355 protein-coding genes, 9 tRNA genes, 2 rRNA genes, 2 pseudogenes and 3 riboswitches (2 of these 371 only partly in view) are annotated in these 365,451 nt (G+C 65.0%); of the genes and pseudogenes, 181 read left to right on the top strand and 187 right to left on the bottom strand.

Annotated elements, in window-relative coordinates:
• The 3 genes from GRI40_RS07375 to GRI40_RS07365 form a co-directional block, all read left to right on the top strand.
• A 23S ribosomal RNA gene (locus GRI40_RS07375) occupies positions 1–1,578 on the top strand (it extends 1,215 nt beyond the left edge of the window).
• Between the two features lie 116 nt (positions 1,579–1,694).
• Positions 1,695–1,809, top strand: a 5S ribosomal RNA gene (gene rrf, locus GRI40_RS07370).
• A 100-nt stretch (positions 1,810–1,909) separates the two neighbouring features.
• Positions 1,910–1,986 (top strand) — tRNA-Met (locus tag GRI40_RS07365).
• Positions 1,987–2,451: 465 nt separating this feature from the next.
• Here GRI40_RS07365 and GRI40_RS07360 read toward each other — a convergent pair.
• The 3 genes from GRI40_RS07360 to GRI40_RS07350 are packed head-to-tail and all read right to left on the bottom strand — an operon-like array spanning position 2,452 to position 4,413.
• Positions 2,452–3,102, bottom strand: coding sequence for a glutathione S-transferase (locus GRI40_RS07360; protein ID WP_160610730.1), 651 nt, complete (start codon positions 3,100–3,102; stop codon positions 2,452–2,454).
• Positions 3,092–4,048: an oxygen-dependent tRNA uridine(34) hydroxylase TrhO gene (gene trhO, locus GRI40_RS07355; RefSeq protein WP_160610729.1), complete on the bottom strand. Its 957-nt coding sequence runs from the start codon at positions 4,046–4,048 to the stop codon at positions 3,092–3,094. Before trhO ends, GRI40_RS07360 begins: the two co-directional genes overlap by 11 nt.
• Positions 4,049–4,077: 29 nt before the next feature.
• Complete coding sequence (locus GRI40_RS07350) at positions 4,078–4,413, bottom strand: hypothetical protein (protein ID WP_160610728.1); 336 nt, start codon at positions 4,411–4,413, stop codon at positions 4,078–4,080.
• 129 nt (positions 4,414–4,542) lie between these two features.
• Here GRI40_RS07350 and GRI40_RS07345 point away from each other — a divergent pair, with 129 nt between their 5' ends.
• Both GRI40_RS07345 and GRI40_RS07340 read left to right on the top strand, forming a co-directional pair.
• Positions 4,543–5,316, top strand: coding sequence for a class II aldolase/adducin family protein (locus GRI40_RS07345; protein ID WP_160611482.1), 774 nt, complete (start codon positions 4,543–4,545; stop codon positions 5,314–5,316).
• A gap of 71 nt (positions 5,317–5,387) precedes the next feature.
• Positions 5,388–5,633, top strand: a complete 246-nt coding sequence (locus GRI40_RS07340; RefSeq protein ID WP_160610727.1) for a glutaredoxin family protein — start codon at positions 5,388–5,390, stop codon at positions 5,631–5,633.
• A 13-nt stretch (positions 5,634–5,646) separates the two neighbouring features.
• On the opposite strand, the gene GRI40_RS07335 is transcribed toward GRI40_RS07340, so the two are convergent.
• Genes GRI40_RS07335 through GRI40_RS07320 form a run of 4 tightly spaced genes read right to left on the bottom strand, consistent with a single transcriptional unit; the run spans position 5,647 to position 10,149 of the window.
• Complete coding sequence (locus tag GRI40_RS07335; RefSeq protein WP_337190517.1) at positions 5,647–6,423, bottom strand: ABC transporter ATP-binding protein; 777 nt, start codon at positions 6,421–6,423, stop codon at positions 5,647–5,649.
• Positions 6,420–7,397 (bottom strand): FecCD family ABC transporter permease, encoded by a 978-nt coding sequence (locus GRI40_RS07330; RefSeq protein ID WP_160610726.1) that lies wholly within the window; start codon positions 7,395–7,397, stop codon positions 6,420–6,422. Before GRI40_RS07330 ends, GRI40_RS07335 begins: the two co-directional genes overlap by 4 nt.
• Positions 7,394–8,242, bottom strand: coding sequence for an ABC transporter substrate-binding protein (locus GRI40_RS07325; RefSeq protein WP_160610725.1), 849 nt, complete (start codon positions 8,240–8,242; stop codon positions 7,394–7,396). The genes GRI40_RS07330 and GRI40_RS07325 overlap by 4 nt, the downstream gene beginning before the upstream one ends.
• Complete coding sequence (locus tag GRI40_RS07320; protein WP_160610724.1) at positions 8,242–10,149, bottom strand: TonB-dependent receptor plug domain-containing protein; 1,908 nt, start codon at positions 10,147–10,149, stop codon at positions 8,242–8,244. The genes GRI40_RS07325 and GRI40_RS07320 overlap by 1 nt, the downstream gene beginning before the upstream one ends.
• Positions 10,150–10,307: 158 nt before the next feature.
• Positions 10,308–10,509, bottom strand: a riboswitch (cobalamin riboswitch).
• A 223-nt stretch (positions 10,510–10,732) separates the two neighbouring features.
• Between GRI40_RS07320 and GRI40_RS07315 the strand changes: the two genes are divergently transcribed.
• A complete protein-coding gene (locus GRI40_RS07315) occupies positions 10,733–13,342 on the top strand; it encodes a TonB-dependent receptor (RefSeq protein ID WP_160610723.1) in 2,610 nt (869 codons plus the stop codon).
• A gap of 61 nt (positions 13,343–13,403) precedes the next feature.
• Here GRI40_RS07315 and GRI40_RS07310 read toward each other — a convergent pair whose 3' ends face one another.
• Positions 13,404–14,144: a queuosine precursor transporter gene (locus GRI40_RS07310; RefSeq protein WP_160610722.1), complete on the bottom strand. Its 741-nt coding sequence runs from the start codon at positions 14,142–14,144 to the stop codon at positions 13,404–13,406.
• Between the two features lie 59 nt (positions 14,145–14,203).
• On the opposite strand from GRI40_RS07310, the gene GRI40_RS07305 reads away from it, so the two are divergent.
• The 7 genes from GRI40_RS07305 (at position 14,204) to GRI40_RS07275 (ending at position 25,302) form a co-directional block, all read left to right on the top strand.
• Positions 14,204–14,280, top strand: a tRNA-Arg gene (locus GRI40_RS07305).
• 533 nt (positions 14,281–14,813) lie between these two features.
• On the top strand, positions 14,814–15,599 hold the full coding sequence (locus GRI40_RS07300) for a hypothetical protein (protein ID WP_160610721.1): 786 nt from the start codon (positions 14,814–14,816) through the stop codon (positions 15,597–15,599).
• 86 nt (positions 15,600–15,685) lie between these two features.
• Positions 15,686–17,836, top strand: coding sequence for an RNA degradosome polyphosphate kinase (locus GRI40_RS07295; RefSeq protein WP_160610720.1), 2,151 nt, complete (start codon positions 15,686–15,688; stop codon positions 17,834–17,836).
• A complete protein-coding gene (locus tag GRI40_RS07290; RefSeq protein ID WP_160610719.1) occupies positions 17,833–19,350 on the top strand; it encodes a Ppx/GppA phosphatase family protein in 1,518 nt (505 codons plus the stop codon). Before GRI40_RS07295 ends, GRI40_RS07290 begins: the two co-directional genes overlap by 4 nt.
• Before the next feature lie 144 nt (positions 19,351–19,494).
• Positions 19,495–21,804 carry a TonB-dependent receptor plug domain-containing protein gene (locus GRI40_RS07285; protein ID WP_237489018.1) on the top strand — a complete coding sequence of 770 codons (2,310 nt, stop codon included), beginning with the start codon at positions 19,495–19,497 and terminating at the stop codon, positions 21,802–21,804.
• A complete protein-coding gene (locus GRI40_RS07280) occupies positions 21,804–22,838 on the top strand; it encodes a phytase (protein ID WP_160610717.1) in 1,035 nt (344 codons plus the stop codon). The genes GRI40_RS07285 and GRI40_RS07280 overlap by 1 nt, the downstream gene beginning before the upstream one ends.
• A 1,216-nt stretch (positions 22,839–24,054) precedes the next feature.
• Positions 24,055–25,302, top strand: coding sequence for a tyrosine-type recombinase/integrase (locus GRI40_RS07275; protein WP_160610716.1), 1,248 nt, complete (start codon positions 24,055–24,057; stop codon positions 25,300–25,302).
• 205 nt (positions 25,303–25,507) lie between these two features.
• On the opposite strand, the gene GRI40_RS07270 is transcribed toward GRI40_RS07275, so the two are convergent.
• The 5 genes from GRI40_RS07270 to GRI40_RS07250 all read right to left on the bottom strand — a co-directional run bounded on the left by GRI40_RS07270 (position 25,508) and on the right by GRI40_RS07250 (position 31,162).
• Positions 25,508–26,887: a mechanosensitive ion channel family protein gene (locus GRI40_RS07270; protein WP_160610715.1), complete on the bottom strand. Its 1,380-nt coding sequence runs from the start codon at positions 26,885–26,887 to the stop codon at positions 25,508–25,510.
• A 225-nt stretch (positions 26,888–27,112) separates the two neighbouring features.
• Positions 27,113–28,441, bottom strand: a complete 1,329-nt coding sequence (locus GRI40_RS07265) for a DUF2254 domain-containing protein (RefSeq protein ID WP_160610714.1) — start codon at positions 28,439–28,441, stop codon at positions 27,113–27,115.
• Positions 28,442–28,508: 67 nt separating this feature from the next.
• Positions 28,509–29,039 (bottom strand): DUF421 domain-containing protein, encoded by a 531-nt coding sequence (locus tag GRI40_RS07260; RefSeq protein WP_160610713.1) that lies wholly within the window; start codon positions 29,037–29,039, stop codon positions 28,509–28,511.
• A gap of 290 nt (positions 29,040–29,329) precedes the next feature.
• Entirely contained in the window at positions 29,330–29,989 is a 660-nt protein-coding gene (locus GRI40_RS07255) for a YoaK family protein (protein ID WP_160610712.1), read from the bottom strand.
• A 246-nt stretch (positions 29,990–30,235) separates the two neighbouring features.
• Complete coding sequence (locus tag GRI40_RS07250) at positions 30,236–31,162, bottom strand: PIG-L deacetylase family protein (RefSeq protein WP_160610711.1); 927 nt, start codon at positions 31,160–31,162, stop codon at positions 30,236–30,238.
• Positions 31,163–31,395: 233 nt separating this feature from the next.
• Here GRI40_RS07250 and GRI40_RS07245 point away from each other — a divergent pair, with 233 nt between their 5' ends.
• From GRI40_RS07245 to GRI40_RS07215, 8 genes are all read left to right on the top strand, one after another.
• Positions 31,396–32,745: a hypothetical protein gene (locus GRI40_RS07245; RefSeq protein WP_160610710.1), complete on the top strand. Its 1,350-nt coding sequence runs from the start codon at positions 31,396–31,398 to the stop codon at positions 32,743–32,745.
• A 92-nt stretch (positions 32,746–32,837) separates the two neighbouring features.
• Positions 32,838–33,026 (top strand): helix-turn-helix domain-containing protein, encoded by a 189-nt coding sequence (locus tag GRI40_RS07240; RefSeq protein ID WP_160610709.1) that lies wholly within the window; start codon positions 32,838–32,840, stop codon positions 33,024–33,026.
• Between the two features lie 181 nt (positions 33,027–33,207).
• Complete coding sequence (locus GRI40_RS07235) at positions 33,208–33,519, top strand: MarR family winged helix-turn-helix transcriptional regulator (protein WP_160610708.1); 312 nt, start codon at positions 33,208–33,210, stop codon at positions 33,517–33,519.
• Positions 33,516–34,448 (top strand): toprim domain-containing protein, encoded by a 933-nt coding sequence (locus GRI40_RS14090; protein WP_160610707.1) that lies wholly within the window; start codon positions 33,516–33,518, stop codon positions 34,446–34,448. The genes GRI40_RS07235 and GRI40_RS14090 overlap by 4 nt, the downstream gene beginning before the upstream one ends.
• Positions 34,442–35,719: an AAA family ATPase gene (locus tag GRI40_RS07225; protein ID WP_160610706.1), complete on the top strand. Its 1,278-nt coding sequence runs from the start codon at positions 34,442–34,444 to the stop codon at positions 35,717–35,719. The genes GRI40_RS14090 and GRI40_RS07225 overlap by 7 nt, the downstream gene beginning before the upstream one ends.
• Positions 35,720–35,815: 96 nt before the next feature.
• A complete protein-coding gene (locus GRI40_RS07220) occupies positions 35,816–36,697 on the top strand; it encodes a hypothetical protein (protein WP_160610705.1) in 882 nt (293 codons plus the stop codon).
• Entirely contained in the window at positions 36,642–36,803 is a 162-nt protein-coding gene (locus GRI40_RS14130) for a hypothetical protein (protein ID WP_420006865.1), read from the top strand. Before GRI40_RS07220 ends, GRI40_RS14130 begins: the two co-directional genes overlap by 56 nt.
• A gap of 329 nt (positions 36,804–37,132) precedes the next feature.
• Positions 37,133–37,735: an SOS response-associated peptidase gene (locus GRI40_RS07215; protein WP_160610704.1), complete on the top strand. Its 603-nt coding sequence runs from the start codon at positions 37,133–37,135 to the stop codon at positions 37,733–37,735.
• Positions 37,736–37,799: 64 nt separating this feature from the next.
• On the opposite strand, the gene GRI40_RS07210 is transcribed toward GRI40_RS07215, so the two are convergent.
• Together GRI40_RS07210 and GRI40_RS07205 are read right to left on the bottom strand one after the other, a co-directional pair.
• The gene (locus GRI40_RS07210; RefSeq protein WP_160610703.1) at positions 37,800–38,240 is read right to left on the bottom strand and encodes a hypothetical protein; all 441 of its coding nucleotides are present in this window, start codon (positions 38,238–38,240) and stop codon (positions 37,800–37,802) included.
• 137 nt (positions 38,241–38,377) lie between these two features.
• A tRNA-Ser gene (locus tag GRI40_RS07205) sits at positions 38,378–38,470 on the bottom strand.
• Positions 38,471–38,660: 190 nt separating this feature from the next.
• Between GRI40_RS07205 and GRI40_RS07200 the strand changes: the two genes are divergently transcribed.
• From GRI40_RS07200 to GRI40_RS07190, 3 genes are all read left to right on the top strand, one after another.
• Complete coding sequence (locus tag GRI40_RS07200) at positions 38,661–39,428, top strand: DUF1134 domain-containing protein (protein WP_237489017.1); 768 nt, start codon at positions 38,661–38,663, stop codon at positions 39,426–39,428.
• 85 nt (positions 39,429–39,513) lie between these two features.
• The gene (locus tag GRI40_RS07195) at positions 39,514–40,689 is read left to right on the top strand and encodes an amino acid aminotransferase (protein ID WP_160610702.1); all 1,176 of its coding nucleotides are present in this window, start codon (positions 39,514–39,516) and stop codon (positions 40,687–40,689) included.
• Between the two features lie 10 nt (positions 40,690–40,699).
• The gene (locus GRI40_RS07190) at positions 40,700–41,239 is read left to right on the top strand and encodes a GNAT family N-acetyltransferase (protein WP_160610701.1); all 540 of its coding nucleotides are present in this window, start codon (positions 40,700–40,702) and stop codon (positions 41,237–41,239) included.
• A gap of 64 nt (positions 41,240–41,303) precedes the next feature.
• Here GRI40_RS07190 and GRI40_RS07185 read toward each other — a convergent pair whose 3' ends face one another.
• The 4 genes from GRI40_RS07185 to secB form a co-directional block, all read right to left on the bottom strand.
• Positions 41,304–42,011, bottom strand: a complete 708-nt coding sequence (locus GRI40_RS07185) for a DUF4136 domain-containing protein (RefSeq protein ID WP_160610700.1) — start codon at positions 42,009–42,011, stop codon at positions 41,304–41,306.
• A gap of 129 nt (positions 42,012–42,140) precedes the next feature.
• Positions 42,141–43,154 carry a tryptophan--tRNA ligase gene (gene trpS / locus GRI40_RS07180; protein WP_160610699.1) on the bottom strand — a complete coding sequence of 338 codons (1,014 nt, stop codon included), beginning with the start codon at positions 43,152–43,154 and terminating at the stop codon, positions 42,141–42,143.
• Positions 43,155–43,156: 2 nt separating this feature from the next.
• Complete coding sequence (gene murJ, locus GRI40_RS07175) at positions 43,157–44,755, bottom strand: murein biosynthesis integral membrane protein MurJ (RefSeq protein ID WP_160610698.1); 1,599 nt, start codon at positions 44,753–44,755, stop codon at positions 43,157–43,159.
• 31 nt (positions 44,756–44,786) lie between these two features.
• Complete coding sequence (gene secB / locus GRI40_RS07170; protein ID WP_160610697.1) at positions 44,787–45,329, bottom strand: protein-export chaperone SecB; 543 nt, start codon at positions 45,327–45,329, stop codon at positions 44,787–44,789.
• Between the two features lie 220 nt (positions 45,330–45,549).
• Here secB and GRI40_RS07165 point away from each other — a divergent pair, with 220 nt between their 5' ends.
• From GRI40_RS07165 to GRI40_RS07155, 3 genes are read left to right on the top strand one after another with little or no spacing between them, the layout of a single operon-like run.
• On the top strand, positions 45,550–46,209 hold the full coding sequence (locus tag GRI40_RS07165) for a Tim44/TimA family putative adaptor protein (protein ID WP_160610696.1): 660 nt from the start codon (positions 45,550–45,552) through the stop codon (positions 46,207–46,209).
• 39 nt (positions 46,210–46,248) lie between these two features.
• The gene (gene mltA, locus GRI40_RS07160) at positions 46,249–47,472 is read left to right on the top strand and encodes a murein transglycosylase A (RefSeq protein ID WP_160610695.1); all 1,224 of its coding nucleotides are present in this window, start codon (positions 46,249–46,251) and stop codon (positions 47,470–47,472) included.
• Positions 47,469–48,044 carry a Smr/MutS family protein gene (locus GRI40_RS07155; RefSeq protein ID WP_160610694.1) on the top strand — a complete coding sequence of 192 codons (576 nt, stop codon included), beginning with the start codon at positions 47,469–47,471 and terminating at the stop codon, positions 48,042–48,044. The genes mltA and GRI40_RS07155 overlap by 4 nt, the downstream gene beginning before the upstream one ends.
• 108 nt (positions 48,045–48,152) lie before the next feature.
• Here GRI40_RS07155 and katG read toward each other — a convergent pair whose 3' ends face one another.
• The 3 genes from katG to ahpC all read right to left on the bottom strand — a co-directional run bounded on the left by katG (position 48,153) and on the right by ahpC (position 52,806).
• Positions 48,153–50,366, bottom strand: a complete 2,214-nt coding sequence (gene katG / locus GRI40_RS07150) for a catalase/peroxidase HPI (RefSeq protein ID WP_160610693.1) — start codon at positions 50,364–50,366, stop codon at positions 48,153–48,155.
• A gap of 142 nt (positions 50,367–50,508) precedes the next feature.
• Complete coding sequence (gene ahpF, locus GRI40_RS07145; RefSeq protein WP_160610692.1) at positions 50,509–52,098, bottom strand: alkyl hydroperoxide reductase subunit F; 1,590 nt, start codon at positions 52,096–52,098, stop codon at positions 50,509–50,511.
• Between the two features lie 141 nt (positions 52,099–52,239).
• Complete coding sequence (ahpC, locus tag GRI40_RS07140; protein ID WP_160610691.1) at positions 52,240–52,806, bottom strand: alkyl hydroperoxide reductase subunit C; 567 nt, start codon at positions 52,804–52,806, stop codon at positions 52,240–52,242.
• 200 nt (positions 52,807–53,006) lie between these two features.
• Between ahpC and GRI40_RS07135 the strand changes: the two genes are divergently transcribed.
• Positions 53,007–53,531 carry a hypothetical protein gene (locus GRI40_RS07135; protein WP_160610690.1) on the top strand — a complete coding sequence of 175 codons (525 nt, stop codon included), beginning with the start codon at positions 53,007–53,009 and terminating at the stop codon, positions 53,529–53,531.
• Here the strand turns inward: GRI40_RS07135 and GRI40_RS07130 are convergent.
• Together GRI40_RS07130 and aroC are read right to left on the bottom strand one after the other, a co-directional pair.
• The gene (locus tag GRI40_RS07130) at positions 53,516–54,100 is read right to left on the bottom strand and encodes a ferric reductase-like transmembrane domain-containing protein (RefSeq protein WP_237489016.1); all 585 of its coding nucleotides are present in this window, start codon (positions 54,098–54,100) and stop codon (positions 53,516–53,518) included. The two genes, GRI40_RS07135 and GRI40_RS07130, sit on opposite strands and share 16 nt — an antisense overlap.
• Positions 54,097–55,182 (bottom strand): chorismate synthase, encoded by a 1,086-nt coding sequence (aroC, locus tag GRI40_RS07125; RefSeq protein WP_160610688.1) that lies wholly within the window; start codon positions 55,180–55,182, stop codon positions 54,097–54,099. Before aroC ends, GRI40_RS07130 begins: the two co-directional genes overlap by 4 nt.
• A 198-nt stretch (positions 55,183–55,380) precedes the next feature.
• On the opposite strand from aroC, the gene ruvA reads away from it, so the two are divergent.
• Both ruvA and ruvB read left to right on the top strand, forming a co-directional pair.
• Positions 55,381–55,977, top strand: coding sequence for a Holliday junction branch migration protein RuvA (gene ruvA / locus GRI40_RS07120; protein WP_160610687.1), 597 nt, complete (start codon positions 55,381–55,383; stop codon positions 55,975–55,977).
• 76 nt (positions 55,978–56,053) lie between these two features.
• Positions 56,054–57,082: a Holliday junction branch migration DNA helicase RuvB gene (gene ruvB / locus GRI40_RS07115; protein ID WP_160610686.1), complete on the top strand. Its 1,029-nt coding sequence runs from the start codon at positions 56,054–56,056 to the stop codon at positions 57,080–57,082.
• Between the two features lie 532 nt (positions 57,083–57,614).
• Here the strand turns inward: ruvB and GRI40_RS07110 are convergent.
• The 4 genes from GRI40_RS07110 to GRI40_RS07100 all read right to left on the bottom strand — a co-directional run bounded on the left by GRI40_RS07110 (position 57,615) and on the right by GRI40_RS07100 (position 62,119).
• Positions 57,615–58,022 carry a hypothetical protein gene (locus GRI40_RS07110; protein WP_202390153.1) on the bottom strand — a complete coding sequence of 136 codons (408 nt, stop codon included), beginning with the start codon at positions 58,020–58,022 and terminating at the stop codon, positions 57,615–57,617.
• 15 nt (positions 58,023–58,037) lie between these two features.
• The gene (locus tag GRI40_RS13675) at positions 58,038–58,229 is read right to left on the bottom strand and encodes a hypothetical protein (RefSeq protein WP_202390152.1); all 192 of its coding nucleotides are present in this window, start codon (positions 58,227–58,229) and stop codon (positions 58,038–58,040) included.
• Positions 58,230–58,445: 216 nt separating this feature from the next.
• Complete coding sequence (acnA, locus tag GRI40_RS07105) at positions 58,446–61,121, bottom strand: aconitate hydratase AcnA (protein ID WP_160610685.1); 2,676 nt, start codon at positions 61,119–61,121, stop codon at positions 58,446–58,448.
• Between the two features lie 89 nt (positions 61,122–61,210).
• The gene (locus GRI40_RS07100) at positions 61,211–62,119 is read right to left on the bottom strand and encodes a DMT family transporter (RefSeq protein WP_160610684.1); all 909 of its coding nucleotides are present in this window, start codon (positions 62,117–62,119) and stop codon (positions 61,211–61,213) included.
• Positions 62,120–62,321: 202 nt separating this feature from the next.
• Here GRI40_RS07100 and GRI40_RS07095 point away from each other — a divergent pair, with 202 nt between their 5' ends.
• Complete coding sequence (locus tag GRI40_RS07095) at positions 62,322–63,647, top strand: L,D-transpeptidase family protein (RefSeq protein ID WP_160611479.1); 1,326 nt, start codon at positions 62,322–62,324, stop codon at positions 63,645–63,647.
• Between the two features lie 6 nt (positions 63,648–63,653).
• Here GRI40_RS07095 and GRI40_RS07090 read toward each other — a convergent pair whose 3' ends face one another.
• From GRI40_RS07090 to GRI40_RS07045, 10 genes are all read right to left on the bottom strand, one after another.
• On the bottom strand, positions 63,654–64,367 hold the full coding sequence (locus GRI40_RS07090) for a murein L,D-transpeptidase catalytic domain-containing protein (RefSeq protein WP_160610683.1): 714 nt from the start codon (positions 64,365–64,367) through the stop codon (positions 63,654–63,656).
• A 41-nt stretch (positions 64,368–64,408) separates the two neighbouring features.
• On the bottom strand, positions 64,409–65,554 hold the full coding sequence (ispG, locus tag GRI40_RS07085; protein WP_160610682.1) for a flavodoxin-dependent (E)-4-hydroxy-3-methylbut-2-enyl-diphosphate synthase: 1,146 nt from the start codon (positions 65,552–65,554) through the stop codon (positions 64,409–64,411).
• Positions 65,555–65,606: 52 nt separating this feature from the next.
• Positions 65,607–66,134 (bottom strand): GNAT family N-acetyltransferase, encoded by a 528-nt coding sequence (locus tag GRI40_RS07080; protein WP_160610681.1) that lies wholly within the window; start codon positions 66,132–66,134, stop codon positions 65,607–65,609.
• A gap of 100 nt (positions 66,135–66,234) precedes the next feature.
• Positions 66,235–67,149 carry an RDD family protein gene (locus GRI40_RS07075; protein ID WP_160610680.1) on the bottom strand — a complete coding sequence of 305 codons (915 nt, stop codon included), beginning with the start codon at positions 67,147–67,149 and terminating at the stop codon, positions 66,235–66,237.
• The gene (locus GRI40_RS07070) at positions 67,146–68,171 is read right to left on the bottom strand and encodes a stage II sporulation protein M (RefSeq protein ID WP_160610679.1); all 1,026 of its coding nucleotides are present in this window, start codon (positions 68,169–68,171) and stop codon (positions 67,146–67,148) included. The genes GRI40_RS07075 and GRI40_RS07070 overlap by 4 nt, the downstream gene beginning before the upstream one ends.
• On the bottom strand, positions 68,168–69,484 hold the full coding sequence (locus GRI40_RS07065) for a DUF58 domain-containing protein (protein WP_160610678.1): 1,317 nt from the start codon (positions 69,482–69,484) through the stop codon (positions 68,168–68,170). The genes GRI40_RS07070 and GRI40_RS07065 overlap by 4 nt, the downstream gene beginning before the upstream one ends.
• Positions 69,485–69,486: 2 nt before the next feature.
• Positions 69,487–70,443, bottom strand: coding sequence for an AAA family ATPase (locus GRI40_RS07060; RefSeq protein WP_160611478.1), 957 nt, complete (start codon positions 70,441–70,443; stop codon positions 69,487–69,489).
• A 2-nt stretch (positions 70,444–70,445) separates the two neighbouring features.
• Entirely contained in the window at positions 70,446–71,714 is a 1,269-nt protein-coding gene (locus GRI40_RS07055; RefSeq protein WP_160610677.1) for a DUF4350 domain-containing protein, read from the bottom strand.
• A complete protein-coding gene (locus GRI40_RS07050) occupies positions 71,711–72,364 on the bottom strand; it encodes a hypothetical protein (RefSeq protein WP_160610676.1) in 654 nt (217 codons plus the stop codon). Before GRI40_RS07050 ends, GRI40_RS07055 begins: the two co-directional genes overlap by 4 nt.
• A 36-nt stretch (positions 72,365–72,400) precedes the next feature.
• Positions 72,401–73,291, bottom strand: a complete 891-nt coding sequence (locus tag GRI40_RS07045; protein WP_160610675.1) for a prephenate dehydratase — start codon at positions 73,289–73,291, stop codon at positions 72,401–72,403.
• A 135-nt stretch (positions 73,292–73,426) separates the two neighbouring features.
• Between GRI40_RS07045 and GRI40_RS07040 the strand changes: the two genes are divergently transcribed.
• Positions 73,427–74,128 carry a c-type cytochrome gene (locus GRI40_RS07040; RefSeq protein ID WP_160610674.1) on the top strand — a complete coding sequence of 234 codons (702 nt, stop codon included), beginning with the start codon at positions 73,427–73,429 and terminating at the stop codon, positions 74,126–74,128.
• Between the two features lie 28 nt (positions 74,129–74,156).
• Here GRI40_RS07040 and GRI40_RS07035 read toward each other — a convergent pair whose 3' ends face one another.
• Complete coding sequence (locus GRI40_RS07035; RefSeq protein ID WP_160610673.1) at positions 74,157–74,837, bottom strand: RlmE family RNA methyltransferase; 681 nt, start codon at positions 74,835–74,837, stop codon at positions 74,157–74,159.
• Entirely contained in the window at positions 74,834–76,015 is a 1,182-nt protein-coding gene (locus GRI40_RS07030; RefSeq protein ID WP_160610672.1) for a Ppx/GppA phosphatase family protein, read from the bottom strand. Before GRI40_RS07030 ends, GRI40_RS07035 begins: the two co-directional genes overlap by 4 nt.
• A gap of 168 nt (positions 76,016–76,183) precedes the next feature.
• Here GRI40_RS07030 and GRI40_RS07025 point away from each other — a divergent pair.
• From GRI40_RS07025 to GRI40_RS06990, 8 genes are all read left to right on the top strand, one after another.
• Positions 76,184–76,257, top strand: a tRNA-Gln gene (locus GRI40_RS07025).
• A gap of 321 nt (positions 76,258–76,578) precedes the next feature.
• Positions 76,579–79,488: a monovalent cation/H+ antiporter subunit A gene (locus GRI40_RS07020; protein WP_160610671.1), complete on the top strand. Its 2,910-nt coding sequence runs from the start codon at positions 76,579–76,581 to the stop codon at positions 79,486–79,488.
• 14 nt (positions 79,489–79,502) lie between these two features.
• The gene (locus GRI40_RS07015) at positions 79,503–79,844 is read left to right on the top strand and encodes a Na+/H+ antiporter subunit C (RefSeq protein WP_160611477.1); all 342 of its coding nucleotides are present in this window, start codon (positions 79,503–79,505) and stop codon (positions 79,842–79,844) included.
• Positions 79,841–81,469 carry a monovalent cation/H+ antiporter subunit D gene (locus GRI40_RS07010; protein WP_337190516.1) on the top strand — a complete coding sequence of 543 codons (1,629 nt, stop codon included), beginning with the start codon at positions 79,841–79,843 and terminating at the stop codon, positions 81,467–81,469. Before GRI40_RS07015 ends, GRI40_RS07010 begins: the two co-directional genes overlap by 4 nt.
• Complete coding sequence (locus GRI40_RS07005) at positions 81,466–81,954, top strand: Na+/H+ antiporter subunit E (RefSeq protein ID WP_160610670.1); 489 nt, start codon at positions 81,466–81,468, stop codon at positions 81,952–81,954. The genes GRI40_RS07010 and GRI40_RS07005 overlap by 4 nt, the downstream gene beginning before the upstream one ends.
• Entirely contained in the window at positions 81,951–82,232 is a 282-nt protein-coding gene (locus GRI40_RS07000) for a K+/H+ antiporter subunit F (RefSeq protein WP_160610669.1), read from the top strand. Before GRI40_RS07005 ends, GRI40_RS07000 begins: the two co-directional genes overlap by 4 nt.
• Positions 82,229–82,573 carry a monovalent cation/H(+) antiporter subunit G gene (gene mnhG, locus GRI40_RS06995; RefSeq protein ID WP_160610668.1) on the top strand — a complete coding sequence of 115 codons (345 nt, stop codon included), beginning with the start codon at positions 82,229–82,231 and terminating at the stop codon, positions 82,571–82,573. The genes GRI40_RS07000 and mnhG overlap by 4 nt, the downstream gene beginning before the upstream one ends.
• A 57-nt stretch (positions 82,574–82,630) precedes the next feature.
• Positions 82,631–83,503 carry an LOG family protein gene (locus GRI40_RS06990; protein WP_160610667.1) on the top strand — a complete coding sequence of 291 codons (873 nt, stop codon included), beginning with the start codon at positions 82,631–82,633 and terminating at the stop codon, positions 83,501–83,503.
• On the opposite strand, the gene thiD is transcribed toward GRI40_RS06990, so the two are convergent.
• The 3 genes from thiD to glmM are packed head-to-tail and all read right to left on the bottom strand — an operon-like array spanning position 83,500 to position 85,861.
• Positions 83,500–84,303 carry a bifunctional hydroxymethylpyrimidine kinase/phosphomethylpyrimidine kinase gene (thiD, locus tag GRI40_RS06985; protein ID WP_160610666.1) on the bottom strand — a complete coding sequence of 268 codons (804 nt, stop codon included), beginning with the start codon at positions 84,301–84,303 and terminating at the stop codon, positions 83,500–83,502. The two genes, GRI40_RS06990 and thiD, sit on opposite strands and share 4 nt — an antisense overlap.
• The gene (locus tag GRI40_RS06980) at positions 84,300–84,524 is read right to left on the bottom strand and encodes a DUF1272 domain-containing protein (RefSeq protein ID WP_160610665.1); all 225 of its coding nucleotides are present in this window, start codon (positions 84,522–84,524) and stop codon (positions 84,300–84,302) included. Before GRI40_RS06980 ends, thiD begins: the two co-directional genes overlap by 4 nt.
• Entirely contained in the window at positions 84,524–85,861 is a 1,338-nt protein-coding gene (glmM, locus tag GRI40_RS06975; protein WP_160610664.1) for a phosphoglucosamine mutase, read from the bottom strand. The genes GRI40_RS06980 and glmM overlap by 1 nt, the downstream gene beginning before the upstream one ends.
• A gap of 126 nt (positions 85,862–85,987) precedes the next feature.
• On the opposite strand from glmM, the gene GRI40_RS06970 reads away from it, so the two are divergent.
• Positions 85,988–87,268, top strand: a complete 1,281-nt coding sequence (locus GRI40_RS06970) for a dicarboxylate/amino acid:cation symporter (protein ID WP_160610663.1) — start codon at positions 85,988–85,990, stop codon at positions 87,266–87,268.
• 66 nt (positions 87,269–87,334) lie between these two features.
• On the top strand, positions 87,335–87,946 hold the full coding sequence (locus tag GRI40_RS06965; RefSeq protein ID WP_160610662.1) for a superoxide dismutase: 612 nt from the start codon (positions 87,335–87,337) through the stop codon (positions 87,944–87,946).
• Between the two features lie 36 nt (positions 87,947–87,982).
• Here the strand turns inward: GRI40_RS06965 and GRI40_RS06960 are convergent, their stop codons facing one another.
• The 3 genes from GRI40_RS06960 to GRI40_RS14085 all read right to left on the bottom strand — a co-directional run bounded on the left by GRI40_RS06960 (position 87,983) and on the right by GRI40_RS14085 (position 90,122).
• Positions 87,983–89,179, bottom strand: a complete 1,197-nt coding sequence (locus GRI40_RS06960) for an AI-2E family transporter (RefSeq protein ID WP_160610661.1) — start codon at positions 89,177–89,179, stop codon at positions 87,983–87,985.
• Between the two features lie 89 nt (positions 89,180–89,268).
• Entirely contained in the window at positions 89,269–89,880 is a 612-nt protein-coding gene (locus GRI40_RS06955) for a sigma-70 family RNA polymerase sigma factor (protein WP_160610660.1), read from the bottom strand.
• Positions 89,880–90,122, bottom strand: coding sequence for a NepR family anti-sigma factor (locus GRI40_RS14085; protein ID WP_337190515.1), 243 nt, complete (start codon positions 90,120–90,122; stop codon positions 89,880–89,882). The genes GRI40_RS06955 and GRI40_RS14085 overlap by 1 nt, the downstream gene beginning before the upstream one ends.
• A gap of 129 nt (positions 90,123–90,251) precedes the next feature.
• Between GRI40_RS14085 and GRI40_RS06945 the strand changes: the two genes are divergently transcribed.
• Entirely contained in the window at positions 90,252–91,910 is a 1,659-nt protein-coding gene (locus GRI40_RS06945) for a CHASE domain-containing protein (protein WP_160610659.1), read from the top strand.
• Between the two features lie 112 nt (positions 91,911–92,022).
• On the opposite strand, the gene GRI40_RS06940 is transcribed toward GRI40_RS06945, so the two are convergent.
• The 3 genes from GRI40_RS06940 to GRI40_RS06930 form a co-directional block, all read right to left on the bottom strand.
• Positions 92,023–92,817 (bottom strand): response regulator, encoded by a 795-nt coding sequence (locus tag GRI40_RS06940; RefSeq protein ID WP_160610658.1) that lies wholly within the window; start codon positions 92,815–92,817, stop codon positions 92,023–92,025.
• Positions 92,818–93,197: 380 nt separating this feature from the next.
• Positions 93,198–93,632, bottom strand: a complete 435-nt coding sequence (locus tag GRI40_RS06935) for a response regulator (protein ID WP_160610657.1) — start codon at positions 93,630–93,632, stop codon at positions 93,198–93,200.
• 113 nt (positions 93,633–93,745) lie between these two features.
• On the bottom strand, positions 93,746–94,939 hold the full coding sequence (locus tag GRI40_RS06930) for a GNAT family N-acetyltransferase (protein ID WP_237489015.1): 1,194 nt from the start codon (positions 94,937–94,939) through the stop codon (positions 93,746–93,748).
• Between the two features lie 68 nt (positions 94,940–95,007).
• On the opposite strand from GRI40_RS06930, the gene GRI40_RS06925 reads away from it, so the two are divergent.
• Entirely contained in the window at positions 95,008–96,177 is a 1,170-nt protein-coding gene (locus GRI40_RS06925; protein ID WP_160610656.1) for a fatty acid desaturase family protein, read from the top strand.
• A gap of 41 nt (positions 96,178–96,218) precedes the next feature.
• On the opposite strand, the gene GRI40_RS06920 is transcribed toward GRI40_RS06925, so the two are convergent.
• The 3 genes from GRI40_RS06920 to GRI40_RS06910 all read right to left on the bottom strand — a co-directional run bounded on the left by GRI40_RS06920 (position 96,219) and on the right by GRI40_RS06910 (position 98,887).
• Positions 96,219–96,479: a hypothetical protein gene (locus GRI40_RS06920; RefSeq protein ID WP_160610655.1), complete on the bottom strand. Its 261-nt coding sequence runs from the start codon at positions 96,477–96,479 to the stop codon at positions 96,219–96,221.
• 66 nt (positions 96,480–96,545) lie between these two features.
• Positions 96,546–97,643, bottom strand: coding sequence for an LPS export ABC transporter permease LptG (gene lptG, locus GRI40_RS06915; RefSeq protein WP_160610654.1), 1,098 nt, complete (start codon positions 97,641–97,643; stop codon positions 96,546–96,548).
• 8 nt (positions 97,644–97,651) lie between these two features.
• On the bottom strand, positions 97,652–98,887 hold the full coding sequence (locus GRI40_RS06910; protein WP_160610653.1) for an LptF/LptG family permease: 1,236 nt from the start codon (positions 98,885–98,887) through the stop codon (positions 97,652–97,654).
• Positions 98,888–99,064: 177 nt separating this feature from the next.
• On the opposite strand from GRI40_RS06910, the gene GRI40_RS06905 reads away from it, so the two are divergent.
• From GRI40_RS06905 to GRI40_RS06895, 3 genes are read left to right on the top strand one after another with little or no spacing between them, the layout of a single operon-like run.
• Positions 99,065–100,927 (top strand): ABC-F family ATP-binding cassette domain-containing protein, encoded by a 1,863-nt coding sequence (locus GRI40_RS06905; protein WP_160610652.1) that lies wholly within the window; start codon positions 99,065–99,067, stop codon positions 100,925–100,927.
• A 6-nt stretch (positions 100,928–100,933) separates the two neighbouring features.
• The gene (locus GRI40_RS06900) at positions 100,934–101,128 is read left to right on the top strand and encodes a hypothetical protein (protein ID WP_160610651.1); all 195 of its coding nucleotides are present in this window, start codon (positions 100,934–100,936) and stop codon (positions 101,126–101,128) included.
• Positions 101,125–101,688, top strand: coding sequence for a pseudouridine synthase (locus GRI40_RS06895; RefSeq protein ID WP_160610650.1), 564 nt, complete (start codon positions 101,125–101,127; stop codon positions 101,686–101,688). Before GRI40_RS06900 ends, GRI40_RS06895 begins: the two co-directional genes overlap by 4 nt.
• A gap of 10 nt (positions 101,689–101,698) precedes the next feature.
• Here GRI40_RS06895 and GRI40_RS06890 read toward each other — a convergent pair whose 3' ends face one another.
• Entirely contained in the window at positions 101,699–102,853 is a 1,155-nt protein-coding gene (locus tag GRI40_RS06890) for a cupin domain-containing protein (protein WP_160610649.1), read from the bottom strand.
• The gene (locus GRI40_RS06885; RefSeq protein ID WP_160610648.1) at positions 102,850–103,125 is read right to left on the bottom strand and encodes a hypothetical protein; all 276 of its coding nucleotides are present in this window, start codon (positions 103,123–103,125) and stop codon (positions 102,850–102,852) included. The genes GRI40_RS06890 and GRI40_RS06885 overlap by 4 nt, the downstream gene beginning before the upstream one ends.
• Positions 103,126–103,227: 102 nt before the next feature.
• On the opposite strand from GRI40_RS06885, the gene GRI40_RS06880 reads away from it, so the two are divergent.
• The 9 genes from GRI40_RS06880 to GRI40_RS06840 all read left to right on the top strand — a co-directional run bounded on the left by GRI40_RS06880 (position 103,228) and on the right by GRI40_RS06840 (position 114,340).
• Entirely contained in the window at positions 103,228–104,238 is a 1,011-nt protein-coding gene (locus GRI40_RS06880) for an ArsR/SmtB family transcription factor (RefSeq protein ID WP_160610647.1), read from the top strand.
• Entirely contained in the window at positions 104,235–105,140 is a 906-nt protein-coding gene (gene metF / locus GRI40_RS06875) for a methylenetetrahydrofolate reductase [NAD(P)H] (RefSeq protein WP_160610646.1), read from the top strand. The genes GRI40_RS06880 and metF overlap by 4 nt, the downstream gene beginning before the upstream one ends.
• Positions 105,137–106,183: a homocysteine S-methyltransferase family protein gene (locus GRI40_RS06870; protein ID WP_160610645.1), complete on the top strand. Its 1,047-nt coding sequence runs from the start codon at positions 105,137–105,139 to the stop codon at positions 106,181–106,183. Before metF ends, GRI40_RS06870 begins: the two co-directional genes overlap by 4 nt.
• A gap of 56 nt (positions 106,184–106,239) precedes the next feature.
• Entirely contained in the window at positions 106,240–108,888 is a 2,649-nt protein-coding gene (metH, locus tag GRI40_RS06865) for a methionine synthase (RefSeq protein ID WP_160610644.1), read from the top strand.
• 125 nt (positions 108,889–109,013) lie between these two features.
• A riboswitch (glycine riboswitch) is annotated at positions 109,014–109,109 on the top strand.
• Between the two features lie 167 nt (positions 109,110–109,276).
• Positions 109,277–110,434: a glycine cleavage system aminomethyltransferase GcvT gene (gcvT, locus tag GRI40_RS06860; RefSeq protein WP_160610643.1), complete on the top strand. Its 1,158-nt coding sequence runs from the start codon at positions 109,277–109,279 to the stop codon at positions 110,432–110,434.
• A complete protein-coding gene (gene gcvH, locus GRI40_RS06855) occupies positions 110,431–110,802 on the top strand; it encodes a glycine cleavage system protein GcvH (protein WP_160610642.1) in 372 nt (123 codons plus the stop codon). The genes gcvT and gcvH overlap by 4 nt, the downstream gene beginning before the upstream one ends.
• 78 nt (positions 110,803–110,880) lie before the next feature.
• A complete protein-coding gene (gene gcvPA / locus GRI40_RS06850) occupies positions 110,881–112,245 on the top strand; it encodes an aminomethyl-transferring glycine dehydrogenase subunit GcvPA (RefSeq protein WP_160610641.1) in 1,365 nt (454 codons plus the stop codon).
• Between the two features lie 32 nt (positions 112,246–112,277).
• Positions 112,278–113,867, top strand: coding sequence for an aminomethyl-transferring glycine dehydrogenase subunit GcvPB (gene gcvPB, locus GRI40_RS06845; protein ID WP_237489113.1), 1,590 nt, complete (start codon positions 112,278–112,280; stop codon positions 113,865–113,867).
• Positions 113,868–113,881: 14 nt separating this feature from the next.
• Positions 113,882–114,340 (top strand): ABA4-like family protein, encoded by a 459-nt coding sequence (locus GRI40_RS06840; protein WP_160610639.1) that lies wholly within the window; start codon positions 113,882–113,884, stop codon positions 114,338–114,340.
• Positions 114,341–114,410: 70 nt separating this feature from the next.
• Here GRI40_RS06840 and GRI40_RS06835 read toward each other — a convergent pair whose 3' ends face one another.
• On the bottom strand, positions 114,411–114,539 hold the full coding sequence (locus GRI40_RS06835; protein ID WP_160610638.1) for an entericidin A/B family lipoprotein: 129 nt from the start codon (positions 114,537–114,539) through the stop codon (positions 114,411–114,413).
• A gap of 73 nt (positions 114,540–114,612) precedes the next feature.
• Positions 114,613–115,521: a DMT family transporter gene (locus GRI40_RS06830; RefSeq protein ID WP_160610637.1), complete on the bottom strand. Its 909-nt coding sequence runs from the start codon at positions 115,519–115,521 to the stop codon at positions 114,613–114,615.
• A gap of 55 nt (positions 115,522–115,576) precedes the next feature.
• Between GRI40_RS06830 and GRI40_RS06825 the strand changes: the two genes are divergently transcribed.
• Positions 115,577–115,807 (top strand): hypothetical protein, encoded by a 231-nt coding sequence (locus GRI40_RS06825; protein WP_160610636.1) that lies wholly within the window; start codon positions 115,577–115,579, stop codon positions 115,805–115,807.
• On the opposite strand, the gene GRI40_RS06820 is transcribed toward GRI40_RS06825, so the two are convergent.
• Positions 115,804–117,321, bottom strand: a complete 1,518-nt coding sequence (locus GRI40_RS06820) for a TadA family conjugal transfer-associated ATPase (protein WP_160610635.1) — start codon at positions 117,319–117,321, stop codon at positions 115,804–115,806. The two genes, GRI40_RS06825 and GRI40_RS06820, sit on opposite strands and share 4 nt — an antisense overlap.
• A 150-nt stretch (positions 117,322–117,471) precedes the next feature.
• The gene (locus GRI40_RS13845; protein ID WP_237489014.1) at positions 117,472–118,494 is read right to left on the bottom strand and encodes a phosphatase PAP2 family protein; all 1,023 of its coding nucleotides are present in this window, start codon (positions 118,492–118,494) and stop codon (positions 117,472–117,474) included.
• Positions 118,495–118,597: 103 nt separating this feature from the next.
• Between GRI40_RS13845 and GRI40_RS06810 the strand changes: the two genes are divergently transcribed.
• The 4 genes from GRI40_RS06810 (at position 118,598) to GRI40_RS06795 (ending at position 123,509) form a co-directional block, all read left to right on the top strand.
• Complete coding sequence (locus GRI40_RS06810; protein ID WP_160610634.1) at positions 118,598–118,798, top strand: ribbon-helix-helix domain-containing protein; 201 nt, start codon at positions 118,598–118,600, stop codon at positions 118,796–118,798.
• On the top strand, positions 118,795–119,169 hold the full coding sequence (locus GRI40_RS06805; protein WP_160610633.1) for a PIN domain-containing protein: 375 nt from the start codon (positions 118,795–118,797) through the stop codon (positions 119,167–119,169). The genes GRI40_RS06810 and GRI40_RS06805 overlap by 4 nt, the downstream gene beginning before the upstream one ends.
• 8 nt (positions 119,170–119,177) lie before the next feature.
• Positions 119,178–121,019, top strand: coding sequence for a glutamine--fructose-6-phosphate transaminase (isomerizing) (gene glmS, locus GRI40_RS06800; RefSeq protein WP_160610632.1), 1,842 nt, complete (start codon positions 119,178–119,180; stop codon positions 121,017–121,019).
• Between the two features lie 165 nt (positions 121,020–121,184).
• Positions 121,185–123,509, top strand: a complete 2,325-nt coding sequence (locus tag GRI40_RS06795) for a putative bifunctional diguanylate cyclase/phosphodiesterase (RefSeq protein ID WP_160611472.1) — start codon at positions 121,185–121,187, stop codon at positions 123,507–123,509.
• Positions 123,510–123,527: 18 nt separating this feature from the next.
• On the opposite strand, the gene purQ is transcribed toward GRI40_RS06795, so the two are convergent.
• The 5 genes from purQ to purC form a co-directional block, all read right to left on the bottom strand.
• A complete protein-coding gene (gene purQ, locus GRI40_RS06790; RefSeq protein WP_160610631.1) occupies positions 123,528–124,205 on the bottom strand; it encodes a phosphoribosylformylglycinamidine synthase subunit PurQ in 678 nt (225 codons plus the stop codon).
• Entirely contained in the window at positions 124,205–124,435 is a 231-nt protein-coding gene (purS, locus tag GRI40_RS06785) for a phosphoribosylformylglycinamidine synthase subunit PurS (protein WP_160610630.1), read from the bottom strand. Before purS ends, purQ begins: the two co-directional genes overlap by 1 nt.
• A gap of 85 nt (positions 124,436–124,520) precedes the next feature.
• Complete coding sequence (locus GRI40_RS06780; RefSeq protein WP_337190514.1) at positions 124,521–127,394, bottom strand: M16 family metallopeptidase; 2,874 nt, start codon at positions 127,392–127,394, stop codon at positions 124,521–124,523.
• An 80-nt stretch (positions 127,395–127,474) separates the two neighbouring features.
• Complete coding sequence (locus tag GRI40_RS06775) at positions 127,475–129,547, bottom strand: DUF3857 domain-containing transglutaminase family protein (protein ID WP_160610629.1); 2,073 nt, start codon at positions 129,545–129,547, stop codon at positions 127,475–127,477.
• 74 nt (positions 129,548–129,621) lie between these two features.
• Entirely contained in the window at positions 129,622–130,425 is an 804-nt protein-coding gene (gene purC, locus GRI40_RS06770; protein ID WP_160610628.1) for a phosphoribosylaminoimidazolesuccinocarboxamide synthase, read from the bottom strand.
• Between the two features lie 166 nt (positions 130,426–130,591).
• Between purC and GRI40_RS06765 the strand changes: the two genes are divergently transcribed.
• From GRI40_RS06765 to chrA, 3 genes are all read left to right on the top strand, one after another.
• Positions 130,592–131,653, top strand: a complete 1,062-nt coding sequence (locus tag GRI40_RS06765; RefSeq protein ID WP_160610627.1) for an ATP-dependent DNA ligase — start codon at positions 130,592–130,594, stop codon at positions 131,651–131,653.
• Positions 131,654–131,707: 54 nt separating this feature from the next.
• Positions 131,708–131,796: riboswitch (glycine riboswitch) on the top strand.
• A gap of 108 nt (positions 131,797–131,904) precedes the next feature.
• Positions 131,905–133,287, top strand: a complete 1,383-nt coding sequence (locus tag GRI40_RS06760; RefSeq protein ID WP_160610626.1) for an L-serine ammonia-lyase — start codon at positions 131,905–131,907, stop codon at positions 133,285–133,287.
• 298 nt (positions 133,288–133,585) lie between these two features.
• Positions 133,586–134,905 (top strand): chromate efflux transporter, encoded by a 1,320-nt coding sequence (gene chrA, locus GRI40_RS06755; RefSeq protein WP_160610625.1) that lies wholly within the window; start codon positions 133,586–133,588, stop codon positions 134,903–134,905.
• Between the two features lie 59 nt (positions 134,906–134,964).
• On the opposite strand, the gene GRI40_RS06750 is transcribed toward chrA, so the two are convergent.
• The 5 genes from GRI40_RS06750 to infA form a co-directional block, all read right to left on the bottom strand.
• Positions 134,965–135,040: transfer RNA gene (locus GRI40_RS06750), tRNA-Phe, on the bottom strand.
• Positions 135,041–135,153: 113 nt separating this feature from the next.
• The gene (yacG, locus tag GRI40_RS06745; RefSeq protein WP_160610624.1) at positions 135,154–135,330 is read right to left on the bottom strand and encodes a DNA gyrase inhibitor YacG; all 177 of its coding nucleotides are present in this window, start codon (positions 135,328–135,330) and stop codon (positions 135,154–135,156) included.
• Positions 135,327–136,286, bottom strand: a complete 960-nt coding sequence (locus GRI40_RS06740) for a ribonuclease E/G family protein (RefSeq protein WP_160610623.1) — start codon at positions 136,284–136,286, stop codon at positions 135,327–135,329. Before GRI40_RS06740 ends, yacG begins: the two co-directional genes overlap by 4 nt.
• A 10-nt stretch (positions 136,287–136,296) precedes the next feature.
• Entirely contained in the window at positions 136,297–136,866 is a 570-nt protein-coding gene (locus tag GRI40_RS06735) for a Maf family protein (RefSeq protein ID WP_337190513.1), read from the bottom strand.
• Between the two features lie 39 nt (positions 136,867–136,905).
• Complete coding sequence (infA, locus tag GRI40_RS06730) at positions 136,906–137,151, bottom strand: translation initiation factor IF-1 (protein ID WP_067681512.1); 246 nt, start codon at positions 137,149–137,151, stop codon at positions 136,906–136,908.
• A gap of 178 nt (positions 137,152–137,329) precedes the next feature.
• Between infA and GRI40_RS06725 the strand changes: the two genes are divergently transcribed.
• Positions 137,330–140,452 carry a TonB-dependent receptor gene (locus GRI40_RS06725; protein WP_160610622.1) on the top strand — a complete coding sequence of 1,041 codons (3,123 nt, stop codon included), beginning with the start codon at positions 137,330–137,332 and terminating at the stop codon, positions 140,450–140,452.
• Positions 140,453–140,469: 17 nt separating this feature from the next.
• Here GRI40_RS06725 and GRI40_RS06720 read toward each other — a convergent pair whose 3' ends face one another.
• On the bottom strand, positions 140,470–141,627 hold the full coding sequence (locus tag GRI40_RS06720) for a BaiN/RdsA family NAD(P)/FAD-dependent oxidoreductase (protein WP_160610621.1): 1,158 nt from the start codon (positions 141,625–141,627) through the stop codon (positions 140,470–140,472).
• A gap of 53 nt (positions 141,628–141,680) precedes the next feature.
• On the opposite strand from GRI40_RS06720, the gene uvrC reads away from it, so the two are divergent.
• On the top strand, positions 141,681–143,627 hold the full coding sequence (gene uvrC, locus GRI40_RS06715) for an excinuclease ABC subunit UvrC (protein WP_160610620.1): 1,947 nt from the start codon (positions 141,681–141,683) through the stop codon (positions 143,625–143,627).
• 113 nt (positions 143,628–143,740) lie between these two features.
• On the opposite strand, the gene GRI40_RS06710 is transcribed toward uvrC, so the two are convergent.
• The 4 genes from GRI40_RS06710 to GRI40_RS06695 all read right to left on the bottom strand — a co-directional run bounded on the left by GRI40_RS06710 (position 143,741) and on the right by GRI40_RS06695 (position 150,289).
• Positions 143,741–144,043 carry a hypothetical protein gene (locus GRI40_RS06710; protein WP_160610619.1) on the bottom strand — a complete coding sequence of 101 codons (303 nt, stop codon included), beginning with the start codon at positions 144,041–144,043 and terminating at the stop codon, positions 143,741–143,743.
• An 88-nt stretch (positions 144,044–144,131) separates the two neighbouring features.
• Entirely contained in the window at positions 144,132–146,996 is a 2,865-nt protein-coding gene (locus GRI40_RS06705) for a M16 family metallopeptidase (protein WP_160610618.1), read from the bottom strand.
• A gap of 42 nt (positions 146,997–147,038) precedes the next feature.
• Positions 147,039–149,201: an acylase gene (locus GRI40_RS06700; protein WP_160610617.1), complete on the bottom strand. Its 2,163-nt coding sequence runs from the start codon at positions 149,199–149,201 to the stop codon at positions 147,039–147,041.
• A 104-nt stretch (positions 149,202–149,305) separates the two neighbouring features.
• Positions 149,306–150,289 (bottom strand): hypothetical protein, encoded by a 984-nt coding sequence (locus GRI40_RS06695; protein WP_160610616.1) that lies wholly within the window; start codon positions 150,287–150,289, stop codon positions 149,306–149,308.
• A 164-nt stretch (positions 150,290–150,453) separates the two neighbouring features.
• Between GRI40_RS06695 and clpB the strand changes: the two genes are divergently transcribed.
• Positions 150,454–153,033 (top strand): ATP-dependent chaperone ClpB, encoded by a 2,580-nt coding sequence (gene clpB / locus GRI40_RS06690; protein WP_160610615.1) that lies wholly within the window; start codon positions 150,454–150,456, stop codon positions 153,031–153,033.
• Between the two features lie 75 nt (positions 153,034–153,108).
• Here the strand turns inward: clpB and GRI40_RS06685 are convergent, their stop codons facing one another.
• Both GRI40_RS06685 and GRI40_RS06680 read right to left on the bottom strand, forming a co-directional pair.
• Positions 153,109–156,189, bottom strand: a complete 3,081-nt coding sequence (locus tag GRI40_RS06685) for a TonB-dependent receptor plug domain-containing protein (RefSeq protein ID WP_337190512.1) — start codon at positions 156,187–156,189, stop codon at positions 153,109–153,111.
• 260 nt (positions 156,190–156,449) lie between these two features.
• Entirely contained in the window at positions 156,450–156,977 is a 528-nt protein-coding gene (locus GRI40_RS06680) for a hypothetical protein (RefSeq protein ID WP_160610614.1), read from the bottom strand.
• 241 nt (positions 156,978–157,218) lie between these two features.
• Here GRI40_RS06680 and GRI40_RS06675 point away from each other — a divergent pair, with 241 nt between their 5' ends.
• The gene (locus tag GRI40_RS06675; RefSeq protein WP_160610613.1) at positions 157,219–160,197 is read left to right on the top strand and encodes a TonB-dependent receptor domain-containing protein; all 2,979 of its coding nucleotides are present in this window, start codon (positions 157,219–157,221) and stop codon (positions 160,195–160,197) included.
• A 99-nt stretch (positions 160,198–160,296) separates the two neighbouring features.
• On the opposite strand, the gene GRI40_RS06670 is transcribed toward GRI40_RS06675, so the two are convergent.
• The 3 genes from GRI40_RS06670 to GRI40_RS06660 are packed head-to-tail and all read right to left on the bottom strand — an operon-like array spanning position 160,297 to position 163,636.
• Complete coding sequence (locus GRI40_RS06670; RefSeq protein ID WP_160610612.1) at positions 160,297–161,217, bottom strand: class I SAM-dependent methyltransferase; 921 nt, start codon at positions 161,215–161,217, stop codon at positions 160,297–160,299.
• Entirely contained in the window at positions 161,214–162,899 is a 1,686-nt protein-coding gene (locus tag GRI40_RS06665; RefSeq protein ID WP_160610611.1) for a tetratricopeptide repeat protein, read from the bottom strand. Before GRI40_RS06665 ends, GRI40_RS06670 begins: the two co-directional genes overlap by 4 nt.
• Entirely contained in the window at positions 162,896–163,636 is a 741-nt protein-coding gene (locus GRI40_RS06660; RefSeq protein ID WP_160610610.1) for a 2OG-Fe(II) oxygenase, read from the bottom strand. Before GRI40_RS06660 ends, GRI40_RS06665 begins: the two co-directional genes overlap by 4 nt.
• Before the next feature lie 127 nt (positions 163,637–163,763).
• Here GRI40_RS06660 and GRI40_RS06655 point away from each other — a divergent pair, with 127 nt between their 5' ends.
• The 4 genes from GRI40_RS06655 to GRI40_RS06640 all read left to right on the top strand — a co-directional run bounded on the left by GRI40_RS06655 (position 163,764) and on the right by GRI40_RS06640 (position 167,342).
• Entirely contained in the window at positions 163,764–164,936 is a 1,173-nt protein-coding gene (locus tag GRI40_RS06655) for an acetyl-CoA C-acetyltransferase (RefSeq protein WP_160610609.1), read from the top strand.
• A gap of 79 nt (positions 164,937–165,015) precedes the next feature.
• On the top strand, positions 165,016–165,798 hold the full coding sequence (locus GRI40_RS06650) for an SDR family NAD(P)-dependent oxidoreductase (protein ID WP_160610608.1): 783 nt from the start codon (positions 165,016–165,018) through the stop codon (positions 165,796–165,798).
• A gap of 123 nt (positions 165,799–165,921) precedes the next feature.
• On the top strand, positions 165,922–166,794 hold the full coding sequence (locus tag GRI40_RS06645) for a crotonase/enoyl-CoA hydratase family protein (RefSeq protein WP_160610607.1): 873 nt from the start codon (positions 165,922–165,924) through the stop codon (positions 166,792–166,794).
• 53 nt (positions 166,795–166,847) lie between these two features.
• Positions 166,848–167,342, top strand: coding sequence for a MarR family winged helix-turn-helix transcriptional regulator (locus tag GRI40_RS06640; RefSeq protein WP_160610606.1), 495 nt, complete (start codon positions 166,848–166,850; stop codon positions 167,340–167,342).
• A gap of 36 nt (positions 167,343–167,378) precedes the next feature.
• On the opposite strand, the gene GRI40_RS06635 is transcribed toward GRI40_RS06640, so the two are convergent.
• From GRI40_RS06635 to GRI40_RS06605, 7 genes are all read right to left on the bottom strand, one after another.
• Positions 167,379–168,380, bottom strand: a complete 1,002-nt coding sequence (locus GRI40_RS06635) for a type II secretion system F family protein (protein ID WP_160610605.1) — start codon at positions 168,378–168,380, stop codon at positions 167,379–167,381.
• Positions 168,381–168,391: 11 nt separating this feature from the next.
• Positions 168,392–169,363: a type II secretion system F family protein gene (locus GRI40_RS06630; protein WP_160610604.1), complete on the bottom strand. Its 972-nt coding sequence runs from the start codon at positions 169,361–169,363 to the stop codon at positions 168,392–168,394.
• Between the two features lie 66 nt (positions 169,364–169,429).
• Positions 169,430–170,704: a pilus assembly protein CpaE gene (locus GRI40_RS06625; RefSeq protein WP_160610603.1), complete on the bottom strand. Its 1,275-nt coding sequence runs from the start codon at positions 170,702–170,704 to the stop codon at positions 169,430–169,432.
• Positions 170,705–170,707: 3 nt separating this feature from the next.
• Positions 170,708–171,355 (bottom strand): CpaD family pilus assembly protein, encoded by a 648-nt coding sequence (locus GRI40_RS06620; protein WP_160610602.1) that lies wholly within the window; start codon positions 171,353–171,355, stop codon positions 170,708–170,710.
• A 15-nt stretch (positions 171,356–171,370) separates the two neighbouring features.
• The gene (locus tag GRI40_RS06615; RefSeq protein WP_420006864.1) at positions 171,371–173,029 is read right to left on the bottom strand and encodes a type II and III secretion system protein family protein; all 1,659 of its coding nucleotides are present in this window, start codon (positions 173,027–173,029) and stop codon (positions 171,371–171,373) included.
• Between the two features lie 11 nt (positions 173,030–173,040).
• Complete coding sequence (cpaB, locus tag GRI40_RS06610) at positions 173,041–174,120, bottom strand: Flp pilus assembly protein CpaB (protein ID WP_160610601.1); 1,080 nt, start codon at positions 174,118–174,120, stop codon at positions 173,041–173,043.
• Positions 174,121–174,206: 86 nt separating this feature from the next.
• The gene (locus GRI40_RS06605) at positions 174,207–174,695 is read right to left on the bottom strand and encodes an A24 family peptidase (RefSeq protein WP_160610600.1); all 489 of its coding nucleotides are present in this window, start codon (positions 174,693–174,695) and stop codon (positions 174,207–174,209) included.
• Positions 174,696–174,715: 20 nt separating this feature from the next.
• Here GRI40_RS06605 and GRI40_RS06600 point away from each other — a divergent pair, with 20 nt between their 5' ends.
• A complete protein-coding gene (locus GRI40_RS06600) occupies positions 174,716–175,747 on the top strand; it encodes an alpha/beta fold hydrolase (protein WP_202390274.1) in 1,032 nt (343 codons plus the stop codon).
• On the top strand, positions 175,744–176,844 hold the full coding sequence (locus GRI40_RS06595) for an NAD(P)/FAD-dependent oxidoreductase (protein WP_160610599.1): 1,101 nt from the start codon (positions 175,744–175,746) through the stop codon (positions 176,842–176,844). Before GRI40_RS06600 ends, GRI40_RS06595 begins: the two co-directional genes overlap by 4 nt.
• On the opposite strand, the gene rnhA is transcribed toward GRI40_RS06595, so the two are convergent.
• The 3 genes from rnhA to ispH are packed head-to-tail and all read right to left on the bottom strand — an operon-like array spanning position 176,841 to position 179,241.
• Positions 176,841–177,281, bottom strand: coding sequence for a ribonuclease HI (rnhA, locus tag GRI40_RS06590; protein WP_160610598.1), 441 nt, complete (start codon positions 177,279–177,281; stop codon positions 176,841–176,843). The two genes, GRI40_RS06595 and rnhA, sit on opposite strands and share 4 nt — an antisense overlap.
• The gene (gene thrB, locus GRI40_RS06585; RefSeq protein WP_160610597.1) at positions 177,278–178,252 is read right to left on the bottom strand and encodes a homoserine kinase; all 975 of its coding nucleotides are present in this window, start codon (positions 178,250–178,252) and stop codon (positions 177,278–177,280) included. Before thrB ends, rnhA begins: the two co-directional genes overlap by 4 nt.
• Positions 178,252–179,241, bottom strand: coding sequence for a 4-hydroxy-3-methylbut-2-enyl diphosphate reductase (gene ispH, locus GRI40_RS06580; protein ID WP_160610596.1), 990 nt, complete (start codon positions 179,239–179,241; stop codon positions 178,252–178,254). The genes thrB and ispH overlap by 1 nt, the downstream gene beginning before the upstream one ends.
• 74 nt (positions 179,242–179,315) lie before the next feature.
• Here ispH and GRI40_RS06575 point away from each other — a divergent pair, with 74 nt between their 5' ends.
• The 9 genes from GRI40_RS06575 to tatC all read left to right on the top strand — a co-directional run bounded on the left by GRI40_RS06575 (position 179,316) and on the right by tatC (position 186,540).
• Complete coding sequence (locus GRI40_RS06575) at positions 179,316–179,966, top strand: hypothetical protein (protein ID WP_160610595.1); 651 nt, start codon at positions 179,316–179,318, stop codon at positions 179,964–179,966.
• 74 nt (positions 179,967–180,040) lie between these two features.
• Positions 180,041–181,786, top strand: coding sequence for an arginine--tRNA ligase (gene argS / locus GRI40_RS06570; RefSeq protein ID WP_160610594.1), 1,746 nt, complete (start codon positions 180,041–180,043; stop codon positions 181,784–181,786).
• Between the two features lie 2 nt (positions 181,787–181,788).
• Positions 181,789–182,487, top strand: coding sequence for an SPOR domain-containing protein (locus GRI40_RS06565; RefSeq protein ID WP_160610593.1), 699 nt, complete (start codon positions 181,789–181,791; stop codon positions 182,485–182,487).
• Positions 182,488–182,557: 70 nt separating this feature from the next.
• Complete coding sequence (gene nagZ, locus GRI40_RS06560) at positions 182,558–183,574, top strand: beta-N-acetylhexosaminidase (protein ID WP_160610592.1); 1,017 nt, start codon at positions 182,558–182,560, stop codon at positions 183,572–183,574.
• A complete protein-coding gene (locus GRI40_RS06555) occupies positions 183,571–184,377 on the top strand; it encodes a segregation and condensation protein A (protein WP_160610591.1) in 807 nt (268 codons plus the stop codon). The genes nagZ and GRI40_RS06555 overlap by 4 nt, the downstream gene beginning before the upstream one ends.
• Entirely contained in the window at positions 184,374–184,979 is a 606-nt protein-coding gene (scpB, locus tag GRI40_RS06550; protein ID WP_160610590.1) for an SMC-Scp complex subunit ScpB, read from the top strand. Before GRI40_RS06555 ends, scpB begins: the two co-directional genes overlap by 4 nt.
• Before the next feature lie 74 nt (positions 184,980–185,053).
• Positions 185,054–185,320, top strand: coding sequence for a twin-arginine translocase TatA/TatE family subunit (locus GRI40_RS06545; RefSeq protein ID WP_160610589.1), 267 nt, complete (start codon positions 185,054–185,056; stop codon positions 185,318–185,320).
• A 44-nt stretch (positions 185,321–185,364) separates the two neighbouring features.
• Positions 185,365–185,742, top strand: coding sequence for a Sec-independent protein translocase protein TatB (tatB, locus tag GRI40_RS06540; protein WP_160610588.1), 378 nt, complete (start codon positions 185,365–185,367; stop codon positions 185,740–185,742).
• Positions 185,743–185,745: 3 nt separating this feature from the next.
• Positions 185,746–186,540 (top strand): twin-arginine translocase subunit TatC, encoded by a 795-nt coding sequence (tatC, locus tag GRI40_RS06535; protein WP_160610587.1) that lies wholly within the window; start codon positions 185,746–185,748, stop codon positions 186,538–186,540.
• Here the strand turns inward: tatC and mmsB are convergent.
• The 9 genes from mmsB to cysD all read right to left on the bottom strand — a co-directional run bounded on the left by mmsB (position 186,524) and on the right by cysD (position 196,303).
• Complete coding sequence (mmsB, locus tag GRI40_RS06530; protein ID WP_337190511.1) at positions 186,524–187,408, bottom strand: 3-hydroxyisobutyrate dehydrogenase; 885 nt, start codon at positions 187,406–187,408, stop codon at positions 186,524–186,526. The two genes, tatC and mmsB, sit on opposite strands and share 17 nt — an antisense overlap.
• Positions 187,409–187,559: 151 nt before the next feature.
• The gene (locus GRI40_RS06525; RefSeq protein ID WP_160610585.1) at positions 187,560–188,354 is read right to left on the bottom strand and encodes an enoyl-CoA hydratase-related protein; all 795 of its coding nucleotides are present in this window, start codon (positions 188,352–188,354) and stop codon (positions 187,560–187,562) included.
• Positions 188,351–189,397, bottom strand: a complete 1,047-nt coding sequence (locus tag GRI40_RS06520) for an enoyl-CoA hydratase/isomerase family protein (RefSeq protein WP_160610584.1) — start codon at positions 189,395–189,397, stop codon at positions 188,351–188,353. Before GRI40_RS06520 ends, GRI40_RS06525 begins: the two co-directional genes overlap by 4 nt.
• Complete coding sequence (locus GRI40_RS06515) at positions 189,394–190,539, bottom strand: acyl-CoA dehydrogenase family protein (RefSeq protein ID WP_160610583.1); 1,146 nt, start codon at positions 190,537–190,539, stop codon at positions 189,394–189,396. Before GRI40_RS06515 ends, GRI40_RS06520 begins: the two co-directional genes overlap by 4 nt.
• Positions 190,540–190,594: 55 nt before the next feature.
• Complete coding sequence (locus GRI40_RS13670; RefSeq protein ID WP_237489012.1) at positions 190,595–191,023, bottom strand: MerR family transcriptional regulator; 429 nt, start codon at positions 191,021–191,023, stop codon at positions 190,595–190,597.
• A 125-nt stretch (positions 191,024–191,148) separates the two neighbouring features.
• Positions 191,149–192,645, bottom strand: a complete 1,497-nt coding sequence (locus tag GRI40_RS06505; protein ID WP_160610582.1) for a CoA-acylating methylmalonate-semialdehyde dehydrogenase — start codon at positions 192,643–192,645, stop codon at positions 191,149–191,151.
• Positions 192,646–192,720: 75 nt separating this feature from the next.
• Positions 192,721–193,458, bottom strand: a complete 738-nt coding sequence (locus GRI40_RS06500) for a 3'(2'),5'-bisphosphate nucleotidase CysQ (protein ID WP_160610581.1) — start codon at positions 193,456–193,458, stop codon at positions 192,721–192,723.
• Positions 193,455–195,362: a sulfate adenylyltransferase subunit CysN gene (gene cysN / locus GRI40_RS06495; RefSeq protein ID WP_160610580.1), complete on the bottom strand. Its 1,908-nt coding sequence runs from the start codon at positions 195,360–195,362 to the stop codon at positions 193,455–193,457. Before cysN ends, GRI40_RS06500 begins: the two co-directional genes overlap by 4 nt.
• Positions 195,362–196,303, bottom strand: a complete 942-nt coding sequence (gene cysD / locus GRI40_RS06490; RefSeq protein WP_272916548.1) for a sulfate adenylyltransferase subunit CysD — start codon at positions 196,301–196,303, stop codon at positions 195,362–195,364. The genes cysN and cysD overlap by 1 nt, the downstream gene beginning before the upstream one ends.
• Before the next feature lie 107 nt (positions 196,304–196,410).
• Here cysD and GRI40_RS06485 point away from each other — a divergent pair.
• Positions 196,411–196,484: transfer RNA gene (locus tag GRI40_RS06485), tRNA-Gly, on the top strand.
• Between the two features lie 58 nt (positions 196,485–196,542).
• Here GRI40_RS06485 and GRI40_RS06480 read toward each other — a convergent pair.
• Genes GRI40_RS06480 through GRI40_RS06465 form a run of 4 tightly spaced genes read right to left on the bottom strand, consistent with a single transcriptional unit; the run spans position 196,543 to position 199,405 of the window.
• Positions 196,543–197,433 carry an alpha/beta fold hydrolase gene (locus GRI40_RS06480; protein WP_160610578.1) on the bottom strand — a complete coding sequence of 297 codons (891 nt, stop codon included), beginning with the start codon at positions 197,431–197,433 and terminating at the stop codon, positions 196,543–196,545.
• A gap of 6 nt (positions 197,434–197,439) precedes the next feature.
• Positions 197,440–198,252 (bottom strand): SDR family NAD(P)-dependent oxidoreductase, encoded by an 813-nt coding sequence (locus GRI40_RS06475; protein WP_160610577.1) that lies wholly within the window; start codon positions 198,250–198,252, stop codon positions 197,440–197,442.
• On the bottom strand, positions 198,249–199,130 hold the full coding sequence (locus GRI40_RS06470; protein WP_160610576.1) for a pirin family protein: 882 nt from the start codon (positions 199,128–199,130) through the stop codon (positions 198,249–198,251). Before GRI40_RS06470 ends, GRI40_RS06475 begins: the two co-directional genes overlap by 4 nt.
• The gene (locus GRI40_RS06465) at positions 199,127–199,405 is read right to left on the bottom strand and encodes a BolA family protein (RefSeq protein WP_160611465.1); all 279 of its coding nucleotides are present in this window, start codon (positions 199,403–199,405) and stop codon (positions 199,127–199,129) included. The genes GRI40_RS06470 and GRI40_RS06465 overlap by 4 nt, the downstream gene beginning before the upstream one ends.
• 51 nt (positions 199,406–199,456) lie before the next feature.
• On the opposite strand from GRI40_RS06465, the gene GRI40_RS06460 reads away from it, so the two are divergent.
• Complete coding sequence (locus GRI40_RS06460; protein ID WP_160610575.1) at positions 199,457–200,059, top strand: J domain-containing protein; 603 nt, start codon at positions 199,457–199,459, stop codon at positions 200,057–200,059.
• On the opposite strand, the gene GRI40_RS06455 is transcribed toward GRI40_RS06460, so the two are convergent.
• The 18 genes and pseudogenes from GRI40_RS06455 to GRI40_RS06375 all read right to left on the bottom strand — a co-directional run bounded on the left by GRI40_RS06455 (position 200,056) and on the right by GRI40_RS06375 (position 216,923).
• Positions 200,056–200,691 (bottom strand): glutathione S-transferase family protein, encoded by a 636-nt coding sequence (locus GRI40_RS06455; protein WP_160610574.1) that lies wholly within the window; start codon positions 200,689–200,691, stop codon positions 200,056–200,058. The genes GRI40_RS06460 and GRI40_RS06455 overlap by 4 nt on opposite strands.
• Before the next feature lie 19 nt (positions 200,692–200,710).
• Positions 200,711–201,325: pseudogene (locus GRI40_RS06450) on the bottom strand (glutathione S-transferase family protein); the annotation flags it as partial.
• A gap of 327 nt (positions 201,326–201,652) precedes the next feature.
• Positions 201,653–201,979, bottom strand: coding sequence for a hypothetical protein (locus GRI40_RS06445; RefSeq protein ID WP_160610573.1), 327 nt, complete (start codon positions 201,977–201,979; stop codon positions 201,653–201,655).
• A gap of 185 nt (positions 201,980–202,164) precedes the next feature.
• Positions 202,165–202,326 (bottom strand): hypothetical protein, encoded by a 162-nt coding sequence (locus GRI40_RS14125; protein ID WP_420006871.1) that lies wholly within the window; start codon positions 202,324–202,326, stop codon positions 202,165–202,167.
• Positions 202,262–203,131, bottom strand: coding sequence for a hypothetical protein (locus GRI40_RS06440; protein ID WP_160610572.1), 870 nt, complete (start codon positions 203,129–203,131; stop codon positions 202,262–202,264). The genes GRI40_RS14125 and GRI40_RS06440 overlap by 65 nt, the downstream gene beginning before the upstream one ends.
• Before the next feature lie 176 nt (positions 203,132–203,307).
• A complete protein-coding gene (locus tag GRI40_RS06435; RefSeq protein ID WP_160610571.1) occupies positions 203,308–205,173 on the bottom strand; it encodes an AAA family ATPase in 1,866 nt (621 codons plus the stop codon).
• A gap of 10 nt (positions 205,174–205,183) precedes the next feature.
• A complete protein-coding gene (locus GRI40_RS06430; protein WP_160610570.1) occupies positions 205,184–205,540 on the bottom strand; it encodes a hypothetical protein in 357 nt (118 codons plus the stop codon).
• A complete protein-coding gene (locus GRI40_RS06425; RefSeq protein ID WP_160610569.1) occupies positions 205,533–205,727 on the bottom strand; it encodes a hypothetical protein in 195 nt (64 codons plus the stop codon). Before GRI40_RS06425 ends, GRI40_RS06430 begins: the two co-directional genes overlap by 8 nt.
• A gap of 287 nt (positions 205,728–206,014) precedes the next feature.
• Positions 206,015–206,206: a helix-turn-helix transcriptional regulator gene (locus tag GRI40_RS06420; RefSeq protein WP_160610568.1), complete on the bottom strand. Its 192-nt coding sequence runs from the start codon at positions 206,204–206,206 to the stop codon at positions 206,015–206,017.
• Positions 206,207–206,301: 95 nt separating this feature from the next.
• Positions 206,302–206,841, bottom strand: a complete 540-nt coding sequence (locus GRI40_RS06415) for a hypothetical protein (RefSeq protein WP_160610567.1) — start codon at positions 206,839–206,841, stop codon at positions 206,302–206,304.
• Positions 206,842–207,097: 256 nt separating this feature from the next.
• Complete coding sequence (locus GRI40_RS06410) at positions 207,098–208,348, bottom strand: tyrosine-type recombinase/integrase (RefSeq protein ID WP_160610566.1); 1,251 nt, start codon at positions 208,346–208,348, stop codon at positions 207,098–207,100.
• Positions 208,349–208,855: 507 nt separating this feature from the next.
• Entirely contained in the window at positions 208,856–209,068 is a 213-nt protein-coding gene (locus GRI40_RS06405; protein ID WP_160610565.1) for a KTSC domain-containing protein, read from the bottom strand.
• 9 nt (positions 209,069–209,077) lie between these two features.
• Positions 209,078–210,904: a helicase HerA-like domain-containing protein gene (locus tag GRI40_RS06400; protein ID WP_160610564.1), complete on the bottom strand. Its 1,827-nt coding sequence runs from the start codon at positions 210,902–210,904 to the stop codon at positions 209,078–209,080.
• Positions 210,901–212,085: an SIR2 family NAD-dependent protein deacylase gene (locus GRI40_RS06395; RefSeq protein ID WP_160611463.1), complete on the bottom strand. Its 1,185-nt coding sequence runs from the start codon at positions 212,083–212,085 to the stop codon at positions 210,901–210,903. The genes GRI40_RS06400 and GRI40_RS06395 overlap by 4 nt, the downstream gene beginning before the upstream one ends.
• 324 nt (positions 212,086–212,409) lie before the next feature.
• On the bottom strand, positions 212,410–214,347 hold the full coding sequence (locus GRI40_RS06390) for a DUF2075 domain-containing protein (RefSeq protein ID WP_237489011.1): 1,938 nt from the start codon (positions 214,345–214,347) through the stop codon (positions 212,410–212,412).
• Between the two features lie 37 nt (positions 214,348–214,384).
• On the bottom strand, positions 214,385–214,975 hold the full coding sequence (locus GRI40_RS06385) for a hypothetical protein (protein WP_160610563.1): 591 nt from the start codon (positions 214,973–214,975) through the stop codon (positions 214,385–214,387).
• On the bottom strand, positions 214,972–216,174 hold the full coding sequence (locus GRI40_RS06380; RefSeq protein WP_160610562.1) for a M48 family metallopeptidase: 1,203 nt from the start codon (positions 216,172–216,174) through the stop codon (positions 214,972–214,974). The genes GRI40_RS06385 and GRI40_RS06380 overlap by 4 nt, the downstream gene beginning before the upstream one ends.
• The gene (locus GRI40_RS06375) at positions 216,171–216,923 is read right to left on the bottom strand and encodes a hypothetical protein (protein WP_160610561.1); all 753 of its coding nucleotides are present in this window, start codon (positions 216,921–216,923) and stop codon (positions 216,171–216,173) included. Before GRI40_RS06375 ends, GRI40_RS06380 begins: the two co-directional genes overlap by 4 nt.
• 356 nt (positions 216,924–217,279) lie before the next feature.
• Between GRI40_RS06375 and GRI40_RS06370 the strand changes: the two genes are divergently transcribed.
• The 14 genes from GRI40_RS06370 (at position 217,280) to GRI40_RS06305 (ending at position 227,656) form a co-directional block, all read left to right on the top strand.
• Positions 217,280–217,576: an excalibur calcium-binding domain-containing protein gene (locus GRI40_RS06370; protein WP_160610560.1), complete on the top strand. Its 297-nt coding sequence runs from the start codon at positions 217,280–217,282 to the stop codon at positions 217,574–217,576.
• A gap of 47 nt (positions 217,577–217,623) precedes the next feature.
• Complete coding sequence (locus tag GRI40_RS06365) at positions 217,624–218,316, top strand: thermonuclease family protein (protein WP_160610559.1); 693 nt, start codon at positions 217,624–217,626, stop codon at positions 218,314–218,316.
• Between the two features lies 1 nt (position 218,317).
• The gene (locus GRI40_RS06360) at positions 218,318–218,518 is read left to right on the top strand and encodes a DUF6961 family protein (RefSeq protein WP_160610558.1); all 201 of its coding nucleotides are present in this window, start codon (positions 218,318–218,320) and stop codon (positions 218,516–218,518) included.
• A gap of 117 nt (positions 218,519–218,635) precedes the next feature.
• Positions 218,636–219,247, top strand: coding sequence for a DUF4230 domain-containing protein (locus GRI40_RS06355; RefSeq protein WP_160610557.1), 612 nt, complete (start codon positions 218,636–218,638; stop codon positions 219,245–219,247).
• A 75-nt stretch (positions 219,248–219,322) separates the two neighbouring features.
• A complete protein-coding gene (locus GRI40_RS06350; protein WP_160610556.1) occupies positions 219,323–219,601 on the top strand; it encodes a hypothetical protein in 279 nt (92 codons plus the stop codon).
• Positions 219,602–219,671: 70 nt separating this feature from the next.
• Positions 219,672–220,061, top strand: coding sequence for a hypothetical protein (locus tag GRI40_RS06345; RefSeq protein ID WP_160610555.1), 390 nt, complete (start codon positions 219,672–219,674; stop codon positions 220,059–220,061).
• A gap of 289 nt (positions 220,062–220,350) precedes the next feature.
• Positions 220,351–221,523 carry a VapE domain-containing protein gene (locus GRI40_RS06340; RefSeq protein WP_160610554.1) on the top strand — a complete coding sequence of 391 codons (1,173 nt, stop codon included), beginning with the start codon at positions 220,351–220,353 and terminating at the stop codon, positions 221,521–221,523.
• A gap of 447 nt (positions 221,524–221,970) precedes the next feature.
• Positions 221,971–223,134 (top strand): site-specific integrase, encoded by a 1,164-nt coding sequence (locus tag GRI40_RS06335; protein ID WP_160610553.1) that lies wholly within the window; start codon positions 221,971–221,973, stop codon positions 223,132–223,134.
• 144 nt (positions 223,135–223,278) lie between these two features.
• Positions 223,279–223,671, top strand: a complete 393-nt coding sequence (locus GRI40_RS06330) for a hypothetical protein (protein WP_160610552.1) — start codon at positions 223,279–223,281, stop codon at positions 223,669–223,671.
• A 28-nt stretch (positions 223,672–223,699) separates the two neighbouring features.
• A complete protein-coding gene (locus GRI40_RS06325) occupies positions 223,700–224,395 on the top strand; it encodes a GIY-YIG nuclease family protein (protein ID WP_160610551.1) in 696 nt (231 codons plus the stop codon).
• Between the two features lie 589 nt (positions 224,396–224,984).
• The gene (gene merC, locus GRI40_RS06320; RefSeq protein WP_160610550.1) at positions 224,985–225,410 is read left to right on the top strand and encodes an organomercurial transporter MerC; all 426 of its coding nucleotides are present in this window, start codon (positions 224,985–224,987) and stop codon (positions 225,408–225,410) included.
• Complete coding sequence (locus tag GRI40_RS13995; protein ID WP_160610549.1) at positions 225,407–225,628, top strand: GDCCVxC domain-containing (seleno)protein; 222 nt, start codon at positions 225,407–225,409, stop codon at positions 225,626–225,628. The genes merC and GRI40_RS13995 overlap by 4 nt, the downstream gene beginning before the upstream one ends.
• Positions 225,629–225,793: 165 nt before the next feature.
• Complete coding sequence (locus tag GRI40_RS06310; RefSeq protein ID WP_160610548.1) at positions 225,794–226,105, top strand: hypothetical protein; 312 nt, start codon at positions 225,794–225,796, stop codon at positions 226,103–226,105.
• Positions 226,106–226,231: 126 nt separating this feature from the next.
• On the top strand, positions 226,232–227,656 hold the full coding sequence (locus tag GRI40_RS06305) for a transposase (RefSeq protein WP_160610547.1): 1,425 nt from the start codon (positions 226,232–226,234) through the stop codon (positions 227,654–227,656).
• 6 nt (positions 227,657–227,662) lie between these two features.
• Here GRI40_RS06305 and GRI40_RS06300 read toward each other — a convergent pair whose 3' ends face one another.
• The 4 genes from GRI40_RS06300 to GRI40_RS06285 form a co-directional block, all read right to left on the bottom strand.
• The gene (locus GRI40_RS06300) at positions 227,663–228,229 is read right to left on the bottom strand and encodes a recombinase family protein (RefSeq protein WP_160610546.1); all 567 of its coding nucleotides are present in this window, start codon (positions 228,227–228,229) and stop codon (positions 227,663–227,665) included.
• 195 nt (positions 228,230–228,424) lie between these two features.
• Positions 228,425–229,855 carry a YVTN family beta-propeller repeat protein gene (locus GRI40_RS06295; RefSeq protein ID WP_160610545.1) on the bottom strand — a complete coding sequence of 477 codons (1,431 nt, stop codon included), beginning with the start codon at positions 229,853–229,855 and terminating at the stop codon, positions 228,425–228,427.
• The gene (gene copM, locus GRI40_RS06290) at positions 229,852–230,307 is read right to left on the bottom strand and encodes a CopM family metallochaperone (protein ID WP_337190510.1); all 456 of its coding nucleotides are present in this window, start codon (positions 230,305–230,307) and stop codon (positions 229,852–229,854) included. Before copM ends, GRI40_RS06295 begins: the two co-directional genes overlap by 4 nt.
• A 9-nt stretch (positions 230,308–230,316) precedes the next feature.
• Positions 230,317–231,354 (bottom strand): YeiH family protein, encoded by a 1,038-nt coding sequence (locus GRI40_RS06285; protein ID WP_202390269.1) that lies wholly within the window; start codon positions 231,352–231,354, stop codon positions 230,317–230,319.
• Between the two features lie 163 nt (positions 231,355–231,517).
• Here GRI40_RS06285 and GRI40_RS06280 point away from each other — a divergent pair, with 163 nt between their 5' ends.
• Positions 231,518–232,390: a LysR family transcriptional regulator gene (locus GRI40_RS06280; protein WP_160611459.1), complete on the top strand. Its 873-nt coding sequence runs from the start codon at positions 231,518–231,520 to the stop codon at positions 232,388–232,390.
• Positions 232,391–232,669: 279 nt separating this feature from the next.
• On the opposite strand, the gene GRI40_RS13840 is transcribed toward GRI40_RS06280, so the two are convergent.
• Positions 232,670–233,377, bottom strand: a complete 708-nt coding sequence (locus GRI40_RS13840; protein ID WP_237489152.1) for a hypothetical protein — start codon at positions 233,375–233,377, stop codon at positions 232,670–232,672.
• Here GRI40_RS13840 and GRI40_RS06270 point away from each other — a divergent pair.
• The 3 genes from GRI40_RS06270 to GRI40_RS06260 all read left to right on the top strand — a co-directional run bounded on the left by GRI40_RS06270 (position 233,363) and on the right by GRI40_RS06260 (position 235,950).
• Positions 233,363–234,334: an AAA family ATPase gene (locus tag GRI40_RS06270; protein WP_337190509.1), complete on the top strand. Its 972-nt coding sequence runs from the start codon at positions 233,363–233,365 to the stop codon at positions 234,332–234,334. The genes GRI40_RS13840 and GRI40_RS06270 overlap by 15 nt on opposite strands.
• Before the next feature lie 149 nt (positions 234,335–234,483).
• Positions 234,484–235,626, top strand: a complete 1,143-nt coding sequence (locus GRI40_RS06265) for a tyrosine-type recombinase/integrase (protein WP_160610542.1) — start codon at positions 234,484–234,486, stop codon at positions 235,624–235,626.
• Between the two features lie 9 nt (positions 235,627–235,635).
• Complete coding sequence (locus GRI40_RS06260) at positions 235,636–235,950, top strand: hypothetical protein (protein ID WP_160610541.1); 315 nt, start codon at positions 235,636–235,638, stop codon at positions 235,948–235,950.
• A 292-nt stretch (positions 235,951–236,242) separates the two neighbouring features.
• Here GRI40_RS06260 and GRI40_RS06255 read toward each other — a convergent pair whose 3' ends face one another.
• Positions 236,243–237,544, bottom strand: coding sequence for a hypothetical protein (locus tag GRI40_RS06255; protein WP_160610540.1), 1,302 nt, complete (start codon positions 237,542–237,544; stop codon positions 236,243–236,245).
• Positions 237,545–238,322: 778 nt separating this feature from the next.
• On the bottom strand, positions 238,323–238,730 hold the full coding sequence (locus GRI40_RS14120; RefSeq protein ID WP_420006863.1) for a surface-adhesin E family protein: 408 nt from the start codon (positions 238,728–238,730) through the stop codon (positions 238,323–238,325).
• A gap of 62 nt (positions 238,731–238,792) precedes the next feature.
• Here GRI40_RS14120 and GRI40_RS06250 point away from each other — a divergent pair, with 62 nt between their 5' ends.
• Entirely contained in the window at positions 238,793–239,038 is a 246-nt protein-coding gene (locus tag GRI40_RS06250; protein ID WP_160610539.1) for a hypothetical protein, read from the top strand.
• Between the two features lie 59 nt (positions 239,039–239,097).
• On the opposite strand, the gene GRI40_RS06245 is transcribed toward GRI40_RS06250, so the two are convergent.
• The 3 genes from GRI40_RS06245 to GRI40_RS06235 all read right to left on the bottom strand — a co-directional run bounded on the left by GRI40_RS06245 (position 239,098) and on the right by GRI40_RS06235 (position 241,254).
• On the bottom strand, positions 239,098–240,096 hold the full coding sequence (locus tag GRI40_RS06245; protein ID WP_237489010.1) for a caspase family protein: 999 nt from the start codon (positions 240,094–240,096) through the stop codon (positions 239,098–239,100).
• Positions 240,086–240,433, bottom strand: a complete 348-nt coding sequence (locus GRI40_RS06240) for a hypothetical protein (protein WP_337190508.1) — start codon at positions 240,431–240,433, stop codon at positions 240,086–240,088. Before GRI40_RS06240 ends, GRI40_RS06245 begins: the two co-directional genes overlap by 11 nt.
• A 143-nt stretch (positions 240,434–240,576) precedes the next feature.
• Positions 240,577–241,254, bottom strand: coding sequence for a uracil-DNA glycosylase (locus GRI40_RS06235; RefSeq protein WP_202390148.1), 678 nt, complete (start codon positions 241,252–241,254; stop codon positions 240,577–240,579).
• Between the two features lie 123 nt (positions 241,255–241,377).
• Here GRI40_RS06235 and GRI40_RS06230 point away from each other — a divergent pair, with 123 nt between their 5' ends.
• From GRI40_RS06230 to GRI40_RS06190, 9 genes are all read left to right on the top strand, one after another.
• On the top strand, positions 241,378–242,094 hold the full coding sequence (locus GRI40_RS06230; protein WP_337190507.1) for a thermonuclease family protein: 717 nt from the start codon (positions 241,378–241,380) through the stop codon (positions 242,092–242,094).
• A gap of 1 nt (position 242,095) precedes the next feature.
• Entirely contained in the window at positions 242,096–242,296 is a 201-nt protein-coding gene (locus tag GRI40_RS06225; protein ID WP_160610536.1) for a DUF6961 family protein, read from the top strand.
• Between the two features lie 214 nt (positions 242,297–242,510).
• Entirely contained in the window at positions 242,511–243,248 is a 738-nt protein-coding gene (locus tag GRI40_RS06220; RefSeq protein WP_337190506.1) for a DUF4352 domain-containing protein, read from the top strand.
• Positions 243,245–243,868 (top strand): DUF4230 domain-containing protein, encoded by a 624-nt coding sequence (locus GRI40_RS06215; RefSeq protein ID WP_160610534.1) that lies wholly within the window; start codon positions 243,245–243,247, stop codon positions 243,866–243,868. The genes GRI40_RS06220 and GRI40_RS06215 overlap by 4 nt, the downstream gene beginning before the upstream one ends.
• Positions 243,869–243,943: 75 nt before the next feature.
• Positions 243,944–244,222, top strand: coding sequence for a hypothetical protein (locus tag GRI40_RS06210; protein WP_160610533.1), 279 nt, complete (start codon positions 243,944–243,946; stop codon positions 244,220–244,222).
• 75 nt (positions 244,223–244,297) lie between these two features.
• Positions 244,298–244,681 carry a hypothetical protein gene (locus tag GRI40_RS06205; protein WP_160610532.1) on the top strand — a complete coding sequence of 128 codons (384 nt, stop codon included), beginning with the start codon at positions 244,298–244,300 and terminating at the stop codon, positions 244,679–244,681.
• Positions 244,682–245,317: 636 nt separating this feature from the next.
• Positions 245,318–247,744, top strand: coding sequence for a DNA-primase RepB domain-containing protein (locus GRI40_RS06200; RefSeq protein ID WP_160610531.1), 2,427 nt, complete (start codon positions 245,318–245,320; stop codon positions 247,742–247,744).
• 180 nt (positions 247,745–247,924) lie between these two features.
• Complete coding sequence (locus GRI40_RS06195) at positions 247,925–249,079, top strand: site-specific integrase (RefSeq protein ID WP_160610530.1); 1,155 nt, start codon at positions 247,925–247,927, stop codon at positions 249,077–249,079.
• Between the two features lie 77 nt (positions 249,080–249,156).
• On the top strand, positions 249,157–249,516 hold the full coding sequence (locus tag GRI40_RS06190; RefSeq protein WP_160610529.1) for a hypothetical protein: 360 nt from the start codon (positions 249,157–249,159) through the stop codon (positions 249,514–249,516).
• Between the two features lie 155 nt (positions 249,517–249,671).
• Here the strand turns inward: GRI40_RS06190 and fixJ are convergent, their stop codons facing one another.
• Positions 249,672–250,295 carry a response regulator FixJ gene (gene fixJ / locus GRI40_RS06185; protein WP_160610528.1) on the bottom strand — a complete coding sequence of 208 codons (624 nt, stop codon included), beginning with the start codon at positions 250,293–250,295 and terminating at the stop codon, positions 249,672–249,674.
• Positions 250,285–251,769, bottom strand: coding sequence for a sensor histidine kinase (locus tag GRI40_RS06180; protein ID WP_160610527.1), 1,485 nt, complete (start codon positions 251,767–251,769; stop codon positions 250,285–250,287). The genes fixJ and GRI40_RS06180 overlap by 11 nt, the downstream gene beginning before the upstream one ends.
• Positions 251,770–251,915: 146 nt before the next feature.
• Between GRI40_RS06180 and GRI40_RS06175 the strand changes: the two genes are divergently transcribed.
• Genes GRI40_RS06175 through GRI40_RS06155 form a run of 5 tightly spaced genes read left to right on the top strand, consistent with a single transcriptional unit; the run spans position 251,916 to position 254,285 of the window.
• Positions 251,916–252,605 (top strand): alternative oxidase, encoded by a 690-nt coding sequence (locus GRI40_RS06175; RefSeq protein ID WP_057881917.1) that lies wholly within the window; start codon positions 251,916–251,918, stop codon positions 252,603–252,605.
• A 29-nt stretch (positions 252,606–252,634) separates the two neighbouring features.
• Positions 252,635–252,994 (top strand): response regulator transcription factor, encoded by a 360-nt coding sequence (locus tag GRI40_RS06170; protein WP_057881916.1) that lies wholly within the window; start codon positions 252,635–252,637, stop codon positions 252,992–252,994.
• Between the two features lies 1 nt (position 252,995).
• Complete coding sequence (locus tag GRI40_RS06165) at positions 252,996–253,334, top strand: TehB family protein (RefSeq protein ID WP_057881915.1); 339 nt, start codon at positions 252,996–252,998, stop codon at positions 253,332–253,334.
• Positions 253,331–253,831 carry a group III truncated hemoglobin gene (locus tag GRI40_RS06160; protein WP_321164516.1) on the top strand — a complete coding sequence of 167 codons (501 nt, stop codon included), beginning with the start codon at positions 253,331–253,333 and terminating at the stop codon, positions 253,829–253,831. The genes GRI40_RS06165 and GRI40_RS06160 overlap by 4 nt, the downstream gene beginning before the upstream one ends.
• Positions 253,824–254,285, top strand: coding sequence for a hypothetical protein (locus tag GRI40_RS06155; protein ID WP_160610526.1), 462 nt, complete (start codon positions 253,824–253,826; stop codon positions 254,283–254,285). The genes GRI40_RS06160 and GRI40_RS06155 overlap by 8 nt, the downstream gene beginning before the upstream one ends.
• Positions 254,286–255,039: 754 nt before the next feature.
• Here GRI40_RS06155 and GRI40_RS06150 read toward each other — a convergent pair.
• Entirely contained in the window at positions 255,040–255,771 is a 732-nt protein-coding gene (locus tag GRI40_RS06150) for a hypothetical protein (protein WP_160610525.1), read from the bottom strand.
• A 213-nt stretch (positions 255,772–255,984) separates the two neighbouring features.
• On the opposite strand from GRI40_RS06150, the gene GRI40_RS06145 reads away from it, so the two are divergent.
• The gene (locus tag GRI40_RS06145) at positions 255,985–256,443 is read left to right on the top strand and encodes a hypothetical protein (protein WP_160610524.1); all 459 of its coding nucleotides are present in this window, start codon (positions 255,985–255,987) and stop codon (positions 256,441–256,443) included.
• A 510-nt stretch (positions 256,444–256,953) separates the two neighbouring features.
• Here the strand turns inward: GRI40_RS06145 and GRI40_RS06140 are convergent.
• The 3 genes from GRI40_RS06140 to GRI40_RS06130 all read right to left on the bottom strand — a co-directional run bounded on the left by GRI40_RS06140 (position 256,954) and on the right by GRI40_RS06130 (position 259,518).
• Entirely contained in the window at positions 256,954–257,721 is a 768-nt protein-coding gene (locus tag GRI40_RS06140; RefSeq protein ID WP_160610523.1) for a TorF family putative porin, read from the bottom strand.
• Positions 257,722–257,827: 106 nt separating this feature from the next.
• A complete protein-coding gene (locus tag GRI40_RS06135) occupies positions 257,828–259,168 on the bottom strand; it encodes an ammonium transporter (RefSeq protein ID WP_160610522.1) in 1,341 nt (446 codons plus the stop codon).
• Positions 259,169–259,179: 11 nt separating this feature from the next.
• Positions 259,180–259,518, bottom strand: coding sequence for a P-II family nitrogen regulator (locus tag GRI40_RS06130; RefSeq protein WP_160610521.1), 339 nt, complete (start codon positions 259,516–259,518; stop codon positions 259,180–259,182).
• Positions 259,519–259,575: 57 nt separating this feature from the next.
• Between GRI40_RS06130 and GRI40_RS13835 the strand changes: the two genes are divergently transcribed.
• The 3 genes from GRI40_RS13835 to GRI40_RS13665 all read left to right on the top strand — a co-directional run bounded on the left by GRI40_RS13835 (position 259,576) and on the right by GRI40_RS13665 (position 262,160).
• A complete protein-coding gene (locus GRI40_RS13835) occupies positions 259,576–260,013 on the top strand; it encodes a helix-turn-helix domain-containing protein (RefSeq protein ID WP_237489009.1) in 438 nt (145 codons plus the stop codon).
• Positions 260,014–260,724: 711 nt separating this feature from the next.
• On the top strand, positions 260,725–261,798 hold the full coding sequence (locus GRI40_RS06120) for a PAS domain-containing protein (protein WP_160610520.1): 1,074 nt from the start codon (positions 260,725–260,727) through the stop codon (positions 261,796–261,798).
• A gap of 14 nt (positions 261,799–261,812) precedes the next feature.
• Positions 261,813–262,160, top strand: a complete 348-nt coding sequence (locus GRI40_RS13665) for a response regulator (protein WP_202390324.1) — start codon at positions 261,813–261,815, stop codon at positions 262,158–262,160.
• Here GRI40_RS13665 and GRI40_RS14115 read toward each other — a convergent pair.
• The 6 genes from GRI40_RS14115 to GRI40_RS06085 form a co-directional block, all read right to left on the bottom strand.
• Complete coding sequence (locus GRI40_RS14115) at positions 262,113–262,502, bottom strand: hypothetical protein (RefSeq protein WP_420006862.1); 390 nt, start codon at positions 262,500–262,502, stop codon at positions 262,113–262,115. The two genes, GRI40_RS13665 and GRI40_RS14115, sit on opposite strands and share 48 nt — an antisense overlap.
• Positions 262,459–262,740 carry a nuclear transport factor 2 family protein gene (locus tag GRI40_RS13830; protein WP_237489008.1) on the bottom strand — a complete coding sequence of 94 codons (282 nt, stop codon included), beginning with the start codon at positions 262,738–262,740 and terminating at the stop codon, positions 262,459–262,461. Before GRI40_RS13830 ends, GRI40_RS14115 begins: the two co-directional genes overlap by 44 nt.
• A gap of 105 nt (positions 262,741–262,845) precedes the next feature.
• Entirely contained in the window at positions 262,846–264,621 is a 1,776-nt protein-coding gene (locus GRI40_RS06100; RefSeq protein WP_160610516.1) for an amidohydrolase family protein, read from the bottom strand.
• A 159-nt stretch (positions 264,622–264,780) separates the two neighbouring features.
• A complete protein-coding gene (locus GRI40_RS06095; protein WP_160610515.1) occupies positions 264,781–265,155 on the bottom strand; it encodes a SpoIIAA family protein in 375 nt (124 codons plus the stop codon).
• 37 nt (positions 265,156–265,192) lie between these two features.
• Positions 265,193–265,561, bottom strand: coding sequence for a c-type cytochrome (locus GRI40_RS06090; protein WP_160610514.1), 369 nt, complete (start codon positions 265,559–265,561; stop codon positions 265,193–265,195).
• A gap of 77 nt (positions 265,562–265,638) precedes the next feature.
• Positions 265,639–266,832, bottom strand: a complete 1,194-nt coding sequence (locus tag GRI40_RS06085; protein WP_202390147.1) for an amino acid permease — start codon at positions 266,830–266,832, stop codon at positions 265,639–265,641.
• A gap of 236 nt (positions 266,833–267,068) precedes the next feature.
• Here GRI40_RS06085 and GRI40_RS06080 point away from each other — a divergent pair, with 236 nt between their 5' ends.
• Positions 267,069–267,803 (top strand): cytochrome b, encoded by a 735-nt coding sequence (locus tag GRI40_RS06080; RefSeq protein WP_237489007.1) that lies wholly within the window; start codon positions 267,069–267,071, stop codon positions 267,801–267,803.
• On the opposite strand, the gene GRI40_RS13825 is transcribed toward GRI40_RS06080, so the two are convergent.
• Positions 267,765–267,920, bottom strand: coding sequence for a universal stress protein (locus GRI40_RS13825; RefSeq protein WP_337190546.1), 156 nt, complete (start codon positions 267,918–267,920; stop codon positions 267,765–267,767). The genes GRI40_RS06080 and GRI40_RS13825 overlap by 39 nt on opposite strands.
• A 27-nt stretch (positions 267,921–267,947) precedes the next feature.
• On the opposite strand from GRI40_RS13825, the pseudogene GRI40_RS13820 reads away from it, so the two are divergent.
• Positions 267,948–268,046, top strand: a pseudogene (locus GRI40_RS13820) (SDR family oxidoreductase); the annotation flags it as partial.
• Between the two features lie 108 nt (positions 268,047–268,154).
• Here the strand turns inward: GRI40_RS13820 and GRI40_RS06070 are convergent.
• Entirely contained in the window at positions 268,155–269,018 is an 864-nt protein-coding gene (locus tag GRI40_RS06070) for a hypothetical protein (protein WP_202390145.1), read from the bottom strand.
• Between the two features lie 89 nt (positions 269,019–269,107).
• On the bottom strand, positions 269,108–269,749 hold the full coding sequence (locus tag GRI40_RS06065; protein WP_202390144.1) for a uracil-DNA glycosylase: 642 nt from the start codon (positions 269,747–269,749) through the stop codon (positions 269,108–269,110).
• Between the two features lie 172 nt (positions 269,750–269,921).
• On the opposite strand from GRI40_RS06065, the gene GRI40_RS06060 reads away from it, so the two are divergent.
• The 8 genes from GRI40_RS06060 to GRI40_RS06025 all read left to right on the top strand — a co-directional run bounded on the left by GRI40_RS06060 (position 269,922) and on the right by GRI40_RS06025 (position 277,922).
• Entirely contained in the window at positions 269,922–270,584 is a 663-nt protein-coding gene (locus GRI40_RS06060) for a hypothetical protein (RefSeq protein ID WP_160610512.1), read from the top strand.
• Between the two features lie 77 nt (positions 270,585–270,661).
• Positions 270,662–270,946: a hypothetical protein gene (locus tag GRI40_RS06055; protein WP_160610511.1), complete on the top strand. Its 285-nt coding sequence runs from the start codon at positions 270,662–270,664 to the stop codon at positions 270,944–270,946.
• An 83-nt stretch (positions 270,947–271,029) separates the two neighbouring features.
• A complete protein-coding gene (locus GRI40_RS06050) occupies positions 271,030–271,416 on the top strand; it encodes a hypothetical protein (protein ID WP_160610510.1) in 387 nt (128 codons plus the stop codon).
• Between the two features lie 402 nt (positions 271,417–271,818).
• Positions 271,819–274,461, top strand: coding sequence for a DNA-primase RepB domain-containing protein (locus tag GRI40_RS06045; protein WP_160610509.1), 2,643 nt, complete (start codon positions 271,819–271,821; stop codon positions 274,459–274,461).
• Between the two features lie 172 nt (positions 274,462–274,633).
• Positions 274,634–275,788, top strand: coding sequence for a site-specific integrase (locus GRI40_RS06040; protein ID WP_160610508.1), 1,155 nt, complete (start codon positions 274,634–274,636; stop codon positions 275,786–275,788).
• 32 nt (positions 275,789–275,820) lie between these two features.
• Complete coding sequence (locus tag GRI40_RS06035) at positions 275,821–276,225, top strand: hypothetical protein (protein WP_160610507.1); 405 nt, start codon at positions 275,821–275,823, stop codon at positions 276,223–276,225.
• Between the two features lie 300 nt (positions 276,226–276,525).
• The gene (locus GRI40_RS06030; protein ID WP_160610506.1) at positions 276,526–277,431 is read left to right on the top strand and encodes an alpha/beta fold hydrolase; all 906 of its coding nucleotides are present in this window, start codon (positions 276,526–276,528) and stop codon (positions 277,429–277,431) included.
• The gene (locus GRI40_RS06025) at positions 277,428–277,922 is read left to right on the top strand and encodes a hotdog fold thioesterase (protein ID WP_160610505.1); all 495 of its coding nucleotides are present in this window, start codon (positions 277,428–277,430) and stop codon (positions 277,920–277,922) included. Before GRI40_RS06030 ends, GRI40_RS06025 begins: the two co-directional genes overlap by 4 nt.
• On the opposite strand, the gene GRI40_RS06020 is transcribed toward GRI40_RS06025, so the two are convergent.
• The 3 genes from GRI40_RS06020 to GRI40_RS06010 are packed head-to-tail and all read right to left on the bottom strand — an operon-like array spanning position 277,852 to position 282,018.
• The gene (locus tag GRI40_RS06020; protein ID WP_160610504.1) at positions 277,852–279,312 is read right to left on the bottom strand and encodes an efflux transporter outer membrane subunit; all 1,461 of its coding nucleotides are present in this window, start codon (positions 279,310–279,312) and stop codon (positions 277,852–277,854) included. The two genes, GRI40_RS06025 and GRI40_RS06020, sit on opposite strands and share 71 nt — an antisense overlap.
• A gap of 10 nt (positions 279,313–279,322) precedes the next feature.
• Positions 279,323–280,882, bottom strand: coding sequence for an MDR family MFS transporter (locus tag GRI40_RS06015; RefSeq protein ID WP_160610503.1), 1,560 nt, complete (start codon positions 280,880–280,882; stop codon positions 279,323–279,325).
• Between the two features lie 8 nt (positions 280,883–280,890).
• Positions 280,891–282,018: an HlyD family secretion protein gene (locus GRI40_RS06010; protein ID WP_160610502.1), complete on the bottom strand. Its 1,128-nt coding sequence runs from the start codon at positions 282,016–282,018 to the stop codon at positions 280,891–280,893.
• A 125-nt stretch (positions 282,019–282,143) separates the two neighbouring features.
• Between GRI40_RS06010 and GRI40_RS06005 the strand changes: the two genes are divergently transcribed.
• From GRI40_RS06005 to GRI40_RS05975, 7 genes are all read left to right on the top strand, one after another.
• A complete protein-coding gene (locus tag GRI40_RS06005) occupies positions 282,144–282,635 on the top strand; it encodes a MarR family winged helix-turn-helix transcriptional regulator (protein ID WP_160610501.1) in 492 nt (163 codons plus the stop codon).
• Positions 282,636–282,639: 4 nt separating this feature from the next.
• Positions 282,640–284,226 carry an ABC1 kinase family protein gene (locus tag GRI40_RS06000; RefSeq protein ID WP_160611453.1) on the top strand — a complete coding sequence of 529 codons (1,587 nt, stop codon included), beginning with the start codon at positions 282,640–282,642 and terminating at the stop codon, positions 284,224–284,226.
• 462 nt (positions 284,227–284,688) lie between these two features.
• Positions 284,689–284,759 (top strand) — tRNA-Ser (locus GRI40_RS05995).
• A gap of 379 nt (positions 284,760–285,138) precedes the next feature.
• Positions 285,139–286,314: an NnrS family protein gene (locus tag GRI40_RS05990; protein WP_160610500.1), complete on the top strand. Its 1,176-nt coding sequence runs from the start codon at positions 285,139–285,141 to the stop codon at positions 286,312–286,314.
• A gap of 5 nt (positions 286,315–286,319) precedes the next feature.
• Positions 286,320–287,324, top strand: a complete 1,005-nt coding sequence (gene moaA / locus GRI40_RS05985) for a GTP 3',8-cyclase MoaA (protein WP_237489006.1) — start codon at positions 286,320–286,322, stop codon at positions 287,322–287,324.
• On the top strand, positions 287,324–288,055 hold the full coding sequence (locus tag GRI40_RS05980) for a sulfite exporter TauE/SafE family protein (protein ID WP_160610499.1): 732 nt from the start codon (positions 287,324–287,326) through the stop codon (positions 288,053–288,055). Before moaA ends, GRI40_RS05980 begins: the two co-directional genes overlap by 1 nt.
• Entirely contained in the window at positions 288,052–288,639 is a 588-nt protein-coding gene (locus GRI40_RS05975) for a molybdenum cofactor guanylyltransferase (RefSeq protein ID WP_160610498.1), read from the top strand. Before GRI40_RS05980 ends, GRI40_RS05975 begins: the two co-directional genes overlap by 4 nt.
• On the opposite strand, the gene GRI40_RS05970 is transcribed toward GRI40_RS05975, so the two are convergent.
• Genes GRI40_RS05970 through GRI40_RS05950 form a run of 5 tightly spaced genes read right to left on the bottom strand, consistent with a single transcriptional unit; the run spans position 288,624 to position 291,533 of the window.
• A complete protein-coding gene (locus GRI40_RS05970) occupies positions 288,624–289,811 on the bottom strand; it encodes a molybdopterin molybdotransferase MoeA (protein WP_237489005.1) in 1,188 nt (395 codons plus the stop codon). The genes GRI40_RS05975 and GRI40_RS05970 overlap by 16 nt on opposite strands.
• Positions 289,799–290,275, bottom strand: coding sequence for a cyclic pyranopterin monophosphate synthase MoaC (gene moaC, locus GRI40_RS05965; protein ID WP_160610497.1), 477 nt, complete (start codon positions 290,273–290,275; stop codon positions 289,799–289,801). The genes GRI40_RS05970 and moaC overlap by 13 nt, the downstream gene beginning before the upstream one ends.
• Positions 290,272–290,808 carry a molybdenum cofactor biosynthesis protein B gene (gene moaB / locus GRI40_RS05960; RefSeq protein WP_160610496.1) on the bottom strand — a complete coding sequence of 179 codons (537 nt, stop codon included), beginning with the start codon at positions 290,806–290,808 and terminating at the stop codon, positions 290,272–290,274. Before moaB ends, moaC begins: the two co-directional genes overlap by 4 nt.
• Positions 290,809–290,817: 9 nt before the next feature.
• Positions 290,818–291,267, bottom strand: coding sequence for a molybdenum cofactor biosynthesis protein MoaE (locus GRI40_RS05955; protein WP_237489004.1), 450 nt, complete (start codon positions 291,265–291,267; stop codon positions 290,818–290,820).
• An 11-nt stretch (positions 291,268–291,278) separates the two neighbouring features.
• Entirely contained in the window at positions 291,279–291,533 is a 255-nt protein-coding gene (locus tag GRI40_RS05950; RefSeq protein ID WP_160610494.1) for a MoaD/ThiS family protein, read from the bottom strand.
• 123 nt (positions 291,534–291,656) lie between these two features.
• On the opposite strand from GRI40_RS05950, the gene GRI40_RS05945 reads away from it, so the two are divergent.
• From GRI40_RS05945 to GRI40_RS05905, 9 genes are all read left to right on the top strand, one after another.
• Positions 291,657–294,446 (top strand): nitrate/nitrite transporter, encoded by a 2,790-nt coding sequence (locus tag GRI40_RS05945; protein ID WP_160610493.1) that lies wholly within the window; start codon positions 291,657–291,659, stop codon positions 294,444–294,446.
• 11 nt (positions 294,447–294,457) lie between these two features.
• Positions 294,458–298,216 carry a nitrate reductase subunit alpha gene (locus GRI40_RS05940; protein WP_160610492.1) on the top strand — a complete coding sequence of 1,253 codons (3,759 nt, stop codon included), beginning with the start codon at positions 294,458–294,460 and terminating at the stop codon, positions 298,214–298,216.
• On the top strand, positions 298,213–299,736 hold the full coding sequence (gene narH, locus GRI40_RS05935) for a nitrate reductase subunit beta (RefSeq protein WP_160610491.1): 1,524 nt from the start codon (positions 298,213–298,215) through the stop codon (positions 299,734–299,736). Before GRI40_RS05940 ends, narH begins: the two co-directional genes overlap by 4 nt.
• Entirely contained in the window at positions 299,736–300,494 is a 759-nt protein-coding gene (narJ, locus tag GRI40_RS05930) for a nitrate reductase molybdenum cofactor assembly chaperone (RefSeq protein WP_237489097.1), read from the top strand. Before narH ends, narJ begins: the two co-directional genes overlap by 1 nt.
• Entirely contained in the window at positions 300,487–301,269 is a 783-nt protein-coding gene (narI, locus tag GRI40_RS05925) for a respiratory nitrate reductase subunit gamma (RefSeq protein WP_160610489.1), read from the top strand. Before narJ ends, narI begins: the two co-directional genes overlap by 8 nt.
• Positions 301,269–302,213, top strand: a complete 945-nt coding sequence (locus tag GRI40_RS05920; protein WP_160610488.1) for a peptidylprolyl isomerase — start codon at positions 301,269–301,271, stop codon at positions 302,211–302,213. The genes narI and GRI40_RS05920 overlap by 1 nt, the downstream gene beginning before the upstream one ends.
• Positions 302,210–302,545: a hypothetical protein gene (locus tag GRI40_RS05915; protein WP_160610487.1), complete on the top strand. Its 336-nt coding sequence runs from the start codon at positions 302,210–302,212 to the stop codon at positions 302,543–302,545. Before GRI40_RS05920 ends, GRI40_RS05915 begins: the two co-directional genes overlap by 4 nt.
• Positions 302,542–302,769 carry a hypothetical protein gene (locus GRI40_RS05910; protein ID WP_160610486.1) on the top strand — a complete coding sequence of 76 codons (228 nt, stop codon included), beginning with the start codon at positions 302,542–302,544 and terminating at the stop codon, positions 302,767–302,769. The genes GRI40_RS05915 and GRI40_RS05910 overlap by 4 nt, the downstream gene beginning before the upstream one ends.
• A gap of 66 nt (positions 302,770–302,835) precedes the next feature.
• On the top strand, positions 302,836–303,594 hold the full coding sequence (locus GRI40_RS05905) for a helix-turn-helix domain-containing protein (RefSeq protein ID WP_160610485.1): 759 nt from the start codon (positions 302,836–302,838) through the stop codon (positions 303,592–303,594).
• Positions 303,595–303,603: 9 nt separating this feature from the next.
• Here the strand turns inward: GRI40_RS05905 and GRI40_RS05900 are convergent, their stop codons facing one another.
• Complete coding sequence (locus GRI40_RS05900; protein WP_160610484.1) at positions 303,604–304,056, bottom strand: hypothetical protein; 453 nt, start codon at positions 304,054–304,056, stop codon at positions 303,604–303,606.
• Positions 304,057–304,124: 68 nt separating this feature from the next.
• Between GRI40_RS05900 and GRI40_RS05895 the strand changes: the two genes are divergently transcribed.
• Positions 304,125–304,310, top strand: a complete 186-nt coding sequence (locus GRI40_RS05895; RefSeq protein ID WP_160610483.1) for a hypothetical protein — start codon at positions 304,125–304,127, stop codon at positions 304,308–304,310.
• Between the two features lie 128 nt (positions 304,311–304,438).
• Here the strand turns inward: GRI40_RS05895 and GRI40_RS05890 are convergent, their stop codons facing one another.
• From GRI40_RS05890 to GRI40_RS05875, 4 genes are all read right to left on the bottom strand, one after another.
• The gene (locus GRI40_RS05890; RefSeq protein WP_337190505.1) at positions 304,439–305,623 is read right to left on the bottom strand and encodes an MFS transporter; all 1,185 of its coding nucleotides are present in this window, start codon (positions 305,621–305,623) and stop codon (positions 304,439–304,441) included.
• 95 nt (positions 305,624–305,718) lie between these two features.
• Entirely contained in the window at positions 305,719–307,908 is a 2,190-nt protein-coding gene (locus GRI40_RS05885; RefSeq protein ID WP_337190504.1) for a TonB-dependent receptor, read from the bottom strand.
• A 149-nt stretch (positions 307,909–308,057) separates the two neighbouring features.
• Complete coding sequence (locus tag GRI40_RS05880) at positions 308,058–308,888, bottom strand: oxidoreductase (protein ID WP_160610481.1); 831 nt, start codon at positions 308,886–308,888, stop codon at positions 308,058–308,060.
• On the bottom strand, positions 308,885–310,123 hold the full coding sequence (locus GRI40_RS05875) for a hypothetical protein (RefSeq protein WP_160610480.1): 1,239 nt from the start codon (positions 310,121–310,123) through the stop codon (positions 308,885–308,887). The genes GRI40_RS05880 and GRI40_RS05875 overlap by 4 nt, the downstream gene beginning before the upstream one ends.
• 162 nt (positions 310,124–310,285) lie before the next feature.
• Here GRI40_RS05875 and GRI40_RS14080 point away from each other — a divergent pair, with 162 nt between their 5' ends.
• Complete coding sequence (locus GRI40_RS14080; protein WP_160610479.1) at positions 310,286–311,182, top strand: helix-turn-helix domain-containing protein; 897 nt, start codon at positions 310,286–310,288, stop codon at positions 311,180–311,182.
• Here the strand turns inward: GRI40_RS14080 and GRI40_RS05865 are convergent.
• From GRI40_RS05865 to GRI40_RS05850, 4 genes are all read right to left on the bottom strand, one after another.
• Complete coding sequence (locus tag GRI40_RS05865) at positions 311,105–311,674, bottom strand: EthD domain-containing protein (protein WP_160610478.1); 570 nt, start codon at positions 311,672–311,674, stop codon at positions 311,105–311,107. The genes GRI40_RS14080 and GRI40_RS05865 overlap by 78 nt on opposite strands.
• Positions 311,671–312,819: a sulfotransferase family protein gene (locus tag GRI40_RS05860; RefSeq protein WP_160610477.1), complete on the bottom strand. Its 1,149-nt coding sequence runs from the start codon at positions 312,817–312,819 to the stop codon at positions 311,671–311,673. The genes GRI40_RS05865 and GRI40_RS05860 overlap by 4 nt, the downstream gene beginning before the upstream one ends.
• Positions 312,820–313,510: 691 nt before the next feature.
• Complete coding sequence (locus tag GRI40_RS05855) at positions 313,511–314,329, bottom strand: hypothetical protein (RefSeq protein ID WP_160610476.1); 819 nt, start codon at positions 314,327–314,329, stop codon at positions 313,511–313,513.
• Positions 314,330–314,402: 73 nt separating this feature from the next.
• Positions 314,403–314,786, bottom strand: a complete 384-nt coding sequence (locus GRI40_RS05850; RefSeq protein ID WP_160610475.1) for a hypothetical protein — start codon at positions 314,784–314,786, stop codon at positions 314,403–314,405.
• On the opposite strand from GRI40_RS05850, the gene GRI40_RS05845 reads away from it, so the two are divergent.
• Positions 314,737–315,315, top strand: coding sequence for a hypothetical protein (locus GRI40_RS05845; RefSeq protein ID WP_160610474.1), 579 nt, complete (start codon positions 314,737–314,739; stop codon positions 315,313–315,315). The genes GRI40_RS05850 and GRI40_RS05845 overlap by 50 nt on opposite strands.
• A gap of 458 nt (positions 315,316–315,773) precedes the next feature.
• Here GRI40_RS05845 and GRI40_RS05840 read toward each other — a convergent pair whose 3' ends face one another.
• Both GRI40_RS05840 and GRI40_RS05835 read right to left on the bottom strand, forming a co-directional pair.
• Positions 315,774–316,301: a SixA phosphatase family protein gene (locus GRI40_RS05840; protein ID WP_160611449.1), complete on the bottom strand. Its 528-nt coding sequence runs from the start codon at positions 316,299–316,301 to the stop codon at positions 315,774–315,776.
• Between the two features lie 6 nt (positions 316,302–316,307).
• Complete coding sequence (locus GRI40_RS05835; protein WP_160610473.1) at positions 316,308–319,040, bottom strand: ATP-dependent DNA helicase; 2,733 nt, start codon at positions 319,038–319,040, stop codon at positions 316,308–316,310.
• A gap of 209 nt (positions 319,041–319,249) precedes the next feature.
• Between GRI40_RS05835 and GRI40_RS05830 the strand changes: the two genes are divergently transcribed.
• Positions 319,250–320,881 carry a lysine--tRNA ligase gene (locus tag GRI40_RS05830; RefSeq protein WP_160610472.1) on the top strand — a complete coding sequence of 544 codons (1,632 nt, stop codon included), beginning with the start codon at positions 319,250–319,252 and terminating at the stop codon, positions 320,879–320,881.
• Entirely contained in the window at positions 320,881–321,435 is a 555-nt protein-coding gene (locus GRI40_RS05825; protein ID WP_337190545.1) for a DUF1003 domain-containing protein, read from the top strand. Before GRI40_RS05830 ends, GRI40_RS05825 begins: the two co-directional genes overlap by 1 nt.
• Positions 321,436–321,442: 7 nt before the next feature.
• Here GRI40_RS05825 and GRI40_RS05820 read toward each other — a convergent pair whose 3' ends face one another.
• A complete protein-coding gene (locus GRI40_RS05820; RefSeq protein ID WP_160610470.1) occupies positions 321,443–322,111 on the bottom strand; it encodes a prolyl hydroxylase family protein in 669 nt (222 codons plus the stop codon).
• A 98-nt stretch (positions 322,112–322,209) separates the two neighbouring features.
• On the opposite strand from GRI40_RS05820, the gene GRI40_RS05815 reads away from it, so the two are divergent.
• The gene (locus tag GRI40_RS05815; protein ID WP_160610469.1) at positions 322,210–322,764 is read left to right on the top strand and encodes a cytochrome b; all 555 of its coding nucleotides are present in this window, start codon (positions 322,210–322,212) and stop codon (positions 322,762–322,764) included.
• A gap of 84 nt (positions 322,765–322,848) precedes the next feature.
• Here GRI40_RS05815 and GRI40_RS05810 read toward each other — a convergent pair whose 3' ends face one another.
• Positions 322,849–323,823: an RcnB family protein gene (locus tag GRI40_RS05810; protein WP_160610468.1), complete on the bottom strand. Its 975-nt coding sequence runs from the start codon at positions 323,821–323,823 to the stop codon at positions 322,849–322,851.
• A gap of 307 nt (positions 323,824–324,130) precedes the next feature.
• Between GRI40_RS05810 and GRI40_RS05805 the strand changes: the two genes are divergently transcribed.
• Positions 324,131–325,588 (top strand): alpha/beta fold hydrolase, encoded by a 1,458-nt coding sequence (locus tag GRI40_RS05805; protein WP_160610467.1) that lies wholly within the window; start codon positions 324,131–324,133, stop codon positions 325,586–325,588.
• 162 nt (positions 325,589–325,750) lie between these two features.
• Here the strand turns inward: GRI40_RS05805 and ettA are convergent, their stop codons facing one another.
• A complete protein-coding gene (ettA, locus tag GRI40_RS05800; RefSeq protein ID WP_160610466.1) occupies positions 325,751–327,424 on the bottom strand; it encodes an energy-dependent translational throttle protein EttA in 1,674 nt (557 codons plus the stop codon).
• Between the two features lie 263 nt (positions 327,425–327,687).
• Between ettA and GRI40_RS05795 the strand changes: the two genes are divergently transcribed.
• The 3 genes from GRI40_RS05795 to GRI40_RS05785 all read left to right on the top strand — a co-directional run bounded on the left by GRI40_RS05795 (position 327,688) and on the right by GRI40_RS05785 (position 331,608).
• Positions 327,688–328,248, top strand: a complete 561-nt coding sequence (locus tag GRI40_RS05795; protein WP_160610465.1) for a hypothetical protein — start codon at positions 327,688–327,690, stop codon at positions 328,246–328,248.
• 130 nt (positions 328,249–328,378) lie between these two features.
• Complete coding sequence (locus GRI40_RS05790) at positions 328,379–329,761, top strand: M20/M25/M40 family metallo-hydrolase (protein WP_160610464.1); 1,383 nt, start codon at positions 328,379–328,381, stop codon at positions 329,759–329,761.
• A gap of 89 nt (positions 329,762–329,850) precedes the next feature.
• Complete coding sequence (locus tag GRI40_RS05785; RefSeq protein ID WP_160610463.1) at positions 329,851–331,608, top strand: DEAD/DEAH box helicase; 1,758 nt, start codon at positions 329,851–329,853, stop codon at positions 331,606–331,608.
• 84 nt (positions 331,609–331,692) lie between these two features.
• Here the strand turns inward: GRI40_RS05785 and GRI40_RS05780 are convergent, their stop codons facing one another.
• Both GRI40_RS05780 and GRI40_RS05775 read right to left on the bottom strand, forming a co-directional pair.
• Entirely contained in the window at positions 331,693–332,253 is a 561-nt protein-coding gene (locus GRI40_RS05780) for an NADPH-dependent FMN reductase (protein ID WP_160610462.1), read from the bottom strand.
• A 40-nt stretch (positions 332,254–332,293) separates the two neighbouring features.
• Entirely contained in the window at positions 332,294–332,992 is a 699-nt protein-coding gene (locus GRI40_RS05775; protein WP_160610461.1) for a pirin family protein, read from the bottom strand.
• Between the two features lie 99 nt (positions 332,993–333,091).
• On the opposite strand from GRI40_RS05775, the gene GRI40_RS05770 reads away from it, so the two are divergent.
• A complete protein-coding gene (locus GRI40_RS05770; RefSeq protein WP_160610460.1) occupies positions 333,092–333,982 on the top strand; it encodes a LysR family transcriptional regulator in 891 nt (296 codons plus the stop codon).
• 22 nt (positions 333,983–334,004) lie between these two features.
• Here GRI40_RS05770 and GRI40_RS05765 read toward each other — a convergent pair.
• The 4 genes from GRI40_RS05765 to GRI40_RS05750 all read right to left on the bottom strand — a co-directional run bounded on the left by GRI40_RS05765 (position 334,005) and on the right by GRI40_RS05750 (position 336,984).
• A tRNA-Pro gene (locus GRI40_RS05765) sits at positions 334,005–334,081 on the bottom strand.
• 47 nt (positions 334,082–334,128) lie between these two features.
• Positions 334,129–334,204, bottom strand: a tRNA-Ile gene (locus GRI40_RS05760).
• 57 nt (positions 334,205–334,261) lie between these two features.
• Positions 334,262–335,260, bottom strand: a complete 999-nt coding sequence (locus GRI40_RS05755; RefSeq protein ID WP_160610459.1) for a polysaccharide deacetylase family protein — start codon at positions 335,258–335,260, stop codon at positions 334,262–334,264.
• Between the two features lie 35 nt (positions 335,261–335,295).
• A complete protein-coding gene (locus GRI40_RS05750; protein ID WP_160610458.1) occupies positions 335,296–336,984 on the bottom strand; it encodes a HAMP domain-containing histidine kinase in 1,689 nt (562 codons plus the stop codon).
• Between the two features lie 208 nt (positions 336,985–337,192).
• Here GRI40_RS05750 and GRI40_RS05745 point away from each other — a divergent pair, with 208 nt between their 5' ends.
• Both GRI40_RS05745 and GRI40_RS05740 read left to right on the top strand, forming a co-directional pair.
• On the top strand, positions 337,193–337,660 hold the full coding sequence (locus GRI40_RS05745; RefSeq protein WP_160610457.1) for an Lrp/AsnC family transcriptional regulator: 468 nt from the start codon (positions 337,193–337,195) through the stop codon (positions 337,658–337,660).
• An 86-nt stretch (positions 337,661–337,746) separates the two neighbouring features.
• The gene (locus GRI40_RS05740; protein ID WP_160610456.1) at positions 337,747–338,265 is read left to right on the top strand and encodes a hypothetical protein; all 519 of its coding nucleotides are present in this window, start codon (positions 337,747–337,749) and stop codon (positions 338,263–338,265) included.
• Positions 338,266–338,337: 72 nt separating this feature from the next.
• Here GRI40_RS05740 and accC read toward each other — a convergent pair whose 3' ends face one another.
• From accC to GRI40_RS05720, 4 genes are all read right to left on the bottom strand, one after another.
• The gene (accC, locus tag GRI40_RS05735) at positions 338,338–339,687 is read right to left on the bottom strand and encodes an acetyl-CoA carboxylase biotin carboxylase subunit (RefSeq protein ID WP_160610455.1); all 1,350 of its coding nucleotides are present in this window, start codon (positions 339,685–339,687) and stop codon (positions 338,338–338,340) included.
• A gap of 7 nt (positions 339,688–339,694) precedes the next feature.
• Positions 339,695–340,216, bottom strand: coding sequence for an acetyl-CoA carboxylase biotin carboxyl carrier protein (accB, locus tag GRI40_RS05730; RefSeq protein WP_160610454.1), 522 nt, complete (start codon positions 340,214–340,216; stop codon positions 339,695–339,697).
• A gap of 80 nt (positions 340,217–340,296) precedes the next feature.
• Positions 340,297–340,731 carry a type II 3-dehydroquinate dehydratase gene (locus GRI40_RS05725; protein WP_160610453.1) on the bottom strand — a complete coding sequence of 145 codons (435 nt, stop codon included), beginning with the start codon at positions 340,729–340,731 and terminating at the stop codon, positions 340,297–340,299.
• Between the two features lie 87 nt (positions 340,732–340,818).
• Positions 340,819–341,232 carry a holin family protein gene (locus GRI40_RS05720; protein ID WP_160610452.1) on the bottom strand — a complete coding sequence of 138 codons (414 nt, stop codon included), beginning with the start codon at positions 341,230–341,232 and terminating at the stop codon, positions 340,819–340,821.
• A gap of 121 nt (positions 341,233–341,353) precedes the next feature.
• Between GRI40_RS05720 and GRI40_RS05715 the strand changes: the two genes are divergently transcribed.
• Positions 341,354–343,111, top strand: a complete 1,758-nt coding sequence (locus GRI40_RS05715) for a DUF885 domain-containing protein (protein WP_160610451.1) — start codon at positions 341,354–341,356, stop codon at positions 343,109–343,111.
• 26 nt (positions 343,112–343,137) lie between these two features.
• Here GRI40_RS05715 and gmk read toward each other — a convergent pair whose 3' ends face one another.
• The 3 genes from gmk to GRI40_RS05700 are packed head-to-tail and all read right to left on the bottom strand — an operon-like array spanning position 343,138 to position 344,818.
• A complete protein-coding gene (gene gmk, locus GRI40_RS05710; RefSeq protein ID WP_160610450.1) occupies positions 343,138–343,785 on the bottom strand; it encodes a guanylate kinase in 648 nt (215 codons plus the stop codon).
• A 48-nt stretch (positions 343,786–343,833) separates the two neighbouring features.
• Positions 343,834–344,274, bottom strand: coding sequence for a hypothetical protein (locus tag GRI40_RS05705; protein ID WP_160610449.1), 441 nt, complete (start codon positions 344,272–344,274; stop codon positions 343,834–343,836).
• A gap of 40 nt (positions 344,275–344,314) precedes the next feature.
• Complete coding sequence (locus GRI40_RS05700; protein WP_160610448.1) at positions 344,315–344,818, bottom strand: SspB family protein; 504 nt, start codon at positions 344,816–344,818, stop codon at positions 344,315–344,317.
• A gap of 113 nt (positions 344,819–344,931) precedes the next feature.
• Between GRI40_RS05700 and hisB the strand changes: the two genes are divergently transcribed.
• From hisB to pal, 15 genes are all read left to right on the top strand, one after another.
• Positions 344,932–345,525: an imidazoleglycerol-phosphate dehydratase HisB gene (hisB, locus tag GRI40_RS05695; protein WP_160610447.1), complete on the top strand. Its 594-nt coding sequence runs from the start codon at positions 344,932–344,934 to the stop codon at positions 345,523–345,525.
• Positions 345,518–346,147 (top strand): imidazole glycerol phosphate synthase subunit HisH, encoded by a 630-nt coding sequence (gene hisH / locus GRI40_RS05690; protein ID WP_160610446.1) that lies wholly within the window; start codon positions 345,518–345,520, stop codon positions 346,145–346,147. Before hisB ends, hisH begins: the two co-directional genes overlap by 8 nt.
• Positions 346,148–346,202: 55 nt before the next feature.
• Positions 346,203–346,976, top strand: coding sequence for an SDR family oxidoreductase (locus GRI40_RS05685; protein ID WP_160610445.1), 774 nt, complete (start codon positions 346,203–346,205; stop codon positions 346,974–346,976).
• Positions 346,973–348,109: a glycoside hydrolase family 130 protein gene (locus GRI40_RS05680; RefSeq protein WP_160610444.1), complete on the top strand. Its 1,137-nt coding sequence runs from the start codon at positions 346,973–346,975 to the stop codon at positions 348,107–348,109. The genes GRI40_RS05685 and GRI40_RS05680 overlap by 4 nt, the downstream gene beginning before the upstream one ends.
• A 47-nt stretch (positions 348,110–348,156) precedes the next feature.
• Entirely contained in the window at positions 348,157–348,885 is a 729-nt protein-coding gene (gene hisA / locus GRI40_RS05675) for a 1-(5-phosphoribosyl)-5-[(5-phosphoribosylamino)methylideneamino]imidazole-4-carboxamide isomerase (protein WP_160610443.1), read from the top strand.
• Positions 348,882–349,640: an imidazole glycerol phosphate synthase subunit HisF gene (hisF, locus tag GRI40_RS05670; RefSeq protein ID WP_160610442.1), complete on the top strand. Its 759-nt coding sequence runs from the start codon at positions 348,882–348,884 to the stop codon at positions 349,638–349,640. Before hisA ends, hisF begins: the two co-directional genes overlap by 4 nt.
• Positions 349,641–349,660: 20 nt before the next feature.
• On the top strand, positions 349,661–349,882 hold the full coding sequence (locus GRI40_RS05665; RefSeq protein WP_237489002.1) for a PEP-CTERM sorting domain-containing protein: 222 nt from the start codon (positions 349,661–349,663) through the stop codon (positions 349,880–349,882).
• A 49-nt stretch (positions 349,883–349,931) separates the two neighbouring features.
• Positions 349,932–350,252, top strand: coding sequence for a phosphoribosyl-ATP diphosphatase (locus GRI40_RS05660; protein WP_160610440.1), 321 nt, complete (start codon positions 349,932–349,934; stop codon positions 350,250–350,252).
• Positions 350,253–350,627, top strand: a complete 375-nt coding sequence (locus tag GRI40_RS05655) for a histidine triad nucleotide-binding protein (protein ID WP_160610439.1) — start codon at positions 350,253–350,255, stop codon at positions 350,625–350,627. It begins immediately after the preceding gene.
• Positions 350,628–350,689: 62 nt separating this feature from the next.
• The gene (locus GRI40_RS05650; protein ID WP_160610438.1) at positions 350,690–351,166 is read left to right on the top strand and encodes a YbgC/FadM family acyl-CoA thioesterase; all 477 of its coding nucleotides are present in this window, start codon (positions 350,690–350,692) and stop codon (positions 351,164–351,166) included.
• A complete protein-coding gene (gene tolQ / locus GRI40_RS05645) occupies positions 351,163–351,873 on the top strand; it encodes a protein TolQ (protein WP_160610437.1) in 711 nt (236 codons plus the stop codon). Before GRI40_RS05650 ends, tolQ begins: the two co-directional genes overlap by 4 nt.
• Positions 351,874–351,921: 48 nt before the next feature.
• Entirely contained in the window at positions 351,922–352,356 is a 435-nt protein-coding gene (locus GRI40_RS05640; protein WP_160610436.1) for an ExbD/TolR family protein, read from the top strand.
• 13 nt (positions 352,357–352,369) lie between these two features.
• Entirely contained in the window at positions 352,370–353,221 is an 852-nt protein-coding gene (locus tag GRI40_RS05635) for an energy transducer TonB (RefSeq protein WP_160610435.1), read from the top strand.
• Positions 353,218–354,597, top strand: coding sequence for a Tol-Pal system beta propeller repeat protein TolB (gene tolB / locus GRI40_RS05630; RefSeq protein WP_160610434.1), 1,380 nt, complete (start codon positions 353,218–353,220; stop codon positions 354,595–354,597). Before GRI40_RS05635 ends, tolB begins: the two co-directional genes overlap by 4 nt.
• Positions 354,598–354,655: 58 nt before the next feature.
• Complete coding sequence (gene pal, locus GRI40_RS05625) at positions 354,656–355,171, top strand: peptidoglycan-associated lipoprotein Pal (protein WP_160610433.1); 516 nt, start codon at positions 354,656–354,658, stop codon at positions 355,169–355,171.
• Here pal and GRI40_RS05620 read toward each other — a convergent pair.
• Entirely contained in the window at positions 355,168–355,350 is a 183-nt protein-coding gene (locus GRI40_RS05620) for a hypothetical protein (protein WP_160610432.1), read from the bottom strand. The two genes, pal and GRI40_RS05620, sit on opposite strands and share 4 nt — an antisense overlap.
• Positions 355,351–355,472: 122 nt before the next feature.
• Between GRI40_RS05620 and GRI40_RS05615 the strand changes: the two genes are divergently transcribed.
• The gene (locus GRI40_RS05615; protein WP_160610431.1) at positions 355,473–356,006 is read left to right on the top strand and encodes a J domain-containing protein; all 534 of its coding nucleotides are present in this window, start codon (positions 355,473–355,475) and stop codon (positions 356,004–356,006) included.
• Between the two features lies 1 nt (position 356,007).
• Here the strand turns inward: GRI40_RS05615 and GRI40_RS05610 are convergent, their stop codons facing one another.
• The 4 genes from GRI40_RS05610 to pdeM form a co-directional block, all read right to left on the bottom strand.
• Positions 356,008–357,300 (bottom strand): cystathionine gamma-synthase family protein, encoded by a 1,293-nt coding sequence (locus GRI40_RS05610; protein WP_160610430.1) that lies wholly within the window; start codon positions 357,298–357,300, stop codon positions 356,008–356,010.
• Positions 357,301–357,475: 175 nt separating this feature from the next.
• Positions 357,476–358,075 carry a hypothetical protein gene (locus GRI40_RS05605; RefSeq protein ID WP_160610429.1) on the bottom strand — a complete coding sequence of 200 codons (600 nt, stop codon included), beginning with the start codon at positions 358,073–358,075 and terminating at the stop codon, positions 357,476–357,478.
• Between the two features lie 60 nt (positions 358,076–358,135).
• Entirely contained in the window at positions 358,136–358,657 is a 522-nt protein-coding gene (gene infC, locus GRI40_RS05600; RefSeq protein ID WP_160610428.1) for a translation initiation factor IF-3, read from the bottom strand.
• A gap of 99 nt (positions 358,658–358,756) precedes the next feature.
• Positions 358,757–359,479: a ligase-associated DNA damage response endonuclease PdeM gene (gene pdeM / locus GRI40_RS05595; RefSeq protein ID WP_160610427.1), complete on the bottom strand. Its 723-nt coding sequence runs from the start codon at positions 359,477–359,479 to the stop codon at positions 358,757–358,759.
• Positions 359,480–359,525: 46 nt separating this feature from the next.
• On the opposite strand from pdeM, the gene hemF reads away from it, so the two are divergent.
• Positions 359,526–360,383 carry an oxygen-dependent coproporphyrinogen oxidase gene (gene hemF / locus GRI40_RS05590; RefSeq protein ID WP_160610426.1) on the top strand — a complete coding sequence of 286 codons (858 nt, stop codon included), beginning with the start codon at positions 359,526–359,528 and terminating at the stop codon, positions 360,381–360,383.
• A 116-nt stretch (positions 360,384–360,499) separates the two neighbouring features.
• The gene (locus tag GRI40_RS05585; RefSeq protein ID WP_160610425.1) at positions 360,500–362,428 is read left to right on the top strand and encodes a M1 family metallopeptidase; all 1,929 of its coding nucleotides are present in this window, start codon (positions 360,500–360,502) and stop codon (positions 362,426–362,428) included.
• On the opposite strand, the gene GRI40_RS05580 is transcribed toward GRI40_RS05585, so the two are convergent.
• From GRI40_RS05580 to GRI40_RS05570, 3 genes are read right to left on the bottom strand one after another with little or no spacing between them, the layout of a single operon-like run.
• Positions 362,415–362,537: a DUF2474 domain-containing protein gene (locus GRI40_RS05580; RefSeq protein ID WP_237489001.1), complete on the bottom strand. Its 123-nt coding sequence runs from the start codon at positions 362,535–362,537 to the stop codon at positions 362,415–362,417. The genes GRI40_RS05585 and GRI40_RS05580 overlap by 14 nt on opposite strands.
• Positions 362,538–362,539: 2 nt before the next feature.
• Positions 362,540–363,541 (bottom strand): cytochrome d ubiquinol oxidase subunit II, encoded by a 1,002-nt coding sequence (gene cydB / locus GRI40_RS05575; RefSeq protein WP_160610424.1) that lies wholly within the window; start codon positions 363,539–363,541, stop codon positions 362,540–362,542.
• Positions 363,541–365,004: a cytochrome ubiquinol oxidase subunit I gene (locus tag GRI40_RS05570; protein ID WP_160610423.1), complete on the bottom strand. Its 1,464-nt coding sequence runs from the start codon at positions 365,002–365,004 to the stop codon at positions 363,541–363,543. The genes cydB and GRI40_RS05570 overlap by 1 nt, the downstream gene beginning before the upstream one ends.
• 131 nt (positions 365,005–365,135) lie before the next feature.
• Between GRI40_RS05570 and GRI40_RS05565 the strand changes: the two genes are divergently transcribed.
• Positions 365,136–365,451: the 5' portion of a RelA/SpoT family protein gene (locus GRI40_RS05565; protein ID WP_160610422.1), read on the top strand. 1,775 nt of this gene lie beyond the right edge of the window; only the first 316 of its 2,091 coding nucleotides appear in the window; it begins with the start codon at positions 365,136–365,138; its stop codon lies beyond the right edge, outside the window.

The following is a 365,451-nucleotide window of genomic DNA, read 5'->3' as shown; positions in this document are numbered from 1 at the left end:
GAGCGGTAGCGGAGCGTTCCGTAAGCGAGTGAAGCGGGAGGGTAACCGACCGTGGACGTATCGGAAGCGAGAATGCTGACATGAGTAGCGACAAAAAGGGTGAGATGCCCTTTCGCCGAAAGACCAAGGGTTCCTGCGCAACGCTAATCGGCGCAGGGTGAGCCGGCCCCTAAGACGAGCCCGAAGGGGGTAGTCGATGGGAACCACGTTAATATTCGTGGGCCTGGAGATGTGTGACGGATCGCGGAAGTTGTTCGACCTTATTGGATTGGTCGGGCAGCCAAGTGGTTCCAGGAAATAGCCTCTCCATATAGACCGTACCCGAAACCGACACAGGTGGTCAGGTAGAGTATACCAAGGCGCTTGAGAGAAGTATCCTGAAGGAACTCGGCAAATTGCCTCCGTACCTTCGGAAGAAGGAGGCCCTCTTTCTGCGCAAGCAGTTGGAGGGGGCACAGGCCAGGGGGTAGCGACTGTTTAGCAAAAACACAGCACTCTGCTAAGTCGGCTTCAAGACGACGTATAGGGTGTGACGCCTGCCCGGTGCTCGAAGGTTAAGAGGAGGAGTGCAAGCTCCGAATTGAAGCCCGAGTAAACGGCGGCCGTAACTATAACGGTCCTAAGGTAGCGAAATTCCTTGTCGGGTAAGTTCCGACCTGCACGAATGGCGTAACGACTTCCCCACTGTCTCCAGGATATGCTCAGCGAAATTGAATTCTCCGTGAAGATGCGGAGTACCCGCGGTTAGACGGAAAGACCCCGTGCACCTTTACTGCAGCTTCAGAGTGGCATTAGGAAAGAACTGTGTAGCATAGGTGGGAGGCTTTGAAGCGACGGCGCCAGCTGTCGTGGAGCCATAGGTGAAATACCACCCTGTTGTTTTCTGATGTCTAACCACGCACCGTTAGCCGGTGTTGGGACCCTCTGTGGCGGGTAGTTTGACTGGGGCGGTCGCCTCCTAAAGAGTAACGGAGGCGCGCGATGGTAGGCTCAGGACGGTTGGAAACCGTCTGCTAGAGTGCAATGGCATAAGCCTGCCTGACTGCGAGACTGACGAGTCGAGCAGAGACGAAAGTCGGTCATAGTGATCCGGTGGTCCCTCGTGGAAGGGCCATCGCTCAACGGATAAAAGGTACGCCGGGGATAACAGGCTGATGATTCCCAAGAGCTCATATCGACGGAATCGTTTGGCACCTCGATGTCGGCTCATCACATCCTGGGGCTGGAGCAGGTCCCAAGGGTTTGGCTGTTCGCCAATTAAAGTGGTACGTGAGCTGGGTTCAGAACGTCGCGAGACAGTTTGGTCCCTATCTGCCGTGGGCGTCGATTGTTGAGAGGAGTTGCCCCTAGTACGAGAGGACCGGGGTGAACATACCTCTGGTGTACCTGTCGTTTCGCCAGAAGCGCAGCAGGGTAGCTATGTATGGACGGGATAACCGCTGAAAGCATCTAAGCGGGAAGCCTCCCTCAAGATAAGCAATCATCGAACCGTCGTAGACCACGACGTTGATAGGCCGGGTGTGGAAGTGCAGTAATGCATGTAGCTAACCGGTCCTAATAGTTCTGTTCGCGCTTGATGAATCTGCACCATCAATGACAGGCCTGCCTGTTGTTGAAGGAAGATCGTCCAGCCAGACGCTCATCTAAACACATGCAAGTGCATCGATTAAATCCCGCATCCGCCAGCTTCATTGCTTGGTGACCATAGCGTCAGTGACCCACCCGATCCCATCTCGAACTCGGCCGTGAAACCTGACAGCGCCGATGGTACTAACGCTCAAGCGTTGGAAGAGTAGGTCGTTGCCAGGCATTGAAGCCGGCGGGTGCAGGTATAACCCATTCACAAGTCAAAGGGCCGACCCGCAAGGTTGGCCCTTTTGGCGTCTTTGCCGACGCCATTCCACGGTGCCGCGGGGTGGAGCAGTCCGGTAGCTCGTCAGGCTCATAACCTGAAGGTCGTTGGTTCAAATCCAACCCCCGCAACCAACGCCAGCGTACAAAGCCCGCCGCTCTCCGGAGCGGCGGGCTTTGTACGTTCTGGGTCTCCAGGTTCGGAACATCGCCGAGATCGCGATGGAGCGTCAGGTCCGTTACGCGCTTGCCGTCGGTTCGTGGGGTCATGTCGATGTGGCTAATGAGCACGGCGAACAACCGGTGCCCTTCGCGGCGGAGATGGTCTCACCGTTGACCATCTCCGGCAGGTTGGGCGCTCGCCGCGACTGTGCTCACGCCTGGAGCACCGCTCTATCAGCGATATCCTCGGCACGTTCATATACGCGCGCAGCTCCCCGCTCGGCGGCGATCGCCACAGCGCGGGTGCTAAGCCCTTCGACCGAAATTCGAATGACGATGGCGTTGAGGGGGGTGTCGAGGGTGCGCCTGTCCGCACCTTCCAATCCAATGAGCCGCCGCTCGGCTACCACCACGGCGAAGCGTTCCCAAACCTCGTAGTCAGCGCTCCTCCTCTGCGCCCAAGACCAGGATCGCATCCCCCGGTTGCCACGGCCTGATCCTCGTCATGACCGCTGCGTAGAGCGGTGATGCAAGGAAACCGGCCAGCCACGATGACAGACGGGGCATGGCCTGCGTCTTGAACCAATCGGGTTCGACGGCCGCAAACTGACGGACGAACGGCAGGATGGCGGCATCGGCGAAGCCCCGTGCGGCCCCGCACAGCCAGTTTGTCCTGGACAACCGTGCTTCGAGGTCACGCAGAAACATGAGCCCGCTGGCCCGGTGGACCTGCGGGTCTGTCCCATGGCGGCTGGCGTACTTGTACCTGTCGAGATCGAACTTGAACGCGGTGTCGTTGCGCGCGACCAGATCCGGATCGTCGCGTTCCAGCCATCCTTCGGGATCGTGGCGGCCGAGCGCCCAGTGCATGATGTCGAGGCTTTCCTCGATCACCGCCCCGTCTGGGGCGATCAGCACCGGCACCGTACCCTTGGGCGACGCGGCCAGCATGGATTCCGGCTTGTCTTTCAATGACACCTCGCGCAGCTCGCAGCGTATTCCGCTGATGACGAGGGCCAGCCGCGCGCGCATGGCATAAGGGCAGCGGCGAAAGCTGTAGAGGACAGGCGCGCGCGCCTCATCCCTCATCCTGGACCGCCCCGACATGGGCGCCGCCGCGCGCGGCCGCGAGACGTTCTTGCCGGTGCCGCTCGCGGTAGGATGCGCGCTGGCCCTCGTCTCGCTCGCCGTGACAAGCCGGGCAGCTCGCCCCTTCTTCGTAAAGCGGCGATGCCCTGTCCGCGGGCGCGACCGGCCGGCGGCAGGCGAAGCAAAGCGCGTGCGTCCCCGGCGTGAGCCCGTGGCCCACAGACACACGCTGATCGAACACGAAGCATTCGCCTTTCCATCGGCTGTCGGCCGGCGAAACCTGTTCGAGATATGCGAGGACGCCGCCCTTGAGGTGGTACACGTCATCGAGGCCTTGCGTTTTCAGCCATGCCGAAGCCTTCTCGCAGCGGATGCCGCCCGTGCAGAACATGGCGACCTTCCGCGGGATGCCGCCGCCGAGCAGAGCCTCGCGTTCCCGGGCGTACCAGGCGGGAAAGTCGCGGAAGGTCTCCGTCCCGGGATCGACCGCGCCCGCGAAGGAACCGATGGCCACTTCGTAGGCGTTGCGGGTGTCGATCACGATCGTATCCGGATCGTCGATCAGCGCGTTCCACTCGAGCGGCGACACGTATGTGCCCGCATTCGCCGCCGGATCGATCCCGGGCTGTCCCATGGTCACGATCTCGGCCTTGATGCGCACCTTCATGCGGTGGAACGGCATCGCTTCCGCGCGCGAATACTTGACGTCGAGGCCGCCGCAACCGGGCAGGGCGCGGATATGATCGAGGACGTTCGCGATGCCTTGATCGGGGCCGGCGATCGTGCCGTTGATGCCCTCTGGCGCCAGCAACAGCGTGCCGCGCACGCCATTGTCACGGCAAGCGCGGCGCAATCCGGCCTGAAGCCGGGCGCAGTCTTCCATCGGCGTGAAATGGTACAGCGCCGCGACGCAAACGGGGTGAGGGCCGGGACGGGAATCGGTCATTTGGCGGGAGGCGTCGGCGCGCACGGATATCAGCGCTGCTTCTTCGCCGTCGCGGCGTTGAAATCGGGGTCCTTCTTCGCGACCCAATCGATGAACTTGCGCACGGTGGGGTGGGCCCGCAATCCTTCCACGTCGAGGCCGTAGCGCTGGAGCTCGGCATTCGTGAAGGTGGCCGTCAGGGTCTGCTGGCAGATAGGATGCATCGGCACGACATCGCGCCCGCCGCGGCTCTTCGGAACAGGATGATGCCAGACGATCGTCCGCCCGCCCGGCCGCTCACACAGCCAGCACTCTGGCGGAGGCGGCGCGTCCTCTTCGGCGCCGAAGTCCTCTCGCGGTCCGTGTTTGGGATGTTTGCGGGCCATCTGCCTTGGTCTCGAACCCTTTGCCTTGCGCGCTTCACCTAGGCGGGAACGCCGTGCTTGGCCACTCCCCGCGACAACGCCGCATCGCTGCGCTATCTTGGGCGCGAAGAATATCGCGAGGAGACAATCATGGCGACGGCCGGCAAGACCCATTCCAATGACGACATGGCCCCAGCCGAATGGGCCGCGCGGGTGGACCTGGCGGCGGCGTATCGCCTGGTGGCGCTCTACGGCTGGGATGACCTCATCTTCACGCACCTTTCCGCCCGCGTGCCGGGGCCGGAGCACCATTTCCTGATCAACCCCTACGACATGATGTTCGAAGAGATCACGGCATCCTCGCTGGTCAAGATCGACGTCGATGGCGCGCCGGTGGGTCCGGCGACGCACCCGGTCAATCCGGCGGGGTTCACGATCCATTCCGCGATCCATATGGCGCGGGAGGACGCGCAGGCGGTGATGCATCTCCACACGCCGCACGGGCAGGCGGTCTCGGCAATGGAGTGGGGCCTGTTGCCGCACACCCAGACCGCGATGATCGCCGCGCACGACGTGGCCTATCACGACTACGAAGGCATCGCGACAGATCTCGAGGAGCGCGAGCGGCTCGTCGCCGATCTCGGCACGCGCAACGCGATGATCCTGCGCAACCATGGCACGCTGACGGTGGGGGAGAATGTGGCGGCGTGCTTCCTGCGCCTCTATTTCCTCGAACGCGCGTGCGAGGCGCAGGTCCACATGCTGGCGGCCGGGCGCGAGAACCTCAACACCCCGCCGCAGGGAACGCCGGAGAAAGTCAAGGAGCAGAGCAACCCGAGGGGCATGGGCGCGCTGGCGCAAATGCTCGCGTGGCCTGCTCTCCTGCGGAAGCTCGACCGGATCGATCCTTCATTCCGCGACTGAGCGGCTCGCTCGTGGAACTGGCTGGCTGCTCCGGCGCTTGGGAAGAGAACCCTTGGCCGGAGCGCAGATCCATGCCCGACGAAAAGACCGCCATCCTCTATCGCATGATCCTGCCGGATCACACGTGCCCTTTCGGCGTGCGCGCCCGGGAAATGCTGGAAGATGCCGGCTACACGGTCGACGACCGCATCCTCTCCAGCCGCGAGGAAGTGGAAGCGTTCAAGAGCGAGCATGGCGTCGCGACAACGCCGCTGGTGCTCATCGACGACGAGGCGGTCGGCGGGAGCGAGGAACTGGCGGCTTTCCTGAAGAGCTGAGCCGCTCGCCGGCTCACACCGGCCCGAGCACTTCCACCAGCGGCCATCCACCGCGGGACGCGGTGACCTCCGCCTCGATCCCGAAGACCGCGCGCAGGCGTCCGGCGTCGACGGTTTCCGCGGGGGCTCCGTCCGCGACGATCGCGCCGCCTTTCATCCACACGATACGATTCGCATAACGCGCGGCGAGCGACAGGTCGTGCACCACCGCCAGCACGCCGCGCCCGGCGTCTGCTGCCGCCCGGAATATCCGCATGGCCGCATGCTGGTAACGCGGATCGAGCGCGGTCACAGGCTCGTCCGCGAGGATGAGAGGCGTCCGGGCAGCCAGGGCGCGTGCAAGGTGGACCCGGCCCAGCTCGCCGCCCGACAGGGTATCGGTTGGGCGATCCGCCAGATGATCGAGATCGCATTGCGCCAGGGCCTCCGCCAGCGCAGCAGCGTCGGCCTGGCTCAGCAGGCCCGGCGCCGCGCCATAAGCGAAGCGACCCAACGCCACCACGTCGCGCACCGGCTGGGCCCATGCAAGGTCGCGGGTCTGCGGCAGGTAGGCGACCAGTCGGGCGCGCTCGGCAGGGCGCAGCGTCCCCACCGGCCTGCCATGCATCGTCACGGTTCCCCGGTCGGGAGCTAGCAGGCCGAGCGCGAGGCGCAGCAGCGTGGACTTGCCGGCGCCATTCGGGCCCACGAGCACCGTCAGCTCGCCCGGTCGCAGCGTCAGACAGGCGTCCTTCACCAGCGGAGTGCCGCGGCGGGAATAGTCCACATCGGTCATCGCCAGCACTGTCACGCCAACCTCCGCCGCGATGCGATCCACACGAAGACCGGCGCGCCAATCAGCGCGGCGACCACGCCCAGTTTGAGCTCCGCATCGGTCGGGATCAGGCGGACCGCGACGTCGGCCGCCACCAGCATCAGCGCGCCGAGGAGGGCGGCCGGGATCATCACCCGCGCAGGATCGTGGCGTACGTGGGGGCGGACAAGATGCGGCGCCACGATCCCGACGAAGCCGATGCTCCCCGCCAGTGCCACCGCGCCCCCAGTCGCCAGCCCGGCGCCGAGCGTTATCACGAGGCGTTGCCGCGCAAGGTCGAGACCCATGCCCGCCGCCGCCTCTTCCCCCAGGGCAAGCGCCGAAAGGCCACGCCCGCCGGCCAACAGCATAGCGCATCCGGCGGCGATGAAAGGCGCGGCGAAGGCAAGGTCGGTCAGGCTGCGGTTCGCAACCGACCCCAGCATCCAGTTGACCATGTCGGCAAGCGTGAACGGGTTGGGCGCCAGGTTCATGACCAGTGCCATCAGCGCCCCCGCGAAGCTCGAAATGCCCACTCCGACCAGGATCAGGGTCAATGCCGAACCGTTCTGCCGGGTCAGGATCGTGAGGATGAATGTCGCCGCCAGCGCACCGGCGATGGCCGCGATGGGCAGGGTCAGCGGTCCCGCCGCCGTGATGCCGAACGCCAGTACGCCGCTCGCGGCCAGGGCAGAGGATGCCGAGACGCCGAGGATTCCCGGCTCAGCCAGGGGATTGCGCAACAGGCCCTGCAGTGCCGCCCCGCACATGCCGAGCGATCCGCCGACGACTGCGGCGGCCAGGGCGCGCGGCAGCCGGATCTGCCACACCACAAGCTGGTCCCCGACAGGGCCCGAGAACACCAGCGCAGCCATCATGCGTTCGAGGGGTAGCGGCACCGATCCAATAGCCACGGAGCCTGCGATCGCGAGCAGCAGCACCGCGGACAGAATGACGGAAATCCGCGTCATCGGCCCGTGCTCTCCATGGCGGCCCGGTGACGGGCGAGGGCTTCCACCGCATCGACCAGGAACCAGCCGCCGCACGAAGTCCACGCGCCTTCGATTCCGACCTGCGGCCCTGCGCGCAGGGGGGCCAGCGCCAAGGGATGGCGGGCGGCGCTCCAGCTGTCGATGTTGCCACCGGCGCCGGCGAACGAGGCCGCCGCGATCAGATCGGGCCGTGAGTAGGCCAGGCGTTCCAGCGGGATCGGGTTCCATCCGGGCCGATCCTGGAAATTGTCGAGTCCCGCCGCTTCGAACAGTTCGTGCACGAGCGTGCCGGGACCGGCGGTGACCCCGCCCGCTGTCATGTAGAGCGCGCGCGGCCGCCCGCCCGATGGTTGCGGAATGGAGGCGAGGCGGCGGTCCATCGCCTTCGCCACGACCTCCGCTTCCTTCGGGTCGCCGAGCGCCGCGCCGACGCGGACCACCTCGCTCCGCACATCGGCGAGGGTTTCGGGAAACCCCAGCTGGATCACCCGCACTCTGGCCTGCCCGAGCGCGCGCTCTATTCCGGGCCCGCCTCCGTAGGAACGCACGACCACGTCGGGTCGCAGCGCAAGCACGTCGTCCGTGCGGGGGCGGATCGTCGGGACCCCCTGCGCCGCCGCCCGCATATAGGAAAATGGCTTGCCCGCGTCGGGCGACAGCCCCGCGATATGGGCGCGCGGCGCGAAACGGAGCACGAACTGGTCCGCGCAGTAATCCAGGCTGACGATCCGCAGCGGCGCCGCGCGCGTGGGGGCGGCCGCCGGGACGCAACCGGCCAGCCCAAGGACTGCGGCCAGTGCTGCCAGACTGCCCCCGCGCGCCATCACATGCTGTACCGCAACCCGGCGGTGACCGATCGACCCGGCTGGCCGTAGAGCAGGGCGGTCTCGTACCGGGCGTCGAACAGGTTATCGATCCGGCCGAACACCTCGATCTGGGGGGTCAGCGCGAAGCCGGCGCGCAGGTCCGTCTCCACGTATCCGTCGAGCGGCGCGGTGTTGGCCGCATCTTCGAAGCTGTCGCCCGTCATCAGGACGGTCATACCCAGGGACAGGCCGCTGGGTGCGCGCCAGTCGGCCACCAGGCTGGCGCTCTCCCGCGCGCGGCGTGCAAGGCGCCGGCCCGATACACGGTCGAAGGCGTCGACCACCGAATATTGGAGTGCAAGGTCGAACCCGTCCACCGGCTCCAGGCCGAGAGTGAATTCCCAGCCGTCGGCCTTGGCGCGGGCGATGTTGTCGTACGTGCCGAACGGGCGCTCCGCGCAGAGCGCATCGGTGCTGCCAAAGCACGAGACATAGGCGATGAGATTGGTCGCGGTGCGGTTGAACCAGGTCACGCCGACTTGCGCCCGCCGATCCAGAAACGCGTGCGTGATGCCCACATCGCGGGTGCGCGCACGTTCGGGCTGCAGCGCCGTGTTGCCGTAATCGCTGAACAACTGGAACAGCGACGGCGCCTTGAACCCTTCGCCATAGCTTGCCCGGATTACCGTCGCCCCGCCGTTGGGTGACCAGGCGGCGTTTCCGGCCACGGTGGTCTCGCCGCCGAAGGTCCGGTGATCGTCATGTCGAACGCCGCCGATCAGCGACAGGCCCGGCAATGGTGCCAGGCTGAGTTGGCCGTAAAGCGACTGGACGGTCACGCTCTCGCGGTCGTCCGGGCCGCCGTAATTCGAACTGGCGTAGCGGGATTCCTCGTGCTCCGCACCCATGACGAGCTGGGTGGCGCGGGACAGGTCCAGCACTCCCTGGTATTCGAAGCGACGGTTGGTCCCTTCCGATGCGAACGTTTCCACGGCCGTGTCCAGCGATCGATCCACGTTGCGACGGTCGACGCGTGTGTAGGCAATGCCGAGGCGATTGCGGAAGCGCCCCTGGAGCAGCGCGGCATTGACGCCTGCGTATCCCACGAGGTCCTTTCGAAACGAGCGGTCGGCCGTGTCCGAAAACGCGTAGAGGGGCGGGGGAAACCCGTCGAGGTCGATCGACGCATCGGCGTAGAACCCGCGCAGATCCAGCGAGACCGTATCGCTGACGTCCACCGTCAAGCGCCCGTTGCCCCCGATGCTTTCGAACCCGTCGCGTTCCGCACCGCCCCGTTCGCTCGAGAACGCCGATATGCCGTCCGTGCGAAGATATGTGATGCCCAGGCTGCCGCTCGCCGCCCCGGCGCGACCGCTCACGTTGCCCACCAGGTGCGCAGTGTCGCGGCTGCCGTACTCGGCGCGTGCATCCAGTGCGAATGGATCGGTCGCCGTGCGGGTGATCAGGTTGACGACGCCGCCGATCGCTTGGCTGCCGTAAAGAACCGACTGCGCGCCCCGCACGACTTCCACCCGGGCAATGTTGCCCATCAGAAGGGGGCCAAAGTCGAACCCGGCGCCGGGCGCCGCGGGATCGTTGAGCTTCACCCCGTCGATCAAGACTACGGTATGGTCGCTCTCGGCACCGCGGATAGACAGTCCGGCCGCGGCGCCGAGCCCTCCGTTGCGATTGAAGCGAACCCCCGGCACGGTGCGCAGGATGTCGATCGCAGAGACTGCCTGGCGCGCGGCGATCTCTTCCTCGTCGACGATCGTGACCGACTGGCCCACGCTCTCCACGGGGCGCTCCGTTCGGGTGGCTGTCACGATGATGGTGCCGGCGTCCACCGGTCCGGTCTCGGCAACGGCGAGCGAGGGGAACGAAAGCAGCGGAGCGGCGGCGAGCAGGTAACGGAATGCGGGCATCAGGGCGTCCAGTCAGGTATCCCGCACAGGGGCCCGGTGCCCGCGCGGTCAGACGACAGAATGGCCGGCCGCGGTGTTCACCGCTGCCCCGGAAACCGGCACGCTGTCGTTACTGACGGAAACGCGCGTTTCCTGTCCCGATAGGCTGATCCCGGCCCCGGACGAACGACGCGACGGCAGGTTTCCTGGCTTGCCGATCACTGCCGTCGAACCGTCTTCCCGGCAAGGCTGCTGCCTGGCCAGTGACATTGAGTGGTTCGGGGCTCCCGGCCTACAGTTGCGGGCACAGCGCCGGCATCTGACCGGCTTCCCTCTTAGCCGAAGCGCGAACGCCCCGGCACCGTCTGCCCGCCCAATGTCCGCGGCCATTTGCCATGTCAATGGGGATGGGAGGAGTGAGCATTCCCCGCGGCCGCGCGAGCGCGCCGGTTGCAGTCCGCGGACAAATCTCCTTCGCGCATTTTTGTTGCGTAAATCGGCGATCCGCGCTGCAAGTATGGCGTTATTGCCAGCGGACGAGAAATAGGATTAGCTTCAGCGGGATTGAAGCCGCGCTCTAGACGGCTCATCGAGGAGAGGATTGATGAGGGGGAAGGCTGCCCTGTTCGCGAGCGCGTGCGCAATCGTGCCAGCTTGTGCTCACGCTCAAGACACGACTGCCGGCCAGGCCAACGAACGGGACGTGATCATCGTCACCGCCACGCTGCGTGCCGCAGACGTCCAGGATATTCCGATCGCGGTCACCGCTGTCCAGCCCGCCGAACTCGAGCGGCAGGGGGTGATGGATATCAGGACGCTGTCATCGATCTCCCCCAGTTTCAACATCCAGTCCTCCCAGACTGAAACGCAAGGAACCTCCATCCGCATCCGCGGCGTCGGCACCACGGGCAATAACACCGGCCTCGAAAGCTCGGTCGGCGTGTTCATCGACGGCGTGTATCAGTCGCGCCCCGGCATCGCGCTGGGCGATCTGCTCGATCTGGAGCGGCTGGAGATCCTGCGCGGCCCGCAAGGCACGCTGTTCGGCCGCAACACATCGGCGGGCGCGCTCAACATCACGACCCGGCGGCCCAACCTCAACGAATTCGAAGGCTTCGCCAACGCCAGTTACGGCAACCTCGACTACATCGGCGCGCAGGCGGGTGTCAGTGCGCCGGTTATCGAGGGGCAGCTCGGACTTCGCCTGTCGGGCGCCTATCGCAAGCGCGACGGCATCATCAACAGCTCGATCAGCGGGGCGGAAAGCGGCAACCGCGACCGGTTCATTCTGCGCGGCCAGGCATTGTGGGAACCCACCGCCGATCTCAGCGTGCGGCTGATTGGCGACTACGCGGAATCGGACGAAAACTGCTGTTCGGCGGTGATCATTCGCGAAACCGAGCTGCGCAACGCCGGAGCCTTTGCCGCCTACGGCCTGCCCCCGAATGGCGGCGTCATCGATTTCGGTCCCGGCTCGGTGCAGGACCGCATCTCCAGCGACGACGGGTTCTACAACGCGACGAAGCAATGGGGCGTTTCGGGCGAGGTGAAATTGGGACTGGGCGCGGCGGACCTCACCTACATCGGTTCCTACCGCCGGTTCAAAGCGCAGTCCGGGCAGGACGACTTCGTGGGTCTCGACGTGTACCAGGTGGGGCCGAGCAGCTTTTCGCCCGATGCGCCTTACAGTGGCGGCACCAACAAGGTGATGACGCACGAACTGCGCCTGCAGGGCGCGGCATTCAACGACCGGTTCGACTGGCTGATCGGGGCCTATTACTCCGACGAGAAGATCGACGAGATCCAGTCGATGACGCTGGGGCCGGATTACCAGGCCTATGCCTCGACCCAGCTGTTCAACGCGCTCGGCAACGGGTTCAGGCCGTTCGGCCCCAATCCCCTGTTCGCCCTGACCCGTCTGGCCCAGGCGACCGGCGTCACCGTGATTCCCGGCGTGGGGCCGGTGCCCAACTTCGCGCTGCCGAACGTGGTTGGCGTGAATTCATCGGGCAGCTTTGCGGTCAATCGCTTCACGCAGGATGCCAAGAGCTTTTCGGTGTTCACGCACAACGTGTTCGATGTGACGGAAAACATCAGCGTGACGCTGGGCGCGCGCTATGTCGACGAGACGAAGGATGGCGCCTTCGACCAGCTTTCCGCCAGTTCGCCGGCGTGCGCAACGATCGCGGGCGGGTTCAGCAATATCATCACGAACCTCACCGGGATCGTGGGGCTGCCCGCGGCAACGGCGCAGGCGCTTGCCGGAGGCGCGCTGGGGTTGAGCTGTTTCCCCTTCGCGACCCAGGCCAACCTTCCGGCGTCGACATTCCTGCCGCTGCCGCGCGAATTCGACCTTCGGTTCAAGGACAACGAGCTGACCTACACGGCGCAGCTCGCCTACAACAACAACGCGGGCTTCCTCGCCTACGCCAGCTTCGCGCACGGCTTCAAGTCAGGCGGGTTCAACCTCGATCCCGCGGCTGCGGCGGGCGGGCTCGACCCGCGGTTCGATTCCGAAAAGGTTGATGCCTATGAAATCGGCATCAAGACGTCGCTGCTCAACAACCGAGCGACCGCCAACCTGGCCGTGTTCCACATGGACATGACCGATTTCCAGGTGCTGGAATTCACCGGCGTGCAGTTCCAGACGTTCAACGTCGCTTCGGCCAAGTCGACCGGGGCGGAACTGGAGTTAGCCGCCCGGTTCGACCCGCACATGACCATCAACGCATCGGTTACTTATGTCGACGCACGTTATCCGGGCGATTGCGATGAAGGGATCACCGGCGGCGCGCTGGCAACCGTGCGAACCCTGTGCGGGCAGCCACTGACCAACGCGCCGAAGTGGAGCGGCGTGGCCGGGATCACGTATCACGGGCCCTCGAACGCATCGGGCTGGGGGCTGCTGGCGAACGTCAACGCGGCCTATTCCGGCAAGCGGCGGACGAGCACCACGCCCAGCGAATCCGCGCCGCCCTTTGCGCTGCTGCCGTTCGATTACCAGGAGGATTATTTCAAGGTGAACGCGCGGCTGGGCATCAGCACCTCGGATGAACGGTTCTCGTTCGAGGTGTGGGGCGTGAACCTGTCGAACGAGATTACCCGCGGCATCACCGCGAACACCCCGCTGCGCGGCGGTGCGGGCCAGCGTTCGCGGATCGCTTTCCTGGAAGAACCGCGCACCTACGGCGTGACCGTGCGCACGAAATTCTGAAAAGCTGCGGACGGGCGTGAAGCGGGAGGGCCGGGCGGCGACGTCCGGCCCTTCGTTTGCGTCAGGCGCCCCGCCGGCCGAAGGGCGAAAAATCGGTGCCGGTATCGAACACCTCCACCCCTTCGCGCCGCTTGAGCGCGCCGATCACCAGATAAGTGAGCGGCGTCAGTGCCGCTTCCCAAGCGGTCTTGATCGCCCATTGCGACAGCACGACCTGCATCAGCTGTTCGGGCGGCCAGCCGGCGATGCCGTAGAACGCCAGAGGATAGAATATCAGGCTGTCGAGGCCCTGGCCGACCACGGTCGATCCGATCGTGCGCGCCCACAAGTGCTTGCCCCCGGTGCGGACCTTCATGCGGGCGAGTACGAAGCTGTTGGCGAACTCCCCCGCCCAGAACGCCACCATGGACGCGGCGACGATGCGCCATGAATTGCCGAACACGAACTCGTAAGCCGGCTGGCCGGGCCACCCGTCTGCCGGGGGCAGCGCGACCACAACCCAGGCCATGAAGGCCATGAATGCGAGCGCGGCAAACCCGGTCCAGATCACCCGGCGCGCGCGGGCATATCCATACACTTCGGTCAGAACATCGCCGATGATGTAGCTGATGGGGAAGAACAATACCCCGGCGCCGAACGACCATTCCATGCCGCCGGGCAGGGTGACATAACTTGGCTTGGCGGCGCCGATCACGTTCGATAGCAGCAGGATGGCGACGAATGCCGCCATGACAAGATCGTAATAGCGGAACTGCCGGGGCGCGGCGGCATCGCCTTCGATGCGTGTTACCGTTTCAGCCATCGGTGCCGGTTATCCCGATTTGTCGGATGGGAAAAGCACGCTATGCGCAGCCCCGGCGCGCGCCCGTAGCTCATCTGGATAGAGCGCGAGACTTCTAATCTTGAGGCAGCAGGTTCGAGTCCTGCCGGGCGCGCCATTGTCAGGCTGGCGGACTGCGGATTTCGAATACTCCGTACAGGACTCCTGAGAGCTGGCCAGAAGCAAGCGCCGGGGCATCGGTCGGTCGCCAACGGCGCGCGCAATCGAGCTCAGCGCAGATCCGTTGGCAAACGCGGCGGCTGTCTCGGCTTTGCCGTCCACACCTCGGAATTGGCTGTAACGGTGTCGCTGGCCGCTATATGGATGCTTGCGAAAGCAGTCCTGGCGGAGACGGAGGGATTCGACCTCAGGCGCTAACCAATTGAACTTAAGAGTTGAACCTTGAATCGACCCTGTATTTTACCCCATAATATACCCCAGGTTTATTTTGATCGAATATTGGGCGGTGGGAGCGTGACTGGCGGAAACCTAGTTCCGCGACCTTTCCCCGCCCGCCGACCAAGACCGCCTCTATGAGTTGTAGCTCCGATCTGCCAAGCTCGTTGACCAACGAACTGAACTTTTGCCTGCGTCCGAATCTGTCGCGATGACGTTCGATGGCAAGCCTCAGAGGATACTGGAGCAGCGCGGGTGAGAGATCAGGAATACAGGACGTGGCTTGAGACACAGGAGCTCGCGCCGAGTAGCATCGGCACCAAGATGTCGGACGCCAGACGAGTCGATCAGGCCCACGGTGACCTCGACGAACACTTTCGGCAAAACCGGATGGCGTCGCTGCTCGAAACCTTCGCTTATTCAACCGCCGATGAAGCGGCGGGGCGGCCAAACCTTACAGCGCTCGCCATCGATGGGCATCTCTACAACAATCTGGCATCCTATCGATCGGCCCTGACCACCTACCGTCGCTTCTGCGAAGCCGAGGCCAGCCCGAGCGGCCGCTTGTCCGGCCTCGACCGCCAAGCCATTCTCGCAGCGATCGCAGCCTGCGATGCCGCCAGCTCGCCGCAAGACTTCGTGAGTACGCTCGAGGTTCGCGTCTGCCTAACCGATACTGGCTGGTCCACGACGGAACGCGCTATCCGAGCAAGGCCATCGTCCATTGGGCTATGCGCGAACGCGGCATCGAAGCCGACGCTGGCGGCGCCTTGTGCAAGCATGGCAAAGCCCGACAAGAAGGTGACAATTCCCAAGCGGATTTTCGGGTTCAAGTTGTCCAAGGGGACACGCAAGGACTTGCGAAAGTTAATCGGCTTGCTCGAGCACCCCGAGGCGCGAACCCTCGCGTTGTCCGCTGCCACATCGCTGGCGGCTTATCTCGGTGAAAAGACGCTGGAGGGGAAAGGGTCGCTGGGGCAGATCGGGCGCAAGGCGACCAAGATGATGGACCCGCCGGCGCCTCCCGCCGGGACGCATTGAGCGGCGATTTCCACCTCGTTGTCGCGAAACTGACATCTGATTCCCGCACGCGTCTTCCGGTAAGCCGGCCGGGCCATTGGGGCGTCATGAATTTGAACAGCACGGGTAGCCAGCCCACCTCCATCGGTGAGGCGCGGACGCGATACTTCAACCGCGAAATCAGCTGGCTGTCATTCAACGAACGTGTTTTGGCGGAAGCCAGCAACGCGGCCTATCCGCCGCTCGAGCGACTCCGCTTCCTGTCGATTTCCGGCAGCAATCTCGATGAGTTCATGATGATCCGGGTGGCGGGCTTGGCGGCGCAAGTCCGCGGCCAAGTGCCCAAGCTGTCGATCGACGGCTTGACCCCCAGCCAGCAGCTGACCGCGATACACGCCAAAGTGCGCGAACTGGAACAGAGCCAGCAGGCGATCCTGCAGGATCTAGTTCCGCTGCTGGCGGACTGCGGCATCCACCTGGCGATGGCGGACGCCATCGACCCGGCCGCCGAGGACTGGCTGCGGCAGTACTTCCTCGATCATCTCGTGCCGGTTATCACCCCGCAGGCGATCGACCCGGCGCACCCGTTCCCGTTCGTCGCCAACCAGGGCATCGGCACCCTGTTCACGCTGACCAGGATCGACGACGGCAGCACCTTGGTGGAGATGGTGTTGATCCCGAACGCCATCCCGCGGCTCGTGCGCGTGCCAGGAGAGCGTCCGAGCTACATCGCGGTCGAGCAGGTGATCTCGCGCTATGCATCGCTGCTGTTTCCAGGATTTCGGATAGACGGACACGGCACATTTCGCGTGTTGCGCGATAGCGATATCGAGCTTGAGGAAGAGGCCGAAGACCTGGTTCGATATTTCCGCTCCGCGATCCAGCGCCGACGTCGCGGGCGGGTTGTCCTGCTGGAAATCGACCAGGGCTTCGACCCTGTCGCCGAGCAGCTGCTGATCGACCAACTCGCAGTCGACCAGCCAACGATCAACCGCAATGCCGGATTGATCGGCATCAACGGGCTACTCGAGGTGGTCGCCGAAGACCGCCCCGACCTCAAGTTCGCGCCCTATGCGCCGCGATATCCCGAGCGGATCCTGGAGCACGACGGTGATTGCTTCGCGGCAATCCGAGAAAAGGACATCGTCATCCACCATCCCTACGAAAGCTTCGAAGTGGTGGTCGATTTCCTCTTGCAGGCGGCCGCCGATCCGCACGTCGTATCGATCAAGCAGACGTTGTACCGCGCTGGGAACCAGTCGCCGGTGGTCGCCGCGCTGATCTCGGCCGCGGAAGCCGGAAAGTCGGTCACCGCCGTGGTCGAGCTGAAGGCGCGCTTCGACGAGGAGCAGAACCTCAAGTGGGCGAGCGAACTGGAGCGAGCGGGCGTTCAGGTTATCTACGGCTTCGTCGAATGGAAGACCCACGCCAAGATCTCGATGGTTGTCCGGCGGGAAGACAATGCGTACCGAACATACTGCCATTTCGGTACCGGCAACTACCATCCGCAGACCGCGCGGGTGTACACCGACCTCAGCTTCTTCACTGCCGATCCTTCACTCGGTCGCGACGCCGCCAAAGTGTTCAACTTCGTCACCGGGTATGTCGAGCCGCAGGAAACCGAGCTGCTGGCGATCTCCCCGCTGACCTTGCGCGATCGGCTCTACGGCCTGATCGATCGCGAGGCGGAGCATGCGGCCGCCGGGCGCCCGGCGGCGATCTGGGCAAAGCTCAATGCGCTGACCGAAAGAGGGATCATCGACCGACTGTACGCCGCCGGGCAGGCTGGCGTGAAGGTGGTGCTGGTCGTGCGCGGCATCTGCTGCCTGCGCCCGTCGGTGGACGGCCTGTCGGATAACATTGCGGTGAAATCGATCATCGGCCGCTTTTTGGAGCACAGCCGAATCTGGGCGTTCGGCAATGGCCACACGCTGCCCAGCGAGCATGCTCAAGTGTTCATTTCAAGCGCCGATGCGATGAGCCGGAACCTCAAACGCCGCGTAGAGGTGCTGGTGCCGATCCTTAACCCGACCGTGCACAGCCAGGTGCTGGAACAAGTGTTGCTGGCCAACCTGATCGATACCGAGCAAAGCTGGCTGCTCGACGGCAGCGACGGCACGTATGAGCGGGTGGAAGCAAGCGGCGATGGCTTCAACTTACATGAGTACTTCATGACCAACCCTTCGCTGTCCGGCCGGGGCGGCGCGCTGGCTGATAGCCGCGTGCCCAAGCTGAAGCTCCGCCGGGGCGCCGTGTGACGCGCGGGCGGCCGGCGAGTTTCGAGCAAGGCGCGGGACCTGATCGCGCGGTCATCGACATCGGGTCGAACACCGTCCGGCTGGTGATCTACGCCGGCCCTACGCGCGCTCCGCGGGTGTGGTTCAACGAACGAGACAGCGCCAAGCTAGGGCGGGACCTGGCACTCACCGGCAAGATGGCCGACAAGGCGATGGACAGCGCGCTCCGCGCGCTCGCCCGCTATGCCACCATCATCGAGGATTTCGCGATCGCTGACGTGCAGACGGTGGCGACCGCCGCCGTGCGCGATTCAAGCAACGGCGAGGAGTTCCTCGCTCAGGTGCGCGCTCTCGGCTTGGCGCCCCGGCTCCTGGCGGGCGACGAGGAAGCGCGCGCCTCCGCCTTCGGGGTGATCGGCGCATTTCCCGGTGCCCGCGGAACCGTGGCCGACCTGGGCGGGGGCAGCTTGGAACTGGTGACGATCGGCGATGGCGACTGCCACGATGGCGTCAGCCTGCCGTTCGGCACGCTGCGGCTGCCCGCCTTGCGGGCCAGGGGAGCGCGATCGTTCGACAAGGAGGTGAGCGCCGCGATCGGTAGGGTCGGCTGGGAGGCTGCCGATCCAGGACCCATGTACATGGTCGGCGGTACGTGGCGCGCGCTGGCAGTGCTGGCGATGCGCGATGGCAAATACCCGCTAAGCGATCCGCATGGTTTCGTTCTGACGCGCGCCGAGGCCGAAGCGCTCGCCGGCCGGGTCGAGCGGATGGACCCTGAGCGGCTGGCCGCGCTGCCGGGCATATCAGCCACCCGCGCCGGCGCGCTGCCGGATGCGGCGGCCTTGCTGCGGCTGATGCTGGGAGAATTGCAGCGCGACAGCCTGGTATTTTCTTCTTGGGGCCTGCGCGAGGGGTTGCTGTTCCAGCGGCTCGACCACGAACTACGCCGGCAGGACCCGCTGATCGCCGCGGTGGCGCATTTCACCGAGACGCGCGGCGGCGCGCCGGCGCTGGCCGCGATCATTGCAGCGTGGACCGCCGACGCGGTGCCGGGCAACGACCCCGCCGCGGAGCGGTTGCGCTTCGCCGCGATCCTGCTGGCGCTGGCGATGGGTCACATCGAGCCCAACCTGCGGGCGCGGCAGGCTTACGACTGGGCGATGGAAAAGCGCTGGGTCGGCCTTGACGCGGCTGGCCGCGCGCGGATCGCCGCCACGCTGCTCGCCGCTGGTGGCAAGCAACCGATCGACCGGCCCGAGTTGGCGCGGCTCGCTGACGCCGGGGCGCTGCGCGAAGCGGTCACCTGGGGCATGGCCTTCCGCCTGTGCAAGCGCCTGGGATCGGGCTCGCGGGTGTCGCTGATCACCAGCCGGCTGATCCGCAGCGATCGCGTGCTGCGCCTGTGGCTTCACCCGTCGCGCGCGCAACTGTTGTCGGAGCAAGTCAAGGGCGACCTGAAGCAGCTGGCCGAATGGATCGGCCTGAAACCGGTCGTCGCGGTCAGCGAAACGCCGGAAGGCGCGCTGGGCGCCTGACCGCGTGGAAGCCGGCGGAAAGCGCCTGTCACGCGTCTGTCATGCAGAGTCCGCGATCCCGTAACATTGCAACCCTAGCGGCCGGCTCAGTTCACCGACCGAGGGGCTCGAGAATTTATGATTCGTTTGTTTTGCGGCGCAAGCATGCTTGCGCTCGCCGTCACGCCCGCTTTCGCCCAGACCGCCGACAACCCCGACAGCGTAGCCGAAAGGCCCGACCGCGATATCAAGACCAGCCAGGAGATCGTCGTCCAGGCTGATATCGGCTTCCGCAATCGCAGCGAGGCGGCCGAGCCGGTGCTGGTGTATGACGAGGAATACTTCCAGCGGTTCGAACCGCTGACCGCGGGCGATGCCCTGAAGCGCGTGCCATCGGTCACTTTCCTGTCGGACGTGATCGAAAGCGACGGCGCGCGGTTACGCGGGCTGGATCCCGGATACACGCAGATCCTGATCAATGGTGAGAAGGTCCCCGGCGGCCAGGCGGATCGCTCGTTCTTCCTCGACCGCATTCCAGCCGAACTGATCAAGCAGGTGGAGATTGTCAGGTCGTCCTCCGCTCGCCGTTCGGGCGATGCGGTCGCGGGCACGCTCAACATCGTGCTGCGTGATGGCTACACCCTCGATGGCGGCTACGTCCGGGGCGGCGCGCTGTTGTTCGACGACGGCAAGGTCAAGCCGAGCAGCGGCTTCTATTATGGCGGCGCGCTGGGGCCTGGACGAGTGCTGCTCGGCGCCAACGTGCAAGGCCGCTATAACCCCAAGAAGAAGAGCAGCCTGCGGTTCGGCGACTCGCCCGAGAACGATCCCGACTTTGCGACGAACGAATTCGACAACCGCGAAGACCAGACCGACATCCGCAACGGCACCGATTACTCGGGCAACGTCGCCTGGGGCATCGAGGGGGCAACGACCGATTTCGAGATTTCCGGCTCGTACGTCCGGACCGACCGTACCGAGAGCGAACGGTCCTTCGAGTATGACGATCCGACCGCGATCACCGGTCCGGTGCGCACCAGCACCCCGGGCAATCTGTTGACCGACAACGCCAACGTCAATTCGATTGACCAGGAAAGCTGGTCTCTGGGCGCTGAGCTCGACCACCGCTGGGCGCTGGGCGAGACCAAGCTGCGGGTCGGCTTCGCCCGGTTCGACGATGCGCAGGACGAATTCGAATACGAGGTCGATTTCGACCGCTCCGCTCCGCGCTTCACCGGCGACCTGACCACCCGCACGACCCGCGACGACGAAGTGTTCGCCAAGCTGGAGCACGTGTTCGGACTCGGCAGCGGAGTCGACTTCGCGATCGGCGCCTTTGCGCAGAATAAGGATCGGGCGACCAATATTCAGACGATCCGCAGCCGCTTCAACCTCACCGCCGCGGACCGTAGCGGCTACGACCAGTTCAGCCGCGATCCGGGCGAATTCGCGCCGGACAACTTCCCCGCGCTCCAGCCCGCCGCCGGCGGCCTCAACACGATCGACGAAGATCGCCGCGACGTTTACGCGCTGGTCGAAGGCGACAGCGGGCCGCTCCGCTTCGAAGCGGGCGTGCGGTGGGAAAACACCGAGGTTCGTATCGACGACCAGACGGTCGGCGCCGGGCTCGGCAGTTCGCGCACCGATTACGATGCGCTGCTGCCCTCCGCCTCGTTCAAGTACCAGGTCGGCGCTGGCCGGGTGACCGGCTCGGTCGCGCGGACCATGCGCCGCCCACGGTTCGACTATATCTCGCCCGCGCTGCTAGAGGCGGAGCTTGGCGACAACGACCTGCTCGGCAACCCGCTGCTCAGGCCCGAGACTGCGTGGGGCGCGGACCTGGGGTACGAGCACCGCATTGGCCGCACTGGTGTAATTGGCGTCAACCTGTTCTACCGCGACGTGAAAGATCTGGTCGAGATCGCCAACACCGGAGCGGAAGGCTCGGAAGGCGCTGGCACCTTCGTCCTCCAGCCGCGCAATGCGGGCAACGGCGAGGTGTACGGCATCGAATTCGACCTGTCGTCCGACCTTGGCTTCATCGGCCTGCGCGACACTGGTGTGTTCGGCAACCTGTCGCTTCTGGATAGCAACATCACCGACCAGTTCGGTGAGCGGCGGTTCAACGGCCAGTCGAAATACGTCTACAACTTCGGCTTCATCCAGAACCTGCGTACGCTGGCTGCGGCGTTCGGCGCCACCTACCGCAAGCAGGGGGCGGCGGTTGACCGTCTGGTAGGCGAGGAAGTGCGCACCACGTACGGCGCGGACCTGGAGGTGTTCGTCGAAAAGCGCATCGGTGACAGCTTCACCATCCGCGCGGTGGGATCGAACCTACTGGACAGCGCGAAGGCTGAAACGTTCAACAAGTTCACCACCATCGCAGACCAGATCGACCGCGACTTCGACGAGTACGAGCTCGAGAGTGAGCGCGCCGGACCGGTGTTCCAGGTCGTCGCAAGGTACGCCTTCTGATGCGCCGGGTTTTTACTCTCGCGCTGCTCGCGGCGACCGCGGGCTGCACCACCACCGCGCCGGTGCCGAACTCGCTGCCGGCCGTCACCGTTACCGCCCGCGGGGAAACCACGCCGGTCGGCACGGTCGCCGCCGATGCGGCGGACGATCCCGCGATCTGGCGCAACGCCGCCGACCCCGCCGCCAGCCTGATTGTCGCGACCGACAAGAAGGCCGGCTTGTACGTCTATGGCCTCGACGGAAAGGTGCGTTCGTTTGAGCCTGCCGGCCGGTTGAACAACGTTGACCTGACGACCTTGGCTGATGGCACCGTGCTGGTCGCTGCCAGCGACCGAAATGACCTCGCCGGCGCCAGGTTGCGTCTCTACCGCCTCGACACAACTGGCGGGCAGCTGGTGGCGCTGGGCGAGGTGAGCGGCGGGGCCGGCGAAGCCTATGGGGTGTGTCTCGCCCAGCTCGGCGACGAGTTGTTCGCCTTTTCGGTGCTCAAGACCGGGCGGATCGAACAGGTTCGCCTGGAGGTGAGCGGCGGCGCGGTGAGCGGCACGACAGTGCGCTCGCTCAAGCTCGCCACCCAGCCGGAGGGTTGCGTGGTCGATCAGCGCAGCGGGCTGCTTTACGTGGGCGAAGAAGACGTCGGCATCTGGCGCTTCGAGGTCGGGCCGGGTGGCAGCGAGACGGCCACGCTCGTCGCGCCCGCCGACGGCCGGCATCTGGTCGCGGATGTCGAAGGGTTGGCACTGGCGGAAAGCGGCGCCGACGGCGGGTGGCTGGTCGCCTCCAGCCAGGGTGACAATGCTTACGTGTTGTACGAATTGCCGTCGTTGCGTCCGGCGGGCCGCTTCCGCGTCGGCCGCGGCGTGGTCGGCAGCACCGAGGAAACCGATGGCATCGCCCTCGTGCTCGGGGATTTCGGACCGGACTATCCAACGGGGCTGCTGGTAGTGCAGGACGGGGTCAACGCACCAGCGGCGCAAAACTTCAAGCTGGTGTCTTGGGCGGATGTCATAGCGAGCCTAGGGCTGCATCATTGAGTTAATACGACTGCTCCCATTTAAGGATGCCCCGTGAGCGGCCAAGTGACCACTCGTCTGCGCTAAGCATCGGGGCACCCACTAAGGGTGAAATTTGTCGCTGACCGGCTCACGCAGAAGGCAGCTTCCGGGCTGTTCTGCGGCGACGCTTAACGTCCGGAATGAAGGCGCAAAGCGGAAGTGCAGCTTTGGTTTGGGCAGAGCGGTGGGTCGTCGGGTGCTCTCATCCTGGGATATCTAGCCTTAGATCACCTGCATGGAACCGTTCAGGGAAGACGCCCCCCCTCCCTGCGCCACGTGTACCCCGTGGGGGGGGTGTAGAAGGGCAGATCCACCGAGAGGGACCTGGCTCTCAGCACCCTTGCTTCTCAGGAGCTCTCACAGAAATGGTTCGGCTGAGGTTCGATCCGCCTCCGTGGCGTGATTCATGGCAGTTTTCTCTGGGTCGCGAACTCACGGCCCAAGCTGGTTCCCACGGCAGTTCCCACGAGCAGACCGGCTCGGCCATGAAGCCGGTGATCTGCACTCACTCGGCTAGGAAAAGAGTGATACCGATTTGGCTGACCGGTCCGCGCTAGAACGCCATCTACAGCGCAGAATGAATTGTCAGTTTTGGCAGTGCGTTCTGGCGCAGAGTCGCGGGCGCTTTCTTTGCTTTTCTCCTGCGGAAAGAGCGAGCGAGAGAGGAGGGTAATTAGGTTGGATTGGGTCAGCCAAAGGCATGGCAAAATGCCAGATTCCGCGGAGTTGCCCGGTTCCGCCTCTCGCGACGTCGCCCGCAGGCGATTAGGCCGACCTAATCCATTAGGGTGCGGACCTAATCAGGCGGAAGAGCGCATCTCTGCATTGCCTCCGCCGCCCCTCTTGTCCTGTCCCGTTCACCATTGATCGCCGACAACCACATCGTGCAGTGGGAACGGCGGTGGGAACCCCAGCAGGGTAATTACTGAATTATTTCACAACTTGAGGAGTTTACCCTGGGGCGAGTGGCGGAGACGGAGTCCGCCTTACTACCTGCCGGATGTATTCGGATTTGTCCTAGAAACCCCTGCAGCACGTAGGATTTTACGCCATTTCGGCGTTTTGACCGTCCGCATGTGTTCCGTTGCGTTCCCATAAAACCCCGCTATTATCGGGGAACGGTTATGGGAACGGCTGCTAATTCCGCCAATGTGGCAGGGCGCTGGCAGGTTCGATTCCCTGACAGGGAGCCGAAATGCCAAGGAAGCTGAGTAACGCGCTAACCCCTCTTGCGGTGAAGAACGCCAAGCCGGGACGGCATGCGGACGGGGCCGGGCTGCATTTGCTGGTCAAACCGAGTGGGGCACGCTCATGGGTCTATCGCTTCATGCTCAACGGCAAATCGCGCGACGTTGGCCTTGGTGCGGCTGGGCAGGGCGGAATGTCACTTGCCGATGCTCGGGACGAAGCGGCGGCGCTGCGCTTGAAGGTTAAGGCAGGCGTCGATCCGCTGGAGGAACGCGATCGGGAGGCCGCTGAGGCGCTTGCGGCGGCTCAGGCTGCCAAGGTGGCCGGAACCACGTTCAGGGACGTGGCAGCGGCCTACATCGCGGCGAACGAGGAAAGCTGGCGCAATCCCAAGCATCGCCAGCAATGGCGCAACACGCTCGACACCTATGTTTATCCCGTGATCGGTAATTTGCCGGTTGCCGAGGTCGAGACGGCGCACGTGCTCAAGATCCTGGAGCCAATCTGGAAGGGGAAAGCCGAGACTGCCAGCCGGATTCGCGGGCGGATTGAAACCGTGCTCGATAGCGCCAAGGCGCGCGGCTATCGCCATGGGGAGAACCCGGCGCGCTGGCGCGGCCACCTTGCGCAAATTCTGCCCGCTCGCACCCGCCTGTCGCGAGGGCACCACAAGGCGCTCCCCTATGAGGAAATACCCGCATTCGTGCGCGCGCTGCACAAGCGAGACGCCGTGGCGGCGCTGGCGCTGGAATTTACGATCCTCACCGCTGCCCGCTCTGGCGAGGTGATCGGCGCGACTTGGGCAGAGGTCGATTTGGACAAGGCAATCTGGGCGATCCCAGCCGACCGCATGAAGGCCGCGAAAGAGCATCGCGTCCCGCTGTCCCCGCGCGCTGTTGCTATCCTCGAACGCCTCCAGCCGCTCGGCAGCGACTATCTGTTTCCCGGCGCGAAGGGCGGCCAGTTGTCCGGCATGGCAATGGGAATGCTCATGCGCCGAATGAAGGTTGGCGCGACCGTGCACGGCTTCCGTTCGGGCTTCCGCGATTGGGCAGCCGAATGCACCGGGTATGCCCATGAAGTGGCGGAAATGGCGCTCGCTCACACGATCGAGAACAAGGTGGAGCGGGCTTATCGGCGCGGCGACCTGTTCGACAAACGACGGCGGCTGATGGATGATTGGGCGGCCTACTGCGCGAGCGATGGCGCGGCTGGTGCAAAGGTGACGCCGATCAGGAAAGCGGACGTTGCCTAGCGTCTGCAATTGGGTGGAAAGCGGACAATCGTCCGAGCCTTTTTGAACGCCCGGAGTTGTGCCACAAACCGCTAGCCCAAGTAGGGCGAATTGTTCACCTCGGAGGCCATTCCATTGAGCCGTGCGCACAATGCAATCGCGAAGAGCATTCGGAGAGTTAACCTCTCCAGAGGTGATACATGACAGCATTGTTTTCGACCTCGCGTTATTCGATAGGTCTCCTGCGATCTAGCATATCTTCCTCCACGCTTCTTTCGCGCTCTTCAGTGACCTTCTTTTCGATATTAGTTTCGGCAGCTACGTCTTGATGATCCACGGCCATCGTCGCTTTGTCCTCGCCCTTGAATTTCTTACGGAGAGCAGGTGCGCCGCTTCGTGCGATCTCTAGCGGGTGGCCGTGATCAAAGCGGAGACGATAAGTTGGTTCGGGGAGCCCAAAGCCTTGCGCTTCCAGGGCCATCTTCACCGCGCGGATTGCCGCACTTCGGGCCTTGAACCAATCAGTTTCGGTCTGATCGATCCAGCCGAGGAATTTTAGTATTATATTGCTATCGCCAACCTCATCCAGCCGCGCACTCGGCGCAGGATCACGCAGCAAGAATGGTAACTCACTCAAGCGATCGATGCCTACCCTCATAGCCTCACCAGGATCATCTTCGGCATCAATCCCGAGCGTGAATTCAAACCGCCTTTCCGAATTGCGGGTGTAGTTCAGTATCTCGGACATAAAGACGGTGCTGTTGGGAATGCGGAGGTGGTTGCCCTCTAGCGTCATCAGGATCGTAGCCCGGCTGGTTAGACGGATCACAAGCCCCTCCCGGTCTCCGATCACGACATGATCATGGGCACGGAAAGGCTGCCGGATCGATAGCATGATAGAGCTGACGTAGTTGTCGACCGTATCCTTTACGGCGAAACCGATGGCCAAACCGACGACACCTGCCGACCCCAATATCGCGCCAAGTAAGGTCGTCGCACCCAGAAGGTCCAGTGCGATGACAAGGCCCGTCACGATCACCAGCAGTCGCGCGGTCGTCGCCAAAAGGTCGGCAAGGAAGCTGTTGGGTGATATCCGGTTCCAGAAAGACCGCGCGCGTGCAAGCGCGCTTCCCAAGAGCCAGAACAGCACCATGATGATCAGCGCGATCGCTAAAAGGGGCAGAAATTTGACTATCTGATCGAGGCGCTCCTTGAGCCGCGCCATAACCGGAGACAGTGTCTCCGACACGTCTCCAGATTTCTTGAGATTGTTCTGCACCGCGACGACGCCGTCGACTCGTAGCGCGATCTGCCGAGCTCGGTCGATGTCTCCCGACTGAACAAGCGAGCCGGACAACACGACAACGCCTGAGTCGACCGCCACTTGGATCGGCTCCAGACCATCCAGCTCGCGGTATATGCCCTGCAGTCGCGAGGCGATGTCGCTGTCCTGGTTTGCGGCCTCAGTTGACGAAATCGTAGCCGTGCCGTCGGGGGAAGACGCAATGGGGGACGGGTCCACTCCCGCCACAGGCCCGCTTTGCGCGCCACAGGGATAACTGACGAGGCTGAAGACAAATGCAGCTAAGATCAGGGCGGACTTCATAGACAGACTTTATCCCATGAAGGATCGTGTGTCGGTATCCCGGAAGCGTGTCGTTGAGCAAACCCGCATTGAAGTAAGCTCCAAGCCAGTCTCACCCACAAGCTGCGAAAGCTGAAGGGATCAGCGCAGCCCGCTATCGCTGGTCCGTTCCGAAGCTCGTCTCGTGGGAAATCTTGGCGTGCCTCAACTGAGGCCACCCGGCCGATTGCTAGACAACTTCGATGTCTAAGCGAAAGTGACAGATTGTGCACGATGCTTAAGGGTTGCTTCGACCAACTTCCCGCGCTCCTGGACGGCGCGCAGCCCTGGGCCATTTAGGCGGTCCTGGGCCTGTTCAATCAGCAGCGTCAACTCTGCATTGAGCTCGTCTATCTGTTCACGGCACAGGCAAGCTTTCGACAGGATGCCGATCACGTCCAGAAAATGCAGGCTCGCAATAACGTCACCGGCTACGTAGCTTCGCAACCTGCTAAAGCTCTCTGCCAGAAATTCTGAAAAGCTGTTGGGCTGCACGATTACACGAGGGCGCCCCGCCTCATCCACCCGCACAGCATCGGGCATTTCGCGACCAGCAAGTTCTGCGCCCCCTGCGCCGAGCCAGTCGAGGCAGGTCACAGCGGTCATCGGGTCATTCACTCCTGGTGACAATGCGCGAGCTGCAATCTCAACAAGCTCGCTCACCAGAAACAGCAAATCGTTCTCAGGCGTGCGCTTTTTCCCGACCGTCAAACACGCGCGTAACTGATCAGACCGCTCTTGGTCCCAGCGCTTCCAATAGGTCACCTCGGCGAGCGTGCGTCCCGCCGAGGTGAAGTCTCCGGGGCCAAGCTCTAGTTTGATGAGTGCGTCGGCTTGGGTGGCGAGGCCAAGAATGCCGTCCTCGTCTATGCTTTGAATGTAACCCGCCTCGTTGCTGAAAACCTGCACGGTGTGGGTGGCCGGCACCGCGTGACCCACGTGGGAGCCGTCGGGCTTTAAACCAATTCGTGCGGGGAACCGCTCCGAGGTATCGGCGATGAGCTGCTCTCCGATGCGAGCTACGACGTGGTTGATGTGGATGCTTTGAGGGACATGATGGATGAAATAAATCAGCACCCCAATCGAGCAGCCTGCGAGAAGCATGGCCACGAAAACGGCATACTGAGGGACGAAGGCATCGTCGCCGCCCCGGATCGTCCGGAGCACTACAAGACAATAGAGAAACGTCGCGATAAACGTGCCCAGCGTAATTGTGTTACCTCGATCGCTCATGAAGTTCGTGAGAACACGCGGGCCGTATTGGCTGGAAGCGTAGGACAGCGCGACGATAGTGATTGAGAAAACCACACCAGCCACGGTTATCATCGACCCGGCGATCGTCGACAGGATTTCGCGTGCGCCTTCAGGCCGCACCTGCTGATACCAACTAAGTCCCTCGATCCACCCGTGACTGAACCGCGCATCGACCCATATCATCACCACGCCGAGCCCGATGGCGATAATGGCCATCATGGATGGGATGAACCAATAGCTTGAGCGCAACATGTAGATACTGGCTCTCAGCCGGCCGTTCATGAAGCATGCCGTTCTTGGGGCCGCCCGAAGGTCAGGGCGTGGAATAATAGACAAGCACCATATCTAGTCACCGACGTCCTCCGCTCGGTTCAAAGCCTTTTACATCCTCCAACGAGGTCAGCTGATCAGATTGCACAGCTGCAATTACGCTCAGGCTGCCATCCGTCTCTAGTATCACGGCCGCAACGTCTGTGGGGTTGCCGATCCCGTGCTTGCGGATGGCCGCCATGCCCTCCGCGAGCGTGACGCGCTCCTCCTGCAAAGCGCCCTCGTCGAACAGCCCGTCTTTCAACAGGAGCCGGGGCTGTGAGCGCACAAGTCTTCCAAACTTATCAGAAGCGATGGACGCACGGCTGATGGCATATTGCAGCCCAAGCAAGATGGCTAACGCCAACAACCCGTCCGCAAATGAAACATCCTTGCTGAGTATGAAGCTTGCAAGGGTGGAGCCCAAGGCGACAGTGATAACGAAGTCAAAGGCGTTAAGTTTTGCGAGCGAGCGCTTTCCAGAGATGCGCAGGAAGATGATCAATGCTGCGTAAGCGGTGATCGCCCCAAGGGTTATCCGGAGTAGTGAATGGAAACCGTCGAATAACATGCTCTCAAAAGGGGTGGACCAGTGAGAGGTTCCAGAGGGGTTCAATTAGCCACCGCCCTCTGGTTCAGGGTTAGCCCACAGGTGCGGTATCACCCGACTGCCAGATGACGGGCGTAATTCGCCAATGATCTGGAGTCGGCTGAATGTCCGCAACGGGGTCGTTAGCGGACGGGCAGCTTTTCGACAGCGAAGCGCGGAAAGCGGACAGTCTGGTTTCAGGCGATGCGGAGCCAGTAGCTAACGTCCGATATTGGGTGGGAAGCGGACACAGCTTCCTAAAGCAACGCTGCTCAACTGATGCCAGGCGGCTCTCGTTCTCTAGTGACCCACCAAGTGGCGATGACAAGGGACATGGACGCGATTGCGGTGCCCCACAGACTGGCATTAGCCGCCAACACGAACCCGAGGGCGCCGGTAATCCCTCCAGCCACAAGGGAAAGCCAGAGCAGAAGGTATGGCAACCACGAAGCTTCGTGCGAACCTCGCAACGCATCAGCCAATCGATGCCCCAGCTTAACAAGCGTGCCGGTCATGTAGGTGACCCCAATGCTGACTTCCCCGTCGCGCCTGAATATGGCGTTGGCAGCACCCATCGCGATGCACAGGCAGGCAATGGCCAACCTGTCAGAGCCGAAGCTGTCGGCCGCTGCGGCGGCAATCAGGACGGTAGCAACGACAAGTGTGGCGGTGACCTTACGGTAACGGGCGATCACGCTCTCGCTGATGACCACACTTAGTATAACGCCCGTGACGAACAGAGCGATAAGTGCGGCCGCCGCTGCGCCCACGGGTGCGGTTTCGGCCAGCCCGACCGCAAGCCGGGTGGAGTTGCCGGTCATAAAAGATACGAACAAACCGCCTGACTTCAGAAAACCGATGGCGTCGACCGCACCGGCCAGGGCAGCGTAGCCCATCGCCAGTACACGCTTGTCTCTCTCGTAACGCAGCATCACTGCCCCTTGAGAGGGACCGACGAGAACTTGTTTACGTCTATCACGAACGGCCAAGGCATAGCGCTAAGCTAGCGCGAGAAACGATGACAGCAATGGGTCGTATGCCGACAGGCAGGTTTTTGACCAGGAGGATTCCGAAGCCGACAGTCGGCTCTCAGGCTCGACAAAGCCGGTCGTCAACGTCGGATACTGGGTGGGAAACCGACATTAGCCCGAAGGCGCAGGTCAGCGACGACGAAAGCGCTATTCCAGTCCCAGCCGCGTCTTATTGCCGGGAATGTCGAAGGTTGGCAGATCGATGCCTAAGGAAGTGCAGAAATCATCCGTCATTGGGCCGGTATACCGAAGCAACGGCACGCGCCTCAAAGTCGGTTCTGCACTCGGTCTTAGCTTGCCTGAGGCCTCTTCTGGAAATTGGCTGGCGTGGGTCCGTCTGACAGCGAGAGCGTAGTCGTATGCTGTTGAACCATTCTTGAGCTTACGATCAGCATCAAACCAGGCCACGTGACCGGCATCTGGCCAAGCGACGTAACCCACCTCTTTGTTGGCAGCTTCAACAGCCGGGCTGCGGCTGTCGATATTGTCAGTCTGTTCGAGCCATACCTGCGGACGTGCTTTAGGTGGCAGGCGCTCCACTGCCTCCAGCAAGAGCGTTGCCGCAGCTCTGTGCCCAGGATGACAAGTCGAACCGTGCCGAGGGTCGAGCGTGAACACTACGGTCGGTCGCTTCTCACGAAGCACCTTCGCCCAGCGAGCCACCAAGGAACTACGGCCACCTACCGCGCTACTCCAATCTGCAATGGTCCTGCTCAATCCCGACTGATTGAAGCCGTAGAAGAAGTCCTCCCAGCCGAAGAAGTCTAGCGTCGCACCGAACAGGTCTGCAGATTTGCGCATCTCCTCGCGACGGATACGGGTGCACTCTTCCGGGTCGCGCAAACCAATGCTGGGCACGCATCCATAGCTGCGAGCTTCGGACGCGACTACAAAATGGCACTTGGCGCCTCCATCGACGCACGCTTCGGCGAGAAGCGGCGCCACGCCCCACTCGTCGTCGGGGTGCGCTCCGGCAAACAAAATGCGTTGGTCCGAAACCGGCCCTGGCCAAGCAAACTCGTTCGCTGGTGCAGCCGAGGCAGCAGTCAAAAGCAGAGCGGCAATGAGAGACATGGCGTGGCTCCTACACGTGCGATGCTATAACCTTCAGATAATGTCCGCAAAGGGGTCGTTTGCGGACTGGCAGCTTTTGGCGATCCTGGCGAATATGCGGATGGTTTCTGAGCGCGGCTGGCAGGCCGCAACCTGAGGCCTTAGAAGCTGCGGTGGGGATAGGCAGGCCTGCCGACAAGCGCGCATCCCACGCGCTTCCCCGCTTCACCATGGGAGCCGCTTGGGAGGCGGATTTGACGCAATATGACGAACGGGGCGTTGTGGTGCCCGCGCCGCTCCAAGGCAGCGATGCCGCGCTTGCTGGCAAGCGTTACGGGGACAAGCATCGCGGGCCAGCGGTTTCCGATGCCTATGAGCTGTCCCGCTGCTGGATCGATTTGGCCGACCGTTCGGAGCGGTGGCCTTTCCCGTCTGAATTGCCCCCTCGCATGGTGGATCTAGCGCAAGCCATACCGGAGGATCAGCGATCAGATTGGTTGCGACGGCAGGCCAATCTGGAGGACATGGACCGCCGCATCTCCTACGCCATTCGCTCAGGAGACTTGCCAATTTGGGTTGCGCCGCATGGGGAGCCGGAAAGGCTGGTGGCAGTCGGGGCGTTGGCGACCATAGACAAGCGATCTATCGCTGGAGGCGTGTTCTGCCCGCAGTCGGAGGAGTACAAGGCGGACGCCGATCGGCCTTGGCTATGGGAGCGCCCGCTGTTCGTGAAGTGCGATGATTGGGTGAGCTTCGCTACCGAGGTGGACGCCGAAAGACTGCCGGGTGTGGCTAAGAGTCCCGGCACTAGGGAGCCAAAGTTTGCGCCGAATTTGCAACTGGTTGCACCGCCATATCATGGCGGAGCAGGACAGCTCAGGCGGCTCGATGGCATCGCTGTTCCCAACTCGATCCGCCTAAACGATGCGGTGGCTGATCTGGCTAACGGCATAAGCAACGGGCCGGACCTGAGTGATTCAGAAACCGCCATCGAATTTAAGTTTTACAGCTCCGACAGCGATCTACTGCGCGAGTGGCAGACGCGGGAAGTCGCCATGTTCTACGTTCGAGAGGCGGTGCAATCTGGTAAGCTCCTACTCTACACGATGCTCGTCAATGGCGCCCATCCGATCGATCGCCATGCGTTGCGCGAGCTGAATTTCAGGACACTAAAAAACGGCATCTACGAACCTACGAACGGGCGCGAACCACTCGCAGGCACTGCCCTTTGGATTTTGAAAGGAGATTGGGACAGGTTCAAACGGAGCACGCTGGCGGCGCGTATCGGCGAACCGCTGGTCAGCGTGACTAACTGCCCCGAGCCGCCTTCACACCGCGCGAAAGGCGTTCACGCCATCATGCCTTCGGAGTCGCCCGAGAGCACCGCCCGCACTAGAGCGCCATCGGTCAAGGCCGGGCGTCCGCCGAGCGACGATGAGATTTTGGCGAAGGCTGATGAAATGAAGTCTCGCGGGATGGATGGGCGGACGATCGCTAAGGAAATGCGGCTGGAACCGGGTTTTCAGAACGTGGCGACCACCGCCGTGCGCGAACTGATTAAGGGACGTTGGAAGCCGGGGGGGCGACCTAAAAAAGGCGCATGAAAAAGGCGCATCCATTGCCGCACATGGGTAATTTGCTGCGGGTATTCTGCTGACGCTTGTTGGCCTCGTTCACTCACGAACGAGGAAAACCGATGCAGACCGACACCAACGATCCTCCCAAGATCGCCTATTCCATCAAGGAAGCCTGCAAGGCGTCCAGTCTGGGGCGGACGACGCTCTACGCGCACATAGCCGCAAATCGCCTGAGGGCCGTCCGCATTGGCGGGCGCACCGTCATTCCGGCGGATAGCCTGCATGCGTTGATCGCCGGGGAGGCATGAGCCGTGCCCCAGATAAGCGAAACCCGCGCGGGTGAGGCGCGGGCATCGCGGAATAGCTGTGGCGGCTGGTTCCGTGATCCCCTTACCCCTCCCGCTTCACCCCCGCAAGCAATCCCCGAGCTGATCGCGCTCCATCTTGGCGAGCGGTTTCTGGCGCGGCTGGCAGAGGGAGGCGTGGGCAATGTCTGACTGCTCTCCCGATGAACCCGGCGCGAAGGGCGCGGACGGCACAAGCCAAGCTGCTGCCGGCTCGATCGCTCCCAGTGTCTCGCGCCTTCGCCGCCTCGCCATGCGGACGCTTGCCCGGCTGGGGGAGGCCACGCCGCTAGAGGCTGTCGCGGCTTCCGGTGTGACCCGTGAATCGCTCCAGCCGCGCTTTTCCGAGTTGCGGGCCATGGGCCTGGTCGAACCGACCGGCGCGCGGCGGCGCAATCCCAGCGGCAAGAGCGCGTCCGTGCTCAGGCTGACCGACAAGGGGAGGGCCGCCCTGTGATCGACGTTGACGCGATAGCGCGGCACTACGGCGGCAAGGTGTGCAAGGGCAACGCGTTGATCCCGACGCCGGGGCATTCCAGCCGTGATCGGGGGACTGCGATCAAGGCCAGCGCGCTTGCGCCGGATGGTTGCCTTGTCGCCTGCTACAACGGCACACAGGCCGATGCGCTGGCGGTCAAGGCCATGCTGCGCGCGGACGGGTTTCTCGGACAATCTCGCGCGGGCGCGCGCGAGCTGACAGCGGCGGAGCGACGATCGATCCGGCAATCTGAGTTGGCCCGCAAGCGCGCGCGGCTGGCAGCCGAGGAAACGGCGGCGCGCGTAGCGGCGGACCTATGGCGCAACGCCAGCCGGGCCGATCCCGCGCACCCCTATCTTGTCGCCAAGGCACTGGAGCCGTTCGGAGTGCGGCAGGCCGGGCGCGAGTTGCTGGTGCCGATGGTCGATCCCGGCTTTCGCCTGTGGAACGTTCAGCGCATCCGGCCCGATGGATTCAAGCTATTCGGCAAGGATGCTCGCACGGCTGGGCTGTTCTGGCCCCATGGCGTCCACCTGAGCGACGGCAGGCCATCGGCAGGGCCGCTGGTGATCGGGGAAGGCTTCGCCACCGTGGCGGCGATCCATTCCGCAACCGGCTACGGCGTTGCCGCCGCGATGTCGGCCCGCAATTTAGAGCCGGTCGCGCGGTCCATGCGGAAGCTCTTCCCGACGCGCGAGATTGTGATCGCAGCGGACGACGATTGCCACCTGCCCACCAACTTGGGGCTGGAGGCGGCTAGGAAGGCCGCTCAGGCGGTTGGCGGCTATGTGGCGGTGCCCACAAGGGCCGAAGGCCGCTCAGGGGACTCAGGAGCCGATTTTGCGGACATTCCGCGCGAGCACGTGGCAGCGCGCGTCGAAGCGGCGCGGGGTGTTGAGAAATGTTGAACCCCGAACCCCTCGATCTTGCCGCACTCCAGCCGGATGAAGCGGCGGCACGTATCGCCGGGCACTCTGCCCTGCGCGCCACTCCGTTCCGCTTCCCGGACCCTGCCTCGCTACCACGGCGGCAATGGCTCATGGGGCACTGGCTCTTGCGAGGAGAGGTGACGGCGATCATCGCGCCGGGGGGCACCGGCAAGAGCACGATCGGCAACACGATCGCGCTAAGTCTCGCCAGCGGGCAGCCTCTCTTGGGCAAGCCGATCCATCGCGGGCCGCAAGCGGTTTGGATCTTCAACCTTGAGGACGGCCCCGACGAACTGAACCGTCAACTGTCCGCCGCCTGCGCCTATCATGGCATCGGGCCAGCCGATTGCGGGGACCGGCTGCACCTCGACAGCGGCCTAGTTCAGCCGCTCTGCACGGCAAGCGAGGATCGGGACGGCTTCACGCTGGCGGAGGAAGTCTTCGCCCAGCTCGCCGCGACGATCCGCGAACGCGGCATCGCAACCGTGATCGTCGATCCGTTCGTGTCGAGCCATGCGGTGCGGGAAAGCTCGAACGAGGCGATCGACGCCATCACGAAGCGGTGGAAGCGGCTGGCTCAGGAAACCGGCTCTGCGATCGTCCTGGTGCACCACACGCGCAAGCTCGGCGGGCGCGAGGTGACGGCTGAGGACGGGCGCGGCGCGGTTGCCTTGCGCGATGCCGCCCGCGTCGTGCTTCCGATCAATCCCATGGGCGACAAGGAAGCCGAGGAACTGGGCATAGTCAATCCTCAGGAACGGCGCTCGCTGGTGCGGATCGACACCGGCAAAGCCAACCGCGCACCGCCCGATGCTGCCACGTGGATCAAGCTCGAAAGCCAGAGCCTCGACAATGGTGATGGGCTGGAGCCGTCCGATTTTGTCGGCGTGGCGACGCTCTGGGAAAAGCCGGACGTGTTCCACGGCTTGACTACATGGCACCTCTACATGGTCCAGCAGGGGCTGCCGACGGGCGACTGGCGCGAAAGCGTGCAGGCCAAGGACTGGGTCGGCCATCTTGTCGCCAGAGTGGCGGGCCTGTCCGCCGATACCGATCGAGGGCGCATCAAGGCGATCCTGCGCACGTGGCGAAAGAACGGCGCGCTCGCGGTCGAGCACCGGACGCTCAACGGCAGGGACGTGCCTTTTGTGATCGTCGGCAAGCCGGTTGACCCCAGCGAGATTGGCAGCCGTCCGCACCTTGCAACGTGTGGTGCGGAAAGTGCGGAAGGTGCGGGCGCTGATCCGTGAAGAACCTGCCCACACCACCACCCCTATTTATAGGGGTGAGGTGGTGGTGTGGTGCGGGTGAAGGCGACTGAGGATCGATTTTGGAGGTGCGGGAAAATGGGCGCGACGAACAAGGCGAAACGGAAGCAACCGGTTGCAAAATCCAAGGCAAACACGCCTAGCAAAACGATCGACCTTCCCGATCCGGGCACGGACGATCCGGACAAAGCCATGCGCTCTCTGGCGCGCAACGTGCCCGGCTGGGATGATCTGAGCGAAACTGAGCAAGAGGAACTAACTCGCCTCGTCCGCGCCTTTCGCAAGCGTGGAGACCCTGCAAAGGTTAAGATGACGCGCAAACCGGACGGAGGCTGGAGCATCGCCCCGCACGGCAAGAGCGAACTACTGGCCAGCCTCAAGCTGCATGACACCTTCGCTGCCAGCTCGATCGATCCGATAAACGCGCGCGCCCAAGAACTGCTGCGCTATCTCGGCTCAGTCGGCGCTGACAATGAGGGCCGCTATAACGCGGCGCTTTCATTCATCGAGAACATGAAGCCTCAGGATCAGGCGGAGGCTTTGTTGCTGGTGCAGATGTATTGCACCCATGACGCGGCGATCCGCGCGCTGAGCCAACTAGGATCGGCGGAATGGGTGCCGCACGCTCAGACTTTCGGGAACCTGGCGACGAAACTGCTGGGAACCTCTCAGCGGCAAATGGAAACGCTGGCCCGGATGCGCCGGGGCGGGGAACAGATCGTGAAGCATATCCACGTCGATAATCGGGGCGGGCAGGCCGTCATTGCCGAGAATGTCCATAACGGGGGGAAGCAAAATGGAAAAGCCGACGATCAATCCCAAGCAACCACAAACGGCGCGCCTAGGATCGGCCCCGCGTTGCTTGGCGCGGACCCGTTCGGGAGCGGAATGCCAATCCCCGGCGGTGAAAGGGCGGAAGCGGTGCCGAATGCACGGCGGGACGAACCCCGGCGCACCTAAAGGCAATCGCAACGCCTGGAAGCATGGCGGGCGATCCGCCGAAACCATGGCGGCGGCGCGATACCTAAGAGAGATTGCGCGGCTGGTGCGACATGAGCTGAATTAAGGCGCGCAGCCAGACCCATGCAGCTTCCAAGAACGAGGATTAACGCCGGTTTCCGTTTCGCCAGCGTGTAACCTCCGCTTCTGGGCGCGCCCCGCACGTCTCGCACCGCAGCCGGGCGATCAGCCGATAGAGCTTTGTGCGCCGGTCCACGCGGTGATAATCCGCAAACTCGCTAAGCTCATACGTTTCGTTTCGCCCGCAACCGCATTGGACTCGCAGAAAGGCATGCGGCTGATACCAGATTGGATCGATGGGCTTGGGGCTGGTGTAATCGGCCATTCGCTGGAACATGGCGAGAACAAACGAGTCGGAGAAGAGAGTAGGCAACAATGTGCAATCTCTATCGCATGACCAAGGCCACGGCGGAGGTCGCGCGGCTGTTCGGCGTGCAGAATGCAATGACAGGCGCGAACTTGGGGGAAGAGGTTTATCCCGGCTATCCGGGCGCGGTTGTGGCGCAAGGCGACCTGCGGCGGATGACTTGGGGTTTCCCGCTGGCGATGAAGGGAGCGAAAGGGCAGTTGCTGAAACCTCGCCCGGTAAACAATGCGCGCAGCGACAAGCTTGGCAGCTACATGTGGCGCTATAGTTTTGAGGAGCGGCGCTGTCTCATCCCCATGACCGGCTGGGCGGAAGCGGAGGGGCCGAAAGGCGCAATGACGCGAACCTGGTTGCGATTGCCCGACCGCGAAGTGTTTGCCGCTGCTGGTATCTGGCGCGCGAGCGAAGAATGGGGCGAAGTCTATTCGATGGTAATGACTGACAGCTGCGGAGCTGCGGCGGAATGCCATGACCGGATGCCAGTTTTGCTGGCAGAGCGTGATTATGAGGCGTGGCTGCGCGGGACAGTCGCGGACGCCAAGGCTCTATGTGTGCCGTTTGAAGGGGCCGTTATGTTAGACCGGACGACGCAGAAATGGAGCGCGCGCTAGGGACCGGCGCGCATCGCGGTGGCGGCGGTGCGCTGCGCCAAGGGAATGAAATGAGCAGGATTCGTTAGGCGCTACGAACCCTGAGTGGCCGAGCAAGGCTCAGGCGAACGCAATAGTCCGCGCCTTCATATCCTGCGCCCACGTTCGCTTTCGATGTGGCATGTCCGTTCGGCGCAACCGCTAACAATTCGGCCATTAACTCGCCAGATTCCAGCCGCGAAATAGAACCGACGCGCTGGCCCTCGATGAAAACGAAAAGGGCAGGCGATCCTTCGAAAGCCCCGATCACTAATTCAGCCGTCTTATCAACTGTCACACCGAAACGGGTTGAGCCGCCTGTAATGCGCTTCAATATCGCCTTGTGGAACGACTCGCCAACAACGTCCTGGTTGAAACCCCGTCCGGCCGCCAGCGCCGGTAGCTCGGCACGCTGCCAGAAAAATCCAGTTTGTTTGGCGCTGCGTCTGTCCGGCTTCACGCCAAACAACCGTTTCAAAAATGACATCGAAGCCCCCTTCCGCGCGTTGCTGGCAAGAATGCGCCAGCCTCAATCCAAACACAACAAAGCGAGCGGCTTATCGGGGAGCGGTTATGGGAACGACGCGTCCTTATTCGTAAAAACACAATTGTTTCAGAGGAAAGTGGCGGAGACGGAGGGATTCGAACCCTCGGTACCGGATTTACCAGTACGACGGTTTAGCAAACCGTTGGTTTCAGCCACTCACCCACGTCTCCGGATCGCAGCGGCGAGCGGGGCCTATAGCGGCGGGGTGTGGGGGCGGCAAGGGGGTCGACGGCGGCCGTGAAAAGACTCGGTTCACCGCAAACAGGATTCCATTCGGCGCGCATTCATTGCCGCTTCAGCGCGGCGGGCGTCTCTTGGGTGGTGGAATTCCCGGCGTTGGGGATGGAGGGAACAATGGTCATGCTCAACCGCCTCGTGCGTCGCGGATGGATTGCTGCGCTCGGGGCCGCCGCGCTGGCGGCTTCACCGGCTCTCGCGCAGATCGAAACGGTCGATCCCAACGCGGGTATCGACGCCGACCTGGCGCAACCCGCGCAGCAGCCGGCATACAATGCCGCACCTGCGCCGACCGCGGCGACCGGTGAAGTGGCTGCCGAATGGGCCGATCCGGTGGTGACGAGCCCGGAACCATCGGTCGCGGCGACGCAGGCTGCGGGAGATCCCGCGGTGGCAGCGGCGCAGGGCGACACCTACAAGAAGGACGACCTGATCGGCGCAGCCGAGGGCGTCTTCGGCAAGGGTGCCGAAGGGCTTGCACGCATGATCGAGGATCTGCTGGCGAAGCAGGGCGAACCCAACGGCTATATCGTGGGGCGCGAGGCGAGCGGCGCGTTCATCGTGGGCGCGCGTTACGGATCGGGCACGCTCTATCACAAGGTCGAAGGCCAGAAGCCGGTCTACTGGACCGGGCCGTCGATCGGCTTCGACGCCGGCGCCAACGCGGGCAACACGTTCGTGCTGGTTTACAATCTCTACGACACCGAAGAGCTGTTCGAGCGCTATCCTTCGGGCGAAGGCGCGGCCTACGCCATCGGCGGCCTCAACGCGTCGTACATGCGCAAGGGCGATGTCGTGCTGATCCCGATCCGCGTGGGGGCCGGCCTCCGGCTGGGGATCAACGCCGGTTACATGAAGTTTTCCAAGGAGCAGCGCTGGCTGCCTTTCTGACGGCGCCCCGCTCGTTCCGAAATCCTGCCGGGGCCGCGACGGGAAATCCTGTTGCGGCCCTTGGTGCGTGCGGTAAGTGGCCCTCATGCTCGAGAACCTGGACCCTGCCGCCCCCGATGCGCTGCTCGCGCTGATAAAGCTTCACGCCGCCGATCCGCGTAGCGACAAGATCGATCTTGGCGTGGGCGTCTATCGCACCGCGCAGGGCGACACGCCCGTGTTTGCCGCGATCAAGGCGGCCGAGCGGCGATTGGTGGAGACGCAGGTTTCCAAATCCTACCTCGGGCCCGAAGGCGACATGGGGTTCGTCCACGCCCTGATGCCGCACATCTTCGGCACGGACCCCACCATGGGCGGGCGGATCGAAGGCATGCAGACGCCCGGCGGCACGGGTGCCGTGCGCCTGGCTGCGGCGCTCGCCAAGGCGGCGGGCGTCACCCGCGTGCACATGGGCACGCCGAGCTGGCCGAACCACGCGCAGATCCTGGCGGACCTCGAGGTGGAGCCCGTCCCGTTCGAACACGCGCGCGCCGATGGCACCGCGAACGTGGACGCCGTGCTCCAGGCGATCCGCGGCGCCGGGCCGGGCGAGGCCGTGCTGCTCCATGGCTGCTGCCACAACCCCACCGGCATCGACTACACGCCCGAACAGTGGGACGCGATCGCCGCTGCGCTGGCGGACGGCGCGGTGCTGCCGATCATCGACGTCGCATACCAGGGCCTGGGTCACGGCATGGAGGCAGACGCGGTCGGCCTGCGCACCGTGCTGGCGGCCGTCCCGGAAGCGCTGGTGGCGTACAGTTGCGACAAGAACTTCGGCCTCTATCGCGACCGGGTCGGCGCGTTCTACGTCATGGCGCGGGACGGCGGCCAACTGCCGGCGATCCTGTCGAACGCGGCCGCGCTGGCGCGGGCGAACTGGTCCATGCCGCCCGACCACGGCGCCGCGGCGGTGCGGCTGGTGCTGGACGATGCCGAACTCGCTGCCCAGTGGCAGGACGAACTTGGCGTGATGCGCGCGCGGATGCGCCAGGTGCGGGACCGGCTGGCCGAGCAGGGGCTCGCCGGAACGATCGACCTTACCCCGCTCGCGGCGCAGAACGGCCTGTTCTCCATGCTGCCCCTCTCGCGTGAGCAGATCGCGATGCTGCGTGACGATCATGCCATCTACATGGCCGGGTCGGGCCGCATCAACGTGGCCGGCCTCACCGCCGACAATATCGAGCGATTCATCGCCGCCCTGACCGACGTCGCCCGCTGACGGGGCGGGCGTGAACCGCCAGCCTATTCTCCAGGGCGGCGCCGTCCATTTGCGGCCACTGCAGGCGGACGACTGGGACGCGCTCTACGCGGTCGCGCGCGACCCGCTGTTGTGGGAACAGCACCCCGTGCACGACCGCTGGCGGGAAGACGTATTCCGCACGTTCTTCGAAGACGCGCTGGCGGCCGGCGGTGCGCTGGTGGCGGTCCATCGCCCGAGCGGCGCCATCGCGGGGAGCTCGCAATTCCGTCCCTGCCCGCTCGACCCGCGCGAGATCGAGATCGGCTGGACATTCCTTGCCCGCACGCACTGGGGAACCGGGATGAATCGCGAGATCAAGCGGCTGATGATCGGCCATGCGCTTGCCCGTTTTCCCCGCGTCCTGTTCCGCATCGGGGAAGGCAATCTCCGTTCGCGCAAGGCGATCGAAAGGGTCGGCGGCCGGCTGGTCGAAGGCTGGGTGGAAGACGGCGCTTACCAGGGCCGCCCGGTGCGACATGTCGTTTACGAAATCACGCGGGACGATTTCACCGGCGGAGCGCTGGCATAAGCGAAAGGGCGGGCCGCATCTCTGCGACCCGCCCCGCTCGAGGTTGCCCCCAAAGGTTTCGCGATCAGCGCCGGTTGCGCTGGACCGGCTGGTTTTCCGGCGCAATCGAGATGCGCACCGTCTCACCACTGCGGCCGGGGAAGTCGGTGAACATCGCCTCGACCAGGTTGGGCACGAGGTACTGCAACCGGTTGGACGTGGACACTGCCTGGGCCTTGCCTTCGAAGAGGCGCTGGCCGGTGGCGCGCGAATCGATCTTCAGGTCGATCTCGCTGTTGTAAACGGTGTAAACGTCGACGCCGTTGTCGAACCACGGATCATAGAAGCCGTAGCTCCACGGCCGGCCCCAGTAACCGCGGCCGCCCCACGACGGACCCCAATAGCCGCGGCTGTAGCCGAAACGGCTGTAGCCATACCACGGGCTATAGAACGGATCGCGGAAGCCGGTGCGGCGGACGCGTTCGCGCCCCCGGTCGACGCCGTAATCGAAGCGGACGAGCAGGTCGGCTGACTGCGGCGATGCGGCCTGGGTGTAACCCAGCCGGGTCATGTTGGCTTCGACGAAGTCCGCGTACTGCGAAAACTCCAGCCCGCCGGCGAGCGAGGGATCTTCGGCCACCACGGCGAACGTCTGGCCCTGCGGCGCGGGAAGCTGCGCCTGATAGCGCTGGACATTGGCGTTGAACGGGGTGGCGCAGGCTGCGAGGGCGCCCAGTGCCAGCGGCACTGCGACCATCTTCAACTTGCGACCCCAATCGGTCAGAAATGACATTGGCGAACCCCTTGATCGAAAGCGACGAGCGCGGTCGGCCCGGTATCGGACCGGCTCAGGCTGTCATCTGTGCGGCAGGGTGTAAAGTAGGTGCGGTGAACCGAGTTTGAATGGTGTACTTCAGAAAAGTTAGCGCACCAGGCCGAGCGCCGCGTATGTCCTGTCGAGCGTTGGCTGGGCGATTTCGCGCGCGCGGGCGCTGCCGCGGGCGAGAATCGCATCCAGTTCCTCGCGGTCGGCCAGCAAGGCGCGGAAGCGCGCGGATATGGGGCGCAGCGTTTCCACCAGCACTTCGCCCAGCAGCGGCTTGAACGCGCCGAAGCCCTTGCCGCCCATCTGCGCCAGCACGGAATCTACCGGTTCTCCGGTGAGGACGGCATAGATCGCGACGAGGTTCGCAGCTTCCGGCCTGCCGGCTAGGCCCGCCGCTTCGGACGGCAGCGGTTCCGGGTCGGTCCGGGCCTTTTTGACCTTCGTCATGACGAGATCGGGATCGTCGACCAGGTTGATCCGGCTCATGTCGCTGGGATCGGACTTGCTCATCTTCGCGGCGCCGTCGCGCAAGGACATGATCCGCGCCGCATCGGGCGGGGTGATCGGATCGGGCAAAGTGAAGACCGGAGCACCTTCGCTCGCGAAGTCGTTGTTGAACTTCTGCGCGACGTCGCGCGCGAATTCGAGATGCTGCTTCTGGTCCTCGCCCACCGGGACGTGAGTCGCCTGGTAAAGCAGCACGTCGGCCGCCTGCAGCACCGGATAGGTGAACAGCGCCACCGACTGGCCTTCGCGGTTCTTGCCCGCCTTGTCCTTCCACTGCGTCATGCGATTGAGCCAGCCCATGCGGGCGGTGCCGTTGAGCAGCCATTGCAGCTCCGCATGGGCGGGGACTTGCGCCTGGTTGAACAGGACGGAGCGGGCAGGATCGATCCCGCAGGCCACCAGGGCCGCGGCCATTTCCAGCGTGGCGCGGCGCAGCTGTGCGGGCTCGTGCGGCTGGCTGATGGCGTGAAGGTCGGCCAGGAAGAACAGGCACTGGCCATCGTCGCCCAGTTCGTCCTGCATCCGCACCCAGTTGCGGATCGCGCCCAGGTAGTTGCCGAGATGAAGGTTGCCAGTGGGCTGGATGCCGGAGACGACGCGCATTTCTATTCCGCCAGATCGACCGGTCGGCCCGGACGACGGCGCCGTAGCTGGCCGATGAGGTCCTTGTCGAGGGCGCCGAGCACGAAAGCCGCGCCAAAGAAAATCGCCAGGCCGCCCAGCGTCAGCGCCGCGAGCGAGGCAACGCGTTCGATGACGTTCCCCGCGTACCATTCCGCCATCCGCGGCATCAGCCACCACAGGAAAGCGCCCATCACCGCGGTCGCGAGAACCTGCCGGGCGATCCGGCTGGCGAGCCGCGCGGTCATGCGGAACCAGCCGCGGCGCTGCAGCATGATGTACAGCAGGCACACGTTGAGCGTGGCGGTGAACGCCGTCGCGGCGGCGAGGCCGACGATGCCGTATCGCGGCACGACCCAGAAATTTAGCGCGATGTTGATGGAAAGCGCGGCCGCCGCGATCCACACCGGGGTGCGGGTGTCCTCGCGGCTGAAGAACGCCGGCTGGAACACCTTGACCAGGACATAGGCAGGCAGGCCGCAGACGAGCGCAACCACTATGTCGGCCATGATCGCCCCATCCGCCATGGTCATCTTGCCGCCGACGAAGAACGCGGTGACGAAGGCCGGCGCGCAGATCGCCAGCGCCGCGGCGGCCGGCAGGGTCAGCAGCGTGCCGACTTCTACCGCGTTGCCCTGCAGGCGCTGCGCTTCGGCCGCGTCGCCGCTCTGGATGTGGCGCGCCAGCATCGGCAGGATGGCCGTGCCGAGCGCGATGCCGAAGATGCCCAGCGGCATCTGGTTCAGCCGGTCGGCAAGCTTCAGCAGGGTGAGCGATCCCTGCGGCAGGCTGGTGGCGAAGAACGTGTCGACCAACTGGCTGATCTGGTAGATCCCCGCGCCGAACGTGGCCGGCAGGATCAGTATGCCGAGTCGCTTGACCTCGGGCGAAAACCGCGGCCGCGTGACCTTCAGCCGCACCCCGGCGCGCCGGGCGGCCCAGCTCATGTAGCCGAGCTGCACGATCCCGGCGAGGCACAGCGAAATGGCGAGCGCCCAGGCGACCACCGCATCGCTGCCGTCGTCACCGCGCAAATACCAACCCGCCACGATCCCGCCGATCATCACGATGTTGAGGAACACCGGGGCGAAGGCGCCGGGGGCGAAGCGGCTCCGCGCATTGAGCACGCCGGACAGCATCGCCACCAGGCTGACGAGGCCGAGATAAGGAAATGTCATCCGGCTGAGCCAGATTGACAATTCGAACTTGCCCGGCACGTCCTGGTATTCGCGCGCGAGCAGCCAGACGATGCCGGGCATCGCGATCATGCACAGCGCGGAGAATCCGAGCAGCACCCAGACGAACACCGACAGCACGTCGCCGGCAAAGGCGTCCGCCGCCGCCTCTCCCCCGTCCTCCGCGTGCAGCTTGCGCGAATACATCGGCACGAAGGCGACGCTGAAGGCCCCTTCGGCGAACAACCGGCGGAAGGTGTTGGGCAGCGTGAAGGCGAGTTGCCACGCGTCGGCCGCCAGCCCGGCGCCGAGCACGCGGCTGAGCAGCATGTCGCGCATGAAGCCGAACACGCGGCTGACCGCGGTCAGCGCGCCGATCGTCCCGACGCTGCGGACGAGATTGCTCACCCGCGCATTGCCCGGGACAGAGCGTGACTTCTCAGGCCTGGCCGGCCGGCGGCGGGACGCCGTTGGCGGCGGCGGCGGCCTCCTCGTCGGCGCGGCGCTGCATCTGCTGCAGGTACAGGCCGTTGAAATCGATCGGATCGATCATCAGCGGCTGGAATCCGAGGTCGCGGGTGGCATCGGAGATCACCCGGCGGGCGAACGGGAACAGGATGCGCGGCGCTTCGGCGAACAGGAACGCATGGCCCTGTTCCTCGGGAATGTTGCGCATGCCGATGAGGCCGCAATAGGCCAGCTCGACAAGGTAGAGTTCCCCTTCGGTGGACGTCGCTGTGACCTTCACCTTCAGCTCAACCTCGTGCAGTTCCTCGTTCACCCGCTGCGAGCCGATGTTGAACTGCAGATCGATGTTCGGCTGGCTCTGCCACTGGAAGCATGCCGGCGCGTTCGGGTTCTCGACCGACAGGTCCTTGACGTATTGGTTGATGATCCCGGCAACCGGCTGGTTGTCGGCGCCGTTGCCGGCGGCGGTGTTGTCGAGATCGAGGTTGGTCAGTACGTCGCCTTCGTCGGCCATGGTATCGGGGTTTCCTGCAGGCTGTGCGCGAAGCTGCGGCTTGGCGCGGGGATAATGGCCGCGCGCCTAGCACCCCCCGCCGCCGGCCGCAACGCCGCACCCGAATGGCCCGCCCGTGCGTTGCGGGTTTGTGTTTTGCCCCTATCTAGGGCACCATGGTTCAAACCGGGGCGCGGCCGGTGAGCACGTCGCCGCCCCATGTGAAAAACGGATCGAAACCGTGATTATTCAGATCGTCATCCTCGCCATGATCGCGGCATTCCTGGGCCTGCGCCTCTATTCGGTGCTGGGCCGCCGTGCCGAGCACGAGGAGGAGCCGGTTCCCACGCGGTTCGACCAGCCGGGACGCGCTGATCAGCCGGGCGCGCTGCCGCCGCCGCGCAACGCCCAGCCCTTCCGCCCCGCCGCCCTGGAAGGCGCGCTGCCGGCAGTGGAGCGCGGCGTGCGGGAGATCGCGGCCGCCGACAAGACGTTCGACGTATCGGGGTTCCTCGAGGGTGCGAAGGCGGCATACGGCATGATCCTGGAAGCGTTCTGGCGTGGCGACCGCGAGACGCTGAAGGAACTGTGCGACGATGACGTTTACGCCGGTTTCGAAGCAGCGATCGACGCGCGCGAAGCCGCTGGCGAGACACTGGAAAACCGGCTCGTCCGGATTGAAGACGCCGTGATCGACAGCGCCGAACTGGCGGCAGGCCAGACCGCGCGCGTCACCGTGCGGTTTGTCGCCGACATCGCGGCCGTCACCCGCGACCGGGATGGCGCTGTCGTTGCTGGATCGCTCACCGACGCGGTCGAGGCGCGCGATCTTTGGACGTTCAAGCGCGACGTGCGCACTGCCGATCCACACTGGCTTCTCGACGAGACGGACGAAGCCTGAGCGGCGCGTCCGCGGGATCGAATGCCGGGAAGGGGGCATATGCGTTTGAAGGTGGCGGCGATGGCCGCAATCGTGCCGCTGGCCCTTGCCGGATGCCGAGTGGTACCTCCCCCTGCGACTGGCCCCGTGCCGCTGCCGCCGTCGCCGACCCCGCCGCCAGCCGTCGTCATACCTCCGCCGGTCACGCCCACCAACGCGATCAGTGCCGGGCTGACGGCCGGACCGGCTATCTCCTCGCTTCCCGTCGGGCGCGGCGATGCGGCAGCCGCGATCGCGAGCTTCCGGGAAAGCTGCCCGCGCCTCCTCTCGCGCGCAGATGCCAGCGGGCTGACGAGCGGATCCCACTGGGAACCGGCGTGCACCGCCGCACGGAGCTGGGGCACGGCCGAACCGACCGCATTCTTCGATCGCTATTTCGAAACCGTGCGCGTGGGTCCCGGCACCGCGTTCGCGACCGGATATTACGAACCCGACATTCGCGGATCGCGCCTGCCTCTGCCCGGCTACAGCCAGCCGGTCTATTCCCTGCCCCCGGAACTGGAGCGCGGCTGGCCCGACAGCGTGCCCGCGGCCGAGCGTACAGGCCGTGCCCCACTGGGGCGGCGCGATGCGAGCGGCGCGTTCGTGCCCTATTACGAAAGGTCGGAAATCGTTTCCGGCGCGCTCGCCAATCGTGGGCTGGAGATCGCCTGGGTGGCCGATCCGGTAGAATTCTTCTTCCTCCAGATTCAGGGATCAGGGCGCCTGGTCGCGCCTGATGGTTCGGTCATGCGGATCGGATACGCCGGGCAGAACGGCCGCGAATATCTCGGCATCGGCAAAGTGCTGCGCGACCGGGGGCTGATCGGTCCCGGCACACCCTACGCCACATCGATGCAGGGCATCATGCAGTTCCTGCGCGCGCAGCCCGATGGCGGCGCCGCGGTGATGAACGAGAACAAGAGCTGGATTTTCTTCCGCGAGCTGACCGGTGACGGTCCATTGGGCGCGCTCAACGTGCCGGTCCGGCGGGAAAGCTCGGTCGCCGTCGATCCGGCGTTCGTCCCCCTGGGCGCACCGGTCTGGCTGGAAATGGACCAGCCCGAAGCAAACGGGCTGTGGATCGCCCAGGATACCGGGGGCGCGATCAAGGGGGCTAACCGCTTCGACACCTTCTGGGGTGCCGGCGACGATGCCCGCACGATCGCCGGGGGCATGTCCGCGCGGGGGAGCGCGCTCCTGCTGCTGCCCAAGGGGACGCTCGATCGCCTGCGCCAGCGATGAAGGCGCCGCGCGGCCTGTCCGCGGAGGAGGCTGCGGCCTGGGCGCACGTGGCGGCGACGGTGACGGCGCTGCACCCGGTGCGAAGCGTGAAGGGCGCACCGCACGGGTCCGAAGACGCTACGCCCGTCGGGAAAGCGGCCACGCCGCCGCCCTCGCTCCCCCCTCGTCACCCGCCGCAAAGCCCGCGCCTGCCAGCTTCACCGGGCGAGCGGACGCCGTCTGCCTCGCCTGGGCTCGATTCGCACTGGGATCGCCGCTTTCGCGCAGGCGCGATCACGCCCGACTTCACGCTGGACCTGCACGGCCACACGCTCGACCAGGCCCACGCGCGGCTCGATGCGGGGCTGTCGCAGGCCAAGGCGATGGGCGCCCGGGTCGTGCTTGTGATCGCCGGCAAGCCGCGCCCGGTCGATGCCGCCGACCGTGGCAGCCGCCGCGGCGCGATCCGGGCAAAGGTGCTCGACTGGCTCGCCGCCGGTCCGCACCGGTCTGATATCGCCGCCATTCGTCCGGCGCACCGTCGCCACGGCGCGGAAGGTGCATTCTACCTGGTGCTGAAGCGTCGCCGCTGATTTCGGCCTGAATCGACCGCGCACCAACCTATCTGCGCCGCCCCGTTGCACGCAAAAAGGGCCCCGGCATCTCGTGCCAGGGGCCTCTGTACGATCCGATCGGCCCGGTCAGGCGTGGTATTTGGCGTAACTGAGGTCGAAGCGATCGGCGTTCATGACCTTGGTCCAGGCCTTCACGAAGTCTTCCAGGAACTTCACCTGGTGGCCATTCTCGGCATAGATCTCGCCCACCGCGCGCAGTTCGGAATTCGAACCGAAGATGAGGTCGGCGCGCGTGGCCCGCCATTTCTCGCCGCCTTCCTTGCGGTCCGTGGCGACATATTCCTCGCCGTCGGAATCCTCCGCCACAGCCCACACGTTCGTCATGTCGTAGAGGTTGACGAAGAAGTCGTTGGTCAGCTTGCCGGAACGCTTCGTGAAGTGCCCGTGGCTGCGTTCGCCATGATTGGCGCCCAGCACGCGCAGGCCGCCGATCAGCACCACCATCTCGGGCACCGACAGGCCAAGCAGCGAAGCGCGGTCGAGCATCATTTCTTCGACCTTTACGGCGAGTTTCTTCTTGCCGACGTAGTTGCGGAAGGCATCGGCTTCCGGCTCCATGGGCGCGAAGCTGTCGGCGTCGGTCTGATCCGCGGTCGCATCGCCGCGACCTCCGGTGAACGGAACGGCCACGCTGTAACCGGTGCCCTCCATCGCCATCTCAAGACCCACGACGCCGCCCAGCACGATAGCGTCGGCCAGCGACATTCCGCCGCGCAGCCCGCCCAGCGTGCCGATCACCTTGGCCAGCATCTCCGGTTCGTTGACATCCCAGTCCTTCTGCGGGGCGAGCGCCACGCGCGCGCCATTGGCCCCGCCGCGGTGGTCGGACTTGCGATACGTGCTCGCCGAAGCCCAGGCGGTCTTCACGAGCTGGCTGACGGTGAGGCCGCTGTCCCTTATCTTCGCCTTTAACGCTGCCACGTCGGCATCGGACGGCCGCGTGCCGGCAGGGATGGGGTCCTGCCAAATCAAGTCCTCGGCCGGCACTTCGGGCCCGAGGTAACGGATCTTGGGTCCCATGTCGCGGTGAGTCAGTTTGAACCACGCGCGCGCCCACGCGTCCTTGAACGCCTCGTGATCGGCGCGGAAGCGTTCCGAAATGGCGCGCAGTTCCGGGTCCTCGCGCAGCGCCATGTCGGCGGTGGTCATCATCGTGGGGACCTTCTTGTCGGGGTCCCATGCAGCGGGGGCCATGTCCTCTTCGCGCTGATTGATCGGCTGCCACTGCTGTGCCCCAGCGGGGCTGCGAACCAGTTCGTATTCGTAATCCAGCAGCAGACGGAAATAGTTCTCGCTCCATTGGGTGGGGGTATTGACCCAGGACCCTTCGAGTCCGCTCGTCACGGTATGCTCGCCGACGCCGCTCTCGTGCTGGCTGACCCAGCCGAAGCCTTGCGCCGTGAGATCGGCCGCTGACGGGGCACCGCCGAGCAAGGCGGGGTCGCCGTTGCCATGCGCCTTGCCGAAGGTGTGCCCGCCGGCGGTCAGCGCGACGGTTTCCTCGTGGCTCATCGCCATGCGTTCGAACGTCGCCTTTATGTCGCGCGCCGATTGCAGCGGGTCGGGATTGCCGCCCGGCCCCTCGGGATTGACGTAGATGAGGCCCATCTGGATCGAGGCCAGCGGTCCTTCCAGTTCGTGCATGCCGTGTTCGGGCGCGATGCGGGTCTGCACGCCTTCGTTGACCCACTTGTCTTCGCTGCCCCAGTAGATGTCCCGCTCCGGCTCGAACACGTCGGCCCGGCCGCCGCCGAAGCCGAATGTCGGGCCCCCCATCGATTCGATGGCGACGTTGCCCGCCATGATGAACAGATCGGCCCAGGACAGATTCCGGCCATACTTCTGCTTGATCGGCCAGAGCAGGCGCCGCGCCTTGTCGAGATTGCCGTTGTCGGGCCAGGAATCGAGCGGGGCGAAGCGCTGCTGCCCGCTGTTGGCGCCCCCACGCCCGTCCGCCGTGCGGTAGGTGCCCGCCGCGTGCCAGGCCATGCGGATGAAGAAGGGGCCGTAATGGCCGTAATCCGCCGGCCACCAGGGCTGGCTGTCGGTCATGAGCGCTGTCAGGTCCGCCTTGACCGCATGGTAATCGAGCGCGTTGAACGCCTCCGCGTAGTCGAAATCCTCGCCCATCGGGTTCGATGGCCCGTTGGGATTGAGCACTTCAGTGGCGAGCATCTCGGGCCACCAGTCGCGGTTCGTCCGGCCCAGCAGGCTGCGGACCCCACCATTGCCTTGGCCCATGGGGCAGCCGCCCTCGATCGATCCGGTCTTCGCATCCATGGCATCATCTCCTCGTCACAAAGCACCGGCGCTTTTTTGCGCCATGTGACAAGGATGATGCGCCTCGCCCGCGAGCGGGTCAAATCGATTGATTGCGCTTCATTGATAGATTGGACCGATGATCACCAGGCTGTCCCGCAGGTCAGGCGGCCTGCGCGATCTGGTCGGCCGGCGCGGTGCGGATGATGTAATCGAACGCCGCCAGCGCGGCCTTCGATCCGCTACCCATGGCGACCACGATCTGCTTGTAGGGAACCGTGGTAGCATCGCCCGCTGCGAACACGCCCGGCAGGTTCGTGCGCCCGGCGATATCGTTGACGATCTCGCCATGCTGCGAAAGCTCCAGCCCGCTTTCGGCCAGCCATTCGGTGTTCGGGACCAGGCCGATCTGGACGAATACGCCTTCCAGTTCGATCCGACGTTCGTCGCCGCTATCCCGGTCGCGCAGGACCATGCCGTTGACGCGGTCGCTGTCGCCGAGCACCTCGGTCGTCTGGGCGCTGGTCACGATCTCGACGTTGGCCATGGAGCGCAGCTTGTCCTGCAGGACAGCGTCGGCGCGCAAGACGTTGTCGTATTCGACCAGTGTAACGTGCTTCACGATGCCCGCAAGATCGATCGCTGCCTCAACGCCGGAGTTGCCGCCGCCGATCACGGCCACGCGCTTACCCTTGAACAGGGGACCGTCGCAGTGCGGGCAATAGGCCACCCCCTTGTTACGGTATTCCGCTTCACCGGGCACGCCCAGCGTGCGCCAGCGGGCGCCCGTCGCGAGGATGACGCTGCGCGCCTTGAGGGCACCGCCACCAGCGAAGTGCACGGTGGCGAGGCCGCCGGCTTCCGCGGCTGGTTCCAGGCGTACCGCCTGGGCGAGGTTGAAGATCTCGATGCCGTTGCTGTCGACCTGCGCCTTGAGGTCGGCGGCGAGCCGCGGTCCTTCGGTATAGGCGGTGCCGGGCAGATTCTCGATGCCCAGTGTGTCGTTGAGCTGGCCGCCCATGCGCTCGGCCGCGATGGCCGTGCGGAAGCCCTTGCGCGCGGTGTAGATCGACGCCGCGACGCCGGCCGGGCCGCCGCCGATCACCAGCACTTCAAACGGTTCGGCTGCGTTCAGCTTCTCCGCCGCCTTGTCGCCTGCGCCGCTGTCCAGCCGGGCAAGGATTTCGGCAAGGTCCATCTTGCCGTTCCAGAACGGTTCGCCGTTAAGGAAGGTCGCCGGGACGGCCATGACCCCGCGTTCCTCGACCTCGTCCTGATAGGCACCGCCTTCGATCAGGGTGGCGGTGATGCGCGGATTTTCGAACGCCATCAGCGTCAGGGCCTGCACCACGTCGGGGCAATTGTGGCACGATAGGGAGAAATACATCTCGAAAGCGAAGTCGCCTTCCAGATCGCGGATCTGCTGGAGCTGTTCAGCGTCCACCTTGGGCGGATGGCCACCGGCCCACAGCAGGGCCAGGACGAGGGAGGTGAACTCGTGCCCCATCGGCAAGCCGGCAAAGCGCACCCAGCGCGCCGGATCGCTTGCGCGGCGAATGATGAAGCTCGGGCGCCGTTCGTCGGTTCCTTCGAAGCTGGCGCTGACCATGTCATGCAGCGCGGCAATGCCGGTAAGCAGCTCGCGCGTCTGCTGGCTCCGCGCATCGTCGCCCACCGAGGCGATCAGCTCGATCGGCTCGCGCAGGTTGGCGAGGTAGGTCTTGAGCTGGGTCTGCATCGCGGCTTCGAGCATGGCGGAAGTCCTTTGAACGGTTGGAGGAAAAAGGCCCGGGGCGAGGGGGAGCCCCGAGCCTTCCAGCGACCCGAGCGAGGAGGGCTCGGGCTTTGACAGGCTGTCTGCGCGGATGCGCCGCGGCCCGTCTATGGGGTGTCGTCAGAGCTTGCCGACGAGATCGAGGCTGGGCGCGAGGGTGTCGCTGCCTTCTTCCCAGGCGGCCGGGCAAACCTGGCCGGGATTGTTGCGGACGTACTGCGCGGCGCGGATCTTGCGGACCAGCTCGTTCGCATTGCGGCCTACGCCTTCGCAGGTGATTTCCATGATCTGGATCACACCGTCGGGATCGACCACGAACGTGCCGCGGTCAGCGAGGCCCTGGCCTTCGCGAAGCACGCCGAAGTTGCGCGCCAGCACGTGGTTCTGGTCACCCAGGAACGGAAACTGCAGCTTGCCGATCTTGTCGCTGGTGTCGTGCCACGCCTTGTGGCTGAAATGGGTGTCGGTGCTGACCGCATAGACGTCCACGCCAAGCTTCTGGAGCATGGCATAGTGTTCGCCCAGATCTTCAAGTTCGGTCGGACATACGAACGTGAAGTCCGCCGGATAGAAGAAGAAAACCGCCCACTTGCCTGCCACGTCGGCATCGCTGACATCAAAGAAGTCCTTGCCGGCCTGGAACGCCGTCGCGGTGAACGGTTGGATGGTGCTGCCGATGATACCCATGAATGATTCTCCTATCGGGATGAAACTTGCAGTGACCACATAAGTGCTGCTGCGCTGCACAAAAGCCGATTTGTGCGATTGCTGGCATCGGAATTTCCGATAACTCTTCGATGGTTGAGCATCGGAAAACAGAAAATGTGTTCCGGTCCGGTGAAAGCCTGCTACTGCAAACTCTTCGCAATAGATATGAGGATTACCGAATGCGCAAGATTGTCACGCTCACTGCTGGCATGATGGCGAGCGTCGCCCTGGCCGCCTGCTCGCAGGCCGATACCGCCGCCCATAGCGACGCGGCGACGGGCGCCACCGCCGCTGCATCCAGCGATGCCGCCGCGACCGCGGCGGCGACGGCAAGCGCGGCCGTGCTCGATGCCAACACCGCGACCGAGGAGCAGCTTGCCGCCGCGCCCGGGATGACGCCGCAACGCGCAGCCGCCGTCGTGGCCGGCCGGCCCTACGCGGGCGCGGCCGCGCTCAACGCGAAGCTGCTGGAAACCGGTTCGCAAGCAGAAGCGAGCCAAGTGCTCAACGGCGTGTTCGTGCCCGTCAACCTCAACACGGCCAGCCGCGAGGATATCGCTCTCATCCCCGGCATGACCGACCGGATGATCGGCGAATTCCTGGAATATCGACCGTATGAAGACATGGCCGAATTCGACCGCGAGATCGGCAAGTATGTCGACGCGACCGAAGTCGCCCGCTTCCGCAATTACGTCACGCTCTGACGCCACTGCAGCGCGATCCTGGCTCCTTCGATAAGGGCCAGGATCGCGATGTGGATGTAGGCGACCGTCGGGTCAAATGCGGCAAGCGCCCAGTGCGCAAAGACCAGTATGGCGGCGGGATAGACCAAGCGGTGAAGACGCTTCCAGCCGCGCTTCAACGCCCGGACCGAAACGTCATTAGAGGTCGCTGCGAGCGGAATGAACAGTGCAAGGGCCAGCCAACCGGTGAGCATGTCCGCGCCCGCCGCTTCTGTCAGCACGAGTTCGGCGGCGCCCTTGTCGACAAGGTAGATCAGGGTATGGCCCGCCGCGTATAGCGCGCTTGCCACCCCCAGGTCGCGCCGGCGGCGTATCGCCCAGACCGCGATCGATGACTTGCGAAAGGCGAGCCGAACCGGCGTCACCGCCAATGTCGCCAGCAGCAGCCAGGCAGCCCAGTCGCCGCTGTCGCCTATGGCGTGTCCGAAGCCGTATGCGTCCGGTGTCGCCAACCAGCGCCAGGCGATCCAAAGGGCGGGCAGGGCGAGCACCAGCCACAGCAGCGGGCGCCTGCGAGCGTGTGCCGTCAAGGCGCTATTTCCGCCCCTCCGCACTGCGCGCGGTGCAGCAGCTTTTGATCGGCCAGTACCAGCGCCATCATCGCGGCCACGACGGGAGCACCGCGAATGCCGACGCATGGATCGTGCCGCCCCCTGGTGCGGATTTCGGCGGCGTTTCCTTCCCGGTCGATCGTGTCCACCGGTGTGAGAATCGAACTCGTCGGCTTGAAGCCCACACGCACAACCACCGGCTGCCCGGTCGAGATGCCGCCCGCGATGCCGCCCGCATGATTGGCGCCGAATACCGGGCCCTGCGGCCCTGGCTGCATCGGGTCCGCATTCTGCTCCCCGGTCACGCGGGCCGCGGCGAAACCGTCCCCGATTTCCACCGCCTTTACCGCATTGATGCCCATCATCGCGGCGGCAAGATCGGCGTCGAGCTTGCCATAGATCGGCGCGCCCCATCCGGCGGGCACCCCGTAGGCGACGCACTCCACCACCGCGCCTAGCGACGATCCGTCGCGCCGCGCCGCGTCGACCGCGGCCGCCCAGCGCCCGGCCGCCGCCCGGTCGGGGCACCAGAACGGGTTCGCGTCGATCGCATCGGCATCGAAGTGCTCGCGATCGATGGCGTCACCGCCGATCTCGACCACGTACGCATGGATACGCACCTCTGGGATAACAAGCCGCGCAACCGCGCCCGCCGCCACCCGCGCGGCGGTCTCCCGCGCAGAGCTGCGCCCCCCACCACGATAGTCGCGAAAACCGTACTTGGCGTCGTAGGCGTAGTCGGCGTGTCCGGGACGGTAGGCGTTGGCGACCTCCGCATAATCCTTCGATCGCTGGTCGACGTTCTCGATCATCAGGCTGATCGGCGTGCCGGTCGTGCGTCCTTCGAAAGTGCCTGACAGCACGCGGACCGCGTCCGGTTCCTGCCGCTGGGTCGTGAACTTGTTTTGCCCCGGACGCCGCGCATCGAGGAACGGCTGGATGTCGGCTTCCGTCAGGAGCAGGCCCGGGGGGCACCCATCGATTATGGCACCCAGCGCCGGCCCATGGCTTTCGCCCCAGGTGGTCATGCGCAACACGCGGCCGAAAGTGTTCCAGCTCATGATGCGGTTCATAATCCAACGGCCGTTCGTGTCGAGCGTGGTCGAGACACGGGGTTCTTGGCCCCGCGATTGTTTTCCTACGCGCGCCGCGTGTGCCATGTGGTTGTGAACATCAATCTCCACCGTGGTACACGGTTGCCTGCGGACGATCGCGACGCAGCGCTGGCCAAACGGCCGCGAAGCGGGCAGGAACAAAGCATGATTGCGAAGCTGCGCGGCATTCTCGACGAAACCGGCACCGACTGGGCGGTGATCGACGTCGCCGGGGTGGGCTACCTCGTGCATTGTTCGTCGAAGACCCTGGCCGCTGTGGGCGAATGGGGCGAGGCATGCACCCTGTTCACGGACCTCCAGGTGAGCGAGAACGACATGCGTCTCCTGGGGTTCGCCACCGCGGGCGAGCGCGACTGGTTCCGCCTGCTCACCCAGGTGCAGGGCGTGGGGAGCAAGGTCGCGCTCGCGATACTCTCGGCGCTTTCGACCGAAGACCTCCAGCGCGCGTGCGCGGCGCAGGACGCCGCCACTGTCGCGCGCGCACAGGGCGTGGGGCCAAAGCTTGCGAGCCGGATCGTCAACGAATTGAAGGACAAGGCAGGTCCCCTGCCGGGCGCGGTTGGAGCGGCCGCGTCGCTCCCCCGCGGCGGTGCGAGTGCCGACGCGGTGAGCGCGCTCCAGAACCTCGGCTTCAAACCCGCGATCGCGGCTGCCGCCGTCGCGCGCGCGATCGAGGAACTTGGCGAAGGAGCGGGCGAGAGCGATCTCATCCGGGTCGCGCTGCAGAGGGCGGCGGGGTGATGCGAACACAGGCCAGGCCCGCGTCCGTCGCCCTGGAGCTCTCTTCGGCATCCATTCCTGACCAGGTGCCGATGCCGTGACCGATAGCCCGACCCTCACCCCACAGCGCCAGCCCGACGATCCTGACGCCGCGCTGCGTCCGAAGTCTCTCGGAGAGTTCGTCGGGCAGGAGGCGGCGCGGGAGAACCTGCGCGTGTTCGTCGATGCCGCCAGGGCCCGCGGCGAGGCGATGGATCACGTACTGTTCTTCGGCCCGCCGGGTCTCGGCAAGACGACATTGGCCCAGATCGTTGCGAAGGAGCTTGGCGTCGGCTTTCGCGCAACCAGCGGCCCCGTGATCGCGAGGGCGGGCGACCTTGCCGCGCTGCTGACGAACCTCGAAGCCAATGACGTGCTGTTCATCGACGAGATCCATCGGCTCAATCCGGTGGTAGAGGAAGTGCTCTATCCGGCGATGGAGGATCGCGCGCTCGACCTCATCATCGGGGAAGGACCTTCGGCGCGCAGCGTGCGGATCGACCTGCCGCCTTTCACCCTGATCGGCGCGACCACGCGTCAGGGCCTGCTGACGACCCCATTGCGGGACCGGTTCGGCATTCTGGTGCGCCTCAATTTCTATACTGTCGAGGAGTTGGAGCGCGTGGTGACGCGCGGGGCGCACCTGCTGGGCCTCGCGCTCGATCCTGGCGGGGCGCGCCAGATCGCGCGGCGGAGTCGCGGTACGCCGCGCGTGGCCGGCCGCCTTCTGCGCCGGGTGCGGGATTTCGCGCATGTTGCGGGCGAAGGCACCGTGACCGCGGCCATCGCCGATGCCGCGCTCACCCGGCTTGAGATCGACCGACTCGGCCTCGATGCGATGGACCGGCGTTACCTCCGCATGATCGCCGGCACCTACAAGGGCGGACCGGTGGGCGTCGAAACATTGGCGGCAGGCCTTGCCGAACCACGCGACACGATCGAGGAAGTGGTGGAGCCCTATCTCATCCAGCTCGGCCTCGTCGCCCGCACCGCGCGCGGCCGGTGTCTCAACGATGCCGGATGGAATCACCTTGAAATGCAGCCGCCTACCGGTTCGCAGGCCGGGCTCTTCGATCCGGGAAAATAGCCGACAGGCTCCGTTAACCGGTAAGCACGCCCTGCGGAGTGGTTCCACATCGGGACAGAGTCGCCCCGCGGGCTCCGCCGCGTGCAAGAAATGCCCGATTCGGGCCGATTTTCGTGCCTAACGCCATTGCCGGATGCGGTCCGGTCGCGTTTCCTTCCCGATCAGCGGCGTGAACCCGGCGTTAGCCTGGGTTTGCTCGATCCCGCAGCAAAGCGAAAGTCGAACGCATGTCGGTAAAGATGGCCCTGGCAAAACTCTCCGCGACGGCCGCGGGAACCGTCCTGCTTGCCGGCGGCGCGGTCCACGTCGCCGAAACGCAGGCGACGTCCGTCAAGCAGGTGAAATCGATCAAGGCACAGCCGAAGCGCGCAGTGAAGAAGCGTCCGGTTGCTCAGCGGCGCATCCCCCGGCGCGCGCCTCAGCCCCGGCAGGTCATGCGGCAGGAAGTCCAGTGCGTTCCCGCCACGGTGCCCATCGGCGCGCCGAATGCCGCGCCGGTCGCCCCGCTCGCTAACGACCCGTGCCCGCCCGCCTACGCGTATGCCAACGTACCGGTGCCGGTCCTTGCCCCGCTCCCCCCGCCGCCTCCGGTGACCGGGGGCGCTAGCGCTGCGCCGACCTTGATCGGCGGCGGCGGCGGATTCGGTGGCTTCGGCGGCGGCTTCTTCGGGGGCTTCTTCGGCGGTGGATCCGGCGGGGGGAGCGTGGTTGTCAGCACGACGACGACCGGATCGAGCTCGGGCAGCTCGAGCGGAATCGTGATCGACATCGATAATTCCACGACAGGAGGATCGACATCCACCTCCACGTCTTCGGGAGGAATCACGAGCACTTCGACGTCTAGCAGCGGCAACGTCAGTTCGACGTCGGGGAACGTGTCCTCGAGCAGCGGCAACGTGACGAGTTCCACCTCGACCTCGACTTCGTCGGGCAATGTCACGTCCAGCTCGGGCAATTATTCGTCGACCTCGACTTCGACTTCGGGCGACGTCTCCTCGTCGAGCTCCGGCAATGTCTCGACCAGCACATCCACCTCGGGCAACGTCACAAGCAGCACGAGCTCCTCCACATCCAGCAGCAGCTCGTCATCATCAAGCTCATCGACCAGCAGCTCGACGTCCAGCTCCAGCTCGACGTCCGGTGGCACCAGCTCTTCGTCCGGCGGAACGTCTGGCGCGACACCCGTTCCGGCCCCTCCCGTGATGATCCTGTTCGGCGCGGCCGCCGCAGCGGTGCTGGTGCGCCGCAGGCGGAGGGACCACTTGGCGGACTGAGCCCTCGAAGCAGGACCGCCAAAAAGGAAGGGGCGGCTCCCGCGTGGGAGCCGCCCCTTTTCGTTGCCGCCAGGTCTCGGCCGCTGGCGTCAGGCCGCCAGTTTTCGCAGCACGTAGTGCAGGATGCCGCCGTTATTGTAATATTCCAGCTCGTTGGCCGTATCGATCCGGCACTTGGCGGTGAATTCCAGCCGCGTGCCATCGGCTTTCGTCACCTCGACCACGACATCCTGCTGCGGCTTGATCTCTGCCAGGCCGCGAATCGTGAAGCGATCGTTGCCCGACAGGCCCAGGGTAGCCCGCGTATCGTTGCCGGTGAACTGCAGCGGCAGAACACCCATGCCCACCAGATTGGAACGGTGAATCCGCTCGAAGCTCTCGACGATCACAGCGCGCACGCCAAGAAGGTTGGTACCTTTCGCCGCCCAGTCGCGGCTGGACCCGGTGCCGTATTCCTTGCCCGCGATCACGACCAAGGGCGTGCCATCGGCCTTGTGCTTCATGGCCGCATCGTAGATCGGCATCGGTTGCCCGGCATACTGCGTCATGCCGCCTTCGACGCCGGGGACCATTTCGTTCTTGATGCGGATGTTGGCGAACGTCCCGCGCATCATCACTTCATGATTGCCGCGCCGGCTGCCGTAGGAGTTGAAGTCCTGCCTGGCGACCTGGTGCTCCTGCAGGTAAGTGCCCGCCGGGCTGTCCGCCTTGATCGATCCGGCGGGGCTGATGTGATCGGTGGTGACGGAGTCGCCCAGGATGGCCAGCGGCATCGCGTCCACGATATCCAGCACCGGAACCGGCGTCATGGTCATGTCTTCGAAATAGGGCGGGTTGGCGACGTAGGTGCTGCCTGCGCGCCAGCTGTAGGTATCGGACCCGGTGACGTCGATCGCCTGCCAGTGCACATCGCCCTTGTATACGTCGGCGTAGCGCGCTTCGAACATGGCGCGGTCGATCGATCCGGAACGGATTTGCGCGATCTCGTCATTGGTCGGCCACAAGTCGCGCAGGTACACGTCCGCCCCGTCGCTTCCGGTCCCGATCGGTGTCGAAACCATGTCTTCGGTCACGGTCCCTTTCAGCGCATAGGCGACCACCAGCGGCGGCGAGGCAAGGAAGTTGGCGCGCACGTCGGGCGACACGCGGCCTTCGAAGTTGCGATTGCCCGACAGCACGCTCGCGGCCACGATGTCGTTGCGGTTGATCGCGTTCGAGATCGGATCGGCCAGCGGACCGGAATTGCCGATGCAGGTCGTGCAACCATATCCGACGAGATCGAAACCGATCGCGTCGAGGTGCTGCTGGAGGCCGGCCTTGATCAGGTAGTCGGTCACCACCTGCGATCCCGGTGCCAGGCTGGTCTTGACCCAGGGCTTGGGCTTCATGCCGCGCTCGTTCGCCTTCTTCGCGACGAGGCCGGCGGCGATCAGCACGTCGGGGTTGGAGGTATTGGTGCAGCTCGTGATCGCGGCGATGACCACGTCGCCATCGCCGACATCGTGGTCCGCGCCTTCGACCGCGCAGCGCTTGGCGCTGGACTTGCTGTAGATGGACTTGAGCTGTTCATTGAACAGGTCGTCCACGTCGGGAAGCGCCACCTTGTCCTGCGGACGCTTCGGCCCGGCCAGGCTCGGCACGACGGTGGCGAGGTCGAGTTCCAGCGTGTCGGTGAAGATCGGCTCGGCGGCGGCGGGATCGATCCACAACCCCTGCTCCTTCGAGTAGGCTTCGACCAGCGCGATCTGTTCTTCGGCACGGCCGGTGAGGCGCAGGTAGTCGAGCGTCTTGTCGTCGATCCCGAAGAAGCCGCACGTCGCCCCGTACTCGGGCGCCATGTTGGCCAGCGTGGCGCGATCCGCCAGGCTGAGCGATGCAAGCCCTTCGCCGAAATATTCGACGAAGCGGCCGACCACGCCCTTTTCGCGCAGCATCTGGGTGCAGGTGAGGACGAGATCGGTCGCGGTGACGCCTTCGGCCAAGCGGCCTGTGAAGCGGAAACCCACCACTTCGGGGATCAGCATCGACACCGGTTGGCCGAGCATGGCCGCTTCGGCCTCGATCCCGCCGACGCCCCAGCCGAGCACCCCGAGGCCGTTCACCATCGTCGTATGGCTGTCGGTGCCGACGCAGGTGTCGGGATAGGCGACCATCGCGCCGTCGGCATCCTGGCTGGTCCACACGCACTGGGCGATGTTTTCCAGGTTCACCTGGTGGCAGATGCCCGTGCCCGGGGGCACCGCCTTGAAGTTGTCGAGGCTCTTGGAGCCCCACTTCAGGAAGTCATACCGTTCCGCGTTGCGGGCGTATTCCAGTTCGACGTTCTTTTCGAATGCCTTCGGGTGGCCGAACTCGTCGACCATGACCGAGTGGTCGATGACAAGGTGAACCGGCACCAGCGGATTGATCTTCTTGGTATCGCCGCCCAGCCTTGCGATGGCATCGCGCATGGCGGCAAGGTCCACGACGCAGGGCACGCCGGTGAAATCCTGCATCAGGACACGCGCGGGGCGGTACTGGATTTCGCCGCCCGTGGCCGGGTTGCGCTGCCAGTCGGCCAGGGCCTGGATGTGGCCGACCGATACGGTGAAGCCTACGTCTTCGAAGCGCAGAAGGTTTTCCAGCAGCACCTTCATGCTGAAAGGAAGCCTGCTTACATCGCCGATCTTTTCGGCCGCCTTGGCGAGCGAGTAATAGGCGTACTCCTTGCCGCCGACGGTCAACGTGCTGCGGGTGCCGAGCGAGTCCTTGCCGACCTGAGTCATGGGAGGGGCCTGTCCTTCGTCTGGATGTCGATATTTCGCAGGCGCACCTGCGCGACAGGGGCGCCGAGGTCAAGGGCAGCAGCGACCTTTCAAAGGGTCGCGCTTTGCTCCGTGCGCGCAGGCTTGTCGCTTGTCGCCAACCAGCATCCGGCCACGATCAGCACCGCGCCGGCGGTGGTTGCGCCCGTCACCGCTTCTCCGAAATAGAGCCAGCCGAACAGCGCCGCCCAGAGGAAGCCTGTGTATTCGAGCGGGGCGAGCCGCTGCGTCTCCGCCCGCGCGTAGCCCCAGGTGAAGAGAATGGCGCCGCTCACGGAAAGGACCGCGCTGATCGCGATGTCGCTCCATTGCGCAGGCTGCGGGATCGTGAGGAAAAACGGCGCGAAGGCCGCGAGCGCCAGGAATGTCACCGCGTTCTGGAACACGGCGACTTCCAGCGGCCGGGCCACGAGCGCCTGCTGTCGTTGCAGGACCAGGTTCCACGCGTAGAGGAGTGCTGATGCGAGCACCGCGGCAATACCCATGGCGGCGCCGTCGCCCATGCTCTCGCGCCAGATCTTGCCCGCCAGGATGACGCCGACTCCGCCCAGGCCCAGGACCGCGCCGGCAATCGCCCGCCGCCGCACCCTCTCGCCCAGCAGGACGCTGGCCAGGAACAGGGCGATCAGCGGGGCGATAAAGCTGATTGCGATGGCCTGGGCCAGTGGCAGCACAGTCAGGGAAAAGAAGAACAGGAATGCCATTGCCGCCATCACGATGCCCCGCACGACATGGAGGCGGAGCGTCGCACGAGCCGGCCACCTCCCTCCTGTCAGGCGCCAGGCGGGTGCCGTCAGCGCGAAGCCAATGGGCGCGCGCAGCAGCAGGGCGCTGTACGCGCCAACAGCCAGCGCGGCGCTCTTCATGAAAGCGTCCATCCAGCTCAACAGGGCGATGGCAGCCGCCGCGGCGAGCACCGGCAGCAGGGCGTGTTCGGAGTGTTGCGGGTGACCGGCCATCGGCACCGCGGTTCGTGACAATCCGGCCACCGGTCAAGACGGATTCAGCTAGGCTTCAGCCGTTCGCGTTGAAGGGGGCGGGGTTTCGGCGCTAACATGCCGCACGATTCAGGATCTGGCCGCAATATGCCGCGGCGATGGAACAAGGGGTATTCAGGTGATCAAGGGCAACAAGCGCGTCTGGTTGGTCGGTGCGGCGCTGATGGCGCTTCCCGGCGCTGCTTTCGCGCAAGGCAAGGCGCCCGCGAATCTGCTCCCTCCTGAATCGGTGCCGGCTGCGGCTACCCCGCCCGCGCTACAACCTGCGCCGACGGTCCAGCCTATCACGCCCGATGTGCAGCGCTGGTCGATCGCTGACGCGCGCGCCCTGCTGCAAGTGGTCGGGGGCATCGGTGCCGAAGGCCTCGATCCAGCCGATTACAAGCCGGCCGAACTTGAGGCGGCCATCGCAGGCGGCCACGGCGAGGCGCTGGACCAGGTTGCCAGCCGCACGTTCGCCTGGCTGGTGGAAGACCTGCGCGACGGGCGTACCCCGATGGACGCCAGGCGCCAGTGGTTCGTCGTCGATCCGGATGCCGATCGATACCGCACGGCCGATGTCATGGCACAGGCGCTCAGCAGCCGCACGGTGGCGCAGACGCTCGCCTCGCTCCATCCGGAACACCCGGACTATGCCGCGCTCCGCGCCGAACTCGCGAACACGCAGGACGCCGCGAAGCGCAAGCTGATTCGGGCCAACATGGACCGTTGGCGGTGGCTGGCGAAGGACCTGGGTACCCAGTACCTGATCACCAACGTGCCGGAATACCAGCTGCGCCTGACGGTCAACGACAAGATCATCAGCACTTACAAGACGATCGTCGGCAAACCGGGGCGCACCGCGACGCCGCAATTGGCCGAAACGGTGGAAGGCGTGATCTTCAACCCCACCTGGACGGTGCCGCAGTCCATCGTGAAGGGCGAAGGGCTGGGCGCGAAGGTGCTGGGGAACCCCGGCTGGGCGAAGGCCGCCGGGTACAAGGCGACGCGCGATCCCAAGTCTGGCTTTGTCACCGTCGTGCAGCAGCCCGGAGCAAACAATTCGCTCGGTCTCATGAAGCTCGACATGCCCAATCCGCATGCGATCTTCCTGCACGACACGCCGAGCCGCAACCTGTTCAACGCCGAAAATCGCGCGCTGAGCCACGGATGCATCCGCACGGAGCGGGCGCAGGAACTCGCGATCACGCTCGCCATCCTCGGCAATCTCGCCAACACGCCCGAAACGCGCAAGGCGGCGGCGGATGAAGCCGTGGCGATCAGCACCAGCGGTAAGTACACGCGCGTGCCGATCCAGAAATCGATGCCGGTTTACATCACCTATTTCACGATGGGCCGCGATATCGAAGGCAACCTGCGCACGTTCAGCGACATCTACGGACGCGACGCGCCGGTCCTCGCCAGCTTCGACAAGCCGCGCCAGGAAAACCGTGCGCGCCGCACGAGCGAGGAAGCCGTGGAGATCGTCGACGACCTCCAGACGATCTGAGGGTGGCTAGAAGGACCCCGGGGCCGGCGGCGGCTGCGGGGCACCTTGCGGAACCAGCAGGCGAAGGTCCTGCCGCGGCTCGCTGACCGTTTCCGCATAGGGCCCGATCCCCAGCTTGTCGGCAAACAGCAAGCGGCCGCCCGCGAGGCGCAGGAGCATCAGCTTGAAATCCGCGTCACTGAACGCGAAGCAGCCGTTCGACCGGCCGAGCTTGCCGAAGCGGCTAAGGTGGGACGGCTCCGCATAGCTTGCGCGGTGCATGACGATCGCCCGCGACAGGGCGTTTGAATTGCTCGGGTCGCGCCCTTCCAGCCGGATCGAGGTGCCGTATTTGCCGGTGTACCACCCGAATGTCATGTAGGCGCCCCTGCTGGTGCACCAGGATTCGTGAACGTTGGAAAAGTACTTGAGCCACCCGTCATGTTCCGGGTCCGAACCCATGCCGTGCGCGCAGCGAAAGCTGTCGACGTGTCCGGATTCCATGTTGACCAGGTGAAAACGCGGCTGATCTGACCGCAAGCCGAAGTCGGCGATACCGACCACGTCCCGCGCCCACAGGCCGCCGCCTTTCCTGGCGAGCTGTTCCTGCGCCACGGCCACCAGCCGCCGGTCACGCGGGTTGAGCGACATGGGTACTGCTGGAAGTGCCTGCGCCGCCGCGGGCACGGCGATTGCCGCGCCAGCGGCCAGCGTTCCCTTGAGAAGATCGCGCCGGTTCATCCGACCGGTCTAATGCCGCGTTTCTAAAGGCAGGCTGAACTTCATTCGGCTGCCACGGCGATGGTGTCGGCCCGGCCGGCATCGCTCATGCCCGCCTCGATCTCGGCGGCCTTCGCCTCGACCAGGGACACGATGTGTTCCAGCATATCTTCGGATTGCACGTGGTGGTCCGTTACGCCGGACAGGTACACCATGTGCTTGCCCGCGCCCCCGCCCGTGAGGCCAATGTCGGTCTCGCGCGCCTCCCCCGGTCCGTTCACCACGCAACCGAGCACCGAGAGGCTCATCGGCGTCTTGATGTGTTCCAGCCGCCTCTCCAGCGCCTCTACCGTCCGGATGACGTCGAACCCCTGGCGCGAACAGGAAGGGCAGCTGACGATGCGGACGCCCCGGGTTCGCAGGCCCAGCGCCTTCAGGATTTCGAAGCCGACCTTTACTTCCTGTTCCGGTTCCGCCGACAGGCTGACGCGGATCGTGTCGCCGATCCCGGCCCACAGCAGGTTGCCCATGCCGATCGCGGACTTGACCGTTCCGCCGATCAAGCCGCCCGCTTCGGTGATGCCGAGGTGGAGGGGGCAGTCGACCGTTTCGGCCAGCTGCATGTAGGCCGCGACCGCAAGAAACACGTCGCTGGCCTTCACCGCGACCTTGAATTCGTGGAAGTCGTGATCCTGCAGCAGCTTGATATGATCGAGTGCGCTTTCGACCAGCGCGTCCGGGCAGGGCTCCCCGTATTTTTCGAGCAGGTCACGTTCCAGACTGCCGGCGTTGACCCCGATGCGGATGGCGCAGCCGTTGGCCTTGGCCGCACGAACAACTTCGGCGACCCGTTCGGAAGAACCGATATTGCCCGGGTTGATGCGCAGGCACGCGGCGCCCTTGTCGGCCGCTTCCAGCGCACGCTTGTAGTGGAAGTGGATGTCGGCGACGATTGGCACACGGGCCGCGCGCGTGATCCGCTCGAACTGCGCAGTGGATTCGGGGGTAGGACAGGAAACGCGGATGATATCGGCGCCGGCATCCTCGCATCGGCGGATCTGGTCGATCGTCGCGCCCACGTCTTCGGTCGGCGTGTTCGTCATCGTCTGGACCGAGATCGGCGCATCGCCGCCTACGGGGACATTGCCGACCATGATCTGGCGGCTGGTGCGGCGCGCGATGTCGCGCCAGGGGCGTACCGAGGACATGGGCGCGATATAGTCCGCGCAGGATGAAGGGGCAATGACAGGCGCTGTGCGGCTAGGGGAGGCGCAGGCGAAGCTCGTAGAGGAATTCATCGTCCCGGTGGCTGCCCACCCAGAAGTCGATGTCCGCGACCTTCGCGAAGCCGTAGCGCTGGTAGAACCGCTGCGCGCCGAAGTTCTCCGCATAGACCGACAGTTGCACGGCATCCGCGCCGTAGCCGCGTGCGTCCGCAAGTGCCCGCTCCATCAGCGCCGCGCCGATCCCGCGGCCAGTCGCTTCCCTGGCGCAATAGAGTTGGCCGAGCGTCGCCGGTCGGTGCGGCTGCGGGGCGGGGCGTGCGGCAAAACCCTCGTTCGCCGACAGCACCGAGTAGCCGAGCAACCTGCCCGCCTCCTCGGCCAGAGTCACCGCGATCTGCGGATCGTGGATAAGTGCGTCCCACCGTTCCGGCGACCGCGAGGTATCGAGAAACGCCGCGAGGTCGCGCGGGTCGTATATGTGGCCGAACGCATCGGCAAAGGCCTGCCGTGCAAGCACGACAAGCGCATCGCGATCGGCAGGGGAGGCGGCACGCAGGTTCATCGCCGCGCCTTATCGTCGCCGGCGGTGAGGCGCCAGACCGTACGCGAACTTGCCTCACCCGTGGCGTTTCAGGATCGTGTCGCCGACGCCGTCAGTGTGGTCAGGGGCTGAACTTGTCCGCCTTGCGCCGGCCGAAACGCAAGCCGCCCTCCAGCCGGGAGCGCAGCTGCACGTAGTATGCCGCAAGGAACGCGCGCTCGTCTCCGCGCCCCGGATTCCAGCCGATCTTGCGGCAGATCGCCTCGTGCACGGCGATCATCGATTCCTGCCCATTCTCGCGCAGGACGCGTTCGAGCGTCTGAAGTTCGTGTTCGCCGTAGACTGCAAGCTCCGCGTCGCTGAAACGATATGTCGCTGCTGCGAGATCGGGGCTGGCGGCGGGGGGGTGCGGGGCAAGCGCGGTCGCCAGCTTCACTTTCGGCGCCTCCACAACCCAGGTGCCTGCCACGATATCGCCGGCGCGCAGTGCGTCGCGGTTGAAGAAGGGAAACAGCGCGAAGACCAGGAACCACGCCGCGCCGGCCATTCCTGCCGACCCGGCCTCTCCGGACGGGGCGACGACCAGCAAAACGAGTGGCAAAAAGAATTCTACATCGCGCAACAAGTTTCGAGAAATCACTGCTTCGGCCGTCAGACGTGCGGCACCTTCTCCCGAAACAGGCCGGGCCGCGACCCTGATGCCGACGATCCGCTTGCCGAGCGTGGCGCCGCGCGGCGACATTTCGAACGCCATGAAATAGCCGTTCCACGAGATGAACCAGAACAGGGTCCAGGCGATCATCAGGAATTCGCCCGCACCCGAGCCGCCGGGCCCATCGAGCGCGCCAACCCCGCCGGCGAGCCAGACGAACAGCAGGGTGACGGCGATCGCGCTGACCATCAGGAAAATGTAATCGAGCACGAATGCCCCGAACCGCGCGCCGCGGCTGGCGAGCACGAACGTGAGGGCGAGCCCTTCCGCGGTGAAGACGGTTCGCCGCCGCTTGTGATCGATGGGAAGGATTGCGCTCGTCACGCCGGGGCGCCTTGCGTGTTTCGGCGAAACGCGAAGAAGTAGGCCAGCCACAGCGCAAGCATGGCAGACCCGATCAGCATCCGGTCCCACGCGCCGGATACGAGCTGGCGCGGGAACGCTTCCAGCAAGGCGGCGAAGATCAGCATGAGGACGACGCCAGCCATGACCGTCGCTGCGCGCCGACCGGCCGCCGCCGCCGCGGAGAGGACCGCGCGCTCTCCCGGAAAGGCCATGGCGCGTCCCACGTGGACGCCGGCCGCGCCCGCCAGCAGGATCGCGAACAGCTCCGTCGTGCCGTGCACCGCCAGCCAGGCCGAAAACTCGAACGCCAGGCCCTGGCTCGCGAACAGCCACATCATCGCGCCGAGCGTCGCCATTTCCTTCAGCAAAAGGAGCAGGGTGGGGATGCCGAAAGCGAAACCCAGCGCAAAGGCGAGGATGGATACGCCTGCATTGTTCTGGAACAGGTGCGCGGCAAAGCCCGACAGTCCGGCGGCGCTGTCTTCGGTGCCCAGCGCCTGAAGCAATACATCCCGGCTGGCGCCCGGCACGCGCGTGTCGGCGAACTGGCTGGGGACCAGCGACCAGTACCATTCCTGGTCCTGCGCCACCAGCATCCAGCCGGCGATGGCGCCCGCCACCATGACCGCCAGGGCGATCAGGATATCGGGCCAGATCGATCGCACCGCCCGGCTCAGCCCGCCGCCCAGGAACTGCGCGAACCACCGCGCGAAGCCCTGCCGCGGGCCATAGACCTGGAACCACGCCCGCCGAACGAGCGCTTCGAGATAGGCGATGGTCGCGGCATCGAGCGACGTTTCGCGCGCGACGGCGAGGCTGGAGGCGGCGGTGCGGTACAGCGCGGGCAGGGCCAGCACGTCGTCGTCGCTCAGCTTGCGCAGGCGGCCCGATTCCAGCCGGCTCACGATGGAATCCAGCCGCTTCCAGTCGTCCTCGCGCGCCAGCCTGAAACGGTCGGACCGCAGGGCGGCTGCCTCGATCGCCCCTTGCACCTGCGTCATCCGATGGCTCCGACGCGCTTGTTTTCGAGGTAGCGGTCGATCACGCGATAACCCAGCGACTGCCACGGCGCCTGGATCGCATCGATGCCCATGCGGCGCAGGCGCTCCAGCACAAGCGCGCGCTGGCGGGCGAGCGTGTCGGCCGCGACGGCCGTTGCCAGCGTGTCGAGCGAGCCCGGCTCTGCCCCCTGGAGCGTGAGCAGTTCGGTATCCTCGAACGTGACGAACAGCACGAGGTGCCGCTCCACGAGCCGGCCCAGGCTCTCGATCATCATTTCCGCCCCGGCGGGATCGTTGAAATCGGAAAACAGCACGATCAGGCTGCGGCGCTTCAGGTTCTGCGACAGGGTGGCGAGCGCGAGCGTGAAATTCGGTTCCTCAGCACGATAATCGATTTCCGCCGCGGCCGCCTGGAGGCGCTGGAAGCCGCGCGTGTCGGACACGAATCCGCTCGTCATCTCGGGCCGGCGCGCGAAGCTGAACAGCATGACCCGGTCGCCGCCCTTCAGCGCGACCCATGCCGCCGTCAACGCAGCGGACACGGCGCGATCGATGCGGGCGAGACCGTCGACCGGTTCGCACATGGCGAGGCCGCTATCGAGTGCGAAGACGATCTGGTTGTTGCGCTCCGCCTCGTTCTCGCGCGCGAACAGCCGCCGGTGGCGGCCGGAGGTCTTCCAGTCGATGCGCCGGCGATCCATGCCCGGTTCGTATTCGCGAAGCGCCTCGAACTGCGTGCCGTCCCCGCGAATCCGGCGCGCGATGAGGCCGAATTGCGCGTCCCGCAGGATATGCTGGAGGGCGGGGCTACGCAGCGGCGCGAGATCGGGACGGACCCGCACGGCCCGGTCGACCGGGAGAACCGCCTGCCGCGCGCCGAGGCCGAGCGGCCCGGTCCAGCGCAGCCAGATGCGCTCGATCGCCCCCGCCCCCCGGCGCACCGGGGTGGGGCGGGCCGATCCGTGCCAGCGCCCGGCATCACGGACCAGGGGAATCGCCAGCTTACCGCCGGGATGGAGGCGGGGGTCCAGCGCCAGCGCCGCATCGGCCATACCGGGGGTGCCGCGCGCGAAATCGGCACTGACGCCGAACAGCGCCGGTTCCCCCACTTCGCAATCCGCAGGCGCCGACAGTTGCCAGTCGGCGAGCCGGCCCGCCATCAGCGCGTCCACGATCACCAGCAGGATCAGGGCGGCCCCGGCGGCGGGCGCGACGACCCATGCGCCGGGCGCGGCGGCCGCGACGACAAGCGCGAGGGGCGCGGCTGCCGCCGCCAGCACTGCCGTCCGCGCCGTGGGCAGCACCGCCGCCATTTTCAGCGTGGCGCCTCGGTCCGCTCGACCAGATCGGCGATCAGAGTCTCGATCTCGCGTCCTTCGATCTCGGCAGCGGGGCTGAGGATCAGACGGTGCCGCAAGACCGCGACGGCGAGCGCTTTCACATCGTCAGGGACCACGTAGTCGCGGCCTTCCAGCGCGGCCCGCGCACGTGCGGCGTTGGCGAGCTGCACCGCGGCCCGCGGGCTCGCACCGCTGGACAAATCTGCTGCTTCGCGGGTCGCGCGCACCAGGCGCACCACGTAGTCGACGATCTCGCCGGCCACCGTCACCTGGTCCAGCGCGGCGACCGCGCGGGCCAGGCGTGCATGATCGGCCACCGCGCCGATCCCCAGTTCCGCAGGGCGGGGCTGACCTTGCCGCTGGCCAAAGCGAGCGACGATGGCGGCTTCCTCCTCTGCGCTGGGATAGGGCACCAGCAGCTTGAACAGGAAGCGGTCGAGCTGCGCCTCGGGCAGGGGATAGACCCCCTGGCTCTCGATCGGGTTCTGCGTGGCGATTACCATGAAGCGGTCGGGCAGGGGGTGCGTTTCCCCGTCCAAAGTAACCCGGCGTTCCTGCATCGCTTCCAGCAGCGCGGCCTGGGTCTTGGGCGGCGTCCGGTTGATCTCGTCGGCGAGCAGGAGGTCGCAGAAGATCGGCCCGCGGGTGAGCGTGAACGCGCTCGTCTGGAAGTTGAACAGGTTGGAGCCGAGGATGTCGCCCGGCAGCAGGTCCGGGGTAAACTGGATCCGCCCGAAATCGAGGCCGAGCGTCGCGGCGAAGCATTGCGTCAGGAACGTCTTGGCGGTGCCGGGCGGCCCCTCCAGCAACACGTGCCCTTCGGCGAACAGGGCCACCAGTAGATGGTCGATCATCGCATCCTGGCCTACGATGGCCCTGGCCACCTCGCCGCGGATCGCCCCGGCCAGGGCGCCCACCTCGTCAAGCGGCATGGTCATCGGGCTATGGTCCTTTCGAGAGAATAGAGGGCGTGCGCGGCGCGCAGGGTGGCGGACGGGCCGCGCGCGGTTTCGAGGTCGCTGGCGAGCCGGGTGAAAGCTGGCGCATCGGCCGCGCGGGCGGCGATCGCCGCGTCAAGGGCAGCGCCGCGGGCGCGGTGGACACCCAGCGCAGCGGCAAGCCGGCGTTCGATCATCGCCGCATAAGGCGGGCCGAGCAGGTGCAACCGCCCGCTGCGCCGGACAAGGCCCCCACTGTCCGCTGCGAGCCGCGTCTTGCCGAACGCGATCGCGGGTTCCTCCGCGATCGGCGGCCCGAAGCGGCCGAAGGCGCGCCAGGCCACGATCGCCAGCGCGATGAGAAGGCACAAGGTCGCCGCAAGGAAAGGCGGCGTGAACGCCAGCGTGACAAGGTTCCGCGCCGCGCCGAACCCGTTCATCGTCAGGTCGAACACCACAGGCAGGTCCTGCCCCTCCCGCGCGAGGTCGACGACAGCGGCGGCGAGTTCCGCGCGGTCGCGGTCCGCCAGCCCATAGTTGTTGAACAAGTCCGGTTCGAACACGACCGTGACGTTCCATTTCGCCTCGTCGCAATTCGGCCGCCCTTGCTGGCCGGATGCGGCATCGAGCACGGGGTAGCATCCGGCATCGTCTGCATAGGCGACCAGGTCGCGGCCCATGGCATCGCGAACCAGGCTGGTCCACGGCCCCCCGTCCAGCCCTTGCACGCGAAACCGTTCGGGCAGGCGGCCGGCTACGCCCATGCCGCGCCAGTCGGGTGCCGGTTCGTTGGGAAGCTCGGCCACGGAAGCCTGCATCTCGAGTTCGTCCGCCAGGTCTTGAGTCCAGCGCGGGGTCTGCGCGTCATGGATCGCGACCCACCCCTCGCGGGCCCCGGAAACGCGCGCCGGCAGCTTCGCGGCGAACCATTTGGGCAGGATCAGCAGCGTCGGTCCGGCGTAGCGGCGATCGCGGATCACCTCGGCCACATCGTCGGCATCGGCGAAGGGCGGCGGCGTGAGGACGAGGAGCACCTCGTCGTCGAGCCGTCCCTGGCTGCGGGACATGCTCACGTCGTGCCCTTGCGTCTCGAGCAGTGCGGCAATGCCGGCGTAGCCGATCAGGCCGTGGCTTGCCGCGTGGCCTTCGCCGTTGTCCGGGCCCGGCCCGGTGTCGCCCTGGCCGATGAACCACAGCATCAGGATGAAGCTGAGCGCGCCCGCCAGGACCAGGCCGATAACCGCGCGCGGTGAAAACGCGCTCATGCGGCCGGGCTCGCGAGCCGGGCGAGCGCGAACCGGGCGTAGGCATCGCGGGCCGCCTGCCAATCGTCGGGGCCCAGCGCGCGCAGGGCAAACAGGCTGCGCTCGACCCGTTCGGCGATGGTGGCGAAGGCGCTGCGGGCGCCGTCGGGAAGGGCTGCCATGCCCGACAGTTCGCGCGCCGTGGTCGCGGGCTCCACCAGGCCGGGGCGCGCCGCCGCGATCTGGCCGATGCTGCGGCGGAGAAGCAAGTGCGTCGCCTCGTCGAACCGGCCTTCCGCCGCCAGCCGGTCGGCATCTTCCAGCAAGGCCAGCGCATCGCCGGTTTCGGGCGCCCATTCGGATTCGGGGACCGGGGCCGCGCGCGGCCGCCAGCCGATCGCCGGGCCGACAATGCGCCATGCCAGCGCCAGCGCGGCGACGATCGCGATTGCCAGCAGAACCCAGCGAAATGTCGGCCAGTTCATGCCCAGGGCGCGGCCCACGGGCTCCAGCAGCTCGGTCAACCAGCGGAACAGGCTTTGCAGCCAGCCCGGCGGCTCCGGCGGGGGCGTGGCGGGCTGGGTGACCGGGGCGAACTGAATCGCAGGATCGGCGCGCACGGCCTCCCACGCCTGCCCCGCATCGCCGATCTGCCGCGCCCCCGTCGTCACGGCGCGGGTGGTGGCACGCCGCTGCCCGCCGCGCAACTAACCGCGCGCGCGTTCCTGCGGGTAGGTGCCCAGCATACGCAATTCCTTGCAATGGAACGCCAGTTCCTCGAGCGCCCTGTCTACCGCTGCGTCGCCGGGCGCGCCGATAATGTCGGCGTAGAACATGGTGGCGGAAAAACTCGCCCCCGACTGGTAGCTTTCCAGCTTCGTCATGTTGACGCCGTTCGTGGCGAAGCCGCCCAACGCCTTGTAAAGCGCGGCCGGCACGTTCTTCACTTCGAAGACGAACGTCGTCACGGCAGGCTCGCCGATCGCGGCGGGCGGCAGCGGATCGCGCGCCAGCAGCAGGAACCGCGTGGTGTTGTCGGCTGCGTCCTCGACATCGTGCTCCACGATCCGCAGTCCGTAAAGATCGGCGGCAAGCGGCGGCGCGATGGCTGCCAGATCGGGGGCTCCGCGCTCCGCGACATGGGCCGCGGCGCCTGCCGTGTCCGCATAGCTGAGCGGGACTATGCCCCGTTCGCGCAGGAACCGGCGCGACTGGCCGAGCGCCTGCGGGTGGCTGTACGCCGCCTCGAACGGTCCGGGTCCCAGCGCCATCAGGGCGTGGTTGATGCGCAGGAAGTGTTCGGCAACGATCTTGAGACCGCTTTCCGGCAGGAGGAAATGGATGTCCGCGACCCGCCCGTTCTGGCTGTTCTCGATCGGGATGGCCGCGGCGCCCGCGCGGCCCGCCTTCACGGCGTCTATCGCGTCCTCGAACGAAAAGCAGGGCAGGGGCAGGCAATCCCGCACCATCTCTAGCGCGGCGCGGTGGGAGTTGGCGCCGGGCGCGCCGGCGAATGCGACGGCGCGAACGGGATCGTCAGCCGCCGCGGCCTGCATCGCGTCGACCATGGCGCGCGCCGGTGCGGGGAAACTGCTCATCGCCGCGGCGCCTAGCTTCCCATCGATAGCGCGGCAAGCGGCATCGGCCATGCGCCCCCTTGCGCGCAATGCAAGGGCTGACTAGAGCGCGGCGCAAAGCCGCCACCAACTTCTAACACGCGGGTTACTGCACGCATGGACGACCGTTTCAACACTGCCGCTGGCTGGGTCCTGTTTTCGGGCGTCGTCGCGCTCGGCCTTTCCAGCGTCAGCGCAAAGTATTTCCACGCCGACCGTCCGGAACGGCCCGAAGCGATGGGCTTCCCCATCGAAGGCGTGGTCGAAGAGGGTGCGGGGGGCGAGGCGGGCCCCGATCTCGGCACACTGCTCGCCAGCGCCGATGCAGCGGCGGGTGAAAAGGCGGCACAGGGCCGGTGCGGCACCTGCCATACCTTCGATCAGGGCGGCGCGGCCAAGCAGGGGCCGAACCTGTGGGCCGTCATGGGCAAGCCGATCGGCAAGCATGCCGCCGGATTCGCCTATTCCAGCGCGCTGTCGGGCCATGGCGGGGACTGGACGTTCGAGAACATGGACGCCTGGCTCAAGAGCCCGAAGGCGTTCGCGCCGGGCACCAAGATGAGCTTCGCCGGCCTGTCGAACGCCGAAGACCGCGCCAACATCCTGCTCTATCTGAAGCAGCAGGGCGGCGGGCCGGAACTGCCCGCTCCGGCGGCGGCGGCGGCAGAAGCGCCCGCGGCCGGCGCTGCTGAAGATGCCGCGGCCGGCGATCCGACCGCCGGCGCCGGACCGGCCGAAAAGCCGGGCCCCGAAGCGGCGGGCGCCGTTGCCAGCCCGGCGAACGACGGCCCGACCAAGAGCACTGTCGGCGTCCAGTAAAACGCGCGCCGCCGGGCGGCTGGCGCGGCTAGCCTTCTTGCGGCCCGGGCGTCCCCTTGAAACCCTGGGCGATGACGTACCATTCGCTCGAGCCCTTGCGGCTCGCGGGGGGTTTTGCGTGCTTGACGGTCCTGAAGTGCGTTTTCAGCAGTGACAGCAGCGCGGCATCGGTGCCGCCCGCCAGCACCTTTGCCACGAACGCACCGCCTGGCTCCAGGTTCTCGATCGCGAACCAGGTCGCGGTTTCCACGAGGCCCATGGTCCTCAGATGGTCGGTCTGCTTGTGGCCCACGGTATTGGCGGCCATGTCGCTGAGTACGAGGTCCGCCGGTCCGCCCAGCGCATCGCGCAGGGCCGCGGGCGCTTCATCGGCCATGAAATCCATCTGGAGCAGGGTCACGCCCTCGAGCGGCTCCGTCGGCAACAGGTCTATCCCGACGACGGCCGCGCCGGGGCGCAGCTTGCGCACCACCTGGCTCCACCCCCCGGGCGCAACGCCAAGGTCCACCACGCGCCGTGCGCCCTTGAGGATGCCGAATTTCTCGTCGAGCTCGATCAGCTTGTAGGCCGCGCGGCTGCGATAGCCTTCGGCTTTCGCCTGGCGGACGTAGGGATCGTTGAGCTGGCGCGCGAGCCAGCGGTTGGAGGACGCCGTGCGTCCGCGCGCCGTCCTGACCCGCTTGTGCACATCCCTTGTTCCGCGGGTCATCGGGCGGCCCTCGCGGGGGCGGGAGTGCCGGCCATCAGGCTGCGCAGGATGCCTTCCCGAATGCCCCGATCCGCCACGCCCAGACGATCGGCCGGCCAGATATCGAGGATCGAATCGAGGATCGCGCAGCCGGCGACGACCAGGTCGGCGCGGTCGGCGCCGATGCACGGCAGTTTCCGCCGATCGCCGGGCGCCATTGCCGAAAGCCGCGCATTGATGGCGCGCATGGCCGACGCGGGCACGATCAGTCCGTCCACCGCGCGGCGGTCGTACTGTTGCAGTTCCAGGTGCAGGCTGGCGAGCGTCGTCACCGTGCCGCTGGTGCCGAGCAGGCGGATACCTTCCGCGTGCGCTGCATCGGAAATTCGGGCGGCGAACGGGGCGAAGCTGTCAGCGACCAGCGACCGCATCCGCGCGTATCGCGCCAGGCGGGCCGCCGCGTCGTCGCCTTCGGCACGGCCGACCGTGTCGGTGAGCGATACTACGCCCCAGGGGACGCTGGCCCAGTCGATGATGCGCGGCACGCGCTCGCCCGGCTCGATCAGGACCAGTTCCGTGGAGCCGCCTCCGATGTCAAAGATGACGGCCGGTCCATGGTCCTGTTCGAGCAGGACATGGCACCCCAGCACGGCGAGCCGCGCCTCTTCCTGGGCGGAGATGATGTCGAGCGCGATGCCGGTTTCGCTGCGGACGCGCTCGATGAATTCGGGACCGTTCACCGCGCGGCGGCACGCCTCCGTCGCCACCGATCGGGCGAGCTGGACATTCCGGCGCCGCAGCTTTTCGGCGCAGACATGCAGTGCGCACAGGGCGCGTTCCATCGCCGCAGCGCTCAGCCGCCCGCTTCCTGCGAGATCCTCGCCGAGCCGGACCACCCGGCTGAAGGCATCGATCACGGTGAAATTCTCGCCCGAAGGCCGCGCGATCAGCAGGCGACAGTTGTTGGTGCCGAGATCGAGCGCGGCATAGGCCTGGCGCTGCGCCACCGTGTCGCGAGCCGGTGGGCGACGCGGCGATTCTCCGCGCGCGACGGCCGATTTTGGCAATGCGCGGCTGTCCTGCGCGCGTTTTTCGGACTGGGAGGGGCGCTTGTAGCGGAAATCGGCTACTTTGCCGGACGATTTGCCCCTTTTGCCGCCAGTCCTCCGTATCGTGTCCGGCGGAGACATTTCCGCCATATTTTCAAAGTCTTTCTCATCCTCCCGCGCGACCGATAATGTGCCCGGCGGGGACCTGCCAACGATGCTAGCCGGGCCCGCGCTCCGCCGCAAGCGGCAGCCTTGACCTTGCTCTCAAGCGAAACTAAGTGCGCCCCCTCGCAGGCAGGCCCCTGGCCCTGCCGCCGATGCCCCGTCGTCTAATGGTAAGACTACGGACTCTGACTCCGTCAATTGAGGTTCGAATCCTCACGGGGCATCCAGCTCTTCCCTGATTGTAACGATCGCCGGTCCAGCCGGGTGGTTGCGGTGCCGCCGCGCATCCGATTTCCGCCGATTTTCCAGCACGCGGGCGCACCGCCGTCTCGCGCAGGAAACCGTGTCCGATCGCCCGGGCAGGGGTTGCCACGATGACGCGCCGTGTTAACTCAGCTTCTGAAGCGCTTTGGCCCGTTTCGCGGGCTGGCGCTCTATCTAGCGCAGGCTCCGGGGAGGCGGCGAGAAGCGGAGTTACATGGCGGAATGGCCTTCCGACCTGGTTTCAACATTGATCGGCGAGCTGTTTGATTCTGCATAATCCCGTCATGCTCTGGCTTGCGGTCCTGCTGCCTTTCGCCGGCAGCTTTGCACTTGCGTTCCTGGATTCGCGGTCACGCGATCTCGCTGGCGCGCTGGCGGGTGTCGTTACCCTTGCCACGGCCACCCTGCTGATCCTTTTGTTCGACATGTCAGCGATGCCCGGCGGAAGCCGGACAACCCTGGTCTGGCTGCCGTCGGTCGGGTTCAATCTTTCCCTGCGGCTCGACGGTCTGTCGTGGCTGTTCGCGCTGATGGTCGCCGCGATCGGGTTCCTCGTGGTCGTCTACGCCCGGTACTACATGGCGAGCGAGGACCCGGTGCCGCGTTTCTTCGCGTATCTCCTGGGGTTCATGGGATCGATGATGGGGCTCGTCCTGTCGGGCAACCTCATCCAGCTCGCCCTCTTCTGGGAGTTGACGAGCCTCTTCTCGTTCCTCCTGATCGGTTACTGGTACCATAACGCTTCGGCGCGAAGCGGGGCGCGCATGGCGCTTATCATCACCGCGTCGGGCGGGCTGTGCCTGCTGCTGGGCGTGCTGCTCATCGGCAAGATCGTCGGCAGCTACGAGCTGGATGTCGTGCTGATATCGGCAGATGCCATCCAGGCGCATCCCCTGTACCTGCCGGCGCTGCTGCTGATCCTCCTGGGCGCGTTCACGAAAAGCGCGCAGTTCCCGTTCCATTTCTGGCTGCCCCACGCGATGGCCGCGCCGACGCCGGTGTCCGCCTATCTTCATTCGGCAACGATGGTGAAAGCGGGCATATTCGTTCTCATCCGGCTGTGGCCCGTGCTGGCGGGGACGGACGCCTGGTATGTCATCGTCACCACGACCGGCATCGTCACGCTGGTCGTGGGGGCATGGGCCGCGATCTTCCAGCAGGACCTGAAGGGCCTTCTCGCCTTCTCGACGATCAGCCACCTTGGGCTCATCACCCTGCTGTTGGGATTGGGCAGCCCGCTCGGCGCAGTGGCGGCGATCTTTCACACGATCAACCATGCCACCTTCAAGGCATCGCTGTTCATGGCGGCGGGGATCATCGATCATGAAGCGGGCACCCGCGATGTCCGGCGGCTGAGCGGGCTTTTCCGCTACATGCCCTATACGGCGACCCTTGCGATGGTGGCGGCCGCCGCGATGGCCGGGGTTCCCCTGCTGAACGGGTTCCTGTCGAAGGAGATGTTCCTCGCCGAGGCGATCGGCCAGAATTCCGGCACCTGGACGGATTACCTGATGCCGATCCTGGCGACCCTCGGCCTGTCGTTCAGCGTCCTCTATTCCGTTCGCTTCATTCACCAGGCGTTCTTCGGCCCCCCGCCGACCGATCTTCCGCAGGACCCGCGCGAGGCGCCGTTCTGGATGCTCTTGCCCATCGGGGTGCTGGTGTTCGCCTGCGTCGCCATCGGCATGTTCCCGGCCATGACGGTGGGACCGGTCCTGGCGTCTGCGGCCGGATCGGTTCTGGGGCCGCAGATGCCGCACTACAGCCTGGCGGTATGGCACGGCTGGAACGCGCCGCTGGTGCTCAGCCTCGTCGCGCTCGTCGTGGGGACGGCCGGTTATCTGCGCTATCGAGGGGCGCTGAACGAATTCGCGGGCGTGCCGTTGATGGGGCGCTGGCGGGGCAAGCGAACCTTCGAGGCGAGCCTGGCGAGCATCATCCGCCTGTCGCGCCTGATGCTGGCCTATGTCGCCACGTCGCGGCTGCAGCAGCAGTTGCGGCTGATCGTGTTGATCGCGGGGTTCGCGGCGCTGCTGCCTTTCGTTCGCTATGGCTACGCGCCTGGTTCGTTGCCCGGCACGATGATCGACCCCGGCTTTGGGCTGATCTGGCTGGTGGGCGGGGGCTGCGCGATCGCGGCGGCATGGCAGGCAAAGTATCGTCGCTTCGCCGCGCTCGTCCTGATGGCGGCGGCCGGCCTGGTGAGCTGCATCAGCTTCGTGTGGCTATCGGCGCCGGACCTCGCGTTGACCCAGTTGCTGGTGGAAACCGTCACCACCGTGCTCCTCCTGCTCGGCCTGCGCTGGCTGCCCGAACGCAAGCGGGAACTGTGGCCCGGCGGGAAAACGCCGTGGTCCGTCACGCGGCGGCGCGGAACGGACCTGTCGATCGCGATCGGCGCCGGGATCGGCGTAGCTCTGCTGTCCTACGCCATCATGACCCGCCCCATGGCGGAAACCGTCTCGCGCTATTTCATCGAGAACAGCTATGCCGAAGGGGGCGGGCGCAACGTCGTCAACGTCACCCTGGTGGATTTCCGCGCCTTCGACACGCTGGGCGAGATTTCCGTGCTGGCCATCGTCGCGTTGACGATCTTTTCCCTCCTGCGGCGGTTCCGTCCGGCACGCGAGAGCATCGTCGCGCCGCAGCAGCAGCAGGTTCAGGCTGAAAACGATGAACGCGATGCCGATCGCAGTGTCGGCGAAACCCTGACCGATTCGCTGTTCGTGCCCCGGGTCATCATGGAATGGCTGTTCCCGGTGATCATGGTCTTCGCGTTCTACCTGCTCCTTCGCGGCCACGACTTGCCCGGCGGCGGATTCGCGGGCGGGATCACGGTCGCGATCGCGCTGATCCTTCAGTACATGGCGATGGGCACGCGCCGGGTGGAGGCACGCCTCGCGGTGCGGCCGCTGGCATGGATCGGGATCGGCCTGCTTGTCGCCGTCACGACCGGTGCCGGCGCGATGGTGTTCGGGTACCCGTTCCTGACATCGTATTTCAGCTACCTCGATGTGCCTCTCATCGGCCAGGTCCCGCTGGCCAGCGCCCTGTTGTTCGACGTCGGCATATTCATCCTGGTGGTCGGGACCACCGCGCTCATCCTCACGGCGCTGGCGCACCAGTCCGTCCGGGCGCCGCAACGCAAGGCCGACCGCATGTCGCGCCAGGCGGTGAAGGAGGGCCACGAATGACGGCGCCGCTGCAGATGGAACTGGTCCTGGCGCTGGCCATCGGAGTGCTCACCGCCTCGGGCGTCTGGCTGATCCTGCGTCCGCGCACCTTCCAGGTGATCATCGGGCTTTCGCTGATGTCCTACGCGGTGAACCTGTTCATCTACGCGGTGGGTCGGCTGCGGGTCGATGCCCCGCCGATCGTGGGCAAGGGGGCGGCGAACCCTGCCTTGTACGACGATCCCCTGCCTCAGGCCCTCGTGCTGACCGCGATCGTCATATCCTTCGCGATGACCGCGCTGCTGCTGGTGGTGCTGCTGGCTTCGCGCGGGCTGACCGGAACGGACCATGTCGACGGCGAGGAGGAGGGCGAGTGAACAGTACGCCGCTCGACCACCTGATCGTCATGCCGATCCTCCTGCCCTTGCTGACCAGCGCGATCATGCTGCTGACCAGCGAGCGCCAGCGCACGGCAAAGAATGTCGTCAGCATCGCCACGATCCTGGCCGTGCTGGTGATCGATATCATCCTCCTCCTGCGGATCGTTGCCGTGGGACTGGAGGGCGCGCCCGCCACGCGCGCCTATCTGATCGGCGACTGGCCCGCGCCGTTCGGCATCGTGCTGGTTTCGGACTGGCTGTCCGCGCTGATGCTGATCCTTGCCGCGACCCTCGCGCTCGCCGCGATGATCTACGCCACCGCGCGATGGGAACGGGTCGGGCCGCGCTTCCACGCGCTGTTCCTGTTGCAGCTCATGGGGCTCAACGGCGCGTTCCTGACCGGCGACATCTTCAACCTGTTCGTGTTCTTCGAGGTGCTGCTGGCGGCATCGTACGGCCTGTTGCTGCACGGTTCGGGGGAGAAACGGGTCAAGGCGGGCCTGCACTACGTTTCGGTGAACGTGCTTGCCTCGCTGCTTTTCCTCATCGGAACCGCGATGATCTACGGCGTGACGGGCACGCTCAACATGGCCGATCTCGCCTATCGCATCGCGACCGTCCCGGCGCGCGATATCGCCCTTCTGCAAAGCGGCATGGCGATCCTTGGAATAGCGTTCCTGATCAAGGCCGGGATGTGGCCGCTCAGCTTCTGGCTGCCCCGGACCTATGCCGCTGCATCCCCGCCCGCAGCCGCATTGTTCGCGATCCTCAGCAAGGTGGGGATCTACGCCGTCTTGCGGATTTACCTGCTTTTGTTCGGGGAGGAAGGCGGATGGGCGATCAATTTCGGGGAGGAATGGCTGCTGATCGGCGGGATAGCGACACTCGCGTTCGGCACGATCGGCGTGCTTGCGGCACGCAGCCTGGCGGGTGTCGCCGGCTATTCGGTACTCATATCGTCGGGATCGCTGCTGGGCGTGATCGGGGCGGGGCGCGGCCAGGTGCTTGGCGGCGCGCTCTATTACCTGGTCAGCTCGACGCTGGCGCTCGCCGCGTTCTATCTGTTGATGGAACTGGTCGAACGCGCCGATGCGCGCACGGTGGACCTGATCGACGGGGAGCCCGTCTTCGATGACGAGGAAACCGAAGTCCGCGTGCTCGAGCAGGAAGAAAGCGAGATCGGGACGCGGATCCCGGCGACGATCGCGGTGCTCGGCGGCGGTTTCGTGTTCAGCGTGCTCCTCATGGCGGGCTTGCCGCCATTGTCCGGTTTCCTTGCCAAGTTCGCGATGATCGACGGCCTGCTGGACTTGTCGGAGAACATCGCCGCGACATCGTGGTGGCTGATCGGTCTGCTCATCGTCTCGGGCCTGGCAATCCTGATCTCCACCACGCGCGCGGGGATCGACTTGCTGTGGACGCCCGATGTCAACAAGCCGCCGCTGCGCGTCAGCGAAGCGGCGCCGGTCGGGATTTTGCTCGGCGTCTGCCTCGGCCTCACGATCTTTGCCGGGCCGGTGATGCGGTACATGGAACGGACCGCGATTTCCCTCTACGATCGGGAAGGCTACATCCAGGCCGTGCTCAAGGTGCTTCCGGACAAGGATCGGGCGTCAACATGACACGGCTGATGCCCTATCCGCTGCTCGGCGCGGGCCTGTTCGTCATGTGGCTCCTGCTGACGCAGTCGTTCTCGTTGGGACAAGTGCTGCTCGGCGCGCTCGTCGCGTTCATGGTCGTCCAGTCCACCGTGCGCCTTGCCCCCACCCGATCGAAACCGCGCGATTTCGGGGCCATGGTCCGGCTGCTCGGCATGGTCCTGGTCGATGTCATCCGCTCCAACTTCGCGGTGATGCGGATCGCCCTCTATCCTCAGGGGCAGCGCGTGTCGGGCTTCGTGCGCCTGCCGCTCGATCTGCGGGACCCCTTCGGGCTGACCGTCCTTGCCCTCATCCTCACCGCGACGCCGGGCACGATGTGGGTCGAATACAACCGCGCGCGCAGCGAACTGCTGGTGCACGTGCTCGATCTGGTCGACGAGGCGGAATGGTGCCGCCTGATCAAGCAGCGCTACGAAACGCTGCTGCAGCGAATATTCGAACCATGACCGTCACCGCCCTCGCCTGGACGATCACGCTGGCGCAGGTCCTTCTCGGGATCGCGATGTGCTGTGCGGCCTGGCGTGTCGCGGTGGGCCCGCGGGCGCAGGATCGCATTCTCGGCCTCGACACCCTCTACGTGAACGCGATGCTCCTGCTCATCACGTTCGGCATACAGACCGGGCGCACGCTCTATTTCGAATCGGCCCTGATCGTTTCCCTCCTGGGGTTCGTGGGGACCGTGGCCTGCGCGAAATTCCTGATGAGGGGGGAAGTGATCGAATGATCCAGGCACCCGATCTTCCGCAATGGGCGGCCCTTGTTACGGGCATCCTGCTTCTGGGCGGTGCGATTGCAGCGCTGATCGGATCGATCGGGCTGGTACGCATGCGCAGCTTCTATGACCGGGTCCACCCGCCGACGATTGGCAGCAGCATGGGCGTGGTCCTTATTGCCGCGGCATCCATCGTCTGCTTCTCGGTGCTGCGCGCACGCCCGTCGGTGCATGAAGTCCTGATAGTCGTGTTCGTGACGTTGACCACGCCGGTCACGTTCATGCTTCTTGGCCGCGCCGCGCTGTATCGCGACAGCGCGGAGAGCGACGACCGGATGCCGCCATCGCGGTGACCGGGCCGGGCGGCTTGGCCGTTGCGGGTTGACCTGCCAGCGGGTAGGGCGGCGGGAATGACTGAAAGAGAAGAACGCGACCTTACCGGTCGCAAGTTTTACGGCGCCGACCAGGAAGTCGCCTTTTCCGACAAGGCCACGCCCGACACCCCGCAAACACGCCATCCCGCCTATCGCCTGGCATTTCGGGACACCGATTTTCTGCTGCGGGAGGAATTGCGCCCGGTGCGGTTCCAGCTCGAACTGCTGAAGCCGGAAATGCTGCTCGACGAAGCGGGGGTCGGGTCCACGCTGGTAATGTACGGATCCGCCCGCATTCCATCCCCTGACCATGTCGACGCGCTGCTGAAGAACGCCACCGATGAAAACCGCGTGGTCGCGGAACGCCTTGCGGCGAAGGCGAAGTATTACGACGAAGCCTACCGCCTGGCCCGCATGGTCAGCGAACGGGCGATCGTGCAGGATGGGAAGCGCCAGTTCGTCATCACGTCAGGCGGCGGGCCGTCCATCATGGAAGCGGCCAACCGCGGCGCGAGCGAGGCGGGTGCGGAATCGATCGGGCTCAACATCGTGCTGCCGCACGAACAGGCGCCTAACCAGTACGTCACGCCCTATCTCAGCTTCCAGTTCCACTACTTCGCCCTGCGCAAGATGCACTTCCTGCTGCGGGCCAAGGCGGTGGCCGTGTTCCCCGGCGGGTTCGGCACGTTCGACGAATTCTTCGAGCTTCTGACCCTGATCCAGACGGGCAAGATGAAGCCCATGCCCATCCTGCTGTTCGGCAAGGATTTCTGGACCCGGGTGATCGATTGGGACGCGTTCGCGGAAGAAGGCGTGATCTCGCGGGACGACCTCAACCTGTTCCGCTGGTGCGAGACGGCGGAGGAGGCCTGGGGCCACATCGCCGGCTTCTACGACATCCAGGACTAGCGCCCGCTCCGCACGGCCTGGTGGCCCAGCGGGCCGTTGGCCGCGCCAAGGCCCGGCGCGGCTTCGATCGCCGCACGCACGAAGCGCCGGCCCAGCCGCACCGCGTGCGGCAGCGGCTGCCCGTGGGCCAGCATGGTGGCGATCGCGCTCGACAAGGTGCAGCCGGTCCCATGGGTGTGGCGCGTGTCGATGCGCGCGTCCCCGAAGCTCGCGAAGTCGCCATCGGCCAGGATGAGCGTATCGAGCACCCGGTCCCCTTCCGCATGGCCGCCCTTGGCCAGGATCGCGCAATCGTGTTCGCGGGCCAGAGACAGGGCCGCAGCAGCGATCTCCTCGTGAGAGGACACGGCCATGCCGGTGAGCGCGGCGAGCTCCGGAAGGTTCGGCGTCACGAGGGTGGCGATCTTCATCAGGGGCGCGAACGCGGCGATCGTCGCATCGTCTGCCAGCACGCCGCCGCTGGTTGCCACCATGACGGGATCGAACACCACGGGTCCGGCAAAGGTTTCCAGCCGCTGCAACACCGCCGCGGCGATTTCCGGAGAGCCCAGCATGCCGATCTTCACCGCATCGGCGCCGATATCCGACAGGCAGGATTCGATCTGCGCGCCGACGAAGTCCGCGCCAAGCGCCTGAACGGCCTGGACGCCGCAGGTATTCTGCGCGGTGATCGCGGTGATCGCGGTCATGGCGTAGCCGCCCAACATCGTCACCGTCTTGATATCGGCCTGGATTCCCGCCCCGCCCGAACTGTCGGACCCGGCGATGGACAGGACCCGCGGGACGTGGGCGGGGGTCATCCGCGATACTTCCGCTCGGCAGACGCGGGGAATTTACCCAGGAGGCTGGCGGCGCGGGTCGGCCGGTCCATCAGCTCGCCGCCGCAATTGGGGCACCGATCGTCCAGCGCATCAGTGCATTCGGCGCAGAACGTACACTCGAAGCTGCAGATGAAGGCACCGGGCGCATCGGCCGGAAGGTCCGTTCCGCAGCGTTCGCAATCGGGGCGCATCTCCAGCATCAGGCGGCCTGCTTTACCGTCTCGCAGATTCCCTGGACCACGCGCCGGACCTGCGCGGCATCGTCGCCTTCCGCCATCACCCGGATAAGCGGCTCCGTGCCCGATGCGCGGATGACCAGGCGGCCGCGGCCGGCAAGCTCCGCCTCCGCATCGGCGATTGCGGCCTTCACGCGGGCATCGTCCAGCGGACGGCCGCCGGAATACCGCACGTTCTCGAGAAGCTGGGGGACCGGTTCGAACATGTGCAGCAGCTCGCTGGCGGGCCGGTTCGCGCGGACCAGCGCAGCCAGCACGCCGAGCGCTGCGACGGTGCCATCGCCGGTGGTGCCGTGATCGAGCAGGATCATGTGACCGGACTGTTCCCCGCCCAGGTTGAAGCCGCCGGTGCGCATCCGTTCGAGGACGTGGCGGTCCCCCACTTTCGTGCGTTCCAGCGTCAGCGAATGGGCGCCCAGGAACCGTTCCAACCCCAGGTTCGACATTACCGTGGCGACGATGCCCGCGCCCTTCAGGGTTCCGGCCTGCATCATCTGCAATGCGATCAGCGCCATGATCTGGTCGCCGTCGACCGTCTCGCCCTTTTCGTCGACCACGATCAGGCGATCGGCGTCCCCGTCGAGAGCGATGCCGATGTCCGCCCCTTCGGCCACGACCCTGGCCTTGATCGCGTCGAGCGAGGTGGAGCCCACGTCGCGGTTGATGTTCGTGCCGTTGGGGCTGACGCCCAGGGGGATCACGTGCGCGCCCAGTTCCCAGATCGCCGAAGGGGCGACCTGGTACGCCGCGCCGTTCGCGCAATCGACCACGACCCGCAAGCTATCGAACCGCACCTCCGCGCCGATCGACTGCTTGACCGCGTGGATGTAGCGGCCGCGCGAATCCTCTATCCGGCGCGCACGGCCCACTGCGGGTGCGTCGGCAAGCAGCGGTTCGGCATCCAGCAGCGCCTCGATCGCCAGCTCGTCCTCGTCCGACAGCTTGAAACCGTCGGGGCCGAACAGCTTGATGCCGTTGTCTTCGAACGGGTTATGGCTGGCGCTGATCATCACGCCAACGTCGGCGCGCAGCTCGCGCGTCAGCAGCGCGATGGCCGGGGTGGGCAGGGGGCCGGTCATGACCACATCCATGCCCACGCTGGTGAACCCGGCGACGAGCGCGTTTTCCAGCATGTAGCCCGACAGCCGCGTATCCTTGCCGATGACCACGCGGTGGCGGTGATCGCCGCGCAGGAAATGGCGCCCGGCGGCCTGGCCGACCTTCATCGCGACCGCGGCGGTCATATGGCCGGCGTTGGTGCGGCCGCGGATGCCGTCCGTACCGAAGAATTTGCGTGCCATTGCGAAAGCGTCCAACCCTTTGCTGCCTGTTCCGCCCGCTTTGCCGCCAAGGTGCTGCAAAGTCACCCGGTTATGGCACGATCATGCCTCTGGTGCGGCGCGGCGAAGGCGCTATCGTCCGCGCCGATGGACAACACGGTCGAAACGCGCGCCGAACGGCAACTGGTGACAGTCAGGATTCCGGCGGGGTGGACGCTCCTGGGCCTGGTGGCGGGCCTGGTCTGCGGATTGCTGGTCGCCCGTAGCGGCGCAAGCGAAGGCGTGCTGGCGATCGCGGCCCCGGTGGGCACCTTGTGGCTGCGCGCGCTGCAGGTCACCATCGTGCCGCTGGTTGCGGCCCTCCTGGTCCTGGGAATCGCGCAGATATCGCAGGCGGCGATGGCCGGTGCAGTTGCGCGGCGAATGCTGGGCTGGGTGTTTGCCGTCCTGCTGTTCTCCGGCGTGACGAGCGTGACCTTCATCCCGTTCCTGCTCGACATGTTCCCGCCCCCGTCGGCGGCGGCGGGGGTTCTGTCCGCCGGGGGCGCGGCGCAGGACGTGCCGGGCCTCGCCGCATTCGTCGAATCGCTGATCGCGCCCAATATCATCGCTGCTGCGGCGGAGACCGCCATGTTGCCGCTGACGCTGTTCTTCGCGGCGTTCGCTTTGGCGCTCGTGCGGTTGCCGGCGGCGCAGCGGGACCTGCTGCTGGCCGTGTTCCGCGCGCTTGCCAACACGATGCTGCTGATCATCGGCGCCGTCCTGTGGGTCGCGCCCATTGGGGTGTTCGCGCTGGCGGTGGGCGTAGGCGCGGCGAGCGGGGGTGCAGCCTTCGCCACTCTGGCGCATTATATCCTCATCGTCGTCGCCGCCGGCACGGTGGTCCTGATCGCGGGATATATGCTCGCATGGCTCGTCGGCGGGATCGCTCCGCACCGTTTCTTCCGCGCGCTGGTGCCGGCGCAAGCCGTTGCCCTGTCCACGCAAAGCTCGCTTGCGAGCCTCCCCGCCATGCTTGACGCCGCCCGGCGGCTGAAGCTGCGGGAGGAGACGGCCGAATTCGTCCTGCCGCTGGCGGTGGCGATCTTCCGCGCGACCAGCCCGGCGATGAACCTGGCGGTGGCGATCTACGTCGCGCACCTTGCCGGGGTAGAGCTGACCCCTGCGGCGCTGGCCGCCGGGGTTGCGGTCGCCGTCATTATCGCGATCGGTTCCGTCAGCTTGCCCGGCACGATCAGCTTCGTCGTCTCGGTGGGCCCGATCGCGCTGGCCATGGGCGTGCCGATCGGTCCCCTGGCGCTGCTGGTCGCGGTCGAAATGATGCCCGACCTGATGCGGACCATCGGCAACGTCACGCTGGACACCGCGCTGGCGGCGGCGGTCGATCGCAAAGTGGAAGCGGAATCCGGCGCCGCGCTGCAACCCTAGCGTCCGGCGTGCATTGGTGTATCGAACCCGACGTACGTCTTCATCATCCGACCACGGGAGAAAACCATGGCCTTTCAAGTCACGCCGCTGCCCTATGCCGATACGGCGCTGGAACCTGCGATCAGCGCCGAAACCCTGAGCTTCCATCACGGCAAGCACCACAAGGCCTACATCGACAAGACCAACGCCGCGATCGAAGGCACGGAACTTGCCGACGCCGACCTCGAAACGGTGATCGCCACCGCGCGCGGCACCAACCAGGGCCTGTTCAACAATTCGGCGCAGAGCTGGAACCACGGGTTCTACTGGCATTCGCTGGGCGAGAGCGCGGGCACCCCGTCGGACGAACTGAAGCGCATGATCGACGATTCGTTCGGATCGGTCGAGGAACTTGCCAAGCAGCTCAAGGAACGCGGCGTCGGTCACTTCTCGAACGGCTGGGTCTGGCTGCTCGAGCGGGGCGGCAAGCTTGAGATCGGCGAGACGCACGATGGCGACACCTTTGCGGACAAGGACGCCAACCCGCTGCTCGTGATCGACCTGTGGGAACACGCCTATTATCTCGACCACCAGAACCTGCGCCCGCGTTACCTGGACGCGGTGGTGGATCAGAAACTCAACTGGGCCTTCGCCGCGGAAAACCTCGCCCGCGGAACCACATGGAAATATCCCGCCTGAACTGAACCCCACGGGGCATTTGCGGGCCCGCTCCGTTCAGGCGGGGCGGGCCGTCTGCTGTTCCGCCGGGGCCGGATCGTCCGCTTCGCCCGCAGGCGACAGTGGGAACAGCGGCTCGCCGAAAACGAAGCCGATCAGGTTCGGGCGCCCGACATGGTCGAAGAACGCGGTCAGCGTCAGCAGGATCGGCACGGACAAGAGCGCGCCGAACACGCCCCAGATCCAGGAAAAATAGCTCAACGCCAGCAGGATCATCACCGGGTTCATGGTGAACCGCGCGCCCAGGATGGACGGCGTGAAAACGTTCGATTCCACCGTGTGCAGGCCAAGGTAGGCCGCTGCGGGGATGATGCCGACCAGTGCCGTTTCCGCCGTGCCGACGCCGTACAGCGCCAGGATCGCGGTCATCGCAAGCGGGCCGATGTAGGGCAGGAAATTCAGGATCGCGGCGAGCCCGCCCCACATCACCGGCGCGTCCATACCGAATGCCCAGGCGGCCAGGCCGACGACCAGGCCGACCAGCGCGTTGATCCACGTCACGGTCAGGATGTAGGCCGCCACCCGGTCCTGCACATCGCGTATCACGCGGGCGGCCTTGATGCTGGCGCCGAAATCGGTCCGTTCGAGAAGCAGGCGGCGACGCAGGCGCACGCGCGCCTCCACCATGAAGAACGTCATCAGGAACGTCAGCAGCACTTCCAGCACCACGCTCGGCGTGGCGTAGGCGAATTCTTCGAGGAAGGACGGTGTTGCGACGACCACTTCGTTGCCCGAACGGCCGGTCAGCTCGGCCAGGCGGTCGTTCGCCGCCGCCAGCCAGGCGAACTGGTTGCGCAATTCGGCGAAGCGCTGGCCGATCTGGTCGATCACGGCCGGCAGGGTATCGAACAGCACGATCGCCGGCTGCAGGATCAGCAGGCCCGCCAGGACGAGGATCGCGAAAAGCGCCAGCAAGGCCACCAGCGAAGCCAGCACGTTGGGCAGGCCCCACCCGGCCAGCTTGTCCGCCAGCGGGGACAGGACAATCGTGAGGATCAGGGCGGTGACAAGCGGCAGGAAGACCACCGATCCGATGGACAGCACGAATGGCAGCGCAAGAAACAGCCCCAGCCCCAGGATAACGACCAGCGCGGAGATGAGGCGCAATTCCTGCGCGGCGAACGTCATGCGCGTGATGCGCGCCTTCCGCACCGCCGGCTCACCCGCTGGCGCGCTGCCTGGTCCCTCGTTCATTATGAACTTTGCCCCCCACAGATGATCGGTTCGGACGACGGGTTCGGGTGACCCGCAACGTGGACCGCCGGCCCGGCCCGATCAAGCCTTCAACGCGTGGGTTCGCTGACCCCGTTGCCCGCCGCCACCAGGTCCAGTTCTTCCAGCAGTGCACGGTGCGCGCCGACGTCTTCGATCGAACGCTGCGGGATGTCGCCCTGATCGAGCATCGAGGTAAGGGCGGCGCGTGCGCGGCCCACCCGGCTCTTGATCGTGCCGACGGCGCAGCCGCAGATTTCGGCCGCCTCCTCATAGGAAAAGCCCCCCGCGCCCACCAGGAGCAGGGCCTCGCGCCGTTCGGGCGGCAAGGTCAGCAGTGCGCGGCGCATATCGCTGAGGTGGATGGGTTCTTCCTGCCCCGCTGGCGCGGTGAGAATGCGTTCGGCCACCGATTCATCGTAATCGCCGCGGAAGCGATTGCGGCGCATGTCGGTGAGGTAGGCGTTGCGCAGGATCACGAATGTCCAGGCGCGCATGCTGGTGCCGGGTTCGAACCGTTCCTGCGCGGCCCAGGCCTTGAGCAGCGTTTCCTGCACCAGGTCGTCCGCCATGTCGGGGCGCCCGCACAGGCCGCGCGCGAACGCGCGAAGGTGCGGCACCACGGCGGTGAGATCGCGTTTGAAATCCGCCTTTTCGGAAGGCGTCCGATTGCCGTCGGACATCAGTTTCCGCGGTCCAGCTTCGCCAGCAGGTCCGTGAAACTGTCGGGCAGCGGTTCGTCCACGACGGAATCGTAAATCTGGCGCAAGCCGTTGGCCCAGCCCGGCTTACCGGCAGGTTTGGATTTTTTCATTTTCACACCGCCAATGCCCCCAACAGCCGGCGACTGGTTATCCGATTGCTTGTTCAAATTGATGCCCAACATAAAAATGGTGTCGTTGCCGAGAATGGCAGGCGCGCCCAAAACGCCCACATAATAGCAGATTCACCCGCAGGGAACGAAGACGCACTTTCTTTGTTCCCTTTGAAACCTTGGCCATCGAGTCTGGGAGGGTGGCTGACGGCAGATGCGGGGCAATTCTTGAGTAAAAACATGATCCGCCCGCGGAGCACCAGACGCTTCCTGGTTACGTACCCGCGCGCGGCTCCATTGGCGATTTTCCTTTTGATCGCGGCGGTCACCGCCCTCAGCGTCTTCGCGATCGAGCGGGGCGAACGGCGGCGCGAAGAGGCCCGTCTTGTCGAAACGGCCAAGTCCATCGCGTCGGCGATCGAACGGCGCGGCAATACCTCGGCGGCCTATCTGCGGGCGGGCGCGGCCCTGTTCGGCACGGTCGATGCGGTTCCCGAGGCCCTGTTCCGCCGCTTCGTGAGCGAACTGCGGCTTGATTCCGATTATCGCGGGGCGGAAGGGATCGGCTGGGCCGAGATGATCACCGCCGACGAGATTCCCGCTTACGAGAGCCGGATACGGGAACAGATCCCCGGTTTTCCGTCGGTGCGCCCCGCGCCCAGCCGGCCGGGCATGGAAATGACCCCGATCACCTACCTGCTGCCCGATACGATGCGCAATCGCCGGGCATTGGGGTTCGACATGTATTCGGAACCCGTCCGCCGCGCCGCGATGGACGAGGCCGAGCGGATGATGCGCCCCACCGCCAGCGGCAAGGTGGTCCTGGTGCAGGAGGCCGACCTCAATTCCCCCGGGTTCCTGATCTACATGCCGGTTTATATGCACGGCGATAACGCGCGCCGGCTGAAGGGGTTCATCTACAGCCCGTTCAACGCCAACGCGTTCCTGTCGACCGCCCTGCAGCAGGAGACCCGCAACGACATGGGAATTCGCCTGTTTGACGGGAACGTGTCGGGCAGCAACCTGATCGCAGCGATCGGGGCGACGGACAGGCCGGGGCGCACGCTGGTCGAACGCATCGTCATCGCCAACCGGCCAATGGTGCTCGAAGTCCAGTCCAAGCGGGGATCGAACCTGTCGATCCTGTCGCTGCTGACGCTGTTGTTCGGCTTGCTGGTCGCCAGCCTGCTGATGATCGTGGCGCGGTTGCTGACGCAGCAGGCGATCGAGGACCAGAAGTCGCTCGAATGGCTGGCCGAACAGAACTCGATCCGTGACACGCTGACGCGCGAGCTGAACCACCGCGTCAAGAACACCCTCGCCAATGTCCTGTCCATCGTCAGCCTGACACGGCGGCGGGCGACCAACCTCGACGAATTCGCCGAAGGACTTGACGGCCGCATCCGCGCGCTGTCCGCCACGCACGACCTGCTGACGCAATCGGAATGGGGCACCACGCCGATCCGCGCGGTGGTCGAGGCGGAGCTTGCGCCCTATGCGCGGGCGGAAGGCGCGCTGGAACTGGCCGGCCCGTCCGTGGACCTGGCGCCCAACGATGCCTTGTCGCTGGGCCTGGCCATTCATGAGCTCGCGACGAACGCCGCGAAGTACGGCGCCCTGTCCACCGCGGGGGGCAAGGTCCGCATCACCTGGGCGCTCGACCGGGACGATCTGGCCAGCGTGCGGTGGGTCGAAAGCGGCGGGCCGCCGGTCCCGCAGGATCGATCGCGCGGCTTTGGCACCGATCTGATCGAAAAGATCGTCGCGCACGAGCTGCGCAACCCGGTTGAGCTGGAATTCCGGCCCGAAGGGGTAACGTGCACCCTTCACGTGCCGGTGCGGCCGCGGAGCGAGTTTGAGCTGCGGGCTCGCCGCCGGGCGCTTGCGGCGGCCCGGTAACGCCGCGGGGTCCGAGAGCCGGATTGTGCACGGCCGGATCGTGCACGGCCGGACCGCGCACAAAAAAGGGGCCCGCGAAGGCCCCTTTTCGTTGCCATGAACCTCTTGCCGGTCAGCCGAGCGGGCGGCTCGATCCGAAGAACAGCGCCTGGCTGATCGCCGCGCGGACGGTCGCTTCCTGGAACGGCTTGGTCACGAGGTACGTCGGTTCCGGGCGGTCCCCGGTCAGCAGCCGTTCGGGATAGGCGGTGATGAAGATCACCGGCACGCTGTCGATCGCGAGAATATCGTCCACTGCGTCGAGGCCCGAAGATCCGTCGGCGAGCTGGATATCGGCCAGCACCAGGCCCGGCGTGCACTCGGCCACCACTTCCTGCGCCTGGGTGCGGGTGGCTGCCGTGCCGCAGATTTCGTGACCCAGCGAACGCACGAGGTCTTCCAGCTGCATCGAGATCAGCGGCTCGTCTTCGATGATGAGCACAGTAGTGGCGGATTCACGGTCAATCTCGGCGATCGCCTGCTGCACCATCGTTTCGATGTCGGCCGGATCGATCTCCATGATTTCGGCTGCTTCGGGGATGGAGAAATCCTCCAGCGTCGTCAGCAGGAGCGCCTGCCGGTCGAGCGGGGTAATCGCGCTGAGGCGATCCTGGGCGACCGTTTCGTGCCCGCTCCCCTCGCTCTCGTCGCGCCCGATTTCCATGTAGGCGCTGGACCAGACCTTGTTGAACGCCTTGTACAGCGGCACGCGGCCACCCGACAGCGAGGCCTTCAGATCCTCGTCAGCGAGCGCGGCCTCGAGCGTGGCGCGCACAAACGCGTCGCCCGTCTGCTGCGACCCGGTGAGCGCGCGCGCATAGCGGCGAAGATATGGCAGATTGGCAGCAACTTGATCCCCGAGCGACATGCATTCCCTTCCCGTGATTCTCGCGCGATTAACGTGGTCCGTTGGCGAAGGTTCCGCAACCCCGCGTTGATTTCACCGTCATCGGCGGGCGGCAGCGGCGCACATCGGCGGTCGCGCCCCTCCCGCACATCGCGCGCATATAAAACCGTTATTTTACAGTGCTTCGACGCCGGGTCAGCGACAAACCGAAAAATTTTCGCACGGACGGGAACACCGATCGTGATCGATCATTTTAGCTGTGTCACCGCCGAGACCCCCCCTCCCGTCCAAGCGGCTGGTGATACGATCCCGAAGGGCCTCCGCTCTCGAACAGAGCGGAGGCCTTTTTTTATGCTTCGCGCGGCCGAGCCTGGGCCCCGGCTCGCTCAAGCTGACCGGACTCAGGTGAGGGCGCTTTTGATCCGGCCAAGCAGGCCCGCCTTGGGCGGTTCGCTCAGCGCGGCGATGAGGGCGGCCGGGTCGTAGGGTTTCTGAAGGACAGGCCCGAGTTCCGCGATTTCCGGCGGAATGTCCTGCGGGGCACCGGTCGAAAAGACGATCCGGGGCGGCTTCGGGCCGACCGAGTTGACGAGCTCGGCGAGGGCCCATCCGTCGTCGCGGTCGGCCAGGTGGACGTCGAGCACGAGCCCGTCCGGTTTTGCATCGCGCAGGGCCGCCAGCGCCTCTTCGGTGGTGCGGCACAGCGTCACCGACGACGCGCCGCCATCGAGCAGCGCCTGTTCGATCGCCATTGCAATCAGGGGGTCGTCCTCGACCAGGAGGATCGAGCCGAGTGCGATCTTCTCGCCGCGCGTTCTTACCGGCTGCTTGGCCATCCTGGTTCCTGACTCCTGCCCGGCCGACATGTCCGACCGGTATCCCGCGAACGGCGACGTGCGGGGCCCGTTCCCGCCACGACGCCAGTTTGCGCCGATCCGTGGCGAGCGGCTTACGCGCCGCTGGGCACGAGCGATTTTTCGTAGATAACGTATTCGCGGTTGATCCGGCTCTCGATCGCGTCGGCGATGGCCACCATCCCTTGGTTGTCGTCGAGAATCCAGCCGATCTCCCCCCGACTGGCGCCGTAGTTGGCGATCGCGTTGCGGCGGATCGTCTCGATCATCATGAAGGCAAGCTGGCTGGCCATGCGCGACGACTGGAGCCGTTTCACGACGCCCATCAACGGCACCCGCATCGTCCGCACGCGGGGGCGCCGCATCCAGCGCAGCACGCGCAGCCAACCCATCGGGAACAAGCGGCCCTTCAGCGGCGCCAGCACTTCGTTGAGATCGGGCAGGGTCATCATGAACGCGACCGGCTCGCCATCGTATTCGGCCACCATGATCAGGTCTTCGAACACGATCGGCCGGAATTTCTTTCCGGCGTAGGCGATCTCGCTCTCGGTGAAGGGGACGAAACCCCAGTTGTCCGACCAGGCATCGTTCAGGATATCGAGGATCAGCTTCGCTTCGTCATCGAACCGGGCCTTGTTCACCTTGCGGATGCGGATGCGCGGGTTCTTTTCCCCCGCGGCCACGATCCGCTGGATCAGCGGCGGGAATTCCTTCGTGATATCGATTTCGTACGTCAGCAGCGACTTGGCCGGGGCATAGCCGCCAGCGCTTTCGATCCAGTCGGCGTGGCTGCGCGGCTGGTGTCCCATCATCACGGTGGGGGGATGATCGTGCCCGCGTACGAGTTGTCCGGGTTCTTCCCACACGGACATGCCGAGCGGGGCGAGCACCCGGTTCATGCCGTGCGCGCGCAGCCAATCCTCGGCGTGATGGATGAGGGCGTGGGCGACATCCTCGTCCGCCGCCTCCAGCAGTCCCCAGTTACCGGTGCCGGGCCCCATGCCCTGTTCGGGCGGCTGGGCGAGGGCGAGCCGGTCGATATGCGCGGAGATGCGCCCCACCGGTCGACCGTCCTCCCTTGCGATGAAATGAGCGACGTCGGCGTGTTCGAAGAACGGATTGCGGCCCGGGGTCACCAGTTCCAGCGCTTCCGACCGCAAGGGGGCCACCCAGTTGGGATCGTTCGCATTCAGCCGATAACTGAGATCGACGAATTGCGCCCTCTCGCGCTTGTTCGTTACCGGGGTGACCTCTATCTTTCGCATCGAGCGTTCGCGCCTCTTGTTCATTTCGCGTCATGCGCGAAGCCGCTAGGCTCCGCGCGGATAGGACGCGCTCCGCGTTCGGAAAAGCATAAATGACCACGACGACCTCGCCACTCCCAGCCGCCAAGCCCGCGCCCGCGGCGGCCTATTCCGGCGCGCGGAACGAGGATGACCGCGCCCTGCTGCGGGCCGCGGCGGAGCTGACCCGCGATATCGCGACGGCCAACCCGCGCATCTACTGGGCCGACATGCTGGGTTCCGCGGCCCTCGGATACGGCGCGCTGGCAGGAGCGATCCTTGCGCCGGCCACCTGGCTGAGCATCGTGCTGGGTGTCGTGGCCACGCTGGCGCTGTACCGCGCCCTGCTGTTCATCCACGAACTGACGCACCTCCACCGCGATGCGCTGCCGGGCTTCCGCACGACGTGGAATCTCCTGGTCGGCATCCCGATGCTGACCCCGTCCTTCATGTACGAGGACGGCCATACCATCCACCATTCCCGCAAGCGCTATGGCACGCGGGACGATCCGGAATACCTGCCGCTCGCGCTGATGAAGCCGTGGAGCCTCCCCGTGTTCCTGCTGATTGCGCTGCTGGCACCGCCGGCGCTGGTTATACGGTACGGCATCCTGGCGCCGCTCGGCCTGCTGTTTCCGGCGGTGCGGCGGATGAACTGGGAACGGTTCTCGACCCTGGCGATCAACCCGGAATTCCGGCGGCGCCCGGCCGATCCAAAGGACCGCAAGCGCTTCATCCTGCTGGAAACCGGCGCCGCGCTGTGGGCCATGATGCTGATCGCCAGCATCATGATCGTCGGCTGGCGGCCGATCGCCGTGGCTCTGGCGGTTTTCTCTGCCGTCGCCGTGCTCAACCAACTGCGCACCCTGGTGGCGCATCTCTGGGAAAACGAAGGGGAACCGATGAGCGTGACGGCGCAGTATCTCGACACCGTCAACGTGCCGCCCCCCGGGTTCATCGCGGCGCTGTGGGCGCCGGTGGGCCTGCGTTACCACGCGCTGCACCACTTGCTGCCCTCGCTTCCCTATCACGCGCTGGCGGAGGCCCATCGCCGCATTTCGGCACATGAAGGGGCGCAGGCGACATATGGCCGGGCGCATCATCGCGGCCTCTTGCCGCTGGTCGGGCGGATCGCGGGCAGCACGATGCGGCGGCGCGATGGAATTCGGGCAGCGGGGCAGGGTGAGGCGACGCCCCCTGCCGCGCATGCAAAGAGGGCTGCCTCTCTCGAGACAGCCCCCTAGTTCGCCACCCGCGCCGGAAGCGCGGGGTGCGTGACGACTGATTACTGCGGCGTCGCTTCGGTGGTCGGCGTCGTGGTGGCAGTAGCAGTGGCGGTCGCGGTCACGGCCGGATCGGTGGCGGTTGCAGCCGGATCGGTCGCCATCGCGGTGTCGGTGGCCATCGGGTCGGTCGCCATTGCGGTGTCGACCGGCATGGGCTCGGTCACGGTGGTGTCGGTCGCCGTGGTGTCTTCCGGAGTGCTGTCGGCGCAAGCCGAAAGCGCGAGAGCAGCGGCCAAGGCGGGAAGGGCAAATTTCTTCATGCTAGGAAACTCCAAGAGTGGGCTAATCCCCACAACCCGATAGCATTGCCAAAGTTCCGCCGCAATTCACTCTTCGGTGCGGATCAGCACGGTCTCTCCGATAAGGGCGAACAGCAGGAACGGCGCCCAGGCCGCCAGGAAGGGCGGGTATCCGCCGAAATTTCCCATCGCCAGCGCCGCGTTGTCGACCACGAAATAGGCAAAGCCCAGCGCCATGCCGATCACCGCGCGCACGAAGACCTGGCCCGATCGCGCAAGGCCGAACGCGGCCACCGCGCCCAGCAGGGGCATCAGCACGGCCGATAGCGGCCCGGACAGCTTGTGCCACCACTTGGCTTTCAGTTCCGCGGTGCGGCGGCCGGCGGCATCGTATTCCGCGATCGACCGGCGCAGTTCCCAGAACGAAAGGCCATCGGCATCGACCCCGCCCAGCGCGATCTGTTCCGGGCTGACGCCGGCCGCGACGGTGACCGTTTCGGCGGTGCCCGCCCGCGCGGCCGAAACGTCGAAGCGCTCTGCGTTCTCCATCCGCCATCCCGGTTCGGCCCAGGTCGCCCGCGGCGCGCGGATCTGTTCCGCGATCGCGCCGCTCGGCGCGCGGCGGTACCACGTGACGCCGCTCAGGACCATCTGGTCGCCGCTGCCGGCGACGCTGGCCGCCGTCAGGATATTGTCGCCGTCGGTCAGGTAAAGGTTCGACCGCACCCCCGAATCGGCCGGCACCGCGCGGAAATCGTTGGCATCCCATGCTTTCAGCGTGGCGGTGGCGCGCGTGACGACGCGTTCGTTGAACACGAAGCTGCCCACGCTCACCACCAGCGCGGTCAGCAGCAGCGGGGCCAGCACCTGGTGCGCCGACATGCCGGCCGCCTTCATCGCCACGACTTCGCTGTTCTGGTTGAGCGTCACGAGCGTGATGATCGTCGCCAGCAACACCGAATAGGGCAGGAACCGCGCCACGAGCTGCGGCGCGCGCAAGATGGCATACGTCCAGATCTCCGCCTGGCCATTGCCTTCCGCCTCCAGGATCTTGCCGGTGGTGGAAAGCAGGTCCAGCATCAGCAGGACGAGCACCAGCATCACGAGCACCGCCAGGATGCGGACGATGAACATCTTCGCAAGGTAGATCGTCAGCCGGCGCGACGGGAAAAAGTCGAACTGCATCGGGCCCTCTATTCCGCCGCGGCCGCTACCGGTGCGGCGGTGCGCCGGCCGCGCCGCTGCAACAACCTGCGGAACGTCTTGCCGACTTTCGCGAACCCCGTCTCGAGCGCGCCGATCGCTTGCCCGCCGGGCACGTATGCGACCCGCCAGTACATCCAGAGGATCAGCGCCGCGAACAGCGCGAACGGCGTCCACAGCGCGATCGTGGGGTCTATTCGGCCCAGGGTTGCGACATCTTCGGCGTACTGGTTGATCTTGTGATAGGCGACGACCATCACGATGGCGACAAAGACGCCAAGCGCGCTGGTCGATCGCTTTGGCGGAATGGCCAGCGCCACCGCGAGCAGCGGCATCAGCAGCATCATCACCACCTCCACCAAGCGGAAATTGAAGCTCGCCTGGCTGCCTTCGCGCTGGGCGTCGGTGGTCTGCCGCTCGCCCCAGCCGATGCGCAGCAGTTCGGGCAGGATATATTCGCGTTCCGCATCGCCCCGCGCGCGGAACTGGGCGATCGCCGGCAGGTCGATCGGCAGGTCGTGGCGCGTGAAACTGAGCACGCGCGGCGTGGAATCCCCGCCCATGTCCTGCACGATGACCCCGTCGGTCAGGCGCAGGATGATCGTATCCGGGCTGTCGCGGGTGGCGAGGAAAGCGCCTTCGCGGGCGGAGATCGACAGCACCTGGTCGCGTTCGTTGGCGACCCGCGCGAAAATGCCGACCAGGCGCCGCCCGTCATCCTCGCTGCGTTCGATGCGCAGCGCCATCCGGTCCTTCAGCGTCGTGAACTCCCCCACCTTGATCGACGCGCCCAGCGCGCCGGAGCGGAGCTCGTAGTCCAGCCGTTCGTACCAGTAGCGGCTGATCGGCTGGATATAGAACACCAGCGCCACGTTGATCGCGATCAGGACCATGGCGATGGCATAGGGCACCCGCAGCAGGCGCGTGTAGCCGAGGCCCACCGCGCGCATCACGTCAAGCTCGCTCGTAGTGGCGAGCTTGCGGAAGGCGAACAGCGTGCCGAGGAGCAGCCCGAGCGGAATCGCCAGGCTGGCGTATTCCGGCATCATCGTGGCCAGCATCTTGAACACTACACCGATGGGTCCGCCCTGGACGGCCACGAAATCGAGCAGGCGCAGCATCTTGTCGAGCACAAGCAGCGATGCCGCCAGCGCGAACACGCCGATCATCGGCACGATCGTCAGCCGCAGGATGTAGCGGTCGATGGCGGGGAGGAAGCTGGACAAGGGTGCGCGCGGACTTTTTGCTGGGTCCGGGGGCCCTTAGCGGTAAAACGCAGCCCCGTCATGCCCCGCGGACCGCGCGGAACACTTCAGCGTCATGCCGGGGGGCAGCCGTCGCCCGGGCGGGGCAACGCGGCAAGGTTGGGAAAGCTCCGATCCGCTGCTAAGGGCGCGCCCGAAATGATCACCATCAACAATATCACGGTGCGGCTGGGCGGCCGGACGATCCTTGACGGCGTGTCGGCCGCGGTGCCGCCCGGAGCGCGCGTCGGCCTGATCGGGCGCAACGGGGCGGGCAAGTCCACGCTGATGAAAGTGCTCATCGGCCAGCTCGATCCGGACGACGGCGCGATCGAAATGCCGCGCCGCGCCCGGCTCGGCTACATCGCGCAGGAAGCGCCGAGCGGGACGGCCACACCGTTCGACGCCGTGCTGGCCGCCGACACCGAGCGCACCGCGCTGCTGGCGGAGGCGGAGCACTGCACCGATCCCGACCGGCTGGGCGACATTCACGACCGGCTGCTGGCGATCGACGCCTACAGCGCGCCGTCGCGCGCGGCGATCATCCTCACCGGCCTGGGGTTCGACGAGGCGATGCAGGCGCAGCCGCTCGACAGCTTTTCCGGCGGGTGGAAGATGCGCGTGGCGCTCGGCGCGCTGCTGTTCTCCGCTCCCGACGTGCTGCTGCTCGACGAACCGTCCAACCACCTCGACCTCGAATCGACGCTGTGGCTGGAGAATTTCCTCAAGGGCTATCCCGGAACGCTGATCGTGATCAGCCACGAACGGGATCTGCTCAACAACGTCGTGGACACCATCCTGCACCTGCAGGACGGCAAGCTGACGCTCTATTCCGGCGGATACGACGCGTTCGAACGGCAGCGGGCGGAGCGGGCGGCGCAGCTGGCCGCGGCGAAGGCGGCGCAGGATGCGCAGCGCGCCCGCCTGCAGGACTATGTCGCCCGCAACAGCGCGCGGGCCTCGACCGCCAGGCAGGCCCAGTCGCGCGCCAAGATGCTGGCGAAGATGCAGCCCATCGCGGCGGTGATGGAGGATCCCAGCCTCAGCTTCGACTTTCCCGATCCCGACGAATTGCGCCCCCCGCTGATCACGCTCGACCTGGCGGCGGTCGGTTACGGCGACGTGCCGATCCTGCAGCGGCTGAACCTGCGGCTCGATCCCGACGACCGGATCGCGCTCCTCGGCCGAAATGGCAATGGCAAGACCACGCTTGCCCGGCTGCTCGCCGCGCAGCTCGCCCCGATGGAGGGCGCGATGCAGGCGTCGGGCAAGATGCGGGTGGGGTATTTCACGCAGTATCAGGTGGAAGAACTCGCCACCGACGACACCCCGCTGGCGCACATGACCCGCGCGATGGAAGGATCGACGCCGGGCGCGGTGCGGGCCCAGTTGGGGCGCTTCGGCTTCTCCGGCCCGCGCGCGACGACCATGGTCGGCAAGCTTTCCGGCGGGGAGCGGGCGCGGCTGGCGCTGGCCCTCATCACCCGCAACGCGCCGCACCTGCTGATCCTGGACGAACCGACAAACCACCTCGACGTCGACGCGCGCGAGGCGCTGGTCCAGGCGCTCAACGATTTCGAAGGCGCCGTCATCCTGATCAGCCACGATCGCCACATGGTGGAGCTGACCGCGGACCGGCTGGTCCTGGTCGATAACGGCACGGCGGTGGAATATCCCGGCAGTATCGAGGATTACATCGACCTGGTGCTCGGGCGGAACCAGCCCAGGGAAGGCAAGGCGCCGAAGCCGAAGAAGGATCGCCAGTCGACGGCGCGGGATCGCGAGGCGGCGCGCCAGGCGCGCAGCTGCGTGACCGAGGCGGAAAAGCGCATTGCCCGCCTCCAGTCCGAAATCGCGTCGATCGACGACGCTCTGGCCAATCCCGGCGCGGCATCCGCGAAACACGCCGGCGTCAACACGGGGGAACTCGTGCGGCGGCGGGCCGGATTCGCGCGGGAACTGGAGGACGCCGAAAGCGCCTGGATGGAGGCGAGCGAGCGGCTGGAGCGGCAGGTCGCGTGACGGCCAATGCGCACCCGGCTTAGCATCTGCCGCCGCAAGGCGCGCTTCGCCAGCGAAGCCGAAGCCCGCGCGGCCGCGCATGGCGCCGCGATCGCCCTGCGCCATTACCGCTGCGACCGATGCGGCCGCTATCACCTGACCAGCCGCACGAAGGGCAAACGCATTCCGCGCCCCCGGGTGATAACGGGGCCGGCGGCATGACCCGCCTGATCCTCTTCAACAAGCCCTACGGCGTGCTCTCGCAGTTCACGGATGCACGCGCGCCCAGCCCGCGCCCGACGCTGTCCCCTTTCATCGACCTGCCGAACGTCTACCCCGCCGGGCGGCTCGATTTCGACAGCGAGGGGCTGCTGGTCCTGACCGACGACGGGCGCATGCAGGCGCGCATCGCCGATCCCCGCTTCCGCCTCGCCAAGACCTACCTTGTCCAGGTGGAGGGGGAGCCGGATCAGGCTGCCCTCGATGCGCTGCGCCGGGGCGTGCGGCTCAAGGACGGAATGACCGCGCCGGCGGAGGCCCAACGGATCGATCCCCCCGGCCTATGGCCGCGCGATCCGCCTATCCGGGTGCGCATGACGGTGCCCGATACCTGGCTGCGGCTGTCGATCCGGGAAGGGCGCAATCGCCAGGTCCGGCGCATGACGGCCGCGGTCGGCCATCCCACGTTGCGGCTGGTGCGCTGGGCGATCGGGCCGTGGTCCGTCGATGGCCTTGCGCCCGGCGCGTGGCGTGCGGTCCCGGCGGCCTTGCCGAGGGACTGAGCCCGGCGCGTCAGTCCCCCGCGTCGAACGCCACGCTGCCGCTGTTGGCAAGATGGGCCAGCAGGTCAACGATCTCGTCGCAGGCCCGCAGCGCCGCCGGAACCACGGTCTGCTCGCTGGCGCAGAGCATTTCCGCGAACGCCGCCGCAGGTCCGGCGCACGGATAGGCGCGCCCGTCCACGAACAGGTCGATTTCGCCCCCGTCGCGGCGGACGAAGGCGAAGCGGCTTGCCGGATTGCGGACCAGCGCAATGGCGCGTTCGATCATCGCGCGGACATCCCGGGGCGACAGCGGCGCCTCCGGTTCCCATTCCGCGGCATGGAGCTTGGGCGATGTGCTGTAGGCGCCGAACCAGCGAGCGAAACCCGCACGGTCCAGCAACGCGCGGGCCACCATGTCATGCAATCGGTCGAGCGCACCGGGCGCGATCTCGCCGGGGTTGGCGTTCGGATCCAGCGGACCGTCGGTATAGCGGTCATCCTCGGTCAGCGTTTCCAGCGCGTGGTCGCTCCAGTCCGCGATCAGATCGGCGCGGGACGGCGCGCGGAAGCCGACCGAATAAGTCATGCAATCGTCGCCCACCGCAATGCCGTCGTGCGCATAGCCGGGCGGGACATAGAGAATGTCGCCGGGCTCGAGCGTCCACTCGTGCGTCGGCTCGAACTGCGCCAGCAGGCGCAAGTCGTCGTGCGGCAAGAGCGCCGTCCCGCCGTCGCAGCGCGCGCCAACCTGCCACCGCCGCCTGCCGAGGCCCTGCACCAGGAACACGTCATACTGGTCGTAATGCGGCCCGACACCGCCACCGTCGGTGGCATAGCTGACCATCACGTCGTCAACGCGCCAGTTGGGGACGAACCGGAACGGCCGCAGCAGGTCGGCGACCGCGGGTACGAAATGATCCACCGACTGGACCAGCAGGGTCCACGCCTCGCGGCCGAGATCGCCGAAGCGGTCGGCCGCGAAAGGCCCGTGCTCCAGCGCCCAGCCATCGCCGGTCCGGATGACGAGGCGTGATTCCACATCCTCCTCGCACGCGAGGCCTGCCAGTTCGTCGGGCTCCAGCGGGTTTTCCCAGCGCGGCCAGGGGTTGGGGATCAGCAGCGGCGCTTGCTGCCAGGATTCGCGCAGGAACCGGTCGACGTCGAAGCCGGGGAACCACGTCATGCGCCGTCCCCGCTGTCGGCCTCGCCGGCGGCCATCAGGTCCATGAAATTGCGGGCGGCCTCCCGCTCGGTGGCGGAAGCGAACACCGCGTCGAGATCGGGCGCGGCGCCGAACTGGTACAGCAGCGACCAGATGGCGAAGCGCTTGCCGGGATCGCGTTCCAGGCCCAGGTCAACCTGCATGCGCTCCACCCCCGCGTGCTCGGCAGCCGCGGTCAGCGTTTCAATGTAGGCCGTGCCGAAATAGCGGATGAGAATATCGTCGAGTTCCACGCGGGGGCGCTAGCCGAGCGGTTGGCCCGCGCAAAGGCGATCTTGCTGCGCCTGAGGCGCTTCCTGCTTGACTTTCGCATATAACGATATCTTTATATGCCAATGGGGATCGAGACCACTTTGCGCGCCCTGGGCGATCTGACGCGGCTACGCATCATGCGCCTGATCGGCGCGATGGAGCTGGCAGTTGGCGAACTGGCGCATGTGCTGGGGCAAAGCCAGCCGCGCGTTTCCCGCCACGTCGCCATTCTGTGCGATGCCGGCCTGGCCGAACGCCGCCGCGAGGGGAGCTGGGTGTTCCTGCGGCAGGCTGACGGCGCCGGCGAACAGACTGCGCGCGCCGTCGAACGCCTGCTCGCCGCCGCGGAGCTGGAGGACGAAGCATTCGCCCGCATCTGCGCGCAGGACCGCAATCTCCTCGCCGCCATCCGCGCTTCCCGTGAAAAGAGCGCGGCGGACTATTTCGCACGTCACGCCGGTGAATGGGATCGCTTGCGCGATCTGCTCGCCCCGGCCGAAGCCGTCGAACAGGCGCTTCTCGCTACCCTGGAAACGGATTCCCTGGGCGAAGTGCTGGACATCGGCACCGGCACGGGCCGTATCGCCGAGCTGCTGGAGCCGGGCGCCGGCCGGATTACCGGGCTGGACCGCAGCCCGGAGATGCTGCGCCTGGCGCGGGCGCGGTTGCAGGGCTTGCCGGTCGGCCGGGTCGAGCTGGTTCAGGGCGACTTTGCCGCGCTGCCGTTCGCTTCGGACAGCTTCGATACCGTGGTGTTCCACCAGGTGCTCCACTACGCGACCGAGCCCGACTATGCGCTGGCCGAAGCGGCCCGGGTGTGTCGCCCCGGCGGGCGGATCGCGATCGTCGATCTTGCGGCCCACGCGAACGAGGAACTGCGCCGGACGCACGCGCACGCGCGCCTCGGTTTCGGGGACGAACAGATGAATGCCATGCTGACCCGTCACGGGTTTGCGGCTGATGGGGGAACGACGGTGGACGGCGGGGAACTGGCGGTAAAGGTGTGGACCGCGCGGCGTATCGCGCCCGATGTGCCGCGCATCGGCAAGGGGGCATCGGTTGCACCGGCAGCGCGCAAGGCGGCGTTGCCATGAACGCCGAGATCGCCCACGCCCAGCCGCTCTATGCATCATTGCCCGGCGACATCGGGATCAGCTTCGAATTCTTCCCGCCGAAGACCGAGAAAATGGCGGAGACGCTGTGGGACAGCGTCCGTACGCTGGAGCCGCTCCGCCCCGATTTCGTTTCCGTTACCTACGGCGCCGGCGGCTCGACCCGTGAGCGTACCCATGCCGCCGTCCAGCGGATCGTGCGGGAAACGGCCATTCCGGCGGCCGCGCACCTCACGTGCGTGGATGCCAGCCGCGAGGAAGTGGACGCCGTCGCACGCGCCTATTGGGACAGCGGCGTGCGCCACATCGTCGCCCTGCGCGGCGATGCGTCCGATCCCGGGGGCTGCTACCGGCCGCATCCGGATGGCTATGCCAATGCGGCCGAATTGATCGCGGGATTGCTGCGCATCGCCCCGTTCGAGATTTCCGTCGCCGCTTATCCCGAAAAGCACCCCGACTCCGCCGACGAGCGCGCGGACCTCGACAACCTGAAGCGCAAGTTCGATGCCGGCGCCACCCGGGCGATCACCCAGTTCTTCTTCGAACCTGATTGCTTCTTCCGTTTCCGCGACCGGGCGGCCGCCGCGGGCATTTCGCGCGAGATCGTTCCCGGGGTCATGCCAGTCATGAGCTTCGCCAGCGTCCAGAAGATGAGCGGCCTGTGCGGCACGGCGATCCCGGCGTGGATGGAGACATTGTTCGACGGGCTCGATGCACGGCCCGCCGCGCGCCAGCTGGTCGCCGCGACCGTCGCGGCCGAACTCTGCCGCCGGCTCTATGCAGGCGACGTCCGCAAGTTCCACTTCTACACCCTCAACCGCGCTGAGCTGAGCTATGCCATCTGCCATCTTCTCGGCCGCCGCCCGGTGGGAGATACCGCATGACCAAGCGTGAGCAGTTCCTGGCCGAGTGCGCCAAGCGCATCCTCATCAACGACGGCGGTTTCGGTACCGAGATCCAGGGATTCGGCCTCAGCGAGGCGGACTATGCCGGATCGCTCAACCTCGCCAAGGACCAGAAGGGCAATCACGACATCCTGGCACTGACCAGGCCGGAGGTGCCCGAGAGCATTCACCGCGCCTACTTCGAGGCGGGGGCGGACATCGCCTCGGTCAACACGTTCTCGGCCAACCGGATCAGCCAGGCCGATTATGCCGCCGAACATCTGGTCCGCGATATCAACATCGCGAGCGCCCGCCTGGCGCGCAAGGTGGCCGACGAGTTCGAGGCAAGGGACGGCCGCCCCCGCTTCGTCGCGGGATCGGTCGGCCCGACCAACAAGACGCTGTCGCTTTCGCCCGATGTCGAAGATCCCGGTTATCGCGAGATCGACTGGGATACGCTGGTCGACGTCTATCGCGAACAGGCCGAGGCGCTGGTCGAAGGCGGGGCGGATTTCATCCTCATCGAGACCGTCTTCGATACATTGAACGCGAAAGCCGGGATAATGGCCGTAAAACAGCTCGAAGAGAATTCTCTTCGACACGTTCCGATCATGCTGTCGATGACGCTGACGGACCTTTCGGGGCGCAATCTGTCGGGCCATACGGTGGAAGCGTTCTGGTACGCGGTCCGCCACGCCAGGCCGCTGACGATCGGGCTCAACTGCTCGTTCGGCGCGACCCAGCTCCGCCCCCACGTCAAGACCCTGGCCGAGATCGCCGACGCGCCGATCATGGTCTATCCCAACGCCGGACTGCCCAACGACCTTGGCGAATATGACGAACAGCCGGGCGAGACCGCCGGCTTCGTCCGCGAGTGGGCCGACCATGGCCAGGTCAACGTGCTGGGCGGATGCTGCGGATCAGGCCCCGCCCACATCAGGGCCATCGCCGAGGCGGTAAAGGGGCTGGCGCCCCGCCAACTGCCGACGCCGCCCGTGGCCACGCGCCTCGCCGGGCTGGAGCCGTTCACGATGGCCGCCTGACCGGTCGGCTGTGTCGCCTGAAGCGCGCGATCTTTACTCTTTCTGGGATACCCACCTTGCGTACCGATACTCCAGCCCGCCCCGCCGGCTCCCAGTTTGTCAACGTCGGCGAGCGCACGAATGTCACCGGATCGGCGGCGTTCAAGAAGCTTGTCATGGCGGATGATTACGCCGCTGCGGTCGAGGTCGCGCGCCAGCAGGTCGAAAACGGCGCGCAGGTGATCGATGTCAACATGGACGAAGGGCTGCTCGACGCGGTCCATGCCATGACGACATTCCTCAAGCTGATCGCGGCGGAACCCGATATCGCCCGCGTGCCGGTGATGATCGACAGCTCCAAGTGGGAGGTGATCGAGGCTGGCCTCAAGTGCGTCAGCGGCAAGCCCATCGTCAATTCCATCAGCATGAAGGAAGGCGAGGCGGCGTTCCTCGATCAGGCCCGCAAGTGCATGGACTATGGCGCGGCCGCGGTGGTCATGGCGTTCGACGAGACGGGCCAGGCGGACACGAAGGAGCGCAAGGTCGCGATCTGTAAGCGCGCCTACGACCTTCTCACCGGCATCGGCTTCCCGCCAGAAGACATCATCTTCGATCCCAACGTGTTCGCCGTCGCGACCGGGATCGAGGAACACGACCGCTACGCGCTCGACTTCATCGAGGCTGTCGCCGAACTCCGCACGCTGTGCCCCCACGCGCACTATTCGGGGGGTCTTTCGAACCTTAGCTTCAGCTTTCGCGGAAACGAGACCGTGCGCCGGGCGATGCACTCGGTGTTCCTCTACCACGCAATCCCCGCCGGGCTCGACATGGCGATCGTGAACGCCGGCCAGCTCGATATCTACGACCAGATCGACCCCGTCCTGCGCGATGCGTGCGAAGACGTGATCCTGATGCGCACCCCTCCGGAGGGCAGTGGGTTCGAGACAGCCACCGAGCGCCTGATCGCGCTCGCCGAAAGCTACAAGGGCCGGTCGAAGGAAGACGACAAGGCCGCGGCGGAATGGCGCGGGTGGGAGGTCACGCGCCGGATAGAGCATGCCCTGGTCAAGGGCATCGATGGCTTCATCGTCGAGGATACGGAGGAAGCGCGCCAGGCATTCGACCGGCCGATCGAAGTCATCGAAGGTCCGTTGATGGACGGCATGAACGTGGTCGGGGACCTGTTCGGCAGCGGCAAGATGTTCCTGCCCCAGGTGGTGAAGTCCGCCCGCGTCATGAAGAAGGCGGTGGCGCACCTCATCCCGTTCATCGAAGCCGAAAAGGAAGAACGCGGGCTCGCCGATACGTCCAAGGGCCGCATCGTCATGGCGACGGTGAAGGGCGACGTGCACGATATCGGCAAGAACATCGTCGGCGTGGTCCTGCAGTGCAACGGCTACGAAGTGATCGATCTCGGCGTCATGGTTCCCTGGGCGAAGATCCTTGAGACCGCAAACGACAACCAGGCGGACATGATCGGCCTGTCGGGCCTCATCACCCCTTCGCTCGACGAGATGGTGACGGTGGCCGAAGAGATGGCGCGCGCCGGCATGACGATGCCCCTGCTGATCGGTGGGGCGACGACCAGCAAGGTGCACACCGCCCTGCGGATCGACGCGAAGTACGATGGGCCTGTGGTCCACGTCCTCGACGCAAGCCGTGCGGTCGGGGTCGCGAGCCGGCTGCTGAGCGATACCCAGCGCGACGCGTTCGTAGAAGAAACCGCGGGCGAATATGCCAAGGTGCGGCAGGCGCGCGAAGGCAAGGCGCAGAGCGTGCTGCTGTCGCTGGAGGAGGCGCGGGCCAACTTCTACGATCCCGCCTATGCCGACAAGCCCGCCGTCCCGCTGCACCCGGGGGTTCACGCTTTCCCCGAGTGGGATCTTGCCGACTTGCGCGAGTTTATCGACTGGACGCCGTTCTTTCGTGCGTGGGAATTGCACGGCAATTATCCCGCGATCCTGCAGGACGACGTCGTCGGCGACACCGCGCGCAGCCTGAAGGCGGATGCCGACGCCATGCTCGACCGGATCGTGGCAGAGAAATGGTTCACCGCGAAGGGCGTCGCCGGCCTGTGGCCCTGCGCCCGTGACGGCGACGACGTCACGATCCATCTCGTTGAGGAGGAGCGCCACGTCGTGCTCCCCTTCCTGCGCCAGCAGGTGAAGAAAAGCCGCGACCGCGCCAACATGTGCCTGGCCGACTTCATCGATCCGTCCGGTGACTGGATCGGCGGGTTCACGGTCGGCATTCATGGGATCGAGCCGCACTCGGCGCGCTTCCGGGCCGACAAGGACGATTACTCCGATATTCTGCTGAAGGCCCTGGCGGACCGTCTGGCCGAAGCATTTGCCGAACGCCTGCATCAGCACGTGCGCACCGACCTGTGGGCCTATTCGCCGAACGAGCAGCTCACCGGACAGGCCCTGATCAAGGAAGAATACCGCGGGATTCGCCCCGCGCCGGGCTACCCCGCGTGCCCCGACCACAGCCTGAAGCCCATCCTGTTCGAACTGCTCGATGCTGAAAGAAACACGGGCGTCGAGTTGACGGAAAACTTCGCCATGTTCCCCACGGCAGCCGTAAGCGGGTTCTATTTCGGCCACCCGGAAAGCCAGTATTTCGGCGTCGCGCGGATCGGCCGCGACCAGGTGGAAGACTACGCCCAGCGGCGCGGCGTCGACGTCGAAACCGCGGCCCGCTGGCTTCGTCCCAACCTCGATTGAGCCGCCGGAGCGGCTGGAGCCGCGCACGGCAGGCACCGCTTGTCGCGGCCAACCGCAGATGGGCATTGACCGGCCCCCGCGCATGCCGCATCGCGCCGCTGTCGGCCGGGAAAGCGATTCCCCGGCAGGCGCGCATGGGAGAGCCCGGGCGAACGCAGCCGCCCGGCGCCGAAGGAGCAACCGCCCCGGAAACTCTCAGGCCAAGGGACCGTGCGCGCTATCGACACTCTGGAAAGCGCGTTGCCTTCGCGGCAGCGCCACCGACGGTGTAATCCGGGCCCAGTCTCGCTGGGGCGGCCCGGTGAAACTCTCAGGTTTCCCGACAGAGGGGGCAGCGGTTTGAAGATGGCTTCACCGGCCGTCGGCCGCGCTGTCGGGGAATGGCGTCTTGAGCGAAGCGGACGAACCGGTCGAAATCCAACCACTGCCGCTCGATGCGTGGCACCGGGAGCGCGGTGCGCGCATGGTGCCTTTCGCAGGGTACGAGATGCCGATCCAGTACGCCGGCCCCGAAGGCGGGATCATGGCGGAGCATCTCTGGACGCGCGCGCACGCCGGCCTGTTCGACGTCAGCCACATGGGCCAGTTGATGGTCGAAGGCGCAGGGGCCGCCGAGGCGCTGGAGGCAGTGATGCCCGGCGACATTTCGGCGCTCAGGCCGGGTCGCATCCGCTATTCCCTGCTGCTCGCCGAAGACGGCGGCGTGCTCGACGACCTGATGGTGACGAACGTGACCGAGGGCGAGGGCGCCACGCCGCGGTACTACGTCGTCGTGAACGGCGCCACCAAGTGGGACGATATCGCGTTCCTTCGCGAACATCTGCCGGACGAGATCACGCTGACCCATCTCGACGATCGCGGCCTGCTGGCGCTGCAAGGTCCGGACGCGGCCGCAGTTCTGGACGGGATCGTACCCGGCGCGGCGGACGAACTGTCGTTCATGCAGGGGACCAGCCGCGAATGGCGCGGCGCACCACTCGGGATCGGGCGGGGCGGCTACACGGGAGAGGACGGTTTCGAACTGTCGTTCCCAGCCGATCGCCTGGCAGAGGTGGCCGACGCATTGCTCGCTGACGATCGGGTTCGCCCCGTCGGGCTCGGCGCGCGGGATTCGCTGCGGATGGAAGCCGGCCTGCCGCTCTATGGCCACGACATCGACGATACCGTCGACCCGGTCGCCGGAGGTGTCGCATTTGCAATCTCCAAGCGGCGGCGCGCGGAAGGCGGATTCCACGGCGCGGACCGCATCCTTGGCGCGCTTGCCGAAGGTCCGGCAAGCCGGCTTGTCGGGTTCAGCGTCGAGGGCCGCCTTCCCGTGCGTGAGGGCGCGGCGATCTTTTCGGGCGAGGCGCAGGTCGGCCGGGTCACCTCCGGCGGTTTTGCGCCCAGCGTCGGCGCGCCGATCGCGATGGGCCATGTCGACACGCAGTATTCCGCGCCCGGGACGCCGCTGGAGGCGGAGGTGCGGGGCAAGCGCGTGCCGCTGACCGTCTCCGAGATGCCGTTCATCCCCCACCGCTATCACCGCAAGGGAGCAGCCAAATGACCCGCTATTTCACCGAAGACCACGAATGGATCGACGTCGACGGCAACGCCGCTACCGTCGGCATCACCGATTATGCGCAAGGCCAACTCGGCGATATCGTGTTCGTCGAAGTGCCGGGCGAAGGCACAGAAGTCACGAAGGGCGGGGATGCGGCCGTGGTGGAAAGCGTGAAGGCGGCGAGCGACGTGTACTCCCCCGTCACCGGCACGGTAACCGAAGGCAACCCTGCGCTGGAAGACGATCCCGCGCTGGTCAACACCGCACCCGAAAGCGACGGCTGGTTCTTCAAGCTGACCATCGCAGATGCGGCCGAACTCGACGGGTTGATGGACGAAGCGGCGTACAAGGCATTCTGCGACACGCTGTAACCATCCCGCGGGCGGGGTAAGCCCGCACCCCGCATCCCGAATTCGCTGCCGCCTCGCGGCACGCACAGAAGGTTCACCATGCGTTACCTGCCCCTCACCGATGCCGATCGCGGCGAAATGCTGGCGAAGATCGGCGCGCCCGACGTCGATGCACTCTTCGCCGATGTCGCCGCTGTCCACTACCTGCGCGAACCGATCGCCGATCTGCCCGGCCATGCCAGCGAGATGGCGGTGGAGCGGCACATGCGGCGTCTGTCCGACAAGAACCTGGCGGCGGGGGACGCGGCGTTCTTCCTGGGGGCGGGGGCCTACCGCCATCATGTGCCGGCGAGCGTCGACCACATCATCCAGCGCGGCGAGTTCCTGACCGCCTACACGCCCTACCAGCCGGAAATCGCGCAGGGCACGCTGCAGATGCTGTTCGAGTTCCAGAGCCAGGTCGCCCGGCTCTATGGCTGCGCGGTGGCGAACGCCTCGATGTACGATGGTTCGACCGCGTGCTGGGAAGCGATTGTGATGGCATCGCGCATCACCAAGCGGAACCTGGCGATCCTGCACGAAGGCCTGCACCCGCATTACGTCTCCACCATCCGCACGATGGCGAAGTTCACCGGCGACAGCGTGGCGGACCGGGCACCGACGCTCTCGGCCGATGCCGGGATCGACGCGCTGATCGCCGAGATCGAGGCGAACGCGCCGAGCTGCGTGGTGGTGCAGTATCCCGACATCCTGGGCCGGGTGTACGATCTGGCCCCGATCGCCGAGGCGGCACACGCGAAGGGCGCGCTGCTGATCGCGGTCAATACCGAACCGGTGGCGCTGGGTGCGCTGAAATCGCCCGGCGAGATGGGCGCGGACATCGTCGTGGGCGAAGGGCAGGCGATCGGTGTCGGCCTCCAGTTCGGCGGGCCCTACCTCGGCCTCTTCGCGGTGCGCGATCCCAAGCACGTGCGCCAGATGCCGGGCAGGCTCTGCGGCGAGACGGTGGATGCCGCCGGCAAGCGCGGGTTCGTCCTCACCCTTTCGACGCGCGAGCAGCATATCCGCCGGGAAAAGGCGACCAGCAACATCTGCACCAACAGCGGCCTCTGCGCGCTGGCGTTCTCGGTCCACATGACGCTGCTCGGGGAAAAAGGCCTGCGCGCGCTGGCGGCGGAGAACCACCGGCTCGCCTGCCTGGCCGCGGACCGGCTGGCGCGAATCCCGGGCGTTGCCGTGGTCAACGACGTGTTCTTCAACGAATTTACCGTGACTCTTCCGGGAGATGCGCGGGCAATCGTGCGCGACCTGGCGGAGCGCAAGGTGCTGGCCGGGGTCTCGCTCGGCCGGCTCTATCCCGATGAAGACCAGCTCGCCTCCGGGCTGATCGTCGCCGTGACCGAGACCGCGAGCGAGGATGATATCGAAACACTTGCCGCGGCGATCGAGGAGGTGTTGCGATGACCGCCCCCAACCAGAGCGGCTGGCGGCCGGCGATGCACGAAGGTGTCAAAGAGAATTCTTATTCGCGCGAAACGGCGACCGGTAACAGGGGCCTGATGCTCGAAGAGGCGCTGATCTTCGAAATCGGCACGAACGAGACGACCGGGGTCGACTTGCCGGAGCCGCAAGCGGGGGCGGACCGCCTCGGCGGGCTGGGCCGCAGCGAGCCGATCGGCCTGCCCGGCCTGTCGGAACCCGAAACGATCCGCCACTACACCCGGCTCAGCCGGCAGAACTACGCGATCGATCTCGGGCTCTTCCCGCTCGGTTCCTGCACGATGAAGCACAACCCGCGCCTCAACGAGAAAGTGGCGCGGATGCCGGGTTTTGCAGATATCCATCCGCTGCAGCCGGTCGACACCGTGCGCGGCGCGCTGGAGGTCATCAACGAACTGGCGCACTGGCTGATCGCGCTGACCGGGATGCACGGCGTGGCGATGACGCCCAAGGCCGGCGCGCACGGCGAGCTGTGCGGCATCCTGTGCATACGCGCCGCGCTGGAGGCGCGCGGCGATCCGCGCGCGGTGATCCTGGTGCCCGAAAGCGCCCACGGGACGAACCCCGCCACGGCCGCCTTCGCCGGCTACCGGGTGGAAAACATCCCCGCAACATCCGAAGGGCGAGTCGATCTCGAAGCGTTGACGGCGCGACTGGGCCCCGATGTCGCCGGCGTGATGATCACCAACCCCAACACCTGCGGCCTGTTCGAACGCGACATGAAGGCGATTTCGGACGCGGTCCACGCGGCGGGCGGATACGTCTATTGCGACGGGGCGAACTTCAACGCGATCGTGGGCCGGGTGCGCCCGGGCGATCTTGGCATCGATGCGATGCACATCAACCTGCACAAGACGTTCTCCACCCCGCACGGCGGCGGCGGGCCGGGTTCGGGCCCGGTGGTGCTGAGCGAGGCGCTGAGCCCGTTCGGTCCGCTGCCCTACACCGCGCGCACGAAGGACGGCGTCGTCCACCTGGTGGAAGAGGAACACGCCGACGAATTCGCCCGCGAACATTTCGGCAAGCCGCTGCAGAGCTTTGGCCGGATGAGCGCGTTTCACGGCCAGATGGGCATGTTCACTCGCGCGCTGACTTATATCCTCAGCCACGGGGCCGACGGATTGCGGCAGGCATCGGGCGATGCGGTGCTCAACGCCAACTACGTCCTGCGCAGCCTGGACGACGTGCTGGACGCGCCGTTCGGCGACAGCGGGCCGTGCATGCACGAAGCGCTGTTCAGCGACAAAGGCTTCGCGGGCGGGCTCACCACGCTGGACCTGGCCAAGGGCATGATCGACGAAGGGTTCCACCCCATGACGATGTATTTCCCGCTGGTGGTCCACGGCGCGATGCTGATCGAACCCACGGAAACCGAAAGCAAGGCGGGCCTCGACGAACTGATCCGCGCCCTGCGCAGCCTGGCGGAACGGGCGCGGTCGGGGGACGAGAGCCTGAAGGGAGCGCCCTATTTCGCGCCGCGCCACCGACTGGACGAAACGCTGGCCGCGCGCAAGCCGGTGCTGGCTTGGCACGGCCCCGCGACGCCGGGCGGCACGCCGACGCTGAGCGAGCAGGGCGGAAGCTGACGGCGCAGCGGCGGATGGCGCAGGCTCTCTTTACGGCAGCCAGCCTGATCGCGATCGCGATGTGGGCCCTGCTGATCATCGCCCCGCGCCGCCCCCTGCCGCTCGCGGCCGTGCTCTACGCGGGCGTCGGCCTGCTGTGCCTGGCATATTCGGCCGCCCTTGCCTGGGTGCTCGCGACGACCGGGGGCGCGGGGAGCGATTTCACGACGATAGACGGCGTTCGGGGAATTTTCGCCAGCGACGCCGGGGTCGCGATCGGGTGGACCCATTACCTGGCGTTCGACCTGTTCGCCGGCCTGTGGATCGCCCGCGATGCCGATGCCAAGCAGGTTTCGCGCCTGTTGCAGGCCCCGGTGCTGCTGCTGACATTCATCGCCGGGCCAATCGGCCTGCTGCTATGGCTCGCCCTTCGCGAACGGCGTGCGCGCGGGCCCGGTGGCTGGTCCCGCAAACGGAAAACGCCCGCCGGCTGAACCGACGGGCGTATCCTGCGACCACGCCGGGCCCGAAGGACCGGGGATCGTAAAGCGCGGAGCGTAAAGCTCAGATCGCCTGGTCGCCGGCTTCACCGACGGATTCGATGTCACGGCCCACACCCTTGACGGTGTTGCAGGCGGTGGCGGTCAGCGAAATGGCGGCGACGCCGAGGGCGAGGAGCAGTTTCTTGGCCATGGGTTGTTCCCTTTTCAAATGCGGCTGAACCTGATGGTTGAATCGCATAACGGCCATTGCCGGGCGCGGTTCCCTATTCGCCCACCATGGCGCGCGCCTTCTGCAGGGACAGGCGGTGTTCGCGCCACGCGATCATCAGCCCGGCGCCCACGATCAGGGGCGCGCCCAGCCACATGCTGGCGCCGGGCAGCAGTCCGTAAACCAGCCAGCCGAACAGGGTCGCCCAGACGAGCGAGGAATAATCCATCACGATCACGCTCGCCACAGCGCCGTAGCGCAGCGCCGCGGTGAGCAGGAACTGGCCCAGCAGGCCGAACAGGGCGAGGCCGCCCAGCAGCATCCATTGATACGGCGTATGCGCCGTCATCACGAAGGGCATGGCGATACCCAGCGGCACGATGCTGAAGGCCGCGAACCAGAACACGATCGTCAGCGGATGTTCGGTCTGTGCCAGGTCGCGAATCTGGATCGATATGAGCGCGATCATGAACGCGGCGCCCAGCGCCACCGCCGCGCCCAGGGCCGGCAATTCGCCCGAACCGGGCCGGGCGATCACCAGCACTCCGGCAAATCCCAGCAGCACGGCGCCCCAGCGCCACGGGCCGACTTTCTCGTGCAGGATCAGCGCGGAAAGGACCACTGCCCAGATGGCGGACGTGAAGTTGAACGTGGTCGCCTCCGCCAGCGGCAGCAGCGTCACCGCGCCGAAATTGAGGAACATTCCGGCAAGCCCGGTCATCGCGCGGCCCGCGTGCGATTTCATCCGGCGGCTGCCCAGGACGGAAAGCCGTTTCTGAGAGGCGAACCAGGCCAGCAAAAGCGGCACCGTGGGGAGCTGGCGCCAGAACAGGGTTTCCGTCAGCGAAACGCCCGATTCGGTGACCAGCTTCACGAACACCAGCATGACCGACAGCACGAAGGCCGCGCCCAGCCGGATCAGCAGGGCGAACAGCGGGCGCTGGTTGGCGGCGGGGGCGGTCATTCGGCGACCCATAAGGGGGCTGGCCGGCGGCGCAACGCATCCCATATTGCGCGCCATGAAGATGCCCGAAACCGTGCTGTTCGCAAGCGATGCCCACGTGGCGGTCGCAGCCGGTCTGGCGGTGCTGCTGCTGGCCACCCTGGCCCGCTATGCCGAAAGCCGCCGTGTCCGCCGGGCCCGGATCGACCGGGTGGGCTGGATGCCGTGGACCGGCCTGTTCCTGGTGCTCATGGTCATCGGCCTCACCCTCGTCGGGCTCGGCGCGGTGGGGCTTGTCCGGGGCTAGAGGCAGGCTTCGAGATAAGCCTGGTCAAAGCCGAACTGCCGCGCCTTTTCCAGGGTATAGGGCCTGAGGCCGCTGGAACGGAATTCGCCCAGGATCTTGCCGTCCTCGCTCTCGTCGAGATACTCGAACTTGAACAGTTCCTGCGTCACGATCACGTCGCCTTCCATGCCGATCACCTCGGTCACGTTGGTCGTGCGGCGCGAACCGTCGCGCAGGCGCTTGACCTGGACGATCAGGTCGACCGATTCGGCGATCTGGCGGCTGATGGCTTCCTTGGGGATCTTGATGTCCCCCATCAGGATCATGTTTTCCATGCGGCCCAGGCATTCGCGCGGGCTGTTGGCGTGCAGCGTGCACATCGAACCGTCGTGGCCGGTGTTCATCGCCGCCAGCAGGTCGAAGCATTCCGCGCCGCGGATTTCGCCCAGGATGATGCGGTCAGGACGCATGCGCAGCGCGTTCTTGACGAGATCGCCGATGGTGATCGCGCCCTGGCCTTCCAGGTTCGGCGGGCGCGTTTCCAGCGGCAGCCAGTGGGGCTGCTGCAGGCGAAGCTCGGCCGCGTCCTCGATCGTCAGCACGCGTTCGCCGGGATCGATCATTTTCGACAGGGCGTTGAGCATGGTCGTCTTGCCCGAACCGGTGCCGCCCGAAATGACGATGTTCATCCGGCACGCGCCGGCGATTTTCAGCGCAGTCGCCATCTTGTCCGACATCGAACCGAAATCGCGCAGCATGTCGACGGTGATCGGCTTTTCGGAGAACTTGCGGATCGAGATCGCGGTGCCGCGCAAGGAGAGCGGCGGGACGATGACGTTGACGCGGCTGCCGTCCTTGAGGCGGGCGTCGGCCAGCGGCGTGGTCTGGTCAACCCGGCGGCCCACCTGGTTCACGATGCGCTGCGCGATCTGGAACAAGTGCTGTTCGTCGCGGAAACGGATCGGCGCGATGACCAGCTTGCCCTTCTTTTCGATGTAGGTCTGGTCCGGCCCGTTGACCATGATGTCGCTGACGTCGGGGTCGTTGAGCAGTTCCTCGAGCGGCCCGAAGCCGAGCAGCTCGTCGATCAGCACTTTCTCCAGCGCGAACTGCTCGCGCCGGTTGAGGGTGACCTTGAGCTCGGCGAGCACCTCGAGGATGATCGGGCGGAATTCTTCGGACAGCTCGTCCTTCGTCAGCGTCGCTGCCGCTTCGGGATCGACGCGTTCGAGCAGGCGGGGGAGGACCTGTTCCTTGATCTTGTGAACCGATGCCTCGAACCCGCCGACCTGGCTGCCGGTATCGTGCACGGCGTTGGCCCGGTCGGCCAGCCGGCTCATTGCATCGTCCTTGGCATCCACCGGGCGGAAGCTGTCGGCTTCGCCCGGCAGAGGCGGGAACTGTTCGCCCCCGGGCACGGGCGCGGCCGGGTTCGCGGCTGCGCCGCCGCCCTTCATCGGGCGGGCCACCCCGAACGACGGGCGCGCACCAGGAGCCATCCCTCCGGGCCCGTTCCTCCGTCCGAATGCGCTCATCTGTCCGATCCCCAAGCCATCTGCCTGCGCCCATGCGCGGCGTGCCAGCCGCGTGGCGAACGCCGCCTTCCGAAACAGGGTGAATAGAATGGAAACCTTATTTTTTTGCTAACCCGGCGCGTGGCGGGGCGAACGGGGCTCACCGCAGCATCACTCCGCTGGGGCGGGGAGGCCCGGGGGCACGGGGATGGGGCTGGGCTGCTCCGCCACGGCGCCGGCGCGGGCCGTTTCGGCGCGGAGCAGCCGCCGCGCCAGGGCCGCCGCGCACCATGCAAGGGCGATGCCGACGGGAAGGTCCACCACGTAATGCCAGCGCGTCGCCACCGCGGCCACCAGGATATAGGCGAACAGCGGCAGCATCACCGCCAGCAGCGGGCGGGCGTGGCGCCAGGCGAAGATCACGAACAGGAACGACCCGCCGGCGTGGAGCGAAGGCATCGCCGCCAGCCCCACCGTCAGGGAGCCGCTGCCGTGATCCCGCAGCCACGCAGCCCCGCCGTCGCGGTTGGCGTGCCAGGCCTCCAGCATATAGGCCTGCGCGCCCGAGACCGGCGGCTCCACGCCCGGTTCGTACAGGAACGGGCCCAGCGCCGGCGCCACGAGGTAGGCGAGCGAGCCCAAGATCTGCAGCAGCATCGCCGATACGATCAGCTCGCGGAAGATCGCCCGTGATTGCAGCGCGTGCCACGCGAACGCGAGGTAGAACATGGCGATGAAGCCGAACATGTAGAAATTGCTGCCGAGCGGGATGACCGGAGCCAGCGCCAGCCGCATCGCCTTCGCGCCTTCCACTAGCGGCAGCAGCGTCTGGTCGATGCGCCAGTACGCCGAGTCCCACAGGGCCGGGTTCAGGTGGACGATCCACAGCTTCAGGTTGAAATGGCAGATCAGGATCAGGCCGTAGCACGGCAGCGCCAGGAGGAATGTCGCGCCCAGCGGCTGCTTGCCGTGGAACGCCACCAGCAGCGCCCAGATGGCGACACCGATCAGCGGATAGAGATAGTGCAGCCCTACCGCCGATGCGCTCTCGGCGCCGGGAAGGGCGAACGGCAGCCCGTATGCCGCCGAGACGACCAGCGTGAACACCGCGAAGGCAGCGGTGAGCGCAACCTCGAGCGCGCCGTCACCGCTCAGTCTGCGCCGCTGGCGGCCGATGTCGGTCCCGATCGTCATTGCGCCCCCGGCCTAGCCGCCGCGCCCTAAGGAAACGCTAACCACGTTTGCGAAACGCAAGCCGCCATTTGCATCTGATATACAGATATGATATCGCAATATCATGGCGCGCATCCTGGTCGACCTGCCCGACGACGATATCCGCTGGCTGGATCACGCCGCGGCGGGGCAGAACGTGTCCCGCGCGGCCCTGCTGCGCGAGGCGGTGCACACCTACCGCGACCGCACGGCAAGCGCCGGGATCGAACGGTTCTTCGGCATCTGGCAGGACCGGTCGGCGCCCCGCGACGAGGATGCACAGTGACCGCGGCGGTGTTCGATACGGACATCGTCGTCGATGCGCTGCGCGGCGTGGCGGGCGCACACGGCGAACTGCTGCGCTACGCCAACCGCTACATCAGCCGGCTCACCTGGCTGGAGGTCATGGCGCTGGCCATGCCCGACGATGCCGGCCGGGCGGAAAGCTATCTTGAACACTTCCGCGTTATCGAGCTTAACGAGGACATCGCCCGGCAGGCTTCGGTCTTGCGATCGCAGCGGCGCCGGATAAAGGCGATCGACGCGATCGTGCTGGCGTCGGCCCAAAGCACCGGGCGCATCCTGGTGACCCGCAACATCACGGATTTCCCGGCCGAAATGCCGGGCATCCGCATTCCCTACACCCTCAAGGACTGAGCAAGCGCATGTGTGGAATCATCGGCATCGTCGGCAAGCAGGACGTGGCGGACCGGCTGGTCGACGGGCTCCGCCGGATGGAATATCGCGGCTACGACAGCGCGGGCGTGTGCACGATCCACGATGGCGCGCTGGTGCGGCGCCGCGCCGAAGGCAAGCTCGCCAACCTCGTGCGCGAACTCGCGGCCAATCCCGCGCCCGGCACGATCGGCATCGCGCACACACGCTGGGCGACTCACGGCGCGCCCACCGCGCACAACGCGCATCCCCACGCGACCGACCACGTCGCGCTGGTCCATAACGGCATCATCGAGAATTTCCGCCCCTTGCGCGAAGAGCTGCTGGCCGAAGGCCGCACGCTGGAAAGCGAGACCGACAGCGAGGTCGTCGCCCACCTCATCAGCCGCGAAGTGGAGAACGGCGCCTCGCCCGAAGAGGCGGTGCAGGCGGTCCTCCCGCGCTTGCGCGGCGCCTTCGCGCTCGCCATCGCATTCCGCAGCCATCCCGACATGCTGATCGGCGCGCGGCTGGGCTCGCCCCTGGTGATCGGTTACGGGGCGCCCGGTACCGAGGGCGAGGGCGAGACCTACCTCGGCTCCGACGCGCTGGCGCTCGCCCCGCTGACGCAGCAGATCGCCTATCTCGAAGAAGGGGACTGGGCCGTCATCACGCGCGGGGGCGCGCAGATCTTCGATGCCGACAACGCGCCCGCTGAACGCGCGGTCACCACGTCCGGCGCTTCGGCCGCGGCGGTGGAGAAAGGCAACTACCGCCACTTCATGCAGAAGGAGATCTTCGAGCAGCCCACGGTCGTGGCGCAGACGCTGCGCAGCTACATCCGCCAGGTCGACAACGTGGTGGCCCTGCCGCAGATCGATTTCGACCTCTCGCAGATCCGCCGGGTGACGATCGTCGCCTGCGGCACGTCATATTATGCCGGCATGGTCGCCAAGTACTGGTTCGAGACTTTCGCGCGGGTTCCGGTGGACATCGATTTCGCATCCGAGTTCCGTTACCGGGAGCCGGTGCTGGAAGATGGCGGCCTGGCGCTGTTCATCTCGCAGAGCGGGGAAACCGCCGATACCCTGGCGGCCCTGCGATATTGCAAGCAGGCCGGGCAGACCATCGCGGTGGTCGTCAACGTTCCGACCAGCTCCATGGCGCGCGAAGCGGATCTGCTGCTGCCGACCCATGCCGGCCCGGAGATCGGCGTCGCCAGCACCAAGGCGTTCACCTGCCAGCTGGCTGTGCTTGCCGCGCTCGCCGCGCATCTTGCCGCGCGCAAGGGCCGGCTCGACCGCGCGGAAGAGCAGGACATCGTGCGCCACCTGCTGGAAGCGCCCGCCGCGCTCAACGCCGCGCTCGACCATAACGACGATATCGCCGCGATGGCGCACCTCATCGCGCCGGCGCGCGACGTGCTCTATCTCGGGCGCGGACCGGATTATCCGCTGGCGCTGGAAGGCGCGCTGAAGCTGAAGGAAATCAGCTACATCCACGCCGAAGGTTATGCCTCGGGCGAGATGAAGCACGGCCCCATCGCGCTGATCGACGAGGCGGTGCCGGTAATCGTCCTGGCGCCCAGCGGGCCCTTGTTCGAAAAGACCGTCTCCAACATGCAGGAAGTGCGCGCGCGGGGCGGCAAGATCGTCCTGATCAGCGACGAAGAAGGACTGGCCGAAGCCGGCGAAGGCTGCCTGGCGACGATCCAGATGCCCAAGGTTCACCCGCTGATCGCGCCGCTCGTCTATGCCGTGCCGGTCCAGTTGCTGGCCTATCACGTGGCCATCGCCAAGGGCACCGATGTCGACCAGCCGCGCAATCTGGCCAAGTCCGTCACCGTCGAATAGCGCCCGCGGGGGATCGCCGGACGCCCGCCCGTTTGGTTAATTTGCGGTTGTTGCCAGGGTCCCGAATTTTCATTTCGATGTCGAGGTTTACCGCCGCATAACCTTTGTCGGGCTATCGGCCGGTTCGTGACCGAGCCGACCGCCAAATCCTCCAAGCCTGTGGACATGCCGATCCTGGCGATCCTAGGTCTGGCGGACCCGGCCGGCATGGACTGGGGCCGGCTGCGCGCGCTGCAATATGCCCAGATCGTGGCGACTTCGCGGGTCCGCATGGTGGTCCATGCCGCGTGTGCGCTTCTCGTCATGTGGCTCTATGCCGGGGTCGCGCCGGCCTGGATCATCGGCCTGTTCGCCGCGGTGCTGATGGGCACGCTGGTGCTGGCGCTTCGCTCGGACAAGGAATTCTCGACCGACGGGCAGATCCGCGTGGGCCGCGAACAGGTGCTGCGGCGCGCGCGCACGACCGGCGCGGTGGCGCTGGCCTGGTGCGTCCCGGTGGCCGGGTTCGCCGTGTTCGGCGGCGATGCGGAGCGCGCCTCGACCGGTCTGGTCCTGGCGGTACTGATCCTCGGCTCCACCCTCGCGCTGGGCGCGGCGCCGATGGCGACCGCGGTGTTCGGCGGGATCACCGGACTGGCGGCGATCGCCACGTTCGCCTGGTTCGGCCAGTTCGGGGCGGCAATGTCGATGGTCGTGCTGCTGGTGGCCGTCGCGTACGGCGTCACCTCGGTGGCGCACATTCACATCACCGCCTCGCTCGCCCAGGCGGGCGTCGCCGAACAGAGCGAGGTCGTCTCCCTGCTGCTCCGCGAGTTCGAGGAGAACGAGGCGGACTGGCTGTGGCAGATCGACCTCAACCGCAGGATTCGCGGCGCATCGCCCCGCTTTGCCTTCGCGCTGGGGAAGCCGATCGAGGAAGTGGAGGGCATGCCCTTTCTCGAGCTGATATCCGGCGAAGCGTGGGAGACCGGCCAGTTCCCCCCGTCGCTGCACGATCTCGCCGACCGGCTGAAGCGGCGGGAGAGCTTTTCCAACCTGCTGGTCAAGGTATCGATCGGGCGCGAGCATCGCTGGTGGGAGCTTTCCGGCACCCCGATTCTTGACAACAGCGGCGCATATGCCGGGATTCGCGGGGTGGGCTCCGACGTGACGGAGCAGCGCGAATCGAGCGAGAAGATCGCCTACCTCGCCCGTTACGACACCCTGACCGCCCTGCCGAACCGCCTGATGCTGACCGAAGCGCTGGGCGATGCGCTGCGCTATGCCGAACAGTGGCGCACCCGCTGCGCGTTCCTGATGATCGACCTCGACCGGTTCAAGTCGGTTAACGATTCGCTGGGGCACCTCGTCGGCGACAAGCTGCTGGCGCAGGTGTCGGCGCGGCTCAAGGCGTTGATGGGTGAAAGCGAGCTGTGCGGCCGGCTGGGCGGTGACGAATTCGCCATCGTGATCCGCGACGCATCGGACCGCGGCAGCCTGGAACGCGTGGCCCGCAGCGTGATCGCGCGCCTTTCGCAGCCGTACGAGGTGGATCACCACACGCTCTATGTCGGTGCCTCGGTCGGCTCGGCCATCGGCCCGCGCGACGGCAACACCGTGGAAGAGCTGATGCGCAACGCCGACCTTGCCCTCTACCGCGCGAAGGATGACGGAGGCAACGAACACCGGAGCTACGAACCTTCGCTCCACGCCAACGCGGAAGAACGCCGCCAGCTCGAATTCGCCCTGCGCCAGGCGCTCGAGAAGAGCGAGATCGAGCTGGTCTATCAGCCCGTCGTCGATTCGCGCACCGAAGCCGTCGTCAGCTTCGAAGCGCTGGTGCGCTGGAACAGCGCGCACCATGGACCGGTCAGCCCGGGCAAGTTCGTGCCGATCGCCGAAGACACCCGCCTGATCGTGCCGATCGGCACATGGGTGCTGGAACAGGCCTGCCGCGAGGCGACGCGCTGGCCGGAACACGTCCGCGTGGCCGTGAACGTATCGCCCGAACAGCTTTTCGAACCCGACTTCGCGTCCGCCGTGGTGCGCGCGCTCACCGCCAGCGGGCTCGACGCCCGCCGCCTGGAGCTGGAGGTGACGGAGAGCATCTTCCTGCGCGATCCCAGCGTGGCGCGGGCTTCGCTGGAACAGGTCATGGCGCTCGGCTGCACGGTCGCGCTCGACGATTTCGGCATCGGCTATTCCTCGCTCGGCTACCTGCGCAAGATCAGCTTCTCGACCATCAAGGTGGATCGCTCGTTCGTGCAGGGCGCGGCGCAGAACAGCGCGGAGAGCCTGGCGATCATCCGCGCGGTGGTGGCCATGGCCGACAGCCTGGAGATGACGACTACGGCCGAAGGCGTGGAAAGCGCCGAGGAAGCGGAGCTGATCCGCAAGCTCGGCTGCACGAAGATCCAGGGCTACTACTTCGGCCGGCCGATGCAGGCGGACGACGCGCTGAAGCTGTTCCGCCGCCGCCGCGCCGACGTGGAGGAACGCCTGCGCGCCTGACCGCCGCCCGCGCCGGGATCAGGCGGTGACGAGGCCCCGGATCGCGCTTTCGAACAGGATCCGCCCGTCGGTGCCGCCCAGTTCCGGCTCCACCGCGCGTTCGGGGTGCGGCATCATGCCCAGCACGTTGCCCGCGTCGTTGAGGATACCGGCGATGCCGCGCTGCGATCCGTTGACCGCCCCGCAGTACCGGAACGCCACGCGCCCGTCGCCTTCCAGTCGATCGAGCGTCGCATCGTCGGCGAAGTAGTTGCCGTCATGGTGCGCCACCGGCAGCATGATCGTGCTGCCCGCATCGTACCCCGATGTGAACAGCGACTGCGTGTTCTCTACTGTGAGGGGGACGGTGCGGCACGTGAAGTGCAGTTCCGCATTGCGCATCAGCGCGCCGGGCAGCAGGCCGGCTTCGGTAAGGACCTGGAAGCCGTTGCACACGCCCAGCACCGGGACCCCGCGGTCCGCCGCGGCGATCACGCTGCGCATCACCGGGCTGCGGCTGGCGATGGCGCCGCAGCGCAAGTAGTCGCCGTAGGAAAATCCGCCGGGCAGCGCGATGAAATCCAGTGCTTCGGGCAGGTCGGCCTCGCCGTGCCACACGCGCAGCGCCGGCACGCCCGACACGTTTTCCAGTGCCACCGCCATGTCGCGGTCGCAGTTGGACCCGGGGAAGGTGATGACCGCGCCGCGGAACGCCATCACAGCTTCTCGATGCGGTAGTTTTCGATGACCATGTTGGCGAGCAGCTTGCGGCACATCTCGTCCAGCGCGGCATCGGTGGTGTCGTCGGCCACGTCGAGTTCCACCAGGCGGCCGACGCGGACATCGTCCACCCCCGTGAAGCCCAGGCCTTCCAGCGCGTGATGGACGGCGCGGCCCTGAGGGTCGAGCACTCCGGGCTTCAGGCTGACGTGAACGCGGACTTTCATGAGGCGGCGGCTCTTTTGCAACGGGGCCAGCGCGGCTGGCGGGTCGCGCGCAGCCTATGGCGAAAGCCGCGCGCCGCGACAAGCTTTACCCCGCGCTTTCCACCGTGGCCGGGACGGCGAGGACCTCGACCGCACCTTCGGGGGACAGCCAGCGCGCGGCGGCGGCCTGCACGTCGATCGCCGTCAGCCCTTCGACGATCGCCCTGGCGCCCAGGAAGCGGTCGATGCGTTCGGGCTCGCTCTGCGCCTGCGCGGCGAGGGCCATCCACCCCCCGTTGGACTTCAGCGCGTTGTCGTAGCTTTCGATGAGGGGGCGACGCGCGCGTTCGAGCACGTCCGGCGCCACCGGCGCGCGCACCAGCTGCGATGTCACATCGCGCAGGGCCGCGCGGGCGGCGGGCACTTCGGCCACAGCGACCGATGCGGCCACGGTGAACGTGCCGTAATCGCGCCAGACGGACGAGGGCGCGCTCGCCGCGCTTGGGGAATAGGCCTTGCCGAGCCTTTCGCGCAGTTCCTCCGTCAGTTCGATCCGCACGATCCGTTCGAGCAGTTCCAGCCGCTGTACCATCGCCGGGTCGCTGTCGTCGGTGGTGGGCCAGGTCCATTGCAGCAGCGCCTGGTCCGCTTCGCCGGTGTGAAGAACCAGGTGCGGCGCGCGCGACGCGGTGAACGTGCGGCGGCGCGCATCCTCCCGCGGCAGGAAATCGGCCTCGCGCGGCGGCAGTGCGCCGAGGGTCCGTCCGACAAGCGCGATCGCGGCGTCCTCGTCCACGTCGCCCACCAGCGCCAGCTCGATCGCGCCGTTCTCCAGGCGGTCGCCGATGACGGCGCGGAGCTTCTCGAACGACAGCGCCTGGTAAGCAGCGGGCGGCTGCACGGTAAAGCGCGGGTCCCCATCCGACAGGATGCGGCCAAGCTGGGAGCCGAGCGCGCCGGCGGGCGTCGCGTCCTTGCGCAGGAACCAGTTGGCGATCTCGCGGCGATAGCGAACTTCCCCTTCGCGCCGGTAGCCGGGATCGGTCAGCGCCGCGGCCAGCAGGCTGAGTTGCAGGTCGAGATCGGCCGGCGTCGTCGCCCCGCCGCTGACGAACGTGTCGCCCCCGGCCGCCAGGTTGAGGCTCACGGTGCGACCGGCGAGCAGACTGTCGAGCTCGTCCTGCGAATGCTTGCCGAGCCCGCCAGCCGGGAGAGTCGCGGTCATCGCGGTCGCCAGCGGATCGCTGGCCGTCGCGAGGAGCGATCCGCCATCAAGATTGAGGCGATAGCGTACGCGGTTCGCCTCCAGCGCCGTGCGCTTCAGGTTGAGGCGCACCCCGTTGGCGAACTGCACCCGGCGGATGCCGGTGCGCGGTTCCACGCTGTCGCGCGTCACCATGCCCGGCGTGCCGAAATCGTCATAGGCGAAGGCGGCGGCGGACGTGCGCGCGGACGCGGCCAGGGGTTCGGCCATGACCGCGTCCCATGCCGCGCGGAGCGCTGGTGCCCCGCCAATGGGAGCGGTGCGCCCTTCGAACCGGATCAGCGGATTTTCGAGCGATGCGGCGTCGGCGCGCAGTGCGGCCAGCACCGTTTCTGGAGTGATCGACGGCGCGAATTCCTCGAACCGGTCCAGCGCGGATTGGGGGCTGGACGGGACGAGGCCATCGTTCAGCATCCGGTCGATCGCGGCGACGTGCGCGGCGTTGCTGCGGGTATCGGCGGCGCGTGCCGCGTTCTCCTGCCCGGCGCGTGTTCGGGCGACCTGTTCCGCGATCTCCGCGTCCGAGAAGCCGAAAGTCATCGCCCGGCGCCATTCGCGCGCCATGGCTTCCAGCGCCTGCTGCCACTTGCCGTCGAAGCCGTCGACAACGAGGTTGGTCGCGCGGCCGATCTCGAAGATCGCGCCCGTGCCGAAGCCGGCCCCGCGGAACGGCGCGTCAGCCGCGCGGGCCATGGTCTCGAAACGGCGGTTGACCGCGCGGTAGCCGATCGACCGGAGCAGGTTGGTGCGGCGCTGCGCGACCGTGTCGGGCTCGTCGCGCCACGGCGTCAGGCGCGTGACCGTCACCCGTTCGGAGAGCGCCGGGTCGATGTAGATGTCCGTCTCCCCGGCCCGCGACAGGTCGAGCGGTCCGGCTTGCGGCACAGGCGGCGGCGGCGCGGCGCGCCAGTCGGCGAAGCGCGTCTCGATCGCCCCTGCAACCGCAGGCACGTCGATCGTGCCCACCACGGTCAGCACGGCGTTGCCCGGAACGTAGGCGCGTTCGTAGAATGCACGCAGGCGCGCGGCGTCGGCATCGCGCAGCGTTTCCTCCGCCCCGATGGGCATCCGCCGGGGATAGCGCGCGCCCGGCGCGATGAAGGCCCATTCGTCCTCGACTTCCTTTAGGGCGTAGTTCGTCCGGTCGCGCTTTTCGGCCAGGATCACGCCCCGCTCCCGCGCGACGGCATCGGGCGCGATCGTGAGTTCGCTGGCGGTTTCGCGCATGATCATCAGCGCCTTGTCCACCAGCGCCGGGTCGCTGCGCGGAAGGTCCAGCTTGTAGGTCGTCGTCTCGAACCCGGTGGAGGCGTTGGTGTCGGCGCCGAATGCCAGGCCCTCGCGCTCCAGCAGGCGGACCATCTCGCCCTCGGGCACGTTCTTCGATCCGTTGAAGGCCATGTGTTCGAGGAAATGGGCAAGGCCGCGCTCGTCCTCGCGCTCCTCCAGCGAACCCGAGCCGATCCGCAGCCGCACCAGCACGGTTCCTTGCGGATTGTCGTTGGCGCGCAGGACATAGCGCATGCCGTTGGGCAAAGTGCCGAAGGTGTATCCCGCCTCCACCGGCACGTCGCTTTGTGCAAAGGGCCATTCGGCAGCGGGCGGGGCTGGGGCCGGGACGGCGTCCTGCGCGGCTGCGGGAACGGCCAGCAGGAGGGCGAGGGACAAGAAGGCGGGCGGCAGATGCGCGGGGCGCAGCAGGGCGATGCGGGTCACGCGGTGGGTTTTGCCCGGCTCGCATGAACCTGGCAACAACGCGCGAAAGGGAACGCGCTCGCGCGCGGGCGGACGTCAGGTCAGGGCTGGATTCCGACGTCCCTCGGCAGGCACGAGGCGCTGGCGGTGGTCCAGTCCGTTTCGAATGTGGCGGGCACCGGGTGAAGGTTACCCCACGGTTCGGCCACTTCGCCGGGATCGTAGCTGATCACCGCCTTGGAATTATCGAACCGTTCGATCCGGCCGTTGTCGCGCGCCGCCGTCGCCGCGTCCGTCTCCGGCCGCTCCACGCGCGATCCGCGCACCAGCCGGATCGTGCGATCGTCGCGCCGTTCCATCATCCGGTAGTAGAGGCGCCCGAACATCATCGTGTCGAAGACGGAATTGAAGCCCCAGTTCGCCAGCTTCGTTTCGTCCGGCAGGCGTACCGTGGTGGCGTAGCAACTGAACGCGGGCGCGGTGTAGTACGGCACCCCGGCGTCTTCGCCCGCGGGGCGCGCGCGCCGGGACGGCGGGCTGAAACCTCCGCCGGGCAGGACGAGCTGATACGCGCCGTCGCCTTCGTCCTCCCAGTCCAGCTTGCCCAGGCCGGTGATGGTCAGCACGCTGGCCTGGGTCGGCCGATCGAACCGATAGGTGACGGCGTCGATGGTCTCCCATTGCCCGCGCCCTGCCGCCGCGTTGCGGAAGGCCTGCGTCATCTGGTCGGACGTGAGCGCCGAAAGCTGCAGGTACTGCGCGATTCCCTCCGCCCCGCGCTTGACCATCGTCTCCGTCATCCGGGCCGGCTTGTCGAAGCCGGCGCGGGCATCGATGTCGTAGATGCCCATCTCGTCCGGCAGCGCGGCGGGCGTCTGCGCCACCTTGACCAGCGCGCTGCCATCCATGGTCAGCGGCAGGGACCAGCGCACCGGCAGGGCCGGGGCTTCGCGCATCTCGATCACGCCGGGCATCGTGCCGTCCAGCCAATAAGTCTTCCCGCCGATCTGCGCGTGGACCAGCACGTGATCGAACAGGCCCGGGGAAGGCAGGCGCGTTTCCAGCCCGTCGTCACCCGCGCTGGCGTTGACCAGCACGGCCCTTGCCGGCACGCCCAGTTCCGAAAGCAGCGCCATCAGGAGCGCGGTCTTCCCCTTGCAGTCGCCGTAGCGGCGCTCCCACGTCTCCTCCGCACTGGCCGGGCGGTAGTTTCCCCCGTCGAGCCCGACGTAGATGTAGCGCACCTGTTCCTGCACCAGTTCCAGCGCGGCCTGCGCGCGGCCCCGGGCATCGGGATGGGCCGCCGCGATGCGGGCGGCCTCTGCCTTCAGCGGCGATCCGGCGGACAGGCGCGATGCATCCGCGAACAGCGGCGCGAAGCGCTTTGAGACCGATTCCCACGAAGGAAAATCCGAATATTCGATGACACGCTGCCAGCCGTAGCGCGGCGGCGCGTCGGCCGGCGGGGCGATCATCGGCGGATTGTCCACCAGCACGGTCATGCTGTTGGCCGACCGCCGCGCCGGCGCACTGAAATCGTCGGTCGCGCGCAGCTTCGGCTCCTGCCCCTGGTCCCAGCTCACCGCCAGGCGATAGCGGCCCGGCATTGTGGTGCCCGCCAGCATCAGTGCGCCGGCGCTGGCATCCTTCAAGGTCGGATCGCTGGAGGGCACGGAATAGGCCAGTTCCAGTTCGTCGCCCACGCGCAGGTCGGGCACCTTGTAGATTGCGGTGAGCGTGCCGCTGAGCATCGACTGTTCTAGCTGGTCCTCCCGCCGCAGCACTTCGAACCGGGCGCTGTTCGCAAGATCGATCGTCTCGGTCCCGCGATGGACCTTCAGCGCGTGGAGGATGGGGGCGCCCGCTTCGGGGTTCCACGCGATCGCCAGGTTGCCGATCTGGAGCGCCTGGGGATTGAGCAGCTTGATCCGGTGGCCGACGTAGCTGTGCTGTCCCTTCGCCTCGAGGTGAACCTGGGTGTCCTGCTGGCGAACGAACGCCAGGCCGGATGCGTCGGGCGGAACCGGCAGGGGTTCCGAAGGCTGCACCCATGCCGGCACCGCGCCGCGCGTGACGGCCGCGCCGCCCGTGGTTTCCTGCGCCATGGCCAGGCTCGTCATGGCGCAGGTCGCCAGCGCGCACCCCGCCAGCAACGTGGTCTTCAACAATGTCATGCGGCCCCCCGTCTCCTGCCGATCAGGATGGCGGGAAATTCGCCCGGCGCAAGAGCCAGTCCGGCAAAAAGGCGTTATTTCTTCGGCTTGCCAGTGCGCAGGCGGCCGCGATGGGCGGAAAGGTCGAACACCTCGCCCGGGGTGCCGTTATCGTCCTGCAGCAGGCCCAGCCGCCGGGCGACTTCCTGGTAGGCCGCCTCCTCCCCGCCAAGGTCGCGCCGGAAGCGGTCCTTGTCCAACTTCTCGCCGGTGGTCATATCCCACAGGCGGCAGCCGTCGGGGCTGATCTCGTCGGCCAGGATCGTGCGCGCGTAATCTCCGTCCCAGATGCGGCCGAATTCCAGCTTGAAGTCCACCAGGCGGATGCCGATCGCGGCAAACATGCCGCACATGAAATCGTTGATCCGGATCGCCATGCTGGAAATGTCCTGCATCTCCTCGTGGCTCGCCCAGTTGAAGCAGGCGATTTCCTCTTCGGAAATGAACGGGTCGCCCAGCGCATCGTCCTTGTAGCAGTATTCGATCAGGGTGTGAGGCAGCGGCTCCCCTTCCTCGATCCCCAGCCGCTTGCTGAGCGATCCGGCGGCGACGTTGCGCACGATCACCTCGATCGGGATGATCTCTACCTGCCGCACGAGCTGTTCGCGCATGTTCAGCCGGCGGATGAAATGCGTCGGGATGCCGATGTGCGCCAGGCGCGTGAACACATACTCGCTGATGCGGTTGTTGATGACGCCCTTGCCGTTGATCGTGCCCTTCTTCTGGGCGTTGAAGGCGGTCGCATCGTCCTTGAAATACTGGATCAGCGTGCCCGGTTCGGGCCCTTCGTACAGGATCTTGGCCTTGCCTTCATAGACCTGGCGGCGGCGGGATGACATCGGGCGCTTCCCTTTCGGCAGCGGTGAAAATACGTGTGCCCCGGGGGCGGGTCGGCTGGTGACGCGCGCGGCCGGGGCTTTGTCAGGGCCCTTAGGGAAAACCGCGCGCGAACGCAATTGCGCCGCGGGGGCGGGAAAGCCCGCTGCGCTGGCGCGTTCGAAAGACATGCACGCAAGCAGCAGGCCCTCTGCCGGACTGGAGATCGAACGGTCGACGCCGCCGATGGAGGCGCGGCTTGTCGATCACCTGCCCGAAGGGGAAGGCTGGCAGTACGAGCCCAAGTGGGACGGGTTTCGTTGCCTCGCCTTCCGCGACAAGGGGGACGTCGCGCTGATGTCCAGATCGGGCAAGCCGCTGGAGCGGTATTTTCCCGAAGTGGCCGCCGCGCTGCGCGACCTGCCCGAGAGTCGGTTCGTCGTCGATGGCGAGCTGGTCGTGCCGGTGGAAGGCGTGCTGTCCTTCGCGGCGCTCCAGGCGCGTCTTCACCCGGCGGCTTCGCGCATCGCGAAGCTGGCCCGGCAGACGCCGGCGCAGTTCATCCTGTTCGATTGCCTGCAGGTGCGGGGGCGCGTGCACCGCGATGCGCCGCTCGCTGAACGGCGCGCCGCGCTTGAACAATTCGCCGGCGCGCTGCCGGAATCGATCTTCCTCTCCCCGGCGACAGACCGGGTGGAAACGGCCCGCGCATGGCTGGCGCAGACTGGCGGCGCGCTCGACGGGGTCATCGCGAAGCGCCGCGACGAACCCTACCGGCCAGGCGAACGGGCGATGTTCAAGCACAAGGTCCAGCGCACCGCCGACTGCGTGGTGGGCGGCTTCCGCACCGACAAGACGGGGTGCGGGATCGCCTCCCTCCTGCTCGGCCTCTACGACGAAGCGGGGCTGCTGCACCAGGTCGGCTATTCATCGTCTTTCGCGGCCGCCGCGCGCATGGAGATGTTCGACCGTCTCGCCCCGCTCGAGGGTGCGTCCGCGTTCACCGGCAAGGCGCCGGGCGGGGCGAGCCGGTGGACGAAACCCGGCAAGAGCACCGCGTGGACGCCGCTGGAGCCGCGCCTGGTTGCGGAAGTCGCATACGACCAGGTGACCGGCGATCGCTTCCGCCACGGCACGACGTTCCGCCGGTGGCGGCCCGACAAGGCGCCATCGCAATGCACGTTCGATCAGCTCGCCGCCGAACTGCGGCCCGAGGAACTGGTGGAGATCCTCGCCCAGGTTCCTGGATAGCGATCGCGGCATGCCTGCGCGGTTGACGGCGCCGCGTCCCTCATCCAAATGCCGCCGGGTCGGATGGGAGAGATCGGCCAGGGCCGGCGCCGAAGGAGCAACCGCCCCGGAAACTCTCAGGCACAAGGGACCTTCCGGCACGGCAAAATTCTGGAGAGAGGTGCCTTCGCGCATCCGCCGACGGGATAACGATCTCAGGCACCAAGACAGAAGGGGCTCGAGCGGGCAGTTATGCCCTCGGGAGACTTCTGATGACGGCCAGCGTGTTCGAACTGTTCAAGGTGGGCGTGGGGCCTTCGTCGTCCCACACGATGGGCCCGATGGCCGCCGCCGCCGATTTCGTGGAGCGGCTCCGGGTCGCGGGCGACCTCCCGCACACCGCCCGCGTGCAATGCGACCTGTACGGCTCCCTCGCCCTGACGGGCAAGGGCCACGCGACCGACCGGGCGATCCTGCTGGGCCTGAGCGGAGAGCGCCCGGCGACGTGCGATCCGGACGCGGCCGCCACCATCGTCGATACCATTCGCGTCTCCGGATCGATCGCGCTCGGCGGATCGCACGACGTGGCGTTCGACGAGGAACGCGACCTGCGGTTCCACCAGCGGGAACGCTTGCCCTTCCACTCCAACGGCATGCGCTTCACCGCCTTCGACCGGGCTGACGCGGAAATCGCCAGTCATGTCTGCTACTCGGTCGGCGGAGGCGCCATCGTGGACGAGGCGGCGATCGCGGGGAACGCGCCGCCAGCGGGACTGCTCGGCGACATTCCCTATCCGTTTCATTCCGGCGCGCATTTGCTGTCGCTGTGCGCCGAACATGGCCGCAGCATTGCAGAGCTTGCCCTGGCCAACGAATGCACCGAACGGCCCGAAGCCGAAGTGCGCGCGCGGCTCCGCGAAATCCGCGATGTCATGTCTGACTGCATCGATCGCGGCATTCGGCTTCACGGCGAACTGCCGGGCGGCCTTCGGGTGAAACGCCGGGCCAACGCGATTCACACCAGGCTCCTGGAACGGCAGGAACGCGCCCTGAGCGATCCCCTGTCGGTCATCGACTGGGTCAACCTGTGGGCGCTGGCCGTGAACGAGGAAAACGCCGCCGGCGGCAAAGTGGTGACTGCGCCAACCAACGGCGCCGCCGGGATCATACCGGCCGTGCTGCGTTACTACGAACGGTTCGTCCCCGGCGCGAGCGAGCACGGCGCCGACATCTTCCTGCTGACCGCCGCTGCGATCGGATCGCTGTTCAAGGAAAACGCGTCGATCTCCGGCGCGGAAGTCGGATGCCAGGGCGAAATCGGCGTCGCCTGCTCGATGGCCGCGGGCGGGCTCGCAGCCGCCTTGGGCGGAACCCCCGCGCAAGTGGAAAATGCGGCCGAAATCGGCATGGAGCACAACCTGGGGCTGACCTGCGACCCGGTGGGCGGCCTGGTCCAGGTCCCTTGCATCGAGCGTAATGCCGTGGGCGCCATCAAGGCGATCGAGGCGGCGCGGCTGTCCCTGCTCGGCGACGGGACGCACCTCGTCAGCCTCGACCAGGTGATCGAGACCATGCGGCGCACGGGCGCGGATATGAGCGACAAGTACAAGGAGACCTCGCTGGGCGGCCTCGCCGTCAACGTCGTGGCGTGCTGAACCGCGCGGCGGCGCGGGGCAACTGGTAGCGTTCTCCTGCACCGATCGCCGGATCGCCGCCCATCGCGGCGTCGGCCGGACTGTCGGTGCAAGTGTCTTTCTGACGACCGGCGCGGGGAGATCGGGGGGGCTTGGCGGGAAGGCCAATCGCGCCCGCCCACTTTCTCTCGGAAAGCGGTCGCGGCTTGCCGTGGGTGGAAGACAGCACTAGAATTCTCCGCGCGGGACCCAGCAACCTCCCGATCAGGCGCTTCGCCCAAGTGTTGCCTTCGCCGCCCGCATCGACGGGCGTGGAGGAATGCGCGCCGTGCCATCTGACCATGTCGTCCCACCGCCCTTTGCCGAATTTTCCCGCACGGCGGCGAAAATCGGTCTGGTCAGCTTCGGCGGCCCGGCCGGCCAGATCGCCCTGATGCACCGCGAGATGGTCGACGAACGCGGCTGGGTCGACGAGGAGCAGTTCCTCCAGGCGCTCAACCTGTGCAACCTGCTGCCGGGGCCGGAGGCGCAACAACTTGCCACCTGGATCGGCTGGAAGCTGCACGGCTGGAAGGGCGGGCTCGTGGCCGGCGGGCTGTTCGTCCTGCCGGGCGCGCTGGTCATGCTCGCGCTGTCCATACTCTACGGCTTCGCGACCGGCATGGAATGGTTCCAGGCGATCTTCCTGGGCATCAAGGCGGCGGTGCTGGCGATCGTTGCCCAGGCGCTGATCCGGATCGCCAGCCGCGCGCTCCACACCCCGTTCCAGATCGCCCTGGCCATCGCCGCGTTCCTGGCCTTGTTCCTGTTCGCGGCACCGTTTCCCGTGGTCGTGCTTGCGGCCCTGGCGATCGGCGCGGCCGCCGGCGCGCGGCGCCCCGGTTGGCTGGCCTTCAAGCCCACCGATCAGGCGACGCCGAGCGGGAATCGACCCTGGCGCGCGACGCTTGTCGCACTGGTCGCCTGGTCAGCGATCTGGGCCGCGCCCCTGGTGACGATCCGGCTCGCCCTGGGGCCGGATCACGTCCTCTGGCAGATCGGCGTGTTCTTCTCGAAGCTGGCCGTGGTGACGTTCGGCGGCGCGTACGCAGTTCTTGCCTACATGGCACAGGAAGCCGTCAGCGGTTACGGCTGGCTCGGCGCCGGCGAGATGGCGGACGGGCTGGGTCTGGCGGAGACCACGCCCGGTCCCTTGATCCTGGTGACCCAGTTCGTCGGCTACATGGGCGCTTTTCGCGCGCCCGATCCCTTCAGCCCCGTCGTGGCTGGCGTGTTAGGGGCGGTGCTCACGACGTGGGTCACGTTTGCCCCCTGCTTCATGTGGATCTTCGCGCTGGCGCCGTGGATGATGCGCCTGCAGCGCGCGCCGGCCATGAAGGGCGCGCTCGCCGGGGTGACCGCGTGCGTGGTGGGGGTCATCGCCAACCTCGCGCTGTGGTTCGCGCTCCACGTGCTGTTCGGACGTTTCCGGCTCGCGGACTATGGTCCGGTACATCTGCAGGTCCCCGACTGGGCCAGCTTCGACCTTGCCGCCGGGCTCATCGCGGTGGCCGCGTTCACGATGATCTTTGTCCTGAAGCGCGGGATCCTGTTCACGCTGGCAGTGGCGGCCGCCCTGGGCCTGGTCGCGGGGCTGTGAGGGTGCGGGGGCGGTAGTGCCTTCTATCTCGGGCGGGCCGCAGCAAGCCGTCGATGAGGTGGTGCCCCGGGGCGGATTCGAACCACCGACACTGCGATTTTCAATCGCATGCTCTACCAACTGAGCTACCGGGGCAGGCAACGCACGCGGGCGGCAGTGGCGGCCCGCGGTTGGCGAGGCGGCCCTATGGCCAAGGGCGCGGCGCTTGGCAAGGGGCCAAAGCGGCGTATCGGCAGGAGGGCGTGCGCTCAGCCGCCTGCGCGGTCGAGTTCGTCCGGATCGGCCGGACGGCCCGGAACGGAATAGCTATCCGAAAACCAGCGGACCAGATCGCGGTCCTTGCAGCGGGTCGAACAGAAGGGTGCGTGCTCCGCACTGCGCGGCTGGCGGCAGATCGGGCAGGGGCGGGCAGCAGGCGTGGTCATCGAGGCACGATCTGGGCGTGGCCGCCGCCGATCGCAAGCGCCGGATCGGCCAGCGAGCGCACGGCGCGGCCCGTCCGGCGCTCCAGCTCCGACAGCCATTCGGGGCGGATCGCCGCGATTACCGGCGGCGCCGCCGTCAGGAGGATGGCCCCGGCCCCGTCCAGCATCTCCGCCCGCCGCAGCAGGTGGCGCGCCGCCGCGCCCGTGCGGTCGAACGCCAGCCGGTGAAGCAGCGAAGGCCCGGTGCTGCGCGCGACGATCTGCACGAAGCCGAAGCCGTTCATCGCCGTACTCTCGTGCGGCCATCCCGCCAGCGCTTCGCTGAGTGCGGCATCGACCGCCTGGCGATCCGCCTTCGCCTGCAAGGTGGGGAAATCGATGCCGATCGATCCGCCGAGATCGAAGCGCCGCATGGCCTGCGCTGCCGGTTCCACCGCGGCGAGAGCCAGCGCGCGCGCGGGGAGGGCGCCGTCCACATCGATCAGCGTCATCGCGGCGGTCGGCGCGAGGTGGAGCGTGCCGCCGGGAAATGCGACGGCGGCCTCCCATGCGTCAGACCAGATATCGTCCCAGGCGCGATCGGGAAAGCGGCGCACCACGGCGGCGCTCTCCAGCGCTTGGGGGAGCCCCGGCGCCGGGCAAGTGGGTGCGTCGCTTGGCCGGGCCTGCGCCGGTTTGCCGCGCCCGCGTTCGGCAACGGCGGCGCGCGTCACTTCGAGGCGAATCGCGGCGCCCTCGCTCGCGTCCTTCGGCAGGCGATCGACGAGCGCTTCCTCCCCGTCAGCGAACCGGGCGCGGCCGCGCGGCGTGCCTCCGATCCGTTCGGTAAGCACGGCCTCGGCGACCATGCCTGCCTCCAGCGCGCCCGGCCACCGCAGGCGCGCGGCGACGGCCTGCCCGTTTTCGTAACGCAGGGCGCGTTCTTCCCCGATGCCCTGTTCGACCAGCCAGGTCATGCGGGCCGGTTCACGGGATGGCGAAGCCGGCGGCTTTCAGCAGCGCACGCGTTTCGTGCAGCGGCAGGCCGACCACGCCCGAATGGCTGCCCGCGATCCATGCAATCAGCCCTTCGGCGGCGCCCTGGATGGCATATCCCCCCGCCTTGCCGTGCCATTCACCGCCCGCGACATATGCGGCGATTTCCTCCTCCGACAGGCGTTTGAAGCGCACTTGCGTTTCGCTCAACCGCTCGCGCACCGTGCCGTCGGGCGCGCGCAGGGCGATTGCGGACAGCACCCTGTGCCGGCGTCCGGATATCAGCGCGAGGCAGCGGCGCGCGGTTTCCTCGTCCTCCGCCTTGGGCAGAATGCGCCGTCCCACCGCCACGACGGTGTCGCCCGCCAGCACGAAAGCCGGCGGATCGGCCGCGGCCGCCGCCTTTTCGCGCGCCATGCGCATGGCGTAATCGCGGGGAAGCTCGCCCTTCAGTGCGGTCTCGTCGATGTCGGCTGCGGTCACGCGCGCGGGCACGATGCCGAGCCGCGCGATAAGCTCGCGCCGGCGCGGGCTGGCCGATGCCAGGACGAGCGCGGGCACGGTATCGGGAGGTAAGGCGGGCACCGTTGCCCGGCCGGCTTATTGCGGGCCCGGGCCGCCGCGCCCAGGCATGAAGCGATACGTGATGCGCCCCTTGGTCAGGTCGTAAGGCGTCAGTTCCACCAGCACCTCGTCCCCCGTCAGCACGCGAATGCGGTTCTTGCGCATCTTGCCGGCGGTGTGGCCGAGGATTTCATGGCCGTTTTCGAGCTCCACCCGGAACATCGCGTTGGGCAGCAGTTCGACCACGCGCCCGCGCATCTCGAGGAGTTCTTCTTTGGCCATGCGGTTGGTCGGTACCTTGTGTGGGGTTGGTCGATCGGTGGCGCCCCATAGACGCGCGGAGTACAAAAGGGAAGCGCCCGCTGGCGACCCAACCTGAACAGCCGGAAAGAAATGCGCGACAAAAGGTTACCCGACCGCGGGTTGCGCCGCGGGATGGTTTGGCCTCAAGCCTGAAGCAATGGCCAATCGCGTCGATCGTCATATGCGGATCGACCGTGCGCCCATCGAACAATTGAAGGATCGAACGAACTTGCGCCCGCTTTACCCCGTTTCGCTGCTGGCCCTCGCGCTCGCCACTCCCGTCCATGCGCAGGACACGCCGGCTACGGCGCAGGCCGATCCGGCCGTGCCGGACGAGGCGGAGGATGCCGGCGAGATCGTCGTCACCGCCACCCGCGTGCCAGGTCAGGTGGAGACCGACAGTCCGCCGATCCTGGAGCTGAACGAAGCCGAAGTCGCCGCCTATGGCGCGACGTCCATCGCGGACCTCGTGGCGCAGCTCGCCCCGCAAACCGGATCGGGCCGCGGGCGCGGCGGCCGCCCGGTGTTCCTGGTCAACGGCCAGCGGGTGTCCGGCTTCCGCGAATTCAGCCGCTTCCCGCCCGAGGCGATTCGCAAGGTGGAAGTGCTGCCGGAAGAAGTCGCGCTGCAATTCGGCTTCCCGGCCGACGCCCGCGTGATCAACTTCATCCTGAAGGATACCTTCGCGTCCCGGGAGATCGAGGTCGACGCCGGCATGCCCTCGCGCGGCGGCTACACCACGGCGGAGGCGGAGCTCGGCATTCTCACGATCAGCGGCCCGCGCCGCATCAACGGCACGATCGAATACAACCGCACCGGCCGCCTGACGGAAGGCGAGCGCGACGTGGTGCAGGCGATCGGCAGCGATCCGACCGTGGCCGGCGATCCCGATCCGGCGGATTTCCGCACGCTGGTCGCCCGCAGCGAGACGATTTCGGCCAACGGCACCATGACCACCGGTATCGGCGAGATGGGATCGGGCGGGCAGTTCACCATCAACGGCGAAGTCAGCCGCACCGTGCGCGATTCGCTGTCGGGGCTGGACACCGTGGTGCTGACATCGCCGACGGGCGCGCAGGCGCTGCGGACGATCGATGCCGACCCGATCACCCGGCGCACGGCGACCGACACGTATTCACTTGGCAGCGCCTACAACACGCAGCTCGGCGACTGGCGCCTGTCATCGACCCTGGATGCCAGCCGCACGGATACCGACAGCCGGGTAGACCGGCGGCGCGATACCGACGCGCTGGTGGCGGCCGCAGCGGCGGGGACACTGCCCGTCGACGGGCCCCTGCCAGCGCTGGCCGCGGCGGGAACGGACCGGGCGCTCAGCCGCGTATGGTCGGCCACGCAGAAGAACACGCTGTCGGGCAATCCGCTGCTGTTGCCGGCTGGGGAACTGGGCGTGACCCTGGATGCCGGCTACGACTGGACCCGCATCGAGAGCCAGGACACCCGGGGCGTCGCCGGAACCACGCGGCTGACGCGCGGCGATCTCAATGCCGGGGTGAATGTCAGGGTGCCCGTGACCAGCACCCGCGAAGGATTCCTGGACGCGGTCGGCGACATCTCGCTGAACCTCGGCGCGGGCATCAACGCGCTGTCGGATTTCGGCACCCTCACCGACTGGAACGTGGGCACCACCTGGAAGCCGACCGAACGGCTCGCCCTGCAGGCGAGCTACATCGCGCGGGAGGCCGCGCCGGGTCTCAGCCAGCTTGGCGGACCGCAGATCGTGGACGTGAACGTGCCGGTCTACGATTTCACCACCGGGCGCACGGTGCTTGCCAACGTGACAAGCGGCGGCAATCCCGCGCTGGTCGCGGAGGAGCAGCGCGATTTCAAGCTGTCGGCGACGTACGATCTCGACCTGTTCGACCGCGCCAATATCCTGGTCGAGTATTTCAGCAACAATTCGAAGAACACGACCGAAAGCTTCCCGCTGCTGACCCCGGCGATCGAGGCTGCGTTCCCGGATCGGGTGACGCGCGCCGCCGACGGGACGCTGCTCGCCATCGACCAGCGTCCGGTGACCTTCGCGGAGCGGTCGTCCTCACGCATCCGCTATGGCTTCAATGTGTTCGGACGGGTCGGGCAGCCTTCGCCCGAAGGCAGCAGCCAGGGCGGCCGCGGCGGTTTCCGGGCGATGATGGCGGCGGCCGCGCCCACGCCTACGCCGGCGCCTGCACCCGCTCGGCCCGCGACCGGCGACGCGGCGGCGCCTGCCGAGGCCGCAGGCGGCCAAGGCCGGATGCAGATGGACCCGGCGCGCTTTGCTGAATTGCGGACCCGGTTCTGCGCCGTCCCCGATGGCCAGGTGCCGGACCTCACCGGCGTGCCCGAACGGATGCTCGAACGTCTGAAAGGGCCTGACGGGCAGATCGATCCGGCCCGCGTCGCGGCGATGAAGCAGCGGTTTTGCTCGGCCGATGGTGCCGCCACGGGTTCGCGCACGTTCGATCCGGCGCGCTTTGCCGCCCTTCGCACGGCGCTCGCCTGCGGGGTCGAGGGCAAGGAGCCCGATATCGCCGCCCTGCCGCCCGAAGTGGCGGATCGCCTGCGCGGCCCTGACGGCCAGATCGATCGGGCACGCCTGGCAGAGCTCAGGACGCGGCTCTGCGCCGTCGATCCCGCACAGGCCGCCCAGCGCGGCGGGCGGCCAGCCGCTGACGGCCAAGGCGGGGGTGCGCCGGCGCAAGAGGGCGCTTCAGCGCGCGGTGGCGGAGAACGCGCCGGCGGCAACGCGCGTGCCGGAGGCGGTTTCGGCGGGCGCGGCGGCGGCGACGGACAGGGCCGCTGGAACCTCTCGCTCTACCACACGGTCGAACTCGGCAACACGGCGCTGATCGCGCCCGGCGGGCCGTCGCTCGACCTGCTGGACGGCGATGCGCTGGGCAGCAGCGGCGTGTCGCGTCACAAGGTCGAACTGGAAGGCGGGCTGTTCAAGGACGGGCTCGGCGCGCGGCTTTCGGCCAATTACCTGTCCGGCAGCACGGTACGGGGCAGCGGGCTTCCGGGATCGAGCGACTTGCGCTTCGGCGATCTCGCCACCTTCAACCTGCGCCTGTTCGCCAACCTGGAACAACAGGAATGGCTGACCGGCGGCGGCGACCCGGGGTTCTGGAAAGGCACCCGGCTGGGCCTGCGCGTCAACAACCTGTTCGATGCGCAGCAACGCGTGACCGATTCCACCGGGACCGTGCCGCTGCGGTACCAGCCCGCGCTGGTCGATCCGACCGGCCGGTTCGTGGAAATCGAGTTCCGCAAGATGTTCTGACGCGCGGGGGCGGGCGCTCAGAGTGCGTCCCCCGCCGCCACCCCGCTCGCCCAGGCCCACTGGAAGTTGTAGCCGCCCAGCCACCCGGTCACGTCCACCGCCTCGCCGATGGCGTAGAGTCCGGGGACCCGGCGCGCCTCCATCGTGCGGGACGATAGCTCCGCGGTGGCGATGCCGCCCAGGGTGACTTCCGCCTTGGCGTAGCCTTCGCTGCCGTTTGGCACGAAAGTCCATCCGGCCAGCCGCGCCTCCGCCGTGCGCAGGGCCGCGTCCGGCAGGTTGCCGATATCGCCTTCGCATCCGAGGCGTTCGGCAAGCGTCGCCGCCAATCGCTCGGGCAGCGCCTCGCGCAGCATGGCGCGCAGGCCAGCGCGGGGGCTCTGCCGCTTGGCTTCGATCAGCCAGCCCGTCGCGCGGTCGGGCAGGAAATCGATGCGCACGGGGTCGCCCGGCCGCCAGTAGGACGATACCTGCAGGATCGCCGGGCCGGACAGCCCGCGGTGGGTGAACAGCGCCGCCTCGCGAAAGCTCGCCTTACCCGCGCTGGCGATCACCTCGGCTGAGACGCCGGAAAGCTCGCGGAACAGGACATCGTCCCCGCCCAGTGTCAGGGGGACCAGGGCGGGGCGCGGTTCCACGACCTTCAATCCGAACCGCCGGGCCAAGTCGTAGGCGAACCCGGTCGCGCCCATCCTGGGGATCGACGGCCCGCCGGTGGCGATGACCAGCGACGGCGCACTGTCGGCGCCCACCTGGAACAGTCCGTCGGTGTGACCGACCTCGGTCACGTCCGCGCCGCAGCGAACCTCCACCGCGCCCTTCGCGCATTCGGCCAGCAGCATCGCCACGATCTGCCGCGCCGACCCGTCGCAGAACAGCTGGCCGAGCGTCTTTTCGTGCCACGCGATCCCGTGCGCCTCCACCAGGTCCAGGAAATCGCGTGGCGTGTAGCGGGCGAGCGCGGACTTCGCGAAGTGCGGATTGGCCGAGAGGTAGCGATCAGGCGCGGTCCCGAGGTTGGTGAAGTTGCACCGCCCCCCGCCGGAAATCAGGATCTTGCGCCCCGGCTCGGCCGCCTTCTCCAGCACGAGCACCCGGCGGCCGCGCTGGCCGGCGCGGGCGGCGCACATCAGGCCCGCCGCGCCGCCGCCCAGGATGATCGCATCGTATTCCATGCGCGCGCCCCTAGGCCTTCACTTTCCTGCGCGCGACTCCTAGCTGCAATGCCATGTCGCGCACGCCCGCCGGAACCCCGACTAGCCCGCAAGGGGCCGAGCGCTTTCACGAGGATCGCGCGACATACACCGTGAAGGGCGCCGGCGCGCAGCCGGACCTGGAGGCCGGGTGCGCGGCGATCCGCGAAACCGTCCGCACGCTGAAGCCGCGGCCCGGCGTGTATCGGATGCTCGACGCGCGGGGCGATGTGCTCTACGTCGGCAAGGCGCGCAGCCTGAAGGCGCGGGTGGCGAACTACACGCAGGTGAAGGCGCTCTCCAACCGCCTGCGCCGCATGGTCAGCCAGACGCGCGGCATGGAAATCGTCGTCACCAATTCGGAAGCCGAGGCGCTGCTGCTGGAAGCGCAGCTCATCAAGCGCTTCCGCCCGCCCTACAACGTGCTGCTGCGCGACGACAAAAGCTTCCCCTTCATCCTGCTGAGGGCCGAGCACGCCTTTCCCCGCATCAGCAAGCACCGCGGCGCGCGGCGGGCGAAGGGGAATTACTACGGCCCGTTCGCGAGCGCCGGGGCGGTCAACGTGACCATCAACGCGCTGCAGAAGCTGTTCCTGCTCAGGAGCTGCACGGACAGCTTTTTCGCCCGGCGTGACCGGCCGTGCCTGCTTTACCAGATCAAGCGGTGCAGCGCGCCTTGCGTGGGCCGTATCGACGCGGCCGGATACGGGGAGCTGGTGGCCGAGGCGAAGGAGTTCCTTTCCGGCAAGTCAGCCGCCGTACAGAAGAAGATCGAGGCGCAGATGGCCGAGGCGGCCGCCGCGCTGGACTTTGAACGGGCGGCCATGCTGCGCGACCGGCTGCGCGCCGCCACCGCGATCCAGGGCAGCCAGGCGATCAACGCCGCCGGGGTGGGCGATGCGGACGTGTTCGCGCTCGCGGCCAAGGGCGGACAGATGGGCATCCAGGCGTTCTTCGTCCGGGGCGGGCAGAACTGGGGGCACCGCGCGTTCTTCCCCAGTCATACCGAAGGCGAGAGCGAGGACGACGTACTCGCCAGCGTGCTCGCCCAGTTCTACGAAGAGGTGCCGCCGCCGCGCACGATCCTGCTGGACCGCGAGCTGGCAGAAGGCGCGCTTCTGGCGGAGGCACTGTGCGAGGCGGCGGGCCACCGGGTTGAGATCAGCGTGCCCCAGCGCGGCGACCGCCGCCGCCTGCTCGCCCAGGCACAGCGCAACGCGGTGGAAGCGCTGGAGCGCCGCCTGGCCGAAAGCGGCACGAAGGCGCGCATCATGCGCGAACTCGCCGAATTCCTGGAGCTGCCCGAACCGCCCGACCGGATCGAGGTCTACGACAACAGCCACATCCAGGGCACCAAGGCGGTGGGCGCGATGATCGTCGCCGGGCCCGAAGGGTATCGCAAGGGCCAGTACCGCAAGTTCAACATCAGGAGCGCGCAGACCAACGACGACTTCGCCATGATGCGCGAGGTGATCGGCCGCCGCTTCGCCCGCGCGCTGGAGGAGAACCCGGACCGCGACAGCGACACCTGGCCGGACCTGGTCCTGATTGACGGGGGCAAGGGCCAGATGTCCTCCGTCCGCGACGCGCTGGAGGAACTGGGGATCGAGGATGTCGCGGTGATCGGCATCGCCAAGGGGCCGCACCACGGGCGCGAGGGGCGCGAGGTGTTTCACTTCCCCGACGGGCGGCAAAAGACCCTGCCGACCAATTCGCCGCTCCTGTTCTACCTCCAGACCCTGCGCGACGAGGTCCACCGGTTCGCCATCGGCGCCCATCGCGCCAAGCGGAGCCGCGCCATCACTGCCAGCCCGCTCGACGAGATTCCCGGCATCGGCCCGGGGCGCAAACGCGCGTTGTTGCTGGCCTTCGGCACCGCCGGCAAAGTCCGCGCCGCGGCGCTCGAGGACCTGAAGCGCACCCCCGGCATCAGCGAAGGCGTGGCGCAGAAGATCTGGGACTTCTACCACCCCGCGGGGTGAGGACAGCGGCGCATGTCGCGCGCAACGGGCGGCCATGCGTGATCGATTTCGCGCAAACGAAAAGGGCGCCAGATCGCTCCGACGCCCTCTCCGGTGATACCGCCATCAGGATATCAGGACTGGCGGGTGCCCGTCATCGCCATCGCGCCGAATGCGCCGGCGTTGACCGAACCGGTCAGGGTGTCGCCATCGACGGTGGCGTTGCCTTCCAGCTTCATCGGCATGGGGACGGTCATGTTCATCGTCCAGGTCAGGGTGTTGCCATCGATCTTGCCGTTTTCGACCTCCATCGATCCCATCGCGCCGGCGTTCTTGCCGCTGAACGTGCCGTCGCCGTTGTCGGTGATGGTGAACACGCTCTTCTGATCGCCCATCGGGGTCTTGGTCACGCAATCGTAGCTGCCGGCAACGCTCATATCGTCTCTCCTTCGGAAATGATGGAACATTCAATCGGGCCCGCTGACACCGGTGTCAATACGGGCCTGGGTTCAATTGGGCGCGTGGTCAGAACTCGCTGGCCGAACGGTATTCGATCGGCAGGCCGATCCCTGCCAGCTGGCTGTCGATCACCTTGCGGTCGCCCACCACAATCACGACCATGCGGTCCGGTTGCAGGTATTCGCGTGCGGCCGCATCGATCGCATCGGCATCGATGGCGCGATAGATTTCGGGCAGGCGTGCCTGGTAATCGTCGGGCCGGCCGAAGCGCTGGTTGCTGATCAGCGCGCCCAGCACGGCGGCGTTGGTCTGGTAGCGGGTCGGCAGGTTGGCGATGTTGCCTTCGGTGACGCGCTGCAGCTCCGCCGGCTCCACCCCGCGCGTTGCGGGAAAGGCCTTCATCTGGTCGATCACCGCGCGGATCGAATCCCCGGTGCGGTCGGCCTGGACCATCGTCTGGACCACCGCGCTGCGCGGCCCCGCGCTGGAGGCGATGCCGCTGCGAATGCCGTAGGTCCAGCCCTTCGTTTCCCGCAGGTCCATGTTGAGGCGCGAGAGGAAACCGTTGCCGATCACCTCGTTGGCCAGATCGAGCGATTCCAGCCCCTGCTGGGCCCCCGTGATCGGCAGCACCCGGCCGAACAGGAGGACGGAACTGGGCGAATTGGGCCTGTCTATGACGACGATCCGCGGGGTGGGGGCGGGCACGGGTGCGGCAAGGTTCTTGGGTTGCGCGGTGCCGGCGGGCGCGGTCCAGTTGCCCAGCGCCGCCTCCAGCCGGGGGAGCAGATCGGCCATGGTGACGTCGCCCACCACGGTGATGCGCGCGGCATCGGGGCGGATCCAGTTGCCATGTTCCGTGCGCAGCGCGGCGGGGGTCAGCGCCTGGACCACCTCGGGCTTGCCCAGCGCGCCGACGGAGCCATACGGGTGCGCCGCGCCATAGAGGATCGGGTCGAGCGCGCGGCCCGCCAGCGCCTGGGGCGACGCGAGCGCCTGCTGGATACCCGCGAGCCGCTGGTTCTTGACCCGCGTCACATCGCCTTCAGCGAAGGCGGGGTTGCGGATCACGTCGGCCATGAGGGCCAGTGAGGGGGTGAGATTGGCCGTCAGCGCGGTCATCCGCACCACGCTGGCGTCGCGGTCGGTGCCGGTGCCGATGTCCGCGCCCAGCCGCTCCTCTTCCTCGGCGATCTGCTGGGCGGTGCGGGTGGTCGTCGCTTCGTCCAGCAGGTCCATCATCAGGCTCTGTGTGCCGGCGCGGGCGGCCCCGTCGGCGGCGATGCCGGCGTCGAACTCAACCGCCATGCTCACCTTCGGAATCGCGGTGCGGCGTGCAAGGGTGACAGGAATGCCGTTGGACAGCCTGGCATGCTCGACCGTGGGGAAGGTCAGCGGCTTGACCGGGCCGACTTCCGGCATGGCGCGGGGTGGGCCCTGAACGATCGGCGGCGCGGGCTTCTTCGCGTCCGGCGCAGGCGCGGGCACGGTGCCTTCGTCGCCCCAGCCGCCCAGCAGCGCGCCTTTCTCGGTCCGCGGGCCGGGCACGATGGCAAGCTTGTACACCGGACGGCTAAGCCAGCGCTGCATCGCGCCCTTGACCTCACCCGGCCGGACCGAGGCGAGCGAGCGGAGCTGCTTGATGTAGAATTCCGGATCGCCGGTGTAGAGCTCCCCTTCGGCCAGGGTCATGCCCTTGCCGCCGAAGTCGCCCACCTGTTCCAGCCCGTCGATCTGGCCGCTGACGATCTGCGTGGCGGCGCGGCGCAGTTCGTCCTCGGTGGGTCCGCTGGCGATGTAGTCCGCAATCAGCGCGTCCAGCCGGGCCTCAGCCACCGCGCGGTCCACGCCGGGGCGGATATCCATGCTCACCGCCGCGGTGCCGAGCTGTTCTTCCTGGTCGTAATACGCCGCGACGTTCACCGCCAGCTGCTCCTCGCGCACCAGCGCCGTGTCGAGGCGCGATGAAGCGAGGCCGCCCAGCACGTGCATGCCGACCTGGAGCGCCGTGCCGTCGGCGTCCTTCATGCCGGGGCCGGTCCACAGGCGATAGACGCGGGTCTGCGGGACCTGGTCGGCGACATCGCGGCTGACGGGCGCGGCCAGGTTGACCGGCGCGGCGACGGCGGGGGTCACTTCGGGCCCGCGGGGAATGTCTCCAAACCAGCGGGTGACCTTGGCACGCGCGGTTTCGACGTCGATATCGCCGGTCAGCGCCAGCACCACGTTGTTGGGGCCGTAGTTGTTGCGGAACCATTCCCGCACGTCCGCGATCGACGCCGCGTCGAGATCGGCCATCGAGCCGATGGTGGAATGGCGATAGGGGTGGCCGACGGGCAGCAGTCCATCGTTGATGAGATAGCGGACGAGCCCGTAGGGCTGGTTATCGCCCTGGTTCTTCTCGTTCTTGACGACACCGCGCTGCTTGTCGAGCTTGTCCTGGTTCACCGCGCCCAGCAGGTGGCCCATGCGGTCGCTTTCCATCATCAGCGCCAGGTCGAGCGCGCCGGTGGGCACCGTTTCGACGTAGTTCGTCCGGTCAGGGCTGGTCGAACCGTTGGTGCCGGTTGAACCTGCGGCCTCCAGCGGAATGTCGAAGTTCTCCACGTTCTCGCTGCCGGTGAACATGATGTGTTCGAACAGGTGGGCAAAGCCGGTGCGCCCGCGCGGTTCGTGCTTGGACCCCACGCGGTAATACGTCGTGACGCCGACCACCGGCGCCTTGCGGTCGGTGTGGACGAGCACGGTCAGACCGTTGTCGAGCGTGAATTTCTCGTACGGAATGGCCACTGCATCAAGCAGGGTGGCGACATCCGCCGGCGCGGCTTCGGCTGCGGGGGCGACGGGTGCCAAGGGCGTTTCGGCAGGCACCGTGGCGCAGGCGGTGAGGGAAAGGGCCAGCAGGCTGGCGGATGCGAAGCGGAACGACATGAAGGAAGGCCCCCGGTTGAAGCGAACGGTTTGACGGCAGGATTATGGCGCGTGCGGGCGGTGCGTCACCACTTTTCGACTAACCGCATTCGCCAGCGCATCAGCGCGCGTGAAATGGACCGGTTTCAGCTTGTGCTGCACGAACAGCGCGGCCTGATCGGTGTAGTGGACGCTGCCGGGCCGGGTGGTCGCGGCGCCGAAGGGCTGGATCGACTGGCTGGCGACCGGCTTGCCCGGCGCCCATTCGACGAACATCAGGAAGCTGTCGCCATGCTTCACCGCCAGGCGACCGTCGCTGTCGACATCCCACAGGGTGGACGCACGCAAGGTGTCGCTGCCACCGTCGAGCGGCAGGTCTATCGCGTGCGGACCCGGCCCCTGGCGCAGGCGCAGCACGCTCTGCATCGGGGGGTCGAGCCGGCCGAAATGCCTGGTCAGGTGCGCGGCGGCGTCTGCCAGCATTGTGCGCACGGGCTTCAGCGGTCGCCCGTTGTAGGCGTCGCTCATCGCCGTGCGCATGACCAGCAGCGCCAGCGCATCGGCCCGCCCCGCGCCGTCGCTCGTCATGTCCCAGCCGGCCATGATCCGTTGCGCCTGGCCCAGCCTGGCATCCCCGCGCGTGTCGAGCGCGGCGATGCCGTCGAGCACCTGCTTGACATACCCGGTGCGTTCCCAGCCGGTATCGTACTTGATCCGCTCTAGCTCCGCCCGGCTGATGCGGGGCGTTTCCGCCAGCAGCCTGGCGGCGCGATAGGCCCGGTTGGTCATCTTGAGTTCGACACCCATTTCCGGCGCCACGCTTTCGGGCGAAAGGTCGCTTCCTGGCCCCGCCGCCACGAAGGGCGTGTTGTTGGCATTGAACAGATAGCCCGATGCAGGATTCACGTAGTGCGGCAGGCTGTCATACGGCACCAGCGACTGCCAGATGAGGTCGCTGCGGTCGCCCGGCAGCACGCCGCGCCAGTCCGGCCCGCGATGCCGTTGCGGGATCGCCGCGTTGTACCAGTAGGCGATCGTCCCGCTCTTGTCGGCGTAGATGAAGTTCGTCCCGGGAATTGCCTGGCGGGCGAGGATGCCCTGCCATTCGGCAAAGGTCTTCGCCTTGTTGAGCGCGTAGTAGGCGTCGAGCTGGTCGATCGTGTCCATCCCGCCATAGCGAAAGGCGTACACGCCGCTCTCGTTGCGTATGGCTGGACCGTGGACGGTGCGCAGAACCTCACGCGGGACCGGCACTACGAACGGGCCGAACCGCACCGGCAGGCGCACGGTGCGGCGCTGGAGCGGCAACCACTTGCCATCCATGCGATAGCGCGTGCCGCTGTCGTCCAGCACCAGTTTGTACACGTCCACCATGTCCGGCTGGTTCACCGTGTTGGTCCAGCCAAGATCGCGGTTGTGGCCGAGGAACGGGAACGGGCTGCCGGGGAAGGTTGCGCCGGCAAAGTGCCAGCCTTCCCCGCTTTCGACGACCAGTTCGTACCACGCCACCCCGCCTTCGAGCGGCTGGTGGCTGTTGGAGACGAGGCGCGTCACGCCGTCGCCTGATCGGGCGGGCGCGATGGCGAAGGCGTTGGATCCGGCGTGCTCCGCCGCCTCCCGGTCGGGCAGGGGCCCGCGAAGCGTGGGGCCCGGGTCGGGCAGCAGCGTCTCGCCCCCGGCAAGCGGCGCGATCGTGTTGTTGAGGCCGAAGAAGAACGGGCTGCGCAGGGCGAATCCTGCCGCGACGTCGCGCCCGTTTACCGGGAACAAGTTGCCAAGTTTCACCTCGCCCGGATGGGCCGCGGCGTAATCGTTGAGCCCGGTGGCGTACCCATCGAGCAGGGCGCGGGTGCGCGGCGCCAACCTGTCGTAGTGACGATCGACCGTGCCGCGCGCGTCCAGCAGGGCGAGCACGTAATCGAACATCGCGCCTTCCTCGCCCCGGATCGCGCCATAGCGGCCGCGGGTCATCGCGATGACATCCTGCAGGGTGAAGAAGTCATCCTCCGCGTGGGCCTGCGCCACCCCGTAAGCGACGTCGGCGTCGGTGCGGCCGTAGATATGCGGCACGCCCCATTCGTCGCGCACGATCTCTGCGCTGTAGGCACGGGCGGGCGGGGCCGGGGCAGGGCTGGCCGCGAACGGTTCCCATGTCATCAGCCCGATCGCGGCAATTGCGGCAAGCGCCAGAACCGCCAATCCTGTCCGGATGCCCCACTTGCGCATGTCCGCTCTCCCGTCCTTGCCATAGCGGGGCGTCGACCGGTTGCAATCGTGATATCGAAAGGCCTGAAACGAAACGCAAAAAGATTTCGGCGCTTGCGGTGCGCCTATATCGGCTGATGCGTGTCCAACCAGTCCAGCGCCGCATCGAAACGCATGCCGTGCAGCCGCTCGATCTCCGCGTCCGCGGACAGCCGCTCCGCCGCCGAAAACGCGCGGCTGCTGTCCTTGGCATGCTGGCGCAACAGATCGTCCGCTTCTGCGGCAGGCGCGGGCAGCCGGTCGAGCCCGAGATGGGCCGCCGCGCGATCGGCGGTGTCGGCGGGGCGCGCGACGATGTCGGCGAAGTCCATCCTCATACCCTCGACGCGCCCCATTGCCTCCGTGAACAGCCGTTCCTGCATTGCGTGGAGGAGAGCCGCGATGTGCGCCGACTGGTCGAGAGGATCGCCGCTTGCCGCCAATGCCTTGCCCAGCGCGCGCTGCCACCGGGCATCGGTTGCGGAGATCTGGGCGCAGAGCCGGGCGCAGAAAGCGATCCGGTCCCGTCCCCCGCGAAACACCGCAGCGACAAACGCCCGCCGCTCCATCGAGACGAACACCCCGCGAACCTCGCGCCCGGGTGTGCAAATCTCGCGCAGGGCGATATTCGCCCAGTTGCTTGGCTTGATGACGACCGGTGCATCATCGGTTCCTGCGCGGGAAAGGCAGGAGAGCGCGTGATCGAGCAACGCGTCCATTCCGGTCACCGCCTGGCCCGCGACGATTGCGGCGCGCTGGCTGGCGAGGTCTGTCAGCGCCTGCGGCTCTTTCAGGACAAGGGACATTGTCGAACGGCCCAACAACCTCGCGAGCAGGGTCGATCCGCAAAAGCCGACATGAAATATGAAGCGCCGGGTCCCGGTCTCGGCGCGTTCGCCAAGGGTCAGTTGCCGTACCGTCTCCCCGCCCCAGAACCGCTCGCGCCCATCGAGAAACGTTGCCCGGCCCAGGTCATCGCGCGTTGTTTCGACAAACAACTGGTCGCCCTGTACGGCGTCGAGCCGGTGGAGGAACTGCAGCGTGCTGCCATCCGGGGTGACGTTCGCCATGGGGCGGCTTTAGCGCGGGATGGTCCGGCGTCTAGGCCGCGTCACCGTGCCAGTGACCCGGCGTTTTGTCGCCCCGATGGTGCCCTTTGCGGATTTCCCCCCGTGATACCCTTGTGTTGCATTTCCGCAACGCTATCTCTTGCTGGCAATCACGAGGGGCTATCATGAATCTCGAAAAATTTACCGACCGCGCCAAGGGCTTCATCCAGAGCGCCCAGACCGTCGCCATCCGCATGAACCACCAGCGGATCACGCCTGAACATCTCGCCAAGGCCCTACTGGAGGACAGCGAAGGCATGGCGGCCGGCCTCATCACGCGCGCCGGCGGTAATCCGGCGGTCGCGGTGCAGGGGATCGACGCCGCGCTGGCCAAGATCGCTGCTGTCAGCGGCGGCGGCGCGCAGCAGACGCCCGGCCTCGACAACGATGCTGTCCGGGTCCTCGACCAGGCGGAACAGCTCGCCAGCAAGAGCGGCGACAGCTATGTCACCGTGGAGCGCATATTGCTCGCCCTCGTGCTCGCCAGCACCACCGCGACGGGCCAGGCGCTGAAAGCGGCCGGGCTCACCGCGCAGTCCCTTGAAACGGCGATCACCGACTTGCGCGGCGGCCGCCATGCGCACAGCGCCAGCGCGGAGGAGAGCTACGACGCGCTGAGCAAATATGCGCGCGATCTCACCGAAGTCGCCAAGAGCGGCAAGCTCGATCCGGTGATCGGCCGGGACGAAGAAATCCGCCGCACCGTCCAGATCCTCGCCCGGCGCACGAAGAACAACCCGGTGCTGATCGGCGAACCCGGCGTCGGCAAGACGGCGATCGCCGAAGGGCTGGCGCTGCGCATCGCCAACGGCGACGTGCCTGACAGCCTGAAGGATCGCAAGTTGATGGCGCTCGACATGGGCAGCCTCATCGCGGGCGCGAAGTACCGCGGCGAGTTCGAAGAGCGGCTCAAGGCCGTGCTGGACGAGGTGAAGGGCGCGGAAGGCGACATCATCCTGTTCATCGATGAAATGCACACGCTGATCGGCGCCGGCGCATCGGAAGGATCGATGGACGCCGGCAACCTCCTGAAGCCGGCGCTAGCCCGTGGCGAACTCCACTGCATCGGGGCGACGACGCTCGACGAATACCAGAAATACGTCGAGAAGGACGCGGCCCTCCAGCGCCGTTTCCAGCCGGTCTTCGTCGGCGAACCCACCGTGGAGGACACGATATCGATCCTGCGCGGCCTAAAGGACCGCTACGAGCTGCATCACGGGGTGCGTATCACCGACGCGGCGATCGTCGCCGCCGCCACGCTCAGCCATCGATATATCGCCGACCGCTTCCTGCCCGACAAGGCGATCGACCTGATGGACGAGGCGGCCAGCCGGATCCGCATGGAGGTGGAGAGCAAGCCCGAAGAGATCGAGAACCTCGACCGGCGGATCATCCAGCTCAAGATCGAGGAAATGGCCCTCGGCCGCGAGACGGACCAGGCATCCAAGGACCGGCTCGCCGCCCTGCGCGAAGAGCTTGGCAATCTGGAGCAACAGTCCAGCGAGCTTACCACCCGGTGGCAGAACGAGCGCGACAAGATCGCCGCGGAAGGCAAGATCAAGGAAGCGCTCGACGCCGCGCGGATCGAACTGGAACAGGCGCAGCGCGAAGGCGATCTCGCCAGGGCGGGAGAGCTGTCCTACGGCCGCATTCCGGAACTGGAAAAGCAACTGGCCGCTGCGCAGGGACAGGCGGAAAACGCCCTCCTGCGCGAGGAAGTGACTGCCGACGACATCGCCAGCGTGGTCAGCCGCTGGACCGGCGTGCCCGTCGACAAGATGCTCGAAGGCGAGCGCGACAAGCTGCTCAACATGGAAAGCGCGCTGGGCGCCCGGGTGATCGGGCAGGCCAAGGCGGTGGAAGCGGTGAGCAAGGCGGTCCGCCGCGCCCGTGCCGGGCTGCAGGACCCGGGGCGGCCGCTCGGCAGCTTCCTGTTCCTCGGCCCCACCGGCGTCGGCAAGACCGAGCTTACGAAGGCACTCGCCGGATTCCTGTTCGATGACGATGCCGCGATGGTGCGCATCGACATGAGCGAGTTCATGGAAAAGCACGCGGTCAGCCGGCTGATCGGTGCGCCCCCGGGTTACGTCGGCTACGACGAAGGCGGCGTGCTTACCGAAGCGGTGCGGCGGCGGCCGTACCAGGTCGTGCTGTTCGACGAGGTCGAGAAGGCACACGCAGACGTGTTCAATATCCTGCTGCAGGTGCTCGACGACGGGCGGCTGACCGACGGGCAGGGCCGCGTGGTCGATTTCTCGAACACGCTGATCATCCTCACCTCAAATCTCGGCAGCCAGTACCTGGCGCAGCTGGAGGACGGGCAGGACGTCGAGAGCGTGGAGCCGCAGGTGATGGACGTGGTGCGCGCGCACTTCCGCCCGGAGTTCCTGAACCGGCTCGACGAGATCATCCTGTTCCACCGCCTGGCGCAGGAGCACATGGCCCCCATCGTCGATATCCAGGTCGGCCGGGTGCAGAAGCTGCTCAAGGATCGCAAGATCGCGCTCGACCTAACCGATGCGGCGCGTCGCTGGTTGGGGCGGGTGGGCTACGACCCGGTCTATGGCGCACGGCCGCTGAAGCGCGCGGTGCAGCGCTACGTGCAGGACCCGCTGGCGGAGATGATCCTCTCCGGCGAAGTGCCCGACGGCAGCACGGTGCAGGTGGACGAGGGCGACGGCGAGCTGACGATGGCGGTCGCCTGATACCTTTCCGATCGCGAAACAAAAAAGGGCCCCGGTTTCCCGGGGCCCTTTCTTTTTGGGTCTGCGATGTGGGTCTCAGAACCCGACCGTCGCGTTCGCGAAGAACGTACGACCCGCATAATCGAAGTTCGACGAGAGCGGCGCATTGCCGATCGTGGTCACCGCGGCGGAAATCCGCGGCGGCTTCTTGTCGAACATGTTGCGGACACCGAAGGTGAACTCGAACTTGTCGTTCACGTCGAACTGAACCGACGCGCTGTGCAGGAAGTAATCCGGCACCTCGAGCAGGTAGTTGTCGCGATAGAGCTGGGCCAAGGCCTCGTCCACCGTCCCGGTCGTCTCGTCGTACGCGAAGTAGTCGTACGTGCCCGAGCTTCCGTCGATCCAGGACAGACCGTAGCGGAGCAGCGCCCGGCCGACCTTGTAGGTCGCGTCGAAGCTACCCGTCCAGTCCGGCGTCACGTAGGTGCCGTTGGCGTCGGTCAGGAACTCGTCCGGGAACAGGCGGCTCGACTGTTCGGTGTAGTGCGTGACGCTGGCATTCAGCGTCAGGCGGTTGTCGAACAGCAGGTCCGTCGCGAAGCGGCCGTTGAACTCGTAGCCCTTCACGATGTCCGTCGACAGGTTCACGTAGCCGTTGTTGACGGTGAGGCGGTTGTTCGCATCACGCGTCTGCAGGCGGCAGAACCCTTCGTTCGGATCGAACGCGGTGTCACCGTAGCAGCGGCTGAGGATGTTACCCGCACCCAGCTGCGACACACCGTTGTCCACCTTGATGTCGAAGTAGTCGAGCGCCAGGCTCAGGCTACCGATCGACGAAGGCAGCGGCGGCTGCGCCACGACACCGACCGACCAGTTGCGCGACGTTTCGGCTTCGAGACCGAACGATGCGCCGCCGAGGCTGAAGGTGGTGATGCTGCTGTTCTGCTGGAACGTGGCGACATCCAGGCCGATCGCGGCGCAGTTAGCGGCACGAATCTGCTGGTTGGGCGAGTAGGCACCCGGGTTCGGGTTGCCGTTCGCCCGCGGGAAGTTGTCCGCGTCGCACGGGTCGGTACCCGCGCCCAGGAACCCGCTGGTCGCACCCAGGAACTGCTCGGCCAGCGCCGGTGCGCGGTACGAGGTGCCGTAGCTGGCGCGGAAGCCGAAGCCACGGAACAGTTCCCATTCGCCCGCGACCTTGTACGTGAAGTCGCTGCCGTACGAATCGTAGTCGGTGTAGCGACCCGAAGCGTTAAGGCTCAGGTTCTGGAAGAACGGACGATCGCCCAGAAGCGGCAGGTAGAGTTCGGCGAACGCTTCCTTGACGCTGTCGGTGCCGCGGGTCGGCTGCGAGGTCGTGAGACCGTACAGGTTGCCGTTGATCGCGTTGATGTCCGGCGTGTCGTTGATCTTCTGCTTGCGGTACTCGAGACCCAGCGCGAGCTGGGCTTCGCCACCGGGCAGCGTGAACAGCGGGCCGTCGACCGAGGCGATTGCCGTGGTTTCGCGGAACTGGTTGGTGCTCTGCGTGTCGGCAAGGATGTAGTCCTTGAACGCCTGCGGCAGACGTCCGCCGATCGTGTCAGCGTTGAGGACCGGCGCCGGAACGCAGCTGGCGATCGACGCGGCGGCCGCACAGCTGAAGGTCCCGTTCGCGTTCTGGACGACGTTCAGCGAAGTCGCGAGGCGATCGGTCAGGAACGACTGGATGTTGTTCTCGCCGTCGGTCCACGACTTGCCGACGTAGACGTCGTAGCGCCAGCCGGGGAACGCGAAGTCGCCCCGGATGCCGCCGCCGGCCCGAACGTAATCGACCTTCTGGCTCGAGTCGGTCAGGCCGAAGCCGACAAACGCACGCGCGGCGATGATCTGGCCGCTCGAGGTTTCGTTCGGAGCGAGGAACGCGCCGTTGCGGAAGATCGCCGGAAGCAGCGGGCTGCCGCGCAGATAGTCGAGCGAAAGCTGGCGATACAGCGGAGCCGACGACTTACGACGGGTGGCAAGCACTTCGCCGTAGATCTCGGCATTGCCGAGCGCCTGCAGGTCGTACGTGGCCGACAGGAAGCCGGTGTAGGTCTTGACCGGGCTGATCAGGAATTCCTGCTGGCTCGCCGGGTCGAACGAATCGCGATCGTAGGTGCCGACGCCGAGGAAGCCGGGGGTCGCACCGCCGGCATTGCCCGCGACGGGAACGAAGCGGTTGAACCGGCCGGGGAGACCCGACGTACGGCCGATACCGTCGCGCGTCGGCACGCCGAGGGTGTTGATCGTCACGCCGCCGTTGTCGAGCGTGAAGCAGTTGCGGGGGTCACCGATCGGGTACGGGTCGGCCGAACCGAATTCGCTGCCCTCGCCATCGAGGTAACCCGGGATCGGGCACGACGTGAAATCGACGTCGTTCAGGCGGAGGCCGTCGCGCTTGCGATATTCGAGCGAGCCGATGAGGTTGAACCGGCCGGCGTCCACACCGAAGGTGGCGGCGATGCGGCGGTCGATACCCGCGCCCACTTCCGGCACGTTGACTTGCGCCTGGAGGCTGAGGCCCCGCAGCTTCTGGTCGGTGATGATGTTGACGACGCCTGCGATCGCGTCCGAACCGTAAATCGACGAGGCGCCGGCCTTCAGGATCTCGATGCGCTCGATGATGGCGGTCGGCAGGACGTTGAGGTCAGCCGAGAGAACCGCGCCGCGAGTACCGGCGGGCGCCAGGCGGCGACCGTTCAGCAGGATCAGCGTACGGGCCGGGCCGAGGCCGCGCAGGCCGAGCGTGTTGGCGCCGGTGCCGCCGTCGACGACGAAGCCGCTGTAGTAGTTGTTGATCTGGCCCGCGCCGGCGGTCACTTCGGTGCTCTGCAAAGCATCGGTCGCGCTGTTGAAGCCGGCCTGGGTGATCTCGTCGGCGGTCACGACGGTGATCGGCTCGACGGTGGAGTATTCGTCGCGGCGGATGCGCGAGCCGGTGACGACGATCGCGCCGGCCGTGTCGCTGCCGTCAGCGCTGGAGATCGTGCTCTCCGGATCGCAGATGCCGTCCGAGTTCTGGTCCGGGCAGTCGGGCGGGCTGGCCGCGGCCGAGTCCTGCGCAAATGCCGGAGCGGCGAAGAAGCCTGCGGCCAGTACGGCGGCGCAAACCGAGGTTGAACCGCGCAATGCGGCCTTGGATAGGAATTTCACGGTTGTAGTCCCCTTGAACCGTTGGCCGGATTGGCCGTGATAGTACGTGACGTTGTCAGCCCCGGGCGCGATGAATCGCACGACCGGCTACTGCCAGACCGGGGCAATTGAAGCTAACGGCCGCGGGCGGGCAACCGCTTTCACAGAATTGTAGCGCAATCGCCCGCCAGTGTGACACTCTGGCCACATATTGGCGCCTCGCGTGCGGACTCAGCGCTACCGCGTTGACAAGACAGGGAAACGTCCGGTGCGGCGACCGATCAGCTGACGCGCTTGCCCTTCACGCCGATCTGCCCGTTGATGCGGATGAAGTAGCTGCCGAGCGAGGCCTTCTTCAGCACCACGGTGTCGCCGGCCTTTGCCTCGGCAAGGCGGGCGGGCGCGTTCGCGACCTGCCAGGTCGCACCTTCCTTCGTCTTGAACAGGAAGGTATCGCTCTGCGTGTAGCGCACGCCGGTGATGGTCGTCTCCAGCATTTCCATGTCGGGCGCATCGTCGTCGCCGCCGAAAATGCCGAGGTCCGGCAGGGCGAACCCGAACAGGCCGCGCCGGGTGCGCTTGATCTCCGCCTGGTCCACGATGCGCAGCTCGCCCTTGTCGGTCGCCGCGACGACGACCGGCACCGCGGCGTCGTAGCAGGCGAGGCGCGCGGCAGGGTCCTGCTGGCCCTGGCAGGCACGAAGCGCGGCGAGGTGATCGGTCGAAGCGCCGGCGTCTTGCGCGGACGCAGAGGATGCAAGCAACGCCATCGCCATCACGGGCGCGGCGGCAAGGGGCAGTCTCGTCATCTGGCTGACCTCTGGAAAAAGGGCGGGGATGGGCGCGTTCGCGGCTCAATTGGCACAGAAACGGACATGTTTCCAACTGTCACCGCTTTGCCACAGTTCTGCTCATAGTGCGCGCGCCCCATGCGTAGTGCGTTGCGGAGCTAAGCGGCGCTGGCCTAAGGGCGCCGACAGTCGGGGGAAGTCCCGATGACGCATTTTCCATTGGCGCCAGGACACGTCGCCAAGACATGAGGGGAATTGAATGTCCAACCGTTACAACAAGGCTGCGCTGCTCGCCGGCACGATCATGGCTTCGCTCGTGATCGCGACCCCGGCGCACGCCCAGTCCGACAGCCAGCCGCAGGAAAACCCGGTCGGCACCGACATCGATGCGGACGCCGGTACCGGCGGTGAAGCGATCGTCGTCACCGGCTCGCGCATTCAGCGCCGCGACCTGACCTCGACCAGCCCGCTCGCCACGGTCCAGGACGAAGAGTTCAAGCTCTCCGGCGCCGTGAACGTGGAGCAGGTGATCAACACCCTGCCGCAGGTCGTGCCGGGCGCGACCTCGTTCTCGAACAACCCGGGCGGCGGCGTCGCCACCCTGAACCTGCGCGGCATCGGCGCGGCCCGCACCCTGGTGCTGGTCAACGGCCGCCGCTGGGTTTCGTACGACACCTCGCAGGTCGTCGACCTCAACACGATCCCGCAGTTCCTGCTCGACAGCGTCGACGTGGTGACCGGCGGTGCTTCGGCCGTGTACGGTTCGGACGCGCTTTCGGGCGTCGTCAACTTCCGCCTGAAGCAGGACCTCAGCGGCGTGGAAGCCGGCGGCCAGTACTCGATCACCGATCGCGGTGACGGTGCGCGCTACCAGGGCTACCTCGCTGTCGGCGCCAACACGTCTGACGGCCGCGGTAACGTGACCGCCTTCGCCGAATACTACAACCGCAAGGCCGTGTTCCAGGGCGCCCGCGATTTCTCGCGCTTCGCGCTGGGCGACGATGGCGACGTGCTTTCGCCCGGTGGTTCGCCGACGACCCCGCAGGGCCGTGTCTCGGTCGCCCCGACCGCGGTCGTCGGGGTCGATCCCGATGGCACCGGTCCGCTGCAGGCCCCCACGCTGGTTCGCGGCGTCGGCAACTACGCCACCGCGTTCGGCGCCAACTTCGGCTCGCCCGGCGTGTCGGATGTCTTCGACGTTCCCGGCGACTACTACAACTACGCCCCGGCGAACTACCTGCAGGTTCCGCAGGAGCGCTACACGATCGGCGGCTACGGTCACTACGAGATCTCCGACGCGGTCACCGCGTTTGTCGAAGCGACCTTCGTCAACAACCGCGTGGCCAACGAACTGGCCGCGACCCCGGTCGGCGGCACGTTCAACGTGAACCTCGCCGCGGTGCAGCCGTATCTCTCGGCCGCTGATTTCGCTGCCCTGCAGCAGATCGACGCCAACGAAACGGCGATCAACGCGGCGCGCGCCGCAGCCGGCCTTGCCCCGCTGTTCGGCCCGCAGGCCGGTGGCCTCAACGCCCAGGACCCCGGTATCGTGCAGCTCGGCATCAGCCGCCGCATCCTCGAAACCGGCGCCCGCAACGCGCTCGACGAGCGTAACGCATTCCGCGTCCTCGCCGGTGTCCGCGGCCCGGCCTTCGCGAACTGGAACTACGAAGCGTACTACAGCTACGCCCGTACCCGGAACGCGCAGATCCAGTCCGGCAACATCTCGCAGTCGGCTTACCGCCGGGCTGTCGAGAACGGCGACATCAACGTGTTCGGCGCCGGCACGCTCAGCCAGGCAGACGTCGATGGCATCTCGATCCTCGCCCAGAACGGCGAAGTCTCGACGCTGCAGGTCGCTTCGGCCTCGCTTTCGGGCACGCTCGGCAGCTTCGGCTGGGGCGGCGATGCCATCGGTCTCGCGATCGGCGCCGAATACCGCAAGGTCGGCGCAGAGTTCATCCCGGACACGGCGCTGTCGTCGGGTGACGTGGTCGGCTTCAACGCCGGCGATCCGACCGCGGGCAGCTACAGCGTGAAGGAAGTGTTCGGCGAAGTTCGCGTTCCGCTGATCGCCGATCGTCCGTTCTTCCACCGCCTGGAGCTCAACGGCGCGGCCCGTTACTCCGACTACTCGCTCGAAGCGGTAGGTGGCACCTGGACCTATGCTGGCGGCGCCGAATGGGCTCCGTTCGCGGACCTCACCTTCCGTGGCCAGTACCAGCGTGCGGTGCGCGCACCCAACGTGGGCGAACTGTTCGGCGGCCAGTCGAACGGCTTCCCGGGGGCGACCGATCCGTGCGCGCTCGCTTCGGCGGCGACCGACGCCACCGTGCGTGACCTCTGCATCCAGACGGGCGTTCCCGCCGGTCTCGTGGGCACCGCGGGCCTGCAGCCTGCAACCCAGATCCAGGGTCTGTTCGGCGGCAACCCGGACCTCGAGGAAGAAACCTCCGACACCTACACCGCCGGTGTGGTCTTCCGTCCGTCGTTCATCCCGCGCCTCAACATCGCGGTCGACTACTTCAACATCAAGGTCGAGAACTACATCTCGACCCTGGGTGGTGGTCTGAACGGCGCGCTGAACCTGTGCTACAACGTCATTCAGGACATCAACAGCGCCTACTGCCAGGCCTTTGCGACGGGTCGTAACCCGGCCAACGGCCAGATCGGCGACAGCGGCTTCCTGCCCCTCATCGGCAACGCCAACGTGGCGAAGGTCGAAACGGCGGGTGTCGACTTCCAGGTCGATTACAGCCTGCCGCTGAACATGGGTCTGTTCGATGAATCGTCGAAGCTGAACTTCTTCTTCCTCGGCACCTACACCGACACCTTCAAGTTCTACGCGGTGCAGGATCTGGATGCGTTCGACGAATGCGCCGGTCGCTTCGGCCAGCTCGTCTGCGGCAACCCGCAGCCGAAGTGGAAGTGGAGCAGCCGCCTGAGCTGGATCGACGGTCCGCTGACCACCAGCATCCGCTGGCGTCACCTGGGCAAGGTGCGTGACGACGATGACTCGACGGACTACGTCGTCGAGGAGCTGAAGGCATACAACGTCTTCGACCTCGCCCTTGGCTTCGACATCACGGAACAGCTCAGCCTGTCGATGGGTGTGAACAACATCTTCGACAAGAAGCCGCAGGTGATCGGCGACAACCAGGAGCAGGCGAACACCTACCCGGGTGTGTACGACGTGCTCGGCCGCGACTACTTCGTCTCGGCCAGCCTGAAGTTCTGATCGACTTCAGCGTTTGAGAATTGGGGCGGCGTTCGAAAGGACGCCGCCCTTTTTCTATTGATCGCAAGCGGGCGCCGGGACGTGCGTGCCCGGGATGGTTTACCCGCGACGGCTGACGAGGTGGCGGAAATCCGCGAACGATCCGTCACCAGGCGCGACGGACAGCGGCCGGGCCGCGACCTGCTCCAGCCCCACCCGTCTCAGCGTCTCGCGCAAGGCGTCTTCGTCCGCGATGGCGCGGCACGCCTGTTCCAGCGCCGCGATCCGGCCGCTTTCGCCGATGGCGAGCGCTTCGATTCTATCGATCATTCCGCGCGCGGCGTCCGCCCCATCACTGGCGGTCCGGGCGAGCGCCTGCCTGATCGCTTCGGCAATCTCGAACGCAGGCGACTGCTTTCCGAACGAGGCTTCCGCCTCGGCCACCGCATCACCGAACGCCGATGGTATCGCGCCGGCGTGCGGGGGCAGCGCACGCAGGCTCAGCCGCGCCGCCTCGGGCAAGGCCTTCGCCTCGATCGCCCAGGCAATCGCGCCTTTGCGAGCGAGGTTGTGCTGCAGCAGCGGGCCGTCCGCCCGGTGCGTAAGCATGCCGACCGATCCGCCGGGGCGGAGCACGCGGGCGACTTGCGCGAACGCGACCGGCAGATCGCCGTATTCAAGCGCGAACTGGCTGGTGACGGCATCGAAATGCGCCGCCGGAAATGGCAGGTGCTCCATCGCGATGCCGCCTGTCGACACGGTGCCGGGCGGGGCGGGGGGCAGGGTCGGCGACAGGTCGATGCCCTGGCAATCGAGGTCTCCGCGCACTTCGCGCATCCAGTGCATCACCCGTCCGTCGCCGGTGCCGATATCGAGCGTTCGTGCGTTCGCGGGCAGCGCCGCGGCGAAGCCGTGCCACGCGGTGCGCTGCAAGGTTGCGAGTGCGCCGCCGTCATGCGGCAGGCAGCCCGGGTTTCGGCCGCCGGCGGGCCGATCGCGCCAGAACGCTTGCCAGGCGTTCGCCCGGGGCCCCTCCGTCATGCGGCGCCGCCGGTCGCGGGGGCGACATCGAACGCGACCGTCATCCGGGTGCCCCGGCCGAAGGGCCGCGTGCCGTGGAACAGCGTGCTGGGGAACAGCGCTAGCATGCCGACCTGTGGGCGGATGGCCGCGATTGGCGGCAGGTCGATGCCGAGATCGCCGGGCGGGCGGCCGATTTCCAGCCAGCCGTCCTGCGCCTGGTCCCCAATCTCCGTTGGAAGATCGACGTAAAGCGCCGAGGAGACGATGCCTTCCGGGTGAATGTGGGAGATGTGCCGATCGCCGCTGCCCCCGCGAAGGCGCACGGACCACGACCCTGCCAGTTGCCAAGCCCGGCTGCGGTGGCGAAGCAGGGGGTGTTCCAGGTCTTCCGCCGGGAGGGCGGCGCGGTATTGCTCAAGCGCTTCGACGATCGCCTGTCGCAGCCGCGCGAACAACGGTTCGTGGCGTCCGAGCAGACTGCCGCGGGTCTGGGTGCCGCCGCGCAGCGACTGGTTGAGCGGAAACGCCGCCTGATCGTGCAGCGCATCGAGAGCGGGCGCCAGTTCGCCAAGAAGATCGCCGCCGCCGGGCAATGGTACCGTTGCGACGAGGCCGGGCTGCGCATGAAGCCACTCCGCTCGGGGGTCGCCCGCAAGCCGCCACAGCAAGCCGCGCAGCGCCCAGGCCGATACGCTCCACGGCTGGCCCGCCAGCGCCTGGTCGACGGCCTGCGCGGCCCGCGCGTAATCGCCCGTCCGGATCAGATGGCGTGCGTGGAGCAGCAGGCTGTCGTGATCCACCGGCGACAGACTGTCCCAGATCGCCCCTGCCCGTGCCGTATCGCCCGCCTCGTGCGCAAAGCGCGCCTCGAGCACCGCGAAAACCGCCATGGCGGGAAAGCGCCGCCGCGCGGCGGCGGCAATGTCTGCCGCCTCGCCCTGACGATCGAGCCCGGCAAGGGCGTGGCAGTGGGCAAGTGCGATGGCCGGCTCCCCCGGCGCGCTCAATTCCGCCCAGCGATAAGCGCCGGTCACGTCGGCATCGCCCACCGCGAGCGCGATCGAGGCGCGCAGGCGCAATGCGTCCGCCCAGTGCGGCGCCTGGCGGAGAAGGGCATCGACCAGCGCCGCCGCCTCCGCGAACCGGCCCGCGGCATCGAGGGCCTGCGCCTTGCCGAGCCATGCGTCCGCATCCCCCGGGGCGCTTTCGATCGCGCGGTCGAAGCGGGCGGCGGCATCGGGCTCGGATCGCTCGAGAGCCACGCGTGCACGGCCATGGCGTGCGCGGGCGTGTGCCGGTGCGCTGGCGAGCGCCCTGTCGTACCACTGCGCCGCCTGGTCCAGGTCGCCCACCGCGCGTGCCCGCGCCGCACGGACCGAGCAATACCGCGGGTCGCGGCGACCGGCGCCTTCATGCGACGAGAGCACGTCGATCGCCGCCCGGTCGCGGCCCAGCTTCCCGAGCGCGATTGCGCGATTGACGGCGAACTCCAGAGATCGCGGATCGGCTTGTGCGGCGCGTTCGAAGCACCGGGCGGCGTCCTCCGGCAGGCCGGCACGCATGGCGGCGTTCCCGGCGCTGTTCCACAATGCCGCGTCGCCAGGCTGTGCTTCGGCAGCGCCATGGAGGAGGCGAAAAGCGGCGGAATAGTCTCCGGCGGCAGCCGCGTTCGCAGCACGCTCGCGGACCAGGCTGCTCACCGGTCGCGCAGCCAGCCGGTGATCGCGAGCCGTCCGGCCGGCGCGAACGGCGGCACGTATGAAACGAGGTGCGGCTGCGGCACCGCGAACAGGTTGAGCGCGTTGAACCGGGGCCGGAAGCCTTCGACGACATCGCCATCCTCGTCGAGGAACAGCAGGTAGCCGCCCCAGTCCGGGTGCCAATCGTCCTGCGCGAAGTTCAGGACATATGCGATCCGCCAGCCTTCGGCCACGTGGCTGTCGACATGGCGTCCCAGGTAATGGTTCGGTGCGTAGAGCGTTGCCTGCCCGTCCGCCTTCACAAGCTCGCCGATCCCGGTAACGGCGCGGACAAGATCGAGGAATTCAGGCGCGTTGAGGTATTCCAGCAGCAGCTCGTGCGGGCCGTCGGAATCCCATCCCTGCTGCAGGGCGTCGACCATCGGGTAATGCGCGAAGCGGAACGCATAGTCGCCGCGCGCCGACGCCTGGTGCGCGGCCATTGCGGCGGCATTGGCGCGCTCCGCCCCCGCCTGGGTGCGCATCTCCGCGGCGCGAATGGCCAGCGGCGGGCTGTCGGCACCGTCCCCGGCGCGCGTCGCAAGGCCCCATGCCGTCCCGCGGCGCAGGATATCGGCCACTTCGCGTGCGGTTTCGTCGGTGAGCACGTCGCGCACCTGCACCCGAGAGCGCTCGGCAAAGCGTGCTGCGCACGCCGCCCTGTCGATCGACGGGTTCAATTCGAAAAGCTTCTTCATGGCCTCGCCGAAAGGGTGGCAGAGCATCTTTGGCGATTGGGGATTGTCCTGGCAAGCGATGCCGCGCAGGCTTGACCTGCGGCCAGGTTTCCATAGGCCGGTGGCAAATCGCTACGGAGATTGCAGGATGCCGACAGCCTATATCGTCGATGCCGTTCGCACGGCGGGGGGCCGCCGCGGGGGCAGGCTCGCCGGGGTCCACCCGGTTGACCTCGCCGCGGCCTCGCTCGACGCGCTGGTGGAACGCACGGGCATCGATCCGGCGCGGATCGACGACGTCGTCATGGGCTGCGTCACCCAGGCGGGCGAACAGGCGATGCAGGTCGGGCGCAACGCGGTGCTTGCCAGCCGAACCTTGCCGCAATCCACGCCTGCGGTGACGATCGACCGGCAATGCGGGTCGAGCCAGCAGGCGATCCAGTTCGCCGCCCAGGCGGTGATGAGCGGAACGCAGGATGCGGTGATCGCCGCCGGTGTCGAGAGCATGACACGGGTGCCGATGGGCACCAACGCCACCTTCCACATGAAGGAAGGCATGGGTCACTACAAATCGCCGGGGCTGGAGGAGAAGTTCCCGGGCGTGATGTGGTCGCAGTTCAGCGGCGCCGAAATGATTGCGCAGAAGCACGGTTTTTCGAAGGACGATCTCGACCGGTTCGCGTTCGACAGCCACCGAAAAGCGATCCGGGCGACCGAAAGCGGCGCCTTCGCGCGCGAGATCGTGCCCGTCACCATCGACACGCCGGAGGGTGAGGCGCAGCATACGGTAGACGAAGGCATCCGCTTCGACGCGACGCTCGAAGGCATCGCCGGGGTCAAGCTGCTGCAGGACGGGGGGCGGCTGTCCGCCGCAACATCCAGCCAGATTTGCGACGGTTCGAGCGCGGCGCTGATCGTGTCGGAAACCGCGCTGAAGGAACTCGGCCTCACCCCCCGGGCCCGTATCCATACGCTGACGGTGACCGCGGGCGACCCGGTGATCATGCTGGAAGAACCGCTGTTCGCCACCGACAAGGCGCTGGCCCGCGCCGGGCTGAAGATCGGCGACATCGATCTTTACGAAGTGAACGAAGCATTCGCGAGCGTGCCGATGGCTTGGCTGAAGCACACCGATGCCGATCCGGACCGGCTGAACGTCAACGGCGGGGCCATCGCACTCGGCCACCCGCTGGGCGCCAGCGGCACGAAGCTGATGGCGACCTTGATCAACGCGCTGCACGCACGCGGCGGCAGATACGGTCTCCAGACAATGTGCGAAGGGGGCGGGGTCGCCAACGTGACGATCGTCGAAGCCGTCTGAAACAATCCAGTTCCGCCCCCGGCCATGTCATGCTTTCGGCAGGCCGCGGGGCAATGTCCATCCAGTTCGGGAGAATGAAATGAAAGTCGATTCCAACACCGCAGCCGTCGTCACCGGGGGCGCATCGGGCCTCGGCGCGGCCACCGCACGGGCGCTTGCCGCCCGGGGCGCCAAAGTCGCCATTTTCGACCTCCAGGCGGAAAAGGGCGAGGCGATCGCCAAGGAAATCGGCGGTGTGTTCTGCGAGGTCAACGTGACCGACGATGGCTCGGTCGACGCCGGGTTCGAGAAGGCCCGCGCCGCCCACGGCCAGGAACGCATCCTGGTGAACTGCGCCGGCACCGGCAACGCGATCAAGACCGCCAGCCGCAGCAAGACCGACGGCAGCATCAAGCACTTCCCGCTCGATGCCTTCAACTGGATTATCCAGATCAACCTGGTCGGCACGTTCCGCTGCATCGCCAAGTCGGCCGCCGGGATGCTGACCCTCGATCCAATGGAAGACGGCGAGCGGGGCGCGATCGTGAATACCGCCAGCGTGGCGGCGGAAGACGGCCAGATCGGCCAGGCGGCCTATTCGGCATCGAAGGGCGGCGTCGTCGGCATGACGCTCCCCATCGCGCGCGACCTGATGAGCGAAGGCATCCGCGTGAACACCATCCTGCCGGGCATCTTCAACACCCCGCTGATGAACGCCGCTCCGCAGGCGGTGAAGGACGCCCTGGCCGCCTCTGTCCCGTTCCCCAAGCGCCTCGGCAATGCCGAAGAATACGCGATGCTGGCCATGACCATGATCGAATGCGGCTATTTCAACGGCGAGGACGTGCGGCTCGACGGGGCCATCCGCATGGCGCCGCGCTAAGCCGCTTCCCTGATGCGCCCGGGTCACGCTAGACTGGCGCGATGTTGAACGCCGGCGCCCTTTTGCCCTCCGCTCTCGGCAGGGCAGGGGCGCCGGATTTTCGTTGTCCGGGGAGATGCGCGGATGAGCAGTCGTGACCAGATCGGGTATGCCGTCGAAGGGCGGGTGGCGCTGATCACGCTCAACCGTCCGGACAAGATGAACGCCTTCACCCGCACGATGATGGCCGAAATCATCGCCGCGATGGACGAGGCGGACGCCGACGACCGGGTGCGCGCCGTCGTGTTCACCGGTGCGGGTGACCGCGCATTCTGCGCCGGAGCGGACCTGACGCCGGAGGGTGGGGGGCATGTTTTCTCCGATCCCGATACGGTGGACGACCTGTCGGACGAACGGGTGCGGGACGGGGGCGGGCGGCTGACGCTGCGGCTGTTCAATGCCACCAAGCCGCTGATTTCCGCCTGCAACGGCGTGGCGGTGGGCGTGGGCGCAACGATGCAGCTTCCCATGGACATGCGGCTGGCGGCCGACAACGCGCGGTTCGGCTTCGTCTTCGCCCGGAGGGGGATCACGCCCGAAGCCGCATCGAGCTGGTTCCTGCCCCGGCTTGTCGGCATGCAGACCGCGCTCGAATGGTGCATGACCGGGCGCCTGTTCGATGCGCAGGAGGCACTGTCGCGGGGCCTCGTCCGCTCCATCCACCCGCAGGCCGAATTGCTGGGATCGGCCATGGCCCTGGCGGAGGAGATCGCCGCAAATACTTCGGCGGTCTCGGTCGCGATGACGCGGGCGATGCTCTGGCGGCTGTCCGCGGCGGAGCATCCGATGATGGCCCACCGGGTCGATAGCCGGGCGATCTACCGCCTCAGCCGCAGCGCGGACGCGCGCGAAGGTGTCGCCAGCTTCCTGGAAAAGCGCGCGCCCGATTATCCGGACACAGTCACGGCGGACATGCCGGATTTCTATCCCTGGTGGGATGAACCGCACTATCGTTGAAGGGAAATGGTATCGTCTTGCCAAGGCGGGCGGTTACCCTAGAAACCGCTTCGATGGACCCGGACACGCCCCAAAGCCGCCTGGCGGATTTCCTCCCCTACCAACTGTCGGTGACGTCGAACGCGGTCAGCACGCGGATCGCGGAAGTCTATCGCACCCGCTTCGGGCTGCGCATCGCCGAATGGCGGGTGATGGCGGTGCTGGGCGATTCCGGCGCGCGGACCCAGCGCGATCTTGCCGGGGCCACGCTCATGGACAAAGTCGCGGTAAACCGGGCGTGCAGGGGGCTGGAAGACCGCGGCCTCGCCTCGCGCACCGCGAACGCCAGGGACGGCCGTTCCCACCACCTCGAATTGACCGAGGAAGGGCGGGCCATGCACGGCCGGATCATGCCGCTGGCGCTGGAAATGGAAGCCCAGCTTTTCGACGGCTTCTCCGCTGCCGAGCGCGAACAGTTCCGCATTCTCCTTGCCCGCACGCGGGACGCGGTCGGCGACCTCGATCCCGATGCCGGCGCGGCAATCGCGGCCGGCGGGGCGGCCGACTGACGGTTTCTGCCGGCAGATCGGCGCCCGCGAAGGCGCCTACCCCTGCGCTGCGAACGCGTCGCCGATGGAGCAGGCTGCCGGGCCCAGGATGACGATGAACAGCGTGGGAAGGATGAACAGGATCAGCGGCACGGTCATGATCGCAGGAAGCCGCGCAGCCTTTTCTTCCGCCCGCATCATCCGCTCGTTGCGGAATTCGGCCGACAGCACGCGCAGCGCCGACGCCAGCGGGGTGCCGTAGCGTTCGGTCTGGACCATCGTGGTGACGACGCCCTTCACCGCTTCCAGGTTCACGCGGTAGGCGAGGTTATCGAACGCCATCTTCCGTTCGCTGAGGAAGGACAACTCGATCGCCGTGAGGGCGAATTCGTCGCCAAGCTCGGGATATGCCCGGCCGAGTTCCTTGGCCACCCGGTTGAACGCGGCGTCCACGGTCAGGCCGGCTTCGGCGCAGATGACCAGGAGGTCGAGCGCGTCGGGCAGGCCCTTGCGGATCGCGTCGGTCCGCTTGCCGGCCTTGTTCTTGAGGAAAATTTCAGGGCCCTTGTAGCCCAGGCCGACCGCCGCGGTGAGCGCCATCAGGCGCTTCATGCTGCCCCAGTCGGGGAACATGTTTGCCGCGTAGATGAGGAGAAACGCAAGGACGCCCAGCACGATCGGCGCGACCATCCGCAGGCCGATGACATAGACCGCCAGTTCCTTGTTGCGGTAACCGGCCCAGGCGAGCTTCTGCTGGATGACTTCGACCTGGCTCTGCTGCAGCACTTTCATGCTGGCGAGCGTTTCCTTGACCTTGTCGGTGGACTCGGTGCGGCGGACGAGGCTGGTGCGCTTGCGCGCGTTGGCCTTGACGATGCCGGCCTTGAGCTCGTCGCGCCGGGCGTTCAGCGCCTTGACGCGCTTGGCCATCGGATCCTTCACGGTCACGGCGGCATAGATGGCGAGCACCATCGCGAACGCGGCCACCGCGGCGAGCATGGTGCCCACCACAATGACATCGAAGCCGAGAAGCGTTGGTCCGGGTGCGTTGCTGATCATCGCTGGCCTCTCTAGATTTCGAAATTGACCATCTTGGCCATGATGAACGCGCCGATCGCCATCCACACCGCGCCGACCAGACCCGCCACGATCAGACGGTCGTCGCTGAAGAACCCTTCGAGATAGCTCGGGTTGATCCACCAGATCATGAAGAACACGATGAAGGGAAGCGATCCCACGATGTAGGCCGAAGCCTTCGATTCCGAACTCATCGCGCGGATCTTCAGCTTCATCTGCGCCCGCTTGCGCAGCACGTCGGCCAGGTTCGAAAGCGTTTCTGCCAGGTTGCCGCCGGTTTCGCGCTGGATGGCAAGGGTGATGCAGAAGAAGTTGAATTCGGGGATGCCGAGCCGATCGCCGGTCACGTTCAACGCGTCTTCCATCGTGCGCCCGACCTTGATGCGGTCGGTGATCGCCTTGAATTCCACCCCCACGGGCCCCGGAACTTCCTGCGCGACCACGCCGAGCGTTTCAGTGACCGGCAGGCCCGAACGCAGGCCGCGAACGAGCAGCTCGATGGCGTCGGGGAACTTGGCGTTGAACTGCGCGGTGCGGCGCTTGATGAAATAGTTGACGATGAAGTGGGGAAGGCCCGCGCCGGCGAACATGCCGATCATGAGCGAAAGCAGCGGCGCTCCGGTCCGCAGAAAGATGATCACCGTGATCACCAGCGCGATGCCGACGGACCCGTACAAGTAGTGCGTGAGCGTCCAGCCCTTACCCGTGCGATCAAGCCGCACCGCCAGCGCATCGAGGCGCGAGCCCGAGCCGGCGACCTTGAAGGCCATCGGCTTGCGCGCGGCGATCGCCTTCTTGAGCTGCGATTCGACCTTGGTGTCGGTGCTTTCGGAGTGCCGGTAGCGCACGGCCTGGAGCCGCCGCATGCCTTCCTTGGAAGAGGAAGGCCCCGATAGCGCGGAATAGCCGAGGGCGAGGACGCCCATCAGCCCGAACGCAAACAGCAGCATCTGGAAAATGCTCATTCGATCCGCCCCACTTCTCGTTTCGCGTCACGCCGCGGCCACCGGGGGGCGGCCGCGGCGCTTCGGTCAGGCATCCGCGCGGGCGGAGACCTTTTCCTTCTTGGCCAGCAAGGACTTGAAGTCGAAGCTGCCGAGCAGCGACTTCTTGGTCGCTGCGCCATCGATGGCTTCTTCGTCGCTTGTGCCGATCACCCGCTCCGCGATCTGGCGGATCGCAGCGCTCGACTTGCTGGAGCGGCTGGCGTCGACAAATGTCTGGCCGAGCTTCGCCGCGGTGGCAGCAGCCTTGAGATCATAGGGCACCATGAAGTCGATCTGGCGTTCGATCGAGGCTTCGAAATCGGCCTTGCTGATTTCCGCGACCCCGGCCTGGACCTTGTTGGCGACCACGATCGGCTGGGCGTGCCCGGCATTGGCCTTCAGCCAGCTCAGGATGCGGATGGTGTCACGCGCGCTGGCAAGCGTCATTTCCGCCGCCAGGACGACGACGTTCACGTCGGCCAGCAGGTGCGGGAAATTGATCAGCATGTTCCGCGGCAGGTCGATCACCGTCATTTCGAACGCGTGACGGAACTCTTCCTCCAGCTGCACGAACGCGCTGCCGTCGGTCATCAGGGGCGCGTTGATCGGCGCCTCTGCTGACAGGATCGCCAGGTTGTCGTTCGCACGGATCATCGCGCGTTCGATGAACAGGCCGTCGATCCGGCTGGGGTTGTCGATCGCATCGGTCAGGCCGCGGCCCGGTTCGAGGTCGAGCGCCAGCGCGCCGGTCCCGAAGTGGACGTCGAGGTCCAGCAGGGCGGTCGGCAGCTTGTGGTCGGCGGAGAACAGCCAGGCCAGCGATGTCGCCAGCGTAGATGCCCCGACACCGCCGCGCGTGCCCACCACCGCGGTGGAGATGTGGCGCTTCACCGCGTCGGGATCGTTGGCCTTGGGCGCCGTGAAGACCGCCTGGGCGTGGGTCAGGGCGTCGCGCAGCTGGCTGGCCGACAGCGGCTTCAGCAGGTAATCGTGAATGCCGCTGGCGAGCAGGTCGCGATAGAGGCGCACGTCGTTCACCTGGCCGATCGCGATCACCACCGTGCCGGGCTCGCACACCTCGGCCAGGGCGTTGATGTCGTTCAGCGGATCGCCGCTTTCCGACAGGTCGACCATCAGGATGTTGGGGCTCGCCGCCACCGACAGGGACTGGACCGCGTTGCGCAGTCCGCCCTTGGCGCACTTTTCAGGCTTCCATCCCATCTCGATGACGACCGGGCGCAGGGTATCGAGCGCGGTCTCGTCGCAGATGAAGGCGGCGAACGGATCGCGGTTGCCCGACGGTTTCCAAGGAGCATTCATGGCTTAGTTCTCCCCGCCCGTGCCGGGCGACTTCAGCTCGCCCGCGCCGGTGTTTGGTTTCTTGCGGAAGGTATCGATCGCCTTGGTCGAGCTCATGATGACGGTCTCGCCATTGCTCGCCTGGCCGCGCAGGAGGTCTTCCGGATTGGCGACCATTGCGGCGATGTTGCTGTTGACCGCGCAGCCGTAGCCTGGCGACGTGGCGTTGGCGTAGTTCCGGTCGTATTTCTTGGACCAGTCCGGGCATCCCGGGACCGACGCCGTCAGCCGCGTGATCACCACGCGGGCCGTCCCTGGCTGGACCTGGCCCGGGGTGATCGGTGCGCCGTCGGACAGCAGCAGGCCGTGGCGCGCGGCGATCGCGGCCACCGCGTCGCGCGTCACGCCACTGGACTGCGGATCCTCGACCGCGATGCGGTCGCCATAACGCAGGTTCATCGTATCGAACCAGCCGGCTAGGCGCTGCTGTTCGCTGAAGGGCAGGCCGTCATACCCGGTGTTCAGGTCCAGCGTATAGCTGGTCCGGGCAACAACCGGCTGGTTGACGCTATCGAGGCTGCGGTTGGCGACCGAGGCCGGCGAATTGCAACCCGACAGTGCCAGTCCGACGCCGAGGGCGAGGGTGCCCGCAAATGTGCGTTTGATGGTCATCACTCTCACCTTTCGTCAGAAACTGAAGCCAGGGGCGGCTGCGGCCGTGTCGTTGCTGGCGCGGCGGTCCTTGCGGCGCTTCTTCGCGTCGGGCCTTGCCGGTTGCGCCTGCAGGATCGCCTGCGGGGAAACCGGGGTGACCGCGGGGGCCGCCGGAACGGTGCCTTCGACCGCGGTGGGCCCGGGACGGCTCGCCCCGCTGACGCCGTCGGTTTCCTGCATCCCGAACAGCCGGGCGGCCTCGCGCGGGGCGCTGAACCCGTCGGTCGGCAGGCGGATGTCGCCGTCGTTGACCGGGTTCACCAGGTACGGCGTGACGATGATGACCAGTTCGGTTTCGCCCTTGCGGAAGCTGGTGGAGCGGAACAGGTTGCCCAGGATCGGCACGTCGCCCAGGCCCGGGGCCTTGTCGATCGTGTTCTGCGCGTTGTTGCTCATCAGGCCGGCGATCATGAAGCTCTGGCCGCTGCCGAGCTCGATGGTCGTTTCGGCGCGCCGGATGGTCAGCGCCGGGATCTGGAAGCCGTTGAGCGTGACCGCGCCCTGTGCGGAAAGCTCCGATACTTCCGGACGGACGCGCATGGAGATGCGGCCGTTGGCCAGCACCGTGGGGGTATAGGCCAGGCTGACACCGTATTTCCGGTACTCGATCGAGGTGGAGCCGAGCCCCTGGCTGATCGGGATCGGGAATTCGCCGCCCGCCAGGAAGTCCGCCGTCTCGCCCGAAAGGGCGGTCAGGTTGGGCTGCGACAGCGTCGTCACCAGGCCGACCCGTTCAGCCAGGTCCAGAGCGCCGAGGATGTCGACGCCGAACAGCTTGCCGACACCGGCAAGTGAAGTGGCCCCGGCCAGCGGGTTCACGGCCGTCGCGGCGACTTCGATGAACTGGCCCGGGTTGTTGGGATCCGGGATGTAGGATTTCGTCGCGCTGCCGATCCCGGTCACCGTGCCGGGCCGGAAATTGGGCGCAAAGCCGGCGCGGCCGCGGCCGACACCGAACTGGAAGCCGCCGGTGCCGTCGATGCTGGTGAGGTTGGCGCCGATCTCGCGGACAAGCGATCGGCTGACCTCGGCGAACTTTACTTGCAGATTGACCTGGAGCGGGGTCGCCGTCTTCAGCCGGGTGATGACATTGGCTTCGTCGCCCACGAAGGCCTGGACCAGGCGTTCAGCCTCGGCCGCATCCTCCGGCGCCGCGACGGTGCCGGTCAGCAGGAAGGTGTTGGTGCCCATGGTGGCCACGTTGACCTTCGCTTCGGGCATCGCGAGGGCCAGCATCTGGTCCACGCTGTCGATGTTGGAACCGACCCGCACGTTGGCGGACCAGATGATCGCCCCGGCCCGGTTGCTGGCATAGACCGTGGTCACGCCGCCGGACTTGCCGAACAGGTAGAGCTGGCGTTCGGACTTGACCTGGACGTCGGCCACGGCGTCGTTGGCGACGAAGACGTCGGCCATGGCGCCGGGGACGGCGATCAACTCGCCGCGACCGATCGACAGGTTGATATCCCTGCTGGGTGCGATGGTTTCCTGGGCGTTCGCCGGCAGGGCGGGAAGCCCGGCGAGCGGCGCCGCGGCGATGCCCGCCATCAGCAGCGTTGCGGAAAAGTGGCGCTTCATGGGATTGCCCCTCGAATGAAAGCTGCGTTCGCGAATGGATCGAACGGTGTGCATGGTGGGTACCTTCACGGCATCATGCCGACGGTGCCGGCGACCACCTGGCCGCCGCTGGCAACCGCGCCCGCCTGGACATCGAGCACTTGTCCGCCGGGCGTGATGGCCACGGTGGAGGCGTTCTTGCCCCGGGTGACCGTAACGGTTGAGCGCGGGGCGACCGGGCGGACGTATCCGGGCATCACGGCGACGGGCGCTGCGGCAGCCGCCGGGGCCGACACGCCGACCGTGCGGCGCTGGAAGCGGGATACGTCGCCACCTGTCTGGTAGGTCGTCGCGCCTTCGCTCGGCCGGTTCATCGCGTCGCGCAGGATCTTGGCTTCCTGCTGCGGCGAGGCGCCGTCGGGAATCTTCACGTCGCCCTGGGCGATCGCGCGCTCCAGTTCCGTCTGGCTGTCGGCGATCGAGCGCAGGGAGAGGCTGAGCGTGCCGATGGTCTGTGCCACGGCCACTTTCTCCGCGATCTTGGGGGTCACTTCGATGGTGACCGTGCGGAAGCCCTTGACCACGGTCTTGCCCTCGACCGTTTCCTGCGTGGTCGACTGGTCGGTCGCCAGCACGCGCAGGTTGCGCAGGATGGTTTCCGATGCGCGCAGGGCGCTGTTCTCATCACCGCCCTTGACCGTCTGCGTCAGCACCAGGTCGACCCGGTCGCCCGGAAAGACGAAGCCGCCGACGCCGGTGTTGGCCGACACGGGCACGGTAACGGCGCGCATGCCGGGGCCGAGCGCCGCGGCCAGGAAGCCTCGATCCCCCGGCGCGACGAGCGAGCCCTGCGTGACCGGCTCACCCGCGGTGACGGGGAAGCGGACCACGGTGCCGAGCAGCTTCGAAACGTCGGACGAACCTTCGATGAAATAGGCGTCCTTCACCAGCTCTTGCGGCCAGGGCTGGAAACCGATCGCATCGGCGGTGATGATGGTGCCGGTCGGCAGCACGCGCTGGGCGACGAGAACCTTCGGCCCCTTGGGCGCGGGTGCCGCCTCGGCCTGCGGGGCGGAGGCCCCGGCAAACATGCTCCGCGCCATCATCGCGGTTACGATGGCGATCGCCAGAGCGCCGACCAGCAGCAGCAGCTTCTTCCTGTCCATGGCTCAAAAGCCCCCTTGTTCCCCGCGCCCGATCCCACGGGCGGGTATGGTTGCCGTGAATATGCGGCGAACGGTTAAAATCGGGTTCATCCGACCAGCGCCCCTTGCGCGACCGGGATGTAATGGGCGCCGATCACCCACAGACCGGCGATTGCGATCGCCACGCCGTACGGGATTGCCAGCCGCTCGCGCTGCCGCCGGGCGACGTGCCAGGCGCCCATCACGATGGTCAGCAGCCCGCCGACGAGCGCCATGACGACCAGCAGCCGCAGGAACCATTCGGGATCGATCCACAACGCCAGCGCCGTCAGCAGCTTCACGTCGCCGCCGCCCATCCATTTCATGGCGAACATCGCGGCGAAAACGGCGAAGGCGCCGGCCGCGACGGCCAGTTGCCAGGCGACGTCCGGCCACAGCGACTTGCCGCTGGCCCACCAGAACAGGGGGGCGGCAAGGGCGATCCCGGCATTGAGCGAGTTGTCGATCTGACGGCGGCGCAAGTCGGTAAACGCGGCGACCAGCAGCGCGATTGCAAGGGCCACGAGCAGCCCGTAGTGCAGATATCCGCCCAGCATTGTGTAAGCCCCCAAAGTCCCTGGGACCGGGTGCTAAAGCCCACTGCTTACCAAATAGTAACCACGACTGGAGGCGTGCGATTAGCGATACTGGCACCGATGCCGAGCGTGCAGCGCGCCGCCGTTCGATACCTGACCACGCACGGGAAGCTACCTGGACTGCCGCCGATGGCCATGCGATCCGGCGGATCGACTGGCATCCGGCATCCGCGGATGCGCCGCGCGGGTCCATCCTGTTCATGGCCGGGCGGGGGGACGGATACGAGAAATACCTTGAAACCCTGGCGGACTGGACCGGGCGCGGCTGGCGCGTGACCGCCGCCGACTGGCGCGGCCAGGCCGGGTCCGGGCGCCTGGGGGCCGATGCGATCACCGGCCACATCGCGGATTTCGGGGATTGGGTGGGCGATCTTGCCGCCTTGTGGGCCGACTGGGCGGCCAACACGCCGGCTCCGCATATCCTGGCCGGCCATTCGATGGGCGGACATATTGCGTTGCGGGCCGTGGCGGACGGCCGCCTTGCCCCTGACGCGGTGATCCTGGTCGCCCCGATGCTGGGCCTTCACGGACCGCTTCCGCCCGCAGCCATGCATGCCGCCGCGCGCCTGGCGGGATCGTTCGGCGACCTCCGCCGCCCGGCCTGGAAGTGGAGCGAGAAGCCGGGCGAGCCCCCCGTTTCGCGCGCGCACCTGCTGACGCATGACGCCGCGCGCTATGCCGACGAACTGTGGTGGCGCGCCGAGCGGCCGGAATTGGTGATGGGTCCGGGAAGCTGGGGCTGGGTGGTGCAGGCCTATGCCTCCATGCGCCGCTTGATGGCGCCCGGCGTGCTAGAACGGGTAAAGATGCCGGTGCTGATCCTGGCGGCGCAGAACGACAAGCTGGTCGCTTACCGCGCGATTGCGGCGGCGGCCGCGCGCCTGCCCGATTGCCGCCTGGTCACTTTCGGCCCCGAATCGCATCACGAGATCTTGCGCGAGGTGGATGCGGTGCGCGACCGCGCGCTCGCGGAAATCGATTCCTTCCTCGATTCCAGGGCCCCACCGCGATGAGCGAGTCGTTCGATATCGCCATCGTCGGCGCTGGCATGGCCGGGGCCAGCCTCGCCGCGGAACTGGGCGCGCACGGTGCAGGCCGGGTGGTCCTGCTGGAAGCGGAGGACCGCCCCGGCTACCACGCCACCGGCCGGTCCGCGGCGTTCTGGGAGGAATGCTACGGCGGGCCGGACGTGGTGCCGCTGACGCTCGCCTCCGGCCCCTGGCTTCGCGAGCGCGGATTCCTCAGCAATCGCGGCGCGCTCTATGTCGGCCGGGCCGGGGACGAACCGGCGCTCGACGCATTCATGGCGCGCTTCGCGCACAGCGGTGTCCATATCGAACGGCTGGACCGCACGGGGATCGAGCGGCGAATCCCCGGTGTCCGGCCGATCGTGACGGGCGCAGTGTGGGAACCTGCCTGCGCGGATATCGACGTGGCAGGGGTTCATCAGCACTACCTCTCGGCCGCACGGCGCGCCGGGGTCGCCCTGCATACGCGCGCGCGCGTGGTCACAGCCCGGCGGGCCGGGGGGCGATGGACGGTGGGGACGGCGGACGGGCGATCTTTCCAGGCCGCCACGCTGGTCAACGCGGCCGGCGCCTGGGCGGACGCGCTGGCCGCGATCGCAGGGGCGCGGGCGCTTGGCATCCAGCCCCTGCGCCGCACCGTGGTCCAGCTCCGCACCGACCCTCCGCCGCCGGCCGACCTGCCTCTCGTCCTCGACATCGATGGGCAGTTCTATTTCAAGCCCGAAAGCGGCCGCCTGTGGTTGAGCCCGCACGACGAGACGCCGAGCGCGGCGTGCGACGCCGCCCCGGAGGAGCTCGCGGTGGCCGAGGCGATCGACCGGTTCGAGCAGGTTGTCGACTGGCGGGTCAGCGCGGTCGAGCGAAAGTGGGCAGGGCTGCGCAGCTTCGCCCCCGATCGCCTGCCGGTCTACGGGTTCGATCCGCGCGTGGAGGGCCTGTTCTGGTTTGCCGGGCAAGGGGGGTTCGGCATCCAGACGGCGCCCGCCGCGGCGCGCCTGGGGGCGCAACTGCTGCTCGGATTGCCGAAAGACGCGATGACCGAACGGATCGACCCGGCGCGTTACGACCCGGCGCGTTTCTAGCCCGGGCGGGCCGCTTCCGCCGCGGCGCAGGCGAGGGCATCGACCCGTTCGTTTTCCGCATGGCCGCTGTGGCCCTTGACCCAGACCCATTCGATCTTGTGCGGCTTGGCCGCCGCGATCAGCTCATGCCACAGGTCGGCATTGCGCACCGGCTGCTTGCTGGCGTTCTTCCAGCCGCTCCGCTGCCAGCCGTGAACCCACTTGGTGATCCCGTCGAGCACGTACTTGCTGTCGGAATGCAGCTTGATGTCGCACGGTTCGATCAGCGCCTCCAAGGCGCGGATCGCCGCGGTCAGCTCCATCCGGTTGTTCGTGGTCGAAGCGTCTCCGCCCGACAGTTCCTTTTCGTGCCGCCCCATGCGCAGCAGGGCAGCCCAGCCGCCGGGGCCGGGGTTGCCCTTGCAGGCCCCGTCGGTGAAAATGTCGATGCTCTTCATGCGTGGAAGGGGTCTTCGCCCGCCCCGGCGTAAAAATGCAAGCGCCGCATGAAGGCCATCGGGTCCTTCCGTTCGACAAGCGCGCCGGGCGGCCCTTCCAGCCAGTCTTCCGCGCGGCTGGCGACGAAGCGCAGGCAGGCCCCTTCGGCCAGCAGGGGCAGGGCGCGGCGCTCCGGCGCGGTCAGCGGACGCACCGATTCGTATCCTTCCACCAGCGCGCGGCCGACATCGGCGTGAAACGCGGACCCGTCCCTGGCGAAGCTCCAGGCGGCGTGCGTCACGGCAAGGTCGTACGCCATCGCCTCGTTGCAGGCGAAGTAGAAGTCGATCATGCCCGCGACCCGTTCGCCGCGCATCAGGACGTTGTCGGGAAACAGGTCCGTGTGGCAGACGGAACGCGGCAGCGTTTCGGGCCAGCGGTCGCGCAGGGCCGCGGCGCGGGTAATCGCTTCGGACAGCCCCGCGGCAATCCCCTCAAGCGAGGCCGCGCCGCACCGCGCGAGCGCAGCGTGGCTGGCCGCGATGCCGAGCGCGTTGGCGCGCGAAAGGGGAAAATCGCGCGCGGCCAGGTGCACCCCGGCCAGCGCCGCCCCGACGGAACGCGCCTGCGCGGCCGTGGGCCGATCGACCGAGATGCCCGGCAGGAACTCGATCAGCGCGACCGTCTTGCCGGCGAGGTCGCGGGAGGCGTTCCCGTCGCGATCGTGGATTGTGCGCGGAACCGGGCATCCACGCGCGGACAGGTAATCTAGCAGGCCGAGGAAGAACGGCAGTTCGCCGAGGTCGATGCGCCGTTCGTACATCGTCAGGATAAAGCGCGCACCCGCCCCGTCCGCACCGGCGGTTTCGACCAGCCAGTTGGAATTGGAGACACCTTCGGCGATCCCCTTGGCCGACACCAGCGCGCCGACGTCGTAGGCATCGATCAGGGCGGCGAGGTCCTCGGCAGCGAGGGGCGTGTAGACCGCCACTAGTCCGCAAGCTGGCGCGGCAGCTTGAAGATCATATTCTCTTCGGCGGAGACGATCTGGTGCTCCTCCACGTCGCGCCATTCGGAAAGCCGCGCGACGACTTCGCGCACCAGCGTTTCGGGGGCGGAGGCGCCGGCGGTAACGCCCACCGTGCCCACGCCTTCCAGCCAGGCCGGGTCGATGTCGCTCGCCCGCTCGATCAGACGGGCGTCCGTGCCCAGCCGCTCCGCCACTTCCACCAGCCGGAGCGAATTGGACGAATTGGGCGCGCCGATTACCAGCACCAGGTCGCTCCCGGGCGCGATCACCTTGACCGCGGCCTGCCGGTTGGATGTCGCGTAGCAGATATCTTCCGCCTTGGGCCCCACGATTCCGGGGTATTTGTTCTGGAGCGCGGCGACGATCTCGCGCGTGTCGTCCACGGACAGAGTGGTCTGGGTCAGGAAGGACAGCGGCGTGCCGGGCGCGAAGCCGAGTTCGGCGACGTCGGCCAGCGTTTCCACCAGGGTCATCGTTCCGTTCGGCACCTGTCCCATGGTCCCGATCACTTCGGGGTGCCCGCGGTGGCCGATGAAGACGATGTGCCGCCCCGCCTCGATCTGGCGTTCCGCCTGGCGGTGGACCTTGCTGACCAGCGGGCAGGTGGCATCCACCCAGGTCATCTCGCGCCGGGTCGCCTCGACAGGAATCGCCTTGGGCACGCCGTGCGCGCTGAACACGACCGGCGCGCCGTCGGGCACCTCGTCCAGTTCCTCCACGAAGATCGCGCCCTGCGCCTTCAGCGCATCGACCACGTAGCGGTTGTGGACGATCTCGTGCCGGACATAGACGGGCGCGCCGAACTTCTCGATCGCGCGCTCCACGATCTCGATCGCGCGGTCCACCCCGGCGCAGAAGCCGCGCGGCGCGGCCAAGAGCAGCAGCAGCGGCAACCGCCCGGCGGCGCTCCCAGGGCTGGCGGAGGGCGGGGCTTGCAAGGGGGCGTTCATGGATCGGCCTCTAGCGCTTCGCCGCGCGCGCCGCTAGGGCGACGGCCTGCAACAGAAACGGGACATACCCTGCCATGACCAACCGCCTTCGCCTTGCCATCCCGTTGTTGATGGGGGCCGCGCTTGCCGGCTGCAAGACCGATGGCGAACTGGTGGTCGATCAGGGCATCGGCATCACCGCCGTGCGCACCGCGTGCCCCGCGGTGGGCGTCCCTGACTACACGGGCGACATCACCACGTTCCGCGTGCCCGGCGATACGTCCGCCGCCAATATCGACGTGACGGCATCGATCACCAACCTCCGCTCGACGTGCGACGACGGGTCGCCGCGCATCTACACCAACGCCACGTTCGACGTGCTGGCGCGCCGCACCGATGCGCGCGGGGCCCGCACGGTCACGCTGCCGTATTACTCGGTGGTGCTGCGCGGCGGCACTTCGGTGGTGACCAAGCGCGTGGGGCAGGTGACCATCGCGTTCGCCGATGGCCAGGAACGTGCCCAGGCGCGCGCGCAGGCCGGCGCCTTCGTCGACCGGGCGGAGGCGACCCTGCCGCAGGAAATCCGCGAACAGATCACGCGCCGGCGCAAGGCGGGCGACGAGGACGCGGCGATCGATCCGCTTTCGGAACCGGCGGTGAAGGCGGCCGTGGCGCGGGCGACCTTCGAACTGCTCGTCGGTTTCCAGCTCAGCGAAGAACAACTGGCCTACAACGCCACGCGCTGAGGGTGGCTGCCGCCGGCCGGTGCACGGCTGCGGGCGATCTTGCGCTTTCGCGCTGATCGGTTAACCCGCGCGCCATGTCGGAACCCCAGACCCTGCACGCGGCCTTCGCGGCCCGCATCGGAGCCGTGCTCCGCGCCCTCGAGCTGGAAGGCGCGCTGCCCCCCGGCGCATCGGAGGCGGCCGTGACGGTGGAGCCGCCGCGCGACCCGTCGCACGGCGATCTTGCCACTAATGCCGCGATGGCGCTGGCCAAGGCGGCGGCGACCAACCCCCGCAGCCTTGCGGAAAAGATCGTTGCGCACCTGGCGCGCGACCCTGCGATCACCGGCGCGGAGATCGCCGGGCCGGGGTTCATCAACCTGCGCCTCGCCGACAGCGAATGGCTGCGTGAACTGGAAACGATCGCCGCGGTCGGCGCCGACTATGGCCGGTCCGCGACCGGCGCGGGGCGGCGGGTGAACGTCGAATACGTCTCCGCCAACCCTACCGGTCCGATGCACATGGGCCATTGCCGCGGGGCGGTGGTGGGCGATGCCCTGGCGAACCTGCTGGAATTCGTCGGCCACCCGGTGATCCGCGAATATTATGTCAACGATGCCGGCGCGCAGGTGGACGTGCTCGCCCGGTCGGCCCACGTGCGGTATCGCGAAGCGCTCGGCGAACAAGTCGGCGCGGTGCCCGAAGGTCTCTACCCCGGCGACTATCTCGTTCCCGTGGGCGAGCAGCTGGCGGAGCGGTTCGGGGATCGCTTCGCCGCCGCGCCGGAAGCCGAGTGGCTCCCCGAATTCAAGCGCATCGCGGTCGCCGCGATGATGGACATGATCCGCGCCGACCTCGCCCTGCTGGGTATCCGGCACGACGTGTTCGCCTCGGAAGCGGAGCTCCAGGCCGCGGGCAAGCCGGCCGAGGCCGAGGCATGGATGCGTGCGCACGATCTCGTCTACGATGGCGTGCTGGAGGCGCCCAAGGGCAAGACGCCCGACGACTGGGAGCCGGTCGAGCTTCCGCTGTTCCGCGCCACCCGGTTTGGCGATGACCAGGACCGCCCGATCCGCAAGAGCGACGGCAATTGGACCTATTTCGGCGCCGACCTTGCCTATCACATGCAGAAGGCTGCGGCTGCTGACGAGCTGATCGACATCTGGGGCGCCGACCATGCCGGGACGGTGAAGCGCATCAAGGCCGCCGTGTCCGCCCTAGCCGAAGGCGAAGGCCGGGCGATCCCGTTCGACGTGAAGCTGGTGCAGATGGTCCAGCTACTTCGCAACGGCGAGCCGGTGAAGATGTCGAAACGGTCCGGCACGTTCGTGACGCTGTCCGAAGTGGCGGAGGAAGTGGGCAAGGACGTGGTCCGCTTCACCATGCTGACCCGCAAACCTGAAGCGCAGATGGAGTTCGATTTCGCCAAGGTGGTGGAGGCGTCGAAGGACAATCCGGTGTTCTACGTCCAGTACGCCAGCGCTCGCATCCACTCCACGCTGCGCAAGGCGGCGGCGGAAGGGATCGCGCCCGATCCGGCGGCGCTCGACCGCCTTGGCGGGGACGAGATCGCGCTGATCCGCCTGGCCGCGCAGTTCCCCCGCATCGTGGAAGCCGCCGCCGTGGCGCGCGAACCCCACCGCATCGCGTTCTTCCTTTATGATCTTGCCGCCGCCTTCCACGCATTCTGGAACGCGGGCAACGACAGCCCGGACAAGCGCATCATCGTTGCAGGCGACCCGACGCTGACCGCGGCGAGGCTTTTCCTCGCCAGCCAGATCGTGCAGGTTATCCGCAACGGCCTGGCGATACTGGGCGTCGAGGCAGTGGAGGAGATGTGATCATGGCCGGCCAATCGATCACGGGCGACGAATACCTTGGCAACGATCAACTGACGCTGGCCGACCCCGATGAACGGTTGCCGTGGCTGGAATCGGGGGAAGAGGACGAGATCGACGGCGGGGTCGATACCGGCCGCATCGTCGGCTTCGCGCTGCTCGCCCTGCTCGCCCTGATCGCGTTTGCCGCCGGCATCTGGTGGTTCGGCAGCCGCGGCGCGGATACTGCCATCGTTGCCGACGGCAGCACGATCGCGGCGCCCGCCGGCCCGTACAAGGTGCGGCCCGCCGATCCGGGCGGCAAGACGTTCGAAGGCACCGGCAACCTCGCCCCCGCGGTTGGCGAAGGGCAGGACACCGAAAGCCGCATCGCGGATGCCGCGCCCCGGCCCAGCATCGATGCGCCGCGCACCGCCGATGCGCCCGCTGCGCAACCGTCGGCGGCCGCCGAGGCGACCCCGGCGCCGGCCGGCGTTCCGGTCCAGGTGGGCGCTTATGGCAGCCGGGAACTGGCGGAGGCCGGTTGGCGCAGTCTCCAGAGCCAGACGGACAAGCTGGCCGGCGTGAGCCACCGGGTGGTCCAGGGGCAGGCCGACATCGGCACGGTCTATCGCCTTCAGGCGATTGCCGGCAACGCTACCGCGGCGACGCAGCTTTGCAACGCGCTCAAGGGCGATGGCGTCGCCTGCCAGGTGAAACGCTGAGCGACGACCACAGGGGATTGGCGCCCCCGCCGGCTTGCAGCGGGGCCCGCTTCCTGCGAATCTGCGATCCATGACGCCTGCTATCTTCGGCCTGTCAGGCCTGGCCCTCACCGATCAAGAACGGGCGTTTTTCCGCGAGTGCGATCCTGCCGGCTATATCCTGTTCGGCCGCAACATCGACAACCCGGACCAGGTCCGCGCCCTGACCGACGATCTGCGCTCGATCCACGGGCGCGACCGGCTGTTCCTGTGCATCGACCAGGAAGGCGGCCGCGTCGCCCGGATGCGTCCACCGCACTGGACGGCATTTCCCGCCGGCGCGGCGTTCGATGCCTTGTATGAAGTCGCCCCGTCATCCGCGATCGCGGCGGCGCGGATGAACGCGCAGGCGCTTGGGATCGAGCTGGCGGAGGCCGGCATCACCGTCGATTGCCACCCGCCGCTGGACGTGCGCCAGCCGGGGGCGCACGACGTGATCGGCGACCGCGCCCTGGGCAGCGAACCGCTGCGGGTCGCCGCGCTGGGGCGGGCGATCCTGGAAGGGTTCGCCAACGCCGGGGTCGCGGGCTGCGTCAAGCATATGCCCGGCCACGGCCGCTCGCTGTGCGACACGCACAAGGAACTGCCGACCGTCACCGCCAGCGAGGCGGAGCTCGAGGTCGATCTCGCGCCCTTCCGTGCGCTGAAGGATGCGCCCATCGGGATGACCGGACACCTGGTGTTCACCGCCTGGGACGCCGACAATCCCGCCACGCAGTCCGCCGTCGTCATCCGCGACGTGATCCGTGGCCGGATCGGGTTCACCGGCCTGCTGCTGACCGACGATCTCGACATGGAAGCGCTGTCGGGCAGCGTGCCCGAGCGGGCCGAGCGCGCCATTGCCGCCGGATGCGACCTCGCCCTCAATTGCTGGGCGAAGATGGACGACATGGTGGAGATCGCCCGCCGCCTTCCAGCCCTGACTGCCGAGGGCGCAGCGCGCCTCCACCGCGCGCTTGAGGGGACGGGCGGGCCGCCGCAGGGCGACAAGGCGGAACTGCTCGCCCAGCGCGATACCCTGCTGGCTCTGGCCGGGACGCCTGCATGAACGACGGCGCGCTCGTCCTCGACCTCGATCTGGAGAACACGGAGGGAGAGTGGACGGGTCCCGCTTCCGCTCCGAACGACGAGGCGGCGCTCTATCTCGATCTCGACGGGTGGGAAGGGCCGCTCGACCTGCTGCTCGACCTGGCGCGGCGGCAGAAGGTGGACCTGAAGGCGATCTCCATCCTCGCGCTGGTGGATCAGTACATCGCCTACATCGAACAGGCCGAAGCGCTGCGGCTGGAGCTGGCGGCCGATTACCTGGTGATGGCGGCCTGGCTCGCCTACCTCAAGTCCGCGCTGCTGCTGCCGCGTGACGAGCAGGAAGACCCGAGCCCCGAAGACCTGGCGCTGCGGCTGCAGCTGCGGCTTGCCCGCCTTGGCGCCATGCGCGAGGCTGCGGCGCGGCTGATGGCGCGGGACCGGCTCGGCCGCGATGTCTTCGCCCGCGGCGCGCCCGAAGGCCTGAGGACCGACCGCAAGACCGACTGGCAATGCGACTGGTTCGCGCTGGTCCAGGCCTATGGCCAGGTGAAGGCCCGCACCGCGCCGGTGGTGCACATGGTGCGGGACCGGCCGGTGATGACGCTGGAATCCGCGCTGGACCGCGTGTCCGCCATGCTCGGCGTCACGCTCGACTGGCTGGAACTGCGGCAGTTCCTGCCCCCGCACGCGGAGCCGAGGCTGCGCAAGTCCGCGCTCGCCAGCAGCTTCGTCGCTGCGCTGGAGCTTGCCCGGCGGGGCAGGGCGGAACTGGCGCAGGACGACGCGTTCGGGCCGCTGCTGCTGCGCCGCGTCCCCGCATGACCGCGCCGACCGAGATCGAACGTGCGGTCGAAGCGGCGCTGTTCGCGGCGGACCAGCCGATGACGGTGGATGCGCTGGCGAGCCACCTGCGTGACGCGCCCGCGGGCGCGGTGCGCGCGGCATTGACGGCCCTCGCCGCGCATTACCAGCCGCGCGGGGTGCACCTGGTGGAGCGCGGCGGGCGCTGGCATTTCCAGACCGCGCCCGACCTTGCCCACATCCTGCGGCGCGAGAAGGAGGCGGTGCGCCGGCTCAGCCGCGCGGCGACCGAAGTGCTCGCGATCGTCGCCTATCACGAACCCGTGAGCCGCGCGGAGATCGAGGCGATTCGCGGCGTGCAGACCTCGGGCGGCACGCTCGACGTGCTGATGGAGGCCGGCTGGGTGCGCATCGCGGGGCGGCGCGAGACGCCGGGGCGCCCGGCGATCTATGCCACCACGCCCGAATTCCTGCAGCATTTCGGCCTCGCATCCCGGCGCGACTTGCCGGGGATCGACGATCTGCGCGCTGCCGGCCTGCTCGATCCCGTGGACGAGGCGTTCGAGGCGCTGGCCATGCCGGACCCGGGCGAATCGGCCGATCCGGCGGAGTCCGGCGCGTAACCCCCGCGCGCAGCGGCGGTTAGGCTGGCAAAGCCGGCCTGCATCGCCTAGATTGCGGGGCAAGGAGATTACCCATGGGTTCGTTTTCCATCTGGCACTGGCTGATCGTGCTGCTCATCGTCCTCGTCCTGTTCGGGCGCGGGCGCGTGGCGGAAATCATGGGCGACTTCGGCAAGGGCATCAAAAGCTTCAAGGCCGGGATGAACGAAGATGACGCCGCCGCCGCAAAGCCCGGCACGCCCGCGCCGACACAGCGCCTCGAACGGCCGCATCACGATGCCAAGCCTGCGGGCGAAACCGTGCCGGAAGCCGCCGCAGCCGAACCGCGCGATCGCGCCTGACGGCCGTTTCCTGATCCACGCCCGCTGACGGGGCGAACCAGACCATGTTAGATATCGGTGCCTCGGAACTCCTGATGATCGTGATCGTCGCGGTCGTGGTCATCGGGCCCAAGGACCTGCCCCGCGCCCTGCGCACCGCGGGCCGGTGGATCGGCAAGGTCCGGCGCACCTCCAACCACTTCCGCTCCGGCATCGAGGCGATGATCCGCGAGGCGGAGATGGAGGAGATGGAGAAGAAGTGGGCCGAACAGAACGCCCGTATCATGGCGGAGCATCCGCAAGTGGACCTGTCCGATCACGAGATGCGGCCGCTCCCGTCCTCTGCCGCCGGGGCAGAGGCGCGCGGCGCACCTGATGCGGGCATTGGGCCGCCCCCGCCGCCCGCTTCCGCCAATGACGAACCCCAGCTTCCGCTGCGCTGACCCATGTTCAAGCTGCGCGACATCGATGACAGCCAGGCGCCGCTGCTCGACCACCTGATCGAGCTGCGGGCGCGGCTGCTCCGCGCGTTCCTCGCGCTCGGGGTCGCGTTCGGGGTGTGTTTCTACTTCGCGCAGGATATCCTGGCATTCCTGGTCCAGCCGCTGCTGGATGCCGGGCAGAGCCGTCTCATCTACACCAAGCTCTACGGCCAGTTCTTCGTCGAGCTGAAGGTCGCGCTGTTCGCCGCCTTCTTCGTCAGCTTCCCGGTGATCGCCAACCAGCTGTGGGCCTTCGTCGCCCCTGGCCTCTACGCCAACGAGAAGCGCGCCTTTCTACCGTTCCTGTTGGCGACGCCGGTGCTGTTCGTGATGGGCGGGGCGCTTGCCTATTACGTCGTCATGCCCACGGCGTTCGAGTTCTTCCTGGGATTCGAAGGCACCCAGGGCGGCGTGCAGATCGACGCGCTGCCCAATTCGGAGGACTACCTCAGCCTGGTGATGCAGTTCATTCTGGCTTTCGGGCTGAGCTTCCTGTTGCCCGTGCTGCTGCTGCTGCTCAACACCGCCGGCATCGTCAGCCGGGCGCAACTGGTGGGCGCGCGGCGCTACGCCATTGTGGTCGCGTTCGTGATCGCCGCGGTCGTGACGCCGCCCGACGTGATCAGCCAGCTCATGCTGGCGATCCCGCTCGTCCTGCTGTTCGAAAGCGCGCTGCTGGTGATGTGGTTTACGGAGCGAAAGGCGGCGCGCGCCGAGCCGGAGGCCGCCGGCACGAGCCCGCCTACAGCGTCCGAATGATCCCGCTGAAATCCTGTCCGCCGTTGCCGGCGCCCACGAAGTCTTCGTAAAGCGCCCGCGCGCGCTGGCCCATCGGCACCGGCGCGTCGGCGGTTTCCGCAGCCTCGATCGCCAGGCGCAAGTCCTTCAGCATCAGCGCGGCGGCGAACCCGCCCTGGTAGCCGTTATCGGCCGGCGATTGCGGGCCGACGCCGGGGACCGGGCAATAGCTCGTCATCGACCAGCACTGGCCGCTGCTGACGCTGGAAATGTCATAGAATGTCTGCGGGTCGAGGCCGAGCTTCTGCGCCATGGCGAACGCCTCGCACGTGCCGATCATGTGAATGCCCAGCAGCATGTTATTGCAGATCTTGGCCGCCTGTCCGTTACCGGAGGCACCGGCATGGATCACCGCCTTGCCCATCGCCTGGAGGATCGGCTCGGCGCGGGCGAACGCTTCGTCGCTGCCGCCGACCATGAAGGTCAGCGTGCCGCCGTTCGCCGCCGCGATGCCGCCCGAAACCGGGGCGTCGACCATCTCGTAACCATGCTGCCGCGCCTGTTCGGCCACTTCGCGCGCCGTGGCGACATCGATCGTGGAACAATCGAGCAGGATCGCGCCCCCCGACGCCGCGCCAAACACCTCGCCGGTGTAGGCGCTGAGCACGATCTGTCCGTTGGGGAGCATCGACACCACCGCATCAGCATCCGTCACCGCTTCGGCCACCGAAGCGGCGGTCGTGCAGCCGTGTTCTCCAGCGCGGTCGAGGGCGTCCTGGCTGAGGTCGAACGCGCGCACCTCGTGCCCCGCCTTGACGAGGTTCGCGGCCATCCCGCCGCCCATGTTGCCGAGGCCGATGAAGGCGATCTTCATATTACTCTCCGTCAAAGCCCGCTCCCGTTGGCTGCGCCCATCTGCGCCTCCAGGGGAGAGGGTTGGGCGAGGGGACGGGCGTAGCACGCACAGTCACCGCCGTTCCCCTCTCCTTCGGCGCCGGCGGCGCTCCTTCCTTTCCCCTGGAAGGGGAGAGGGCTTGTGGCTAGCGCCCCTTCCACTGGCCTTCGCGCTTCTCGATGAAGGCGGCCATGCCTTCGGCCTTGTCCTCGCTGGCGGCGAGGATCTGGAAGATGCGGCGCTCGACGATCAGGCCCTGGTCGAGCGTGGTCTCGAACGCGGCGTTGACCATTTCCTTGTTGGCGATCGCCGCCATCGGCGGCATCGCGGCGATCGCGGCGGCTGTCCTGAGCGCTTCGTCCAGAAGGCTCTCGTGCGAGACAACGCGGGCGACGAGTCCGCTGCGCTCAGCTTCGGCGGCGTCCATCATCCGGCCCGTCAGGCACATTTCCATCGCCTTGGCCTTGCCCACCGCGCGGGTCAGGCGCTGGCTGCCGCCCATCCCGGGCGCGACGCCGAGCTTGATTTCGGGCTGGCCGAATTTCGCCTTTTCGGACGCGATGATGAAGTCCGCCATCATCGCAAGCTCGCACCCGCCGCCCAGCGCGAAGCCGTTCACCGCCGCGATCCACGGCTTGCGCACCGCCTTGACCAGGTGGCTGGTCCAGCGGGCGAAGAAATCGTCGAGGTAGAAATCGGCCGCCGGCTTGTCGGCCATCTCCTTGATGTCGGCGCCCGCCGCGAATGCCTTGTCGCCCGCGCCGGTCAGCACCGCGCAGAGCTGTCCCGGGTCCGCTTCGTAAGCGCCAAAGGCTGCGATCAGGTCTTCGAGGACCTGCGAATTGAGGGCGTTCAGCGCCTGCGGGCGGTTGAGCGTGATGAGCGTCACCGCCCCATGCGGTTCTGGGCGCTGTTCGACGGTGATCGTTTCGTAGCTCAAAGGGGCTTCCATTCTTCCTGTTCGGGCAGCGGCGCGAAGATGCTGTCGATCAGCGCATCGCTCACGCCTTCGGGAGTGGCGGGGTCCCACTTCGGATCGCCGGTCTTGTCGACGATCACCGCGCGCACCCCTTCGGCGAAATCCGGGCGGGTGAGTACGCGCGATGCGATGCGGTATTCCATCCGCATCTCGTCGGCAAAATCGGTGAGCAGGGCGGCTTCGGCCAATTGGCGCAGGGCGACCTTGCAGGTCTGCGGGCTCTTGGAACGGAGCGTGGCCAGTTCCTTCACGGCCCAGTCGCCGTCATCCCCTTCGAGGCTGGCCACGATGTCTTCCAGCCTGTCCGACCTGAAATGGTGGGCGATGTTCCCGACATTTTCCTCGATCCGCGCGGCAGGCGGGGTGACCGACAATTCCGAAAGGATGCCGGCGATCCGGTCCGGATGGTCCGCGATGCGCGCCTTGGCTTCGGCCAGCTTCTCAGCCGGCAGGTAATGCGTGGCGAGGCCCGCCCACAGGCACTCCGCACCGTCCAGGCGTGCCCCGGTCAGCGCGAGGAACTGGCCGAGCCGGCCGGGCAGGCGCGAAAGATACCAGCCGCCGCCCACATCGGGAAACAGGCCGATGCCGGTTTCCGGCATGGCGAAGCGCGTGTGTTCGGTCGCCACGCGGAAGTCAGCCGGCTGGCTGATCCCCACGCCGCCGCCCATCGTCACCCCGTCCATGAACGCGACGATCGGCTTGGCGTATTCGAACATCTGGTGGTTGAGCTGGTATTCGTCGTGGAAGAACGCGCGGCCCGATACACCGCCGTCGTTCAGCGCTGAATTGCGCAGGAAGGCGATGTCGCCGCCCGCGCAGAACCCGCGGCCCTCCGCGTGGTCGAGGATCACGGCCTCCACTGCGTCGTCCGCCGACCAATCGGTCAGCGCCGCGCTCATCGCATGGCACATGTCGAGCGTCAGCGCGTGGAGCGCCTTGGGGCGATTCAGGGAGATGTGCCCGACGCGGCCGTCGCTGCGGATGAGGACGTCGGAGGTCATTGCCGCAACATATCCCGGCCGACGATCATGCGCATCACCTGGTTCGTCCCTTCGAGGATCGAATGCACGCGCAGGTCGCGCCAGAAGCGTTCGATCGGATAGTCCTTGAGATAGCCGTAGCCGCCGAACAATTGCAGCGCGTCGTTGACGATCCTGCTGCCGCTGTCGGTCGCGAGGCGCTTGGCCATGGCGGAAAACCGCGTCTTGTCGGGCGCGCCGTCGGTTACCTTCGCGGCGGCGAGGTAGAGCAGGGCACGCGCCGCCTCCAGGTCGGTGGCCATGTCGGCCAGCATGAACTGGGTGTTCTGGAAGTCCGCGATCGGCTGGCCGAACTGCTGGCGCTCCTTGGTGTAGTTGACCGCCTCGTCGAGGCAGCGCTGCGCCCCGCCGAGCGAACAGGCGCCGATATTCAGCCGTCCGCCGTCGAGCCCCGCCATGGCGAAGCGGAACCCTTCGCCTTCGCCGCCGACGCGGTTGGCGACCGGCACGCGGCAGTCTTCGAAGATGAGCTGCGCCGTGGGGCTGGCGTTCCAGCCGAGCTTCTTCTCCGGCGCGCCGTGGCTGAGGCCGGGAGTGCCCTTTTCGACCACCAGGCACGTGATGCCTTTTGCGCGATCCTCGCTCGTGCGGACCATCACGACGTAGATGTCGTTGAACCCGCTGCCGGAGATGAACTGCTTGGTGCCGTTGAGGACGTAGTGGTCCCCGTCGAGCCGCGCGGTGGTCTTGAGCGCGGCCGCGTCCGAACCCGATCCCGGCTCGGTCAGCGCGTAACTCGCGATGTGCTCCATGCTGACGAGTTTCGGCAGGAAGCGCGCCTTGACCTCGGCAGAGCCGAACCGGTCGATCATCCAGCTCGCCATGTTGTGGATCGAGACATAGGCGCTCGTCGCCGGGCAGCCGTACGCCATCGCTTCCATGATCAGCGCCGCCTCCAGCCGCCCCAGCGCGATGCCGCCCGATTCCTCGCTGACATAGATTGCCCCGAAGCCGAGCTCGCCCGCGGCCTGGACCACGTCGCGCGGGAAGTGATGATCCTCGTCCCACTGCGCGGCGAACGGGGTGATGCGGTCGGCGGTGAATTTGCGCGCCATGTCCTGGATGGCGAGCTGGTCTTCGGTAAGCTGGAACTGTCCGGTCATGCGGCACCCGTTAGCGGATGGGGCCGAAGGTTCAAGGCAGGGCGAAGACGCGCCGTCAACTTGCGCAGCGCGTGTAGGTGAACGGCCCGCCCGGCTCCTCCCCGCCGCGGTCGAGGCGGGTGAGCGTATCGCCTGATACCGAGAGCGCGACGTCGCGCGTCCAGTTCATCCCTTCTCCTGAGAACGCAAAATCGGCACGAAGAGAATTCTCTTTGCGCTCCTTGATGGTACCCAGACGACCCAACGACTCGTAGAAAGTGAGCGTGGTGGCCGAAATGCCGAGCAGTCCCTTGGCCTCGCCGCGGGTGCTCGTGCAGTCGGCCGGCGTCATGCCCCAGTTGCCCTGCAAGGCCACGGGGATGCCGCCTTCCGGGATGCCGATCGTCTCGTTTCCGCCCGGCGCCGGGGCGGGTGCGGACGGGGTCGCGGCAGGCGGGGTTGTTCCTTCGGCATCGACCGTCGCCGGGTTATCGGACGGGTCCACGTTCCGCTCGCAAGCCGCCAACGCGAGCGGCAGGACGGCAAAAAACAGGACGTTTCGCATGGGTATTCTCCTGGTTCCGCCTGTCCAACGTGCGAGTTCCCACACCGCTCCCGGCGCCCGCCCGTTCAGCCGAAGGTCGGGATGTTGAACGCGTTCGAGCCGTCGCTGCCGCCGTCGGGCCAGCGCTGGGTGACGGTCTTGACCTTGGTCCAGAACTTCATCCCTTCCGTGCCGTACTGGTTGGTGTCGCCGAACGCGCTGCGCTTCCACCCGCCGAACGAGTGGTAAGCGACCGGCACCGGGATCGGCACGTTGATCCCGACCATGCCCACGTTGACGCGGCTGGCGAACTCGCGCGCGGCGTGCCCGTTGCGGGTGAAGATCGCGACGCCGTTGCCGTACTGGTGCTTTGAGGGCAGCGCGACCGCCTCCTCGAAGTCCTTGGCACGGACGATCTGGAGAACGGGGCCGAAGATCTCCTCCTTGTAGCTTTCCATGTCGGGCGTGACGTGGTCGATCAGCGTCGGGCCCACGAAGTAGCCGTTTTCATGGCCCTGCAAGGTGAAGCCCCGCCCGTCGACGACGATCTCGCCGCCTTCCTTCTCGGCGGTGTCGATCCACTGCTCGACCCGCGCCTTGTGCTCGGCGGTGACCACCGGGCCGTAATGCGCCTCGCGGTCGGTCGAGACGCCGATGCGCAGCGCCTCGATCGCCGGGATGAGCTTGGCCTTGAGCCGCTCCGCGGTGTCCTCGCCCACCGGGACCACAACCGGCAAGGCCATGCACCGCTCGCCAGCGGACCCGAAAGCCGCGCCGGCGAGATCGTTCACCACCTGGTCGAGATCCGCATCGGGCATGACGATGCCGTGGTTCTTGGCCCCGCCCATTGCCTGCACGCGCTTGCCCGCCGCGACCCCGCGGTTGTAGACATAGTGCGCGATGTCGGAGGAGCCGACGAAGCTGACCGCGGCGATATCCGGATGGTCGAGGATCGCGTCGACCATCTCCTTGTCGCCGTGGACCACCTGCAGCAACCCCTCGGGCGCGCCGGCCTCCAGGAACAGTTCGGCAAGGCGCACCGGAACACTGGGGTCGCGCTCGCTGGGCTTGAGGATGAAGGCGTTGCCGCATGCAATCGCCATGCCGAACATCCACATCGGGATCATTGCCGGGAAGTTGAACGGAGTGATCCCAGCGCCGATGCCGAGAGGCTGGCGCATCGAATAGACGTCGATGCCGGGGCCGGCGCCGATCGTGTATTCGCCCTTCTGCACCTGGGGAATTCCGCAGGCGTATTCGATCACCTCGAGCCCGCGCTGCACGTCGCCCAGCGCATCGTCGATGACCTTGCCGTGCTCGCTAGAAAGCAGATGCGCCAGCTCCTCGCGGTTGGCCTCGACCAGCTGTTTGTAGGCGAACATGACCCGCGCGCGCCGCTGCGGGTTGGTCGCGGCCCAGCCGGGTTGCACCGCTTTGGCCGCCTCGACCGCACGGTCGAGCAGAGTGGCATCGCCCAGCGGCACGCGCGCCTGCACTTCGCCGGTCGACGGGTTCATCACGTCCTTGAAACGGCTTGCCGGGGCGCCCGGGCCGCCAACCATGAAGTGATCGATGTCGCGCATGGGGAGTCTCCTTTGCCGGCGGCAATGGCGACAGACGGTGTCAATTACAACCGCGCGCGAAGAGCAGGGCGGGCTTCAGCCCAAGGCTGCGATCTCCTGCAGCACGCGCCCGGCGTGTTCTTGGCGACAGATCAGCAGGTCGGGCATAAACGTATCGGCCCGGTTGTAGACAAGCGGGCTCCCGTCGATGCGGCTGCAGTGGAGTCCATGAGCGATCGCCACCGCCACTGGGGCGCAGCTGTCCCATTCGTACTGTCCGCCGGAATGGAGGTAGATATCCGCCTCGCCGCGGACCACGGCCATCGCCTTGGCGCCGGCGCTCCCCATGGGCACCAGTTCGGCATCGAGCGCCTCAGCCACCGCCAGCGCTTCGCGCGCGGGACGCGTGCGGCTGACGACCATGCGCAGCCTTTCGGGCGGGGGCGGGACAGGGGCGGGACTGTCGCTTCGGAGCACGAGATCAAGGCCGGGGAGTGCCACCGCGCCCACGCTGGGCACGCCGTCCACCGCCAGCGCGACGTGGACTGCCCAGTCGGTGCGCCCTTCGCCATATTCCCGGGTGCCATCAACCGGATCGACGATCCAGACGCGCTGCTTGCCGAGGCGGGCCGGGTTGTCCTTTTCCTCTTCGGAAAGCAAGCCATCCTCCGGGCGCAACGCGCGCACTGCGGCGACGAGCACGGCGTTCGCCTCCGTATCGCCCGCGCGGCCCAAGTCCTTGCCGTGGTAATGCCCGCTGTCACGCACTTCCAGGAGGATGCGCCCGGCATCCTGCGCCAGGTGTGCGGCGAGCTCTGCGTCGGACATGCTCATTTGAGCGGGAGCAACCGACGGATGATTGCCTCAGCCGCCTCCTCGGCGCTCATTTCTACCGTGTTGACCACGATGTCGGGCGATTCTGGTGGCTCGTAGGGGCTGTCGATGCCGGTGAAGTTCTTGAGCTCGCCGCTGCGGGCCTTCTTGTAGAGCCCCTTCACGTCGCGCGCCTCGGCCACTGCCAGCGGGGTATCGACGAAGATCTCCACGAATTCGCCTTCGGGAAGCATCGCGCGTACCATTTCGCGCTCCGCCCGAAACGGGCTGATGAACGCGGTAAGCACGATGAGGCCGGCATCCGCCATCAGCTTGGCGACCTCGCCCACGCGGCGGATGTTCTCGATCCGATCGGCTTCCGTGAAACCCAGGTCGCGGTTGAGGCCATGGCGGACATTGTCACCATCCAGCAGGAACGTGTGGCGGTTCATGACCGCAAGCTGCTTTTCCACCGCGTTCGCGATGGTGGACTTGCCCGAGCCGGACAGGCCCGTGAACCAGAGCACGCGCGGCGTCTGGTTCTTCAGCGCGGCGTGCGCTTCCCGGGTCACGTCGGTGGGCTGCCAGTGGACGTTCTGCGCCCTCCGCAGGCTGAAGTGAAGCATCCCGGCCGCGACCGTGCGGTTCGTCAGCTTGTCGATGAGGATAAAGCCGCCGAGCGTGCGGTTCTCCGCATAAGGTTCGAACACGATGGGCCGGTCGGTCGCGATCTCCGCCACGCCAATGGCGTTGAGGTCCAGCGTCTTTGCGGCCAGGTGTTCCAGCGTGTTGACGTTCACCTCGTATTTGGGGTGCTGGACCGTGGCGGACACGGTCTGGGTGCCGATCTTCATCCAGTAGGCGCGTCCGACGATCATGGGCTCGTCATCGAGCCAGACGACTCCTGCCTCGAACTGGTCGGCGACTTGCGGCGGCGCGTCGGCGGCAACGATCACGTCGCCGCGCGAACAGTCGATTTCGTCCGTCAGCGTCAGCGTGACAGACTGGCCCGCCGCCGCTTCCTCGAGGTCGCCGTCGAGTGTGACGATGCGGGCGACCGTGCTCGTCTTGCCCGAAGGCAGCACACGAACCGCGTCGCCCGCACGAACGCTGCCGCCTGCTATGAGCCCGGCAAAGCCGCGGAAATCGAGGTCGGGGCGGTTCACCCACTGCACCGGCATCCGCAGTGGCCCCTCGGCCGTGCGCGCCGTGGCGACTTCCACCGATTCCAGATGGGCAATGAGACTGGGGCCCGAATACCACGGCGTGTTGTCGCTGCGCTCGGTGATATTGTCGCCGCGGAAACCGCTGATCGGGATCGTCGTGACGTTCTCGATTCCGATTGCGCGCGCGAACTCGGCATATTCGGCCACGATGGTGTCGAACACCTGTTGGTCGTAACCGACCAGGTCCATCTTGTTCACCGCCAGCACGACGCTTCGGATGCCGACCAGGTGCGCAAGATAGCTGTGCCGCCGGGTCTGCACCAGGACGCCCTTGCGCGCGTCGACCAGGATCACGGCGACGTCGGCAGTGCTCGCGCCGGTCACCATGTTGCGGGTGTACTGTTCGTGGCCCGGGCAATCGGCTACGATGAACTTGCGTTTCTCCGTCGCGAAGAAGCGATAGGCGACGTCGATCGTGATCCCCTGCTCGCGCTCCGCGGCAAGACCGTCGACCAGCAGCGCGAAGTCGATCTCCTGGCCTTGCGTTCCCACCCGCCGGCTGTCGCTTTCCAGCGCGGCGAGCTGGTCTTCGAAGATCATCTTGCTGTCGTAGAGAAGCCGTCCGATCAGCGTCGACTTGCCGTCATCCACGCTGCCGCAGGTTATGAAGCGCAACATGGACTTGTTGCGGTGCGTGTCGAGGTAAGCCTCGATATCCTCGGCGATCAGCGCGTCGGCTTCGTAGAGAGGGTGGCTCATCAGAAATATCCCTCCTGCTTCTTCTTCTCCATCGAAGCATCGCCGGCATCACGGTCGATCGCCCGGCCCTGGCGTTCGGAAGTCGTCGTGAGCAGCATTTCCCGGACCACATCGGGCAGGGTCGCCGCATCGCTCTCCACCGCGCCTGTCAGGGGATAGCAGCCCAGGGTGCGAAATCGGATGGAGCGCGTGACCGGCGTCTCACCCGGTTCGAGGGGGAAGCGTTCGTCGTCCACCATCAGGAGCATCCCGTCGCGCTCCACCGTGGGGCGCGGGGCGCTGAGATAAAGCGGCACGATCTCGATGCCTTCGGCCATGATGTATTGCCAGATGTCGAGCTCCGTCCAGTTCGACAGCGGGAAGACGCGGATGCTTTCGCCCTTTTTCTTGCGGGCATTGTAGAGGTTCCACAGTTCGGGCCGCTGGTTCTTCGGATCCCAACCGTGGCTGGCGGTGCGGAACGAGAAGATGCGCTCCTTGGCGCGGCTCTTCTCCTCGTCGCGCCGGGCCCCGCCGAAGGCGGCATCGAAACCGTACTTGTCCAGCGCCTGCTTCAGTCCTTCGGTCTTCCACAGGTCGGTGTGGAGCGGGCCGTGGTCGAACGGATTGATCCCCCGTGCTTCCGCATCCGGGTTCCGGTGCACCAGCAGTTCCATTCCCGCATCGCGCGCGGCCTTTTCCCGCAGGTCGTACATCGCGCGAAACTTCCACGTCGTATCGACATGGAGCAGGGGGAACGGCGGCGGTGCGGGGAAGAATGCCTTCTTCGCCAGATGCAGCATCACCGCGCTGTCCTTGCCGATCGAATAGAGCATGACGGGCCGCTCCGCCTCCGCGACGACCTCGCGCATGATGTGGATGCTTTCGGCTTCCAGTCGCTGAAGGTGTGTCAGGGTCATCGATCGTCCGCGGCGTTGTTGGGCTGCGCTGTGTGTCGCCAACGGCAGGGGGCGGCAACCCAAGAACTTCCATGCGGCCGCCCAGCCGACCTTTCCCACGTAGGGATCGATTGACCCCGGCACGCCGTTTGCTAAGGCGCGCGTAACTGGCGGGTGTAGCTCAATGGTAGAGCAGAAGCTTCCCAAGCTTACGACGAGGGTTCGATTCCCTTCACCCGCTCCATCGCCCCTTGCGCATATTTCCCACGCATCTGGTACTGGGTGAAAAAAAAGCCGCGCGCTTATCCTGTTCGTTCGAGGAACTGCGCGATCGCCGTGTTGACCGCGTCCGGCGCTTCCCATGGCACGAAATGCCCGCTTCCAGGCACCTCGACCACGGTGAGATCTTCGATGATCGCGTCCAAACCTTCGAGGTTCTCCGGCGGCAGGGCGAGGTCGTCCATGCCCCAGATCACCAGTGTCGGGATTGCAAGGTCGGGCAGCGCGGGGGGCGTCCAGCCAGCCGGTACTTCGTAAGGCGCGTCGAGCGGGGGGACGTCCACCGGGCTGGCACGATACCAGTTGAGCATCGCGAAGGCAGAATCGCGGTCCTGCCAGTCCTTCATCAGCGCAGTGCGTTCGGCAGGCTCCATCGCGCCGGCGCTGTCCCACTTGATCTCCTGCAGCAGGATGCCCGCAAGCCCGTGTTCGCGCACCAGGGCATCGTTCGCGGGATCACGGAAACCGCGCATGTACTGGCTCGACTCCCGCTGGCGCCTGTTGGTGTAAAGCAATCGCTGGAAGATCGCCGGATGGGGCGCATTGGCGATGATCGCGCGGGTGACTCGCCCGTTCATCTGGCCGGCGATCGCGGTGCCCCAGGCGATCGCGCCGCCCCAGTCGTGACCGATGATCGTGAAGCGATCGATTCCCATCGCATCCGCCAGCTGGAACACGTCGCCGATCAGCTTATCAGGCGTGTAGTCGGATACCTCGGGCGGCTTGGAGCTGCCGCGGTACCCGCGCTGGTCGGGGGCGATGCAGCGGAAACGGTCCGAGAAGTGCGCGATCTGGTGGCGCCAGGTCCGGTTGCTTTCGGGAAAACCGTGCAGGAAGACGAGGGCCGGGGCATCGCGTGGGCCCTTGTCGACGACATCGAGCTCGATACCGCTCGGCAACGTGATGCGCTTCATTGACTGTCACCCGTTCTTCAGACGATCCATGTATCCGCCGGCGACCATCGCGGCGACCTGATCGAGCAGTGCGTCGGGCGTCCGCCGCGCTTCGCCCAGGGCAAGCTCGTTCCCCTCGGCAACAATGATCTCGCGCTGCCCGCCGGCGATCGCGTCGAGCATCCGGGCAGCCGCATCGTCGGGATCGATGCCTTCGTCGATCCACTGGTCGCTCCTGCCCCGTGTCGATCCGTTTGCCGTCAGCGCGTTGCGGCTGACATCGGTGCGGATCGATCCGGGGTAGATCGTGTGAACGGCGACGCCGCTCTGCGAAAGTTCCGCGCGCAGGGCGTCCGCATAGCCGGCGAGACCGAACTTCGCCGCGCTGTAGGCGGTGCGCATGGGCGAGCCGATCTTCCCCGCGATCGAGGAAACGAAAGCCAGTCCGCCATGCCCGCGCTTAACCATCGGTCCGATCAGGCCTTGGGCAAAAGCGATCTGGGCGACGAGGTCGATGTCTATGATCTCGCGATAGACGCGCATGTCGGTTTCAACCGCGGCGGAGCGCTGGGAGATGCCGGCGTTGGCCACGGCGAGATCGACGGCCCCCTTCCAGTCCAGCGCCTGGGCAGTCGCTTCGGCGAGGGCGGCTTCGTCGCGGACGTCGAACGGCAGGACCAGGCTTTCGGTGCCGAGGCTTCGGACAACCTCTGCAAGACGCGCTTCGTTCCGGCCGGACAAGACCGTGTTCCCGCCGCGCGCGGCCCATTGTCGAGCGAGTGCGGCGCCAATGCCGCTCGATGCGCCGGTGATCCAGGCGACTTGTCCTGCGTTGCTCATGGATAGCTCACCGTCTTGGGGTGGTCGGGGATGGGGATGAATTCCTCGCTGTCGCCCGGCACCAGCGGGAAGCGGCCGGCCTGCCAGTCGTCGCGCGCCTGATGGATACGGTCGCGGCTGGAGCTGACGAAATTCCACCATACATGCCGCTCGGTGGCGAAAGCCTCGCCGCCCAGCAGCATGACGCGCCCGCCGCGCTGCGACGTCAACGCCATCGTCGCGCCGGGCACCAGCACGGTCAGGGCGTAGAGTTCGAGCGGCTGGCCATCGATCTGTGCCTCGCCCCCCACCAGCATCACGGCGCGTTCGGCCGCTTGCGCATCGACGGGCAGGGCGCCGCCGGGCGCAAGCACGATTTCGGCATAGACCGTTGTCGCATGCGTGGTGGTCTGTGCCGTCTCACCCCACAGCGTGCCCATGATCACGGTCGCCCTGGCGCGGCCATCCTCGACCAGCGGCAGCGTGGTCTGCGCTTCGAACGCGGGGTCGATCTCCTCCATGCCGTCAGGCAGCGCGAGCCACGTTTGCATGCCGTACATTCGCGTGCCGGCCTCACGCTCCGCTTGCGGGCTGCGCTCGGAGTGGACGATCCCGCGCCCCGCCGTCATCAGGTTGACCTGTCCGGGCCGAATAGTGGCGAAGGTTCCAAGGCTGTCGCGGTGGTCGATCGCGCCTTCGAAGAGCCAGGTCACCGTCGCGAGGTTGATGTGCGGATGCGGGCGCACATCCATGCCTGCGCCGATGTCCAGATCGGCGGGGCCAAATTCGTCAACGAAGATGAACGGTCCCACCATGGTCCGCTCGCGGCTCGGTATGGCGCGGCGCACTTCGAACTGGCCAAGATCATGTGTGACAGGCCGGATGATCTGTTCGATCATGCTGCTTCTCCGGGCGCAGTGGCCCGCACGGCCATGGCATGGACCCGGCCGCCCGGAATATCGCCGAGCGCCGCGTAGACCATGCGCTGCCGCTGGAGCCGGGTCTGGCCCGCGAACGCCGCGCTTTCGATCGTCACCGAAAAGTGGGATTCCCCGCTGCCGTCATCGCCCGCGTGGCCGCGATGATTGGCGCTGTCGTTGCTGACGACGAGGCGTATAGGCGCAAATGCCGCGTGCAGCAGCCTTTCGATTTCCGATTGCAACGTTCCGCTCATGGCCAGGTTCTGGGGCTTGCGGGGCGGCTTGTCCATGCCCACTTGGCCGCGATGCGCGCGACGCGATTTCATGGCCGGCATGAAGGGACGGGCTGCCAGTGCGAGGCCCCCGGCTGCACCGAGGCCGGCGAATTTCGCGCGCCGGGAAGCCGCTCCGCCGGGTTCGACGGGCCGGGCGACAGTCGCTGGTTCTGCCTCGACCACGTGCGGGAATTCAACGCCGGGTATGACTGGTTCGAAGGGATGAGCGCGGATGAAATCCTGGCCGCTCAGCATCCGTCTGCGGGCTGGAGCAACTCCAGCACCGCGCGTGCGTTTCGGGCGGACGCCGGGGTCGGCGGTGCGCCGAGGTGGGCCGATTTCGACGATCCGCTGGATGCGATCGGCGCCCGCGCTTCCGACATCCGCAGGCGGGCGGCCGGGCGGATGGAGAGGCGTGCCGCGGTGAGCCGCTTCTCGCCAGAGGAACGCGACGCGCTGACCGCCCTCGATCTCAGCCCGGACGTCGACCTGCGCGCGCTGCGCCGCCGATACAGCGACCTCGTTCGGCGCTATCACCCTGACCGGAACGGCGGCGACCGGCGGCATGAGGCGAGGCTGGTCCGCGTGGTCGAGGCGTATCAACTGCTTCGTCGAAGCACGGCGCTCGCCTAACCGCTGGCCTTCGCCTGCGCCTCGGCGATGAGCTTGCCGTCGATGTCCTTGGCTGCCTTGTAGGCGTCCCGCGCTCTTAGCCGCTCGGCATAGGCGCCGAACGCGGGGCGGTGGGGCAGTGTGCCGAACTGCAGCCCCCAATCGACCTGGCTGCCGACGTAGACGTCGGCCATCGTGAAGCGCTCTCCGCAGACGTAGTCGTGCCCTGTCAGCCAGCCTTCGATCGCATCGATCGTGCGGTCGAAGCTGCCGAACCCCACCATCCCCTCGCGGTCGGGCGGAACGGTCCAGCCCATGCTCTTCGAGACTATCGCCTGTTCCATCGGACCGGCGGCGAACAGCAGCCAGCGGAAATAATCCGCCTTCTCGTGATCCTGGGCGAGCAGTTGCTGCGCGGACATTTCGGCAAGGTAGTGGCAGATCGCCGCCGCTTCGGTCACCACGTGATCGTGCCCGCCATGATGGTGGACCAATGTGGGGACCTTGCGCATCGGATTTGCTTCGAGAAGAGCTTCGGGCTTCTCCTGCCAGTCGACCAGGACCTGTTCGTAGTCGGCCCCTGCCTCGTGGAGCGCCCATCGGGCGATCTGCCCGCGGCTCATCGGGTTGGTGTATAACGTGTATTCGGCCATCGTATCCTCCTGTTGCGGCTCAGTCGCGGTCCGGGGCGCCTGGCGGAAAGAGCCCGCGATAGGGCCGGGCATCCTCGACGCAGCGCGCGACCGCGGGCAGGGCAAGCAGTTCGGCGCGCAGGGCGGCGAGGCGTGGGAAATCGCTGCCGATGGGCGCGACCCAGTCGGCATAGAACAACGCAGGCGCGGCCGCACAGGACACCAGGCTGACATGTGGCGCCAGGCGATTATGCGCGAGCCACCCCTCCAGCCACGCATAGGCGCGCTGCAATCCGGCCTTACCGCCATCGATTTCCGAAAGATCGGGATTTGCGCCATCGGCGATATGGGCCCACACCACGCGGTTCATGTTTGCCATCACGTAGTTGTCGAAAACACGGTCCAGCATTCGCGCCGTCACCGCTTCCGGCGGATCGTCAGGTATCAGTGGCGCGCTGCCGGGGTGGTGCACGGCAAGATATTCGACGATCGCAGTCGCTTCGATCACCGTCGTCTCGCCGTCGACCAATACCGGGAACTTTCCAGCCGGGTGCGCGCCGGAGACGAACGCCACGTTGTCCGGATGATCGGGTTCGACCGGGCGGAACGTGAAAGGCGTTCCATTGGCATTTAGCGGGATGAGGGCCTTCCAGGTGTAGCTGCAAACTTTGGGTGTTGTAGACTGAGGCTTGGCCGCTTTCGGGCTTTCGCAAAGCGCAGCTTAACGTCTGATTTGAGGGTGGTTAGCTGTCGTTCTTCCCATTCGTTGGCCGGTCGCCGCGCCGAGGGATTACCATGCCGACCCCGAAGACTAGCAGGCTGACGCCAACAGCCGTGTAACCGGAGGCGTTAGCCAGAACCCCAGCGACAAGACACGCCACGCCGATTAGTATAGACACCCACTTAGGATAACTGTTTAGCCCGCGCATCAGTGTCATCCTACCCTGTGCGCGGACGTCCGCAATGGGGTCGAAAGCTGACTTTACGACTTTCGACGAAGTGACCTGCGGAAGGCTCGCCAGTAAGAAGCAAAGCACATCCCTATGATGGCTAGCGCCCAAATCACGCTGAGCCACCACCACGTGTGCCATAGTGCGCCGCGAGACCAGCCAATCTGGTCCGAGACCATGACAGGCACGAAGGGCGCAAGCGCGAGGAGAAAGAACTTCGCCTCGACGCGCTCTGATTTCAAAAATCCAGCAATACGATGCCGTGCCGTCTTTCGCCCGGTCATCTGCCCCAGCGCGGACTCTTGCTGAGTCGACCAACGGTCGAGCAACTTCCTTACAGCCTGAACGGGATTAGCCATGACCCTCTATAGCCGAAGCTTGGCAAATGTCCGCAATGGGGTCGTTAGCGGAATGGCAGCTTATGTTGCCCCAGATCAGTTAGCCGTCTCACGCCGATTGGGCCCTTGGCGCAGTGCACGACCGTAAGCAGGCGCACCGTAGAGGTCTCATATGCACGGAACCGCCACGCTTCATGCCGAGGAGGCTAATCGAGCGCCGCTAGTCCCCGCCGCAAGATTGAGCGCAATTCCGCGGCGAGCAGCAGGGTGTCAGCCGAGTAGCGCCCATGCTTGAGAGCGTTGTTATTTCCCTTGGGCGCGCCGGGGGACTGCCCCCCGTGCATCCGACAGCGATTCCTCCCCTTGATCGCTGGAGATTGGCACTCCGTCCCCGAACGGGTCCGAGCCAAGCAGCGCGGGGCCGAGTGCATAGGGTTGTTGCTCGCCTTTTCCATTCATCCCCCCTGTCTGCACGGTCGCGGTGACGACCGCCTGGCCGCCGCGGTTGTCGATGTGCACATGTTTGATGGTCTGAGTGCCCTCGCGTTGGAGCTTGGCCAAGACCTCCGCCTGCCGGGTGTAGAGTCCCAACAGCTTAGTCGAGAGATTGCCGAACAGTTGGGCGTGATCGACCATATCCGACTGCCCGATGTTCGCGAGGGCACGCATCGCGGCGTCATGGGTCGCCGCCATCTGAACTAGCAGCGTGCTTTGCACCGTGTCCTTGGCCCCTCCGCCTGTGATGAAGGCCAGGTCGGAATTGAGCCGCGAAGCAGTCAACCCGTGGCGATCGGCTTTGCCGTGATAGTTGGCGAGGTCGCCTAGCCGCTGGTCAAGATACTCCTGCTTCCCGCTCGCCATTGCGTCGGTCAGGCGGAGCATGGTCAGGGTCACTTGCTCGGGCCCCGTGTTGCCCGGTCCGATCGTCTTGCCCTTCTCTCCATCGGCCAACACGTAGCTCGGTGGATTGGCACGCTCCCAGAAGCGCCGCATAAGCTGGACGACCTCCTGCTTCGACTGCTTCGGCAGGTTGGCCCATCCCGGCAGGTGCGTAGCGCACCGTTCGGCGATCTCGTCGTCCGTACCTTCGCCCGATACGATGAACGCTGCGGGCCGCGAGTCCGGCTGTTTTGTGGCTGTATTATCAGCCGAGGACGCCTTGCGCTTGGCCATCAGATCAATACTCCAAGACGCAAGCGCAGGGCCCCTAATGGGGCGCGCCAGCGCGTACGTAGTACAGTGTGTGTGTTACCCTCAGTCACCCGCAGTGCTTTCAATGGGTTGGCTGGTAGTCTCCCGCGTTCCTCGCAAGTGTTACCCGCACCGTTGCCCGCAACAATATCAAGCACTTAGCCCGCCCCTTCAATAGTTTCCCGCAGGCCAAAGACTGGCTTGCGATCGGGGCCATTCCAAAGCAGCGCGCGCTCGATTGCGTTGATACGGAACAGGCGATCCATCGCTGCTTCCAGCCGGTCCTTCCCGATGCTCTTGCTTTCGACCATCTTGGCAAACTCGGTGGGCGCGTACGTTGGCCCGCGGCGTTCCGACACGGCGCGCTGCTGCTTCACCCGCTCCCGGAGGCAGGTTAGGAACAGGTCATTGTCAGCAGTCGCTTTGATCGTGGCAGCCAGTTCCTTGGCCCGTTCGGGGGGCAGCGAATCCTCGCGAACGAAGGCTCCATCCACCCACAGGAAGCGCAGCGCTTCACCCTTTTCGGCATAGTTGGCCTTGCCAACCGTGAGCGTCCGCACATCCGTTTCAAGATCGTGCGTAAGGACGATTTGCGAGCGCACCGCGTTGAGCCAGGCCGTCGAGCCCGAGTAATCCGCCCCCGACTTGTTGGGATGCCCGATCAAGAACACCGCCGCACCCGTCTCTCCGGCGAGCCGGTTCAGCAAGTTGACGAAGCGGGTCACGTCGCCTCGGCTGTTCTCGTTGCCAGCGAATAGGTGGGCCACGTTGTCGAGCGCCACGATCTTGGCGCCAGTCGCCTTGAGCATCCGTTGCAGCCGATCGAAGGCGGGTGCGGGGGTCAAGGTGCCGTCAGCCGCGAATAGCCCCAATTCGTTGTCCAGAGCGCCCCTCAGGCTAATCAGGTGCAGTTTCCCAGGCAAGGCATCCATCCGCACCCCGAGCGCCTCACAGATACGCTCCTGGCGCCAATGAAGCTGCGCCTCGTCATCCTCGCAGGTGAGGTAGATCGCGGGGCACTCGAGGGTTGTGAGCCCCAGGCAAGTCAACCCGGCCGCGGCACAGGTCGCAAGCTGCTGGCCGAGCAGAGACTTGCCCGCGCTTCCCGCACCCGTGAACAGCGTGACTTCCGCCAACGGCGCCAGCCGCTCGACCGCGAACACCTTGGCGATGGGCCGGACCTTGGAGAGCGCATCGAGATCCAGTGACGGCATGGGCAGGGCGCCACCGGCCAGCGCCTTGTCGGCAAGAGCGCGCAGATCTTCTGCAGTGCCGGTCCAATCGATAATATCGCCCTTCGGCGGCAGCCCGGGAAGCTCGAGGATGATAGCGCTGCCGCCGTACGCCTCGACCTCGGTTTTCACCCTCTCCGCGAACGCGAGCCCGGGCGCATCGTTGTCGGGCAGAATGACAAGGCGAGTACCCTCACCGAACGCCTCCCCGTATTCTTCGCGCCATCCGTTCGCGCCGAAGGCAACGGCGGTGGCGAGGAAACCCCACGACGCCAGCTTGTCCGCTTTCCGCTCCCCCTCGACGAAGAAGATCGGTGGCTCGGGCTCACCAGCCGCACGGGCTTTGTGAGCCGCGTCCACCAGTTCCGTGAAACGGTAGGGCAGGCGGGTGACGCCATCTAAACCGGCCACCCACGACCCACTTTCGAACCGCTCAGCTACGAAGCGCTTGTTATTCCCCGGCGCCTCAAGCCGCCGCGTCCGAAATACTGGCTCGCCGTTGCCATCGTCATAAACATAAACCCCTGTCTCCCGCCATCTGAGTGGCGCTTGGGGCCGATCGGCTCCGAGGGGCGAGATTATCCCGGCCTCGCGCAGCCGATCCTTCACGGCGAGCGCGTCGCCACCATTGAAGGTGTGGACCAGCACCCCATCAGGGGCGTTCGCATCAACCTTTACCGTGGTCCCCCGATCTTTGTTGGAATGGCCCTCGGTAGGGCAGTGCACGGTATCTCCGCGCAGCACCCCGCCGAGGACGGCGGCAATCCGTTGAGGATCGGGGGCATGAGCCATCCGGGCGGCCTTACGCCATAGCCAGAAGGTCGAGCTGCACCCCATCGGTCGGCGCAGGCCCATACTCGGGCACGACCCACACCACCTGCTTGCGACCGCTCGCACCCTCGCGACGGCGCCCGCTGTCCACGATCAAGCCGCGCTTGTGCAATTCGGCTAGGCGCGGGCGGCTGGAATAGCGCTCCCACTCGTACCGGCTGGCGACTTCATCGCTCGTCGCGCCAACGGGGGCACGTTCGCGGACGAAGCGCAGTGCCAGGTTGGAGCGGTTGGCCGCGGCAGGGGCGACGCTCGCGGCAGCTTCGCGCGATGTTTCAGGGGAGCCCGGATGGAAGCCCGGCGCATTGGGATATTGGTGGTCAGCCATTGTCGGCCTCCATCATTTGCGAGAGACCGGCGCGCTCGCTCAGAGCGAGAAGCCAGTCCTGTTGTTTGTCGGTGAGGTCGAAGGGATCGACCGCGATTTGGCCGAGGAATTGCCCCGCCTTTCGCGTGAGTCCTTCGCCCTTGGTCAGCAGCGCCAAAGCCAGCGCACGGCGTTCGGGGAAGGTCATTCGCAACCCCCGCGCGTGTGGAGCTTCGCAAGCTCGCTCCCGAGGATGCGGGCGGCGTCGTACTTAGAGATACGACCGCGCTCATAGCGGGGGCGTTCGCGCTCGAAGGCTTCGGTCTCACGGTGCAACCAATTGCTAAATCGGCGCACTTCGCCTACGTTGCAGTTGCTGAGATCGAGCGCCGCCAAGCTGTTCTTAGTGCGGGGATGGTCAATCGACAGTGTCGGGCGACCGTCCCCGAGCCTCTTACGGTTGAGGCTGGAGCCGTTCCTGATTTCCACGGGCGCTCACGCGACTTCCGACGTCGAGTGACGGATGCGCGCGGAAAGCCAGGCGTCAGTCAGTGCCGGATCATAGCGAACAAGACGACCGACCTTCAAAAAAGGCGGTCCGTCACCGCGGCAGCGTTGGTTAGCCAGCGTTTTAGGGGCCAGCCCGATTCGAGCCGCCTCCTGCTCTTCCGTGTGCAGTTGCTTCATTATGCGCCTCCGTTGCGCTGCGGGGAGCAGCGGGCAGGAAGACACTTTCACCGGCGAAATAGCGCCGCGATGAGCGCATGCGCCCTATTGGCGCGCTATTCGGCGCGCTCTTTTTTCGATCCCGCGCGGCCAACCCTAGGGTAGCGGCCTTCGATGAGGTCCCGGACGAGATTATTGCCGACGTTCTCGAACCCCGTTTCGAGCCTCATCAGCTTAGCAATTTCCCGGCCATTCATCCCAGAGGCGTGCATTTCATCTGCTTTTGCCAAGATGGTATCCTCGGCTGGTGGACGGCCTTTCTTGTGAGGGCTCGCTCGTTGGGCATTCGCCGGAAGGAAAGGAGCCGCCAAATCGGCGGCAGCAGGAGCAGCGGAAGGCGGCGAATACCCGAGGTCCGCAGCGTCCCGGGCATCAATCTCAATGCGGGCAAGAGACACGGTTATTGTGAGGCCGTTTAGAAGCTCGTCGACGTCGTGCAGGCCCGCCAGGCCAAGCTCTTCCGCGCCGTATCCCTTAGCCTCAATCGTACTTAAGAGTGGCTCGAAGTGGTGAAGGGTATCGTATCGGGCGGTACGGCCAACACGTATCGGCCCGTCCCAGACGCAGATTGGCATCGGCCAATCGTTGTATCTCACGACCTGCGACCCTGAGAACCTCCTCAGGGTCAGAACAGCTTTACCCGCTCGACCGACAATATTGCCGGTTACCCCCTCCAGTTGGAGCAGGCCCTTTGGATTGTTGCTCCCAGAATCCCGGAGATAGCGATAAAGCTCTCCACAACTTACCCATTCATTCGACAAGTTCGGCTCCGCAGGCGCCCGCATGGATGACGATGGCGCGGCAGGCGGTGCGGAGCCGCCGTTCGGGAGCTATCCTAGCCGCGCCACCCGTTCACGCCCGCGCTTCCGCGAACTGAACCACGTTTGACTTGTCTGAGGCCGTGAGCAGCCCCTCAATGTGATCGGACCAAGATTGCAGGGCGCGGGCTTTCTCCGGCCCCCAATCGTGGCGCTGATAAACACCCGCCACGCCCGAGCGCGAACCAGAAACGTGGTTCAGTATCGCTTCGGTGACTTCAAACCGCACACCTAGGCGCTGCATACCGGTCGCGAGCGTCCGGCGCAGATCGTGCAACGTCCAGCGCTCTAGCACTTCACCTGTGTTGAGCTTGGCGATCTCGGCGTCGAGGCGCTTCTTTGCCTTGGAATAGCCCGAGAACGGCACCTTACCGGTTGTGGAGATCACCCAGCCTCGGCGCGGCCAATTGCCGCCCTTGGCCAGCGCGGTCAGCAGTAGGACCGCAGCAGTTGACAGGGGGGTATCGACCGGCTGGCCGTTTTTCGCACGATCGGCTGGCAGCTTCCACATCGCATCCGTCTGGCGCAATTCGGACCAAGGTAAGCCCGCTACCTCTTCGCGGCGCTGCCCAGTCAGCATCAGTAGCCGCACCATAGACCCGAAGGGATCGGCCACCGCAGCGGAGCCGTTCCAAATGAGGGCAAGTTCCCAATCCTCAAGAACGCGGTCGCGCGCAGCCGGGGCGGAAGGGGACTTCATCCCATCCATCGGCGAACGTGCTAAATCACCTTCGCTGACCGCGTGGCGGAACAGGTAGCGCAGCACGGCAAACAGCTTGCTCGCGAGGGCAGGCCGGGCCTTCACCGGACGCATTATCGCCGCCACGTCGACGCGGGTAATCTCCGGAAGCGCCTTCGAGCGCAGGGCGGGCAGCGCGTAGCGCCGAAGCATCGCCTCCACTCCACCCGCCGAGCCCTTCCAGTTCGGAGCGAGGCAGTCCTTCGCGAAAGCATCAAGGTATGTTGGAAATGCCAAGTCGATGGTCTGGCGCTTGCGCTCGATCTTGTCCGACTGCGGATCGACCCCCTGCGCCACGAGCATGGAAAGTCTGTTGGCTTCGCCGCGCGCCTGGTCTGGCGTCAAGGCGCCATGCTTCCCAATTGTATAGCGTCGGACCTTGGCCCCGCGGCCACCGTGCAGGCGGTACTGGTAGAGATAAACTCGAGACCCCGCTGGCGTGACCTTGAGTCCGAACCCCGGGATTTTCTCGTCCCAGAGAAACACGTCCTTCGAACCGACCCTCACGGCGTCCACAGTGCTTTTGTTTATCCGGGCAGTAGGCATTGTGATTGCTAGCCTCGTTTCTAGCAATCACCCTAGCGGGAAGCTCCGTGAACATCAATGGAACGCCGGGAAGTTTATCCTCGGAAATCACCGGCGGCGCGGTTAGTCAGCCGAGCGGAGGGCCACGACATTCGTAATGATGGGGTCACAGGTTCGAGTCCTGTAAGCGGCACCAGTCCTTCCCCAGGCAAATTGAGAGAGTTAAGCGGTACGGTCTTTCGGCTGGGAGCGCCGTTTGGGTCCTGTTTGGGGCGCTTTGGGTAGGAAAATAGGCCTTGCCCACGCTCGGCCCACTTCAACAGAGAGTCGACAGCCCCAAAGGTACGCGCTCGTTGAGCTTCAAGGCCTGCGGTGCTCTGTGCAGATCACCTCCGTCCGACAAGCTGCGGTTAACGTACCTTCACGCGCAGAAGTTTGACGGCTGTCACTGGGCCAGAAACGGCCTGACTGCTAATGGGAATCCGAGATAGACAGCCTGCCCCAGGGAGCAGAATGAAATCTCATTCCTTAGCCCACTCGCGAATATGGGTAGCCGTTCTTGATATAGGCATTGAGGAACTGCCCCTTTGAGCCTGCCATCATCAGTTGATCATAAAGGTGCGCCGGGACGTTGTAGTATTGATAGACCGAATTGTTGGTGAACTCGACCTCAAGAGTTTCGCTGGGTGCATCGTAACCGATTGAGGCGATATTGGTGGAGGCGACCGGGTCTCGGATCATCGTCTGTCCTTACTGTTCGTCTTCGTTAACAGGCGTTCGCTCGATGTCGAGGTCCTGTACGACGGCGGTCGTGCGTTGGGCTCGCCACGACGCCACCATCCGATCATAGCCTTCCGCGACCCGCCGGCTTCTCCAGGCGGCACTCACCGCCGGGTTGGAGCTCCGCGGTAGGCGGTCCAGCGGCGGTAGAGTGATGCGGCAGCGCACTGGCAAGCGCGCGGCCTCGCCGGAGATGATCGTTTCGCCTGTCCGCAAGACTGGGAGCAGGTCCATCAAACCCGCGAGATTGTCGGGAAGGGCGCCTTTCACGCGCCCGCGGTCCGCGGGGTTGGATAGCCGAAGCGCAATAAGCGTGCCGCACTGCGACAGGACCGTTTCGTCGATTTCGGACGGGCGCTGGGACACCAGCATTGCTCCCACGCCGTATTTGCGGCCCTCTTTGGCGATACGCTTCACGACGTCGGCGGCGACGTTGCCGCTGTCGGGACCCACATAGCGATGGGCTTCTTCCATCACGACTAGCAAGGGGCGCAACACGCCGCCTTCAGTCTTCTCCCGGCTCCAGTAGAGCGCCTCGTAAATTATCCGCAGAATCGAGCCAATCAACCGGACAAGGACCGCGCTTGGGACGCCGGAGAGGTCGAGGATGGTGATGGGTCGGTCGTTGCCAAGCCAACCAGCGAGCAGCGTGTCCAAGTCCTGCTCGACCATTCCACCCAAGTCGGGTTCCCACGGGCCGGGGTGAAGGATGAAGTCGTATCGGCGGTCGAGCAGACGCGAGCGCAGTAGGTTGAGCTGGCGCCGAATACCCTTAGCGGCTTGATTCAGAAAGGGCCCGGCCGCACCCATTGCGTGCGGGGTGTAACGCGGCGAGGTTAGGGTAGCGGGATTGCCGGGAGCTTCCAAAGCCGGCTGATCCCGTTGCTGACCAGTAAAGGTGGCCGTCTCGAAATCGATCAAATCGTACCAGAGCTGTTTCAGTGAGAACGGCACCGGGCTGTTGACCGTTAGCGATTGCGGGTCGAGGCCGGCCAAAGGCGCCGCTTCTAGGCGCGCCGCTTTCAACTCCTGCATCTTGTCGGTGAAGGCGATCAACTGGTTATCGTTCAATCCGCCGGCAACGAAATCCAGCAGTTCGCCGGCCTCCAGCGCCCAATAAGGCACGTACAAGGGCTCTTCGCCAGGCTGTGGTGTGGCGCTGAACGTTCGCGCCAGATCGCCGAGCGCGGCTGAATACTCGCCGTGAACGTCAAGTAAGAGCAACCTCGCGCCGCTGGTCTCCGCATGTTCGGGCGCGCCCACGACCGAGCGCAACAAGCTCGCGACCGTAGTGGACTTGCCAGAACCGGTAGAGCCGACGATCGCGCTGTGGCGGGTGACAAGCGCGTCCAGCGACAGTCGCACGACGATGTTCTCCGCGCTCGACAGGGTGCCGATAGCGACTTGGTCCTCATCGAGATCCCCGTAAATGCGACGCAGGTCTTTCTGAGTGACGAGATGAACCGCGTCCTCAACGTTTGGGTGCTGGCTTAGTCCGCGCTCGAAACGCTCCCCGATCGCTTCACCGGCCAGTTCGACGCGCATCCAGCGCCCGGTGTCGACCTCTGCGAGCGCCGCCACGGTTGGCGAGGCGTTAGCGCCGATCTCCGCGACCACTCCGTAGAGATCCTGATAGCCGAGGGGAATGCGGACGAAGCTGCCGACCTGCCCAACCCGGTAAGTATGGCCGTCGATCATCGCCAGGCCGGAGGCAAGCGACTCCGCCAGCTTCACCGTGATGCTCGAACCCGAGACCGTGCTGATCCGGCCGAGGTAAGTCGGATCGGTTGCAGTCACGGGGCGGTCAGCGTGGGATCAGCCGCCGGGTCAACCGGCTCGGCCTCAGCCGGCCGGACAAGGTCGGGAGAATGTGACAGGGCGCAGAAGCGGCAAAAGCTAGCGAAATCGCCAAGAAGAAACGCGGGCGCGCCCCCGCGATCGCCCCAGAAACTGGCGCGAATCTCGCTCCAGTTTTTCGGCGGGTCGCCGGGACGCCAGGCGCCGAGCACCCCGCCGATCACGGCTGCGTCGCTGGCGTAGACCGAAAGGTTTGGATGCTCGAAAGCGAGCTTCCGCGCTGGCTCCTCGTCCTCCATCTTCTGATACTGGAACGCGACCACCGACGCATTGGCGTTCATCGCTAATGCTTCGCCGAGCACTGCGCAGATGTGCGCATCCCGGAAAGAGAAGCCGGTGGTTAGCAGCACGGTGTCCGGCATCAGCAGGAACCTCTTTAAACGCTCGAATAGAGCGGCGTAGGGCTGCTTCTGGGTTAGGTCATATTTCAGATGATCGGGATAGACGAGTTCGGTGCAATCACGGCTGCCGCTGCGGACCACGACACCGTTCTCGCTCTTCCAACCGAGCGAGCCGTGCAGCTTCCACACCCGCGACCACCGGGGCGGCAAGTCGTTTCCCGCTACAGTGACCGGGTCGAAGAAAGGAGCGTGGCCGCCAGTGAACCCGTCAAAGTAAGGCGCCTTGGCGAGCTCGAACGCCTGTTCCAACAGAAGGTCGTAGTTTGTCGTGAAGACTTCGACAGCATGAGCGCGTTGCGTCCCGCTGATCCAAGCCACGAGCTCATGGTAGGGTGTGCGACCGCTCGGAAGGTCGGCACCGACGATCTCGCCGATCTCTTGGCAGATGACCTTGCCGAGCTCGCCATAGCCAGGGCCATCTAATCCGTTTTTCGGGGTCGTACCCAAGGCGGTTTGGAGCAAGCGCACTTGGGATAGGATGGATTCAATGTTGCCGCCCTTCGGCAGCTCCGCGCGGATTGCCGCCGCGGCTGTCGCCTGGTCGCCTGAGAGCTTAGCGATTGCCATGTTGGTAAGTGCATCGACGCCTGGGATAAGGGCTTGGCCGGCCGGATCGAGATTGCCGGCGACATCGACCCGCACCGATAGCGGCGCGCCGGCTCCGACTAGGACTCCAATGCGCTTGCGCCCTTGCGAGAGGATTTGGCGAAGATCGCCCATAAAGCGATCGGGATTGTGGACGCTATCCAACTCTGACTCTACTGTTTGATTCAACGTGTATTTCGTACGGTGTACCAATCAAAATAGCGTTAAGGAAGGTTGGGTGAAGCATTGATAGTTTTTTTCGACAAAAGCTGGCCTCGCAAATACCCTGGCCGGGATGAGTGACTTTCAATGGGTCTCGATCCTATATCCTTGAACATCCGAAAATCTGGCATCATCGCTACCTCTGCCCTGACAAAATGAGCAGCAGCTTTTAGGTACTCGCTAGCAAGGTAGGAACGACCGCTATGATGGCGCTATGCGGACCTGCAAAACTTCGGCTCAGAGTTCTGAGAACCCGCAGCGCCTCAAAAAGTCGAAGATAGGATCGTAGAATTCCGAGCGCCTAGTCCCGTCCGTCTTCGACCCTTCTGGCACAAACACCACCATGCCTTGGCGTGCACGGGTGAGCAGAACGCGGTAAGAGTTAGCAATGTATCTTCGACGCTCAATGTCAGCGACCGCCTGCCACTGAGTGCCGCGAAATTGGAAACTTTCCCAACCGTGGTCGTTTCGGCGGAAATTTGCGTCCCAGCAAACACAAGTCCAGTCGAGCTCCAGGCCCTGCACGTCAAACTCGGTCGCGGCATCTTCCAGGGCATCGGATGATCGTACGTCATCCGAGGGTGCAAGAAACCATTTTGCCGGTTCGATCTTGGCCTTCGTGAAGATGCCATGCGGCTTCAACCGAGCGGCGTTAGAGGAAGCTAGCAGGCCAATGCGCTCGTTGCCGCGGGCTTTGCTTCGCAGCCAGGCGCGAGCCTTTTCGATGTCGCGCGTGAGCATCAAAGGAAAGTTGGTGAGGGTCTCGCTCAACTCCCTGGCCGCCTCGGCATTCCCCTCGATCACTGCTCCCACGAAATCTGATAGTCGTTCGGCACGGAAGGACCGGAGAGAGGTGGCGAGGTGCAGAGCTGGCGCCTGAACTTCGTTCCTTAAGACGAGCTGGCGGTCGAGGGTTGGAGGAACGTACGCGAGCCAGTGAGGAAACGAACGGTCTAAAGCTCTGAGCCATTCACTGATGCCCGCTTCGCCTGTGTTGATCTCCTGGCCACCACCGACGAGACACACGATTGCGCACCAGCCGTCGTGACGATCCATCACGCTAAGCAGGAACTCCGGTTCGGACATAGAAAAGCCAAGTTGGCCCTTCTTCTGCTGCATAAATTTTGAAGTCTGAGGGACGTCCCACGCCCGCTGTGCCTCATCGAAGATCGCCACCCTTTCTACGGGCGCCGCGTCCGAGGTTAGAGCGTCATCGCGAAAGTGATGAATGTTCTGGATGAAGGCCGCGGCTCGACGGTCTTCTTGCACCTTGGAAGTCTGACGACCAGCCCCTCGCGCCAAGGAAACTGCATCTATGGCGAGCGCTTCTCGCAGCACTTCGACCAGAGGTCCGTTGCCCGACAAGAAGACCGCATGCTCATCGCTGTGAGCACGCTGCCGTGCCGTGGCAAGGTTTAGGCCGGCAAGCGTCTTTCCCGAGCCTGGAACGCCGGTGATGAAGCAGATGATCTTCTGCCGCGAGCGTTTTGCCTCTTCGATGGCTTGCGCGACGTAATCGGCGGTGTGCGTGAGGTTTTCTGCCCCGGCCTCCGAACGGGAAATCTCCTCGACGTCGTGCCCGCGATAGAGGGCTTGAGCAGCCTCGACGATCGTTGGCGTGGGGCGATACCGACCCGCGGCCCACTCATGGGGATCGAGGTCCTCCCCGCCCCAAACACGGCAGGTAAAATTGATCGCTGGCGCTAGGCCATCGGCGTTCACTCTTAATGGGCGAGCGAGGCTGTCCTCATCCCATCTCAGTTCGTTTTGCTCGGTCGCATCGGCATGAGTAGCCACGAGGATTGGGACGATGGTCGCGCCGTGGCTGGTCTCGTGAAAGTGTTTCAGGTCCAGACCGTAGCCATAAACTTGATCGAGGCTAGACCTATCAGAACTCCGTGCGCCCACTTTATATTCGATGACGAAAACGAGGCCTGCCAGGATGATAATAAGGTCTGCTCGTCTCCCCATCCTCGGGATGAGAAACTCCAGAAAGAAATGTGCAGGCGGCAGGTCTTCGGCGAGGCGCCGGAGGTGCTCGATTTGAAACTCCCAAGCCGCCCGCTGTGTCGGCTCGAGCGAGAAGGGGAGACCCGCCGCCAACTGCCCAAGCACCTCCGCGTCGGAGGTTTGAGCTAGGGACCGCGTGTCGATCGAAACATAAGCTCGCTTCATCCTCTAAGTTTCGCCTGGAAACTCAATTCAGCACTATTCACAGCCGCGCAGAATCCGTCAGCGCTCTAAACTCGGCGATAGCCCGATCGTAATAATAGAGTCTCGGCGCATCGAACGCCGTCATGTACAAGCGCTTGTCAACGATGACAGCATACGCTTCGCCTTTGCGCGTGAGACCATCCCGATCCGTGAATTCGTAGGCGAACCTTACTCCGTCGCGGCCGAGAAACTTTGCTGGCGCGGACGCGCCTAGCGTGAAGGCTGCCAGTTCCTTGTAGGTGCGGTATGTGCCCTCCAACAGCTCAGGCACCTCAACCAAGAGCGTGGTTTCAGTGAACTTAGGCAGAGGATCGTGCTTCTTGCTGCGCTCCTTTACGAGCGGCTTGCCAGGCTCAATTCCGCCAAAGAAGGTGACGTCATTGAGCTGTTCCCCGTCCAAGGTCCAAGACTCAGTCTGCTTACCGACCTTACCACTCAGGCGGTTCCAATCGCGTGACGGCGTGACCGTCATGTTGGAGTCTGCAACCTGGACCGCTTCACCCTGCTTCTTGAGTGAATGCGCGTAGGATACTTCAGAAGCAGATAGCGCCAGCACGGCTGCTAGAGAGATTGCGATTTGTCTGTTCACTGTGCGGTTCCCCCCGGGACCATAAGTTTAATCATTCCAGCGTCCGAAGCGGCCGGACTGAGTTGAAGGTAGGTGCGGAGCGCTTTCTGCCCATCGGCCGTTCTTCCAAGTTTCAGAAGAGAAAGACCCAGGCCACGATAAGCGGGTGCCAGGTTAGAATTCGCCTCGATCGCCTTGGTGTAAAAGTCAGCAGCGTTAGCCAGGTCCCGCTGATTGCCTCGTGTGCGGAAGAGCTCGCCGCGCGCGAACCACAACTCAGGCGTCCAACCATCTTCGGCCAGCCGTTCGATTAGGTAATCACTTCCGCCAAAATCATTCAGCTTGATTTGCTCTTCGAGAAACTGAGGAAGCCAAGGCTTGAGCGCAGCGCGATATCGATCTGCCCCATCGCCGCGACTTGCCCCTTCTGGCAGAGCCAATTCGGAAAGGTAAGTTGCCCTTTCGCCATCGGGCGGATGCGAGGCCGTAAACGCAATGGCATTGAAGTTAGGCTTCTTCAGGCCTCTGACGCGCGCTGACGCTTCAGCTTCGCCCATAAGGTTTTTCCATACGGCGGACGCAGCCTGCGGCTGCAATTGGCTCGCGTTGAGATAGCCAAGCCCAGTGAGATCCGCCTCACGCTCCTGATCGCGCTTGTAGCGGAAGAAGCTGCCATAAACAGACAGTTCCAGGTTCTGATACGAACGTCGAACATCGTAGCTAGACGACATGCTCGCCAACACTTGGGCCCAAGCCAAGACGTCGGTTGCCCCTCGTGCGGACTTGAACCCGTTCACTCCATGACGGTGCTCGAAGTGGCCAAATTCATGACCGAGTACGGCTGCTAATTCGGCCTCACTTCGCACGCGCAATAGCAGGCCCGTGTAAACTCGCATCGTCCCGTTGGGCGACATGGTGGCATTGAAGCTGGGCTCGCGGAGGATATAAACCCGCGCAGCGTTGCACCGGTCGTTTCCAACAGCCTCGCAAAGAACGCCCTTGACGTACGAAGTCAGTTTCTCATCTCGGAGGACTAGAGGTGAGGCGGCAAGCCGGCGTTCGCTCTCATCATCCTCACGCCACATTCCAATCTCATCGACGCCTTGCGGCTGATAGACACCTTTGTACGGCGCCGGCAGTGGTGCGGGTGCTGCCAGCGTGGGCGAACCAAGTGCAAGCGCGGCTAAACCCAATCCGAGTACGATTGGCTTTGCAATCATCGCTGGTCGTCCTTGATCGTGCTTCCAGGGAAGTCCTCAAGCAACTGTCGGACCCTCTTTTCCGAGCCTTCAGGTTCGCGCACGTCGCCGCCCATAGCGCCGTCCGCATTCAGCCAGAGGAGGTCACCAGTCTTAAGATCGACCAATCCCGCGTAACCAATGTGCTCACCAGATTTCACGCCAACACCACCCATTGCTGCGACGAGTTGGAGCACTTTGCGGCCCGTGGAGCCGTACTGGTCCTTGTTATATAGAAAAAGGCCGTAGTCTGCCTGAGAAGCGCCCGGTAGGGACGCAACACCTGGACCGAGAGACCACTCGAACACGTCGTTTTTGTTGTCGCGCTTCTTCGTGGGCAAGCGGTTGCCGACAAAAAACTGATACTCGATCACAGCCTGCGAAACGGCTGCGAAGAGCGCCATATGCTCTTCAACGGCGCGAGCGTCATCACCATAAGCTTCAGGTGCTGTTACGACGGCATTACCCAACTGGAGTTGGAGCTTGTCAAGTGAGGCACGGATATTCGTCTTCGCCTGCTCAGTCCATTCCGCGTTCGGTTCGAAGAGGCCGCCTGTTGACTGAGCTCCAACGCTGATCGCTGGCCTGAAAACCAGAATCTTCTTGCCGCTTTGAGCGGGCAGCTCGAACCCTTCCTTAGTGGCGGATTTTTCCTGCGCGGACGCAGCCTGAGTCCCCAACAACGATGCGCACGCGAAAACGAGCGCAATTAGACGCAGAACGAATTTCATTGATTGCCCCCTCTTGTCGACCCCTTCGAGGGTGACAAGAGCATGATAACTTTGAGGTTGTGCCGTCTGCAAGTGAATTCGGTGGCATCGAAATGCGCCCGAGGAAGATTGTCAGATTACTTGGGGAGTGCTGCCGTAAGGAGAAAACTCTTTCCTACATGCTAAACCGGCACCTAGATCGACGAATGCGGAATCCCTCGCCAGTGGAACTCGAAGCAGCGTTCCTTTTCTTCATTCTAGTGATCCCTATGGGCTATCATATGCTGAGGACCGTGCTTGCATTCGTGGGAATTTAGCCCTGCTGCTAGGACTTTGTAGATAATTCAGGTACATCTCTCGTATGTTAGAGGGATTCCATGAAAAAGCTGCTCGCAAGCCTACCGCTACTTTTTCTGTATTCACCGCTCATGGCGCATCCAGGTGGCTTGGCTGCTGACGGGTGTCATAACGATCGCAAAAATGGTGGGCGTCATTGTCATGGCGCTGGAAGACAAAGTGCACCTGCGCCAAAGCCTCAGCGTGCCTTCGGTGGACTCACCTATTACGCCAACTGCGCAGCGGCTCGCTCGGCGGGGGCAGCCCCCGTGCGCCGGGGGGATCCTGGATACGCGTCTCATCTGGATAGGGATAACGACGGAGTTGGCTGTGAATAAAAGGCTAGGTCTTTTGACCTGGGGTAAGCGCGCGGAGCAGTACTGACATGCGCGTTCCCGCTGGCATACTGGCGCTTGTTTTGCTTGCATCGCCACTGCAAGCGCAGACGTCGTTCACTGGTCCAGCCGACGCGCTCGATGGAGACAGCCTGACAGTGGGCGGGATTGAGGTTCGCCTGTTCGGCATCGACGCTCCCGAGGGCAAGCAGAAATGCTCGCGAGACGGTCAGGCTTGGCCATGTGGTGAGGCCGCAGCGGGCAAGTTGCGTTCACTAGTGGAGGGACAGAACGTCAGCTGCAGAGCTCGCGGACGAGACACGTACGGACGAGCGGTATCGGTCTGCTCCGCAGGAGGCATCGAGCTCAACAGGACGATGGTTGCGCAGGGATGGGCGACGGCCTTCCGGGCGTATGCCCAAGACTACGTTGCGGACGAAGTGCGAGCCAAGGCCGGACGCGTGGGTATTTGGGATTCCACGTTCGAACTGCCAGCCGATTTCCGCCGTCAGAACGAAGAGCGAGCGGCCGCTGCGCAGGCTCCGGTGCGGCTGATGCATCAACCTCGAGCCTCTACCAACCAATCCCAGGGCTGCACGATCAAAGGCAACCACAGCAGGCGCGGGGACTGGATCTACCACCTGCCCGGAATGCCGTACTACAATCAGACAAGGGCCGAAGCGATGTTCTGCAGTGAAGCTGAAGCCCAAGCTGCTGGGTATCGACGAGCGATTGTTCGCTAGGGTGATTAGCGACTGGGAACTCTGGGCGTGCGCGAACGCCTACGTCAACCGACACCAAGAGGACGCTCCGGCGATCGCGGCCATGCGGTGCGACGAACTACTGGAGGAAGGTGACATCGCGGGCGTGCGCACGTTCCAGGCGATCATCGAGCGCATCCACAAGCTGTTGCAACGGTCAGCTGCCGGAGAAAGTGTGCATTAAGTCGGCGCGCAAATGGAGCCATCTTATAAGGAGCGGCAAAATCTGCCGCCGCACCAAGCCCTCGGATGATCTCCGGGGGCTTTTCTTTGTTCGAAGGGAATCCCGATGCGTCTACAGATGCCCCTCATCATCGCCACTCACTCGATCGCGCTCGGCGCGGGATATTACATCGCGCCGCGAGAGCTTTTCGACAACGAGGTCGAGCACACCGGCTTCTTGCAAACCGACACCAAGAAGGTGCTTGCTGCGACGGTCGACAGCCTGCGCTTGGAAAACCAGCTCGTCGTCTGGTCGTACAAAGGCATCGCTACTGTAAAGGTCGACCGATCGAGGTGGTGGATCTTCAGCGGACGGCAAACGCTCATCGTTCCGGCCGTAGTGACTTACCATCTGGACCTCTTCGACCTGACCCTCAATCAGGTCGAGTTCGACGAGAAGCAGAAGATCGTTCACGTGAAGCTCCCAAGGCTGAAAATGGGAGACATCGCGTTCCATCCAGAGAACGCGCAGACGATCAACGGCGGCATTCTCACCTACAGTGAGGAGCAGGTGGAGGCTCTGCGCAAACTCAACTACTCGAACGCGAGAAGGGCGTTCACCAAGCAAGCCCAAGGAAAAGGCATGGTCGATGCAGCGAAGGCGCAGGCCAGGAAGAACATCCAAAACTATTTTGAGATACCCCTGCGCATCGCGGGGCAACCCGACGTGAAGGTCGTCGCGACCTTCTAGCTACGACCTACCGATCAACACCGAGGGCCCCCGGAGCAATCCGCGGGGCCCTTCTTCGTATGGAGAAACCACATCATGATAATCGTGCGCACCGCGGGGGAGCTTGACGCTTTCCTCGCGACACCGCTGGGCCACGAGACCGAGCCTATCATCGCGCCGCACCTTGAGCGCCTGGCCGAGTACGAGTTCGGGGACATCGCCGCAATCGCGGTGACAGACGCCGGAGAGACACCCGCAGACCTCGGCCTCGACCCCGAAGCTTACGAGTACCGGGAGGAGCATCCCGGTTGGACCGAGCGCGTGTACGTCATCGGCCAGGACGGCTGGGGCTGGATCGTGCTGACACGCATCTAATCACCAACACCACCGACAACCGCAAGCGTCCAGGCATCCCGCCTCGGGCGCATTTTTTTTGGAGTCCGAAATGTTGACCATGTACGACGACGCGACGCTCGAAGTGGCGCTGAAGGCCGTTCCTGCCAGCGCGATCCGCGACACGCTGATGCGGGTCGTTCACGATGCCAAGGCTTGCGATCTGTGGTCCCTGACTTGTGTGCTGGTCATTGAAACTGGCGACGATGGGGCCGAATTGCGCGAGACGCTCGGCTTCGACCCCTTGACCGGACCGCTCCACGAGCCTGGCACGACATTCGAGCCCTATTGGTCGCGGCTCGAGCGCCACAGCGATCATTACGAGATGCTCATTACCGCTGGCAACGAAGGGTTTGCCTACTTCGTGCTCGTTCCCGATAACACGGGCGCTGCGCTTGCCCGTTTCCTTGCAGCCCATAGACCGTCCGCAGACGGCAGCTAACGCGCGCATTCCAGCGCCAAGACCAATCCCGTTCACTTAGCCCAATACTGGGCTAGGAAATGAACGGACTTCAATGAACGACGATACCAAATCAGGCGAGCCGGCTCCGGCCGGTTCGCCGTCATCCACCTTGCCGCGAGCGAGCCCTAAGGGAGCGTTGAGCAGCAACATCAAGCCACCATCACGCAGGAATTCTACCGATGTCTGGAAGCCTCGGCGCTTAGACGCGAAGCTGTTTCCGCACACTGCATCCAAGGGGGTGCCAGCCACTATCGATAACGTTGCATACATGCTCGATCGTCAGGGCATCACCGCGCGCTACAACGTCATCAAGAAGAAGCTTGAACTATCCATTCCCGGCATGTCGCACACCGTCGACAACGCGGACAACGTTTCCCTTACCCACATCCTTAGCTTGGCCTCGCTCAACTCGATGCGAACCGAACATCTGCCGGCGTACGTCGAGGCGATCGGCGACGCCAATGCCTACAACCCAGTGGCCGATTGGATTGACAGTGCGCCTTGGGATGGAATCGACCGACTGGAGGACTTCTACAACACACTTCAGACCCGCGAGGGCTACCCCGAAGATCTGAAACGAACGCTGATGCGGAAGTGGCTGCTGAGTGCAGTCGCGGCCGCCCTTTCGACGAGCGGCTTCAAGTGCCGCGGCGTGCTGACTCTGCAAGGCCCGCAAGGCATCGGCAAGACGACGTGGGGCAAGCGCCTCATCTCCGATGCTGCCTTGCGCGACTCTGTCATCAAGACCGACCATCACCTGGACGGCGGCAACAAGGACAGCCTCCTCGCCGCCGTCACACACTTCATCGTCGAAATCGGCGAGCTGGAGAGCAGCTTCAAACGCGATGTTTCGCGACTGAAGGGGTTTCTCACTGCCGACAGCGATAAGGTGCGCCGCCCATACGCCCGCATTGAATCGCCTTACCCTCGGCGCACCGTTTTCTACGCCACGGTCAACAGCTCAGACTTCCTCGTCGACCATACCGGCAACTCCCGTTGGTGGACAATTCCGGTTGTGTCCGTCGACTACGACCACGACATCCCGATGCAACAATTGGTCGCACAGCTTGCGGTGGATTTCCGAAACGGGGAGCCTTGGTGGCTCAATGCCGATGAAGAACGCCAGCTAGAAGCGCAGAACGAGGCGCATCGCAGCGGCAGCGTAGTGCGCGACCGTGTGCTTGCGCTGATCGACCTGGACGGGACCAACACTGAGACTACCCCCGCGCTTACCCCTACCGAATTGCTGCTGCTGGCTGGCTTCGATCGGCCCTCCAATCCGCAGATGCGCGAATGCGGCGGCCTCTTACGTGAAGTCATCGGCGACCCTCGCCGGATCAACGGGCGCGACAAATGGCGTGTGCCGTTGCTGCCAGAGGATGACGCCAGCCCCGGCCTTCGCGTCGATGCCGGTCCCGACAAGCCCGACCCCTTCGACTAGATCCACTGACGGGTTAGGTGAGGGCGGGGGCGGCAAGCGCGGCTGCGAACCCCGAGATTGCTATCCCGGACCCTCGCTGCCCGGTTTCGGCTTTCGCCACCCCTGCCCCCACCGGGGCCACCTTGCTTTCCCTTTGAATTGCAAGCGTTCCCTAGTTGATCTTCAAAGTGCTTGGGCCGCGCAGCGCTAATCCGAACTTTGTCCAAGATCGCCACCAGCGATGAACCTCTGTGCTCCCCGGTCATCCGCAGCACCAATCATTCCCAACAGACATCTCTTTGGACGGCGCGGCGGAGCCACCGCAGGGTCGCCCTTCCGCGCCTTTCAAATCTGCCCGCCGCCCTTGCCCACGGGCCGCTCGGCCCACCCCCCGGACCTGGACCCCGCCCACGACGCCGCGGCGCTCCACGGTTCGCCAATCAACGCACTTCCAGAAAGGAAACTCAAATGCCCAAGGTTAAGTTAGATGCCACGACATGCCTGACCGCGACGTGTCCCGCCGACAAGAGCAAGGAGACGCTGTGGGATACGGCTATTCAAGGCTTCGTCATCGAGATCAGGCCCAACGGTGGCCGCACTTATTATTTGCGGTATTTCGACGGCCACGGCCGACAGCGACAACACAAAATCGGCGGGTTCGCGGATCTGACGTTTGATCAGGCTCGCAAGGAAGCCCGCAGGTTACGCTCGATCGTCGTTCTCGGGGGCGACCCCGCTGCGGCAAAGGACGAGCGCAAGGCAACGCCAAGCTATGCGGAACTAGCGTCTCAGCATCTCGACTATGCTAAGACCTACCAGAAGCGGCCAGGGAACACCGACGCTGTGCTCCGCGTCCACATCCTCCCTCGCTGGGGCAAGCTTCGCCTCGACGAGATCACGACCCAAGACGTCGCAAAATGGCTGGCTGAAAAGCGCTCATCGGGCTTGGCCCCGGCGACCGTGGAAAAGATCAGGATCGTCTTCAATCGGTCCTTCGAGCTTGGACTGAAGTGGGGTGTGGCAGGGCTGAAGGGCAACCCAGTCCGGTCAATCCCGCGCCCGAAGTTCAACAACGCTCGCGAGCGTTACCTCTCTCCTGCCGAGGCTCAGCGCTTGCTTGCCGCGGCTGGTCGCTCTGACAATAGCCTGCTCGCTCCGATAGTGGCCCTCCTCCTGTACACCGGCGCCCGGAAAAATGAGCTGTTACAGGCTCAATGGCAACACGTGGACCTGGAACGGCGGAGCTGGTTCATACCGGACTCCAAGACGGGCAAGTCGCGTCACGTTCCGCTATCAAAACCGGCCTGCGAGATAATCGAGCGGCTGGAACGCACTTCGAAGTGGCTGTTGCCAAATCCGCACACGCAGCGGCCGTTTACCGATATCAAGCATGCCTGGATGACCGCGCGTGACGAAGCCCACCTGCCGGGCCTTCGGTTGCATGATTTGCGGCACGCCGCAGCGTCAGCGATGGTGGGTGCGGGCATCGACCTCTATGCAGTGGGCAAAATCCTCGGCCATGCCGACCAGGCGAGTTCCGCACGATACGCCCACCTAGCTAACGATCGACTTCGTACCGCTGTTGAAGCGGGCGCAGCAAACCTCAATCTTGCAGCTGTCGCTTCAGGGTAGTGCACAGCCATCCCGCCCGGACCTCCTCGTGAGGTCCGGGCATCTCTTTGCTTCTATTCTTTTTTTTGTTTGGCAGGGCCCCGCTTGCGCTTGACGCGGTTTCACCCCGGTTTCACCATATGTTGGTTGGGACGGAGAGCTTGCATGCCTAAGGCGGGTAAGCCGAAGCTGATCGGCGGAAAGACACTTCAGCAATGGGACACGGAATGGGTGAGGGTAAACGGTGGATTTCGCATTCTGCACCCGGAATTGAACCACAGCGTCGGCCTGTTCCGGGCTGTTCGTGATGGCCAGGTGATGGTCTTAGGTCAGGCTACAGAATGTGCGAACGGTGGCCTGCGCAAGCGGCTTTCGGATTTCCGCCGGTCGAGCTGGAGCGGTCGCAATCACACAGCGGGTTGGTACATTTACACTAATCGCGACGTGCTCAAGCTCGAGGTGCTGGTCACGGGTTCTGATCGTGAAGCGGCGAAGGTTGCCGCCGCTTTGAAGCGCCCGATGATCGCTCTACACGAGCCGCCAAAGACGTTCGGCTGATTGACACAAATAGGGGGGGGGCACGGCTGTGACCGGTGCGGAGTTAATCGAACAGATTCGAAGCGTGATAGCCGCCAAGGATGGCGAAGCCGTAACGGATCGTGCCCTTGTTAAGCGGCTCGGCATCAGCGTTGCCGGCCTCGCTAACTGGAAAAGGCGCGGTGAACTTAAGACTGCGCAGATCACGCGGCTGATGCTCTCGATGGAGCGAGCCTCTGAGCGGCGCGCGCTTGCATGTGCGCTGCAACCGATTGTCGAGTTCTTCGAGCTAAAGCGAGCGTCCTATGGCGCGAACGGCCTATTCCGAATTTTCTCGGTGAAAGACGAAAGTGGCTCGGAGCTTCCTTATCTCAGAGGCCTTCGTGACGAGCTAGATGCGCATCATGGCGTTTACCTCTTCTATGACAGTCGGGGGCGCGCCCTGTATGCGGGCAAGGCTCGCAATCAGACGCTCTGGACGGAGCTTAACAATGCCTACAACCGGGACCGAGGCGTTCAGAATATTCTCCGCGTAAACCACCTTCAAAACAGGAAAGACTTCCGCACATCCGACGAGGTTACACGGCAGATTCGCAGTGCCAACGTTAGGCTCCATGAGCTGGCTGCCTACGTCTCGGCCTATCGCGTGGCGGATGAGATGATTGGCAACATCGAATCCTTGCTGATCCGTGCTTTCCCGAACGATCTGCTCAATGCACGGATCGAGAAGATGGCTTGGGACTGAGACTTGCTCTGCTCGCAGCCGTGCCAACGAGCCATTCGGGCATGGCTGGGGTGGAAGTAAGGGGAATCAATGAGCTAACGCATCTTCGAGAGGTCAAGATATGCCCCGCGTCTCTGGCGAATTTGGGTAAGGCTTGGGTCGGCACAGATTAAGAGCGATTCCGCTGCGTCATGTGATTAAAAGTAAACGTTATTCTGCCACCCGCCACAGGATTTCGTAATGATGGGGTCACAGGTTCGAGTCCTGTAAGCGGCACCAGCCTTTCAGCAGGCAAATCCAGTGGCTTAAGCGCAGTGGCCTTCCGGTTGGGAACGCCGCTTGGGTCGTGTTTGGGGCACTTTGGGTAGGAAAATGAGCTGTACCCATCGTATACCCACTTGAGTCAGGCCCAGCCGCTCTTCCTACGTTTGTGACCTTTCACCGTCAGCTTTTGGGGGAGCGAGTAAGCGCTCTGAATGTCTGAAACTGGGTGGAAAGCAGAAGTCCCACTGGCTTTACGTCGGAGCGGATTTCGATCAGGGACACGCCCTCACACAATGTGCGATAGCTGAGCGCCCTCTCGACCATCAAACAGGAACCGTCCGTCTCCATGACAATCCAAGGCACACGCGTCGCGGGCAGTACGAGCACCATAGGTGCGATTATCGCGGCGATGAGTTGCGCAGCGTGTTTCCCCGCCCTCGCCAGTCTCGCTTCTGCTCTCGGATTGGGCTTCCTGAGCCAGTTTGAAGGCGTCTCGATCCGCTACATACTGCCGCTATTCGCGCTCATCGGCTTAGCCGCGAACTTTCTCGGCGGGAGCCGCCGCCGGGGCCTACTCCGATTTGTTCTCGGCATCGTTGGCCCCTTAGCCGTGCTGGCAGCAGCACTGCTCATGGCAACTTATGGCATGGCAACTGAATGGCTGCTCTACCCGGGGCTTGTGCTAATGATCGCGGTCGCGATCTGGGATTTGACAGCACCCAAGAGCGGCGCGGAGGGCCACGATCTCAGGGGGTTTGAACGGGACAAATGACCGAACTCAAATCCACGCTCACCTGTCCTAAATGCCGAGAGGCATCGACTGAAACGATGCCGACCAACGCTTGCCGGTTCTTCTACGACTGCCCGCACTGCTCAGAGAAGCTACGCCCACTGGCTGGGGATTGCTGCGTCTTCTGCTCCTACGGCGACGTTCCGTGTCCGCCAATCCAAGAGGCAAGGGCAAACGGCACTCCAGCGAAGTGTTGCTAACGTTGGCGGCGGGTCAGGTTCATTTGACGGATAGACTTCGTCGAGGGAGGGCGCGGTGATCGGGAAGCACGTGATCGGCAGGCTACGGTGAGAGGTCGGGCCTTCATCGTCACTGGAACAGTGGTGCTATTGATGACCTCCGCAATCCACGCGTCAGGTCTCCCCATGATTGACGGTTGGTTGCAGGGTCTGGGCCCCCAGCAACGTGCTGGACTAAATCTCGTCTGGGTGGCGGTCGCATTCGACTGGTTGATTACGGCAGTCCTTTGGGGATTGGCTGCATGGTGGCTCTGCCGCGAATGGCTCATAACCGCGTCAGTCGCAGCGGCTATTCCCCTCGCGATGGCTGTCGGCATCATTTCCATCGAACCGAGTTTCTTTGGAGGATGGTTGCTTCTCGGAAGTGTGGTCTTGTTCGCGACCGGGGCGATCATCGAGTTGCGCAGAGAACGCGAGCACTTTGACGAATGTGAGTGACGCGGCTCCGCAGCTTCACCGATGGCGGGCAATGTCTGCAATGGGGTCGGGGCTGTTGAAAAAGGCGGGGTGATCCGATCGCGTACCTAACGGGTTCCCTGCTTCGACACATCGGGAGCAGCGGCCATGATGGGTGAGCAACAGCGAGGCGGCAAGGGCGCAAGTTGGCGGGCGCTGGGAGCGATGATCCCCGCCGATCACATCCTACGCAGGATAGACGGGCTGGTCGACCTTGGTGAGCTGCGCGATGCGCTCGCCCCGCACTATAGTCGCCGTGGGCGTCCCTCGATCGCGCCCGAACTGCTGATCCGCATGGCGCTGATCGCTCGCCTCTATGGCGTCACGTCTGAACGCCGTCTGTGCGAGGAAGTCCGCTTCAACCTCGCTTATCGCTGGTTCTGCCGATTGCCGCTCGACGCGCGGGTGCCGCACCACTCGACGTTCAGCAAGAACCGGCATGGCCGCTTTCGCGATGCTGGCATCTTCCGCATACTGTTCGAGCAAACTGTTCGGCGCTGCGCCGACGCGGGGCTGATCGCCCACAAGGATGCCGCAATCGACGCATCATTCGTCGCGGCCGATGCAAGCTGGCAGCGCAAGATGCGGGACGCCGACATGGCCGCGCTCAGGCTTCCCCGCCCGGTTTGTGAATGGCTGGCGGATCAGGCCAATGCTCCACCGCAGGAACATGGCGTACCGCGTGGCAAGCCGGCCGAGGTGTCACGCACCGATCCCGCGTCGGCGTGGTCGGCGCGCACGGCGCGGGGCCGGTTCGGCTATGCCTTCAATGTACTGATTGACACGCCGGGAGGGGTGGCGATTGACGTGGAGGCCAGTCCCGCCCGCTTCGCGGCGGAAGTCGATGCGGGGCGGACCATGCTGGCACGGGCCGACGATCGGTTCGGCTACCGACCAAAGCGTGTCGCGGCTGACACCGCCTATGGCAGCGCCGCGTTCCTGGCGTTCGTCTCCGATCGCGGCACCATCCCGCATATCCCGGTGCTGGAACGATCCGAGCAGACCAAGGGCAAATTCCCCCGCGAAGCCTTCCGCTATGAGCGGGAGCAGGACCGCTATGTCTGTCCTGCTGGCAAGATACTGCCCTTTCGTGGTGCCGATCGTCGGGCGGGCTTTCTCCGATACAGCGCCAGTCTCTCCGACTGCCGCGCCTGTCACCTCAAACGGAGATGTACCTCAGGCAGCATGAGGTCTGTCACGCACAGCGAGCATGAGGACGTGCGCGAACTGGTGCGCGGCGAGATGCAAACGCCGCTATTCAAGCGGTCGATGCGGCTGCGCCGGGGCGTCGAGCGTGTGTTTGCCGATGCCAAGGGGAAGCGGGGGCTGACCCGCCTGCACCTTCGCGGCCTGCGCGGTGCCGAGGAAGAGTTTCTGTTGGGCGCGGCCATTGCCAATCTCGTACTGCTGGCCCGCCCCGACGCACGACCGGCCCGGACCCGCCGCTCGCCCCCGGTGCCGGAACGGATCGATCACATGGCCCGGATCAGCCGGGGCCGGTTTGAGCAATCCTACTACGCGACAATCTTCTGACGCCGGTTAGCCAGGTTCGCGCTCGGCCGCAGGGAAGTGGCGATAAAAGGTGGAACGGCCGACCTGTAGCAACTTTGCGACCTTCGCTGGTTTGTCGCCGGCCTTGAGAAGCTTACGGGCGGTATCGAGCATGTCGGGCGTCATGACGGATTTGCGGCCCCCGCCCGTGCCGCCCTTGGCCCGTGCCGCTGCCAAATCGGCAATCGTCCGTTCCTTTATAAGTTCGCGCTCCATCTCCGCGACGGAAGCGAGGATATGGAACAGCAGCCGCCCGGATGGGGTAGCCGTGTCGAACCCGTCCGTCAGCGATCGGAAATCAATCTTGCGAGCGGACAAGTCCGCCGCCAGTTCGATCAGGCCCCCGATCGAACGGCCAAGGCGATCGAGCTTCCATATCACCAGCGTGTCACCGGCCCGCACGAAATTGAGAGCTTCGGTCAGACCGGGACGGTTCAGCTTCGCGCCGCTCACCTTGTCGGTGAACAGCTTTTCACAGCCAGCCTTGGTCAGCGCATCGGTTTGTAGCGTCAGGTCCTGGTCGGAGGTCGAGACGCGCGCATAACCAACCAGCATGAGTCCCGTTATCCCATCTCAGACAGCGAATTTCGGGACTCATATTTCGGGAACATATTTTGGGAAAGCCCCGGCGGGGATACAGCGGATTTTTGCGTCGGTGACGGTCGTCCCGTTGAAGGTTCGTTTTCGGGAACGGCAGTTGGAACGAGCACCGGGGGGCGTCTCTGATGCTCGTTCCAGAAAGGAGATCTGTTACTGTTTGACCTGCCGTTGCACGACATTGCCTACAGCGTCCGGCTGACCCGAAGCGATCACCAGATAGCGGCGCGACCCTGTCGGGGCAGCCTGCGTGACGATCTGCCGCAGCGGTCCGACCGCGTTGACGATCGCACCGCCGGCGGGGTTGGTCATGAACTTGGCCAGCGGTTCGACCGGGCCGTTGCCATCGGGATTGGAAGACAGCCCCAACACGAACGGCATCTTCGGCGGCAGGCCTGCGACGGCGGCCTGCAGGATCTGTACCTGCCCCTGATCGAACAACGTCACCTGGCTTCGTCCGGTGCCAGAAAGGATCAGCTGAACCTTCTCGCCTGCCTTGGCCAGCGGTTGAAGACCGGCTAGGCCGTCGCCTGACGGCACCGCGCCGGGGACATACGCGACCCCTTGCGGGCCTTGCCCGATCGGGATGGTCGCGATGACCCTGTTCGTCGCGGTGTCGATCGCGGCCACCGCATCGGCATTCTCCAGGCCGACATAGATGCGGCTGCCGTCGCCCGAGGGCCACAGTCCATGCGGCAGCGCTCCGACGGGGATCGTCGCGACCTGGGTGAAATCGTCGGTGCGGAACACCTTCACGACATTCTCGGTGCCGACCGTCACATAGGCGAACTGCCCACGCGGCGTCTTCGCTATATTGACGTGGTTGGTGATCGCGCCCGTCGCGAAGCTCTTCAGCACCGCGAACGGGGGCCTCGCGTCGAAGACCATGACCTTGCCGATGTCCTTCAGCGTCAGCCACACCTGCTTGCCATCGGGCGTTGCGGCGATGTCGGGGCAGAACGGGCTTTCCTGCTTCACCCGGCCGACGATCTGCTTCGACGTGGTGTCGATCACCACGGTTTCGGGCGAGAAGCTGGAGCAGACATAGCCATACTTCCCGTCCGGCGAGAAGATCGTCATGCCGGGACCGTTCGGGACGGGAATGCGGCCCGTCTCCTTGTAGGTCGTGCCATCGAGGACGGCGATATAATCCTCGCCGCGCACGCTGATCCAGACCTCCCGCCCGTCGGGGCGGAAGAAGGCCTCGTGCGGGCTGCGGCCGACATAGGTCGTGTGGCGGACACTGTTGGTGGCGGTATCGATGAAGCTGACTGCGTTCGATCCGATCGACACGACGGCGAGCGTCCGCCGGTCGGGCGAGAAGCCCATGCCGTGGACCAGCAACTGCCCGCGATACAGCGGGCTGAGGTTCATCGGCGTCGGATCGCCCAGCTTGATGACGCCGAGCAGCCGGTTGGCTGATGGATCGATGACCGACACGGTGTTGGAAAACTGGTCCGAGGTGTAGAATCGGTCGCGGGGCGACACGGGCATGTCGGGCTGGGCGTTAGGCACCTGCTGCGCGGTGACCGCGACGGGGGCCAGCACAGTGCCGGCAAGGGCTGCGAGGATCAGCTGCTTCACCGATGGGTTCCTTCCGAGTGGTGGGACTGGGGGGCGGCGGGAACGCCGCCTTTTTCGTTCAGGATGGCCTGCATCACGGCGATCTCCTGCCGCTGCTCGACGATGATGCCCTGTGCCAGACGGCGTAGTCGTTCGTCCTTGCCGAAGCGGAGTTCCGCCTCGGCCATGTCAATGGCGCCCTGATGGTGCGGGATCATCATCGCGGCGAAGTCGCGGTCGGGGTCGCCGGTCGACGGGACCGCCATCGCCCGATGCATGCGCTGCATCGCACCGGCCATCACGGTGGCGAAGTCGCTGGTCTGGGCCAGCGCCGTGCCGCTGACCAGAGCGGCAGCTGCGAGCGCTGTCTTGAGCGGGATTCTCACGATATCGGCAACTCCATTCGGTCGGACACGGCGGATCCGCGCATCCGGCTCAACATAAACCCATGGTATTTGTTCCGCTTCGGCCACGATCGGCCGTCAGGCGATGTGCAACAGCGCCAGCAGGGTCATGCTGATCGCGCCCAGACCGAGCAGCGACAGCACCACGGCAGTCGTCACCTTGCCGCCTGCCTTTGCGACGGTGCGAACGTCCACGCCCAGCCCCAACGCCGCCATCGACACAACGGTCAGCAAGGTGGCGATGCGACCGATCGGGATGATCGCAGCGGTCGGCACCAGCCCGAACGACCGGCAGGCGACCATCACGAGAAAGCCGACGATGAACCACGGGACCAGATGGGTTAGGTTGAACGTCCGCGGCCGTTCGGAGCCAGCCACAAACTCTCCCGATTGCGGTTCCTGCGGGGCAAGGCGCGGCGCGATCAGCGACAGGACGAGGCAGACCGGCCCCAGCATCAGCACACGGACGAGCTTGACCAGCGTCCCCATCTGCACGGCCGCAGCCCCCAGCGGCGAGGCGGCCGCGATCACCTGCGGCACCGCGTACACGGTCAGTCCGGCCAGCGCCCCGAAGGCGATACCACTCATGCCGAGCGCGATCCCGAGCAGCGGCAGGCCCAGCACGACGATGACACCCAGCACGGCGGTGAAGGCGATGGAGGCGGCGACGTCATCGCTATCGGCCCCGATCACTGGCGCGACGGCGGCGATGGCCGAATTGCCGCAGATCGAGTTGCCGCACGCGACCAGCAGCGCCATGCGCGTTGGCAGGCCCAGCAAACGACCGATGCCGAAGCTCAGCAGGATCGCACTGGCCACCACGCCGGCGATCCCGACGAGAAGCGGCACGCCGGCAGCCAGGATGGTGGCGGCACTGACGGAAGCTCCGAGCAGGACGACCGCGACTTCCAACAGATATTTGGCGCTGAACGCGATGCCGTCGTGCCATCTGTCGGCGGGCGTCCAAAGGCTGCGGATCGCGGTGCCGATCAAAATGGCGAGCACCAGCGTCTCCAGCCATGCCTTTCCTGCCAAGGCGCGCTCGCCGGCTTCCAGCGCATAGGCGGCGCCAGTCACCGCCAGGCACAGGCCGATCCCCGGCAGGAGGGCGAGCAATCGGTCAGACCGGCCGATTGCTGCAGCAGTGTTGGGTTGGGCAACGGTGGTCACGGCGATGTTCCTTCCGCCGCATCATCTATGCCGCGGCCACCGATCGTTCCAACGCATCTATATTGTCATTCCGATCGTCATACCTGATCGATTGAGATACAAGACCAATATGACGCTGGATCAGCTTCGCATCTTCATCGCCGTGGCCGAACGCGAGCATGTGACCGCGGCTGCCCGCGCGCTGAACGTCACCCAGTCGGCGGCTTCTGCGGCCATTGCCGCGCTGGAAGAGCGGCACGGAATCAAGCTGTTCCACCGGGTCGGGCGTGGGATCGTGCTAACCGAGGCCGGGCGACTGTTCCTGGCAGAAGCGCGTGGGGTTCTGGCGCGGGCGGAAGCAGCCGAGACGGTGCTGCGCGACCTCGGCGGTCTGGCGCGTGGCACGCTCCGGGTCGTCGCCAGCCAGACGATCGCCGCCTATTGGCTGCCCCCTTTCCTCGCGACCTTCCACGCGCGCCATCCCGCGATCGAGATCGATCTGGCGATCGGCAACAGTGAACAGGCGGCTGCCCGCGTCCATGACGGCGCGGCGGATCTGGGCATTATCGAAGGGCAGATCGACGATCCGGCACTGGCGCACTGGCCGATCGGGGAAGATCGCTTGCTGCTGGTGGGTGCCAAGCCGTTCGGGGATGCGCCGATCGATGCTGCCTGGTTGCGTCAGGCGCGCTGGGTGCTTCGCGAACTAGGGTCCGGCACGCGCTCGACCTTCGACAGTCACCTGCGTCGCCTGGGCGTCGAGCCAGCTATGCTCGACGTGGCACTGACGATGCCCTCCAACGAGAGCGTCCGCACGGCTGTCGAGGCGGGGGCTGGCGTCGCCGTTCTGTCGGCGCTGGTGGTCGAACCAGCCATCGCGGCAGGCACGCTGCACGTCGCCCCGATCGCGTTCGAGCCTCGCCCCTTCTTCGGATTACGACACAAGGAGCGCTACCGCACGAAAGCTGCCGACGCTTTGCTGAACGTGATCGCCTCGCGATAGGTTTTCTCAATTTTGAGGCGTTGACGGGTTTTGGGAAAGATATCTGTTTCCCGCTATTCGATCCCAAACGAGACGGGATCGCTACGTGTTGGGGTGTCATTCCACCCCCAACCGGACCCAGCCACCAGCGGCGCATTTTTCAACAGCCCCGGTCGTTTGCAGACGGTCCGCTTTTGGGTCCAGCGCCGCCGAAGCCGCCTGTCTCCTCTCGGTATCACGTCGGTGATGGGCAGCGCCAGTGGGCGAAACCAGTCGCTCTGAGTCCTGTGCGGGCGCGACTCAGATTAACGCTGCCTCGTCTTCGATTATATATAACTGATCCACCAGCACCCGATTGTCTATGCCCTGAAGGCGCGCGGAATTCGCGACATAGCAGTTCAGCAGAATTGGTGTGTCCGAAATCCTTCTGCGCTTCTCTATTAACTTCAGCTCTGCGAGCTCTTGCCTCCCAGCATCAATTTGCACGATCAGGTGTTCGTGGCGCCCCGGCTTATCGCCAAGCAAGAAAGTAGATGAGGGACTCAGCAGATCGCTTCCGGCCCTGTTGAGGCCTTCGGCTAGGGCAACGAACTGCTCAAAGCTCGGCAGCCTCACGCCGTGCCGATTAGTCGTAAGACGTAGGACATCCAGGAGGGTGGTGGGATCGAGCTCGGCTCGATTTTGATTGGGGACGTACAACCACGTCAGATTGTACTCCAAATCGGCAATGGTCAGAACTCCTCGTCCTCTTCGGTTGTCGACCTCAATAGACGAGGAGCGCCAAGTAGCTGGGGCGAGGCGCTCGCCCGTGGACATCTGCCGACGCTCGCAAATCGCAGCGAAGTTCGGCAGTCCCCTGACCGCTGTCATGCCCAGCATGTCGAACAACGGCGATACATTCGAGCGGCCGTCAAGCTGCTCCCCCTTCTGGGCACCGTTTCGCTGTGTGGCGAAATCGGGGTTTGGTACGCGCCGCCAAATACGGGGAAGACCTTGATCGTCCTGCATCTGGCGATCGAGGCCGTGATGCATAAGCGCATCGCGGCAGGTTCCGTGTTCTACGCCAATGTCGACGACAGCCTAATGGGGGTGGCTGAGAAGATGAAGGTCCTCGACGACTTCGGCATCCATGGTCTCGCCACCGGGCAGAGAGGCTTCAAGCCCAGCAGCCTCATTCCGGCGATGCGGGAGATGGTCCAGACTGGGACCGCCCATGGCACGCTCATCATCCTCGATACGCTGAAGAAGGTCCTGGACCTGATGAACAAGAAGGAGGCCCGGGAATTCGGGCTTCAGGCTCGCGAATTCGCAATGGCGGGCGGCTCGCTGATCGCGCTGGCGCATACGAACAAGAATCGTGGGGCCAACCAGAAATTGGTGCACGCTGGTACGTCGGACATCGTGGAGGATTTCGATAGTGCATACCTTCTCGATGTCGCCGCTACCGGCCAGCAGCCGAATGAACGCGTGGTGCGCTTTGAATGCATCAAGAACCGTGGAGGGACGGCGCTCGAGGCGTTTTACGCTTACAGCACCGTCGATGGATTATCGTACGCTCAGCGGCTTGCTACCGTGAAGCAGGTCGATCCGGAGTATGGCGAAAACGCCGACGACATCCGGCAGACGAGCGAGCAGGCGATAATCGAAGCGATCCGCGCCGCCATCAGTGCGGGAAGGACGAAGAAGATGGAGATCGTCTCTCTCGTCACCATGGCTACAAAGGCGAGCCGAGCGGTCGTCCTCGCCCTGTTGGAAGCCCGAACCGGCCCGAGTTCGGAAGGGGCATTGTGGGATTTCGAGCGGAAGGCGCGTGGTGCGCATGTGTTTTTCCTCCATCCGGAGACAGGCGCCACGGATGAACAGCCTGAGTCGGACGCCAGCGATCTAGCATCCCAGGTTTCTAGTTCCCCGCCGATCGAGCTGCGCGGGCCAGCTCAGACCGTCAGCTCACCCACGGCGGGCTGAGCACCGCTGCGGGTCGTCCTCGCCGTTTCTCGCAAGCCGAGAGCGCCGAGGCGGCCCGCCGTGTGGCTCCCCCATTGGCGGCTGTCTTTCGCTCTCTCGCGGGGCGTGAGGCAGCGCGCCCCAACTCACATAAATTAGGAAACACCATCATGGCTAAATTGAAACTGACTTCGGCTTTCTGCCGAGAGGTGACTTGTGCTCCGCACAAACGAAAGGAAGTTTACCGCTGCACTGAACAGACCGGGTTCGGCCTGGAGGTGCGGCCAAATGGCAAAACATTTTGGGTGTATTACACGACGCCCGACGGCAAGGCGGCTCAGATTAAGATCGGCGGGTATGCGGATATACCCTTCGACCTTGCCAAGCGGACCGCAAAGGAATTGCGCTCGAAGATCGTGCTCGGCCACGATCCCGCACAGGAGAAAGCGAACCGCAAGGCTGTCATCACGTTCAGCGAACTTGCACGTATGCATGTAGAGCATGCGAAGGGGCATCTGCGCTCTCATGGCTGCGTCGAGCTGGCGCATCGGCGCTATCTCGTTCCTCGGTTCGGCAAGCTTCGCATCGACCAAGTCACGACACCCGCAATCGAGAACTACCTTGCCGAGCTGCGTCAGCGGTTGGCCCCCGCATCCGTCGATCGTCTGCGCCTAGTGATGCATCGCAGCTATCGATTGGCGCAGGCATGGAATCTGCCCGGAGCCGATCGCAATCCAGTCTCCTCCGTTGTGAGGCCGAAGTACGACAATAAGCGGACCTGTCTCCTGTCACCGACTGAGGTGGAGCGCTTGCTGGAGGCTTGCGAGCAGTCTGCAAATGGCCTGCTCAAGCCGATCGTGCAGCTAGCTCTCGCAACCGCGGCCAGGAAGAGCGAGCTTCTGAAGGCCGAATGGAAGCACATCGACTTCGTTCGGTCCGAATGGCTCATACCGCTCACGAAGAACGGGCACCCTCGGCGCGTTCCTTTGAGCAGTGCGGCGATGGCGGTGATCCACAAGCTGCCTCGAAGTGGCGAGCCATGGCTCCTTGCAAATCCCGCGACCGGCAAGCCTTACGATAACATCAAGCGCGCCTGGAAGACCGCATGCCGGGCCGCGGGCCTGCCGGATCTCCATTTCCACGATCTCCGTCATGCGGGGATTGGTGCGATGATCAACAACGGGGTCAGCCTGCATGTGGCCGGCAAGGTGGCTGGGCATCTTCGCCCGGAGTCTACTGCTCGGTATGCCTTCGTCTCCGACAAGTCACTCGCCGCCGCCGTGGAAGCCGGCGCCCACAACCTCCAGCTTTGAGAGGCGGAAATGAAGTCAACTACCACCCTGAGCGGCGCCGAGTTCAACAGTCTTTTCGGCCGCTTGCTCTCACTGCAAGCGCATCTGCGGAAATCTGGTGCCGATAAACATAGTCAGGTCGACTTGCTGATTAATGCCGGCATCGCCGGTGGACTCACGACGGGCACAGATATCGTCGGCGTGCTTGTCAGACTTGGCTTCGACAGGAAGCACGCGGGAATCCGATTGAAGGCCGGAGTGCAACATGAGCCTGACTGGCCGTACTGGGGTCGGCTAGGCGATGGCACCTACTACGCGCCGGATGAGGAGCAATCGAAGCAGTAACCTGTATCGCCCCCATATGGCCGCCGAGCTATGTGGGGGCGATTCTCTCGACCAAATTTTTTTCGCCGCGGTCGAAACCCTGCAGCTGCGCGCGCATCCTGGAAAGCTGGGGTGCTGGCCGGATTCGCGTACAGTCGCCTAAGACCAGACAATCCGCTGTCGACCCCTTTGCGGACATTCTGCCTCCAACTAGAAACCAGACGTATTGCAACGACATTCGCGCGCATGTCATTTGAAACGATGCCCCCCGTAGGTTAGTGCAATGTTGGATCTCACGAAACCCCGCCACAGCCTACTCTTTCCAGTAAGTCTGATAAACTTGACGGCCCATTTTTATTGAGCGAGCCTCTTCTTGCGACTTGTGTTTCTGGGCCTCTTCGAGAGTTCCGCCATCACCACATCTAGCGTTATCAACATGCTGCTGCTTGAAGAAAGACTTCATGTAAGACCGAAATTTTACCTCTGTCTGATCTCGATATCGAATGTCGGCTGGAAATACTGCAGAATAGTAGTGCACATTCTTTTGCTCATCCGACGATTTACACCATCGAAACAGGCTATAAGTTCCAACCTCTTTCGCTGCTTCCGAGTTCAAAGAATCGTCAGCGGACAACTGGATTGCCGGCTCGTTCGAGACCGACTTTGCGTCATGATTAGGCGAAGTGCTACTGGAGGAGCTGAGCTCACTTCCTGAGGCGTTGTGATGCGAAGTAGGTCCTAGCTGCCCGGCAGCCTGTCGGGCAAGTGTTGCCCGAAGTCGCTGGCCCTCCTTCTCCGCTGCTGCGTAAGTGACTTCGCCTACCACCGCGCCGACGCTCCTGATTGCCTGCACGACACCGCCCATCGCGGCGTTCCGTGCGATGATTCGATCATCTTCGGCTTGGCGCTTGGCGGAGTATGCGTTGGCTTCAGCCAGTTGCCCTTCGGCCTTTGAAACCGACTGTGCAGATCCAATGTATAGAATTTCTGCCTCGCGGAGGAATGGTGCGAGGGCGTTATAATCGAGAACGAGTGGCTTAAAAGCCCAACTGGCGCCGCCAAACTGACGCCCGTCAGCGCCATCGAATAGGGCCAACTCCAGAGAGCCGTCAGCGCCGCCCGTCCATAGGACCTTTGGAGGCAGACCAGTGTCTATCTCTGTCCACATGATCGCAGAGCCTTGCCAGACACCCCGGTGGTACCTGAGTTTTCCGTTAGCGAGATCCTTGCGAACCATCGCTAAGCCGTTTGGACCAGCAGTGATCACATGAAGATCTGATCCACGCGTAGAACTTGTAGCGATCGCGAGAAAACGACCGTCGGCAGCCATTCGAGCATATCGCCAGCCGTTCGGGAAGATTTCTCCTTTGCCGTCCAGTTGGGCGAGGAAGCCCCAGGTCGCCAAATCTACCATTGCTGTTTCAGACGGGGTTAAACCTGATGGAGCTTGAGCGGCGCTTTGACCACCGAGGCCCACCGCAATTTGCCCCAATGCACCCCGCCGCCCGATGTCCACCTGGCCGTCGATGGTGGCTGGCGGCGCTGGTGATTGGGCATGGAGGGGGGCGGCCGCGCAAGGAAGCAACAGACTCATGATAAACCGCATGTCGATCAATCCCACTTTGATGCCTGCAACGCCCTATCAGGCATCCGGCGACATGCGGGTCTAAGCACACAAGATCTACCAAAGCACTAAAAGGATGCTGTCTCGTACGGGTCGGCATCGTCCCGTCAGTGGTAGTGTGCGGACCTGCCCCAACATGCCTCACTTCTAATGCGCCCGGTGCCCTGTCGAGGCCAGTGGTGCCACCTTTACGATTGATCGGTGCTTGGCGGTGTATTCCTCAACGCCCGCTTTCCACCCAATCTCGGTCATTCAGGCCCCTAGCAATCTCTCCTGGAAGCGGACCCGCACAGCTGTCCTGACGGGTTCAGAGCGGGTCGAATTCCGGAAATTCTTCCTACCAAAGTTCTTTCGATAGGAAGTTTGCGTAGGGTGGTTATCGCGCAGTATGGGACAGGCCTGGGTCGGGTACAGAACAGTCGGCTCAGCCGACCCTAAGTGTATGAAAGCATTCGGATTGCCGCCGGTCGATCCTCGCTTTCGTAATGATGGGGTCACAGGTTCGAGTCCTGTAAGCGGCACCAGTCTTTCAACAGGGAAATCCAGTGGGTTAAGTGAAACGGCCGTTCGGCTGGGAACGCTGCTTGGGTCCTGTTTGGGGCATTCTGGGCCGGAGTCGGAGGTTGACCCGTCTCTGTCCACTCAAGCTAGGCAACCGAACTCGTCCTGAGGTTTAGGGGGCTTAAGGTTGGCTGTCGGGCAACTCGGCGAACCTCGCACGTGAAAGATTGGGTAGCCGTCTATTTTTGCTTGAAGCCTTGTTGAACTGTCATTGGGGCGGCGTCGAGCCCACGGAGCATACAAGCTCGAACTCCATTGCTGACGAAGATCCTGGCGTAACATCACGCCAAGGCCGCACTTTGTCTTCGACGACCCGATCACCCTCTCTCAGGAACGCATAGACTAGAACGAGTTGGCGACGCCCCCCTTCACAGTCAAAATTCTCATACGCTTCAACTGCCTTGAGCTTAGGCAGATGAGATGGCGGACTTTTGTACTCGTATCGAAGCCATGCTGACTTCGTGCCTCCGGACACTGACCTTACCGAAGACATATCGATAAGATGTCGATTAAGGTCTTCGTCGATCGTAACTGCTGTCCACTCTCTCTCGCTAACCGCACTGATAGCGGGGGCGGCGACAAGAAAAACCCAAAAGAGAGCTCGGTGTAGCAACATTTCGACGATGCTTCCTTGCGGACGGTGGGCAAGACAGCCTTTGCCCCTTGCTTCGCTCTACCGTGACCAACATTGCGCTGAAGAGGCTAGCTCGCGAGCGCCTCCACAACGCTTTGAAGGAACTTTCTCACCTGCTCACGGTCGCTCTCTTTCTCTTCATCAGTCAAATCGGCGTAGGGGGTTGCGAACTGGCGCTCCCAGCGCGCCACGAGATTGGCCGGGAGGATAAGGTCCCCGTCCGCTGTTTTGACGCCTTTGCTGTGGAGATATCGCTGCCAGTGGCTCCAACGCTCATGTTCGACCGCTGACAGTTCCTCGAGAGCGCTATGCAGGGCAGCCTCAAGCTGCGTTCGATCTTTTAAAGACACTAAATAAGGTCCTTAGCAGCTAACCGGCGATAGTGCTCACCGAGGGCGGTGAGGCGTACACTCTTCGAATGCATAGCCGCATGCCACATATGAGGGGCATCTTCAGGCACGAGCAGACCTACCCGATTGTATTTCTGCAAGATCGCAAACTCTGCGTTCCGATCAGGGTTGGGCGGCGGGATACCTTGCGGGTCCTTTTCCCAAGTGTCATGCCGCTCCGGTTCGTAACTCGGGTCTAGTTCTAAGGCAAATCCAGGGGCGGGGAAGAACTCCGATATTCTCCGCAACTCGGTGAGTTCTAAGGGGGGCTGGACCTTTCTTAACGAAACGAATCGCTTAACGTTGGTTTTGAATACCGGTCGTTGAGCCCAAGGCCCAAGTGACTGATCCACGTGAGCGTAAACGCCTCCTGGCGTTACTTCGCCTACAAGATTGGCTGCCGCCCCACCGAGCGCATCGACAAGTAGAGTAGTGAAAACACCCTGCCCATTTTCCTCAGTCGCGTACTGCTCTGCTGTAGACGCCGTAAGGATTGTCACTCCATCATTGATCTCAGCTACATTCTGTTGAAGAGCGGAGCCACCCGCCACCCCGCTGTGACAGCTGTCCAGAATTATTACCCGGTTATGCACGCCAGACTGATTAGCCATTATCATTATTTCAGCGAGCGCTACTCCGTCGTTACCCGATTCAACGTCAGAAGAGCAGAGGTATCCTCCTGTAGCTTCGATGTGACCATGTCCCGCAAAATAAAGAAGCGAGACCTCGCCGTCGCCAGCGAAGAGCTCTTCAATTGCGCTGCGGAAAGGGGTCCGAGCAACTCCGTCCTGCGGCCCGGTGCTCGTGAGGTGCTTAACCGCAAAATTAACTGACCCATCTGCGTGACGGTCCAGCATTGCCTTGACTGCGAAAGAGTCGTTCACGCAACCGTAGAGGGGCGACACTTTTGTGTAGTGGTCGATTCCGACAACGAGAGCCTTGCGCATCTCAAAGCCCATCGATCCAGTTAGCCAGGTTTTCCCAAGTCCACACCATAGTGTTGACGCCGGCTACGTCTGTGCGGTCTTCTTTGTACGCCCATATTCCGCGCACAGGGATGCCTTCCTCCTTAGCGCACGCAATCTCCCACTTTTGTCCGGTTGAAGTTAGCGAGTTTTTGCTAATGATCGCGAGAACACCGTGCGAACGAAGGATCCGGGTGCGAACCTTCTTCTTCCATTCCTCGCTGTAAGCTTCCGTTACCGACATATCGATGTATTCGAAAGGCGTGCTCGTGTTGAGAGATTGGCCCTTGATCATATCGCGAATGCTCTGGTCCTCGATCGCAAAAGCCACGAAAACTGTCTTTCGGTCTGCCATGTGAAACCTCTTGCTCGATTGCGATCGAAAGAACGGCATATCCATTAACAGACGGTTGGGCAATAAGAGCGCCTTAGCGTTTTGGATCTTTTTGGCCCATACTGGGAGCGTTCATTATCCTAGGCGGGTTGATCTGCGCGTGGACAGGTCAGAATCTTTGCGTGTTTAATGCTAGTGAGCGTTGCCTCCCAGGCAGCCTTCCAGATGAGCGGTATCTCGGCCCACAGGCGAGGATTGCCGGCTCGGACCTGCCCCGAAGGATGGGCCGAGTGGAACACCGCGTAGTCTCCGAGGCCGCGGATCGGGGGCTCGCCCGGCGCCGCCCTCCTACCCACCAGCACGATCGTCTGCAGCTGCGGCAGCAGGCCTAGGACTGATGCAAGGTCCTCGACGCCCGCCCGCAGCTCCGCCGGGGTGACCCTGATGGTGCCGTTCCAGCCGGGGATCACGTTCCAGACCACGGACTGCCGCCGGTCCACGCCGGCCTCCCGGTAGAACCGGAAAGACGCCTCCGCGGTGGGTTCATCGTTGTCCCGGCTGATGAACCCTGAACCCTGCCACAGACCCTTTCCCTTAGGCACCGTCATGGGCCCCGGCTTCTCCAGCAGGAACAGGATCGAGGCGCCCACGCCGCCGTCTGCCGGGTCAAAGAACGGGTACTCACTGTCGTCCCTCGCGCGGAAGGCATGCACCAGGTCAGTAAGGGGCGCGATGTGCGGTTCATTAAGTGCTGCAAGCCTCGCCTCCCGCACGGCGGGGTCCCGCATGGCTCTGGGCTGGTCAGGCAGGGTCAGCATCGGCCCTAATATAGCGCCGGCTTCTGAAAGCGCACATCCGTTGCTGCGAGGGCAGCGGACGCGCCAGCCCGAGAGTGCAATCCGCTGACTGATGTGCATAATGGCCGCCTGAGGGAGACCAACGTGCCTACCGCAAAACACATCCGATCTGCCGCTCTCCTAGTGATCGGCGGGGCTGCTCTCTGCGCACTTCCGCTCAGCGCGCAGTCGTCGTTCACCGGCACGGCCGACGCGATCGACGGCGACAGCCTCACGGTCATCGGGGTCGAGGTCCGCCTGTTCGGCATCGACGCGCCGGAGGGGAAGCAGAAGTGCTCGCGGGACGGCCAGGCGTGGCCATGCGGTGAGGCGGCGGCGGGAAAGCTGCGTTCGCTAGTGGAGGGTCAGACGGTCAGCTGCAGGGCGCGGGGGAGAGACATCTACGGACGTGCAGTGTCTGTTTGCTTGGCAGGAGGCATTGAACTCAACCGGACGATGGTCGCTCAGGGCTGGGCGACGGCCTTCCGAGCGTACGCGCCGGACTACGTGGCCGACGAGGTGCGTGCCAAAACTGCGCGCGTGGGTATTTGGGATTCCACCTTCGAGTTGCCGGCGGATTTCCGCCGACAGAGTGAAGAGCGAGCGGCCGCTGCGCAGGCTCCCGCGCGGCTGCTACAGCAACCCCGGGCCTCAACCAGCCAATCGCAGGGCTGCACGATCAAGGGCAACCACAGCAGGCGCGGGGACTGGATCTACCACCTCCCCGGAATGCCGTACTACAACCAGACCCGGGCAGAGGCGATGTTCTGCAGCGAAGCAGAGGCGCAAGCGGCCGGGTATCGGCGGGCGATCGTTCGCTAGGGTGATTAGCGACTGGGAACTCTGGGCTTGCGCGAACGCCTACGTCAATCGACACCAAGAGGACGCTCCGGTTATCGCGGCCATGCGGTGCGACGAACTACTGGAGCAGGGTGACTTGGCGGGCGTGCGCACGTTCCAGGCGATCATCGAACGCATCCACAAGCTTCTAGACAAGTCACCTGGCGGGCAGAGCCTGCACTAAGCGACTCACAAAAACACAGCAAAAACAGTATCTTATATAGGATAACCTGAGTTTGCTTGCGGTCCAACAGAACTCACGCCACACCGCTCTGCCTTCCGTGAAAGCCGGAAGGCGGGGCGCGGAAACCCCTCTCATCGCTCGGTCAACAGCACACGCTGAAGACCGGGTGGCATGCGCGCATGTCCAGCCGGAAACGGTAAAGGCTCATGCGCCTATGATGAGTAGGTTTCCAACATCCGGCTTCGGCCGCCGCTCCCGAGAGGTACATAGGGGCGGCAAGGGCCGAGCAGCTCCCAGGCGTGAGGGAGCACAGCAAGATCAAGCTCAGGTCTGTTCCAGCCGCGCGGCGCACCGCCGCTCGGTTCCCTCACACATGGAGAAAACTATGCGAAACCTACACACCGCAATCCTTGCGTCCGCAATTTTGCTGACCGGATGCGATTCAGCCGACGACACAATCGCCCCCACGGAAACAGCCGCTGCGCCAGATAAGATTTACAAACTAGGTGAAACTGCGTCCGCGGGTGGATTGGAATTTGCGATCACTAAGGTGGAGGAGCGCAGTCAGATCGGCCCTGTAGGGATAGGCCCCAAAGCTGGATCCGGCGAGGTCTTCGTAGTCGTTCGGTACACAATCAAAAACATTGGCAAAGAGCCAATCGACAGGTGGGATTTCCCCAAGGTGGAACTCATCAACGGGGAGGAGGTAACTCTTGCGAAGGACACCGAGGCGACCGCTTTGGAAGGCGCTCTGAAAAGCGACAGCCACGGCACGGGCGATCTGAACCCTAAGGTTACGGCGACAGAGACGTCGGTGTGGAAGGTCGAGAAGGCTTCTTTCGATAGAGACACATGGCAACTCAAAGCATCCTTCGACAGCGCGGTTGCTGCAGCCGTCACATGGCCGATGGAGCCGAACGTCGAGGCTCCCATCCTGTTTAGCCTCAAGTGAGCGGAGAACGGGTCGCCCTTGTCGCCCTCCCAATAGCGGCCTTCGGACTCGGCTATTGGGTCGCGCCTAAGGAACAGCTCGACGAAAACGTCGAACAGACGGGCTTTCTGCAAACCGACACCAACAAGGTTCTTTCCGCAACGGTCGAAAGCCTGCGCAACGAGAACAAGATGCTGGTGTTCGCCTTCAAGGGCACCGCTCGGGTAAAAGACACTCGGACGAAAGCTTGGATTTTCAAGGGTCGGCAGGAGTTAATCGTGCCTGCAGTGGTCAACTACTACGTCGACCTCGGCAAGCTAAGCCTCGCCCATGTCACTTACGACGAGAAAGCTAAGTTAGTTCGGGTGAAGGTGCCGCCGGTCATCATCGGGGACATCGCTTTCCAGCCCGAGCAGGCAACCACGATCAACGGTGGCTTGCTTACCTACAGCCAGTCTCAAGTCGATGAGCTGCTGAAGCGAAACTACACGAAGGCGCGTCGGGCGGTCACCGCACAGGCGCAGGGTAAAGCTTTCGTGGAGGCAGCACGAAGCAGGGCAATCGATAACGTCGAGACGTATTTCGAGGTGCCCCTAAGGATCGCCGGCAGACCTGACGTAGAGGTGGCCGCGACTTTCTAACATCTACCACCACCAGTCCCACGAGGGCCCGTCGAGCGATCGACGGGCCCTTTCGCATTTCAGGAGCATACCATCATGATCGTATTGCGCACCGCGGGGGAGCTTGATGCTTTCCTGGCAACACCGCTCGGCCGGGAGACCGAGCCCATCATCGCGCCGCACCTTGAGCGGCTGGCCGAATACGAGTTTGAGGACATCGCCGCGATCGCCGTGCGCGGACCCGGAGAGTCAGTGCGAAGCCTCGGCCTCGATCCTGATTGCTACGAATATCGCACTGAGCACCCCGGATTCGTCGAGGAGGTGCATATCGTGTCGGACGACGGGTTCGGTTGGATAATCCTGACACGCACCTGACTTTCACCAACGACTAACAATCGCAGCACGGGGCCCGAGAGGCCCCTTTTTTGTGCCCAACGAAAGGGAAGTGACATGTTGACCATCTATGACGACGCCACGCTCGAAGCCGCCTTGGCCACGCCGCTCGGCGACACCTGCCGCAACCTTATCGGACGCATAGTCTCGGACGCCCGCGCTTCCGACCTGTGGGATCAACTGACCTGCATCGTCCTGATCGACCCCAATGACGACGCCAAGGACCTAGAGGGCATTTTGGGTTTCGATCCGAAAGAAGGACCCCTGGGCAATGCAGTTGGCGAGTTAATCCCGTGGTGGGATTGGCTGGAACATCACCCCGGCTGGTTCGAACTGCTGACAACCACAGGCACCGACTTTGCCTATTTCCTGCTGGTGCCCGATGCCGGGGGCGATCGATCCGGGCTCGCGGAACTGTGCCGGATGCACGAACACGCATAGCCGCAGGAATTGCAGCGGTTCGGCACCCAGGAGGCGAAAAGGGTGAAAGGGGGCCGCTTCGAAAGGCGCCGGTCGCGTTGACACGGGCGCCCCTTTTACCTCTTTTGAACGAACCATATCGAGGCCACCGCGAACGACTAACTCCCGTTTACAATCAGAAAACATGCTCTATATCCGGAGTCCCGAGTGCGATGCCTCATCGCAGCCAAGTGGCCGGGACGAGACTTCTCCTACACCCCTGGGCCTAGCTTGTTGCTCGCTATGCGCGAATGCGACAGGGCGCCTCCGTCGATCCTTCGTTAGCTGCTTCGGCGGATGACGGCGCGACAGGCGACACTACTCCTTCGACGATAACGGCGAGGTGCCGAAGCTTTCTAGCGGTCTGCTGGAAGGTCGTCTCACAAGGCGCCTCGGGCAGACTCGAAGTGAGTATCTTCGATGTCAGACATTACGAACGATGGCTCCGCCGGTGGCGAGCCAAACACTAAGACCCCCATCGGCAGCATGAAGCTAAGACCTAGAGCGATCGAAGCGCCTGGGTCTTCCCAGCCAGTCCAGCCTTCCGGAGCTGGTGAAGCTAAGTCCGTCGGGGCGACTGACCTTAGCGCGGTCACCGACGCCGAATTTCTCAGCGCCGTGGTCGCCGAAGTCCCGGAGGGGGCGCACGCGATTGTACTGGGCAAGTCCGGCAACCCTAACGAGGGTGGCTGGTCCCCTCGCGACGGAGCTGAGGTGTCTTCGGTCTGCAAACCCAACCTAAACACCTACTTTAACTGTGCGAGCATTCTGGCCACGGCGACCGGGGAATTGTCCGGGCGCGAAGATCAAGCCGCTGCATATCATGTACTGGTGTTGGACGACGTCGGCGGAAAGATCGATCGGGCGATTATCCCCGATGTCACTCCCACTTATGAGATCGAAACCAGCCCGGGCAATTTTCAGATCGGGTATGTACTGTCGCCACCCGAACGCGATTTCGACCGCGTGAAGGCGGCACAGAATCTAGTGACCGAAGCCGGTCTAGGAGATCCTGGAGCGAAGGGCGTCGTACGCTGGGTGCGCCTGCCCCGAGGCATCAACGGCAAGCCGCAGTACCGTAAGGATGGCAATCCCTTCCAGTGCCAGCTGCGCTCCTGGAACCCCAAGATCACCTACACTCTGGACGACCTGACGGAAGCGCTCGTGCCTGGCGGTGTGGTCGCGAAGGCGACGGCTGTTCCACGCCAAGGCGTGGTCGCGCGACCCGCTCGATCAGCGCCGGCCATCAACCCGGAAGTCTACACGCCGCGGTGCCTAGAGAATCCGGTCGTGACCGCGCTCAAGGACGCGGGGCTTTACAAAACCCAGCTGAAGGTGGGCTTACACGACATCACATGCCCGTGGGTCGCCGAGCATACCGGTGGCCTCGACACCGGAGCTGCCTACTTCGAACCGTCCCTGCAATATCCAGTCGGCGGCTTTCGCTGCCAACACTCGCACGGCGAGCGCTATCACATGGGCGACCTGCTGAAGCGGCTCGAAATGTCACCAGCCGAAGCTCGCAACAAGCCGCGGATACGGCTGGTCGCGGGCGAACTCCACGCGATCACCGAAGCGGCGGAGGAGGTGCTGGCGGCGGATGGACAGTACTACAGCGCATCGGGCGTGATCGTCAGGGTGCAGTCGAACGGCTGGCACGTTGGCACCCAGGACATGGACGAAGCCGAGTTGACGATGGCGCTTTCCGCGGCGTGCGACTGGGAAAAGCGCGACAGTAACAAGGAGCGGTGGGTGACCTGCGACCCCTCGCCGCGGCACATCGCCATGCTTTGCCGATCGAGGCGTCGCCAGCGGCTGCTTCCGCTGAAGGGTCTAGCTCGCCAGCCATTCTTCAGGCCGAGCGATCGCCAGCTCGTGGCCACGCCAGGCTATGACCCGGTGTCGCAAGTCTACGGCGTGTTCGACGCCGCTAAGTACACGCGCGCGCAGCCCACGGAAACGAACGCGCAGTTGGCGATGGACCGGACTCGCAACCTGCTGCGGGAATTCCACTTCGCCACGCCCGCCGATGAAGCTGCTGCGGTCAGCGCAATTTTCACAGCCGTATTGCGACCGACGCTGGGCCTCGCCCCCGCCTTCCACGTAAGGGCACCGAGCTCAGGGACCGGCAAATCGCTCCTGTGCGGGGTAATCTCCAAATACGCTGGGCCCGGTCACGGGCTGATGATGAGCTACCCGCAATCCGCTGAAGAAGCGACGAAGTCGGTGCTTGCTTCGTTGCTGACTTCGCCCGCGGTAATCCTGTTCGACGATATGGATGGGGACTGGAAGCCTTACGGCCCGATCAACCGGATGCTCACCTCGGAGTCGACCACCGATCGCGTTCTCGGTGCGAGCAAGATGGCCACCGTTAACACGTGCACGCTAGTGCTCGGCTCGGGCAACAATACCGGGCCGGTCGGTGATCTGCTGCGGCGCGTGCTGGTGATCAAGCTAGACGCCCGCTCGGCCTCGCCGGCGACACTTGAGTATGAAGGCGACCCGATCGCGGCGATTGAAGCCAATCGCGAAGCGTTCGTCGCCGATGTACTGCTGGTGGTCGAGGCGTGGCAGGCGGCTGGCTCGCCGAAAGGCGACTTGCCTCCCGTGGCGAGCTACGGTGGCCTCTGGAGCGACTACTGCCGGCACGCACTAGTGTGGCTCGGTCTGTCCGACCCCGCTGCCGGCCTGATTGATCAGATGCGCCACGATCCTCACGCAGAGCTGCTAGAGGATTTCCTGCGCGCTTGGCACCAGATGCACGGCGAGCGGTCGATCACGGTTCGCAAGCTGGTTCAGACCGCCGTAGAGGCGCCGAACCGCGAGCTCGACGATGCACTCTGCGATCTGCCGGTGATGGAACGCGATCGCATCAACAACGGCAAGCTCGGCTGGTACCTCAGCAAGAACCAGGGAAAACAGGTCGGCGGGCTCCGCTTGGAAAAGGGCGAAAGCGGCGAGCGCAACGCCTGGCGGGTGGTGCAGGTCGCGGACGAAACCCCTTTTCCACTTTCACCCCCACTCGATGGCGAGGGCGAAGGCTAGGGGCTCCGATCGCCGCTGCCAGTGGGCCCCGGACCCTCCCCTCAGCGCTCCGTGCTGCCGAGTTCCCTATTTCCGCCTGCCTACGGCCGCTCGGCCACCCTCTCCTTCCCGGGAGCCCGGCCGCGCCGCGGCGGCGATCCTGGTTCGGCAATCATCGTGTACAAACAAAGGAGTTACGAAATGCCCAGAGTTAAACTCGACCACGTCTTCTGCCTGACCGCCCAATGCGCGCCGGGCAAGAAGCGCACTGATTTCTACGACCTGTCGACAACTGGCTTTACGCTGGCCTGCCACGCATCCGGGTATCGCAGTTACGAATTCAGGTATCAGGACGCCTACGGTAAACTGAAACAGCGGCGCATAGCGCCTTACGGTGACATCACCTTCGCCGAGGCCCAAAAGATCGCCAAGAAGTGGCGTGCCGAGGTCATCATGGGTGGCGATCCAGCCGCTCAAAAGGCCGAGAAGAAGTCGGTCCCTACCTACGCCGATCTTGCCGCCATGCATCTCGAATACGCACAACTGCATCTCCGGCGTCCGGAAAACGTCGAGAGGGTAATCCGCGTACACCTGTTACCTCGCTTCGGCCGCGAGCGAGCCGATGCAATCTCGACACAGGAGATCGCTAAGTGGCTCGCGGAGAAACGCAGGTCCGGGCTCGCGGCTGCAACGACGGAGAAGCTGAAAGTCACTCTGGGGCGGTCGTTCCAGCTGGCGGTCAAGCGGGGACTGATTGCGACCAATCCGGTGCAGGGCATCCCGCGAGAGCGTTTCAACAACGCTCGTGATCGTTACCTCACACCCGCCGAGGCCGCCCGGCTGATCTCCGCAGCAGAGCAGTCAATGAACCCTCAGCTAGCGAACTTGATCTCGCTCTTTTTGCTAACGGGATTGAGGAAGCGGGAGCTTCTGGATGCGCGCTGGGAGCACGTCGATCGGTCGAGCCAATCGCTGTTCCTGCCTATGACCAAGAACGGCAGCGGCCGATACGTGCCCCTTTCCAAAGCTGCTCTCGATGTCATCGACCGGCTGCCGCGCTTCGATAACTGCCCCTGGCTGATTCCAAACCCGGCCACGAAGAAGCCGTACACCGACCTGAAGCACCCCTTTGACACAGCCCGCAGGTTGGCGGGGTTGCCCGATATAACGCCCCACAGTCTAAGACATTCTGCGGCCAGCTTCATGGTCAACGCCGGCGTTGACTTATTCGCCGTTGGCAAGGTCCTTGGGCACAAGAACGTCGCCTCCAGCCAACGCTATAGCCATCTCGCCAACTCTACGTTGATGGCGGCGGTTGAGGCCGGCGCGGCCAAGATGAACGGCAGTACCTTCTGATCTCACCCCACGGGCCAGTTTCAAGCTGGTTCGTGGGGTTCTTTTCGTTTTCGTATTTTTTTTTGGAGTCACCACACGTGCGCAATATCGAACGATCCATCCCCTGGGTTACGATTCCAGACTGGCATAGCGCCCGCCTCGTCGGGCTTTCCAAGAAAACCGGCCTCATCCGTGCCCGCATGCGGGGGGAAACGATGTTCCTCGGCCATGCGGCCAAGGGCGGCATCGGACCACGCCTCGCGGCCTACCGAAGCCCGAGGGGCACCGGTCAGCGACACCACGCCGGGCAGATGCTCTACAAACACCGCTTCGAAATACAGATGCAGATCGCGCCCCTCGACGGGCCAGCGGAAGCTATCTTGCAGATGCTTGCGGCGATGCTCGACGATCGAGTTCCGTCGTGGAACGTGCCGTACGGCCACCGTCGATCTATCTGACGATTCCGCTGAACCTGCTTAATGAATTCGCCCGGCCACCTTGTTGGTGGACCCGGGCGAGGGTGCGAACGGCGGAAATTGGGCCGGTTACAGACTGTCAGCTTCTGATCAGCATTCAGCTGAAGCCGACTCTTGTAATTCGGCCTCAGCCCTAATCAGACGATCGTCGCGATCGTCATCATCCTTACCAGGTCGGAGAGCGTCCTTGCCTGCATCTTCATCATCGCGTTCGCCCGGTAGACCTCGACCGTCCGTGGACTGATGTCGAGGTCGATCGCTATGACCTTGTTGGCCTTGCCTTCGACAAGGCCGTCGACGACTTCGCGTTCTCGGCCGGACAGGGTCTCGATCCGGGAAAGAACTTCGCGCCGCCGCGATTGCACCTCCTCCTCTTCTCCGCTTCGCGCCAGCGCCGTGCGGATAGCGGATAGGATCGTTTCGTCGTCGAAGGGCTTTTCGATGAAATCGGCGGCACCGGCCTTCATCGCCTGAATCGCCAGCGGAACGTCGGCATGGCCGGTGATGACGATAACGGGAGCCCCGCCATCCCTCTCCGACATCCTGGTGGCGAGATCGATCCCGCTCATGCCGGGCATCCGAACGTCCGTGACGATGCAGGCCCGAGCGAGCGGCGGTGCGGATTGCAGGAAGGCGTCCGCAGACGAAAACGAGCGCACCCGTATCCCGGCGACGTCGATCAGGAACTCCAGCGACTGACGTGCGCCCTCGTCATCATCGATCACGTAAACGATCGCGTCCTTCACCGCCTCATTCTCCATCGTAGAGTTCCTCATCTGCGACTGCCTGCAGAGTAAAGCCGAATTCGGCGCCGCCATCCGGCGCTCGCTTTCCCCATATCCTGCCGCCGTGCGCTTCGACGATCGTGCGCGAAATGGAGAGGCCCACGCCCATGCCGGTTCGCTTGGTCGTGATGAAGGGCTGGAACAGTTTCTCGGCCACGTCGGGCTCGATGCCCGGCCCAGTGTCGCTTATCCGGACAAGCGCCATTCCCTCGTCCGCCGCCTCTATCCCGATTGTCAGGTGGCGCTCACCCACTTCCGATTCCGCAAGCGAATCGACCGCGTTGCGCACGAGATTAAGAACCGCCTGCTGGATCTGCACCTTGTCGGCGAGGACAAGATCGACTGCCGGATTGAATGCGTATTGCACCCGAATGCCGTGCTCCTTTGCGCCGACCAGGGCGAGTGCGCTCGCCTCTTCGACCAGCTTGGGCAGGCTTTCGATGGTCCGCTCTGTCTCGCCCCGCGCCACGAAATCCCGCAACCGGCGGATGATCTCTCCGGCGCGCAAGGCTTCGGTCGCGGCCCTTTCCACTGCCTCGGCCACGCGCTCGTGCGGGACCTCGTCGCGCCCCAGGAGGATGCGCGTGCCCTTCAGGTAGTTCGCAATCGCCGACAGCGGCTGGTTGATTTCGTGTGCGAGCGCAGAGGCCATCTCACCCAGCGCGGTCAGACGCGAGATATGGACCAGCTCGGTCTGCAGTTCCTGCAGCCTCGCCTCGGCCTGCTGCCGCTCGGTCAGGTCGCGGATGAACCCGGTGAAAAAGCGCTGTCCGTCCGCAGCCATTTCCCCGACGGCGAGTTCGATCGGGAAAGTGGAACCGTCCCGCCGTGATCCCACCACAATCCTGCCCTTGCCGATGATCCTCTTCTCGCCGGTGCGATAGTATCGCGCGAGATAGCCGTCGTGCGCGCTGCGATAGGGCTCGGGCATCAGCAAGGCGACATTGCGGCCAGCCACTTCGGACGCCTTCCAGCCGAACATGCGCTCGGCAGTCGGGCTGAACTCGCTGATCGCTCCGGCCTCGTCGATCACGACCATGGCATCGGGCACCGTGTCGAGGATCGACTGCAAGTGCGCTTCCCGGCGCGCCAGGATCGATGCCGATGCTTCGGTTTCAACCCTTGCTCGCTGGAACCACTCGCCCCCGAAAGCGACCGAAACGCCGATGACCACGAACGCGACCGCCGCGATGTAGCTGCCCTCGGTAATCGGTCCCGCGAGGGCGTCGCACCACAAGCCCGCGGCCGCTCCGGCGACGGCAGCAACGGCGCCTGCGCGCAGGCCCGACATGGCACTGGCTACGACCACGCCCGGGACGAAGAAGATGAACGTCGCGCGCTGCGCCAGTTCTTCGGCAAAGAGCAGCCGGATCCCCGCGCCGGCGCCGATCGCGACGAGTGCCAGCAACAGAGCGGCCGCAAACGACAGGCGCGGCAGGAACCGGCTCATGAAGTTTGCGGGGGGAGCCTCCGGTAAGGCCCTTAGGGCGCCCTCCGTAGGGTTATCATCCAAATTTCGCGTTCCTGTTCAAAGGCCTAGATCAACTCCAGCAGCGGCGCTTTCAGTTCAACGTGCCGCCAAGCGGAGAAGTTTTAATGACTGCACCCTTCATCGATCTGGGCGTTCACCACAACCCTCGCGGGATGTCGGACCGGATCGCATTCGGTTTCACCAAGGCGCTTCGCTGGTGCGCCGATACCTTCTTTGCCGAGCGCTACGGCCACCGCGCCGTCGTGCTCGAGACGGTAGCTGCCGTACCCGGAATGGTCGGGGCGACGATCAACCACCTCGCCTGCCTGCGCCGCATGTGCGACGACAAGGGCTGGATCAAGACGCTCATGGACGAAGCCGAGAATGAGCGCATGCACCTGATGACCTTCATCGAGATTTCCAAGCCTACGCTGTTCGAGCGAGCGGTCATCATCGGCGTCCAGTGGGTGTTTTACCTGTTTTTCTTCGGGCTCTACCTGGTCAGCAGCAAGACCGCGCACCGGGTCGTCGGCTACTTCGAGGAAGAGGCGGTGATCAGCTACACCCATTACCTCTCCGAAATCGACGAGGGACGCAGCGAGAACGTACCGGCACCAGAGATTGCCAAGCGCTACTGGGGGCTGCCCGACGACGCGACCCTACGCGACGTCGTCCTCGTGGTCCGGGCCGATGAGGCACACCACCGCGATGTGAACCACGGCTTCGCCAACGAACTCGCCGGCCTGCCGGTGGCCCAGGTGGCCGAATGCCCGCCGCACGTCGCTCTCGAACCCAACTGGAAGAAGGCGGCCTGATCGAGGGCCGCGAGCAAGGAGGAACGGACATGGACCGCTCGAACGTGATCGGATTGTTCATCGACGATGCACCGGTCCTTTCCTCCCTGCAGTTCTCGCTCGCCACCGAAGGGTTGACGACTATCGAAGGCGACCGAGCGAGCAGCGGAATCCCGGCAGAGGGTCTTCTGGTCATCGACCAGAGCTATCAGGACGACGGTCTCCGCTTCCTTGCGGAGCTTCGGGAAAGAGGATGCGCAGCCCTGGCCATCATCCTCGTGACGAATCCGAACCCGCTGTTTCGAACGCGTGCAGGAGCGCTTGGGGCGCACATCATCGAGAAGCCCCTGCTCGGGGACGAGCTCAGCGACGCGATTTCGGCCTTGCTCGGACAACAGAAGGCAGCATGACATGAAACCCGCGCTTCCCCCCGGCCTAGAGGACTACAAACAAACCGCGACTTTCACCGAAACGACCGTTCCCGCAGGGTTGCTGAGCGATCACTCGACGAAAGAAGGAGTCTGGGGCCTGATCGAAATCGAGAGCGGACAGCTCCGCTACCTGGTGACCGACCCCCGCCGGGCGGATCGCGGACAGACTCTCGTGGCTGGCGGTGACGCGGGTATCGTCGAGCCCACGATCCTGCACCGTGTCGAACCCGTTGGCGAGGTGCGCTTCCACGTCCGGTTCCTGCGGGAGCCGACCGGTCCACTACAAGCCGACGAACGCCCTGAAGGGGACGGGGCATGACCATGCAATCTGCGCTTCCGGAAGAGGAGCGACCCGACACCCGCGAGATTGCAGCGCTCAAGCGTGCCGAGAAGCGCGAAGCTGCTGAATCCATCGGAGTGGATGCCGAATTCATCGATGATCTGGTGGAGAATTTCTACGGAAAGATCCGCGAGGACGACCTGCTCGGTCCGATCTTCGCCGAGCGGATTGCCGACTGGCCTCCGCACCTGGCGCGCATGAAGACCTTCTGGCGTTCGGTCCTGCACAACAGCGGCGAGTTCTCGGGCAACCCGATGCTCAAGCACCTCGCGATCCCGGGCCTCGAACTGCAACACTTCGCTCGTTGGCTTGAACTCTTCTACGAAACGCTCCGCGAGGCAGAGGGTGACCGCGAGGCGACCCAACTCGTCGGGGGACGCGCCCGGATGATCGCCGACAGCCTTTTGACAGCAATCGCAATGCGCCGCGACGGATTGGCCGCCGGGCGCGCAGGAAAGGACCTACCTCATGCCTGAAGCACTTCTCCGCTCGCAGCTTGACCCGGTTCGGGACATTCGCACCGGTACGCCGGGTCCGTCGCTCGTCGTCGAAACCGAAGCAAACGACAACGTGCGAGTGCTTGCGCCGGAATCGCGGCTATTCGAGCTTCCCTCCGCCGTCTGGATTACGATGATCGGTTCCTACGTGGTCTTTTTGCTCGCCCTGCTCGGTGCGACCGGCGGAGCAAGTGCGACGTTCGCGATTGCGATCTCTGCGTTCTATGTCGCGATGTTCTTCGGAACTGCGCGGGCCCTCCTGCGCCAGGGTCCGGCCCAACCCGACAGTCCGTTGCAGCGCACCGGAGCCATCCTCCAGACCGCGTTCGGCCCCCTGACCCGCAGCGAAGTCTACGGCCAGGTACTGATCGTGCCCGTAGCCGTTGCGTTCTTCGGAATAGCGATCGCAATCATCAGCGCGACGGTCATGTGAGAGAACTTCGATGAGAAGGAACAGCCATGTTCTGTCCTGACTGCGGAGAGCCGATCTTTCCTGGCCGACTCGACATCCGCAATTGCGCACCGCGTTCGCGACGCGGGAGCAGGCGAGCAGGCGAGCAGGCGAGCAGGTCAGAACGATCTTCGCCGTCAAACGACCGCTATCGGGACGAAGAAACAGTTCCCGGGATGACAGCTTAGGGGCGCAAAGCCGACCTTCGCCGGGCCGAGACCGGGTCAGATTACCGAGAGAGGTTGAGCTAACGCTTATTCAGTAGGAAACGCCGAAATTCCGGACTTTCATCGATTTGGGTCATGATTGGGTGGGGCAGAGGCTACTAGCCGCCGTAGTCACGATTTGATTGATACTTATAGCTTTTTCCGCATCGCTCTCTACCATTCGTAATGATGGGGTCACAGGTTCGAGTCCTGTAAGCGGCACCAGACTTTCAGCAGGCAAATCCAGAGTCTTATGCTCAACGGCCTTTCGGCTTGGAAGGTAGCTTGGGTAGTGTTTGGGGCGTTTTGAGCCGGATTCCGACGCTGACCCACGCTATACCCACTTAAAACCCATCGAGCTTCTTCTTCTAAGGCTAAGGCGGTTTCTGAACTTCAGCTCTCAGCAGATCGAGCGTCGGGCCCCTAACTCCGGAAATGAGTGGAAAACGTCCTCCCTTTTGTTCGCTTTCCGTCGGACGTGTTCGGCTCGCAGCCCAAGATCGACCTCAGAGCGCGGCGTAAGCGACCCTTTAGGCGGTGGGAATCGGTTCAATATATTCGATGGTTTCCACCGAGAGAATGTCGTTCGAGCCGATACTGCCTCGAACAACGATCAGGTCGCCGAGAGGAACCACTGCATCCGCGTCATCATCTAGCGTGACTGCCAGAAGTTGATCGCCCGTTATCCGATTCTCGAAAATCAGAGTGCCATCAAGCTTTCTGAGGAAAGAGCCGACAAGGAGGGCGGGCCGGTCGGGTCGTTGCAAAGCTTCGGCATTCTCGAGAGCACGAAGCTTTTGAACCTGAACGCCCGGCAGACCAGCGCTGTTTTCCCAGTCAATTTCCTCGTAGCCAGGGACATTTTCCAAATAAACGACGAGCGGTTCCTCGTCGCCGTGGCTGACAGTGACTGTCGAGCCCCCATAGACATTGACTATAGAAACAAGGGGAGAGGCGGTCTGAGGGTGGCCATCCTCGAGCGACTTTTGGTAGGCAATCGCCAACAGACCAACAGCCGAGATTGCGCTGAGTGAGGCGCCCATGGCTCCAATTCCCAAAAAGACGAGTTCGGCGACGGAAGAGCCACTTCCAACGTGGCGGACCGACACTGTCGCGTCACCAGGAAACTCGTCCAGGCTTTCGAGAAAGCTAACTATGTTGCCAGCCCAAGCCAGAAGGGCTTTGGCCGGGACTGGGTCAACAGTGTCGACCGAGATTCGAAGGACGTTCCCCGGAAGCCGGTTAGGAACAGCAGGACTCATTTTTTGACACCTCTCGGCCTTCCGAATGGCCTAAAGTACCACTTTCGACTACACCTTCGCATGACGACCCGAAAGTTCTTCTCGAGCGGTGGTGCACCGCCTCGATCCCTTCTCGCCCTTTGGCAGCTTTGGGGTCGTTTTGCGAAAGGACCGCCCCACGCGGCTTAGCGGCCGTTAGCGAAGTGTTCGGCCACTCGAGCGTAATCCTCCAGCATGACGGTCGAGGGTCAGAAGTTCTACCCCGGCGAGAGGGCAACGGCTGAGCAAGTCCTTGAGCTCGCACGGGAGTACCGGCAGGCAGCTGAAAAGCTAGTCGAGTGCGGCAGACGGCGCCAACCGCTGTCTCGTGCGCCTTTCCGCATGGTCGCCATTCACGCCGTCGAGTTGTACCTCAACGCGCTTCTTCTCGCCGCAGGTCAGCCGGCCGGGAGGGTCAGAGGCCTGCACCATGACCTAGGCTCAAGAACTGCGTTGGCACTCGGGGAGGGGCTTCAATTGCGTAAGCGCACAGTGCTGCATCTGGAAACGCTCTCGAAGACCCGTGAGTATCTCCTCACGCGATATGATCCAGAGCCCTCTGTGACCTCTGAGCTGAACCGCCTGTTGGCAACCCTCACCGAAGTGTCTGAGAAGGTCCCCCTCTGGATAGCTAGGAGCCGTGCCAAGGTCTGAGCTTCCCGACGCATCATACTTGATGATCGGGTCAGAAGCGATTTCCGCAGATTTCTGTCGAGCGACACCAGAGCCGCGAGCGTCAGCGTCTCCGGTCCTTCAGCTTTCTTTCGCCGATTCAGCGTTTTGAAGATGCGCTAAGCAGCGTTCGATTGAGGGCTCTCCTGAAAGCTCGTTCCCCAGGAACGCGTTCGGAAGCCTTCTGAAAGCCATGAAAACGTTCAAGTTCGTAATGATGGGGTCACAGGTTCGAGTCCTGTAAGCGGCACCAGTCTTTCAGCAGGGAAATCCACTGGGTCAAGCGGAGAGGCCCTTCGGCTGGGTCACCAGCGAGCACCCTTAAGGTCCGAGTTTGGGTGGCTTTCTGCCGTTCGAAGCGGTTGCCGCAAGACAGATTTTGCGCCGATGGCGGACAGGCGGTTTTCGGCGATGGGACCAGGAAGATGGACCACCGCCGGTGCAGGACGACGAGCCGCGCATCGGTCAGAACTGACGACCAAAGGCGATTGCTCAGAAGGCGGCGCCAATGCTGAACAGGATGGTCGAGTTCTGACCGGCAATATCGGGCAGGTCCGTATCCACATAGGCAATCCCAAGGGTCAGGATGTCAAGAGAGTAACTAGCGCTTAGCGACCAATCGAGGTAGCCGCCCGAGCCATAGTCGAGGCTGCCTTCTGAATGGCCCAAATGCGCCGATAGGGTGAGCGGCGTTTCCGAAATGCCTGCACTTAGATCACCGTAGACGTAGATGTTGTCGCTCGGAAGCGCGGAGCCCTGTTCGAAAGCGTACGCCGCTCCGACAGTGGCTTCGACCGGCCCAAGCGCTTTAGTGAGCGAGGCGTAGGGTTCGAAATAGCCGCTGTCGCCCGCAAGGTCGTCGCCGTTGGGATAAAAATAGTAGAGGAGGCCCGCATCGATGCTAAATTCGGGCGCGACATCGCCTGACCAGCCCGCATAGATGTCAATCTCGGTGTTGCCGTAAAGCGCGCTGTCCTCGACCGAGGAGGCCCAGGTACCGAGATAAAAGCCGCTCTTGTGGCTGAAATCCACTCCGCCCTGGATCGCCGGATCCTCTGCGGAAAAGGAGACCCCGCGGAAGCGATAATCGCTGACGAGGCTAACGTTAGCGCTGATTGATACCGGGCCTGACTCGGCGGCTCCCGGCGAATCCGCGTCGGTGGTCCGCGGATCAAGAATATCCTGGGCCAGCGCTGAGCCGGCCATCGTGATCGTCGTCGTGGCGAGCAAAGCCGCCTGGGCAACTCGAGAAAAACGCATTATCATTCCCCCTATTGAATTGTTCCCCCCCCCCCACTCATCCTGGAGAGTCCGCGTCCTGGATCTTTGTCGCCGGGATCGCGGCCCTGCCGGTTTTTTCGTGTGATCAGTAATTGTAGGCGCGTTCCCCATGCTCGCCGAGGTCGAGGCCATCGCGCTCGATCTGTTCGGAGACGCGCCCGCCGGTCACCCGCTTGGCGATGAGAAAGGCGATTGCGGCACCCACGCCCGCCCAGACAATCGCGACGCCCACGGCCATTGTCTGGATCACGAACTGGTTGCCCGCATCGTATTCCGCATTACCGGGTCCCCCCAGCGTAGGCAGCATGGTGAAGGCCGTGCCGAGCGAACCCACGATTCCGCCAACGCCATGGATGCCGAAGACGTCGGCCGTGTCGTCCAGTCCAAGCTTTGGCTTGAGCATGGTCACGAACCAGAAGCACACCAGTGCGGCGACACCGCCGAGGATGATCGCGCCGAACGGCCCGCTATTACCCGCCGCAGGCGTGACGGCAACGAGGCCGGCGATAGCTCCCGAACAGGCGCCCAGCAGCGACCCCTTGCGGCCCGATAGCGCCTCGCCTAGCATCCAGAACAGCACGCCCGCCGCGGTGGCGACGAAGGTGTTGAGCACCGCGAGCGAGGCGACGCCGTCCGCTTCGAGTTCCGAACCACCATTAAAGCCGAACCAGCCCACCCACAGGAGCCCGGTGCCGATCAGCGTCATGGTCAGTGAGTGCGGGGGCATGGGCTCTTTAGGATAACCGATGCGCTTGCCGAGAATCAGGCAGCCAATCAAAGCGGAAACGCCCGCGTTGATGTGCACAACGGTGCCGCCCGCAAAGTCAAGAGCACCCCATTCGTAGATTAGGCCGCCGGTCGCCCATACCATATGCGCGATTGGAAAATAGACGATCGTCAGCCAGATTGCGGTGAACACTATCATGGTCGCAAACTTGGCCCTTTCCATGGTGCCGCCAACAACCAGCGCGGCAGTGATCGCGGCGAAGGTCATCTGGAAAGCGATGAAGATATACTCGGGGATCTCCACCCCCTCGGTGAAGGTCGCAGCACCTGAATCGGGGGTAACTCCCCGCAAGAAAGCCTTTCCGAAATCGGCGATGAAGGCGTTATGCGTATCGCCGAAAACCATCGAATAGCCGTAGGTGACCCAGATGATCATCGTCAGCGCGGCTACCCCCATGACCTGCGTGAGGACCGAGGCCATGTTCTTGGTGCGTGCAAGGCCGCCATAAAACAGGGCGAGGCCGGGCACGATCATCGCCATCACAAGCACAGTGGCCAAGATCATGAATGCGGTATCGCCCTTGGCGATGTTCGCCGCGAGCTCAGCCGTTTTGACTGGTGCCTGAAGGGCGAAAGCGGGCGTTGCGACAAATGCGGCAGTGCTTACTGCGACGATCGACCTTACAGATATTCTGGTCATGCCTGGCTCCCTCAAAGCGCGGTTTCGTCAGTTTCGCCGGTGCGGATTCGCAGCGCGGACAAGACATCAAGCGTGAAGATCTTGCCGTCGCCGATCGCTTCGGTCTTCGCGACGGAAGCGATGGCTTCGATCGCGTTTGGCGCAACTTCATCGGCCACGACAGTCTCGATGCGGATCTTGGGAACAAAGCTCGTCGTGTATTCGGCTCCGCGATAGACCTCGGTGTGGCCCTTTTGTCGGCCGAAACCGCTGACTTCCGACACCGTGAGGCCCTGAACGCCAATTCCGGAGAGGGCGTCGACCACCTCGTCAAGTTTGAACGGTTTTATGATTGCGACAATCAGCTTCATTGCTCCCCCTTTCGGAAACAAGATTTCAGAAACAGCAGCGATGCACCTCAGTATTGCTTGATGGGACTTAGTCTTGATATTTATGGTGCATCGCACAAATTTCGGACAATCGTCAATCCGGAGAGGCGACGGTCGGTTTCGCTTTGCAAGGATTTGAAAAGAGGGGGATTTATGGATGCTGCGAGCTGCAATGGTTTTGTGAAAAGTTCACACCAACAGCCTTCGGGCGCGGAAAATTCCGCACCTGCGAAGCTTTCGACCTGCGTCAGCACGCTGAAAATGGACCCATTGCTCGCATCGATGCTGCCCGACGAATTGCGCTTAGCTATGGACGCACTCGGCTACCAGACGCAGTCGGCGCTGGCTGGCGCGATTGGCGTGGATCGCTCGACTGTAAGCCTCTGGCTTGACGGGCGGATCGGCGTTCCGCGCCCTGTCGCGAAGCTCGTGCGCATGCTGCTCCTCCACGATGCCAATTCGGGCCCGCATCGATAGAGATTAAACCTATTGCTCGTCGAAAGAACCGAAGCAGAGCTTGCGGCGACCCGCCTCAAAGGTTGGTTCCTTCCTGCTGATTGACGCCAAAACCGGCAGGCCAGGTGCACCTAGCTGACAAGGGGATCGTTGGCTCGGCGAGCTGCGCTACGACGGGTCCTCGCAATTGGCGTGCTTGAATGATATGCTGATCTACGCCGATGTTGTTGGCAGCTTTGTAGACAATTTGTTAGGCGGGTTGGCAGCGGCTCGGTTGCTTCGGCCATCGGTGGTTTCAGGATCGCCATCATCCGCGGATTGACCTCAACGTCAAATTGCCCATCCCGCTCACCGGGCTCGCTACGACACGAACAAGGGCCTCTGCATGAACTTGCAGGTGACGCTCTGAAAATGGCGAGGTGATGACCACGGGTTTGAGTGCTTGCTCCACGTTGAGCGAATCTTTGGAAGGGCGGTGCCGAACCTACTCGTGCTCGGATGGCAGCCATGGGGTCGTTTGCTGCCTGACGACTTTTGGCCAGTGGGCGAAAGAAGCTGACGGTCAGCTTACAGGCGCAGCAGCGATAGTCTCAAACGTCCGCAGTTAGGGTGGAAAGCGGTCGTAGCCCGAGCGCGGTCGCCCATGGGAACGGGCGAAATTGAATCGCGTTGTCGCACCGGTATGTTCATGCGGCGCCCGCGCGCTCGCCCAAGAGCGCAAGACGATGTGCAATGACTTCACCTAAGAATGGCGATCCGCCAACCGACGCGCACCAAGCGTCCTCGCTACCGCAAAGGACAGCAAAGCCCTACGAGCCCTTTGAAGGCGCGTCGGGCCTGCTGTTCGAGCAGGCTATGGCGCAGACGCGCATGGCAATCTGCCTGACCGATCCGAACCAGGACGACGACCCGATTATCTTTTGCAACGCCGCTTTCGAGGAGCTTACCGGCTACACCTCGAAGGAGATACTCGGCCGCAACTGCCGCTTCCTCCAAGGCCCGAAGAGCGATCCACGCCAGGTTGCCAAGATGCGCGACGCCATCCGCGACGAGGACGTGGCGGTGTTCGAAATTTTAAATTACCGCAAGGACGGCTCGACGTTCTGGAATGCGCTCCACCTCGGCCCAATCTACGACACCGATGGCAAGCTCAAATACTTCTTCGGCAGCCAGTGGGATGTAACCGACATCCATGAAGCTAGGGCTGAGGAACGCCACGCCAAGGCGATGGCACGTGAGGTCTCCCACCGGTTGAAGAATGTTTTTGCTGTCATCGGCGGCATCGTAAACATCACCGGGCGGGCCATGGATGCGCGTCCCGTGTCCAAGAAGATCAACGATCGCATCCAGGCTTTGGGACGGTCCTACGAGCCCACGCTCGACGATGCATTTATGGGCACGATCGAGGTTGGCCAGGCCATTCGAGCAGTGCTGCAGCCCTACGATCCCGAGGGCGACCGCATCCATTGCACTGGCGATACCGTCCGAACCGAGCCGAACGCCATCTCGGCCATCGGGCTCACGCTCCACGAGCTGGCAACGAATGCGACGAAGTATGGAGCGCTCTCCTCCGATACTGGACGGATCGATGTCTCCTGGCGCCACGACACCGACCGGCACGACAGGGCAACGTTGGTAGTGGACTGGAAGGAGCAAGGCGGGCCTGGGGTCAGCGGCGAGCCCCAATCCACGGGAACTGGTTTTAATATCGCCCGGACGTTGCTCACGCATTCGCATGGTTTCCTCGACACCACCTGGGAGCCTGACGGTCTCCGGGTGCAAATCTCTCTTCCCTTAGCTCGCTGATCAGGAGCAATCGAATGACCTGCTTCCTGATAGTGGAAGATGAACCTCTAATCGCAATGGATCTGAAGTTCGCGTTCGAGGACGAGGGTGCTGACGCGGTCACCGCGAGCACCTGCGATCAGGCTCTCGACGCTCTCGATCAGAATGTGTTCGCGGGCGCCGTGCTCGACGTGAACCTTGGACATGGGCAAACCTGTGAGCGAACTGCCGCCGAGCTCAAGCGGAGAGGCATCCCCTTCGTTCTCCACACGGGCGACTTGAACCGGGTGGGTGAGTTTCTGCGCGGGCTCGATGCGCCAGTGTTATCTAAGCCCCTACCTGCCGAAGATGTGGTTCGCTACGCACTCACTCTGCTTCAGTAGACGGCGGTCTGCTTTCCAGTTCCGCTCGCAGATACACGAATGGCCCAAAAGAGGGTGGAAAGCGGACATTGAACCGCCGCTAATGTCCCTTTGGGCGGGAAGCGCACCCGAGCGCTCAGTGGCCGGCTCAGGCACAAAGCTCGAATGCTCGTGGCGCAAGCGCCATCGTGTGCCGTGGCGCCTCCAGACACTGCTATATCGCTCGACGAAACTGACGTCATGGGCGCCGGTTCGATACCGACCGGTGAAGCGTCCCGTGAGCAGCGCATGGTCAGGACCGAGACGCCTCACTACTATTTCATCGCTCCGCGCATAGAGCAGCCGTATGGATCCGCCCGTCATCTGCCTGATTTGCTCTTCCTTTGTTCCGTAGCTCAGCGTTGTCGCCGACGAACGAGAAATCGTCGGCGTAGATTTGATCGAGAGCAGCCGCGTCCGCTTGGACAATGGCAAGGTCATATTCGGAGTTAGCTGCGAGCAGAGCAGTCTGATGCGTTAGCGACGATCCGTCATTCCGCACCGGAACGCATGCGCCCGCCGTCACCGCTGCCAACGTCAACAAGAAAATCATCTGCTTCATGATCATTCCCCTTCAGCGGCGATGATGCGTGGTGCGTCGAGCCTCTGCTGTCGGTGGGCAGGCGGACGTCCAATCATGCGGAGCGCCGGGCCAGTGCCGGTCCGTTCAATCCTTGAGCAGTTGAAGGTGATGCAGCAGGAACGGGCTGCCAGGAGCAAGTTGCAAAGCTCGTTGTAAGGCGGCTTTCGATCGGTCCGGACGTGACGCCTTCTTTTGCTCGAGGGCTACCCACGTCTGCACTTCCACATCGTCCGGAAAGCGCCGTTCGGCCCAATCGACAAGCGTGCCGAACCTGTCCTTCTCAGGGCTCTCTAGGACGAGAGGAGCCAATGTGTACTCTACTGCATCGATAGGGGAGCAATCTCGAACCGCATCGGGTGCAGGACAGACTTCTTCGTATGTCGCGATCGCCGCAGCGAGCCCACCGTCTTTGAAAGCTTCCGTCAGGGCGGCAGCCGCGGTCGGTGCAGCGAACTTGCGCTTGAGCTGTTGGAAAGCAGCGTCACGCGCCGTGCGGTCGATCAACCGGCCTCCGATGATGACTGCGTCGATCTTGCGCGTGTTGCGAATATCGACTGTCGGATCGGCTGTAGTAATCACCAGGTCAGCAATTGCGCCAGGCCGTACGCGGCCGATGTCGTTCCGCCCGATAAACTGACCGGCATTCGAGGTCGCCGCCTGCAGCGCTTCCTTCGGCGTGAGACCCGCCTCGACGAGCAGCGCCAGCTCGTCGTGCAACGACCAGCCGGGCAGGTTGTATGGCAGCGGCGAGTCGGTTCCGGCTAGGATCGGCACGCCGGAAGCGTGCATCTCCCGCAACCTGTCGAGGTTGAACTTGTGTCTGCGCTCACTAAGGGCCCGCGCGGCAGGTTCACCATTTCCGTCGTTTCCAACCTTCCACTTCCAGAATTCGCGCATCCATTGCGGGATCAAGGCGAGGCGCGGGTCCTTTGCCAGCGCAGGATCTGTTTCGCGGATGCGCGTCTCCCAGACGATCAGCGTCGGCGACTGCCACACCCGATTGCGCTTCAGGTCGCGAACGAGGTCTGCGAAGCGCCTTGGATCGAAGTTGTCGTAAGCCTCATTCTGGAGCTCGATCGTGCGCTTCTGCTGCTCTGGGGTCAGCGTTCCACCCCAGGTCACGCCCTCGTAAAACTTCGCCGTGCGCTCAGACAGGTTCTCGGCGTTGCTCGCTACCCACCGAGGCAAGCCCCAGAGATGCTCAATGCTCCGTTGCTTCCCATCCTTCGCCACGCTGGCCCATGAAACCGAATCGGGCACGTGGCCTTCCACCCGCACATCGAGCTTCCGCGCCTCATCGATCAGCGCCTCATATGCATCGGCGGGCACCTTGCTGTAGATTTTGAGGAATTCGGCTCCGGAGCTCTTTACGGTGCGCACCGCTTGCCGCGCCTCATCGATGCTGCTCACTTCAATCGAGCCGGGGACGTGAGCCGGCTTACCGTCGACAAGTGTGCTGCCGAGGTACATGCGCGGCATCGCGGGAGTGGCCTCGAGCTTCCGGTGCCGCCAGGCGTAGCTTAGGCTGTGACCCATGATCTGGCGCACGCCCGTGACGCCATTGAGGATGTAGAGCGGCCCCGAAGCTTCGTCGGACACATGGCCATGCATGTCCCACAGCCCAGGAATGAGGTATTTGCCGGTTCCGTCGACGACTGTCGTTTCACCGAGCGCTTCGCTCGACTTCGCGCCGGTCGCAGTGATGGCGACGATCCGATCATTCTGGATGACGACGTCCTGGGCGGATCGCGTTCCGTCGACGGGGTCGACGATCGTGATGTTCCGGATTGTCAATGTGCCAGTAGCGCTCGCGGCACTAGGAAGCAGGAAAGAGCACGCCACGAAGAGCAGAAATCTCATCCCACAGGACGACGCTAAGAGACCGCTCGACATAGATGCCCCCTCTGTCTCAAGCCCTCAGCCTAGCTGATTAGCAAAGGTCTGCAATGGGTCGGAAACGAACGCTATCCGCTAATGCCGTAATTGGGTGGAAAGCGGACTGGCCGACGCTTCCGCTATTCAATTAGAACTGCGAACGACCCACGCTAATGCGTCATCGCGCTCACTCGGCATGTAAGTGCGGTAGCTTATGTTCGGCAGCACAAAGCTTTCAAGCTTGGCGCCCGCTCGCACCCACGACTGGTCTGCTACAACCGCCACGCGGCCAAAGCGGTTCAATTTGCCAAACAATGGCACCGCCCGCGCCATGTAGTTTGGAAGACCTGACAGCTCGATGCCGTCAAGCGATCGGGACTCGACAAAAACATGGACTTTCTGATGCGCAGCCATCACTTCGTCGAGGCGGTCCATGACGATGCTCAAGTCTGCACCTGTGATTTTCCCGGAGACTGTGAGTGCTATCACGTCGTCAGGAGAGTCGATGAGTTCCAGCATTGGTTCCTCCTCGGGTCCGGCGTCAGGCGATCCGTAGTTAGTCCGCCCTGCGAAGCGTAAGTATATATGCCGTGAGATCGTCGATGTGCTCGGCTGGAATCTCGAAATACATCTCCTCAGGGTAGTTCCGGTGGTTCTTCATCCACGCCGTCAGAGTAACCCTGGACAGGTCGGGCGTGTTGGCGATCGCCGAGAAGCTAGGGGCAGCCGGTAGTGGAGAAGTCTCGGCATAGCCTACGGAGTGGCAATCCGAGCATCGATTCACGGCAAGCTTCTGTCCCCGCCACTCCGGCGAGTTCTGCTTGAGCGACCCCACCGGCAGACCACCAGCAACGCTGGCCTCTGGGGAAGCGATCTGGCAGCCTGCCAGCAACCCGGATACGCAAAAGGCGGCGATCGTTTTCATCCTCAAGAGACTACGTAAGCGACACGGAATGGGAAAGGCTTATCGCACGAGGATGGACTGGGCGGCACCAGGGTCTATTAGAAGAGATCGAGGATCAATAAAAGCATCGTGAGTATCAGCCCCATGTAAGCGATGGGTGCGGGACAATGAAAGACCCCATCACTCGCCGGTGCACCCCGGCGTTTGATGTTGATCAACGCCAGATTGATGCCTGCGAAAATCAACAAGGTTCCGCGTGCGGCCCACGCGGCTAACCCTTCCAGAGGCACAAAAAGCGATAGCCCGAGAATCGCGCTTACTGCGACGGCGGTGGCCGCGAGCGGTGTTCGGGTGACCGGGTTCACTCGAGCAAGCGGAGCCGGCAACATCCCCTGGTGCGATAGGCCGTAGAGAACCCGCGCGATCATGATCATGTGGACCACCACTCCGTTCAGCGTTGCCACAATGGCAATCACGCTCATGAAATGGGGCGGTTGGCCGGTAAGCCTTTCATAGACCGCCGCAAGAGGCGCGGATGATTTGGCGAGATCCTCCGGCGGCATGGCGGTTACGGCGGTCCACACGACCAGACCATATAAAACGGCGGTGATGGCCAACGTCAGAAAGAGGGCTCGCGGGAGCGTGCGCGAGGGATTTTCCAGCTCCTCCGCCACATTCACGATATGCTCGAAGCCAACAAACGCAAACACGGCGATGAGGGTAGTTCCACCCACTGCAAACCAAGCCGTGCTATCGCCAAGGGACGGGATCATCTCCGGAATTCGCTCCACCTCTGTGGCGCCGTTGGCGAAGCCCACTGCAATGATGACAAGCAGGCCGCCGACTTCGACGAGCGTCATGAGGCCGGCCACTGCGATGGATTGAGTGGTGGCGAGGCACGCCACGGCTCCCATGAGAAGAACTACGCAGGCGATAATCGATGAAGCGGGAAGATCGACGAAGATCGCTACATAGCCCGCGCTTCCCGAGCTTATGGTCGCGCCCGAAACCGTTGCGGTAAGGACAACCAGCAGGCCCATGCCCAGGCTCAGCCATTTTCGGTGGAAGGCGGCTTCGACGTAGGCCGCCTCGCTGGCGCTCACCGGCATGCGTGTCCCGAGCTCGGCAAAGGATGCGGCAGTGAAGCCCATGGCAATCGCCGCCGCGAGAAAGGCCAGCGGAGCATGCATCCCGCTTTTGCCGGCCGCAACGCCCACCAGCACGTAGATCCCTGCGCCGATAGTTACCCCGACGCCATATAGAACAGCGTGGGTCAATGTCAGCGAGCGCACGAGCCCGGTGCCTGCCGGCGCTTGTCCACCCTCGCTCATCGTAGCGGCTGCCACGCCATCAAGCTTCTCGGGCGGTCGGCAATGCAAAATTGCGTTCAGTGGTTGATTGCATGCTCTCTCATGGCACGAAAGGAGGAAAGCTCACAGCCAGACGATTGCCTGCCGCTCGCCTCTCCCCAAAGATGGAGTTGAGCACGCGACAAGGCTTCCATTCCTGCTGCCTTCCGGCTGCTGCGATGATCTGTGTCAACGCCACCTGGCACTTTAAGGCAGAAGAGTCAGATCAGGAGGAGTCGGTGATGCGACCCAGAGCCAACGATCGATATAGCTTTACATCGATCGCTTTGCATTGGCTGATGCTGATTTTGATCGCTGGTGTTTATGCTGCGATCGAGTTCCGCGAGTTTTACCCCAAGGGCAGCGACCTGCGTGAAGCACTGAAAATGTGGCACTTCATGCTGGGCTTATCGGTGCTTGCGCTCGTCTGGATCAGAATTGGAGCAAAGCTCGTATGGGGAACGCCACTCTCGTTGACCGACGAACCGGCATGGCGGCAAGCCTTGGCCAGGGCCACCCATCTGGCGCTATACGTTTTCATGATTGGCATGCCGATCGCCGGATGGTTGATTCTCAGCGCAGAGGGCGAAACCATTCCCTTCTTTGGGTTCGATCTGCCCGCCCTGGTCGCCGAGAACGAGGAGCTTGCGGAGCGGACCGAAGAAATTCACAAATTCGGTGGCACGATCGGCTACTGGCTCATTGGCATCCATGCGGCCGCGTCATTATTCCATCACTACATACTGCGAGATGGGTTGTTCAGACGGATGATGCCGCTCCGGAGCCTGAAAACGTGCGTTTCCATTACCAGCTATTCAGCCAGTAGCAGCAAGCGTCCAGCGAACTTGGCAGCTCTCTTGCGCGGCGCGCGAATCTCAATGCGAAAGCAACACAGGGAGACTAGGCCGGTCTAGGATATCCCTCGTGGCGCCGCCTAAGATAAATTCAGCGAGCCTCGAATGGCCAAAGGCGCCCATGACCAGCATGTCAGCGCCCTCCTCGATTGCCGCGTTCTGCAAGGTCTCGCCGATCGGTGCGCCTTTGCGCTGAGTATTGTGGATGAGATCGCTGCGCCCTTTGTCTTCCTTGCGTCGCCCGCCGCGAGCTACATTACGGGAGCGGTCCTCGCTGTGGATGGTGGTTACACTGCGCAATAGCCCAATGTCCGCAATGGGGTCGTAAGCGGACGGTCCGCTGAAGAACGCCAGAACATCGGAACCGGACGTTTGCTGAATGAACAGCTGAACGCGCTATTGGTTAGAGGCTTATGGCTTACGTTCGCCCTTCGGCTTCCGCTCGAGGAGGTGCAGGACGGCAAAGATCGTTGCCAGGTAGTGATAGAACATCCAGCTCAACCAAACCGCTGGATCGTAATCACTTTTTTGCCTGTCGTTCAGATGCCTGATGCCGAAGTTGTTGGCGAGGTTGAAGAGATCATCCTCGTCCTTGCTCCTCAACACGGTCTTCGCTCGGGGACGCAGCTTCTCGAGCACATCCGCGAGGTCGCGTACAGCGTGACGGCGGTCCTCAATGCTACTTCCATAGCGCTGAAAACAGTCGACTGCTGCTCGTATACGTGAGCGCACGGTCCCGTCCTCGGAAGGCGGGTCGGCGCGAAGCAGGTTGCCAAGCTCGCGCGGCCCAGTTTGCATTATCTCGCCCCGATTATTCAGCTCAAAGCCGGGGCCATAGCTCGCAAGCAGCGGATTTAGCATGGAGCAGTATTCGGTGCGCCCGGCCTCCTTGTCGAATGTCTCCCAATGCATGCCGCACCCCATATGAGAGTGGAAGCTGCCTTCGAGGGGCTTGCTTACATGGTCGAAGAGAAACTCGATCAGATCGAATAGATCACTTTCGCCGAGCTCATCGATGTGGTCGGGTATCGGCCAAAGCTGCTTTCGAGTACGGAACAGCACATAGTTGGCGACATCGCTCCCTACCGTGCCGGGCACATCCTCAGCATCCACACAGTAAAACCCGAATGCCTCGTGGAAGTAGTCCTTTCCACTCAACTGGGAATACACTGACTGAAACATCGTCTTTAGCAGCTCGAACGTGAGCTGCGCGTCGGCTGGGTTCTTCGCAGTCCGCACGCTGTAATATTGTCTGGTGTTCGAAGAGCCGTTCATCGGAGGGCATCATACCCCCACCGAGACACGCTTACTAGCTGCTGTGCGCTGTTTGTTCCCCGCCTGTCGCTTCTCGATCTGCAGAGCGCCTAGTGTTCGGATCGGAGGCGACGGAGAGTTTCCTCCCACGCAGCTTTCCAGGTTACCGGAATTTCAGCCCACAGGTGAGGGTTGCCGGCTCTGACCTGCCCTGACGGATGTGCCGAGTTGAATATGGCGTAGTCTCCCAGCTGCCGAATAAGCGGCTCGGCCCGTGCGGCCTTCCTGCCCACCAGCACAATCGTGTTCAGCCTGGAGAGTAGCTCAAGCACCGTCGCGAGGTCCTCTACGCCTGCCCTAAGCTCCGCCGGTGCGACTTTAATGGTGCCGTTCCAGCCGGGGATCACGTTCCAGATGACCGACTGCTGCCGATCGACTCCTGCCTCTCGGTAGAACCGAAATGATGCCTCAGCGGTGGGATCGTCGTTGTCCCGGCTGATGAACCCTGAGCCCTGCCGTAGACCCTTACCCTCGGGCACGGTCATCGGTCCCGGCTTCTCCAGCAGGAATAGGATTGAGGCCTCCACGCCTCCATCGGCCGGATCGAAGTAGGGGTATTCGTTGCTGTCTCTAGCTCGCAACCAATGCACGAAGTCCGTCAGTGGTGCGATGTGGCGCTCGTATAGTGCGGCCAGCCTTGCCGCGCGGACGGCGGGGTTCCTCATGGCTCTTGGCTGCTCGGGGCTCATCATCAAGTCTTCCTATAGAGAGTTTTCACGCGGTGCGCTCGGGGGCGCGATCGAGCACATATCTCTCTAACATACTGATATAACGCGAGAATTGGGGCAGCTTATAAGGAGGTGCCATCGGCGCCTCTCGAGAGGCCTCCTCGCGCTGGGGCTGCCACCAACGAAGGTTTACTCAATGAGAGCACGAACAATTCTCGCGTCCACCTCGGTTTTCGCCCTGACGGCTAGCAGTCTGTACCTGTCGCATAGCGGCTGGGAGTTCCCAACCCCGCCGCGCATGTCGCCCGCAGGTGAGGGAGTCGACGACGGCTTGATCGTGAGGCGGCGGTCGGTTGATTATGAAGCCATCGTCAAAAGCGCACTCGCCGAGAAGGCGAGTCTCCTAACACTGACCCTGGCGCAGGACATCGTGCGCGATCAGCACCTCGAGAAGTCCATCGCCTACACGCCGCTTCCCACCTCAAGGGCCCGCGTGCGCGTGACGTACCACGTCGAGTACCCGATCGGATTGAACCTCGCTCCGGGTAACTTCGCCGTTTCGGGCGGTCCCGAAAAGTTGGTCGTCACCCTGCGGCGGCCCCAGCTCATCGCGCAGCCGTCGGTACGTCTAAAGAGCTACCAGGTGTTGGATAGCGGGTACCTCGTCGACGAGAAGACGGCCCTGCTGAAGCTGCAACAGCGCCTCCAGCCCGAGGCGGTCGAGAACGCCAACAAGTTACTCATGCGCAGAGATGTCTTGCCGCGCAGTGAGGCGGTTTTGCGTCGCTTCTTGGAGCCGATTTTGAAGCAACAGGCCGGCTACGATCCGACGCCCAGACTCGAATTCCGTTACTGCTAAAGCCGACCAAACATCGACAATCCACAAGGGCCCCCGGAGCGATCCGCGGGGCCCTTCTTCGTATGGAGAATCTCCCCATGATTATTCTACGCACTGCGGGGGAGGTTGACACCTTCCTCGCGACACCGCTCGGCCGCGAGACCGAGGGGATCATCAGGCCGCACCTTGAGCGCCTTGCCGATTACGAGTTCGAGGACATTGCCGCGATCGCGATCTGCGAGGGGCGTGAGACGCCGGCGAGCCTGGGTCTCGATCCGTACGCTTTTGAATTCCAGGATGACCATCCGGTCGTCGGCTTTCGCGAGCAGGTCTTCGTCACCGATCAGAGCGGTTGTGGGTGGATCATTCTGTCTCGCCTTTGACCACCACAAGCAGACATCGGTCGGTCACCGAAGTGCCCGGGCAACGCCTTGGCGCTCTCTTTTTAACCAATGGAGAACAAAACATGAACATCGTATTAGACGATCCTAGCCTGCGCGCCACGCTCGACGAGATCAATGAACCTGAATTGCGTGAGCTGCTCAGCCGACTTGCCGATAGGGCCAAGGCGGTGGGGCTCTGGCAAGTTACGTGCATCGCTCTGGTCGAACCTGGCGACAGCGCGGAGGCGTTGGGGGACCTCCTAGGGTTCGATCCAATCGTAGGTCCCCTAGGCGATCCTGATGGCGAGTTTCTGGCGTGGTGGGACCGCCTTGAGTATCACCGCACCGAGGCGGTCTTCGAACTGTTGCACACGATAGGGACCGAGTTCGCATACATCTTGTTAGTGAAGAACTCCGGACCGGACCGATCGGGGCTTGTCGCGTTATGCCGGAAGCATTGCGCTACATAGCACAGGAATTGCAGGGCTTCGGTCCCGCAAACCGCGCAGAGGAAGGGGGCGGCGCGCACGCTTCAGCTGGCCCTGGACCGGGCCTCCCCCTTTCCCCCTCTGCCAACTTTGTTTCGGGCGTACCCGACCGGCGCCAATTGACAGCGCGGAAAGCGACCCTATCTCTGGACTCCCGCGTGCGATGACTCATCGCCGGCCCTGCGGGCTCTGACTTCTCCTTCGACATCCGACTTCCTGTTGCCTGGGTACCATCCCTTGCACCGGGCTCTTTGCCGTCCGCTTCACGCACGCTCCGGTGCAGTGACCCCGGCTCTGAGAGACATCTTCTTCGCGCAACAGCCAGCAACGACGGAGCGATTTGGCTGCCCCGCTCGGTGAGCGGGCAAGAAGAAGGAACATCCCATGGCGGATGATCAAACTCTACCGAACGACAACGCCCACCCGGTAACCTCGCGGGCGGCACATCTCAGAGCGCCTAAGACTAGAAGCCCACAGGCGGCGGTCGATCAGGCGCCGGAAGCAGGCAGAGCCGGGAAAGGGGGTGAGGCAGGCGCACCGCCCATCGCGCTCACCAACTCCGACTTCCTCGCTGTGGTCTTTAGGCATCTGCCGGATGGCGCCCACGCCGCCGTCGCTGCGAAAGCCGGCGATCCCGGCCAAGGCGGCTGGCAACCGCACGATGCTGTCCGGGTCGAAGCGGTCTGCGAAGCCGGGCTCAACAACTACTTCAACTGCTCGAGCTTTCACGCGGCAGCCGATGGATCGATCAAGGCCAGGAAGGACTGCGCGGCGGCATACCACGCGCTGGTGCTCGACGACGTGGGCACGAAAGCGGGCCAACCGCCGATTGGCGTCACGCCAACCTGGGCGCTGGAGACAAGCGAAGGCAACTTTCAGCTCGGGTTTGTGCTCGCTCAGCCTGAAACGAGTTCCGAGCTTATCGAGGACGCCCAGCAAGCGGTCGCAGGGGCTGGTCTTTGCGACGCGGGCGCCCTGGGCCTGGCCCGGTGGGTGCGGCTGCCCAACGGCGTCAACGGCAAGGCGAAGCACCGCGATGAGCGGGGAAGCCCGTTCCAGTGCAGGCTCACCGAGTGGAACCCCGACGTAGAGTATGATCTCGAGGATCTTGTTGATCGCCTGGTGCCTGACCGCACAACGCAGCCGGCTCGGGTGCCGGTGGCCGGGTCACCTCGCCAGCGGCTAGCACGTAACGCGGTACCCGGTATCAGTCCCGAAGTGTTCATCCCCGCGAGTCCCGAGAACCCGGTTGTTGCAGCGCTTAAAACGGCTGGCCTTCACAAGACCGAAAAGGAGCCCGGCAAGCATGACATCACCTGTCCATGGGTAGCCGAGCACACCGGTCCGGACAACGGCGCCTGCTTCTTCGAGCCGTCTCGAGCGCATCCGTTGGGCGGCTTCAAATGCCATCACTCACACAGCGATCGATACAAGCTGAAGGACCTGCTCGAGCTGTTCGAACTTAACAGGAGCGACGTTCGCAACAGGCCGCGTATCCGGACCGTCGAAGGCGAGCTCGAGTCGATGGTGAACGCCGCGCAGCTGGTGCTGGCTGACACCGGCCAGTACTTTCAGGCCGGCGGGCTGATCGTAAAGGTGGGTACGGACCCGGTGACCGGCGGAGTCGGCCTTGTCCCCCAGACCGACGCCGATCTTACCTTAGCGCTCTCCGGGGCCGCGGAATGGGAACGGTACGACAAGAGCAGCCCGCAGAACTGGGTCCGCACGAACCCGCAGCCCAACGTGATCCGGCTGCTGCTGCAGATGCAGACGTATGACCATCTCCCGGCGCTACGAGGCATCGCGCGGCAGCCGATGTTGGGGCGCGACGGTCGCCTGGTAACTGCGAGCGGCTACGACCCGCGATCGCAGCTGTACTGCGCGTTCGAGGGCGCGGCCTTCAAGCGGGCAGAGCCCACTGAGGCCAACGCGCGCGCGGCGCTGGGCCGGCTTAGTGAACTGCTCCGCGAGTTTCGGTTCGCCACCCCCCGCGACAAGGCGACCGCCTTAGCCGCGATGTTCACCGCCGCGCTTAGGCCGGGCCTGGGAAGGGCACCCGCCTTCCACATCAGGGCGCCTTCGCCCGGTTCGGGAAAATCGTTGCTGTCGGACGTCATCGCGCGGTTCGCGGGTGCGGGCCACCCTGCAAAGGTCAGCTACCCGCGTTCCGAGGAGGAGGCCACGAAGGTGCTCCTGGCCGCCTTAATCGAAGCGCCGGCGGTGATCGACTTCGACGACATGGCTCTGGACTGGCGTCCATTCGGAGCCGTCAATCGGTTGCTCACTTCGCCCACGATGACAGATCGAATCTTGGGCGTCTCCAAAATGGCGACGGTCAGCACCGACGTGCTAGTTCTCGGCTCCGGTAATAACACCGGGCCGACAGGCGATCTTTGCCGCCGTGTGGTCGTCATCGACCTCGACACCGGCGACGAGAGCCCCGTGACCATCAGATACGAGGGTGATCCGCTGGCCGCCGTCGAAGCGAACCGCGAAGCGTACGTGGCAGACGTTCTGACCGTGGTTGAAGCGTGGTTGGCCGCGGGAAGCCCCAAATCGGATATATCGCCGCTCGCCAGCTACGGTGGGCGGTGGTCGGAGCTGTGCCGACAGCCGCTGGTCTGGCTGGGCCTGGACGATCCCGCCGAAGGTCTGATCGAGCAGCTTCGTGACGACCCCGATGTGGTCGCACTTGGTCGGCTTCTTCATGCTTGGCACGCGCGCCTAGCCAGCAAGCCAGTTACGCTAAGGGTGCTGGTGGCCGACGCTGAGGGCGATCTGCTCGAAGCGTTGGAGGACCTCCCGTTCGTAGAGGGCGGGCCCGTCAACAAGATGAAGCTGGGTCACTACCTGAAACGCAACTGCGGCCGACCGGTTGGCGGCCTGCGTCTCGAGAAGGCGGAAAGCCGCGAGCGCAACGCGTGGCGCGTGGTGGAGGTCGGCGGATCAGCAACCTTGGTTCCACCCCCTTCGCCGGGTCTGCCGGCTTCGAACAGCCCCCGGGAGGGGCAGCGAAGCTTCGACTAGTCTGGAGCTGATGACGCCTGCCGGTGCGGACACGTGCCGGCAGCCATCGGCCGGATTGCCTTTCCACTAAGCTCACGGCCCGTCGGGCCATCCACCGGCCCTGGACTCCGCCCGCGGCCACGCGGCGATCCTGTGTTCGGCATCAACCCCACACAAACAAAGGAAATTCGAAATGCCCAAAGTTAAACTAGACCACGCTTTCTGCCTGACCGCCCAGTGCGAGCCGGGCAAAAAGCGCACCGATTACTACGACCTGTCGACGACCGGCTTCACGCTGGCCTGCCACCAGTCGGGCTACAAGAGCTATGAGTTCAGGTACCAGGATGCTTACGGGAAGCTCAAGCAACGACGTATAGCGCCTTACGGCGATGTGAGCTTCTCCGAGGCGCAGAAGATCGCCAAGAAGTGGCGAGCCGAGGTCATCATGGGCGGCGATCCGGCAGCTCAGAAGGCTGAGAAGAAGGCGGTGCCGACCTACGCCGATCTCGCGGCCATGCACCTTGAGTATGCCCAGCTGCACCTTCGGCGGCCGGAGAACGTCGAACGGGTGATCCGCGTGCACCTGTTACCTCGTTTTGCCCGCGAGCGAGCCGACGCGATCTCCACGCAGGATATCGCCAAGTGGCTGGCGGAGAAACGCAAGGCGGGCTTGGCACCGGCGACCGTGGAGAAGCTCAAGGTAACGCTGGGCCGCTCGTTCCAGCTGGCCGTCAAGCGTGGCTTGGTTGCGGCGAATCCGGTGCAGGGTATCCCACGAGAACGCTTCAACAACGTGCGCGATCGGTACCTGACCCCCGCCGAGGCTGCCCGGCTCATATCGGCGGCGGAGCAGTCAAAGAACCCGCAGCTCGCGAACCTCATCACGCTGTTTTTGCTAACCGGATTGAGAAAGCGCGAACTGTTGGACGCGCGCTGGGAGCACGTCGATCACGGGCGTCAGTCGCTGTTCCTGCCTATGACCAAGAACGGCAGCGGCCGGCACGTGCCCCTGTCCCGGGCGGCTCTAGACGTCATCGATCGGCTGCCCCGCTTCGACAACTGCCCTTGGCTCGTTCCTAACCCGGCCACGAGGAAGCCGTACACCGACCTGAAGCATCCCTTCGACACCGCGCGAAGACTGGCGGGGTTGCCTGATATAACGCCTCACAGCCTAAGGCATTCGGCGGCCAGCTTTATGGTGAATGCCGGAGTCGATTTATTCGCCGTTGGAAAAATACTCGGGCACAAGAATGTAGCGTCAAGCCAACGCTATAGTCACCTCGCCAATTCTACTTTGATGGCGGCGGTTGAGGCCGGCGCGGCCAAAATGAACGGCAACAACTCATAATCTAACCGCACGGGCCAGTTTGAAGCTGGTTCGTGGGGTTTTTTTCGTTTTCGTATTTTTTTTGGGAGTCACCACACATGCGCAACATCGAGCAATCCATCCGATGGGTCACTATTTCGAACTGGCATACCGCCCGCCTGGTCGGGCTTTCCAAGGCGACCGGCCTGATCCGCGCCCGCCTGCGCGGAGAAACGATGTTCCTCGGGCACGCGGCCAAAGGCGGCATCGGGCCGCGCCTATCGGCCTACCGAAGCCCGAAGGGCACAGGCCAGCGGCACCACGCCGGCCAGATGCTTTACAAGCACCGGGCTGAAATCCAGATGCAGATCACTGTGATCGACGGGCCGGCGGAAGCAATCTTGCAGATGCTGGCGGCAATGCTCGACGAGCGTAGTCCGCCATGGAACGTGCCGAACGGCCATCATCGATCTATCTGATGATTCCTGACGCTCCTAACCACCTCGCTCGGGCGTCCTGTTGCCGGACCCGGGCGAGGGCACAATCGGCGAGTCCTGGGCCGGAAGCGGAAAGGCAGCTTTTATATCTTTGAGCGGATTAAGCGGACAGCGACTGCTGACCGAATCGCAAGCCGGTGCATTAGACAATGATCTGGAGAAACCCCTCTTGGTATAGACCTTTGCCGTCGTTAAAACGCCCTTGCAGGACAGCCAACACGGAGCCGAGAGCCACAAACTAAATCGGTTTACTATTTAGCGCGCCTTTCCTACCATCCAGAGATGGCGAGAGAAACCTTTACGATTGAGGGCGCAGGCGCGATTTCTCTTACAGCCGAGGCTGAGGGGGATGCCTACGCCATACCCGTCCTTCTTGCGCACGGCGGCGGGCAGACACGGCGCGCGTGGAGAAGGGTGGTCAGCGAGCTGGCTCAAGCCGGCTTTCGCGCAATCGCCTTCGACATGCGCGGTCACGGAGACAGCGATTGGTCTCCATGCGGAGCTTATGAAATGCGCGACTTCGCGGCGGATCTGGTCGCTGCAGCGTCGCGCCTGGACCAGAAGCCAGCGCTGGTCGGCGCTTCACTGGGCGGGCTCGCCGGACTGATTGCCGCAGGGGAGCTTGCTCCAGGTAGCTTTGCTTCACTCACATTGGTCGACATTGCCCCGCGCATGGAGCCTAGCGGTGTGATGCGCGTGGTTGGTTTCATGGAAGAGCATGTCGATAGCGGCTTCGCCTCACCAGAGGAGGCGGCCGACGTGATCGCTCGCTACATGCCGCATAGTCCCAGGCGGGGCGCGAGCGAAGGTCTGAAAAACTATCTGAGGCAGAAGCCGGATGGGCGCTTCTATTGGCACTGGGACCCTGTGTTTATCCGTAATATAATGTCAGCCAGACAAGGCGACCCAGACAGCCAAGAACGTCAATCGGCAATGCTGAGCCAAGCTGCGGCGAATCTCACGCTTCCGCTTCACCTCATCCGAGGCGGCTCTAGCGATCTTGTTTCCGAAGAGGCCGTTTTGCATCTGCGACAACTCGTCCCCCATGCAGAATACACCGATATTGCCGATGCCACGCACATGGTCGTGGGCGATGCGAACGATGCCTTTTCCGCCGCTATCGTCGATTTCCTAGGGCGCCATCACTCTCGCGATACGGCTCAGCCACAGGGGACGAGGGAGCTATGATCGATCGAGAGAGCTTGCAGGAAATGCTGCATATAGCGCCGTTTCACCGATGGCTTGGGCTGGAGATTGCAACATGCTCCGACCAGGGAATCGCGATCACCATGCCATGGCGCGAAGAGATCGTGTCGAACCCTATGATTGGGTCGGCGCATGGAGGGATCCTGGCTTCACTGGTCGACCTCACCGGGCTTTATACTCTGCTTGCGGCGGGCGTCGCGGCGAGAGCGACGGCCGATCTGCATGTCAATTACCACCGTTCTGCAACCTCAGGACCTCTCACTGCTCACGGACAGATCGTGAAGCTCGGGCGACAGATTTCGGTGGCGGAAACCCGGGTTCTCGAGCCCGACGGCAAGTTGGTCGCCAGCGGCAGGGGCGCCTACTTCTCGTCAACCGGATCACTTGATCAGCGCGGCGGGACTATTGATCTCGAACAGGCTCTTGCCACCCAAGGCCCAGCGACTTCTGCAGCGCGATCCACGCCAGCGTAAGGGCACCTTTTGCCCGGACGAGGTCTGCTGAGGCCTGCTGCTGTTCTCGCAGGGCCCGGTTGAGGTCAGCCTTCGAGATCGCTCCTGCGGCAAAACGTTGGCGGTTCAGGTCCGCCGCGCCGTCAGCCTGCTTCTTGATTTGCATACTGGCAGCGAGCGCCACACGCTGCTGGCCGAAGCGAGCCAAGGCACGTTCGGCGTCTTGCAGTGCCAGAAGCACCGTCTGCTGGTAATTGGCGACTGCTTCGTTGCGCGCCGCCCCGGCTTGGTCGATCGCAGCGTCTACCCTGCCGAAATCCAGAAAATTCCACTGGAGGCGTGGGATCGCGAGTGCGGAGAAATCGCCGACATCGACAACGTCGTCCAACGAGGATCCGCCGAGGCCCAGGATCCCCGTGAAGGACAATTTCGGGAACCGCGCCGCCTCGGCCACCCCGATCCGCGCCGTCGACGCGGCAAGAGACCGTTCGGCCGCCCTTATGTCAGGCCGACGCGCCACCAGGCTTGCCGGATCGCCGATCGCGACCTGCTCTGGCGGCATGGGAATGGAATGCGCAGTCGTGAGCGCTGCATCAACTGATCCCGGCACCTGTCCGGTCAGTATAGCGAGTGCATCAGACAGGACTGCGATATCCGCTTCAGCTTCGGCAAGTTGTGACTTGAGCATCTCCAGTTCGGCATTCGCGGTGCCTACCGGGAAAAGCGGCAATGCACCGCGCTGATAGCGTTGGTATGTCAGCGCCAGGATCTCTTCCTGCAACGAAATCTGCGCCTCAAATTGCTCTGCGCGGAATTGGGCCTCCCGCAAATTGACGTAGGTGCTGGCCACTTGGGCAGTCAACTGGACCTTTGCGTCCTCTGCGTTGGCCACCGTTGCAGCAGCTTGGGCATTGCTGGCCTCAATGCGCCTGCGCGAGCCACCGGCGAACTCCAGCTCCCAGTTCGCGTTAAGGCCCACATTGTAAAAGCTGAGCGAGTCATCGGTTTCTGCGTCGGAATTGGTTTGCTCTGACGGGGGGGGCGCCCCGCCTTGAAGGTCGAGACCAGGAAGCCGGCCCTGCACGGTGGTGGCCTGTGCCCCAAGCGATGGCATTCGACTCGCACGGTCTTGCCTGATGGATGCCCGTGCCTGGGCAATGCGCGCCTGCGCTGCGGCGAGCGAGGGGTTGCCGGACAGCGCAGCCTCCACCAGCCGCGTCAACTCGGGATCGCCGAGCAGCAGCCACCATTGAGCGACAACCAAATCAGATGCGCTCACATCACTGCCAGCGCGCACAAAGCGATCGCCGGTGTCTGCTGACAGAACTTCCGGGGGGCCTGCATAATCGGGCCCTGCCGTGCATCCAGCTAGCAAGGCGATGGTGACAAGCGGTGGTAGCAAGTGGCGCATAATCTCGGGCTCAGTGCATCGAAAGGGAGACATTTTTCGGGAGCGGCTTGAGGAACAGGGCAAGCGGGACCGTCGCGAGTGTGAGAAGTCCCATCACCAGAAAGACGTCATTGTAGGTCATGATGAACGCTTCGCGCTGGAGAGTGCCGCCGAGTGCCGCCATCGCTCGTTCCATATCGCCCAGGCTTCGCGCCAGTCCGTCGAGATAGGTCTGCAGCGAAACGCTGTTCGCATTCAGCGTTTCTTCCATGCGCCTCGTATGGTGCCAAATTCGCTGGTCCTGGAACGAAGCGAGGGCCGAGAGGGCGAATGATCCGCCAAGATTGCGGGCCGCGTTGAAAATGCCCGAGGCATCGCCCGCGTCTTCCTTGGCCACCGACGCAACCGTTGCCTGGTTCAGGAACATCATCACAAGTACCATTCCGGCCCCGCGAATAAGCTGACTTTCAGTGAAGACAGCGCCGCCGGATTCGGCGGTCAGACTCGTGCTGACAAAGCAGCTGATCGCCATCAGCAGCATTCCGGTGCCGACGGCAATTCGGATGTCCACCTTGCGGATCATCACGGGCAGAACCGGCATCAGGAGAAAGGCCGGGACACCCATCCAGAAGATGACTAGTCCCGTCTGAAAAGCATTATAGTCAGAGATGATCGCCAGAAACTGCGGAATTACATAGGTCGAACCATACATCACCATGCCCAGGGCGAGCGCCATGATCGCGACGCTGGCGAACTGTCGATTGAGCAGAAGCCGAAGTTTCAAGACCGGCTTGCGCGCTTTCACTTGTCCGTAAATCAAACAGGCAAAGCCGATAATAGTCACCACCGTTAGCCAGCGAATGAGTGAGGACTCGAACCATTCCTCACGGTGCCCTTCCTCGAGTACAACAGTCAGACCGCCCAGTCCGAGGATCAGCCCGAGAATGCCAGCCCAATCGGCGTCCGTGAGATATTGCCACTTGGGCTTCTCGTGAGGCAGCCCGATAAACAGCAAGAGCAGCAGGATTGCGCAGACAGGCACATTGACGAAAAAGGCATAGTGCCAGCTCAGGTTCTCGGTCAGCCAGCCGCCGATCAATGGCCCCATCACGGGGCCAAGAACCACAGTCATGCCGAACAGGGCCATTCCGATTGGCTGTTGGTGCGGCGGCAATCGTTTAGCCACAATAGTCATTGCGGTCGGAATGAGGACTCCGCCCATGAAGCCCTGGCCCGTTCGGCCGATGATCATGGTCGTAAGGTCGGTGGCTACACCGCATAGCACAGAAAATGCGGTGAACGCGCTAACCGCGATGATGAGGAGGGTTCGCAGACCGAACAGCCGTTCCAGCCAAGCGCTCAGTGGAATGACGACAATCTCAGCAACGAGAAATGACGTAGCAATCCAGGTGCCTTCGGCGCCTGTGGCACCGATCTCGCCCTGAATGACGGGGAGTGCGGAATTGACGATTGATATGTCCAGCGTCGCGAGCATGGCGCCAAGCGCGCCCGCGGCCACAGCGACCCAGGCAGTCACGTCTGCGTTCTTTCGGCTCCCGGCCGGCCCGATCGAAGTGTCCTGCGCTGCCATTATCTCGGTCATTGAGTCCGACTCGAGATCTCTTCCAATTCGCCGGCAGCATTCCGGGTGTCGACCGTAGCCACTACCGACATCCCGGGAACGAGCAGACGCCGCACTTCAGGGGGAGCATCGATAGCGATGCGGACGGGTATCCGTTGAACGATCTTGGTAAAGTTGCCGGTGGCATTTTCGGGGGGGAGGATGGAAAATTCCGCGCCCGTTCCCGGCGATATGCTGTCCACTCGTCCCGCGATCTCAAGGTCTGGCAGGGCGTCAACTTCGAGCCTGACGCTCTGGCCGGCCCGGATGAGGCCGACCTGCGTTTCCTTGAAGTTTGCCGTCACGTAGATCGCCCTTACCGGAACCACCGTCATCAAACGTTGACCCGGTTGCACGAACTGGCCCACCCTCACCGAGAGATCGCCGACGCGGCCGGCCTTGCTGGCGCGCAGCAAGGTCGATTCAACCGTAAGGTCGGCTGTTTCCAGCTGAGCGCGAGCAGCGTCCGCCTGCGCCTGGGTCTGGTTGATCTGCTCGAACAGGGTCCCTCGGCGCGCGGTCGCGGCAGCCACCGCCGCCTGCGCGGCGACGAGTTCGGCCCGCGCTTGCCGCGCCTGCGCCTCATACTGGTCGAGCTTTTCCCGCGGTTCGGCTCCTGTCGCGGCAAGGGGCCGATATCGCGCCACCTGGTCGTTCGCGAGGTCCAGTGCTGCGCGCGCGGCGGCGAGTTGGCCCCGCGCCTGGCGAATGGCTGCATCCTGTTCGGCTACCTGAGAACGGATTGTGTCGGCACCGGCCAGGGTCGCAGCGATCTGTGCGCGCGCCTGTTGCGCTTGCGCCTGATAATCCCGCAGATCCAGTTGTACGAGGGCTCCGCCGCGAGCAACCTGCTCGTTCTCCCCCACGAAGACCTCTTCGACGTATCCCGCTACCTTGGAAGAGATAACGACGCTGTCGGCAGCGACATAGGCGTTATCGGTCGTCTGCATGTACTGTCCGTAGGTTACGTGCCGGTAGTACCACCAGATCCCGCCAAGCAGCACGGCAAGACCAACGATGATTAGCACGATGCGCAAGCCACGCCGCGATTGCGGTTTCGTTGGGGTTGTGCCCTCCTGCTCCGGTTGGTTGGAGTTATCGGTCATCTGACTCTTTCGGCAGCCTCAGTAAAAGGTGAACGCGTCTCGCGCCCTATGAGCCGTGAGTCAGATAGTAAAGGCATTTAGCAGTTTGCATTTGGGCATCCGAGGCTATCCGACTACACAGCGCTATGGATGAAAAACCAGATACCATGTCACGGTCTCAGCGTCGGCAGAAGGTCATCAACGATGATGACCGCATTCTCTATCTTATGGACGAGATCAGTCGCGGCGCGCGCAGAGTGTACGATGCGAGGGTCGCCAGGATCGGTCTCAATCAGACACAGTGGAGGATCATCGGACAACTTCTTCGCGATCCTGCCCTTACGCAGGCTGAAATCGCCAAGAAACTGGAACTGGAATCAGCGACCATCGGCCAGGTGGTTGCAGGTCTTTGCGCACGCGGGCTGATGAAAAGACTTCGAGCTGAGACGGATCGGCGAGCGTGGCAGCTCATCCTCACGGAGCAGCTTGACGATCTGCTGCCCGAACTGAGAGGCTCCGCGGATAGGCTTCATGATCTGCTTTGGCGCGACATTGCCGCCGACGAGAAGCGAACGTTGCAGCAGATTCTTGAAAGGGTATCGAAAAATCTGGACCAACTCCGGGCCGGGGCTGAGTAAAATCATGGCATCGCCCCCGGATAAGCCTATCGGCAGCATCGCTCGCGCCGCGGAGATCGGCCAAATCCTAATGAGGCACGGCGCGAAGAATCTCGCCGGAGCCCTCGGGTTTATTCCCTCTTCGAACAATGTCATCGACCCTCGCGAATTTCGCCCGGCCGCAGTTGTCGCGTTCCTTCGTGACATCGGGCCAGTTGGTATAAAGCTGGGGCAGCTCCTCGCCACCCGAAGCGATCTGTTTACCGAACACTGGATCACTGCATTCTCAACCCTGCACGATCAGGTGTCGCCAGTGCGCTTCGCAGATATCGAGCCCGTACTTGCTTCAAGCTGGGGTGAGGACTGGCGGAACGACTTTGCGGAATTCGACGAACAGCCTTTGGCGTCCGCCTCGATTGCACAGACCTATTCCGCCAAGCTGCGAGACGGTAGCGAGGTCATCGTGAAGGTTCGCCGCCCGGGCACCGCCGCGCGGATGGAAGCCGATGTGCGCCTCCTTATACGCCTTGCCGGGATCGTGGAAGCACGGTCGCCGGACATCGCGCGCTACCGGCCAGTCGAGTTTCTGCGGACCTTCGGCCGCAATCTTGCCTGGGAGATGGACCTCGCTGCGGAATCCCGAGCCTGCGAGCGGATCGGCGCATATCTCGAAACCATCGGCGTCAGGACCCCGGCCATTCATTGGGAACTGACCGGGCTGCGGGTGAACGTTCAGGAACGCCTGTACGGCAGGCCCGCGTCTTCGCTGGGCAGCCCATCGGGCGACCCGTGGGTGGCGGCCTTCGCTAAAAGCTATGCCAACGCTGTCCTGCGGATGATCATCCTGAACGGCGAATTTCACGGCGACCCCCATCCCGGTAACGTCTTCCTGATCGGCGAGCAGGATGTCGGCTTCATCGACTTCGGATCAGTCGGGACTCTCACCAAGACGAGGCGCGACGAGATCGTTCGGCTCGTGCTTGCGATCGCTGGCGAGGAAACGAGCGAAGTCGCGGATGTCCTGCTCGCATGGGCGGGGGCGCCGAAGGTGGATCGCGATGCGCTCGCGGTGGATCTCGATCATTTGATCGGAGAGTTCAGGGGGACCGTGCTTTCTGGAATCGAGTTCTCGCAAATTTTTTCCCGCGTTTTCGATCTTTTGCGGGATTATCAACTGGTCCTGCCACCCGATCTGGCTATCCTTCTGCGTACCTTGCTTACGGCAGAGGGTGTCGTCCGATCACTGGCACCCGACTATAACATTGCCGAGGACACCCGGCCGATCATGACGGAGCTTCTCGCCGAGCGGTTCTCGCTCGCTAGCGCTCGGTCGGGTTTGAAGAAACTTCGCGGTCAGCTGCTGGGGTTGTCGGCGTCCTTGCCCGACATACTTGCCACTGCGAACTCGATCGCAAAGTCAGGATATGTGCCGGTTCAGCTCGATCCGCTCAGTGTCGAGCAACTCGCAGGACTTCGCAATGAGCGTCAGTCCTTGAAAGGCCCTCTAGCTGCCGCATTGATCGTGGCTAGCGCATTGCTTGTCGATCAATCCTGGCTTCTGGCTGGCGGCGCGCTTGTGATTGCTGGGGTGGTGCTCATCCGAAAATCATAAGGAAGGAGCAATCTAATTCGTGCACGGTCACGTTACGGCAAAGCCGAGCTTAACGAGGATTTGATGCGCCTCACTTCAGCGACCAAAACGCATCGCGAAGAACATTTTCCGACCTACTGCGATTGAAGGCTTATTTTCCTCAATCAGACGAAACTTTGGAACGGCAGCTTTCAGGCTTGTCCTCGCCTGACTTTATGGCCGCTATGAGGGCGCGTAGCTGCCGCTATTATCAAGATGAACGAACGACAGCTTTTAGGCATTGGCTCGGGTCGCCGGAATGACCGACATGAGGGCGCTAAGCCGACTTTCGCCGGGCAGAGACCGGGTCAGTTCACCGTGACGTGTTGAGCTAAAGCGCTTTCATTAGGAAATGCCGAAAATCCGGACTTTCCTCCGGTTGGGTCATGTTTGGGTGGGGAAATGGCTACCAGCTGCCTTAGGCACGATCTTGTTGATATTTATGGCGTTTTACGCGGAGCTCTCTACCATTCGTAATGATGGGGTCACAGGTTCGAGTCCTGTAAGCGGCACCACCCACGGTCAAAAATGGGCACCGCGTTCGCATAGTTCACAGCCCCCGCATACAGGGCTTTCTCCTCGTCTGTGGTCATCGTTTTCGCCTCCAACCCGCGCACCAGCCCACGCGCCAATGTGCGTTAGAAATCCGGTTGAACGTCCGCAAGAGCTCCAAGGGAGGGGCCCGCTTGGCTCCCGCCAAGACCATGTAATCGTGGGGAGAAGACGGTAGGCGCACTACGGCTCGAACCTAGGACCCGCTGATTAAGAGCGGTTTGCGTTCCACATGTGTGCGCAGGCGTCCAAGTGGCTGCTTGAAATCGCGAAGGGCATGCCGTGGCTCTACAATATGATCTGGATCAACCGCTCGGAACCTTTCAAGACTAGGTTCCTCTCATGGGTTCAGCCTCATCCGCAATCTCGCCGACACTGCGCGGCGCTTTCCGACCATTTTTCCTGGGCGCGGCGCTGCTGGCGGTGGTGGCGCTACCTCTTTGGGCGGCGGTGTTCAGCGGTGCGAACGTGCCTGCTCCAGCTGGCGATGCGCTGGCGTGGCACCGGCACGAGATGATCTTCGGGTTCGCCGGCGCAGCGGTAATAGGCTTCATGCTGACTGCTATCGCCAATTGGACCGGCCGGAAGTTGCTGGCTGGCTGGTCTGTGGCCGCGCTCGCGGCGCTTTGGCTTGCTGTTCGCGTCGCGTTCCTTTTCGGCGAGCCGGGGATGGCGATGGTCGCAGAAGGGACCCTGTTCTTGGTTGTGGCCGGTTTTGCCGCGCGCGAAATAAATGCATCAGGCAATCGCAATATGCCGATCGCGTTGGCGGTGGCCCTCGTCGGTGCGGCAAGCGTTGCGGACCTGGCCGTGATCGCAAGGCTCATCGCGGATAATGACACCGGGTGGCGCGCCGGGCTGGCGTTGATCGCCGTGCTGATGAGCCTGATCGGCGGGCGGATCATCCCCGCCTTTACCCGGAACTGGCTGGTCAAAGTCGGCAAGGCCCCGCCGCATCCGGTCATGCCGACAAAGCCGGATCTGGTGATAGTGGCTGCCACGGCGCTGTTGCTAGGGTTATGGGCGTTCGGTGTCGCCCCGCCGCTGCTGGGCTGGGGCTTGATGGCGCTGGGTGCTGCCCATTTGTGGCGGCTGTCGCGGTGGCAGGGCTGGCGCACGCTGGCCGATCCGCTGGTGGCGGTGCTGCACCTGGCTTATCTGTGGCTGCCAGTCGCCCTGCTGTTGCTGGGGTCGGGGGTGATCGACCCGGCTCTGCCGCGTTCGGCCGGAGTGCACGCGCTGGGCGCCGGCGGTGCCGGGCTGTTGATCCTCGCCGTGATGAGCCGCGCAAGTCTGGGCCATACCGGCCGTCCGTTGGCTGCCGGGCCTATGCTCACGGCCGCTTATGCACTGGTACTTGTCGGCGCCGTGGTGCGGGTGATCGCCGCAGCCGGATATTGGGCCGGTATCGCGCCCATTCATTTGTCCGCGACCTTGTGGGCGGGCGGCTTTGCGCTGTTTCTTGTCCTCTACTGGCCCATTCTGACGCGCGCGCATATCAGCGACCCGGCCCGATGACCCGGATGATCGACCGCCTTGATGCCAGCCGGCGCCCGATGGTCGACAGCTTCGGCCGGCGCATTAGTTATGTCCGCCTGTCTGTGACCGACCGCTGCGACCTGCGCTGCCGATATTGCATGGCCGAGCGGATGACGTTCATGCCCCGCCGTGACCTACTGAGCTATGAAGAGATGCTGGCGCTGGCCCATGTTCTGATCGAACGCGGCGTGCGGCGCATCCGCCTGACCGGTGGCGAGCCACTGGTGCGGCGCGATGTCATGTGGCTGATCGACCGGCTGGGCGCGCGCATCGGGAGCGGGCTGGACGAGCTGACGCTCACCACCAACGGCACGCAGCTGGCGCATCATGCCCGCGCCTTGTTCGATGCCGGGGTGCGAAGGATCAACGTCAGCCTCGACAGCCTTGATCCAGAGCGGTTTGCTTATATTACCCGGCGCGGTGATCTGGGCCAGGTGCTGGGCGGGATTCAAACCGCTGCCGAGGCAGGGCTGGCGATCAAGATCAACATGATGGCGCTGGCGGGCGTCAATGAGGACGAATTCGACGCCATGCTGGCCTGGTGCGGCACGCGCGGCTTTGACCTTACGCTCATCGAGACCATGCCGCTAGGCGAGGTGGAGGATCACCGGCCCGAACGCTACCTCGCCCTCGACACCGTTCTGGCGCATTTGCAGCAGGGCTGGACGCTGACCGCGAGCATGCACCGCACCAGCGGCCCGGCGCGCTACTACGATGTCGGAGAAAGTGGCATCCGGCTGGGGCTGATCACCCCGATGAGCCACAATTTCTGCGCCGGCTGTAACCGCATCCGCATCGCTGCCACGGGCACCGTCTATGGCTGCTTGGGCCACGACCAAAAGGTCGAACTGCGCGACATTCTGCGCGATGGCGGACCGGTGGCCGTCGCGGCAGCGCTTGACCGCTTGCTCGGCGGCAAACCCGAGCGCCATCAATTCGACCTCTCCCGACCGGCAAGCACCCGGCATATGAGCGTTACCGGCGGTTGATGAGCGGCGAAGTGCTGGCCGCGCTGGCGATCGCGATGGGCCTTGCCGCGATCCTCTACAGTGCGGTGGGGCACGGCGGGGCCTCGGCTTATCTGGCAATCGTGGCGCTGGCGGGGATCGCCCCAGACATCATGCGGCCTGTCGCGCTGACGCTGAACCTTGTCGTATCGGCCATCGCGCTGGCGACGTATGCGCGGGCCGGGCATTTCGACTGGCGGCTGTTCGTGTCGGTCGCGCTGCCAGCGATGCCGCTGGCCTACCTGGGCGGACAGATCGACCTGCCAGCGGAAATCTATCGCCCGCTGGTGGGAGCGGTTCTGCTGGTGGCTGCAGCGCAGTTTGCGTGGAAGCCGCACACCGCCGCGCCTGCCGCACCGCGCACGCCGGTGCTGGCGGGAGCAGGTGCTGGCCTTGGCCTCTTGGCAGGGCTCACCGGCACCGGCGGCGGGATTTTCCTGTCGCCACTGCTCCTCGCCACCGGCTGGGCGGCGGCGCGCACCACGGCGGCGGTGAGCGCGGGGTTCATCTTTGTCAATTCGGCAGCCGGCCTGGCTGGTAATCTGGGCGCTGTTGGCGCGTTGCCACAAGGGGTCGGGTGGCTGGCTCTAGCGGTGGCGCTGGGTGGCGTAATCGGATCGCGGCTGGGCGCGCGGATCGTCGGCCGCACCGTGCTGATGCGGCTGCTGGCCGCCGTGCTGTTCATCGCCGGGTTAAAGCTCATCCTGACATGAACGCGCTGCTGGCGATCCTCGCGGGCGGCGACGGGCGGCGCATGGGTGGGAACAAGCCGCTGGCCATGATCGGCGGCGTGACCTTGCTGGAGCGCTCGCTGGTCTGGGCCCGAACGCAAGCACTGCCCGTGGTGCTGGCCGTGCGATCACCGCGTCAAATGGCTTGGCCGCCGGGCGTCGCGTTGGCGTTGGACCGGCCTGGCGTAGACGGGCCGCTGGCCGGCGTGCTCGGCGCGCTTGATTACGCCGCCGAGAGGGGGTTCGACGGTGTGGTGACTGCCCCGGTCGACGCGCCATGGTTGCCACACGACTTGTGTGTACGGTTATCTGACGCAGCCAATCTTGGCGCCACCGTGGCCGCGTCTGAGGGTCAATGGCACGCAGTATGCGCTTACTGGCCCGTCGCAGAGCTCCCGCGCCTGTCAGCATGGTCCGCAGGGCAAAACAAATCGGTGCGGGGCGCTTTGCGAGCCATCAGCGCCGTTCCCGTCGAATGGCCCGTGGCGGGCCGCGATCCATTTGCCAACCTCAACGACCATGCGGCGATTGCCGCCGCTGAAATGGCATTTCAGAACGGCATATAGTCAGCGGGCGCGCCGGCCCCGATGGCGGGCGCATTCGCAGGACGGCGGATCAGCGCGGCGGCGCTTGCCAGCATCAGTTGGCTGCTCGAATCCTGACTGATGAGCGGGACCAGCAGGTCGCCGTCCCAGCGCGCCCGCAACAATGTTTCACGCGCGCCGTTGGCCGGCAGCTCGGCTCCGAGCATGGCCGTCTGCCAGACCAAACTGCCAGCCGCATCGCGTCCGGCCAGCCCGGCGACCAGCGGGGTCATGAACAGGCGCGCGGTGACCAGCGCCGAACTGGGATTGCCGGGAAGGCCCAGCACCAGCGTGCCGCCCACCCGGCCGAGCCACACCGGCTTCCCCGGCTTCATCGCCACCTTGTTGAATACGAAGTCGAGCGCGGGGCCGAACATCGGCTTTGCGAAATCACGCGCCCCCACCGACGCGCCGCCGGTCACGATGACAAGGTCCGCCTCCTCGATCGCCCGGATTGCGATGGCGGTGAGCGTGGACAGATCGTCAGCGAGCTGCTCGCGGCGTGTGACCTTGCCGCCCGCTGCGATCACAAGCCCGGCCAGCGCCGGTGACAGGCTTTCCGGGATCGTGCCCGGCCGCTCGCGCGCGGAACCGGGCGATACCAGCTCGTCCCCCGTACCGAGGATCACGACACACGGTTGGCGGACCACTTTCACTTCGGCCAGATCGGCTCCGGCAGCGACCACCAGCGCACCGGCACCCAGGCGCGTTCCGGCGGCCAGCAAGACGTCGCCCAGGTCAAAGTCACCGGCGCGCAGCCGTACGTTGCCATCGCCCGCTTCCCGCACAGTTACAACGTCGCCGTCCCGGTCGCAGTTCTCCTGAACGACAACATGGTCGGCCCCGGTAGGCAACGGCGCGCCGGTGAAAATCCGAACAGCCTTGCCGGTGGCAAGGGCGGGCGGCGCTGCGGTGCCGGCGTAACTTTCGCCCACCACCACTAGGCGCGCGGGCATGACTGACAAATCGGCACGGCGCACCGCGTATCCATCCATCGCCGAACTGTCCGCGCGCGGCGCGTCTATGGCGGCGACCACCGGGGCGGCCAGCACGCGATCGAACGCATCGACGGTCGCGACGGATTCAGCGTCAAGTGGCAGTGCCACCGCAAGCATCCGCGCCAGCGCCTCGTCTAGGGAAATCAGTCCGGCCAATCGCTTTTCCCTCCGGTCTTTTCTGCAACCGCGATGTCGCCGATCACCATCGTCCGGTCGATTGCCTTCAGCATGTCAAACAGCGTCAGGCAGGCGACCGACACCGCGGTCAGGGCCTCCATCTCCACCCCGGTCTGTCCCTGCGTGGCAATGGTCGCCTTCACCGTGAAGCCGGGCAGCGCAGGATCGATCGCGATCACGACCACCGCCTTGGTCAAAGGCAGTGGATGGCACAGCGGGATAAGGTCGGCGGTGCGCTTGGCGGCCATGATCCCGGCGAGCTCGGCGGTGGAGATCACAGCACCCTTGGGTGCCGTTCCACCGGTTACCGCGTCCAGCGTTGCCGCCGCACAGCGCAAGGTGCCCTGCGCCACGGCGCGGCGGGCGGTGACCAGCTTGTCGCCGACATCGACCATCGTCGCGCGTCCCCCGGCGTCGATGTGCGTGAGATCGCCGCCGCTCATGCGCAGACGTGCCGCAAGCGCGGAACCATGCCGGCCAGTGAGCAGGGCTTGTGCCGGCTGTCGAGTTCAAGTGCGAGGATATTTTCCCAGCCATCCCGGCAAGCTCCGTTGGAGCCGGGCAGGCAGAACATGAAGGTATCCTCTATCTGCCCGGCAAAGGCGCGCGATTGCAGGGTGGCGACGCCCACAGTCTGCAGGCTGACCTGATGGAACAGCACCGCAAACCCGTCCATCTCGCGGCGGAACAGCGGCTTGACGGCCTCGGGCGTCACATCCCGCGGGGAAAAGCCGGTGCCCCCGGTGGAGATAATCACGTCGACCGCCGGGTCCGCCACCCACGTCTGCACCTGCGCGCGGATTTCCGTGACCTCGTCCTTGACGATAGCCTTGCCTGCCAGAACGTGACCGGCTCCTGTCAATTTGGCTACGAGCAGAGCGCCAGAGGTGTCCGTCGCCGCATCCCGCGTGTCGGACACAGTCAACACCGCGATTTGCAGCGGATAGAACGTCGCGCGCTGGTCAATCCCGCTCATTCCGCATCCTCATGATTTTCTCGGCGCCGTGTTCCAACGGCCGACATCGGCGGTGTCCTCGTCCCGCGGTTCGACCCAGCGTGTTCCGCCGGCGCCTGTTTCGCGCTTCCAGAAAACGGCTTCGGTCTTGAGCCGGTCCATCATGAAGTCTGTGGCCAGAAATGCATCGCGGCGATGGCGCGAGGCGGCACCGGCAAATACGATCGGCTCGCCCGGCAATAGGGTGCCGGCGCGGTGGACGACATGAGCGGCCGCGATTTCGAACCGATCGATGGCCTCGCGGGCAATATCATCAAGCGATCGCTGAGTCAGAACCGGATGGTGCTCAAGATGCAACGTGTCCACGCGGTCCCCCTCGCCGCGCACCAGGCCGACGAAGCTGACGATTCCCCCTGCGCCGGGTGCCGCAGCGGTCAGCTGCGCGAGTTCAGCGTCGGGATCGAACGGGCTGAGCGCCAAGCGGGCAGTCATCATCCGCCTGATACCACCGGAATGAACTCCACTCCTTGCCCCGGGCCCACCTCCATGTCGTCCGCCGCCATAGTGCCGGCCACGCAGGCGCGCACCCGGCGATCCGAAAGGAGGTCGGCCAGCCGGGAATCAAAGGCGGCGAGTCGCGCGCGGATGGCCGCGACCGGCTCTCTCGAATCGCCGCCATCAACCAGCACCTGCGCGCCCAGAACATCGGCCAATTTGCCGTAAAGCGTGATTGCGCGCTGAGTCATCAGTTCCTCCGGGCCAAGCGGCGTCCATAAAGTGATGCCAGGTGGCAGGTTTGATCTGCATCACTTGGCGCGGCGCAGGCGCCTCTATGCCATCATCGCTCCCGATCGAAAGGCTCCTTCGCGATGACCACCGCTCCTCTCACCAGCCCGGCGGCCGGCGCGGCGCGGGCCACTTGGTTGAGCACGATTGCCTTTACCGCCTGTTTTGCGGCCTGGACGATCTTTGCGATCATCGGCATCCAGATCAAGGAACAGCTTGGTCTTTCAGAGACACAGTTCGGCTTGCTGGCTGGCACGCCGATCCTAACCGGTTCACTGGTGCGGGTCGCGCTGGGGGTTTGGGCGGACCAGTTTGGCGGACGCCGCATTCTGGCGCTGGTGATGATCGCCGGGGCGATCGCCACCTTCCTTACCTCGTTTGCCACGACTTATCCGATGCTGCTGCTCGCCGCGCTCGGTGTCGGCATTGCAGGCGGCGCGTTCTCGGTCGGCATCGCTTACGTTTCGACCTTTTATCCGGCAGGCAAGCAGGGGACGGCGCTCGGCATTTTCGGTGCAGGCAACGTCGGCGCGGCGGTCACAAAGTTCTTGGCTCCATTCGTGATGGTTGCGGCTGGCTGGACGACAGTGGCTCAAGTCTGGGCGGCAGCGTTGCTATTGATCGGCGTGCTGTTCTATCTTTTGGCGCCTGAAGACCCGCAGTTGAGGGCCCGACAAGCTGCCGGCGTGCGTCCCGAACCCATGCGCGAACAGCTCAAGGTGCTGCGTAACGTGCAGGTCTGGCGCTTTTCGCTTTATTACTTCTTCGTGTTCGGAGCTTTTGTCGCGCTGTCGCTCTGGCTGCCGCGTTACGTCATGGGCGTTTACGGCATGACGGTGAAACAGGCGGGGATGCTTGCGGCGTTCTATTCGGTGCCCGCCAGTCTGTTCCGCATTTATGGTGGCCACCTGTCCGACAAGTTTGGCGCGCGACGCGTGCTGTACTGGACTTTTGGCGTGTCGGCGCTGTGCACATTTCTGCTCAGCTATCCGCCGACGCATTACATCATTGCCGGAAATAAGGGGCCGATCGAGTTTTCGACCCAGATGGGGCTGGTGCCCTTCCTGATTGCGATCTTCGCGCTGGGCTTTTTCATGAGCCTTGGCAAAGCCGCGGTCTACAAGCACATCCCGGTCTATTACCCAAACCGCGTGGGCGCGGTTGGCGGCCTTGTCGGGATGATCGGAGGGTTGGGCGGCTTCGTACTGCCGTTGGTATTCGGCGTCATGCTCGACCTCACGGGCATCTGGACGAGCAGCTTTGCCCTGTTGTTCCTGATCTCTTCGGTGTCGCTGGTCTGGATGCACTTCGCGATCCAGCACATGGAACGCACCCACGCCATCGATGGCCGCTTCAACGAAGTCACCGACCTGCCCGAAATGAAGGGGCTGGGCGAACAGTATACCGAAACCTTCCCTGTCGCATCAGAACCTGCCGCTGCGGTCGGCATCCCCACGCCAGCCCAGCAGGCGCGTGCTGAGCGGCTGGCAGCACATACCCTGGTCGACTGGCAGCCCGAAGATCCTGCGTTCTGGCAATCGTCGGGCCGACCGGTTGCCCGCCGAAACCTGTGGATTTCGACCTACAACCTGTTCCTCGCCTTTGCGGTGTGGATGGTGTGGAGCGTAGTGGTCGCCAAGCTGCCAGCTATCGGGTTCAACTTCACCACCGATCAGCTGTTCTGGCTGGCTGCACTACCGGGGCTTTCGGGCGCGACACTGCGCATCTTCTATAGCTTTTTGGTGCCGATCTTTGGCGGCCGGATGTGGACTGCGCTCAGTACGGCCTCGCTGCTGATCCCGGCACTGGGAATTGGATACGCGGTGCAGAACCCGCAGACGCCGTATTTCATTTTCCTGGTACTGGCACTGTTGTGCGGCTTTGGCGGCGGCAACTTTGCCTCGTCGATGTCGAACATCAGTTTCTTTTTTCCCAAGGCGGAAAAGGGCAACGCGCTCGCCATCAATGCCGGGTTCGGCAATCTGGGCGTCAGTGCGATGCAGTTCCTCGTTCCGGTGGTCGTTACCATGGGGCTGTTCGGCACGCTGGGCGGGCAATCACAGGCGGCGGATACAGGCGCCGCGCTCTACCTGCAGAATGCCGGGTTCGTGTGGGTGCCGCTGATTCTGATCGGCACAATCGCAGCGCTGTTCGGTATGAATGACATCGCCTCGGCCAAGTCGTCGTTCGCTGATCAGGCAGCCATTTTTGGGCGCAAGCATACCTGGCTGATGTGCTGGCTTTATACCGGCACATTCGGCACCTTCATCGGCATGTCGGCGGGTTTCCCGCTGTTGACCAAATTGGTGTTCCCAGAAATCGACATCCTCAAATATGCCTTCATCGGGCCGCTGGTGGGGGCCCTGTCACGGGCACTGACCGGTTGGGTGTCTGACAAGTTCGGGGGTGCGCGGGTGACGTTCCTCGTCTTCTTGGTGATGATGGGGGCGATCGGGGGGATGATCTGGTTCCTCAACGCTCGCGATTTCTGGGGCTTCTTCGCCATGGTCATCTTGCTCTTCTTTGCCAGCGGGGTGGGCAACGCCTCGACCTTCCAGATGATCCCCAACATCATGCGCACCGAAATGCCGCGCCTGGCGCCGCAGCTCTCGGCCGACGAACAGCGCGTCGCGGCCGAGCTCGAAGGCGCGGCAATCATCGGCTTCACTTCGGCCATTGCGGCGTACGGGGCCTTCTACATCCCCAAGGCTTACGGCTCGTCAATCGCAATGACTGGCACCGCCAACGCCGCGCTGTGGGGATTCTTCGCCTTCTTCGTCAGCTGCGCGGTGCTGACATTCGTCGCTTATTCGGGTCCGCGCGGCCTACTCCGTTCCGTCGAGGGCCGCGCCGCGCGCCCTGCTACTGCTTGAAGGATTGACTGATGAGCCATTTTCTTGACCGGCTGACCTTCTTCCGGCGGATGCAGGACAGCTTTTCCGACGGGCACGGCATCACCACCGATGAATCGCGCCAGTGGGAGGACGCCTATCGCAAGCGCTGGGCGGCGGACAAGATCGTGCGCTCGACGCATGGGGTGAACTGCACAGGATCGTGTTCGTGGAAAATCTACGTCAAGGGGGGCATCGTCACCTGGGAGACCCAGCAGACCGATTATCCCCGCACCCGACCTGACCTCCCCAATCACGAACCGCGCGGCTGCCCGCGCGGGGCCAGCTACAGCTGGTATCTCTATTCGGGTACGCGGGTGAAATACCCGATGGTCCGCGCTCGCCTGCTCGGACATTGGCGCAAGGCGCGCGAAACGATGAACCCGGTCGCCGCCTGGGCCGCGATCGTGTCTGACACGGACAAGCGTGGCGATTGGATCAAGCGGCGCGGGCGCGGCGGTCTGGTCCGGTCCAGCTGGGAAGAGGTAAACGAGATCATTGCGGCGGCGAATGCCTATACCATCCGCGAATATGGGCCGGATCGCGTTGCCGGTTTCTCTCCCATTCCCGCGATGTCCATGATCAGCTACGCCGCTGGCAGCCGCTATCTGTCGTTGATTGGCGGCACGGTGCTGAGCTTTTACGACTGGTACTGCGACCTGCCACCCTCCAGCCCGCAGACATGGGGCGAACAGACTGACGTCCCGGAAAGCGCCGACTGGTACAATTCCAGCTTCCTGCTCGTCTGGGGCTCAAACGTGCCGATGACGCGGACGCCTGATGCGCATTTCTATACCGAGGCGCGTTACCGCGGAACCAAGAGCGTGGTCATCTCGCCCGATTACAACGAGGCGGCCAAGTTTTCGGACATGTGGCTCCATCCCAAGCAGGGGACGGACGCGGCGCTGGCGCTGGCGCTCGGGCATGTCGTGCTCAAGGAATTCTACGTCGACCGGATTTCGGACTATTTTACTGACTACACGCGCAAATACAGTGATTTCCCATTCCTGGTAAAGCTGACCCAACAGGGTGGCCGCTATGTCGCTGACCGGCATTTGCGTGCGTCGGATTTCCAAGGCGCTCTGGGGGAGAGCGAGAACCCCGAATGGAAGCCGGTCGCGCTTAACGATGCGGACGGCGAGGCGGTGTGCCCGCTCGGGACCGCGGGGCATCGCTGGGGCGAAAAGGGCCAGTGGAACCTCGCCGAGACCGACCGCGACGGCAATCCGCTAAAACTGCGCACTACGCTGAAAGATGATCATGACCAGATCGTCGCGGTCGGTTTCCCCTATTTTGGGGCCGAGGCGACGAATGGCTTTGTCGCCACGGATCACGATGAGGTGCTCGATCGCAACGTGCCAGTCCGCGAAATGGTGCTGGCCAATGGCGAGCGTGCGATGGTGGCCACCGTATTCGATCTGTTCTGCGCCAATTACGGGGTCGACCGCGGGTTTGGCGGGGCCAATGTCGCCACGTCGTTCGACGACGACACTCCGTTCACCCCCGCGTGGGCCGAGCGGGTGACCGGCGTGCCGCGCGCCGCGATTATCCAGACGGCGCGCGAATTCGCCGCCAATGCCGATGCCACCATGGGCCGCTCGATGGTGATCCTGGGGGCAGGGCTCAACCACTGGTACCACATGGACATGAGCTATCGCGGGATCATCGCACTGCTCGTGATGTGTGGCTGCATCGGCCAGTCGGGCGGCGGCTGGTCGCATTATGTCGGCCAGGAAAAGCTGCGCCCGCAGACCGGCTGGCTGCCGCTGGCGATGGCAACCGACTGGGTTCGCCCACCGCGCCAGATGAATTCGACCAGCTTCTTTTACGCCCATACCGATCAATGGCGCTATGAGACGATGACCGTCGACGACATCATCTCGCCTGTGGCACCCAAGGGTGACTGGTCCGGCTCGATCATCGATTATAACGTGCGGGCCGAACGGATGGGCTGGCTGCCTTCAGCGCCGCAGCTACACCAAAATCCGCTTGATGTTGGCGCCGCGCTGAAGGCGTCGGGTGAGAACGCGAGCACGGCGATCCCGGCCAAGCTGCAATCGGGTGAGCTTGAGTTTGCCAACAAGGATCCCGACAACCCGCGCAACTGGCCACGCAACATGTTCTTCTGGCGCTCGAACGTGCTGGGGGCGAGCGGCAAGGGCCACGAATATTTCCTCAAGCACCTGGTTGGCTCAATGCACGGCGTGCTGGGCGTCGACGGCCCGGAAAGCGGCGTCGTGGCGCCCCAGGAAGTCGTCTGGCATGACGAGGCGCCGGAAGGGAAGCTGGACCTGATGGTCAACATCGACTTCCGCATGTCGACCACCAGCCTTTATTCCGACATCGTTCTGCCAACCGCGACATGGTACGAGAAGAACGACCTCAACACGACCGACATGCACCCCTTCATCCACCCGCTGACCGCGGCAGTGGACCCGGCATGGGAAGCGCGCAGCGACTGGGCGATTTTCCGCGGTATTGCCGAAGCGTTCTCACGCGTTGCGCCTGAAGTGCTGGGCGTCGAAACCGACGTGGTACTCAATCCGATCCAGCACGACAGCCCGAACGAGATCGCGCAGCCGTTCGATCCGCGCGACTGGGGCCGGGGCGAATGCGAACCCATCCCGGGCCGGACGATGGCGAGCATCCATGTGATTGAACGCGATTACCCGGCAACTTTCGCCCGGTTCACCTCGCTCGGCCCTGCGCTGGAGAAGCTGGGCAACGGGTCGAAGGGCATCAACTGGGACACCAAGCACGAGGTTGCGCTGCTTGCTGCGCTCAACGGCACCTCGCTTCAGGAGGCAACCGCCGGACGGCCGCGCATCGATAGCGATATCGATGCGTGCGAAACGATCCTCATGCTGGCGCCCGAAACCAATGGCGAGATCGCGGTAAAGGCGTGGCAGGCCTTGGGCGAGACGACCGGGCGCGATCACGTCCATCTGGCCGAGGGCAAGGAAGAAGAAAAAATCCGCTTCCGCGACATCGTGTCCCAGCCGCGCAAGATCATCTCTTCGCCCACCTGGTCAGGGATCGAAAGCGAGCATGTCTGCTACAACGCGGGCTATACCAATGTTCACGAGCTCATCCCGTGGCGGACGCTGACCGGGCGGCAATCGCTTTATCAGGATCACCAGTGGATGCGCGCGTTTGGTGAAGGCTTCGTCACCTGGCGCCCTCCGATCGATACCCGCACGGTGCGTCAGGTGCTGGGCAAGCTGCCCAACGGTAACAAGGAAATCCAGCTTAACATCCTGACCCCGCACCAGAAATGGGGCATCCATTCGACTTATACCGAAAACCTCATCATGCTGTCACTCAACCGCGGCGGGCCGGCGGTGTGGATCAGCGAGGATGATGCGCGCGAAGCAGGCATCGTCGACAATGACTGGATCGAGGTGTACAATATCAACGGCGCGTTGACTGCGCGGGCGATTGTGTCGCAGCGGATCATGCCGGGCAGCGCGATCATGTATCACGCCCAGGAGAAGCTGGTGAACACCGTGGGGTCCGAAGTCACCGGCCTGCGCGGCGGGATCCACAATTCGGTGACCCGCATCAACATGAAGCCGACCCACATGATCGGCGGCTATGTCCAGCTCGCCTATGGCTTCAACTATTATGGCACCGTGGGGGCGAACCGCGACGAGTTCGTAATCGTCCGCAAGATGAGCGCGGTGAACTGGTTCGACAAGGCAGAGGCCAGCGCGGCCGCACTACGAACCGGCGCCAAGGAGAATGCCCGATGAAGATCCGCGCCCAGATCCCGATGGTCCTCAATCTCGACAAGTGCATCGGCTGCCACACCTGCTCGATCACCTGCAAGAACGTCTGGACCAACCGAGAAGGCGTGGAATACGCCTGGTTCAACAACGTCGAATCGAAGCCCGGCATCGGCTATCCCAAGGATTGGGAAAACCAGGAACGCTGGAAAGGCGGCTGGCATCGCCGCGCCAATGGCAAGATCGAGCCGCGCTTGGGGAGCAAATGGCGCATCCTGTCCAAGATCTTCGCCAACCCCAGCCTGCCGGAAATCGATGATTTCTACGAACCTTACACCTTTGACTACGACTGGCTGCAATCGGCTCCCGAGCTCCCGGCCCAGCCAACGGCGCGGCCGCGCTCGTTGCTGACCGGCGAACAGCTCAACAAGATCGAATGGTCGGGCAACTGGGAAGACATGCTGGGCGGCGAGTTTGAAAAGCGCTCTGCCGATTACAACTTCGCCGGAGTCGAAAAGGAGATTTACGGGGAGTTTGAAAAGACCTTCCTGATGTATCTGCCACGCCTGTGCGAACATTGCCTCAACCCGACGTGTCTTGCCGCGTGCCCTTCGGGCGCGATCTACAAGCGGGATGAGGATGGCATCGTCCTGATCGATCAGGAAAAATGTCGCGGCTGGCGGATGTGCGTCTCGGCCTGCCCGTACAAGAAAATCTATTACAACTGGGCGAGTGGCAAATCGGAAAAGTGCATCTTTTGCTATCCCCGGATCGAAACCGGCCAGCCGACGGTGTGTTCGGAAACCTGCGTCGGCCGCATCCGCTATCTGGGCGTCGTGCTTTATGATGCAGACCGGGTGGAGGAAGTCGCATCGACACCCGATCCCAAGGATCTTTATCCACAGCAGCTGTCGATGTTCCTCGATCCACACGATCCGGCGGTTCAGGCGCAGGCTCGCAAGGACGGCATACCCGAAGCGTGGATCGAGGCGGCGATGCGCTCTCCGGTGTACAAGATGGCGGTCGAATGGAAGGTCGCCTTCCCGCTGCACCCGGAATACCGCACGTTGCCAATGGTCTGGTACGTGCCGCCCCTTTCCCCCATTCAGTCGGCTGCTGAAGCTGGGAAGATCGCCGAACGCGATGGGATGCCGGATGTTCGATCCTTGCGCATTCCGCTGCGCTACCTCGCCAACCTGCTGACCGCTGGCGACGAGGCGCCGATTGCCACCGGGCTTGAACGGATGCTGGCGATGCGGTCTTACATGCGCGGCAAGCGCGTACACGGCATTGCCGACGAATCGATCGCAGAGCGCGTCGGTCTGACGGGCAGGACCATCGACGAGATGTACCGGATCATGGCGCTGGCCGCTTATGAAGACCGCTACGTCATACCCACCGCGCACCGTGAGTTCGAGGAAGATGCCTACGTTCTTCGCGGTGCGGCTGGGTTCGGCTTTGGCGAGGTCACCGAAGGGCGCACGCCGTCATTGTTTGGCGGTGCCAAGGCGCAGCCGGGCAAGCCGGTCAAGCGGGAGGCGATGTGATGCTGGGCCTCACACGCAAACCGCCGACGATGGCTCTTACTTTGCGCTCGCTCGCCGCTTTGCTGGGCTATCCCAGCTCGGACTTGCAGACCGCAGTTCCCGAATTGCGTCACGCGATGGCACAGGAGACGGCGCTGTCCGCCTCTGCCCAGGCGGGGTTAGAGCCACTGCTCAATGCGCTCGCCACGCGCGATTTGTTTGATCTGCAAGCCGATTACAGCGAGCTGTTCGACAGTACCCGGCGCCTGTCTCTGCACCTGTTCGAGCACGTCCACGGCGACAACAAGGATCGTGGCCAGGCGATGAGCGATCTTGGCCTTGAATACATTCGTCACGGTCTGGAAATGAAGACCAACGAACTACCGGATTACCTCCCGCTGTTCTTGGAATTCACCGCCACGCTCGATCCTGTCGAGGCGCGCGACTGGTTGCGGCAGCCGATCGACGTCCTGACCGTGCTGGCCGAGCGGCTCGAACAGCGCGGCACACCCTATTCGGGCGTCCTCGCAGCACTCGTCAGTCTGGCTGATGCCAAGCCCGATGCCGAAAAGCTGGAGCAGATCGGCCAGGCCTTTGCCGAGGACGAAAGCAAGACGATCGATGAGCTGTGGGAGGAAGCGCCCGTCAGCTTCGGTACTGCTGCCTACGACAATGGCGGGCCAACCGGCGTGATCGCCCGCATCCGCGCCGCGAACCGCGCCGGCAAGAGCCCCGAGAAAGGCATCCCTGACGGCGCCGAGGAGACCACTCATGCGTGAATTCGTGCACTATCTGCTGTTTGGCTGGTATCCCTACCTCGCGGTCACGGTGATGGTGATAGGCTCCATCCTGCGGTTCGATACAAACCAGTATTCCTGGCGGTCCCAATCGAGCCAGTTTCTGCGCCGCAAACAGATGATGCTGGGATCGAACCTGTTCCACATGGGCATCCTGGTGCTGCTTGGCGGCCATTTTGTCGGTCTCCTAACCCCCATTGGCGTCGTGGATTATCTGGGTATCTCGCACCAGTCGAAGCAGATTCTGGCACTGGTCGCAGGCGGGATTGCTGGCATCGTGGCCTTCATTGGCGCATCGCTGCTGCTCCACCGCCGCCTGTTCGATCCGCGCATCCGGCGCAGTTCAGCTACGCTTGACATCGTCGTGCTGGTGCTGATCTGGCTGCAGATCGCACTGGGCCTTTCGACAACCTACTGGACACTGCAGCACGTCGACGGCCGCGAAATGGTCAATTTCATGGCCTGGGCGAACGGCTTGCTGACCCTGCAACCGGGATCGGCGGCCTACATCGTCAACACCCACATCGTATACAAACTCCACATCGTGCTGGGGCTGACGCTGTTCCTGCTGACACCGTTCACACGGTTGGTGCACGTGTTCAGCGCGCCGATCTGGTACTTGCTGCGCCCGGGCTATCAAATCGTGCGGACCCGCCGCGGCAAAGGCGCACCGCCGCGCGCCGCGTTGCCGGTCGGGACACCGGTCTATTCTGGCGGCAGTGCCAGCGCCCGGGCGATGACCGAGGAGGTGCAGTGATGGCCCGCACGCTCGACGTTATCAATATCGCGGCGCCGCCGCTCCCGCCGGTTGACCAGGCGATGCCGTCAGCCTGCCAGTCGCACGGGTGCGGTGGGGCGGAAGAACAGCGCCCCCCATTATCGGCGTTTGCCGAAGTCCGGATCGACGGGGTCGAGATTACGGCAGAACAGATCGCAGAGGAAATGCCGCATCACCCGTCGCCTGACGGTGAAAGCGCCTGGCGCGCCGCGGCGCAGGCCCTTGTCGTGCGGCATCTGTTGCTGCGTGAAGCGGCACGGCGTGGCTGCGCCCCGGTACGCGAGACCGACGAAGCCGGAAAGCCGCTGGTTGATGACGAAGCATTGATCCGCAGCCTGCTCGACGATGTCGCCGGCACGGCCGTCCCCTCGGAAGAGGAATGCCGCCGAACCTATGATGCGCAGGCTTTCCGGTTCCGCACGCCGACACTGTACGAAGCATCGCACATCCTGATCGAACCCGAAGGCGCCGGGGATGACGACGCCTGGGCTGCAGCCGAGCAGCAGGCCCGGACGATTATCGCCGAAGTAGGCGATGAGCGTGCGACCTTTGCTGAAGCGGCGAGGGAGTTTTCCGGATGCCCGTCAGCCCAACAGGAAGGGTCACTCGGCCAATTGCGGCGCGGTGATCTGGTGGCCGAAGTGCAGACCCACATTGAGCGCACCCCGGTGGGCACGGTTAACCGCGAACCAGTGCGATCACGCCACGGTTGGCACGTCATCCGGCTCGACCGGATCATCGAGGGCCGCACGTTGCCGTTCGAAGTGGTAAAGCCCAAGATCGCCGATCTGCTCGAGGCGCGCGCCTGGACCGTGGCCGCCATGCGGCTGGTGCAGGAGCTGGCCGACGAGGCCGAGATTGAAGGCATCGCTCTCGATCAGGCGCCCGTGGGCGATGCTCGCGCGGGGACGCTGGCGGCATGATGCTGGGCGATTATCTGGCTGCCGCCCGCACTGCCGGCTCGGATATCCAGTCGTGGCTCGATCAAGCTGGCCCGCAATGCGCTTCCGCGCTTGAGCGGCTCGCGCGCGCAGAGCAGATGTCGCCCGCCCGCGCCGCTCGACTTGCGGTGGCCGATTTCAGCCGTGCCGCGAGTGACGAGGATTGGACCACCCTGATCAGCTACGTTCGCGACGCAGCCGATCCCGGCCTTGCCTGCCTTGCCGCTATGATCGACTGGCGTCTTGCCCAGCAGCCTTGTTCTGCCCATTCCGCGCTGCCATCTGGTGTAGCGTCCTTAAGGAGCGTCCAATGACCAAGCCATACCCGACCTCCGCCGAACAGACGCTCGCGGCCGACAATGCCCCGCTCACTCCGCGAATTATAAAGGATCACGGCGATGGAAGGACTGATGATCGTCCGATCGCCCCGCTCGAGAGCGTGTCAGTTGATGAGCACCAGGCCAATCCGTGGCCCGCGATCTGGCTACTCGCGGTGATTATCTCTGTGGTGCTCGCGGCGCTCTACATATTCGGGTAACCTGCCGTCACGGGTTTTGCTGCTCGACAGTTTTGGCTCGCGCTGGCATATGCTTGCGCGAAACCTGTGCTGGACTATGCCCACTCTATCGACACGGCCCATGCGCGTGTCCTGAAAGCTGCTCCTCTTCCGGCGGATCATCCCTGTTACCCGTGTGAAGTGCGACGGGTTTCGATGTTCCACGCCCTTAAATGCAATCAATTGTCCGAGTTGCGGACCATGGGGATAGATCGCCTGGTAGAGTCTGGTGCGCCGTTGTTCCACCAGGGTGACCGGGCCGGGCAGGTTTACACTTTGGTTGCCGGGTCTTTGCGGCTTTATCGCCTGATGGCTGACGGACGCCGTCAGATAACCGGCTTCACCTTGCCGGGTGATTTTATCGGCATGGCCCTTGGCACAGACCACGAGATGACGGCCGAAGCGTTGGAGCCGGCACGTTTATGGGCGTTCGAACGCAGCCGCTTCGAAGATTACGTCAATCGCAATGCGGTGCTGAAAGACAGTCTGCTTGACAGTGCGCGGCACGAACTGGCCGCGGCGCAGCAGCAATTCATTGTCCTTGGCCGAAAGACCGCGATGGAGCGGGTGGCATCGTTCCTGCTATATCTGCATCAGCGTTATGAACGGATTGTCGGCCACGATGTGGCGCATATGGCCTTGCCGATGAGCCGGGCCGATATCGCCGATTACCTTGGCTTGACCAAGGAAACCGTCAGCCGGGTATTGAGCCAGCTGCGGAACCGGCGGTTAGTACGGCTGGTGACGCTCAGCTGCGTCGAACTGCTCGACGTGGCGGCGCTAGAAGGTCTGGCCGATGGCGCCTGAGCGCCGTGATCAGAATCGCGCTTCCAGTTGAGCCCATACCTTGGTCGTATCGGCTCCAAAGGTGTCGGCTTTGTATCGAGCAGCCTTGATCATTCCGGTCAGCCAGGGCGCGACGGGATAAGCGGCCATCACGTTCCATTCCCGCCCGTAGTGTAGATCACCCCGGGTAGACCGGAAATCATGGAAGGCGATCCGTAGGCTCGCACCGCCGATTGCAGGGGTGGCCTTGGGGAAGATGTGCCCAACATCGACATAAACGTCGCGTAAGCCGCCGGCCGGCGTCGTCAGGAACTTGTCTGCCCAGCCATTGAAGGCGTGCAGCGTCGCCAGCGGTGTCTGAAGGGCGGTGCGCCCATCGCCCGACAGGCGCTCGTACCCGAGTTTGAGCGTGGTCGGTCCATGCGATACCCCTGGCTCGGTCTGGCTCGACAAGGCCTCATCCGGAGCTGGGCCGTTGGTCATCACACCTCGAGGGCGACCAGAGCGGGCTGACCGCGCGTGAACTGCTTGCGGTGCGCTATGCCGAAGGGATGGGCCGTGACCCGAAGGGCATCGCCGGCGACGAGGAATTCTGGAGCGAGTTCAAGTCCGCGTTCGCCGATACCGAGATCGTCGATCTTAGCTACTGCATCGCGGGCTGGATGGGCCTAGGCCGCGTCGCTCATGTGCTGGGCGTTGACGCGGCCTGCGCGATTCCCGAACCGGTATCTGCTTGACCCGCCTCTCGTAATTTACTCAGCAAGCGATCTTCTGCTAGAAGATAAGCAGCCTTGATGCCTTGCGGTATGTCCAATCATGCGGACTGCGGTTGGATGTATCCATCAGCCGCTTCCCGCCGCATCACTCATGGCTGTTCATCCAAACGAATTGCCTTGGTTTCCGGGAGTGCGAACAGGATGAGCGGTATGCCCAGCCAGGGCACAACGGCCAAGGCCATTGCGGCCGAGGCTGTCCCGCCGAGAAGCGCGCTAAGTTCGCCGAGAAGCAAGGGCGCGACGACCGCCCCCCATCGACCTACCATATTATGCGACCAACCGTTGGCTGCGGCGCGCAATTCGGTGGGGAATAGCTCGCTGTTCAGGGTGAAACAGATCATCCACAACCCAAGCATGGCCTGGAGGCCGACGAAGCTGGCTGTGATGACAGCACTATCCTCTGCAGAATAGCAGATCAGGGTCAGAACCCCGTACAGGAACAGGAATGACGCGATGGTCGGCCTTCTCCCGATCCAATCCGCCAGTGCGCCGGCGCCGATATAGCCGATAAACGCGCCCAACAGGCTGAGCGGGGCGATGGCCATGAGCTCTGTAGTGGACCAGCCCCGCTCCTGCGTGACGTAGTAGGTAAAGAACACGGTACCGGCCGCACTGGCGAAATTGATGATGAACCAGAGCGCGCTCATCGCCGCGAAACGCTGGCGAAACTTCGATGTGACGAGCTGCACGAACTCTGTCCGCATGGTGATGCGATTGTTGTTTGACGCCTGCATTTCGGCCCAAACTGGCGTCTCCTTCACTCTGATGAACAACAACGGCAGGATGATCAGCGGGGCGGATCCCACGACGAACAACAGCCGCCAGCCCATTTCGGTCTCGAGCGCTGGCTTCAGCATTAGGAAAGGCAGTGCTGCCCCCATGCTGGCGACTGCCCCCAACAAGCCGTTAGCCCGCCCGCGTAGCGGCGGCGGCAGCGTTTCGCTTACCACGAGATAGGCCAGGCTGACGAGTGAAACCATCAGCATTCGTGTAACGAACTGTATCGCCACGTAGCTCTCGATATCGGGAGCAAGCACCGTGAGCAGCGAGCCAATCGAGAAACCACCTGCCGCGATTAGGAGGATGGGCCTGCGTCCGAACCGGTCGGCAAGCCGGATCAGAAAAACCGCAACAATCGAGCCCGCGGCAATTGCCGCGACTGCCCGCCCGAGCGCCGGCGTCGTGATGCCGAAGTCTGATCCGACGTAAGGCAACACAACGCTGGTCAGGCTGATGTCAAACCCCTCGAACATCAGTACGAAGCCGAGCAGCACCAAAAGCTCCAGGTGTCGCCGGTTCAGCTTCTGCCCATCGGGGTATGCGCCCCCCGGTGTTACCCTGCGGTCCCCGGCTCCAGGCTTCACGTGTATCACCGATAGTTGGCTTTCAGTTCGATCCCGAACGTGCGGGGCCGCTTGAAGCTCGCGCCCCCGAAGCCCAGGGCGCCAAAATCGATGCCGAAATCGATGTTTTCCTGGTTGGTCAGGTTGTTTCCGAAAGCGGAGACCTCCAGTGCGGCATGGTCGCCCAGGGATATCTCGGACAACGCCACCCGCGCCCGCAGGTTGTGGTCAGGACGCGACCGCACCTCGCGGTTGAACGGGTTCACCCGATCGAGCGCAAAATAATACACCGTGCTGCGATACGAATAGTCGAGCCGGGCCGACAGCTCGCCAATGCCGACCGGGGTCCGATACTCTGCACCGGCATGCGCGTTGAATTTCGCGGTCTGAGGCAAGCGCGCCTCGTCGGCGACGTTTATGACCTGGTCGGTGACCGGATCGCGGTAGAGGAACGTCTTGTACGTCGGATCGAGGTAGCCGATCGACCCGGTGAAGGTCAGCCCATCCACGGGTACGATCGTAGCCTCGGCCTCCACGCCGCGGTAACGTACCTTGCCCGCGTTCACGATCCTGGCGGTCGCACCGCCGGTACCAGCGGTGAATTGCTGGATCTGCAGGTTGTCGTAATCGGTCTGGAATGCCGAAAGGTTGAAACGCAACCTGCGATTGAAGAGATCGGTTTTCAGCCCCGCCTCGTAAGAGATGACGTCTTCGGGCTCGAAGATGTTGATGACGTTGGTGCGCGGATTGATCCCCCCCGAGCGATACCCGGTCGAAACGCGGACATACGCCAGCGCCTGATCGCTGAAACGATAGGACGCAGAGCCGAGCCAGGAAACGTTCTCGTATTCGACCTTGCCGCGCACGGCCGGTATGACGTCACCGACAAGGTTGATCGTCTTACGGTCGCCGGTGAAGCGCACCCCGGCGGTCAGTTCGAGGCGCTCCTGGAGGGCAGCAGGCTTCCACGTCGCCTGCCCGAAAGCCGCCATGGACTCGGTCGCGCCGCCGAAGGCCTGCGTCGGGCTGAGGTTGAGGCCGGCTTGCCCGCCGGGCAGCACGAAGGTCAGTCCCTGCCGGTTGAACTCGTCCGCCCTCTCGTAGAAATAGAACATGCCGGTCACGAAGCTGAGCGTGTCGAAGTCGAACAGTGCCTGCAATTCCTGGCTGAACTGCCACTGGTTCTGCGGGGCGTTGTTGCCGACAAAGGGCACGACTGGCGCGATGGTGGGCGCGTAGGTAACTGGGTCGAGCACCACGCCGCGCAGGTTCCCTTGGCCCGACAGCGTCAAAATAGTGTCCTGGAAAAACTTGCGATATCCTGTGATTGACTTGAGAGTCAGGTTCTCATTTGCTTCGTAGGATACCGTAAGGCTGTTTCCGAAGATGCGCGCCGAGGAGCCGTAGTCGAGCTCGCCGTCACGATTGATGAAGCCCGCCTGCAGACCTTGGTCCAACCGTTTGTCGCTGATAATGAAGGGATCGCCGCCGAACGTCTGCGAAGCACCGAAAAATCGGCGGAAATCATCGGTAGCCGCCAGAAGCTGGAAATAGGGACCATTTCCCGTGCGGTGATTCCAGTCCAGCCGATAGTCGACCGTCACGTCGCCAAAATCGCCGTTCAACGCGAACAGAATGGCATCAGAATTGATCGCACCCGGATCGTGCGAAGCGGGCGTCAACAGGTTGTCGACATAACCGTCTCTCTGTTGATGCGAATAAGCCAGCGATGCCGCAAAGGGGCCTAACCGGCCGCTGTCGAGGCGGATGCGCCCATGCCACTCGTTGTTGCTTCCATAACCGGCGCGTATTTCGGCTTCCATGTCCTCGCTGGGCCTGCGCGAGATGAGCTGGATCGCACCCCCGATCGAATTGCGCCCAAACAGGGTGCCTTGCGGCCCCCGAAGGACTTCAATCCGCTCCAGATCCACGAGATCGAAGATGGCGCCAGCCGAGCGCGCGACATAGACGCCGTCGAGATAGACGCCCACACCCTGTTCGGACACCGCGCTGGGTTCCTGGTTGCCGACGCCGCGAATGTAGATCGATGCCGCGGTGAGACTCGCGGATTGCTCCGAGATCGTCAGGTTTGGCGTGTACGCCGGGACATCCGCCACGCTTTCGATGCCCAGCTTATCGACAGTATCGGCGCTGAACGCTGTGAGCGAAACGGGAGCATCCTGAGATGATTCCGCCGTCCGGCGTGCAGTGACCACGATCTCTTCGATCGGCGCGTTGGCCTGGGCGCGTTCTTCGCTATCGCGCGCCGCCTGGGCGAGTGCCGGTACGCTCGTGCCCGCCAGCAGGGCGGCGACCGCCGTTATCGCAATTTTTCTCATCTGTTCTCTCCCGTGCTGCCAGGCCGCTAGTCAAAATTGGTAGAGGAGCTCCATTCGCTAAATTGCTCCATCGAGGCTTGTTTTTCGGCCATTCGAGCGGTGATCGCGGCCAACGCGTCGGGACCGGCGATCAGCTGCAGGGGGGGCGCCGCCATTTCCGCGAGCTTGACCACCATCTCGGCGAGCTTGGCCGGGTCGCCGGCCTGCCTGCCGTCGACCGATTTGACCAGCTCCATCCGGGCGTGCACGCCATCGCGGTAGTCCTCGATGCTCGCATCGCCCGTCGTGAGCGAACGACCCGAGAAATCGCTCCTGAACATGCCGGGGGCCAGGGCCGTTACGCGAATGCCTAGCGATTCCACCTCACGCGCCAAAGCTTCGCTCATGGCTTCCATGGCAAATTTGCTGGAGCTGTAGAAACCCGTCGCGGGGTTCGAAATGCGGCCCGCAAGCGAGGAAATGTTGATGATGCGTCCCGAACGCGCCGCTCGCATCGCTGGCAGGACGGCCTGGATGAGACGCAGCGCACCGAAGAAGTTTACTTCGAACAAGTCCTTGACCTTGGCCTCGGACCCTTCCTCAATCGACGAGATGTATCCGTAGCCCGCATTGTTGACGAGCACTTCCACGTTGCCCGCCCACTCGCGGGTGACCTCAAGGGCGTCACGCACGGATTCGGGTCGCGATACGTCGAGCGCGATGGCTTTCGCACGATCTCCGAAACGTTCGACGATATCGGCCACGTCACCCGGCTTGCGCGCGGTAACCGCGACGCGGTTGCCCGCCTCGAGCGCGGCGATGGCGATTTCTCGCCCGATGCCGGTGGAGCATCCCGTTATGAGCCAGGTCGCACTCATCCTTCGGCCACCCGCCAGAGATAGCTTTCAGCGCGCGCGCGTTGCTGCTCGGCGCGCTCCTCCGGGGTCACGGTCCTGTGGCCTTCGCCCAGTTCTCTTGGCAGATCGGCCAAGTCGACCACGCGGCCCTTCGCGCCAAATCCCTCGCCCGGGCGCCCGTCTGCGAATTCAGCCCAGCGCAGCGTGAGGATGCCGGTTCCCATGTCGCATGGATCCAGCCAGTTCCACACCCCCGGATCGCGCTTCGACAGGACCAGCGTTAGCGTGTCGTCGCCAGCGTTATCGACTTGCGTCAGGTTGAGGCTCGACGTGCGATGGACGATATCGTTGGTCGTGCCCCAGATATTGGTGATGGGGGCGAGGAAGTATCCGGCGCCGCCCAGGCCGACCTCGATGATCATCGCCCGGTCGTCGCCGACGTCGAAATGCCCCATGACGTAAATCTGGTTGCGGAGCGCGCCGTCGCTGTCTCGATCGATCGTGAAATCGAATGCATTGACGCGCTTCTCCGTCGCCTGCGCATTCCAGCGCATCGTGTTGTCAATGTTGCGCGTCAACATCTCCTGCGCGGCGGCAACCTGCTCGTCGAACGTGGCAGCGGGTTTGGCCGGTGCGCCCCCGAGCGGTTCGATCGACAGTTCGTTCGGACGCTCAGCGCTCCAGTCGGCGATCACGTCGCGAATGTAGAACTCCTTGGCGCCGGGTGCGGAGCGGATGTGGTTTGCTCGATCGCCAGCCGGATCGCTGTCGACGAAGATCTCGAAGCGGCCATCGGCATCCAGGGTGAGCGACTTGCCGTCGAGGACATCGACGGTCCCCATGCGGTCGTCCCACAGCGTGAAATAGTTTTCCGATAGGCGCGGTTGAGAAACCCGCCCGCGAATAACGTACCGCTCGTCGCCGCTGATCGGAATGACGCGGTAGACAGAATCGGGGTTATCGAGGCCCCAGCGCGAACCCGGAATGTGTTGCCCGTCGAGCTGATGCGGAATCCGGCTGATGGTAACGACCGCCGGGCGTTCGGGATCGGAGTTGAGCGACCAGATAATCGCCCCGAAAACGACTTCGTCGTACTTCGTCTCGAATGCTTCGCGCATTTCCGCGTTGGGCTGCGCCTTCTCCAGCCAATACTTCCGCCGGTCCTCGATGACCTCCTGCATTCGCGGATCGGCAAGCACACGCAGAGCGAGCTCCTCGAATTCGGCCTGCTCGCGCGTCGCAATCGGGTTACTCACACACCTCTCCCTCGAAATGGCACAAGCAGACTATCGGATCGCAACGCGGTCGCTATCGAGGAGTACAGTTCACGAATGTCAGATTGTCGCCAGAGCGACATTTCCGGTTCGACACCGCTCCGCCCGGCAGCTACGAAAAGGAGGCAAACCGGAGATGCAGCAGTGGCAGACGACGCTCGGTATCGCGCTACCGCCAGGATTCGACTGGACGGAATCGAGGTCGAACACCTCCAGCAGGACGCGGGCAGCGGTTATCGCCGGTTCCATCAGATATCGAAGCCGACGCTCGTATACATGCTGCCCACGAGCGATAGGGCCGCGCTGGGTACGTTTGATGATCCAGTTTCGCACCGCTCGTTCCGCCCGTTCGGCTCAGTCCTTGCGCTGCCGCCAGACACGCCACTGCACGTGTTCTCTCCTCCGAGTGGACGGCGCGAAATGATCATCCTGCGCTTCGATACCGAAGTATGGCGCCGCATGCCGAGCATTGCCCAGGCGCTCGATACCATCAGCTTCGATCGGTGGGCCGATATCCGTTCCACCGGGCTGCAGGATACCTTCACCCGGATGTCGATCGAAATAGGCCGCAGGGATCTGGCCCAGGCGACCTTGTTGAGCGGACTGGCGCTCGTCGCGCTGGGCGAGCTGGTCAGGCACCTTGCCAGCCAGCCCTCCTCGCGCGGCATGCGGCTGGCGCCGTGGCAGTTGCGCCGCATGGAGACCCGCGTGATGCAGGAAGGCGCGCCGCCCGAATTGGCGGAATTGGCGGATATGTGCGGGATCAGCGGGCGTCACCTGATGCGCGTGTTCAAGGCTTCGACTGGCGAAACAGTTATGGGATATATCGATCGAGTGCGGTTCGAGCGCGCTCGTCAGCTGCTCGCATCGCAGATCCCGATCAAGAGGATATCGTCCCAGGTCGGCTTTGTCAGCCAGGCCAGCTTCGCCCATGCCTTCCGGCGACACTTCAACGTGACGCCGTCAGAATTTCGCCGTCACTTGCGGTCCCGGGGGTCCTCCGCCGCCCTCGATGCGCAGGACCTCGCCGCGGCCGAGTAGTTCCCAGCCAGACGGCAGCTTCAGCCGATGCGCCGCGGGTACGAACCCGATCGCGGTGCACGGAAGCGGGCGGGCATCGAAGGGCTCCAGCCAATCGAGCTGCCCCTCGGCCTCGCGGACCACCTGCGCCAACGCCTCGCGGTCACCCGCTCCGCTCATCAGGATGGCGCTTTGCTCGCCTTGGGCACTTCCTGTCGTGGACGGCTCTGCCAGCGCCGCACGATTCCGGGGCTTGTCCATGAAGCGCAGTTCGTCGTCACGAAGCTCGTCTCCCGCAGCCCCGGCCATCGCCTGCGCGACCGTCACGCCATCGCTCCAGAATTCGGGCAGCGATGCGAACCCGAGCAAGTCGCCCGAGAGGACATGATTGCGACGATAGCGCTCGAAGCCCAGCAGTCGCGACGCCAGGGGTGCGTGGGTCGTCTCGTAGTAGGTAACGAACTCGCGCTGGGTCATGGCCGGCGGGCGCGCGATGAAGGCAATGCTCTTCATTGCGGACTATCGATGAACCGCTCCCTGTATCGCGAGAAGCGCTCACGAATGCGATCCTCGGTCAATCCGAACTCCTCGACCGAGTACTGGTGCGGCGGACGCTGCCCGCGGCTGTTACCGGCCAGCCACTGCCGCATGGCGCTTTCGGCGCCCGGCACACTCACTTGCGCGCGCTCGAGGATTTGCAGACCTTCGCTTACGGGATCGGCAAGCAAGTCTTCGTATCGCACATCGTGAAACCGCCCCTCTCCGAGCGTCGCCCGCATGTCGAGGAACGTGTCGAGGAGGGTTCCGAGCCGCTCAAGCCAGAAATCGCCGATTTCGCGCGGATCGTAATTGCCCGTCGCCTGGTAGAACTGGGATGTCAGACTCGCGAAGGAAGGCAGAATGTCGACCGGATCGCGATGAGTCATCACGATGAGGGCGTCGGGAAAGGTTTCGGCAACGGCGTCAAGCGCCAGCAGATGCCCGGGCGTTTTCAGGACCCACTTCAGACCCGCGCGCGAAGGCTCCTGCCATTGCCACGACTGGAGGATTGACCGCAGCTCGGGATAGACTCGTTTGCGGCTGTGTCGCGTGAGCCAGTTCGAGAATTCGGGAACGAAGTAGGTTCCCTCGATCTGCAGGCTTGAGAACAGCAGCCCCATTGCAGGGATTTCCTCATCCGCCGCATCGACGGCAAGAGGATGTATCGAGGGCAATTCCGGCATCGCCGCGAGAATCTGGTCTAGATAGGCCTGCGCCCATTGCTTCCGAACCGTATTGTGGCCACGCTCTTCGCCTGGGAAAGGCGCGTAGTTCTGCGTCTCGAACCAGATGGGCGCGGTCAGCGCCGGGGTGGCCGCGAGCATCCGGTGAAGCAGTGTGCTGCCGGTGCGGGGAAGGCTTGCAATGACGGCGGCAACGTCGATTCTTTCTTCGAAGATCTCCGGATTCCGCTTCAGTAGCTCGATATGGCGCAGGCGATTGTCGAACGCCTGTGCGACCATCATTGTGGCCCCTTCCAGGCCGGCCGCGCTCAAGCGTTGATCGTTCTGCAAGACACGCAGAAACTCGCGGCAGTTCTCGAGCGGCCATTCATCACCGAAGTCCGCCAGTCCGGTACGCCTTCGCGCTTCATCGAGCAGATAGGCACAATCAATCATAGGCAAAACACCGCGTGGAGCACTACAGCGATTGTATCGGCCTAGGGTTGAACGGCGCAAGGCGTGGCAACCGCCCGATTGTTGCTAAAGCGCCATAGGGATAGAGTTTCGTACAGCGTTGGCAGAGGGCGCTCGCACAATTCTCCCGCGAGAAGCCTGTTTGCGCAGAGCGCGGGCGTTGGAACGATTACGCGGCTTTGAGCACCGGCTGCTTCCGACTGTTCTGACAAGTTACTCGCAATGATCGGACAGTCAGCTACGCCGATCTGCCGAGGAGGCTTGGAGGCCTCGTCCTTAGCATACGATTTGCGTGCGAAATTCGGACACGGTGTCTGAATTTGTTGGTCAGATCGTAGTTCAGGCTGTGTGGTATTGGTGCGTGGGTTGATGCGCATGACAAGCCTTTCGGAGAGGCGATCGTGCAGCGTGGGGGCAATATCCGGCCCGCAATACTTTCATGACTCGCTTCTCTCGACGGTCGATGCGGTAATGCCCGGCAGCGACGGTTGAGCGCTTCCTTGAGGCAAGTCAGGCCGCCAACGGCTGGCGGTGGGGAGCGCGGTAGGGCGGATTTATGGTCGCGGTTCGCGAAGGCAAGCATTTTATGTCAGCGCAGGGCAGCGAACGGAATTGCCGCGCAGCCCTTACCGCCCCCCCGCCAACCGATGCGGCATAATCGTTTCACCCTCATTCACGCAGCCCGGTCGAGACCCACACTCCCGAACCCGGCGATCGCCTGGAGCAGCTCGGGGCGGTAGGGTCGCAGCTGGGATACCCGGTCGACTATCGCGGCATCGACGGCGGCGCGCGTCCCCTTCAGTTGCCCCGTTGCCAGCAGCCAGCGGACGAGCACCATGGCTTCGATCGTAACGTCGACCTCGCAGTGCTGGCGGACTGCGGACCACCGACCACGCTCAGCGACCTTGCCCAGCTCCCTCTTCGTCATCAGCTTGGCGGGCAGCCCCTGGGCGTGGGCATACTCGTTGAGGTGAACGTTCTTCGCCTTCCCGCACAGCAGCGTGCACAGGTCGATGCGCCCGTGTTTCCAATGCGGGTCACCGACCGAAGGTGGCAGTGCGATTCCTTCGCGCATCGCAATGGCCAGGAGTGAGGGCAGGTCCTTGCACTCCCCACCCCAGGTCACCGGCATCGCGCCAGGGCGGGCGGCAACGAAGGCACTGAAGGCCTGAACGAGGGCGGCTTCGGTCATCTCGGGCCGCGACCAGGTCTTGAGCGCCTCGACCTCCACTGTGCCGGAGGGCAGGACGGCGATCGCCAGGGCGACGATGCAGCCAACCCGGTGGAACGGCCAGCGCACTTTGAAGGCGTCCCCGGCATTGTCGTTGACCGCCTGCTGTTCCCCCGCGTGACGGTCGGCGCGCTCCTGCCCCACCCGATCATAGACGTATTCAATGTCGAAGACGATGTATCGCCGGGGAGAGGTACGACGCGCGGTGAAGGCCTTGGCTTCGCCTTGAAGCCGCGCCTCGAGGTGCTCGAGATTTTGCATGGATGGTCTCCAGATGCGCCGGGGCCGCGCGATGGCGGCCCCCGGCGCGTGTCAGGTTGTGGGTTGCGTCGGATCAGGCGCCCGACGGGCCCGTGACGGTCGCTGGCAACAGCTGCCACTGAGCGAACAGCGCGTCACTCCAGCGATGCCACGCGGCGACCGCCTGCTGGTGGAGATCCGGCTCGAAGCAAACATCCGCGATGGCGAGGGCCGCACCGCCCGCCATGCGGGCAAGATGGGCGACCATCATGGCCGGGTTGATGCTGTCGGGACCTTGGCGGACGTCGCTATTGCCGGCCCTCGAGACGGCGTACATCCGCTGGGCCCGGAGGTTGCGGGTGCGGGCTTCCTCCAGCTGCGGATGGGTGGTGATATCGATCGGCGGACGGGCCAGCATTGCTTCCAGCTTGTCGAGCAGCGCGAGCGCGGGCGCCTGGTTAGCCGCTTCGATCGGCAAGCGTCCCAGGTTTGTCATCATCCCGGTCAGGTCGGATCCGGGCGCGCGGCGCGAAGAGCCTGACGCCGCCGATGGCCGGCGCGCGATCGACCTCGCCGTCGCGCCGAGCGGCTCGGTCATCTGGATCGAAGGCCGCGAATATACCGAGTACCAAACGCTCCTGCCGATCGAATGCAAGCGGCTCCCAACTCCCACGGGCCACAAGCGGGACGAGCGCGAATATCTCTACAGCCGCTTCAGCACGACCGGCGGCGTGCAACGCTTCAAGGCGGGACATCACGGTTCGTCGCACGATCGGGCGGCGATGATCGCCTACGTGCAGGAGCGAGACATCCCTTCGTGGGCGGTCCAGCTCGACGACTGGATCGACGGTCTCGAAAGCGACGCCGTCGAGGGCTGGTCTGCCGCCGACAAGCTGTCGCTCCTAGAGTATGATCCGCCATCGCGCGTGGCGGGCCTCGCTTCTGCTCACCCTCGCAGTTCGGGGCTTGCAGGTATTCGGCTCGATCACCTCTGGATCGAAATGTAGTGCGGTCGCATCGCTGGCATGAAGCTCACCTTGACCAACGGCCGCTTTCGGCGAGCCGAAGGGAGATTCCGGTCAGTCTTCAACGTCCAACACCCCGGTCATTCACGTGCCGATTTCTGGCTTGGTGAACGAAGGGCAACTTGGGCTAGGCCGGGCTTATAAGGAGACGTTCCGGATGGTCCGACATAACTGTCGCTCCGAGCGTATCCGAGTGGCGTCCGCTTTCGAGTTCCTCGAACTGGTTGCCGAATGACAGAGTTGGGGGCGCAAGGCGGACGTCAGCGAGGTTGACTGACGAAAATTCGCCAATGATTAGAGTGCCCATCTTCGTCCCTCATCGGGCACCAGCACTTCCCTTCATCCGCACGATCCGCACGGCGATTCCCAACCGGGCGATCGGTGAAGCGATACCTGCGCCTTTGTCGATGCTATCGCGCCCGGCGCATGGGAGCCGTTCCCTAGTCCTCAGGCCCCAGCGCCGGGTCGAGGTCGCGGGGGCGGGCGAAATGGATCAGCTTTCCGCAGTCCCTGGCAAGTCCCGCCCAGTCGTCGATCGCGAGTTCGAGCATGGCGAACGTCGCCGTGGGGAACTTGACCGCCGCTTCATCGAACAGGTCGTTCTCCGCCGACGGGGGGATCAGCGCCAGCAGCAGGTCCTGCAGGCCGGGGTTGTGGCCCGCCAGCAGCACGGCGTCCGCCGGTCCGGCGCCCTTCAGTACTTCGAACAGGGTATCGATGTCGGCGAGATAGACGCGTTTGTCCCATCGGGGTTCGGTGCCCGGGATCGCTTCGGCGAGGGTCTGCTGCACCCGGGCAGCGGGGCTGGCGACGATCGTGCCCCAGGCCACGCCGTGATCGCGGATATGCGCGCCGATCAGCCGCGCTCCGCGGCGCCCGCGATCGTTAAGGCCGCGATCGAAATCGCGCATGCCGATGTCGTCCCAGTCGGACTTCGCGTGGCGCAGCAGGCCGAGCAGCTTGGGCAGGTCAGGTCATCCTTCGGCGGGCGTGGTGACCGGGGCGATGGCACCGTTGGCGAGCCGATGTAAAGCCTCATCGAGCGTGCAGCGGACTACGGGCGTACCGGCCGGGAAGGCGCCGAGCAGGCGGCTGGGGAACGCGGGCGACAGGACGATGAAGTGGCCGCGATCCTCTTTCGAACGGATCAGCCGCCCGAACGCCTGTGCCAGCCGCGCGCGGATGATCCGGTCGTCATAGGCCGAACCGCCGCCCGCCGCCCGCCGCGCGCGGTGGAGGATCGTGGGGCGAGGCCATGGCACCTGTTCCATCACCACGCAGCGCAGCGAATGGCCCGGCACGTCCACCCCGTCGCGCAGGGCGTCGGTGCCCAGGAGCGAGGCGGCGGGATCGTCGCGGAAGATGTCCACCAGCGTGCCGGTGTCGATCGGGTCGACATGCTGGGCGTAGAGCGGCAACCCGCTGCGGGCGAGCCGGTCGGCGATCCGGCCATAGACCGCGCGCATCCGCCGGATCGCGGTGAACAGGCCCAGCACGCCGCCGCCGCACGCCTCCACGATCCGGCCGTACGCACCGGCGAGCGCGGGAATGTCGCCGCGCTGGATGTCCGTGACGATCAGCACTTGGGCCCGCGCGGCGTAGTCGAACGGGCTTTCCGCCTCGGTCAGCCGGGGCACGGCTTCGATATGGTGCGCGCCGCTGCGGGCGATGGCCGCGTCCCAGTCCGGCCCGTCCTTCAGCGTGGCGCTGGTGAGCATCACGCCGTGAGCGGGCTCAAGGACCACTTGCGCGAACGGTTTCATGGGATCGAGCCAATGGCGATGCAGCCCGACATCGAACTCACGCGCGCCTTCGGCGTGATTGGGACTGCGGTCGACGGCCAGCCAGTCGATATACTCGGGATCGCCGGGACCGCCCAAACGGTCGAGCAACGCCTCCCACGCCGCCAGCAGGTCGCAGCGCCAGGCCAGCGAGTGGCGCGCGCCTTCGATCCGGGCGCGGCCCTGCGCGTCCAGCCAGTCGGGCGGTTCGGCCATGATCGCCTCCAGCCGAAGGCCCAGGCGCAGCAGGGGCGCGCGGATCGCGGCAAGGGCACTGGCCGCCTGCCCCGCCAACTCCACGATCGGCCCGTCGAGCCCCGCCGCCTCCGTCTCGATGCCATAGCCGGCTTCCTGCCCGCCGCTTTCGTCCCGCGCGTATGTCACCGCGCGCACCGCGCCGAGGAGAGCCTCGACCGGCCCCGCCGGCGTGCCTTCGACAAGGCGTTGCAACCAGCCATCGGCGGGCAAGGCCTGCGCCGCTTCGACCGCCGCTTCCACGGCCTTGGCGCCGGGTTCGTCATAGCTTGCGACGTCGGCGAGCCGCGCGGCCAGCCCGCGGCGGCGACCGCGCGACTGCTTCTCGGGCCCCAGGATCCAGCGCCGCAGCTCGATCGCCTCGGCCCCCGTGAGCGCGGCGGAGAACGTGCTGTCCGCCGCCTCGAACACGTGATGCCCTTCGTCGAACACGATCCGGGTCGGGCGCTGGGCATGATCGCGCCCGCGCGCGGCGTTGACCATCACCAGGGCGTGGTTGGCGATGACGAGATCGGCCTGGGCGCTGGCGCGTGCCGCGTGTTCGATGAAGCACTTCCGGTAATGCGGACACCCGGCATAGACACACTCGCCCCGCTGATCGGTGAGCGCCGCGATGCCGCGCTTGCGGAACAGGGTGCCGAGCCAGCCGGGCAGGTCGCCGCCGACCATGTCGCCGTCCTGGCTGAACGCGGCCCACCGGGCGACAAGCTGCGCCAGGATCGCGGCGCGCCCGCCAAAGCCACCCTGCAGCGCATCTTCGAGGTTGAGCAGGCAGAGGTAGTTCTCGCGCCCCTTGCGCACGACCACCGGGCGCGATCCGTCGGCGCGGCGCTGCGGCCAGGCGCGCCCGCTTTCGCGGCGGAGCTGGCGCTGCAGGTTCTTGGTGTAGGTGCTGACCCACACCGTGCCGCCGGACTTCTCGCTCCACAGGTGCGCCGGGGCAAGGTAGCCCAGCGTCTTTCCGATCCCGGTGCCGGCCTGGGCCAGCAGGACGTGCGGTACCCCGCGCCTGGGGCGGGGTGCGAACACCGCGCCGGCGGATCGGGCATAGATTCGCTGCCCTTCGCGCTGTTCGGCGCCTTCGCCGGTCAGCCGGGCGAGGCGCCCTTCCACTTCCTCCTCCTCGATCAGAACGTGGCCGGGCTGGGGCCGCTCGGGCGCCTCCTCCCATTCGGGCAGGCGGGCGAACAGCCAGCGTTCCGCTCGCTCCGGCTTGCGCACGTGGGGCAGCAGGACCTGCGCCCATGGCCAGCGCATGCGCAGCAGCGATTGCAGGGTGGACCAGGCGCCCTCCCGCTCCGCCCAATCCTCGCCTTCGCAGGTCGCGATCAGGGTGCCGGCCGCGTGTTGCAGGAATGCGGGGACGGCGTCGTCGCCCGCCGGTTCGTCGATCCCCAGCGCATGGGCCAGGCCCCGCGGCGTGGGAACGGCAAACCGCGCGGGATGGACGAACGCGAACAGTTCCAGCAGGTCGAGACCCGACAGGTCGGGATAGCCGAGCCGGCTGGCGATCAGCGGCGCGTTCAGCAGCAGGAGCGGCGTATCGGCCGCCGCCGTCACCGCCTCCCCCTTGCCGCAGCCGCGCGTGGCGCCGCGGTCGCGCAGCCAGGTGCCGGCGTGGCTGGCGTGCAGCGCGGGAAGATTGAGCGACACGGTCACGCCGCGATCCATGCGAACACCGGAACGAAAAGTAAACACGGCGCTGCCCAGCTGAGGAAGAATGCCGGCACCCGCACGCCGCCGGAACACCGCGATCGGCCATCTCTCAGGCGGGCTGCACGGGTTAGCCTGCTTCCACCAGGACAGTGTGACGGGTGTCCCGCGCCCGCCCCGGCGGGTTGGTGCTTGCCTCCACGCCGGCTTTGCGAAAAGGAGCGGCCATGACCGATACTGCCCTGATCGAAGCCGCCCGCGTATCCAAGGCCTGGCCGTTCGAAGAGGCGCGCAAGCTGCTGAAGCGCTACCCCGAGGGCCGGCGGCCGGACGGCAAGCCGGTCCTGTTCGAAACCGGGTACGGGCCTTCGGGCCTGCCGCATATCGGCACGTTCCAGGAAGTGCTGCGCACCACGCTGGTCCGCCGCGCGTTCGAAGCGATGATCGGCGCGCACCCGGATGATGGCGCGACGCGGCTCGTGGCCTTCAGCGACGATATGGACGGCCTGCGCAAGGTGCCCGACAACGTGCCGGGCAAGGACATGCTGGCGCGGCACCTCGGCCTGCCGCTCAGCCGCATTCCCGATCCGTTCGGCGCCGGCTTCGACAGCTTCGCCGCGCACAACAACGCGCAGCTTCGGGCCTTCCTCGACCGGTTCGGTTTCGCGTACGAGTTCGTGTCGTCCAGCGAGATGTATAACTCGGGCGCTTTCGATGCGGCACTGAAGACGGTCCTGCGGCAGAACCAGGCGATCCTCGACATCATGCTGCCCACCTTGCGGGCGGAGCGGGCGGCATCGTATTCCCCGGTGCTGCCGGTCAGCCCCACGACCGGCGCGGTGCTGCAAGTGCCGGTCGAGGTCGTGGACGCGGATGCCGGCACGATCCGCTTCACCGATACGAACGGCAGCGTGGTGGAACAGTCCGCGCTCGGCGGGCTCGCCAAGCTGCAGTGGAAGGTCGACTGGTCGATGCGCTGGGTGGCGCTGGGCGTCGATTACGAGATGTACGGCAAGGACCTGACGGACAGCGGGGTGCAGTCCGGCAAGATCGCGCAGGTGCTCGGCGGCAGGAAGCCGGAAGGGCTGATCTACGAGCTGTTCCTCGATGCGAACGGGGAGAAGATCTCGAAGTCGAAGGGCAACGGCCTCACGATCGAGGAGTGGCTGGCCTACGGCAGCGAGGAAAGCCTGGGCTTCTATATCTTTCCCAATCCGCGCAGCGCGAAGAGCCTGCATCCCGGGGTGATCCCGCGCGCGGTGGACGATTACTGGCAGTTCCGCGGCGCGCTGGCCGATCAGCCGGTGGACAAGCAACTCGGCAATCCGGTGTGGCATCTGCTCGGAGCGACCGACCCCGAGCGAGGCGGGGCGGGGGACACCTTGCCGGTCACGTATGCGCTGCTGCTCAACCTCGTGGGCGTGCTTGGGGCGATGGCCACGCGCGAACAGGTCTGGTCCTACCTCGGGAATTACGTGGCCGACGCGGACCCCGCGGCGCACCCGGCGCTCGACGCGCTGGTGGACCGGGCGCTGGCCTACAACCGCGATTTCGTGGCGCCAGGCCTGGTGCGCGCGGCACCTGCGGCCAACGAGGCCGCTGCCCTGCGCGCGCTCGACGCCGAGCTGGAGAGCGCGGAACCCGGCACGTCGGCGGAGGACCTGCAGACCATCGTCTACGAGATCGGCAAGCGCGAGGAGTTCGGCTTCGCATCGCTGCGGGACTGGTTCCAGGCGCTGTACCGCACCCTGCTGGGCAGCGATCAGGGCCCCCGCATGGGCAGCTTCATCGCGCTCTACGGCATCGCCAACACGCGCCGGCTGATCGCCGAGGCGCTCGCCAGGGCCACGGCCGCGTGATAGGCGCCAACGATCCCGAGGTCCTTGCCCGTGAGCTGCTCGGGCGCGAACTGGACGAGCTCGACGCCGAAGAGCAGTCGGTGATCCGGCGGGTCGCTTCGGGCAGCTACGAAGGGCTCGACGCGGCGGAGGCGGCGCAGCTCAGCGCCACGTTCGGCGAACGGCTGGCGGACCGGGTGGCGGCGGTCGGCGGCAGCTGGGCCTTCATCCTGTCGTTCGCGTTCGTGCTGCTGGCGTGGGTCGTGGTCAACAACGGCGCGCTCGAGGCGGTCGGCCTCCCGCCGTTCGACCGCTTCCCGTATATCTTCCTCAACCTGATGCTGTCGATGCTCGCCGCGATCCAGGCGCCGGTCATCATGATGAGCCAGAACAGGCAGTCCGCGAAGGACCGGATCGCCGCTCGCCACGACTACGAGGTGAACTTGCGCACCCAGCTGGAAATCATGCGCCTGTCGACCAAGCTCGACCGGATGGTCCACTTCGCCATCCGCGAGGCGAAGAAGGCCGACGAGGCCATTTACGAGGCAATCGAAGACGCGAAGCCGGCCGGCTGACCGCCGCTCAGCCCCACTTGCGCGTGCGGTACCACTTGGTGAGGACGTACTTCACGCCCGCTTCCACCGGGGTGCCGGCGTGGAGGGTGTTCTCGTTCGGCATGCCATCGGGCAGGGCGTTGTTCCACAGCATCAGGACGCCGGGTTTCGGTTCGACCTTCGCCCCCACTTCCACGAAATGGGTCTCGCCACCCTTTTCCACCGAGTTGAGGAAGGCCATCGCCGTCCAGCTTCGCTGCCCGCCGCGCTTGCGTTCGCCCTTCCAGTAATCCTGGTCCGTATAGAACCAGTCGTTGTGGGGCTTGAACTCCTGTCCCGGGAAATAGCGCTGGCCCTGGATGGTCTCGCCGCAGATGCCGTTGATGCCGATGAGGTCGTCGATCCGCCGGCTGACCGCCATCACCAGCGGATCGTACGGATCGAGATCGCCGGAATAGGACGTGCGGAACCCGCTGGAGTAATCCTGGTCGTAGAGCGAGCTGGGCCGGGCGACGGTGTCGATCATGCGGATCAGCCGCTGGCATTCGGTCGGGCGAAGGAAATCGCCGACCGCATAGATTTCCGCCTTGTCGGTCGGCACCTTGTAGATGCGGGGATGGTCGGCGAGGCGCTTGCGCACGGTTTCGCCCACGCGGCGCAGGGCGTCCTTGTCCGGAATCACAGTGGTGCTGGCCATGGCGCGACTGGTAGCAAGTCAACCGATGCGCGCAAACCCGCTTGCGGCGCCGGGCAGCGTTGATAGGGTCGAACGCGCATACGACAGGGGAGAACACGATGCGGGCGGAACAGGGCAGGCGGTATTCGGGCGTGGCGATGCTGTTTCACTGGGTGATCGCCGCGCTCGTCATCATGAACTGGCAAATCGTGGAGCGCGCGGGCGATCTCGACGGGGCGCTGCGGGGCACGGTGATGGGTTATCACAAGGCCTGGGGCATCGTCATCCTCACCCTGTCGCTCGGCCGCCTCGCATGGCGCCTGACGCACCGCCCGCCGCCGTTTGCGTCGACACTGAAGCCATGGGAACGGGCGCTGGCGAAGACGGTGCACACGCTGTTCTATGTCCTGCTGATCGGCCTGCCGCTGGGCGGCTGGATCGCCAATTCCTATATCGGCAAGCCGATCGACTTCTTCGGCCTGTTCACCATCCCGGCCTTGCCCACGGGGACCAATCCCGACCTCGGCGGATCGATTTTCGATCTTCACGAGACCGGGGGCAAGATCCTGCTTCTCCTCATCGTGCTCCACGTCGCCGGGGCGCTGAAGCACACGCTGATCGATCGCGACGGCACGCTGTGGCGGATGCTGCCGTTCGGGACGCCCAGGGGCTGATCGCACGAAGAAGAACCCCCGCCGACCGGAGTCGACGGGGGCTCGATTATCCCGCGCAGGCCACTCAATCCCGCACGGAAACGCTTACCAGAAGAAGTCGTACACCACGTCGACCACTTCGCCGGTGTAGGTGTTCACCAGCAGGGCATCGTCGTAATAGCGGATCCAGCGATAGGGCCCGTACGCGGCCGGCAGGCGGTACTGCCACGGATCGTTGATCCAGTAACGGCTGCCGAAGAACAGGCTGTTCAGGCTGAAACCGATGCTGACCCGGTTGTAGCGATAATTGCTATAGGGGGCGTAATACCGGCCAAGGCGATAGATGTTGCGATTGTAGTTGCGATAGCCCTGCCAGTCGTAGCGATTGTCGCGCCGCCAGTCGCGGCTCCACGAACGGTAGTTGTTGTCGCGGTAGCTGCCGTTGCGGTTCCCGTCGCGCCAGCCGTCCGTGCGCACGCCGTCGCGATAGCCGCTGCGGTAGGCGTCCTGCTGCTGGCTGCGGTCCCGGTAACGATCGGCCTGCCGCCCGTCGCGATAGCCGTCGCGGTAGGTCTGGTTACGCGTGCGATCGGCATAGGACCGGTTGCGATCCCACGATCCGGTGGTTGCGGAACCGCCGCGGCCGTCCCACCGCTGCGTGCGATCGGCACCCTGTGCCCGGGCGCGAGCCTGCGCCTGAGCCTGAGCTTGCGCCTGAGCCGCGCGTGCCTGGCCCCAATTGCTGCTGCTGTTATCGCTGCGGTTCCAGTCGCGGCCCTGGCGCGCCGTGCCGGTATCGCTGCGCCGGTCGCCGCGGTTCCAGTCCCGGCCGCTGCGCTGCTGTGCGGACGGCGCGCGGTACTCGCGCTGCTGCTGCGCCGACTGACCGCGATACTGGCGTTCGGGGGCGCTGCGCTGCTGGCGCGCCTCGCCCTGCGACTGGCGTTCGGCCTGGCGGGCCGCACGCCGCTGCTCGCGGTCGGAATCGCTGGACTGGGCAAACGCCGGAGGAACGCTGGCGATGGCCAGCGCGGCCAGCGCGGCGGCACTGCCGGCGCGAAGGAGAGACTTCAATGACATGGGCATACTCCGATGAAGAGCCGCCCCACCACCTGCGGCCGTCATTAACGAATCGTCGATTAGTTCATGTCGGCTGTCGCATATCTGAATGAAAGCGGGTCACTGGGCTCATCGGGTGAGCGCCGGCGAGCAGGTCGCTGGTGACCGAGCATGACACCGGCTCCGCGACCGGATCGTGCGGGCGGGCACCCCGGCCACAAGGCGGATGGCAGGCCACCGGCGCGCGCGCACGATCGCCCCGCTTTTCCCGTTCCGCGCGCCGACAAAGTAGGATACTTTTCCGGCATCGTAACGTGGGGGGAAGTCCATGTTTCTCGCAACGCTCGCCGCCGCAGCAGCCGCTGCATTCCAGCCGGCGCCCTGCGGCCTCAAGGATGTTCCCCCGGATTACGAACGCAAGCACGCCGTCGAATGCGGGTGGGTGACCGTACCGCGCGATCATGCGGAACCTGCGGCGAAATCGATACGGCTGTGGACTGCCCGGATACGCGGCACTGGGCCGGAACCGCGCGGGGAGCCGGTCCTGTTCATCAATGGCGGCCCCGGCATCGCCACGGTCGACAGCATGCTTCCCTATCTCGAAGAGAGCAAGGCATCCGCCCTGCTGCGGGAAGGGCGCGACCTGATCCTGTTCGACCAGCGCGGCTCCGGCCGGTCGGAAGAAGCGCTCTGCCCCGATCTCGCCAGCGATCTGAATGCGATCGCGCTTCAGGGCCTCGGTCCCGCAGCGCAGAGCGGCCGCGAACGGGCGGCATTCGCCGCGTGCCGGGCGAGCCTCGATGCCGCCGGTATCGATCCCGGCGCCTACAGCACACGCGCCACCGTCCACGACATGGAGGCGATTCGGCGCGCATACGGGATCGAGCGGTGGAACCTCGCCGGAATATCCTACGGCACGCTCGTCGCGCTCGATGCGATGCGCACGACGCCCGCGTCCATCCGGTCCGTCGTCCTGAATTCGCCTTATCCGCCGAACAGCGCGGCATGGGCCGAACAGCTTACGACCGTCGGCGCGGGCTTCGCCGCGATCGACCGCGAATGTTCCGCGCAGCCCGCCTGCCGCGGCCGGTTCGGCGCGGTGGGGGCGAAGCTCGACGAAACGCTGGCCCGCCTCGAAAAAACGCCGATCGCGGATGGCGAGAAGCGGATCACCGGACGGCAATTCATGCGCGCGCTGTGGCCGCTGGCGGTGCGCTCGGTCACGGTGAAATACGTGCCGCTGGCAATCGACCGCGCCCATGCGGGGGACGATGCCCTGGTGAAGAAGATTGTCGCGGCCTTTGGCGGCGGGGACAGCTTCGGCGATTATTCCCCGGCCCAGGCGCACGCGATCATGTGCCCGGAAAGTGGCCGTACCGCCGACTGGTTTGCCCGCGCGCGCGAACGGTTTCCCGTCATCGCCGGCGAAGACCCGGACGACAACTGGGACACGCTCTGCGCAGCGTTCCGGCCGGGGTTCGTAGATCCCGCCTTCTTCGCCCCAGTGGCCAGCGACATTCCGACGCTGGTCTATTTCGGCACGTTCGATCCCGCGACGCCGGAAATCGACGCCTACCAGACCGTGCGCCTGCTCAGCCGGGCGACCCTGGTCGAAGTCCGCGGTGCCTCGCACGGGCCGATGGTGATGGACGACTGCACGCTGGGCATCGCGCGGACCTTCCTCGCCGCCCCGGAACGCGCGGTCGACAGGAGCTGCCTTGCCGCCCGCCCGCCGATCGCGTTCGCCACGGACGGGCTCGACGCGTTGCTGGCCGGGACGGAGTGAGCGTTTCGGGGGCGGGGTCTCTCGCTCCCCGACGAAATCACGCCTTTTCCACAAGCCGCACGCTGGACCCCCCGGCCGACCCGGGTTGACGAGAACACAGGAAATGACGGGGCGGCACGGCCTGGCCCTTGCCGGTTGTGCCGGCCCCGTGATTCCCTCGGATTATCGCGTCAGCTTCTTGTACGCCAACCGGGTCGGGCGATCCGCCGCGTCGCCCAGTCGGCGGCGCTTGTCTTCTTCGTAGGCTTCGAAGTTGCCTTCGAACCATTCGACATGGCTGTCGCCTTCGAACGCCAGGATGTGCGTGGCCAGCCGGTCGAGGAAGAAGCGGTCGTGGCTGATGACCACGGCGCAGCCGGCGAAGTTCTCGATCGCTTCTTCCAGCGCGCCCAGCGTTTCCACGTCAAGGTCGTTGGTCGGTTCGTCGAGCAGGAGGACGTTGCCGCCTTCCTTCAGCATCTTGGCCATGTGCACGCGGTTGCGTTCGCCGCCCGATAGCTTGCCCACGTTCTTCTGCTGGTCCGCGCCCTTGAAGTTGAACGCGCCGACATAGGCCCGGGTGCTCATGTCGTGGCCGTTGACCTTCATGTAGTCGAGCCCGTCGGACACTTCTTCCCAGACGTTCTTCTTGGGGTCGAGGTGGTCGCGGCTCTGGTCCACGAAGCCGAGGTGGACGGTCGAGCCGATTTCCACCGTGCCGCTGTCGGGGGTTTCCTTGCCGGTGAGGATCTTGAACAGAGTGGACTTGCCCGCGCCGTTGGGGCCGATCACGCCGACGATGCCGCCGGGGGGCAGCATGAACGACAGGTCTTCGAACAACAGCTTGTCGCCGTAAGCCTTGGAGATGCCCTTGGCCTCGATCACCTTGCCGCCCAGGCGTTCGGGCACCTGGATGACGATCTGCGCCTTGCCCGGCTTGCGGTTGTTCTGCGCTTCCTGGAGCTGTTCGAACTTGCGGATACGCGCCTTGGACTTGGTCTGGCGGGCGGCCGGCGTCTGCCGGATCCACTCCAGTTCCTCCTTGAGCGCCTTGGACCGGCCGGATTCCTCGCGGCTTTCCTGCTCCAGCCGCTTGGCCTTCTTTTCAAGGTAGGTCGAATAGTTGCCTTCGTACGGATAGTACGATCCGCGATCGAGCTCGAGGATCCAGCCGACCACGTTGTCGAGGAAGTAGCGGTCGTGGGTGATCATCAGCACCGCGCCGGCATATTCCTTGAGATGGTTTTCCAGCCACTGGACGCTTTCCGCGTCGAGGTGGTTGGTCGGTTCGTCGAGCAGCAGGATGCCGGGCTTCTGGATCAGCAGGCGGGTGAGCGCCACGCGGCGCTTCTCGCCGCCGGACAGCTTGTCGACCGGCCAGTCGCCGGGTGGGCAGCGCAGGGCCTCCATCGCGATCTCGAGCTGGTTGTCGAGCGTCCAGCCGTCGACGGCGTCGATCCTGCTCTGCAGCTCGGACATTTCCTCGCCCAGCTTCTCGAAGTCGGCATCGGGCTCGGCCATCTCGGCGGCGATGGCGTTATAGCGGTCCACCAGGTTCGCGGTCTCGCGCGCGCCGTCCTTGACGTTTTCGAGCACGGTCTTGGTCGGATCGAGCTCGGGCTCCTGCTCAAGATAGCCGACGGTGATGTTCTCACCCGCCCAGGCTTCGCCGGTGAAGTCCTTGTCGATCCCGGCCATGATCTTGATGAGCGTGGACTTGCCCGCGCCGTTGGGGCCGACGATGCCGATCTTGGCGCCCTGGTAGAATTGCAGGTTGATGTTGCTCAGCACCGGCTTCGCGGCGCCGGGGAAGGTCTTGGTCATGTCCTTCATGACGAATGCGTACTGCGCGGCCATCGCGTGAATTCCTGTGCATTGAATCGGAAAGAATTGAGGGGCGTTCGGCGCGCCAGTAATGCGCGCGGGTTGCGCGGGCAAGGTGGGTGCGGAGGGCGGCAAATGCAATGCCGCGGCGGGCCGGTGTTGCTGCGTTGCAACATTTGCGCAACATTTGCAACGCAACCGCCCGGCCGCTGTCGCCGCGGTGTTGGAAAAGACCGGCCGGAACCTACTTCGATACGCAGCAGCGCAAGATTGCTGCGCTTTTACGAAGGTTTATCATGAAGAAGAGAATTCTCATTGCAGCCGCTCTCGCCACCGCCGGGTTCGCCGGCACTGCCCAGGCGCAGGACGCGGCCGGCACCGGCGCGTTCGTCGGCCTGTCGGGCGGCTATCACGACCTTGGCGCGGACACCGACGATATCGCCAACGCGACCGGTCTCGACGTCAATGACGGCGGCGCCATCTACGGCGTGGTCGCCGGCGTGGACTTCCCGCTCGGCCAGGGCAACGCCTTCGCGGGCGTGGAAGGCAACTTCCACCTCGGCAGCGGCGTGATCGACAGCGAATACGGCGTGGCCGCTCGACTCGGCATGCGCACCGACGGCGGCGCGAAGTTCTACGTGCGCGGCGGATACCAGGAAGTGAACATCGACCCGTATAACGTCGTGGACGTCGACGTTCCGGCCGGCACGTTCGACGGTCTTGACGACACGAGCGGCGATTACCTCGTCGGGCTCGGTGCGGAATACCCGATCGGCAACGCCGGCCTGCGCTTCAACGTCGACACGATCGCGTTCGACAGCGTGCGCGGCACCGTTGGCGTCGTGTTCGGCTTCTGAACGGTTCCCCCCATCCGGGGCGGATGACAACGAAGGGTCGGGCCGCGAGGTCCGGCCCTTTTGTTTTGGCGTGGATTTTCAGGGACGATGCCCGCTTGGCAGCGAGCGGGGCGCGCGCTAGCACGCCGCCATGTCGTATCGCATCACGGCGCTGGCCGCCCTTCCGCTCGCTTTCGCTTCCGCCGGCCTCGCCGCTCAATCCCGGGCACAGACGCCCACGCTGGAACAGGCGGCCGATGCCGCGCTGACGGGCGACACGCTCGCATGGGATTTCGTTGAGGGGATCACCACCGAAATCGGCCCCCGCCAGGCGGGCACCGAGGCGGAGGCACGCGGCCGCGCCTGGGCGCTGAAGTGGCTGCGGGACAAGGGCTTCCAGCGCGTCTCCGAAGAACCCTACATGATGCCGACCTGGGTGCGCGGGGAAGAGCGGGCGGAAATCGTCGCCCCGTTCGCGCAGCCGATGCACATCACCGCGCTCGGCAGCAGTGCCTCGACGGGCGAGGCTGGGCTGACCGCGGAAGTCGCATATTTCCCCAGCTATGCCGATCTGGAAGCCGCACCCCCCGGCAGCCTGGCGGGCAAGATCGTCTTCATCAGCCACGACATGAAGCCGACTCAGGACGGGTCGGGATATGGTTTTGCCGGCCCCGCACGCTGGAGCGGCGCAGCGCTTGCCGCCAGCAAGGGCGCGGTGGCGACGGTCATCCGGTCGATCGGGACGGAAAACCACCGCACGCCGCACACCGGCGGAACGACCTTCCCCGAAGGTGTTACGCCCACCCCGGCGGGTGCGCTGAGCAATCCCGATGCCGACAACCTGGAGCGCATGTTCGCGCGCGGCAAGCCTATCACGATGAAGCTGGTTCTCACCCCGCGGCAACTGGGGCAGACCGCCAGCGGCAACGTGGTGGGCGAAATCACCGGCCGCGATCCCAAGCTGCCTCCCGTCCTGGTCGCCTGCCATCTCGACAGCTGGGATCTCGGCACCGGCGCGGTGGACGACGGCGCCGGCTGCGGCATCGTGGCGGCGGCTGCAAAGCACGTCGAGAAGACCGGCCGGCCCTTGCGCACGATCCGCGTGCTGTTCGCCGGGGCCGAGGAAACCGGCCTCTGGGGCAGCAAGGCCTATGCCGCCGCGCACAAGGGCGATCCCATCCACGTGGGCATCGAAAGCGATTTCGGTGCCGACCGCGTGTGGCGCATCGACAGCAACTTCACCGCGAGCAACCCGGCGCTCTACAAGCGGCTGGCGCAATCCGTCGCCCGCTTTGGCGTGGCACCATCGCGCGAAGTGGCGACCGGCGGGGCGGACCTCAATCTCGCCCGCGAATCGGGGGCGGCGATCATCGACCTTCAGCAGGACGGCACCCGTTATTTCGACTTGCATCACACGCCCGACGACACGCTGGACAAGGTGGACCCGGTGCAATTGCGCCAGAACGTCGCCGTGTGGACCCAGGTCGTGGGTATTCTCGCCAACGAGAAATCGGCGATCATGCCCGCCCGCTAGCGTTCGGGCTCCGCTCCGGGCCGCCTCCGAAAACGGGTGGGTCCGGTTAGCGGGTGCTTTGCGCGACGTTTTGCCCTAACGGGCGCGCCATGCCTTATTCCAACTTGCCGCCCGTGCTGGCGGACGCCCTGCAACAGCGGGGCTATCTCGAACCGACGCCGGTGCAGGCCGCCGTCATGGCGCCGGACGCCGCACGCCGCGACATGGTCGTTTCCGCCCAGACGGGTTCGGGCAAGACGGTCGCTTTCGGCCTCGCCATGGCCACCGAACTGCTCGGGCCGGACGGAACGGCCGAAGGCCTCGGCCAACCGCTCGTCCTCGTCATCGCGCCGACGCGCGAACTGGCGCTGCAGGTCAGCCGCGAGCTTGTCTGGCTCTACGGCAAGGCGGGTGTTCGCGTGGCGACGTGCGTCGGCGGCATGGACCCATCGAAGGAACGGCGTGCATTGCGCGACGGGCCGCAGATCGTCGTTGGCACGCCAGGCCGCCTGCGCGACCACCTGGAGCGCGGCGCGCTCGATCTCGCCGCCCTGCGGACCATCGTCCTCGACGAAGCGGACGAGATGCTCGACATGGGCTTCCGCGAAGATCTGGAGGAAATCCTCGACGCGACGCCCGATACGCGGCGCACGCTGCTGTTCTCGGCCACGATGCCGCCCGCCATCGCCAACCTGGCCAAGCGTTACCAGCGCGATGCGCTGCGCATCTCCACTGTTGGGGACGACCGCGGGCACGGCGACATCACCTACCAGGCGATCACCGTCGGTCCGGCGGAGATCGAGCACGCCGTCGTCAACCTGCTGCGGTTCCACGAAGCGGAAACGGCGATGCTGTTCTGCGCCACGCGAGAGAACGTGCGACGGCTTCATGCAATCCTGCAGGAACGCGGATTCGCCGTGGTATCCCTATCGGGCGAACATTCGCAGTCGGAACGCAACCAGGCGCTCCAGGCGCTGCGCGACCGCCGTGCGCGGGTGTGCGTTGCCACCGACGTTGCCGCGCGGGGCATCGACCTGCCGACGCTCAGCCTGGTGATCCATGTTGAAGTGCCGCGCGATGCGGAAACGCTTCAGCACCGTTCCGGTCGGACGGGCCGCGCGGGCAAGAAGGGCACGGCCGTCATCATCGTGCCCTATCCGCGCCGCCGCCGGGTGGAATCGATGCTTCGCGGGGCGAAGATCCAGGCCGAATGGATCGGGGCGCCGACCGCCGACGCGATCCGCGAAAACGATCGCCAGCGCCTGCTCGACGCGCTGCTGGCTCCGGCGGAGTTCGATGACGAAGACCGCGCGCTTGCGGCGAAGCTCATGGCGCAGCGCAGCCCGGAAGATATCGCGGCAGCACTGGTCCGTTCGCACCGAGCCGCCTTGCCGCAGGTCGAGGAACTGGCGGAGAACACGCCCGATGCGCGCCGGGCAGGACAACAGGAACGGCACCGTCCCGGGTTCGAAGATACCGTGTGGTTCCGCATGGACATTGGCCGCCGCCAGAATGCCGATCCCCGCTGGATCCTGCCGCTGCTCTGCCGCCGCGGCCATATTACCCGGAACGAAGTCGGTGCGATCCGGATCACCGCGAACGAGACGCACTTCCAGGTTCCGCGCGCGATCGCCGACAAGTTCGCGGCCGCCCTGCAGCGCACGGCGGGCACCGAGGACGGGGGCGATGTCCTGATAGAGCCGGCGACCGACAGCCCGCGGGAAGTCGCGCGCGAACGGCGCAAGGGCAACGACCGCGGCCCGCGTCCGCCCCGTCCGGGTGGCCCTGGACCGCGCGCACCCGGTGCCGGCCTCGTCAAGCCATGGCCGAAGAAGCCCCATCGCAAGGGTCCGAAGCCCCGTTACTGAAACTGGGCGGTCACGAAAAAGGGAGGGCCGGCCTTTGTTGGCCGACCCTCCCGGTGCAATGCGACGTGGTGATCCCTGCGGGGGTCAGGCGGCCGTCTTGGCAATCCACGCGGCGAAGGCATCGATGAAGCCCTGGAAGAACTTGCGGGTGTCATCGCTCTTGAACGCGCCCTGCTCGCCGAACAGTTCGTACCCGCCGCCCACGTACGCTTCCGGCTGCTGCAGCACCGGCATGTCGAGAAAGACCAGCGACTGGCGCAGGTGATGGTTCGCGCCGAAGCCGCCGATCCCGCCGGGCGAGACAGACATCACGGCTGTCGGCTTCCCGGCAAATGCGCTCTCGCCGTAGGGGCGCGAGCCCACGTCGATGGCGTTCTTGAGCGCGCCCGGCACCGATCGGTTGTATTCCGGGCTGACGAACAGCACCGCATCGGATGCAGAGATCTGCTCGCGGAACCGGGTCCAGGGCGCGGGGGCACCGGCCGCTTCGACATCTTCGTCGTAGTGCGGCAGGTCGCCGATCTCGACGAATTCGAACTGCAGGTTCTCGGGCGCCAGGCGAGTGAGTGCCTCGGCCGCCTTGCGGTTCACCGATTCCTTGCGGAGGCTGCCGACGACGACTGCGACCTTGTACGATTGGGACATGGGAAACTCCTTGGGATTGTGTTGAATGTTGTGCGATCGGTCAGGCCGCGTCGACCATGACGATCTCGGAATCCTCGATCGCCGTCACGGTGAAACTCTCGAGGCCGGTGATGGCCACTCCGTCGCGGGCCTGCGCCGTTTCGTTGTCCACCCGGATGCTGCCGGTCGCGGGAACGAGGTAAAGATGCCGGTCGGGCGAGGTCGGGTAGGTGACGCTTTCGCCCGCCCGCAGGGTTGCCCCCAGCACCCGGGCGCTTGTCTGGATCGTCAGCGCATCGGTATCCTCCGCGAAGCCGGAGGCGAGCGTCACGAACTTGCCGGCGCGGTCATCCTTGGGAAAGGGGCGCGCGCCCCAGCTCGGCGTGGCGCCGGTCCGATCCGGAATGATCCAGATCTGGAACAGGCGGGTCGTCTCGTCCTCCATGTTGTATTCAGAGTGGGTGACGCCGGTGCCTGCGGACATCACCTGGACGTCGCCCGCTTCGGTGCGCCCTTCGTTGCCCATGCTGTCGCGATGGGTGATCGCGCCTTCGCGGACATAGGTGATGATCTCCATGTCGTTGTGCGGGTGAGGCGGGAAGCCGGACTTGGCGGCGATCGCGTCATCGTTCCACACCCGGAGGTTTCCCCAATGGACGCGGGCCGGATCGTGATACCCGGCAAACGAGAAGTGGTGACGCGCGTCGAGCCAGCCGTCGTTGGCCGCGCCGAGCGTGCTGAAAGGCCTGACTTCAATCATGTCGATACTCCGATGAACGTCTTGGCCCCCCATATGGTCGCTTGCTTCGAATGGAAAAAGTCAGATAAATCTGACCGAACCGTTCAAGCGAGTTGAACAATGGACATCGGCCAACCGACTCTCGAGCAATTGCGCATATTCCTGGCTGTGATCGACGAGGGCGGCTTTAACCCCGCTGCGCGCAAGCTCGGGCGGGCGGTTTCCGTGATCAGCTACGCCATTGCCTCGCTCGAATCGCAGCTGGATCTTGCCCTGTTCGACCGCGAAGGATCGCGCCGGCCGCGGCTGACGGACGCCGGCCGCTCGCTCATGCCGGCCGCGCGGGCGGTCGTGGACGAGACGGCCGGGCTCATGGCCCGCGCGCGCAGTATCCACGCGGGGGTGGAGACCGAAGTTGCCATCGCGCTCGACGTGATGGTGCCGCTCGGCCCGATTTCCGCGATCCTGCAGGAATTCCAGCAGGTCTATCCGCTCGTCGACCTGCGCCTGCACGTGGAGGCACTCGGCGCCGTCGCCTCGCTGCTGTTGCAGGGGCGCGCGGATCTGGCCGTCGCAGGCCCCGTGCTGATCGACCTGCCGGAACTGCAGCGGCGCGAGATCGGCACGATCGAGCTGGTTCCGGTCGCCGCGCCCGGGCATCCGCTGGCGCGGCTGGACACGATCCTGCCCGGCCAGTCGCGCCAGTACCTGCAGCTGGTGCTCACCGATCGTTCGGCCTACACCGAAGGGCAGGAATTTTCCGTGCTCAGCCCGCGCACCTGGCGCCTGGCGGACCTCGGCGCCAAGCACGAACTGCTTCTCAGCGGCAGCGGCTGGGGCAACATGCCGCTCCACGCCGTGGCCGACGACATCGAACGCGGCCGCCTGAAGCGGCTTGCCATTCCCGAAGGCGCACGCATCGAATACCGCCTTAACGCCCTTTGGCGCCATGACAGCCTGCCCGGCCCCGCGACCATGTGGCTGCTGGAGGCTTTCGAAGCGGCCCTGTGAAGCCGCCGCCCAAGGTGGGAAGTGGTCGGGGAGACAGGATTCGAACCTGCGACATCCTGCTCCCAAAGCAGGCGCGCTACCGGGCTGCGCTACTCCCCGACACATGATCCCCTCGACAAGGCGACTGGCCGTGTCAGACCGTCCGGTGGTGGGCCCGGCAGGATTCGAACCCGCGACCTAGCCGTTATGAGCGGCCAGCTCTAACCGCTGAGCTACAGGCCCGCACCATATGTTCCGGTGCGCGGCCGGTAGACGCGGCGGGGGCCGCTGGCAAGCAGATCAACGCTCCACCGATGCCATGACCTCCGATATCGTCGTGGGCCGCACGGCGCGCATCTCAAGATACATGTAGATGCGGCGGAACCAGTCGTATAGCCGATCGAGGTCTGCTTCGGTCCGGATATACGGCGTGTGCCCGGGGGCGAGGGACGGGCTGTGGAAGCTCAGCACCAGCAGCGGCAGGCCATCGTCGAGCGCCATGTCGATGCCGCGCAAGGCTTCCTCCGCAGTGACACCTTCCGGGGTGAGCGCGATCCGTTCGAGCAACCCGCACCGTGCCGCCACGCCGGCCGCGCGCGGCATTCGCGTGAGCAAGGGGTGGATCCACCGGCCCTGCCGCCGCAACATGCCCCAATAAACGCTCGTCACCGGCAGTTCGAGCAGGGTGCGCCCTTCGTCGACCCAGTATGGCGCAAGCGGATGGCGGCTGTAATCGGGGCCTTGGCTGTCGCGGTAATCGAAATGGGTGCGGACCGAACTGTCGATCGGGACGCCGCTTTCGCGCAGCAGGTCGGCGCTGTCGGGGCCGAGGCCGTAGCGGCCGGCGCGATAGATCAGCGGCGCCGTGCCGAACGCCGTCACCACGCGTTCGTGCAGCCGCAGGAACTTCGATCGTTCCAGATCGCGCGGCAGATTGCCGGGATAGCTGTTCTGCGCGCTGAGATCTTCGTCGAACGGCGGATTGACCCATGGGTGAAGCTGCATGCCGACTTCCGCCCGACCGGCGCGCACCGCGCTGCCGATGATCGCGACTGCTTCCGGCGAGGTCGCGATCGGCCAGTCGACGAGGTACACAGGGGCCACGCCCAGTCCTTCGCAAAACTGCTGGAAGTGGGCGATGCGGGGCACGTGGGTCAGGCTGTAGGCGGTGCGCGAAAAGGGCGCCCGCCAGTCGAATTCCTCTTCCGCGTCGATTGTCAGCAGCACGCGCGTGCCGAAAGCCGGGCCGAAGCGCGCCTCGCGGCCCCTGGCGGGCGGTTCGAAGATCGGTGAGTCCACCCTGACGCCCTTACGCGGGCCGTGCGAAGATTTGCCTAACCGCGCGCGGCCCCTGCCGCCGCAGGGCTAGGGCTGGCCTCGGCAGGGGTCAAGCGGGGTAGCGACAGGACGACTGCGGCACCGTGCCGCACCAGGTCGCCCCCGGCCGCGCGCGCTTCTGCCCGCGCGAGGCGAAGGGCAAAGCCCGCGCCGAACATCCCCGCACTCACCGCTCCGCGAGACGGCGGGCTGTCCGCGGCGAACACGTCGGCTTGCGCCGCCAATGTCGCCGGAAGCGCGCAGGTCAGCTGCACGAAAGCATGATCGTGAGCAAAGGCGACCGCAAGTTCCTCGCCCGCCCCCGTGGCCCCGGTGATCGTGGCGAAAAGGCGCCAGCACAGCGTTTCGGCATCGCGTCCCCCGAGCGCCACAAGGCTGGCAGTCTCACCGAAGTCGGGAGCGAAGGCGGCATTGCGCGGCCGCAGTACCTCCCCCAACTGGCCGACCAATGCGGCGACGATCTGCGCCAGATCTGCCCGCCCGTCTTCCAGCGCCATGGCGCCGCTTTCCAGCCGGGCGAGCCTATCGAGTTCATCGAACCCCGCCAGCATCCGCGCGGCATCCCCCGCGATCGCAGCGGCGAGCGCGCGATATTCGTGCGGCGTCGGGCCGAACAACTGCTGCTGGATGACTTCGGCGAAACCCTGGATGGCGTTCACGGGGGTTTTCAGCTCGTGCAGCAACTGGCGCATGCGATCGGCCGAGGGATCGGCGTAGGCAGCGACAAGTTCGGGTGCCGGCGGACGGCGGAAGCGACCGGCGTAACCGATGAAGTGCCCGCCCGTTTCGGAAAACCGGGGTGCCGCGTCGATCGTCCACGCGCCGCTTATGTCCGGGGCGCCCGTCCAGTCGATCGCTACGCCGCGCAGCGGCTGGCGGCCATGCCGCGCCGCATCGGCCGCGGGGGGAAGGGACGCGCCCACGATCATCGGTGCGACAGCCGCGTCCGCCCAATCGATCCTGCCATGGGCGTCGGTCGCAAACGCGAAAGCGGACACGCGAGGCCGCGTGGTTTCCGGCCCCTCGCCGGCCGGCGTCCGTCCGCTGTCGTCGCCGGCACCGCGCCCGACGCGCGCCTTGCGGAAGGATTCGATGCGGCGGACAAGCGCCCCGATTTCGCTGTCCTCTTCGGCAGAGGCCAGGTCGTTGGCGGGGATCGGCCGCGCCGACTGCGGAACGACGGGCGGTGCGGCGAAAATCGGCGGCACGTCGGTCGCGATGTCGCCTTCCACCGCGGCGCTCTGCGGCACAGGCAGGGCGCGGTCGCGAATCCCGAGGCGTTCGAGCACCTCCAGGGTGGGCGCGCCGAGATCGCGGCGCAGGCGCAGGAAGCCCCGTGCCTGGACCGGCAGGCGGGGAATGAGCGCTTCCCAGTCGTCGTCCGGAAGTTGCGCCACGGCCAGCGCGGCCGCCGCCACTTCCGCTTCGTCCTCAGCCAAGTGGAGGGCCAGTTCCGGGTTGCGGAGCCGCATGCCGGGTTCGCGGAGGACGGCGGCGCGTTCCGGCCCGGGGATCGCTTCGCCCAAAGCGCCCAGCCGCAGCCACGCGGCCGCGAGAAGGCCTTCGTCGCGCGTCGTGGCGCGAGAGCCCAGCAGGTCGATCAACTGGCGATACTGCGTTCGCGCGGCACGCTCGCCGTCCGCCGGATGACGGAGCACAGTGGCAAGGCGGTCGTCGAAATGCATGGCGCTCCGTCTAAACCTAAACCGTTTCGAACGCGGTTAATGCGAATGGGCCCGCTACCATGCGGCGGAAGGCCGGACAGGCCCATGTGGGACGCGTTGCAAACCGAGACAATTGCTGGCACAAACAATAAAATTAGCAGGCAGCGTTCCGACGCGCTGCTTTCTTGCCCGACTGTATATCGGACTATCACTTCGCGGGGGCGCGCGCATGGCCAATCTGGACGATATCGACCGGAAACTCTTGTCTGAATTGCAGCAGGAAGGCCGGGTTACCAACGTGGAGCTCGCCAGCCGCGTCGGGCTGACCGCGCCGCCGTGCCTTCGCCGGGTGCGCAGCCTCGAAGAAGAAGGCGTGATCCGCGGATACCACGCCGACCTCGACCCGTCGAAACTCGGCTTCGCGATCACCGTGTTCGCCATGGTCAGCCTGAAAAGCCAGGCCGAAACCAGCCTGCGCGAGTTCGAGGACCACATGAAGTCCCTGCCCGAAGTGCGCGAATGCCACATGCTCAACGGGGAGATCGACTTCATCCTCAAGATCGTCAGCCAGGACCTGCAGAGCTTCCAGGAATTTCTCACCAGCAAGCTGACACCGGCACCCAACGTGGACAGTGTAAAGACTTCGCTGACGATCCGCACCGCCAAGCACGAACCGGGCGTGCCGCTCGGCGATTAAATCGCGCGGCCGGGCGCATTGCGCCGCGGGGGCGGAACGCAACGCTGCCCCAGGGTTTGGGAATGTGACCAACAAAGGAGAGTCGCATGCCCACACACGCTATATTCGACAGCCACGAACATGCCACGCGCGCGGTGAACGACTTGCGTTCCGCCGGCGTGCGTGACGATTCGATCTCGATCGTCGCGCATCACGGCCGGACCACGACCACGACCGACGCCGACGGTAACGTGACGGATGAAGAGCACACCAATCTCCTGCGCGGCATCCTTGGCGGCGGCGCACTGGGTGCCGGCCTCGGCGTAGCGGCACTGGCGATCCCGGGCGTCGGCCCGCTCGTCGCGGCAGGCGCGATCGCCTCGTCGGCGGTTCCGGGCGCCATGGGCGTTGGCGCGCTTGCCGGCGCGGTGTTCGGCTCGGTCAACGAAGTGCTGAAAGGCCACGGTGTCGATGACGACGATGTCGAATACTACAGCCCGCGGATGAAGGATGGCGCAGTGTTCATGTCGGTGGACGATGAAACGTCGGGCTACGACCCGGGCCGAACGGCCGAAGTGATGTACGGCGCCGGCGGCCACAACCGCAGCCGCCCGCGCGAATACTGACAAACGCGCGTTTGCAAGAGGGGAGGCGGGCCGATCCGGGCGCGCCTCCCTTTTTTGCGCGGACCTTAGGGGTCAGCCCTCTCGGTCCTGCAGCCATTCCTCCAGCCACTTGATCGAATAGTCACCCGAAAGCACGTCGGCCTGGCGGATCAGTTCCTGGTGGAGCGGTATCGAAGTCTTTACGCCTTCGACCACCATCTCCTCCAGCGCACGGCGCAGCCGCATGATGCAGCGTTCGCGGGTGCGGCCATAGACGATCAGCTTGGCAATCATGCTGTCGTAGTACGGCGGAATCCGATAGCCCGCGTAGAGCCCGCTATCGACGCGCACGTGCATGCCGCCCGCGGCGTGGTACGCGGTCACCAGGCCCGGACTGGGCGCGAAGGTGAAGGCATCCTCGGCGTTTATGCGGCATTCGATCGCGTGGCCGGTGAAGGTGATGTCGTCCTGACTGAACGACAGGTCCTTGCCGTCCGCGATGCGAATCTGTTCCCGCACCAGATCGATACCGGTGATCATTTCGGTGACGGGGTGTTCCACCTGCAGGCGGGTGTTCATTTCGATGAAATAGAACTCGCCGTTTTCCCACAGGAATTCGATCGTCCCCGCGCCGCGATAGCCCATGTCGGCCATGGCCCGGGCGCAGACCTCACCCATCCGCGCCCGTTCCGCCTCGGTGATCACCGGCGATGGCGCTTCTTCCAGCACTTTCTGGTGGCGGCGCTGGAGCGAGCAATCACGCTCGCCGAGGTGCACGGCGTTGCCACGCCCGTCGCCGAAGATCTGGAATTCGATGTGGCGCGGATTGCCGAGATATTTTTCGATATAGACCGTTGCGTCGCCGAAGGCGGCCTTCGCTTCGCTCCCGGCCTGCTGCATCAGGGCCTCAAGAGAATTCTCTTCGACACATACTTTCATCCCGCGGCCGCCGCCGCCGCTCGCAGCCTTGATGATGACGGGATAGCCGATCTCGGCGGCGATGCGCCGCGCCTCGGCAAGTTCGCTCACCGCGCCGTCGCTGCCGGGGACGAGGGGAAGGCCCAGGGCGCCGGCCGTACGCTTGGCCTGCACTTTGTCGCCCATCGTCACGATGTGTTCCGGCTTGGGGCCGATCCACGTAATGTCGTGCGCCTCCACGATCTCCGCGAACTTGGCGTTTTCGCTCAGGAATCCGTAGCCTGGGTGGATCGCGTCGCAGTGCGCGATCTCGGCGGCCGAGATGATCGCGGCGACATTGAGATAGCTGTCGGCCGCCGGGGGCGGGCCGATGCATACGGCATGGTCGGCCAGGCGGACATGCATGGCGTCGGCATCCGCGGTGGAGTGGACCGCCACCGTCTCGATGCCCATTTCATGTGCCGCGCGGTGAATGCGCAGGGCGATCTCGCCGCGGTTGGCGATCAGTATGCGGCGAATCCCCATCGCGCGTTCAGCCGATCACGACCAGGGGTTGGTCGAATTCGACCGGCTGCGCGTGCTCCACTAGGATCGACTGGATGGTCCCGGCCTTGTCCGCGGTGATCGGGTTCATCACCTTCATCGCCTCGATAATCAGAAGTGTCTGACCCTGGTTTACGGTGTCACCCACCTTGATGAAAGGCGCCGCGCCGGGTTCGGGGGTGAGATAGGCGGTGCCCACCATGGGGGATTTGAGCGCGCCGGCCACGGCTGCGGCCCCATCCGCAACAGGCGCAGCAGCGGGTGCCGCACCGGTCTGGCCGCCTGCGGGCGCCTGCGTGCTTTCAGCCATGCCGATCGCGGCAATCTGCGCGGGGCTGAATTGCGCCATCGGCGATCCGCCGCCGCGAGCGACGCGCACCTTGCGGTCGCCGTCCTCTACCTCGATTTCGGTCAATCCGGTTTCCGCGAGCAGTTCAGCCAGCTCGCGCACCAGTGCGGTATCGACGTTCATGCCGCGGGTGCGCCCGGCATCGCCCTTGTCTTGGCTCATGGCCTGCCTCTCGTGATTTCGAACGCGTGCCTATGCGCGGGCGATGCGGCGCTGGCAAGTGTGGGGCGTCACACCATCCGCTAGAGCGCCGCGGCCTTTTCAAGCGCCACGACATAGCCTTGCGCGCCCAGTCCTTTCACCGCGTCGACCGCACCCATGCCGACGTAGCTGACGTGCCGGAACGGTTCGCGGGTCAGCGGGTCCGACAAGTGCACCTCGATCACCGGCACGCCGATCGCGAGGATGGCATCGAGCAGGGCGATCGAGGTGTGCGTGTAAGCGCCGGCGTTGAGCAGGACCGCCTTGGCCCCGTCTGCCCGCGCCTCGTGCAGCCAGTCCACCAGGTGGCCTTCGTGATTGGACTGGCGCACGTCGACCTCCAGCCCCAGGTCGCGGGCGCGGTCTTCCAGCATGCCCGCGATATCGTCGAGCGTCTGGCTGCCGTAAATCTCCGGTTGACGTGTACCGAGGAGGTTGAGGTTAGGGCCGTTGAGGACGTAGACGAGGTTGGACATGCCGCTTCAATAAGCTGCCGGGAACGGCTGGCAAGCCCGGCGCCCCGGCGCGTAGACCGGGTGTTACACGGTCCTGGGAGGAGCCACTCAAGTCTCCACCCCCTTGATTTTCCCCCACTGGCGTGCCGCCGTATAGCCGAGGTAGCCGGTGCCGAAGAGGGCGTAGAGCTCGTCCGGCAGTCCGCGCAAGTAGGCGGTGATCGCGCCGGCGATCTGCGTCGCGGCCTGCGGGTACAGCATCGAAAGCAAGCCGATCGGCAGGGCAGCGAGGATCATCGCATACATCACGTAAAGGAAGCTGGGGCGCGCGCGGCTGGTCCACGGGTCCTGCGAATTCGCCTCCGCGATGATGGCCGAAAGCTGTGTCTCGATCCGGCGAAGCTCATGCGTACCCTCCAGTTCGAGCAGGGCGAGCTTTGCACGGGCCCGGGCCTCCTTGTCGGGAATGACCTTGTCGATGATGGACGTGAGCGGGCCGACGAGCGTGTCGAGAAAGGTCATGGTCTGTCCTCGGGATGCGGGGAAGGGAAGTCAGGAGTAACCAAATTGGTTGGTGTAGGAAAATACATTTAACCGGAACCTGCATTTGACACCGAACCTGCCCGGCCGCAGGAAAGCCGCCATGAAACAAGCCGTCATCGCGTTTGCCGCAGCCCTTGCCTTCGCCACTCCCGCGGCGGCGCAGAACGCCTCACTTCCGTCCGCCGATACCGCATTGCGAGCGCTCTACGGCGAGTATTGGCAATGGCAGCTTGCCGAGTACGGCTGGACAGAGAAGGTTGACGGATCCGTCGAGCAGGGCGGCACGATCCCTTCCGCGACCCCGGAGGCGCAACGCGCCCGCGCGGCGCGGGCAGAGGCGTTCCGCACGCGGCTCGCCCGGATCGATCGCAGCGCTTTAAGCCTTAAGGAACGGGTCAATGCGGCCGTACTCCACGCGGCGCTTACCGAAACGATCGAGGACGCGCGCTTTGCCGAATGGGAAATGCCGTTCGACAGCGATTCCAATTTCTGGACTTACTGGGATGCGCCAACGGGCTTCCAGACGGTCAAGGAATACGAAGACTACATTGCACGGATGAACGCGCTACCGCGCTATTTCCGGGAACAGATCGCCAACGCCCGTGCCGGGTTGCGGCGCGGATTCAGCGTGCCGGCCGTCACCCTGGCCGGGCGCGAGGCATCGCTGGCGGCAAACGTCGTCGACGCGCCGGAGAAAAGCCCGTTCTGGAAGGCCTTTACCCAGATGCCCGCGCGTTTTTCGGAAGCGGATCGCACGCGTCTGATGGCCGCCGGACGCGCGGCGATCTCGGGCAGCGTGGTGCCCGCATATTCCGAAACGTTGGCCTTCCTTCGCGGCGAATACCTGCCGCGCGCCCGCAAGACTCTGGCCGCCGAAGCCATGCCGAACGGCAAAGCCTATTACGCCCAGCAGCTGCGCCAATACACGACGCTCGACATGACGCCCGAGCAGATCCATCGGACCGGCCTTGCCGAAGTCGCGCGGATCGAGGGCGAGATGGGCAAGGTCATGGCGGAAGTCGGCTTTTCGGGCACGATAGCCGACTTCAACGAGCGGCTGCGGACGGACCCGCAGTTCACCGCCCGCACGCCGGACGAACTGATGGGCGTATCGTCCTATGTCGCCAAGCGGGTGGACGGGAAGATCGCCGATTACTTCGGTTTCCTGCCCCGCCGGCGGTTCGAAATCCGGCCCGTGGCGGCGGCCATCGCGCCGTTTTACACCGCCGGGCGTGGCGGTCTTGGTTCGTGCCAGATGAACACCCACGATCTTCCGACCCGGCCGCTGTACAATATCCCGGCGCTGACGCTCCATGAATGCGCGCCGGGGCACAGCTTCCAGATGGCGTTCCAGCGCGAGGTGGGCGACACACCGGCATTCCGCCGCAATCTCTACTTCTCCGGCATGGGTGAAGGCTGGGGCCTCTACACCGAATTCCTGGGCGAGGAGATGGGGATCTATCGCACGCCTTACGAAAGGTTCGGCCGACTGAGCTATGAGATGTGGCGCGCGGTGCGGCTGGTTATCGATCCGGGCATCCACCATTATGGCTGGAGCCGGGACAAGGCGATCGCCTATCTTGCCGATCGCACCGCCCTGTCGCGGCACGAGGTGGAAACCGAGGTGGACCGGTACATCTCTTGGCCCGGGCAGGCACCGGCCTACAAGCTGGGCGAGATGACGATCCGCCGGCTGCGCACCAAGGCGGAGGGCGCGCTGGGTGAACGCTTCGACATTCGCAAATTCCACGATACCGTGCTGGCGCTGGGCTCGGTTCCGTTGTCGGAACTGGAGGCGCGGATCGATGCCTTCGTCGCGGACGGCGGACAGGGATTGCCGGGGGTGACCTACGACTGATCGATGGCCGGCAGCAGCTTACCCGTTCAGCTGCCCATCAATTCGCGAACGAACGGGATGAGGCCGGTCTGCCGTTGCCGTTTGCGCCGTTCGGCGTGGAGGATCTCGCGCACCTTGCCAAAGCAGGCGTCTACATCGTCGTTGATGATGACGTAATCGTACGCGTCCCAGTGACTGATTTCCGCCCGTGCACGCTCCATGCGCGCTTCGATCACGGCGGGGCTGTCGGTCTGGCGCGATTCGAGCCGTCGGCGCAACTCCTCGATGCTGGGGGGCAGGATGAACACGCGGACCACGTCCTGCTGGTCCTTCTGGTAGAGCTGCTGGGTGCCCTGCCAGTCGATGTCGAACAGGAAATCCTGCCCTTCCTTCAGGCCCGCGCGGATGCGCCCCTTGGGCGTGCCATAGCGGTGACCGAAAACGTGGGCCCACTCGTAGAAGTCGTCCTCTTCGACGCAGCGGTCGAATTCCTCGTCGGTGACGAAATGGTAATGGATCCCGTCCACTTCGCCCGGGCGCGGCGCGCGGGTGGTGACGCTGACCGAAAGCTTTATTTCTGGATCGGAAAGCAGCATCCGGCTGATCGTGGTCTTGCCGGCCCCCGAAGGTGACGACAAGACGAACAAGAGCCCGCGCCGCTTGAGCGCATTCGTCGATCCCGGTTCGCCAGCCATGCCCGCTCCTGCGCCAGGCAAGCGCGACAAATCAAGCCCGGACGTGCCTCAATCCTCGGCCATCTTGCGCAGGGATCGGTCGCCCGAGCGCCGCGCGGCAGCACTCTTGCGGCCGCGATCGAACAGCGTCTTGGCAACGAGGCCGCCCCCGATCAGCACTGCGCCGGGTACCGAACGGGTGGCGTACCGGGCGAGCAGACCGCTCACGATGGAGCGGGTGAGGGAGCGGTTTTCAACGATCGCCTTCGCACCGGTGCCGCCATAGCGGCCGCGCAGCAGGCCCTTTTCCAGCGTGTGGCGGATCAGCCGCCCGCCGGCGCGGATGGCGATATCGTTGATCAGGAGGTTGGTTGCCGGGTTGACGCTCGGGCCCGGGACCTTGAGGCTGGTGCCGGTCAGGCGGGTAAGCACCTCGCCACCGGCATCGCTGATCCCGCCGGCCGCTTCGGCCGATTCGTCAGACTGGATAGGTCCCGCTTTTCGCGCCATGGTCCCGCCCCTCAAGTCGAAGCGGCATCACGCCGCGCGGTTATTTCTTGCGGCCGAAGTCGACCGTCACGACGTTCGATCCGTCGTCCGCTTCCTTAACGGCCGGATGGGGGCCGCGTTCCGGGCCGTCGTTTTCCGCTTCCTCATGTGCCTCGGGCGCCATGTCCGCCACAGTGGCTTGGAACTGCAGGCCGAAGTCGACCGCCGGGTCCACGAACGCGGTGATCGCGCCATAGGGAATGTCGAGCTTCGCCGGCACCTGGTTGAAGGTGAGGCTGACGGTGAAGCCATCTTCGCCCACCGCGAGGTCCCAGAACTTGTTCTGAAGCACGATCGTCATCTCGTCGGGGAAGCGTTCGCGCAAGTGCGGGGGGACTGTGACTCCCGGGGCGCCGGTCTTGAAGGTAATGTAGAAATGGTGATTGCCGGGCAATTCGCTGCCCGCCGCCTGCACGGCGCCGAGCACGCGGCCGACCACGGCGCGCAGGGCTTCCTGCACAATTTCATCGTAGGGGATCAGGCTGTCGGGTGTGTCGTCGCTCATCGTCCGCACAGGTGGCGGGGCCTTGGCGGCTGGTCAAGCCGCAATTGGAGGTGGGAAGCCTGGGGACGCGGTCAACGCTTGCGCCCCGTCCGCGCCGCCGTATAGCCGGCGTCATGCGCACCGGCCGGATCGAGCGAAAGACCAGCGAAACTTCCATCGCGGTGACCGTCAATCTCGACGGGACCGGAACCTACGCCGTGTCCACCGGTATCGGTTTCCTCGACCATATGGTGGAACAGTTAAGCCGCCATTCGCTGATCGATGTCACGATGACGGTCGACGGCGACCTCCACGTCGACCAGCATCACACGACCGAAGACAGCGCGATCGCATTGGGCCAGGCGCTGCTGCAGGCGCTCGGCGACAAGGGCGGCATCGGCAGGTACGGGCAGGCATTTTCTCCGATGGATGAAACGCTGGTGCGCGTCGCGCTCGACATCTCGGGTCGCCCCTACCTCGTCTGGCGCGCAGGTTTCAGCCAGGAAAAGCTGGGCGAATGGGATACCGAGCTTGTCGAGCACTGGTTCCATTCGGTTGCCCAGGCCTGCGGCATTACGCTGCACGTCGAGTTGCTCTACGGCACGAACAACCACCACATCTGCGAAGCGATCTTTAAAGGCTTTGCCCGGGCAATGCGCCAGGCGGTGGAGCGCGATCCGCGAAAGGGCGGGGCCGTTCCCAGCACCAAGGGCCTGCTCGGTGGCTGAGGCGATCGCGCTGATCGATTACGGCGCGGGCAATCTCCTTTCGGTCCACAACGCGCTGAAAGCCGCGGGCGCGAATCATGTCCATGTCACCGCCGATCCCGCAATCGTCCGCGGTGCGCGCCGGGTCGTGCTGCCGGGTGTGGGGTCTTTCAGGGCCTGCGCCGAGGGTCTCAGGGCGATCCCTGGTCTGGTGGAGGCGCTGGAAGACCGCGTGCTCGGCGACAGCGTGCCATTTCTGGGCATCTGCGTTGGGATGCAGCTCCTCGCCACCAGCGGACGGGAGCACGGCATGACACCCGGCCTGGGGTGGGTCCCTGGCGAGGTTCGCGCGATCGATCGCACCGACCCCGCGATCAAGGTTCCGCACATGGGCTGGAACGACGTCCAGCCCATGCCGCATCCCGACGGTGCCAGCCTGGTCGAGCGCGGCGAGGCGTACTTTCTCCACTCGTATCATTTTGCATGCGAGAACGGTCGGCACGTGGCGGCGATGACGGATCACGGTGGCGGGCTGGTCGCCGCGGTGGCGCGGGACAATATCCTGGGCGTCCAGTTCCACCCGGAAAAGAGCCAGGCCTACGGTATCGCACTCCTCGCCCGGTTTCTCGACTGGCGGCCCTGAATGGCGGAACCTATGCGGCGGTGCGCGCGTCTCCCAGAGCGAAGGAGACACGCAGATGGCCGACGCCGACAAGAAGAACCTCTCCGACGCGCACACCGAAATGCCCGCGCTCAAGGGTCGCAAGGCGGTGATCACGGGCGGCACGACGGGTATCGGGCGGGCCATCGCGGTGCTTCTGGCATCCGAAGGCGTGGAGATATTCACCTGCGGCCGGAACGAACAACACCTCGAAGACGGGCTCAAACGGATCAACGAAGTCGGCAAAGGTAGCGGGATCGCGTGCGATCTTTCCAAGCCCGATGACCTGACGCGCTTCTTCGACGAAGCCGAACAGACGCTGGGCGAATACGATATCGCCGTTATCAACGCCGCCATTCCGGCAGACGGCCTGGCCCAGATGGAAGAAGACGATCTGCGCTACGCCATCGCGACCGATTTCACCGCCTACATCGTAAGCGCTCATCGCGCGGCAAGGCACATGGAGGACAAGGGCGACATCGTCCTGATCGGCTCGATGAGCGCGCACAGCCTTGGCCCATCGTCGACCGTCTATGCAGGGATGAAAGCAGGCGTGGCCGGTTTTGCCGAAGCGATGCGCAAGGAACTGGGCAACAAGGGCATCAAGGTCGGTTTCGTGGAACCGGCCAAGACGGGGGCCGACTTCCACTACCCGGACATACCGGCCGACGAGCAGCGCGAGTTGATCAACGCGGAAGAGATGCTGCGCGCCGAGGATATCGCCGTGGGGGTCCACTACATGCTCACACAGCCGCGCCGCGCGGTCGTGCAGCAATTGGTGATCACGCAGCGCGTCTCGGATGAAAAGTGAGCGGGTTTTCCGTCGACCGTCTCGTCTTTGGGCCGGATGACGTCGATCTGTCGCGGTCCCCGCTCGCCGGACATTTCGACGCCGAGACCTACGTGCTGGGTGCCTTCAATCCCGGCATGACGCGCTTGTCAGGCGGCAACCTGCTGATGATGGTCCGGATTGCGGAGGCGCTGCGCGAACCTGTCCATGGCGGCCACGTCCGCGCGATCCGCTGGGATGACGGGCGTTACGTGCTCGACGCCTGGCCGCTGGAATTCGCCGATACGTCCGACCCCCGCAAGTTCGAGATTGCCGGCTTCGGTTGGCGGGTCATGGCGCTCACCTCGCTGTCGTGGCTCCTCCCGGTCGAGCTGTCGGCCGATGGCTTGGAGGTGGTCGCCGTCCATTACGACCGGGCGATCGCGCCGCAAGGATCCTGGCAGTGCTACGGCGTGGAGGACGCGCGGATCAGCCGCGTCGGGGACCGCTTCCTGATGACGACATGCTCGGTCAGCCCGGAACGCCATTCGACCACGCTTTATTCCTCCAGCGACGCGGCGAACTGGTCGTTCGACGGTATCGTGCTGGATCACCAGAACAAGGACATGCTGATCTTCGAAGGTCTGATCGAGGGTGAATACTGGGCCCAGACCCGCCCGCTGGGGCAACTCTTCTTCGCCTATCCGCCGGGCAGCCCGTGGCACGCGGGCCCTTCGATCAACCACGCGACGAGCCCCGACGCGCTGCACTGGAAGCCCCATATCGAACCGGCGATCCGCCCGCACGCGGGCACGGCGGCGACCGCGCGGATCGGCGGCGGAACCCCGCCCATATTGACCGAAGTGGCAGGCAGGTGCGGCTGGCTCAGCCTGTGGCACGGCGTCGAACCGCACGAGATCGTGGGCAAATACCGGACGTACTGGTCGCTGCTCGATCCGGAGCGGCCGTGGAAGGTGCTGGCCACCAGCCACGAACCTTTGTTGGAGGCGGACGTCGGTCTGACCCGTCCGCTCGAGGACAAGATGTATGTGCACGACGTGGTCTTCACCACCGGCATCGCCGATGCGGGCGACCACTTCGTCGCGGCGAGCGGCGAGGCCGATCTCGCGTGCCGCATTACGCATATCCCCAAGAACGCCTTTATTCCCAGCTGACATATCCGCGGATGACGGCGCGCGCGGGCGATGTTAGCGCGCGTCACATGATCGTGTTTCCCGCCATCGACCTGCATGCCGGCCAGGTGGTCCGACTGGCCGAGGGCGATCTTGCCCGCGCGACCATCTATGGCGATGATCCTGCTGCCCAGGCATTGATCTTCGCCGAGGCAGGCGCAGAACATCTGCATGTGGTCGATCTCGACGGGTCGTTCGCCGGACGCCCGGAGAACCACGGCGCGGTGGAGGAAATCGTCGCGACCTTTCCCGGGCACGTCCAGCTTGGCGGCGGTATCCGTACGCCAGAGGCGGTTGCGGGGTGGTTCGACCTCGGCGTGGCGCGCATCGTGTTGGGAACTGCGGCCTTGAATAATCCGGGCTTTGTGCGCGATATGGCGGCTGCCTTCCCCGGCGGCATCGTGGTCGCGGTCGACGCGCGGGACGGCATGGTTGCTACCGAAGGCTGGGCCGAAGTGTCCGACATGCCCGCGGTGGACCTGGCACGCCGGTTCGAGGATGCAGGCGTCGCGGCCGTGCTGTTTACCGACATCGGACGCGATGGCATGCTCAAAGGCGTCAACATCGATGCCACCGTCGATCTTGCGCGCCGGGTCGATATTCCGGTGATCGCCAGCGGGGGCGTGAAAGGTCTCGACGATATCCATGTCCTGTCGTTGCACGCGGGCGACGGGATCGAAGGTGTCATCACCGGCCGCGCGCTGTACGATGGGCGGCTGGACCTTTCCGCCGCGATAGCCATGGGCCGGCGCGCGTGACCGTCCGCATCCGCGTGATTCCCTGCCTCGACGTTCGCGACGGGCGGGTGGTGAAAGGTGTGAACTTCGTCGATCTGCGCGATGCAGGCGACCCGGTGGAACAGGCCCAGGCCTATGACGCGGCTGGCGCGGACGAACTGTGCTTTCTGGACATATCTGCCAGTCACGAAGGCCGGGGAACGCTTCTCGACGTCGTGCGGCGCACGGCAGAAGTCTGTTTCATGCCGCTTACGGTTGGGGGCGGAGTCCGGTCGGCAGACGATGCGCGTGCGCTGCTGCTGGCCGGTGCGGACAAGGTGGCGGTCAATTCGGCTGCAGTGTCGCGGCCCGAAGTGGTCAGCGATATCGCCGCGCGTTTCGGCAGCCAATGCATCGTCGCCAGCGTTGACGCCAGGCGTAGCGGTGCGGGATGGCAGGTGTTCACCCACGGAGGGCGAAAGCCGACGGGCCTCGACGCCGTGGAGCACGCCGTGCGGCTCGCGGAGCTCGGCGCAGGCGAACTGCTGGTCACATCGATGGACGGCGACGGCACGCAAGCAGGATACGACCTTGCCCTCACGCGCGAGATCGCCGACGCGGTCAGCGTGCCGGTAATCGCCAGCGGGGGTGTCGGCACTTTGCAACACCTGGTGGAAGGGGTGACGCACGGCCACGCCAGCGCGGTGCTGGCGGCATCGATATTTCATTTCGGCGCGCACAGCATTTCCGAAGCGCACGAGGCGCTGCGTGCGGCGGGCCTTCCTGCCCGCGCCTGAGGCGTCCCGCACTGGTACGCTTGCGTTCAAGCGTCTGGTTTTTCAACGGCTTCGGGCGCTTGGCACAGGCCATGCGCAGCGTGTTGATTCCCATTTTGCCGGCCTTGGCCCTGCTCCTAACGGCTGCACCCGCGCAGGCCGCGACCTGGGCCATTCCCGAACCGTCCAGCATGGTGTTGTTCGGTCTCGGCGTTCTTGGCGTCATCATCGGCCGGCACGGCGCGCGCCGCCCACGCGAGTGAGCGCACTCCCCGCTTGACCTCGAGCGTCCGCTGCCGGCATGCCGGCCATGTGACCGATACCCTCACCCTACTCGAACAGACGATTGCCGAGCGGATGGCTTCCGGAGACGTTCAGGCAAGCTATGTCGCGCAGTTGCACGCGCGGGGCCTGCCGGTCGTCGCCCGCAAGCTCGGGGAGGAGGCTGTCGAGACAATCGTGGCGGCATTGTCGGGCAGCGAGGCCGACCTGGTAGGCGAGGCGGCGGATGTCGTATTCCATCTGGCCGTCCTGCTCGCTGAGCGGAGCGTGCCGCTGTCCGCTGTCATGGCGGAACTCGACCGCCGCCACGGCACGTCGGGTATCACGGAAAAAGCAGCGAGGACCAGCTAGATGCCGATCGATCCGACGCAGCCCTACGATGACGACAATATCTTCGCGAAGGTGCTGCGCGGGGAATTGCCGGCGAACAGGGTTTATGAAGACGAATGGGCGCTCGCCTTCCATGACATAGCTCCCCAGGCGCCTGTGCACATCCTCGTCATCCCCAAGGGGCGCTACGTCAGCTGGGACGATTTCAGCGCCAGCGCGCCGGACGCCGAGATCGCGGGCTTCGCCCGGGCGGTGGGTCATGTCGCCCGCACCGCTGGGCTGGTGGAGGATGGCTACCGTATTCTGTACAATATCGGCTCGCACGGGGGACAGGAGATCGCGCATCTCCACGCGCACATATTCGCCGGGCGACCGCTCGGGCGGATGGTCGGCTGAACGCAACCGTCTGGCGGTCGGCGGTTGCCACGCGAGTCGGGTCAGGGCTAAGGCCCGCGGCGATGACTGCCCAGATCCCGAACACACTCCCGCTGCCCGGCGGCCTGATCGACGGATCGCGCCACCTCTTTGCAGTGCGCGCCTATTACGAAGACACGGACCTTTCGGGGATCGTCTATCACGCGAACTATCTCCGTTGGTTCGAGCGCGCACGCAGCGACCTGCTGCGGTTGCTGGACATCGATCAGCGCGCGGCAGTAGAGGCGGGCGACGGGGCATACGCCGTTGCCGATCTTCATATCACCTACGTGCGCCCGGCCCGGCTTGACGACACCGTCGTGATCGAGACGACTTGCACCGGACTCGGCGCGGCGAGCGTACGAATCCACCAGCACGCCACGCGCGATGGTGAGACGATCGCCCGCCAGGCCGTGCGTGTCGGCTTCATCGATCCGGCCGGTCGCGCGCGCCGCCAGCCCGCGCCGTGGCGCGCGGCATTCGCTCAGTTTGCCGCACAATCGGATCAAGGACCCGAATGACCGACCTTCCTCTCATCGTCTTGGCAACCGTTGCTGCGCCCACGCGGCTGGACCCCGTCGAACTGTTCATGGACGCCGACATCGTCGTTCAGGCGGTCATGCTGGGCCTGTTGCTCGCCAGCGTCTGGACCTGGATGATCATCGTCAGCTTCAGCCTGCGCATGGGCAAGGTGCGCCGCAAATGCAGAACGTATGAGGCAGAGTTCTGGGAAGCCGACGATGTGGAGGCGCTGCTGAAGGATCGAAGCAAGAAAGACATCGCCTCGGCCCGGGTCGCCGGCGCGGCTATGCAGGAGTGGCGCCGGTCCACCAAGGGCGGCAAGGTGCTCGACCGCGACGGTCTCCGCCAACGGCTTGCCGCGTCGATGGAAAGCCAGGTGGCGGCAGAGGCAGACGATCTTTCGAACCGCCTCAATTTCCTCGCAACCGTTGGTTCGGTGGCCCCCTTCGTGGGGTTGTTCGGCACCGTCTGGGGGATCATGAACAGCTTCTTCCAGATCGGGCAGCAGCAGAACTCCTCGCTTGCCGTGGTTGCACCGGGTATTTCGGAGGCATTGTTTGCCACCGCGATCGGGCTGTTCGCGGCCATTCCTGCGGTCATCGCGTACAACCGGTTCAGCCACGCCGTGAACGGGTTGGAGGCGCGCCTGCAGCGCTTCGCCGATCGTTTCCATGGCAGCCTCAGCCGCGAGATCGAGGGCTTCTGAAATGACTGTCCGCGATCCATTGGCGCCGTGCAAGCGGGGGGGCGCTTAATGGCGATGGGTCTCCACGCCAAGCGCCGCGGGCGCCGTGGGCGTGCTCCGATGGCGGATATCAACGTCACGCCGCTGGTGGACGTAATGCTGGTGCTCCTGATCATATTCATGGTCACCGCACCGCTGATGACGGCCGGCGTGCCGGTCGAACTGCCCGATAGCCGGGCGAATGCTCTCGACCAGACGCCCGAACAGGTGACAATCTCCATCGACCGAGCGGGCACGATCTTTATCGGAGAGGACCCCGTGCCCGAGGGGGCGCTACCCGAAGCCCTGGCCGGGTTGGCTGGAGGCGGCGAACCGCCCCAGGTGACGCTCCGCGCCGACCGCGCGCTCGATTACGGGCGCGTGATGGCCGTGATGGGCGAGCTCAATCGGGGCGGCTTCAATTCGATCTCGCTGGTCACTAACGGTTCAGTCGCAGCCCCATAGCGCGTCGATTACGATGGTTTTCGCCAATCTTCGCCGCGAGGAACGCTTCGGTCTGGGTATTGCGCTGGCGCTCCACGGCGCGCTGGCGGTGGCGTTGCTGGTGCAACCGTCGAAACGCAGCGTCATTCCGCCGACCCAGACGATGACGGTCAACCTGTCGACCGACGTGGGGCTTGAAGCGACCGCGCCCGATCCTGTGCTGGAAAGCAGCGCGGCGATAGCGCCGACCCTGGCGCCCGAACCGGCTCCACCACAAGAGTCGCAACCGGTTTCGGAACCGGTCGTCCAGCCGCGCCCGGAACCGCCGCGTCCGGTTGCCACGGCCGCGCCCCAGCCACGCCCCGTTCCGCGCGCGACCGCGCAGCCTCGTCCGCGTGCCGCCGCGACCGCAGCACCGAAGCCTCGGGCATCCGCAGCGCCCGCGCCACGTCCACGCGCCACTTCGGCACCTCGGCCCGCCGGCGGCAACCGCATCGGAAGCGACTTTCTCGCTGGCGCAGGCGAAAGCACCACCACGCGCGAAACGCGCGTTCCTGCCAGCCAGATCGGCGCGAGTGCGAAGGCGAGCCTGTTCCAGGCCATTGCGCGCGAACTGCGTCCCCGCTGGCAGCCCCCCAGCGGGCCGGAGGTCGAGGATCTCGTCACCAAGTTGCGGTTCCGCCTGAATCCTGATGGAAGCCTGGCGGGCCGGCCCGAGATCGTCCGCCAGACCGGCATTACCGACGTGAACCGGCCGCAGGCAGGGCGGCATGGGGAACAAGCTATCCGCGCTGTGCAGCTTGCCGCACCGTTCGACCTGCCGGAGGAATACTACGAGGCGTGGAAAGTCGTGACCGTCGATTTCGATTGGAAGCTGAGCCAATGACCAAGACACTTGCCGCCGTTCTGATGATCACCACCGCGCTGCCGGTCGCTGCGCAGGACCTGGGCCAGGCGCCTCCCGTGGCAACACCGGTGGAGACGACCGAGGAGGGTGGTCTGACCGGATCGGTCAGCTTCGAAGGCAACCTGGAGGATCTGGGCATTGTCATCCCGGCATTTGCGACGGATCGCGAAGCGCCGACGCCGGCCAATGCGAGCGGGACGACTGCACTGGGCATAGCACTTGCCGAAGTCGTGTTCAACGACCTGCGCAACAATGGCCTGTTCAAGCCCGTGGGCCCCTCTGCCCTGCCGCGCCCCGCTTATTCCGAGATCACAGCCCCCGGATGGCCGACCTGGTCGGGGCGCAGCGCCGAGATGCTGGTGCAAGGTTACGTCCGCGCCGGTGCTGACGGGCGGCTTACGGTCGGTTGCTACCTCTACGACGTTGCGCTGCAGAAGGAACTCGCGCGCTCGGGTTGGGTGGTGCAGCCGGTCGACTGGCGGCGGGCAGCGCACAAATGCGCCGACCTGGTCTACTCGCGCCTCTCGGGCGAAAGCCCCTTCTTCGACAGCCGGATTGCCTACATCGCCGAAACAGGGCCCAAGGATCGCCGGGTCAAGCGCCTCGCCATCATGGATTCCGATGGTGCGAACCACCGCTTCATCACCAACGGGCGCGCCACGGCGCTGACCCCGCGCTATTCTCCCGATTACCGCAAGCTCATGTACCTGAGCTACGTCGACGGTAATCCGCGCATCTATATCTATGACATCGGCACCGGGCAGCAAACGCTGGTAACCCAATCGGCCAACCCGACGTTCGCGCCGCGGTGGAGCCCGGACGGGCGATCCGTCCTCTATTCGATGGCGGTAAATGGTAACACCGACATCTACCGCGTCAGCGCGACCGGCGGGCCGAGCACGCGGCTTACCGACACGCCCGGCATCGACATCGGGGGATCCTATTCACCGGATGGTCGCCAGATCGTGTTCGAAAGCGACCGTTCCGGCAGCCAGCAATGCTACGTGATGAACGCGGACGGCACGGGCCAGCGTCGGATCAGCTTCTCCGGGGGCCGCTGCGCTACTCCGGAATGGAGCCCGCGCGGGGACCAGATCGCGTTCACTCGCATCGCCGGCGACTTCAATGTCGCAGTCATGACACCATCGGGCGGGGGCGTTCGGACCCTGACCAGCGGATGGCAGGACGAAGCGCCCACGTGGGCGCCAAACGGAAGGGTGATCCAGTTCTTCCGCACGGAGCGCGGCTCGGGCCGCACCGGCCTCTACCAGGTCGACCTCACGGGCAAGAACGAGCGACGCCTGGCCACTCCGGTGCAGGGTTCCGACCCCGCATGGGGACCAATCCTGCCATAAGAGCATTCAGTTCACAACGGGCCGCGCCGATAATCGGACTACAATCAAGGAGATTTTCATGAACCGCCAGATCGCCATCGCGACATTGCTTGCCAGCGCGGCAATCCTGGGTGCGTGCAAGAAGGAACCGCCCGCATCGCTTCCGCCGGAACCCAGCCCGGCCGTCACGGGCGGACCGTCCACTGGTGGGGATACGGGCGCGGCCGTGCTTGGCACGCAGGCGCATTTCGTGAACGCTGTGGCTGGGCAGAACGTGATCTACTTCGACACCGATCAGTACAACGTCGATTCGGCGGATGCCGCGGCGCTGCAATCCCAGGCGCAATATCTGGCCCAGTACCCCCAGATTTCGGTCACGATCGAAGGTCATGCGGACGAACGCGGAACGCGCGAATACAACCTGGCGCTGGGCGAACGCCGGGCCAACGCGGCCAAGAATTACCTTGTGAGCCTGGGTGTCGCGGCGAACCGCATCAGCACCGTCAGCTATGGCAAGGAGCGCCCGTCCGCCCTGGGATCCAACGAAGCCGCGTGGGCGCAGAACCGTCGCGCCGTATCGGTCGTAATCAACTAGCGGGGAAGGAGCAGCGGCAGCGCGGGCAGGTCCGCCGTCGGCAATCCGGCCGTCAGGGGCGCCAGGCTCGCGCTGCCGTCCGCGCGATCTGCGATCGTGGGCGCGGCAATGGCCAGCGCTGACAGCGCAAGGACCGATGCAGCTGCTGCGAGAATGACTTGAGGACTATTTCTGGACATGACGGGTTTCGATTAGCAACCTTATTATTGCATTGCAACAAAGCTGTTTCGCGCAGCCTCACGCGCCTTCCCTTTGGCGAACCGGGGCCTTACGTGCGATTAATGAAAGCAGGTTTTTCCAGATGGTAGGCGCGCGCCGTTCACAGGATTGGGGATTTCCCCGGTGGCGCGGCTACGGTGCATCGAGGGAGGCAACGACCGTGCGCCTGTGCGACCGGCATGGGTGCGAAGAACCTGGCAACTGTCCAGCGCCAAAAAGCCCGAACAATCCTGAGCGATGGTACTTTTGCCAGCGACACGCGGCCGAGTACAACAGCAAGTGGGACTATTTCGAGGGGCTCGACAAGGAAGAGGCGGCAGAACGGGCGCGCAACGAGCAGCGCGACAACGACGGCTATGCAAGCGCATCACACTATGGGTGGGGCGGCAGTGGGGATGGGAGCCGCAGTGCGGACGAGATGCGCGCTCTGGAACTGTTGCAGCTGGACAGTGACGCAGATTTCGCCGCCATCAAGAAGGCCTGGCGCGACATGGCCAAGAAAGTTCACCCTGACGTGAAACCCGGCGACGCCGCAGCTGCCGCCGAGTTTCAGAAATTGCAGCTCGCTTATGAAGTTCTCCGGCAGGCCGAAGAACGGCGCGAATGGAAGGGTTGACCTAGACCGCGTCCAGCGCCTGCGAGAAGTCGGCGATGAGATCGTCGGCATCTTCGATCCCGATGCTGATCCGTACCAGGTTGTCCGAAATGCCCAGCAACTCCTTGCGTGCATTGGGCACCGACAGGTGTGTCATCGACGCCGGGTGGCTCGCCAGCGTTTCCGTGCCGCCCAGGCTTACCGCCAGCTTGGCGATCGTCAGCGCGTCGAGGAACCGGAAGCATTCCGCCTCGCCGCCCTTGATGAATACCGAAAAGGTGCTGCCCGCGCCCGTGCAGTGGCGGCGATAGATATCCTGCTGACGGGGATCGTCGATCATGCCGAGGTAACCCAGGCCTTCCACCTTGGGGTGGTCCTTCAGGAACGCGCAGATCTTCTCCGCATTCTCGCCCGCCCGGCTCATGCGAAGCTCCACCGTCTCCAGGCTGCGGAGCAGCATCCAGGCGGTGTTGGGATCGGCTATCCCGCCCATCGTGTTGCGGAGCATCCGCACCGGCGTCATCCACTTTTTGGCGCCCGATACGCTGCCGGCCACCAAGTCGGAATGGCCACCGACGTACTTGGTCAAGGAATAGACGACGATGTCGGCCCCGTGATCCAGCGGACGCGACCAGAGCGGGCCGAGGAAGGTATTGTCGATAGCGATCGGGCATTCCGCGCCGAAGGCGGCATCGCGCGCATCGCGCACGGCCTCGACGTCGACGAGGGCATTCGTCGGATTCGCCGGGCTTTCGAGATAGATCATGGCAACCTTGCCGCCCTGCGTCTCCGCCTGCGCCTTGGCCTTGGCCATTACCGCGTCGAGTTCGGCGCGGTTCGCGCCGGCCGGGAAATCGACATAGGTGATGCCGAACCGGCTCAACGTCTTTGCCACGAAGCCTTCGCTTGCTGCGTAGAGCGGGCCGGAATGCACGATGACATCACCGGCGGAGCAGAGGGCGAGCATGAGGACGCAGATCGCGGTCATCCCGCTGGAAAAGCACAGCGCGTCCTCCGCACCGTCCCAGATCGAAAGGCGCGCTTCCAGGATTTCCTGGTTCGGACCGTTGAAACGCGAATAGACAAGGCCGTCCGCGCCGCCGGGCCGCTTGCCGGTGATCCCCTCGAAGTGATGTTTGCCCGCCGCCGCGCTTTCGAACGCGAACGTGCTGGTCAGGAACATCGGCGGCTTCAGGCTGCCTTCGGACAAGGCCGGATCGTAACCCGCACCCATCATCAACGTGCTGGGCTTCAGCGGTCGGCCAGCGATTTCGGTGATTGTGGCCTTGGGTTTGCGGGAGGGGGTATCGGACATGTGTGCGGTCCTTGAGTGCCGAAGCTCCCAGGGAGGCGGGAGCGGAAGGACGACAAGGGCCGGGGCGCTCGCACCCTAACCTCCGCAGGGGGCATCTCCACCGGCTCGCCGGACCCGGCGCGCTTACCGCCGCGTGCGGCCGTTTTCAACCGCGCCGAAACACGCGAGCGCCCTCTCAATGTGTCCAATCGAGCGTCAGGCGCTCGAAGTGCCAGCGTAACTGCGCCGCCGTGGCGCCCTCGACATCGTTCACGCGGCGCAGCACTGCCTCCCCCTCGTAGCGCACCGGACGGCCATCGTGGTCGGTCGCGGTTATCGTGACAGGGCTTTCGTAGTAAAGCGAGCCCGCGGCACCTTGCATTGTCCCCTCGGGCACGGCCACCGTGATCCGGTCGAGATCTGCGAACATGCGCAGCCATTCCTGCCTGGTCCACTTCGCCCGATCCTGTTCGCTCAGCAAGGTCCACGCCTGGCCGAACTCCTCGAGTTCAATGGCTCGCGCCCAGGATACGAGCAAATTGCGGGCGCCCGTCACGCCGCGTTCCGCTTCGAGGGTGAGAACGGGCGGGGCGAGATCGGGATATCGGTCGTCCGCCTGATCCGGCCTTGTGGACACATGAGGCGAGGGAGGTGAGGGGGGTGAGGATGGCGTCTCGGCAGAGGTAGCTGCGCGATCGCCGGTTTCTGCCGCATCGGGTGCGCGCGCCAAGTCCTGCCGGCAAGCGCCAAGCGCCGCGGCGCCCAGAAACAGCGCCGTCGCCGCGATACGTTTCATGGGACGTCTCCGGTTGCGGCCCAGTCGGCGTTGAAATCCACCGGGCCGCCACGCGGTTCCTTACTTGGGTGACAGCACCATCAACATCTGGCGCCCTTCGAGGCGCGGATAGGCTTCTACCTTGGCAACTTCGGCCGAGTCTTCCTGCACCCGCTTCAGCAGGTCCATGCCAAGCTCCTGGTGCGCCATTTCGCGACCGCGGAACCGCAGGGTCATCTTGACCTTGTCACCTTCGCCGATGAACTTGAACAGGCTGCGCATCTTCACATCGTAATCGTGATCGTCGATGTTGGGACGCATCTTGATCTCTTTGATGTCCTGCGTCTTCTGCGTCTTGCGCGCGGCGTTCGCCTTCTTCTGCGCCTCGTACCGGTGCTTGCCGACGTCGAGGAACTTGGCCACCGGCGGATCGGCGTTGGGCGAGATTTCGACCAGGTTGAGGCCAATTTCGTTGGCCTGTTCGATCGCTTCGCGCGTGTACATCACGCCCAGGTTTTCGCCATTTTCGTCAATGACGCGAACCTTGTCGGACTGGATCATGGTATCGTAGCGCGGGCCGCTCTTGACGGGCGGGGCCAGCATGCGCCGGGGGGGACGGGCTATAGTCGAGTCTCCTGAAATTTGCCGAGGTATCGGGGCCGCTACTTAGGGAGAAACTGCGCCCGACGGAAGGGGCGCCGTTCAGGCCGCCGCACGCCAGAGCGGGAATGTGGCGAGTTTGCCACCAGCGGGCACCATGGCGTCGATCGCCCGCGCCGGTTGGAGGGCGCCCAGAATCTCCGGATCGGCCGCGTCCATGCCGCCCGTCAGCGTGCCGAATGCGGGAAGGATCATGCGGCCGCAGCCCGCGCCATTGGCGCTTACGACTGCGCAAGGGCGGCGAATACGCCGTTCCCGCACCGTGAGGTGCAGCCGCGGGTGATAGTGGCCGGACAGTTCCGGCCGGGCTTCACCCCGTTTGGCCCGGTGGCGAAGCACGAGTCCCGCCAGCACAAGTTCGTCAACGATGGTTCCGCCGGCGCCCGTCTCCATCGCGTGGCCATCCTTGCCAATGTCGTGGTTGCCCGTGATCCACACCCAGTCCGTCGCGCGGGTCAGGGCGGCGAGCATACCTGCGGCGTGCGGTTCCAACCGATTGAGGCCCCGCGAATCGTGGAAGTTGTCACCCAGCGTATAGACCCGCCGCGCCCCGGTTTCGCGGATAGCAAGCGCCACCCGCTCCAGCGTCTCCCGGCTGTCGTAGGGCGGCAGCATCTGGCCATGGCCCGCGAAGAAGCTGGCTTTTTCGAGGTGCAGGTCCGCAACCAGCAGCGCCCCTTCGCGCGGCCAGTACAGCGCACGACCCTGCGCGATCGCGAACTCTTCGCCGCAGAACTCGAACGGAGCGAACGAAACGGGAACCATGGGCCGGCTCTTGCCCCAGCGGATGCGCCTTGGCAAGGGTCGCGGCATGACAGACTGGACCCCGCACACCGTCCGCGCCCGCGATTGGTTTGAAACCTTGCGAGACAGCATCTGCGCCGAGTTCGAGGCGATCGAGCGAGAGGCAGGCTCAGATGCCGCGTTCGAATACACCCCCTGGCGCCGCGAAGAGGAAGGTAACGACGATCCCGGCGGTGGGACCCGCGCGGTGATGAAGGGCCAGGTGTTCGAGAAAGTCGGCGTCAACGTTTCCACCGTTCACGGAAATTTCGCGCCCGGCTTTGCCGCGTCCATCAATGGGGCCAGCGACGATTCCCCCGGCTTCACGGCGACGGGCATCAGCCTGGTGGCGCACATGGCCAATCCGCACGTGCCCGCGGTGCATATGAACACCCGTTTCCTGACGACGAGCACGGCATGGTTCGGTGGGGGGGCAGACCTCAATCCGCCAATCCCGTACGAAGACGATACGGCGGAATTTCACGCGGCGTTCCGCGCCGCGTGCGCGGGCCACAATCCCACCTATTACGACCGTTTTTCCAAGTGGGCCGATGAATACTTCTTCATCCCCCATCGCGGCGTCCACCGCGGAGTAGGCGGGATCTTCTACGATCACCTGGAATGTACGGACGATTCCGCATGGGACCGCAATTTCGCGTTCACGCAGGATGTCGGCCGGGCGTTTCTGGACGTCTTTCCAAAGCTCGTCCGGCGCCGCATGGCCACCGCGTTCACACCGGCGGAAAAGCAGCAGCAACTGGAATGGCGCGGGCGGTACGCCGAGTTCAACCTGGTCTATGACCGGGGCACCCTGTTCGGCCTGAAGACAGGGGGCAACATCGATGCGATCCTGATGAGCCTGCCCCCGGAGGTGATATGGACGTGAGAGGCATCCCGCACCGCTGACGAAATGTAAGATTTTCCCGCCTGCGCGCCGAGCTTGCCGCACGGCGCCTGCTCGCCATGCGAAGTTGTAGAACGATATCGATCCAGAGGATTACCATGCGCCGCGCCATTTCCTGCCTTGCACTACTTCTCGCCACTGCTGCCTGCACGACCACTCGCGACGCGCCGCCTGCTTCGGCCGAGCGGATGGTTGCTCCCATCCTGACCACGCCCGATGCAGTTGACAGTTCTACCTTCGCGCGTCCGCAGGAAGCGCGCGTCACGCACGTGGACCTTGATCTCACGCTCGACTTCGCGCGCAAGGCGCTGGCGGGCAGCGCGGCGCTCGATATTCTTGCGCGGCCCGACGCCAGCCAGATCGTCCTCGATACCGATGGGCTGAAGATCGACCGGGTGACGGATGCCGCAGGCAACGCACTGCCGTTCACCGTCGGCCGTGCGGTCGAAGGCAAGGGCGCGCCGCTGACCGTGACCATCGGTAATACCCGGCGTATCATCGTGACATATACCGCCAATCCGCAGGCCGACGCGTTGCAATGGCTCAGCCCGCAACAGACCGCGGGCAAGCAGCACCCGTTCCTGTTCAGCCAGGGCCAGGCGATCCTCAATCGCAGCTGGATCCCCACGCAGGACAGCCCGGGGATTCGCCAGACATGGACCGCTCGCATCGTGGCGCCGCAGCCGCTCGACGTGGTCATGTCGGGCATCCGGCAGGGCGAGCCCGAAGTGCTCGCCGATGGCCGCCGCGCGTTCCGCTTCGCGATGGACAAGCCAGTCGCGCCCTACCTGATCGCGATCGCGGCGGGTGATATCGACTTTAATCCGATCGGTCCGCGTACGGGAGTCTGGGCGGAACCTGCCGTCCTGGCCCGCGCCGCGGCAGAGGTCGCCGATACCGAGAAGATGGTCGTCGAAGCGGAGAAGCTTTACGGCCCCTATCACTGGGGTCGCTACGACATGATCGTCCTGCCGCCGTCCTTCCCTTACGGGGGGATGGAAAACCCGGTGATGACCTTCCTGACGCCGACGTTCATTGCTGGCGACCGGAGCCTGACGGGGCTCGTCGCGCACGAACTTGCGCACTCGTGGTCCGGCAACCTGGTCACCAACGCCGTCTGGGGCGACAGCTGGCTGAATGAGGGTGTCACAAGCTACTTCGAGAACCGGATCATCGAGGAAATCTACGGTGAGAAGCGGGCGGAGCAGGAAGCCGCGCTGAGCTTCGCGGAGATCGAGAAGACCCTGGCCGAAGTGGGCAACAGCGCGCCTGGCACGGCGCTCCACCATCCCGATGGAACGGAAGGTGCGGGCAGCGCGATCGTCTATGACAAGGGTGCGGCGTTCCTGCGGACACTTGAGCACGCGGTTGGCCGCGAGCGTTTCGACGCTTGGCTGCGCCAGTGGTTCGACCGGCATGCATTTCAGCCGGCAACCTCGGCAATGATACTCGCCGACATGGAAACGCGGTTGGCGCGGAGCCCGGCTGAGGCGCAGTCGCTGCGCTTGCGCGAATGGATCTATTCACCAGGCCTGCCGGCGAACGTGCTGCGCCCGGACCCGGCGGCCTTCGACGCGGTCGATCAGGCGGCGGCGGATTATGCGAGCAAGCGCAGCGCTGTCACGTCGACCCCCGCAGGGATGCGAACAACCACGCCCGCCGCGTGGCGCAGCTGGAGCTCTGCGGAGCGCCAGCGCTTCCTCGCCAAGATACCGCGCGAGCTTTCGACGGCTGAGCTGCGCCTGCTCGACGAGCGGCTGGGCCTGTCCACGACCGGCAATAACGAAGAACTGTTCCTGTGGCTCCAACTCGCGCTGGAGAATCGCTATGAACCGGCGGTGCCGCTCGCGGAGCGTTTTCTAACCGAGGTTGGCCGGCGCAAGTTCGTCGCGCCGCTGTTCCAGACACTGATGGACGAAGGCGCCTGGGGCCAGCCGATCGCGCGCAGGATCTACACGAAGACGCGCCCGGGATACCACGCGGTTACGCGTGGCACCGTGGACGGTATCGTGCTCAAGAAGGGCTGATCCACCAGCGGATCACCATCGCCACCATGCCGAGGACTGCCACACTGGCCGCCCAGATCGCCGCCATCCACGCGAGCCTCCGCCACAGCGGAGCGGGTGGCGGCGGCAAGGTCAATGGTACCCCTCGTGTCCTACCTTCCCGCGGAAGACCCAGTATGCCCAAGCAGTGTATGCGAGGATGAGAGGCATTGTGATCGCCACGCCAACCAACATGAACGCCTGGCTGCGCTCGGGCGCCGCGGCATCCCAGATGGTCAGGCTGCTCGGCACGACATAAGGCCACATCGAAATGCCGAGGCCTGCCATGCCGAGCAGGAACAGCGCGAGGCTCAGCCAGAACGGCGCGGCCTCGTGCTTGCCCTTGCCGGTCAAGGTCCGGAACAGGTAGAACGCGACGATCACGGTCACCACCGGCACGTTGGCCGCGAACAGCACATTAGGCATGGCGAACCAACGGGCGAAGTACTGGCCTTCCAGGAACGGCGTGTAAAGGCTGACTGCCGCCAGAAGCACGAGCGTGGCGACCGCGGCCCGCACCGCCATCCGACGCGCGTGATCCTGCGCCGGGCCTTCCAGTTTCCATACCAGCCATGTGCTGCCGAGGAGCGCGTATCCCGCAAGCGTGCCAAGCCCGGTCAGCAGCGTGTATGGGGTAAGCCAGTCGAACCAGCTTCCGGCGTAACTGCGATCGACCACCTCGATGCCCTGCAAGAGCGCGCCCAGCGTCATCCCTTGCGCCAGCGCGGCGACGATCGATCCTCCGGCAAAGGCGATGTCCCAGAACGCGCGGTGGCCGGGATCGCGCCAACGGAACTCGAATGCAACGCCGCGGAACACCAGTCCAAGCAACATCGCGATGATCAGCGGATAAGTCGCCGGGAGTACAACCGCGTAAGCGAGCGGGAAGGCGGCAAACAGCCCCCCGCCACCCAGGACCAACCAGGTTTCATTGCCGTCCCACACGGGCGCGATGGCGTTCATCGCGCTGTCCCTCTCCACGCCCACCCGAAAGGAAGGGAACAGGACGCCGATGCCGAGATCGAACCCGTCCATGACAACATACATGAACACCGCGAACGCGATCAGAAACGCCCATACGACGGTCAGGTCCATCAGCCGTCCTCGCTTTGCCGCGGGCTCGTGCCAGGGACACCGTCAGGCAGCTCCTCGCGCCCAACGGGGTTCTGGGTCGGTCCGGGCGTGATGCCGGCGGTACGAATGGGCGCCTTCTCCAGGTCTTCGGGCCCTTGTTCGCCCGTGTGGACGCCGGCCGCCATCAGCTTGAGAATGTACCAAACGCCGGCCCCGAACACCGCAGTGTAGATCACCACGAATGCCGTCAACGACGCGGCAACCGCCGGTGCATCGAGCGGGCTGGCGCTCTCCGCCGTCCGCATCAGGCCATAGATCGTCCAGGGCTGGCGTCCGACTTCGGTCGTGATCCACCCTGCGATCACCGCCACGAAGCCCGATGGCGCCATGACCAGCGCCGCACGATGCAGCAGCGGCCAGTCGTAGAGCTTGCCCCGAATGCGTGCGAGCAGGCTCCACATGCCGATGCCCAGCATGGCGAGGCCGATGCCCACCATCACCCGGAACGACCAGAACACGATGCCGACCGGCGGCCGGTCCTCGCGCGCGATCGTGTCGAGGCCCGCCAGCGGCGCATCGGGATCGTGCTTCAGGATCAGGCTCGATGCCTTGGGAATCTCAAGGGCGTAATGCACGGCCTCCGCGTCGCTGTCGGGGATGCCGAACAGGATGAGCGGCGCGCCTTCCGGGTGGCTTTTGAAATGGCCCTCCATGGCCATGACCTTGGCGGGCTGGTGCTCGAGCGTGTTGAGACCGTGCATGTCGCCCACGACAATCTGGATCGGGGTCACGACGGCGGCCATGCCCATCGCCATCGAGAACATCGTTCGCGCGTGACGATTCGCGCTGTCGCGGAGCAGGTGCCACGCCCCCACCCCGCCGACGACGAACGCGGTTGTAAGGTACGCGGCAGTCACGGTGTGAACCAGGCGATAGGGAAAGCTGGGATTGAACACGATGTCCCACCAGCTTGGGCCCGGGAGGAACTGACCGTTGGCCGCGATCTCGAATCCCGTCGGAGTCTGCATCCAGCTGTTCACGCTGAGAATCCAGAACGCGCTGATGAACGTGCCGAGCGCGACCATGCAAGTTGCGGCGAAGTGCAGGCCTTTGCCCACTTTCGCCATGCCGAACAGCATGACGCCCAGGAACCCCGCCTCCAGGAAAAACGCGGTCAGCACTTCGTAGGCCATCAGCGGTCCGATCACCGGCCCTGCCCGGTCGCTGAACACTGCCCAGTTGGTGCCGAACTGGTAGGACATGACGATTCCGCTGACCACGCCCATCGCGAAAGCGACCGCGAAGATCTTCAGCCAGAACCGGAACAGGTCGAGATAGCGCTGGCGGCTTGTCTTCAGCCACAGGCCCTCCAGGACCATCAGGTAACTGGCCAGCCCGATGGAAAACGCGGGAAAGATGAAATGGAAGCTGATCGTAAACGCGAACTGGATCCGCGCCAGCAGCAGGGCATCGAGCTCGGGCATCGGATGCCACTCTTACGACCTGCCAGCGCGCGTGCAAAACGGGAAAGGTGCACAAGGCGTTGCATTACCTGCACCACGCGCCGCGCCTTTCCGCTTGCCCTGGCGAGCGCAATCCGCCCATTTAGCAGGCGATGTTGCGCCAGTACGAACTTGTCGAACGGGTCAAGGAATACGACCCCGATGCCGATGAGGCGCTGCTCAACCGCGCGTACGTCTACACTGTGCAGAAACACGGCACCCAGAAACGCGCCAGCGGCGACCCTTACTTCAGCCATCCGGTAGAGGTCGCCGGGCTGATGACCGACCTGAAGCTGGATCAGGAAACGATCGTTACGGCCCTGCTGCACGACACCGTGGAAGACACGCTGGCGACCATAGAGGACGTCGAGGACAAGTTCGGACCCGATGTCGCGCGGCTGGTCGACGGCGTGACCAAGCTTTCGAAGA

It is taken from the genome of Tsuneonella aeria (assembly GCF_009827495.1).
GTDB lineage: Bacteria > Pseudomonadota > Alphaproteobacteria > Sphingomonadales > Sphingomonadaceae > Tsuneonella > Tsuneonella aeria.
Note: the sequence above shows the minus strand (reverse complement) of the source record. Positions and strands in the feature narration are given on the sequence as shown.

Coding starts and splice junctions, on each gene's coding strand:
- GRI40_RS07360 (WP_160610730.1), bottom strand. CDS start 3,102: ATGAGGGATGAGGCGCGCGCGCCTGTCCTCTACAGCTTTCGCCGCTGC.
- trhO (WP_160610729.1), bottom strand. CDS start 4,048: ATGACCGATTCCCGTCCCGGCCCTCACCCCGTTTGCGTCGCGGCGCTG.
- GRI40_RS07350 (WP_160610728.1), bottom strand. CDS start 4,413: ATGGCCCGCAAACATCCCAAACACGGACCGCGAGAGGACTTCGGCGCC.
- GRI40_RS07345 (WP_160611482.1), top strand. CDS start 4,543: ATGGCGACGGCCGGCAAGACCCATTCCAATGACGACATGGCCCCAGCC.
- GRI40_RS07340 (WP_160610727.1), top strand. CDS start 5,388: ATGCCCGACGAAAAGACCGCCATCCTCTATCGCATGATCCTGCCGGAT.
- GRI40_RS07330 (WP_160610726.1), bottom strand. CDS start 7,397: ATGACGCGGATTTCCGTCATTCTGTCCGCGGTGCTGCTGCTCGCGATC.
- GRI40_RS07325 (WP_160610725.1), bottom strand. CDS start 8,242: ATGGCGCGCGGGGGCAGTCTGGCAGCACTGGCCGCAGTCCTTGGGCTG.
- GRI40_RS07320 (WP_160610724.1), bottom strand. CDS start 10,149: ATGCCCGCATTCCGTTACCTGCTCGCCGCCGCTCCGCTGCTTTCGTTC.
- GRI40_RS07315 (WP_160610723.1), top strand. CDS start 10,733: ATGAGGGGGAAGGCTGCCCTGTTCGCGAGCGCGTGCGCAATCGTGCCA.
- GRI40_RS07310 (WP_160610722.1), bottom strand. CDS start 14,144: ATGGCTGAAACGGTAACACGCATCGAAGGCGATGCCGCCGCGCCCCGG.
- GRI40_RS07295 (WP_160610720.1), top strand. CDS start 15,686: ATGAATTTGAACAGCACGGGTAGCCAGCCCACCTCCATCGGTGAGGCG.
- GRI40_RS07285 (WP_237489018.1), top strand. CDS start 19,495: ATGCTTGCGCTCGCCGTCACGCCCGCTTTCGCCCAGACCGCCGACAAC.
- GRI40_RS07280 (WP_160610717.1), top strand. CDS start 21,804: ATGCGCCGGGTTTTTACTCTCGCGCTGCTCGCGGCGACCGCGGGCTGC.
- GRI40_RS07275 (WP_160610716.1), top strand. CDS start 24,055: ATGCCAAGGAAGCTGAGTAACGCGCTAACCCCTCTTGCGGTGAAGAAC.
- GRI40_RS07270 (WP_160610715.1), bottom strand. CDS start 26,887: ATGAAGTCCGCCCTGATCTTAGCTGCATTTGTCTTCAGCCTCGTCAGT.
- GRI40_RS07265 (WP_160610714.1), bottom strand. CDS start 28,441: ATGAACGGCCGGCTGAGAGCCAGTATCTACATGTTGCGCTCAAGCTAT.
- GRI40_RS07260 (WP_160610713.1), bottom strand. CDS start 29,039: ATGTTATTCGACGGTTTCCATTCACTACTCCGGATAACCCTTGGGGCG.
- GRI40_RS07255 (WP_160610712.1), bottom strand. CDS start 29,989: ATGCTGCGTTACGAGAGAGACAAGCGTGTACTGGCGATGGGCTACGCT.
- GRI40_RS07250 (WP_160610711.1), bottom strand. CDS start 31,162: ATGTCTCTCATTGCCGCTCTGCTTTTGACTGCTGCCTCGGCTGCACCA.
- GRI40_RS07240 (WP_160610709.1), top strand. CDS start 32,838: ATGCAGACCGACACCAACGATCCTCCCAAGATCGCCTATTCCATCAAG.
- GRI40_RS07235 (WP_160610708.1), top strand. CDS start 33,208: ATGTCTGACTGCTCTCCCGATGAACCCGGCGCGAAGGGCGCGGACGGC.
- GRI40_RS07225 (WP_160610706.1), top strand. CDS start 34,442: ATGTTGAACCCCGAACCCCTCGATCTTGCCGCACTCCAGCCGGATGAA.
- GRI40_RS07220 (WP_160610705.1), top strand. CDS start 35,816: ATGGGCGCGACGAACAAGGCGAAACGGAAGCAACCGGTTGCAAAATCC.
- GRI40_RS07215 (WP_160610704.1), top strand. CDS start 37,133: ATGTGCAATCTCTATCGCATGACCAAGGCCACGGCGGAGGTCGCGCGG.
- GRI40_RS07210 (WP_160610703.1), bottom strand. CDS start 38,240: ATGTCATTTTTGAAACGGTTGTTTGGCGTGAAGCCGGACAGACGCAGC.
- GRI40_RS07200 (WP_237489017.1), top strand. CDS start 38,661: ATGCTCAACCGCCTCGTGCGTCGCGGATGGATTGCTGCGCTCGGGGCC.
- GRI40_RS07195 (WP_160610702.1), top strand. CDS start 39,514: ATGCTCGAGAACCTGGACCCTGCCGCCCCCGATGCGCTGCTCGCGCTG.
- GRI40_RS07185 (WP_160610700.1), bottom strand. CDS start 42,011: ATGTCATTTCTGACCGATTGGGGTCGCAAGTTGAAGATGGTCGCAGTG.
- trpS (WP_160610699.1), bottom strand. CDS start 43,154: ATGCGCGTCGTCTCCGGCATCCAGCCCACTGGCAACCTTCATCTCGGC.
- secB (WP_160610697.1), bottom strand. CDS start 45,329: ATGGCCGACGAAGGCGACGTACTGACCAACCTCGATCTCGACAACACC.
- mltA (WP_160610695.1), top strand. CDS start 46,249: ATGCGTTTGAAGGTGGCGGCGATGGCCGCAATCGTGCCGCTGGCCCTT.
- GRI40_RS07155 (WP_160610694.1), top strand. CDS start 47,469: ATGAAGGCGCCGCGCGGCCTGTCCGCGGAGGAGGCTGCGGCCTGGGCG.
- katG (WP_160610693.1), bottom strand. CDS start 50,366: ATGGATGCGAAGACCGGATCGATCGAGGGCGGCTGCCCCATGGGCCAA.
- ahpF (WP_160610692.1), bottom strand. CDS start 52,098: ATGCTCGAAGCCGCGATGCAGACCCAGCTCAAGACCTACCTCGCCAAC.
- ahpC (WP_160610691.1), bottom strand. CDS start 52,806: ATGGGTATCATCGGCAGCACCATCCAACCGTTCACCGCGACGGCGTTC.
- GRI40_RS07135 (WP_160610690.1), top strand. CDS start 53,007: ATGCGCAAGATTGTCACGCTCACTGCTGGCATGATGGCGAGCGTCGCC.
- aroC (WP_160610688.1), bottom strand. CDS start 55,182: ATGAGCTGGAACACTTTCGGCCGCGTGTTGCGCATGACCACCTGGGGC.
- ruvA (WP_160610687.1), top strand. CDS start 55,381: ATGATTGCGAAGCTGCGCGGCATTCTCGACGAAACCGGCACCGACTGG.
- acnA (WP_160610685.1), bottom strand. CDS start 61,121: ATGACTCAGGTCGGCAAGGACTCGCTCGGCACCCGCAGCACGTTGACC.
- GRI40_RS07100 (WP_160610684.1), bottom strand. CDS start 62,119: ATGGCCGGTCACCCGCAACACTCCGAACACGCCCTGCTGCCGGTGCTC.
- GRI40_RS07095 (WP_160611479.1), top strand. CDS start 62,322: ATGGCGCTTCCCGGCGCTGCTTTCGCGCAAGGCAAGGCGCCCGCGAAT.
- GRI40_RS07090 (WP_160610683.1), bottom strand. CDS start 64,367: ATGAACCGGCGCGATCTTCTCAAGGGAACGCTGGCCGCTGGCGCGGCA.
- ispG (WP_160610682.1), bottom strand. CDS start 65,554: ATGTCCTCGGTACGCCCCTGGCGCGACATCGCGCGCCGCACCAGCCGC.
- GRI40_RS07080 (WP_160610681.1), bottom strand. CDS start 66,134: ATGAACCTGCGTGCCGCCTCCCCTGCCGATCGCGATGCGCTTGTCGTG.
- GRI40_RS07070 (WP_160610679.1), bottom strand. CDS start 68,171: ATGACGCAGGTGCAAGGGGCGATCGAGGCAGCCGCCCTGCGGTCCGAC.
- GRI40_RS07065 (WP_160610678.1), bottom strand. CDS start 69,484: ATGGCGGCGGTGCTGCCCACGGCGCGGACGGCAGTGCTGGCGGCGGCA.
- GRI40_RS07060 (WP_160611478.1), bottom strand. CDS start 70,443: ATGCCGCTTGACGAGGTGGGCGCCCTGGCCGGGGCGATCCGCGGCGAG.
- GRI40_RS07055 (WP_160610677.1), bottom strand. CDS start 71,714: ATGAGCGCGTTTTCACCGCGCGCGGTTATCGGCCTGGTCCTGGCGGGC.
- GRI40_RS07045 (WP_160610675.1), bottom strand. CDS start 73,291: ATGAGCAGTTTCCCCGCACCGGCGCGCGCCATGGTCGACGCGATGCAG.
- GRI40_RS07040 (WP_160610674.1), top strand. CDS start 73,427: ATGGACGACCGTTTCAACACTGCCGCTGGCTGGGTCCTGTTTTCGGGC.
- GRI40_RS07035 (WP_160610673.1), bottom strand. CDS start 74,837: ATGACCCGCGGAACAAGGGATGTGCACAAGCGGGTCAGGACGGCGCGC.
- GRI40_RS07030 (WP_160610672.1), bottom strand. CDS start 76,015: ATGGCGGAAATGTCTCCGCCGGACACGATACGGAGGACTGGCGGCAAA.
- GRI40_RS07020 (WP_160610671.1), top strand. CDS start 76,579: ATGCTCTGGCTTGCGGTCCTGCTGCCTTTCGCCGGCAGCTTTGCACTT.
- GRI40_RS07015 (WP_160611477.1), top strand. CDS start 79,503: ATGGAACTGGTCCTGGCGCTGGCCATCGGAGTGCTCACCGCCTCGGGC.
- GRI40_RS07005 (WP_160610670.1), top strand. CDS start 81,466: ATGACACGGCTGATGCCCTATCCGCTGCTCGGCGCGGGCCTGTTCGTC.
- GRI40_RS07000 (WP_160610669.1), top strand. CDS start 81,951: ATGACCGTCACCGCCCTCGCCTGGACGATCACGCTGGCGCAGGTCCTT.
- mnhG (WP_160610668.1), top strand. CDS start 82,229: ATGATCCAGGCACCCGATCTTCCGCAATGGGCGGCCCTTGTTACGGGC.
- GRI40_RS06990 (WP_160610667.1), top strand. CDS start 82,631: ATGACTGAAAGAGAAGAACGCGACCTTACCGGTCGCAAGTTTTACGGC.
- thiD (WP_160610666.1), bottom strand. CDS start 84,303: ATGACCCCCGCCCACGTCCCGCGGGTCCTGTCCATCGCCGGGTCCGAC.
- GRI40_RS06980 (WP_160610665.1), bottom strand. CDS start 84,524: ATGCTGGAGATGCGCCCCGATTGCGAACGCTGCGGAACGGACCTTCCG.
- glmM (WP_160610664.1), bottom strand. CDS start 85,861: ATGGCACGCAAATTCTTCGGTACGGACGGCATCCGCGGCCGCACCAAC.
- GRI40_RS06970 (WP_160610663.1), top strand. CDS start 85,988: ATGGACAACACGGTCGAAACGCGCGCCGAACGGCAACTGGTGACAGTC.
- GRI40_RS06965 (WP_160610662.1), top strand. CDS start 87,335: ATGGCCTTTCAAGTCACGCCGCTGCCCTATGCCGATACGGCGCTGGAA.
- GRI40_RS06960 (WP_160610661.1), bottom strand. CDS start 89,179: ATGAACGAGGGACCAGGCAGCGCGCCAGCGGGTGAGCCGGCGGTGCGG.
- GRI40_RS06955 (WP_160610660.1), bottom strand. CDS start 89,880: ATGTCCGACGGCAATCGGACGCCTTCCGAAAAGGCGGATTTCAAACGC.
- GRI40_RS06945 (WP_160610659.1), top strand. CDS start 90,252: ATGATCCGCCCGCGGAGCACCAGACGCTTCCTGGTTACGTACCCGCGC.
- GRI40_RS06940 (WP_160610658.1), bottom strand. CDS start 92,817: ATGTCGCTCGGGGATCAAGTTGCTGCCAATCTGCCATATCTTCGCCGC.
- GRI40_RS06935 (WP_160610657.1), bottom strand. CDS start 93,632: ATGGCCAAGCAGCCGGTAAGAACGCGCGGCGAGAAGATCGCACTCGGC.
- GRI40_RS06930 (WP_237489015.1), bottom strand. CDS start 94,939: ATGAACAAGAGGCGCGAACGCTCGATGCGAAAGATAGAGGTCACCCCG.
- GRI40_RS06925 (WP_160610656.1), top strand. CDS start 95,008: ATGACCACGACGACCTCGCCACTCCCAGCCGCCAAGCCCGCGCCCGCG.
- GRI40_RS06920 (WP_160610655.1), bottom strand. CDS start 96,479: ATGAAGAAATTTGCCCTTCCCGCCTTGGCCGCTGCTCTCGCGCTTTCG.
- lptG (WP_160610654.1), bottom strand. CDS start 97,643: ATGCAGTTCGACTTTTTCCCGTCGCGCCGGCTGACGATCTACCTTGCG.
- GRI40_RS06905 (WP_160610652.1), top strand. CDS start 99,065: ATGATCACCATCAACAATATCACGGTGCGGCTGGGCGGCCGGACGATC.
- GRI40_RS06900 (WP_160610651.1), top strand. CDS start 100,934: ATGCGCACCCGGCTTAGCATCTGCCGCCGCAAGGCGCGCTTCGCCAGC.
- GRI40_RS06895 (WP_160610650.1), top strand. CDS start 101,125: ATGACCCGCCTGATCCTCTTCAACAAGCCCTACGGCGTGCTCTCGCAG.
- GRI40_RS06890 (WP_160610649.1), bottom strand. CDS start 102,853: ATGACGTGGTTCCCCGGCTTCGACGTCGACCGGTTCCTGCGCGAATCC.
- GRI40_RS06880 (WP_160610647.1), top strand. CDS start 103,228: ATGGGGATCGAGACCACTTTGCGCGCCCTGGGCGATCTGACGCGGCTA.
- metF (WP_160610646.1), top strand. CDS start 104,235: ATGAACGCCGAGATCGCCCACGCCCAGCCGCTCTATGCATCATTGCCC.
- GRI40_RS06870 (WP_160610645.1), top strand. CDS start 105,137: ATGACCAAGCGTGAGCAGTTCCTGGCCGAGTGCGCCAAGCGCATCCTC.
- gcvH (WP_160610642.1), top strand. CDS start 110,431: ATGACCCGCTATTTCACCGAAGACCACGAATGGATCGACGTCGACGGC.
- gcvPA (WP_160610641.1), top strand. CDS start 110,881: ATGCGTTACCTGCCCCTCACCGATGCCGATCGCGGCGAAATGCTGGCG.
- gcvPB (WP_237489113.1), top strand. CDS start 112,278: ATGCACGAAGGTGTCAAAGAGAATTCTTATTCGCGCGAAACGGCGACC.
- GRI40_RS06840 (WP_160610639.1), top strand. CDS start 113,882: ATGGCGCAGGCTCTCTTTACGGCAGCCAGCCTGATCGCGATCGCGATG.
- GRI40_RS06835 (WP_160610638.1), bottom strand. CDS start 114,539: ATGGCCAAGAAACTGCTCCTCGCCCTCGGCGTCGCCGCCATTTCGCTG.
- GRI40_RS06830 (WP_160610637.1), bottom strand. CDS start 115,521: ATGACCGCCCCCGCCGCCAACCAGCGCCCGCTGTTCGCCCTGCTGATC.
- GRI40_RS06825 (WP_160610636.1), top strand. CDS start 115,577: ATGAAGATGCCCGAAACCGTGCTGTTCGCAAGCGATGCCCACGTGGCG.
- GRI40_RS06820 (WP_160610635.1), bottom strand. CDS start 117,321: ATGAGCGCATTCGGACGGAGGAACGGGCCCGGAGGGATGGCTCCTGGT.
- GRI40_RS13845 (WP_237489014.1), bottom strand. CDS start 118,494: ATGACGATCGGGACCGACATCGGCCGCCAGCGGCGCAGACTGAGCGGT.
- GRI40_RS06810 (WP_160610634.1), top strand. CDS start 118,598: ATGGCGCGCATCCTGGTCGACCTGCCCGACGACGATATCCGCTGGCTG.
- glmS (WP_160610632.1), top strand. CDS start 119,178: ATGTGTGGAATCATCGGCATCGTCGGCAAGCAGGACGTGGCGGACCGG.
- GRI40_RS06795 (WP_160611472.1), top strand. CDS start 121,185: ATGCCGATCCTGGCGATCCTAGGTCTGGCGGACCCGGCCGGCATGGAC.
- purQ (WP_160610631.1), bottom strand. CDS start 124,205: ATGGCGTTCCGCGGCGCGGTCATCACCTTCCCCGGGTCCAACTGCGAC.
- purS (WP_160610630.1), bottom strand. CDS start 124,435: ATGAAAGTCCGCGTTCACGTCAGCCTGAAGCCCGGAGTGCTCGACCCT.
- GRI40_RS06775 (WP_160610629.1), bottom strand. CDS start 129,547: ATGACATTGTTGAAGACCACGTTGCTGGCGGGGTGCGCGCTGGCGACC.
- purC (WP_160610628.1), bottom strand. CDS start 130,425: ATGTCATCCCGCCGCCGCCAGGTCTATGAAGGCAAGGCCAAGATCCTG.
- GRI40_RS06765 (WP_160610627.1), top strand. CDS start 130,592: ATGCACGCAAGCAGCAGGCCCTCTGCCGGACTGGAGATCGAACGGTCG.
- GRI40_RS06760 (WP_160610626.1), top strand. CDS start 131,905: ATGACGGCCAGCGTGTTCGAACTGTTCAAGGTGGGCGTGGGGCCTTCG.
- chrA (WP_160610625.1), top strand. CDS start 133,586: ATGCGCGCCGTGCCATCTGACCATGTCGTCCCACCGCCCTTTGCCGAA.
- yacG (WP_160610624.1), bottom strand. CDS start 135,330: ATGACCACGCCTGCTGCCCGCCCCTGCCCGATCTGCCGCCAGCCGCGC.
- GRI40_RS06740 (WP_160610623.1), bottom strand. CDS start 136,286: ATGACCTGGCTGGTCGAACAGGGCATCGGGGAAGAACGCGCCCTGCGT.
- infA (WP_067681512.1), bottom strand. CDS start 137,151: ATGGCCAAAGAAGAACTCCTCGAGATGCGCGGGCGCGTGGTCGAACTG.
- GRI40_RS06725 (WP_160610622.1), top strand. CDS start 137,330: ATGGCCAATCGCGTCGATCGTCATATGCGGATCGACCGTGCGCCCATC.
- GRI40_RS06720 (WP_160610621.1), bottom strand. CDS start 141,627: ATGGAATACGATGCGATCATCCTGGGCGGCGGCGCGGCGGGCCTGATG.
- uvrC (WP_160610620.1), top strand. CDS start 141,681: ATGTCGCGCACGCCCGCCGGAACCCCGACTAGCCCGCAAGGGGCCGAG.
- GRI40_RS06710 (WP_160610619.1), bottom strand. CDS start 144,043: ATGAGCGTTGCCGGCAGCTACGATTGCGTGACCAAGACCCCGATGGGC.
- GRI40_RS06705 (WP_160610618.1), bottom strand. CDS start 146,996: ATGTCGTTCCGCTTCGCATCCGCCAGCCTGCTGGCCCTTTCCCTCACC.
- GRI40_RS06700 (WP_160610617.1), bottom strand. CDS start 149,201: ATGCGCAAGTGGGGCATCCGGACAGGATTGGCGGTTCTGGCGCTTGCC.
- GRI40_RS06695 (WP_160610616.1), bottom strand. CDS start 150,289: ATGGCGAACGTCACCCCGGATGGCAGCACGCTGCAGTTCCTCCACCGG.
- clpB (WP_160610615.1), top strand. CDS start 150,454: ATGAATCTCGAAAAATTTACCGACCGCGCCAAGGGCTTCATCCAGAGC.
- GRI40_RS06680 (WP_160610614.1), bottom strand. CDS start 156,977: ATGACGAGACTGCCCCTTGCCGCCGCGCCCGTGATGGCGATGGCGTTG.
- GRI40_RS06675 (WP_160610613.1), top strand. CDS start 157,219: ATGTCCAACCGTTACAACAAGGCTGCGCTGCTCGCCGGCACGATCATG.
- GRI40_RS06670 (WP_160610612.1), bottom strand. CDS start 161,217: ATGACGGAGGGGCCCCGGGCGAACGCCTGGCAAGCGTTCTGGCGCGAT.
- GRI40_RS06660 (WP_160610610.1), bottom strand. CDS start 163,636: ATGAAGAAGCTTTTCGAATTGAACCCGTCGATCGACAGGGCGGCGTGC.
- GRI40_RS06655 (WP_160610609.1), top strand. CDS start 163,764: ATGCCGACAGCCTATATCGTCGATGCCGTTCGCACGGCGGGGGGCCGC.
- GRI40_RS06650 (WP_160610608.1), top strand. CDS start 165,016: ATGAAAGTCGATTCCAACACCGCAGCCGTCGTCACCGGGGGCGCATCG.
- GRI40_RS06645 (WP_160610607.1), top strand. CDS start 165,922: ATGAGCAGTCGTGACCAGATCGGGTATGCCGTCGAAGGGCGGGTGGCG.
- GRI40_RS06640 (WP_160610606.1), top strand. CDS start 166,848: ATGGACCCGGACACGCCCCAAAGCCGCCTGGCGGATTTCCTCCCCTAC.
- GRI40_RS06635 (WP_160610605.1), bottom strand. CDS start 168,380: ATGATCAGCAACGCACCCGGACCAACGCTTCTCGGCTTCGATGTCATT.
- GRI40_RS06630 (WP_160610604.1), bottom strand. CDS start 169,363: ATGAGCATTTTCCAGATGCTGCTGTTTGCGTTCGGGCTGATGGGCGTC.
- GRI40_RS06625 (WP_160610603.1), bottom strand. CDS start 170,704: ATGAATGCTCCTTGGAAACCGTCGGGCAACCGCGATCCGTTCGCCGCC.
- GRI40_RS06620 (WP_160610602.1), bottom strand. CDS start 171,355: ATGACCATCAAACGCACATTTGCGGGCACCCTCGCCCTCGGCGTCGGA.
- GRI40_RS06615 (WP_420006864.1), bottom strand. CDS start 173,029: ATGCACACCGTTCGATCCATTCGCGAACGCAGCTTTCATTCGAGGGGC.
- cpaB (WP_160610601.1), bottom strand. CDS start 174,120: ATGGACAGGAAGAAGCTGCTGCTGCTGGTCGGCGCTCTGGCGATCGCC.
- GRI40_RS06605 (WP_160610600.1), bottom strand. CDS start 174,695: ATGCTGGGCGGATATCTGCACTACGGGCTGCTCGTGGCCCTTGCAATC.
- GRI40_RS06595 (WP_160610599.1), top strand. CDS start 175,744: ATGAGCGAGTCGTTCGATATCGCCATCGTCGGCGCTGGCATGGCCGGG.
- rnhA (WP_160610598.1), bottom strand. CDS start 177,281: ATGAAGAGCATCGACATTTTCACCGACGGGGCCTGCAAGGGCAACCCC.
- ispH (WP_160610596.1), bottom strand. CDS start 179,241: ATGAACGCCCCCTTGCAAGCCCCGCCCTCCGCCAGCCCTGGGAGCGCC.
- GRI40_RS06575 (WP_160610595.1), top strand. CDS start 179,316: ATGACCAACCGCCTTCGCCTTGCCATCCCGTTGTTGATGGGGGCCGCG.
- argS (WP_160610594.1), top strand. CDS start 180,041: ATGTCGGAACCCCAGACCCTGCACGCGGCCTTCGCGGCCCGCATCGGA.
- GRI40_RS06565 (WP_160610593.1), top strand. CDS start 181,789: ATGGCCGGCCAATCGATCACGGGCGACGAATACCTTGGCAACGATCAA.
- nagZ (WP_160610592.1), top strand. CDS start 182,558: ATGACGCCTGCTATCTTCGGCCTGTCAGGCCTGGCCCTCACCGATCAA.
- GRI40_RS06555 (WP_160610591.1), top strand. CDS start 183,571: ATGAACGACGGCGCGCTCGTCCTCGACCTCGATCTGGAGAACACGGAG.
- scpB (WP_160610590.1), top strand. CDS start 184,374: ATGACCGCGCCGACCGAGATCGAACGTGCGGTCGAAGCGGCGCTGTTC.
- GRI40_RS06545 (WP_160610589.1), top strand. CDS start 185,054: ATGGGTTCGTTTTCCATCTGGCACTGGCTGATCGTGCTGCTCATCGTC.
- tatB (WP_160610588.1), top strand. CDS start 185,365: ATGTTAGATATCGGTGCCTCGGAACTCCTGATGATCGTGATCGTCGCG.
- tatC (WP_160610587.1), top strand. CDS start 185,746: ATGTTCAAGCTGCGCGACATCGATGACAGCCAGGCGCCGCTGCTCGAC.
- GRI40_RS06520 (WP_160610584.1), bottom strand. CDS start 189,397: ATGACCTCCGACGTCCTCATCCGCAGCGACGGCCGCGTCGGGCACATC.
- GRI40_RS06515 (WP_160610583.1), bottom strand. CDS start 190,539: ATGACCGGACAGTTCCAGCTTACCGAAGACCAGCTCGCCATCCAGGAC.
- GRI40_RS06505 (WP_160610582.1), bottom strand. CDS start 192,645: ATGCGCGACATCGATCACTTCATGGTTGGCGGCCCGGGCGCCCCGGCA.
- GRI40_RS06500 (WP_160610581.1), bottom strand. CDS start 193,458: ATGAGCATGTCCGACGCAGAGCTCGCCGCACACCTGGCGCAGGATGCC.
- cysN (WP_160610580.1), bottom strand. CDS start 195,362: ATGAGCCACCCTCTCTACGAAGCCGACGCGCTGATCGCCGAGGATATC.
- GRI40_RS06480 (WP_160610578.1), bottom strand. CDS start 197,433: ATGAAGCGCATCACGTTGCCGAGCGGTATCGAGCTCGATGTCGTCGAC.
- GRI40_RS06475 (WP_160610577.1), bottom strand. CDS start 198,252: ATGAGCAACGCAGGACAAGTCGCCTGGATCACCGGCGCATCGAGCGGC.
- GRI40_RS06470 (WP_160610576.1), bottom strand. CDS start 199,130: ATGATCGAACAGATCATCCGGCCTGTCACACATGATCTTGGCCAGTTC.
- GRI40_RS06465 (WP_160611465.1), bottom strand. CDS start 199,405: ATGAGCGGAACGTTGCAATCGGAAATCGAAAGGCTGCTGCACGCGGCA.
- GRI40_RS06460 (WP_160610575.1), top strand. CDS start 199,457: ATGCGCGCGACGCGATTTCATGGCCGGCATGAAGGGACGGGCTGCCAG.
- GRI40_RS06455 (WP_160610574.1), bottom strand. CDS start 200,691: ATGGCCGAATACACGTTATACACCAACCCGATGAGCCGCGGGCAGATC.
- GRI40_RS06445 (WP_160610573.1), bottom strand. CDS start 201,979: ATGGCTAATCCCGTTCAGGCTGTAAGGAAGTTGCTCGACCGTTGGTCG.
- GRI40_RS06440 (WP_160610572.1), bottom strand. CDS start 203,131: ATGGCCAAGCGCAAGGCGTCCTCGGCTGATAATACAGCCACAAAACAG.
- GRI40_RS06435 (WP_160610571.1), bottom strand. CDS start 205,173: ATGGCTCATGCCCCCGATCCTCAACGGATTGCCGCCGTCCTCGGCGGG.
- GRI40_RS06430 (WP_160610570.1), bottom strand. CDS start 205,540: ATGGCTGACCACCAATATCCCAATGCGCCGGGCTTCCATCCGGGCTCC.
- GRI40_RS06425 (WP_160610569.1), bottom strand. CDS start 205,727: ATGACCTTCCCCGAACGCCGTGCGCTGGCTTTGGCGCTGCTGACCAAG.
- GRI40_RS06420 (WP_160610568.1), bottom strand. CDS start 206,206: ATGAAGCAACTGCACACGGAAGAGCAGGAGGCGGCTCGAATCGGGCTG.
- GRI40_RS06410 (WP_160610566.1), bottom strand. CDS start 208,348: ATGCCTACTGCCCGGATAAACAAAAGCACTGTGGACGCCGTGAGGGTC.
- GRI40_RS06405 (WP_160610565.1), bottom strand. CDS start 209,068: ATGATCCGAGACCCGGTCGCCTCCACCAATATCGCCTCAATCGGTTAC.
- GRI40_RS06395 (WP_160611463.1), bottom strand. CDS start 212,085: ATGGGCGATCTTCGCCAAATCCTCTCGCAAGGGCGCAAGCGCATTGGA.
- GRI40_RS06390 (WP_237489011.1), bottom strand. CDS start 214,347: ATGAAGCGAGCTTATGTTTCGATCGACACGCGGTCCCTAGCTCAAACC.
- GRI40_RS06380 (WP_160610562.1), bottom strand. CDS start 216,174: ATGATTGCAAAGCCAATCGTACTCGGATTGGGTTTAGCCGCGCTTGCA.
- GRI40_RS06375 (WP_160610561.1), bottom strand. CDS start 216,923: ATGAAATTCGTTCTGCGTCTAATTGCGCTCGTTTTCGCGTGCGCATCG.
- GRI40_RS06370 (WP_160610560.1), top strand. CDS start 217,280: ATGAAAAAGCTGCTCGCAAGCCTACCGCTACTTTTTCTGTATTCACCG.
- GRI40_RS06365 (WP_160610559.1), top strand. CDS start 217,624: ATGCGCGTTCCCGCTGGCATACTGGCGCTTGTTTTGCTTGCATCGCCA.
- GRI40_RS06355 (WP_160610557.1), top strand. CDS start 218,636: ATGCCCCTCATCATCGCCACTCACTCGATCGCGCTCGGCGCGGGATAT.
- GRI40_RS06350 (WP_160610556.1), top strand. CDS start 219,323: ATGATAATCGTGCGCACCGCGGGGGAGCTTGACGCTTTCCTCGCGACA.
- GRI40_RS06345 (WP_160610555.1), top strand. CDS start 219,672: ATGTTGACCATGTACGACGACGCGACGCTCGAAGTGGCGCTGAAGGCC.
- GRI40_RS06340 (WP_160610554.1), top strand. CDS start 220,351: ATGCTCGATCGTCAGGGCATCACCGCGCGCTACAACGTCATCAAGAAG.
- GRI40_RS06335 (WP_160610553.1), top strand. CDS start 221,971: ATGCCCAAGGTTAAGTTAGATGCCACGACATGCCTGACCGCGACGTGT.
- GRI40_RS06330 (WP_160610552.1), top strand. CDS start 223,279: ATGCCTAAGGCGGGTAAGCCGAAGCTGATCGGCGGAAAGACACTTCAG.
- merC (WP_160610550.1), top strand. CDS start 224,985: ATGACAATCCAAGGCACACGCGTCGCGGGCAGTACGAGCACCATAGGT.
- GRI40_RS13995 (WP_160610549.1), top strand. CDS start 225,407: ATGACCGAACTCAAATCCACGCTCACCTGTCCTAAATGCCGAGAGGCA.
- GRI40_RS06310 (WP_160610548.1), top strand. CDS start 225,794: ATGATTGACGGTTGGTTGCAGGGTCTGGGCCCCCAGCAACGTGCTGGA.
- GRI40_RS06305 (WP_160610547.1), top strand. CDS start 226,232: ATGATGGGTGAGCAACAGCGAGGCGGCAAGGGCGCAAGTTGGCGGGCG.
- GRI40_RS06300 (WP_160610546.1), bottom strand. CDS start 228,229: ATGCTGGTTGGTTATGCGCGCGTCTCGACCTCCGACCAGGACCTGACG.
- GRI40_RS06280 (WP_160611459.1), top strand. CDS start 231,518: ATGACGCTGGATCAGCTTCGCATCTTCATCGCCGTGGCCGAACGCGAG.
- GRI40_RS13840 (WP_237489152.1), bottom strand. CDS start 233,377: ATGCAGGACGATCAAGGTCTTCCCCGTATTTGGCGGCGCGTACCAAAC.
- GRI40_RS06265 (WP_160610542.1), top strand. CDS start 234,484: ATGGCTAAATTGAAACTGACTTCGGCTTTCTGCCGAGAGGTGACTTGT.
- GRI40_RS06260 (WP_160610541.1), top strand. CDS start 235,636: ATGAAGTCAACTACCACCCTGAGCGGCGCCGAGTTCAACAGTCTTTTC.
- GRI40_RS14120 (WP_420006863.1), bottom strand. CDS start 238,730: ATGTTGCTACACCGAGCTCTCTTTTGGGTTTTTCTTGTCGCCGCCCCC.
- GRI40_RS06245 (WP_237489010.1), bottom strand. CDS start 240,096: ATGGGCTTTGAGATGCGCAAGGCTCTCGTTGTCGGAATCGACCACTAC.
- GRI40_RS06235 (WP_202390148.1), bottom strand. CDS start 241,254: ATGCTGACCCTGCCTGACCAGCCCAGAGCCATGCGGGACCCCGCCGTG.
- GRI40_RS06220 (WP_337190506.1), top strand. CDS start 242,511: ATGATGAGTAGGTTTCCAACATCCGGCTTCGGCCGCCGCTCCCGAGAG.
- GRI40_RS06210 (WP_160610533.1), top strand. CDS start 243,944: ATGATCGTATTGCGCACCGCGGGGGAGCTTGATGCTTTCCTGGCAACA.
- GRI40_RS06205 (WP_160610532.1), top strand. CDS start 244,298: ATGTTGACCATCTATGACGACGCCACGCTCGAAGCCGCCTTGGCCACG.
- GRI40_RS06195 (WP_160610530.1), top strand. CDS start 247,925: ATGCCCAGAGTTAAACTCGACCACGTCTTCTGCCTGACCGCCCAATGC.
- fixJ (WP_160610528.1), bottom strand. CDS start 250,295: ATGGAGAATGAGGCGGTGAAGGACGCGATCGTTTACGTGATCGATGAT.
- GRI40_RS06180 (WP_160610527.1), bottom strand. CDS start 251,769: ATGAGCCGGTTCCTGCCGCGCCTGTCGTTTGCGGCCGCTCTGTTGCTG.
- GRI40_RS06175 (WP_057881917.1), top strand. CDS start 251,916: ATGACTGCACCCTTCATCGATCTGGGCGTTCACCACAACCCTCGCGGG.
- GRI40_RS06170 (WP_057881916.1), top strand. CDS start 252,635: ATGGACCGCTCGAACGTGATCGGATTGTTCATCGACGATGCACCGGTC.
- GRI40_RS06165 (WP_057881915.1), top strand. CDS start 252,996: ATGAAACCCGCGCTTCCCCCCGGCCTAGAGGACTACAAACAAACCGCG.
- GRI40_RS06160 (WP_321164516.1), top strand. CDS start 253,331: ATGACCATGCAATCTGCGCTTCCGGAAGAGGAGCGACCCGACACCCGC.
- GRI40_RS06155 (WP_160610526.1), top strand. CDS start 253,824: ATGCCTGAAGCACTTCTCCGCTCGCAGCTTGACCCGGTTCGGGACATT.
- GRI40_RS06150 (WP_160610525.1), bottom strand. CDS start 255,771: ATGAGTCCTGCTGTTCCTAACCGGCTTCCGGGGAACGTCCTTCGAATC.
- GRI40_RS06145 (WP_160610524.1), top strand. CDS start 255,985: ATGACGGTCGAGGGTCAGAAGTTCTACCCCGGCGAGAGGGCAACGGCT.
- GRI40_RS06140 (WP_160610523.1), bottom strand. CDS start 257,721: ATGCGTTTTTCTCGAGTTGCCCAGGCGGCTTTGCTCGCCACGACGACG.
- GRI40_RS06135 (WP_160610522.1), bottom strand. CDS start 259,168: ATGACCAGAATATCTGTAAGGTCGATCGTCGCAGTAAGCACTGCCGCA.
- GRI40_RS06130 (WP_160610521.1), bottom strand. CDS start 259,518: ATGAAGCTGATTGTCGCAATCATAAAACCGTTCAAACTTGACGAGGTG.
- GRI40_RS06120 (WP_160610520.1), top strand. CDS start 260,725: ATGACTTCACCTAAGAATGGCGATCCGCCAACCGACGCGCACCAAGCG.
- GRI40_RS13665 (WP_202390324.1), top strand. CDS start 261,813: ATGACCTGCTTCCTGATAGTGGAAGATGAACCTCTAATCGCAATGGAT.
- GRI40_RS14115 (WP_420006862.1), bottom strand. CDS start 262,502: ATGACGGGCGGATCCATACGGCTGCTCTATGCGCGGAGCGATGAAATA.
- GRI40_RS13830 (WP_237489008.1), bottom strand. CDS start 262,740: ATGAAGCAGATGATTTTCTTGTTGACGTTGGCAGCGGTGACGGCGGGC.
- GRI40_RS06100 (WP_160610516.1), bottom strand. CDS start 264,621: ATGAGATTTCTGCTCTTCGTGGCGTGCTCTTTCCTGCTTCCTAGTGCC.
- GRI40_RS06095 (WP_160610515.1), bottom strand. CDS start 265,155: ATGCTGGAACTCATCGACTCTCCTGACGACGTGATAGCACTCACAGTC.
- GRI40_RS06090 (WP_160610514.1), bottom strand. CDS start 265,561: ATGAAAACGATCGCCGCCTTTTGCGTATCCGGGTTGCTGGCAGGCTGC.
- GRI40_RS06080 (WP_237489007.1), top strand. CDS start 267,069: ATGATCTGTGTCAACGCCACCTGGCACTTTAAGGCAGAAGAGTCAGAT.
- GRI40_RS06070 (WP_202390145.1), bottom strand. CDS start 269,018: ATGAACGGCTCTTCGAACACCAGACAATATTACAGCGTGCGGACTGCG.
- GRI40_RS06065 (WP_202390144.1), bottom strand. CDS start 269,749: ATGATGAGCCCCGAGCAGCCAAGAGCCATGAGGAACCCCGCCGTCCGC.
- GRI40_RS06060 (WP_160610512.1), top strand. CDS start 269,922: ATGAGAGCACGAACAATTCTCGCGTCCACCTCGGTTTTCGCCCTGACG.
- GRI40_RS06055 (WP_160610511.1), top strand. CDS start 270,662: ATGATTATTCTACGCACTGCGGGGGAGGTTGACACCTTCCTCGCGACA.
- GRI40_RS06050 (WP_160610510.1), top strand. CDS start 271,030: ATGAACATCGTATTAGACGATCCTAGCCTGCGCGCCACGCTCGACGAG.
- GRI40_RS06045 (WP_160610509.1), top strand. CDS start 271,819: ATGGCGGATGATCAAACTCTACCGAACGACAACGCCCACCCGGTAACC.
- GRI40_RS06040 (WP_160610508.1), top strand. CDS start 274,634: ATGCCCAAAGTTAAACTAGACCACGCTTTCTGCCTGACCGCCCAGTGC.
- GRI40_RS06030 (WP_160610506.1), top strand. CDS start 276,526: ATGGCGAGAGAAACCTTTACGATTGAGGGCGCAGGCGCGATTTCTCTT.
- GRI40_RS06025 (WP_160610505.1), top strand. CDS start 277,428: ATGATCGATCGAGAGAGCTTGCAGGAAATGCTGCATATAGCGCCGTTT.
- GRI40_RS06020 (WP_160610504.1), bottom strand. CDS start 279,312: ATGCGCCACTTGCTACCACCGCTTGTCACCATCGCCTTGCTAGCTGGA.
- GRI40_RS06015 (WP_160610503.1), bottom strand. CDS start 280,882: ATGGCAGCGCAGGACACTTCGATCGGGCCGGCCGGGAGCCGAAAGAAC.
- GRI40_RS06010 (WP_160610502.1), bottom strand. CDS start 282,018: ATGACCGATAACTCCAACCAACCGGAGCAGGAGGGCACAACCCCAACG.
- GRI40_RS06005 (WP_160610501.1), top strand. CDS start 282,144: ATGGATGAAAAACCAGATACCATGTCACGGTCTCAGCGTCGGCAGAAG.
- GRI40_RS06000 (WP_160611453.1), top strand. CDS start 282,640: ATGGCATCGCCCCCGGATAAGCCTATCGGCAGCATCGCTCGCGCCGCG.
- GRI40_RS05990 (WP_160610500.1), top strand. CDS start 285,139: ATGGGTTCAGCCTCATCCGCAATCTCGCCGACACTGCGCGGCGCTTTC.
- moaA (WP_237489006.1), top strand. CDS start 286,320: ATGATCGACCGCCTTGATGCCAGCCGGCGCCCGATGGTCGACAGCTTC.
- GRI40_RS05980 (WP_160610499.1), top strand. CDS start 287,324: ATGAGCGGCGAAGTGCTGGCCGCGCTGGCGATCGCGATGGGCCTTGCC.
- GRI40_RS05975 (WP_160610498.1), top strand. CDS start 288,052: ATGAACGCGCTGCTGGCGATCCTCGCGGGCGGCGACGGGCGGCGCATG.
- moaC (WP_160610497.1), bottom strand. CDS start 290,275: ATGAGCGGCGGCGATCTCACGCACATCGACGCCGGGGGACGCGCGACG.
- moaB (WP_160610496.1), bottom strand. CDS start 290,808: ATGAGCGGGATTGACCAGCGCGCGACGTTCTATCCGCTGCAAATCGCG.
- GRI40_RS05950 (WP_160610494.1), bottom strand. CDS start 291,533: ATGACTCAGCGCGCAATCACGCTTTACGGCAAATTGGCCGATGTTCTG.
- GRI40_RS05945 (WP_160610493.1), top strand. CDS start 291,657: ATGACCACCGCTCCTCTCACCAGCCCGGCGGCCGGCGCGGCGCGGGCC.
- GRI40_RS05940 (WP_160610492.1), top strand. CDS start 294,458: ATGAGCCATTTTCTTGACCGGCTGACCTTCTTCCGGCGGATGCAGGAC.
- narH (WP_160610491.1), top strand. CDS start 298,213: ATGAAGATCCGCGCCCAGATCCCGATGGTCCTCAATCTCGACAAGTGC.
- narJ (WP_237489097.1), top strand. CDS start 299,736: ATGCTGGGCCTCACACGCAAACCGCCGACGATGGCTCTTACTTTGCGC.
- narI (WP_160610489.1), top strand. CDS start 300,487: ATGCGTGAATTCGTGCACTATCTGCTGTTTGGCTGGTATCCCTACCTC.
- GRI40_RS05920 (WP_160610488.1), top strand. CDS start 301,269: ATGGCCCGCACGCTCGACGTTATCAATATCGCGGCGCCGCCGCTCCCG.
- GRI40_RS05915 (WP_160610487.1), top strand. CDS start 302,210: ATGATGCTGGGCGATTATCTGGCTGCCGCCCGCACTGCCGGCTCGGAT.
- GRI40_RS05910 (WP_160610486.1), top strand. CDS start 302,542: ATGACCAAGCCATACCCGACCTCCGCCGAACAGACGCTCGCGGCCGAC.
- GRI40_RS05900 (WP_160610484.1), bottom strand. CDS start 304,056: ATGACCAACGGCCCAGCTCCGGATGAGGCCTTGTCGAGCCAGACCGAG.
- GRI40_RS05895 (WP_160610483.1), top strand. CDS start 304,125: ATGGGCCGTGACCCGAAGGGCATCGCCGGCGACGAGGAATTCTGGAGC.
- GRI40_RS05880 (WP_160610481.1), bottom strand. CDS start 308,888: ATGAGTGCGACCTGGCTCATAACGGGATGCTCCACCGGCATCGGGCGA.
- GRI40_RS05865 (WP_160610478.1), bottom strand. CDS start 311,674: ATGAAGAGCATTGCCTTCATCGCGCGCCCGCCGGCCATGACCCAGCGC.
- GRI40_RS05860 (WP_160610477.1), bottom strand. CDS start 312,819: ATGATTGATTGTGCCTATCTGCTCGATGAAGCGCGAAGGCGTACCGGA.
- GRI40_RS05855 (WP_160610476.1), bottom strand. CDS start 314,329: ATGCAAAATCTCGAGCACCTCGAGGCGCGGCTTCAAGGCGAAGCCAAG.
- GRI40_RS05835 (WP_160610473.1), bottom strand. CDS start 319,040: ATGGATCGCGGCGTGACCGTGTCGCTCAATCTTCCCGCGCTGCACGCC.
- GRI40_RS05830 (WP_160610472.1), top strand. CDS start 319,250: ATGACCGATACTGCCCTGATCGAAGCCGCCCGCGTATCCAAGGCCTGG.
- GRI40_RS05820 (WP_160610470.1), bottom strand. CDS start 322,111: ATGGCCAGCACCACTGTGATTCCGGACAAGGACGCCCTGCGCCGCGTG.
- GRI40_RS05815 (WP_160610469.1), top strand. CDS start 322,210: ATGCGGGCGGAACAGGGCAGGCGGTATTCGGGCGTGGCGATGCTGTTT.
- GRI40_RS05810 (WP_160610468.1), bottom strand. CDS start 323,823: ATGTCATTGAAGTCTCTCCTTCGCGCCGGCAGTGCCGCCGCGCTGGCC.
- GRI40_RS05805 (WP_160610467.1), top strand. CDS start 324,131: ATGTTTCTCGCAACGCTCGCCGCCGCAGCAGCCGCTGCATTCCAGCCG.
- ettA (WP_160610466.1), bottom strand. CDS start 327,424: ATGGCCGCGCAGTACGCATTCGTCATGAAGGACATGACCAAGACCTTC.
- GRI40_RS05795 (WP_160610465.1), top strand. CDS start 327,688: ATGAAGAAGAGAATTCTCATTGCAGCCGCTCTCGCCACCGCCGGGTTC.
- GRI40_RS05790 (WP_160610464.1), top strand. CDS start 328,379: ATGTCGTATCGCATCACGGCGCTGGCCGCCCTTCCGCTCGCTTTCGCT.
- GRI40_RS05785 (WP_160610463.1), top strand. CDS start 329,851: ATGCCTTATTCCAACTTGCCGCCCGTGCTGGCGGACGCCCTGCAACAG.
- GRI40_RS05780 (WP_160610462.1), bottom strand. CDS start 332,253: ATGTCCCAATCGTACAAGGTCGCAGTCGTCGTCGGCAGCCTCCGCAAG.
- GRI40_RS05775 (WP_160610461.1), bottom strand. CDS start 332,992: ATGATTGAAGTCAGGCCTTTCAGCACGCTCGGCGCGGCCAACGACGGC.
- GRI40_RS05770 (WP_160610460.1), top strand. CDS start 333,092: ATGGACATCGGCCAACCGACTCTCGAGCAATTGCGCATATTCCTGGCT.
- GRI40_RS05750 (WP_160610458.1), bottom strand. CDS start 336,984: ATGCATTTCGACGACCGCCTTGCCACTGTGCTCCGTCATCCGGCGGAC.
- GRI40_RS05745 (WP_160610457.1), top strand. CDS start 337,193: ATGGCCAATCTGGACGATATCGACCGGAAACTCTTGTCTGAATTGCAG.
- GRI40_RS05740 (WP_160610456.1), top strand. CDS start 337,747: ATGCCCACACACGCTATATTCGACAGCCACGAACATGCCACGCGCGCG.
- accC (WP_160610455.1), bottom strand. CDS start 339,687: ATGGGGATTCGCCGCATACTGATCGCCAACCGCGGCGAGATCGCCCTG.
- accB (WP_160610454.1), bottom strand. CDS start 340,216: ATGAGCCAAGACAAGGGCGATGCCGGGCGCACCCGCGGCATGAACGTC.
- GRI40_RS05725 (WP_160610453.1), bottom strand. CDS start 340,731: ATGTCCAACCTCGTCTACGTCCTCAACGGCCCTAACCTCAACCTCCTC.
- GRI40_RS05720 (WP_160610452.1), bottom strand. CDS start 341,232: ATGACCTTTCTCGACACGCTCGTCGGCCCGCTCACGTCCATCATCGAC.
- GRI40_RS05715 (WP_160610451.1), top strand. CDS start 341,354: ATGAAACAAGCCGTCATCGCGTTTGCCGCAGCCCTTGCCTTCGCCACT.
- gmk (WP_160610450.1), bottom strand. CDS start 343,785: ATGGCTGGCGAACCGGGATCGACGAATGCGCTCAAGCGGCGCGGGCTC.
- GRI40_RS05705 (WP_160610449.1), bottom strand. CDS start 344,274: ATGGCGCGAAAAGCGGGACCTATCCAGTCTGACGAATCGGCCGAAGCG.
- GRI40_RS05700 (WP_160610448.1), bottom strand. CDS start 344,818: ATGAGCGACGACACACCCGACAGCCTGATCCCCTACGATGAAATTGTG.
- hisB (WP_160610447.1), top strand. CDS start 344,932: ATGCGCACCGGCCGGATCGAGCGAAAGACCAGCGAAACTTCCATCGCG.
- GRI40_RS05685 (WP_160610445.1), top strand. CDS start 346,203: ATGGCCGACGCCGACAAGAAGAACCTCTCCGACGCGCACACCGAAATG.
- hisA (WP_160610443.1), top strand. CDS start 348,157: ATGATCGTGTTTCCCGCCATCGACCTGCATGCCGGCCAGGTGGTCCGA.
- GRI40_RS05655 (WP_160610439.1), top strand. CDS start 350,253: ATGCCGATCGATCCGACGCAGCCCTACGATGACGACAATATCTTCGCG.
- GRI40_RS05650 (WP_160610438.1), top strand. CDS start 350,690: ATGACTGCCCAGATCCCGAACACACTCCCGCTGCCCGGCGGCCTGATC.
- tolQ (WP_160610437.1), top strand. CDS start 351,163: ATGACCGACCTTCCTCTCATCGTCTTGGCAACCGTTGCTGCGCCCACG.
- GRI40_RS05640 (WP_160610436.1), top strand. CDS start 351,922: ATGGCGATGGGTCTCCACGCCAAGCGCCGCGGGCGCCGTGGGCGTGCT.
- GRI40_RS05635 (WP_160610435.1), top strand. CDS start 352,370: ATGGTTTTCGCCAATCTTCGCCGCGAGGAACGCTTCGGTCTGGGTATT.
- tolB (WP_160610434.1), top strand. CDS start 353,218: ATGACCAAGACACTTGCCGCCGTTCTGATGATCACCACCGCGCTGCCG.
- pal (WP_160610433.1), top strand. CDS start 354,656: ATGAACCGCCAGATCGCCATCGCGACATTGCTTGCCAGCGCGGCAATC.
- GRI40_RS05620 (WP_160610432.1), bottom strand. CDS start 355,350: ATGTCCAGAAATAGTCCTCAAGTCATTCTCGCAGCAGCTGCATCGGTC.
- GRI40_RS05615 (WP_160610431.1), top strand. CDS start 355,473: ATGGTAGGCGCGCGCCGTTCACAGGATTGGGGATTTCCCCGGTGGCGC.
- GRI40_RS05610 (WP_160610430.1), bottom strand. CDS start 357,300: ATGTCCGATACCCCCTCCCGCAAACCCAAGGCCACAATCACCGAAATC.
- GRI40_RS05605 (WP_160610429.1), bottom strand. CDS start 358,075: ATGAAACGTATCGCGGCGACGGCGCTGTTTCTGGGCGCCGCGGCGCTT.
- infC (WP_160610428.1), bottom strand. CDS start 358,657: ATGCTGGCCCCGCCCGTCAAGAGCGGCCCGCGCTACGATACCATGATC.
- pdeM (WP_160610427.1), bottom strand. CDS start 359,479: ATGGTTCCCGTTTCGTTCGCTCCGTTCGAGTTCTGCGGCGAAGAGTTC.
- hemF (WP_160610426.1), top strand. CDS start 359,526: ATGACAGACTGGACCCCGCACACCGTCCGCGCCCGCGATTGGTTTGAA.
- GRI40_RS05585 (WP_160610425.1), top strand. CDS start 360,500: ATGCGCCGCGCCATTTCCTGCCTTGCACTACTTCTCGCCACTGCTGCC.
- cydB (WP_160610424.1), bottom strand. CDS start 363,541: ATGGACCTGACCGTCGTATGGGCGTTTCTGATCGCGTTCGCGGTGTTC.
- GRI40_RS05570 (WP_160610423.1), bottom strand. CDS start 365,004: ATGCCCGAGCTCGATGCCCTGCTGCTGGCGCGGATCCAGTTCGCGTTT.